The 461,373-nt window shown below is 56.3% G+C and carries 285 protein-coding genes, 3 tRNA genes and 5 pseudogenes (1 of these 293 only partly in view); 219 read left to right on the top strand and 74 right to left on the bottom strand.

Annotated elements, in window-relative coordinates; translation table 11 throughout:
• Nucleotides 1–249: 249 nt before the first annotated feature.
• The 5 genes from E9954_RS09755 to E9954_RS09735 all read right to left on the bottom strand — a co-directional run bounded on the left by E9954_RS09755 (nt 250) and on the right by E9954_RS09735 (nt 11,344).
• Entirely contained in the window at nt 250–1,494 is a 1,245-nt protein-coding gene (locus E9954_RS09755) for an esterase family protein (protein WP_222847126.1), read from the bottom strand.
• 144 nt (nt 1,495–1,638) lie between these two features.
• Nucleotides 1,639–4,314 (bottom strand): family 78 glycoside hydrolase catalytic domain, encoded by a 2,676-nt coding sequence (locus E9954_RS09750; RefSeq protein ID WP_168442127.1) that lies wholly within the window; start codon nt 4,312–4,314, stop codon nt 1,639–1,641.
• A 235-nt stretch (nt 4,315–4,549) separates the two neighbouring features.
• Nucleotides 4,550–7,591, bottom strand: a complete 3,042-nt coding sequence (locus E9954_RS09745) for a glycosyl hydrolase (RefSeq protein WP_136078991.1) — start codon at nt 7,589–7,591, stop codon at nt 4,550–4,552.
• Between the two features lie 420 nt (nt 7,592–8,011).
• A complete protein-coding gene (locus E9954_RS09740; RefSeq protein ID WP_281281233.1) occupies nt 8,012–10,801 on the bottom strand; it encodes an efflux RND transporter permease subunit in 2,790 nt (929 codons plus the stop codon).
• A 204-nt stretch (nt 10,802–11,005) separates the two neighbouring features.
• Complete coding sequence (locus tag E9954_RS09735) at nt 11,006–11,344, bottom strand: integrase core domain-containing protein (protein WP_136078989.1); 339 nt, start codon at nt 11,342–11,344, stop codon at nt 11,006–11,008.
• Here E9954_RS09735 and E9954_RS33655 point away from each other — a divergent pair.
• The 4 genes from E9954_RS33655 to E9954_RS09715 all read left to right on the top strand — a co-directional run bounded on the left by E9954_RS33655 (nt 11,275) and on the right by E9954_RS09715 (nt 14,538).
• A complete protein-coding gene (locus E9954_RS33655; protein WP_136078988.1) occupies nt 11,275–11,580 on the top strand; it encodes a DUF5372 family protein in 306 nt (101 codons plus the stop codon). The genes E9954_RS09735 and E9954_RS33655 overlap by 70 nt on opposite strands.
• Before the next feature lie 212 nt (nt 11,581–11,792).
• A complete protein-coding gene (locus E9954_RS09725) occupies nt 11,793–12,260 on the top strand; it encodes a helix-turn-helix domain-containing protein (protein WP_168442125.1) in 468 nt (155 codons plus the stop codon).
• 95 nt (nt 12,261–12,355) lie between these two features.
• Nucleotides 12,356–12,538 (top strand): hypothetical protein, encoded by a 183-nt coding sequence (locus E9954_RS09720; protein ID WP_136078986.1) that lies wholly within the window; start codon nt 12,356–12,358, stop codon nt 12,536–12,538.
• Nucleotides 12,538–14,538 carry a recombinase family protein gene (locus E9954_RS09715; protein WP_136078985.1) on the top strand — a complete coding sequence of 667 codons (2,001 nt, stop codon included), beginning with the start codon at nt 12,538–12,540 and terminating at the stop codon, nt 14,536–14,538. The genes E9954_RS09720 and E9954_RS09715 overlap by 1 nt, the downstream gene beginning before the upstream one ends.
• Here the strand turns inward: E9954_RS09715 and E9954_RS09710 are convergent.
• From E9954_RS09710 to E9954_RS09675, 9 genes and pseudogenes are all read right to left on the bottom strand, one after another.
• Complete coding sequence (locus E9954_RS09710; protein WP_136078984.1) at nt 14,436–15,455, bottom strand: transposase; 1,020 nt, start codon at nt 15,453–15,455, stop codon at nt 14,436–14,438. The genes E9954_RS09715 and E9954_RS09710 overlap by 103 nt on opposite strands.
• A 688-nt stretch (nt 15,456–16,143) precedes the next feature.
• The gene (locus E9954_RS32405) at nt 16,144–16,302 is read right to left on the bottom strand and encodes a hypothetical protein (protein ID WP_168442124.1); all 159 of its coding nucleotides are present in this window, start codon (nt 16,300–16,302) and stop codon (nt 16,144–16,146) included.
• Nucleotides 16,303–16,418: 116 nt separating this feature from the next.
• Nucleotides 16,419–16,925 carry a hypothetical protein gene (locus tag E9954_RS09705; RefSeq protein ID WP_136078983.1) on the bottom strand — a complete coding sequence of 169 codons (507 nt, stop codon included), beginning with the start codon at nt 16,923–16,925 and terminating at the stop codon, nt 16,419–16,421.
• A 103-nt stretch (nt 16,926–17,028) separates the two neighbouring features.
• A complete protein-coding gene (locus tag E9954_RS09700; protein WP_136078982.1) occupies nt 17,029–17,316 on the bottom strand; it encodes a hypothetical protein in 288 nt (95 codons plus the stop codon).
• Nucleotides 17,310–17,732: a hypothetical protein gene (locus E9954_RS09695; RefSeq protein WP_136078981.1), complete on the bottom strand. Its 423-nt coding sequence runs from the start codon at nt 17,730–17,732 to the stop codon at nt 17,310–17,312. The genes E9954_RS09700 and E9954_RS09695 overlap by 7 nt, the downstream gene beginning before the upstream one ends.
• A gap of 93 nt (nt 17,733–17,825) precedes the next feature.
• The gene (locus E9954_RS09690; protein WP_136078980.1) at nt 17,826–18,122 is read right to left on the bottom strand and encodes a hypothetical protein; all 297 of its coding nucleotides are present in this window, start codon (nt 18,120–18,122) and stop codon (nt 17,826–17,828) included.
• Nucleotides 18,123–18,130: 8 nt separating this feature from the next.
• Complete coding sequence (locus E9954_RS09685) at nt 18,131–18,409, bottom strand: hypothetical protein (protein ID WP_136078979.1); 279 nt, start codon at nt 18,407–18,409, stop codon at nt 18,131–18,133.
• Nucleotides 18,410–18,424: 15 nt separating this feature from the next.
• Complete coding sequence (locus E9954_RS09680) at nt 18,425–18,709, bottom strand: hypothetical protein (RefSeq protein ID WP_136078978.1); 285 nt, start codon at nt 18,707–18,709, stop codon at nt 18,425–18,427.
• Between the two features lie 69 nt (nt 18,710–18,778).
• Nucleotides 18,779–19,078 (bottom strand): annotated as a pseudogene (locus E9954_RS09675) (zincin-like metallopeptidase domain-containing protein); the annotation flags it as partial.
• 196 nt (nt 19,079–19,274) lie between these two features.
• Here E9954_RS09675 and E9954_RS09670 point away from each other — a divergent pair.
• Genes E9954_RS09670 through E9954_RS09660 form a run of 3 tightly spaced genes read left to right on the top strand, consistent with a single transcriptional unit; the run spans nt 19,275 to nt 22,458 of the window.
• Complete coding sequence (locus E9954_RS09670; protein ID WP_222847124.1) at nt 19,275–20,522, top strand: site-specific integrase; 1,248 nt, start codon at nt 19,275–19,277, stop codon at nt 20,520–20,522.
• Nucleotides 20,519–21,466, top strand: a complete 948-nt coding sequence (locus tag E9954_RS09665) for a tyrosine-type recombinase/integrase (protein WP_136078976.1) — start codon at nt 20,519–20,521, stop codon at nt 21,464–21,466. Before E9954_RS09670 ends, E9954_RS09665 begins: the two co-directional genes overlap by 4 nt.
• Nucleotides 21,463–22,458, top strand: coding sequence for a tyrosine-type recombinase/integrase (locus E9954_RS09660; RefSeq protein WP_136078975.1), 996 nt, complete (start codon nt 21,463–21,465; stop codon nt 22,456–22,458). Before E9954_RS09665 ends, E9954_RS09660 begins: the two co-directional genes overlap by 4 nt.
• Nucleotides 22,459–22,464: 6 nt before the next feature.
• Here the strand turns inward: E9954_RS09660 and E9954_RS09655 are convergent, their stop codons facing one another.
• From E9954_RS09655 to E9954_RS09590, 15 genes are all read right to left on the bottom strand, one after another.
• Nucleotides 22,465–23,127 carry an ArdC-like ssDNA-binding domain-containing protein gene (locus E9954_RS09655; protein ID WP_168442123.1) on the bottom strand — a complete coding sequence of 221 codons (663 nt, stop codon included), beginning with the start codon at nt 23,125–23,127 and terminating at the stop codon, nt 22,465–22,467.
• A 78-nt stretch (nt 23,128–23,205) separates the two neighbouring features.
• Nucleotides 23,206–23,817, bottom strand: a complete 612-nt coding sequence (locus E9954_RS09650; protein ID WP_136078973.1) for a hypothetical protein — start codon at nt 23,815–23,817, stop codon at nt 23,206–23,208.
• A 246-nt stretch (nt 23,818–24,063) separates the two neighbouring features.
• Nucleotides 24,064–24,282: a hypothetical protein gene (locus E9954_RS09645; protein WP_136078972.1), complete on the bottom strand. Its 219-nt coding sequence runs from the start codon at nt 24,280–24,282 to the stop codon at nt 24,064–24,066.
• A complete protein-coding gene (locus E9954_RS09640; RefSeq protein ID WP_136078971.1) occupies nt 24,254–24,724 on the bottom strand; it encodes a hypothetical protein in 471 nt (156 codons plus the stop codon). The genes E9954_RS09645 and E9954_RS09640 overlap by 29 nt, the downstream gene beginning before the upstream one ends.
• 12 nt (nt 24,725–24,736) lie before the next feature.
• On the bottom strand, nt 24,737–24,958 hold the full coding sequence (locus tag E9954_RS09635; RefSeq protein ID WP_136078970.1) for a hypothetical protein: 222 nt from the start codon (nt 24,956–24,958) through the stop codon (nt 24,737–24,739).
• A gap of 13 nt (nt 24,959–24,971) precedes the next feature.
• Nucleotides 24,972–25,409 (bottom strand): JAB domain-containing protein, encoded by a 438-nt coding sequence (locus E9954_RS09630; protein ID WP_136078969.1) that lies wholly within the window; start codon nt 25,407–25,409, stop codon nt 24,972–24,974.
• Between the two features lie 84 nt (nt 25,410–25,493).
• Nucleotides 25,494–26,315, bottom strand: coding sequence for a PD-(D/E)XK nuclease family protein (locus tag E9954_RS09625; protein ID WP_136078968.1), 822 nt, complete (start codon nt 26,313–26,315; stop codon nt 25,494–25,496).
• A gap of 81 nt (nt 26,316–26,396) precedes the next feature.
• Nucleotides 26,397–26,810 (bottom strand): hypothetical protein, encoded by a 414-nt coding sequence (locus tag E9954_RS09620; RefSeq protein WP_136078967.1) that lies wholly within the window; start codon nt 26,808–26,810, stop codon nt 26,397–26,399.
• 446 nt (nt 26,811–27,256) lie between these two features.
• Entirely contained in the window at nt 27,257–28,351 is a 1,095-nt protein-coding gene (locus tag E9954_RS09615; protein ID WP_136078966.1) for a transposase family protein, read from the bottom strand.
• Between the two features lie 94 nt (nt 28,352–28,445).
• Nucleotides 28,446–29,609 carry an LbetaH domain-containing protein gene (locus tag E9954_RS09610; RefSeq protein WP_136078965.1) on the bottom strand — a complete coding sequence of 388 codons (1,164 nt, stop codon included), beginning with the start codon at nt 29,607–29,609 and terminating at the stop codon, nt 28,446–28,448.
• Nucleotides 29,606–31,426, bottom strand: coding sequence for a MarR family transcriptional regulator (locus E9954_RS09605; protein WP_136078964.1), 1,821 nt, complete (start codon nt 31,424–31,426; stop codon nt 29,606–29,608). The genes E9954_RS09610 and E9954_RS09605 overlap by 4 nt, the downstream gene beginning before the upstream one ends.
• The gene (locus E9954_RS32400; protein WP_168442122.1) at nt 31,423–31,563 is read right to left on the bottom strand and encodes a hypothetical protein; all 141 of its coding nucleotides are present in this window, start codon (nt 31,561–31,563) and stop codon (nt 31,423–31,425) included. The genes E9954_RS09605 and E9954_RS32400 overlap by 4 nt, the downstream gene beginning before the upstream one ends.
• Nucleotides 31,560–32,195, bottom strand: coding sequence for a hypothetical protein (locus tag E9954_RS09600; protein WP_136078963.1), 636 nt, complete (start codon nt 32,193–32,195; stop codon nt 31,560–31,562). Before E9954_RS09600 ends, E9954_RS32400 begins: the two co-directional genes overlap by 4 nt.
• On the bottom strand, nt 32,192–32,491 hold the full coding sequence (locus E9954_RS09595) for a MerR family transcriptional regulator (RefSeq protein WP_136078962.1): 300 nt from the start codon (nt 32,489–32,491) through the stop codon (nt 32,192–32,194). The genes E9954_RS09600 and E9954_RS09595 overlap by 4 nt, the downstream gene beginning before the upstream one ends.
• 138 nt (nt 32,492–32,629) lie before the next feature.
• Complete coding sequence (locus E9954_RS09590; RefSeq protein WP_136078961.1) at nt 32,630–33,805, bottom strand: hypothetical protein; 1,176 nt, start codon at nt 33,803–33,805, stop codon at nt 32,630–32,632.
• A gap of 298 nt (nt 33,806–34,103) precedes the next feature.
• Here E9954_RS09590 and E9954_RS09585 point away from each other — a divergent pair, with 298 nt between their 5' ends.
• The 13 genes from E9954_RS09585 (at nt 34,104) to E9954_RS09525 (ending at nt 48,403) form a co-directional block, all read left to right on the top strand.
• A complete protein-coding gene (locus E9954_RS09585; protein WP_168442121.1) occupies nt 34,104–34,697 on the top strand; it encodes a restriction endonuclease subunit S in 594 nt (197 codons plus the stop codon).
• A gap of 19 nt (nt 34,698–34,716) precedes the next feature.
• Nucleotides 34,717–36,234 carry a type I restriction-modification system subunit M gene (locus E9954_RS09580; RefSeq protein ID WP_136078959.1) on the top strand — a complete coding sequence of 506 codons (1,518 nt, stop codon included), beginning with the start codon at nt 34,717–34,719 and terminating at the stop codon, nt 36,232–36,234.
• 23 nt (nt 36,235–36,257) lie between these two features.
• Complete coding sequence (locus tag E9954_RS09575) at nt 36,258–36,491, top strand: DUF2188 domain-containing protein (RefSeq protein ID WP_136078958.1); 234 nt, start codon at nt 36,258–36,260, stop codon at nt 36,489–36,491.
• A 105-nt stretch (nt 36,492–36,596) separates the two neighbouring features.
• A complete protein-coding gene (locus E9954_RS09570) occupies nt 36,597–37,487 on the top strand; it encodes a ComEC/Rec2 family competence protein (protein ID WP_136078957.1) in 891 nt (296 codons plus the stop codon).
• Nucleotides 37,484–38,623, top strand: coding sequence for a patatin-like phospholipase family protein (locus tag E9954_RS09565; RefSeq protein WP_136078956.1), 1,140 nt, complete (start codon nt 37,484–37,486; stop codon nt 38,621–38,623). The genes E9954_RS09570 and E9954_RS09565 overlap by 4 nt, the downstream gene beginning before the upstream one ends.
• On the top strand, nt 38,620–39,225 hold the full coding sequence (locus E9954_RS09560) for a hypothetical protein (protein ID WP_136078955.1): 606 nt from the start codon (nt 38,620–38,622) through the stop codon (nt 39,223–39,225). Before E9954_RS09565 ends, E9954_RS09560 begins: the two co-directional genes overlap by 4 nt.
• Entirely contained in the window at nt 39,225–40,499 is a 1,275-nt protein-coding gene (locus tag E9954_RS09555) for a restriction endonuclease subunit S (RefSeq protein ID WP_136078954.1), read from the top strand. The genes E9954_RS09560 and E9954_RS09555 overlap by 1 nt, the downstream gene beginning before the upstream one ends.
• Before the next feature lie 271 nt (nt 40,500–40,770).
• Nucleotides 40,771–43,965, top strand: coding sequence for a type I restriction endonuclease subunit R (locus tag E9954_RS09550; protein WP_136078953.1), 3,195 nt, complete (start codon nt 40,771–40,773; stop codon nt 43,963–43,965).
• A gap of 3 nt (nt 43,966–43,968) precedes the next feature.
• Entirely contained in the window at nt 43,969–44,721 is a 753-nt protein-coding gene (locus tag E9954_RS09545) for a M48 family metallopeptidase (protein WP_136078952.1), read from the top strand.
• 10 nt (nt 44,722–44,731) lie between these two features.
• Complete coding sequence (locus tag E9954_RS09540) at nt 44,732–45,427, top strand: hypothetical protein (RefSeq protein ID WP_136078951.1); 696 nt, start codon at nt 44,732–44,734, stop codon at nt 45,425–45,427.
• Between the two features lie 519 nt (nt 45,428–45,946).
• Nucleotides 45,947–47,011 carry an AAA family ATPase gene (locus tag E9954_RS09535; protein ID WP_168442120.1) on the top strand — a complete coding sequence of 355 codons (1,065 nt, stop codon included), beginning with the start codon at nt 45,947–45,949 and terminating at the stop codon, nt 47,009–47,011.
• Between the two features lie 262 nt (nt 47,012–47,273).
• On the top strand, nt 47,274–47,918 hold the full coding sequence (locus E9954_RS09530; protein ID WP_136078949.1) for a hypothetical protein: 645 nt from the start codon (nt 47,274–47,276) through the stop codon (nt 47,916–47,918).
• Nucleotides 47,919–47,920: 2 nt separating this feature from the next.
• Nucleotides 47,921–48,403: a hypothetical protein gene (locus E9954_RS09525; RefSeq protein ID WP_136078948.1), complete on the top strand. Its 483-nt coding sequence runs from the start codon at nt 47,921–47,923 to the stop codon at nt 48,401–48,403.
• A 351-nt stretch (nt 48,404–48,754) separates the two neighbouring features.
• On the opposite strand, the gene E9954_RS09520 is transcribed toward E9954_RS09525, so the two are convergent.
• A tRNA-Tyr gene (locus E9954_RS09520) sits at nt 48,755–48,839 on the bottom strand.
• 89 nt (nt 48,840–48,928) lie between these two features.
• Here E9954_RS09520 and E9954_RS09515 point away from each other — a divergent pair.
• Entirely contained in the window at nt 48,929–49,861 is a 933-nt protein-coding gene (locus tag E9954_RS09515) for a 1-phosphofructokinase family hexose kinase (protein WP_136078947.1), read from the top strand.
• 116 nt (nt 49,862–49,977) lie between these two features.
• Complete coding sequence (locus E9954_RS09510) at nt 49,978–50,802, top strand: hypothetical protein (RefSeq protein WP_136078946.1); 825 nt, start codon at nt 49,978–49,980, stop codon at nt 50,800–50,802.
• A 4-nt stretch (nt 50,803–50,806) separates the two neighbouring features.
• Here E9954_RS09510 and E9954_RS09505 read toward each other — a convergent pair whose 3' ends face one another.
• From E9954_RS09505 to E9954_RS09480, 6 genes are all read right to left on the bottom strand, one after another.
• Nucleotides 50,807–51,277 carry an NYN domain-containing protein gene (locus E9954_RS09505; protein ID WP_136078945.1) on the bottom strand — a complete coding sequence of 157 codons (471 nt, stop codon included), beginning with the start codon at nt 51,275–51,277 and terminating at the stop codon, nt 50,807–50,809.
• Complete coding sequence (locus E9954_RS09500; RefSeq protein WP_136078944.1) at nt 51,277–52,146, bottom strand: patatin-like phospholipase family protein; 870 nt, start codon at nt 52,144–52,146, stop codon at nt 51,277–51,279. The genes E9954_RS09505 and E9954_RS09500 overlap by 1 nt, the downstream gene beginning before the upstream one ends.
• Nucleotides 52,147–52,197: 51 nt before the next feature.
• Nucleotides 52,198–53,169, bottom strand: a complete 972-nt coding sequence (locus tag E9954_RS09495) for a tRNA dihydrouridine synthase (RefSeq protein ID WP_136078943.1) — start codon at nt 53,167–53,169, stop codon at nt 52,198–52,200.
• 58 nt (nt 53,170–53,227) lie between these two features.
• The gene (efpL, locus tag E9954_RS09490; protein ID WP_136078942.1) at nt 53,228–53,794 is read right to left on the bottom strand and encodes an elongation factor P-like protein EfpL; all 567 of its coding nucleotides are present in this window, start codon (nt 53,792–53,794) and stop codon (nt 53,228–53,230) included.
• A gap of 104 nt (nt 53,795–53,898) precedes the next feature.
• The gene (gene larB / locus E9954_RS09485; RefSeq protein ID WP_136078941.1) at nt 53,899–54,657 is read right to left on the bottom strand and encodes a nickel pincer cofactor biosynthesis protein LarB; all 759 of its coding nucleotides are present in this window, start codon (nt 54,655–54,657) and stop codon (nt 53,899–53,901) included.
• Between the two features lie 150 nt (nt 54,658–54,807).
• The gene (locus E9954_RS09480; RefSeq protein WP_136078940.1) at nt 54,808–55,701 is read right to left on the bottom strand and encodes an HAD family hydrolase; all 894 of its coding nucleotides are present in this window, start codon (nt 55,699–55,701) and stop codon (nt 54,808–54,810) included.
• A 234-nt stretch (nt 55,702–55,935) separates the two neighbouring features.
• Between E9954_RS09480 and metK the strand changes: the two genes are divergently transcribed.
• From metK to waaF, 3 genes are all read left to right on the top strand, one after another.
• On the top strand, nt 55,936–57,123 hold the full coding sequence (metK, locus tag E9954_RS09475; RefSeq protein ID WP_136078939.1) for a methionine adenosyltransferase: 1,188 nt from the start codon (nt 55,936–55,938) through the stop codon (nt 57,121–57,123).
• A 140-nt stretch (nt 57,124–57,263) separates the two neighbouring features.
• The gene (lpxK, locus tag E9954_RS09470) at nt 57,264–58,445 is read left to right on the top strand and encodes a tetraacyldisaccharide 4'-kinase (RefSeq protein WP_136078938.1); all 1,182 of its coding nucleotides are present in this window, start codon (nt 57,264–57,266) and stop codon (nt 58,443–58,445) included.
• The gene (waaF, locus tag E9954_RS09465; RefSeq protein ID WP_136078937.1) at nt 58,418–59,392 is read left to right on the top strand and encodes a lipopolysaccharide heptosyltransferase II; all 975 of its coding nucleotides are present in this window, start codon (nt 58,418–58,420) and stop codon (nt 59,390–59,392) included. The genes lpxK and waaF overlap by 28 nt, the downstream gene beginning before the upstream one ends.
• Before the next feature lie 169 nt (nt 59,393–59,561).
• Here the strand turns inward: waaF and carB are convergent, their stop codons facing one another.
• From carB to carA, 3 genes are read right to left on the bottom strand one after another with little or no spacing between them, the layout of a single operon-like run.
• Entirely contained in the window at nt 59,562–62,771 is a 3,210-nt protein-coding gene (gene carB / locus E9954_RS09460; RefSeq protein ID WP_136078936.1) for a carbamoyl-phosphate synthase large subunit, read from the bottom strand.
• A gap of 16 nt (nt 62,772–62,787) precedes the next feature.
• Complete coding sequence (gene guaA, locus E9954_RS09455; RefSeq protein ID WP_136078935.1) at nt 62,788–64,335, bottom strand: glutamine-hydrolyzing GMP synthase; 1,548 nt, start codon at nt 64,333–64,335, stop codon at nt 62,788–62,790.
• A complete protein-coding gene (gene carA, locus E9954_RS09450) occupies nt 64,332–65,432 on the bottom strand; it encodes a glutamine-hydrolyzing carbamoyl-phosphate synthase small subunit (protein WP_136078934.1) in 1,101 nt (366 codons plus the stop codon). The genes guaA and carA overlap by 4 nt, the downstream gene beginning before the upstream one ends.
• A 229-nt stretch (nt 65,433–65,661) precedes the next feature.
• Between carA and E9954_RS09445 the strand changes: the two genes are divergently transcribed.
• Complete coding sequence (locus E9954_RS09445) at nt 65,662–66,354, top strand: HAD family hydrolase (RefSeq protein WP_136078933.1); 693 nt, start codon at nt 65,662–65,664, stop codon at nt 66,352–66,354.
• A 62-nt stretch (nt 66,355–66,416) separates the two neighbouring features.
• Here E9954_RS09445 and E9954_RS09440 read toward each other — a convergent pair whose 3' ends face one another.
• On the bottom strand, nt 66,417–66,989 hold the full coding sequence (locus E9954_RS09440; RefSeq protein ID WP_136078932.1) for a DUF4136 domain-containing protein: 573 nt from the start codon (nt 66,987–66,989) through the stop codon (nt 66,417–66,419).
• A gap of 49 nt (nt 66,990–67,038) precedes the next feature.
• Here E9954_RS09440 and E9954_RS09435 point away from each other — a divergent pair, with 49 nt between their 5' ends.
• From E9954_RS09435 to E9954_RS09385, 11 genes are all read left to right on the top strand, one after another.
• Nucleotides 67,039–68,193, top strand: a complete 1,155-nt coding sequence (locus E9954_RS09435; protein WP_136078931.1) for an aminoacetone oxidase family FAD-binding enzyme — start codon at nt 67,039–67,041, stop codon at nt 68,191–68,193.
• A gap of 82 nt (nt 68,194–68,275) precedes the next feature.
• Nucleotides 68,276–68,698, top strand: coding sequence for an FKBP-type peptidyl-prolyl cis-trans isomerase (locus tag E9954_RS09430; RefSeq protein WP_136078930.1), 423 nt, complete (start codon nt 68,276–68,278; stop codon nt 68,696–68,698).
• Nucleotides 68,699–68,936: 238 nt separating this feature from the next.
• Nucleotides 68,937–69,293 carry a hypothetical protein gene (locus E9954_RS09425; protein ID WP_136078929.1) on the top strand — a complete coding sequence of 119 codons (357 nt, stop codon included), beginning with the start codon at nt 68,937–68,939 and terminating at the stop codon, nt 69,291–69,293.
• Between the two features lie 9 nt (nt 69,294–69,302).
• Entirely contained in the window at nt 69,303–70,415 is a 1,113-nt protein-coding gene (locus E9954_RS09420; RefSeq protein WP_136078928.1) for an IS1634 family transposase, read from the top strand.
• Nucleotides 70,416–70,522: 107 nt separating this feature from the next.
• A complete protein-coding gene (locus tag E9954_RS09415) occupies nt 70,523–72,130 on the top strand; it encodes a xylulokinase (protein ID WP_136078927.1) in 1,608 nt (535 codons plus the stop codon).
• Between the two features lie 10 nt (nt 72,131–72,140).
• Entirely contained in the window at nt 72,141–72,842 is a 702-nt protein-coding gene (locus E9954_RS09410; RefSeq protein WP_136078926.1) for an L-ribulose-5-phosphate 4-epimerase, read from the top strand.
• 21 nt (nt 72,843–72,863) lie between these two features.
• A complete protein-coding gene (gene araA, locus E9954_RS09405) occupies nt 72,864–74,333 on the top strand; it encodes an L-arabinose isomerase (RefSeq protein WP_136078925.1) in 1,470 nt (489 codons plus the stop codon).
• A 9-nt stretch (nt 74,334–74,342) separates the two neighbouring features.
• Nucleotides 74,343–76,154 (top strand): sulfatase-like hydrolase/transferase, encoded by a 1,812-nt coding sequence (locus E9954_RS09400; protein ID WP_136078924.1) that lies wholly within the window; start codon nt 74,343–74,345, stop codon nt 76,152–76,154.
• A complete protein-coding gene (locus E9954_RS09395) occupies nt 76,151–77,488 on the top strand; it encodes a glycoside hydrolase family protein (RefSeq protein ID WP_136078923.1) in 1,338 nt (445 codons plus the stop codon). Before E9954_RS09400 ends, E9954_RS09395 begins: the two co-directional genes overlap by 4 nt.
• Nucleotides 77,485–78,966 (top strand): sulfatase family protein, encoded by a 1,482-nt coding sequence (locus E9954_RS09390; protein ID WP_136078922.1) that lies wholly within the window; start codon nt 77,485–77,487, stop codon nt 78,964–78,966. The genes E9954_RS09395 and E9954_RS09390 overlap by 4 nt, the downstream gene beginning before the upstream one ends.
• A complete protein-coding gene (locus E9954_RS09385; protein ID WP_136078921.1) occupies nt 78,966–79,919 on the top strand; it encodes a hypothetical protein in 954 nt (317 codons plus the stop codon). Before E9954_RS09390 ends, E9954_RS09385 begins: the two co-directional genes overlap by 1 nt.
• Nucleotide 79,920: 1 nt before the next feature.
• Here E9954_RS09385 and E9954_RS09380 read toward each other — a convergent pair whose 3' ends face one another.
• Nucleotides 79,921–82,398 (bottom strand): hypothetical protein, encoded by a 2,478-nt coding sequence (locus tag E9954_RS09380; protein ID WP_136078920.1) that lies wholly within the window; start codon nt 82,396–82,398, stop codon nt 79,921–79,923.
• 251 nt (nt 82,399–82,649) lie between these two features.
• On the opposite strand from E9954_RS09380, the gene E9954_RS09375 reads away from it, so the two are divergent.
• The 12 genes from E9954_RS09375 to E9954_RS09320 all read left to right on the top strand — a co-directional run bounded on the left by E9954_RS09375 (nt 82,650) and on the right by E9954_RS09320 (nt 101,568).
• Nucleotides 82,650–84,119: a nucleoside hydrolase-like domain-containing protein gene (locus E9954_RS09375; protein ID WP_168442119.1), complete on the top strand. Its 1,470-nt coding sequence runs from the start codon at nt 82,650–82,652 to the stop codon at nt 84,117–84,119.
• A 156-nt stretch (nt 84,120–84,275) separates the two neighbouring features.
• Nucleotides 84,276–85,667 (top strand): sulfatase-like hydrolase/transferase, encoded by a 1,392-nt coding sequence (locus tag E9954_RS09370; protein WP_136078918.1) that lies wholly within the window; start codon nt 84,276–84,278, stop codon nt 85,665–85,667.
• 10 nt (nt 85,668–85,677) lie between these two features.
• Nucleotides 85,678–86,859, top strand: a complete 1,182-nt coding sequence (locus E9954_RS09365; RefSeq protein WP_136078917.1) for a cellulase family glycosylhydrolase — start codon at nt 85,678–85,680, stop codon at nt 86,857–86,859.
• A 4-nt stretch (nt 86,860–86,863) separates the two neighbouring features.
• Nucleotides 86,864–88,270 (top strand): sulfatase family protein, encoded by a 1,407-nt coding sequence (locus tag E9954_RS09360; RefSeq protein WP_222847123.1) that lies wholly within the window; start codon nt 86,864–86,866, stop codon nt 88,268–88,270.
• Between the two features lie 125 nt (nt 88,271–88,395).
• Nucleotides 88,396–89,787 (top strand): sulfatase, encoded by a 1,392-nt coding sequence (locus E9954_RS09355; protein WP_136078916.1) that lies wholly within the window; start codon nt 88,396–88,398, stop codon nt 89,785–89,787.
• Nucleotides 89,788–89,796: 9 nt separating this feature from the next.
• Nucleotides 89,797–90,837 (top strand): family 43 glycosylhydrolase, encoded by a 1,041-nt coding sequence (locus tag E9954_RS09350; protein WP_136078915.1) that lies wholly within the window; start codon nt 89,797–89,799, stop codon nt 90,835–90,837.
• 19 nt (nt 90,838–90,856) lie between these two features.
• Nucleotides 90,857–91,735, top strand: coding sequence for a family 43 glycosylhydrolase (locus E9954_RS09345; protein WP_168442118.1), 879 nt, complete (start codon nt 90,857–90,859; stop codon nt 91,733–91,735).
• 19 nt (nt 91,736–91,754) lie between these two features.
• Nucleotides 91,755–92,834, top strand: coding sequence for a family 43 glycosylhydrolase (locus E9954_RS09340; protein WP_168442117.1), 1,080 nt, complete (start codon nt 91,755–91,757; stop codon nt 92,832–92,834).
• Nucleotides 92,831–94,471, top strand: a complete 1,641-nt coding sequence (locus tag E9954_RS09335) for an arylsulfatase (protein ID WP_136078912.1) — start codon at nt 92,831–92,833, stop codon at nt 94,469–94,471. The genes E9954_RS09340 and E9954_RS09335 overlap by 4 nt, the downstream gene beginning before the upstream one ends.
• Nucleotides 94,471–96,111 carry an arylsulfatase gene (locus E9954_RS09330; RefSeq protein ID WP_136078911.1) on the top strand — a complete coding sequence of 547 codons (1,641 nt, stop codon included), beginning with the start codon at nt 94,471–94,473 and terminating at the stop codon, nt 96,109–96,111. The genes E9954_RS09335 and E9954_RS09330 overlap by 1 nt, the downstream gene beginning before the upstream one ends.
• A 382-nt stretch (nt 96,112–96,493) precedes the next feature.
• Nucleotides 96,494–98,731, top strand: coding sequence for a fibronectin type III domain-containing protein (locus E9954_RS09325; RefSeq protein ID WP_136078910.1), 2,238 nt, complete (start codon nt 96,494–96,496; stop codon nt 98,729–98,731).
• A gap of 68 nt (nt 98,732–98,799) precedes the next feature.
• Nucleotides 98,800–101,568, top strand: coding sequence for a sulfatase-like hydrolase/transferase (locus tag E9954_RS09320; RefSeq protein WP_136078909.1), 2,769 nt, complete (start codon nt 98,800–98,802; stop codon nt 101,566–101,568).
• 171 nt (nt 101,569–101,739) lie between these two features.
• Here E9954_RS09320 and E9954_RS09315 read toward each other — a convergent pair whose 3' ends face one another.
• Nucleotides 101,740–102,777, bottom strand: coding sequence for a nucleoside hydrolase-like domain-containing protein (locus E9954_RS09315; RefSeq protein WP_168442116.1), 1,038 nt, complete (start codon nt 102,775–102,777; stop codon nt 101,740–101,742).
• Nucleotides 102,778–102,911: 134 nt separating this feature from the next.
• Here E9954_RS09315 and E9954_RS09310 point away from each other — a divergent pair, with 134 nt between their 5' ends.
• Entirely contained in the window at nt 102,912–105,857 is a 2,946-nt protein-coding gene (locus E9954_RS09310) for a hypothetical protein (protein WP_136078907.1), read from the top strand.
• Between the two features lie 3 nt (nt 105,858–105,860).
• On the opposite strand, the gene E9954_RS09305 is transcribed toward E9954_RS09310, so the two are convergent.
• On the bottom strand, nt 105,861–107,036 hold the full coding sequence (locus E9954_RS09305; protein ID WP_136078906.1) for an AraC family transcriptional regulator: 1,176 nt from the start codon (nt 107,034–107,036) through the stop codon (nt 105,861–105,863).
• 131 nt (nt 107,037–107,167) lie between these two features.
• Here E9954_RS09305 and E9954_RS09300 point away from each other — a divergent pair, with 131 nt between their 5' ends.
• The 6 genes from E9954_RS09300 (at nt 107,168) to E9954_RS09275 (ending at nt 118,062) form a co-directional block, all read left to right on the top strand.
• Complete coding sequence (locus E9954_RS09300) at nt 107,168–109,450, top strand: sodium:solute symporter family protein (protein WP_136078905.1); 2,283 nt, start codon at nt 107,168–107,170, stop codon at nt 109,448–109,450.
• 74 nt (nt 109,451–109,524) lie between these two features.
• A complete protein-coding gene (locus E9954_RS09295) occupies nt 109,525–110,823 on the top strand; it encodes a glycoside hydrolase family 27 protein (RefSeq protein WP_136078904.1) in 1,299 nt (432 codons plus the stop codon).
• 160 nt (nt 110,824–110,983) lie between these two features.
• Nucleotides 110,984–113,323 (top strand): hypothetical protein, encoded by a 2,340-nt coding sequence (locus E9954_RS09290; RefSeq protein WP_136078903.1) that lies wholly within the window; start codon nt 110,984–110,986, stop codon nt 113,321–113,323.
• 1 nt (nt 113,324) lies between these two features.
• Entirely contained in the window at nt 113,325–114,998 is a 1,674-nt protein-coding gene (locus E9954_RS09285) for a sulfatase (RefSeq protein ID WP_136078902.1), read from the top strand.
• Between the two features lie 140 nt (nt 114,999–115,138).
• The gene (locus E9954_RS09280) at nt 115,139–116,536 is read left to right on the top strand and encodes a sulfatase (RefSeq protein ID WP_168442115.1); all 1,398 of its coding nucleotides are present in this window, start codon (nt 115,139–115,141) and stop codon (nt 116,534–116,536) included.
• Nucleotides 116,536–118,062, top strand: a complete 1,527-nt coding sequence (locus E9954_RS09275) for a sulfatase (protein WP_136078900.1) — start codon at nt 116,536–116,538, stop codon at nt 118,060–118,062. The genes E9954_RS09280 and E9954_RS09275 overlap by 1 nt, the downstream gene beginning before the upstream one ends.
• 380 nt (nt 118,063–118,442) lie before the next feature.
• Here the strand turns inward: E9954_RS09275 and E9954_RS09270 are convergent, their stop codons facing one another.
• Nucleotides 118,443–120,320, bottom strand: a complete 1,878-nt coding sequence (locus E9954_RS09270) for a glycoside hydrolase family 2 protein (protein WP_136078899.1) — start codon at nt 120,318–120,320, stop codon at nt 118,443–118,445.
• 167 nt (nt 120,321–120,487) lie between these two features.
• On the opposite strand from E9954_RS09270, the gene E9954_RS09265 reads away from it, so the two are divergent.
• The 31 genes from E9954_RS09265 (at nt 120,488) to E9954_RS09115 (ending at nt 181,050) form a co-directional block, all read left to right on the top strand.
• Entirely contained in the window at nt 120,488–121,858 is a 1,371-nt protein-coding gene (locus E9954_RS09265) for a sulfatase family protein (RefSeq protein ID WP_222847122.1), read from the top strand.
• A 6-nt stretch (nt 121,859–121,864) separates the two neighbouring features.
• Nucleotides 121,865–123,481: an arylsulfatase gene (locus tag E9954_RS09260; protein ID WP_136078898.1), complete on the top strand. Its 1,617-nt coding sequence runs from the start codon at nt 121,865–121,867 to the stop codon at nt 123,479–123,481.
• An 84-nt stretch (nt 123,482–123,565) separates the two neighbouring features.
• Nucleotides 123,566–124,945, top strand: coding sequence for a sulfatase family protein (locus tag E9954_RS09255; RefSeq protein ID WP_136078897.1), 1,380 nt, complete (start codon nt 123,566–123,568; stop codon nt 124,943–124,945).
• The gene (locus E9954_RS09250) at nt 124,945–126,564 is read left to right on the top strand and encodes an arylsulfatase (RefSeq protein ID WP_136078896.1); all 1,620 of its coding nucleotides are present in this window, start codon (nt 124,945–124,947) and stop codon (nt 126,562–126,564) included. Before E9954_RS09255 ends, E9954_RS09250 begins: the two co-directional genes overlap by 1 nt.
• Before the next feature lie 8 nt (nt 126,565–126,572).
• Nucleotides 126,573–127,937: a sulfatase-like hydrolase/transferase gene (locus E9954_RS09245; protein ID WP_222847121.1), complete on the top strand. Its 1,365-nt coding sequence runs from the start codon at nt 126,573–126,575 to the stop codon at nt 127,935–127,937.
• A gap of 76 nt (nt 127,938–128,013) precedes the next feature.
• A complete protein-coding gene (locus E9954_RS09240; RefSeq protein ID WP_136078894.1) occupies nt 128,014–129,159 on the top strand; it encodes a family 43 glycosylhydrolase in 1,146 nt (381 codons plus the stop codon).
• Between the two features lie 135 nt (nt 129,160–129,294).
• Nucleotides 129,295–132,174 carry a sensor histidine kinase gene (locus E9954_RS09235; protein WP_136078893.1) on the top strand — a complete coding sequence of 960 codons (2,880 nt, stop codon included), beginning with the start codon at nt 129,295–129,297 and terminating at the stop codon, nt 132,172–132,174.
• Entirely contained in the window at nt 132,171–132,818 is a 648-nt protein-coding gene (locus E9954_RS09230) for a response regulator (RefSeq protein WP_136078892.1), read from the top strand. The genes E9954_RS09235 and E9954_RS09230 overlap by 4 nt, the downstream gene beginning before the upstream one ends.
• Before the next feature lie 117 nt (nt 132,819–132,935).
• A complete protein-coding gene (locus tag E9954_RS09225) occupies nt 132,936–137,453 on the top strand; it encodes a PKD domain-containing protein (RefSeq protein ID WP_136078891.1) in 4,518 nt (1,505 codons plus the stop codon).
• A gap of 221 nt (nt 137,454–137,674) precedes the next feature.
• Nucleotides 137,675–138,502 carry a PEP-CTERM sorting domain-containing protein gene (locus tag E9954_RS09220; RefSeq protein ID WP_136078890.1) on the top strand — a complete coding sequence of 276 codons (828 nt, stop codon included), beginning with the start codon at nt 137,675–137,677 and terminating at the stop codon, nt 138,500–138,502.
• A gap of 43 nt (nt 138,503–138,545) precedes the next feature.
• Nucleotides 138,546–140,762 carry a fibronectin type III domain-containing protein gene (locus E9954_RS09215; protein ID WP_136078889.1) on the top strand — a complete coding sequence of 739 codons (2,217 nt, stop codon included), beginning with the start codon at nt 138,546–138,548 and terminating at the stop codon, nt 140,760–140,762.
• Nucleotides 140,763–140,834: 72 nt separating this feature from the next.
• Complete coding sequence (locus E9954_RS09210; protein WP_136078888.1) at nt 140,835–144,206, top strand: sulfatase-like hydrolase/transferase; 3,372 nt, start codon at nt 140,835–140,837, stop codon at nt 144,204–144,206.
• Nucleotides 144,207–144,330: 124 nt separating this feature from the next.
• Nucleotides 144,331–149,031, top strand: a complete 4,701-nt coding sequence (locus tag E9954_RS09205; protein ID WP_136078887.1) for a metallophosphoesterase family protein — start codon at nt 144,331–144,333, stop codon at nt 149,029–149,031.
• A 153-nt stretch (nt 149,032–149,184) separates the two neighbouring features.
• On the top strand, nt 149,185–152,022 hold the full coding sequence (locus E9954_RS09200) for a sulfatase family protein (protein ID WP_168442114.1): 2,838 nt from the start codon (nt 149,185–149,187) through the stop codon (nt 152,020–152,022).
• A 101-nt stretch (nt 152,023–152,123) separates the two neighbouring features.
• Nucleotides 152,124–153,743: a family 43 glycosylhydrolase gene (locus E9954_RS09195; protein WP_136078885.1), complete on the top strand. Its 1,620-nt coding sequence runs from the start codon at nt 152,124–152,126 to the stop codon at nt 153,741–153,743.
• Nucleotides 153,744–153,895: 152 nt separating this feature from the next.
• A complete protein-coding gene (locus tag E9954_RS09190) occupies nt 153,896–154,102 on the top strand; it encodes a hypothetical protein (protein WP_136078884.1) in 207 nt (68 codons plus the stop codon).
• Between the two features lie 230 nt (nt 154,103–154,332).
• On the top strand, nt 154,333–155,556 hold the full coding sequence (locus tag E9954_RS09185) for a DDE-type integrase/transposase/recombinase (protein WP_136078883.1): 1,224 nt from the start codon (nt 154,333–154,335) through the stop codon (nt 155,554–155,556).
• A 61-nt stretch (nt 155,557–155,617) separates the two neighbouring features.
• Nucleotides 155,618–157,420 (top strand): family 16 glycoside hydrolase, encoded by a 1,803-nt coding sequence (locus E9954_RS09180; protein WP_136078882.1) that lies wholly within the window; start codon nt 155,618–155,620, stop codon nt 157,418–157,420.
• A 172-nt stretch (nt 157,421–157,592) separates the two neighbouring features.
• Nucleotides 157,593–158,633: a sialidase family protein gene (locus E9954_RS09175; protein WP_168442113.1), complete on the top strand. Its 1,041-nt coding sequence runs from the start codon at nt 157,593–157,595 to the stop codon at nt 158,631–158,633.
• A gap of 1 nt (nt 158,634) precedes the next feature.
• Nucleotides 158,635–160,017: a sulfatase family protein gene (locus tag E9954_RS09170; protein ID WP_136078880.1), complete on the top strand. Its 1,383-nt coding sequence runs from the start codon at nt 158,635–158,637 to the stop codon at nt 160,015–160,017.
• Between the two features lie 69 nt (nt 160,018–160,086).
• Nucleotides 160,087–162,957 (top strand): sensor histidine kinase, encoded by a 2,871-nt coding sequence (locus E9954_RS09165; RefSeq protein WP_136078879.1) that lies wholly within the window; start codon nt 160,087–160,089, stop codon nt 162,955–162,957.
• Entirely contained in the window at nt 162,954–163,598 is a 645-nt protein-coding gene (locus tag E9954_RS09160; RefSeq protein ID WP_136078878.1) for a response regulator, read from the top strand. Before E9954_RS09165 ends, E9954_RS09160 begins: the two co-directional genes overlap by 4 nt.
• Nucleotides 163,599–163,661: 63 nt before the next feature.
• Entirely contained in the window at nt 163,662–166,706 is a 3,045-nt protein-coding gene (locus tag E9954_RS09155; RefSeq protein WP_136078877.1) for a hypothetical protein, read from the top strand.
• A 161-nt stretch (nt 166,707–166,867) separates the two neighbouring features.
• A complete protein-coding gene (locus tag E9954_RS09150) occupies nt 166,868–169,852 on the top strand; it encodes a hypothetical protein (protein WP_136078876.1) in 2,985 nt (994 codons plus the stop codon).
• A 66-nt stretch (nt 169,853–169,918) separates the two neighbouring features.
• Entirely contained in the window at nt 169,919–170,956 is a 1,038-nt protein-coding gene (locus E9954_RS09145) for a PEP-CTERM sorting domain-containing protein (RefSeq protein WP_136078875.1), read from the top strand.
• Between the two features lie 219 nt (nt 170,957–171,175).
• The gene (locus E9954_RS09140; protein ID WP_136078874.1) at nt 171,176–173,278 is read left to right on the top strand and encodes a Sip1-related alpha-galactosidase; all 2,103 of its coding nucleotides are present in this window, start codon (nt 171,176–171,178) and stop codon (nt 173,276–173,278) included.
• Nucleotides 173,279–173,482: 204 nt separating this feature from the next.
• Nucleotides 173,483–175,072, top strand: a complete 1,590-nt coding sequence (locus E9954_RS09135) for an arylsulfatase (RefSeq protein ID WP_168442112.1) — start codon at nt 173,483–173,485, stop codon at nt 175,070–175,072.
• A 7-nt stretch (nt 175,073–175,079) separates the two neighbouring features.
• Nucleotides 175,080–176,282 (top strand): hypothetical protein, encoded by a 1,203-nt coding sequence (locus E9954_RS09130; RefSeq protein ID WP_136078873.1) that lies wholly within the window; start codon nt 175,080–175,082, stop codon nt 176,280–176,282.
• Nucleotides 176,283–176,360: 78 nt separating this feature from the next.
• The gene (locus tag E9954_RS09125; protein WP_222847120.1) at nt 176,361–178,439 is read left to right on the top strand and encodes a cellulase family glycosylhydrolase; all 2,079 of its coding nucleotides are present in this window, start codon (nt 176,361–176,363) and stop codon (nt 178,437–178,439) included.
• A 1-nt stretch (nt 178,440) separates the two neighbouring features.
• Nucleotides 178,441–179,919: a sulfatase gene (locus tag E9954_RS09120; RefSeq protein WP_136078872.1), complete on the top strand. Its 1,479-nt coding sequence runs from the start codon at nt 178,441–178,443 to the stop codon at nt 179,917–179,919.
• Between the two features lie 54 nt (nt 179,920–179,973).
• Nucleotides 179,974–181,050, top strand: a complete 1,077-nt coding sequence (locus tag E9954_RS09115; RefSeq protein WP_342793761.1) for an aldose epimerase family protein — start codon at nt 179,974–179,976, stop codon at nt 181,048–181,050.
• A 52-nt stretch (nt 181,051–181,102) separates the two neighbouring features.
• Here E9954_RS09115 and E9954_RS09110 read toward each other — a convergent pair.
• Nucleotides 181,103–181,681, bottom strand: a pseudogene (locus E9954_RS09110) (IS630 family transposase); the annotation flags it as partial.
• 1,324 nt (nt 181,682–183,005) lie between these two features.
• On the opposite strand from E9954_RS09110, the gene E9954_RS09105 reads away from it, so the two are divergent.
• Together E9954_RS09105 and E9954_RS09100 are read left to right on the top strand one after the other, a co-directional pair.
• Nucleotides 183,006–185,471 carry a fibronectin type III domain-containing protein gene (locus E9954_RS09105; protein ID WP_136078869.1) on the top strand — a complete coding sequence of 822 codons (2,466 nt, stop codon included), beginning with the start codon at nt 183,006–183,008 and terminating at the stop codon, nt 185,469–185,471.
• 432 nt (nt 185,472–185,903) lie between these two features.
• Complete coding sequence (locus tag E9954_RS09100; RefSeq protein WP_136078868.1) at nt 185,904–186,263, top strand: hypothetical protein; 360 nt, start codon at nt 185,904–185,906, stop codon at nt 186,261–186,263.
• A gap of 161 nt (nt 186,264–186,424) precedes the next feature.
• Here E9954_RS09100 and E9954_RS09095 read toward each other — a convergent pair.
• Nucleotides 186,425–187,545, bottom strand: a protein-coding gene (locus E9954_RS09095; RefSeq protein WP_407947718.1) for an IS3 family transposase whose coding sequence is annotated in 2 segments (ribosomal slippage) — nt 186,425–187,279 and nt 187,282–187,545 — 1,119 coding nt in all. Because the reading frame shifts where the segments join, the coding sequence is not laid out codon by codon here.
• A 102-nt stretch (nt 187,546–187,647) separates the two neighbouring features.
• On the opposite strand from E9954_RS09095, the gene E9954_RS32395 reads away from it, so the two are divergent.
• Entirely contained in the window at nt 187,648–188,028 is a 381-nt protein-coding gene (locus tag E9954_RS32395; protein ID WP_168442111.1) for a PEP-CTERM sorting domain-containing protein, read from the top strand.
• A 575-nt stretch (nt 188,029–188,603) separates the two neighbouring features.
• Here E9954_RS32395 and istB read toward each other — a convergent pair.
• Both istB and istA read right to left on the bottom strand, forming a co-directional pair.
• Nucleotides 188,604–189,386: an IS21-like element helper ATPase IstB gene (gene istB / locus E9954_RS09085; protein ID WP_136078866.1), complete on the bottom strand. Its 783-nt coding sequence runs from the start codon at nt 189,384–189,386 to the stop codon at nt 188,604–188,606.
• On the bottom strand, nt 189,383–190,873 hold the full coding sequence (gene istA / locus E9954_RS09080) for an IS21 family transposase (protein WP_136078865.1): 1,491 nt from the start codon (nt 190,871–190,873) through the stop codon (nt 189,383–189,385). Before istA ends, istB begins: the two co-directional genes overlap by 4 nt.
• A gap of 449 nt (nt 190,874–191,322) precedes the next feature.
• Here istA and E9954_RS09075 point away from each other — a divergent pair, with 449 nt between their 5' ends.
• The 19 genes from E9954_RS09075 (at nt 191,323) to E9954_RS08985 (ending at nt 234,223) form a co-directional block, all read left to right on the top strand.
• Complete coding sequence (locus tag E9954_RS09075; protein WP_136078864.1) at nt 191,323–194,079, top strand: alpha-L-rhamnosidase-related protein; 2,757 nt, start codon at nt 191,323–191,325, stop codon at nt 194,077–194,079.
• Nucleotides 194,076–197,033, top strand: coding sequence for a family 78 glycoside hydrolase catalytic domain (locus E9954_RS09070; protein WP_136078863.1), 2,958 nt, complete (start codon nt 194,076–194,078; stop codon nt 197,031–197,033). Before E9954_RS09075 ends, E9954_RS09070 begins: the two co-directional genes overlap by 4 nt.
• A 46-nt stretch (nt 197,034–197,079) precedes the next feature.
• Complete coding sequence (locus E9954_RS09065) at nt 197,080–199,950, top strand: glycosyl hydrolase (RefSeq protein ID WP_168442110.1); 2,871 nt, start codon at nt 197,080–197,082, stop codon at nt 199,948–199,950.
• A 32-nt stretch (nt 199,951–199,982) separates the two neighbouring features.
• Nucleotides 199,983–202,433, top strand: coding sequence for a glycosyl hydrolase (locus E9954_RS09060; protein ID WP_136078861.1), 2,451 nt, complete (start codon nt 199,983–199,985; stop codon nt 202,431–202,433).
• A gap of 27 nt (nt 202,434–202,460) precedes the next feature.
• A complete protein-coding gene (locus E9954_RS09055) occupies nt 202,461–203,897 on the top strand; it encodes a sulfatase (protein WP_222847119.1) in 1,437 nt (478 codons plus the stop codon).
• 482 nt (nt 203,898–204,379) lie between these two features.
• Entirely contained in the window at nt 204,380–205,339 is a 960-nt protein-coding gene (locus E9954_RS09050; protein ID WP_136078860.1) for a LacI family DNA-binding transcriptional regulator, read from the top strand.
• Nucleotides 205,340–205,477: 138 nt separating this feature from the next.
• Nucleotides 205,478–206,794 carry a sulfatase-like hydrolase/transferase gene (locus E9954_RS09045; RefSeq protein WP_168442109.1) on the top strand — a complete coding sequence of 439 codons (1,317 nt, stop codon included), beginning with the start codon at nt 205,478–205,480 and terminating at the stop codon, nt 206,792–206,794.
• A 98-nt stretch (nt 206,795–206,892) separates the two neighbouring features.
• The gene (locus E9954_RS09040; protein WP_136078858.1) at nt 206,893–208,749 is read left to right on the top strand and encodes an autotransporter outer membrane beta-barrel domain-containing protein; all 1,857 of its coding nucleotides are present in this window, start codon (nt 206,893–206,895) and stop codon (nt 208,747–208,749) included.
• A 57-nt stretch (nt 208,750–208,806) separates the two neighbouring features.
• Nucleotides 208,807–209,736, top strand: coding sequence for a PEP-CTERM sorting domain-containing protein (locus E9954_RS09035; protein WP_136078857.1), 930 nt, complete (start codon nt 208,807–208,809; stop codon nt 209,734–209,736).
• A 215-nt stretch (nt 209,737–209,951) separates the two neighbouring features.
• The gene (locus E9954_RS09030) at nt 209,952–213,293 is read left to right on the top strand and encodes a hypothetical protein (RefSeq protein ID WP_136078856.1); all 3,342 of its coding nucleotides are present in this window, start codon (nt 209,952–209,954) and stop codon (nt 213,291–213,293) included.
• Between the two features lie 93 nt (nt 213,294–213,386).
• Complete coding sequence (locus tag E9954_RS09025; RefSeq protein ID WP_136078855.1) at nt 213,387–215,342, top strand: sialate O-acetylesterase; 1,956 nt, start codon at nt 213,387–213,389, stop codon at nt 215,340–215,342.
• Nucleotides 215,343–215,387: 45 nt separating this feature from the next.
• Entirely contained in the window at nt 215,388–219,266 is a 3,879-nt protein-coding gene (locus tag E9954_RS09020) for a sialate O-acetylesterase (RefSeq protein ID WP_136078854.1), read from the top strand.
• Nucleotides 219,266–222,394, top strand: coding sequence for a glycosyl hydrolase (locus tag E9954_RS09015; protein WP_136078853.1), 3,129 nt, complete (start codon nt 219,266–219,268; stop codon nt 222,392–222,394). The genes E9954_RS09020 and E9954_RS09015 overlap by 1 nt, the downstream gene beginning before the upstream one ends.
• Nucleotides 222,395–222,489: 95 nt before the next feature.
• Nucleotides 222,490–224,727 carry a sulfatase family protein gene (locus E9954_RS09010; RefSeq protein WP_168442108.1) on the top strand — a complete coding sequence of 746 codons (2,238 nt, stop codon included), beginning with the start codon at nt 222,490–222,492 and terminating at the stop codon, nt 224,725–224,727.
• A gap of 37 nt (nt 224,728–224,764) precedes the next feature.
• On the top strand, nt 224,765–227,614 hold the full coding sequence (locus tag E9954_RS09005; RefSeq protein WP_168442107.1) for an alpha-mannosidase: 2,850 nt from the start codon (nt 224,765–224,767) through the stop codon (nt 227,612–227,614).
• Between the two features lie 9 nt (nt 227,615–227,623).
• A complete protein-coding gene (locus E9954_RS09000) occupies nt 227,624–228,931 on the top strand; it encodes a hypothetical protein (RefSeq protein WP_136078850.1) in 1,308 nt (435 codons plus the stop codon).
• A gap of 2 nt (nt 228,932–228,933) precedes the next feature.
• Nucleotides 228,934–230,178, top strand: coding sequence for a hypothetical protein (locus E9954_RS08995; RefSeq protein ID WP_136078849.1), 1,245 nt, complete (start codon nt 228,934–228,936; stop codon nt 230,176–230,178).
• Between the two features lie 5 nt (nt 230,179–230,183).
• The gene (locus E9954_RS08990; RefSeq protein WP_136078848.1) at nt 230,184–231,560 is read left to right on the top strand and encodes an MFS transporter; all 1,377 of its coding nucleotides are present in this window, start codon (nt 230,184–230,186) and stop codon (nt 231,558–231,560) included.
• Nucleotides 231,557–234,223 (top strand): family 78 glycoside hydrolase catalytic domain, encoded by a 2,667-nt coding sequence (locus tag E9954_RS08985; protein ID WP_136078847.1) that lies wholly within the window; start codon nt 231,557–231,559, stop codon nt 234,221–234,223. Before E9954_RS08990 ends, E9954_RS08985 begins: the two co-directional genes overlap by 4 nt.
• Before the next feature lie 86 nt (nt 234,224–234,309).
• Here E9954_RS08985 and E9954_RS33475 read toward each other — a convergent pair whose 3' ends face one another.
• The 3 genes from E9954_RS33475 to mutS form a co-directional block, all read right to left on the bottom strand.
• Nucleotides 234,310–234,441 (bottom strand): hypothetical protein, encoded by a 132-nt coding sequence (locus E9954_RS33475; protein ID WP_281281206.1) that lies wholly within the window; start codon nt 234,439–234,441, stop codon nt 234,310–234,312.
• 228 nt (nt 234,442–234,669) lie between these two features.
• Nucleotides 234,670–236,628 carry a tetratricopeptide repeat protein gene (locus E9954_RS08980; protein WP_136078846.1) on the bottom strand — a complete coding sequence of 653 codons (1,959 nt, stop codon included), beginning with the start codon at nt 236,626–236,628 and terminating at the stop codon, nt 234,670–234,672.
• A gap of 74 nt (nt 236,629–236,702) precedes the next feature.
• Nucleotides 236,703–239,207 carry a DNA mismatch repair protein MutS gene (gene mutS / locus E9954_RS08975; protein WP_136078845.1) on the bottom strand — a complete coding sequence of 835 codons (2,505 nt, stop codon included), beginning with the start codon at nt 239,205–239,207 and terminating at the stop codon, nt 236,703–236,705.
• 737 nt (nt 239,208–239,944) lie between these two features.
• Here mutS and E9954_RS08970 point away from each other — a divergent pair.
• The 16 genes from E9954_RS08970 (at nt 239,945) to E9954_RS08900 (ending at nt 268,773) form a co-directional block, all read left to right on the top strand.
• Nucleotides 239,945–241,519 carry a Ppx/GppA phosphatase family protein gene (locus E9954_RS08970; protein WP_136078844.1) on the top strand — a complete coding sequence of 525 codons (1,575 nt, stop codon included), beginning with the start codon at nt 239,945–239,947 and terminating at the stop codon, nt 241,517–241,519.
• Between the two features lie 161 nt (nt 241,520–241,680).
• Nucleotides 241,681–243,780 (top strand): polyphosphate kinase 1, encoded by a 2,100-nt coding sequence (gene ppk1 / locus E9954_RS08965; RefSeq protein ID WP_136078843.1) that lies wholly within the window; start codon nt 241,681–241,683, stop codon nt 243,778–243,780.
• 164 nt (nt 243,781–243,944) lie between these two features.
• Nucleotides 243,945–247,430 (top strand): TIR domain-containing protein, encoded by a 3,486-nt coding sequence (locus E9954_RS08960; RefSeq protein WP_168442106.1) that lies wholly within the window; start codon nt 243,945–243,947, stop codon nt 247,428–247,430.
• The gene (locus E9954_RS08955; RefSeq protein WP_136078841.1) at nt 247,427–249,148 is read left to right on the top strand and encodes a toll/interleukin-1 receptor domain-containing protein; all 1,722 of its coding nucleotides are present in this window, start codon (nt 247,427–247,429) and stop codon (nt 249,146–249,148) included. Before E9954_RS08960 ends, E9954_RS08955 begins: the two co-directional genes overlap by 4 nt.
• Before the next feature lie 377 nt (nt 249,149–249,525).
• Entirely contained in the window at nt 249,526–254,379 is a 4,854-nt protein-coding gene (locus E9954_RS08950; protein WP_136078840.1) for a DNRLRE domain-containing protein, read from the top strand.
• Between the two features lie 18 nt (nt 254,380–254,397).
• Nucleotides 254,398–254,634, top strand: coding sequence for a hypothetical protein (locus E9954_RS08945; protein WP_136078839.1), 237 nt, complete (start codon nt 254,398–254,400; stop codon nt 254,632–254,634).
• A gap of 183 nt (nt 254,635–254,817) precedes the next feature.
• Entirely contained in the window at nt 254,818–255,474 is a 657-nt protein-coding gene (locus E9954_RS08940) for a hypothetical protein (protein ID WP_136078838.1), read from the top strand.
• A gap of 127 nt (nt 255,475–255,601) precedes the next feature.
• Nucleotides 255,602–259,918 (top strand): choice-of-anchor I family protein, encoded by a 4,317-nt coding sequence (locus E9954_RS08935; protein WP_136078837.1) that lies wholly within the window; start codon nt 255,602–255,604, stop codon nt 259,916–259,918.
• Between the two features lie 71 nt (nt 259,919–259,989).
• The gene (locus E9954_RS08930) at nt 259,990–261,072 is read left to right on the top strand and encodes an endonuclease/exonuclease/phosphatase family protein (protein WP_168442105.1); all 1,083 of its coding nucleotides are present in this window, start codon (nt 259,990–259,992) and stop codon (nt 261,070–261,072) included.
• A gap of 98 nt (nt 261,073–261,170) precedes the next feature.
• Nucleotides 261,171–262,277: an ATP-dependent 6-phosphofructokinase gene (locus E9954_RS08925; protein ID WP_136078835.1), complete on the top strand. Its 1,107-nt coding sequence runs from the start codon at nt 261,171–261,173 to the stop codon at nt 262,275–262,277.
• A 57-nt stretch (nt 262,278–262,334) separates the two neighbouring features.
• The gene (locus E9954_RS33470) at nt 262,335–262,457 is read left to right on the top strand and encodes a hypothetical protein (RefSeq protein ID WP_281281205.1); all 123 of its coding nucleotides are present in this window, start codon (nt 262,335–262,337) and stop codon (nt 262,455–262,457) included.
• 249 nt (nt 262,458–262,706) lie between these two features.
• Entirely contained in the window at nt 262,707–263,612 is a 906-nt protein-coding gene (gene nadA / locus E9954_RS08920; protein WP_136078834.1) for a quinolinate synthase NadA, read from the top strand.
• Nucleotides 263,613–263,706: 94 nt separating this feature from the next.
• Nucleotides 263,707–264,537 (top strand): Fe-S cluster assembly protein NifU, encoded by an 831-nt coding sequence (nifU, locus tag E9954_RS08915; protein WP_136078833.1) that lies wholly within the window; start codon nt 263,707–263,709, stop codon nt 264,535–264,537.
• Between the two features lie 44 nt (nt 264,538–264,581).
• The gene (locus tag E9954_RS08910) at nt 264,582–264,983 is read left to right on the top strand and encodes a GxxExxY protein (protein ID WP_136078832.1); all 402 of its coding nucleotides are present in this window, start codon (nt 264,582–264,584) and stop codon (nt 264,981–264,983) included.
• A gap of 49 nt (nt 264,984–265,032) precedes the next feature.
• On the top strand, nt 265,033–266,199 hold the full coding sequence (nifS, locus tag E9954_RS08905) for a cysteine desulfurase NifS (protein ID WP_136078831.1): 1,167 nt from the start codon (nt 265,033–265,035) through the stop codon (nt 266,197–266,199).
• A gap of 138 nt (nt 266,200–266,337) precedes the next feature.
• A complete protein-coding gene (locus tag E9954_RS08900; protein ID WP_136078830.1) occupies nt 266,338–268,773 on the top strand; it encodes a pre-peptidase C-terminal domain-containing protein in 2,436 nt (811 codons plus the stop codon).
• A gap of 60 nt (nt 268,774–268,833) precedes the next feature.
• On the opposite strand, the gene E9954_RS08895 is transcribed toward E9954_RS08900, so the two are convergent.
• The 6 genes from E9954_RS08895 to E9954_RS08870 all read right to left on the bottom strand — a co-directional run bounded on the left by E9954_RS08895 (nt 268,834) and on the right by E9954_RS08870 (nt 277,038).
• Nucleotides 268,834–269,697 (bottom strand): hypothetical protein, encoded by an 864-nt coding sequence (locus E9954_RS08895; protein WP_136078829.1) that lies wholly within the window; start codon nt 269,695–269,697, stop codon nt 268,834–268,836.
• Nucleotides 269,698–269,701: 4 nt separating this feature from the next.
• A complete protein-coding gene (locus E9954_RS08890; RefSeq protein ID WP_136078828.1) occupies nt 269,702–271,021 on the bottom strand; it encodes a phenylacetate--CoA ligase family protein in 1,320 nt (439 codons plus the stop codon).
• A 101-nt stretch (nt 271,022–271,122) separates the two neighbouring features.
• Nucleotides 271,123–271,563, bottom strand: coding sequence for an ACT domain-containing protein (locus E9954_RS08885; protein WP_136078827.1), 441 nt, complete (start codon nt 271,561–271,563; stop codon nt 271,123–271,125).
• A gap of 96 nt (nt 271,564–271,659) precedes the next feature.
• Complete coding sequence (locus tag E9954_RS08880; protein ID WP_136080190.1) at nt 271,660–272,991, bottom strand: AMP-binding protein; 1,332 nt, start codon at nt 272,989–272,991, stop codon at nt 271,660–271,662.
• Nucleotides 272,992–273,316: 325 nt separating this feature from the next.
• Nucleotides 273,317–273,505, bottom strand: a complete 189-nt coding sequence (locus tag E9954_RS08875; protein WP_136078826.1) for a ferredoxin — start codon at nt 273,503–273,505, stop codon at nt 273,317–273,319.
• 179 nt (nt 273,506–273,684) lie between these two features.
• The gene (locus E9954_RS08870) at nt 273,685–277,038 is read right to left on the bottom strand and encodes a right-handed parallel beta-helix repeat-containing protein (protein ID WP_136078825.1); all 3,354 of its coding nucleotides are present in this window, start codon (nt 277,036–277,038) and stop codon (nt 273,685–273,687) included.
• Between the two features lie 296 nt (nt 277,039–277,334).
• On the opposite strand from E9954_RS08870, the gene E9954_RS08865 reads away from it, so the two are divergent.
• From E9954_RS08865 to E9954_RS08850, 4 genes are all read left to right on the top strand, one after another.
• Nucleotides 277,335–277,853: an acyl-CoA thioesterase gene (locus tag E9954_RS08865; protein WP_342793760.1), complete on the top strand. Its 519-nt coding sequence runs from the start codon at nt 277,335–277,337 to the stop codon at nt 277,851–277,853.
• A gap of 70 nt (nt 277,854–277,923) precedes the next feature.
• Nucleotides 277,924–279,519 carry a thiamine pyrophosphate-dependent enzyme gene (locus E9954_RS08860; protein ID WP_136078823.1) on the top strand — a complete coding sequence of 532 codons (1,596 nt, stop codon included), beginning with the start codon at nt 277,924–277,926 and terminating at the stop codon, nt 279,517–279,519.
• Between the two features lie 92 nt (nt 279,520–279,611).
• Nucleotides 279,612–280,091, top strand: a complete 480-nt coding sequence (locus E9954_RS08855; protein WP_136078822.1) for a 2-oxoacid:acceptor oxidoreductase family protein — start codon at nt 279,612–279,614, stop codon at nt 280,089–280,091.
• A gap of 146 nt (nt 280,092–280,237) precedes the next feature.
• The gene (locus E9954_RS08850) at nt 280,238–280,654 is read left to right on the top strand and encodes a hotdog fold thioesterase (protein WP_136078821.1); all 417 of its coding nucleotides are present in this window, start codon (nt 280,238–280,240) and stop codon (nt 280,652–280,654) included.
• Nucleotides 280,655–280,743: 89 nt separating this feature from the next.
• Here the strand turns inward: E9954_RS08850 and E9954_RS08845 are convergent, their stop codons facing one another.
• The 3 genes from E9954_RS08845 to E9954_RS32390 all read right to left on the bottom strand — a co-directional run bounded on the left by E9954_RS08845 (nt 280,744) and on the right by E9954_RS32390 (nt 284,010).
• Nucleotides 280,744–282,054 (bottom strand): hypothetical protein, encoded by a 1,311-nt coding sequence (locus E9954_RS08845; RefSeq protein WP_136078820.1) that lies wholly within the window; start codon nt 282,052–282,054, stop codon nt 280,744–280,746.
• A gap of 17 nt (nt 282,055–282,071) precedes the next feature.
• A complete protein-coding gene (locus E9954_RS08840) occupies nt 282,072–283,715 on the bottom strand; it encodes a sodium:solute symporter family protein (protein ID WP_136078819.1) in 1,644 nt (547 codons plus the stop codon).
• Between the two features lie 118 nt (nt 283,716–283,833).
• On the bottom strand, nt 283,834–284,010 hold the full coding sequence (locus E9954_RS32390) for a symporter small accessory protein (RefSeq protein ID WP_168442103.1): 177 nt from the start codon (nt 284,008–284,010) through the stop codon (nt 283,834–283,836).
• Nucleotides 284,011–284,274: 264 nt separating this feature from the next.
• On the opposite strand from E9954_RS32390, the gene hisC reads away from it, so the two are divergent.
• From hisC to E9954_RS08815, 5 genes are all read left to right on the top strand, one after another.
• Nucleotides 284,275–285,366, top strand: coding sequence for a histidinol-phosphate transaminase (gene hisC / locus E9954_RS08835; RefSeq protein ID WP_136078818.1), 1,092 nt, complete (start codon nt 284,275–284,277; stop codon nt 285,364–285,366).
• A gap of 110 nt (nt 285,367–285,476) precedes the next feature.
• Nucleotides 285,477–285,553, top strand: a tRNA-Val gene (locus tag E9954_RS08830).
• Nucleotides 285,554–285,703: 150 nt separating this feature from the next.
• A tRNA-Met gene (locus tag E9954_RS08825) sits at nt 285,704–285,779 on the top strand.
• Nucleotides 285,780–286,121: 342 nt separating this feature from the next.
• Nucleotides 286,122–287,405 carry a glycoside hydrolase family 71/99-like protein gene (locus E9954_RS08820; protein ID WP_136078817.1) on the top strand — a complete coding sequence of 428 codons (1,284 nt, stop codon included), beginning with the start codon at nt 286,122–286,124 and terminating at the stop codon, nt 287,403–287,405.
• 66 nt (nt 287,406–287,471) lie between these two features.
• Nucleotides 287,472–288,842 carry a Gfo/Idh/MocA family protein gene (locus tag E9954_RS08815; RefSeq protein ID WP_136078816.1) on the top strand — a complete coding sequence of 457 codons (1,371 nt, stop codon included), beginning with the start codon at nt 287,472–287,474 and terminating at the stop codon, nt 288,840–288,842.
• Nucleotides 288,843–288,872: 30 nt separating this feature from the next.
• Here the strand turns inward: E9954_RS08815 and E9954_RS08810 are convergent, their stop codons facing one another.
• Both E9954_RS08810 and E9954_RS08805 read right to left on the bottom strand, forming a co-directional pair.
• Nucleotides 288,873–290,918, bottom strand: coding sequence for a sensor histidine kinase (locus E9954_RS08810; RefSeq protein ID WP_136078815.1), 2,046 nt, complete (start codon nt 290,916–290,918; stop codon nt 288,873–288,875).
• Entirely contained in the window at nt 290,918–291,577 is a 660-nt protein-coding gene (locus E9954_RS08805) for a response regulator (protein ID WP_136078814.1), read from the bottom strand. Before E9954_RS08805 ends, E9954_RS08810 begins: the two co-directional genes overlap by 1 nt.
• A gap of 260 nt (nt 291,578–291,837) precedes the next feature.
• Between E9954_RS08805 and E9954_RS08800 the strand changes: the two genes are divergently transcribed.
• The 5 genes and pseudogenes from E9954_RS08800 to E9954_RS08780 all read left to right on the top strand — a co-directional run bounded on the left by E9954_RS08800 (nt 291,838) and on the right by E9954_RS08780 (nt 302,172).
• Nucleotides 291,838–294,015: an Ig-like domain-containing protein gene (locus E9954_RS08800; RefSeq protein ID WP_136078813.1), complete on the top strand. Its 2,178-nt coding sequence runs from the start codon at nt 291,838–291,840 to the stop codon at nt 294,013–294,015.
• Nucleotides 294,016–294,432: 417 nt separating this feature from the next.
• Complete coding sequence (locus E9954_RS08795; protein WP_136078812.1) at nt 294,433–298,131, top strand: sulfatase-like hydrolase/transferase; 3,699 nt, start codon at nt 294,433–294,435, stop codon at nt 298,129–298,131.
• A 569-nt stretch (nt 298,132–298,700) separates the two neighbouring features.
• Entirely contained in the window at nt 298,701–299,639 is a 939-nt protein-coding gene (locus tag E9954_RS08790) for an IS1595 family transposase (RefSeq protein WP_136078811.1), read from the top strand.
• A gap of 90 nt (nt 299,640–299,729) precedes the next feature.
• Nucleotides 299,730–300,668, top strand: a pseudogene (locus tag E9954_RS08785) (IS1595 family transposase).
• Nucleotides 300,669–301,140: 472 nt separating this feature from the next.
• On the top strand, nt 301,141–302,172 hold the full coding sequence (locus tag E9954_RS08780; RefSeq protein WP_136078810.1) for an IS110 family RNA-guided transposase: 1,032 nt from the start codon (nt 301,141–301,143) through the stop codon (nt 302,170–302,172).
• A 573-nt stretch (nt 302,173–302,745) separates the two neighbouring features.
• On the opposite strand, the gene E9954_RS08775 is transcribed toward E9954_RS08780, so the two are convergent.
• Nucleotides 302,746–303,270 carry an MltR family transcriptional regulator gene (locus E9954_RS08775; RefSeq protein WP_136078809.1) on the bottom strand — a complete coding sequence of 175 codons (525 nt, stop codon included), beginning with the start codon at nt 303,268–303,270 and terminating at the stop codon, nt 302,746–302,748.
• Nucleotides 303,271–303,525: 255 nt separating this feature from the next.
• On the opposite strand from E9954_RS08775, the gene E9954_RS08770 reads away from it, so the two are divergent.
• The 24 genes and pseudogenes from E9954_RS08770 to E9954_RS08655 all read left to right on the top strand — a co-directional run bounded on the left by E9954_RS08770 (nt 303,526) and on the right by E9954_RS08655 (nt 349,736).
• A complete protein-coding gene (locus tag E9954_RS08770) occupies nt 303,526–304,020 on the top strand; it encodes a hypothetical protein (protein ID WP_136078808.1) in 495 nt (164 codons plus the stop codon).
• Between the two features lie 354 nt (nt 304,021–304,374).
• The gene (locus E9954_RS08765) at nt 304,375–308,043 is read left to right on the top strand and encodes a cytochrome c peroxidase (protein ID WP_168442102.1); all 3,669 of its coding nucleotides are present in this window, start codon (nt 304,375–304,377) and stop codon (nt 308,041–308,043) included.
• Nucleotides 308,044–308,246: 203 nt separating this feature from the next.
• The gene (locus tag E9954_RS08760; protein ID WP_136078806.1) at nt 308,247–311,282 is read left to right on the top strand and encodes an HzsA-related protein; all 3,036 of its coding nucleotides are present in this window, start codon (nt 308,247–308,249) and stop codon (nt 311,280–311,282) included.
• A 156-nt stretch (nt 311,283–311,438) separates the two neighbouring features.
• Nucleotides 311,439–313,715, top strand: coding sequence for a hypothetical protein (locus E9954_RS08755; protein WP_136078805.1), 2,277 nt, complete (start codon nt 311,439–311,441; stop codon nt 313,713–313,715).
• Nucleotides 313,716–313,853: 138 nt separating this feature from the next.
• Complete coding sequence (locus E9954_RS08750) at nt 313,854–314,633, top strand: PEP-CTERM sorting domain-containing protein (protein ID WP_168442101.1); 780 nt, start codon at nt 313,854–313,856, stop codon at nt 314,631–314,633.
• A gap of 169 nt (nt 314,634–314,802) precedes the next feature.
• Entirely contained in the window at nt 314,803–318,018 is a 3,216-nt protein-coding gene (locus E9954_RS08745) for a sulfatase-like hydrolase/transferase (protein WP_136078803.1), read from the top strand.
• Nucleotides 318,019–318,221: 203 nt separating this feature from the next.
• Nucleotides 318,222–321,647 carry a family 43 glycosylhydrolase gene (locus E9954_RS08740; protein ID WP_168442100.1) on the top strand — a complete coding sequence of 1,142 codons (3,426 nt, stop codon included), beginning with the start codon at nt 318,222–318,224 and terminating at the stop codon, nt 321,645–321,647.
• A 223-nt stretch (nt 321,648–321,870) separates the two neighbouring features.
• Nucleotides 321,871–324,129 carry a hypothetical protein gene (locus tag E9954_RS08735; protein ID WP_136078801.1) on the top strand — a complete coding sequence of 753 codons (2,259 nt, stop codon included), beginning with the start codon at nt 321,871–321,873 and terminating at the stop codon, nt 324,127–324,129.
• A 137-nt stretch (nt 324,130–324,266) separates the two neighbouring features.
• On the top strand, nt 324,267–325,016 hold the full coding sequence (locus tag E9954_RS08730; RefSeq protein ID WP_136078800.1) for a hypothetical protein: 750 nt from the start codon (nt 324,267–324,269) through the stop codon (nt 325,014–325,016).
• 243 nt (nt 325,017–325,259) lie between these two features.
• Nucleotides 325,260–329,336 (top strand): sulfatase-like hydrolase/transferase, encoded by a 4,077-nt coding sequence (locus tag E9954_RS08725; RefSeq protein ID WP_136078799.1) that lies wholly within the window; start codon nt 325,260–325,262, stop codon nt 329,334–329,336.
• Nucleotides 329,337–329,347: 11 nt separating this feature from the next.
• Nucleotides 329,348–332,482, top strand: a complete 3,135-nt coding sequence (locus tag E9954_RS33000; protein WP_222847117.1) for a sulfatase family protein — start codon at nt 329,348–329,350, stop codon at nt 332,480–332,482.
• A 163-nt stretch (nt 332,483–332,645) separates the two neighbouring features.
• A pseudogene (locus tag E9954_RS33650) lies at nt 332,646–332,747 on the top strand (family 43 glycosylhydrolase); the annotation flags it as partial.
• A 252-nt stretch (nt 332,748–332,999) separates the two neighbouring features.
• Nucleotides 333,000–333,227: a hypothetical protein gene (locus E9954_RS08710; protein ID WP_136078798.1), complete on the top strand. Its 228-nt coding sequence runs from the start codon at nt 333,000–333,002 to the stop codon at nt 333,225–333,227.
• Entirely contained in the window at nt 333,224–334,579 is a 1,356-nt protein-coding gene (locus E9954_RS08705; protein ID WP_136078797.1) for a sulfatase family protein, read from the top strand. The genes E9954_RS08710 and E9954_RS08705 overlap by 4 nt, the downstream gene beginning before the upstream one ends.
• A gap of 49 nt (nt 334,580–334,628) precedes the next feature.
• Entirely contained in the window at nt 334,629–335,579 is a 951-nt protein-coding gene (locus tag E9954_RS08700; RefSeq protein WP_342793759.1) for a family 43 glycosylhydrolase, read from the top strand.
• 1 nt (nt 335,580) lies between these two features.
• Nucleotides 335,581–336,828, top strand: coding sequence for a DUF6786 family protein (locus E9954_RS08695; RefSeq protein WP_222847116.1), 1,248 nt, complete (start codon nt 335,581–335,583; stop codon nt 336,826–336,828).
• An 8-nt stretch (nt 336,829–336,836) separates the two neighbouring features.
• Nucleotides 336,837–338,309, top strand: a complete 1,473-nt coding sequence (locus E9954_RS08690; RefSeq protein ID WP_136078795.1) for a sulfatase family protein — start codon at nt 336,837–336,839, stop codon at nt 338,307–338,309.
• Nucleotides 338,310–338,311: 2 nt separating this feature from the next.
• Nucleotides 338,312–339,787 (top strand): sulfatase-like hydrolase/transferase, encoded by a 1,476-nt coding sequence (locus tag E9954_RS08685; RefSeq protein WP_222847115.1) that lies wholly within the window; start codon nt 338,312–338,314, stop codon nt 339,785–339,787.
• A gap of 22 nt (nt 339,788–339,809) precedes the next feature.
• A complete protein-coding gene (locus E9954_RS08680; RefSeq protein WP_136078794.1) occupies nt 339,810–341,843 on the top strand; it encodes a sulfatase-like hydrolase/transferase in 2,034 nt (677 codons plus the stop codon).
• Complete coding sequence (locus E9954_RS08675) at nt 341,843–343,438, top strand: sulfatase family protein (RefSeq protein WP_342793757.1); 1,596 nt, start codon at nt 341,843–341,845, stop codon at nt 343,436–343,438. The genes E9954_RS08680 and E9954_RS08675 overlap by 1 nt, the downstream gene beginning before the upstream one ends.
• Nucleotides 343,439–343,443: 5 nt before the next feature.
• Complete coding sequence (locus E9954_RS08670) at nt 343,444–345,201, top strand: alpha-L-fucosidase (RefSeq protein ID WP_136078792.1); 1,758 nt, start codon at nt 343,444–343,446, stop codon at nt 345,199–345,201.
• 11 nt (nt 345,202–345,212) lie between these two features.
• Nucleotides 345,213–346,646 (top strand): sulfatase family protein, encoded by a 1,434-nt coding sequence (locus E9954_RS08665; protein ID WP_222847114.1) that lies wholly within the window; start codon nt 345,213–345,215, stop codon nt 346,644–346,646.
• Nucleotides 346,646–348,274: a ThuA domain-containing protein gene (locus E9954_RS08660; protein ID WP_136078791.1), complete on the top strand. Its 1,629-nt coding sequence runs from the start codon at nt 346,646–346,648 to the stop codon at nt 348,272–348,274. The genes E9954_RS08665 and E9954_RS08660 overlap by 1 nt, the downstream gene beginning before the upstream one ends.
• Before the next feature lie 19 nt (nt 348,275–348,293).
• Nucleotides 348,294–349,736: a sulfatase family protein gene (locus tag E9954_RS08655; protein ID WP_222847113.1), complete on the top strand. Its 1,443-nt coding sequence runs from the start codon at nt 348,294–348,296 to the stop codon at nt 349,734–349,736.
• A 391-nt stretch (nt 349,737–350,127) separates the two neighbouring features.
• Here E9954_RS08655 and E9954_RS08650 read toward each other — a convergent pair whose 3' ends face one another.
• Complete coding sequence (locus tag E9954_RS08650) at nt 350,128–351,369, bottom strand: IS4 family transposase (RefSeq protein ID WP_136078790.1); 1,242 nt, start codon at nt 351,367–351,369, stop codon at nt 350,128–350,130.
• A gap of 224 nt (nt 351,370–351,593) precedes the next feature.
• Nucleotides 351,594–352,835, bottom strand: coding sequence for an IS4 family transposase (locus E9954_RS08645; RefSeq protein WP_136078286.1), 1,242 nt, complete (start codon nt 352,833–352,835; stop codon nt 351,594–351,596).
• A 91-nt stretch (nt 352,836–352,926) separates the two neighbouring features.
• Here E9954_RS08645 and E9954_RS08640 point away from each other — a divergent pair, with 91 nt between their 5' ends.
• The 13 genes from E9954_RS08640 to E9954_RS08580 all read left to right on the top strand — a co-directional run bounded on the left by E9954_RS08640 (nt 352,927) and on the right by E9954_RS08580 (nt 382,223).
• A complete protein-coding gene (locus E9954_RS08640; RefSeq protein WP_222847112.1) occupies nt 352,927–356,853 on the top strand; it encodes a GH116 family glycosyl-hydrolase in 3,927 nt (1,308 codons plus the stop codon).
• Between the two features lie 70 nt (nt 356,854–356,923).
• Entirely contained in the window at nt 356,924–358,489 is a 1,566-nt protein-coding gene (locus E9954_RS08635; protein ID WP_222847111.1) for a sulfatase family protein, read from the top strand.
• A 16-nt stretch (nt 358,490–358,505) separates the two neighbouring features.
• Nucleotides 358,506–361,253 carry a GH116 family glycosyl-hydrolase gene (locus E9954_RS08630; RefSeq protein WP_136078789.1) on the top strand — a complete coding sequence of 916 codons (2,748 nt, stop codon included), beginning with the start codon at nt 358,506–358,508 and terminating at the stop codon, nt 361,251–361,253.
• Between the two features lie 98 nt (nt 361,254–361,351).
• A complete protein-coding gene (locus tag E9954_RS08625) occupies nt 361,352–362,788 on the top strand; it encodes a sulfatase-like hydrolase/transferase (RefSeq protein WP_136078788.1) in 1,437 nt (478 codons plus the stop codon).
• 4 nt (nt 362,789–362,792) lie between these two features.
• Nucleotides 362,793–364,508: a hypothetical protein gene (locus E9954_RS08620; RefSeq protein ID WP_136078787.1), complete on the top strand. Its 1,716-nt coding sequence runs from the start codon at nt 362,793–362,795 to the stop codon at nt 364,506–364,508.
• A gap of 46 nt (nt 364,509–364,554) precedes the next feature.
• Nucleotides 364,555–366,603 (top strand): sulfatase family protein, encoded by a 2,049-nt coding sequence (locus tag E9954_RS08615; RefSeq protein WP_222847110.1) that lies wholly within the window; start codon nt 364,555–364,557, stop codon nt 366,601–366,603.
• A gap of 52 nt (nt 366,604–366,655) precedes the next feature.
• Nucleotides 366,656–368,746: an alginate lyase family protein gene (locus tag E9954_RS08610; RefSeq protein ID WP_168442099.1), complete on the top strand. Its 2,091-nt coding sequence runs from the start codon at nt 366,656–366,658 to the stop codon at nt 368,744–368,746.
• Between the two features lie 4 nt (nt 368,747–368,750).
• Nucleotides 368,751–370,211, top strand: a complete 1,461-nt coding sequence (locus tag E9954_RS08605; RefSeq protein ID WP_136078785.1) for a sulfatase family protein — start codon at nt 368,751–368,753, stop codon at nt 370,209–370,211.
• Nucleotides 370,208–372,940 (top strand): sulfatase family protein, encoded by a 2,733-nt coding sequence (locus E9954_RS08600; protein WP_136078784.1) that lies wholly within the window; start codon nt 370,208–370,210, stop codon nt 372,938–372,940. The genes E9954_RS08605 and E9954_RS08600 overlap by 4 nt, the downstream gene beginning before the upstream one ends.
• Before the next feature lie 301 nt (nt 372,941–373,241).
• Nucleotides 373,242–376,286: a GH116 family glycosyl hydrolase gene (locus tag E9954_RS08595; RefSeq protein WP_136078783.1), complete on the top strand. Its 3,045-nt coding sequence runs from the start codon at nt 373,242–373,244 to the stop codon at nt 376,284–376,286.
• Nucleotides 376,287–376,411: 125 nt separating this feature from the next.
• Complete coding sequence (locus E9954_RS08590) at nt 376,412–377,833, top strand: sulfatase (protein WP_136078782.1); 1,422 nt, start codon at nt 376,412–376,414, stop codon at nt 377,831–377,833.
• A gap of 2 nt (nt 377,834–377,835) precedes the next feature.
• Nucleotides 377,836–380,304, top strand: coding sequence for a glycoside hydrolase family 95 protein (locus tag E9954_RS08585; protein ID WP_222847109.1), 2,469 nt, complete (start codon nt 377,836–377,838; stop codon nt 380,302–380,304).
• Nucleotides 380,305–380,351: 47 nt separating this feature from the next.
• Nucleotides 380,352–382,223 carry a glycoside hydrolase family 97 protein gene (locus E9954_RS08580; RefSeq protein ID WP_136078780.1) on the top strand — a complete coding sequence of 624 codons (1,872 nt, stop codon included), beginning with the start codon at nt 380,352–380,354 and terminating at the stop codon, nt 382,221–382,223.
• 9 nt (nt 382,224–382,232) lie between these two features.
• On the opposite strand, the gene E9954_RS08575 is transcribed toward E9954_RS08580, so the two are convergent.
• Both E9954_RS08575 and E9954_RS08570 read right to left on the bottom strand, forming a co-directional pair.
• A complete protein-coding gene (locus E9954_RS08575; protein ID WP_136078779.1) occupies nt 382,233–382,898 on the bottom strand; it encodes a response regulator in 666 nt (221 codons plus the stop codon).
• A complete protein-coding gene (locus tag E9954_RS08570; protein WP_136078778.1) occupies nt 382,895–384,856 on the bottom strand; it encodes an ATP-binding protein in 1,962 nt (653 codons plus the stop codon). The genes E9954_RS08575 and E9954_RS08570 overlap by 4 nt, the downstream gene beginning before the upstream one ends.
• A 236-nt stretch (nt 384,857–385,092) precedes the next feature.
• Between E9954_RS08570 and E9954_RS08565 the strand changes: the two genes are divergently transcribed.
• From E9954_RS08565 to E9954_RS32990, 16 genes and pseudogenes are all read left to right on the top strand, one after another.
• Nucleotides 385,093–387,132: an Ig-like domain-containing protein gene (locus E9954_RS08565; protein WP_136078777.1), complete on the top strand. Its 2,040-nt coding sequence runs from the start codon at nt 385,093–385,095 to the stop codon at nt 387,130–387,132.
• A gap of 63 nt (nt 387,133–387,195) precedes the next feature.
• On the top strand, nt 387,196–387,441 hold the full coding sequence (locus E9954_RS08560; RefSeq protein ID WP_136078776.1) for a hypothetical protein: 246 nt from the start codon (nt 387,196–387,198) through the stop codon (nt 387,439–387,441).
• Complete coding sequence (locus E9954_RS08555; RefSeq protein WP_136077916.1) at nt 387,438–388,679, top strand: IS4 family transposase; 1,242 nt, start codon at nt 387,438–387,440, stop codon at nt 388,677–388,679. Before E9954_RS08560 ends, E9954_RS08555 begins: the two co-directional genes overlap by 4 nt.
• A gap of 144 nt (nt 388,680–388,823) precedes the next feature.
• Complete coding sequence (locus tag E9954_RS08550; RefSeq protein ID WP_168442098.1) at nt 388,824–389,354, top strand: PEP-CTERM sorting domain-containing protein; 531 nt, start codon at nt 388,824–388,826, stop codon at nt 389,352–389,354.
• Nucleotides 389,355–389,651: 297 nt separating this feature from the next.
• Nucleotides 389,652–393,221, top strand: coding sequence for a putative glycoside hydrolase (locus E9954_RS08545; RefSeq protein ID WP_136078774.1), 3,570 nt, complete (start codon nt 389,652–389,654; stop codon nt 393,219–393,221).
• A gap of 76 nt (nt 393,222–393,297) precedes the next feature.
• Nucleotides 393,298–394,812, top strand: coding sequence for an alpha-L-fucosidase (locus tag E9954_RS08540; RefSeq protein ID WP_136078773.1), 1,515 nt, complete (start codon nt 393,298–393,300; stop codon nt 394,810–394,812).
• A 13-nt stretch (nt 394,813–394,825) separates the two neighbouring features.
• Nucleotides 394,826–396,274 (top strand): sulfatase-like hydrolase/transferase, encoded by a 1,449-nt coding sequence (locus E9954_RS08535; protein ID WP_136078772.1) that lies wholly within the window; start codon nt 394,826–394,828, stop codon nt 396,272–396,274.
• 521 nt (nt 396,275–396,795) lie between these two features.
• Nucleotides 396,796–398,139 carry a group II intron reverse transcriptase/maturase gene (gene ltrA, locus E9954_RS08530; RefSeq protein WP_136078771.1) on the top strand — a complete coding sequence of 448 codons (1,344 nt, stop codon included), beginning with the start codon at nt 396,796–396,798 and terminating at the stop codon, nt 398,137–398,139.
• Nucleotides 398,140–398,248: 109 nt separating this feature from the next.
• Nucleotides 398,249–400,345 carry a sulfatase-like hydrolase/transferase gene (locus tag E9954_RS08525; protein WP_136078770.1) on the top strand — a complete coding sequence of 699 codons (2,097 nt, stop codon included), beginning with the start codon at nt 398,249–398,251 and terminating at the stop codon, nt 400,343–400,345.
• On the top strand, nt 400,342–401,808 hold the full coding sequence (locus E9954_RS08520; RefSeq protein WP_136078769.1) for a sulfatase family protein: 1,467 nt from the start codon (nt 400,342–400,344) through the stop codon (nt 401,806–401,808). The genes E9954_RS08525 and E9954_RS08520 overlap by 4 nt, the downstream gene beginning before the upstream one ends.
• A 36-nt stretch (nt 401,809–401,844) precedes the next feature.
• Nucleotides 401,845–403,314, top strand: a complete 1,470-nt coding sequence (locus E9954_RS08515; protein ID WP_136078768.1) for a family 43 glycosylhydrolase — start codon at nt 401,845–401,847, stop codon at nt 403,312–403,314.
• A 103-nt stretch (nt 403,315–403,417) separates the two neighbouring features.
• Nucleotides 403,418–403,624 carry a hypothetical protein gene (locus tag E9954_RS08510; protein WP_187357950.1) on the top strand — a complete coding sequence of 69 codons (207 nt, stop codon included), beginning with the start codon at nt 403,418–403,420 and terminating at the stop codon, nt 403,622–403,624.
• Nucleotides 403,625–403,639: 15 nt separating this feature from the next.
• Nucleotides 403,640–403,792, top strand: coding sequence for a hypothetical protein (locus tag E9954_RS33645; protein WP_168442097.1), 153 nt, complete (start codon nt 403,640–403,642; stop codon nt 403,790–403,792).
• A 3-nt stretch (nt 403,793–403,795) separates the two neighbouring features.
• On the top strand, nt 403,796–404,071 hold the full coding sequence (locus E9954_RS33640) for a sulfatase-like hydrolase/transferase (protein WP_136078767.1): 276 nt from the start codon (nt 403,796–403,798) through the stop codon (nt 404,069–404,071).
• A pseudogene (locus tag E9954_RS33635) lies at nt 404,004–404,246 on the top strand (DUF2961 domain-containing protein); the annotation flags it as partial. The gene E9954_RS33640 and the pseudogene E9954_RS33635, both read left to right, overlap by 68 nt.
• Before the next feature lie 59 nt (nt 404,247–404,305).
• Nucleotides 404,306–404,965: a hypothetical protein gene (locus E9954_RS32990; protein WP_246046701.1), complete on the top strand. Its 660-nt coding sequence runs from the start codon at nt 404,306–404,308 to the stop codon at nt 404,963–404,965.
• 107 nt (nt 404,966–405,072) lie between these two features.
• Here the strand turns inward: E9954_RS32990 and E9954_RS08495 are convergent, their stop codons facing one another.
• On the bottom strand, nt 405,073–406,131 hold the full coding sequence (locus E9954_RS08495) for a LacI family DNA-binding transcriptional regulator (protein WP_136078766.1): 1,059 nt from the start codon (nt 406,129–406,131) through the stop codon (nt 405,073–405,075).
• Nucleotides 406,132–406,302: 171 nt separating this feature from the next.
• On the opposite strand from E9954_RS08495, the gene E9954_RS08490 reads away from it, so the two are divergent.
• The 11 genes from E9954_RS08490 to E9954_RS08445 all read left to right on the top strand — a co-directional run bounded on the left by E9954_RS08490 (nt 406,303) and on the right by E9954_RS08445 (nt 423,026).
• The gene (locus tag E9954_RS08490; RefSeq protein WP_136078765.1) at nt 406,303–407,538 is read left to right on the top strand and encodes an autotransporter outer membrane beta-barrel domain-containing protein; all 1,236 of its coding nucleotides are present in this window, start codon (nt 406,303–406,305) and stop codon (nt 407,536–407,538) included.
• Between the two features lie 112 nt (nt 407,539–407,650).
• The gene (locus E9954_RS08485) at nt 407,651–411,589 is read left to right on the top strand and encodes a carbohydrate-binding protein (protein WP_136078764.1); all 3,939 of its coding nucleotides are present in this window, start codon (nt 407,651–407,653) and stop codon (nt 411,587–411,589) included.
• Nucleotides 411,590–411,600: 11 nt separating this feature from the next.
• The gene (locus E9954_RS08480; RefSeq protein WP_136078763.1) at nt 411,601–414,408 is read left to right on the top strand and encodes a CBM96 family carbohydrate-binding protein; all 2,808 of its coding nucleotides are present in this window, start codon (nt 411,601–411,603) and stop codon (nt 414,406–414,408) included.
• 78 nt (nt 414,409–414,486) lie between these two features.
• Nucleotides 414,487–414,753 carry a hypothetical protein gene (locus E9954_RS08475; protein ID WP_136078762.1) on the top strand — a complete coding sequence of 89 codons (267 nt, stop codon included), beginning with the start codon at nt 414,487–414,489 and terminating at the stop codon, nt 414,751–414,753.
• Nucleotides 414,754–414,775: 22 nt separating this feature from the next.
• Entirely contained in the window at nt 414,776–416,218 is a 1,443-nt protein-coding gene (locus E9954_RS08470) for a sulfatase family protein (RefSeq protein ID WP_136078761.1), read from the top strand.
• A gap of 150 nt (nt 416,219–416,368) precedes the next feature.
• Nucleotides 416,369–418,444: a glycoside hydrolase family 172 protein gene (locus tag E9954_RS08465; protein ID WP_222847105.1), complete on the top strand. Its 2,076-nt coding sequence runs from the start codon at nt 416,369–416,371 to the stop codon at nt 418,442–418,444.
• Between the two features lie 11 nt (nt 418,445–418,455).
• Nucleotides 418,456–419,802 carry a sulfatase family protein gene (locus E9954_RS08460; RefSeq protein ID WP_222847104.1) on the top strand — a complete coding sequence of 449 codons (1,347 nt, stop codon included), beginning with the start codon at nt 418,456–418,458 and terminating at the stop codon, nt 419,800–419,802.
• A gap of 93 nt (nt 419,803–419,895) precedes the next feature.
• Complete coding sequence (locus tag E9954_RS08455) at nt 419,896–420,450, top strand: hypothetical protein (RefSeq protein WP_136078760.1); 555 nt, start codon at nt 419,896–419,898, stop codon at nt 420,448–420,450.
• A 68-nt stretch (nt 420,451–420,518) separates the two neighbouring features.
• A complete protein-coding gene (locus E9954_RS08450; RefSeq protein WP_136078759.1) occupies nt 420,519–420,986 on the top strand; it encodes a GH116 family glycosyl hydrolase in 468 nt (155 codons plus the stop codon).
• Between the two features lie 283 nt (nt 420,987–421,269).
• Nucleotides 421,270–421,443, top strand: coding sequence for a hypothetical protein (locus E9954_RS32380; protein WP_168442096.1), 174 nt, complete (start codon nt 421,270–421,272; stop codon nt 421,441–421,443).
• A gap of 32 nt (nt 421,444–421,475) precedes the next feature.
• A complete protein-coding gene (locus tag E9954_RS08445; RefSeq protein ID WP_136078758.1) occupies nt 421,476–423,026 on the top strand; it encodes an arylsulfatase in 1,551 nt (516 codons plus the stop codon).
• A 72-nt stretch (nt 423,027–423,098) separates the two neighbouring features.
• Here E9954_RS08445 and E9954_RS08440 read toward each other — a convergent pair whose 3' ends face one another.
• The 3 genes from E9954_RS08440 to E9954_RS08430 all read right to left on the bottom strand — a co-directional run bounded on the left by E9954_RS08440 (nt 423,099) and on the right by E9954_RS08430 (nt 427,325).
• A complete protein-coding gene (locus tag E9954_RS08440; protein WP_136078757.1) occupies nt 423,099–423,764 on the bottom strand; it encodes a response regulator in 666 nt (221 codons plus the stop codon).
• Entirely contained in the window at nt 423,761–425,701 is a 1,941-nt protein-coding gene (locus tag E9954_RS08435) for a sensor histidine kinase (protein WP_168442095.1), read from the bottom strand. The genes E9954_RS08440 and E9954_RS08435 overlap by 4 nt, the downstream gene beginning before the upstream one ends.
• A gap of 382 nt (nt 425,702–426,083) precedes the next feature.
• The gene (locus E9954_RS08430) at nt 426,084–427,325 is read right to left on the bottom strand and encodes an IS4 family transposase (RefSeq protein ID WP_136078755.1); all 1,242 of its coding nucleotides are present in this window, start codon (nt 427,323–427,325) and stop codon (nt 426,084–426,086) included.
• Nucleotides 427,326–427,390: 65 nt separating this feature from the next.
• On the opposite strand from E9954_RS08430, the gene E9954_RS08425 reads away from it, so the two are divergent.
• From E9954_RS08425 to E9954_RS08405, 5 genes are all read left to right on the top strand, one after another.
• Complete coding sequence (locus E9954_RS08425) at nt 427,391–428,071, top strand: PEP-CTERM sorting domain-containing protein (RefSeq protein WP_168442094.1); 681 nt, start codon at nt 427,391–427,393, stop codon at nt 428,069–428,071.
• Between the two features lie 92 nt (nt 428,072–428,163).
• Nucleotides 428,164–431,889, top strand: a complete 3,726-nt coding sequence (locus E9954_RS08420) for an Ig-like domain-containing protein (RefSeq protein WP_168442093.1) — start codon at nt 428,164–428,166, stop codon at nt 431,887–431,889.
• Between the two features lie 189 nt (nt 431,890–432,078).
• The gene (locus E9954_RS08415) at nt 432,079–433,524 is read left to right on the top strand and encodes an alpha-L-fucosidase (protein WP_136078752.1); all 1,446 of its coding nucleotides are present in this window, start codon (nt 432,079–432,081) and stop codon (nt 433,522–433,524) included.
• A gap of 2 nt (nt 433,525–433,526) precedes the next feature.
• Nucleotides 433,527–435,059, top strand: a complete 1,533-nt coding sequence (locus E9954_RS08410; protein ID WP_136078751.1) for a sulfatase family protein — start codon at nt 433,527–433,529, stop codon at nt 435,057–435,059.
• A gap of 234 nt (nt 435,060–435,293) precedes the next feature.
• A complete protein-coding gene (locus E9954_RS08405) occupies nt 435,294–436,766 on the top strand; it encodes a glycoside hydrolase family 97 catalytic domain-containing protein (protein WP_136078750.1) in 1,473 nt (490 codons plus the stop codon).
• Nucleotides 436,767–436,897: 131 nt separating this feature from the next.
• On the opposite strand, the gene E9954_RS08400 is transcribed toward E9954_RS08405, so the two are convergent.
• Nucleotides 436,898–438,139, bottom strand: a complete 1,242-nt coding sequence (locus tag E9954_RS08400; protein WP_136078749.1) for an IS4 family transposase — start codon at nt 438,137–438,139, stop codon at nt 436,898–436,900.
• A gap of 120 nt (nt 438,140–438,259) precedes the next feature.
• Between E9954_RS08400 and E9954_RS08395 the strand changes: the two genes are divergently transcribed.
• Nucleotides 438,260–438,748, top strand: a complete 489-nt coding sequence (locus tag E9954_RS08395) for a glycoside hydrolase family 97 C-terminal domain-containing protein (RefSeq protein ID WP_136078748.1) — start codon at nt 438,260–438,262, stop codon at nt 438,746–438,748.
• Nucleotides 438,749–438,823: 75 nt separating this feature from the next.
• Here the strand turns inward: E9954_RS08395 and E9954_RS08390 are convergent, their stop codons facing one another.
• A complete protein-coding gene (locus tag E9954_RS08390; protein WP_136078747.1) occupies nt 438,824–439,516 on the bottom strand; it encodes a response regulator in 693 nt (230 codons plus the stop codon).
• A 15-nt stretch (nt 439,517–439,531) separates the two neighbouring features.
• Nucleotides 439,532–441,496, bottom strand: a complete 1,965-nt coding sequence (locus E9954_RS08385) for a sensor histidine kinase (protein ID WP_136078746.1) — start codon at nt 441,494–441,496, stop codon at nt 439,532–439,534.
• A gap of 229 nt (nt 441,497–441,725) precedes the next feature.
• Here E9954_RS08385 and E9954_RS08380 point away from each other — a divergent pair, with 229 nt between their 5' ends.
• From E9954_RS08380 to E9954_RS08340, 10 genes are all read left to right on the top strand, one after another.
• A complete protein-coding gene (locus E9954_RS08380) occupies nt 441,726–444,356 on the top strand; it encodes an Ig-like domain-containing protein (protein WP_136078745.1) in 2,631 nt (876 codons plus the stop codon).
• Nucleotides 444,357–444,573: 217 nt separating this feature from the next.
• A complete protein-coding gene (locus E9954_RS08375; protein ID WP_136077916.1) occupies nt 444,574–445,815 on the top strand; it encodes an IS4 family transposase in 1,242 nt (413 codons plus the stop codon).
• Between the two features lie 149 nt (nt 445,816–445,964).
• A complete protein-coding gene (locus E9954_RS08370) occupies nt 445,965–446,720 on the top strand; it encodes a PEP-CTERM sorting domain-containing protein (RefSeq protein WP_136078744.1) in 756 nt (251 codons plus the stop codon).
• Nucleotides 446,721–446,870: 150 nt separating this feature from the next.
• Complete coding sequence (locus E9954_RS08365) at nt 446,871–452,132, top strand: putative glycoside hydrolase (RefSeq protein WP_136078743.1); 5,262 nt, start codon at nt 446,871–446,873, stop codon at nt 452,130–452,132.
• A gap of 226 nt (nt 452,133–452,358) precedes the next feature.
• Nucleotides 452,359–453,735, top strand: coding sequence for an alpha-L-fucosidase (locus E9954_RS08360; protein WP_222847103.1), 1,377 nt, complete (start codon nt 452,359–452,361; stop codon nt 453,733–453,735).
• Between the two features lie 18 nt (nt 453,736–453,753).
• Nucleotides 453,754–455,283, top strand: a complete 1,530-nt coding sequence (locus E9954_RS08355) for a sulfatase family protein (RefSeq protein ID WP_136078741.1) — start codon at nt 453,754–453,756, stop codon at nt 455,281–455,283.
• Complete coding sequence (locus tag E9954_RS08350; protein ID WP_136078740.1) at nt 455,280–458,204, top strand: putative glycoside hydrolase; 2,925 nt, start codon at nt 455,280–455,282, stop codon at nt 458,202–458,204. The genes E9954_RS08355 and E9954_RS08350 overlap by 4 nt, the downstream gene beginning before the upstream one ends.
• 129 nt (nt 458,205–458,333) lie before the next feature.
• Entirely contained in the window at nt 458,334–458,543 is a 210-nt protein-coding gene (locus E9954_RS32375; RefSeq protein ID WP_168442092.1) for a hypothetical protein, read from the top strand.
• Between the two features lie 109 nt (nt 458,544–458,652).
• On the top strand, nt 458,653–460,833 hold the full coding sequence (locus E9954_RS08345; protein ID WP_168442091.1) for an alpha-galactosidase: 2,181 nt from the start codon (nt 458,653–458,655) through the stop codon (nt 460,831–460,833).
• A 50-nt stretch (nt 460,834–460,883) separates the two neighbouring features.
• Nucleotides 460,884–461,373, top strand: the beginning of a protein-coding gene (locus tag E9954_RS08340; RefSeq protein ID WP_168442090.1) for a Sip1-related alpha-galactosidase. Its footprint extends 1,586 nt past the window's final position; the window shows 490 of its 2,076 coding nt (coding positions 1–490); the start codon lies at nt 460,884–460,886; the stop codon falls past the right edge of the window.

Here is a 461,373-nt window from a genome sequence, read left to right as displayed (position 1 = left end):
GTTTTATCCTTAAGTCGATCGGTCTGGATGAGGCTTTTTGCAAATTAATTCGCCTTAAAATTGGGCGTTGTCAAAATAGCCTCGATCCTATTGTTGTGTGCCGGGCTTTGCCCGACTGCTTGTTGATGCGTTGATTGTGGCGCATCCTTAAAAAATAAGAGTAACAAGAGGACGGCGTCTATGTCATGTCACCTAAATCCATGACGCCGCGCACCCCAGGATCTTTTGTTTTAGTGGGGTAGGAGCACGTCATTCTTGTTTCAGAAAGCGGTTTGCAAACTTTATGTATTGGCGCCAGTCATAGGCGGTCATGTCGTGCTTTCCAGTTCTGAGGTGATAGCCAATCGTGCTGTGAATCGGTTGGTCGGGCTTGGGCATCTCGTGCCCTGACAGGCTAGACGTATCAAAAAGATCATAGACCGGACTAGCATGTTTCGCAGCAAGAAACTCGCCCTTGGGATCAGCCCAACGATCGGCCGTGGCACTGGCAACGTAAAGTGGCCGAGGCGCAATAAGTGCCAACAACATGTGCTGATCCACCGGCAGTTCGTGTTCTTTCTTTTGGTACTGTCGATGATTGGTACAAAACCAATAGCCAAGCGGTTTGAACATGTGGTGAATTCGTTCACCGTAACAACGCCGGTAGAGAGCCGCTCCGCCACAGCCTGAATTGTTGCTGATCACCATGGCGAATCGGGGGTCCTGCGCTCCAGCCCAAAGCGCCGTTTTTCCGAGTCGTGAATGTCCGATCACCGCCACGTGTGATGCATTAACCTGTTTGTTTGTTTCCAAATAGTCGAGAACGCGTGACAAGCTCCAGGCCCAAGCTCCGATTGAACCCCACTCATCCGGTTTGGGTTTCTTTTGACCGTTGGCATAGAACAGAGGATGAATGCCGTCAGTAAAACCATTTCGATAGTTGTCGGGATCGACCTGATCCCTATGGATAGTCGCAAGTGCGTATCCGTGATCGATAATCAACTCGGCCTGCCAGCGTTTTGAAAACGAACCTCGGGCCTTTTTCTTCCCTCGCTGGATTATCTTTGGGTCGGAATGGATAGTATGGTTGCCGTAGAAATTCATGCCGAGGAAGGCGGGAACCGGGCCCTTTGTCTTGTTGGGAATGTATAACAGAATGTCGATTCGATACTGTTTTTCACCAAAGAATGCAGCAATCTGTTGACGTGTTGCGCGGCCATTGAAGGCATTGGCGTCCGAATCAATCACTTCGTACCGTACGCTCAGTTGTCGCTTGGGCGTCTTGCCATATACCGATTCCTCAAAGAGATGAAGGATCTCCGCTCGTCGATGCGAATCCCATTCGCTTCGTCCGACTGACTGACCCGCTTTGTCAATCAGGAGTTTGGGGAGTTCGTACGGTGGAACCTTCTTTTCATCATAGTTGGTATCCGCTGGTTCGGCCGCAGCAATCGTAGAAGCCACCACCAACAGAATCGCCGTCGTTACAAAAGTAAATTTCAAGTAGTGCATCATTTACATCTCCAGGCTAGACCTTATGGCTGAAGTTGGTTCCGCCTCGGTCGTTTGCCCTGTTGCCAGTACTTCAGCCATATGAACGCTTGCAATGAGGGTTTTGCGCGTTAGTGCAAATACCCTCGATTGCCTTGTTCTGCAACTTTATTGAAGTTGTCTGCACAAAAACTCATAGCTACCTGCGCCAACCTTTATGACGGCTCTATTTCTTTCCATTCTCCTGAATGTCACATGTTCAGCTTTCTTGATAGCCAGCCCGTTCACGGTGACATCGTCGACTGAACCGGCAGGTACGTAGACGGTCGCCGTCGAGTTGGCGGGAATCTTCACCGTCATGATAATGGCATCGCCCTGGCGCTTCCAGTTGCTCTCAATCCGACCATAGACCGAGTCGTGACTGCCATTGACATATCTGAGTTGTTTAATGAAAGCAGGCTTGATGATGGCGTTTTGAAATCCTGGCTTTTTAGGGTCGGGACGGATGCCTGCGAGCCCTTCGATAAACCAGGATCCAATGTTATTGTAACAGTTGTGAATCCGGGATAATTTACCATCCCAATACTCCCAGGTTGCAGTCGCACCATTTTCGATCATATAGCCCCAGGACGGGTAGGTTCTCTTTGAGGAAAAACTATAGATAAGATCATCCCGGTCTATGCTCTGCAGATACTGAATCATCATGTAAGTACCCGAAAGTCCAGTGGAGAGATGCCCTTTATTCTTCTCGATCAGGGTTTCTTCAAAACCGTCAAAAACTTCATCGTGCAACTCATCTGGAACAACTCCCGCCATCAGGGGTATGACATAGGTCACCTGATCACCACTGCCGTATTTCCTGCCCTTTGGATCAAAAAACTTGCTGTGTGTCGCAACATTCCGGGCAGCGGCCCTCTCTCGAAACATCCTGGCATCAGCGATCTCTCCCAGGGCATCAGCCAACTTGGCCGCCTGCTCCAGGGCGTAGGACATATAGGCATGGATGAAGACCTCGGCGTTTCCTTTGTCATCGACTCCCTTTGGCGAGGCCCAGTCGCCAAGATACCAGCCGCCGCAGAACTTTTGTTGCAGGTCATTGACCGTTTTGCTCTGTGCCAGTTCGAACCATTTTTTGATCGCTGGATAATTGCGTCTTACCAGAGAAATGTCACCGTAGTGATGGTAGTGCTTCAGGGTCGCTGCCGTGAGGAACCCGCACCAGAAGGGTCCGCCACCATGTCCGGAAGCAGGCGATGTATAGGTGAACCCGCCGTCGTTGCGTTGGCCATCAAGCCAGTCTCTGGTCCACTTACGGTAAAATGCATCAGATCGAAGAAAACAGAGGGTAGTGTCCAAAGAAGACTGACCATCGCCACCGTAGCCATTACGTTCACGGGAGTGGCAATCCACCTGATAGCCACCAAGCATAAGACATCGCAGGGTATGATCCACCATCGTATAGATCCCATTGAGAGTCTCATCGGAACAGTTGAAGGTGCTTGCCTTAGGTAAATCCGTTGTAATGAAGTATCCTTTAATGTCCTCAGTAGTGAGTCTTCCCTCGGGGGCGTTTCGGATCAGGATGTATCGACAACTGGCATAATTGAAACGGTTCTTAAACATTTCGACACCGTTACCCCTACAGATGTACTCGCTTGCCTGTCTGAAACTATTGAGCTTGGAGATACCTCCATTCTTGTCCGGGGTGTATGAATCGCCAAACTGCATCGACACCTTGTGCCCCTTGGCAGCCTTGGGAAAGGTGATCTCAAAAGTGCCGGTCATAGCTTTGCCCATATCGACAAGCCACGTTGTGTTTGTCAGATTTGTCACCTTCACGGGAGTGATCGTTTCAATAACACGATTGCGCTGGAGCATCTCCGAGGAAACCGGGGTATCAGCAACCTTGGCCAGTTTGGCCCTGGGCCAGGCGCTATCATCAAAATCGGAATTAGCCCAGTCGGGTTGGTCCTGGGAGGCGGTATGTACTTCGCCGCCGTAATTATTCGTTTTCCACTTGCCCCGATAGGCCAGGGAGCTGGCTTTTGCTCGCCAGGTCTCATCGGTAATGAGTGTCGTTATTTCCCTGTTCGCATCTGCCATCTCAAGCTGCGCCCGTACAGAAGGGGCTGTTTTCAGGCCCGCACCACCCTGGTTCCAGCCGCTCCCCATCCAGAAACCGATGGCGTTGCCGCCCTGCTTTAGATATTTTGTCACGTCATAAGTAATGCAAAAAGTGCGCTTGTTATATTGGCCCACATGCGGCGCAAACTCATCGTTTCCCACTCTTTTGCCATTGATGAAAAGTTGGAAGTACCCGAGGGCATTGACATAGATATACGCCCTCTCCGGAGGGACCGTAAGTTCTGCCGAATGACGCAACCAGGGAGAACTACTTCCATCAGTGATCCACTTAGCCTGCCAATCCTTATTGGATGTCATATTGAAGAGTGTCCAGACGGCGGAGTTGCCCCATGAAGAAACATCTCCCTTTTCGTTCCATATGCGCACCGTCCAGTAATGCGGAATTCCGCGTGAAAGGTTTTTGCCGGCATACATGATGTGTTGGCTCTGGTTGGTGTTCACTTTTCCCGAATCCCAGAGATCTGCAGAACCCTCCTTGAGAAGCCCGGGGGAAGTCGCAACAAGCACATGGTACGCTGACTGCGTTGCGCCGTTCTCTCCGGACAGCATCCGCCATGAGAGTCGCGGCTTAAGGATATCAATTCCTATCGGATCTACGAGGTCCTCGCAGCGAAGGTCTGAGACAGCGAAACCGCCCAAATCAGTGAGATCCACTGCCATCGCGGGGAATGTTATTACAAGCGAGAGCATGAACGCCATAAGAACACCTGTAGAGATGCCGGTCTGGCCGCTTTTTCGAGAGCTGTTGTGGAGTTGTCTCATACTTCTGGTAACCCTAAATGTCATAGTCTTCCTTCAATGCCGAACGTCAGTGGTCACGCGCGCGGTTTACCGCCGCACATACAACTAGGCTTCTCAAAATAATTTCGTTTTCCTTTCTTGGTTTGTTCTGCAATCACTTCGGGTTCTATCATGACGGCGAACGATTAGAATCTTACTGGTTTCTCAACTTCTGAGGCAGGATATATTCCTGAGAAGCACGTATGTAAATCGGCCCCAGCAGCCCTGATGGATGCAGTGGGGACGTTGCCTTGTACCACGTTGGGTCGGTAGGAACTATTTGGCCGATCCGTTCGTCTTTCGGAACGTTTTTGTCGCCTATCAGTCGGTTGACCCATGTATTGACTACTTTGATGGAGAGATCGTTCTTTCCTGCCTGAACAAGCATTGTGATATCGATGACAAAAGGCGAGCGCCAGAGCGTCCCGGCAGATTCCCCATTTACCAGCACCTCGGCCAAGCCTTTAACATCTCCGAGATCAAGTGAGATACGTGTGTTCTTTAGAAAATCATTTTGCAAGGTGAAGGCCTTTCTGTAGGTTCCCTCGCCACTGAAATACCTGACGCCACTATCCGTATGCTCGGACCACGATGCCAGTTTATCTAATGTTATCTCAGCTGGTGCACCACGCCCTTCTTCAAACCGAACGTTCCATGGTCCGGAAAGAGTTAGCGATTTCGGAAGGCGCGCCTGCGGGAGTTTCCCTTTCCTGCCGGCAGCCGTTTTCCATTCCAACGCACCGCAGTCAGACTGTTGAATTACGGCGATGGAGCCGTCGGATGTAAGCTTGAATGTGGCCGGCAGGGAAGCAAAGTCTTTACTTAACCGTTTGTCTGGCGCAAACACGATGACACCGTCATGCTTGATCTCTACGACAGAGTCCTTGGCGTTTTTCCTGAAGACAATTATTTTGGAACCCTGGGCTTCAAGCTGAATCGGGATGCGAATGCGTCCGTCCTGGTCGTCATATACGGCAATGTCGCTGACCTCTCCGGTCAGTGGGTCAAACAATTCCGGCTGTTTTCCCGTTACGCGAAATGAACAATCCACCATGCAGCCCTTGCCGGCTGTCGCAATAAAGTAGATCTCTGCATCCGGTAGTGTGCGATGAATAAAGTTGATCCTCTTATTTGACTTTGTCGTATAGGAAAAATCCGCTTGCAGCTTCATTTCTTTTAATAACTCAGGAAGTGGCTTGCCCCAGACAACGCGGCCCTTGCCGAACCTGGATTCCGTAATCGTCTTGCCATCACATGGGCCCCAAAGCCTGTCCGCCAACTTACGCACCGTCTCATCACATTGCGGATAGTCCGTTAACCCTGGCGCGGTTTCCGGTTTGGGCCCGATTACGGTCGCCCCTTTCTCTACCAACCGGGTTAACCTTTGAAGAACTTCCGGAGACATGGTCTTTTTGTCGGCCAACAGTAGAACGGCATAGGACATTCCATCCGGCAACACAATCCGACCATCCTTTACATCCATCCGCTCCAACAGCACGGTATTATCGCAATGGTCGGCCCGGTAGCCTTCCGGCAGGTTTTCAAGGGACATTTCTCCGAACATTTTGCTGAATGTATCTTCGTGTCCCACATAGCGGCAGACATCGGCCACAAATAAGCCCTGCTGAAGCATATAGGAAGTCCGGCCAAGATAATTTACAAATCCGTCGGCATAAGGCCACCAGGTATTGCCGCGATGAAAGTTTACGCCGTTCCATCCATGGGTCCATCCTGGCTTCTCGTCATAGGGTTGATGCGTCGAGGTATGAAGCACAAATTTAGTTGTTCCTCTGCACAGAAGAAAATCAGCTGTGCTTTTTAAATCTTCCGGCACATAGGAAAAGTCTCCCATTGCTCCCCCCACCGTGAAGGACTCGTCTTTGATAATGGATTTTCCATACACGTGTCCGGCAGTTGCGGCATAGCCAGTAAATGCGCGTTCGCGCAAAATATTTCGTCTCATCCAGATCTCATTCATGGGCACGTCGCATATGCCGTATTGGCGAATCGAGTTTCCGAACATCTGGTCCCAACCGTAGAGAACTTCCGCATGCAATTGCATACCTTTTTCATGCAAACGATCACGAACATGACCATAATATTCTTCTGCCAGCAGGTCATCCAGAGTCATCCGGAAATCGCAAAGGAAACGGTTCGATTCCTCCACACTGTTCACCGGAATTTTAGCCAATGCAGGTAGATAAGGAGCCGGATCATAGCCCCTGCGCTTTTTAAATTCTTCTGCAAACTCCTTTGACCACGATTGATACTTACATTCCCAACTGTCGATCAGAACATGTTTCAGGGTCTTCCCTGCCAAATCACCGGCATCTTCAATCAACGGCCCGACAACTTTGTCATAAACCAGATCGACGGCATCGCTATTCAGCTTGCTACACTCCAACCCACGCCCCTCTGGTGAAGCGGGGTGATTGACTGCCGGGTTAAGCACATGATGGAAAACCAATACAACCCAATCCCCTTTTGGTGTATCCCATGTCAAGGTCCCGTCTGCTTGCAGCTGAGCCATCAAATTGATGAACTTATTGCTTTCAATCGCCGTCCCAGCCTCTCCTTCATTTTTCTTGAGGTACGGATTTCTGGGCTTGATCATGGGACTGTTAACCGCTTCTTCACCTTGGGGAGTTTCAATCGTTCCCGGATAAGCAAGAATCAACACCGTGTTATCGGGTACTGTATAGCTTAGTGTCTTTCCACCTTTTACAGGAAGTTTCTTGCATCGAAGCTCCCTCATGCCCGTATTCGGGGTGATCCATGGACCTCCGGTCTGGCTGAATCCATCACAGATTTGAAGCCCCATGGTCATATCCAGGCGCTCGCATTCTTTGAGCGCATAGCTTACCAATTCCCGGTATTCCGGACTCATAAAACGGACCGGACCGCGCGGAGTTGCACGTGTTCCCTTTCCGCCTTCGGTCCACGCATTATGGAATTGAGTTACGCCACCGATGCCAATATCCTGCATCTGCTCCAGGTCCTTAGTGATCCCTTCTTTGGTCACATTTCCGTACATCCAATGCCACCATACCTGCGGTTTGGCAATCTGAGGTGGGTTGATAAACATCTCGTCCAGCGAATCCGCAGCGCCCAATGAAGAGGGTGTAAAAGCACTTAATATCACGGACAAAAGTATGTAGATCAGCGACCGAGTACTTGTTTGGGTTCTATGTATCATTTCCTTATTCCTTGTTGAACGTCCTGGATGAGGCTTTTTGCAAATTATTTCGCCTTAAAATTGGGCGTTGTCAAATCGCCTCGATCCTATTGTTGTGTGCCGGGCTTTGCCCGACTGCTTGTTGATGCGTTGCTTGTAGCGCATTTGAAAAATAGCATAATAGAGGACGACGTCTATGTCATGTCACCTAAACCCATGACACCGCGCACCCCAGGATCTTTTGTTTCAGTGGGGTAACTTCCTGGTTATGAAGTTGAATGGGAGAGAACGTCATGGGCAATCCGGGGCTGCGGAAGATCCGCCGACACGGTAAAATATGCCGTTTCATTTCCACAGCGGCTTCGCAGCAGAAACAAGGGCAACGAATCTGATACGCCGCGGGCTGATTTAGGTCGGCCGTGATCCTTACGTTTTAAATCGTCACGCCTCGTTATCTCGCTCATCCCGCGCGAAAAGCCAGTTGAGGAAGCGTTTCACGCCCTTTCCGCAGTCTTCGAGGATCAGGATAAGCGAGGGGATGAGCAGGAGGGTGATGCCGGTCGCGAAGAGAATGCCGAATCCGAGCGAGATCGCCATGGGAATCAGGAACTTGGCCTGACGCGAGGTTTCCAGAATCATCGGCATCAGGCCGCAGAAGGTGGTGAGCGTCGTCAGGACGATGGGCCGGAAGCGCTGCACGCCCGCGGCGATGACCGCGTCGTGCATGTCCGCGCCCTCGCGGCGTTTTTGGTTTGCGAAATCGATGAAGACCAGCGAGTCGTTCACCACCACGCCCGAAAGCGCGACGATGCCGAACAGGCTCATCAGGCTAAGGCTGTATCCGAGAATCATATGGCCGATGACCGCGCCAATGACGCCGAACGGGATCGAGACCATGATGATCAGCGGTTGCCAGTAGCTCTTGAAAGGGATCGCGAGCAAAACGTAAATCAGAACCAACGCGAGCTTCAGGCCGGCGAAGAGTCCGCCAAGGCTTTCGCGTTGGTCGGCCTGACGCCCCTCGAACGAAAAGGAGAGCCCCGCGTGTTTACGCATGACGTCGGGCAGGATCTCCTCGGTGAGCACGGTCAGCATCCGCGGAACCTGGTCGCGCGGTTTGACGTCCGCGGTCACGGTGATGACGCGTCGGCCATCGCGCCGGGCGATAGAGGTGTAGGCGCGCCCGCGATCAACGTTGACCACTTCACGCAAGGATACTTCGGTGCCCGCGGGCGTTCGGACGATCATTTCCTCCAGGCTGAATTCGGTGTCGCGTTCAGCTTCCGGGAGGCGCACGCGCACGCGGATTTCGTTGCGGCCGCGTTGCTGCCGGATCGCCTCGGAACCGTAGTAGGAGTTGCGGACCTGCCGCGCGATTTCACGCGAGGTGAGTCCAAGGCTGCGGCCCTCCGGTTTGATGGAGAAATCGATCTGCGGTTTGCCGGGTGTGAAGCCGTCGTCGATGTCGCGCGTCATGGGGTATTCGCTTAGCCGGGCCGCGACGTCTTTGCTGGCTTGCTCGAGCACGTTCATATCGCGGTGGGAGAGATCGACGGTGAGGGATTCGCCGCGGCCGCCGGGACCGCCGTAGGAGGAGCGAAACCGCAGAGTCTTCAAGCCACCGATTTTCCCACTGGCGACGCGCCAACGATCGACGAACTGCTGCGTGGAGACGGGACGCGTATCGGGAGCGAGCAGTTCGAACTCAATGCTCGCGGTATGTCCGCCGGAGGCGCCGCGGCCAATGCCGATGGTGGAAAAGACGCCTTTGACGAGTTTTTTACCCGTTTCGTTTTCAATATCCCGGGCGATTTTATTCCCAGCCGCGATGACGCGGTCGTGCACGGCTTTGGTCTTTTCCACGGGCGCGCCATAGGGGAGCTGGTAACTGCAGAGGCCGATATCGGACTCGACGCTGGGGAACATCTCGAAGCCCATGCGGCCGCTTTTCACGTAGCCCAACGTCACGATCAGAATCACGAGGCCGATGCTGAAGGTGAAGTAGCGGTAGTGGAGAACCGTGTCGAGAAATGGGCCGTATTTGGTTTGGATGAAGCGCGTGAAGGTGTTGCTGAAGCGTTGCTGCAGTCGATGGAGCCGCCCCGGTTTTTTCTTATCATTCTGATGCGCGAGATGGGCGGGAAGAATATAGAGCGCCTCGATCAGCGAGATCGCGAAGGTCGCGCACACCACTAACGGAATATTCATGAAGAATTTCCCCAGGGAGCCGGGTACGAAATAGAGCGGCATGAACGCCACGATATTGGTTAGGATGCTGAACGTGACGGGAATCGCGATTTGCCGCGCGCCCTTGATCGCCGCGTCCAGAAACGGCATGCCGTCTTGGTGATAATGATACACGTTCTCGCCCACCACGATCGCGTCGTCCACCACGATGCCCAGCGCGATCAGGAACGCGAACATGGTGATCATGTTCAGGCTCACGTCCATCGCGGACATGCACAGGAACGTGCCAAGGAAGGAGATGGGAATACCGAGCATCACCCAAAATGCGAGGCGCATCTCGAGGAACACGCTCAGCAGAACGAACACCAGCAGGAGCCCGAGCGCTCCGTTTTTGAGCAACAACGACATCCGACCGCGGAAGCTGTCGGCCCGGTTATCCCAGATGGTGAACTCCACACCATCCGGCATGGTGTCCCGCAGTTCCTCGAGGACTTCTATTACCGCCGCTTCCACGGTCAACGGCGTCTCCTTGCCCACGCGGTAAATGGTGAGGGACATCGCGGGCTTACCGTTGAAGAAGGTGAATTTGTCCGATTCGTCGAAGCGGTCTTTGATTTCCGCGATATCTTCGAGCAGCAATTGGGTGCCGTCCGCGGAGGTAACGATTGGGATGTTCGCGAACTCGCGGCCGAGATCGCGCCGGTCTTTAACGCGGACGAGAATCTCGCCACTGGTGGTTTTCATGCCTCCGCCCGGCAATTCGACTGAATTACGCGCGACGATGTCGGAAACATCCTGTAGCGAAAGATTGAGCTCGCGCAGTTTATCCTGTTTGACCTCGATCGCGACCTCCAGACTTCGGACGTTGGTGAGCTCCAGTTGCGTAATACCTTTGGACTGCAGCAAGCGGTCGCGCGTTCGTTCCGCGAGCTCGCGCAGCACGGATTCGGACACCTCCGCTGCGACGATTACTTTGAGTACGGTGATCCTGGTGGGTGCGGATTGGTGTGGCGTACCGAAGATAGGTGAAACTGGCTGCGGAATGAGCGTGATTGAGCTGATAATTCAGGAAACGGAACAGGGAAATTGATAGAAAAATACGATGGAACTCCTGGAAACAGGTAAATCCACGCAATCAAGGCGCAAGGAAGCTTCCGTTTTACATGAACGGGGAGGTGAACTTTGATGTTGGAAATGGCAGGACTATGCGGGTTAACCATTCGCTCCGCTCATTATTTCCGGTGGAAATTATGCGGCGCAAGCTTGCGCTCGATAGTACCACGAAATGACTCCGCCGAGTCGTTGCTCGCGTTTGATCTCGCCCTTGTCCGTGGGCTTGAAATCCGGTCGAAGAATCTTGTTTCCAATATCTTTTCCCTGATGCGGTCGGTGGTTGTGATAGTATTTCAACCATTCGCGACTGATATAGTCCAGCTGATCCATACTGAAGCAGATAAAAGAATTAAGGCACTCGCTTTTAATTTTTCCGATATAGCACTCACAAAATCCGTTTGGAAGTGCAATCAACTGCACCTCATGGGGAATTTGAAGCACAAACTTTTTGTGTAACCCATCCGTTCCATCCATTGGCAGGGAGGCTATTCCCTGTTGTGGAGGTGCGGCGCAACTGGAGCGAGGAGTGCGTGTATTTTCGCAACGGCCCGGGCCGTCTGGCCTCGATTCCCCTTGCATGGACGTCGTTGTCCGTTCTGGATCCTTTTTTCGAGTTGAGTGAAGGTCTCGCTTTGTTCCGATGCGAGGACCTGCTGGCTCTCGTTCGCTATCTGGATTCGCAGAGGGAGGTGGGCGATGATAACACGTAAATATCCCTACGAAGTGTGTAAGGCGAAATATGTCACTAATGTAAAGCGTATTATGCCTTTGTATTCTCATGTTAATGCTGTTTCTGGCCTGTATTTATGCGATGTATCCCCTTTGTTGTCAGGGTATACGCGGCAAAATAGTCTTGTCTTTTTGCTTTTGTACGGCGTAATGTTCTTTACAGATAGGGTGCATGAACGAAAAGGAGCATGTTATGGGAAGCGAAGAGCGGAAGAAGGAAGAGGTGTTGCGGGAGAGCGGAACGTTCAATGCGCGGGCGTCGCGGATCTCGGACGGGTTGTTCGGATCGTGCGAGTTTTTCGACGCGCGGGACGTGGTGCAGGTGAAGTACGAGATGCTTCGCCGCGTGCACGAAGACGGGGTGAGCGTTGCGCAGGCCTCGGCGGACTTCGGCTTTTCGCGGGTGGCGTTCTACGACATTCAGCGGGCATGGACGCGCGAGGGAATGAACGGGTTGTTGCCTCGCCCGCGCGGCCCCAGACACGGGCACAAGTTGACGGACGAGGTGCTGGGTTTCATGCGGTCCGCCTTAGTGAAGGAGCCGGCCTTGCGTACGCCGGAGTTGGCCGAGCGGGTGCTGGGCCGCTTCGGCCTGACGGTGCATCCGCGCAGCATCGAGCGTGCGTTGGCGAAGGGTGCAAAAAAAGGGCTCTTGATGTAGGGCGTGCGGCAACCGGCGTAGACTCGTGCGCGGGGTATGAGCGGTTGCGGAGGCTCGCTCTGGAATCGCCCCTCTATGCGCAGGGACGCTGGGGAATGGCTTTGTTCGTCAGCTGCGGTTTCGCTGCCTGGCTGAAGGCTTGGGAGCAGGTTCTTCCTGCGCAGGGAAAACGTGTTGAATCCGGGGAGCCGGTTTCGCTACCCGCATCCGTGCAGGGCTCCATGGTCATGGCGCTGGCGGGAATGGTACTGGGCGTTCTGGGCGGGGAGGTGGTCTGATGGAAAGCACTCGGCAGAAAGTAACCGGTGATCACCTTCGGCGCGATGCATATCTCTATATCCGCCAGTCTTCATTGCAACAGGTTCTTCATAATACGGAAAGTACGCGTCGCCAATATGATCTGCGCCGCCGGGCGGTGGCGCTGGGCTGGCCGGACGACCGCGTCGTCGTCATCGATACCGATCTCGGTAAGTCCGGCGCGTCCACCGACCGCGAAGGGTTTCAGCGTCTGGTAGGTGATGTGGGGATGGGCAAGGCGGGAATTGTACTGGGGCTTGAGGTGTCGCGTCTGGCGCGTAACTCCAGCGATTGGCACCGCCTGCTGGAAATCTGCGCGCTCACCGATACGCTGATCCTTGACGAAGACGGCCTGTACAACCCCGCCGATTTCAACGACCGCCTGCTGTTGGGCATGAAGGGCACGATGAGCGAGGCGGAGCTGCATGTGCTGCGTGCGCGTTTGCAGGGAGGGCTTATGAACAAAGCGCGACGCGGAGAGCTGCGCATGCCCCTGCCTGTCGGTTTTTGTTACGACGCGCGCGACCAGGTCGTCCTGCATCCGGATCGGCAGGTACAGGAGGTGATTGGCGTGTTCTTCAAAACCTATCGGCGCACCGGATCAGCCATGGGGGTGGTGAAATGGTTTCGCGAACAAAAGATTCTGTTTCCCCGAGCCCTTAAAAACGGGCCGAACCGCGGCCAGATCGATTGGACGCCCCTTTCGCATTCACGGGCGGTGCATACCCTGCGCAATCCGCGTTATGCTGGAGTCTATGTGTTTGGCCGTACCAAAACACGAAAGCAGATAAACGGCCCTGCGCAAACCAAACCCAAGCCGATGGAGGAATGGGATGTGGTCATCCCCGATGCCCATGCCGGTTATATCACTTGGCAGGAATACAACGACAACCTTAAAACCCTGCAGGCCTGCGCCAAGGCCCACGGCAGCGACCGGCGCGACCATCCGCCGGGAGAAGGTCCTGCGCTTCTGCAGGGAATGGTCGGTTGCGGAGTATGTGGAAAACGGATGACTGTCAAGTACCACTCAGGGCACGGGAAAACCGTCCCGGACTACCTTTGCCAGAGCAAATCCACCCAATACGGAGCCGATAAATGCCAGGCCATGAACGGGGGCGGGATCGACCGCGCCGTCGGCGAACTCCTGCTCGAACTTGTCGAGCCTATGACGCTCGATCTCTCCATGCACGTACAGCATGAAGTGCAGGCCAGGCTTGAGGAGGCCGACTCCATTCGCCGCCAAGGTGTCGATCGAGCCCGTTACCAGGCCGACCTGGCCCGCGAACGCTTCATGAATGTCGATCCGCGCAACCGCCTGGTTGCCGACCAGCTCGAAGCGGACTGGAACGAGAAGCTCCGTGAGGCAACCCGCATGCAACAGGATTACGAAGAGCAACGGGAAAAGGACCGTCTGAACCTGGATGAGGCAGCCCGTCGGAAGATACGCGCGCTTGCCAAGGACTTCCCACGCATATGGAACGATCCATCAACCTCCGACAAGCAGCGCAAGCGCATGGCCCGCCTGCTCATCGAAGACGTAACACTTACGCGTTTTCCCGAATATGCCCGTGTTCAGATACGGTTCAGGGGAGGGCAGACCCGGTCATTGGACGTCCCGCACCCGCCGACCGCATGGCAGATGCGCAAGACCCCGCCAGAGATGATCACTGAAATCGACCGCCTACTGGATCATTACACCGAGTCCGAAATCGTTCAAATCTTCGTCCAGCGCGGCCGGAAATCCGCTGCGGGATGCGAGTTTAACCGCAGAATCATATTCAAGATATGCAACACCCACGGACTTGCCAACCGCAAAGACCGGCTCCTCGCCAAGGGGTGGAAAACCGCCAAAGAGCTTGCAATAGAGCACCGGGTCGCTCAAACAACAATTAGAAAATGTTCAGACCAATTTGAGAGACGCGCGTGCGGAGGAGAGAGGTATTTATACAAACTAAAGGAAGACCACCATCCAGAAAAATGAAAGGTTGAAGCAATGCGAAACAATGCCGCCAAACAAAACCGTAGATTCCAATGTTCCAATGAGGTGCAGTATGAAGCATAATCGTTCGCTTGAGGGGTGCGTGGCGGAGTTTTCACAATTTCTGTACCCGAACACTCCCAGAAGCCATCGAAACTGTCCGGGAATTTTCCATCACGGTCACGGATCAAATGGCTTGCCTTGACTCCAATGTCATCGAGCCACATAGCTGCATTTCTTGCCTGCTGAAGCACCCATTTTTCATCGGGATGAAACGTAGCCGGACTCATAAAAACACGGCGACTTCCAAGGTGGATAAATACCAGCACGTGCGCGTCGAATTTTCCCTTGAGCGTATAAATGGGCTTTGTAAAAAAGTCGATAGCGACCAAGGTTTCGATGTGCGAGCTAATGAACCTCGACCATGTACTGTCTGGATTCTTCAGCGATTTATCCGGTACAGGGTGAAAGTTGTTTCGCTTCATGATGTCACGGATGGTCGTCAGACCAATTGTGACTCCCAGTTTTCTCAGTTCCCCAAAGATTCGCTTATATCCCCATCCCAGATTTTCGGATGCGAGTCTGATAATCAATTTGATGGTTCCCGCATCCGTTTCTGGGCGACCACCCTTGCGCGTCGGCTTTTTGCCCGCTTTCTTTCGAAGCCATCCTCTATAGGTGTCCGGTTTGGCAACGAGCATGATATCGGAGATTTCATGGCCGATCAACGCACCCAGTCGCATCAACTCTGCCCGTTCTTCCGGAGTTGTGATTACTCGCGGATCATCAATTCGATCACGAAGCATTTTGATCTGATACTTCAGCATCTGAATTCGTGCATCATATCGCGGCATGAAAAATCGCGATATGAGAATGAAAACCACCTGCAGAAACCAAGAATTCTCTTTCAAATTGTTCAAATCGTAAATCCCCTAAACCCTCTATCAGTCAATTATTTGCGGGAGGTGATACCTTTCCGCACCCCTAAGAAATCAACTATGCGTATGAAGGTACTGAATCGGAGTGCATTCAGCCTGATGGGTGCGGTTGGGTGTTGCAGCTCAAATCAGCGAAAAACAAAGGGTTCAACGGGCGAGCTTGAGATGAAAAAGTTGAAGGCGGAGTCATGGAGTTGATAGAAAGAAGCAATGAAAAGTCGAAAAACAACTGAGTTTCCGCGATCAGGGCGCGCGAGAGTAGCCGTTCTATATGAACGGGGAGATGCGTTATGATGTTGGAAGCAGCAGGACTATGCAGCGTCGCGGTAGTACCACGAAATGACTCCGCCGAGGCGTTCTTCGCGTTTGATCAACAAATAGAATTGGGCGCAAATTTCGAGCCGCCAATCTTCGGAACACCGTTCCAAAACTAGTGCCGAGCAATATCCCCGCTACCGAAATCAATGGTGGTGGGCAAAGTCCCCGAACCGATTCTGGATTCCTGATCTTTGGAACACCGTTCCAAAACCGGTGAGTTGATAGCGAGGGGGTATGCGGATGTTGCACACGTTGCTCGGGTACGTCCCGCATATCGCATAGGTAAAAATAATCAATACCGCCCCGGCGGTTACGCCAGGGCGGGAGGAAGATCCTAGATGAACATAGTTTACTACTTATAACCCTTCCCGCAGCAGAAGATGCAGACGATGTTGGTGCCGGCGTGGAAGCCGGTGCCTTTGCAGTGGGTGCAACGCAGTTTGAACATCGTGCCGGTGCTACAGGTGAGTGCGGTGATCAGCAGCAGGCGGGTGACAGTTTTTCGATTCATGGTCATTCTCCTTATGGGTTTTAATAATAGTTTCGATTAGCAGATATTTTGACCGAAGCTGGGCATAGAGTTTCCCCCGAAGCGCGCCATACCAACCCGGCCCGATGGCCGGGTGGTCAGTTTTTGAGCTGGCGGGATATACCGATCAATTCGGAGATGCTCTTTTCGCGCATCTGCTTCTCTATCTTTCGCCGCAAGACCTCCTCCACGGTTGCCTTGGTGGCCACCCCGGTCCCGCCGACCACCGCCACAATGCCGGCGGTGGTCAACGCGAATCCAACGAGGACGATACCGGCTCCGGCGACGAGAGTCAGCAGACCGGCAGAGATCAACTTTTCTGCCTCAGCTTTCTCGATGTACACCACCGACAACATGCCGGCCGCGACCAGTATTCCGCCGATCACCATCACGCCCTGGCCCAATGTCACGAGACCAGGCCCGAGCATAATGCCGCCGACCCCGGCGGCCACCATCCCCGCCGAAAACCAGAACGGATGTTTCTTCGCGCATTCGCCTAGCTGGTCGAGCAGACCGTTTATTTCAATGTTCAGCTTGGGCGGCGGAGCTTGATCACGGTAAGGATGAATATCGAGCGGTTCGTCACGTTGCATGCCGCTTTTCAAAGGCTCTCCGCAGCTTCCGCAGAACGACTCTCTTTGGTATGCCTTTTGGTCGAATGCCCGCCCGCATCCGGTGCAGTGTCGGTATGGCATGATGGGCCTCCTTTCAGTATTCTGAGGGCAGGAGCACGCAACTGGAGCTACGGTCGGCCTCGGTGATGATCCAGATGCGAGTCCCGTCTTCCAGTCTGTATGCAGATAAGATCCGGTCACCGCTCTCCAGTGCCTCCTGATTAGCCTGCTTATCTTCTTCGCAGAGATCGCCCCAGTCACCACTCTGATGGCGATGGATAAACTCCGATGCGCTTTGTCCATTATTTTCCAAGGCTGCCAGCGCCCCGGGTGTTGCGACTACCTGCCCGAGTTCAAACAACTTCTTATTTGCCGTTAACATGGCTCTACCTCCTTTTTCTTTACGGTTTCCCGTGGGCACTCCGAGCATGCCGCGTCATTTGCCTCCTGTTCATTCAGGCAGGCACTGCACGGCAGCAGGATCTCCCCGCACACCGGACACGGGAAGGGCTTGGGTTCCTTGTATGATACTTCCGACGAGCAGGCCGGGCACCACTCGGTATGGGCTGGTGCATCCGGCTCAATACCATCATTGAGCTCAAGCCAACCAGGGGCGTTCCCTTCCGGGTCAGCGAGCACAAATACAGTTCGCTCGACGGCCTTTCCTTTCTGCTGTCCCTTGGCGGTGAAGCCCCAGTATTCACCGGAGTCGTCTACGACGCCCCCCGTAATCGTTAATCCGACCAGCTGAGGAATCAGCCGGTCGAGACACGCCTTTACATATTCATTCTGTTTCATGGTTCTCTCCTTGGTTACAAAGAAGGGGAGCCGTCATGGCTCCCCGTTAACTGTTCGTTTGTTGGCGAGTGCATTACCCGCTTCGGTCTCGGTTCATGCCTGCACCTCCTTTTCCTCAGACCAGACCACATCGGTGTCATACCGGGCGAATACACCGCCATCCGATGGCACGCACTCATTCACCAGAAACCCGCAGGTCCATCCGAGCTCATCCCCGGGGTAGTCTGGTCCGGAGACCATGCCGCGTACACCGCCGAAGTGTGTGCAGATCAGTTCGCTCAGATCTTTCAGGAAGTGGGCATACGCATCCGAGCAGCAGATCACGTCGTCGTCATGTACCGCACGGTGTATTACTTCAGCCATCTCGGAGTCCTTCAGTATCTTCGCCATTGCTCCTCCTATGATTTCATGAATAGTTCGCCGGGAGCCCAGTGTCCCTGTTTGAATGGTTGTGAGAGCGGGGTGACCGGGATCATTGCTCCGGTTCGAAGCCCGTTGGCGTAATACGCCGCGTACTCGTCGTCTGATTTATCCAAGTAGGCCGCCATCTCCTCTGCGATTCCCGGGTGCTTTTCCACGCCCGTCATGGGCTGGCTGGTCAGCGCCAGCCGTATGTGCTGCAGTTCGGCCGGCAGCAGCTGCCGGTAGTATCCTGTCGGTGGTTTCTTAATCTCCATTCCATTACTCCATTGTTATGATGAGCAGTTGGCTCCCATGTAATAGTTTCCATCCGTGGTTACGACCAATAGAGCCGGGCCCCACTTTTGGGCGTGACCGCTCAGCCATTCTTCAGCCGCCTCCCGGTTATTCAGGGGAGGATGTTTGGCGACTTCACAGCCTTGTGCCTCCGCAAACGTTCCGGTGTAGCCACCGTGCCCATGTTCGTAGCATTCCTGCTCTATGATGCTATTCGCCTCGACTATCGCCGCATTCCGCTTTTGCGCATTGAGCTCTATAAAATTAAATGAACAACCCATGCCTATCTCCTTTCTGAGTGTTGATTAAAGAGTGGGGGAGCACCGTTTTCAGATGCTCCCCCGGTTGCGTTACGCCGCCTCTGCCTGCACTGCAGGTTGCTCAACTGCCTTGGTATTCATGATGTAATCGAATGCCTTCTGAGCCTCGCTGCCAGCTTTGATCAGGAGCGAAGGATCTGCCTTTAATTTATCTAACCAACCTCTGAGGTATGCGGCAGAATTACGTTCTGTGCACAATAATATTCCAGCGTATCCACAAAGGAATGCCGAGGTCATCTCAGCAACCAATTCTTCCTGACTATAAGCATGGCTGCCGAATCCTCCATTCGGAGTCATGATTGCCTTGCGCCCGACGCGGGATTCGTGGCCGGTACTGTGCGAGTTATGCCGATATCGGCATAAGGCGCATTATGCCGACACTGGGATTATGCCGAATTGAGTTTCAATGGAATTGATTGCCGGGTGAATTCGAGAAACTGATTCGGCATAACATTGCAAGAATCGATCTTGCAAGATGTTGTGTTTTGTTTCCGATTTGCTCCTTAACAACGATAAGGAGCAACAAATGAATACGCATCAACAAACAACGAATGAAGCCCATGTAACCGCCCGCGAACTGTTCGGGGAGCACGTGTCCTCCTTCCGGCAATATCTTGTCGGCCACAACTATGTGACCAATACTGTCCAGCAATACATGCGGTGCGTGGGGGCTCTTGCGGCGACCATGAAAGCAGACGGAATCGCCGTCGGGGAGTTGAACGAGGCATTGGTTCTGGATCTTGTGGACAGGCAGGGATGGCCCGAAGGACGTCACTACTACGCCGTCACGATCGCAAAGCGCTTTGTTCGCTTCCTGCATGACCGGGGAGTGGGACAGCTTCCACCTCCCCCGACGGAGAAGGAAATCGCAAGAAAGGAACTGCGTAAGGAATACGAATCCTACCTGCGCCGACAACGCGGATTGAGTGAAAGTACGATCTTTGGTTGCTGGCACCAGGCAAACCGTTTTCTTGAATACCGCTTCGGTGAAGAGCCTGGAGACCTTTCAAAAATCACGGCGACCGACATCATTGACTTCCTCCAGCATGTAACCGGCAGAAAACCGCCGGTACGGAATAAGACGGTTTCCACTCACCTGAGGAGCTTCTTTCGCTTCCTGTTCCAGACCAAGCGAAACGGGGCCAACCTCGCCAAGGGCATTCCAAGCGTGGCCCAGTGCTACGGGAAACGGTTGCCCGTGCATCTGACTTCCGAACAAACCGAAGTCCTGGTCGATGCGGTTCGTGGCAATAAACCTACGAGTCGACGGAACCATGCGATGGTGCTGCTGCTCGCCCGGCTCGGGTTGCGTCCACAGGAGGTGATCCGTATTCAAGTCGATGATATCGACTGGAGGGCCGGTGAGATCGTCATCAGGGGCAAGGGCGGTCGGCATGACCGGCTTCCCCTTCCGACCGACGTGGGCGAAGCCATTGTGGAGTACATCCGGAACGACCGGGTCACGGAGTCGAGAACGCTCTTCGTGTCGAACCACGCGCCGCACAAGCCATTCAAAAACGCCGAGGTACTGAATACGGTTCTTGTGAAAGCGTTCGCGAAAAGCGGACTGACGCCGCCAATACCGTATACCTGTACGCACATACTGCGGCATAGCCTGGCGACCAACCTCGTGCGGCAGGGCGCATCACTCGACGAGGTCAGCAACCTGCTTCGCCACCGGAGCCAGACAACAACCATGCTCTATGCGCGGATGGATGTGGACGGCCTGCGATCAATCGCCTTGCCTTGGCCCGGAGAAGGAGGTGCCCAATGAAAACCTTGAATAGAGAGCTTGAGCGCTACCTGTCCATCCGGCGAGGCCTTGGGTATAAACTGAATACGGATGAACGAATCCTTCGCAGGTTCATCGAGTTCATGGAGCAGGAAGAAGCGGCGCACATCAGCACCGGCTGTTTCCTTCGCTGGAAGGAGGCATTCGGGCATGCAAACACGCAAACCTGGTCGAGACGACTGACAGTGGTCAGAATCTTCGCCCAGTGGATGCACGGCATCGACCCCCGCCACGAAGTGCCGCCGCAATCACTGATACCCGGCCATGTCCGCCGCTCCCGGCCTTACATCTACAGCGAAGAGGAAATCAAGATGATCGTTGAAGCCGCAGCGGAGCTTCCTTCCCGCAACGGCATCCGTCCGCTGACCTACTCGACGTTCTTCGGACTCATCGCCGTTACCGGCATGAGAATCAGCGAAGCCGTTTCGCTCAATGTTGCCGATGTCGATCTCGAGAATGGAGTCGTTGCCGTACGAAAAGGAAAGCTGGGCAAGGAACGCTTGCTGCCGGTCTCTACGGATACAGCGGAACGGCTGGTTGCCTATGCCGTCGAAAGGGATCGGCTAAACGAATCGACACCCTCGGCATTCTTTATCTCGGATCATGGGGAACGGCTGGACGCCTGCGCCGCCCGCTACAACTTCGCCATCGTATGTCAGCGTGTCGGGCTGCGACCGGTTCAGAAGTTTTTCCGGCACGGGCGCGGGCCGCGCATCCATGACCTGCGGCATACTTTCGCCGTCCGCACGATGCTCAACTGGTACCGGGATGGAAAGGATCCGGCCCAGGAAATGATCAAGCTCGTCACCTACCTCGGGCATGAAAAGCCCGCACACACCTACTGGTACATCGAGGCGGCTCCTGAACTGCTAGAACTGGCGTCCCGCCGTGCGGAAGAATCCGCAGCAAGGGAGGTGGAATCATGAACGCGCTGACACTACCCGCTCTGGTTCAACTGTTCTTCACCGACCGGCTCACCATCCAGATAAACGCAAGTCCCAATACGATCGCCAGCTACCGGGATACCTTCCGCCTGCTGTTGCGCTTTGCCGGGGAACAACACGGCAAGGTGCCGACGAAACTCCGGGTCGAAGATCTGGATACCGAACTGGTGGGCGACTTCCTCGCCTATGTTGAGAACAAGCGCCGCAACTGCGCCCGCAGCCGCAATGCCCGGTTGGCCGCCATCCGGTCCTTCTTCAAATTCGTGGCCATGACCGAACCGGCATACCTGCTCCAATGCCAGCGAATACTGTCCATGCCCAGCAAGCGCCATGAGCAACGTACAGTGGAGTTTTTGGACCGCCGGGAAATGGATGCGCTGCTGTCTGCGCCGGACCGGTCCACATGGATCGGGCAACGCGATCATGCCATCCTGACACTGGCACTGCAAACCGGACTTCGAGCATCGGAGCTAATCAACCTATGCCAATGCGATCTCATTGCCGGAACTGGTGCGCATGTCCAGTGTATGGGTAAAGGTCGAAAACAGCGCCTCACGCCTCTCAGGAAAGAAACCCTTTTGGTCATGAAGAACTGGCTTCGGCGGTATGGCGGAACTGAAGACGGGCCGCTCTTTCCAACCATCAGGGGAGGGAAACTCAGTCGAGACGCCCTGGAACATCTTGTGCGAAAGCATACGCTCACGGCTTCGAAAACCTGCCCCTCGCTGGCGACCAAGCGGGTGAGTCCGCATGTGCTTCGGCACAGCACCGCCATGGAGTTGCTGCACCACGGGGTGGATCAAACCGTTATCTCGCTATGGCTTGGCCATGAATCCGTTGAAACAACGAGAATCTACCTGCACGCCGATCTGCACCTTAAGGAAAAGGCGTTGGAAAAAGTGATGGCAACGGCCTCGAAACCAGGGCGGTATCTCCCCGCTGACAAGCTACTCGCCTTCCTCGAAGGCCTATAATTATGCCTAATGGCCGTACCGAACACCCTTTGACTGCAAGGGTGAAATCATTCGGTACGGCATAATCCCAGTGTCGGCATAATGCGCCAGTTCATGGAACAGCGCGCCGTAATACTCTTCGCCACTGGTGAACCACTCTGGACAGGGCATCGACACTAGATCCATCGATGGACTGTATGAGGCCAATGTGCGGGCATTGTTGATCCGCGGCGGGTTGGGCATTGAAGCGACTAGACTCTCCGCTACCTTCAAGGGTTCATGCTCCCTTGTGGGGATCTCAATCGCCGGGACCTTACTTGCTGGCAGTCCCTCGCATTGCTCTACGTTAAATACTCGGTAATACCTGAGCATCGCATAGCCTTTTTGATCAGGAGTGTTTTCCTTGGCTTCAATGAATCTCCAAAAAATTACAGGGCAACTCTTCTCGCCTTTACGGACTTTGCCTCCCATCGCATTGACTTGCTTCATCGATAGGAAGCAGGGGTTGGCGTAACCGAGCATGTGCAGCAAAAACACATTCACACCGCGGTAGTTTTTTCCCGTAACCAGGTTCTTCGGCATTAGCGATACCGATGTCCACGGCTTCTTCCAGGGCAGCTCTCCCGTTGCTTCTATGCGTTCGATCAATCGGGCGGTAATCATTTCATTAATCTTCTGATAAGCACTCATTGGTTGTCTCCTTTGGTTTGGTGTGGGCATAAAAAAGACCGCCCGGGGTGGGTGGCCTTGTCGTCTTCCTGTTTTCTGCTATGCCGCGATCCTTTCTTCCTTCTCCTTCATCGCCTGAAGCATCCGCTCCTGCTGAATGGCTTCAAGCTGCTGAATCCAGTAGTGGTCAAGCATCATCGGCATGACCACCAGGGTGGTCGTCTCATTCGTCACGAGCACCGGAGACCGCTTGGGATCGATCTTCTGGATATGGAGCGTAACGGCCTCATCGTCACCCAGCTGCACCAGTTTAGGATCAACCCAGCATCCCAGTCCGGCGCAGGCACGCAGCACAAACTGTTTACCGTTGCCATTGAGGGTGTAGGCGGCATCGTCAGTGTGGTTGGGAATAACCTGCCGATAGCTCGGGAAGGTCAGCTCCTCCTGGCACCGGGTAAGAAAGATCGCCTTTGCGGAATTAACCTTTATATCGTAAAGGCCCGGTTCGGCCTCCAGATTGAACCGGTCACTGCGCATGCGTCTGCCATCCGTTGCGGTGATGGTGATGCCGTCATCACCGTCCGTCTCTATAAGCACTTTGGAGAGAACATGCCGGGTAGGGTCTTTGGAGGTGCAGGCGAGTACGGACTTCAGCCCGGTAAAGTCCGGCTTGGTATGCTTGTTATTATTGAGTTCTATCATGCTGTTCATCGTGGTTCTCCTTCGGGTTTGTAAATACAGCAGGCCGCCTCCCGGATTGGAGGCGGCCACTTTATCGCGCTTCCTATGAGCGCTTGGCGGTGCGTATAGCTGATGTGTTCGTAACTGTCATAACTGCCGCGGTTTCGTGTTCGCTGTCTGTCGAGAGTTGGAACAGTTCAGATCATGTCCGCAACTGAGCCAACTGCCGGAAGACGGGCATGCCGATCATTCAACAGTTGGAACAGTTGATGTATATCAGGGACCTGCACCGGCCAGCTGCCGGTCATACTCTTGCTCCGCATCGACCTTTTTCCACTGCCAGCCATGTACGGCGTTCACGATGCTGATCTCGGAATCAACCTCCGGTCCGTCCTCATAGAGGTAGGCCCGGGTGATACGATCCACGAGTTCAGTCTCTCTGCTGCCGCCACCGACATACTTGCCATCAGGCGTTTTGATTACGACTTTCGCCATGTCCTACCTCCTGTTCCAGATGACCCCGGATGCCGTTCATCGGTTCGTAGTAGAACCAGCTAACATCGATATCCAGCGCGTGGGCGGTGATGTATTCCTTGAGCTTGCGGCAGATGCCTTCCGGGGGGCACCATGCCGTAAGAAAGCAATAGTTCAGCCTTCCGTTGCGGATGTTTGAATCATCCAGCGTACAGTCATAGGAATTCCACTTGGTACCCCAGTTTGCTACGCGCCAGTCATACCAGCCGTCATGACCGTATTGGGCTATGCGCCGGGCATTAACCTCGGGATCATCCGTCGACTCCAGCAGCTCCTCCGGGGTAGGGAGGAGCGACGTGAAATCAAACAGTGATTCCTTGCCGGCCAGATGCGCTTTAATGCGCAATGCAATCTCCTCCGTCCGGCAGTGCAGGGTTACTTCGTTGTTGCAGTGATTAGGCATATGCACTCCTTTCTACTTTGATTGTTTTCTCAGCACCTCTACGGCTTTCTCCATCTCCCACCGGTCCTCGGGCTTCATTGCTCCGAGGTCGATGTAGTGGCGCAGGTTCATCGCCAGCAGATCCGCCTTAGCCCGGCGCATCTTCCGGTTATGCACGGCACTGTCGTGATGCCTGACAGGCAGCTCTATCGCTATCAACTTCTCCGGCGTCAGGTAGGCTCCATATTCTTTCATGGTTCGCTCCTTCCTACCCGAAGTGACACAGCCCGGTTTCCCGCAACGATACGGCCCGGTCGCCGATGACGATATGGTCGAGCACTTTGATGCCCATGATCTCGCCAGCTGCGATGAGCTGTCTCGTAATTTTCAGATCTTCGCAAGAGGGAGAAGGACTTCCACTGGGGTGGTTGTGCGCCAAAATGGTGTACGATGCTCCGCTTTGAATGAGCGGCCGGAACACCTCACGAGGATGGACCAGCGCCGATGATACGGTGCCCAATGAAACCAGATGTTTCTCGATCACCCGGTTCTTAGCATTCAACGCAATAACCACAAACGCTTCTTGAGCAGCCGACTTCAGCTCACTCAAATACGCTTCAACATGTTCCGGTGACGTCAGCAAAGTTCCGTCATAAGCAGCCTCTTTGACCGCCAATTCTGTCTGTAATTGAAGTACCATTTTCATTTCTCCATTTTGTGTGTTTAAACTAAAAACCCGCCGTGCCGGGATGGCGCGACGGGGTGGTTGGGGTTGATGCGGGGTGGTGGATTAGGCGGCCTGTGCGATGGAATATTCTCCGTGGCACCATGATTCACATGCCCCGGCAAAGGGGCAGTCGTTACAGGCGAACGAATCCAGACTCGGATAAAATAACTCCTGTTCCACGATGGTCTCCGCCTTCGCCGCCAGCATGCCCAGCAGTGCCCAGTCTTCGGGGGCACGACTTGTTACATGCTTTTCATGCACCGGGGTCTTATTTTTCACCGCTACATCAAAACGTACATCCGGATTAATCCCATGCTTCTGCCAGTACGCCAACGAATACGCTGTTGCCTGTAATGACTTTTCGGCCTTAGTTTTCGCCCACCTAGTCGCAGAAGTTTTCCAATCGATCACCAACGGCTGACCGTCTTTCTCTACGATTAAATCCCATTCACCCACCATAGGCTTACTCATAAACCGACCATCATAAATAATCGGCACACAGAACACTTCGCTGACCTGCAATACCGTCTCCGTTGGATCTATGTTATCCCATGCAACCTGGATCAAACCACGGCCCTGTTCCTCTACGCCATCTGCATCAAGCTTACCGTATTTGATCGGCTCCTCTTGTGATGACCGTCTCCAGTCTTCGGTATAGAGTTCCAGTGCTTCATCTATGGTCATAGGCATACCAAGCTTTCTCGCCAAGTAGACCTGGTCGAGTGTACGATGGTGGCAACTTCCTGCGACCAAGTTGACCGATGTATGCGTGGGCTTGAGTTTATCGATCTTCTGAAATCGCCACTGCAAGCTGCAGATGTTCAGCAATGAGTTCAGACTACTGAACGACCAGTGCGGTCGTTTTCTTAATTCCATCAATGTCATTTGATTCTCCTGTTGTAGATACAAAGAAGCCCCGCCGCTCACGATGGAACGACGGGGCCGAGTGTTAGGGTGGGGTGGTACTTAGGCCGCCCGCTGATACTCATCAATCAGGCGGCTACAGGTCTTACGGTCCAGATCAAATATGGAGTCTACGCCGTACTGCTTCTTGACGTCGGCATTGAGTTGCATCAACGTAATGTTACGAGCCTTGGCTAAGTCGAGTAAATAGCCGACCTGCTTGTTGCTCGCCTTGCTATCCATCTGGGCACTGTGCTGTTGCGGCTCCGGCAGCGCACCAGGCGTCGAGCCCTTCGCTAACTCTGACTCAACCGAGTCACGGACCAGGCGGAAGGTGTTGGCTATTTTTTCCTTCAGCTCTGACTCGGTTAACCCTGCGGGTAATTCCGTGGATACAGATGCCAGATAGGACTGACTTGAGTATTCATGACCTTCAATTGGCACCGTCTTTTTGTAGCTTGAATTTAGCGTGATCATATGGGGAAGCCTCCTTGGTTATTGGTTAAAAGAAACGCCCCGGCGGATTCCGGGGCATTAGGCGGGAGGGCATAGCTACACCTTTCCCTTCAATTATATATAACCCCCCAAACGCTCTTTTTCACTGTATAGGGCATGTCACAAGGTTGGTTCTTTGCTTCTTTTTTATAGACAGGGTTTTAGCACATGCAAAACCGGTATTTTTCTCAAAGATGGTTTTTCATATGAGTATTATGCGAGAAAACCGAGAGAATTTGCGATTTGAAGATCCGCTGAAAGCCTGTTTCTTCCGATTTAGGTGCGCTAGTTGATAAATTTTCTTTGTATTTGACTATTTTATGGTTATAAGTGTATAATATTACGATAGTTATATATGCAACGCGTATTCTGTGCTTGTGTACCTGTATTCTGCCTTCTCTCAGCCCCATATTTCTCCTGCATGGTACCTACTGCGGGTGGCGCCTGCCCAGATACTTGACGAAGGTGATGAGTGCATCGCGCATGACCCTGCCGGTAAATTGCAGGGATCGCGGGAGTTCCTTCTCGTGGACTTCAACCCACCTAACGAAGCATTCGGATAGCTGCAGGCGATCCAAATTGCCCAGTACCCGATAGAAGGTATGGTATTTTGGGATAATGGCGCATCCATTTAAGTCGACTTTGAATCCGAGCATTTGGGCATTTGCCACCGACAGGCGCCTAGAGAATTTCACTATGCCGTTGACAGAATGGAATCCGCACAGCAGGGCCAGAAATATCGTTGCCAAAATGCTGTGCTGAGGGTGTTTCTTGTTCGTTGCGCGATCGTCGTCTATGGCTTTGAAAGCATCCCTCAGCGATGGAAGAAGATGCTCGCTGATGGGTAGCAGTCCGGTGAGTTTGCGGGAGGTGCCAGCCGTGTATGCTTTGTCCAGGTTTTTGGCCGTCATGATTTCCGAGGCCCGGGGAACCAACTCATTGATCCAGTAGCTTGAAAGTTTTTCAGGGTTCCCTTCCGTTGCAAGGATCCAGCCGGCACCGCGGAAATAGTCCGGCATCCGGCCGTCCGGATCCATATGGCAGTCCGCCAGTAAAGGTTTATAGCCGTAATGCAGTTCGAACATTTCCGCCATCCGTGAGATGGCTGCCTGCAAGGCACGCACGCCGTAATCTGGACGGTAGCATGCTTCCCAGCGGGGCAGGTATTCAAGGACTTCCAGAACCAGGGGGCTTCGTTCCACTTGATGGTACGTGCTCCAGCCAAGCCAGTGATCTCGCTCAAGGGATTGGGTTTCCGCCCGTCGCACTAAGAGTGCCCCAAACCAGTCGTTGTTGGTCAAAACCAGAAGCCCCATCTCATATGCGACCTCGTGTTCAAATAAGAGGTCATCCCATCCATCCATGTGTTCCTTTGCGAGTTCTTTGAACCTCTGCGGTGGGGCTGCCACCACGTAGATATTGTCATAATCCGGTATGAATTTTCTTTCTGGTTTCATGGCGGCCTTTTGTGTTGGGGAGGCAGGGCGGGCGATTGCGCCCGCCCCGATTAAGCCTGTATTCATGCTTCCGGTGGTCCGAAGAGCCCATGCACTTATTCGTAGGGGGCCCCGGCGTAGTTATCCCGGTGTGCGGCTATGACATCGATGTTGTTCTCGTTCATTTCGTTGCCTTTGGTTGGTTGTGTGAATCCTGCTTCGGCTGCGTACCGCCACGGAGCTTTGCCTTGCCGGCAGAGGCTCTGTCCCGCCGGAACATGTGCGTCAGGGACTTGAACGTTTCATCCATGAACGGCGTTGCGGGGGCCATCTGGCCGGGCAGTTCGTACCGATGATCTTTCAGCCATTGCCTGAGTATCCGGTTAACCGATTTCATATCGATAACCCCGTGAAGTCGGCTGTAAGCTGAAGAGGGAGGCATAGCTCGTTCCAGAGTGCGGTGATGAGGGGGAGGCAGTCCGAGCCAATGGGACTGTTTCACGGTCAGGCTCAGAGATGGTATGAAGTCATTTATTTGAGATGTTTCTTTTGCTCCGCGCAACGCCGCTATGAACGCCAGGCTCAAGATGGTGGATGGTTGGAACCGGGGAGTGCTTTTTCTCGGGTCCTGAACATCCATCAATGCTTCTTTCAATGAGCTAAGCAGAAGATCGGGAATAGTCCGCTCATAGCTGAGTGGTTCTCTGTGGATAACCTCGGGGGCAGGTCTGATCGGTTCATGCCAATATGGCCCGTCGGCAGATTGCAAGTCGATGTGAGATGGGGCTTCATCACGCATGCCTGCATTATGCGCAATACGCTCTAAATTCGGTAGGTATGGAGCATTTCCATCGATGTGTAAAACGGTTCCGGTCTGCTCAATGATCGCGAACTGGCCGGTGAGCTGCGTGTTTGTTCCGAACTTTATGCTGCCTAAGAGTCGGATATCACCTGAGACGGATGCATGGTTCATTATGCAGACACAGCCCAGCACTTGAGTGAACCCGCTGACCTTCGCATAGTCAGTCACTACGGCGTCATCCACGACGCAGGCATTTCCATAAATCTTAGCATTACCGAAAACCTTAGCGCGCGCACCAATTGAGGCTCGTTCGTATACTTCGGCGTTCCCTCCGATCCAGGCATCTCCTCCGACCCTTGCCTCTCCGTACACGGCGGCTTCGTCGGCGATCCATGCCCGCCTTCTCTTGGACAGGTTTTTAGAATTCTCGACCCATCCGCCCAGGTCGCCTTCCTTTACGTCACCGAAAGAGGATGTCGCCTCGATGCGGTATAACGTGATGCCGTTAATCTCTCTAGTTTCTTCTGTCAGTTTATATTTCATTTTAGTTCCTTTCGTTTGTGGTTCTTTGTTGTGAGTGTGACCGCCTCGTTGTTTGTTACATTGGGGAGGGCTATATCGTCCCCAAGCCCTTTCTCGGCCATCGCGAGGACCGTGTCCGTCGTGTCGTCGACTTTACATTCTGGGGTCTGGCTCTCGCTGGGCAGGGTTTCGCTGGAATCGAGAATTTGCTTCAGGGCGGGGTGCCCTGATTCTGCCTGCGAGAATAGATCCCGGACGAACCTGTACTCGCTTGCCTTCCGGCAAGCGTCTTCGACTCGTTGATCGTTGATGGCTGCTTCTGGCTGAATAAGATCCAGCTTGAACAGTGCAGCGAGTTTGATGGCGTCCCATGATTGGTAAGCCGTGGCGTCGGCATGTTCCCAAAGATGATTCAAGGTGCATCCTAAGCCTTGATATACATTAAGGTTGCTGCATATCGAATTCCAGTACTCGGTCTGCTTAGTCATAACGCGATCGCACTTGTCTTTGAGTTTCTGAGCCGCGCCGCGATCGTATCCGAAGTCGATGATCACAGAGCCGTATGTTTCTCTCAGAGATTCAAGGGCTTCTTCTAGATCTGCATCAGGATATTCGCGGTGAAATATCTCTTGCTCAAGCGCAAGACTTTCCGTGATATCATCCCGGCACCTAGCAAGATATTGATCGTCGTCTTTTTCCTTCAATGCACGGACGAGATCCGGGATGTTGGAGAAATTAACGCACTGGGACAAGAGGGAGTAAGCCGCGGCAAACAGCAGGTTGTTTGCGGAAATGGTGCCGGTTCGCAAGGGGGACAGCATGGGGATCATTTCTTCAGGGGCAACGTTGCGATAAAAGATGGCGCATATCAACGGGTATAATCTGGTTTGCATGAGCCTCTCTGCCTGCTGTTCCCGGAGACGCCTTTTGAGCGCGGTAATTTTCACCCTTTCAGCATCCAGTTCTTCCGGGGAGCAGTTGCTTATCCACTGCAGGTCAAAGGGAGGATCCCAGCCCTCCTCCTCATCTTCGTCTGGCACAGGTTCCGGGGAAAGGGTCTCTCCGGGAGATTGGGGCTCAGTAGTTGGAGCACCTCCCGTCGGAACTGCTTCCGTAGATGCCGCGTTCTCCGGGATCGACGGGTATGGTATTTCAGAAGAAAAAAAAGAAGGAGAAGTTCCCTTGCCCCCGGCAAGGGAATATAAGGGATTTTTCTCTGTTGTAACCTCCGTTGTAATCTCCGTTGTAGTCTCTTGTATACGTCCCCCAAAAGTTTTGGGGGAGGGGGCTATCGATTTATCAGGGGAGGGGGGTGCTTTGGTTTCCGGAGAGGGGGCCACCTTGTTTTTTTTCGATACGTTGTAGCTTTTTGCTGGCTTCCTTGGCCGCTTGTCGACTCTGGGGAAGCTGATTTCCCGGATCTTGTCCGGTACGGGAGCCAGGAACATGACGTTGTTTAGCGGGGAGCCCATCTCCGGAGTTATGTTCCTGAATTCACGCTCGATGAGACCCTGATCAATCAACAGGTCAATAGATTGCTTGACCCGTGCTTTCGACATGCTGAACAGTTCCGCCAGCTGCGCATAGCTTCGCTGCAGCTTGTCTGCTGTGAACCTTTTTTTGACGTGGATTACGAGCCCGGTTTCTTCGTCCTTCTTGACCGAGGCACGATACCAATAGACGGTGTCGCTCAGGATGTGCATAGCGAGGAAGTCGGGCTCCTTCTTCTTGCCATGAACAATGAATTTTGTCCATGTGTTAGGGATCATGTTCCCGGTAATCCTTAACTCGGTGATTTGCCGAACCAAAACCGGCAGCTGTTCATGTCCCGGATTCATAGTGCGCCTCCAGAATGCCGCATCAGAAGCCCCGTTGCCGTATCGAACGCTTGCAGGGTAGTATTGTTCATGATATGTTCTTCTTTGTGTTGAGTATTGGATTCCGCGCCTGCCAGCGCGGTTTTTTTTGTGGTCATTTTGCGGCTCCAGTTTGGTTGTTGTGAATTAGTTTCAGGGAAGCTGTTTGTTCGCCCAATAGGGCCTTGAGGTGTACGCCTCGCTGGATGTTGGTAACTAAATCTGTCCATTTTTCCTTGCTGGTGACCGGCATGATGACTGCCGTCGTATTCCTGTTCTTCAGGACGACTCCAAGGTAATCCTTCTTATGAATGTGGAGTTTAAAGGGTTCATTCTCGCCAATATGGATCAATGTCGGGGAGATATATGTGCCTAGGGCCGCTGCGGCCCAGACAACAAAATTAAGACCGTGGCCTTCCAGAACGTGGGAATTTGATGAGTTGAGCCTTGGGATCGCATGGCGATAATTGGGGTATGCAGCAGTTTCATAGACCCGAATTAGGCCGATCTGGTCGACCGTGTTACTCGCAACGCAATAAACCCCCGGCTCGGCGCGTATGTTGAAGTTGTCCGAGCGCAGGAATTGTCCATTTGTTGCCGTGATCGAGATACCCCGCGCCCGCCGTTCAACGCATAGCAGATTAAGAATGGCTCTGTTTGGGTCGCAAGACCTAGTTTCCATCAGGAATCTCGCTCGGGTGAAATGCACGCTGTTGTGATCGATGCAGATTGTAGTTGGCGGCGCGTTCATTTTTCCACCCCCCGGTCGATTTCCACTCCTTGGTCGCGAAGACGGGTGACATCTTCGAGAAACCAGCGGATACGCCGTTTGCTAAGCCGTACCGCTGAAATGGCACCTCTCTTTTCAAGTCTTCTCAGGCTAATGGGGTGTATGCCAAGGATGGCAGCCGCCTCCTTGGTGCCGATTTGTTTGCCGGCTCTTTGCTTGCCGGCCAAGGCTTGTGCCAGTTGTTTTCGCGATGTGCTGTCGATGGTTTCGTCGGCCGCTAATGCAACGGTGATCATCTGCTTGGTGCTGCTTTTCATTGTGTCCTCCAGGGTTAATCTGACTGGAGGAAAAGTAGCGAAGGAGTCCGCCGAAATTATACGCGAACTGGTGTTTCTGGAAGGGGTTTTTAGTTATTATTTGCTGTGCAGAACCTTATGCATGGGAATTCGAAGGAATTATTTTTCACATTCAAGGTGGACATCATTTCTTCCGTGCTCAATTTCGAGCTGAGCGATGCGGTAAGCTCCCTTGAGATCATTTTCAAAGGTTTCTTTGTGTAGCCCGATAGAGTGCCTTAGGAAGTCAGATGCTGCTATGTAGACGTCGGTTCCCCGCGATAGCGCAGGTTTATTGCCTGCAAGGAGCTTGTTGATGTAGCATATGCGGCAGAATTCCCGGAGCGCCTCAAGGCGAGAAGGATATTTCTTGGTCGCTGTGATGCTACGAATTTTACTCGTTACGCTTGAGAGCTCGTTCCAAAACGTTGGGTGCGAAAATATACCTTCGATATGTGCGAGGTGTGCCAGAAAATTCTGGTCTTCATCATAGTGTTCATCGACGTTGGCCTCATATCTGGCTACATAGGCTTCCTTTACGCACCATCCAAATATTTGCAATGCACTTTTATTTTCCGTGCCTATTTCCACCGCAAGTTTTTTTAGATGATCAAGGTTCTTTTTAATGTCCGAAGTGGTAGCTAGCTGTACTAGTAGCGAAGGTGGATATGCATTTTTTAGATGTTTTGCGACCGGAATATTATGTGACTTCAATCTGTGTGCGGCAGAGTTCAACTGCCAAAAAAACGCCTCACACTCATACATCTCAAGGGAATTGTTTATGGCAAATCGCACAATGTTTCTTATAGCAATTTCGGGCAAGCCAGATGCCGAATTTTGTTCAATGATGCTGAAAGCTAAATCTTTCTTTTTTATAGCATGTTCAATAAGGCATTGCCGTGCAAAATCATAAACACCGTCGTGTGTGAGGCCTTGTGAAAATACGGATTGCAGGACATCGGAGAGGGCAAGTTTCCCAGCTTCGTCTATATTGTCTATATCTCGCAAGAAGTTAAACGGTTCGATCTGGACCTGCTTGCCCTCCCCCTTATTACAATCGAGCTTGTTAACTAATGAGAGGATCAACTCAGTCGGGTTGTCGGCCCTGAGTCTTTTAAGAAGCAGGGTCTTGTATTCATCATTCAGTAGCGCACGAATGTCATCTTTGAAAAACCAGTGTGCTATTTTGACTATAATTTGGTAGTTGGGATGGCAGTTAGCCGCGATGTACTTTATGAACTGTGTCTCATCTTTTCTGCTCGCATCTTTATGCAGCATGATTAGTTCTTCACTCACAACCCATCCTCCCGGTCCGCCAGTAATTGTTGTTTGATATCCTGCCAGTTATCAGCGGTTAGGATTTCGAGTTTTTCACGTGCCCAGTCCAGCAAGGGTGAAGTCGGCCATATCCGGAAACCTCGAACGTGCTGTTCCCGATCTTAATTTGTTTTGGCGGGTACTCGTGCGTCATAACATCGGTCTCCTTTGTTGCACCAAACTGTAGAGAAAAATGTATACCTGCGTCAACTGTGCAATATTTGTTTATTGCGAGAGGCTTGACAGAATGCGCAGTATGACTATATTGCGAACTGTTATGAGTATTTGCGATATAGCTGAAATACGAGCAGGTTATGCCTTTAGGTCTAAAATCATCCATGATCCTGATGGTAACGTATGCGTCATACAACCGCGTGATCTGTCGGATGACGGTCGTATTCTGGATGCCCGAATTTTACGGGTTGTCGTTTCCGGCCTCAAGAAAGAGCACCTTCTAAAAGCAGGCGATGTGCTGGTTTCCACGCGCGGTCGTTTTGCGTCGGCGGTGTTTTCCGGGCAATGCGAAGGCGGGTGTGTCGCTTCCGGCTCGTTGCTGGTGGTCAGGGTTAAGCCCGGTAAGGCGGTTTTGCCGGCCTATCTGTCACTCTACTTCAACTCCGCGCAGGGCAGGCTGGGCTTTAACCGTCTGATCGAGCAATCCTCCATTCCCTATGTCAGCCGCAATACGATGGAGCATTTCATTCTCCCGGTTCCAGACCTTGGAACGCAGCAGGAGCTGATCGACCTCGAACAGAGCCGCCGGGACTATGCCCGGCTCACCGCCCGCAAGCTGGAGCTGCTGGACGGACTCATTAACCACCACTTGACTGCCGAAGCTTCAGCCAAGGCGAGACTTTCAACCATTCAATAGTTTAAACGGAGAGCCAACCATGACAGGCGCAAAAAAATACACCCAGGACGAGCTGAACAAAACGCTGTGGAACGCGGCCGACTCCTCGCGCGGCAACGTCGATGGCGGGGTCTACAAGGACTATGTCCTGCTCTTCCTCTTCTTCAAATATATCTCCGACCTGCATCAGCACACGCTGGAAAAACTCAAGGCGCGCTATGGCGACGACAAAGACCGTATTGCCCTGCGCCTGAAAAGCGAACGCTTCATCATTCCCGAGGGCGCCAGCTTCCACGAGCTCTACCTCAAGCGCGAGGAAGACAACCTCGGCGAACTGCTCAACAAGGCGCTGCATCGGATCGAAGACGAAAACAGTGAGCGGCTCGGCGGCATCATCACCGTCGACTTCAACTCCGAGGCCGTGCTCGGCAATACCGAGCAGCGCAACAAAATGCTGCGCGACCTCATGGACGACTTTTCAAGGATCGACCTCACCGAGGCGGGCGACGACGTGATCGGCAATGCCTATATGTATATGGTCGAGCGCTTCGGTTCCGATGCCGGAAAAAAAGCTGGCGAATTCTTCACCGTCCATTCCGTCGCCGAGCTGCTGGCGCGGCTGGCCAGGCCGCAACCCGGCTGGCGCATCTGCGATCCTGCCTGCGGGGCGGGCGGTCTGCTGCTGCTGGCAGGGGCTGAGATCGAGAAGCAGGGCTCGAACGACTACGCCCTCTACGGCCAGGAAAGCAATATGGGCACCTACAACCTCGCCCGCATGAACATGTTCCTGCACGGCAAGGATTCCGCCACCATCAAACAGGGCGACACCCTCAACAATCCGCTGCTCAAGGAAGACGACGCCCTCATGAAGTTCGACCTCGTCGTCGCCAACCCGCCGTTCTCCCTTAAAAAATGGATGGGCGAAAACATCGAGAACGATCCCTACAACCGCTTCTGGCGCGGCCTGCCGCCCAAGACCAAGGGCGACTATGCCTTCGTCACCCACATGGTCGAAACCGCCAAGGCCGGGGAAGGGCGCGTCGCCGTCATTGTCCCGCACGGCGTACTGTTCCGCGGCGCGGCCGAAGGCCGGATTCGCAAAAGCCTGCTGGAGCAAAATATCGTCGATACCGTCATTGGCCTGCCTGCCGGGCTGTTCCAAACCACGGGCATCCCCGTCGCCATCCTTATCCTCGACCGATCCCGCGAAGAAGGCGGTGCCAACGCCGACCGCAAGGACGTCTTTTTTGTTGAGGCCTCCAAAGAGTTCAAGCCCGGCAAGGCCATGAACTTTATGGAAGAGAAGCATATCCAGAAAATCATCGACGCCGTCGAAAAGCGCAAGCCGATCGAAAAGTTCTGCCGTCCCGTCCTGCCCGGCGAGATCGCCGAAAACGACCACAATCTCAATATCACCCGCTATGTCGACACCTTCGAGGAAGAGGAGGAGATCGACATCGAGGCCAACCTCAAGGAATTGAAGGAAATCGATACTGAACTCGTGAAGGTCGAAGCCGAAATGGCCGAGCACCTGAAGGCGCTGGGGATCGGGGAATAACCAACAAGATAAGGAGCAACACCATGGCACGCGGCAAAAACCAACACGTAGTAAAGCACTCGGATGGATGGGCGGTTAAGGGTGCTGGAAACAGCAAAGCAACCGCCGTGACTAAAACGCAGGCACAGGCGATCAACATCGCTCAAGATATTGCCCGCAACCAGCATTCCGATACCAAGATTCACGGAACCGATGGACGCATCCGAGCTGGAAACAGTTATGGAAATGATCCGTGCCCGCCGAAGGATCGGAAATAGAGACGATGCTAAAGGAAATCATCGCCGAGCTGACGGAGCCGGATAAAGAGATGCAGACACACCTCAAAGCACTGGGTATTAACGAATATACTTAAGGAGGTAACAATGGATATCCAAAGAATCCTCACCCAAATTGAACGCGAAAATGCCGCGAAAAAACAGATGATGTTCACGCTATGGGATGTTGGCCATGGTCTTTCAATCTGGATACAAACACCCAATGGCCACAATCACTGGATTGATGCAGGGTGGTACCCAGAAACGGGCTTTTGTCCCGCCCATCACGTAAGGCACCACTATGGGGAAACTGAACTAGACTATCTTGTCATTAGTCATCCCGATTTGGATCATCTCCACAACCTACCGAAAATCATCGAACACCTGGGTAAACCGAGAGTCCTTCGGAGAAACAAATCACTCCCAGACAGGGAAAAGTTTGGTGACGAACAGCATGAATATCAAAAGAAATATAAGGAGCTAGACGGTTCATATGGTGGAGGAATTGAATGGTCAGAGAATCCACGCAATCCAGATTACAATGGTGGAGTAACAATTGAAGCAAGTTGCCTTTCATATAGAGAGGGTATGAATAAAAACAATACATCCATCGTCATGTTCTATTCCTATAAGGGGTGGTTGTTTTGTTTTCCGGGCGATATCGAAGAGGCCGGGTGGCTAGAATTCTGGAGCAAGTATGCTTCTGATTTTCAACCTCTTATAGATGGCGCAACATATCGAATCCTTGTCGCTCCACACCACGGAAGGCAATCGGTATACTGCCAAGACATGATGGATACAATCGATCCTGCTATGGTTCTGATAAGCGATAAATACGGGATGGAACCAACTCATGATAGTTTTCGCACAAAGCCGAATGGCATTGCGTGGACTACAGGAGAGAAGAAATTTCTTTCAACGAAAACGGGGGGTCGCATACAGTTTACAGTTAAAGGTGATGGGCAGTGCAACTATAGCCAAGCACCGACAGCATCATGAAAACAGGACTTTCATTATCTGGAGGTGGTGTGCGGGCTTCGGTGTTTCATCTGGGCGTGCTTGCACGTTTGGCGGAAACGGAGTTTTGGTCATCATTTGAACACATTTCCACCGTTTCGGGCGGAAGCCTATGCGTAGCGCTGATTTTCGAAAAAGCAGGAAAACGGTGGCCGACTGCTGACGATTACCTGAATAAATGTTTGCCTGAAATCTCCCGGTTTCTTACCAGCTATGACCTTCAAAGAGCTTATTTATTGAGAGCATGGCCCCAGGTGCTGGAAGGCCGCGCACAAATTATCGGGAAGCTAATCAAAGATCGCTGGGGTATTACCTCCTGCATCTCTGAGATCCCCGAAACCAATCCGCGCTGGACGATCAACGCCACATGTTATGAGACTGGAAAAAACTGGCGGTTTCATAAGAGGCGTATGGGAGATTATATTGCGAACTATGTAGTAGATCCAAAATTCCCATTATCGGATGCCGTAGCTGCTTCGGCAGCCGTACCGGGATTGATTGGTCCCTTGAAAATTAAAACTGCTGAATTTGCATGGAAGAAGTATGCAGGCTGGGATCAAAGTTCAGCTCCAGACATAGATGTAAATCCAATCGCAAAATCCCTGACCCTATGGGATGGCGGGGTGTATGATAATCTTGGAGTGGAGGCTATCTATAAAACGAAAAAGGGCCTTCGGTATGATTTAGATTTTGCACTTGTTTGTGATGCATCAAAACCTTTGGATTTCGTTTATCGAAAATGGCTTAAAAACATTGTCCTACCTCGCCAGCCCATGCGGCTGGTTAATATCCCAATGGATCAGGTGCGCAGCCTGCGGGCTCGTGAACTATTCGGATTTTTCCGTAACAATAACAACGGTGGATATCTTCGCATGGGAGAGTCAGTCGAGCAGATCTGCAAAAACCTGAATGCAGAAATACCAAAAGCCCGTTACATGACGCCAACTGAAATAAAAACTGTGTCAGAATTCGCCACTACGCTCCGCAAGCTCAAGCCGACGGAGTTTCGATCGGTGTTCCAGCATGGTTACGAGGTTTGCAGTGCCGTACTATACGGGATCAATCGGAGCCCATTTATTGAATACAATCAGAACAGCTACTCTTGGATGCCGTCATGAAACAGAAAGATGATTTCTCCATATGGCCGCCATACCAGTTTTTCTATATCGAGAGCATGCTTGCTCGAACAGAAGCAGCACTGATCTCAGCGGGATGGATTGATGATTTCCACAATCGGATGGAAAGCGGAATGTGGAAGATCGACCAATATGAGGTTCTGAATCATGTTCAAAACATCGTGCATCAAGCTGGTGCGCTTTCCAGATACTTTTGGCCGTCAAAAAAATATGAAGGCCGTGGCGTGGAGTTGAGAAGGGTTTTTAGCGTTGATGAAACAAGCCCTTTAAAATCACGAGATGTAAGAAACCAAGCCGAGCACTTTGATGAAAAAATTGATGAGTATATAAAAGGGCACATTGCAGGGAACTTCTTCCCTAGCTATGTCGGCCCGAAACCGCCGAATCATGGTGCCCCCATGCTCTTTTTCCGTGCCTACTACGTGGACAAAAGAGCCCTTGAGATTCTGGGCAAGCAAATCGAACTTCCAGCTCTTGTAAAAGAAATCATGCGGATTCATCTGCTGCTTGCGAAAAGCATGGATAGCGGATGCGTCTTCCCGTCTGAAGCAGGCAACACCGATTTTGAAGAGGAAGAGTCCTAATGCAGAAAAACGAAAACAGGCCGGGGTATAAAAAAACCAAAGTCGGGTGGATTCCTCTGGAGTGGGAAACAAATAGGGTTGAGAACATTGCTTCTCGAGTTTCTGTAGGGATTGCTTCAGCAGCAACTCATGCTTATCGTGACGAAGGTATTAGGATGTACCGCAACCTTAATGTGGCCGAGGGCTACCTCGATGACAGACGTATGTTGTTTATTGATCCTGATTATGAGTATCAGCATAGAAGGAAGAGACTCAAATCAGGAGATATTGTCACAGTGCGGACTGGTTACCCGGGGCTGTCGGCTGTAGTGAAGTCTAGCCAAGCTGGTAGTCAAGTGTTCACATCTCTAATAACATCGCCGAATCCAGAGATAGTTTTTAGCCATTTTTTATGCACCTATATCAATTCGCCCCATGGAAAAATACAGTTTGGCCAAATGGAAATAGGTGGAGCCCAGAAAAATGTAAACGCTGGTGCATTGGCAAAAATGTTTGTACCTCTCCCATCTCTCCCTGAGCAGGAGGCGATTGCGGGGGTGCTGGAGTGCTGGGATCGGGGCATTCGGAAGCTGGAATTAAAAATAGGGAATAAGCGGCGGATCAAAAAGGGGCTGATGCAGCAGCTCCTCTCCGGCCAGCAGCGACTTCCTGGGTTTTTCAAGGGTTGGAAAACCGTAAGGCTGGAACAGATAGGTGAGTTCTACAAGGGGGCGGGGATTGCGAAAAGTGAACTTTCGGAAACTGGCGTTCCTTGCATAAGATACGGTGAAATCTACACCAATGATGATTTCGTCATTAAAACTTTCCGTTCATTCATATCCAAAGAGCTAGCGGCCCAGTCACAACGCATTAATCAAAATGATCTGCTGTTTGCCGGGTCAGGAGAAACCGCAGAGGAAATCGGGAAGTCAATTGCCTACATGAAGACTGAGGAAGCCTACGCGGGTGGCGATATAGTAATAGTAGCGGCAGATATTAAGTGCGCACGCGCCGATTATCTTTCCGCTTACTTCAATACGGCGGGCCGTCGACAGTTGAATCGATTAGGACAAGGGCAATCCGTGGTTCATATTTATCCGAAGAACCTAAAGAAAGTGGAACTACCTCTCCCTCCCTTGGAAGAACAACAGGCGATAGCAAAAGTGCTGAGGGCGGCGGATCGGGAAATTGAGACGCTGGAACGGAAGCTCGACAAATGGCGCGACCAAAAGAAATACCTGCTCAACAACCTTGTGACAGGAAGCATTAGGCTTCCTGAATTCATTAAGGGTTAACCACGGAATACACAGAATACACGGAACCTATTTTCACCATCCGCCGTCGCTAAAGCTATGGCGTGACAAGCAGAGGGCACAGAGACACAGAGGAATAAAAAATCATGCACATCCTGATATCCTGTCAAAACAAACTCCGCGCCTCCGTGCCTCTAGCGAAGCGGGTGGTAAATCATCTTCGTGCATTTTGCGCCTCTTTGTGGCCATCCAATCTAAACGTGTTTTCGCGTCCTTTGCGCTCTCTTGTGGCTAATCCTTCTGGAGAATCAGTATGAGTGACTTATTCGATATGCCGGATTTTGACGAGGCGTCGGTGTCGCAGATACCCGCGCTGCTGCAGTTGGTAAATATGGGATATACGTATTTGTCGCGCGAAAAAGTCAGGCAGCTCAGAGAAAGTCAGGGGCAGTACATCCTGCGCGACGTGGCGTTCGATGCGCTGCGGGCGATCAACAGCCCGAAGATTTCGGGCAAGAGCATCCGCGACGCGGTGTTTGATCTGGAGCAGGCCGTTGATATGGGGATGGGCGTTTTCCGGGCATCGGAAGAGATCTATGCGCTGCTGCTGGCCGGGCGTGCGGTAAGCGAGCTGATCGACGGGCGGCGGGTGTCGCCCCAGATGAAGTTTATCGACTGGAAGGTGCCGGCCAATAATACCTTCCATGTTTGCGCCGAATTCGAGCTGTCGGAAAACCACGAGCGCCGCCCGGACATTGTGCTTTTTGTGAACGGCATCCCGTTCGCGGTGATCGAATGCAAGCGGGAGTCGGTGCAGGTGGCCGAGGCGGTCACCCAGATGATCCGCAACCAAGGGCGCAACGAAACGCCGCGCTTTTTCCTGTTTCCCCAGTTATTGATTGCTTCCAATGTTCGGAAGCTGAAATACGGCACCATGCTCACCCCGGCCAAGTTTTACACCCATTGGAAAGAAAAGGACGCCGACCCCGCGGTGTTCGAGGCCGAGGTTTCGGCCGTCATCAACAAGTCGGTCGATCCGTCGATAGTGTCCCAAATCACCGCCGACCTCTGTAGGGGCGACATTGATGTCGCCCGAACGTCTCCGCGCGCAGCGACGGAGCAGGATAAGGGGTTGTATTCCTTATTGATGCCGGGGCGGATGCTGGATCTGGTGCGGAACTTTGTTTTGTACGACGGCGGGATCAAGAAGGTGGCGCGCTACCAGCAATATTTCGCGATCCGCAAGACGATTGACCGGCTGAAGACGTTCGATGAGCACGGTCGGCGCCGGGGCGGGCTGATCTGGCATACGCAGGGGTCGGGCAAGAGCCTGACGATGGTGATGCTGGTAAAGTGCCTGATCGACGACCCGGACATTGTGCTGCCGCGCGTGCTGGTGGTGACCGACCGCAAAGACCTGGACAAGCAGATTGCCGACACCTTCGCGGCGTGCAGTATTAAGAAGGATGTAAAGAAGACGACGAGCAGCCGGGAGTTGATGCAGCTTCTCCGGGAGAAGGATCAGCGGGTGATCACCGCGCTGATCCATAAGTTCGAAGCGGCGAAAACCGCGCGGGACTTTGTGGACGACGATCCGAACGTATTTGTTTTGATCGACGAAGCGCATCGGTCGCAGGCGGGCAAGGCGAATACGGAGCTGAACCTGGTGCTGCCCAGGGCGTGCCAGATTGCTTTTACGGGCACGCCGCTGATGAAGAAGGAAAAGTCGAGTGCGGTGAAGTATGGTGGGGTGATCGACGCCTACACGATTTCGGAGGCGGAGGCGGACGGTGTGGTGCTGCCGCTGATTTACCAGCCGCGGTTTGCGGAGCTGGAGGTGAAGCGCGGCCTGCTGGACAAGTTCTACGACCAGCTGACGCAGGGGCTGTCGGAAGGCCAGAAGAAGGATTTCCAGCAAAAGTTTAATTCGCCGCAGCTGCTGGAGGAAACCTCGCAGCGGATCGAGACGATTGCGCTGGATATTATGGAGCACTATCAGTCGTTTATTGACACCGGGTTGAAGGCGCAGGTGGTGGCGCCGTCGAAATATGCGGCCGTCCTGTTCCAGAAGGCGTTCGAGCTCTGCGCGGGTGAAACAGGTGTTGCCCGGTCGGAGGTGATTGTTTCCGATACGAACGACAGCGAGGCCGACGACCAGCTGCCGGAGCACAAGAAGGTGGTGGCGGAGTTTCTGGCCGACGAGAAGCATCGGCACGGCACATCGCTCGATACCCGGGAAAAGCGGTTGGTGGCGGATTTTAAGGATAACCCGGAGGGCGTGCGCATCCTGATTGTGGTGGACAAGCTGCTGACGGGGTTCGACGCACCGCGCAATACGTTCCTCTATCTGGCGAAGCAGCTGAAGGATCACAACCTGCTGCAGGCCATCGCCCGCGTCAACCGCCTGTTCGACGGCGACGAGGGCCGGGAGGCCAAGGTGAACGGCTTTGTGATCGATTATTCCCGCAATGGCAAGAACCTGCGCGACGCCATGCAGCTGTTCACCCATTATGACCCGGACGACGTCGACCGCGCCCTGCTGAATACCGACGAAAAGATCCAGGAGTTGGAAAAGGTCTATCAGGAGCTGCGCGGGATTTTTAACGGTGTGCGCAACCCGAAGGATACCGAAGAGTATCTGCGGGTGCTGGAGGGCGACCTGGTGACGCGCGAGCGGTTCTATGAGCTGGTGAACGAGTTCATCAAGCAGTTTGCAGCCTGCTGCATGCTCTATGACTTTACCAAGAAGTTTGATCCGGAAAAGCTGCGCCGCTACCAGACCGACCTTAAAAAGTTCCTGGAGCTGAAAAAGACCGCCAAGGCCGTTAATGCGGAGTCGGTAGACTTTTCGAAATACATAGACCAGATCCGGCGCATTCTGGACAAGTATGTTTCGGCGGACTATGTGCAGGCGCTGGCGGAGCCGATCTGCCTGTCGGAGTCGTTGGAGTTCAATGCCTATATCGAAAATACGGACAGGGGGCTTTCCGATAAGTCGAAGGCCGAGGCCATCGCCGCCCATACCGAGCGCACCATCAAGGAGAACTACCATAAAGATCCGGAGTTTTACCGCCGCTTCAGCGACAAGATTGCCCGTCTGATCGAGGAGCTCCGCACCGCCAAGGCAGAGGACGCCAGGGCACTGCTGGAGGATGCCCGGGAAATCCAGGGGCATGTTGTCGACTACGAGGACAACGATATCCCCGCACCGCTGAAAAAGCGGAAGCCGCTGCATACCTATTACCGCAACCTCCGCGCGGCGCTGGGAGATGCCGGTATTTCCGAGCAACAGCTGGCCACCGCCACGGAGGCGATGGTGGGGATTGTCGAAAGCCATAAGATTATCGACTGGCACAAAAACGTCGAGGTTGAGCGTCGGGTGCGCGTTGAGCTGGAGGACTATCTGTTCGACGTGGTGCAGGAGCAATTTGGCGCCGCCATGGCCATTGAAGAGATCGACCGCATCATTTCCATGGTGTGGGAGCTGGCGGTGGAGAACCGGGAATAGGGGATGCATAACTCGGAATTCAATCTTCACTATTCATCATTGCGAACCAATGCAATGCATACGTTTGTTTTTGAAAACGTGGAGTTCGACTACCACCTGATCAAGGAAGAGCGTAAAACCATGGCCGCCACGGTCTATCCTAACCAGTCCGTGGTGGTGAAGGTGCCATTGGAGGCGAAGGCCAGACGCATCAATGATTTCCTGAAACGCAAATGCACCTGGGTTCATAAGCAGCAGCGCTATTTTGCCCGGTTCAAACCGCCCTCTGAGAAGCAGTATGTTTCCGGTGAAACCTTCCGCTATTTGGGGCGCACCTACAAACTGCTGGTGCGGAAAGCCAAGGGCGATCCCCGCGTCTCCCTCCAGCACGGCACGCTCACCGTCTACAGCGCCTTCCCGAAAAACCGTCTGATTACCCGCAAACTGCTGGACGCGTGGTATGCCGAAAAGACCGAGCGCGTGTTCCGCGAGCGGCTTGCGGTCTGCTTCGGGCTGTTCGACTATGCCGAACTTCCAAGCCTTGGAATCCGCAAGCTGAAAAAGCGGTGGGGCAGCTACCTCGAAAAACCGCACCGCATCATCCTCAACCAGGACCTGATCCAGGCCTCCAAGGCGCAGATCGACTACGTGATCGTCCACGAGCTATGCCACGTGCGCCACAAACAGCACAATCAGGCCTTCCGCACCCTCTTAGAATCAAAGCTCCCGAACTGGGAAAAACTAAAAACCGAACTCGAGCTCAAACTATTGGCGTAGGGGGTTGGGCATGAGTAATCGAACAGATACTGAAATAATACTTAGAGAATGGGCTCGAGAGTCTGATATTTATCCAGATATTGAAGCGTCCTTGAAAAAAAGTCTCAGGAAATACCATGATCCAGAGTTTATGAAAGACACTGCTCTATGGGACGAGTTTATTGGTGAAATCGCCACAGATGCCGCGAATGCAAAGTTGGCTCTCGACTATATTTTAAACAAAGATGGCGAAGTAGCAGTAATGCGAGGACAGAGAAAACTGATTACTACAATCAAGCGGAATTTGAAAAAAGTAAAACCGGAAACCGCCGAGTATTTATGGGTGCCCGTTTGTAAGTATTTGGAGTCTATGGAGCCGAAGGTTGACAAATATTCAAGTAGTGAACTTCCGTCGTTTGACCCAGAAAAGCTGAACAATAGAGAGGAGTTGCATGCGCAACTGGTTGCAAGCTGTGACTGGTGGTTACGAGTCTTCCCTATTAAAACGTCGGACGAAAAAGAAATTCTGCTGACATTTATAAAAGGGCTCGCTCCTTCAATACACCAGTATACCAATCTGAGACCTTCAAAATCCAAGAAAAGCACTACAGATGAAGTTAGTCGGTACTCAAGATTTTGTAACGATGTGGTGCAGTGCGCTTTTGCTGGTGAAAAGTACACATTGCCCCAGGTGGTTGAGTGGGTTGTGGCAGCGCAGAAAAATTGAATTTAGTTCAGCGATTTTATCACCCTTTTGGGGGGATGAAAAAATATAAAAATTCCCCCGTTTGCAGGTGTATTGTACGTGTGCTCTCATGCGCACATGAAGAGTGAAAAACATACTGCGATTACAACTGATATACGCAGTTGCCAGCAGAAGAAAACCGGGGAGCATATGGTCGTCTCCGCGGCTGACTCGGGCGCCAATATAGAGGGTGCCCCCGAGTCAACAGCAGCTCATGCAATAGGCTCCGGGCCGCAGAGCGCTGATAATGCTCCGGCAGAAATATCTGCGGAGTTTGTGGATGGCACCGTGTCCTCCGCGAAGAACACCGACGCTGAATATAGGGACGGCGAGTTCGGTAAGATTGATCTGGCAATGTCTTCGCCTGAGCATGGCTCACGGCGAGGACGCACACCATCCCGGAGGGATTTCCTTTCTCAGCGTAAGGCGCTCTTACCGCGGAGGTCGGCATCGACCAGAGAAAGTTTCGCACCGGAGATAGGGGGGAGTAAGGGTCAGGTGGTGGCAAAGCATACCGCGCTTGTTTCTGTCAACGCCGATGCCTGGATGGCCAGTGATCCCGATCCGGTGGATGCCGTTGTTTCCAACTTATTCGATGCCGGAGATAAGGTCTGCATCATTGGACCTTCAAAATCGTTCAAGACATTCTTCACTCTGCAGTTGACCATGTCTATAGCTGCTGGGCGGGAGTTTCTTACATGGGATATCCCTAAGCCCAGGCGCGTACTGATGGTTCAACTGGAGGTCAAAGGAACGCATTTTCATGGGCGGGTGCGCAAAGTGTGGTCTGCAATGGATATCTCCACATTACACTCGCGCTTAGAGGTCGTGAACGGACGCGGTATGGACGTGGTGGTTTCAAAAATTGCTGCGAAGTCAAAAGAGATGGATGCTGAGGTTGTAGTCATCGACCCCATCTACAAACTTTTGAAAGGCGACGAAAACTCCGCACGAGATTGGAAGCCGCTTCTGGCTGGGTTTGACCAGTTGGCGGAAACCGGGGTTGCCGTTGTCTATGTCCATCACGATGCAAAGGGGGCCGCAGGTGATCGCCAGGCGCAAGATCGGGGAGCTGGCAGTGGTATTCTCGCCCGCGACTACGATTGTGCTCTGACCATCACTCCGCACGCCACTGGGGGTGCCCTGAAGGTGATCGAGGCCATCAAGCGGAACTATCCATCGGAACCTGCATTCACAGCAGTATGGGAGGACGGAATTTTCGAACTCTCAGACAAGGCTCCGCTTGCGATGACCAGTAGGTCGTCCAACAAGAACCCGACAACCGATCAACCATTGGAGGACTTTCTGGAGCACGTGTCGGATTGCCTGGGGGAGGCTGAGTCTGGTGTGCTCAATAAAGGCAGTTTGACGGAAGCGGTCAGGGTCTCTGCCGGCTTAACTAAACCCCGTTCAAAACAGCTAATTGAGCTGGCAGTGGAGCAAGACGTGATCGTCACGAACCATGGGCTGGGGCTTAGCCGCAAGCAGATGCTTTACGCCATTGATCAGGTTCATCTTGATACGGAAATCGAACGGCTGAACGCCAAAACGGCGGGAAAACAATAATGACCTGTTTCACGATACATCAAACAGGAATCAGCAAGCAGGAGGATACCAGTGAAAACATTGGGGTTTCCCTGTTTGTCGATAGCAACAAACAGAAACAGGCAGGAGCTTGCTGTTCCCCTGTTTGCTTGTTTGTCGCTCTATTTATAGAGCGTCAAACAGAACAGGGAACAAAGGTGCAGGGAGGGATCGGGCACGGGCATAAAGTGCCAGGAGTGGGAAATAACGCGCAGTGTAACGTTAAGGAACTAAGGAGAAAGAAATGAATACTAAATCAACAGGGCAGAACGGCCCGAAGTATAAGGAGATTAATATGAATGAAGTGATCGTGGCACAAAATATGAGCGAGTCGTTGCTCGCATTCGCGGCGCATCCCATCTGGAAGCTGGATACGAACGCATCAAAGATAAAGTTCGCGGCGATGATGGAAGAGAGTCCGTTGGTCGGTAAATTATCGACGACAGCTACCGGGCATGGCGGGCTTTTGTACAATACCTATATTCCCGAGGAACGAACCCCGTTAGGGTATGTTCACTGCTTTGGCGATAGCAATGAGAACGAAGCGATGTTTGTTGATCTGAGCTGTATGGCGCATTTTCCCGTGGTTGATGACTTCCCGCAGCCCGAGACGTTGATCCCATTATTGGAGCGGTCTCTGGGGTGTCCGGTGGTATTCGGATTTCAACGATTGAATATTACTTCTCGGGATACGTTCTTATATAGCACGTTTAATTCTGAGCGTGGTGGATTCGTTGCGTCGGTAATGACCGATAAAGTGCAAAGGAAGATGCATGCGGTTACGTCCTTGCTGTTCGTGCCCGGCATTAAGAACGAGATCAGTGCGGAGGAGCTTCTCAGGGCTAAGGTCATTAATTCACCGGCTATCGAGAGAAACAATAGGAGATAGAAATGGAAACCGAACATAAGCAGATCAATATACAATATGGTGAAATGGCAGCGGAGGTTGATGAGGGAATTGCCCCGCTGATCCTAGAGATGTGGAAGGCCGACATCATGACCTTCATGTCGTGCGAGAACAATGGTGATGAATACAACAACCTTGGAGACGTCATGTGGGTATTAATCGATGAGTTTGACGTGTCCCCCTTCTTGAACTGTATCTTTGGGAAAAGAGAGCGAGATGGGCTGTACTATCGAGCAAAAATGGAAACGGAATCAGAGGACGATTGGATGTATGACATCATGATTGATGACCTGTCACTGGTCATCCGGGATGATGAAGTTGATTACGACGGCCCGCCTGATATGGGTTTTCGCGTCAGCATACGCTTCCCGGTCTCCGACTATCCCGAGGTGCTGCGCCGCATGTCGGAATTCAATGCTGGAGCAGGCTCCCGGGAAAATCTGTGCACAACTGTGGAGGAAGCTTAAGCGCGGGAAAATGAGAATCCTGATCCGGGGGATGATGAGCGGAATATTTATGTCCATGTCTATCCCCGCAAGGAGTGGTACATGGCGGCATGATGAATCTCTGCCGTTGGCGCCGTATTTGGTGGAGAGCCTTGGTTTCTCCAGAAAACCGCCCTCGACGCCGCATTTGGTGGAGAACCTAACTTTGAGTTTTTTTGGTGGAGAGCCCAGCATGGGTGTGATTTGGGTGTGATTAACTCGGGTCTTACAGTTAGATCTGAAGCAATCTTATACGAGCAGTTGTGTATAAGTGATTGTTGCCGATAAATAAAAAACCCCAGTAAAAACGCTGTTTTACTGGGGTTTTTAAGATGGTGGTGGGAGATGGATTCGAACCATCGAACTCTAAGAGGGCAGATTTACAGTCTGCTGCGTTTGACCGCTTCGCTACCCCACCGTTTCCGTTGAAGGAGCGAATAACATACCCGAAAAATTTGGTTTGTCTACTGTCATTTTTTAAAAAAATGACGTATTCCTGTTTTGCATATGAAGACATCTACGAAACCCATTATCTGTTGCGGCTTTACGCCTTGTGTCCAGCGAATCCTTGAGTTCCCGAAAATCGAAAAAGGCGTGGTGAATCGAGCCGTGAAGGTTACGGTTGGCATTGGTGGAAAGGGCGCAAACACGGCGCGGATGGTCAAACAGCAGGGTGGCCACCCGGTTTTGGTTGGGTTTGTGGGGGGGGCTAACGGGCGGCTGCTGGAGGAAATGCTGGATCGGGAGGATGTCGGTTACCGGCATGTGGTGGTGGATGGAGAGACGCGGGTCTGCCAGACGTTGGTGGAGGAGGGGAATCCGGAAACGACGGAGCTAGTGGAGGAGATGCCTCCGCTCAGCCTGGATAATTGGCGGCACATGATGAAGCTGTTTGAGTCGTTGGATCTTCACGGGGCAATCGTTCCCATTGCGGGAAAGCTCCCGGCCGGTGCGCCGGCGGATGCGTATGCCCAAATCTGCAAGCTGGCCCATGACCAGGGTGGACGTGTGATTCTGGATGCGCCGGGGGAACCGCTGCTGCTGGCGCTTGAGCATGAACCGGCCATCGTGAAAATCAATGATGTGGAGCTGCTGGCAACGGTTGGTGGAAATGACCTGATGGTTGCATGTCGGGAACTCATGAAGTTCGGAGCCCGGTCGGTGCTCATTACCCGCGGTGGCAAGACGGCCTTTTTCGTGGACGAACAGCAGGCCTTGGAAATTGTTCCGCCGAAGATTCGGGCCATCAACCCGGTGGGTAGCGGCGATGCGGTGACGGCGGGGTTGGCGGTTGCGCTGAATGAGGGCGTGTCGATGGTTGATGCGCTGGTGGTTGGAATGGCCTGCGGTGCGGCAAATGCACTGAATTTGCTATCGGGGTATTTAAAGCCGGACGATGTTGAACAGCTGCTCGGCGATGTCCGGATCGAATCCATTTAGGGCATCCGAAATCCTACCTCGGATTTCATCTAAAATTAAAACTACCTAATATAAACATTTGTAAATGTTCGGCGTTGTGGCACCTTTGTTCGACTCTAAAAACATGGAGGTGGGTCATGAAGTGGTGGATCGGTGTCTTGGCGCTCGGATTAGGAATGAACGGAGCTGCAATTGCGGCGGAGCCGATCATCTCAACGGATTTTACGGCGGCCTATGTGCCGCTATCCGAGCTTGAATCAAAACTAAATGAAGCCGGACTGGAAGTGGTCGGCAAGCATGCCGTCAACGGGAACTCCAGCTATACCTCGGTCATCTATACCTCGGATGATCTGAAAAAACTGGGTTCTGCATCTGGGCGCGGGTTTATCTCTGTGTTGCGGGTTCTGCATAATGCCGAAAGGCAGGAGCTGGTTGCATCGAACCCGGAATATTTCATCCGTGCGTTCTATCAGAAGGACTACGAGGACACCATGGCAACGCCATCGGTCAACGCCCTGAAGGCCGCTCTTGGAGAACTCAAGCCGACGGAGGATCACCTGAAGGCGAAGGAGTTGGCCAAATATAATTTCATGATGGGCATGCCGAAGTATGACGGCTTTGTGCGGGTCGCCAAGGGGGCGACTTCGGAGCTGCTTAAAAAGCTAGCGTCGAGTGCTGCGGACCGACTCGTGTTTTCGCTGGATATTAAGGGGGATGGTTCGTCCATGCTTTGCGGCGTTGCTCTCCCGGATGGTCTGGAGAAGTTTAATGAAAAGCTGGGGACGATGGGGCAGTCGCAGTTGTTGCCCTACACGGTTCTGATTGAAAATGGAGAGGCAAACATTCTTCATGCGAAGTTTTACCTCGCCCTTAGCTTCCCGCAGCTCACGATGACGGAGTTCATGAAAATCATGTCGGTGCCGGGAGATATTGAAGATGCGTTTAAAGCGGACTTCAAGTAGTTCATTAAAGCCCGTCGGGGAATAGGTCGCCGAGTTTGGGTTCCTGGCCGGGGCGGGGTTGCTTCTGCACGGTCTTGCGCGAGTCGGCTTCGCACTGGGCCATGAATTCCTGCGATGACATCACCTGGGCACCGTCGCTTAGAACCACGTTTGCTTCAGCTCGGTCGGACGTGACCACCAGGATTTTGCCTGGGTTTGGAAAGCGGGCAACGAGCCGTTCAATGATGGTATCGGCGGTATGCCTGCCTGGTGAGAAATAGATTTCCAGATGGTTGGACGTGAGGGCATCGTCCTGCCCGGCTTCTCGGCCATCGAACACGATGGTGGTTTTCGGTGCCATGCGGTGCGCAGTGCCTTCGACCATTCTAACCAAGCGGTGCCGGGCAAGTTGTGTGTCGGTGCGGAGCAGGCTGGCCAGTTCGTCCATGGTGTGGAGCAGGTTGTAGCCGTCGATCAGGATCCAGTCCGGTTGCATTATTTTCTCCGGAGCCAATCGAGCTCTGGTGCTTTGCTTTCGAGCTGGTGTTCGAGTTTGCGCTTGAAGTCGTCCTTGGCGGCGAGTCCTTGTTGATAGATGGTTTCGGCTTTATGGAAGTCGAGCATTTCAATATCCATGATTGGGGGTTGCAGATAGATGTCGACGGGATGGTTCTTGAGTTTTTCCCGAGCCATGGCATCCATCATCACATCATAGGTGTTGAACATGGCATCCAGCGGGGACGGGATCTTGGTTTTTGGTTTTGAGTTGTTTCCCGTGATGTCGACCGCAACTTGAATGTCGCACTGGGGGTTGAGAAGGTCGTGCGGCACATTGTTGACCAGCCCGCCGTCAACCAGGATTCGGTCATCCATGATGATGGGGGTGAAGACATAGGGAATGGCCATGCTGGCCCGAACCGCAGGTAGTAGATCGCCTTGGTTGAAGACCACCTGTTCCTTGCGCCAGAAATCGGTGGCCACCACGCTGAGTGGAATCTTCAGCTCCTCGAAGGAGTCAACCTGCATTTGCTCGTACAGGAAGGCCAGTAGTTTGTCCCCCTTGATCAGGCCTTTGGGTTTTAGGCTTAGCTGCGGATCCATCAGCTGAAGAAACTTGAAGAGATCCTTGTTACGGAAAAAATCCTTCAGCGACGATTTCTGGGGTTTCACGATCAGATGATCGATCATGTCCGCGATGTCCTTCCCCGTGTGCCCGGAGGCATAGAGCGCGCCCATGATAGCGCCGATGCTGGTGCCAGTGATGCAAGCGGGCTTGATGCCGAGTTCGTCGAACACTTCCAGAATCGGGATGTGTGCAAATCCCTTGGCCCCGCCGCCGCCTAGCGCTAATCCGATTTTTTTCATGGGCTCATTGCAGAAGAGTTTGGCGAACGAAGCAATTTAAATCTGCTCTTTTCAGGCGTTCCAATCCGCCTCGGCCAGGAATTCGGCAACGATATTCTTGTAGGTGGCGAGGTGCTGGGTCTTCTTGAGCTTCTTGAACATGTTCCGCCCATTGGAAAGGTGCATTGCCTGGTATGTCCAGAATTCCTTCATTTTTCCAAGAACGGGGTGGTCTCCATGCAAGACGCCTTCGTACTGCGACACCAGGTCGTTGTGGAAGTCCTGAATGCGCCCGATGGGATTATCATACTTGCATAAGTGTGATGTTCCCCCCTTGATTTGTTCGCATAGAAAGGGGTTGGCGAGCAGGCCGCGCCCCAGCATGAAGCGGTTAATTTGCGGGAAACGATCCTTTAGGGCTTGGTGGAAACCAGGGGTGTTGATGTCGCCGTTGTAGCAGACGGGGAGTTCGAGGGCCGCGTAGGCTTCCTCGAACGCATCGAGGTCAACGGTGCCGTCATACATTTGTTCCGCCGTGCGCGGATGCACAATCACTTCACTAAGCGGATAGTTGTTCAGCACGGGAATCAGCTTGAGCAGCTCCGATTTGTCGGAAACGCCAAGCCGCACCTTGACTGAAATCCTGAGCGGGCTCCGGGCACAAACCTGGTCGAGGATGGCATCGACCGTGTCCGGATAGGGCAGTAGCCCCGATCCGCGCCTTTTTTTGCGGATGGGTTTATGCGGGCAACCCATGTTCCAGTTGACCTCGTCGTACCCGAGGTCGTGAAGGGCCATGCTCATCTGCACAAAGTCGTCGGCCTTGTTGCCGATGACCTGGGGAATGAGCGGCAGGCCGGAATTGTTTTCCGGCAGCACGTCCTTCAGGAGCTTCGGATTGATCCGCTCCGCACTGACGGTGGGGATGAATGGCGCCATCTCGATGTCCAAACCCCGGAAATGGCGGACGAAGGCCTGGCGGTAATGCATCGTGGTAATGCCGCGCATTGGCGCCAAAACCAAAACTGGGGTTGGGGTATTCATGGCCACGGATCAACACCGATGAACTCGGGGGATCCCCGTGTTCATCGGTGGCTGGGTTTTAGGCCCGGGAGAGAAACTTGCGTTCACGCGTATCGACGCGGATGGTTTCGCCGGGAGCAATATATTCGGGAACCTGGACAATCAGGCCTGTGCTGAGCGTGGCCGGTTTCGTGCGAGAAGTGGCCGATGCCCCTTTCATGGCCGGTGGGCATTCGACAATTTCAAGGTCGATGGTGTCGGGTACGCGCAGGGTCAGGATTCGTCCTTCCGAGATCAGGGCGGTAATGCCTTCCATGCCTTCGGTCAGGAAGGGGAGAATGTCTTCGATGTCCTCTTCGGTTAGCTCAAAGGGTTCGTAGGATTCCAGATCCATGAAGGAGTAGCGGTCTCCGTTTTTATAATCGTACGAAACCTCTTTGGTGTCGACGGAGGTTTCCTGCAAGGCATCGTCGCTACGGTAGGTTTTGTCGACCTTCGCTTTGGTCGACACATTGCGGAACCGGACTTTATAGAGCGTTCCGCCACCCCGCGCGGTCGGGGACTGTTGCGTAATGTTTTCAATGCAGTGTGGGGCGCCGTCGATATCGATGACGTGCTGTTTCTTCAGATCGCATGCCTTAACCATAAAATACTCCTTGTTTGCAAAGGGCGGAATATCGCGGAAACCTATGCCCGTATGCAAGTATTTAGGAGCGTGAAGAGTGATGGTTGAGTCGTGGGATTCACGCCTCACGGATCACATTTCACTCCATTGTTGATCATGGCGGCCGAGAAGCCCCCTCCAAAGCCATTGTCGATGTTGACGACGGTTATGTTCGGTGCGCAGGAGTTGAGCATGGTGAACAACGGGGCGAGGCCGTTCAGGTGCGAACCATATCCGACCGAGGTCGGGACGGCGATCACCGGGCAGGGGGCGAGACCACCGACGACCGAGGGCAGGGCGCCTTCCATGCCGGCCACGGCCACGATGCACCGCGCCTGCTGGATTTTGTCGGTTTGCGCCAGCAACCGGTGGATGCCGGCAACGCCGCAGTCGTAAAGGCGTTCGACGTTTGCGCCGGAAATGGATGCGGTAACGGCGGCTTCTTCGGCAACGGGGATATCGGCGGTTCCCGCGGAAATCACCAAAACACTGCCGCTCTTTTGCCGGCCTTCGTTTTCGAGCGAGATGGTGCGCCCCAGCTCGTTGTAGACCAACCGCCCGTCCACCTTGGCCAGCCGTTCGAAGAGCGCCGGTTCGGCACGGGTCATGAGAATATTGTCGTTATGCTTTTCGAGTGCCTGGAAAATTTTTTCCACCTGCTCGTGGGTCTTGCCCTGGCAGAAGACGACTTCCGGGTATCCGGTGCGCAAGGCTCGATGATGATCCACCTTGGCAAAACCCATGTCCTCGAAAGGAAGTTGCTTGAGGGTGGACAATGTTTCAGGCAGATCGACCTCTCCCTGTTTAAACTGGGTCAGCAGCTTAACTAGCTTGTCAATTTCCATTACAGCCTCCGGCTAAAAATTCTAAGCACTAATATCGAAATCCGAAACAAATCCCAAACCCAAAGGCTTCAATGTATAAAACGGGGAAGGGACTCCTCTTTGTTTTGTCATTGTTCATTTGGATGTGTTTCGTTCTTGGGTAATTCGGGTTTAGGAATTCCGTTTCCACGGCGGTGTCCCCGGCAGCAAGGCCTTGAATTCACGAATCAATGTTTTTTGGTATTCCTCCGAGAACCCCCCGGCGAGAAATGCATCGTAGCCTTCATCCATGAAGCGCTGCCAGCTTTCTATTTCCTTGCCGGGGTTGATCGGGAAAAAATTGCAGCCAATGGCTTGGGCCGTGGCCATGTCGCCGGGGGCATCGCCCATCATGAGAATCGCGTTGGCCGGGTAGCGATCAACCGCGGACATGGTGAAATGGTCGATCTTGCTGCCCAATTCCGGGCCGGCTATCACGGAAACATATTTCGCCAAATCATCCCGATACCAATCTTTCAGCAAGGCCACCGCCTGGGTTTGGGAGATGACAATGGCATCTGAGGTTTTCTGGATGCGTGCCAGTGCCTTTTCAACCCCGTGGAATGGAGGTGGATCGGGCATGTTTTGGTCGATGTCTGCGTTGAGCTCGACGCTCCAGGCGTGCGCTTCCGCCAGTAATTGACTGCCCGTGCGCTCGGCTTCGGCTTTAAGGGTGGCGTTGCTGAGGGGCAAGCCGGAGTCGCAATATACATGCAGGTCGGTTGGGTCGGGCAGCTTCGCATGGTCACGCGCTTCCGGCCAGTCATTGAGTAGCTCGAAGGTTTTGCAGAGGCCGAGGAAGCGGTTGAGGCCCCGGTAGGTGGAATAGAGATAGGTGAATTCCGCCGCCGCACGCACCTGCGGTTCAATCGCCTCCAGCCCCCAGTGCCGTATGATCGCCGGGTGGAAATGGTCCTTTTGCTTGGCTTCCATCGTGTCGAACACGCAGCCATCGGAGTCGATGCCGACAAAGGTTTCGAAGCGGGGCAGGAAATTGATCAGGTCGTCTTTTGTGAATTCTTTCATGAATGTAGTCCAAATTGGACGCAAACAGTAGGTTGGTGCGGTGCGGCGGGTCAAGCTTTCTGGTCGCGCAGGAGAATCCCTCGGCATACGGTGCCACGGAAATAGCCACGGCCGTGGCCGTTTCCGTGGCCTCTAATGATGTGTTTTGCAATTTTTTTTATGGAATCCGTTCAATCCGTCCGCTACATTCCGCATCTATATTCACTAATCCGAATAAACGAATAGAGGTATCTTATGAGCAAAATCCGAGTAGACCACGTTTTTACATCCGAATCCGTTTCCGAAGGGCATCCCGATAAGGTATGCGACCAGATTTCCGACGCCATTCTTGACGCTTGCCTTGCGGAGGATTCCAAGAGCCGTGTGGCGTGCGAAACGCTGACCACCACCAACCTCGTGGTCAACGCCGGCGAAATCACCTGTGCCGGTTGGGATAACATTGATCCCGAAGCAATTGCGCGCGATGTTTGCCGCGATATCGGCTACGACCGCGAAGAGCTGGAGTTCTGTTCCGAGACCTTCGAATACATCAACCGCCTGCACGGGCAGTCGCCCGATATCTCCCAGGGTGTGACCGAAGGCGAGGGCCTTTTTGCCGAGCAGGGCGCCGGCGACCAGGGCATGATGTTCGGCTATGCGTCCAACGCCACCGAAGAGCTGATGCCGGCGCCGTTGGCCTTTAGCCATCGCCTCCTCGACGAGCTCCAGAAGATCCGCAAGGCAGGAACCATCCCGTATCTTCGCCCCGACTCCAAGTCGCAGGTTTCCATTAAGCACGTCGATGGCAAACCGGTTTCGATTGAAACCATTGTAATCTCGCATCAGACCGACGATGTGTCGCTGGAGCAGATTCGCGAAGACCTGATCAAGGTGTGCAAGGATGTGCTCGCCCCGACCGGGCTGCTGAAGGACGATACCGAATATTTCATCAATCCGACCGGCAAGTTCGTGATTGGCGGCCCCCACGGGGACGCCGGGCTGACCGGGCGCAAGATCATCGTCGATACCTACGGCGGCGTTGGCAGCCATGGCGGCGGGGCTTTCTCGGGCAAGGATCCGTCCAAGGTGGACCGTTCGGCAGCCTACTATTCCCGCTATGCGGCGAAAAACATCGTTGCCGCCGGCCTGGCCGATAAATGTGAAATCCAGGTGGCCTATGCCATCGGTGTTCCGAAGCCGTTGAGCATCAACGTCGATACCTACGGCAGCGGCACAGTGGACGATCATTTGATCGAGGAAGTGCTCAAATCCGGCGAAATCTTCGATTTCCGCCCGAGCGCGTTGATTGCCGATCTTGGCCTGATGACCCCGAGCGGATGGAGCTATCGCGACTCCGCGGCCTATGGCCACTTCGGCCGTCCGCAATTCCCATGGGAAAAGACCGACAAGATCGAGGCCCTCCGCAAGGCCCTAAACCTTTAAGCGTAGGCTTATTGGTTTGGAGAATGCGCGCTTCCTGCCGCCGGCGGGAGGCGCGCTTTTTTATGTGTACGAGTCCTTCCTTGAAGAATTTAAGGTTTTGGGTATAGTGCGCACACATTTTTTTAGCACTGCACCAATCTATGTCGAATAAACGCAAAATCGAGAACCTGGAAACCTATATGCTGTCCGTGTTGGATGGCACGGAAAAGGGCAAGTGGCCAACCACGCTACGGATCCTTCTAAAGGGATTATCGCTCCTGTTCTCCGTGATCGTCCAAGTGCGCCTGATGCTCTACAAGCACCGCATCATCCGCCCGAATACGCTGGGTTGCCAGGTGATCAGCGTGGGCAACCTGACGGTTGGCGGAACCGGCAAGACCCCGGTGGTGGAGGTGTTCGCCCGCAACCTTCAGCAGCAGGGGCGCAAGGTGGCCATTCTTAGCCGGGGATACAAGAGCAAGGAAATGTCGTTCCGCGAAAAGATGATCCAGCGCATCACCACCGGAAAGATCGAAACCCCGCCGCGCGTGGTTTCCGATGGCAAGCGGTTGCTGCTCGATTCCTGGACGGCGGGCGACGAACCCTACATGCTCGCCTCCAACCTGCCCAACGTGGCGGTCGTGGTCGACAAGGACCGCGTCAAGGCCGGGAAATACGCCATCAAGGAGCTCGGTTGCGACACGCTGATTCTCGACGATGGTTTCCAGTATCTCAAACTCGGGCATCGTCTCGATATCGCCCTTGTGGACCGCACCAATCCCTTTGGCGGCGGGCATCTCTTGCCACGGGGGTTGCTGCGCGAACCGATGCGCAACATCAAGCGCGCCGGCTTCATCTTCATTACCAAGTGCGGGGAAGAGGGCGAGCCGGAACTAAAGGAACAGCTGCGCCGCATGAACCCGGTGGCCGAAATCTCCGAATGCCGCCATGCGGCCAAGTATTTGAAGGATGTCTTCGGCGAGCAAACCTACCCGCTGGATAAGCTCAAGGGCATGAAGATTGCCGCCGTCTCCGCCATCGCCGTTCCGGAAAGCTTTGAGCGCGCGCTCGAGGCATTCGGCGCGGAAATCGTTTATAAGCGCCGGTTTGCCGACCACCATCGCTTTTCGCAGCAGGAAATCATCAACACCATCAATAGAAGCATCCAACGTGGTGCCGACGCCATCCTGACCACGGAAAAGGATGCCGTCCGATTTCCCTTTGTGGATCGCCGAGACATTCCGGTCATCTATATGCGCGTCGAAATCGAGATGCTGAGTGGCGAAGAGGAGTTCATGGACTGGATTTCACGCATTTGTTTCAAATCACCCCGGGCGGCATGACGCAGGAACGCATACTCATTATCGGCCTCAACTGGATCGGCGATGCCATCATGAGCATGCCCGCCATCCAGGCTTGCCGCGCCGAAAACCCGCAGGCGCACATTACGGTGCTGGTGAAGCCCTATCTCAAGCCGCTCTGGGAAATGCACCCGGTTCCCGACGATATACTCTGCCTGGAAAAGAAAACGGCAGCCAACATTGCGAAGCTGCGGGCGCTGGACTTCGACAAGGCCTGCATTCTGCCCAACTCCTTCCGTTCCGCCTTTCTGCCCACCATGGCCGGCATACGCCACCGCATTGGCCTCAAAGGCGAGTTGCGCAGCCTGATGCTGACCCAGGTGGTGCCCTTGGCCGGGGGGCATCAGTCGAATGAATATTTCCCGATCCTCGCTCCGGCGTCGGTCGAGCTGGTGCGGGAGCAGCCCGAACTCAATGTGCCTGATGCCGCATTCCCCGGGTTGGAAAACTATGCCGTCCTGATGCCCGGCGCCGCAAGGGGCGCTTCCAAGATGTGGCCCCTGTCCCATTTCGAGGAACTGGCAAAACGGATTCTTGCTGAAACGGACCTTGCCCTTGTTTTCGCCGGAGGAGCGGCGGATGCCTCCGCCTGTGAAGAGCTGTCGGAAAGATTGGGCCGCCGCTCAACAAGTGTTGCCGGGAAAACCAACCTGAAAGAGTGGACGGGATTGCTGAAAAACAGTCGGGTTGCCATTGCGAACGACAGTGGGGGCATGCACCTCGCCGCCGCGGTCGGAACTCCGGTTGTCGGCATCTATGGCATCACCGATCCCGACAAAACGGGCCCCTTGGCAAGACGGTTCCGGGTGGTTCAGAACAGTACGGTCAAGGCGCGCGAGATCTCGCGAAACTCGGAATTGGCGACCCAAGCCTTGGCTTCGATTTCCCCGGAGCAGGTCTTCCGCGCGGTTCAGGAGCTGTTGGCATAAAAAAAGGCGGCCGTGGTTAGCGACCGCCCCGGTTCAACAGAGGGAAAAGGAGAAAGAAAAACCCTCTATTTTCATTCAATTACGACTGTATTGACGCAAACCACCCCTTGGCGTTCAAAAAAAAGCGCCCGAATCTCTTCGGGCGCTTTTCCTGATCAATGAACCGGGCCTATGCGTGGTATTCCTGGATGGGCTTCACGTCCCAATCATTTTCCGAGATGTATTTGATGGCCTTGACCGATGCTTCGGCGCCGGATTGCGTGGTGACGATCGGTAGGCCGCGCAGGATGGCTTCCGAGCGAATCTTGATTTCGTCCACGCGGGCAACGGGGCCGCTGGGCGTGTTGACCAGCAGGTGGACGCCATTGCTCTTCATCAGGTCGATGACATTCTTTCCATCCTCGGAAAGCTTGTGCGTCAGGGTCACTTCCAGTCCGGCGTTGTGCAGCGCCTGGGCCGTACCTTCGGTGGCAACTAGCTTGAAGCCCAGTGCAACGAATTCCCTTCCAACCTCCACAATCCAGTCCTTGTCGCGGTCTTTTGCACTCAGGAAGACGGTTCCTTCGGTCGGCAGTACTTGGCCTGCGGCAACTTCCGCTTTCCAGAACGCCAGCTCAAAGCATTTGTCGATGCCCATCACTTCTCCAGTGGATTTCATTTCCGGCCCGAGGATCGGGTCGACGCCCGCAAAGCGGTTGAACGGGAAGACGGCTTCCTTGACGGCATACCACTCAATCTTGGGTTCGAACCCAACCAGCCCGAGTTCCTTGATGGTCTTGCCCATTGCAATCTGCGTGGCAATGTTGGCCAAAGGAACATTGGTGGCCTTGCTGACGTAGGGAACCGTGCGCGAGGCGCGCGGGTTGACCTCGATGATGTAGAACTCGTCGTCCTTGACGGCGATCTGCGCGTTCATCAGGCCTTTCACACCAATCTCCATCGCCATGGCGGTGCAGGCGGTCTTGATGCGTGCAACCATGTCGTCGGAGAGGGTGTAGGGCGGGATCGAGCAGGCGGAGTCGCCGGAGTGGATGCCGGCTTCCTCGACGTGCTCCATTACGCCGCCAACATAGACATCGGTGCCGTCGCAGACGAGATCGACGTCCACTTCGATGGCGTGTTCCAGGAAGCGGTCGATCAACACCGGGAAGTCCGGGCTGGCGGCAAAGGCCGCGTTGACGAACGGTTCGAGCTCCTCTTCCTCGTAGGCGACCATCATCGCGCGGCCACCGAGGACGAACGACGGGCGGATCATGACCGGGAAGCCAATGCGATGGGCGATGGCTTCCGCCTCTACCAGTGTTTTGGCGGTTGCCGATTCGGGCTGCTTGAGTTCCAGCTTGTCGAGCAGTTGTCGGAACAGTTCGCGGTCTTCGGCTGCGGCGATGCTCTTTGGCGAGGTGCCGAGAATCGGGACGCCGGCCTCCAGCAGGCGGTCGGCCAGGTTGAGCGGGGTCTGGCCGCCCATCTGGACAATCATGCCGAGCGGCTTTTCGGCCTCGTAGATGTTCATGACATCTTCGAAGGTGAGCGGCTCGAAGTAGAGCTTGTCGGAGGTGTCGTAGTCGGTCGAAACGGTTTCCGGGTTGGAGTTGACCATGATGGCCTCGTAGCCCATTTCGCGCAGTGCCTTGACGGTGTGTACGCAGGAATAGTCGAACTCAATGCCCTGGCCGATCCGGTTCGGGCCGGAGCCGAGCACGATGACGCTCTGTTTTCCGGTCTGGCGCGTTTCGTCGAGTTGGCCACCATAGGTGGAGTAGAAGTAGGGCGTGGAGGCCGCGAACTCGCCGGCGCAGGTGTCGACCAGGCTGTAGACCGGGATGATGCCGAGTTTTTTGCGGAGTGCGCGGATTGCATTTCCGGTGCAGTTGCGGAGTACGCCGATCTGCTCGTCGGAGAAGCCGTTCTTCTTGGCGAATTTCAGCAGGTCGTGATCCAGCTCGGGGGCATCGGCAATCTGTTTTTCGATCTCGACGATCTGCAGGATCTGGTCGATGAACCAGGGGTCGAGCTTGGTCATTTCCTGAATCTTCTCGATGGAATATCCCTTCTTCAGGGCCATCTTGATGGCGATGGTGCGCTCGGTGCAGGTCGTGAGCAGGTAGTTGTCGAGTTTCGCTTTCTCAACCTTGGCTTCGGCTTTCAGATCGAGACCGTCCACGCCGATCTCCAGGGAGCGGAACGCCTTCTGGAGCGATTCCTTGAAGTTGCGGCCAATCGCCATGGTTTCGCCGACCGACTTCATGCTGACGCCGAGCTTCGGATTCGCAGCCGGGAATTTTTCGAACGTGAAGCGCGGTAGCTTGGTTACGACATAGTCGATGGAGGGTTCGAAGCAGGCCGGGGTTTCCTTGGTGATGTCGTTGGGCAGCTCGTCGAGCGTGTAGCCGGCGGCCAGCTTGGCGGCCAGCTTGGCGATCGGGAAACCGGTCGCCTTGGAGGCCAGCGCGGAGGAGCGCGATACGCGTGGGTTCATCTCGATGATCGCCAGGCGGCCCGTATCGGGATGGATGCAGAACTGGACATTCGATCCGCCGGTTTCGACGCCGATCACGCGCAGCACCTTCAACGAGGCATCGCGCATGATCTGGTATTCGCGGTCGGTGAGGGTTTGCGCCGGGGCAACCGTGATGGAGTCGCCGGTATGGATGCCCATCGGATCCATGTTTTCGATGGCGCAGATGATGACGGCGTTGTCCTTCTTGTCGCGCATCACTTCCATCTCGTATTCCTTCCAGCCGAACACGGACTCTTCGAGCAGGACTTCGGTCGTCAGGCTGGCCTTCAGGCCGCCCTCGGCGATCCCCATGAGCTCTTCCATGTTGTCGGCAATGCCGCCGCCGGTTCCGCCGAGCGTGAAGGAGGGGCGGACGATGATCGGGAAATCGAGTTCTTCTTCGGCGACCCGCTTGGCTTCCACGAGGTCGTGCACCTCGTAGCTGCGCAGGGTTTCGATGCCGGCTTCGGCCATGGCCTGTTTGAAGAGGTCGCGCTCTTCGCCGCGCATGATGGCGTCGTAGTTGGCGCCGATCATTTCCACCCCGTATTTTTCGAGGATGCCTAGCTCAACCAACTTCATGGCCGTGTTGAGCGCGGTCTGTCCGCCGAGGGTCGGCAGGATCGCATCCGGCTTTTCCTTGATGATGATCTTCTCGACCGCCTCGGGGGTGATCGGCTCGATGTAGGTGCGGTCGGCGGTTGCCGGGTCGGTCATGATCGTCGCCGGGTTGGAGTTGATCAGCGAGATCGTATACCCCTCCTCGCGCAACGCCTTGCAGGCCTGCGTTCCGGAATAGTCGAATTCGCACGCCTGGCCGATCACGATCGGTCCGGAGCCAATAATTAGAATGTGGTGAATGTCGTCTCTCTTGGGCATTTTGTTTTCCTCTGAATTATTCCCATTCAATCGTGGACGGCGGCTTGGAGCTAATGTCGTAGCAGACGCGGTTAACGCCGGGGACTTCGTTGATGATTCGGTTCGAAATCGAGTCCATCACTTCGTAGGGCAGCTTGTACCAATCGGCCGTCATGCCATCGCGGCTTTCAACGGCGCGGACCGCCACGACGCTTTCGTAGGTGCGGTCGTCGCCCATGACGCCGACGGTCTGGATCGGCAGGAGGACGGCGAAGTATTGCCACACGTCGAGGTGGTTCGTCATCTTCATGATTTCCTCGCGGACGCGCAGGTCGGCCTGCTGGAGCACTTCGATGCGCTCGGGGGTGATGTCGCCGATAATCCGGACGGCCAGTCCGGGGCCCGGGAAGGGCTGGCGATCAACCACATAACTCGGCAACCCGAGCTCGCGGCCCACTTCGCGGACTTCATCCTTGAAGAGTTCGCGGAGCGGTTCGACCAGGTCGAACTGGAGATCGTCCGGCAACCCGCCGACATTGTGGTGGCTCTTGATGGTGGCGGAAGGGCCGCCAATCGGGGAGACGGATTCGATGACATCCGGATACAGCGTGCCCTGGCCCAGGAATTTCACTTTGTCGCTGAGTCCGCGCGCTTTTTCGGCAAAGACATCAATGAAGGTGCTGCCGATGATCTTGCGCTTTTGCTCCGGATCGGAAACGCCTTTGAGCTTGCCCAGGAAAAGGTCGCCGGCGTGCGCCACGTGGAGGTCGATCCCGAATGCGCGGCCAAACAGATCTTCGATCTCCTCGGTTTCGCGGTAGCGCATCAGGCCGTTGTCCACATAGACGCAGTGGAGCTGGGTGCCGATCGCCTTATGGAGCAGGGCGGCGACGACGGAGGAGTCGACTCCTCCGGAGAGGCCGAGCAGCACATGGTTTTCACCCACCTGCTTGCGGATTTGCCGAATGGTATCTTCGACGAACTTGGACATTTCCCAGTCGCCGGAGCATTTGCACACCTTGAAGGCGAAGTTCCAGAGCATTTCCTTGCCCTGGGGGGTGTGCACCACTTCCGGATGGAACTGGACGCCGAAAATGTTGCGGTCGAGGTTCTGCATGGTGGCGTAGGGGCAGTTGTCGGATTCGGCAACGGCCTCGAACCCTTCGGGCATGGTTTCCACCTTGTCGCCATGGCTCATCCAAACCTGGAGGTCGGGCGCCAGCCCCTTGAAGAGCGGCGAGTCCTTGGTGATGGTCATCATGGCCTTGCCATATTCGCGCTTGAGCCCCGGCTTGACCGACCCGCCCAGGGTGTGGGCGGTCAGCTGCATGCCGTAGCAGATGCCGAGGATCGGAATGCCGAGGTCGAAGAGGGCGGGATCGCACTTCGGCGAATCCTCGTCCGGAACGCTGCACGGGCCGCCGGAAAGGATGATGCCCTTCGGCGCACGTTTCTTGAGCTCTTCGGCGGAGGTATCGAAGCGGATGATTTCGCAGTAGACCTTCTGTTCGCGGATGCGGCGGGCGATCAGCTGCGTGACCTGGGAGCCGTAATCTAAAATGGCGATCCATTCGGGATGATTCATTTTTGGTTTTCCTTCATTAAGTCGATGAACTCCTCGAAGAGGTAGAACGGGTCGTGGGGGCCGGGGGCGGCCTCCGGGTGGTACTGCACGCAGAAGAGCGGTTGCAGCTTATGCTGGAGGCCGGCGACCGTGTTGTCGTTGAGGTTGATGTGGGTGACTTCGGCCACGTCCGGGTTCACGGTGTCGGCATCGATGCAGAAGCCATGGTTGTGGGAGGCAATCTCCACCTTGGTGGTGCGCAAGTCCTGGATCGGCTGGTTGCCGCCGCGATGGCCGAACTTGAGCTTGAACGTATTGGCGCCAAGCGCGCGGCCCAGCATCTGGTGGCCGAAGCAGATGCCGAACATCGGAATCTTGGATTCGATCAGCTGGCCAACCAGTTTGGTGGTTTCCGGTGCGCCGGCCGGGTCGCCGGGACCGTTGGAGACAAAGATGCCATCGGGCTGGGTGGCGATGATTTCGTCGGCGTTGGAGTTGTTCGGGTAGACGGTGCATTCGCAGCCCAGATCGGCGAGGATGCGCAACTGGTTGAGTTTGATGCCGCAGTCGATCACCGCAACCTTATAGACGGCATCGGGCTTGCCCCCTTCCGGCCAGACATAGGTTGAGGCGGTTGTGACTTCGGAGGCGAGGTCGCGGCCGACGAGGCCTTCGGACGCCTTGGCCTTGGCGACCAGGCTCTCCTTGTCGAGATCCTCGGTGGAAACCACGCACTTCATGGCCCCCTTGTCGCGGATGTGCAGGGTGATGGCGCGGGTGTCGACATCATCCACGCCGATCTTGCCGTTTTCCTCCAGGTATTCGGGGAGCGATTTGGTTGCTCGCCAGTTGCTGTGGATGCGGGAACATTCGCTCACCACCAGGCCCTGGGCGAAAATTCCGCGCGATTCCACATCTTCGTCGTTGATGCCGTAGTTTCCTATGAGCGGATAGGTCATGGTGACGATTTGGCCATGGTAGGAGGGGTCGGTAAGAATCTCCTGATAGCCGGTCATCGAGGTGTTGAAGACCAGTTCGCCGTAGAATTCGCCGGAACCCGCAAAGGCGCGGCCTTCGAAGCAGGTGCCGTCTTCAAGTGCAATAATCGCTTTTTTCATAGTGTTTTCCGTAAATTCCCGTCGTTACAGAGCCTTGTTTTTTCAAAATTCGGCATATCATCCATGTCGTGCCGTCCCCATGCAACCCTTTATATGAGGGAATTGTTTTCCGGCCCCGTCCCGACCTTCGATTCACTTCAAAAATAGGGTGTTGACCTTGGGGAACAAGCTACATACACTACGCCCTCATTTTTTAAAAAACAGCCGTATATTAAGGAGAAAGCATTTCATGAGCGCTGCAGAAAAAGCAACCCGCACGACCCACGCCCTGATCTTTGAACTGGAGTATGTTGCCGCCAAGACTCGCGCGGTCGAGTTCGAGTCGGTCAAAAGCGCGGTCGGCACCAAGGGCGTTGAGCTTTCGCCTATCATGTTTTCCCGTTCCGGCATGTCGCCACTGCACCGCAGTGCCGTTACCGATGTCCTCACGCAGGCCGGTAAAAAAGCCGATGCCATCGAAAAGGCCGTCGCCGAAGTCGATAAGACCGTTGCCAACTATTGCGAAAACGAAGCCGAACTCGATAGCGGTCTCGCCAAACTGATCAAGGCCACGCAAGAGCGCGGAATTCCGGTGGTCACCTTCACGGCGTTGCCCGTGGCCACGGCCAAAAAGCTGATGGCCAGGCTCGGCCTCGACGCCCTTGGCGTGGAGCTGATCATTCCGGAAGAGGTGAAGGAATCCTTCCCGCGCGCCGACGACTGGCTGAAAATGCTCAAGCAGTGCGACAAGGAACACTCCACCCTCGTGGCCGTCGTGTCGTCGCAGGTGGCCTGCAAGGGCGCTTTGACCGCCGGTGCGGCCTGCATCGTTGTTCCGGACGAATATACGGCCTTCCAAGACTTCAGCGGCGCAAAAATGGTGCTCGACTCCCTCGAGGACGAAAAGCCCAACGCCATCCTGGATCTCACCTTGCGGATGTAGTTCCAGCAAGCCGATTCAAGGAAACGCCGATCCGGTTTGCCGGGTCGGCGTTTTGTTTTGGGCTACGGAATGCGGGTGGTGATCTTGCGGGCGATGCGGCGAAGATGCTCTTTCTGTTTTTCCTGCGGCATGGAGCGGTTTAGCTTGGTTTGCAGGGTTCCGCTCCATGCTTTTTCGTTGTTCCGGGTGTCGTAGACCAGTAGGGAAAGGGTGCCGATTTCCACCGTGTAGACATTGAGATCCGGGCTTTGGTCGCTATAGCCCCATTTGCCGGAATCGTTGTTGAACGTGAACCCCCCGCCGGTCAACCGCGGTTCCCCTTCGCTCGGCGGGGTGGTGTATTCCTCGTGTTCCGCGAGCTTGATGTAGTAGACCACCTGGATGTCGGCCTGGTCGGAATCGAGCACCTGCTTCCAGCCCCGGGCAGAGAGCTCGTTATTCAGGGCCATCTGCATGTTTCCGTTCAGGATGGTGTCCTCTTCGTCAAGGATTTTGGCGGGGGGCTGGACCCACTCGTAGGTTTCGACCCCGGAAAAGTCGAAGTCGGGGTTTTGTTCGGAGTCCACCTTCATGCTGGTGCATGCGGTCAACGTGGTAAGGGTGGCAACGAACAACAGGCCGGTCGTGATTTTCATGGAGTCTCCTAGTTGGAAAAGAATATAGGTTCTGCCAACATGGGTGTCTATGAGTAAAACAGATCTCGTAATTATTGGAGGAGGGGCGGCCGGCCTGATGGCCGGTGCCGCGGCCGGCGAGCTGGGCTTGAAGACGCTTGTGCTGGAACGCAAGCACAAGCCCGGGCGCAAACTGCTGATGTGCGGCAACGCGCGCTGCAACCTGACCACGAATATTTCGGAAGAGCGGATGCTGCAAATGTTCGGTGATCCGGTCGGTCCGTTTCTTGAGCCATCCATCCGGGCCTTCACCCCATCCATGCTTCAGCGCTGGTTCGCGTTGAGCGGGTTGAAGACGGTGGTGAAAGCGGGCAACAAGGTCTACCCCCATACGGAACGGGCGTCCGATGTGCTGAACCTCTTCACCGACCTGCTGCGCGATGGCAATGTTTCGCTGGCCTGCTCGGCGGTGGTGCAGGCGTTGGAAAAAACGAAGAACGGTTTCCGGATCAGCACCGACAACTTTGTGGTGGAGGGGAACTATGTGCTGGTGGCAACCGGCGGCGTCAGCTATCCCAAAACCGGTTCGGTGGGCGATGGGCAGGAATGGGCGAAAAAGCTCGGGCATTCGCTCGAGCCATTCCGTCCGGGACTGGTCGGCTTCGAGGTGGAACCCTCCGTCATCAAGGGGCGGGTCGGCAAGGTTTATGAGAAAGTCCTGGTGGATGTCGTCGTCGACGGACGCAAGGTGGCCGAAACGCGCGGCGTCTACGAAATCGAAAAATGGGGCATCGGCGGAACCGCGCTAACCGATGCCAGTCGCCATGTGGCCCGTGGCAACTTTGGAAGCTATTCATTGGTTGTGCACATCCAAGATGGAAAAGCGGAGGAGATCCGGCCATTGGGAACGCGCTCGATCAAGGAAGCCATGGTGACGGTGGGTGGCGTTGCGTTGAACGAGATCGATCCGCAAACGATGGAGTCGGGAAAGTGCCCCGGGCTCTATTTTTCCGGCGAAGTGCTGGATGTGGACGGGCCGACGGGCGGCTACAACCTGCAAGCCGCTTTTTCGACCGCCCGGCTGGCGGTCTCCGCCATTGGAAAACGGTGCGGAAAAGGGGCTTTGCCTCAACCCCGCGCCGCTGAATCTCGCCCGCATAATCCCCGGCGCGATGCCCGTGCGCATCCCCATGGAAAGCCATCCCGGCCGCGCCGGCGCAAATAAATCTGCCGGGTTATGGGGTTGCCATCAGAAACCATGCCTGTAAGGTGCCCGTTTAATTCATCTCCAAAAGAAAGGCAATTTGATGATTGAAAACGGAAAAAAGGTAACCATCCACTACACCGGAACCCTCGACGACGGTAGTCAGTTCGACTCGTCCGCCGGGCGCGACCCGCTGGAATTCGAAATGGGCGCCGGCATGGTGATCCCGGGCTTTGAAAAAGGCGTGGCCGATATGGAAGTCGGCGACAAGAAAACCATTAATATCCCTGCGGCGGAAGCCTATGGCGAAAAGCGCGACGAAATGGTGATGGAGTTCGACCGTTCCCAGCTTCCGGAAGATCTCGAACCCGAAGTGGGCATGGGGTTGCAGATGCAGGGCCCGCAGGGACAGCCGGTTCCAGTTCAGATCACGGAAGTGGCCGAAGCCACCATCACGATCGATGCCAACCATCCGTTGGCCGGCCAGAACCTCAACTTCGAGCTTGAGCTGGTGTCGGTGAACTAGCCCAACTTCCGCGGGCTAAAAAAGTTTTCCAGGCATGGTTTCTTGCAACCCGTTTGTCTTATGCATGATGCGCCAATTTGCTTGAAATCGGAAGCCGAGACTCGGTTTTTGTAATGCCTTGATTATCAAGGTTCTGGTTTTTTTCAATGCCCGCTGTAGTGACTGCAATGCGGATTTGTCCTGTTTTTTCCTGCGAATGCCGAAGTAGTCTTTCTGCGTTGATCAACGGAGGACGGCCATGTTTTTCAGGGAAAAGAAAACGCGCAAGACCCGAGTAGCGCAACTGGTGGAAAACCGCCGTGACTCCGAAGGGAAGGTCCGCCAGCGCGTGGTGGTTTCGCTGGGGGGATGCCCGGTTCCCGACGAGCACCGCAAGCGGGTGGCGGCGGAGCTTTCCCGGCGCATGGCCGGATATGAACAGCTGCTTTCGGAGGAGCCGATCATTGAATACTGGGTGGGCCGGGTGATCGAACACATGGAGGAAGCCGGAAGCCTTCCGCCGGCAGCCCGGCGGGAGGTTCCGACGTGGCCCACCTGCGCCGCAAGGAGCGCGATCTGTTCAACCTCGACCAAACCATCCTGCTTTACGATCTGAACAACGGCTATTTCGAGGGCAGCGGCGCACTCAACTCCCTGGCCCGCCGGAGCGTCGCCTCCTAAGGAAAAGCGATCCGACTGCCCGCTCATCTCGGTCGGGATCGTGCTCGATGCGGAAGGGTTCATTATCCGGCACAAGGTCTTCGCCGGGAATATCAGCGACCGCAAAACCCTGCTTGACGCCGTCGCCGACCTCGAGCAAATCCCCGGCGGCGAAGCCAGGCCGGTGGTCATCGTCGATGGAGGCATGGCGAGCCTGGCCAACCTCGATGCACTGCGCGACCGCGGCTACGACTACATCGTCAACGGCAAGCGCCGCTCCCGCGCGGAGTTCGCCGACGGCTTCCTCGACATCGACCGCTTCCGGCTCGTCGAGGGCCGCGGCAAGTCCGGCGAAAAACAACCCGTATTCGTCCGCCGGATCACCTCCGGCGACGAAACCGTCGTGCTCTGCCGCAGCGCCGGACGAAAGCAGGAAGAAGATGCCATCCAGGACAACGCCGAACGCAAACTCATCGAAGGACTCGAAACCCTGCGCGCGCCGATCATGCGTAATGACAAACGGCTCAAGCTCGAAGAAGGCCCCGCGCTCGTCAACCGCATCATCGGGCGGCTGTCCGGCCGGACCACCCGCGCCTCACGGCTCAACGAAATCAACTACGAGCCCGAAACCCGACACCTCAACTGGTGCCGCAAAGAAACCCAATGGGACACCACGCGCGATCTGCACGGATGCTACCACCTGCGCAGCACCCTCGAACTCGAAGACCAGCAGCTATGGCGGCTCTACATCACCCTCGTCCCCGTCGAAGACGCCTTCCGCAGTATGAAAAAAGCGACCTCGGCCTCCACCCCTTCCACCACCAGCTCGCCGACCGCTGCCGCACCCTCATCATCCCTGAGGCCGACGGCCCCGAACACCACATCCGCAAACCCGGTCGCCCCAACCCCGTCCAGAAACTCATCCATACGATGCTCGGCATCGGCTGGACCTCGCTTCCGGTCCATCGGCATACCTACCCAAAAGAGGCCTGCGCGAAAATGTAGTGCCTGCATCCGCGCAACCCCATGCGGCAGAGTCTTCTGTTTTTTATGCCGCGGAAGTTGGGTTAAACTTTAGATTTGCTCTGGCGGGGTTGCGCAAAATCTAAAAAAATAAGCGTGAGAATGGGTGGACGTTTGGGAGGAATCGGTCTTCAATAAATCAAATATTTGGAGAAAAAAGTCATGGTGAGCATTGATAGATCAACAGGTGTGGAAACGATTCGGAATGGACAAGGAACGGTTGGAATTGAAATGGGGTCGACCCGCATCAAGGCCGTTCTGGTTGATGCGGGCAACCGGCCCATTGCATCGGGGGGGCATGCCTGGGAAAATACGCTGGACGACGGGGTCTGGACGTATCCGCTGGGCGAAGTGTGGAGTGGGATTCAAGCCAGCTTCGCCGATCTTCAGAAAAACGTCCAAAACGACTACGGCATCACCCTGAAGAAAATCAAAGCCATCGGTTTTAGTGGTATGATGCATGGCTACATGGTTTTCGATGCCGACGGTAATCAGCTGGTGCCGTTCCGCACCTGGCGCAACAACTTTACCGCGCAAGCCTCGGAAGAGCTGACCCAGCTCTTCGACTATCCGATCCCGCAGCGCTGGAGTATTGCCCACCTTTACCAGGCGATCCTGAACGGCGAAGAGCACGTGGGGCGGATTGCCCACATGACGACCCTGGCTGGATATGTGCATTGGAAACTGACCGGGCAAAAGGTGATGGGCATCGGCGAGGCTTCCGGTATGTTCCCGATAGACATTGAATCGCAAAACTTCAATGCCGCGCTGGCCGAGGTGTTTAATGCGCGGGTCGGCAACAAAGGATATGCCTGGAAGCTTGGGGCTTTGCTTCCAAAGGTGCTGCCGGCCGGAGAACCGGCCGGGGAGCTGACGGAAGAAGGGGCGAAGCTGCTCGATCCCGCCGGAAACCTGGAAGCCGGAATTCCGCTATGCCCCCCGGAGGGCGATGCCGGAACAGGCATGGTGGCCACCAACAGCGTTGAGGTTCGCACGGGCAATGTTTCTGCCGGCACCTCGGTCTTTGCCATGCTGGTATTGGAGAAGGAGCTTGCACGGGCGCATCATGAGATTGATCTGGTTACCACCCCCGACGGCAAGCTGGTTGGCATGGCGCATTCGAACAACTGCTCATCGGACTACGACGCCTGGATCAACCTGTTCGCCCAGGCGGTACATGCCTTGGGAGCGGAGGTTTCCACTCCGGTTCTTTACGATACGCTGCTGGGGTTGGCGCTGGAGGGCGATCCCGACTGCGGCGGACTGCTGGCCTACGGCTATGTGTCCGGCGAGCATATGACCGGCTTCAGCGAAGGCCGCCCGTTGTTTGCACGTTCATCGGACAGCAACTTCACGTTGGCCAACTTTATCCGCACCCACTTGTTCACCGCCCTCTGCGCACTTCGCACCGGCTTGAATGTCCTGTTCGATGAAGAGGGGGTTGAAGTGGATGAAATCCGTGGGCATGGCGGTTTCTTTAAAACGCCGCTCGTCGGGGAGCGTATTATGGCGGCGGCGACCGGTTCGCCGGTTTCAACGTTGGCCACGGCCGGGGAGGGCGGTGCCTGGGGCATTGCCCTGCTGGCAAACTACATGACCCGCGAAGACCAGGCGGAAACCCTGACGGAATTTCTCGGGAAGGTGTTTGAAGGCTGCATGAGTGAAGCGGTTCAGCCCGACCCCACCGATGTAGAAGGCTTCAATGCCTTCTTTAAACGCTACCATGCCGGCCTGGCGATCGAACGCGCGGCCGTGGGCTCACTGGCATAAGGAGAGTGCGATGGATTACGATGCTTTGAAGGAACGGGTCTGCGCGGCGAACAAGGAGATCAACCGGGTTCAGCTGGCGATTCTCACATGGGGCAATGCCTCGGAAGTGGATCGCGAAGCCGGCGTTTTTGCGATCAAACCAAGCGGCGTGGATTACGATGAAATGACGCCGGATGACATTCCGATCATTTCGCTGGAAACCGGTGAAAAGTTGGAAGGGGCAATGAACCCGTCATCCGATACGGCCACGCATTGGCACCTCTATAAAGCGTTTCCAGACATTGGAGGAATCGTGCATACGCATTCGCCCTATGCCACGGCCTGGGCGCAGGCGCACCGCGGAATTCCATGCCTTGGAACCACGCACGCCGACACCTTCTATGGTGCGGTTCCGTGCACCCGCCCGCTGACGCAGGCGGAGATCGAAGGCGAATACGAACTCAACACCGGCAAGGTGATCGAAGAGCATTTTGTGAACAACGGGCTGAAGGCGGTTGAGCTTCCCGGTGTGCTGGTTTCCAGTCACGCACCCTTTACCTGGGGTGCCGATGCCTTGAAGGCGGTAGTCAACGGTCGTGTGTTGGAAGAGGTGGCCAAAATGGCCGCCACCACGTTTGCGCTGAATCCGAACCTGGGTAGTGTTGATCAGTTCCTGCTGGATAAGCACTACCTCCGCAAGCATGGAGCAAATGCCTACTATGGACAAAAATAATTTCAATCAGGAGAATTCATAATGAGCAAGAAAACAGAACTATGGTTTGTAACCGGCAGTCAGCACCTCTATGGGCAGAAAACGCTCGACCAGGTGGCCGCCGATGCCAGGGAAATTTCCGCCGCACTGAATGCGGATTCGATTGTCCCGGTGGAGGTCGTGTGGAAGCCAACCGTCAAAACGGCGGACGAAGTCTATGCCCTTTGCCGCGATGCCAATGCGGACGACGCCTGCATCGGTTTGATCACCTGGATGCACACCTTCAGCCCGGCCAAGATGTGGATTTCCGGATTGACCGCACTGAAAAAACCGTTCGCGCATCTGCACACCCAGTTCGGGCGCGACATCCCGTGGTCGGAAATCGATATGGATTTCATGAACCTCAACCAGTCCGCGCATGGCGGCCGCGAGTTCGGCTTCATCTGTTCCAGGCTTCGGAAAAACCGTACCGTCATCGTCGGCCACTGGGAAGATCCGGCCGTCCGCGAAGAGCTCGGTGTCTGGGCGCGCGTTGCCAAAGGGTGGAACGAGTCGCAAAACCTCAAGGTGGCGCGGTTTGGCGACAACATGCGCAACGTGGCCGTCACCGAGGGCGACAAGGTCGAGGCGCAGATCAAGTTCGGCTACCAGGTAAACGGCTACGGCATGGGCGATCTGAAAGCCTACGTCGATAAAGTCACCGACGCGCAGATCAAGGAACTCGTGGCGGAATACGGCACGCTCTATTCCATCGCCGGCGATGCGCTGATGGACAATGTGGCGGAGCAGGCGCGTATTGAAATCGGCATGCGCACCTTCCTCGAAGAGGGCGGGTTCGGCGCCTTCACCACCACCTTCGAAGACCTGCACGGCTTCAGGCAATTGCCCGGCCTCGCCGTTCAGCGCCTGATGGCCGACGGCTACGGCTTCGGCGCCGAGGGCGACTGGAAGACCTCCGCCATGATGCGCATCATGAAGGTGATGGGCGAGGGGCTCGAAGGGGGCACTTCGTTCATGGAGGACTACACCTACCACTTCGATCCCGCCGGCAACAAGGTGCTTGGTTCGCACATGCTCGAAGTCTGCCCGTCCATCGCTTCGGGCCAGCCTTCGCTGGAAACGCATCCTCTGGGGATCGGCGGCAAGGATGATCCCGCGCGCCTGGTCTTCAATTCACCGGCCGGCCCGGCGATCAACGTTTCGCCGATCGACATGGGCAACCGCTTCCGCATCATCGTTAATGAAGTTGAAGCCGTGGTTCCGGAACACGACCTGCCGAAACTGCCGGTCGCCCGCGTGCTGTGGGTACCGCAGCCGAGCCTCAAGGTCGGCGCAGCCGCGTGGATCCTCGCCGGCGGCGCCCACCACACCGTCTATTCGCAGCAACTCGATACCCGCCATATCGAAATCTTTGCCGAGATGGCAGACATGGAGCTGGTGGTGATCGACGAAGAAACGAAGCTGCGTTCCTTCAAGCAGGAGCTGCGCTGGAACGAAGCCGCCTACCGCTAGGGTCGCACCATGAAAAGCCATCTGAAGTTTGCATGGGCGTTGGTGCTGTCGGCCTGCTGCCTTGCCGCGGCGGCCAAACCGGCGGCGGAAAATGTGTTGTTCATCATCTTCGACGACATGAACGATTGGGTGGGCTATCTCAGCCGGGAGGGGCGCGATAATCCGCTGGTGCCGCTGATCCCGGACGAGGCCAGGCGCAAGGCGGTCATCGATTGGATCACGCCGAACATGGATAAGCTTGCCTCCGAGGGGGTGGCGTTCACGCAGGCGCATGCCAACTTTCCGCTTTGCGGGCCGTCGCGGGCTTCGTTCCTGTCCGGCAAGCTGCCGACGTCCACCGCCTTCTTCAGCAACGAGCAGAATTTTCGCGAAGTGGCCGAGGGCGGATCGGAGATCGTGACCTTGCCGGAATATCTGAAGCAACAGGGTTTCCTGAGCGTGGAGGCGGGGAAGGTGTTCCACAAGCAGCGGGGCGGGCAGCCCGGCCCATCGCACCCGCAGTCCGACCCGCAGAGCTGGTCGGTTCAGAACGTGGAGTGGTGCGGCATGTGGTGGAACTTTCCGCCGGTGCAAGAAAACGGGAAGCACTATTCCGGCAACCCGTGGCGCTATGCGCCCGAGACGACCTTCGGGGAATATCAGGCCAAGGGCGAAGCGGCGGCGGTCTTGCCGCTGAAGGATCGGTGGCACAACGGCTATTTTACGATCGACTATTTCGCCGATAATTTTTGCTTCGGTCACCTGCCGGGCCTGGACGATGAACGATACGCACGGAAGAACCGCCTCTCGGAACAGCAGACCTTCGACTATAAACATGCGGCGTTTGTTTCGGCCTTCCTCAACCAGAAGGTCGGGAAAAAGCAGAAGTTCAAGTATGATGCCGCGCCGCTCACGACCGACCTGCGCGAGGGGGTTCCCTCGCTCGGGAAAGGCCAACGCTTCTTCATGGCGGCGGGTATGTTCCTGCCGCACGATCCCTATATTACACCGAAGTCGTACCATGATGAGCTGTCAGAGTTTCTCAGCCTCGATGATATTGCCACGGGCAACATCGATGCGCTCAATGCCATGATGTATGAGGATGAAGAGTGGGCGCTGGGGCGCGGGGCGAAATCGGTGGCCCATGTTTCGCAGCTGCACCAGGGGTTTGTGAAAGCCTCGAAGGAAAACACCGGCGATGCTTCCCGATACTGGCGGGAATGCGTCTTCAGCTATCTGGCCTGTCTGAAGTTTGCGGATGACCGACTGGGGCAGTTGATGGAAGGGCTGGAGAAGTCGGCGTTTGCAGACAACACCGCCATTGTGCTGTGCGGGGACAACGGGTTGCATCTGGGTTCGCATGAGCACTGGTCGAAGATTTCTCTTTGGAGCGAGGCCACGCATGTGCCGCTGATTATTAAGGCGCCGGGGGTGAACCCGGGGATCTGCCGCGAGACTGTGAGTCTGGTGGATCTGTATCCGACCATGCTGGATCTGCTGGGGCTGGATGCTCCGGCGAATGCGCAGAAGCTGGATGGTACGAGTCTGATGCCGCAGCTGGCGGATGCATCGGCAGGGCGGCATGAGCCGGTGGTGATCGGCTACAGTACCTACGGGCTTCCATTCTGCTATGCGGTGGATGATGGCGAGTGGCGTTTGCAGGATTATCGAAACGTGGATGGAAAGACGTTTGTGCTCTACGATCTGGAAAATGATCCGATGGAGTCCATCGATCTGATGCCCGATCTGGAAAAGAATCCCCAGGCGCGCGCGGCGTACGAGCGTTTAAGGCGCTACCTTGACCGGCATCTGGTCGGGAAGGCCTCGCAGAAAAAACAATGAGCCGCCTTTTAATATTCTGTTTGTTTTGTTCGATGAGTGCCTGCGCCAAGGTCTGGGTTTATCCTGGCGCGGCGGAGGAGCTGCGGTCACCGGTTTATAAAGTGACGGTTAAGCAGGGGCGGGAAAGGTATGAGTCGTTTGTCTATGCCGATGCCAATAAATTTGAGAAGCACGCAAAGCATCTGACCGACTGGAACCACTGGACAACGTTTTCCTTTGATGCCCCGATTCAGGTGGTGGTCGAGGTGCTTAAAGGCGATCCGGGAAATTGCGTTATCCAACCTCTGGAAAAAAAGATCCGGCACCATGAGCAAGGAAACCGGATCGGTTTTCAGCTGGATCAACCGGCCAAGCTGTTCATCCATTTCGAGGGCATGCCGGAGGATCCGCTTTTCATTTTTGCCGATGCGCCGGAGGAGGTGCCGGACAGGAACGATCCGAACGTGGTGTGGTTCGAGCCGGGTATTCATGAGATCGGCAGGCAATATGCCTTGGAGAGCGGCAAGACCTACTATCTGGAAGGCGGTTCCTATCTGAAAGGTTCCATGTATGGCCGGGATTTGAGCAACGTCACCATTCGCGGGCGGGGCATTCTTTCGGGGGAGGACATTCCGCACATGGGCTACAAGGAGCATAAGTTTGCGGGTGTTGGCATCCGTATGCAGGACAATGGCCGGAACCAGTTGATCGAAGGCATCACGTTCATCAATCCATCGATGTATTGCATCCAGGCTTATTCCAGTCCGCTCGTCACCCGCAACATCAAGTGCTTCGGCTGGTGGTATGAAACGGACGGGTGGGTCGGCGGCGATGGCTCACTGTTGGAGGACTCCTTCTTCAAGGTGAACGACGACGTGGTGAAGCTGTATCATAGCAATGTGGTCGTCCGCGATCTCGTGATCTACCACCAGTTCAACGGAGCGCCGTTTCAGCTGGGGTGGAGCAGCGAGAGCGCAGAAGATGTGAAGGTTGAACATATTGATATTGTTAAGAGCGAACCGTTCAACAGCCGGGTGTTCAACAGTAATAGAACCATGATCAATCGCCGCCGCGGCACGCCAGGTTCGGTCTCGAAAAATTTTCTCTTCACTGATATCCGGATTGATCAGGATATCTCCGCCGTCATTGGCATCAGCACCGAAGGACGGATAGAAAACTTCACACTCCGGAATGTCACCATCAGCGGAAAACAGAATTTTGAAAGCTTCCTGCAGGGCGGGGATATAAAGAACATCAGTTTCCAGTCATTGGAAATAGGAAATAAACGCATCCGCAAAGCCGCGGATATCGACCTCCAAACCCAGGGAAGTGTTTCAGGAGTAACCTTCAAATGATGAAAAAATGGTTGTTGGGAATTCTTATGGCATCGGTATCTGTTTTTGCAGATGACCGCCCGAATATTCTCTGGATCTATGCCGAGGACATCAACGCCGGATTCTTTTCGTGCTATGGCTCGAAGAATTCAACGCCGCATATCGACAAGCTGGCGGGAAACGGGGTGCGGTTTGAAAAGTGTTTTGTTCCGTCACCGGTCTGTTCGGCTTCACGGTCGGCTTTGATTACGGGTATGATGCCGACAACGATCGGGGTGCACAACCACCACAGTTCGCGCACGGTGCATTCGACGCACTATCTGCCTGAGTATATCGAAACCCTGCCGGAGCTGTTCCGCGAGGCGGGCTACCACGTCTTCAACCACGGCAAGGACGACTATAACTTTATGTATCGTCGGCAGGATTTCTACACCGGTACCGATATCCCAAGCTACTGGTATACCTGGGAGGGCACCGGTTCATGGAAAGATCGTAAAGAAGGCCAGCCGTTCTTCGGGCAGATTAACGTCGAGGGCGGCAAGGCTTCGATGAGCTGGGGCGTCTACGATGCCTTCAAAGACCGGTCTGATCCGGCAAAGGTTGATGTGCCGCCATACTATCCCGATCATCCCGTCATCCGGAAAATGATTGCCGAGACCTGGGACTGCGCGCGTATTACGGACAATGATGTGGCGGGTATCCTGGCGGAACTGGAGAAGGACGGCCTGCTGGATAACACGATCGTATTCTTCTTTGCCGACCATGGCTTCAAAGGGCCGCGCCACAAGCAGTTTTGCTACGATGGCGGACTGCACGTTCCTCTGATCATTTCCAATCCCCGGAAAGAAGGCGGGGAGGTGAGGAAGGACATGGTGAGCAGTCTGGACGTATCGGCGACCTGTCTGGCGCTGGCCGGAATTCCGATCCCGGAACACATGGAGAGCCGGGATTTGTTTGCTGAAGGCTACAAACGCGACTATGTCATCTCCACGCGTGACCGATGCGACTTCACAATCGACCGCATCCGTTCGGTACGGACGGAACAGTTTAAGTATATCCGCAACTGCAAGACCGACCGTCCGCTCATGCAGGCGAACTACCGCGAGTCGCGCGTCGAGTTAAAGCTGATGCGCCAGCTGCATGCCGAGGGCAGGTTAACCCCGGAACAGGATCAGTTCTGGCAGGAGGAGCGCATGCCGGAAGAACTCTATGATCTGGAAAACGATCCGCACGAAATCCATAACCTCGTGAACGATCCGGAATACAAGGCCGATCTGGAAACGCTGCGCGCGATTTTGGATGACTGGATCAAGGAAACGGACGACCAGGGGCAGTATCCGGAGAATCCCGAAGACCTGCGTTATATGATGCAGCGATGGGGCGATCAATGCACCGCGCCCGAATACGAGGCCGCACGTTCGACCCCGCTGCCCGGCTCACCGGAAAAGCGGGTGCTCGACAACGCAAAGCGTGATGCCGCCCGGAGGGTGGGGACGTGATGGTTGTTAAGTTGATGGTTGCCGGGGGGCTGTTGGGCATCTGTTCCGCAAGTGCCGATCAACTATCAATTACCAACGCATCAACCCGAGTCGTTCTCGACTCGACCGGCGGACGGTTGACGGAATATTCGCTGAACGGAAATAACATTCTCTATGTCGATCCGGCCATCGGTGACTGGGCATGGGATGGCAAGGGCTACAAGGAATTGGACGGTGGACGTTGTGATATCAGCGGTGGAGGGAGCACACCGAAGCATTTTGATCTGTGGCTGGGGGAATGGAAACTGGAGCACACGGGCGATTTTTCGATGCGTGCAACCAGCGTGGTGAATGAGGAACTGGGTGTGCAGCTGGTTCGGGATTTCCAGCTGTCGGAAAACAGCTCGGAGCTGAAGTTTACCCAGACCATCAAAAATAGTTCCAATGTACGGAAGCGCTATGCCCATTTTTCCCGGACGTTTGTGACGGGCGACGGCACCTGCATAGTGCCGCTGAATCCAAACAGCCGATTTCCGAAAGGCTATGTGCAGTTTGGCGGAAGCTATACTAACCAATCGGTGCTGCTGCATCCGCCGGACGATCCGGCCATTGAAGTGGTGGAGGCAACGCCTCCTCATGGAGGGGCGCTCGCTGAGCGCCCGGGCAGACAGCGTCTGCCCCTCCAGCAGGGTAATGTCCTCCTCATAAATGCTCCGCCGGAACTTCCAAAGCTTGGAATTGATTCCGAGGCGGGGTGGATGGCGTTCCACAGTAAACGCGGTTTGCTGTTCACGAAGCGGTTCCCGTTTTATCCGGATCGGGCGTATGCCGAACCGACGGCGCATGCGGTGACGGTTTGGTATAAAGGGGGTCGTTGCGAAATGGAACCCATGGGGCCTTGGGACTGGATTGAACCAGGAGCCTCGTCTTCGTTCACGGAAACGTGGACGCTGGAGCAGCGCCCGTCCGAATAGCCTAAAGGGAGCCGGCCTCGAAGTTGTCCGCATAGCCGGAGCCGGCATAGTTGTAGCCGAAGCCAACCTGCCCGCCGCTGAAGGTAGTGTTAGTGTGAGAGCCGGAGAACAACGGGGTTGCTGTTCCGGAGGGAGACCCATCCCGTTCATTGAGTTCAATGTCATAAACCTTGTTTGAAGCCGTGTATTCCACGCGGATCGTATACCATTTCTGGTTCACCAAATCGGTGCTGACCGTTCCGACAACGGAATTGCTCTCCACCCCTCCGGTGATCTCGGTGAAGTTGATCGTGTCATCTGTGGTACTGAAGTGAATGAACGCATGGTTGTCGATATCCGTGTAGTGCACGATCAGGCCATATTCATTGACCGATGTTCGGAAGGTGATTTCCGCATAGTGGTTGCCCGAGCCGATGTAGGCTGCGCTGTTCAATATATGCCGGTTTTTGCCCGCACTGAAGTCGACCACCTGGCTGCCGGATTGCGCGCCGATTGCTGCATCGTTGCCGAGGGGGGTTGACCACACGCCGGTATCATTGAGCAGTGTGCCGATGCTGTAATTTTCAAAGGTGTCGATGAATTCGGAAACAACAGGTGTGTCGATCAGGGTGGCGATGCGGTAGAAGCCGGAAGTTCCAGCCGCTGGAAGTTCCAGTGCCTGGAACTTTTTGGTCGGGGAGAAGGGCAGGCCGACCGGGCTCCAGGTTCCGTTGGTGAGGTGGTCGGTGGATTCGAGCTGATAAGCGAGGTCGGGGAAGACTTCCCATTCGGTCTGGATGGTGCTGTTGGTAACGAGTCCCATTTCATAGAGCCGGGCTTCGCGCATTTCCGGATAGAAGAGCAGGCGGCCGGTTTTGGGTTCCATGGAAATCTGGGTGATGAGATTGCTGGTCATGGGGTCGAACCACTGCCCGTCGAGGCTGACGGTGTGGGTGGTGCTGTCGCTCGGGTTGGCGAGCACAATGCCGTTTTCAAACTCGCGTCTGAAGACTTCGGTGCTGCCAACTTGGTAGTTCATCAGGTTGTGGGCGGCTTCTGTTTCCGTTGGACGCCCGATGTCCCACTGGAAGAAACGGGGGAGGTAAACATATTTCGCTCCGTCGGGCCCCACAAGGGGCGTGAAGCCGATCTGGGTGAAGATGCGGTCATCCGGCTCGACGATCACGGCCATGAGGTAGGTGGCATAGCCATACAGCAGCACCTGGTTTCGGAAGGCATCAGACTCCGCCGAAAAGTTGCGGTTGTCGACACCCCCGTCGAGCATCAGCGGGCGGGCACTGTACTGCTGTTCGCCCATGAACATCATCGATTCCACATGTTCGAGCCAGTTGTTGTTGCTTGTCCAGTTGAACTCCTTGCCCGAATCACCGCCGGAGCCATAGCCGCCGACGGTATTTTCCTGGGCGAAGCCATCGATCGGCCGTGGCTTTTCGGTCGTGGCGCGAAGTAGGTTGAGCCTGGCGCTGAAGTTGTCGGTGGGATGCAGGACATTGTTGCCCCAGATGACGGGGTAGTCGCCGCGCCGTGCATAAAACTCGTTCTGGATAAAATCGATGCCCTCGTTGGTTCCAACGGATTCCTCGGTTTCCGTCTGAACGGTATTGTCGAAAATGTTCCACTCGCGGCCGCTCAATCCTCCGCCATCCATGCGGTTGCGGGAAAGGCCGCCTTCGATAATGTCGATCCATACCCCGCCGCCGCGGTTGTCGTATTCCATAAGAATACGGTTGAGGATATCATAGTAGCGCATTTCGTTATTCGGGTTGGTGCGGTAGTCGAAACGCGAACTACCGGAAGGGTCGGGATCGGTTCCATAGACGGGAGCCGCAACAGCCGATCCCGAAGCGTGGGCGGAAGCAGTCGTGCCGTCCCATCCGCGGGTTACCGTCAGGGTATTGCCGGACACGTTTTCGATACGCATGAATTCGCCTTCAACCACGAGCCAGGTCACATATTCCCAAGCCGATCCGTTGTGGGTGGCATAGGTTGCGCCCGGCGCCGCCGTGCTGGCGAATACGGAGCCCAACGCATCGTTGACGGTGATGGTGGTCTGGGCATCATCGATGGCCGAAGCGAGGTTGGCAAAGCGGTAGTAGAGGAACTGATCCTTGAAGTCGCGCTCGATATCTTCCTGGCTGTATTCCGTATCGGGATTTGTTTCGTCGATATATTTGATGTTGTTCACCCGCCAGTTGCCGACATAGGGCACCAGCTCGAAGTCGGGGTTGAGGTTGGTGATCGTGTTCCAATCATTGGAATCCCAGTTGGGGTTGCCATAGCAGGCGTTGAAGTTGCGCGCGACAATATCGATTTCATCCGCCGTCCAGACCGGGTCGGGGCCCTGCTCGCCCATGTAGAGCGGGTAGGGGGATTCGTTTTCGTTATAGGTCGCAACAAACTGATCCGGCAGCGGCTGTGCGGTCAGGTTGAGTGCGGCGGTCAAGCTCAGCACGATGGCGGTGGTGTCTCTAAAATACATTACAGTTGCCCCGATTAACGGATTCAATGTAAGGCCCTTGCCGTTGGTTGTATATCCGGGATAGCGCAGGTTTTTGCAGGTTTTGCGTAATGGCTGGAATTCTTTGTGTTTCAATGGCTGGAAAAACGCATTGCTTTGTGGAATGTTCATACCACCAACATAGGGAGGTTGTTATGGAACGATGGGGGATTTCACAAGAGTGTCGCTGCGCTTGTCTCCAAGCGGGGCGGCGTCTGTCTGGAGGGCTGACGATGAGAAGCTTGTTCCTGATTCTCGCTATTGCGGTCGCGGCTTCATCCATCGCCTATGCGGAGGAGCGGATCAACGCCCGAAAACACCGGCTGATCATTTTGGCCGACATGGGCAATGAGCCGGACGAAGAGCAGCAGATGATGCATATGCTCATGTACAACAACGAGTTCGATCTCGAAGGGCTGATTGCGGTGTCCGGCAAGTTCCTGCGGCCGGAGGCGAAGCAGGAATACAGGCGCAACCTCCACCCCGAGCTGTTCCTCCGGCTGATCGACGGTTACGAAAAGGTGCTGCCCAACCTGAAGCTCCATGCCGACGGATGGCACGAGCCGGACGGTTTGCGCCGCATCGTGGCCACGGGGCAGAAGGGCTATGGCATCGGCGACATCGGGAAAGGCCGGGCATCGCCCGGCTCGCGGCTGATCACAACCTCCGTGCTGAAGGACGACCCCCGTCCGATCTACGTGGTGGTCAATGCCGGCGCCAACACGCTGGCGCAGGCGTTGCTCGACTATCGCGCCAGCCATACGCCGGAGGAGACCGAGGCGTTCGTCAATAAACTCATGGTCTATGAAAACGGGTCGCAGGACGATGCGGGGGCGTGGATCAACCATGAGTTTCCTTCCATCCATTGGATCCGCAGCAACTGGCAAACCTATGGCTACATGGGCGACTACCGGCGCACGATCGGGCCGTATGTCTGGAAGCCGTATCCATTTTCGGCCGAAGGCCAGCATCAATGGGCGAAGGAAAACATCCAGACCGGGCACGGTGCGCTGGGCGAACTCTATCCCGATCGTTTCCATGGTAAAGGCACGCTCGAAGGCGGCGGCACCACGCCCTGGCTGGGGCTGATCACACGCGGGCTCCATGATCCGTGGCACCCGCATTGGGGCGGCTGGAGCGGGCGCTACACGAAGGAAAAGCAGAAGAACATACTTTCCCGCCACAAGGACATTGCACCGACCGATCAAAAGCATACGCCGTTTCATGTGTTTGCCGATGCGGTCGATACGTGGACGTTTGACGGTGAAACATTCAACGACGATCTCACGCCGATCCATCGCTGGCGGCAGCATATTCTTGGGGACTTCAAGGGGCGTATGGACTGGTGCGTCGAACCGTTCGGAAAGGCCAACCATAACCCGGTGGCGGTGGTCGATGGCAACTCGAGCCGCACCATCCGGGTGGTGCATGCCAGGCCGGGAGAGACGTTGTCATTCGATGCGTCGGCCTCCTCCGACCCCGACAACGGGCAAACGCTTTCCTTCAAGTGGTGGATTTATCCAGAAGCCGGAACCTGCACCAAAACACCTGCTTTGGAAGGGGCGGATCGTCCGCATTGCAAGCTGATGGTTCCGGCCGATGCCGGCGGATCCGAGATCCACCTGATCCTCGACGTAGCCGACAACTGCCCAATCGCGGTGATGCGGGATTATCGGCGGTTTGTGGTTCGCGTGGCCGACTGAGCTGTCACTAGTTTATGCTACACCGCGCCATTTGACGCGCCCGTTTGTGCAACGTACATTCCAGGTTGTTGCGTAATAACAGGAAAAGATTGCGCCTTCCGGGATGGTTGAATCGGCGTCGGTTTGAAACCATCAGGCGTTTTGCTGGAGCATTGCATGAACATAAAATGGATACTGTTGTTCGTTGGCCTGAGTGCGGCTGCGTTTGCTGCGAAGCCCAACGTGGTCATGATCTTCATCGACGACATGGGCTATGGCGATATCGGCGTATATGGCAACACCGAGGTGCCGACGCCGAACATGGATCGGCTGGCCCGGGAAGGGCGGAGATTCACCAACTTCTATGTCAATTCCCCGATCTGCTCGCCGTCGCGCGTGGCGCTGAATACGGGAATCTATCCGCAGCGCGAACGGATTCACTCCTTCTTCAACAACCGCGCGAGCCACAAGCAACGGAAGATGCCCGACTACCTGAACCCCGACCGCTTTACCTATGCCAGGATGCTGAAGGCCAACGGCTATGCCACGGCCCATTTCGGCAAGTGGCACATGGGCGGCGGGCGCGATGTCGGCGATGCGCCGTTGCCCCGGGCCTATGGCTATGAAGAGTCGCTGGTGTCCTTCGAAGGACTGGGCGACCGCATCATCTGGTCGCGAAAAGGGCTGCAGGGAAAAAGCATGAAGTTGGGGCGGGGCGAGTTGATTGAGTTGCCAAAACACAAGACCACCGAAACCTATGTCGACCGCGCCATCGACTTTATGGGTCGCAACAAGGATCGGCCGTTTCTTGTGAACGTGTTTCCGAACGATGTCCACGATGGACATGAGCCCTCTCAACAGCAGCTCGCGAAATGGAAGGGCAGGGGGCGCGGCGAATATGACGAAAGGTTCTTTGCGGTGCTCGACGAAATGGATCGGCAGATCGGGCGTCTGCTGAAGGCGATCGACGAGACCGGCTTGGCGGAAAACACCATCGTGATTCTGACCAGCGACAATGGCCCGACCGATTGGAAACGCTACTACGATGCCAAGGTCGAACCACCGGGATACACGGGGCCGTTCTTCGGCCGGAAATGGAGTTTGTATGAGGGCGGAATCCGGATGCCTTTCATGATCCGTTGGCCGGCAAAAATCAAAGCCGGAACGGTTGACGAAAGCACCGTCATGTGTGCCGTCGATCTGCTTCCAAGCCTGGGAACCCTGACTGGATCCGGAATCCCCGCCGGAACCGAACTGGATGGTTCCGACATGTCGGCGGCCTTGCTCGGAAAACCAATGGCAAGAAAGCCGGTCTTCTGGGAATACGGCACCTACGGCAGTATTGATCCGGGCAGGCCGGAACACATCAGCCCGAAGCTGGCCATGCGCGACGGCGACTGGAAACTGCTGATGAACCAGGATGGTTCGGAGCTGAAGCTGTTTAATTTGAAGGAAGATAAAGGCGAAACCACCAACATGGCGAAGCAGCATCCCGAAAAGGTGCAGGCCATGAAGCCGCAGCTCGCCGGCTGGTGGAAGGAAATGGATAACTATTACGAAGGGTATTAAGGAGGTTCCAATGATTGGAAAAAAACGTTTGATGGCTGTAGCACTATGGTCAGCAATAGCATCGGTGGCTGAAGTGACCGTCGAGACGGTGCCGGGGCGCTGGTCGGTCGAAAAGGCGAAGGCCTGGTATGCAGAACAACCGTGGCTGGTGGGCTGCAACTATATTCCGGCGAATGCGATCAACCAGCTGGAGATGTGGCAGGCGGAAAGTTTTGATCCGGCGATCATCAAAAAGGAGCTGGATCTGGCGCAGTCGATCGGCTTCAACACACTGCGCGTCTATCTGCACGATGTGGTCTGGGGCGCGGACGAGCAGGGGCTCTATACGCGAATGGATCAGTTTTTAGAGATGTGTTCCAAGCGCGGTATAAAACCGTTGTTGGTGTTTTTCGACGACTGCCATCACCCATTTCCAGTGCTTGGAAAGCAGCCGTTGCCGGTGCCTGAATACCACAACTCCGGCTGGTTGAACTCGCCGGCGCGCGATGTGGCCACCGCCTATTCGCAGGGCAAGGCCTCCGAAGCCGACAAAGCGCGGCTGGAGGGCTATGTGAAGAAAACCATGGAGCGTTTCAAAAACGATGACCGGGTATTGGCCTGGGAACTCTATAACGAGCCGGGGCGCGGACGCGGCCTGGGCGGCGACATGGGTTCCAAGAAAGCAAAGGGGGCATTCGGCGATGCCAGCGCCAAGCTGCTGATGGATGCCTGGCGCTGGGCGCGTTCGGTGAATCCGAGCCAGCCGGTGATGTCCTGCGCGGAAGGCAGTGTGGGGGAAAAGAACATTGAAATCGGCAAGATTAATTCGGATGTCATTTCGTGGCATTCCTACAACAACGGGGTGATCGAAAAACTGTGCAAGGAATACGCGGAGCTTGGCCGTCCATCCCTTTGCACCGAATACATGGCGCGGCCGAGCAGCACCTTCCAGGAGGCGTTGCCGACGCTGAAGAAATACAATGTGGGCGCCTTCAACTGGGGCTTTGTGGCGGGCAAGACCGGCTGCGTCTATCCCTGGGCAAGCCGCAAGGGCAAGAACGTCGACGAGCTGCGCGAGCAGGGCGTGGTGTGTGAAACGATTGAGGATATGCCGTATCCAAAGGTCTGGTTCCACGAAATCTTCTATCCAGACCACACCCCTTTCGATCCGGCCGAAATCGAGTGCATCAAAACACACACCGGAGCGAAGTGAATTTATGACCACGAAATACACCAAATACACGAAGCAGAGCATGCACGGGCTTTTCGTGTGTTTAGTGTGTTTCGTGGTTTCTTTATCTGTCTCCGCTGATAGACCGAATTTTCTGTTGTTCCTGGCGGACGATTGCTCGTGGCATGATTTCGGGTGCTATGGGAACCGCGATGTAAAGACGCCGAACATCGATGCGTTGGCGCAGCGGGGCATGCGGTTCATGCATTGCTACAATTCCGCGCCGATGTGCGCGCCGACCCGGATGAGTTTGTTTACGGGCTTGCATCCGGTGCGCAACGGCGGGCATCCCAACCACAGCCGGGTTTATGACCACGTTAAAAGTGTGCCGCACTATCTTCGCCCGCTCGGCTACGACGTCGCGCTCATCGGGAAAACGCACCATGCCCCGCCCGAAAACTTTCCGTTCGATTTTCTGGGCGGGGTTCATCATGACACCGGTAAAGGTGTTGATCTGGAGCTGGGGAAGATTGATGAATACCTGGGGGCGAGAGGTGATAAACCGTTCTGTTTGATGGTGCAGTCGAACCAGCCCCACGCGCCGTGGACGCGGGGCGATGCCTCTGTTTACCATGCAAAGAAGCTGGCGCTTCCGCCTTACATGGTCGATACGCCGGAGACGCGTGAGGCGATGACGAAATATTATGCCGAGATCACCTACATGGACAGCCAGCTCGGCTACTGCCTCCAATCATTGGAAAAACATGGACTGGAAAAAAACACGCTGGTGGTTTTCCTGTCGGAGCAGGGCTCCAACTTCCCGCATTGCAAATGGACGTGCTATGATTCGGGGCTGCGGTCGGCTGGAATTTTCCAATGGTTGGAACAGGTTGAACCGTCCGTTTCAGAAGCCATGATCCAGTATGTGGATATTCTACCGACATTCATCGAACTCGCTGGAGGGAATGTCGAATCAAATGATTTTGATGGAAAGAGCCTTGTTCCGGTGCTGGCTGGAACATCGGATAAACTCCATGATTATGTTTTCGGCATGCAGACCACGCGCGGTATCCATGCCGGATCGGATGCCTATGGAATCCGCACGGTGCGGGACAAGCGGTTCCGTCTGATCTGGAACCTCAACCCTGAAGGCGAGTTCCGGAATTCGGTAACCAAGGGCTTCAAGCCGTTTAAGTCGTGGGAGAAAAAGGCGCAATCGGGCGATGCCTTTGCGAAGGAGCAGGTTTCCAGATATCGGAAACGCCCGGAATTCGAACTCTACGACATGGAAAAAGACCCGTTTGAAATGCACAACCTGGCCGGAAACCCGGAATACAACATGGACATTGCCCGGCTGAAGAAGCACCTCGATAACTGGATGGAACAACAGGGCGACCGAGGCCGCGAAACGGAGATGGCGGCGCTGGAGCGGAAGCATTCGGATAGGCACTGAGCGTGGTTGCTCGAAAACAGGCTGCGCAAAAACGGGAAAATATTGCGGCATGCCGACTGGTCGTCCTGTCCGTCCTGCTTCACCATATTCGTTGATTCATATGGAAACTCATTCGGAGAGATTAGATGCAAAACCTTTTTTTCTATGCCGGGCTGATGTTGTTGGCAACGTTGACGAATGCATCGGAACGCCCGAATGTGTTGTTTATTTTTGCGGACGATATGAATTCCTATGCGGTGCGCGATTTGGGCGTTGAGGTCAAAACGCCGTATCTCGACAAGCTGAAGGATCAGTCGATCACGTTCGAGCATGCCCACTGCGCTGCGCCGGTATGCACGCCTTCGCGCGCGGCGATGTTTTCCGGCCTCTTTCCGCATACGACCGGTGTTTATCTCAACGGCAACGGCTTCTGGGAAAAGTCGGAGCTGATCAAAAACTGCGAGCCGTTCCCGGAGCTGTTCAAGCGCAGCGGCTATACCACATTCGGGCGCGGCAAGCTCACGCACGACAGTTCCAGCAAGGCCCATGATAAACGGATGTGGAGTACGCCTGAGACAGGGAACGGGGGCTTCGGCCCCTTCCCGGAAGAAGAGTTCCAGCTGTCTGGAAAATTTTTCAGTGTGAAGGAATGGGATGGCCCCGATACCGACTTCCCGGACGTGAAGTCGGCCGCTCAGGCCATTGGATTTCTGGAAAAGCACAAGGGCGATAAACCATTCATGATGATGGTCGGCCTGTGGCGGCCGCACACCCCCTTCACGGCGCCGAAACGCTTTTTCGACCTCTATGATCCGGCATCCCTGACGCTGCCCCCCGGTTATGTGGAGGGCGATATGGACGATGTGCCGCCGCGCGGCATCCACTATTCCCGCGTCTACGGTTCGCGCTGGGATAAGCATGGAGTTGCGAACGAAGCCGACTGGCGCCGGGTGCTGCACGGCTACCTCGCTTGCACGTCGTTTGCGGACGATACAACCGGGCGCATAATCGAGGCACTCGATGCCGCCGGGCTGGGGGAGAACACCATTGTCATCTTTTCCTCCGACAACGGATTCCATATGGGCGAGAAGCATCATTTTGGAAAATACACCCTTTGGGAAAACTCGGCTCAGGTTCCGTTTTTGGTGCGCATGCCGCAGAACAAAAATGCCGGGGCGACCTGTTCGGCCACCATTTCGCTGGTCGATCTGTATCCCACGCTCAAGGAACTCTGCTTGCTGGACGAACCGAAACACAAGCTCGATGGCGACAGCTTCGCCGCGCAGCTGCACGATCCTTCCAAGGGTTGGAACCGTCCGGCCATCACGAGCTATGCCGAGCACGAGGCAACCTTGCGCGACGAAACCTGGCGCTACATCCACTATGCCGACGGCACCGAGGAACTCTACAATTTGAAAAAAGATCCCTTTGAATTGACCAATCTGGCGACCAACCCCGAGACCAAAGCTGTTCGGGAAAAGTTAAAAGCCGAGTTGCCAAAAACCTTTGCCCCTAGTCAGGGCGGGCGCGACGGATAGGAGAATAAAGTGAAAAAAATAGTGGTTATGGCAGTCTGTTTGGCTACCGGTTCGTTTGCTGCTGATACACCGGAAAATATCGCTGCAAAATTTAAGAGTCGGGATGCGGCGATCCATTTGATGGACGACTGGATGCGCGATCCGTTCATCACCCGGGGGGCGGATGGATTTTTTTACCTGAGCTGCACGCGGCTGGATCATATTCCGGGGAAAATCCAGGGATTGGAAATCTGGCGTAGCAGGGATTTGAAAAGCTGGGAAAATTTTGGTGTGCCGTGGAGTGTTGAGGATTCGGCCTGGCTTCCGGAGGTTATTGCCAAAACAGATGTTAAACACGCGGCAAAAAAGTATCTCCTCTGGGCACCGGAAGTCTGGTTTGTGGATGGCCGCTGGATTGGTATGCATACATCCAACATCGGGATGGCCAATCTGTTTCAGAATGATTCCAAGGAGTTGAAGGGGCCATTCGTTGAACCGATGGGTATTGAACTGGGCCGTCGTCACGACCCTTCGCTGTTCGAGGATGACGATGGATCGCTCTGGCTGGTTTGGGGATGCGCACAGATTCAGCAGCTCAAGCCCGATATGAGCGGCTTCGTTGCGCAGCAACATAGCATTGGCCCCTCGAACCGCAAGCTGGGGCATGAGGGGTGTCAGATTATCAAAGTGGGCGATAAGTATGTGCTGTTCGGTACGGCCTGGAGCACGGATCAGATGCGACACGGCACCTACAACCTTTACTATTGCACAGCGGATCATATTACCGGCCCGTATGACGAACGGAAGTGGGTGGGCCGCTGCCTCGGACACGGCACGGTTTTCCAGGGGTTGGAAGGCGAGTGGTGGTGCACGGCATTCATCAATGGAAAATATGTAAAGCCCGGCGACAAGGTCTATGACCATGCCACCCCGGGAACGGCCTATACCTATAACCCGGCCGGACTGACGATTGTTCCGCTGGATATCAAAACGGTGAATGGCGAGGTGGTGATAGAAACCCGCGACCCACACTATGCCGCGCCGGGGCCCGACGAAGTACAGAAGTTTTAATTGCGAGGAGAAGAAGGAAATGAAGAAAGCGTTGTTGTTGATGGTTATTGGTTGTGCCGCGTTTCAGGCGCAGGCGAAGAATCCGATGTTCTGGGGCGCCGATCCGTCGGGGGTCGTGGCGCGGGACGGGCGTGTGTTTGTTTTTCCGACGTATGACCTCAAGGACTGGAGCGACCAGAAGTTCTGGGAATGCTGGTCATCTTCCGACCTGGTGAACTGGACGAACCACGGGAAGATTTTCGATACGGAAATGTCGGGGTGGGGCATCAACAACGCCTGGGCTCCGGACATCACCTTCAAAAATGGAAAGTATTATTTCTACTACTATTTCAACAACGGGAAGGAACACCCCGGCGGGGTCGGCGTGGCGATTGCGGACAAGCCGGAAGGGCCCTACAAGGAAGCGCTTGGCAAGATGCTGATCCGCTGGCACGACCCGTGTATCTTCAACGACGACGATGGCCGTTCCTATCTCTATGCCCAGAACAAGGTGCGTGAGCTGAACCCGGACATGGTCAGTTTCAAAGACCAGCAGGATATCAGACTCGAGATTGGCGAGGTGCCGGATAAATATGAGGCGACCTATGTCTTCAAGCGCAACGGGGTCTACTATTTTACCTATGCGAAAAAGTGGAACCATCTGATCTACTACACCGGCGATAATCCCAAGGGGCCGTTCACCTACCGCGGCGAGATCATGAAGCCTTATGGTGCCAACAACCACCATTCCATCATTGAGCATAACGGCAAGTGGATCATCTTCTACCACGAGTGGGCGCCGAAGGAGAGCGAGACCAGCCGCCGCCGGATCCGTGCCGAATGGCTGGAGTTTAATGACGATGGCACCATCAAGCTCGTGGAAGTCACCGAAGAGGGATTGTCACGGAAGATCGATTAAGCTTTGGCGGGATACCGGTATGAACAGGATTTCAATCTTTGCGGTTTGTGCGCTCTTTTGTGGCTTCCATATGGCTGATGCAGGCGTGCTGACCTCGGAACAAAAGCTGGAAAAGGTCAAGGCGCACAACGAAGCATTCCAGGCGTTGAACGAAAAGGTGCGCGATCCGTTTGTGCTGAAGGGGCCGGACGGTTTCTTCTACATGACGGGCACCACCGCCGGAACCTCGTGGGGCGAAACCGCCGGGATAAAAATCTGGAAGAGCAGGGATCTCGCAGAGTGGAAAGACCTGGGCTTTGTCTGGGAGCTGGAGCGCGACGGAAAAGACGATTGGTTTTTTGACGTTCCGCTGAAGCGCACGGGGCCGATGCGTGAGCGCACCATCTGGGCACCGGAGATCCATTGCATGAACGGAACGTGGTGGGTTCCGCTCAGCGCAAATACAGGCGGACACTCGCTCCTCAAAAGTACGACGGGCAGGATCGAGGGGCCCTATGATGCGTTGCCGCTGATGGATGGGCCGCACAACATTGATTCGCATCTTTACGAAGAAAACGGCGAGGTCTACTACTGCTACCAGGCGGACTTCATTGCAAAGATGAAACCGGACATGAGCGGGCTGGCCGAGGAAAAGACCAAGCTGAAGCACAAGGGGAACCACCCGCTCGGATACGAGGGAATCCTGATGCTGAAGATCGGCGATAAATATCTGCATATCGCTTCCGGCCGCTACGGCTATGAACCAACCGATACGTACGATCTCTACTATACGGTTTCCAAAAATCTCTACGGCCCCTATGGCAAGCGCCGCATGGCGCTGAAGAATGCGGGGCATGGCAACCTGTTCCAGGATCATGAAGGCCGCTGGTGGAGCACCGCCTTCGACCACGAATTCTTCACCGAGGGCATGCAGAACTGGAGCCTCTGGCTGGTGCCGGTCGAAATTGAGGAGACGGAAGACGATTTGATCATCCGCTCCAAAGATCCGCGATTCCAACCTTCGGAAGACGACCAACGGGTGGTTGAGGAACTTTCAAAAACAGGCCCGCCCGCAGCTTGGAAGGGCAAGGCCAGGTGGTGGAGGCCGGAGGGGAAATGAAGCGATTGAACGCTATTTTATGCGGTGGACTCATCGCGGCCTTTGCATGTGCTGAACAACGGCCGAACATCGTTTTAATCATGGTCGACGACATGGGTTTTTCGGACATCGGCTGCTATGGCGGCGAGATCGATACGCCGAACATCGATGCGCTGGCGAAAAACGGCGTGAAATTTTCTCGGTTCTATAACAACTCCCGCTGCTGCCCGACGCGTGCCACATTGATGACCGGGCTTCCCGCCGCCGCAACCGGCATCGGCCGCATGACCAATTCGCCGAACCAGCACAATCAGGATTATGGCGAAGATTCCCCGGGCTATCGGGGCTATCTGAACCGCGAATGTGTAACCATTGCCGAGGCACTGAAGCCCGCAGGCTATGCCACGCTCATGACCGGTAAGTGGCATCTGGGTTATAACGAGCCTGAGCGCTGGCCCCTGCAGCGCGGCTTCGAAAAATATTATGGCTGCATCTCGGGGGCGACCCGCTTTTTCCATCCGCAGGGCGAGCGCGGCATCACCTTCATGAACGAACCGGATCCGGAGTTGAAGAGCACGACCGATCGGCCCTACTACACCACCGATGCCTTCACCGACCATGCGATTCGTTTCATCCAGGAAGAGCAGGCGGGAGCGGGACGCCCGTTCTTTCTCTACCTCGCCTACACCGCGCCGCACTGGCCCGTGCAGGCGCACGAGGAGGAGGTCGAAAAATATCGCGGCAACTATATGATCGGCTGGGAAAAACTCCGCGAACAACGCTATGCCAAACAGCTGGCGCTGGGGCTGATTTCCAAAGACTGGAAACTCTCTCCGTCGGATGAAAGCATTCCCGCCTGGGATTCACTCGACCCAACCAAACAGAAGGAAATGGATCTGCGCATGGCGGTCTATGCCGCGATGATTGATCGGGTGGATCAGAATATCGGCAAGCTTATCCAATCCCTGGAAAAATCCGGTCAGCTGGAAAATACCATGATTATGTTCCTGTCCGACAACGGCGGATGCCACGAGGGCGGCATGCTCGGACGCGGCGCAATCGATCCTCCCGAAAAGCGCAACCAGTCCACGGCCAACAGCATCGGCGAGGCCTGGGCAAATGCCATCAATACCCCGTTCCGGAAATATAAAACCTTCACGCACGAGGGCGGGGCGGCGACGCCGTTTCTGCTGAGCTGGCCAAAGCGCATCACGCCGCAAGCCGATTGGTATGATTCACCTGCGCACATTATCGATGTTATGCCAACGCTCCTGGAAATGGCCGGTGCGGAATATCCGAAGGCGTTTAACGGCAACCAAATCAAGCCGCTCGGCGGAATCTCATTCAGCCCGGCTTTTGACTTCCTGCCATTGGAACGCGCGGAACCGATTTTTTCGGAACACATCGGCAATGCCTTCGTTATGGAGGGCGACTGGAAGCTGGTCGGCACCAAGGTGGCGGAGCACAATGGAGCCAACCTGAAGAAGTGGGAGCTTTATAACCTGGCGGAAGACCGGACGGAGCTGAACGATTTGGCGAAGAACTATCCGGAGCGCGTGGAACGCATGTCCAAGGCTTGGAAAACGTGGGCGGATGAGGCCAACGTCTATCCCCGCCCGGCAGGTAAGCCGAAACCGACGAAAGAAGAGAAGCATTAATGAAGAACAGATTGCTTGTGATTGGTGCAGCGATGTTTGTTGCGAGTTTGGCCAGTGCTGACAGCCGGCCGAATGTGTTGGTGATTATGGCGGATGATCTGGGGTATTCGGATCTGGGGTGTTACGGCGGCGAGATCCAGACGCCAAACCTCGATGCACTTGCGGCCAACGGACTGCGCTTCAGTCAGGCCTACAACGCGTCGCGCTGCTGCCCGACTCGTGCATCATTGTTGACGGGCAAATATCCACACGAAGTCGGCCTGGTTAAAAACGGACGCTCCCTTTCGAAAGAGGTTCCGACCATGGCCGAAATTTTAAAGGCCAACGGCTACCGGACGGCGATGGCGGGCAAGTGGCACCTCACGCAGGCTTCGGTGCTGGATGGAAAAGGTTTCAATAATCCGGAGCATATCAAGGTGCTCAACAACCAGACGCGTGTCGAATGGTTCGGCGACAAGGAAACCTACCCGGCTGCGCGCGGTTTTGAGAAGCACTATGGCGTCATCTGGGGCATCGTAAACTTTTTCCACCCCTTCGCTTTGGTGGATGGCTTCAAGCCGGTCTACGATCTGCCGGACGATTATTACATCACCGATGCGCTCAACCAGAAGACGGTGGAATACATCGAGGAGTTTTCGAAGGGCGATGCGCCGTTCTTCATCTATCTGGCGCATCCCGCGCCGCACTGGCCGCTGCACGCGCGGCAGGAAGACCGCGCGAAATATGCGGGCATGTATGATGACGGCTACGAAGCGCTGCGCCAGACGCGCTATGAACGGCAGGTGAAGATGAAGCTGTTCGATCCCGCCATCAATCCGTTGCCGCCGCTGGATATGCGCAACAAGTCGGGATGGGACGGACTTACGGCGGAAAAGAAAAAACTGCTGGCCGCCAAATTCGAGACGCATGCGGCGATGGTCGACCGCATCGATCAGGGGCTCGGCGCTGTGGTCAAGGCGTTGGAAAAAACCGGTAAAATGGAGAATACGATCATTGTTTTCCTGTCCGACAACGGGGCGTCGCCGGAAACACCGACCAATGCGGGTTATGACCGTCCCGGAGAAACGCCCGATGGGCGCACCATCCGCTATACCGGAAAAATTCCGCCAAAGGAGATGGGCAACGACGATACCTGGACGGGTATGGGCGCAGAGTGGGCGAATGCCGCCAACACGCCGCTGCGCTTCTGGAAAAAGGAATCCTATAACGGAGGAAGCCAGACCCCCTTCATCGTCCATTGGCCGAAGGGATTGAAAACAAAGCCCGGAACCATCACTGACCAGTTCTGCCACGTGATGGATGTGCAGGCCACGGTGCTGGATGCCGCAGGAATCGAATATCCAAAAACCTTCAACGGCAAAAAGCTCTCGCCGGCGCGCGGAAAAAGCCTGCTGCCGGTTTTCCAGGGAGTGGAGCGCGAGGGATACCGGCAAATCTTTTTTGAGCACGAGGGCGGCGCCGCGGTTCGACAGGGGGACTGGAAGCTGGTGCGCCAAAAAAACAAGCCATGGGCGCTATATGATTTTTCCCGGGATCGGACGGAGACCACCGATGTTGCCGGTCAGCATCCGGAACGCGTCGGGCAGTTGTCCGCCGCATGGGATCGGTGGTGGGACGAGGTTGTGGTTCCGGGTCAGTAAAGCCCTTTCAGGTTTCTTCCTTTGAAGTTTCATGCCGTGAGGATGCGCAATATCTGTAAATAAATGCGTGAATTCAGCTGGTTGGGATATCCTGTTGCTTTCACATGGCAGCTCGCATCATCCGCTCAAGGATATCAACCACGCGACACGAAGTCCGCCAAGTTCGAGCCGATGCGTTGTGGTGCTTCCTGTCTTCAGGGTTAACGCCTTTCGAATTCGTGGGTCAATGGAATGCAGTGTTATTGTCGGTTGCGTAATATCTGGAAACATTTGCGTGATGTTGCAATGACAGGGGCAGGGGGGCGCTTGTAGTGTGCGGACAGTCGAAGAAGGCTTCGGCTGGAAGAGAAACCATTCACCCCTAATCTCAGGAGGAGATCATATGAAGGCAGGATTAAAAAAAAGAATCACCATTGCCATTTCAGCAGGTTTAGTTGCCTTGGCACTTGGAGCCCACGCAGCACCTCTCGTGTATGAACCGTTCGAGGCGCTAACCGGTGGAGATGGCAGCACGTTCGTCGGCAACACCACCGGAACCATCAACCTGGGCCCATGGAGCGCTGGATCAGCCGGCCTGGATGCGGATAAGCGATTCGAGGCCTATGGCAATGCATTCAACTTTGTGGCCCCGTACAACGATGGTACCAACCAGCTGGCGGTCGGCAGTGGTCTGCTTTCCGCCTATATGAACGGAAACCAAAAGGACATCGTTGCTTCCATTCCTTCGCCTTTGGTTTTTGGGGACGGCGATGTGATGTATGCCAGCTTCATGGTCATGAAGCATGCAGACAAGCAGGCCGATGAGCTTCGGTTCGACTTCGACGGGCAGCAGCTGGATGCCTTGATTCATCATGGCACGGCCGACAACGCGTTGTGGTCATTGCGGTCACGCACTGCTGAAACCGTTTCGAGCGCAGAGGATCTTGCTTCGGGGGAAGGTCATTTCGTGGTTGTTAAAATCCAGTTTAATTCCGCAACGAACGAAACCATCCAGATGACGGTGGCGCCGAGCCTCTCGGCGGAACCAACCAGTTGGCGCTTAACGCATGAGACGGAACTCGGGACTACCTTGAGTTCCCTCCAAATGCATGCCCCGGGAGCGAATACATCCCCCGTACCCGGAACGGATGTCGTGTTCGACGAAATCCGCATCGGCACCACCTATACAGACGTTGTACCCATGGATGCGTCCTTGCTTCCCCCGTTCACGGTCAATGCAACCGGTGGCGATGCCGAAGTTGAACTCGATTGGGCACCGGCCCAGTCCGCGGCTTCCTACACCGTTTACCGCTCAACGGAATCCGGAACCAACTATGCGTCGATCGCAACCGGGGTCGCCACCAACGGGTATACGGATGGCACGGTAACGAATAACACAACCTACTATTATGTGATCACTTCAGTGAACGGGGGGGAATCCGTCTACAGCCCCGAAGCCTCCGCAACGCCGGTCTCCTCCGGCGACACAACCCCTCCCGCCGCACCAGCCGGTTTAAGTGCCGTTGCAAACAACCACTATTCCATCACCCTGGATTGGAACGACAACCTGGAATCGGATCTGGCGAGTTATACGGTATATCGCTCGGTCACTTTTGGAGGCCCGTTTTCGGCCCTCGCATCCAACGTGATGGAGAGCACCTATCTCGATACGGATGTGACAGAAACGGCCGAGTTTTTCTATACCGTTTCCGCCACAGACCTGGTGGGCAACGAAGGAGCCCAGGGCACGGAGGCCTCCGCGGTTGTTCCGGTGAACTGGCGCACCGGCGACATCGTTTGGGGTTCCCTTCCTTCGGCGGGCTACATCGATCTCAACAATGACGGCGCCAACGGCATTGGCGGCGCCAAGACCTTCGTCTTCCAGATGGCGGACTCGGCCGATTCCAACACGCTCTACGATGTGGCGTTGCAACTTTCCAATGTCCGTGAAACGGGCGGGCATCTCGGTGTTGGCGATAATCACATTACTTCCAACGAGACGGTAACCATGACGCTGCAGGGGGTTTACGAACGAGGAACAACTGAACTCGCCGATCGTGGTATCAATACCGGCGATCAGGCCATTTCCTCGAATGCCGTTCCGGTCGACCTGGCGACACTCGAACTCATTTCGTGGGTAGAGTCCAGTGCCGGCATCCTCACCAACACGGTGGCCGATGGCACGGTCTTCGAATGGGTGGGTACACAGACGAACAAGCTTAACGGTCTGGAAGAATCCTTCTTCCGCGTGACCGTTGGCACTCCGCTTCCCGGTTTCGAAATCTGGGCGAATGGCTGGAATGTTCCCCTTGGCGACGAGACCGCCGACTATGACCTCGATGGCGTCCTCAACCTGGCCGAATATGCGCTCAACGGCAACCCGACCAACGGAATCGACGACACCGAGACCGAGCTCGTTTCGGATGGCGGGTTGGTTTACATCCACGCACAGCGCAACGATGATGCGGATCTGGTCTACACGGTTGTCACGAAGGATATGCTGAATATTGGCGACTTTGAAGATCTGGGATACACTACACCGGTTGGAACCAATGTGACCGGCGGTGTCTATGACTATGTCACCAACGCCGTCCCGACCACGGACGCGAAAAAATTCATCCGCGTGAAGATCGAAAACTAAACTCAATCATCATCCGTACGAAGCCCGCCCTTTCGGGGGCGGGTGGTTTCATTTATAAGAGGACGGTTATGGCCAAACTGTTTTTAATGCTGCTGGTTGCCGCCGCGCTCCTGGCGGAGGGGGCGGTCACCGTGGATTTCGATGCCGCCACCGGCCCGGCGGTCAACGTGGGCGACACGACGGTGCGGATCGATATCGCCACCGACGGCAGTGCATCGCTCAATTCGATTTCAAGCATTGGAATCAGCAACGCGGCCGCAGTCGTATCGGGCTCGGTTTCCTCCGCACCGTCAATCCCCTATACGGTGACCCTGTTCATCGCCAACAACAATGGCCGCCAGACCAGCATCGGCCTGATGGGCGTGGCCAACAACCACATCGACCCAGGCGAAACCATGCAGTTTTCATTCAACCTCGACCCCGCGCCGGCTGGTTCCTCGCTGAGCGTCACGGAAGTCGCGCTCGATCCCGACCTCGATACGGCCGACGGTTCCATCACGGATTCCGGCACCGGTTCGGTGGGTGTGCGGTTTTCCGGAACCGGGCGGGAAGCGTTCGAAACGTCGACACTGGATGTGGCCGGGGGAATTCAGCTCAACGGTGGAACCGTCAGCAAGTACCAGTTTGCCGCCCTTTCATTTGATGTCACATCCGGAACACCCTCCGATCCGCTTCCAACCATTGGAAGTTTTTCCGCTTCCCCGGTTTATATTCCGACCGGCGGAACGAGCACCATCAGCTGGGAGGTGTCCGATGCGGATTGGGTCTCGATACTTCCAGAGCTTGGACGTGTTCCAGGGTCTGGAAGTTCCAATGTTATGCCGATGGTGGCGACAGAATATCAACTCATCGCGACGAATAGCGGAGGTTCTGTTACGGGGCAGGTGGGCGTGGTGGTCGGCGAGCGGCCGATGAATGTTCTGTTTATTGCGATCGACGACATGAAGACCATCACCGCGTATCATGAGAGCCAGCCGGGGCATCTGTTGCATCGGATCTATCCGGATCCCGTGCTGCGCTCGAAGGTGGTTGCACGCATGACGCCGAATATGGATCGGCTGGCCGGCGAGGGGGTTGCCTTTCTCAATTCCCAGTGTGCGGTTCCGGCGTGCAACCCGTCGCGCGCCTCGCTCATGACCGGAATCCGGCCCCATGTTCATGGCATGGCCGGAAATGAAGGGGGCATCTATTTCCGCGATTGGTCGTACGGTGGCGAACAGCCGATGGCCGATGCCATCACCCTGCCGGAACTGTTGAAGAACAACGGCTGGTACACGGCGGAGACCGGCAAGATTTTTCACTCCGGCAGTGATCGGGCCGATTCGGACTATCCGCGCTCCTGGTCAACGTGGAGCAATGTCGGCGGGGGAGCCGGCGCAAAAGTGCCGAGCTTTTTCGGGGCTGTTCCGGACAGTCGCTTTGAGTGGGGCCAGGAGGGGGGAAGCGATGCGGTATATTCCCAGCTGAACGATTATGCCAAAGCCGATTTTATGGCTCGGGTAATGGAACAGGGAACCATGGTGAACGGAAGTGATGTTTTCTTGGTATCCACCAACCAACCCTTTTTTCTCGCCTGCGGGATCTTTCGCCCGCACACGCCGTATTATGCAACAAAGGATCTGATCGATCTGTTTCCGACCAATGAAATGACGGTTACCCGGGCAATGTACAACGAGTTCGCCGCCGATGGCGACGACCTGCCGGGGCAGGGGCTCAACTGGAGTGGGCTGGATGGTTCCGATGAGTTTGTGAAAATTCTCGATCACGGCATTGCATTGGCGGGGGCGGATGGCGATCTCGCAATCTGGAAAGACATGCTTCAACACTACTTTGCCAGTTGTGCCCTGGCCGACCGGGCTGTCGGCCGCCTGTTGGACGGACTTGAAAACAGTCCGTTTGCGGACAACACGATGGTGATCCTCTGGAGCGATCATGGGTATCACCTGGGCGAAAAACTAAAGCAGAGCAAATTTTCGCTCTGGGACGATGCGGCAAACCAGTTGTTGCTCATCAAGGATCCGCGCAATCCGCAGAGCCACGGCCTTCGCTGCTTCCGCGCGGTCAATCTGGTCGACCTTTATCCGACGGTCGCCGCCATGGCCGGCCTTCCGCTGCCGGACGCCCGCATTACCGGTCACGACCTGACCCCGCTGCTCGAAAATCCGCGCTCCACCTGGAATATTCCCACGCATACCACCTATGGCAGTGTTGCGCACAACATGGTGCGCATGGAGCGCTTTAAACTGATTCGGTACAACGACGATAATCATCAGACCGAACTCTACGATCTGGATAACGACCCGGAGGAGTTCATCAACCTGGCGGACTCCAATGCGTTTGGTTCGGTGAAAGCGGAGATGATCGCACTGCTGAATATCGCTCTGGCCGAAGGAACCTATCCGAATGAGCGTGAAGGCGATCTGACCAACTTCCGGTTCGGCAGCTCCGGCCATGGCCAGGATGCCGGAACCATGGCGAATGCCGCCGATCCCGACCGCGACGGCCTCGCCAATATTCACGAGTTCAGTCTGGGAACGGATCCTTTAACGCCGGACACCGGCCTGGCCGGGCTGCTTCCAGCCCTTGGAACATCCGGCAACGCGCTCTACTATGAATTCCGCTACCGCGATTCGCGCAACTCGATCTTCTATCAGGTGGAAGCCCGAACGAATCTCCTGGGCGGGACGTCCGCTGTCATCTGGGATTCCCGCACGCCCGGCGCGGTCGATGCCGCGACCCATATCGACCATGGCGACGGCACCCGTACCCTGCGCGTTCCCGCTGACACCACAGAACCCGCCCGGTTTTTGCGCCAGGCCCTTGGCGAGGCTCCATAGGGAGCAGGCCTTAGTTTTCCCAGGGGCGGGCGATGGGTTTGCTTTCGCAGCCTTCGCGAGCAGCAGCGATGGAATCAGACACCCGGTGAAAACCGGCTTATACATTTTCATGGCAGCAACCCTTTCGAATGTATTTTAGAATTCGGATGCTAGGGATGCCGCGGGGACTCGTCAATCGTGCAGGGCGGGAGAATGGGCTATGCCCGCCGCGTTGGAGCGGCGGAGCAGCTCGTTATGGATGTCGTGTGAGCGGGCTTTGAATTTTGCTTCGTTGGCGCGTTCGGTTTCCGGATCGTTTGTGCCGGTTGAGGTAATATCGTCGAGCTTTACGCCCCAGTCGCCGAGCAGTGTCCAATAGGTGGCGGAGTCGGAGTGGTCGACGCCATTGAAGACAAACTTGCCTTCCACAAAAATAGTGCCGAGGGCGCTGGTGTGGAACTGATCGTAGTAGGCTTTTCCTTTAGGCGCGCCGCTGACGATGCCGTGCTGGCCGATGGCACCGCATTCGCGGTAGTCGACGAGGCCTACCTTAGCCATGGCCTTGAGGTAGGCGCAGGCCTTGGCGTCTTCGCGGCAGTTGGCAACGTGTTCAGGGTGCTCGGGCGTGCCCTGGTGCAGGGAGGAGTTCGTCCAGTGGGCGATGAAGCGGGTTTTCTTCAGCAGGTCGTCGCGACCATGGTTCAGGCAATGGTTGACGAGGATGGCCGGTTCGGTGAGCGATCCCCAGCAAAGCACGTTTACGGTGCCGTCTTCTTTTTCCAAAGCCTGGAACAGTGCGGCGATGGAGGGATAGGGTTTGAGTGAATCATATTCCCGGTTGGGGTTGAACCGTTCGGCACTCTCTTTGATGGAGGATTGGATGAATGGAATGCGGGCGGGATAATCGCCGAGGGTTTTCAGTCCCGGCAAATCCTTGGCGTACGCCTGTCCGAAATATGTGTTTGCCCATTGGGCCTGGTTGGGCGTGGTTGCATGTTCTTTGCGATGGGTGCTGCCCACCACGATGCCCAGCGTTTCAAACTCGTTCGCCATCAGCAGATAACCCGCCATGGCGGAGATGTCGTCCGGATCGTTAATGGTGCCTTCCTTGTTGCCTCCCGGCAGGGTCTTATCGGTCATGTCGCTGATGATCCAAACCTTGGGCTTTCCGATGCACGGAAGGATCGCGGTAACAAAGCAAACGGCTAGAATGAACAATTTTTTCTGCATCCCGTCATAAAAGGGAAGCGGCTGGGTTTTGTTAAGCCTTGATCGCGCATTCTTTTCCCGATCCTGCGCAAAAACGGGAAACTTTTTCGCTCGCATGGCTGGAAGGTCTGCTTTTCCAGAGGCATATTCGAAACATGAAAAGACGTGCATTGGTTTTCTTAGTTGTGTTTGGCGGGCTGGCCGCATCGGCGGCCATTGTCGACTATCCCTGGCCGTCGGCGGCGCCGATTTCCTCGTTGTATCAGGTGCGGATGTGGCAGGGCGGGGTGACCAATACCATGTATACCCACTATTCCGAACCGAACCTGACACCCGGTGAGGATGGCGACGGCGTGACCGGTGTGCTCGATAACCGCTCGATGTCGTTTGTGCAGTATGCCTTCACCGGCGAGATCGATGTGGAAGTCACCAAGCTCTATGGCACCACCGCGCCGCGCGTGGAGATTCAGCCGAAAGCCTATGGCATCAACCCCTACTTTTTCGATGGTCGAACGGTTCGCTTCAAGCTGAGCAATGTCGACGACCGCACGGAATACATCAGCGTCAATTTTGTGAGCGCTGATAACCAGGATGACGATGGCAGCGGCGGGAAGGATATTAAAAACGGTCTGATGCTGTTCGGCGATGCGCCGGAGACCGATGTGCCGAACACCAACGCCGCCGGGGTGGTGGTCTATTCACCCTCCGTTTCGGAGGCGGCGCTTGCATCGGCCGATCTGATCTATTTCCCGCCGGGGGTGCACGACCTGCAGGCGCGTTATCCGGCCAACCCGCGCATGTCGTCGATGCCGATCGGCAAGCATGGGCAGGAGGTTTATGCGGCGGGTGGTGCGTTCATCAAGGGCGCAATCCACGCCAACGGAAAGGACGACCTGCGCATCTATGGCCGCGGCATTTTTACCGGGCAGCATTTATGGTGGCACGCCATCCGCGATGAGTCCGGAACCAAGGACGGCTTCATGGAATTTATGGGCAGTGATGACGGACGGTATGAAGGTGTGATTGTGGAGAACCCGACACACCACACCTGGCCGAGCGCCAAGCGCAACACCTATCGCAACGTCAAGGTCATCGGCTGGGCCTCCAACCACGACGGCCTGCGCCCCGGCGGCGGTTCGCTGATTGATGCGGTCTTTCTTAAAACGAGCGACGACCTCGATTATGCCCGCGATCTGCACACCGGACAGAACAGCGTGATCTGGCCGATGCGCAACGGCGCGTTCGGCCAGCTGGGCTGGAATAATCTCGGCACGGGTTATACCACCTACACCAATCTCTATTTCATCAATCCCGAGTGGCATTCCTATAACCGTAACCGCGGCGTTATCGGCTCCGTGCTCAACCAGGGCGTGAACCAGGAATCCAACGTTCTTGAAAATATCTACTGCGAAAACAACCTTAGTCTGCTGGCCAACGTGACGATTGAATACGACGGCGGTACGGCCTGGGATCCGGGCAATCCGGGCGAAATTAAGGATTTCACCTTCAGGAATATCATCATCGAGAGCTTCACCGCCGCCAACGGCGGCATCGTCAAAAACCCGATCCACGGCTTTGAGCGCAACGGGGTGAAGGCGATGATCCGCGACTTTAAATTCATCAACATCGTGGCGGGCAATCAGCTGGTCACCGCCGCCAATGCCTCGACCTGGTTCGATATCGATCCGAACACGACATCGAACATCAGCTTCACCACCGAGGGCAACATCCATACGGTGACGGCCACGGCCATCGGGAGCGGAACCCTGTCGCCTTCCGGTGCGCTCCCGACCCCCGAGGGCATGGCGCGCTCCGTCGCCATTATTCCAAACCCTGGAAACCGCATCAAAACCGTAACGGTCGATGGCGTGGATCAAGGGCGTCTGCAGAATGTGACGTTTGCGGATGTGGCGGCCAATCATACGGTCGTGGCCGAGTTTGAACCGGGCGATGATTATTTCGACCTGGGAGGTGGAACGCCGCCCGAACCGCCGCCGCCCGGAGACCTTTTGGTCTACGAACCCTTCAGCCACGGCACCGGGCTGGGCGAGGGCGATTCCTTCATCGGAGTCCTGACCGGGGCGATCAACCTGCAGCCCTGGGACAGCTCCGCCGATGCCAACGGAACGGATGAAAATAAAAAATACGAAGCCTTCGCCGCGCCTTACACCGATGGAACCTTTACCCTGCAGACGGAAGGCAGCGCCGGACTGCTGGTCGGCGATCAGGGGCCGTTCTCCGCTGCGCTGTCTTCGCCGGTTTCGTTCAGCGACGGCGATACCGCCTATGTGGCCTACATGGCGAGCCTGGAGGATTCCGACCGCCAACAGTCGTGGCTGGGTTTGCCGTTTGATGCCGATACGCTGGAAATCCGTTTTCATCAGACCGGTGCATCGGGTGCCGTCGACAACGGAATGTTTGCGGTGGTGTTCAACAACAATGCGGTCACGGCCGGCGGGTTCGACAACAACCCGTTGAACCAGGACGACCTGTATGTGGTTCGCATCGATTTTTACGAAGCCGGCGATGAGCAGGTTTATGTGTTCAAGAATCCGAACCTGACGGAAGTTCCAACCCCTGGAAGCGCCATCTCGAGCTATTCCATCGAGCTCGGTTCCACGCTTTCCGCCCTCGAGCTCAACAGCAACGGGGCGCTGCCGGATCTGAATATCGATGAAATCCGCGTGGGTACTTCCTATGCGGCGGTTGTTCCGACGGGCCTAAGCCCCTATGGCATGTGGGCGACCCTCTACGGTCTGGCGGAGGAGGAGTCGGGCGATGACGATAACGATGGCCTGAGCAACCTCTATGAATACGGCCTCGGCGGAAATCCGACCAACGCGCTGAACCTCGGGATTCTTCCCATCTTTGGAAATGCCGGCAGCGGGTTCGACTATATCTACGTGAAGCGGGCCAACGATCCCGACCTCGTCTATTACCTCGAAACCAGCACCAACCTCGTTTCCAATGTCTGGACAAACGCGGGGTATTCCGTGGTCGGCACCAACGTGACCGGCGGCACCTTCGACATCATCACCAACACCATCCCGGCCGGGGAAAGCCAAACCTTCATCCGTCTCATCATCGAAAATAGTCCGTAGAATCTATCGTTGCACACTCTTGCGGTAGCGGGCGGGGGTGGTGCCGAGGCGTTTCTTGAAGACATCGCCCATGTAGCTGTTGGAGCTGAATCCGGCGAGGTAGGCGATTTCCTCCACGGGCAGGGTGGTGGACTGCAGCAGCTCCTTGGCCCGTTGCAGGTGGGCGAGCAGGATTTCGTCGTTGATCGAGTGTTTCATCACCTGCTTGAACCGCAGTTCCAGTGCGCGCCGGGAGATCGGTACGGCCTTGAGCACATCGGGTACGCGGATCGGTTCGGCGGCGTTGTCGCGGATGAAGCCGATCGCCTGGGCCACCTTGCGGTCTTCCATGGCATACACATCGGTGGAGCGGCGCGTCACCACGGTGAGCGGTTCGGAAAGAATCGTCCGGGGCTTTTTAATCTTCCCCGAAATCAGCTTTTCCATCAGTTCGGCCGCCTCGTAGCCGGCCTTGATTGTATTGAAGTCCACGCTGGAGAGCGGCGGGTCGCACAGCTCGCACAGGATGTCGTCGTTGTCGACACCGATGATTGCGAGGTCGTCGGGCACGGCGATGCCCGCCACCATGGCGGCATCGAGCACCTCGCGGCCGCGTTCGTCGTTGCTGGCCATCAGCGCGATCGGTTTCGGAAGTTCCTTCAGCCAGGTTTCCATAAACGACGCTTCCTTGTCCCACGAAGGTTTTCCGCCCTTGGCTTTCGGGACGGGATAGATGTAGCAGGGGAGGCCTTCCTCGGCGATGCGCTTTGAAAAGGCCAGCTTGCGCCGCATCGACCAGACGCGCTCGCCCTCGCCCACGAAGGCAAATTGCTTGAAGCCGCGCTCGATCAGATGGTTGACCGCCAGGTCGGCCGTGGCGTCGGGGTCGGGATGGATTTCGCTGATCCTGCTTTCGCCGCCCACGTGTCCGGTCTGGTCGAACGGAATGTCGAGGCCGATGGCGGGCAGTCCGCTTTCCGCCACGGCTTTTAGGATTTGCGGCGTGTTCATGCGGCCGATGATGCCGTCGGCTTTCCAGCTATGGATGTCGGGCAGGCTCTGGCTGGTGTGGCCCGCAAGCACGTGGAACGACCACGGGCCGTGCAGGTGCGAATAGCGCGCAATGCCGCGCAGGACACCGCGGCCGTAGCTGCCGGAGGTTTCGATCATCAGCGCAATCTTGAATTTGGTTTTCGACATGACCTCTCCTTGGTAGGGTTTTCACCGTGCCACAGTGGTTGCGCAAAATCTATAAAATTAATCGCAACAGTGGATGGCGGGAATCGCGCAGACGGGCTAGCTTCAAACCATCGAACCGGATACGGAACCTTATGAACTTGCATTGGATAGACTGGACGTTGATCGTGGTATTTCTCGGGCTGCTGACTGGAGCGGCGCTCTTCACCCGCACCTATATGCGCGGCGTGGCCGACTTTATGGCGGCGGGGCGCTGCGCCAACCGCTACCTGCTCACCTCGGCGCACGCCATGAGCATGCTCGGCCTGATGCAGGTGGTGCAGGAATTCCAGACCTACTATGAAGCCGGGTTCGGTGGCATCTGGTGGATGACGATGACGATCCCGATCGGGCTGGCCGTGTCGCTTTCGGGCTGGGTGGTCTACCGTTGGCGCGCAACGCGCGTGCTGACGCAGGCGCAGCTGTTCGAAATGCGCTACGGCAAAGGCTACCGCATCTTCACGGGCATTGTTGTTTTCGCCACGCAGCTGTTCGGGCTCAGTATTTTCCCGACGGTCGCGACGCGCTTTTTCGTGAACTATCTCGGTCTGCCGGAATTTGTTCCGCTCTTCGGATTCGATGTGCCGACCTTCTACCTGATCGTATCGATGCTGCTCTTCCTCGCGCTGGCCTTCACCTTTATCGGCGGGCAGATCACCGTCATCGTCACCGACTCGATGCAGGCCATGTTCACCATGATTGTTTTCGCTTTGATCTTCGGGCTGCTCCTGTTCAAGCTGGACTGGTCGGCGCTGACCGAGGGGTTGGCGGCGGCGCCCGAGAATGCCTCGAAGGTTAATCCCTTCAAGATGGGCGGCACCTATCTCTACAGCCCGAAGTTTTATTTCATCCTCGCGTTTTACATGATCTTCATCTGGCCCGCGGGCGGCTGGAACCAGGCGGCGACCGCCTCGGCCAAGACGCCGCACGAGAGCCGCATGTCGATCGTACTTTCCAACGTCCGCAACCACATCATCTACAGCACGCTCTTCATCGTCCCGATCTTCGCCTACGCCTTGCTGCACCTGCCCGAATACGCCGACCTCCAGCAAAGCGTGACGGGCGCCCTGGCCGGGCAGGAGGATCAGGTGATGCGCCAGATCCGCGTGCCCGTGCTGCTCGCCAACTTTTTGCCGATCGGCGTGAAAGGGCTTTTCGCCGCGCTGGCGCTGGCCACCTTCATCTCCACCAACAATTCCTACCTGCTCCAGTTCGGCGGCATGTTTGCACAGGACGTGGTGCTGCCGCTCCGGAAAAAGACCCTGGGGCCGAAGGCGCACATGCGGTTGCTGCGCATCTCCATCGTGGCCGTCGCCGTTCTCTATTTCGGCCTCAGCATCGTATTCAACCAAAAGCAGGACATGCAGATGTTCTTCGCGCTGGTGTGGGCGAGCGTGGCGGGCTGCCTATACATTCCCTTCCTCGCCGCCCTCTACTGGAAGCGCGGCACCATGCGCGCCGCATGGATTACGGCCATCATCGGTCTGTTGCTCACGTTCGGCGCGTTCGACCTCGTCCGCAACGCCAGCATCCCCAACCTCGGCGACACCTTCGGCTCCGGAAAATGGAACGAGCACACGCTCTATTTCAAGAGCCGCTCCTACACCATCGCCCCCGGCGAGGCGACCGGTGGTTCGCTCGTGTGGCGCTTCGGTGCCGAAGCCTACGAGGTGGTCGACGTTCCGCTTGAAGCGCGCCTGACCTCCCGCGGCGGCGCCGCCAAGGCCGAGATCGATGCGCAGACCGTCAAGGCCGGAGCCGGAACCATTTCCATCCTCGATCCCGACGACCTGCTCGTGGCCGAGGCCTCGGGCGGAGGCTTCGAATTCAAACAACCCGGCTACCACCGTTTCATCGTTGAATCGCTCAAGAAAATCGACGGCATCTTCCAAGGCGACGGCTGGAACATGGGCTTCTGGATCTACCTCATTCTCGCCGTCATCTTCATCGCTGTTTCCTGGATCGATTCGCTGGTGGCCAAGGTGCCGGAATTCAACCTCGATCAACTGTTGCATCGCGGCGACTACGCCTCCGAAAAAGGGGAAGCCGAACACGAAAAGTTCGAGAACGTTTGGTATCAACTCTTCAATATCACCCGGGAATTCACCTTTGGCGACAAGCTGGTCTTTTTCATCCTCACCGGCTGGGGCATCTTCTGGTTCTTCGTTTTCGTCATCGGCTGCCTATGCCAATGGCTGATCGGCATCCCGGACGGCGTGTGGGCCAAATATTTCCAGATCAGCACATACATCAATTTTGCCTATGTCCTTGTCGGCGCCGTCTGGCTCGTTACGGGCGCGCTCAAAAACATGAAGGAAATGTTCCGCGATCTCGATGCCGCCCAGCGCGACGACTCGGATGATGGGATGGTGGGCTGAAACCTGAAATTTTAAATCGGAAACTGAAATTCACGAGTCACGAATCACTCGTCACTTTCGATAGGAGAAGAAACATGGAATATAAACATCACGAACTCACGAAGACGCCTCCAATGGGGTGGAACAGTTTCGACTGCTACGGGTCTTCCGTCACTGAAGAACAATTCAAGGCCAACGTCGACTGGATGGCCGACAACCTTAAGGAATGCGGCTGGCAATACGCGGTCGTCGATTTCTGCTGGTCGCATCCCGATCCGGGCCCGGTCGCCAATCCGAACGTTGATGGCGATTCCCCGGCACTGGAGATGGATGAATATAGCCGTCTCTTCCCGCATCCTGCTCGTTTTCCCTCTGCCGCAAACGGTGCGGGCTTCAAGCCGCTGGCCGACTATGTGCATGCCAAGGGGCTGAAGTTCGGCATCCATATCATGCGCGGCATCCCGCACCAGGCCGTTGCCCAAAATGCGCCGATCAAAGGTGCCGTCGAAACCGCCGCCGACATCGTCGATCCCAACAGCCAGTGCACCTGGCTCAACCAGATGGGCGGGGTCGATATGGCGAAGCCCGGCGCACAGGAATACTACCATTCGCTCTTCGAACTCTATGCCTCGTGGGACGTCGATTTCATCAAGGCCGACGACATTCTCGTCGATTATCCCGGCCCGTACCACGCCGCAGAGGTCGAGGCCATCCGCACGGCGATCGACCAATGCGGCCGCCCGATGGTGCTGAGTCTCTCGCCGGGCCCCGCGCCCGTCCACCATGCCGCGCACCTTTCCGCCCACGCCAACATGTGGCGCATCTCGATGGATTTCTGGGACGAGTGGTGGAAGCTTAAGGCGCAGTTCGACCTTTGCAACGCCTGGAGCGGCCGCGTGCCGGAAGGCAGCTGGCCGGATGCCGACATGATTCCGATCGGCCGCCTCTCCATGTGCGGCCCGATGCGCGAGGAACGGTCGAGCGACTTTACCAAGGAGGAGCAACGCACGCTCATGACGATGTGGAGCATCTTCCGTTCGCCGCTCATGTTCGGCGGCTGCCTGCTCCACATGGACGAATTCACCAAGGAGCTGCTGACCAACAAGGATGTGCTGGCGGTTAATCAGAACAGCCGCAACGGACACCAGCTCGCCCGCAACGTCAGCCGCGTTTCCTGGCTGGCCGATGGGGATGACGGTGTGAAATACCTGGCCATGTTCAACCTTAACGATGACATTGATGTGGTTGGGGTAACGCTGGAAGAGATCGGCTTTAAAGGCGGCGCGAAGTTTACCGAACTTTGGTCGGGGGAAACGCCGGCATGCACGGAGCGCCATTTTGAGGTCGAACTTCCAGCCCATGGAAGTGCACTCTTCAGCGTTGAACCTAAATAGCGGAGATTGGCCACAAAAGAACGCAAAGTTCGCAAAGGACAATTCTTTGAGTTCCCTGCGTCTCTCGAGGCTCATTACTAACCCGATGAGAAATTGCTTTCTAGTTTTATTCAGTCTGGCTCTTGGCGCGTTTGCGGCTCCTGAGTTTAAGGAATCGTTGGTGGACGGGCGCAGGAAGATCGAGGTGTTCGGCGATTGGCATATCGGCGAAACGGTCGAGGCCGCCGATACGCTCTACGAAATCCACGGCAACATTGTGCTCGAAACCAACGGCGTCTGGAAACTCTCCAACTCCGAAGTGCGGGTGATGTGCAACTTTTCCCGCGAGTTTGAAATGCGCTGGAACGGCGGAACCTTCATCACCACCAACTGCACGGTCGGCGGCATCAAGGTGGATAACCGGCTTCGCGCCAGCAACTTTGCGCTGAAGGACGGTCGCTGGGACGGCGTCGATACCACGGTGCAAAACACCTATGGCATCACGTTCCATTGGAACGGCGACTTCCGCGGCGTGCTGCGCGGCAAGCGATTCAACGCCGGCCCCAATCCGGACTCGATCATTATTTCCGGCGGCGCCGACATCGTGCTGGAAGACAGCACCTTTCCGCTGTCGCTTGGCCTCCATACGGAGCAGGGCGGCAAGGTGAACCTCGATCTGCCGTGCGGCGAAGCGCTGACGCGCACGTTCGACAAATCCACGCTCTGCGGGGCCGAGCCGTTCCGCGCCGAGCTGAAAAACGTAACCGTGCCGCATTGGTTTGTCTTCGTGCGCAACATTTGGCCAAACAACCCGAAGAGCGAGATCACCATCGACCGCTGCGAAAACCTGATGCTCAGCCTGCTGGGTCATAATGTGACCGGCGCGGTCAGTCTTTCGCCGGATCTTTCGTCCGATGTTCGGATGGGCAGTGTGAAAGTGATGAAGGGCAAAGGCCCCGTCAACCTGCGCATGTATGGCGGGCTCTATTTTTCCGGCAAGGAAAACGATGCTAAAATCACCGGCCCTGCAAAAATTGCCGAGCTGATGCTCTGGGGTGGAAAAGTTCAGGTAGCGGGCAATAATTCCAAAGATATTTTCCTGGGCTGCACCACGCTGGATGTCCACGGCACCGGCGTGCTGGAGATCGACCACGCCGTACTCGGCCGCGAGCAGGGCAATGGCCAGGTCATCATCAAGGATGAAGGAAAAATCATGGCCAACCATGTCGATCTGGGTTCGCTGATCGTGAAAACCGAAGGCAACGGAACGATCGAGTTCCGGGATTTTGAAAAGAAGGCGGAAGTCAAAACAAAGGAAAACGGCGGGAAGATTGTTTTCAAGGAACCGCGGGAGGTGGTCACGGTTTCCAGCGATTGGAAGATTGCCGACCAGCAGTCGTTTGTGAATAAACATCTGGTGGTTGACGGCAATCTGACGTTTGAAAAAGGCGGCGAGCTTGAGCTGGACGACTGCATTCTGGAAATCAAAGGCGAATATTCCCGGCATCGTCAGATCTATTGGAAGGGCGGAAAACTCATCACCAGAAACTCGACGGTCGGCGGCGGTGTGCATGATGGGGTATACGCGAATACCATCTTCAATTTGAATGATGGCGAATGGGATGCGGTCGATACGACGGTTCAGTATTCCTATGGCATCACCTTCAGCCAGGAAACCGTTGGTAAATTCCGTGCAACGCGTTTGCGGCAGGGGCCGAGTCCGGACAGCGTGATTGTTTCGGGAAAGGCCGATGTGGTGTTGACGGACAGCCAGTTTGTGGTGGGCCTTGCGCTCTACTGCCTGAAGGGCGGGGAATACGCGCTCGATCTCCCGGTCAACCGTCGCTTTTCGGCGAAGTACGATTCCTCCAACCTACCCGCCGACTATTCGCTGGAGCTGAACAACCATCTCGTGCCCAGCCAATGGTTCGTCTTTTTCCGCCGCATCGAGCCGGGCAAACCCGAATGCGTCGTGACGCTCAACGACTGCCCGAACTTTCTGCCGCACCTGCTCGGCCACAACATTGCCGGCGATGTGCAGCTCGGCTTCGATTTCAAGCAACCGCTGAAGATCGCCAACCTGACGATTAAGCGCGGCGATCAGTTTTATCCCTGGGCCTACCAGTGGGGCACCTATTTTACGGGCGAGAAAACCGACGCGCACATCAAGGGGCCCGCGGTGATCGGCGAGCACATGCAGTGGGCCGGTAACGTGAAGATGCAGGATATGACCGTCACCTGCACCACGCTCGATCTTCATAACGAGGCAAAGCTTCAACTTCAGGACGTGCGCCTGGCCCGTCCGCTGGACTGGGTGGATGATGGCTCCACCGGTGAGTTCCATGTCCGGAACAATGCGGTGGCAACGGGGACGAATGTTGATTTAGGTCGACTCGTGCTGCACACGAGCAACAGCGGTGCCATCGATTTCACGAATGTGACGTCGAGCATTGGCCCCCAGAAGATTCGTGAAGAGGGCGGCGAAATCAATCTCGGTGGTTTCCAACCATTGGAACAATAAAATGAATAAAAAAATCGGTGTCTATCTGTGTTTATCCGTGGTTCTTTTGTCCGTGGTTCGCGCTGCGGAAAAGCCGATGAATGTTTTGATGATCGCGGTGGATGATCTGAACGACTGGGTCGGTTTTCTGGGCGGGCATCCGCAGGCGAAGACGCCGAACATGGATCGGCTGGCGGCGCAGGGCATGGTGTTCGAAAACGCGCAGTGCGCGGCCTCGGTCTGCAATCCCTCGCGCGCGGCGACGATGAGCGGCATCGCCCCCTATGTTTCGGGGGTGTACGGCAACGGCGATTTCATGCGCGACAGCGCCGTGTTGAAAAATGCCGTCACCCTCCCGCGTTATTTCAGCAACCATGGCTACACCTCGATGGTGCGCGGCAAGATTTTCCACCATCCGTCGGGCGACTGGGCCGACCCGCAGTCGTGGGATATCTTCAGCGACCCGCGCACGGACAAGCGGCCGGTGCCGATCGGGCAGACGACCGACATGTCGCCCTACAAAGACATGAAGGTATCCAACCAGCTTGCCGTGGGCGGCGGTGTGCCGATTGGATGGAAGGGCACGATGGAGCCGAAGGAAACCACCGCCGACTACCAGAACGCGCTCTGGGCGGCGCAGTGGTTGACCGATTCCGCGAAGCAGGAAACACCGCAGCCGTTTTTTCTGGCGTGCGGTATTTTCCGCCCGCACCTGCCGTGGAATGTTCCACTCGAATACTATGCGCGCTTTGAGCTGGATAAGACCCGGCTGCCACCGATCAAGGACGACGATCTTGCCGATATTCCGGGGCAGTCGCCGAGCAAGGAATACACCTATGCGCTCGAGAACGGCCTGCGCGAAGAGGCGGCCTGGGCCTATCTGGCCAACTGCGCCTATGCCGACGACTGCGTCGGTGTGATTCTCGACGCGCTTGAAAAAAGCCCCTACCGCGACAACACCATTGTGGTGCTGTGGGGCGACCATGGCTGGCACCTCGGCGAAAAACAGCGCTATAAGAAATTCACCCTCTGGGAAGAGTCCGCCCGCATGCCGTTCCTCATCAAGGTGCCCGGAATGACGCCGGGGCGCACGGTTTGCCCCGTCGGTTTGATTGATCTCTACCCGACCCTCGTCGAGCTGTGCGGCCTGCCGGAGAAGGACGGCTTGAGCGGCAGAAGCATTGTGCCCGTGCTGGAGAATCCGGTGGCGGAATGGGCGCACCCGGCGATTACCACCATGGGCGCGGGCAACCACAGCCTTCGCACCGAACGCTGGCGCTACATTGTCCGCCAGGGCGGGCCCGAGGAGCTGTACGACCACAACAACGATCCGCAGGAGTGGACGAACCTCGCCAACAACCCCGAATTTGCCGAGGTGAAGGCCCGTTTGAAAACGTTCGTTCCGAAAGCCGTCGCCAAGGAGGTCGAACGCGAGGAATATGTCCATCCCGGAATCCACCACAACAAAGGGAAAAAGGGCCGGCTGGTGCCGGAGTTTTCGCAGGAGGTCACCGAATACACCTTCACGTTCAAGGGCGATAACGTCCGCTGGAACTATGAAGGCGAAGCGCGCTCGGTGAAGATCAACGGGCAGGAAACGCGCGAGCGTTCCATCCGCAATCCCGGCACCGTCACCATTGAAGTCATTGATAAAGGCGGCGTCAAAACCACCTACACCATCAAGCAGTCGAAATGAAAATTCTCATTCCACCTGATGTAGATGACCGCAAAGACTCGAAGGCGCAATGGGATGTGAATCTTCGTATCTTCGCGTCTTTGCGGTCATTGATTTTCGTTGTATCAGTTGCTCTCGTTTCTGGTGTCTCTGCGGAAAAGATGAATGTATTGATGATTGCCATCGACGACATGAACAACTGGGTCGGCTGCATGGGCGGGCAGGCGACGACACCCAATATTGATCGGCTGGCCGGGCAGGGGCGTTTGTTCAGCAACGCCTATTGCGTGGTGCCGGCCTGCAACCCGTCGCGCGTGGCGCTGCTTTCGGGGCTGCGTCCGGAGACGACCGGGCAGTTCGGCAACGAGGGGGATTTCCGGCAGCGCCCGGGCGGCGACGGCATCGTGGTATTGCCGCAGCACTTCCGCAACAACGGCTACGAGGCGGTGGCGGCGGGTAAGATTTTCCATAAACCGCGCGGGGGCGGAAACAATCCTGAGCCGGCGTCCGATCCCAAGTCGTGGGATGCGCAGTACAAGGGTAAAACGGGGACGGGCGGTCATGCCAACTATCTGAATGAGGATGGGTTCGCCAAATGGCACGGCGGGAAGTTTACCGACTATCTCGGCAAGTTCGGTGTCTGGGGGCCGTGCCCGGAGCCAAAGGAAAAAACCGGCGACTGGATGGCGGCGGACTATATTGCCGACTACCTGAAGCAGGATCATCGGAAACCGTTCTTCGCGGCGTGCGGCATCTTCCGCCCGCACGAACCATTGCTGGCACCGAAGGAATACTTCGATCGCTTCCCGCTCGATGAAATCGAACTGCCGAACGTACCGGATGACGATTTCGGCGACATTCCGGAGGTGGCGCACGAAAACTTCAGCACGCCGTTCTTCCTCGATGGCGTGAGACCGATGGGGCAATGGAAGAAGGCGGTGCAGGCCTATCTGGCCTGCATGGCGTTCGCCGACGATTGCGTCGGTCACGTTCTCCAAGCCTTGGAAGAAAGTGACTATGCCGACAACACCATTGTTGTGCTCTGGACGGATCACGGCTGGCAACTGGGGCACAAGCACCGCTGGGAAAAATTTTCGCTCTGGAAGCAGGGCTCGAATGCGCCGCTGATCTTTGCTTCCCCCGATATGGCCTTTAAAGGCAAGGCGTCGGATGCATCGGTTTCGTTTCTGGATATCTATCCGACGCTGGTAGAACTATGTGGTCTTTCCAAGCGTCCCGAGTTGGAGGGCAACAGCCTTGTGCCGTTGCTGAAGAATCCTTCCAAGGATTGGAACCATCCGGCAATCGTGACCGACACACAGCGCGCCGACCGTTCGGTGGTTTACAAACATTGGAACTATATCCGCTACTACAACGGTGACGAGGAGCTATACGACCATTCCAAGGATCCGGACGAATTCACGAACCTCGCGAACCATCCGGAATACGGTGCGGTCAAGGCCCGGCTCGCGGCCATGCTGCCGACGAAGGAGCAATTCCCCGACTGGCGCAACCACGAGGAAGAACGCGAACGCAACAAAGCCATGGGTAAACATTAATGCAAAAACAAACTAAACAGATCGTTAACAACGAAGGCACTAAGAACACGAAGGTGATGCAGGTTTGCTCCTTCGTGTTCTTCGTGTCTTTGTGGTTGAATCCCGACGCATTGATCGCTGCAGAGAAGCCAATGAACGTCGTGATGATTGCGATCGACGATATGAACAACTGGGTGGGTTGTCTGGAAGGCAGGGCGCAGACGCCGAACATTGACCGTTTGGCGAAGCAGGGGATGCTGTTTTCCAACGCCTACTGCGTTGTGCCCGCCTGCAATCCGTCGCGTACGGCGATCATGACCGGGCTCCGTCCGGAAACCACCGGGCAGTTCGGCAACGAAGGGGATTTCCGCCTGCGCCCCGGCGGCGAACAATGGGTGACGATTCCGCAGCATTTCCGCGAACACGGTTACGAGGCGGTGGCCGCCGGAAAGATTTTCCATAAGGAACGGCAGTCGCTGGAGGAGCCCAACCCGATTTCCGATCCGGTTTCATGGAACGACCAATGGGTGGGCGAGCACGGCACCGAAGGCCACGAAAACTATCTGAACGCCGAAGGCTGGGCCAAGTGGCACAACGGCCGATTCGGCAACTATCTCGGCAAGTTCGGCGTCTGGGGGCCGTGTCCGGAACCGAAGGAGGAGACGGGCGACTGGAATGCGGCGGGTTACATTGCCGACTATGTGGCCCAAAAACACGACAAGCCGTTCTTCGCGGCGTGCGGCATCTTCCGCCCGCACGAACCGCTGCTGGCGCCGCAGGAATATTTCGATATGTTCCCGCTCGATGAAATCGAACTGCCGAACGTGCCGGAAGATGATTTCGACGATATCCCGAAGATTGCGCACCGCAACTTCAGCTCAAACTTTTTCCTCAAGGGTGTGAAGGAGATGGGCGAATGGAAAAAGGCGGTGCAGGCCTACCTCGCCTGCATGGCCTTCGCCGACGACTGCGTCGGGCGCGTGATCGACGCCGTGGAAAACAGCCCGAACGCCGACAACACGATCATTATCCTATGGACGGATCATGGTTGGCAGCTGGGGCACAAGCACCGTTGGGAAAAGTTTTCGCTTTGGCGCCAAGGCACCAATTCACCGCTGATCTATAAGGTGCCCGGGCTGACGAAGCCGGGTTCGCGCTGCGAGCGCGCGGCGACGTTTCTCGACATCTATCCAACGCTTTCCGAGCTGTGCGGCTTGCCGATCCGCCCGGAACTGGAGGGACAGAGTATTGTTCCGCTGTTGAAAGATCCTTCCAGGGATTGGAAGGTGCCGGCGGTGATTACCGACCACTACGGGCCCGACTATTCCATTGTGCTCGATCAGTGGAACTACATTGTCTATCGCGATGGTTCCGAAGAACTCTACGACCATTCCAAAGATCCGGACGAGTTTACCAACCTGGCGAACAATCCCGAATATACCGTGGTCAAAAAACGACTCGCCAAATGGGTGCCGACCTTAAAGACGAATCCCAAATGGTTTAAGCACGGCCCCGAACGGGCACGCAATAAAGACATGCCGCATTAAATGAAAACACCCCGCAGCAAGCCGCGGGATATTCACCTTCACTCGGGCATGGAACCACGGATGAACACGGATGGACGCGGATAATCATAAAGATACGAAAGCTGTCCCGCCTTCCCCGTGGGTTATGGATGTCCTGTTTGGGTATCTGATTTTATCCGCATTCATTTGAGCCTCTTGCAAAACCCTTCGAGTTTGCGAGGCGGTTTTTTGTTAAAAGTCATTGGTTATTGGGCTAAACCACTGGTTGCGTATGACTTGTCCTGATAACCAATAACCAGTACCTGATAACAGGAGCGGCAAAACCAGAGGTTTTGCAAGTTCCTCATATGTGGTTCATGTACGTTTCCAGGATTAACCCTGGGTTTCGTACGGGCTGCGGATTATTCCGCAAGCCCGTTGGCCTTGTGAAGTTTTTTCAGTTCGGCGGCGGGGATCTTGAGCACTTTGCGATCGTAGGTCATGAGGCCGTTGATCTCGACTTCGACGTCGGTGGTCTGGGTATAGACGCCTGCCGAGACGCCCTGTTTCTTCAGCTCGCCGAGGATGCGCGCCGACTCGGAAAAGCGGGCCTTGTATTCATCGAGGGTCTTTGGCAGTCCGCCATAGCCCCAGTTGCGGTTCTGGATTTTCCAGATGTGGCCATCCACGGGCCAGCCGTGCCCGCCATACTCGCCGACCACTTTCAGGTAGCCGTTGAATGCCGGGTCGTCCATCGGGAACATGGGATGGGGATATTGGTGGTGGTCGGCAATGTCGCCTACGGGGAAAAAGTTGCCGCCACTGGCAATGTTGATCGAACGGGAAGGATCGTATTGGGCGATCCATTCGCCGACGGCCATGGTGCGGTGCTGGCCCCAACGTTCGTTGAAGGGAGTCCAGACTACGATGGATGGGTAATTGTGGAGGTGATCGACCATGCCCTTGAGTTCGGCCATCCACTGCTCATGCGCCCAGTCGGGCCATGCCTTGTCGAGTTCGGTGATGGGGGAGTCGGGCTGGTGCAGGCGCTTCCATTCCGGCCACTCGGATTTTGCCTGGGCTTCCTTCTTTTTTATCGGGGGCGCATTCTTCGGGGCGCCCACACGGGTTCCGCCGGAAACCTGATCCTGCCAGACGAGGAAGCCCATCCGGTCGCAGTGGTAGTAGTAGCGCCGCGGTTCGACCTTGATGTGCTTGCGGATCATGTTGAAGCCGGCCTCCTGGAGATAGTGCATGTCGAAAAGCATGGCCTCTTCGGAGGGGGGCGTGAGCAGGCCGTCGGGCCACCAGCCCTGGTCGAGCGGGCCGTAGTGGAAGATCTCTTCGCCGTTGAGGGTGAAGCGCCAGTTGCCGTCGGCATCCTGCCGCTTTCCGCATTCGCGAATCCCGAAATAGGAGTTAACGGTGTCCAGTACATTGCCGTTTGCATCGACCAGCTCAACCTTCAGGTCATACAGGGCCGGGGATTTCGGCGACCAGAGTTTCGGGGCATCCACCTTCAGCTTTTCCGTGCCGGAGGAAACCTCCTTGCCATCCAGATAGGCGGTGGTCTTGATGGAACCTTTCCCGACGATGGTCGGCTGGATGGCAATGTCGCCGGTAACCCTGGTGTCGATCCTGACGGACTGGATATGGTTTTCCGGAACGGTCTCGAGCCAGACGGTCTGCCAGATGCCCGAAACCGGGGTGTACCAGATGCCTCCGTTTTTGAAAACCTGTTTACCGCGCAACTGATAGGTGCCGGGCGTGTCGGTGGCATCGAGCACTTTAACGAGCACTTCGTTCGAACCCGCCCGGGCCGCATTGCCGATGTCGAAGCTGAAGGGCAGGTTGCCGCCAATGTTCGATCCGACCCGCTGGCCGTTCACCCAGACCTCGGTCTTGTAGTCGACTGCTTCGAAGTGCAGCAGCAGGCGCGTTCCCTCTTTCGGGGCATGGTTGAAGGTTCGCTTATACCAAAGCGCCTCGGACGGCTGCAATTTGCGCCCGACGCCGGAGAGCGGGGCTTCGAGTGCGAAAGGAACGAGGATGTCGCCATCCCAGGCCGACGGCTTGGATGCGGCTTTGTCGGTCACGGCATAGTTCCAGAAGCCATTCAGGTTTTTCCAGTCGGCCCGCTCCATTTGCGGGCGCGGATATTCCGGCCAAACATTGGCGGGGTCGAGCTTTTCGCCCCAGGGGGTCAGCATGGTGTTTTCGGCCGGCTTCCAATCGGAAGCGCCGGCCAGCGACAGGTGGGCACAGAGTGCCGCGCTGGTTATGGTAAATAAAGTTTTCATGGTTGTTCCTTTCAGTTAAAGCCAATAGGGAAACACATCCGCATGGCGTTGTCATGTCACCAATGTGAGTGACACCGGCGGCGGGGGCTTGTAGCTAGTTTAAGTGACACGATCTTCGTCCGGGATTGCGCTAACATACCGTCTTTTGGATAACGAAAGGTGGAACAATGAATGAACGATGGGTAATGGCATTGGGTTTGGTTTTTTGCGTGGGCGCATTGGCGGCGGAAAAACCGAACATGGTGATTTTTTTGGCGGACGACCACGGGCGGGCGGAATGCCAGGTCTATGGCGGAGAGGTGCGGACTCCGATGATGGCGTCGCTGGCGAAGGACGGATTGGTTTTCGATCATGCGTTCGTGGCTTCGCCCGCCTGCGGCCCCAGCCGGTCGGCGTTGCTCAGTGGCCTGATGCCGGCGCGCAACGGGGCGGAAGGCAACCACGTTAAGCCGCGCCCCGAAACGCAGGTGATGGTCAAGCACCTGAAGCAGGCAGGTTATGAGGTGGTCGCATTCGGCAAAGTGGCGCACAACAACTATGCAACCATGATGGGGTTCGACCACGACTTTCCCAAAAAGACCGGACTGGCGGAGAACGTCGAAAAATTCCTGAAGCAACGGACGTCGCAAAAGCCGCTCTGCCTGATGGTGGGCGACCGTCGTCCGCATGTGCCGTGGACGAAGCAGATGGACTATGATCCGGCAAAGATCACCCTGCCCGCGCATTTCATCGATACCCCCGAAACGCGCGAGCACTGGGCGCGCTACCTGACCGACGTCACCGGCATGGACGACGAAATGCGGCGGGTGGACGAGCTGGCCGAAGCCTATTTCGGAAACCGCGACTATCTCTTCATGTATACCGCCGACCACGGAGGCCAATGGCCCTTCGGCAAGTGGAACCTCTACGATGCCGGTATCAATGTGCCGATGATTGTCCGCTGGCCGGGCAAGGTGAAGCCCGGAACGCGCACGGATGCCATGGTGAGCTGGATCGATATCTTCCCGACCCTGCTGGAACTCGTTGGCGGAGAAAGTCCGGCGGATATCGACGGCCGGTCGTTCGCAAATGTGTTGACGGGAAAGGCGGAAAAGCATCGCGACGCCATCTTCACAACGCACACCGGCGACGTGAAAATGAACGTCTACCCGATGCGCAGCGTGCGCACCGAGCGCTTCAAGTATATCCGCAACACGCATCCGGACTGCTACCACTCCAACCATTCCGATATCCATCGCAAGGACGGTGCCGGAGCCTATTGGGATTCGTGGGATGCCGCCGCGAAAAACAATCCTGAAGCGAAGGCCGTCATTCAGAAATATTACCAGCGCCCGGAAATCGAATTTTTCGATCTGGAGAAGGATCCGCAGGAGCAGATCAACCTTGCCGGCAATCCGGAGTATAAGGCGCAGATCGCGAAGATGTCGGCCATGCTCGACGACTGGATGAAGGAACAGGGCGATACGATCCGACTGGAGCACCAGCCCTATCCGCTCAGCGGCCCGACGCCGCATGAAATCCAACCCTCAAACAAATAGAAGGTCATGATGAAACACTGGTTAACGATGCTGTGTATGTTGATGGGGTTGGGTTCGTTCGCCGAACGGCCAAACGTTATGATCGTGCTGTTCGACGATCTCGGCTTCAGCGATCTCGGCTGCTACGGCGGCGAAATTCCAACGCCGAACATCGATCGGCTGGGAAATAACGGATTGCGCTTTACGCGCATGACCAACTCCGCACGCTGCTGCCCCAGCCGCGCCTCGCTCATGACGGGCCTGCATCCGGGCCAGACGGGCATCCCCAATTTCGGCGGCGCGCTGGTCGAAGACTGCGCCACGCTGGGCGAAGTGATGCGCGGCGCGGGCTACCAGACCTACGCGGTGGGCAAATGGCACGTCGGGCACGTTCCGACCGACCGCGGGTTCGACGAGTTCTATGGCTATCCCGCCGGGCACTCCCAAGACCAATGGTCGCCGGGAAAATATGTGCGGCTGCCGAAAGGGCGGGAGCCGGAAATCAAGGTGAAGGATTTCTATGCCACGGATGTGTTCACCGAATATGCGCTGGAGTTTTTGAAGCAGGCGGAAAAAAAGGACACGCCGTGGTTCATGTATCTCGCGCACTCGTCGCCGCACTTTCCGTTGCAGGCGCCGATCGAATCGGTCAAGCCGTTCGTCGATACCTACCGCAAGGGGTGGGATGTGCTCCGCTCGGAGCGCTTTGAAAAGCTCAAGCGCATCGGGCTGGCCGAGGGCGAAGGGTGGGCTCTGACGGATCGGTCGGTGGTGCCGGTTGAACAGAACAACCAGATCGCGAACGGCTATTCCGGCGAGCCGAATCCGGCCTGGAATGACCTTGATACTGACCTGCGGGAGGATCTTGCGCACCGCATGGCGCTCTATGCCGCGATGGTCAGGCACGTCGACGACGGTATCGGGCGGATTGTTGAGCAGCTTAAAAAGACGGGCGACTACGAAAACACGGTCATCATGGTGTTGTCCGACAACGGTGCGTGCTACGAGTGGGGGCCGCTCGGCTTCGATAAGCATTCGCGCGCAGGGATCACCAAACTGCACACGGTGGCGGAGCTCGAAACCATCGGCGGGCCCGGATCCTACATTTCCGGCGGGTCGGCCTGGGCGAACCTGTGCAACACGCCGTTCCGCATGTATAAGCACTATTGCCACGAGGGCGGCATTGTGACGCCCTTCATCGTGCACTGGCCAAAGGGCGTCGAAGCGCCGGGCCGCTGGGTGCGCGACTCCGCGCATATTGTCGATATCATGTCCACGATGGTGGATGTGAGCGGCGCACGTTATCCCGAATCCGTTCAACCGATGGAAGGCGTGAGCCTCGCGCCGCTGTTCAGGCCGGGCAATGCGCTCAACTCGCGCACGCTGTGCTATCAGCACTTCGGCGCCAGGGCCATCCAGAAGGGCACGTGGAAAATGGTCAAGGGCAACGATCGCTATCCCAACAAAAACTGGGAGCTGTTCGACCTTTCCGCCGACCCCTGCGAAACGAAAGACCTCGCCGCGAAGCACCCGGAGTTGGTGGCAACCTTGGAACGGGAATGGGATGCCTGGGCGAAACGCACCAAGGCGATGGGCAGCGGGAACAAGCCAAAGAAAAACGGCAACAAAAAGAAAAAAGGCTAATAAGGGATTCACAGGAATAATCTCACTGAAGCGCTGTTCTCTGAGATCTCTGTGGTGAAAAAATCAGTTAAATGAGGTGTAACTATGAGAAGACTAATCACGCTTGTTTCTATCGCGCTGGCTGCGGCCTCGGTTTGGGCGGCGGAAAAGCCGAACTTTGTTTTCATGATCGCGGACGATTGCACGTTCCGCGACATTGGTTGCTACGGCGGCCAGGCGTACACGCCGAACATCGACCAGTTGGCCCGGGAGGGCATGAAGTTCACGCGCGCCTTCCAGGCCGCTCCGATGTGCTCGCCGACGCGCCACAACATCTATACCGGCCAATATCCCGTCAAGAGCGGTGCCTATCCGAACCACACGCATGTCGATCCCGACATGAAGAGCGTCGTGCAATATCTCGGTGCGCTCGGCTACCGGGTGGCGCAGAGCGGCAAGACCCACGTAAGTCCCGGCTCGGTCTTTGCATGGGAAAAACTGGGCACGGTCAACAACCCGGAGTTCGACAAGGTGGATGCCTTCATGGCCGACTGCAAAGGCAAGTCCGAACCCTTCTGCCTGCTACTCTGTTCCAACGAGCCGCACTCCCCGTGGGACAAGGGCGATGCCTCGCGCTATCCGCCGGCCAAAATCCAGCTTCCGCCCTATTTCGCGGACACGCCGGAAACGCGCGAGGCGATGTCGCGCTACCTGGCGGAGATCACCTACTACGATTCGCAGGTGGGCGAAGCTCTGGCGCTGCTTGAAAAAAACGGAATGGCCGAAAACACCTTGGTGATTGTTGTGAGCGAGCAGGGCAGTTCGTTCCCGTTCGCGAAATGGACGTGCTACGACAACGGCCTGCAATCCGCCTTCCTCGCCCGCTGGCCCGGCAGGATCAAGCCCGGTTCGGTGAACAAGGCGATGATTGAATATGTGGATATTCTTCCGACCTTTATTGAAGCGGCGGGCGGTACGCCGGCCGGGGTGCTGGATGGCAAAAGCCTGCTCTCAGTCTTTGGAGGAAAGCAGCAACATAAGGAATTTGTCTTTGGCGAAATGACGACGCGGGGCATCAACAATGGTTCCGACCATTTCGGCATCCGTTCCGTCCGCTCCGAACGCTTCAAATATATTCTGAACTTCACGCCGGAGATGGAATTCCGGAATGCCTGCACCCGGTCGAAGGAGTTCAGGAGCTGGCAGGCCAAGGCCGCCGCCGGCGATCCCAAGGCCGCGGCGCTGGTGCAACGCTACACGTTCCGGCCGGCTATCGAGTTGTATGATGTTGTGAACGATCCGCTCGAAATGCACAACCTGGCCGATAACCCGGAATATGACGAAGTGAAAAAGGAGCTGGCTACCGAGCTGGAGCGCTGGATGGCGCATTGCGGCGACGAAGGGCAGGCCACTGAAATGAAGGCGCTCGAACGCATGGGCGCCGGCAAGAAGGCCAGTCCCAAAAAGAAAAGGAAGAACCCCTGATGAAGATTCTGCTGCCCTCCCTGCTGATCGCTCTTTCCGCCGCCGCCGCGCCGCGTCCCAACATCGCGTTGATTATGGTCGACGACATGGGCTATTCCGATATCGGCTGCTACGGCGGCGAAATCAATACACCCAACATGGATCGTCTGGCGGGCAACGGAGTGCGCTTCTCCCGCTTCTACAACGGGTCGCGCTGCTGCCCGACGCGCGCGTCGCTTATGACCGGGTTGCACTCGCACCTCACCGGCATCGGCCACATGACCAATCCGCCGAACAGCAAGGGACACGATGCCGGGGAAGAATTCCCGAACTACCGCGGCTTTCTCAACCGCGAGTGCGTGACGATTGCCGAGGTGCTGCAGCCGGCGGGCTATGCCACGCTGATGACCGGCAAGTGGCACCTCGGCTATAACGATCAGGATCGCTGGCCGTTGCAGCGCGGGTTCGAAAAATACTACGGTTGCATTGCCGGTGCCACGCGCTTTTTCTATCCGTTCAATGAACGCGATATGACTTTCGGAAACGAAACCGACACGGAAAAGAAGAGCACCACCGACCGCCCGTTCTACACGACCGACGCTTTCACGGATTATGCTATCCGCTTTATCAACGAGGAGAAGCAGGGGCAGGATCGGCCGTTCTTTCTCTATCTGGCCTACACCGCGCCGCACTGGCCGCATCAGGCCCACGAGGAGGACATTGCCAACTATGCCGGGAAATACATGCAGGGCTGGGATGCCCTGCGCGAACAGCGCTACAAACGCCAGATCGAGCTCGGGTTGATCAAACCGGAGTGGAAGCTCTCGCCGCGCGATCCGAAGGTTCCGGCCTGGGAGTCGCTCGACGCCGAAAAGCAGCAGGAAATGGATATGCGCATGGCGGTTTATGCCGCCATGATCGACCGCGTCGACTGGAACATCGGCAAACTCGTCCAGACCCTGGAAAAGAACGGGCAGCTCGACAACACCTTGATTATGTTCCTCTCCGACAACGGCGCCTGCGCCGAGGGGCCGCCGCTGGGCCGCGGTGAAATCATGGATGTTAATAAACGCAACCAGGAGACCGGCAACAACTATGGCGCCGCCTGGGCAAATGTTTCGAGCACGCCGTTCCGCCTCTACAAGCACTACACCCACGAGGGCGGCGCGGCTACGCCCTTCTTCATGCACTGGCCAAAACGCATCAAGCCGGTTGATGAGTGGTATGAATCACCCGCGCAGCTCATCGATGTGATGCCGACCGTTTTGGAAATCACCGGGGCAACCTATCCTCAAAAGTTCGGTGGCAAAAAAATCCATCCATTGCGCGGGGTATCGTTGGCTCCCGCCTTCGAAGGTAAGCCGATCCAGCGGCGCGCTCCGATGTTTTCCGAACATGAAAACAATGCCTTCATGATGGACGGCGACTGGAAGCTCGTCGGCAAGGGCGTGGCCGCCAATGTCGGCGTGAAGAAGAATCTCTGGGAGCTGTACGACCTGTCGAAGGATCGAACCGAACTCAACAACCTTATTACCGAACAGCCCGAACGCGCCTCGCAAATGATGGCCGCCTGGAAGCGCTGGGCGGATGAAGACCTGGTTTATCCAAAGCCGGTTAAAAAGAAAAAGGGGGAAAAATGAGAAGGCTCATGGCACTGCTACTGGTTGCATCTTCAGCTTGGGCAGTTGCTCCGAACATTGTGCTGATCCTGGCCGACGATCTGGGATGGAATTCGGTGGGGTGGCATAACCCCGATGGGGTGAAGACTCCGAACCTCGACCGCCTCTGCAGGGAGGGACTTGAACTGGACAACTTCTACGTCTCGCCCATGTGCAGTCCGACCCGGGCCGGATTGCTGACCGGACGCTATCCGATCCGCTACGGTTGCGCCCGTGCCGTTATTCCACCCTGGCGCGACTTCGGCCTGCCTGTGGATGAAACCACGCTGGCCGACGCGCTCGCGGAGGCGGGCTATGAAAAGCGCGGGGTCTTCGGCAAGTGGCATCTGGGCCATGCGCAGACAAAATGGCACCCGAACAACCGCGGTTTCACCGATTTCATCGGCTGCTACAACGGTGCGATCGATTATTTCACCCACGAGCGCGATGACGAACTCGATTGGCACCGTAATGGCGAAAGCCTCCGGGAGGAGGGGTACGCAACGACACTGATCGGCGGGCACGCCTCGGAATTCATCCGCGATGCTGCGAAGGGCGACGCACCCTATTTTTGCTATGTGCCGTTCAACGCGCCGCACTCGCCGTTCCAGGTGCCGGAGGAATACCGCGCGCCCTACGCGCGTTTCAAGGACAAGAAAAAGCAAACCTATCTGGCCATGATCTCTGCCATGGACGAGGCCGTTGGGGAAATCCTCGAAACCATCGAGGCGACGGGCGAAGCTGAAAACACCATCGTCTGGTTCCTCAGCGACAACGGGGCCGAGGGGGGCATCTCGGGCGGCAACAGCCCGCTGAACGGCGCCAAGCTTTCGGCCTACGAAGGCGGTGTTCGCGTTCCGGCCTGCGTGCGCTATCCGGCCGACTATCCGGGCGGCCGCAAGCTTTCGGCGCGCATGGCGTTCATCGATGTCATGCCAACTCTGCTGCGGTTGGCAGGCGTCGAACAACCGGTGAAACCCTTCGATGGAATCGATCTGAATCCGTTGCTGTCGGGCAAAACGGATCGGCTGCCTGCACGCGATCTTTATATTTACCACGGCCAGCAGGGGAGCGATAAGGAGCGCAATGCCGTCATTTCCTGGGAATGGAAACTGGTCGTCAATGGCCCGGACGTGCTGGGCGGGCGCGTGGGCGCCCAGAAGATCGAGCTGTTCCATATCGCATCCGATCCAAACGAGTCGAAGGATGTCGCCGCCGAACACCCGGAAACGGTGGAAGAGTTGTTCGCAAAGCTTGTTTTGTTCCGGAAGCTCCAGCCACAAAACGCCGTGCCGCCCTACAAGGAGGGACGCGAGGGTTTTGTTGCTCCCGAAGATTGGAAGATCTCCATGTAGCTAGAATTGGTGACATGACGTTGCGACCGGAAATGATTATGGTGTTGGGCTTATTGGAACAATCAAGGAGAGAAGCATGAAGAAGATGATGTGTGGTTTTATGTTGGGCGCCCTTGCCGCCGCCGGGTCGGCGGATGCGCAAATGCTGCTGCACGACGGCCCGTTGGTTGGCCCCGTGCGCCCCGCCATGGCGAGGGCGGAGATCGAAGCCGGGTTGAAGAGCCACGATAAGGCGCTCTACATCAAGGAGGGCTGGATCCGCGATCCCTACATTGTGATGGGGCCCGACGACCAGTATTATCTGACCGGAACCACCATCAATCCCGACGATCCGCGCGAGGAAACCGATCCCTACAACCCCGGTCTTGGAAACCAGTCCGCCGTGGGCAGCGTGGTGCAGATCTGGCGCAGCCCGGATTTGATCGACTGGGAATATCTCGGAACACCGTTCACGCTCGAAGACAGTTTTCACAAAAAGCCGGGCAATGTCATCTGGGCACCGGAAGTGCACTGGATCGAAGAGATGAACCGTTGGGCCTTGGTGCATTGTCCGAAGGGCAAAGCCAATCTGGCATTGAGTGCGGGTACGGATATCAAGGGGCCGTGGACGCATCCCATGGGTAAAAACCTGGGAGGGCGTCACGATCCGTCGCTCTTCAAGGATGGCGACACCTACTGGCTGCTTTGGGGCAACACCGAGGTTGCTCCGCTGAACAAGGATTTCACGGCCTACACCGCCAATCCGAAACGGATTGATCCGGCCGGTTCCCGCGTAAACTCAAAAGGCGAGAAAAAGTCAGTGATCGGCCACGAGGGTGCAACCGTCCGCAAGATCGGAAACAAGTATGTTCATTTCGGCACGGCCTGGTCGACCGACATGGGACGGCAGGGTTCCTATAACCTGTACTATTGCACCTCGGATTCGATCGACGGCACCTACGGGCCGCGCAAGTTTGCCGGTCGTTTCCTCGGCCATGGCACACCGTTCCAGACGCGCGACGGAAAGTGGTGGTGCACCGCGTTCTACAACGCGAACGTCCTGCCTCTGGAAGTTGAAGGCATTCAGGAACGCGATCTTTCCGAGACCGCCCAGACCATCAACCACCGCGGTACCACGATCGTACCGTTGGAAGTAAAGATTCAGGACGACGGCGATATTTATATCCGCGCCAAGGATCCGGCCTACGCCGCGCCCGGCCCGGACGAGGTGCAGAAATTCTAACCCTTGTTCCAGGTCGATCCGTCAAGGCTCCCCGCATCACCGTGGAGCCTTTTTCGTTTGGCGGGCCGTTTAGCGCTTTGATGGATCGGTTGCGACCGGTATACATACCGTGAACAACGCTTTAAACGAGGTTCCATGAAAAAGAAGCAGGTAAAGGAAGCTGTGGCCGCATGCGCAATCCGCGGGATTGCGTTGGCTTCCTTGCTGCTGGCGCTGCCGGGCCGGTTATCCGCCGGCGAAGTCTGGGAAGACCAACGCTACGTAATCAAAACCTGGAAGGTGGGCGACGGCTTGCCGTTCAACCGGGTGGAGGATGTTGTTCAGCGTCGCAACGGCTTTGTCTGGGTTGCAACACTCAACGGGGCGGCGCGTTTTGATGGCGTTGAATTCGAGCCGTTCAACAAACGCATGTTCCCCATGCTACCGAACAACCGGGTGTCCAAACTCCACGAGGATCGGGCGGGCAACCTTTTCCTCGGGCATGCCACCGGGCATGTAACGATCCGGGAGGCGGAAGGCTTCCGGGTGCTCGACTGCCCCGCCGAATGGACGGGCAGGCCGGTGACCGGGTTCCGTGAAGACGAGACCGGGAGCGTCTGGGCGCTGGCACCTGGAGGGCGCGCCCTGCTGGTTGCCCGGAACGGGGTTCCCTTGCAGGAACCGGAGCCGGTCGACGGGGATGACCTGCCGAAGCCGGTCGTTCGTTGGGAGGTGGTGCAGGAGCGGGTGGTCAGGATCGAGAACGAGCAGGTTGCCGAAGACCGCGGCGAAACCCCTTGGGTGATCGAGGAGCAGCCCATCGTTCTTCTGGAGCTCGCCAACGGAGACCTGGCGGCGGGGTCGACCCACGGCGGGGCCTTCATCCTGCGGCACTCCGGCGGTGAAGCGGTGCAGATTACGGCGGCCGAGGGGCTCGCATCGAGTACGGTGCTTTGTTTGGCCGAGGATGCCGAGGGCCTGCTTTGGGTGGGGACTACGTCGGGCCTTCAACTCATCCGCCCGGTCGGGTTCCGGCAGCAGCGTCTGGGAGGTACGGCATGGAAATTTCAGGCCGTCCGTTCGATTGCACCGAGGCGTGATGGCGGGGTATGGATCGGTACAAACAAGGGCAATATCTGGTTCATGGATGAAGACGGGCTGGGACGGATCCATCCGGAACTGCACGGGGAAACGGTGCGCCGTGCGCTCCTTGAGGATTCGGAGGGCGCGCTGTGGTTCAACGACGACGAGGGTTTCCTTTTGCGGTCGAACGGGCGGAAACTGCAAAAGGTGATGTCCGCAAAGAAGGCACGCGAGCGCATCTGGGTGCTCCATGAAGACCGCAACGGCGTGCTCTGGGCGGGAGGCGACAAGGGCTTATGGAACAATGCCGGAGGGCGCTGGCATCTGGCGTTTGGTTCGAAACGAAACGTCGCTCAGGTTCGCTGCATGGCCGAGGCGACCGATGGAACCCTCTGGATTGGCATGGAGGAGGGCGGATTGGCCTCGCTGCGGGATGACCGGTTGACGCACTATGGCCGGGCGGACGGGTTGCCGAACGAGTATGTGACGGCACTGTGCATCGACAAGGATGCGGATACGCTCTGGATCGGCTCATGCGGCAACGGGCTGGCCGTGCTCAGCCATGGCCGCATTTTAGAGGTGCCGCTTGGCCAGCTTATCGTGTCGCATATCCTGGACGACGGTGCGGGGCGCCTGTGGGTGGTGGGCGAGCACGGCGTAGCCGTCGTGGATAAGGCGATGGCCCGGCGCGCCGCCGGAACCGGCGAAACAATCGAAGTCCACGTGCTGTTCGGGAAGGAGGATGGCTTCGATGCGCCGATCGATATCGATGCGGGGCTATCCACCTCCTGCCAGGGAGGCGCAGGCTGTTTTTGGTTCGCCGCCGATCGCCAGGTTGCAACCTTCTACCCCGAGGCCATCAGCCTATGGAGCAACAGCGTGCCGCTACGGGTTACGGACGCCGTGGTGAACGAAAGCCCGATCGCGGTCGAGGGCCGGGAAAAACTGGGGCTGGCGCCCGGGGTCAACCGGCTGGACATCCACTTCGCCGCCCTGAGCCATGGCACCCCGACCAGCCTGCGGTTCCGCTGCCGGATGAAGGGGATCGGCGAGGAATGGATCGATCTGGGAAGCCGGCGGTTCGCCACATTCCAGCGGCTTCCGCCGGGCAGCTACCGTTTCGAACTCACCGCGGCCAACCGCGACGGGGTTTGGAACCGGGAGCCATTGGGGCTGGATATCAACATCCAGCCGCACTACTGGGAAACCTGGTGGTTCAAAACCCTATGCTATTCCGCCGGGGTGGGAATTGTGGCGTTCATCTCCTTGAGCATTGCCGAACGGATGAGCCGGAAAAGACTGATCCTCGCCGAGCAGGCCAAGGCGGTGGAGCAGGAGCGCACCCGCATTGCCATGGACATCCACGACGAAATCGGTTCCGAGCTCACCCGCATGCAACTGCTCTGCCATAAGGTTCAACGCACTGCTGCAACGGACGGGGTGGCGCGCGCCCTGGCCGGCATTGGCGAAATGGATCAGGTGGTGCGCAAGCTGGTCTTTTCGCTCGACGAGATTGTCTGGGTGGTCAGCCCGGGGAACGACAACGTGGACAACATGGTGGGCTATCTCGCGAAATATGTCTCCAGCTATCTCCGCACCACCGATATCCGGCCCGAGATCGACCTGCCGCTCGAACTGCCGCTTACCCCCGTTCCCGGGCATGTCCGGCACAACCTCTTCCTGGCGGTCAAGGAGGCGGTCAACAACATCGTGAAGCACTCGGATGCAAGCAAGGTGGTGTTTAGCGCGGCCATCGCCGACGGCAGGCTGACGGTCAGGATTACGGACAACGGCAAGGGGCTCGACTCTTTCGAGAGCGAGCGGTTCAAGCGCGGGCTGCGAAGCATGCGCCGCCGGATGGATATCATGAAGGGGCAATGCGATATCCGCAGCAACGAGGGCGGCGGCACCACCGCCGAATTTATGATGCCCATTCCGGAGAACATCAAATGAGTGATAAGACGGTTACGATTGCCATCGTGGATGACCATGAGGCCACGCGCGAGATGATTGCGGATTTGATTCGGGACGAGTCCAAATATGAATGCATCGGTGTTTTCGGCGATTCGGCCCAGGCCGTGGAGGAACTCCCGCGGCTCCGCCCGTCCATCATCCTTATGGACATCAACATGCCCGGCAAAAACGGCATCGAATGCGTAACGGCGCTGAAGCCCCAAATGCCCGACACCGATTTCGTGATGCTGACCGTCTACGACCAGACGGACTACATCTTCCAGGCGCTGGCTGCCGGTGCGGTGGGCTATCTCCTGAAACGCTCCGTGGTCGACGACCTGCTGCCCGCATTGGACGAAGTGGCGGCGGGCGGCTCTCCGATGGACAGCGACATTGCCCGCAAGGTGGTGCAATCGTTCCAGCAACCTGCGCCTGCGTCCGGACAATCGGATGAACTCAATGAACTTTCGGAACGCGAAATGCAGGTGCTTCGGTTGCTGGCCCGCGGCAGGCTCGCGAAGGAGATCGCCGACGAGCTCGACATCTCGCCCTACACAGTCAACACCTACCTCCGCCGCATCTACGAAAAGCTCCATGTCCACTCCCGCTCGGAGGCCGTGGCCAAGTTTGTCGGCCTGGAATAGGTTTTTTTTCAAGCCCCCCTCTGTAGTTAGTTTCGGCGACATGACAACTTTTCTTTAAATGGTACTTTCTTATGGATTGAGAAAAGCAGTCCGGGATACCTAAAGAGGATTTCACGCATGAAAAAGTCGGTCGTTGCCGTTTCCATTCCATTACTCGCACTGATTGCGTTTCTGCTCCCAGAGCGGAACACGCAGGAATCTTCGAAAGGCAGTCCCGCCGCAGGGCCGGTCGCAGCGCCTTCCGAAAACGAGCTGCAACCCCATGCCGCTTTATCGGTAGCCGATGTGCCGGTGGAGCCGAAGCTGGATCCCTGGACGCGGCAGCTAAAAGCCGCCTATGCCGCCGATCCGGCGGACGTCGATTTCCAGGCACTGGAGTCATTCAATAACTGGATCGTTTCGGAGGAGCGCGATGCGGCGAAAGGGATCGTGCTGGCGAAGGCGCGCCGGGTTTCGCTCAATGCGCTGGCCAGGCTGAACCCGGAAAAAGCGTGGGATTTTTTCGTCCCTCTTTCCGGGCGCAGCGGGCTTCCGCCTGAAGTGGCGGCGCTGCTGGCCGAGCCGGTTTCCGGCAGGGCCGACTGGCAACCGAGCGCGGTCTGCATGGATCCGAACCTTGATTTCAGCACGTTCTACGAGGTGGAGTTCGAGGGGGGCGAACCGGAATATGCGATCCCGGTCGGCAGGCTGGAGGAGATGGGGAATCCCAAAGGTATCGCCCTGGAAGGCTACCGCCTCGACGACATCACCGTCTGCGCGGCGATACCCGGAGCCGAGTTTCCGGAAGACGAGGGGGAGGTTGCGGCCGCGCCGGAGGAATCGGCCGGTGGGCTGCAGGACGCCCTGCCATTCCTGTCGCGACCGACCGACAATGTTAACGAAGGATGGCGCGAACTGCTCTACATGCGCACCTCGTTCGATGGCTGGAATAACAACCAGTCGGAAAGCGCGGCGTATAACCAGTGGCGCACCGTCAACGACCTGCTGATGAAAAACTCGAAGGGCCGCTACCAGGTGCTCGTTACCGTCACGCCGGTCATCGATATGCAGGCTCACGCCGCAACCTATGGCCATTCGCCGGACATCTCGACCTACGATGTGAACGGCCTGCGCGCCGCGGTCAAGGATGTGGCCGAAAAGCATTATGGCTACGATATCTCCGACTACGGCCATCAGGTGATCTACTGGCAGAACGGCCCCGGCACCTTTGGCGGGCTGGCCAGCCTGCCGGGATCCGCGCTCAGCCTGAAAACCACCAGCAACAGCACCGCCTACCACGAGCTGGGGCACAACATGAATTTCCATCACTCCGGCTTCCTGAAAGACCAGGGCGCGGAGGATAACTATGCCGGAAGCATCGACCTCGGAACCCACGAGGAATACGGCAATCCCTTCGACCACATGGGCCATTGGAGCACCGTGGGTGGCAACGCCAACTTCGACGAATCCCATTTTTGCGCCGCCGCCGCACGCAAGTGGAACTGGCTGCATGCCAACGAAATCTATGCCTTCCGCGATTCAGGCACTTTCCGGATTCATGCGTTCGACGAAGAGACCGTTCGGCACGACAGGCGCTATGCCATCGAATTCGTGCGCAGCGACGGGAAGCAATACTATGTTTCCTACTATAAAAACATAGCGAAAAGCCCCAACGCCCATGCCCATGAAAACGGCGCCCGTCTGGAAGTGCTCAACGAGCCGTTGGCCGGGTCGGGCATCAAGCCGGTGTTGATCGATGCCACCTATTGGTCGAAGCATGAACGGCAGGATGCCAATATTCCGATAGGGTGGACGTTCCAGGATCAGGAAGAGGGTGTCTTTATCACGCCGCTGGCGCGGGCCGCCGACCGCAGCTGGATGGATGTCCATGTGCATCATGGCTTCGATCCGTCCAACCGGCCTCCGGTCATTGGAAGTTTTACGGCCAGCGATGCGACCCCGGGAACCAGCCAGACCGTAAACTTTTCCATCTCCGCTTCCGATCCCGACGGGGATGAACTGGCCTACCACTGGTATTTCGACGAGGACGGGTGCGACTGGCACCGGGATCTGAACCAGCCGGCAGCGAGTTTCAGTTGGTCGGCCGACTCCTATCGTTCGGTCATCTGCACCGTCACCGACATGAAGGGCGGAACCGTCACCGCACAGCTGCTGATTACCGTGGGTTCGCCCACCGACTATTACATCACCGGGCAGGTGGTCGACAAATGGGGAAATCCGGTCGGCAGCGTACCGGTGGATAACGGCAAACCCATGACGGACGACGGCAACAACCTGATTTCCGGGCATCGCTCAACCCTCACGGATACCAACGGCATCTATACGCTCACCCGCCTGGACAACGGCGACTACAGCCCGCTTGCCCGCGTCTATGGGGATACGGGCGACCGCATCAATGGCTCGAACCCCGTCAACGTTTCGGGAGCGGCTGTGTCGGGGGTCGACCATGTACTGCGCACGGCGGAAATCGTGCCCTCCTCATCGAGCATTGCCGAGGACGGGGGGACTGCCACCTTCACGATCCGGCGCGATCCGAGCTATACCGGCAACCACAACATTCCGGTTCGGGTGATTGGAAAGGCCGTTCTTGATGCCGACTTCACCCTCACGCCGCCGCCGACCGACGGGCAGTATAATCTTCCGAGCGGAGTGCCTTCGATTTCCATCACGGTAACGGGGCTGCCGGACTCCGCCACCGAGGGGCCGGAGGATATCACGCTGGCCTTCGAACTGAACCGCCAGCTCAGCCTGGTCGGTTCCGTGCATGGCACCATTTGGATCGACGACGCGGAATCGGCCCTGCCGCGCGTTCGCCTTGCACCGGTCGGTCGAATCGTCCAGGAAAACGGAGGGACGGAGCTCATCCGTGCCACACGCTTTGGCGACACGGCGGCACCGCTGACCATCAACCTGAGCTCGACGGGGGATGCGGTGCATGGCGTTGATTTCAGTGTCGTGGGGGGATTGGCCCAAACCATTCCCGCCGGCGAGTCCTCGGTGGATATCGTGCTGCAAGGCATCGATGATGCGGAAACCGAAGGCCGCGAAAAAATCCAGATCAAGCTGGCCAACGGCTCCTATATCAAGGACAGCCAGAAGGATCCCGCCCTGTACATCGCCGACGACGATATCGCTGAGGTTTCCATCGAGGCGATCGATCCTGTTGCCGCGGAAGCCAGCTCGGATCCCGCGGTGTTCCGCTTCTTGCGGACGGGCGATCTGCAGGATGCGCTTTATGTGGAATACAACGCGCTCGGCACCGCACTGCACGGTACAGACTATGATGTGTTGCCGGGCGACATCACCATTCCGGCCGGGCTGGCCTATGTCGATCTGCCTGTCGCTGCGTTCAGCGATGCATTCGATGACGAGGGCGAAACCATCCAGTTGTGGCTAACCTCGAGCGAGACACTCTATCATCTTGGAACCTACTCCGGTACGGCCTCCATTATTCTGGGCGAGCTGCCTCCCGATGTTTCGCCGGCGGCCGGCGCGGGCGATCTGTTCTACGACACGTTCTGGCGCTACAACAGCGACGATGCCGACTCGGACGACGGCGGCATGTCGGGGAGCCTGCTCTCCTCGCTGGGAACGGGGGCAACCTATTACGAAGGGTTCGAAGGCTCCGGCCTTCCCGATTCCATTCAGGTCGCCGCCGCCATGCTGCGCATGGCCAACGGAAGCGGCATGAGTGAAAGCGGGCTGATGCATAACTTTATCGACCAGTCGATTGTGGATGCCGGCGGCTTCTCGGTTGAAATCAACGTGGCCGAAATCAATTCCGCCACCCCGCTCACCGACCGCTTCGCCGGTTTCGCGGTGGGCCTGACGCAGGCGGAAGCGACGGCGGGGCAGGACATCGGAACCAATGGCTCATTCCGCGGCAAGGACGGAGTGATTACCGGTACGGCTGATTTCTTCGTGGAGCTGAACAAGGAAAACAACGTGGTCGTATGGCGCCACGGGGTTCCGCTGGCCACCGTACCCGTCGGTGTTGAAGTCGGCACCCTGACGGCCGGATTTGCATGTAATGGATTCTCCACCTCGGACGCGGTCGAGGTGACGGTTTTCCTCGATGGGGTGTTGGTTGACATCAATCCCGGCGACGTCCATTCGAACTCGCAGACGTTCAATTGGCAGAACAACAATGCCAACTATATCGGGCTCAGCAGCCGGGCATCTAACTATGTGGATCTCGATCATCTGGCAATCCGCACATTCCCGATGTACAACGCAATGTTTGCACAAATCGCCTTCGATGCCGGATTGTCCGGTGCGGACGCCGCACCGGATGCCGACCCGGACAACGATGGTGAGAGCAGCTATGTTGAATGGGCGAAAGGTTCGGATATGATGGTTGGCAACATCCCGATCAAGTTTATCCAACTGCTGGCCGCTTCGGAGTCGGGCTTTACCTTCGAGCAGCGCAGATTGGTCGACCACGAAGCATTGGGCGTGAACTATCCTGTCCACTGGTCGAGCAACCTGGTCGACTGGGTCTCCTTTGTCCCGGTCGAGCTGGGGGCCACACCCGTGGCCGGCAATGGCAACTACGAAGATGTGGAGCTTGAAGTCGGCAACGGAATCACGGACGGAAAACAACACCTCTTCATCCGCGGAACCGTTGCTCCATAACGGGATTCAACGCAGTTACCACCCGCACACGTTTTGTCGCACGGCAATGCGCTTCCCGTGCTTTGCCGGCATTCGTTATCCACTGAAAATACACAGGTTGTGATCGTGTAGTTAATTTTGGTGACATGACGGAAATCCTGTTCCGCGATATGTTCTTTCCCTCAATGAACGAGGAAGCGTGCAACGCGCTTCCATGGTAGCAACCAAAAGGAGAATGAAGGATGGAAACGAGAGTTCAAAAACAATGGATCATAATCGGAGTCGCCGGTGCGATGGTACTGGCCTGCCAGGCAGATGTGGTGTTGAGCACGGACTTTGAAAGCTATGCCCAGACCGCGACGACCACGCCGACGACCGGGCTGGAATCCGTTTTTTCCGGAGGTTCGGATGTCGGGAGTTCTTTCGCCGATTCAGGAAACGGCGGCCAGCAATGGGTTGCAGCCAACCCGGAGGCGAATGGGAATACCAGTTTACAGGCGCTCGGCGGCGGCGACCAGACCGTGAACTTTAGCCAGGGCATCTTTTACTTCGGCGGAAATATGCTGCTCGATGGCATGACCATTAGCTATGACTTCTACAATGCCGGAACCGATGGCAACGCCAACGAGGGCGTCCGCATTGCGCTCAGGAACTCGGCCGACGCCGCACAGGGGTTTTTCCTGCGCAACGACCGCGACGGGCTGGTTAAAATCAATGGAACGGACGATGCGACTGCAAATGCAGGCGAGGGGGTCTGGCAGCATTTCACCATCAACTTCACGCTCGATGGAACAGATGGGTTGTATGACGTCGCGTATGCCATCACCAACCTCGAAAGCGGTAGCGAGATCCTGAGCTCGACCCTGTTGGATCAAAACGCCGGAGCCAATCTGGCCGACGGTCTCGTCAGCGGACTTTTTGTTGAAATATCCGATCCGAACAATCCGATTCTTTACCAGGGCTATGTGGACAACATCGTGGTGGATGCCGTTCCGGAGCCGGCAACGCTGGGCATTGTGGCCTTTGCAGGCGGCGCCATGCTGTGGATCCGGCGCCGGTTCAATATCTAGGCAACAAACGATGTTAAACCAAAAACCAAACGGAGGAAGGAAGATGATGCAAAAGAAAAAACAATGGTTGGCAGCCTGTTTTATTGCAGGTGGAATCGCAGCCCAGGGCGCCACGACGGTGCTGGAAACGGGCTTCGAGGGTTATGTTCAAACCAACACCTCAGCGGCCATCGATGGTTTGGTGGATGCCTTCCCCTCAGGGGACACGGGCGATTCCTTCACGGCGGGAGCAGGCGTGCAATGGGTGGGGGCGAATCCCGACACGACGGGGAATTCAAGTACCCAGGTGCTGGCCGGCGGGGATCAGTCCGACAACTTCAATCAGGGTATAGTGTTGTTCGACGGCGGTAGCCAATCGGTGAACGGTCTTAATATTTCCTTCGACTTCTACAATGCCGGCAGTAACGGTAATGCCAATGAAGGGGTGCGTGTCGCATTTCGCAACTCGGCCAATGATGCCTCGGGCTTTTTCATCCGCAACGACCGCGACGGTACATGCAAGATAAACGGCACAGATGACCCAACGCCAAACGCTGGGCAGGATACCTGGCAGCATTTCTCTGGAACATTTGTTGAAAGCACTCCCGGTGTCGTGGGATCCTACGATTTCACTTATGTGCTCACCAATCTTGAAACCGGGGTCGAGATTACGAGCGGCATTCTCGCCAGCCAGGCTCCGGGTGCGTTTGCCGATGGCTATTCGGCCGGTCTGTTCCTCGAAATTGCAGATCCGAACGACCCGGTCGGCTTCACCGGCATGGTGGACAATGTCTCCGTGGTGCTGCTGACGGATGTGCTCCCTCCGGCTTCGCTGGACGCATCGCTGACCAACGGGACGGATGTTGCGCTGTCCTGGTCGGGCGGATTCCTTGCGAACACCTACAACGTCTATCGCTCCACCAACAGCGGTTCCTATGGTGCCGCGTTGGCGACCGGCATTTCCGGGACGTCTTATGTCGACGGCACCACGGAATCCGGCAAGACCTACTACTATGTGGTCTCCAGCATTGATGCCTCGCTGAACGAAAGCGGCTTCAGCCCCGAGGTGGCCATCCAGACCGATACCCAGCCGCCCGCCGCGCCGTCCAACCTGGTCATCGCCACCAACATGGCCATGTTCGAACTGACATGGGATGCCAATGCCGAACCGGATCTGGCGTCCTACTCGGTCTATCGTTCCACGACCAGCGGCTCTTTTGGAGCCCCCCTTGCATCCGGCCTGACCACCAACGCCTTCAGCACCGGCGCACCGACCGTCGGCGAATCCTATTACTATGTCGTTACGGCCACAGACACCATCGGGAACGAAAGTGTCGGGAGCGGCGAGGTTGCCGGTTCCGTTAGCGATGCCGGGAGCAAGCTCTTCTTCGTACTGGCCGACGGCGATGTTTATGGATTTAACTCCATTGCTTCCAATGGCTGGAGCACCATGGCGGCTGGCGTAATGACCAACGGCACCTTGCTGGCGAATATTCCGGCCTACAGCAATTATCAGGCGTTTGCCAACCTGCCCAACTGGGAAATCTATGGCATTGATGCCGCAGGCGACGTGCTGCATTGGAGTAATGTGGCCGATTTCCTGACGGGCGAAGGCGCGGCGACCACGGTTGCCACAGGAACCTATGCTCCGGAAGGTGCCAGCACGGAACGCATCCATGGTGCGAGCTATGATCCCGCCACCAAGGGCTTCTACACCGTCCTTGAATTCGACGGCGGTGGCGCGCCCGATGGTGATGTGGCGCTATATTCCAATCTCACGGACTTCGTGAGCAATACCCCGTATGTGACGAATGTTGCAACCTATGGCGGAAACAAGGCCAACTTCTATTATGGCGGCGGCGATGTTCCCAATAACGTTGGTTCATACACCAACATTTCCGGAAACCTACCGTACTTCCAGGTGCCGGGGAGCGGCCAGATCGAATCGTGGGTTTCACTGGAGGCTTACATCGACGGGCCAGGCAGCCGCAGTTTCCAGCTTCCCGACTTCAGTGGTGACCGCACCATCGTCGGGGCGTTTGCTGTATTGCCCGCCATCACGGCCATCGGCGACCTCGCCATCGTCCCGCTCGGCGCGAACGACTACGAGCTCTCTTGGGCGGCTGAAGAACTCGGCACCTATGCCCTGCAGGTCAAGGATAATCTGGTCTTCGGAAGCTGGAGCAATATTGTCTCGGACATCGCCGGGATCGATGGCACGTTGTCGGTCACTACCACGGCAGCGCAGGCTCAGTCGTTCTATCGCGTGACCGGGGAGTAAAACCTCCCGCTGCAGTTTAAAACGGAGAAGGGGCTTTCGAGCCCCTTTTCCATTAAGGTTGGGAAGTCGGATATGAACAAAGTCGTGTGGTTTGCGGTTCTTCTTTCGCTCGCGGCGTCAAGCCTGTGTGCGCAGGCGCTCATTCTGCATGCGGATTTCGAGAGCTATGCGCAGGTGGCCTCCACATCGGCAGGAGCCGGGTTGGAATCGGCGTTCCCGGCGGGTAGCGATGTCGGTGCGACCTATTCCCCCGGGGGTGGCGTGCAATGGATCGGGGCGAACCCGGCAGCGAACGGAAACGGAAGTGCGCAGGTGCTGGCCGGCGGCGACCAGGCCGCCAACTTCAACCAGGGCGTCCTGCTGTTTGCCGGGGGGGCGCAGAACGTCCAGGGCCTGCGGATCGCCTACGACTTCTATTGCGCGGGTTCCAACGGCGACGCCAACGAAGGCGTGCGTATCGGCTTCCGCGATTCCGCCGATTCTAGCAACGGGTTCTTCATCCGCAACGACCGCGACGGCACCATCAAGATCAACGGAACGGATCATCCGAGCCCCAACGCGGGGCAGGACACCTGGCAGCGCTTCAGCGGGTCGTTCATCCAGGCCGCTCCCGGCCTCTATGACTTTGCTTGGTCGATCACCAACCTCGAAACCGGTGCCGAGGTGGCCGCCGGCATTTCGCTTTCCCAAGCCGCCGGGGTTTTTGCCGACGGCCAAAGCGCCGGCCTGTTCATCGAATTTGCCGATCCCTCCAACGCCGCCGGCTTCACGGGCATGGTCGACCATATCTCCGTCACGCTTGAAACCGTGCAGGCCGCTCCGCAGCCGCCCGCAGGGGTGCAGGCCGCAGCCACCAACGGTACGCAGATCCGTGTCGACTGGTTGCCCGTTCCCGGGGTCGATTCCTACACCGTTTACCGCACAACCCTCGGCGGCACTTTTGATGCACCATTGCAGGCCGGCGTGACCGCTCCCTTCTTTACCGACACCACGGCCGCTCCGTTCACGCTCTACCGCTATGCCGTATCCTGCGTGTCCAATGGGCTCGAATCCGCGCTTTCGACCGAGGCGTCTACACTGGTGGCCTCCGTCAGCTACGACCCGCCGAACGACCTGAACATCCTGTTTATTTTCATCGACGACATCGGGTGGGGCGACCTGTCGTGCTATGGCAGCACCGTCACGAACAAGGCGGGCGGAGTCATCACCCCGAACCTCGATGCCATCGCCGCCGCCGGCATCCGCTTCACCGATGGCTATGTCTCCGCGCCGGTCTGCTCGCCCTCGCGGGTAAGCGTCATGACCGGCCTGATGCCGCAGCGTTTTGCCATCCACGATTTCCTGGCAAACAAAAGTACGAATGATGATAAGAAACAGAACGATTGGCTGCAGGCTGGCACCGTCAGTGCCGCGCGCCTTTTCAACGACGCGGGCTATGCCACAGGCATGTTCGGTAAGTGGCACATGGGCGGCGGGCGCGATGTGGACGATGCGCCGTTTCCGCAGGACTACGGATTCGACGAATCGCTCACGTCGTTCGAAGGCATGGGCGACCGCATCCTCTATCTCGACGACGGCGCAACGCACAACCTTTCGAGCCAGAACGCCGACGTGCCGGGCTCCATCGAGTGGGTCGAGTGGGAGATCGGCGCGGATCGGTTCACCGATGCCGCCATCGGTTTCATCTCGCGCGCAGTCGCTTCCAACCGCAACTTCTATGTGCACGTCCCGCACGACGACACCCACTCGCCCTACGACACCGATCCGGGCAAGGAAAACGATTTCGACCACATCACCGGCAACACCACCGCCAAGCTGTTCCTCTCCGAGCTTCATGAGCTCGACAAGGAGATCGGCCGCCTCATGGATGCGCTCGATGCCCTCGGTGCCGCCGACAACACCCTGGTGGTGGTTGTGGGCGACAACGGTGCGCCGAACGACAGCGTCACGCCGCTGCTTTCCCGCAACGGCTCGCTGACCGGCGGCAAGTGGGATCTTTGGGAGGGCGGTATCCGCGAACCTTTCTTCATCCGCTGCCCCGGGATTGTTCCGGCGGGGCGGGTCAACTCCGGCACGGCGGTGTCGACGCTCGACCTGCTGCCGACCTATGCCGCGCTCGCCGGATTGGAGTTGCCCAATGCGCCGTTCGACGGGGAGGACATGAGCGATGTGTTCACCGGCTCCTCCCGTGCCCGCCAGCGCCCGCTCTTCTGGGAGCGCGCCTATTTTTCCGGCGCCATCAACAACGGGGCACCCACCCTGGCGATGCGCAACGGCGACTACAAGCTCCTGATGGAGCCCGACGGTTCCGATGCACAGCTCTACCACATAGCCACCGACAAGGAGGAATCCATCAACCTGATCGCCGATGCCGGGCTCCAATCAACCGTCTCTAACATGCAGGCGCAACTCGCGGCCTGGTTCCACGAAGTGGTGCTTGGCGAGGTTGACGAGCCGGTGTCGGTCACCAACGGCGCGATCTCGCCCGGCGTGGTCATATCCGACGACTACACTGTGACGGGCGGCAACGCGCCCAATCCCGGCTTTGACGCCGGCGACGGCGTGAACTATGAATTTGCATCCCGTGTCAGCGGCATGGCTGCCAGTAATCTTGTCGGGTATGCCTACGGCGGCGGCAGCCGCCCCGAAACGGATTTCTCCATCACGGGCAACCGCCTGTCCGTCATCCCCGCCAACGCCAACGCCCGCTTCGAGTTCAGCGCCGACGGCGCCACCGGGTTCGATTTCGGCTCTTGGCTGGCCGGCAACACCTACGAGCTCTCCGTGCAGATGGATGTCGATGCCATCGGTTCAACCTATGCCCAACGCATGTCGCTCAGCCTGGCCGATGCGGCCGGCCTCGTGGTCGGCAGCGTCGATCTCGGCCTCCAGGTCGGCACCGACGAAGCCGGGGGACTCGGCGTATTCAAGCGCATCGATGCCGGTTCGCACAGCGGCGGGAGCGACATCAACGCCATGGTTGCTTCCGGCTATCCCATCGGAACACCCATCGACCTCAAAATGGTGGTGCAGGACTTCAACAGCAACACCGTGGACTATGCCTCGACCTACGAAATCTTCGTGAATGGGTCGTCCGTCGATTCCGGCGCCTTCCGCTTCGACGGTTCGATGTCGGGACGGTATCTCATCTTCGACAACGCCGCCCACGAGGACGTTGTGTTCTACGACAATGTGAAGCTCGAGGTAATGCAGGTGAACGGCGGCAGCGTCACAACGTTCTATCCGCCCAGCCTTGCGTTCGCCTCCATCGACCCCGGCCGCATCTACTGGAACGCGCGGCCGGGCTCGGTCTACGAGCCGCAAAGAAGCTCCAACCTCGTCGACTGGACTTCCCACGGGCGGGTCACCAACGACTTCGGCACCATCCAATGGCTGGAAACGGGAGCAGGTGAAGCTGCACAACAATTCTACCGGCTAAGATAGTTGGGTCATTTGCGACGGGAAGCCAGCTCGTAGCGCTGGATTTACCGAGTAGAGCCGCCGCTATGAGGTGGCTCCCGCACGATAGCGGGAAGTTGAGAGGCAAGGAACGAGGAAGGGAAATATCATGAAAGCATCAGGAATCTTGACGGCGGCCTTTTTGCTGGCTTCGTGGACATGTGGCGCAACCGTTGTGCTGAACACGGACCTCGAGGCCGACACCATCGGCAGCGATCCGGCCATGTCGGGCACCGGCGATATCGGCGGTGCCTACGTCGCCGGCGGCGGCGACCAGTCGGTTCAGGCCAATCCGGAAGCGAGCGGGAACACCAGTGCCAAGGTGCTGTTCGGCGGCGACCAGACCGCCAACTTCAATCAGGGCGTCCTCTATTTCGCCGGCGGCAGCCAGCCCATCGACGGCCTCTCCATCGCCTACGACTTCTACTGCGCCAACAACGGCGGTAATGCCAACGAAGGCGTCCGCGTCGCCCTGCGCAACTCGGCGGATGACGCCAATGCCTTTTTCCTGCGCAACGACCGCGATGGAACCATCAAGATCAACGGAGCGGATCATGCCTCCCCGAATGCCGGGCAGGATATCTGGCAGCACTTCAGCGGGACGTTCATCCTGACCGCTCCAGGCTTCTACGATTTTGCCTGGGCAATCACCAACCTGGAAACGGGGACGGAGGTTGCGGCGGGAATTGCTTCCGCTCAGGATCTCTCCGGCGGCAATCTGGCGGACGGGCTGGCCTGCGGATTGTTCCTCGAGATGGCCGATCCTGACGATCCGGCAACCTTCCAGGGCTATATCGATAACGTGCACGTCGTCTCCCTGGCGCACGCCGCCGATCCGACCACGCCTCCCGTGCTGCTGGTCGGTCTCGATCCCGCGCTGGCGGCCTATGACGGCGGGGCGGTGGATGACGGCGGCTCCGGCGGCAGCGCATCGGGTATCACTCAGCCCGTGCTGGAAAACGGCTTTGCCTTCAACGTCACCTTCATCCCGTCGACGGCCGATTCCAACGGCACGGTAATGGTGGCGGAGATCGGCGGAACCTCCAATGGATCGGGTATCTATCTGGTCAACGGTGTTCCGACCTTCATTTCCAAACAGGGAAGCAGCGATGGCGTGGTGCAGGATTCGTTGGCCGACACCGGGCTGCCCGCCGTTGCGGTGCAGTCGACCTACGGCGCGCTCTCCGCCGGAACGGAATACACGTTGGCGGCCACCTGGGATCATGCCGGTATCCTCGGGCTGGCGGTGTTCGACGGAAGCTCCGTGGTACCCGATACCTTTGCCACGACGGGGAGTGCCGATGACTGGTCGGGCAACGAGACGCTGTCGGTGGGTATCAAGTCGAACAACGGTTCCACGGGCGGCCTTTCCGGCAACAACTCATCGGGCGACTTCGGCGTTTTCGACGTCACCCAGGCCTCCGGGCTGCAGCTGCCGTGCAACATCGTTCGCGCAATGTATTGGAACGACTACGCATCCTTTGTCGCGCCCACCTCGGTCTACACGCGCGTAAACGCCGGCGCCATGGAGATCGGCGAAGGGCTGCCGATCACCATCAGTTGGGAAACCACCGAAGTTACAGCGTTTGGAAGTGTGGAGTTTTCATCCGACTATCCGGCGAGCTTCAGCAACCAAACCGGGACGGCAACCAGCGGAACGATCGATGTTTATGCCGCGGGTGGCATTGTGCCGCTCACAGTCACGCTCACCTTCAAAACCGTTGCCGGGGCCGTCGAAGCAGTACGCGACATCTGTTTTGCGCGCGCATCCGGAACAAACGATGTTGTTCGGCCGTGGCTCAGTCCCGACCATTTTTCCGTGCCGCTCTACGACTGGCAGAACATCAACGGCACCTATGCCTGCATCAAGGCCGGTGCGGGGCGGGTGGTGCACTATCTCCCGAACCAGCTCCAGCCTTCAAGCGCACTCAACACAAGCGTGAAGATCGCCCGGGTGGATGCGGCCTTTGCCGGTGCGGCAGGTTTCCGCTTCGCCATTCGCGGCGCGCTACTCGATGACTTCCGCCACAACATCGTCCATGGCTCCGGCTACGATGCCGGACTCCGGACGGACGGCACGCTTTTTGTCGGCGATCAGCAAGTGGCCGCCGAATGGGAACCGGGAACGACCTACACGCTGGAATTTTCGTTAATGCCATCCGGCGGCAGCCACCTTGCCGAGTTGGTGCTGAAGAACGGAGCCCTCACCGTCGCCTCTGTCCAGAAGAGTTACCCCTCGAGCGATATGTCCGGCAACCTGGCGTTGATGTGCGAAGCCGATTCGGACGGGCAGTATGGCTCGCCACTGGTGCTGTTCGACGATTGGCAGGTTTCGGGTTCCAATCTGCGCGCCGGCGAATCGTGGGGCCCCATCCTCTGGGCGCAGCATACGCTGAGCAAAGGCACGCTCAAACTGACCGCCCAGTTCCCGCCCATCGCCACGAACGACAACCACACCGCCACATTGGAAATCGATACCGGTTCCGGCTGGTCGCAGGTGGCCTCGGCACTGATCGACGACGAGGCGCGCGTGGCGCTCTTCAAGGTGCCGGGCTGGGACGACACGGCGGACACGCCCTACCGTGTGGTGTACGAGCTGGACGGTTCCACCAACTTTTTCCCGGGCACCGTCCGGCGCGATCCGGTCGATGAAGACGAACTCTCCGTCGCGGTCTTTACCGGAAACACCAGCATCGCCTTTCCGAATCACGATATTGTCAGCCGCGTAGCGCAGTACAACCCGGATATGCTCTTCTTCACCGGCGACCAGCTCTACGAAAACGACTATGCCTTCGGTGGCAAGGTCACGAGTCCTGTCGACAAGGCGACGCTCGACTACCTGCGCAAATGGTATTTCTTCGGCTGGGCGTTCCGCGATGTGATGCGCGACCGACCGACCATCACCATTCCCGACGACCACGACGCGTGGGGCGCCAACCTGTTCGGCTCCGGCGGGAACTACACCACCAAGGTGAATGACGGCGGCTACCTGATGCCCGGCGAATGGGTCAATATGATGGAGCGCACGCAGACGGCCAATCTGCCCGACCCATACGATCCCGCGCCGATCGAGCAGGGGATCGGGGCCTATTTCACCGACCTGCTCTACGGCCGCGTCAGTTTCGCCATCCTCGAAGACCGCAAGTTCAAGAGCGGCTTCACCGGTTCCGATGGTGAGATCCCGCTGGAGGACAAGATCCAGCTCGGCGACCGCCAGCTGGCCTTCGTCGATGCCTGGGCGCGCGACTGGAGCGGAGCCGACATGAAGGCCACGCTGCATCAGACCGTTTTCGACCAGTGCCATTCCCACGCAGGCGAAGCCAATGAATATACGCCGAAGGGCGCCGACGAGGATGCCAACGGATGGCCGTCTCCAGCCCGGACTCGGTCGGTGACCCGCATCCGCAAGGCCTTTGCCAATATGATCGGCGGCGATAATCATCTGCCGACCGTTGCCCATATCGGCATCGACGATTGGGAGGATGCCGGCGTCTCCTTTTCCTGTCCGTCCATCGCCGCCGGTTATCCGCGCAAGTGGGATCCCGTAGAGGATCCGGCCATCGAATCGTCCTGGCAACCCGGCTGGCCGGACTATGTCGATGCGTTCCTTTCCACCAGCCCGACCTATGACGGCAAGCGCTATCTCGGTCGCTACCGCAGCCGCCATAACCATCCGCTGACCATGGTGGCCGCCGCCAATCCCGACCGCTGGGGCGGTAACACCGCCGGCGATGTGGACATGCTCGACCGCAAGTCGTCCGGCTTCGGCGTGGTGCGTTTCAACAAGCGCACGCGCGATGTCACCATTGAATGCTGGCGCATCCTCGGCGACCTCAACGATCCTGCCAGGGGGCAGTTCGACGGGTGGCCGGTCACTCATCGCCAGTCCGACAACTATGGACGCGATGCCGTCGGCTACCTGCCGGTGATTGAAGATCTCCAGTTCAACGAGCCGGTGGTGGAAGTGCTTGATGAAACGAGTGGTGAGCTGGTCTATTCCATCCGGGCGCAGGGGCGGCGCTTCCGGCCGCATGTCTTCAGCAACACCACCTACTCCGTGCGCTACGGCGATCCGGAAACCGATACGTGGGTGACCCGTTATGGTCAGGCCATGACGCCTTCTTCGGAGCTGCTGCGCACCTTCGAGGCGGAGAACCCCTACATCATCATCGGCGAACAGACCCGCCTGCTCTGGGATGCGCCGGGCGCTGATGGTGCCGCGATCGACTCCGGCATCGGCGATGTTTCTCGCCGCATGTTCAATGGAGTAGGTTCCTTGGAGGTTGCTCCGACCGCGGACACGGCCTACACACTGACCACGACCAATTCAACGCTAACGGAGCAGGCTTCGGTGCTCGTCCGCGTCTTCCAGACCTTGGAACAATGGCAGGCCGTCCACTTTACTCCGGGCGAACTGCTGAATCCGGCGATCAGCGCCGACGATGCCGACCCCGACAAAGACGGCATAGCCAACATTCTCGAATATGTGATGATGACCGACCCGTGGGCCGACTCGCGCAGCGCGCTGCCGAACCTGAATATTGTGCCTGACCCGCAGGGCGCGGCGGGAACCCTGTTCCTCGAAATGACCGCACGCGGCATCCTTCAGGTCAACAACGCGCGCTATGTTGTCCAGTATTCGGAAGATCTGGTCGATTGGTTCGATCTCGACGTCGTGCAGATGCTCAGCACCGGCGTTGCCCAGTCCGGCGGTGCAAACCAAACCGATACGTTGGGTTTCGCCTCAGACGCCGCTCTCCCGTCTTCAACAACAAAAGGCTTCTACCGCGTTCAGCTACAGGCCGAGTGATGCAGCATGGGCGTAGCCGACGGCGGTTTCCGGCAGACGGATCGCAGGGACGCAGGGCATTTGGATTATCGATGGGATGATAGGGACAGAATGAGTGCTGTAGCCAATTCAAGGGATATGACATTTACAGCGGGTTGGAATATAAATGCAGTTATGAAAAGACGCAATTTCATGATGGGGCTTGCGGGCGGCTGGGCTGCATCGGCCTTGGCCCGATCGGCGGGACGCCCGAATATCCTTTTGATCCTGTCGGACGACATGGGCTGGTCGGACATCGGCTGCTTCGGCGGCGATGCGGAGACGCCGGTGCTGGACGGGCTGGCGAAGCGCGGCATCCGCTTTACACAATTCTACAACTCGGCGCGCTGCATGCCGACGCGGGCCTCGCTGCTGACCGGCCTGCATCCGCATCAGGCGGGCATCGGCCACATGGCGGGCGACTGGGGAACGCCGGCCTATAGCGGCCATCTGCTCGATACCTGCGTGACCCTCGGCGAAGTGTTGCGGACGGCAGGCTACCACACCAGCCAGCTCGGCAAGTGGCATGTCGGCAATCGCAAAAAGGGGGTGATGCCTGATCTGCGCGGCTTCGACCGCAGCTGGACGCGCGAGGGCAAGGTGGATTATTTCAAGCACGACATCTACGAACTCGACGGGAAGCCGTGGGTCTGCCCCGATCCGGGCAGCTTTTATTCGACGGAGGAGATGGATCGGCAGGCGGTCGGGTTCATCGACGACGCGCGGAAACAGGACAAACCGTTTTTCATGTATGCCGCCTACGACGCCGCCCACTGGCCGCTCCACGCCAGGCCGGAGGATATTGAAAAATATAGAGGCCGCTTCATCAACCGCGTCTGCGTGCTGACGGGGATCGAGTCGCAGCGTTATGCAATTTACAGCTTCCTGAGCAGCAAAACGGAAAACGATAACCGGAATATGAACGACTGGCTGGATCCCTACACCGTGGCCGCGCCGCGCCTGTTCCGCGATGCCGGCTACATGACCGGGCAGTTCGGGAAATGGCACATGGGCGGCGGGCGCGATGTGAACCATGCGCCGTTTCCGCAGGCCTACGGGTTTCAGGAGTCCGTTGTCGCATTCGAAGGTATGGGGGATCGCGTGATGCCCATCGGGCATGGACTCTCCAGTGCGAATGCCGATGTGCCAGGAGATATCACCTGGGCGGAGTGGCATGAAAGTGCCGACCTGCATACGGATGCCGCGATCGACTTCATCGCCCGGGCTGTTGAGTCGAACAAAAACTTTTATGTGCATGTGCCGTATAACGACACCCACTCGCCCTATAACACCGATCCCGGAAAGGAGAGCGACTTCGATCATATTACCGGCAATACCACCGCGCAGCTTTTCCTTTCGGAGTTGAATGAACTGGATAAGGAGATCGGGCGTCTGGTGCAGGCGATTGATGATCTGGGAGCAGGGGGCAATACGCTTGTTGTGGTTGTGGGAGACAATGGAGCCCCGGATGATGCCGTTAATGCGATTCTGAACCGCAACGGCGGCTTGCGCGGCGGTAAGGGCAGTTTGTGGGAAGGCGGTTTCCGCGAACCGTTCTTCATCCGCTGTCCCGGGCTGGTTCCTGCGGGAATCGTGAATGATTCCACGGCGGTTTCAACACTCGACCTGTTGCCGACCTATGCGGCTCTTTCCCGGATTGAATTGCCGAATGCTCCGTTTGCCGGGGAGGATATGAGTGATGTGTTCGCCGGCTCTACCCGTGCGCGGCAAAAGCCGCTGTTTTGGGAATATGCCTCTGTTTCGGGCGCGCCAACCACCTCTCCTAAGCTGGCAATGCGCAACGGGAACTATAAGTTGCTGATCAATCCCGATGGCTCGAACGCACAGTTTTATGATTTATCAGTAGATAAGGAGGAATCGAACAACCTGATCGGCGATGCCGGACTGCAGTCCGAAATCTCTGATATGCAGGCGCAACTCACAGCCTGGTACCATGAAGTCGTGCTGGGGGAAATCGGCGAGCCGGTGTCGGTCACGAATGCCGCGGTTTCGCCCGGCGTGGTCATCTACGACGACTACACGGTGACCGGCGGCAACGCGCCCAACCCCGGGTTCGGTGCCAATGACGGTGTAAACTATGAGTTTGCATCGCGCGTCAGCGGCATGGCCGCAACCAACCTGACGGGGTATTGGTACAACACCGGTAGCCGTCCGGCCACGGATTTCAGTATTACCGGCAACCGGCTTTCAGCCATTCCTGATAATGCCAATGCCCGGTTCGAGTTTTCAGCCAACGGCAGTACCGGCTTCGATTTCGGCTCCTGGCTGGCCGGCAACACCTATGAACTCTCCGTGCAGATGGACGTCGATGTGGTCGGCGCGACCTATGCCCAACGGATGTCGCTGAGTTTGGCGGATGCGTCCGGTCTCGCCATTCAAGAGATTGATCTCGGCATCCAGATCGGAACCGATGGGGCCGGTGGGCTGGGCGTCTTCAAGCGGATGAATGCCGGTTCGAACAGTGGTGGGAGCGATGTCAACACGATGATTGCGAGCGGTTACGCTATCGGAACGCCGTTGGATTTGAAGATCGTCGTACAGGACTTCAACAGCAATACCACCGACTATGCCTCAAGCTACGAAATCTTTGTGAACGGCGCTTCCGTCGATTCCGGTTCCTTCCGTTTCAACGGTTCCTCCTCGGCGCGCTATCTGATTTTTGATACGGCTGCGCACGAGGGGTATATATATTACGACGAGGTTAAGTTGGAAGTCACAGAAGTGGGTGGGCCAACCGTCTCATATACCTACCCGCCACGGCTTTCGTTCTCTTCGATCGGGCCGAACCGCATCCACTGGAATGCCCAGCCCGCATCGGTGTACGAACCGCAGAGCAGTACCAATCTGATCGACTGGATATCGCATGGGCTGGTAACCAATGAGTTCGGCACCATCCAATGGCTGCAGCCGACAGACGATCAGGGTGCCGCGCGTTTCTTTCGCCTTAAGTAGGTTTTACTTATTTACGGAGGCATGGTGGTTGCGAGATAGGCCCGGAAACAGGCAGGCGTTCAGTGCGTAAGTAAAAACATGTTTTTGATCAGGAGATGTAAATGAAGAAATCGTGTAGTCGTTTGTCGGTGGTTATTTTTTGCCATATCTCGATGCTCGGATGGGTGAATGCAGGGGGATTTGATTCGTTTACAAATCCCGTCTACGAGGGCGCCGATCCGTTTGTGTACAGGCATACCGATGGCCTCTATTACTTTTGCCAGTCGGAAGGCGACCGGGGGGTGGCCATATGGAAATCCGACAAGTTGACCGATAAAGGCATCAAAAGGCTGGTTTGGAAAGCGCCGGACAAGGGGTGGAACTCGAAGCAGGTCTGGGCTCCTGAGCTGCACTATCTTCAGGGCAGGTGGTATATCTACTATGCGGCCGACAGCGGAAAGAACATCGATCATCGAACCGGCGTGCTTCAGAGTAAAACGCAGGATGCCCAGGGGGAATATACGGATCTGGGTGTAATCTATACCGGAGATGAAATCGAGACGGGGAAAAACAACCGTTGGGCGATCGACGCCACCCCCCTGGAAATGAATGGCAAACTCTACCTGATCTGGTCGGGCTGGGACGGGCATGACGACAATAACCAGTCGCTGTTCATTGCCGAGATGGAGAATCCGTGGACGGTAAAATCCAATCGCGTGAAAATTGCACCGAACGATACCTATGTGTGGGTGCGTGTAAGTGAGTCGCCGAATAAAAAAGGGCTGAATGAAGGAGCTCAGATTCTTCGTAACAAAGATCAGATTTTTGTCATCTATTCGTGCAGCGGTTCATGGGAACACACGTATAAGCTCGGGCAGCTATCGATTCGGGCGGGGCAGGACCCGATGAATCCGGAAAACTGGGTGAAGAAAGCCGAGCCGGTCTGTGCCGGCACAGACACGGTACACGGTGTCGGGCATGCCAGCTTTACATCATCGCCGGACGGCACTGAGGATTGGATGGTTTATCATTCCAAGATTTCCAAAGAGCGCGGATGGCAGCGCAATGTGCGTATCGAAAAGTTCGATTGGAACGCGGACGGCTCTCCCCGGTTCCCGATCCCGACGACCGAAGGAACGGTGCTGAAAAAGCCATCCGGCGAAAAGCCGCCGGTCAAAGGGACCTCCTTTACCGATTCTTTTGACGATGGGTTGTGGGATAGCTGGCAGTATTTCGGCTATAACCGTTTCATCGATGTCCGGAATGGTCAGTTGCACTTGGGCATCGATCCGGGGTGGGGAACCGCCAACAACTATCGTTGCGGCGAAAAAGCCATGGTCCGAAATGCGGTATGGGACAACTTCACCTTCAGCGCAAAAACGAAAATTGTGAAGGGGGAACGCGATGCCGGCTTGGTCTTTCGCGTTCAGCATCCCGCCGTGGGCTACGATGCGATGAAAGGCTATTTTGCAGGAATTATGCCCGGAGCCGACCGTGCGATTCTGGGGAAAATGAACGGCAGAAAATGGATTGAAATCAAGCGGGCTGATCTGTCGGTTGAGGCTGGAAAAGAATATACACTGGAGGTCTGTGTGCGTGACGGGATGATCCAGTTTTTCGTGGATGGAAAGCTGGTCATCGATGCGGTGGACGATGAGTATACAAGCGGTTATTGCGGTTTGCGCATCGTTTCGGGTGAAGCGGCATTCGACGACGTTCTCATAAGAGCCGATCAGCGGTAAGCCCGTGCCGGGAGATAGTATGATAAGATCTTATGTGCTGTTTATCGGTTTGGTTTTGGGTGTCTTTTGCGTTCCGCATCATGGGATTGCAGAGAATCTGACCGATCTTTCCCCGATATTGCCCAGTTTGCTGTACAACGGGGGGAGGGTGGATGATGCCGATTCAGGCGGCAGCCGGATTGGATTACGACTTCCTTTGTGCAACCAGCCTTGCAGGTCAATGGGACTCGTTTACACCGGAACTGGTGAGCCGTGAGTTGATTTCAGCGACTCACGAGGAGCAACGTGTGCGTGTTCCGGCGGGACTGGTCGAGGAGGCTTCGTCGCTGTTCATCCGCATCATGATTCGCTTAATATAATCATACGAGTGTCCCCTGAATTGGTGACATGACCGTGACGAGATTCAGGGATATGGTCAGCTCGGCAATTAAACAACTATGAAGTATCTGGTTACCAGGTATTCCAGAAGGAGGATTCAGATGCGAGTTGCCTCAAATTAAATGACACCGAAGCATCCGATAGGATGCGGGCGGAAAGGATTCGTTGACTCACAAAAAATCACACCCTGTATACAGGGAGGATGAAAGAGATGAGTTGCGAAACCAGAATGGAATACATCGCGGTACAAAAACGCCGCTATAGGCGCGCGGAAAAGGCCTACAAGACCCGGTTGCTCGATGAAGTATGCGCGGTATGCGGCTATGATCGCAAGCATGCCACCAAGCTGCTCAACGACTCGTTTACGCCCTCCAGGGGCAAACGCGGCCGCAAAGGCGAGTACGACTCTGCTGAATTGCGCAAGACCCTCAAAACTCTGTGGCTTCGTTCTGGACAACTGTGCGGGAAGCGCCTCAAGCCTGCTATGCCACATTGGCTGAAGCACTATGAAAAACATTACGAACCGCTATCGACCGAATGCCGTGAAAAGCTACTGAGAATCAGCCCGGCAAGCATCGACCGGGTGCTCAAACCCTTCAAAGCGCAGTACCAGCGAAGGCGCAATACCGGTACCAAGCCCGGCTCGCTGCTCAAGAATCAGATCCCACTCCGCACCTCCACCGAGGACATCGACCGGCCCGGCTATCTCGAAGCCGACACAGTAGCCCACTGTGGCGGATCGATGAGCGGGGACTTCATCTGGTCGATCACCTATACGGACATCATAAGCACCTGGACGGTAACCCGCGCGGTCTGGAACAAAGGCGCTGAAGGCGTGATGCACCAAACCCACGACGTGGAAAACAAGCTGCCCTTCGCCATCCTGGGCTTCGACTGCGACAACGGCAGCGAGTTCCTCAACCACCATCTCACGCGCTACTTCCTGCAACGCAAACAGCCCGTCTGTTTTACACGCAGCAGACCGTACCACAAGAACGACAACGCCCATGTCGAACAAAAGAACTGGACGCACGTGCGCGAGTTGCTCGGCTACGACCGGCTCGACAACCCGGCCATGATCAGAGAGCTCAACGCACTCTACCGCGACTGGGAACGGCTCAACAACTTCTTCAAACCCTCGTTCAAGCTAAAAAGCAAGGTTCGCGTCAAAAGCCGGTACAAAAAGAAATACGATGCCCCCGCCACGCCCTTTGACCGCCTGAAGGTCAGCGGCATCCTTGGCGAACAACAGGAGGCTGCTCTGCAACGCGAATACGAAACGCTCGACCCTTTCGAGCTGGGCAATCGCATCCAGCGCCGACGTCGCAAGATCGAAAAAATGAAGAAAACCGGCGAGTCCGCCGCAGTCGGGGAACCCGGGTTCCCCGACTGCCTCCCCACCTTGACAACCCCCGAATTAGAGGGTACCCATTAATGCAGTCAAACGACTCCTCATCCGCACCTCTACGGTGTCATTTATTTTTGAGGCAACGCGGATGCACTTGAGCAAATGCGGGGTCTATCTGGCTGTTGCGGGTATCATGTATTCAGTGGATGCGGCGATCCAGCGATGGGAAGCATCGGACCTGGATGACGGGGCCGTCATCACGTGGGTATCGCAAGGTGAACTTGGCACCACGGCATCGTTGCCGGCTGCCAACGGAGGCGATCCGACCAAGGACGCGGACGGCGTATATTTCGACGGCAACGATGCGCTGGAAGTCCCGTCCGGTTCCAACTTTCTCGCCGGTCAGGCGGAATGGACCGCGACGGTTGTCTTCAAGGCTGATTCAACGCTGGGTCAGGGCGGGGCGACCCGACCCAGCAATCCGCAACCCAATAACCTGCGCCACTGGTGGAGCAATGCCGCGTTGGTGGGGCGTGAACTGCCGGGAGCCGACGAAGGCGACTGGGGAATCTTCATGAACGCGGAGGATGAATTGGTCTGCGGCAATGGCGGTTCGATATCGACCGGCTGCATTTGGCAGGACTATCCCATGGCCGATCACGAGTGGCATGCAGCGACGGTTACATTCAGCACCACGGATGAAAACAGAACACTTTACGTCGACGGACGGGCGGTCCGCGGGCAGCAGAATGTCACGATAAACCTGCCGGCCGACAGCATTAACTTCGGATGCAATATCCTGGGCAGCGCAACGGATCGGGCCTATTTCACGGGCCATCTCAAAACCGTGATTCTGGAGGATCGTGCGCTTTCGTTCGAGGAGGTGCAGGATCTTCACGCTTCGCTCGGATTTGCAGAAAGCAGCTGGCTGGGCCCGGTCACCAGAGAAGAGGTTATGGTGGATTTGTTTAACGGGAGCAACTTCAACGAGTGGGGTATGTCCATCCAGAATAATTCGGGCAGCACGATCGGCGACGACATCTGGGAAATTTCCACCAGCGACGACTCCGCGTTTGCGGCGGCTGACGGGCAGCGTCAAAGTGCCCTGTATACGCTTCGTCAGGATTACGGAAGCTACGAACTTACACTCGAGTATATGTACACGGAATTGGACAAAGGACCCTCTACCGGAAACAGCGGAATCTGGATTCTGGGCGGTCCGGATTTCGTTGATTCCGCTGAGGCGTTTCCGGCTTCCATCGAGATGCAGTTGCGCAAGGGGTACGAAGGCGACCTGCTTCGCAAGCAGCTTTATCTGGAAGCTGAACCAGGCTGGCCGACGGCTCCGGATCAGAATAGACCGGATCACCGGATCATTCGACGCGCCAATCCGGAGGGGAACACCCATGGTGTTTGGCACTCGGTGCGGATCGTTACGGAAGTGACAACGAACCAGGGAAGTACCATCAGTGTGTGGATCAATGACGTTTTCGTGAACAAGGGGATCAACTGCGAACGAACAAGCGGGTATATCTGTCTGCAGGCGGAGGGCGCCGATATCAAGTTCCGCAATGTAAAGATCAGGGAAAACAAGCTCGCATATAACCACTGGATCGAACGCTTTAACCTGCCGGCCGGGGTACAGGCCGGGGAAGACAAGCCCACGGACGAATTTACAAATTTTGAGAAGTATGCTCTGGGTCTTGACCCTTCGGTTGCGCACGAACGAGCGGATGCCCTGGCGTTTAACAACCTCGTGCTGCGCTACATCGATCCGCTTTATACCGCGGACGCAATACTGCAGATGCAGGTCAGCTCCAATCTAACATCATGGACTGACATAACGCTTCCGTCCGTGGGCGCCAACGAAGGTTTTTCAACCAATGAACAGGCCGTGGTGCCTCTTGAGTCATCGAAATACTATCGTCTGCAAGTACTTCCTTCTATGTAGGCGCCGTTTTTGCCCCGAGAAAAGGTACCATTCAGTACTGACACCATTTTATTGTAGCTGGTTTTGGGGACATGACAGGGAAGGGGCTTATCTCTATAATTATGGGTTTCGGGGTAAGGCTAGGTATTGGATGCGTATATTATTGTTACTATTATTTTTGGAGTGTACTGCGGTGGCATTGGATCACGACCGGTATCGGATTGAATGGGATCCAGCGACGCTGCGCCTGGTGTCGGAAAAATCCGTCTATGCACGGATCATCCGGCTGCATTCGGGGGAATTGCTCTGCTGCTATCAGCGCGGAGGGCAAAGCCGGGTAAAGCGTAGCCTAGACAACGGAAGCACCTGGGATGGGGAAGTCTTGGTGACGGATTACCGCCATGGGATTGCCGCCAATCCGGAGCTGCGACAGCTCCGCGATGGCCGCGTACTGCTTTGCTACAACGAACGGCCTCACTCGGAAGGGCATCCTTTTTCTATCATGACTGTCCTCAGCGATGACGGCGGACGCACGTGGGGAGAGGCGAAACGGTTGTTCACTGCCGGGCTGACCAAGGATGATGGATGCTGGGAGCCGGTTGCGCTTCAATATCCCGATGGCGAGGTGCAGGTTTTCTTCGCCAACGAAAAGCCGTACACCGAAACCAACGAGCAGGAAATCTCTATGATCTCTTCCAAGAAGCCTTCTAAGGTATGGACGGTTTCACGGCGCGACAATGCGCGCGATGGCATGTCGGTGCCGTGCCTTTTAAATGATGGGAAAACCGTTGCCATGGCCATCGAGGACAGCAGGTGGAACGACGAACGCGGACGCATGAAGCCGGTTGTTCTTTTTTCGAGCACCCGACAGCGATGGAAGGAGGGCAGGATCGATGCCGTCAGCAAGCGCAGGGAATATGCGCTCAAGAATGAACTTCCGCCCATGACCTACCTTGGCGCGCCCTATCTGGTTCAGATGCCGACGGGCATCACCGTCCTTTCATCACAACTGGAAAACGCGGAAGGTGTCCAGCAGATGGTGGTCTATCTGGGTAATGAACAGGCGAGGGACTTCACTAGCGGCTCCAAGCCGTTTTCCATGGCAGGCGCTGCGGCAAGCATGTGGAATTCGCTTTTCGTGAAGGAATCAAATACGGTCACCGCGGTGTCCGGAACACGCATTGACGGCCAGTCGGGAATCTGGATTATTGATGGAAAAATAACGGGACAGTGAAATGAAAACAACAGTGTTATCAGTAATGGTTTTATCTGCCGCTTTGGCGGTATCAGCAAAACCCAACTTTTTGTTTATCATCGCGGATGATTGCACCCATAACGACCTGCCGGTTTACGGCGGAGAAAATGCCCGGACGCCGAACATCGATAAGCTGGCGGGCGAGGGGCTGGTATTCAACCGCGCCTATGTCAGCCAGGCGATCTGCCAGCCGAGCCGCTCCGCGCTCTATACCGGGCTGTTTCCGTGGCGTAACGGGGCTGCATATAATCATTCCGCCAGCAAGAAGGGACTGAAAAGTATCTCGCACTATCTGCGTGATCTTGGCTATCGCGTCGGGATTTCCGGTAAGATGCACGTTAAACCGAATTCGGTCTTTCCCTTCAAGGTGGTGCCGGGATTCGATTCCAACTGTGTTCGGAATCCAACCCAGCCGCACGATGTTTCCGGGATCACGAAATTCATGGCGAACAAGGAGAAGCCGTTTTGCCTTTTCGTGTGCCTGACCGAGCCGCATGTTCCGTGGGTGATGGGCGATGCGTCGAAATATCCGGTTGATGAACTCAAGCTCCCGCCGAACATTGCCGACACCGAGCTGACGCGGCGCGACTTTGCGAAGTATCTTGCGGAGATCACGTATATGGATGGGCAGGTCGGCGAGATTCTCCAGGCATTGGAAGAAAGCGGGCAGGCGGATGGTACACTGGTTATGTTTTCCTCGGAGCAGGGTTCCCAGTTCCCCGGTTGCAAATGGACAGTCTGGGACACGGGATTGCACACCGCGCTCATTGCCCGCTGGCCGGGCAGGGTGCCGGCCGGAAAACGGACGGATGCTATTGTGCAATATGTGGATGTGGTTCCGACATTCATGGAGCTGGGCGGCGGCCAGGCGAAGGGTCTGGATGGTTCAAGCTTTGCCGCAGTGCTGGCGGGAAAGAAAACGGAACACCGACCCTTTGCCTACGGCATCCACAACAACATTCCCGAGGGATTGGCCTATCCGAGCCGGACGGTCACCGACGGAACCTATCGTTATATCCGCAACCTGACACCCGATGCGCTTTACACTCAGAAATATGTGATGAGCTACGACGGTCTTTCGAAAAACCGCAATGCCTATTGGGGGCAGTGGATGTTCAGTTCCTGGAACGATGAGCATATTGCCATGTTGGTGAGTCGCTACATGAATCGCCCTGCGGAAGAGCTTTACCGTACTGACCGCGATCCGTTTGAGCTCGAGAATCTTACGGAAAATCCCGAGCACGCCGAAGCGCTGGCGCGGCTCTCGAAGGAACTCGATGCCTGGATGGCCTCGCAGGGCGACCCCGGAGCCAGAGCGGATACCATGGAAATGTATCGCGCCAGCAAAACCAACGCCCGCTAGCCATGTAGCGAGTTTTGGGGACATGTCGCGGCTTCTATTAGCAAGCCAAATGGAGTATATGTACTGGTTATGCGATGGGGTAGATATTGGATGCTGCGGGTAACCGGCCTGTGCTGCGGGATGGCACTGGGGGCTTTTTCAGGCATTTCAACCGAGGTTGTGCCCAGCGAAAGCATCAGCCCGTTCCTGATCCGCACCTGGCGGGTGGGCGATGGGTTGCCGTTCGGGCAGGTTGGCGATATCATCCAGCGGCGCAACGGATTCATCTGGGTGGCCACCCTCAACGGAGCCGCACGCTTCGACGGCATCCGCTTCCAGCCCTTCAATGTCGTGAACAGTCCCAACCTCCCTGATAACCGGATACGTTCGTTGCACGAAGATGCCCGCGACATTCTCTGGATGGGGCATGATACCGGGCATGTTTCGTTCCGCGTGGACAACGATTTCTTTACCGCTCCGCTGCCGCCAGGCTGGCCGGGCTTGCCCATCATCGACTTCATCGAAACTGAAGAGGGAGTCCTCTGGGCGGTCAACGAAGCGGGCGGCGTGCTGCGGGTGGGCGTGGAAGGGACGGCCGCTTTTGAAGAGAGCGTCTCCGATGTCAGGAAAACGTCTGCTGCGCCCAGTCGCTCGGGTGGGGAGTGGGTGGTAAGGCGCATGAAGCTCATTCGTTTAGAGGGTGATGAAGAGGTCGAAAGCCTCGGCGAGGTTCCCTGGAAAACCACGCAGAAAATCCATTTGCTTGAGCTCTCAAACGGAAGCGTCGCGATCGGCACGACCTTCGGTGGACTTTTCATTATCGACCGGGATGGTTCGTTTGAACAACTGCAGCGACGCACAGGACTTTCCGCCAACCAGGTGCTCTCGCTCTTCGAGGATAATGAACAAACCCTTTGGGTTGGCACAACTGACGCGCTCAATGCCGTCCGGACGAAACGGCATACAGGAATCGAAACCGGTGAATGGCGTTTTCAGACACTGCGCTCCATTGCTCCGCGCCGCGCCGGCGGGATCTGGGCGGGAACCCGCAAGGGACAGGTTTTTTCGGTTGATATGGGCTCGGTGTGCGAGCTTACCGGTTTGGAACCCTCCGGGAGTGTGCGTGCCTTGATCGAAGACCGAACGGGAACCCTTTGGCTCAATAACGATAACGGCTTCTTAATGCGGATAGGCTCTGACGGGGCGAATGCGGTTCTTCCGGCAGAAGGATCCGGGGATAGGGTCTGGGCGCTTCACGAAGATCATGCCGGTGTGCTCTGGGCTGGCGGGGAAACCGGCCTGTGGCGCGGGGAAAATGATTTGTGGCGGATGGTCTGTTCGGAAGCCGATGGCGTTTCGGATATCCAATGCATGGCAAGCAGCGAGAATGGCACGCTGTGGTTCGGCATGAAAACCGGAGGACTGGCTGCGCTACGTGACGGTATTCTGACGCGTTACGGGAAAAACGAGGGATTGCCGAACCCGCACATTACAGCACTTTATATCGATCCCGACGGGGGCGGACTCTGGGTGGGAACCTGCGGCAACGGGCTTTTGCTATGGAAGGATGGTGTTTTCTATCCGGTGCCGATGGCGCAAAACATTATTGGGAACATCCTGCAGGACGAAAAGAAACGGTTCTGGATGGTTGTGGAGGAGGGCATTACCGTGCTGGAGCGCAACGCGCTCTATGGCCGGGCGCGCGAGATGCGCGCCATCGGTACACCGATCATTATGGATGCAAACGACGGGTTGGAACCCTCCCTGTATGTCGACACCGGGTTTTCAACCGCGTGCCGCAGCAGCGACGGGCGCCTATGGTTTGCCTCCGGTCGTGATCTGTCCATTGTTGTTCCATCGGATATCCAACGGCGAACGGAAGCGGTGCCGGTGGTCATTAAAGATACCCTGGTTAACGATGAGGTGATCCGGCTCAACACCGTCAATGCCATCGAGCTTGAACCGGGGGTTCACCGCATGAACATTAACTATTCGGCGCTCAGCTACATTGCCCCGCAGCGCATTCGTTTCAAATACCGGATGGTGGGGGCCAGCGACGAGTGGGTAAACATGGGCACGCGCCGCATCGTCAGCTACCAGCATCTGCCGCCGGGCCGGTACCGGTTCGAGGTGATGGCTTCAAACAGTGACGGGGTCTGGAATCCGGAACCGGCATTTCTCTCTTTTTCGGTAGCCGCTTTTTACTGGGAAACCTGGTGGTTCAAGACGGCCCTGTATATGGGCGGGTTCTTCCTGATTGTGCTGATTTCGCTGGGGGTGGCCGAGCGCATCAACCGCCGCCGTCTGATCCGGGCCGAAAGCCTCCACGCCGTGGAGCAGGAGCGCACGCGCATTGCCATGGATATCCACGACGAGATCGGCTCCGAGCTCACCCGAATTACGCTGCTGTGCAATCGCATCACGAGTGCGATGCGCAGGAACGATTCCACCAACGCACCGCGGCACATCAGCGAGATGGAGCGCGTCTCGGCAAAGCTGGTACAGTCTTTGGATGAGATTGTCTGGGTGGTGCGCCCCATCAACGACACGCTCGACAGCCTGGTGGCCTACCTTTCCAAGTATGTGGGCAATTTCCTGCGTGAAACCGAAATGGGCTGCGATCTGGATATTCCCATGGAGCTGCCGACCCAAACCGTTCCGGGGCCAGTCCGCCATAATCTTTTTCTGGCCATTAAAGAGGCGCTTAACAACATCACGAAGCATGCCGCCGCCAAGCGGGTGGTTTTCGGGGTGGCGATCCAGCCGGCGAGCATCCGCATCACCATCAGCGATAACGGCAGGGGAATCGGCGACCTCAAAAGCGAACGCTTCCAGCGCGGACTCGAAAACATGAAGCGCCGCATGAAAATGATCGGCGGCAGTTTTTCAATCCGATCAAACAGCGAGGGTGGAACCAATGTGGAGTTTCTACTGCCCCGCAACAACAAGGACTTCGAATGAAAAAAAACATAACCGTCTGCATTGTCGACGACGACCGCGGAACACGGGAACTGATTTCCGAGCTGATTAGCGAGGAAAAGGATCGGTTCTCCTGCCTCAACCTCTATCCCAATGCCGAGGAAGCCATTGCCGGGCTTCCGGCCGACGCCCCGGATATCGTACTTATGGATATCAATATGCCGGGAGCGAACGGCATCGAATGCATCCGGCAACTCAAGCCATCGTTGCCCGCGACGAACTTTGTGATCCTGACGGTCTATGACGAGGCGGAATACATCTTTGAGGCACTGGCAGTCGGAGCGGTCGGCTATCTGCTCAAGCGTACCATTGTAACCGACCTTCTCCTGGCCTTGGAGGATGCGGCGTCGGGTGGGTCGCCCATGGACAGCACCATTGCGCGAAAGGTGGTGCAGTCTTTCCAGAAACCGAATGGCAACAAGCTCCCGAGCGAACTTGACGAACTCTCGGAGCGGGAAACGCAGGTGCTGAATCTGCTCGCCCGCGGGCGGCTCTACAAGGAGATTGCCGACGAACTGGATATTTCCATCCACACCGTTCACACCTACATCCGCCGCATATACGAAAAACTCCACGTTCATTCCCGCACGGAAGCCATCGCCAAACTCACCGGGTTCCACTAAGGATGCCCTTGTCACCACTTTTGGTGACATGACGGATTCTCTGGCTCGCAATAGGCTGTGAGCATGAGAAAAAGAGATCTATACCTTGTCGGACTGTTGTTTTTATCCTCTTCCGCAACTCGGGCGATGGACAATGTCTGGACGAATGCTTCCGGGAATTGGAATGAACCGTCCAGATGGAGTCTCGGCCATGTTCCAACGTCTGGAGAAAATGCCCGATTAGGAGCTGATGCCGACGTCCTGCTGGATGGAACGGCAAGGGCTGATGGCGTTGTGGTCGGGTTTGCCGGAAGCGGGGCGCTCGCCATCACAAGCGGTGCTTCGTTCGTGGCCAGTAATGCTCTGGTGATTGCCGAAACGGCTGCTGACGCGGGGGAGGTAGGCCTCTTCGGCGGGACGGCGTATGTCCATCAGCGGGTGGAGGACGGCCCGGTCGGGTGCTCGGCTTTGCTTTCGGTCTCCGGCGGATACCTCGAAGTGCGCGGTATCGACTTTGATGGCGGTGGAACAATCACCGTGTCCGGCGGCGAACTGCATATCTTCGGCACCAACAACAACCAGCTGAAGCTCGAAAACGGCAGTGCTCTGGAAATCAGTGGCGACGGCGTACTGGCCTGGCATTGGGGCAACAAGGTGGCGACGCTTGCCGGGCTTATTGATGACGGGAAGATCACCTGGGATTCTCCCGGTTCGACCATGCTTTACGATGTCTGGGATCAGTCGTGGACGAACACGGATGGAGAGATGTTGTATGCCTGCAACGACGGCGGAATCGTGTATGCCTGGACAAGCGAACAGGAAACGGCCGGCACCTTGACGATCAACTGTGCCGCCGCCGAGTTCCCTCCGCTGGTGCAGAAATTGCATGGCGGCTCCTTCTTTATTCGCGATGATAATCAGGTTGTTGACTGGATCGACCGCGATGGCGAACTTCAGATGCCGATCTATCGAGCCAACATGCGCGACTGCCGCGAAAACTACGCCTTGAACAATGCCCCTTCCGCATATATCGGCAACGATCCTTCCATCGCTTCCAATCCGCGCGGGCTGCTCTATCTGGATGGAACCCATGTGCTGCCCAACTTCGACCTCAGTCTGGACGCCCTGCGCGCGCAGATGGCCGGTTACGACATGATTCATTATATCCGATGGGACGGTGCGCCCTACATGGCGACGCTGGCCGATGATGGGTTGTTCAGAAGCCCGATCTTCCAGGGCGGCAAGGATCCTGATGGCGATTCTTCTCCTCCGCCCCATGCGGACGACCGGCTCAGGTTTACCCAGGCCATCGGCGACTTTGCCGCGCATCTCAATGCAAACGAATCCGAATTCCGCCCGACCATCTGGTCGTTCTGGCAGGAGCCCGACCACACGCTGGGCGACCCGGGCGTGCCGTACGGCGTGGAGGGCATGGATCTGACGGAAGAGGAAAAGCAACAGAATATCCGCATGTTCGTGCGGGATATGTACCGCCACCTGGCCTTGGAAGTACGCGCCGCCGATCCGGACTATAGGGTTTCGGGGATTGCGCAGAACTCCTCGGCCGCCGAATGGGATTTAACGAACTATGACCAGAACGGCCCGCGCATCGGCGGCGGGCGGCTGGGCCATACCCTCGACGAATGGGTGATGCAGGAGAAACTTCACGACGAAACCTATCCGCTGGACTATTTTTCGCTCCAGCTTTATCAGGGCAACGACATGGAGCAGTTTCATATCCCCAATTCGCGCTATGCCCTGAAAAACCTGATGTCCGTTCTTCATCCGGCCTATTCCAACCGCTTCGACCGCACGCCGGTATTCATTACTGAATACAACTATGTGAAGCAGGACGACGAGTGGAGCGCAGAAATCAAATATAACCTCGACGACGCGAAGTTCCGCGAGGTCACGGAAAACTGGGTTTATATATTAAGTCAGCCCGACATTGCCTATGCCACGTTGCAGGATGTTCCGCATGACTTTATGCCGTATCGATGCCGCCGCTGGCTGGAAGCCTATGCCGACATGCCCGAAATGCGTGTTGCGGCCGACTCCTCCTCTGCGCATATCAACACGTTGGCCTCGTATGATCCCGATCTGGGTTTGTACGCCTTTATTTGGAATCCGAGCGGCGTTGCAACCTCGCATGTGGTGCAGGTGGACAACTGTGGTTTTGATCCGGGCGATACGGTGTTCTACCGCTGTGCGCTCGATGGCTCCGATAACGGAATCTGGCAGGCCAAAACCGCAATGCCGGCAGGCACCGGCCGCTGGGTGCTGACCACGGCGACCAACGAAATCGTCTTTATGGCGAACACCGGCGATCCGAACTATTTCCCCGGCGACCGTACCCGCTCGCGCAAGGTGTTGTCGGCGAACTATGGATCGCACGCCGTGCTGGTGCCGCGGATCAACGCACAGGAGATCGATCCGTTTGGACGGCCGGTTCCTCCGCGCCCGAAGGGCATGGGGCACTACGACCAGATCAATGGCCGGCTTACGGTCGGTACGGACGGAGCCTCCGGTGTCGGTCTCGCCGGTGTTGTGCTGCGCGATGTGACCGACGACTATCTGCTCCGCCTCGATCTTGAATCGCTTGGAATCTCTTCGGGTTCGCTGCGCATCCGCATCGATTATCTCGACGGCGAGGATGCGGTGAAATCCGTCACCATCAACGAGGCCGCATTGGGCGGTAGCAGCACGTTTGGCGACGTCAACTGGTTCGCCGAAGCAGCGGCTTCGGTTTCCAAAGGTTGGAACTTTTTGGCGGGCGGTTCGGTGCTGCTGCCACTCGGCGACTGGAAGCCTGCGGGCTGGGCAACGGCTGGTTCGGGGCGGCGCCGTGTGCGCATTTCGCTCTTCCTCGCCGATGTTCCCGGCAAGGCCGTGCTGACGGCCGCTCTGTCGGATCAGTCGTCCTACGCGGCCGCCAATCCGGCTGTACTGCCTTCCGGCGATCCGTTCCTGAATTGGGAAGACGTGCTGGATGCCAGCTATACGGTCTGGAGCACAACCAATCTCCATGAAAATTTCCAACCGGTGGAAACCGGCCTGCCCGAGAATGTTTATACCGGCTCCATACCCGGCAAAACCATCTTCTACAAAATCACGGCGGATGGGGAGTAACGACAGCGGTGACAGGCCTTGTAGCCAGTATTGGCGACATGACAGATTTTCAGGTCGGGTGTAGACATAGATCATCAGAGGAAGGTTGTGGTTCGTTCGCACGGATCAGGGCTGTGGTAAAAAAGAAAGTATAGTCAACCCCGCAATCAGGAGGAAAACAGATGAGACTCAAGCACTTCATATCCACATCCATCGTGGCAGCGATGGCGGCCGGCATCATGCCGGCGACAGCGGCCATCGAGCTGCTTGCCGGACACCACGGGAATAGAACCGTTGGGTGGGACACCAACCATGTGGGCGTAATTGCCCCGTTGAACGGCGAAGCCAATGCCGGTAATTATTTTAGCGGAACCCAACTGACGCGGGATGGTGCCGAGACCAGCACGGATCTTTCCTGGGGAACGTTCGGTTCGGATGCGCCGACCTCCGTCGATGGCATCCCCGGCGGTTCACTCAACAATAGAACGACCGTATTTACACAGACGGTTTTCATGGCGGTAGGTAACAACTCTTTCGGTAGCAATCTGGTGCTGAATGCGGTTCATTTTGACATAAACCGCGGCCAGACGGATGTCCCGGCTCAGTTCAAGCTGGAGTATCTGGGCGGGGATCTGGGAACGCCGATTACCGTTTATGAATTGACGGTTGAGACCAATGAATTTATGAGTGCCGGTGTTGACGCTTCCGGCGACTTTGACGATTTGGACTGGACGCTCGCGACCGAGGGTACGCAAACCGGCACGGCGGCATCCCCGACCTTCAACGCCATGGGCGATGTGGAACTGGCCTTCGGAGAAACCGCGCAGTTTGGACTCATCGTGATCGGAGAGACCAATACCAGCAACTCTCTGAATCTCGATAATTTTGCCATTACCGGCGAGTTTGTCGAAGCGCCGCTGCCGCCCAAGAACTTTGTGACCGGCACACGGATCGATACCGATTTTGCAGCTACCGATTCCCCGGTCTATGCCGACGGCGATCTGGATGGGCAGAACGGGTGGGCGGCCATTACCAATTCCGGCGCCAATGCCTTCAATGTCGATTCAACGGGTGACGGATTTGCTGAAACGATCAGCGTGTCCAACAGTTTCGATACCACGCTCGGAAATCAGGTGGTATTTGACGACGGCGACCAATGGACCACCAACGGGATCGGCTCGCAGTGGAGCGGTACCATCGCCTTTTCGTTCCAAACCGGTTCTGGAACCAACTTGGTCAAGTCCCGCGAAATCGCGGCTGGCGTGACCAATACCATTGAAGTAGCCGACCTCAACAATCGCCGCGTGCTGAACCTCGGGCTGACGACCAATCCGGATTCGGTCTTTGCGCAGGGGGAACTCGACGACGTCAACATTAACTTCCACATCAATGGCGGCAAAGGCCTTGCGGTCACCTTTGGCGGTGCCGGATTCGGGGACAACCAGATGAACTTGGTTGGCCGAGCAGACCTGGGCTGGGATCCGGAATGGGAAGCCTCCGGGGAAGATGGATTCGCCACGGCGGGGCCGGACTATGATTCAGACCTCATGGTGTGCGACTATGTCATCCGCAAAACCACTATTGCCGACACCTATCTGGCGGTCGTGGACGTGACCGTCGGCGGAACCACCTACCAAGGCAAACCGATCCTGCTTGAAAAGCTGGTTCCGTATGCCTCCGACGGCTTGAAATTTGCCTTGGGTCATGATCATGAATCAGACATTGATGGAACCTTTTCCCGGGTGGATGTAGCCATCGATTCGCTCAGTATGACGCACGCGGTCTCCGCAGATCCGCTGGCGTTGCCGCCGTTCAACATGGCGGTGGACGGCGGCGATCTTTCCGCACTCGTTTCGTGGGAAGGAGCGTATGAGGCCGACAGCGTGGAACTCTTCCGCTCGGAAGTCGATGGTGCGGGTCCGTACACGTCGCTGACCAATGACTTGGTTTTCAGCTACGGTGATGAGGGGCTGACCGACAAGCGCACCTACTTCTACACCACCATTGCCCATTACAGCGGCGGCGACAGTCCGCGTTCCGAGCAGGCTATTCTGCGTGCGCTGGGTAAAACTGCGCTGATGGAGTGGGGTCATGCCACAGACATTGTCAATGCGCATTTGAACTATGCCGGCTGCAATCTCCGGGATCCGGCAGCCGTGGCCACCAACGGTATCGCGAACTATGTGAGCGATGGTTTCGACGATTCGCTGGTCGAGGATGCGGTCGTGTACAATACGAATAACTATCCGTTGGTGTATGGCATCATGCAGCATAATCTGCCTGGTGGCGTTATCGACCAAAATACCGACCGCTGGTCGAACGTCCACAAGTTCCGTGATGACGCGGCAGGTGACTACATCAAGATCGATGCCCTCAATGCCGCCCTGGATGCCTACTCGGCGCTGTTGTGGGTCGAAGGCGCATCGGTGGATGCGACCGCCGCCCAGACGACATGGGAGGTCGATGCCAATAACGCATGGAACGGCAACGGCCTGCGGGCTGCGGTGCGCAACGGATCTACCTGGTATGTCAGCGAAACAACATTCAATTCCGGCGGCACAGCGAGTATCGTCGATATCGCCTCGGAAAAATGGGCTGTCCTCACGCCGGCCACGCTGACATCCACCAGCATGATGACCGTTTCAGGAGCGTCCTTCATCATCCGGACCCTCGATAACATCACGGCAGTCGGAGCTTTCGGCGATACCCAGACGGGCGCGGCAGACAAAAACCTGCTCTACTTCGGACTGTTACAAAAGACAGCACTGACCGCCTTCGAACAGTGGACCGACAGCCAGGGCATCTATAACGATGATGCGGGAATGGCGGATGATCCGGATTCGGATGATGCCAGCAACCTTGAAGAGTGGGGGTTGGGCGGCAATCCGATGAATGCTGCCGATGTGGGTATCAAGGAGCGCTACATGGATTGCGATGGTGCATCCATTACCTACATCTACCCGCGCCTGAAATCCGCTGACCGCCCGAACTATACGGTTCTTGAAACCACTGATCTGGTGAACATCGGCTGGGGGGATAACGAGTCGGCCTACACCATCACTTCCGGTGGCGACTGGCCGGGGCGTGGTGTGTTGTTTGAAGCGGTAACGAATGTGATTCCGGTGGATGTCGACACCAAGTTTCTGAAACTGGAAATCAGCGAGTAAATCTCAAAAGGAAGTGGAATCCCGTTTCAGTGCGGGATTCCTTTCCGGAGCATAAGGGGAAAGAAGATGAGTAAAACTAAGATGATCGGGTTGCTGTCTGCAACCTTGCTGACAGGGGCGGCAATGGGCGGAGTGGTTGATGCAACCGGTTCCGGAGAGTGGATGACGGTGTATCCAACCATAACCGATGCCGATACCGCGCTGGTCGGACTCAATAAGACGGTCACGGCCGCAGATGGAACGACGGATACCGTGGCCGGCATCATCCTGCGCGGTGGTGGAGCTGGTAGTGTATTGAATATCAATGCCGGTTCGTCCATTACCGTGGGAGCCTCGCAGATCAAGGCCGGAAGTAATAACAATACCAAGGGGTATCTGAATATCAACGGCGGCTCGTTGAGCTCGTCTTCCGATCTGCTACTCGGAGGAAACGGTGCAAACGTCTACGGCGAACTAAACGTAAACAGTGGCTCGTATTCATCCACGGCCAATCTGGTTCTCGGCGGAACAACGTATGACAGCGGGCCGGCTGGCGTTGCCAACCTTTCGGGAGGATCAGTTGACGTGGTCAACTGGCAGGTGGGGGGCGCCGGCGCTGGATTGCTGAACGTCTCCGGAGGAACCCATACAGGAACGGCAGACCTGATGGATGGCGCCAGTGGAGGGCAGGTGCTCATTTCCGGTGGCGAGTTGGCGATCAATCGGGTACTGCTGGATGGGGCCACTGGGGTGAGCATTTCAGGCGGAAAGCTGGTTATAACCGGCACCAACAACAACCGTTTGGATCTGAGTGGCGGTGCAGGTCTCAACATCAGCGATGCCGGTGTGTTGCAATGGAACTTCGGCAATAAATGGCAGGATGGCAGTACCGTGGATTTGCTGATTGGATCGGGCGAGATCACATTCGATGCAGGTGAAAACTCCATCATGCTTTACGCGGATTTTGATAATTCATGGACGGATGGCGATGGCGACATCCTCTATGCGAAATCCGACGGAGGCTCGACCTATTTCTGGGTTGCGATTCCTGAACCGGCTACCTTGGGGCTCATCAGCGCGTTTGGCGGCGGGATGCTGTTTATTCGCCGCAGGTTTTTGATCTAATCCTAACCCGACGGAGCCGGAACCAAATTTTACCACTCGCTACGCTAGAGATCACCGAGACACAGAGAGATCCCATTCCTCTGTGCCTCCGTGTCCTCTGTGGTAAAAAATCCGTCGCAAACATGATAGGATTTGAATAGAGAGGGACTAAATATATGGGACAGCGTTTCAAGCCCTCGGAATCCCTTGGGCTTATTTTTTTGTTAAACAGGAATACGTATGAAAATTTGGAAATATGGTATCAGCTTTGCGAGTTTTGTGTGTGCATTGGGGGTTACGGCTGCGGCACCTGCGGTCATCGATACGAGTTCGCTCAAAGGGGCGGGCGTTGAGACGCTGAAGGATTTTTCCGACAGTCCGAAGAACGGCGAACTTGCGCGTCGCTCGATTCAGTTGCCGGAATATAAATCGGTGCTCTATTTCAGTACGGATGGACGCCAGCGTTTTCTAAGTTCGGCCAACCGTATTTTTCCATGGGCGGCGGATTCGCTGGCGACCATGATGGACGAAAATTATAAACCGGATGCCAAGGCGCGCGAGCCGGCGCGGCAGGGTCTGATGGCGCTGTTCGAACTCAAGGACGGAAGCTACCTGCAGCTGCAGGGCGTTTGCGGTCCGGAAACCATGTCCATACTGGAGGTGGCGGACGACGGGAGCCTGAGCGTCAAGCTGATGACCTTCGGTTCCGATTCGGTGGAAGGCGATTTTCCGCTGCTGGCCTGGTCGCGCGGCAAGGATATCTACTCCGTATTCCATGACGGTGCCGTAGCGGTGCTGGAGTCGGACGCGGTCAAGGGGCGTGCGGCGCTGCGCCACACCAAGGCATATCCGGAAATGTTCAACTATCTGGGGTGGTGCAGCTGGGAGCAGTACCGCCGAAGCATCAGCTCCGACCTGCTGGTGGAGTCGATGCAGCAGATCGAGGCCAGTGAGGTGCCGATCCGCTGGGTACTGGTGGACGACGGGCACCAACACCAGACCGGCTTCAAGATGGGCGACAGCCGGATACTCTCCTTTAAGGCGCATCCGGAGACTTTTCCGCAGGGCTTCAACCCGCTGATGGATCTGAAGTCGGAAAAGATAAAATGGATGGGTATTTGGCATGCGATGAACGGGCAGTGGCAAGGGCTTCACCCCGATCATGAGATTGACGAACTGCGACCGTACCTGATGCCGATCGATAAGAAAAAGTGGCAGGGCGAGCCCCTTCCGCTGATGATGCCGAAGGGCGACAAGGCATCGTCGCAGAAGTTTTACGATGCGCTGATCGGTTCAGCCACGGAGCACGGATTTGATTTTGTGAAGATCGATAATCAGAATCGTCAGATTGAGTTTTACGCCGGGAAAGGGAATCCGGTGGAAACCGTTGCGAATCATGCGCAGTCGCTAGAAGCGGCGGCAAAAAAACTCTCCGGTGGTCTGGTCAACTGTTTTTGCGCCGACCTGCTGAGCGTCTATAATACCAAATATAGCGCGGTATCGCGGGTGAGTGTCGACTATCTGCTCAACAACGAGCCCAAGGCGAAGTCGCATTTGTTCCAGTCCTATCAGAACACGCTTTGGATGGGGCAACTGGTTTGGCCGGATCACGACATGTTCCACTCCTGCGACCCAGTATGCGGCCGTATGATGGCGGTTAGCAAGGCCGTGGCAGGAGCACCGATCTATGTGTCCGATGCTGCAACGGATTTTGTGCCGGAACTGATTTCGCCGCTGTGCTGGAAAGATGGCCGGCTGCTGCGTCCGTTGGCACCGGCGGTGCCGCTGCCGGATTCGGTGATGCTTTCCGCCTTGGAAGTTCCGCAGGCCTATCGTGTGATTGCGCCGCTGCCGCATGGTGCTGCTTCGATTGTTTCCTACAACCTCTCGAAGGCCGAATCGGTCATCGCATCGATCACTGCGGCTGATTATACCCATGCGGGTTCATTTATCCAGCCATCGGTTGAGCCGTGGAAAATTCCTGCTGAGGGGTTGTTCCTCTACGACTGGTATGAACAGAGCGGTACCGTTCTGAATACAGCGTATCCAGTGGAACTGACCGGGCTCTCCGACAAGCTGGTGCATCTCTGCCCGATTAAGAACGGTTGGGCGATGGTCGGGAACATCGACAAATATCTTTGCCCGGCCACGGTGCTGAATCCTGAATTCACACAGGATCAAATCAGCTTCAGTTTGGTTGAAGGTGGTAAGGTGGCGTTCTATTTGGACAACGGAATGCCGAATGCGGACGGATTGAGTTTTCTCGAAAGATCAGATGGGCTCTGGGTAACGGAGGTTCCAGATTCCATGGCTGAACGTGTTGTCATTTCTCGCCGTGACTAATGTTTTTCCCGGATTACCATGGGGTTCTGTGCAGCAGCGTCCGGTTATGGCGGCCAATGGATTGGCCGATGCGGTCTCTGGACTATATCAGCCGCGTGGCCGGGAGTGGTTGAAACCGAATAAGGATCCTTTGTAGCCAATTCAAGGGACATGACATTTACAGCGGGATGGAATATAAATGCAGTTATGAAAAGACGGAATTTTATGATGGCACTAGGGGGCGGATGGGCTGCATCGGCCTTGGCCCGGTCGGCGGGCCGCCCGAATATCCTTTTGATCCTGTCGGACGACATGGGCTGGTCGGATATCGGCTGCTTCGGCGGCGATGCGGAGACGCCGGTGCTGGACGGGCTGGCGAAGCGCGGCATCCGCTTTACACAATTCTACAACTCGGCGCGCTGCATGCCGACGCGCGCCTCGTTGCTGACCGGCCTGCATCCGCATCAGGCGGGCATCGGCCACATGGCGGGCGACTGGGGAACGCCGGCCTATAGCGGCCATCTGCTCGATACCTGCGTGACCCTCGGCGAAGTGTTGCGGACGGCAGGCTACCACACCAGCCAGCTCGGTAAGTGGCATGTCGGCAATCGCAAAAAGGGGGTGATGCCTGATCTGCGCGGCTTCGACCGCAGCTGGACGCGCGAGGGCAAGGTGGATTATTTCAAGCACGACATCTACGAACTCGACGGGAAGCCGTGGGTCTGCCCCGATCCGGGCAGCTTTTATTCGACGGAGGAGATGGATCGGCAGGCGGTCGGGTTCATCGACGACGCGCGGAAACAGGACAAACCGTTTTTCATGTATGCCGCCTACGACGCCGCCCACTGGCCGCTCCACGCCAGGCCGGAGGATATTGAAAAATATAGAGGCCGCTTCATCAACCGAGGCTGGGACAAAATGCGCGCTGAGCGTTTCGAACGGCAGAGGGAACTGGGCGTGGTTTCCAGGAATTGGAAACTCCAACCGCGCGATCCCGCCGTGCCCGCCTGGGACGAGGTGAAGGAAAAGGAGCTGTGGGATCTGAAGATGGCGGTCTATTGCGCGCAGATCGATGCCATGGATCGGAGCATCGGTCGAATTGTGGCGCATCTGAAGAAAACGGGGCAGCTGGAAAACACGCTGGTCTTTTTCCTGCAGGACAACGGAGCCTGTCCTGAAGGGATCGGACAAAAACGTGCGGAAGAGCCGGGCACGCCCGAATCGTATGTGGCCTACCATATGCCGTGGGCCAATCTTAGCAACACACCGTTCAAGCTCTATAAACATTTCACCGGCGAAGGCGGCATCCGCACACCGATGATTGCGGCCTGGCCGAAGGGCATTGCCAAGCCGGGGCGTACCAGCAGCGAGCTGGGGCATCTCGTCGATATCATGGCCACCTGCGTGGACGTTTCGGGAGCCATGTATCCGAGGAACTTCAACGGCAAAAAAATCACCCCGATGGAAGGCCTCAGCCTCGATCCGGTTTTCAAAACCGGAACGAGAAAAGGCCACGAGGTGTTCTGCTGGGAACACGAAGGAAACCGTGCGGTTCGCAAGGGCAAATGGAAGCTGATGTCGCGCTATGAAGACGACGTGAAGCTCTATCAGGCATGGGGCTTTCCAAAGGCTGGAAGAACCGTCGAATGGGAACTGTATGACATGGAGGCCGATCCCACCGAGATCCACGATCTCTCCTCCAGCCATCCCGAGGTGGTCGCGGCGCTCGCGAAGGAATATGGCGCTTGGGCGGAACAGGTCGGCGCCGTGCCCTACGCGGAAATAAGCGCCAAAGGCAAAAAGAAGAAGAAATGAGGACGGCATGCCGTTGACCACGAACGATACGAAAGAGTCTGGAGGGCTGTTTGGACTTGCCTGTCCTGGTGGTCGAACGGGGTTCTTTTCCCTGAAAAGGCCATCTGCTGTTTTGCTGGCTCTGCTGCTGATGCCGTGGGGCCTCAAGGTCGAGGCCAAGCAACCGCGCATGCTGCTGGGGGCCAACGTGAACGAGCATGGCGTGGCGCTCGATCCCGAATTGCTGGAGCTGAGCCGCACGAAAGTGTGCCGCACCTTTTTTCCGGCAACGCCGTTCATTCTTGGCAAGCGCGATTTAAAAACGGATGCCGACCTGCTGGCGGTGAAACGCGCGGGAAAGGCCGGGCAACAAATCATCCTCTGTTTGAAGTGGAACTTCGAGAAGGCCAGGTGGCGGGTGCCGGAGCCGGACAGCCCGCGCGAGCGGCAGTGCTTTGCCTGGGCGGATGCGCTGATCCGCGAGCTGGATGGATATGTGGTGGCGCTGGAAACGGTGAATGAGGTGACGGTCGACACGTTGCCGGAAGATATGCTGCCGGGTGCCGACGGCGAAATTCCCATGCCCCGGTTTTTGCAGCGTCTGGTTGCCCACTTGTCGGAACAGGGGCATGCAGGAGCCAACGCGAAACCCTTGCCGCTGTTCTCGGGCGGCTTTACCCGCTTGGAGCAGCGGCGGATGCAGTCCAACCCCGGGGTGCAGGCGCTGCTCGACTGGATCGAAACCGACGACCGCGTGGCCGGCGCCAACTTCCATATCCACATGCCGGAATTCGAGGGCTTCGAAAACTATCTCAAATTCATCCGCTCCCGCGTGACGGACAAGCCCTACATCGTCACCGAATTTTCCATGGTCTGGAAATACAAGGAAAACCTGGACGGGAAAAGTCACGATGGCCTGACGGTTCGCGAATACATCAACCAGGCGATCCAAAAACCCGTGCCGGAAAAGGAGTGGAACGCGTTCCTCGAATCGCAGGCGTGGTACGATCCGCAGTTCCTTTCCTCCGCCTGCAAGGTGATGGAAGACTATGGCGTGATGCTCGCCACGTTCGCTTTCCAGCAGGGGAGCTCCGGCGGGCGGAAGCTGGAACCCGACGATACACCATGGATCATCAATCCTATCTTCGCCACCAGGACTGCAGCGGCGCGGGGCCGCGCCGCCGTTTCGGAAGGGTTCATGCGTGATTATCTCGATTGGCAACGGCGGTGAGACCCCGCCCGGTTGTAGCTAACTTTAGTGACATGACATTCCCGCGTTCCTAGACCATATTTATTTTTTCGAGGTTTTATGATCAGATTAATTGTCCTGTTGATAATGTTTTCCATGACGGCGCTGGCCGGGCTTGTGCCGAAGCCGATGTTTGCGGATCCGAACTACCATGGGTCGTGCGATCCGGAGGTGGTATGGAACGACCATGCGAAGGAGTGGTGGGTCTTCTACACCGCGCGGCGCGCCACGCTGGAGAAGGCGACGTATGTCGGCACGCCGATCGGCGTGGTGGCGTCGAAGAATCTGGTGGACTGGACGTTCAAGGGCTATTGCTCGTTCGATGGCGAGCCGGGCAGGCCGGACATGCCGGTGACCTTCTGGGCGCCGGGCATCATCCGCGACGGCGACACCTGCCACATGTTCGTGACCTATAAGGACAACGCGGTTGCGCCGTGGGGCGGCCAGGGCGTGATCCGCCACTATGTTGCGCCGGTCTCCGACCTGCTCAACGGCTGGAAGCTTGCGGGCGTGCCGAACTTCAACCAGCCCGATCCGATCGATGCGTCGTTGATCAAGGTGAAGGACGGGTTCCGCGCCTACTACCGCGTTGGCAAGGGGGGCGGGATCCAGTGGGCAACCAGCACGGATCTTGAAACGTGGGAAAACCAGGGCAAGTGCCCGGGGGCGGTGAATGCCCCGGAGCGCGGCTTCGGCTATCAGGAGGCTCCGTATGTTTTTAAATTCAGGAACTGGTTCTGGATGCTGACCGATCCTCACAAGGGGCTGGCCGTCTTCCGCAGCAAGGACGGCATTGCCTGGACGCAGCAGGAGCGCATTCTTGAAAAGCCCGGTACCGGAGCGCAGGACGCCACGCTGGCGCGGCATCCGAGCGTGGCGGTGATCAACGGCCGCGCGTTCCTGTTCTACCATGTTGAGCCGAACCGCCCATACCCGACGCCCAAGGCCGAAGACCGCACCCCGGAGCAGAAGATTTCGTTCCTGCAGATTGCGGAACTGCAGGTGAAGGACGGGGTGTTGACCTGCGACCGCGATGCCGCCGTGGTTTCGCCCGTTGAGAATCTGGAGGTTGCGCCGGTCGCAGGCCGCTGGAGCGCACAGCAGGCCCATGCCTGGCATGAACGGCAGCCCTGGCTGGTGGGTGCCAACTTCGTGCCGTCGAGCGCGATCAACCAGCTGGAAATGTGGCAGGCCGACACCTTCGATCCGGAGGCCATCGATCGCGAGCTGGGGTGGGCGGCGGCGATCGGCATGAACACCATGCGTGTCTTTCTTCACGACATCTGCTGGCGCGAGGACAAGGAAGGGTTTTTCGAGCGCATCGACCACTATCTGGAAATTGCCGACCGGCATGGAATTGGCACCATGTTTGTTTTGTTCGACGGCGTCTGGTATCCACTTCCAAAGGCTGGAAAACAGCCCGAGCCGATGCCGCGCACGCACAACTCGGGCTGGGTGCAGTCGCCGGGCAAGGCCATCCTGGCTGACCCGGCGAAACAGGATGCGCTCAAGGGATATGTGCAGGATGTGATCCGTCGCTACAAGGACGACCCGCGCGTGCTGATCTGGGATCTGTTCAACGAGCCCGATAACGGCAACGGGGGAAAGTGGGGCGGTTCCGCCGCCGAGGAACTGCCCGCGCCGCTCAAGCGCTACCGCGCCACCGAGCTGCTCGAAAAGTCGTTTGCCTGGGCGCGCGAGGTCGCCCCGTCGCAACCGCTCACGGCCGGGGTATGGGGCAACCCGAAATGGTTCAAGGAGCCGAGTCGGATTGACCTCGTGTCGCTACGCAACTCCGACATCCTTTCATTCCATACCTACCACAACCCGAACGACGCCATGCCCGTCATCGGGCAGATCGCCGCCCAGGAGCGCCCGGCGCTCTGCACGGAATACATGGCGCGCGGCACGCAGTCGACCTTCGAAGGCCTGTTGCCGCAGTTCAAGCAACACAAGATCGGTGCCTACAACTGGGGTTTGGTCGACGGCAAGTCGCAGACGATTTATCCGTGGGATTCCTGGAAGAAAACATACACCGCCGAGCCGGAACCGTGGTTCCATGACGTGTTTAGGAAAGACGGTACGCCGTACCGGCAGAGTGAAGTTGATTTTATCAAGCATTTAACCAGCGAGAAATAGAATGAAGACAAAATGGTTTTTAGCCGCAGCAGTGCTTTGCGCGTTGTCCGCCCAAGCAAAACAAAAAAACGTTCTGATGATTTTGGTCGATGATCTGAAACCTGCGTTCGGGGCGTATGGCGCGGACTATGTGGTCTCGCCGAATCTGGATAAGCTTGCGGCGCGGGGGATGAGGTTTGATCGAGCGTATTGCAACCAGGCCGTTTGTGCGCCGTCGCGAAATAATCTGATGGTAGGACTTCGTTCAACCACTACGGGTCTTTACGGCCTGAGTCAGGGCTTCCGGGAAGTGGAGCCGGATGCGGTTACCCTTACACAGTATTTTATGCAGCATGGCTACACCTCGGAGGGGGTTGGGAAAATTTTCCACATTGGCCATGGCAATTATGGCGACGACGCCTCGTGGAGCCTGCCGTTCCATAAGGACAAGGTGGTGGATTATGTGCTCGAAGAGAGCACCGGCGGCCAACTGACCCGCGAGGAAGCCTTTTTTGCAAACCAGAAGTTGGGCGACATCAAGAGCCTGCCGCGCGGAGCCGCCTGGGAAAAGGCCGATGTGGAAGACGAGGCCTATGCCGACGGACGCATTGCCCGGGAGGGCATCGAACGGCTGAAGAAATACAAGCAAAGCGGCGAGCCGTTCTTTCTCTCCCTCGGTTTCACCAAGCCGCATCTGCCGTGCAACGCGCCATCCAGATATTGGGATCTGTACGACCCGAACGTGTTCAGGCTGACCGAGCGCGACACGCCACCGGACGGCGCGCCGGCTTATGCCAGCAAAAATCCTAAAGGGGAGATCGCCAACTATTTTCCTGTTCCGGAAGCGACCGGTGTGGGCAAAGACAAGGAACTGGCGCGCACACTGATTCACGCTTATTTTGCATCGCTTTCCTATATGGATGCCCAGTTGGGTAAGGTGATTGATGAACTCGATCGATTGGGTATGGCCGACGATACGGTAATCATGCTCTGGGGCGATCATGGTTGGCATTTCGGCGACCACGGCACCTGGACGAAGCACACCAACTATGAACAGGACAACCGTATTCCGCTGATCTTTGTTGCACCGGGCGTAGCGAAGCCGGGAAGCCATACGGATGCATTTGCCGAGACGGTTGATGTCTATCCGACGTTGGTGGAACTGGCCGGCCTGTCTGCTCCGAAGGTGCCGCAGGGGCTTGATGGCATGAGCTTGGTTCCTGTTTTGAAGGATCCGGAACTAACTGTTCGTAACCATGCCTATCACGCGTTCAATCGCGGCCCCCGCATCGGACGGGCGATCCGCACCGAGCGGTACCGCATGGTGGAGTGGAAACCTGCCGGCGCGCCGAAGTCCAAAGCCGAGTATGAACTCTATGATTACAAAGTGGATAAACTGGAGAAAAAGAATATCGCGAAGTCGAACCCCGAAGTGCTATCCAAGATGAAAGCCATTTTGGCAGAGCATCCGGAGGCTAAGGCGCCGGGTGGCGGGAAGTAATCGAAGAAAAGTTAACCAGGAGATAACGAAATGAAGAGATGTATGTTTGTTGGAATGGTTGGAGCTGTAGGATTGATTGCCGGATGCGCGTCGGTCAAGACCGTTGACTTCGACGAGATTAAACTCTACACGCTGAAGAACAAAGTCGGCACCACGGTCAAGATCACCAACTATGGAGCCACCGTCACCTCGATCATCTGCGCCGACCGCGACGGAAACATGGCTGATATTGCCCTCGGTTATAATGATGTTTCAGGGTACATGAATGCGGTGGATAAACCGTATTTCGGTTCGATTGTGGGTCGCTACGGCAACCGCATCGCCAAAGGCAAATTCACCATCGAGGGTACCGAATATGAACTCGCCACCAACAACGGCGAAAATCATCTTCATGGAGGCGTGATCGGTTTCGATAAGGTGGTCTGGGACGCCGAAGTGGTCGATAAGAATATGGTCAAATTCAGCTATCTCGCCAAGGATGGCGAGGAGGGCTATCCGGGCAATCTGCAGATCGCCGTCACCTACACGCTGACCGACGACAACGAGCTGCAGATCGACTATCTGGCCACGACCGACCAGAAGACGCCGGTCAACCTGACGAACCACACCTACTTCAACCTCAAGGGCGAAGGCGAAGGCGACATCCTCGGCCACGAGCTGATGCTCAATGCCAAGGCCACCACCCCGGTTGACAGCGGCTTGATCCCAACCGGAAAGATTTTTCCAGTGTCTGGAACCCCGTTCGACTTCACCACCGCCAAAGCGATCGGGAAAGATATCGGTGTAAAAGATCAGCAGCTCGAATACGGCCTGGGCTACGACCACAACTGGGTGCTCGACAAGGGCGGCAAGGACGGGCAGCTGACCCTCGCGGCCACCGTCTACGAACCGACCACCGGGCGCTTCATGGAGGTCTTCACCGAAGAGCCGGGCATCCAGTTCTACTGCGGCAACTTTCTCTCCGGAAACCTGAAGGGCAAGGCTGGGAAAACCTACGTCAACCGCGGCGGCTTCTGCCTCGAAACCCAGCACTATCCCGATAGCCCGAACCAACCAGCATTCCCAAGCACCATCCTGAAGCCGGGTGATAAATACAAAACCACCACCGTCTACAGGTTCAGCGCTAAATAGATCCCTCACGAAAATGATTCATCACCCGCTCTATAACTAGAGCATTTACTGTTTAATTTGTCGCATAATCTGCATGACGGATTAGGTTCCAGCACTGTGCGGCTGTAAAACTTGGCAGGATTTCGGAGAGCGCATCAAAAAGCTCGCTGTACTCTCTTGCAATATGCTGGCGAAGTAATGCCTTGAGTTTTGAAAAGGCCATTTCAATGGGATTCAGATCCGGGCTGTAGGGAGGTAGATACATCAGCTCAGCCCCGACTTCCTCCAAGGCTTCGCGAACTCCAGGGGCATGGTGGGATGAAAGATTGTTGCAAACAACACGGTCACCCTCTTGAAGTTCCGGCGCAAGTACCTGTCTGACATAAACAAGGAACGCATGCCCGTTCATCGGCCCGTCCAGCAACCACGGAGCATGCAGACCATCAATCCGGAGCGCGGCAATGAAAGTATTGGTGTGCCAGTGGCCGTGCGGAACCCTGCAAATGCAACGCTTTGACAGCGGAGCCCGCCCATATCCTCGGGTCATTTTGGTATTCAGGCCGGGTTCGTCGATGAATACCAGCATAGCGGCCGGCCATTCCGGTTGCTGTGCTTTCCAGATCAGCCGCGCCAGACGAACATCTTCACGATCTTGCTCGCTGGCGTGAAGCGTTTTTTTTTAAAGCTTAGACCAAGCTTGTCGAGCTGCAGCCATTGTCGGCTATGTTCCTTCTCTTGAGCACGGTGGCGGGACGCTCTCCTATCTGTACCGCGCACGGAACGACGACTCCGGCCTTGATTATGTGGTGGAATCCACCACGAATCTCACAACCGGCGGATGGGTGCCCGCCGGTGGTACGGACAATGTGGATACCTCGGCAGGGGATTTCGATGAAGTTATCCATTCGGTTCCTGCGGACGAAACTCAGAACTTTTGCCGTTTGAGGATTACGAACCCATAACCCCAGAGCGGCTTCGCTGCAGCTTTGAACCGCAGAATATCGAACACGGAATGTCGACCGCAAAGCTCGCGAAGCCTGGACCCGTCTCCTTGGCGCACTTTGCGGCCTTCTGTAATCAAACTTGACTGGATATAATGGGGAGGGACTCATACGGAATTAATTGGAATAGAATGAGTTGTTCCGCCCAGCAGAAGAATGAATTGCCACACAATTGAGCAGCAATTGCGCACCAAAGAACCACAAAAAATGCAGGCGAGAGGGTCTTCGTGCTTTTTGTGCCTCTTGAACCACTCCTTCGACGTTATTCCTTTCAGGAATTATCGCTACGCGGGTGGCTAATAAATAGGAGTCAGGGCACTTTGGTATAAAGCGGAAATGGGACTGCTAAAGAACACCAGCGAGCGCTAATCCTATAATACCAGTCTCTAAAACATTCAGGTCCAAACGACTTGATTATTTCGCGCAGAGACGCAGGGATCGCAGCGTTACTACTATTAAATTTCCCTGCGCCCTCTGCGACTCTGCGCGAGACCAAATTATACCGCAAAGATTTAGCAAATGGTATAAAACGCAGTAGAAATGAAAACGGTGTTTTGAACAAGGATTGCAGTGCAATTGTTGAATTTCGGCCTTAACCCATTGGGTTATTTTTTGTTTTCTTCATTGAACCGCGACGTGGTCGCTATTTTCGTTGAAAATTATGCGTTGCGCTACCCTTCCCTTCGGGTTGCCGATTTCACCTCATCTACTTCGGTTTGAGCCCCTCGGAGTAGGCGTCTACGCCTTCGAGTCTCAAACCTTGTACCTGAGGCAAACTTGGCAACTGCATTTTTTAGGATAATGATATGCAGGTTCAAGGGGATGTTTTCGGGTTGTGGCGCAAATGGCCATAAAAATTGGCACAATCCGCCAAGCCGCTGTTTTCGTTTAGTGTTACGTTTTATCAAGTTATGGGTGGAACAGGTTTGTGGAGAGCCTGCCCAGTAATGAGAAATCGGAGACGAGGAGAACCAGATGAAAATAAAAGGAATAGCACTATTCGCGGCCCTGTTGGCCACAACGATCGGCGCGCAGGCGCAAATCGCCACGTATACTGTGGGTAGCTCAGGAGACGTGAGCCAGTTATATAGCTTTGGTTATGACGGCACAAACGTAACAGTGGCGGGCGGCATAGCGACCAACACCGGCTCGTTTACCGATGCCCAGGCGGGCGATGTCATTTCGTGGACCCTTACCGGGGCCACGGGGTGGAGCAGGGCAAATGCCCAAGCAAGCCACGCGGATTTTAACAGTTATGCGACAAATTTCACGTACGGACAGAACGTTGGTTATGATGCGGGTGATATTGGCGGAGTCAACGATAACAAGATCAATTCAGGCGAAGTGATGATTATTGACTTCGATGTGAGCGGGTTGCAGGCCGGATCGGTGCTCACGCTGGTTTCCACAGCTACTGCAAATGCGTCCGGCAGTTCCGGCGACTGGGTGCTCGTCGATACCAATGCGAATAAAGTGGTTCAGTCCAAATATGGAGTAAGCAAAGGAGCCGGCAGTTTTGGAGACTGGCAGGTGCTGAACAGCAGTTATCGCCTGTACTATGCCGGAGTTGCTGGAGGCTTCAGAGTGACCAGACTGACCGTCGATGTGGTTGACCTGCCGTCGACCAACGTGCCCCCACAGCTCGCGATCACCCCGAACAACTCCCGGCTTACGCTCAACTGGGACGACGATCCGAACCCGATTATGCTCGACCACTACGATCTCTACCGCTCGCTGACCTCCAACGAAGTGGATTTCGCGCTTCTGGCCAGTCCGGTCGACAGCGCATACACCGATCTGGCTGTCACCAACGGGGTGACTTACTACTACAAGGCAAAAGCCGTCGGCACCAACAGTGTCGAAACCGCTTTCGGCAACATGGTTTCGGGCACGCCGTCCATTCCCGTACCGGCGGGCCTGTCGGCAACGCCGCTCAATACGAAGGTGGCGTTGGACTGGAACAACTCGACCGATCCCCTGTTCGCCAGCTTCATGGTCTGGTCCAGCGAAGAGTCGGGTACGAACTACGTGGTCATCGCCTCCAACCTGACGGCCAGCGCCTATACGCACACCAACTTGATCAACGGCACCGCCAACTACTACGTAGTTCAGCAGGTGGACTCCAACAGCAACCTGTCCGCCCTGAGTGCGGAAGTTTCCGCCACGCCGGCCGTCCCCGTGCCGACAGGCCTGGCGGCGGTGCCTGACAATCAGGAGGTAGCTTTGGATTGGGATGCCTCGATTGATGACCTGTTCGCCAGCTTCAACGTCTGGCGCAGCCTCGAGTCGGGTGTCAACTACTCGAATATTGCCACTGTGACGACCAACGCCTACACCGACAACGATGTGACGAACAACGTGGTTTACTACTACAAAGTTTCGCAACTGGACACCGGTGCCAACGAATCCGCCCTGAGCGCGGCAGTCGCCGCGGAACCGGCCATCGGCCCGGTACTGATCGACTTCCGGAGCGCAAGCGGCGGAGCCGGCGGGACGCAGACCATCACCTTGAGCGATCTCGGAAATGATCCGGTCTCCTATGCCAACTCCTCTGCCTCGTTCGGCGGGGCCGGCCTCTCCTCTGCGGCCAAGGACAGTTTCACGGTGTCCACCGCCACCGGGAAGATCGTGATCAAAGGGCGCGCCTACAGTGATGACGGACCCTTGAACGACGGAAGCGACGATTTCCAGCCGCTGACCTGGAGCGGCGGCGACCTGACCAATACCTTTGAAGGCACCACCGGCTTATTCAACTCGTCGGATGACGGAACGGGCGTCCAGGATGTCTCGGGGTCCCTTGCCATTAATCCTGGCGAAGCCATCCTGATCCAGTTCGACCTGAGCGGGTTCACCAACGCGGCCGGAACCAGCCTGGTCATCAAGGAGGTCACCGGCGGAGCCGGTACCTTGTACCGGCGCAACTTCGATGTGGCGACGGGCGTTTCGGGCGCCGGCGAGGCCGTTCTGACGGGCGGTGAGGAAGGGGCGATCGTGGTTGAAGACGGCGACACCTTCGCATGGATGAATGCGGACCGTCTGGGAACCTTGACGATCGATATTGTTGAAATCTTGAGCGGCTACAATGCCTTCGCGGATCAGTATGGTCTGAATGAAGGGCCGGAAGGCGACGACGACGACGACGGCGTCAGCAACCTCGGCGAGTATGCCATCAACGGCAACCCGACCAACGCGGCCGACAGAGGACAGACCAGCCTCAGCCAGGATGGCACGACGTTTACCTATGTCTATGCCTCGAACTCGGTCGACAGCGCTTTGGTCTACCGTTTGATCGACACCACGAGTCTGACCGTTGGACCGTTCGGCACCAACAACAATACTGTAACGGGCACCGGACCGGTCGTCGATGACTATGCCCCGGTGACCAACACCTACAGCATCGTCGACGACACGCTGTTCATTAACCTCGAGGTTGAAAAATAACCTAAAACAGTGGTCTTTAGGTACAGAACGGCTGCGGCACATGCCGCAGCCGTTTTTGGTTGGCTCGTTCGAATGGCTGCGTAGCAGGTTTTCACCACAGAGCACTGAGGCACAGAGACGCGATGCGAGGCTGTTCACAGAACAGCAACGAACAACGTATGAACGGCACCTCAAAACTCCGTGCCTCTGTGCCCTCTAGCGAAGCGGGTGGTAATAAATGATTGTGTATTTAAGGTTCTGCAAAAAGAGAAAATCCATGGGTTCCCTGCTTTTGGCGCAAATGACCATACAATTTGGCGCAATCTGCAAAGCCTGTATGTGTAGATGTGCTATGTTATCCGTGTGTTGCAGAATACCGATTCGGTGAGAACCGGTGTTTTGGTGGCTGGAAATCAGTCAGGCAACGAAAAAGCATAAAAACGGAGAAAAAAGATGAAAAAAAGTATAAGTACAAAAATCATGACGGCGGCTCTGTTGCTGGGGATGGCAGGCGCTGCGCAGGCGGATGTGTTGTTGGATTTTTCCGGGGGGAGTGCCTTATCTGCGAATGGTAGTTCCTTTACCTACACGTTCTCAGATTTGAGTTCGGACCCGGTCACAATGACTCCGGGCACCGCTAACTCAGGAGCCTTGGATGGTACCAGAGATACGCTTTCTTATAGCCCGGTGGGAACATTCACGCTCTCAGTAACTGGCTATTTATCCATGAACACTGCAACTTGGAACCCGGGCACCGTAGATGCTTTGGGATTTAAGTTTAATGGCTTGATGTGCGCCTACCCCCAATCTTAAACCACGGATCGGTGAACTTAAGGTGGAACCTGCGGTTCCCTGTTCCGTGTTCTGGCGGCCAACGAGCCGCCCTTCCATGATGCCGTCGCGGAGCGGAGCCCGTCCCCGAAGGGGCGGCCCGGAGGGCCGAGGGCGGAGCGCAGCGACGGCATCACTTGCGATCATGTTCTGACTGCTCCTTCCATGAATACCTCGGCGGGGGTGCGTTTGTCCAGAGCGCTGTGCTTCCTCTCGTGGTTGTAATATTTAAAATAGCTGTCAAGGCCCCGATGCAACGCATGCCCGTCGGCATAGCATGCGGGATAGATTTTCTCATACTTCACCGACCACCACAGTCGTTCGATGAATACGTTGTCCAACGCCCGGCCTCGCCCGTCCATGCTGATGGTGATGTTCTCGTTTAACAGGACACCGGTGAAGGCGTTCGAGGTGAACTGGCTTCCTTGGTCGGTGTTGAATATCTCCGGATTCCCCTGCGTCAGCGCACGCTCCAGCGCATCAACGCAGAACGTGCTCTCCATGGTGCTTGAGAGCTCCCAGGCGAGCACATAGCGGCTGTACCAGTCGATTACGGCGGTCAGGTACATGTATCCATGCCGCATCGGGATGTAGGTGATGTCCGTACTCCAAACCTGGTTCACCCGTTCGATGTCCACATTGCGCAGCAAATAAGGGTAGATCTTGTGCCTCGGGGCGGGCTTGCTCGTGTGCGGACCGGGCGTGATGGCCTGAATCCCCATCAGCTGCATGAGGCGGGCGACCCGCTTGTGATTGACATCATAGTCTTGATCACGCAACCAGTCCGTCATGCGTGGATAGCCGAACTCCGGATGCCGGAGATACTGCTCGTCGATCAAACGCATCAGAAGCAGGTTCTCCGGCGTTTCCGGGGCGGGGTCGTAGTAGAAGCCCGATCTGGGGACGCCTGCGAGCCTACACTGCCGCCGAACCGAATAATCGGTGCCGGGCTCCACCCAGCTGCGGCGCGTTGAAAGCGGCAGGCTCATAGCTTTTTTTCGAGCCACTTCACGTCCATCTTCAGACGCCCGATCTCTTCGTAAAGTGGAGCCGTAAGCTCTTCTTCCGTTTGAGCCTGCTTCTTTTTCCCCGATGCAAAAAGATCCGGCGCATTCGAAAGCAACTGCTTCTTCCAATCCGAAATCTGGTTCGGATGGACCTGATATTCCGATGCCAGCTCCGCCAATGTCTTCACGCCCTTGATGGCCTCAATCGCCACCTTGGCCTTGAACTTGTCCGTGAATGTTCTTCGTTTTCTTCCCATTTCCATGCGTCCTTTTGTACCATGTTGAGGACGCAGGTTCCACTTAAGCCGGTGGTCCGAAAATCGGGGTTAAGCGCAATGGTAGACGCCTCCAATGGAGCAATGCGAAAGGGTGAAGCGCTCCTTTATACTGTCAGCATAGACTCTGCGTTGCAGTCTTACTTGAGTTCTAATGGCTACTCGTTACGTCTTACCGAGTTTACCGCCGGCATTGTTGATAACGCCTCCATACCGCTGTCGTTGTTCACTCAGGCCGGTGGTGCAACTGCTGTGGCTTCAGCTACGGATACAACGGCTGTGTCTGTTAATACGGTTCTGACAGATGGAATGCAGTTTGCTTTCGTACATGGTGGTAGCGGCAGTAGTGACGATGTCAGCCTGGCTAGCATAGCGGTAGACGTCATCCCGGAGCCGGCGACATTGGGGATGATTGCGGCCTCGGGGCTTGGTATTCTCTTTGTCCGCCGCCGGATCATGCTGTAAACCGAACGCGTACCTCTTCGAAGATGCCCCGTCATTAAGGCGGGGTCTTTTTTTGTTCATGACTTTTTTTGACCGCAAAGACGCTAAGAAACGGGTCTACGTAGATTATGGGAGCAATCCATAGCTCATGTGCCAACGGCACAACACAACTTAGCCTTGGACGCAGTCCAAGGGGTCTGGCGAAAGAGAAATATTTGCCCTGAATGGGCAACACAAGACGGCAGTTGTGCTGCCCCTACAGGGCAGAAACAGGGGGATGCCCCGAACCATAGGGCTTCGCCCCATGCTAAATTGTTTTGTGCCGTTGGCACATTTATCCCCACAAAATTCCACGAAGAACCTAAGAAACAAAGATCTCCCTTCCTTCGCGCCTTCGCGGTCATATGCCCGACGTTTATTCCCTGACGGTATACGAGCCTCCTTCGATGGGTACGAAAATATGCATTGAAATGTCGTTTTTTGCTGTTTTGGCACAAATAGCTGTAAACGCCGGTTGAAAAGTGCACCGGGCGGCGGCCCAAAAGTGTAACACTTTTTCGTTAATTACCCCGCTTCCTTGCGGGTGTCAATTGCTCCTACGGTTTCTTTGTTTTCTGCCGCTGTCCCCGGCGGCGCAATGAGTCCTGCAACCTGAAGCTTTCACCATTGGCCTCGAGGATATGGACCCGGTGGGTCAGGCGGTCGAGCAAGGCTCCGGTAAGCCGCTGGGAGCCCAGCACCTCCGTCCATGATTCGAAGGGCAGGTTCGTGGTCACCACGAGGCTGGTGCGTTCGTAGGCCCGGCTGACGACTTCGAAAAGCAGTTCAGCCCCCAGCTTGGAGAACGGAACGTAGCCGAGTTCATCGAGAACGAGCAGGTCGGAGCGCTCGAGTTGCTTGAAGAACCGGTCAAGCTGCCTTTCCTCCCGGCGTTCGAGCAACTGCGTGACCAGGGCGGTGACGCCGAAGAACCGCACCTTGAAGCCCATCTGGCAGGCGGCGAACGCCAAGGCGGTGGCGAGGTGGGTTTTTCCGGTTCCGCTGTTGCCGATCAGCAATACGTTCTCCCGCTCCTTGATAAACTCGCCGTGGGCAAGCTCCCGCACTAGCGGCTGGTTGATCGATGGCTGCTCCTCGAACCGGAAGCTATCGAGGGTTTTCACGACGGGGAAACGGGCGGACTTGAGCCGGCGTTCGGCGGCCCGTTGTTCCCGGTCATGAATCTCCTGTTCGATGAGCCGCAGCAGGTAGGTCGAGTAGTCGGCCCCTTCGGCCTGGCAGACCGAGGCCATCTTGCGGTGCTCCCGCAGGATACTCGGCAGCTTGAGCGTTTTGAGGTAGTGCTCCAGCAGTACGTGTGACGAGGTCTGTGCACTCATGCGCCCACCTCCTGTCCGAGCAGGCGATTGTAATCGGCCACATCTGCGCTGGCGACCTGCACGTGGCGTAGATGCTCGTGTCCATCCAGGTTGAACCGGGTGCATCGCCATTCCGGCCGGGGAATGAGGAACTGGGCAATGGCGTCTCGGGAGGAGGCCCCGCAACGCAGCCCCTGCTCAACGGCCCGGGCCAGTTCCTTGGGTGAATGCTTTTCGAGCAGACGCAGCACCTTGATGTACTCCCGGGTTCCTTCGCCATCGAGATCGGCCTCCAGCCTGCTGCGCAGATCCCGAAAGCAGGATGGCAGTTTCCAGTCTTCCAATGGCCGGGCGTGGTCGAGCCCGCCGGGCTTGCGTTCGAGCAGTGCGAGATAGTGCACGGGGTTGAAATGGACGCCGGCCTTGCCCCACAACCGGGGATGTTCGGCGATGCATTCATCGCCCCGGCAGACCACAATCCGGTCGATATAGCCCTTGACCACCGTTTCGTAGTGGGCGTAGCGCACGGGCACCGAATAATCGTTGCCGTCGAAACGCACGAGCGACAAGGAGCTGGCGGTGCAGGTTCGCACCCGGCAGGACTCGAACGGCACGACCGGCAGATCAATAAAACGGCCACGCTCATCGGCCAGCAACTGCCCCTTCGTTCCGTCCTTGCCCCGCAGTTTACGCCCAAGCTCCTCCCGGCAACGCTCTTCAAGCATGCGGTTGAGCTCATCAAAGCTACGAACCTCCGGCACCGGAACCATGAAGTTGGAACGAGTATAGCGCACCATCGATTCGACCACGCCCTTTTCGTTACCTCGGGCCACGTTGCAGAAGTGTTCCTTGAACAGATAGTGGCTCTGGAGCTGGAGGAACCCGTCGGTGAGCTTGCGTTGGTGGCGCTTCATCACCTTGGCCACCATCACCCGCTCGTTGTCGTAGCTGATACGGCAGGGTACGCCATCGAAAAAGGTGAAGGCCCTCACATGCCCATCCCAGAAAACCTCCGTGCAGATCTTTTCGTAGGCCTGCACATAAACCGCATCCGAATACGGCAGGCTCATCACAAAAAATGCGACCTTCCGAAGCTGGCCGTTTATTTTAGCGAGGGCATAGCCGAAATCCATCTGCGCCTCTCCGGGCCGATGGGCCAGCGGAATGTAGACATCCTTCAGACGCACCCGGGCGTTGCGCACGGCATCTTTCACCTGCGTATACCCGCCGGTGTATCCTTCCTCTTTCAGGCGATCAAAAATCCGCTTGGCCGTATGCCGTTGCTTTTTTGGCAACTCCCGGTCCTGCCGGAGAATCTCGTCGATCCGACCGAGAAACGGCCCGATCATGGGCTTCGGCCTCGGCTGGGCCATCCGGTATCCCGGAGGCTTGGGGTGCGCCAGAATCTTCTCCAGCGTCTTGGTGTGAATCCTGTACTCGGCCTTAACCTGTCGCTTGCTGACGCCTTCAACAAGCACCTTTCGTCTGATATCGGTCCACCATTGCATGTCTATGTACACTCCTTTACCTCCCGGTTCCGAAACGGTTAGGCAACCACGTTGCCCGATCCGTCCGGAAATCCGGAAGTTTTAGTTGGAGTGTTACACTTTTAGACCGCCCCGCCGCCCGGTGCACTTTTCAACCGGCGTTTACAGAAAGCGGTTGAGTATATTCACCACAATCCCGTTGCGGCCACGCTCTGTTCAGCTCCGGAAGATTGGCGTTGGTCGAGTGCTGGGAGCGCCGACGTCCTTGTCGGCACACGTCATGAAGAAGCCGACGGGGACGTCGGCGCTCCCGGGAGGTTCGCATGAGTTTCCAATTTGACCTACCTGATATCCTCGGCGGAACAACAACATCACCCAAGATTCCACTTGATGCCATTCGAAGAAAGCGTCAGGAGTTCGGGCGATCATTTTAACCACTTAAACACCTTACAGACAGGGAGATAAATGCAATGAGAAAGAAATTATCACATCTTTTTTGGCCTATTGAGGGCTGGAAATGGATCCTGCTTTTACTGACCGGCGGAATGTCGGTTTATGCGCAACCCTCGGCGCTTCGCTGCGAATACCTGGAGAACCCGCTGGGAATTGACGTCCGCGAACCCCGTTTAAGCTGGGTGGTGCCCAGTATGGTGCGAGGAGACATGCAGACGGCCTATCAAATCAATGTTTCCAGCACACCGGACGGCAAGGGCGACTTGTGGGACAGCGGCAAGGTGGAATCCGACGAATCAATTCATGTAAAATACCGGGGAAAACCCTTAACGTCCGGGCAGCGCTGCTACTGGACGGTGGAAACCTTTGGCAAAGACGGCGCGTCGCACGGAATCAGTGAGCAGGCGACCTGGACGATGGGACTGCTGGAACCGTCGGCCTGGAAGGGGCCGTGGATCCACGCCGCAGGCGCTCCGGCCACCGCGCATGTTTGGTATCGGAAAAAGGTGGTTCTGGACCGCGATGCCGATGCCGCGTTTGCGTATGTGGCATCACGCGGATTCCATGAGCTGTACGTCAATGGAAAGAAGGTAGATGACCGGTTGATGGCACCTACTTTAACCTCGCTGGATAAGCGGATTCACTACGTAACCTACGACATTTCGGAATTCTTAGAGAAAGGGGAGAATGTCATTGCCGTCTGGTACGGGCCGGGCTGGACGACCTTCGGGAGTTATAAAAAAGGGTTCCGGGGCATCCGGGCCCAGATCAATATCGAGTCCAAAGGCAAAACGGTTTCGATTCCTTCTGATGCAAGCTGGAAGTGGAAGCTGAGCTCCAGTGAGCATGTCGGCGGCTGGGGCCATCGACATGCGGGGGGCGATAAGGTTGTGGCCAACCGTTTGGAGCCGGATTGGAATGTGGTTGGATACGACGACGGTTCATGGAGCCATGCTGCGGAGTCAGACTTTGACACAACGCTGGTCGCTGAGATGATTAATCCGGATCGGATGATTGAAACCATTCCGGTCACAGCGGTCGAAAAGGTTGGTGATTCCTATCAGATCAGTCTGGCCAAAAACTTCACCGGCTTCATTGAGGTTGCGCTCAAGGGCGAACCGAATACCGACGCCGTCATCAAAATCAAGGATGACCGGAAGGATGATCCCAATGGCGAATACGGCGAATTCGGACAGACGGGTTATTTTACTTTTGATGAGAAGGGCGAGGGCGTTTTTCGCAACCGCTTTAATTATATGGCCGGCTGCGAGATCGAAATCAGCAGGGTGACGGCAAAACCGGAGCTCAAGGCGTTTGCGGTCAGTAATGACTTCAAGCAACGCGGCGCGTTTGAGTCGTCCAATGAGCTGCTGAACAAAATCTACGAAACGGATCTATGGACCTTCCGGGCGAACACGTTGAACGGCGTGACAATGGATTGCCCGCACCGCGAGCGGCTCGGGTACGGAGAGGTGGCGTTTGCCACCTGCTGGGGGATCGGACTGCCCAACTATGAGGCCGGCTCCTACTATACAAAAATGATTCAGGGATGGATGGATGTGCAGCACCCCGACGGCAATATCTATTTTGTGGCTCCGACGCCGAATAAAACCTGGGGCGGCCCGCTGTGGAGCAGCGCGCCGGTGACTCTCACCTATGAGCTGTACCGGGCGTATGGCGACAAAGGCATCATTGAAAAATCCTATCCGACGATGAAAAAGTGGCTCGATTTCCTGAACGGGAACCTTTCTGAAGGCATTCTGGCTGTCTACGACGGTGGCAACCGTTTTCTCGGCGAATGGAGTGCCCCCAACGGGCGCAAGAACAACGGGAAAACTCAGGAAGCGGTGCTGTTCAACAACTGTGTCTACGCCATGATTCTCGATATGTTTGTGGAGATGGCCGACGCCGTTGGGAACAGGGCCGATGCCGAAGAATACGCGGCGCGGCTGAGCGCGTTGCGAACGCATGTGCATCAGGCATTTTTCGACGAAGAGCAAAACCATTACATCAACACGATTCAGACGCATCAGGCTCTGCCGCTGTTGTCCGGTGTTACGCCGCCTGAAAAACGCGCGGCGGTCATGAAGGTTTTTGAAAAGGAGATTCTCGAAACCACGCCGTATCTGGATATGGGCAGTTCCGGCCTTCCGGTTCTCTTGAAATTCCTGATCGAGGAAGCGCAGCGGAGCGATATCGTTTACACGCATCTGAACAAAACAACACATCCCTCTTACGGATACTTCCTGAGCCGGGGCGAGACGACCTGGCCGGAATACTGGAGCAGCGACAAGGCGAGTAAAATCCATACCTGCTATACAGGGATCGCCGCGTTTTTCCAGAAAGGCGCGCTCGGCATTCAGACGGATGCGTCCGCAGTCGGGTTTAAACATTTTAAGGTAAAGCCCGGCGTGTTCGGCGATTTGGACTGGGCTCAGGGCAGTGCGTTTTCAATGTACGGAACCATCCGCACGGCCTGGAAAAAAGAGAAGGACGGCCGCTTTACCTTAAACGTGACGGTGCCCGGCAATACGACGGCCGATATTTACCTCCCGAAACCGGAATGTGCAAACCGCAAATGGGCGATCCATGAAGGGCTGGGCGTTTGCTGGAAGAACGGTGTTTACGTGGATGGAGTTCCCGGGATTACGGGAGCCAACGAAGAAGACTATTTTGTCATTGTTCATGTGGGCAGTGGAGAATACCGATTTGAAGCCGGATTCTTTGATGGCGAAGAGGCGGAAGGAAACGTCAAACAGCGGAGAAGTAAATGAATTTAAGGTTATCCAGCCTAATCAGGCTTTCAGTTCTGGTTTTTATAATACAGGTCTGCGCATTCGGGCAGGTTCAGGTTGCGGACTTGCGCTGCGAATATGCGGTTGATCCCCTAGGGGTTGATGTTGCCCATCCCGGACTGGGCTGGCGGATCGAGTCGGATGGGATGGGGCAGAAGCAGACGGCCTATCAAATCGTGGTTGCGAGCTCTCTGGAAAAGCTGAAAGGGGACGAGGGTGACCTGTGGGACTCGGGCAAGGTGAGCTCCGGACAGACTCTTCATATCCCGTATTCAGGCTCCGAGCTACAGAGCGGCATGGAGTGCCACTGGAAAGTCCGGGTTTGGGACAAGGACGGATCGCAAAGCGAGTGGAGTGCTCCATCGAAATGGGTGATGGGCATGCTCAATCCAGGCGATTGGACGGCCAAATGGATTAAAGCGCCGCACCCCAAACTCGACGGCCTTAAGATTATCTCTGCCACCTACGGCGATTCCAAAGGCAAAGAGACGATCGATGTGAAGGAGTTGCTGGAGGCCCTGCTTGAGCAAAACAAGCCGATCACCGTCAGCTCCAAGACGTTCGGCGGGGGCAAAAAGGCTAACAATTATGTGCTGAATGTGGAGTATGAACTGAAGGGGACAAAACATAAGCTGACGGTCAATTCCAAGGATGTCGTTGCTTTCGATGAACAATCCCGGAAGGGCAAAGCTGCTCCGCATTTCCGGAAGGCATTCGTGTTGAATGGCGTTCCGGATTCAGCGCGGATCACGGTCAATGCGGCAGCGTTTTTTGAGCTGTTCGTTAATGGGGAAAAGGTTGGGCAGGATGTCCTGACCCCGGCTATTGCTGCCGTAAAGAAACGAAGCTTCTCTGTCACCTACGATATACAGCCCTATCTGAAGAAGGGAAACAACTGCATCGGGTTATGGGTGGGGCATTGGGACGGGCCGTTCTCTAATGAGGTTAAGGTGCGTGCCCAGCTCGCCGCGGTGGTCAATGGCAAGCCCTTCGCCCTCAGTACCGATGAATCGTGGGAAACCCGCAACAGCGGACGCTACACCACCAAAAGCGGCAGCTTTGGTGGAGAACTCGTGGACGCCCGCGAACTCGTGCCCGACTGGAGTTTGCCCGGCAGCACCTCAAAAGGATGGAGTCCGGCGGTGGTGGATAAGGGCGATATGGGCAAAAGCGAAAACCAATCCTGTCCCCTGAACCGCATCGGAAAAGTCATTCCCGCCGTCTCCGTTAAGGCCATCGGCAAGGGGCTCTATGAGATCGATTTCGGTACCGCACTGACGGGGTGGTGCCGCTTGAAGATGCCTCGGCTCCAACCGGGGACGACGGTGACCATGACCTTTGCCGATAACAAATCCCCCGACCAAGATAGTAAGATGGAGAAGCTCGGCGTCTCGGGCTGGTACCAGACCTTCGGGCAGGTCAGTCGGTTTATCTCCGCCGGCCAGTCCGATGAAGTCTTCCAACACCGGTTTAACTACGCCGCTTTCCGTTATGTGGTTGTTGAGGGGCTTCCCGCAGCACCGAAGGTTTCGGATGCCACGGCCATGTTGGTTGAATCCGATCTGGAACCGGTTGGGGCTTTCGAGTGTTCCAATGAGCTCCTGAACCGGATCTTCGACCTAAACGAATGGACGCTGCGCTGCCTGAACCTCGGCGGTCAGTCTGTGGATTGTCCGCACCGCGAGCGCAAGGGTTACGGCGGCGATGGCCAGACGCCGGTCGAGGGAGTTATGACCGGGTTCAGGGCCGACGGCTTTTTCCGTAAATGGCTGACGGACTGGAAGCATGTTCAAAAAGCGGACGGCAGCCTACCCAATACTGCGCCGCAGGGATTTGGCGGTGGTGGGCCGGCGTGGGGCGGCTTTGTGGCGGCGGTGACCTGGCGCCATTATCTCTATTACGGCGACAGAAGGGTATTGGAGGAAAACTACGATACCGTCCGTAAATATGTTGAATATATGGAGGAGGTCAGCCGGAACAATGGGGATATCCTTACCGGAAAGACGGGAAGGTTCAGTTTTATCGGAGACTGGGTTGCTCCCGGCCGGGGGATGGACTCCAAAAACATGCCCAGCCATGAGGCCCGGGAAATCTTCAACAACTGCTACCGGATCTACCACCTGCAGCTCTACATGAAGATGGCCCACGCCTTGGGCAAAGATGCCGAAGTCGCTAAATACCAAAAGGTGATCGAAAAAATCCGTCCGATCATCCACAAGCAATTCTACGATGCCGACTCGGGAACCTATGTCTACGACCAGCAGGCTTACTACATCCTGCCGCTGATGACCGGCGTCGTTCCCGAAGCCCTGAGGTCAAAGGTACTCAAGGATCTGGAGAAAAACATCCTGGTTACCCGGGACGGCCATCTGGATACCGGCCTGCTGGGCACCTACTTCCTGCTGGAATACCTGCGTGAAATCGGCCGGAGCGACCTGCTCTTTACCATCTTCAACCAAACAACCTATCCCGGCTGGGGCTACATGCTGGAGCAGGGCGCCACGACGGTATGGGAGCAATGGAACGGGCACTGGTCGCATATCCATTCCTGTTTCCCATCGGCCAACAACTGGCTTTATCAGGGGCTTGGCGGAATCCAGGCCGACCCGGCGGGGCCGGGCTTTAAAAAATTTATTGTCAAACCGGAGATCGTCGGTGACGTCATCTGGGTGAAGGCGTATCATGACTCTCCGTATGGCCGGATCGTCAGCAACTGGAAACGGGAGGAGGGCTCCTTCACCATGAAGGTTACTGTTCCGCCCAACAGCACAGGCACCGTTTATGTTCCGGCCACTTCGAGTGCTTCCGTCATGGTAAACGGCAAGGCGGTGGCAAAAAACGCGTATGTAACATTTATCAGGCAAGAGCAGGGTCGGTTTGTCTTCAATGTTGAACCCGGCACCTATACCATTGTTTCGAAATGGGATGATTAATAAAAATGTTGGAATAACAAAGCATTGAGCCAAGGACTGGATGGGAATGTTTAAAGCACTGTTTTATATTTTAGCCTTATCGGTAGTCAGTGCGAATGCACAGACATTGAGTGAGTCCTTCCGGGAGCCGCCCGACGCGATGCGCCCGTGGGTGTTCTGGCACTGGACTAACGGGAACGTAACCCGCGATGGCATCACGAAAGATCTGGAAGCCATGAAGGATGTGGGCATAGGCGGGGTGATCACCTTCCAGTTGAGCGGGCCCAAGTGGGCGCCACCGGGGCCGCTCAAATTTGATCAGCAAAGCCAGGTGCCGATGATCAAGTGGGCAGCACAAGAAGCACGGCGGCTTGGAATCGATTTCTCGTTGGTCGTTGATTTTGGCTACGGCAGCGGCGGCCCGCACATCACGCCCGATCTATCGATGCAGCAGCTGTATCGTTCGGAGATGCCGGTCAACGGTGGCCAGAGGGTCAACGTTAAACTGCCGCGTCCCAACCTCGAGGCGACGAAAAAGCAAGAGCTGAAGAAAGCGTGGTTTCGTCCCGGCGATGGGTTCAATCCCAAGGTGCTCGATGCGTTGTCGGAAACGGATTCCTATCGGGATATCGCCATCTTTGCTGTTCCTGCCGAAAACACAGCGAACATAAAGCAGTTGGAACAGTATGACGGGATGTCGTGGACGCCTCCGAAAAAGCCGCTGGACAAAAAGCTTACCGCTTTGGCGGGGGATGAGATTATCGACCTGACCGACAACGTGAACGAAAACGGCGAGTTGGAATGGGATGCGCCCATGGGCAACTGGACGGTCGTGCGGCTCGGTTATGGAAGCACCTTCAAATGCACCCGGCCTTGTCCTGCCCCGGAGGTTGGGTTGGAATGCGACCGCCTGCATCCCCGGGGCATTGATGCGCATTTTGACCATCGCCTCAAGCCGGTGCTTGATGCAGCAAAAGCGGATAACCTCATCGACTATATTTTCATTGATAGCTGGGAAGCGCACAGCCAGAACTGGACGAAGGACTTTGACGAAGAATTCCGCAAGCGACGCGGTTATGACCTGCGCCCCTGGCTTCCTGTTCTGGCGGGACGGGTGGTGGTGGACGCCGACCAAAGCGAACGTTTCCTCTGGGATTTCAGGCAGACCATCGGCGAAACCATGCTGGTGAATTATCTCGATCAGCTCGAAGAACGGTTGAAGCCCTATGGAACGAAGCTCTTTTTCGAACCCTATGGAAGCATGTGTGCCGACAGTCTGGTTTGGGCGGGCCGGGGCGCCTTTCCGGTCGGTGAATTCTGGTCGAATGACAAGAAGGTTCCTGAGGTTCCGGGGCAACCGGCGCAGCTGAATGAAAACAACTGGAACCTCACCATGAAAGGTTTTTCCTCCATTGCCAATACCTATGGAAAACCGCGGGTCGGTGCCGAGGCCTTTACCGGGCAACGCGGCTGGAGCGACCATCCATATTTGATTAAAGGCATGGGCGACCATGCCTTCAGCGAGGGCGTCAGCCATATCATTTTTCATCTTTCGGCTCATCAACCCTACGACCAGATGAAACCGGGCATCACCCACCGCAAATGGGGGCAGCATTTTCACCGCCACCAAACGTGGTGGGATTTCAGCAAGCCCTACATGACCTATCTGGCCCGTTGCCAAACCCTGCTGCAGGCGGGTCGGCGGGTGGCGGATGTCGCCGTCCTCTATAACGAGGGCGCACCGCTCTATCTGAGAAACACCCAGTTTTCTTTGCCGCCTGGTTATGACTTTGATTTGTGCACGCCGGAGATCATTCAGCGGATGTCGGTGGAAGACGGTGATCTTGTTTTGCCAACGGGGGTGCACTACCGCTATCTGGAAATACAGCCCGAAAAACTGACCCTTTCTACCGCGAAAAAGATCGAGGCGTTGCGCCAGGCCGGGGCAACGATATACACCCGCTCAAAAGTTGAAGGCACGCCGGGGTTGGCCGGATTTCCTGACTCAAATATCGAGGTGCAACGGCTGGCGGCCCAATGGCCGGTGCTACCGAAAGGCGACTGGAGCAAGGTCTTTGCCTCTGAGCAGATCCTACCCGATTTTACGGGCGGTTCCATTCGCTGGCTCCATCGCCGCACCGCCGATGCCGACATCTATTTTGTGGCCAACACCTCCTATGAATCCATTCGCAAGGCCTGTCTCTTCCGTATTGCAGAGCGGGTGCCGGAGCTGTGGAATCCGGAAACGGGCGAGCGGTTCAAGCTGCCCTTCGAGCGTCTGGCAGACCGGCGTGTGCGGGCGACGATTGAATTTGATCCGGCGCAGAGCTGGTTTGTTGTTTTCAAGGATGCCGTGTCAGCGCCGGAAGCCGATCCTTTCCCGGACTATCGAACGGTTCAGGAAATCAAAGGCCCCTGGCAGCTGACGTTCGACCCGGATTGGGGCACGGATAAAACCATCGACCTTTCATCACTGGAGAGCTGGACAGAAAGCGAAGATCCGCTCGTGCGCTATTATTCGGGAACCGCCGTCTATCGCACCTCCTTCCAGCTCGATGAAGAGTCGATTGGAGCAGCTTCGATCGACCTCGGTCGCGTCGAAGTCATGGCCCGCGTTATCCTGAACGGCAACGATCTCGGCATGGTCTGGAAGCCGCCGTATCGAATAAAGGCCGCGGATGCGCTCAAACCCGGAAAAAATCAATTGGAAATCCATGTGGTCAACACCTGGGCCAACCGGATGATCGGCGACGAGCAACTCCCATTGGATTCGGAATGGAAAGATTGGGAAACCCTGACGGGCTGGCCGGAATGGTTCCTTAACGGCGAGGAAAGGCCATCCGGCCGTTACACCTTCACCACCGCTCGGCACTACAAGAAAGACTCAACGTTGCAGCCCTCCGGCCTGCTGGGCCCGGTGCGTCTAGTAATAGAGTAAATAATCGATCACCTGAAAGTCCCGAGTTCAACATGACTAAATATATATGCATGGTTCTAGCGTTTCTTCTTTCCAACGTTAATGCGCAGACGCTGGATCAATCTTTTCGGAATCCGCCGGAGTCCACCAAGCCATGGTGCTACTGGTACTGGATCGATGGCGATGTAACGAAAGAGGGTATCACCAAGGATCTGGAAGCGATGGCCGAGGTGGGGATCAGTCGGGTGATGATCGGCAACGTTACGCTGAATAAAAAAACGGGCCCGCTGAAAATGCTGTCGCCGGATTGGATGGAAACCACCCGCCATGCATTCTCCGAAGCCAAGCGGGTGGGCGTTGACCTGTATATGTTCAACGGCCCGGGCTGGAGCCAGTCCGGCGGCCCCTGGATCAAACCGGAGCAGTCGATGCGGCGCGTAACCTGGCATGAGCTTGTTGCCAAAGGCGGCGCGTTTTCCAAAAATATCCGCCCGAAAGGAATGGACGCCGGCCAGGATATTGCGGTGTTGGCGATGCCGAATTTGGATGGGGTTTCGCTCGAAGGCGAAATGCTGGAGGGAAAGTTGTTTTTTACCCACCATGAGCCCTTCACGGCGCGTGCGCTACGGGTAAATGGCGATCTGCAAGGAAAGCTCTTTGCGTTGATCGACGGAGAACGCAAATGGATCGCAGATATCCATGCTGAGAAGGGGAATTCGAAAACCGATTTTTTGGCCGATGCAGATCAAACGTTCAGCTTTGCGGACACCGCAGCCCGAACCTTTGAATTCATCCTTCAGAAGTCGCCTAAAAAGAAAACGAAGAAGAAAGGTTCCGGGGCGGGGCCTGCAAAGGTGGTGCTGACTTCTGTACCTACCGTTGCCCAGGTTGCGAATAAGCAGATGGGGCGTATGCACCCCACGCCGGCTCCAACGTGGGAATCCTATGTTTTTACAGATACCGTCGAGCCCTCGGACCAGTCGGTGTTGGTTCAACAATGTCAGATCATCAATCTGACTGATCAGCTTCAAGAAGATGGAATGCTGAGCTGCAAGCTGCCGGCAGGAAACTGGAACATCATCTATTTCGGCATGGAGACCACGGGCAAGCAGAACCATCCCGCCCCGCCGGAAGCTACGGGACTCGAAGTTGATAAAATGAACAAAGCCCATGTGCGGCATCACTTCAACGGTATGTTCAGCGAGCTCATCAAAAACATGGGGCCTGAAGAAAAGGCCGCGTTCAAAGGGATCACTATCGACAGTTATGAAGTCGGCGCGCAAAACTGGACGGATGGGTTTGCCGCTGAATTTGAAAAACGCAACGGATATGATCCAATCAAGCTGCTGCCGGTGATGACCGGCGCGGTGATCGACAGTGCCGCTCTGTCGGATCGCTTTCTCTGGGATCTCCGCCGGACGGTCGCCGATATGATTGCGGAGAATTATGTTGGTGAACTGCGGGACTGCGCCCATGAACATGGGCTGGCGCTTTGGTGCGAAAACTACGGCCACTGGGGATTCCCCGCCGAGTTCCTGCTCTATGGCGGCCATGCCGATGAAGTTGGGGGGGAATTCTGGGTGACCCCGAAGGATCGCGGCACCATCGAGTGCCGGGCGGCCAGCTCTGCGGCGCACATTTACGGTAAACGCCGGGTCTATGCGGAAGCCTTCACGAACCGCCTGATGCCCGATCCGCCCTTTTCGTTCAAAGCCCGGGGCGAGGAGCTGTTCTGCGAGGGGATCAACCATTTTGTGCTGCATGTCTACGTGCATCAGCCCCGCGATGGTGAGCCGGGAAAGAATCCATGGTTCGGCACGCCGTTCCATCGCAACACACCTTGGTTCAAGGATTCCAAGGATTGGATCACCTATCTGCGACGCTGCCACTATATGCTGCAGCAGGGGGATCCGGCTGCTGATGTGGCGGTATACATCGGAGACTTTGCTCCGCAGATGACCGGCCCCGCCAACCCGGTGCCGGGCGGTTATGATTATGACTACATCAATTCCGACGTCATTCTACGGCGGCTGCAGGTGGTGGATGGCGAGTGGGTGGTTTTTGATGAGGACGATCCCAAGCGGATTGCCGCCCGTTACCGCGTATTGGCGATGCCAACCGTAAAACATATTCGACCCCAGGTGCTGGCGCGGCTCGAAGAGTTGAGGCGGGCAGGCGGCCGAACGGTTGATTCGGTACCGGTCTCTGCTTCGATGCTGGAGGATGCCGGTGTTGCGCCGATGGTTTCCAATGCAAGCTTTCCGCTGCGCTGGACGGCTCGCCGCCTTGAAGATGGCATGGTTTTCTTCCTCTCTAATTTCGGTGAAACCGGCAGGTGTGAAGTTACCCTGCGCGCATCCGGAGAGCGGGTTGAGCTGTTTAATCCCGTTACGGGCGCGATCAGCACCCCGCAGCGGGTTTCTAAGGAAAGCGGCGGAATCCGGGTTGGCTTTGATGTAGGGAAGAAGGATGATTCCTGCTTTGTTGTGGTGCGTGGTAAATAGATGGATATGAACGATAGGATATAAAGCATGAAAAATAATATGGCTCATCTGGTTGTACTGTTGCTGTGGGGCATGGCCTCCTGTGCCCATGCCATCGAAGAAACCCGACCCAATGTACTGCTGATTGCGGTGGATGACCTGAACGACTGGATCGGCTGCATGGGCGGGCATCCGCAGGCGCAGACGCCCAACATGGATCGACTGGCGAAGCTCGGAGTTTTGTTTACCAATGCCCATTGCCAGTCGCCGGTGTGCAATCCGTCGCGAGCGAGTATGATGAGCGGGCTCTATCCGGAAACCACCGGCATCTATTTCCTGAACCCGCCGCCGAAGGAATCCCCGGTGCTCCAAAAAACAGTGATGATGCCGCAGCGTTTCGAGACGGAAGGCTATTTCGTGTCGGGAGCCGGCAAGCTGTTCCACAACGGGGGAAAGCAGAATGAAACGTATGTGCCGAACTATGGCGGATCATTCGGCGGGTTTGGGCCGTTCCCCAAAAAGAAGCTTTCTTCGTTCCCGGGGGTAAAGCTCTGGGATTGGGGCGCGTTTCCTGAACGCGATGACCAAATGCCGGACCACAAAGTCGCGGACTGGGCGGTCGGGCAACTGAAGCAGGAGTTTGACCGCCCGTTTTTCCTGGCGGTCGGCTTTGTAACTCCGCACGTCCCGCAATACACGCCGCAAAAATGGATCGATCTCTATCCGCTCGAAGACCTGCAATGCCCGGAAATCCGGGAAGACGATCTGGAGGACATTTCGCAATATGCCATTAATCTTACCAGCCTGAACCATGTTGCGCCGACCCATGCGTGGGTCGAGGAAAACGATCAATGGAAGCCGTTGGTGCAGACCTATCTGGCGTGTGTGTCGTTCATGGATGCGCAGGTTGGGCGGGTGCTCGACGCATTGGAAAAAAGCCCGTATGCGGACAATACCCTGATTGTGTTTTTCAGCGACCACGGCTTCCACCTAGGAGAAAAGGAGCATTGGGCCAAGCGAACCATCTGGCAGGATGGGGCGGGCGTTCCGCTGATCGTGGCGGGCCCCGGCGTGGCTAGTGGCGCAATGTGCGACAAGCCCGTTCAGTTGCTGGACATCTACCCGACGCTGCTGGCCGCCGGTGGATTGGCCCCAAACCCATTGCACGAAGGGCATTCCCTGAAACCTTTGTTGAACAACCCGGCTGCCGACTGGCCGCATGTTGCGCGTAGCAGCTTCGGCCCCGGCAATGTGGCCATCGTGTCGGAGGGCTTCCGCTACATCCGCTACAACGACGGTAGCGAGGAACTATACGATCGGAAGAAGGATCCCCACGAGTGGAACAACCAGTCGAATGCCCCCGAGCGGAAGGCGGTGATTGAGTGGCACCGCAACCAACTGCCTGCGGACTACCACCCGGTGCTGGGTAAAAGTTCGACCGGGCACAAAGCATTTAAGGCATCTGAAGAAAGGAAGTCGAAATGAATAAAACCGTGAAGCGATTTGCCATCGGCTGCGTACTATTCATATAAAAACTATAGCTCATCCTCCTTGCTTCCCTTGTTTTAACCGTGCATGCAGCGGGTCTGCTGGAGTCGCCGGACGAGGCGTAGCCGCAGGTATTGTGGCAGGGCCATGTTCTCCCATATTTGAAGATCAGGCAGTACGAAAGCATGCGGGAATGATGCAGGGGCAAGTCCATTATCCTGTCCAAAAAATCCCTGGTTGACATCGATTATCTCCACTGGATAGGGAGGATGGTTCATTAAAATATTCGGTGCCGGTGTCCTCGGCCGGTTGGGCTTTGTCGCCCGTTAGCAGCTTTCAGAAACAGCAGGGGTGAGAAGTCGAAGTTCCGCAAGAAATCAGGCCGACCTCTATTCAGGCTTCATGCAAAAATTGCATAATGGTGTTGTTTGTCCTTGTTAGTGATTCTACAACTTGTGCTAACGATTGGAATTTTAAGTATGAAAGTTAAGTTGAAGGATTTGGCGCAGATGTGCGGGGTGGACGCCTCGACGGTTTCGCGGGCGATCAAGGGTGACCCGCGCATCAGTAAGGCAACCACCGAGCGGGTACAGGAGGTGGCGCGCAAGATGGGCTACCAGCCGAATCTTGCGGCCCGGTTGTTGAAGCAGGGGCATTCCCATATTTTCTGGTTTGTCGTCCCTGCCTTGGGAACGACGATTGACTGGAAAATTGCGGAGCGCGCCAGTATTACTGCGGCGAAAAATGGGTTCGACACGGCTATTGCCGTGCATCATGGCCGCCAGGAGGACTTTAACCGGTTGATTGATAATATGGGGTCGGGGTTGGCGGCAGGGGCGGTAATCAACCGGCGTGACATTAAGGATGTGTCTGCAGTCCGTCGGTTGTTGGATATGAATTTCCCGATCATCTTTATCGATGTGCCCGTTGGTTCCCTCGATGTCTGCGTGATTACTACTGAAAACTCGGTCGCTTCGGAAGGATTAGTGAAAAATTGTCTCAACGAAGGGGTCGACGAGTTCGTGCTGGCCTTTGACCGGGAGAAAAATCCGGTGGAGCAGCAGCGTTTTGACGGAGCTGCCAAGGCGATTACAGCCGCCGGTGTGCGCTATATTGATGCATCGCAGGGCGATGGTTGGGGGCAGTTGATCCATGGGGAAAAACGCATTGGTGTATTGGCTTCCTGGCAGGGCCCCATTCAGGATCTGGTTTTTGCGAATGCAGATGTTTTCTGTGGAAAAGAATTGATTGCGGGCTGCTTTGACGCCTGGCCGGGGGAGCCGGCTCCCGCCAAAAAGGTGATTGTTGCGGTTCAGGATTATGATGGCATGGCTGATGCGGCGCTGAACCATCTCATTTCTGCGCATGGAGGTGAAAGGCAGGGCTGCCCGGCGGCGTTGCCGATCGCGGAGTACCAAGTGCTCAACGGGCGTTTTTGAGTTTCTTTTATAATGCGGTTGCATTGAGGTATGCGCTCAAGTACAAACGTTGGCATAAAATCAGAAAAGGTTGGGACGTTCGGTATGGTTAGGCAGTTTTCATTCTGTTTTTTGATGGTTTGCTGTGCTGGGCAGGTCATGGCCTCTGCTGAGCCTTCTGTGTCGGATATGCCCAACATTCTCTTTCTGATTGCGGACGACCTATCTACCCGGTTGGGGTGCTACGGCGATCGCGTGGCCATTACTCCCGCAATTGACCAGCTTGCCCGTGAGGGCGTACTGTTTGAACGAGCCTATGCGTGTGGCACGGTCTGTACACCGAGCCGGAAATCATTTCTGACGGGTATGGGCGTCAGAACCGTTGGGTGGGGCAATAACAATTACCTCATAGACAACCCGGATGCCATGACCATGCCCCGGTGGTTCCGCGAGCATGGTTACCAGACGGCCAAGGTTGGAAAGGTTCAGCACAAGGATGCTTTCGAAGGCGCCCTGGACTGGGATCTGAATATGAATACGACCGAAGTGTTCCCGTCCGGGAATGAAGGGAAGGTCGTGGAGAAGCTGGTTTCCGACGATGGCAGGCAGGTGGTGGATGTCCATATTCGGCGGGATGACCAGCCCAGCATGGATGAAAGCCGTACCGATGCGTTCATGAAATTTGTAGATCAGCAATGGGATAGTTCGAAGCCGTTCTTTTTTGCTTTGGGTTTCCACGCACCGCACGAACCGCACGAGGCGAACCGGCGTCATTATGATCTCTATTGTGCGGAAGAGATGCCGATTTCTGTTCCGCCGCCCGGCGCCACGCCCATGACGAAGCCGTACCCGGCGAGTTTCAGACGGTGGTCTGTAGAGGTTCCTGAGGCTGCGCAACGGGAAGCTGTTCTCGGTTATTATGGGGCGGTATCGGGCCTGGATGAACAGGTTGGCCGAGCCATGGATTTCCTTGAAGAACGGGATATCGCCGACAATACCATTGTGGTGTTTATTTCAGATCAGGGTTATTGCCTGGGATACCGCGATTGCTGGGCAAAGCATTTACTCTATCCAGCGGTTTTGCGTGTGCCGCTCATAGTCAGGGATCCTCGGATGAAGCGTGGGGATATCCGGGTTGAGGGCCTCGTGGAGTTACTTGATATTTTCCCAACCTTGACGGAGATGGCCGGGCTGCCAACGCCCGGCGGCCTCGATGGAGCTAGTTTTGTTCCGTTGATGGTTGACCCTTCAAAGAGAGGGAGGCCTGCCACCTATGCCCAGGGCATTCTTCATCTTGGTCGAGGCAAAGCCGTAACGACCGAAACAGCGACTTATTTGGAATGGGATGGCGGGGAGTTCACCGAATTTTACAACCTGAAAGCAGACCCCGATGCCTGGCATAACCAGATCGGAAATCCGGAAGGGGCGGGGGCTGTAAACCGGCATCGCCTGTTGTTGAGGGGCCATTTTGAATAACGCTACACAGGTGCGGGCAGAAACTGATTGACATTATTTTGCAATACTGTACAAACGTTGGCACTGAATGGGTGCCTTAATAATACAAGGAGAGACAGATGAAAAAGTGGATCATATATACATTCATATTGGTGGTTTCAGCGGCTCAGGCTCAGTTTACGTGGGATGGCGGCGGTGATGGGGCGAGCTTCGGTGATACCGACAACTGGAATCCGAGCGCTTCCTACGGGATTACCGATGATTTTCTGATCGATACCGCCGTTTCGGTGACAACGGGAACGAACAGTTTCGATATTGGCCAGTTTGACCTCGAAAACGGGGCGGAACTGACTATTGCTGCCGGAGGTTCGATTAAAATCAATGATAATATTGCGACATCGATGTCGGATGGCACGCTGAATGTGGATGGGACGTTTGATACGAATGGTAAGCGCTGGGATCTTGGGTCTGGATCAAATGTCTTTAATGTGACCGGCAACTTTTTTTCGCGGGGTAACCATTTCGCGACCGCCGGAGATACGACGGTCAATCACAGCTCTTCAAATACGATCTGGAAATTTTCGGCGGCCGGCAGTCCCGGTGCCAACCGGATTTTTAAATACACGATCAACGAAGGTGCGCTGAACATCTACTCGGAGTTGAAACTGCAGTCAACCGCCGGCGGTTCTGCAGCCATCTATCTGAGCGGCGGGGATTTGAAGATTGGATTCAACGGTCCATCGATCGGAGATGTTTACAATTATTCCGGCCTGAATTTTACGGGCGGCGATGATGGTATTATTTTCACAGACACGAATTCAACCCTGATTGTTCAAGGCAACAAGACCACCACAGTAAATACCTGGATTGCCGATGGCGCGCTTTCTACCCAGGTCGGAGCGCTTGATGTTAATTACAACGGAACCAATACGATTGTGACGACCTTCGAAGCCTTGTCCGGTTCCTATACGTGGGATGGCGGTGGTGATGCCCAGAGCTTTGGCGATGCCGATAACTGGGATCCGGCCGGAGCCGCGTTCCTGATTGATGATGATTATGCAATCACTTCCGGGGTGAGTGTTGCCACGGGCAGCAACGCGTTCTTTATTGGTCAGATCGACATGGATAACGGTGCATCCCTGGCGGTTTCAGAAGGTGGTTTCCTCAGTATCGACAAGAATGCCGAGACCGTCATAAAGGGCGGATCCACGCTGACGATTGACGGGGAATGGAATTCCGGCACGTTGAAGTGGGATATTTTCGGGCAGGGTGCCAATGTATTGAATATCAACGGCAAATTTGCTTCGAAGGGAAACTTTTTTGCAAATACGCTGACGGTCAACCACACATCGGATGATGCCGTGTTGAAGATTGCTTCTGCCGGTGGTGGGAATCCTGCATTTCCGCAACAGTTTGTCTATAACCTCAATGAGGGGTCGCTCGATATTCATCATAGCGTAACGCTTCTCTCTGTGACCAACGCTGCGGCAGCCATCTATCTCAACGGCGGTGATCTGACCATGGGATACAGCGGGGGATTGGGATATAACTATGGTGCCCTTACGTTTCATGACGGGGATGACGGCATTATCTTTACGGATACCGCCTCCACTCTGTATGTGAACGGAAGTAATGCGACTCTGGTTGCGACGTGGATTGCCGACGGAGCTCTCTCTTCTACAGTTGGCGATATGCTGGTTTCGTATGACACGGTTGAAGACGAAACGGTAGTCGAAATCTACACCGCGCCTACGGAAATCGGCGATGTTGATTTCGGGATCCTGCCGGGCGGCGACTATGTCCTGTGCTGGGGTGCATCGAATGGGGCTTCTTATGCCGTGGAATCAACCCCTGATCTGGTAAACGGATCCTGGACGCCGGTTTACAGTAATGTCGTGGGCATGGGCGTAACCATGTGTGTTACGAACAGCACGGACGAACTGCAGGAATTCTTCAGGGTAATTCTGGAAGATTAGTTGGGTCAGGCCGGTCATGGCGGCCGGCTTCTGCTTAAATTTTAAAAGGAGAAACAGATGAAAAAATGGACATGTCTAAGTACAATCGTTGGCATCTTTGCGGTGGGTATGGTAAACGCTACGCCCTATACATGGGACGGCGGAGCAGTAACCGATCTGTTCGGCAATGCAGCAAACTGGGATCCCGATACCTCACTTTATACAACGGCTGATTCTTTTTCTATTGATGGAAACGCATCGGTTAGAACCGGAGGAGCCAGCTTCAATGTCGGCGATTTCGAGGTCAAGAGCGGATCAACGCTAACGGTATCGGCAGGGGACTCTTTTTCCATTGCGAGTGGGGATACTTCTCAGGAAGTTAACGGAGGAACCCTCAATATTTTTGGGGCATTCAATGCCCAGGGTAATCGTTGGGATGCCATCGGCACGATGAATGTGAGCGGTAACCTGCAATCGACCGGAAACTTTATCGCAGGTGGAAACCTTACTGTGAACCATACGTCAGCCAACACGGTTTTAAAAATTGCCCAGGGGGGAAATTCAAATTTCGCCCGGGACTTTGGATATAATATCAACGGTGGAACGCTGAATATTTTTTCCGAACTCGACCTCTTTTCCACAACGGATGGCTCGGCTGCGGTTTATTTGAATGGCGGCGACCTGAAGATGGGATTCAATGGGGGCATGAATACGGGGGTAAGCGGCTATGAGGGGTACCTTTATAATAACCTGACGCTGAACGGCGGCGATGACGGAATCATTTTCACGGATGCGACTTCCGAGCTTATTGTCAATGGCGACAAGCAGATGTTGGTGAACCAATGGATATCTGACGGCGCACTTTCCTCCACCGTCGGGGATATGACGGTCTCATACGATTCCGATCTCAACCGCACCTATGTCACGATTCCCGAACCGGCGACGATTGGGCTCATCTCTTTTTTAGGGATCGGCATTCTAACGGTTCGCCGCTTTATGCTGGTCTAAAGATGCCCCGGGCAAAGGGTGCCGTTCACCGGTGCCTTTTCTGGCCTCGGCCATGGTTATAGTTTTTTTTGATCATATCCGCACCGATTGTGTCGGATAGGGTTCCTTGACATTTTTCTGCCCAAAAGCGGCTAACCCTGCTTAGCTCGTGTGCATTTATGAAGATTTGGATTCCAGTATATTTGGTTTGCTTGGCAATTAGTGCCGGTGCTGCTGTGTACACATGGGACGGTGAAGCGAATACGGCCGTCTTTGCTGATCAGATGAACTGGGTGCCGGGCGGATCCGCCTTTGCCGCGGCTGATGAGTTCCAGCTCGACGGCGGAGCCTATGCAATTATCGGCAGCAACCTTTCTGTGGCTGCGTTCAACGTGGATGGCGGTTCCGTGCTGCAGGTTGATCGGGGCAGTACGCTGACGATTAACCAGAACAATGCCACCGATCTGAAATCAGGGCGGTTGAACGTCTATGGAACGCTCGATTTCGGGGGCAACCGATGGGATACAAGCGGGGTGGGTGGACAGGTCATTGTAAACGTCGAAGGTGAATTGACCGGCAGTGGAAATTTTTATGGCGGCCAGCAGGTGAACACGGAAATCAATGTGACGGGGTTGTTCCGGCACAAACTGTCCGGCTTTGGCGCAACCGTTGCCGGATCCTCGCCCCGTGTTCAGCGAATGCGGGTTCTGGATGGTGGAACCTACCGCGCGGTTGGAGCCATTGTGCTGCGTTCGCATACAAACAACACTGCAGCTATTGAGCTGTGCGGCGGAACCATGGTTGTGGAGGCCGGCGTCAGCTACACCTACACCGATCTGGTGATGAATGGCGACGACGGCATCATTTTTAAAAGCCCCGGTTCCACATTGGTGCTGGAGGGCGACCGCCAGGTCGATGTGGCGTTGTGGATTGCCGATGGTGCGCTCTCTTCGGAAGTCGGCGCAATGGGGGTTCACTATGACTCCGATGCAGATGAAACGGCGGTCTCCGTGCCGCCGGAGGTTGAATCCTTTCACCTTCCCGACGGGTTCACGGTTGAGCGCGGCGCTGTCCTGATGACGGAATCAACGGATACGGTAACGATGGACGGCGGGTTGGTTACCATAGACGGACGGCTCATTGGTTCCGGCAACTTTGATTCCGGCACCCAGCAGGGGCTGCGGCTCGAGGTGAACGGTTTGCTGGAGCACCAGCTTACCGGATTCGGGGCAACGGCAGGCTCCCTGGAGCCGGTTCGGCAGGTGCTTCGTATCAATGGCGGCGGGACGTACGTTGCAACCGGTGGAATAACCTTGCGTGGTCATACGCTGAACGAAACCGCGATTCACCTTGGCGGTGGGCTTATGCAGATTAAAAGCGGAGTGGCCTATGACTACTCCGCACTCCCCTTGGATGGAAATGATGGGATCATTTTTAAGTCCAGCCTTTCGCGGTTGGAGCTTGAAGGTGACCGCAGTAGCGACGTTGCAACCTGGATTGCCGATGGTGCTCTCTCTTCCGAGTGCGGCATGCTTCAGGTTTCATATTCATCCGGCCTGACGGTTGTGGAAACTGATGGATGGAACGGCTTTCATTATCTGGGAAGCCGTGAGCCGTTTTGGCGGGTGTCGGCCTCGGTGGCGCCGAATTCCGCTGACGGATGGCGCCTTACGGTCATTCCCGATTACTTGACCGATCTGTCGCTTTCCTTACCATTTGAAAAACGACCGTATGCCGAAGAGGTTCCGGGGGTGGACGAAATCATTTTTGTCCGTGTGCTCGGTGGCCTGCAGGATGGCGACGGCAACCCGATGTATGATGAGGATTTTGTTGTCCGCACAAATGGCACGCTGGTTTGCCGTCCGGATCGGATCACCGCCCGGCTGCAACCGTATATCGACCAGGGTTACGCCAACATGATGATCGTGCTCGACAACGTAAATTGGTGCCTGCCGACTGTTCCGGACGGGGGTTCCTATGGCCAGCGTGCGCCCGAAGCCAGTTTTGATGAGTGGTATGTGGTCGTGCAGGCGGCTTGTGTGCATCTCCGAAATCTGTTGGGCGAAGAGGCGGCCAACCGTCTGCGGTTCCGGGTTGGAACAGAGTCGGACTGGCCGCAGCGCTGGAGCGGCACAGAAGCCCAGTTTTTCGATCACTACGACTATACCGCCGCAGCCGTAAAGAGTGTGCTTCCGGGTGCACAGGTTGGGGCCTACAATGAGCTGGGGGCGGCCAAATTCAGCGGAACATTTGGCAATGTCAATTATGATGTATTGGCGCAGCACTGCCGTGATGAAGTGAATGCAAAAACCGGTAAGACCGGCACGGCCTTTGATTGGGCGAGCGCTTCGTTCTACTTTGTTCAGGACGCGCAGGATCCTGACATCATGGCCGCCAATCTCAATCGGTTCTACCAGGCATCCGAGGAGTATCACCCAGACCTCATCCGCGAAGTTCATGAATATGGAACCACGGCCGATGAGACCGGGTTGTCCAGCTACGAATCAGGTGCCCGCGGTGCGGTGATGCATTTCAACGCGCTGCTTAACTTCACGGTTATGAACGTGGAAAAATCGGGCACGTGGTGGCGTGGCGAACTGGAAAAGTTCAAGGACGAGCAACACAAACTGATGGCCGGACAACTTTGGTCGATGCACATGCTCAAGCAGGTTTTTGATAATGGCGAAGTTGCACTTCTTGAGGAAACCGGCGGCTCTGCCGTTGGAACCGTACGCAAGGCGGTTGCATCGCGGAGCCCCGATGGATCACGCCTCTTGCTGGGGGTTTCGGCCTTTAATACCAACCGCGCTGAGCAGACGGCGGAAACCGTCCGCATCACCCTGCCGAAGTCCTTCTGTACCCTGGCGGAAACCCCGGATGCCCAATGGATCAAATACAACCGTTCGACCGCCATCTACGATATTGTCCGGGATGATTACGATGAGGAAGGGTTCCTGTACGCTGCGTATGACCTGCCGCACAAGCCGGTAGGCCAGCTCTACCAGATGGCTGGGGTTCCCGGGAAAAATTACATCTACGATAACTGGACAAGCGGGAAGAGTTACAAAACTTTGGCTGAGGCGAACTTCAATTTGACCGCTGCGCCGGAAGTGACGGTCACGAATGCCGGTTCGGATGAATACACCATTGAATTCAGTATGGAACCTGACACGGTCGTCATTCTCGAGTTGGTTGGCGAGCAGGATGCCTATGCTTTTTGGGCGGCCGGCTGGAATGGGGACATTGGATCATGGACAAACGACTATGATGGTGACGGGGAGATCAATTTCAGCGAATACGCATTGGGCGGCATTCCCGTTGATTTCGAATGCAGGGGCATCGTGCCTGAGTTCGCTTATGAGGGATCGCAGTTCCAGTATGTGCATGTCCAGCGCACGAACGATCCCGCGTTATCCTATCGCTTGGAAGCGACCGGTGATCTGACTTCCACCAATTGGATTCAGCTGTTGCCCTCATCAATCGAGACCGGCTCCATGGACGGGGCTTTTGTTTCAGTCACGAACTCCATTCCAGCGGGCGAAGATGAACAGTTTATCCGCCTGCGCATCGACCGCTGATGTCAGAGGCGACAGCCATGTTGTGGAAGAGCGTAGCACCGAATTCCAATTCGGTGTTCCCGTAGCAAGGGATAGCATTAAGGAAAAATATTAATGAGACGACACGTTTTTATCTGGACGATTGTATTGGCTGCAATAGGGGGCTACAGCGATTCCGCTCTAAAGCTCGATTCGCTGTTCATGGATAACATGGTGCTGCAGCGGAATAAACCGATTCCTGTATTCGGAACCGCAACACCCGGCCAAGAGATAATGGTTGAATTCAACGGCCAAAAGCAATCAGGGCTCGCGGGTGCTAATGGCGAATGGCAGGTGGAACTGGCTCCGATGAAGGCCGATGCAACAGGGCAGCCGCTATCCGTTTTTTCTCAAGCCTCAAGTCTCAAGTCTCAAATTTCCAATGTCCTGATCGGTGATGTTTGGCTGTGCGGAGGCCAGTCGAATATGGATACGCCGATCAATAGCTATCCGTTTTTGAAAAAAGAATTGTCCGGGGTATCCAACTCAAAACTGCGCCTGTTTGTTGTGGAGATGAAGGCTGAACCCTGTCCGAAAGATACAGTCAGCAGTGATCCTGTTTTTTCGACCTGGAAAGAGGCGGACAGCGAAGCGATTTCTCATTTTTCAGCCGTGGGGACGTGTTTCGGGCTGCGGCTCCAGCAAGAGAGCGGGGTGCCGATCGGGTTGATTGAAAGTGCGGTAGGTGGATCGCAGATTCAGCCCTGGATTCCGGCGGAAAAGCTGGAGTCGATGGGCTTCGGTTCAATTCAGGCGCCGCAAGACCGGGGCGTGGACGGGCGTAATCAGCCTTGTGCATACTACAATGGAATGATCCACGCGTTGCGCCGTTTGCCAATCAAAGGCGTCATTTGGTATCAGGGCGAAAGCAATGCGGGGCATCCGTCCATTGTATGTTACGACCAGCTGTTCAAAGGATTGATTTCTTCATGGCGCGAGGCCTTCGGTCTGTCCGAAATGCGGTTTTACTTTGTTCAGCTTGCGCCGTATGGCCGCACGGGATGGGATCAGTCGGGTGAGTCGTGGGCGTTTATTCGCGAGGCCCAGGAGTCCGTGCTCTCCATGCCGCATACCGGTCGCGCGGTGATTACGGATCTGGGCGAATACGTTGATATTCATCCTGCGGATAAACGGCCGGTCGGTGAACGGTTGGCGGACATTGCCCTGCGTGACATGAGCCTGATCGACTCCCCCGGTTTTCCAATGGTTGGAAACTTTCGGATCAGCGAAGGGCGCGTTCAGGTTAGCTTTTCCAACGTCGGGAACGGATTGAAACCCGAGCGAGTTGCCATGAATAATAAGGCGAAACTTGCTCCCGGAACCGACCCGGAGGCGTTCGTTGTTGAGGCCGGTGAAGTGGCCGGCTTTACGATTTGCGGTGCGGATGAAAAGTTTGTTCCGGCGCAGGCGCGTATTGTGGATGCGGATACCGTGGAGGTCTGGAGCGATGCCGTCAGCGAGCCGATTGCTGTTCGGTATGGTTGGGAAAATTTTCCGCTGTGCAACCTCGCGAACAGCGACGGATTGCCTGCTTCGCCCTTCCGTACGGACGATTTCCCGATGCCGATTTTTCGCGCACCTATTCTGGAACGTCGTTCGGCCGATGAGCCGTTGCCTGCCGGTGCCGTGCGGTGTGCCGCCATGAAAAAATCGGACGAAAGCCTGTTGACGCCGGAGATTATCCAGGGGCGTGATGCCCTGCGGGTGAACCATGTGGAAACGGTGATGCGGATGGCGTATTTCTACGCGGAGGATCGCGACAGCGCGTTGCGTCAAGGGAAGCATCCGAAGCAGACGATTGTGGTGAACTATCTGGACGACGGCCCCGGCACCATCGAACTCAAATATGATTCGATTTCCAAACCTTGGAAATCTGCAGGGATAATCGAGATAAAAGGCAGCGGGGAGTGGAGGCGTTTCTCGGTCGAGCTGGAAGACGCCCGATTTGCCGGTCGCTGCAATGGTGCCGACATTCGTCTGGAAAGCTTCCGGGATTTCCATGTGAGCGGTGTGTATGTGATTCCTGAGTAACGTGACGCAGACGATAAAATTTATTTTGAATTAAGGAGCAGTTTGATGAAGCGAATGATGATCGGGCTGATGGTGATGCTGGCCGCCACCGGTGTTCAGGCAGAGGTGTATACGTGGGACGGAGGAGCCGGTACGATTAATTTCGGGGATGCGGACAACTGGAATCCTGACTCTTCACTTTATACAACGGCTGATTCTTTTTCTATTGATGGTAATGCATCGGTTAGAACAGGAGGATCCAGCTTCAATGTCGGTGATTTCGAGGTCAAGAGCGGATCCGCACTAACGGTTTCAGTAGGGGACTCTTTTTCCATCGCGAGTTCGGATACCGCTCAGGAAGTTAATGGCGGAACCCTCAATGTCTTTGGGACATTCAATGCTCAGGGTAATCGTTGGGATGCCACAGGAACGATGAATGTGAGCGGTAACCTACAATCGACCGGCAACTTCATCGCAGGTGGAAACCTGTCTGTGAACCACACCTCGGCCAATACCGTGCTGAAAATTGCCCAGGGAGGACGGAACAACCTCAATGTCGATTTTATCTACAACATCAATGGCGGCACGCTGAATATCTATTCGGAGCTCGACCTGTACTGCACGGCAGGTGGGTCGGCGGCGGTCTATTTAAATGGCGGGGATCTAAAGCTGGGGTTTAATGGCGGACTGCAGAGCGGGGTCGGCTATTTGACCAATAATATCACGCTCAGTGGCGGCGATGACGGCATTATTTTTACGGATGAAGCTTCTGAGATGATCCTTAGCGGCGACCGGACTGCGCTGGCTGAGGGATGGATTGAGGCGGGCATGGTCTCGTCGCAGGGCGGGGTGCTTCAGGTTTCTTATGATGCGGATCAGGATCGTACGGTCGTTGCGATGTCGGATGAGGTTGCGCCCCTGTTGGAAGTGGACGCCCTGTTCAAGGAACATATGGTGCTGCAGCGCGGTGAATCCATTCCGGTATTTGGAACGGCGAACACCGGGGCAACCGTGACGGTGATGTTTAACGGGCAAACCAACGCGGCCGTGGCGGATGTGGACGGGGATTGGCAGGTGGATCTTAATCCAATGACCGCCAATGCAACCGGGCAGTCCTTGAGCGTTCAGTCTTCAGTCGGCAATCTTCAATCGTCAATAGCCGATGTCCTCGTCGGCGACGTCTGGCTCTGCGGCGGGCAGTCGAACATGGATACCTCGGTGAATCAGTATTCATTCGTAAAGGCCAGCTTCACCAACGAAAACTTTTCCAATCCGCTGATTCGACTCTATTCCGTTAAGGGAGATTTTGCGGCGACGCCACAGGAGGATGTGACCGGGCTGAACTCGGCCTTCAATGGATCGTGGGTTATTCCTCAGGATGAGTCCTATTTCGCCTTCTCCGCAGTCGGCATGTGTTTTGGTCGCCGCTTGCAGCCGGAAGTCGGTGTACCGGTCGGCCTGATCGAAAGCGCGGTCGGCGGCTCACAGATTGTGCCGTGGATTCCGGCCGAGGCGCTGACGGAGCTGGGCTTCAGTGCCCTGCAGGCTCCGCCCGACCGCGGGTTGGATGCGCGCAGGCAACCGTGCGGTTATTACAACGGCATGATTCACGCGCTGCGCCGCCTACCGATTAAAGGCGTCATCTGGTATCAGGGGGAGTCTAATGCTGGGCACCCGACCATGAGTCGCTACGATGAACTCTACAGCGCGCTGGTTTCATCCTGGCGTGAGCGTTTCGGTCAGCCCGATCTGCCGTTCTACACCGTGCAGCTGGCGCCATATGGAATCGTACCTTATGACCCGGTGAAAGAGTCGTGGGCCTGGCTGCGCGAAGAGCAGGAGCAGGCCGCCGGTGAAACGAATGTTCATCGCATTGTCACGACAGACCTGGGCGAATTCCGAAATATTCATCCGCACGACAAGGTTCCGGTCGGCGAGCGCCTGGCCGACAGGGTTTTGCAGGATATGGGGTTGCTGAGCACGGATTCATTTCCGGAATTTGAGTCGATGCAGATCAGCGGCAGTCGCGTTGAACTCGATTTTTCCGAAGTCGGAACCGGGCTGAAGTCGGCGTATGTGGCCATGAATGACAACACCGGTTTGGAACCCGGAACCGATCCGGATGCTCATGTGGCCAATACCAACGAGCTGGTCGGCTTTATGATTTGCGGCGCAGACCAGAACTTTGTCGAAGCCAATGCGGTTATTACGGATGCGAACACCGTCGAGGTCTGGAGCGATTCCGTTCCCGCCCCGGTCGCTGTCCGTTATGCCTGGGCCAACTTTCCGTTGGCGAACCTCGCCAACAGCGATGGGTTGCCGGCCGCGCCGTTCCGCACCGATACCTTTGATATGCCGATCTTCCGGGGGCCGTTCATCGACAGTGTCGCCACGGAAGATCTTCCCGCCCATGCCGTGACCGCAACGCTGGACGACCAACCGGAATACAGCGTGGTAACCACCGAGATCATTGGAGGGCGTGAAGCTATCCGGGCCTCTCTCGGCGATTATGGAACGCGTGCAATCCACTTTTTTGCGGGACACGTAGATTTACGCAACGGCCAGGCGCCGGGCCAGACGATTTCGATCGACTTTTATGATGACGGCCCCGGGGTGATCGCCGTGCTGTACAACGGAACCGCCGGCAATGGAACCGCCGGGCTCATCCACATGACGGGAACCGAAACCTGGCGGCGTATTTCGATTCCGCTCGATGATGCCCGGCTTGGCGGCGGGCTCTATGGGGCCGACCTGCGCATCGAGGCTCCGCGGGATGTCTATTATTCCAATGTGTGCACCATTCCGGATGAGGCGGTTGATCCCGAGCCGAATGGACCGGTTTCAATGAATCCGGCGACGCCCACCGCAACCCACCTTGGCTGGAACGACGCCATTTGGGGCACGTCCGCCGCTGTTCCGGTTTCCACCAATGATTATGTCTATGACAAAAGTGGAGTTTGGCTGAATGCGCTCGGAGACAAGGGGGAATTCCAGGGCCGATCGCTTCGTTTGATGAGCGGTACTTCGCTGTTTGTGAAAGGCGGCGGATCGATTGGTACACTGATTCTGGATGGTGGAGTTTTTCAGCATCGGTCCGGCGGTTCGCACTCTGTGCTTACCGGCCAGATGACGGTTACCAACGATTCAAAGCTGTCGAATATTACCGGAGATCTCGACTTGAATGCGTCGCTGAGCGGTACGGGGCAACTGACCGTTGAGGCGTTCACGACCGATGGGCAGCGCGTCGTGTTCGGCGGATCGGACGACGGATTCAGCGGGACATTTTTACTGCATAATTCAGGAGGCGATAACGCGCATCTGGGGGTTCAGTTTAATCAGAGCTATCCGCAGGCCTCACTCACATTCACGGGCGGTGCCACCCCCGTTCGTGCTCCCGTCTATCAGCTGGTCAATACCATCACCTTCGCGGCGGTCAGCATGCCGTCGGCCGCCAACCCGGCGCAGCTCATAAGTCTGCCGAACGGCGGCTACGATGCTGTCGCGCTCGCCGCTGCCGGGGTGCATTCCGACTATTATGCCGATCTCGGCGGCACGCTTCTCGTCGGCCTGTCGGCCTACGATCACTGGGCCGGCCAATGGCCGACACCGGTGGGTTCCGAGACCGAAGATCCCGATGGCGACGGCGTGAGCAACTGGAAGGAATATGCGCTGGGTGGCAACCCGACGGATATCCTGGATGCCGGTCGTCCGGTCCGGCTGACAATAGCGAACGGGCAGGCGATTTTTACGCATCCGAATCGCAGCGGACTGGACGCGAATTATCGCGTTCTGGCCTCCACCAATCTGATTTCGCCTTCGTGGATTCCGGTCGACCTTCCGGCGGTGAAAACCAACGAAGTGGACGGGTCGTTGCGGGAAATTGACAAAGCATTTGATCCTGCCGATAAAAACCTGTTCCTTCGTCTGGACGTGGAAACGCGTTAATGAAGAGGTTTGCGGCAACAGTTGTTTTGATGATGGCGCTCGCGGGTGGGGCTCTGTCTGCTGAAATCGCCGATCTGGCAAAACTGTTTCAGAATCCGCCGGATGGGGTGAAGCCTTATGTGTTCTGGTATTGGATCAACGGAAATATCAGCCGGGAGGGACTGGCGGCCGATTTGGAAGCGATGCATGAGGCGGGAATCGGCGGGGCGATGATTTTTAACATCGGCGGACACAGTCCGGCCGGGCCGGTCAGAGTGATGAGCCCTGAATGGCGCGAGCTGATGAAGTTTGCCATGCTACGTGCGAACGAGCTTGGGCTAAAGATCTCCCTTTATAATTCGCCGGCGGGTTGGTCGTCCAGCGGTGGGCCGTGGATCACGCCGGAGCTCTCCATGCAGGAGGTGACCTGGAGCGAACTCCAGCTGGAGGGCGGAAAGACCTTTTCCGGGCAGCTTCCGCAACCGGCAACGAAGTTGGGCTATTACCGCGACATCGCGGTGCTGGCTTTTCCAACCCCTGGAAACGAGTGTGCCGGTGTATACCGACCTGCTGTTCGCCTGGAAGGCAGAGAGACGGACATCGGCGCGTTGCTCGATTCCGATCGCAACAGCTGGCAGGAACTGAAGGCCATGGGGAAAAAGGCCGTCCGGGTTGAACTGGAGTTCGCTCATCCGGTGGACATCCGCTCGTTCAGCATGACACCGCGCTTTTACCGCACGATTCCACCGGGAAAGCTGTTTGCTTCGGATGATGGAAAAAAGTGGAGCGAGGTGCTTTCGTTTCAAGCGGACAAAAGAAAATTTGCTCAGGTGAACGATGTGTTTCCCCAGCGCCACGAACCGTATTGGCGGATAGAGTTTTCCGACAAGGTTGAGTTGGCCGAAATCAACCTGGGGCCGGCCTATCGGATTCCGGACTGGACTGGCAAGGCCATGTTTGACTGGTGGGGGCTGGATAAGCCGGGGCAGACCGATGCGGCGCTGGCTCCGACGGATCGCGAGATGATTTCGCGTGAGCAGATGATTGATCTGACAGGTAGGATGGATGCTCAAGGGCATCTCAACTGGACGGTGCCCGCGGGTAACTGGACGCTATTGCGGTTTGGCCATACGTCAACCGGGATGCGGTTGATGCCGGCGCTGGAGGGGCAGGGCGGCGGACTGGAGTGCGATAAGCTCAGGCCTGATGTTCTCGACCTGCATTGGAAGAATGCCATGCAACCTTGGATCGATGATGAAGAGGTCGGCGATCTGTTTCAGGCGGTTCATATCGACAGCTACGAGCGGCACAACCAGAACTGGACGGCGGCCATGCCGGATTGGTTCCAGGAGCGAAACGGCTATGCAATTACTCCGTTCCTGCCGGCATTGACGGGCCGCGTGGTGGGCGGCCTGCAGGAGAGCGAACGGTTTTTGTGGGATTTCCGGAAGACGGTCACTGGCCTGATGCACGAACATTATTTCGGTCGTATGCAGCAGCTCTGCGAAAAAAACGGGAAGCAACTCTCCATTGAAAACTATGGCCAACACCAGTTTAACACGGTCACCGTCGGCGGCATTGCGGACGTGCCGATGTGCGAAGTCTGGACTACCCATAATCCCGACCTTTTTCTGTACACCTCCAGGCGTTGGAGCACCAAGCTTGCATCCAGCCCTGCCCATGTTTACGGCAAGCCGATTGTTCAATGCGAAGTGAATACCGACATCCGGGGGGACTGGAACTCCGATTTTGAGGCGCTGAAACGGGATGTCGATGCCACCTTCTGCGGTGGGGTCAACCGCATGGTTTTCCATGTTTATGTGCATCAGCCCTGGGATGATTTGGTGCCCGGTCAGACCCTGGCTGTTTTCGGGACACACTTTGAGCGATCCAATACCTGGTGGGGGCAGATGCCGGGCTTCACCCGCTATATTTCACGCGCGCAGCTACTGTTGCAGCAAGGCCGGTTTATGGCGGATCTTCTATACTGCAGCGGTGAAAATGTGCCGAATGCCGGGCTGGAGCTGGCGGGGCCGTTGGCTCCGCCGCCCGGGTATGATTATGACGTATGCGACCCGTATGTTGTTATGAACCGCCTGCGGGTTGAAGACGGAGACCTGGTACTGCCGGACGGCGTCCGCTATCGCATGCTGATCCTGCCTGATGAGCCGTATCGGACACCTGGATTTGCGGCGCGGATCAAGGAGCTCGTCGCGGAAGGGGCCATGGTGGTAACGAACACACCTGTTGTTGATGTGGTCGGTCAGATGGGCTTAACACCGGACTTTTTCACCGATTCCGGGCAGCCGATTCATCACATCCATAAGCAGATCGCCGGGCAGGATGTTTACTTTATCGCCAACCCGAGCGAGCAGCAGCTGACGCTGAACGCAACCTTCCGTGTCGAAGGAGCGCCGGAACTGTGGAACCCCCTTACCGGCGAAATCCGTGTGTTGCCGGAATTCCAGGCTCATTCGGGCGTAACGGTGGTGCCCATGCAGTTTGCGCCTAAACAATCCTTTTTCGTGGTCTTCAAAAAAGGAAAAACTACGCCAACAGGTGAACACAACTTTTATGCACTCAATCCCATTGCGGCCCTCGGAGGTGGCTGGAATGTCGAGTTCCATTTTCGCGACAGTCCTTCAAAGAGGGTGACGTTCCAAACCTTGCAGGATTGGTGTAAACGCCCGGAACCCGAGCTGAAATATTTTTCGGGGACGGCGACCTATTCCAAAGCGTTTGATCTGCCAAAGGCCGTTTCGGGAAAACCGCTCTATCTGGATTTGGGTAAAGTGAAGAATGTGGCTGAAGTCCGTTTGAACGGAAAAGAGCTTGGAACGATTTGGTGCGCACCGTGGCGGGTCGAGATCTCAGAAGCCATTCGTGCGAAAGAGAACCAACTGGAAATTGATGTCGTCAATCTGTGGCCGAACAGGATGATCGGTGATGAGCAGCTGCCGGCCGACTGTGACTACAAGCCGGGTGGGTGGGCTTTGCTCAAGGAGTGGCCGCAATGGTATGTCGAGAATAAGCCGCGCACATCGGGGCGGAAAACCTTTTCCACATTTAAAGCATGGCACAAAACGAGCCCCCTTTTGGAGTCCGGCCTGATTGGGCCGGTGACGATTCAAGTCGCTGAATCGAGGTAAGTTTACGGAATGGCTTGCGGGGGTTGAACTCTTCTTGTACAAACGTTGGCATAAATACGGGTTTCCCCCATTGGAAAGATGGAATGAAGATGGTTATGAATCGATTTTTGAAGGCGTTTCCGCTGGTTGCGGTAATGGGGCTGGGCGCGTTGGCGGCACAGAAACCGAACGTGGTTGTCATATTGGCGGATGACCTGGGATATGGTGATTTGGGCTGCTATGGCGCAACGAAGGTGAAAACGCCAAACATTGATGCATTTGCGCAACAAGGTGTGCGGTTTACGGATGCGCATTCGCCGTCGGGGGTTTGCCAGCCGTCGCGCTATGCCGTCATGGCAGGGCGCTACAACTGGCGGCGCGGAAAGCCGTGGGACGGAACCTACATGTTTAGCGAAAAACATCCGACGCTCCAGCAAATGCTGGGCAAGGCGGGGTACGACACGGTCATGTTCGGAAAATGGCACAACGGGATTGGCCACGGGCCGGTGGATTTTAACAAAACCCTGAACCCGGGGCCGCTCGACAGCGGATTCGACTATTTCTTCGGGACGCCTCGCAGCCATAATGAGCCTCCCCAGGTTTTTGTTGAAAACGACCGGGTTGTGGCACTCGATCCAAACGATCCGCTACGGATCATCGAGCATAAAGAAGTGGAAGAGCGCGGCTTGAAAGATTGGGGGTGGGGATTGAGCGAAGGCGCCGCCGCCGCCCACAAGGCGCGTCCCGAGGACGAGATTGACCTGATTGTTGCCGAGCGTGCGGCTGACTACCTGAAAAAACGCTCGAAGAAAACCCCGCTGTTCCTCTATGTCGCTTTCGTTGCACCGCACGTACCGCTCTCCCCCTCGGAGCAATTTAAGGGAACCAGCGAGGCGGGGGTGTACGGAGATTTTCTCCAACAGCTGGATGCGGCCATGGGCACGGTGCTGAAGGCGCTGAAAAACAATGGGTACGACAAAAATACATTGGTCATTTTTACCAGCGACAACGGCGCGGTGTATATGCGCAGTGCCGTGGAGACCGGGCATCGCCAGAATGGGGAGCTGCTCGGCCAGAAGACGGATGCGTGGTGCGGCGGCAACCAGGTTCCGTTTATTGTCCGCTGGCCCGGAAAAATCCCGATGAACAGAACTTCGGATGCTTTTATGTCGCACACCGACGTTATGGCAACGGTGTCCGCCGCAACCGGCGTGCCGCTACCCAAAGGCGCGGCGGAGGACAGCTTGAACCAGTGGCCGGTCTGGACGAATCCTTCCGGGGAATCGATCCGCAACGAAATGGTCTATACCGGTATCTTTGGGCAGGGGCTTTACTACAAAGGATGGGTCTACTATCCCTTCCAGGGTTCCGGGGGGATGACCGCCCATCCGACGCAAGTCTGGGGACAGTCGTATAAAAGCACGGGGATGACTAACAGCGACCACCATGCCGATGGAACGCTCAGAGCCAATGCGCCGGGAGCGCAGCTTTATAATGTGAAGAGCGACCCCGGGCAAACCACCAATGTCTACGGCCAGAATCCGGAGCGCATCTCCGCCATGAAGGCCCGGCTCGATGCACTTATCGGCCCGCCGAAAACCCCGCCGGGTGATGGATCAACGTTCTCAACCAGCTCCAATGCTACCAAGAAAGCACCCGTGAGTTGGAATAATGCGGTGTGGGGAAATCCAGCGCAGGTTCCAATGTCTGGAAACCACTATGTTCATGATCAGAAGGATGTGTGGCTGCTGGCTCTTGGCACCAACGGGCCGTTTCCCGGAAAAACCCTCACGCTGAAGAACGATGCTTCGATCTGGCTGACCGGCGGCGGAATGCTTGGAAAGGGACAACTCATTCTCGACGGCGGACAGATCCAGAATCGCTATTCCGGCCGCAATGCCGTGCTGCTTGGCCGGGTGCGGGTGGATGCCCCATCGAAAATCCTGAACATTGACGGTAGCCTTGAGCTGAAAGCAGGGCTGTCCGGCGAGGGAGATCTGAGCCTTTCCGCATTCCAGCAAGCGGGGACATCGGTGATCATCAGCGGAGCCGACCAAGGCTACACGGGAACCTTCGTTCTGTCCGATTCCGCGGCTGACGAAGTGGCGCTCGATGTTGACTTCGCGACGGCGTTTCCTAAAGCCGGGCTCAATTTTGAAAGCAGGAATTCATCCCGGATGCCCATGCTCGCACTGAAAGAGACCCTTCGGTTTGCCGAAGTCTCCATGCCGGGCGAAAACGGAGGCATGGTGAAGTTGCCAAACGGAACCTACCGGGCGGATGATTTAAAAGCGGCCGGGGTGTCCGGTCTGGCATACAGAAATTTAGAAGGAACATTGATCGTAGGGAAGTAACCCTTCGGGCAACACAGAGGTTTTTATGAAATACGACATGCATTTAATTATGAACACGCATTGGGATCGCGAATACCGTTGGTCGTTCCGCGAAACCCAAATGCGCCTGATGGAAGCGGGCGATATTCTCATCGACACGATGGAAAAGGATCCGCGCTTTAAATATTTCCACCCCGACTCGCAGGCTTCGTTCCTGGAGGATTACTTGGAACTGCGCCCGGAAAACAAGGAGCGGGCCCATAAGCTGGTTTCCGAAGGGCGGATCCTGGCGGGGCCGTGGTATACGCTGCCGGCCGAATTCCTGGTCAGCGGCGAGGCCTTGACGCGCAACCTGCTGATGGGCCACCGCATTGCAGGCGATATGGGCGGCGTGATGAAATGCGCCTACAATATTTTTTCGTGGGGGCAGGTCAGCCAGCTCCCGCAGATCTACCGCCAGTTCGGCATGGACACGATCCTCTTCTACCGCGGCATCGACCAGTCGAAACTCGACAAGCTGGAATTCTGGTGGGAAGCGCCCGACGGTTCGCGGGCAATGGGGCATACGTTCGGCTCCTACCACCGCCTCAACTTCTGGGTTTATGTGTACGGCCCGTATATTAAAGGCCTGGCGCAGGAAGGATCGCCGTCAAGCGGCAGCTTCAGCATCGACAGCATCCGCGATGGCGGCGGCGTGCTGGTGCACATGGGCGATGAATACAGCAAGGACGACATTAATTTCCACACCATCAACCAGCCGAAGTCCAACAGCATTGACGCCGCGATGGCGGGGATGGAAACGCTGCTCGACAGCGTGAAGGAGGTGTCATCGACCAGCAACCTGTTGTTCCTTCAGGGGTTTGATCAGGAGAACCCCGACCCTTGTGTTCCGGATCTGATCGACCAGATCAATGAGCGCATTGACTACGGAAAAATCCATATCAGCAGCCTCCCGGACTATGTGCAGAAGGTGCGCGATGAACTTGTAGCGACCGGCAAGGACAAGGATCTCGTTACCATGAAGGGCGAAATGCTCAGCGTGGAAAGCAACGGCGATGCCTTTGCGCCGCTTTACAACGGCGTGTTCTCTGCCCGTATGCCGCTTAAGCTGATGAATGACGAGGCGCAGTACCGCCTCGAAAAATGGGCTGAGCCCGCTGCGTGCTGGCACAACCTGCTCGGCGGCGAATATCCGGGCACCGTGTTGCAGATGGCCTGGAAAAACATCCTCCAGAACCAGCAGCACGACGGGATTGGCGGCTGCCATGTTGACCGCATCCAGTTGGCGATGGAAGAACGCTACCGCGAGGCCAACGATATTTCCGAGGCGGTCACCCGCGATGCGCTGAAGGCGTTGACGGCGGAAATCGACTTTTCAAACCTGGGCGACAGGGAGATTGGGGTCACGGTTTTCAACTCGGCTCTCATGGCCCGGAAGGAAATCGTTGAATTCATTGTTGATGTGCCGCACTCGTGGGGCATGCGCAAGATTCCCGGGCATCACTATAAAGTGCCGATCATGGTGGAGGTGTTTGATGTCGAGGGCAATGCCGTGCGAGCACAGGTTTGCAGCGTTGAGGACGATTCGATGTATGCCTATCTGAAGTATGGTTCGGCTTTCAACTTTGACTCTTCCCGCATCAAGGTCGCGATCGATGCCGAGGTTCCTTCCATGGGCTGGAACTCCTATAAGGTGGTGCCGAAGCAGGCGTCGTCCCGCCCGGTGGATCTGATCAGTACAGAACCCAATGTGCTGGAAAATGAATATCTCAAGGCGATGGTGCATGGCGACGGATCAGTCAACCTGCTGGATAAACAGACCGGCGAAATCTACTGCGGTTTGAATACGTTTGAAGACGAAGGCGAATGCGGCGGCCCGCTGGCCCATGTGAAACCGGAAGAACCGGGGCTGTATACAACCATCGACCAGCCGGCGGATGTTGCGCTGGTTCGGAACGGGCCGCTCTCATCGACTATCCGCATCGAACGCACCTGGATGCTCCCGGAAAGTCTCGGAGCCGAACGTAAGGTGCATGTGCCGCATGGCGCGGAGTGGATCGACTATGGAGCAACCAAACGTTCTGCGGTTAAGAAGGCCGTGGCGGTCACGACCGAAATCACGTTGCGCAAAGGCAGCAGGCGGTTGGAGTTTTCGACCGTCGTTGAAAACACGGTGAAGGATCACCGTCTGCGCGTACTCTTCCCGAGCGGGCGCAGCGATGCCATGGTCTGCCATGTGGACTCGCCCTACGATGTGGTGGAGCGCGGGATTGCAATTCCCGATTCGACCGGCTGGTATGAAGAAGCCGCCAAAACGATGCCGACGGCTTCGTTCGTGGACGTGAGCGACGGGCAGAACGGTTTGGCGGTAATGCATATGGGATTGTCTGAATATGAAGTGACCGACAACAAACAGCGCGCCATTGCGCTGACGTTGCTGCGTTGTTTCGGTACTGCGGGCAACCCAAGCGAAACGCATCAGGATCAACTGCTGGCCCAATGCCTGGGAACCTACACCTTCAAGTATGCCGTTCAACCGCACAGCGGTGATTGGCAGGAAGGTGCTGTGGCGACCGAAGCATTACAGTTCAATGCGCCGTTGCGTGTGGCCGAATGTACGCCCCATGCGGGCACGTTGCCGCAAACCGAATCGCTCTTCAGCGTCGATAACGATCAGTTCCAGCTATCGGCATTGAAAAAGGCGGAATATGAAGAGGGCATGGTGCTGCGCGGCTATAATCCAACCCGCGAAGATATGGATCTTTCCATCTCATTGCCTGAAAACATCACCAGCGCAGAACAGATAACGTTGGAAGAGAAAAGCATTGGAATGCTCGAGATCTCCGACGGAGCGGTATCGCTCAAAGTTGGTAAGGGCGAAATTGTTAATCTGCTGCTTAAGAGTTAAGGTTTTCGAATGAAGCGGATTATCATCACTATCCTTTGTGGAATGGTTGGGGCTGGATCTGTGGCGGCAGAGCCGCCCGGGCAGCGTTCGTTGGTGTTTATGCGTACGCACGGCAAGGTGCTGAACGAAGGCAACCCGGCCACTTTTACCACGGATGCGCTCAAGGACATCGCTAGGCATTTCCCTGAATACAGCCATACAAACGAAATCAGCGTCGGGGTGGGGTGTATCTTTTCCTACTTGCATCACGACCTGGATACGGTTGAAGAGTCTTTGAAGCGATTTCTCAAGGCATCGGAAAAGGCGAATGTCCCGGTGTGGATCAAGCTGGACGGCGAGCAATGGTGGGAAAACCGCCCCGACCTCTGGAACTGGTGGGATCCGACCAAGCCCGGCTACGATCCGGCGAATGTGAAGAATGTGGAGCGCTCGCATTGGTCGGAGGAATATGCGCTGAAGATTGCGTGGCGCGATTGGGGACGCCAGATCCGCATCCTCCCACCGCCTAACTTAATGAGCCCGACCTATCGCGAGGCATGCCATGGAGCAATGGATCGGCTGGTGCCGATTGTGGCTGATTGGTACAACCGGCTGCCGCGTCAGAAAAAGGGACTGTTTGTCGGGCTGAATGTGGGCTGGGAGAGCGGGGTTGGAACAAGCTCCTACTATCATCCCAATGGAAATGAACTGCTCGGCCAACCCGAGGCAAACGATCCGCCCGGCGGTTCGACGGTGAATCTGGATGTGCTGAGCCGGGGGCATCAGCAGATTGGCTATGCCGCGGTTTCTTCGGCCGGGCTGCGGTCGAGCGGCGACATTACGGAAGACGATCTGGTCGAAGTCATCCGCCTGCACTTGCTCGACCTGTCGAAAAAGGCGCGGGAACTCGGTATTCCGAAAGACAAGCTGTATACGCACACGTTCGGCAATGAGAAGGGCGAGAAACTTTATGACGCGGCGGTGAATGATCTGGCCCTGCCCGGCTGGAGCGAATACTGGAACTCGACCGACATCATGAAAAACAAGGGGGTTTTGCGAAACCTGCACCGGCCGGGTGTTCGGCAATGGGGTTCGGTTGAATGGCTGCTGCTCTATCCCGTTGAGAAGGGGCAGCTGTGGTACACCGCCATTAAAAACACCATCAATGCACCGGGGCTCAACATGATGTGTATCTATAACTGGGAAATTGTCGATACGCCGAGTAGTGAAGTCATTCGCATGACAAATAAAGTGCTCGATGAAGGACTCAGCCCGCAGGAACTCCCGGAATGGACGGGCGCACCGATCAGCAGCCTTTATGACATGGATGGGGAATAGAAGTGGCATTCCGGTTTCTCGTTCCTCTTTTTTGCGGCCTGTTGCTGAATGGTTCTTTGGCTGCGGAAGACCATGATCGTTTTATCTTCTTCATGACCGGGCCGTCGGATGGTTTCGAGGCCGGGAAACCCGACGGATTTTCCGCCGCGAATGTTGAAAAAATTATGCAGCACTTTGACGGCCTTCCTGACGACGGCGTGCGGGTGGGGCTCTCATGTATCTTTTCCTATTTCAAGTATCGTCCCGAAACGGTTCAGCAGTCATTGCGCAATTATCTGCAGGCCGCGGAAGAGACCGACACTCCGATAACCGTAAAGCTGGATGGTGAGCAATGGTGGGATGCGCGGCCGGATTTATGGAACTGGTGGGATCCTGACCTGCCTGGATATGATCCCGATAATGTCTCGAATGTCGAGTGGACGGGGTGGGGGCCGGAGTATGCCCTGAAGTCTGCCTGGCGCGACTGGGGCAGACAGATTCGTGTGCGCCCGCCACCCAACCTGATGAGTCCGGCATACCGCAAGGCCTGCCACGAGGCTTTGGAACCGTTGCTTGCCATCATCATGGATTGGCAGCGGTCGTTGCCGAAGGAAAAGAGGGATCTGCTCGTTGGCGTGGAAGTGGGTTGGGAAAGCGCGATTGGAGTGAACCATTTTTATCCAAAAGAGGGCGATGACTATCTTGACCTTCAGGCCAAGGATGACCCGCGCTTTAAGAAAGACCGTTCGCAATTGCTCAACCGGGGCGGCAAGACGCAAGGCTATGCAGCGGCGTATACCGGTGGAATCAGGAAGTCCGGGACGCTTGAATACGAAGATCAGGTCAAAATTGTTCAGCGCCATTTGGAGGATCTCTCCAGGGTGCTGCGCAAGGCCGGGCTACCACGCAGTCGGATCTTCACGCACGGCTGGGGCAACGAGGATGGAGAGGCCCTGTATGACGCCGCCGTCAATCGCTATTCATGTCCGGGCTGGAGCTGCTACTGGTATTCGCATCGGATGCAGGATGATTCGGGAATCAATCGCGGCATCCGCGAAAGCGATGCGGAATACTGGGCGGCGGTGGAGTGGTTGTTCCGCTTTGAATTTAAGAAGGAACCATGGATACGCGCGTTCAAGAGCACGCTGTTTCACAGGAACTGCCGCTACCTGACCTTCTACAACTGGTCGGCCATCATGGAGAAGGAAAACGGCGACCAGATTATCGAAGCGGTGCACGAGGTCATCAAGGAACATAATCGGGAATAGTAGATATGGAAAAACTGCAGGTTAAGGACAAGCTATTCTACGGTTTGGGGGCGGTTTCGGACGTCATCATGGCGAACATTATTTTCCAGCTCGCCATGCCGATCTATAACATTGAACTGAAGGTCAACGCGGCGCTGATCGGGTTGGCCATTTCGTTGCCGCGGCTCTGGGATGCGTTTACTGATCCCTTCATGGGCAACATTTCCGACAACACCCGCAGTCGGTTTGGTCGGCGTCGTCCCTGGCTGGCGCTCGGGTCGCTGTTGGCCGGAATCTTTTGCGCCCTGATGTGGATGCCGCCGGAGGCGCTCACCGGAAACGGCCATTTTATTTATTTCCTCATCATCTCCATTCTGTTTTTCACGGCCTACACCGTTTTTTCGGTGCCCTATAATGCGCTTGGATTCGAGATGACGCCGGACTATGACGAGCGCACCAGCGTCATGTCATACAAGACGTTCGTCATGAACATCGGCTCAACGCTCTTCCTGCCCTGGGTGTATAAAATGTGTTTCATCCCGGCATTCGGGGGCACCATTCTGCAAGGGGCAAAGGTGGTCGGTATTATTATTGGTGTGCTGATCTTTGTGTTCGGCCTGTTGCCCGCCATCCTGTGCCGCGAACGCGCCGCGTCGCAGGATCAGGAAAAGATCAAGTTGCTTCCGGCGCTGAAATATACCTTTAAGAATAAAAGTTTTCTGATGGTGGCCGGTATTGTGTTCTGCATCCTGATGGCCATTTTCCTGGCCTTCCCGCTGATGATGTATATCAACCTCGCGATTGTCTTTGCCGGGCAGGGCGTGGACGCGGCCAAGGAATCGTTCGCCATGATGAACGGCACCTATAACACGGTCTATGGTGCGCTCGGAATTGTTGCGGTTCCCGTGATCAATCTGCTCAGCCGCAAGTTCGGCAAGCGGCACACCCTGATTGCTGGGCTGTCGATGGTTGCTGCCGCGTTTGCGCTGAGCCCGTTGTTGTTCAGCGCCCGTCTACCCTATCTCCAACTGGTGATTGCCATACTCGCATCGCCCGGCCTTTCGTGCGTGTGGGTGTTGACATCCTCCATGCTGGCGGACGTGACGGATGAAGATGAGCTGACCACCGGCCTTCGGCGTGAAGGCATGTTCGGTGCCGCTTTCGGCCTGCTGGTAAAATTCGGCTTGGCGGGGGTGATGGCTGTGAGCGGTCTGATCATCCAATGGTCGGGCTTCGATGCAGAAATTGCTACGCAATCGGCATCCACCGTCAGCTTCCTTCGATTCTTTTTTGCCGTGACGCCCTTGCTGTTCCTGGCCATCGCGATCTCCCTTACGGTCAAGTTTCCGTTGACCCGCGAGCGCATGGGCGAAATTCAAACAGAACTGAATAAAGCATCATGAAAAAATCAAAATGGATCTGGTGTGCGCACAATGAGTTGCGCGAATACAACCAGACGGTACTGTTCAGGAAAGAGATCCATGTCTTAAACCCGGAACACGCGCTGCTGCAAATCACGGCCGACAGCTGGTATCGGGTTTCCGTGAACGGCAAGTGGATCCACGATGGGCCGGCGCGGGGCTATCCCGAGCATTACCAGTATGACGAGCACGATGTTTCTGGCGTACTTAAGTCGGGTATAAACAAAATCGAAGTCATTGCCCGCTACTTCGGCATCGGCACCTTCCACCAGATTCCGCAACAGGCCGGCTTGCGCGCTGCGTTGCTGGTTGACGGCGAAGTGGTCGGGACGGATGCTTCCTGGCAGGCCTCGCCTTCCAAGGCTTGGAAACAATGGACGCCGAAAATTTCGATCCAGATGGAGCCGTTCGAGGAATATGACGCGCGCCTCTCAACCGTGCTCGATTGGCAACCGGCGGTTGAGGTTAAGCGGCCGGGCAGGCTGTTGTGCCGAAATACTCAGTTGCTGACTAAAAAACTGCGGCGACCCAACGGTGATCCGAGCGTCGCATACGTTAAAAAAAGCGAACCCCATTGGTGCGTTCCCGTCACGCAATTGGCGCATGGAGAAACTATTGAGGCCAATTTCCATACCAGTCGCCCGGTGTCGCTCAGCTCCACGTTAACGGTACGCAAGAAACAGCAGTATAACTTTGGTTCCAATGATTGGAAGGTGGCGGTCAATGGTCGGTTGCTCAAGACGGGTAAAATCACGTTGGTTTCCGGCAGGCACAACGTCGTCTTTTTCTGCAATAGCTTCTACGGCCATAACAAAGAAATTGCATTCACCTGGCTCAACCTGAAGGGGTGGGGTGAATGGACGGTTTCCATGGCTGCAACGTGCCTTTTCCGCGACTCGGATGTGCGGTGGCTTACCTTTGAAAACAAAGCCGCAAAGCAGGTGGAGCGGCGGTGGCTTAAAGCCATCGAGGTCTATCCCTGGGGGTTCGAAATTTGCGATGTTCCGGAAGAGCAGATCTTCATGGAAGACGTAGCGGCGGAGTTCGCTGCGAGGCAACCTGCCGCCCGTGGCGATACCGAATACTGCTTTGATTTTGGTGAGCAAACCTGTGGCTATTTCGATTTTACCATCAAGGCCGATGACGGTGTGATGGTGGATCTGAACATGGTCGAATACATCGCGTCTGATGGAACCATTCAGCATACGCTCCCGTTCAACCGCAACGGCATGCGCTACATCACGAAGAGGGGTGTTAACCGTTTTACTTCGCTGAAACGCCGCGCCGGGCAATACTTGTTTGTGACCATCCGCAATGCGGAGTCGCCGGTTGAAATCAGGTCGGTACGGATCATGGAATCAACGGCACCGGTCATGCAGGTCGAGGTTTTCAAATCGAGCGACCCGGCATTGAATCAGATTTGGAAGATGTCCGAGCGCACGCTGAAGCTATGCATGGAGGATACGTTTACCGACTGCCCGCTCTACGAGCAGACGCTCTGGATCGGTGATGCCCGTAACGAAGCACTCTACGCATTTACGGCCTACGGCAACTATGATGTGTCTGCGCGCAGCCTGGAGCTGGGGGCCCAGTCGCTCGAAAAATTTCCAATGGTTGGATGCCAGGTTCCTTCGTCGTGGGAGTGCCAGTTGCCGGCCTGGAGTTTCCTGTGGGGGATGCACGTCTGGGAACATTATTTCCACAGTGGCGACAAACGTTTCCTGAAAAAACTGTGGCCCGCTGTCCTGAAAAACCTGGAAGGGGCAGAACAATTTGTCGATGAGCGCGGTCTATTCAGCGGGCCTTTGTGGAACCTGCTGGAATGGGCGCCGATCGATCACGATAACGAAACCGTCCTGCACAACAGTATGCTGTGGGTCGGCGCTCTCCAGGCGGCTGAAAACTGTGCAGAAGTGCTCGGTAAAGCTGCCGCCCGGAAAAAAATGTGCGCCCGCCGCAAGAAACTTATCCGTGCCATCAATTCATTCTGGGATGAGGGGAAGGGGAGCTATCCCGATGCGCTGCTGGATAAGTCCGGCAAGCCGAGTTCTAAGGTCTGTCAGCACACCTCCATGCTCTCGATCATGTGCGGCGTTGCCACTCCCCAAATCCGGCAGACGGCACTAAGCAACCTGTTGAATCCACCGGAAAGCATGACCACGATCGGTTCACCCTTCGCCATGCAGTTCATGTATGAGACCCTGGAAAAGAATGGGGAATACGACGCGACAATCGATTCCATCCGCTCCAAGTTTCAGCCCATGATCGATGCGGGTGCCAGCACGGTCTGGGAGATGTTTGCAGGAAGTGATTTTGATACGCACGGCTTTCCGACGCGCAGTCACTGCCACGCCTGGGCTTCGAGCCCCATCTGGTTCCTCAACCGCATTGTCCTCGGCATCCGCCAAACCCAACCCGGCGGTAAGGCCTTCGAAATCAGCCCATGGATCTCCGGTCTCAAACATGCCTCCGGTTCAACCGCAACACCGAAAGGTGCGGTGCACGTAGATTGGAAGATCAAGGGCGATACGCTCCAGATCAACATCTCGGCACCAAAAAATACAAAGGTCGAAATGAAATCCAATGAAAGTCATCTGGGTTTTGAAATCGCGGTCGAGATGAATACGTTGCGTGCGGAATTGTAAACGCCGGTTGAAACGTGCAGCGGGCGGCGAACCAAAAATGCAACGCTTTCCCGTTAATTACCCCGCTTCCTTGCGAGTATCAGTTTTCACTGTGATTTCTTCGCTTTCTGCCGCTGTCCTCGGCGGTGAATTGAATCCTGCAGCCTGAAGATTTCATCGTTGGTTTTGAGGATATGGACTCGGCGGGTCAGGCGGTCGATCAGTGATACGTTATCCATTGTGTGGTCTTCTTTCATTGGTCTGAAAAGTCCAGCCTATACGGGCCGGACGTGGAGATCACACACCTATATTTTAACAATCAAAAAAATACTTCCTGTGTTTCGTGGTGATTCCATTCCCGGATCTAGGATCCATGGTTCAGGCGATCCAAAAGGAGCTAACTATTTTTTTGGCTTATGATGAACAAAACCGATGGCGGACGTGAAAAGTATATGTTGCGGAAGACGCTAATCGGGAATGCTGAGTTCCTCGAGCGATTGTTCCTTCACCTCGACGTCTTCCTTCTTGGGAGCGTTCACTTCCTCTGGCTTATTCCGTTCGGCAATTTTCTTGGCCTTTTCAATGGCTTGTTTTGATTCCTCGGTCAGGCCTGCATATTTGCACGCCGTTGCATAGCTGGCCCATGCGAGCAGGCTGTTCGGGGCCTGCTCGGTGGAAATCTTCAGCGATTGAACGGCCGCATCGAACTCCTTCAACAGCAACTGGCTGTTGCCCAGTCCGATCCATGCGCCGGGAATCCGGCCGTTCCCTTGCAGCAGAAGCGAGAAGATGGCTTTCGATTCTTTCGGGCGGTTGAAGGCCAGGAAAATCTTGCCGGAACCAATCAGTTCGGCGGGGTTGCCGGCCCCGCAGGCACCGCCTCTTTCCGCATAGGCCGCTCGGGCCGCCTCCAACTTGGCGAGACCGGCTTGCTGGATTTCGGCGTTGTTGAGGAGGTCGCCAAATTCCTCCTTGTCCTTGAGCAGGATGACGGTTGTTCCATCAAAGTAGGCCAGCTTCCAGATTCGTTTTCCAAGCAGGGTAACGATGCCCTGGGCGGCCGTGGGCGAGAGGGTGTTGATGATCAGGGCCTCGGGGCGATATTCGACATAGAGGTCGTCATACGCCTGGCGGTTGCCCAGCATCATATTGTTGACGTTGTCCAGCAGCACGCGGTCATAGCGCCCGGGGCGATAGTCGATGAAGCACTTGCGTCCATATTTAAAGGCAAGGTAGCCCCCGTCCGCCGCCAGGTTGATGGCTTTTGCCGGGAAGGCCGGATGGTTGAGGATGGCTTCGCAATCGGCAGGGTAGAGCTGTTCTTCGACACCGAGGCCGAACTTGGAGGCGCTCCCGGTTTTAACGTAGGCGCAACTCGTTACCACCGGAACAAGCGATCCAACAATCAGTAAAACGAAAACGGCCCCGGTTACCATCGGAACGACCTTGGCCTGTTTGCCGAGCATCTGTTCAAGGGAGTTGTGGATATATTCACTGATGGAGGTGAGGCTGAGCACGAGGAACGGGTAGGCTAGGATGGCGAAGAGCAATACGTGGTGCGGGGACGTCCACACGAGGAAGGCGCCGTAGATGGCGATGGTCGTCAGCATGACCGGTAGTTTTTTCTTGAGCGTAATCAGTCCGCCCGCGCCGAGGATCATGGTAAACAGGATCAGCGGTTTGAGTGCCGGAATCTGGAAATATTCAATGAAGAGCGACGACCAGTAGACCGGCGACGGCGACTTGACGTTGGCGAACACCTGCGCATGGAGTTTCAGGAACGCGGGATTGGCAACGGTCGCCACCAATAGGGCAATCGCGAGAATTCCATAGATGCCCGAAGATGTGGATTGGTTCTTCTTCCGTCCCGAACCTTTGTTTTGCTGGTTCGCCTGGGCAATAGCCAAGCCTGCAATGATAGGGCCGTAAAGGAAGGAGTCGTGCATGTTCGTCCAAACCAATTGGAGCGGGATCAAGACCCCGAACAACACCGCCGGGCTCTTGATGGATGTGAGCAGGTAGAGGAACAGGGCAATGAACAGCATCATGGCCACCTGCGGGCCGACATCCAGGGTCTGGAACATCAGGTGCCCGGCGATCAGCAACGCAAAGCCCTGGCTGAGCGGGCCTCCCCATTTTTTCGAAACCTGCAACAGCAGGGCAAAGGCGCCTACGAGGGCCACGACGTTGAGGATGATGAGCAACGGAGCGCCCCCGATATTCCACATCATGTAGCTCAGCTTGTCGTAGAGCCAGGTGGTGTTGACCGCATGGTCGGCTTCAAGAAAGGATATGGGTGCCCCGCTTTGGCCCAGGGCCAAATGGGACCATAGCTCCGGTGTGCTTATGGTACGCAAGCCAATTAAGGCAATGAATAGAAGTCCAAGGATTACAAACAGGGTTTCCCCCAACGGCTTCTTACTCATAACATCTCCCTTGTTAGTTAAAGAACAGGCTAAAGCGAATGACAATTACAATGCAAGTTGTGTTTGTTTCTAAATCAGAAGAGGTCAAGCTGAGATACATTGGCTTTTAGCTTGTGCGGGCGCTTCTTTGCGATCTTGGGTTGGCCGGTGTCGCCAAACTCGCCTTCCTCCAGGTTGGTCAGGATGTCGTTGGCGCGGCTGATCACCTCGTCGGGCAGGCCGGCCAGTCGCGCCACCTGGATGCCGTAGCTCTTGTCCGCCGCGCCCGGAACAATCTTGCGCAGGAAGGTGATGGTGTGGCCCTTTTCCTTCACGAGCACGCTGAAGTTCTGCACATTGGGCAGGATCAGCGCCAGGTCGGTCAGCTCGTGGTAGTGCGTGGCAAAGAGGGTTTTCGCCTGCATATCCTTGTTTTTGCAGAGAAATTCCGCCACCGACCACGCAATGCTGATGCCGTCGAACGTACTCGTGCCGCGTCCGATCTCGTCGAGCACGATCAGGCTTTTCGGCGTGGCGTTGTTGAGGATGTTGGCCGTTTCCTGCATCTCCACCATGAAGGTCGAGCGGCCGCGCGCCAGGTCGTCGCTCGCACCAACGCGGGTGAAGACGCGGTCGACGAGTCCAATCTCCGCTTTCGCCGCCGGAACGAAGCACCCCATGTGCGCCATGATCGTGATCAGCGCCACCTGCCGGATATAGGTCGATTTACCCGCCATGTTCGGGCCGGTGATGATGATGAGCTGATGCGTTTCCCGGTCGAGCCTGGTATCGTTCGGCACAAAGCGTTCGGCATCCGGCATCTGCTCCACCACCGCGTGGCGGCCGTCGTGGATGTCGAGCCGCCCGTCGTCGCCCATGGCCGGGCGCGCATAGTTGTTCGAAAGCGCGCGCTCCGCAAAGCTGGCCAGCACATCCACCTGGCCGATCGCCAGCGCGTTTTTCTGGATGGTTTCCAGGTGTTCAACGGCCTGGCGGCGCACTTCGTTGAAGATTTCCTGCTCCAGGCCGATCGACCGCTCCTGCGCGCCGAAAATCTTGTTTTCGTATTCCTTGAGCTCCGGCGTAATGAAGCGCTCCGCATTCACCAGCGTCTGCTTGCGCACATAGCTTTCCGGCACGTCCGCCAGATAGCTCTTGCTGATTTCGATATAGTAGCCGAACACCTTGTTGTGCCGAACCTTCAGGCTCTTGATGCCGGTGCGCTCGATCTCCGAGGCCTGGAACTCCGCCAGCCATTTCCGGCCTTGGGTCGCCGCATCCCGGAGCTCGTCCAATTCATCGTGGTAGCCGGGGCGGATGACGCCCCCGTCCTTCAGGTTGAGCGGGGGTTCGTCGACGATGGCCGTATCGATCAGCGCAACCAGCTCCGGCAGGGAGGTAATCTCTTCACCCAGCGTTTCGAGCATCGTGCCCTTGCCTGCAAGCAGCGCCTTCACCATCGGCATCTGCTCGAGCGAAACGCCCATGGCGCGCACGTCGCGCGGGTTGCCGCTGGTCGATCCGATCCTGGAAATAAGGCGCTCCACGTCCTTGATGTCGCCCAGGATGTCGCGCAGCGAGCGCAGGTAGGTCTGGTTGTGGACCATCAGTTCAACCGCATCGTGGCGCGCATTGATCTGGACGAGGTTGTTGAGCGGGCGCAGCAGCCATTCGCGCAGCAGGCGGCCGCCCATGGCCGTCTTGGTGGAGTCGAGCACATTCAGCAGGGTGGCCTTGTAGGCCTGGCGGTTGGAGTTGATGGGGGCCACCAGCTCCAGGTTGGTGGCCGTTGTTTCGTCCACCAGCATGTAGTCCTGCGGGTTCTTGACGCGGATGTTGCGCACGTGCGAAAGGTTGCGGCGCAGTTCGGTTTTAACATAATAAAGCACGCCGCCCGCCGCTCCCAGGGCCGCCGCCATCGAGCTGCATCCGAACCCTTCCAGCGAATGGACGTCGAAATGGCGCTGCAGGAAATCGTTGGCCGAGCTCGCCTCGAACGTCCAGTCTTCGCACGCCGTCAGCAGCGTATTGGTGGCCTCCAGCGTCAGTTCCTTGAACGACGGGTCGTGCATCTGCTCCTCGGCCACGACGCACTCCGCCGGCGCATAGCGCGCAAGGTTCGCCTGAACGCTCGAAACATCGCCGCTTTCCTCAATCCAGAATTCGCCCGTCGAAAGATCGAGCATCGCCATGCCGAACCGGTTCTTCCCTTTGTAGAGGCCGGCCAGGAAATTGTTTTGGTTGCCGTCGAGCGCCACCTCGTCGAGGATCGTGCCCGGCGTCACGATGCGGGTAACGGCACGCTTCACGCACCCTTTGGCGGTGGCCGGATCCTCGATCTGCTCGCAAACCGCCACCTTCACGCCCGCCTTGACCAGCCGTTCCAGATAGCCGGCGGAGGCATGGTAGGGGATACCGCACATCGGCGTATTGTGGCGCTTCGTCAGGGTAATGCCGAGAATGTCCGACGCCGTCTTGGCATCGTCGAAAAACATTTCATAAAAGTCGCCCAGGCGGAAAAAAAGAATGGTGTCTTCCGGCAACTCGCGCCGGATCGACCGGTACTGCGCCATCATCGGTGTTTCTTTCTTCTCCGCCATACGTCTCCCAGAAATCAAAGCGCACAGTTTATCCAGTGGGCGGATGGTTTCAAGAAACATTAGCCATGGAATGCAGGATTTGGCAACCTCCATGGCGTCCTTCGGCTGATTTCGGTTGCAGACGCAGTGGAGGGTCCAACAGAGTCGAAATAAGCCTTGCATGCTTCAAACGAAAAGAAACTAGGTTTTTTCCTGGGCTGCGCTTGAAACAAAAGGCCTTCGGCAGCCGATGCCAAGCCGTAGCTCGCATATCCGATGCGAGTTCCCGTCTGCCGGGATTCCGTTCGACAGAAAAAAAACCGGTTCTTCACGGAGGTGCGAACCGTGCGCAGACCCTCTTCAGGTATCGTTCTAGGCAAAGCGCAACTTTCAACCACGAAACGCACGTCGCCGGGCACGCGGCATTCGCGTCTACCGGCGTCGGCCGAGGAACGCTGCTCCGCGCCGTTTTGTTTCACCTAAGCGGGAAAAGAACCCACAGATGTTGCAGTTATGCTGACGGCCGTCAGTATAACTGCAACATAAAAGCTCTACCAGCAATGGAGCAATATCGATGAAGATCCGCCGCCGACACCAATTCGGTCGGCATTGAAATCGAATGCGCTTCACGTCTCGACCGCGAGCAACCACCTCGGCCTTTTTTCGCGTCGAGGTCTCGCTTCCCTAACGAAACGCTAACATGGATTGCGTTTCCTTGGCGCGGCGCGTATCGTATCTTGAGCTTTCGAGGATCAACTATGGCGAAAACGGAAACACCGAACACAAACCCGGATTATGAACTCAAGGCGGTGGTCGACATTGGCTCGACCTCGATCCGCATGGTGGTGGCGCAGATTCATCCGGATGGCACCTTCCAAACGCTCGATACGCTCAACCAAAGCGTGGCGATCGGCAGCGATTCCTTCACCCGGGGGAGCATCGCGCGGAGCACGATCGAAGACTGCGTGAAGGTGATGCGCAGTTTTTCGATGGTATTGAAGGAGTATAACATCGATCTGCGTTCAGGCGTCCGCGCCGTTGCGACGAGCGCCGTCCGCGAGGCCCGCAACCGCGATGAATTCCTCGACCGCATCTACATGGCCACGGACATCAACGTGGAGGTGATCGAGGGGGCGGAGGTTAACCGGTTGACCTTCCTTGGCATCCGTCCGTTGCTAAAAACCAATGCGTCGTTGCGTTCGGGCAACCTGCTGGTGTTTGAGGTGGGGGGGGGCAGCACCGAGTTCCTGGGGCTGGAGGACGGGCGCGTGGAATTTGCCCATACCTACCGGATGGGGGCCTTCCGCCTGCGGGAAAACATGGATGCGCAGCTGGGGTCCGAAGCCCGCCGTCTGGAACTGCTGAAAATGGAGATCGATGTCGGGGTGCGCCAGTGCCGCGATGCGGTGGCGCAGGAGTCAGGCAAGCACGTGCTGTTGCTGATGGGCGGCGAAGCCCGGACGGCGGCGAATGTTCTCCATAAAGAGCGGGGCAAGGGTTCGCTGTCGGCATTGAAGGTGGTGGAGCTGGCCCGGCTGGCCGAGAAGGTGCTGGGGATGGACGTGGAGAAAGTGGCGCGCAAGTACCACCTTCCGTTCAAGGATGCCCAGACGCTGGGCACGGCGCTGTTGGCCTATGTCCGGCTCGCCGAGGTCTTTGGCCTGAAGAAGGTGCATGTCTGCGATGTCACCCTGCGCGACGGTCTTTTGGCCGAGGCCGCCTTGGGGACGGCCTGGACGGAAGACTTTGTTGAACAAATCCTCAATTCGGTGCGGGAAGTGGGGCGAAGATATCAACTCGACGAAGCGCATGCGGAATGCGTGAAGGGCAACGCGTTGGCCATTTTCCATGCGATGCAGAATGAGCATCGGCTGGGATATCGCTACGAGGTGATCCTGACCGTGGCGGCGCTGCTGCACGACGTTGGTGTATTCATCGGCACCAGCAGCCACCACAAGCATGCCAAATACATCATTGAATACAGCGATTTGTTTGGGCTGGGCGAAGAGGATGTTGCGTTGACGGCCTTGGTTGCGCGCTATCACCGCGGGGCCGTTCCGCGCGGCAGCCATCCCGGATACGATTCGCTCTCGCGCGAGCAACGCCTGGTGGTGAATAAGCTGGCCGCCATGCTGCGCGCCGCCGACGCGCTCGACCGTTCGCACACCCAGGCGATCCGGGGGGTGAAGGTGGTGTTGGGCGAGGGACAGGTGATCCTGGAGGCGGAACGCCCCGGTGAATATGCCGCCGAAAAGAGGGCCTTGGTGAGCAAGGGGAAAATGTTCGAGCAGGTTTACGGGCGCACGGTTGCGCTACGCGCGAAACGCAGGTGATATGAATGCTTGCGCGGCTTTGTGCGAAGAAGTTCACAGGACGATTGAGAAAAGGACTATTTTTAAAATCACGATCATGGGCTGTCGAATAGTCCTGTTATCAATAGTCCTGTGCAAATCAATACCGATTGGTTTAGTTCAGTAATAAGAAGGCAGGAATCATGGCAGCGAAGAAGGAAATCCCACGCTATTTCAACCGCGAACTCAGCTGGCTCGAATTTAACCAGCGCGTGCTGGAAGAGGCCAAGGCCCCGGAAAACCCGATGCTTGAGCGGCTCAAGTTCCTGGCCATCACGGCCTCGAACCTCGACGAGTTTTTCATGGTGCGCTTTGGGGGGCTGCACATGGCGCGCAAGGCCGGCCGCAGGAAAAAGGACCCCGCCGGGTTGACCCCGCTCGCGCAGCTGCGCGAAATCAACGCGCGCGCACATGCCATGATGAACGATTTGCACGGGTGCTTCAACGAGGTCGTCTCGCCCGCCTTGGCCGCCGGCGGCATCCGCCATGCCGATATCGCCGCGCTCTCGTCGGAACAGGAATCCACCATCTACGAACTGTTCATCGATGAACTTTTCCCGGTCATCACACCGGTTGCGGTGGAGGGCAAAACCTTCCCGCGCATACCCAACCTTGCGCTCCTCCTGCTGGTTCGGTTGCAGGCCAAGGGAACGAAGGAGCCGGAAGAGCGCTATGCCGTCCTGTCGCTGGACCGCGCGGGGGGGCGCATCGTGCAGCTGCCGGCGGAAGCGGGCTATGCATATGTGCTGCGCGAAGAGGTGGTTCGCAAATATGCCGCCAACTGGTTCCCCGGCTACGAGGTGAAGGAGTGCGCGGCATTCCGCATTACCCGCAATGCCGATTTCGCCGTCCAGGAAAACGAGGCGCCGGATCTGCTCTCCGGCATGGAGGATGTGCTGGAGGAGCGCAAGACCGGCGACTGCATCCGCCTTGAGGTCGACCGCGGGATCTCCGCGGGGCTCTTGAAATTCCTCTGCAGGAAGTTGCTGGTGGCGGACGAAAACATCTATCCGATCGAAGGTATGCTCAACTTGAAGGATTTCATGCCGATGGCGTTCCTCGAGGGATTCGATGAACTTAAAACCGAGGCCTGGCCCCCGCAACCCTCGCCGGATGTGATTCCCAACGAACCCATGTTCGGCCAGATTGCGCAGCGCGACATCCTGTTCTACCATCCCTACGAAACATTCGACCCGGTCATCCGCTTCATCGAGGAAGCCGCAGTCGACCCCGACACCATGGCCATCAAGATGGTGCTCTACCGGACGAGTTCCGACAGCGCCATCATCGCCGCCCTCAAGCGCGCCGCCGAAAACGGAATCAACGTGACCGTCCTGATGGAACTCAAGGCGCGCTTCGACGAAGCCCGCAACATCGGCTGGGCGCGCGACCTCGAACAATGCGGCGTCCAGGTCATCTATGGCGTCAAGGGCTACAAGACCCACGCCAAGGTCTGTTTCGTGGTCCGGCGCGAATCGACCGGCATCGTGCGGTATTGCCACTTCGGCACCGGCAACTACAACGAATCGACCGCCAAGCTTTACGGCGACATCTCCTACATGACCTGCAACGCGGAGCTCGGGGCCGATGCCTCCGCCTTCTTCAATGCCCTATGCGGCTACGCCCAGCCCGCCGGCTTCAACCTCATCAGCATGGCGCCCATCGGCATGCGCAATAAACTACTGGAGTTGATCGACTTCGAAATCGAGCGCGCCAAGGGAGGCAGGAAGGCCGTCATCAACGCCAAGGTCAACTCGCTCGTGGACGTGGCGCTTTCCGAAAAACTCCATGAGGCGGCCCGGGCCGGGGTGAAGATCAAGCTCAACATCCGCGGCATATGCTGCCTCAAGCCGACAAAGAATATCGAAGTCGTCAGCATCATCGACCGCTACCTCGAACATGCGCGCATCATCCATTTCCACCACGATGGAAAGCCCCGCGTCTACATCGCCAGTGCCGACTGGATGCCGCGCAACCTCGACAAGCGCCTGGAGCTGATGGTGCCCGTTGAAGACAAGGCCTGCCGCGACCGGCTCATTCAAGCCCTGGAACTCCACATGGCCGACAACCAGAGCAGCTGGTTGCTGATGGCCGACGGTTCCTACCGGCGCGTTGCGCCCAAAAAGGGTGGGAAAAAGATCCGCTCCCAGGAAATCCTCTACAACCAGGCCTGCGAAGCCGTGGAAACCGCGAAAAAGAATCGCCGAACCCAGTTCGAGCCGCATCGCCCGGAATCAAAATAAGGGGAGGGCGAAGCTCGTTTCCGTGGCCCGTCCTGCTGGAATGCAGGATGTGGTTCGATGCGCATTTCTATTGAATCTGTCGCGCGTGTGCATTATTTCTTCTGCATTCATACTTTTTAAGTGAATGAATGGTGTGTTGTGGGGTTCAAGGGAAAGGCAGGGGTATGGGGGACGTCAGTTATCGGCACTATGCGTTTATAAGTTATTCCCATCGGGACGAGGCATGGGCCAAGTGGTTGCAGCACAGGCTCGAAACCTACCGTTTGCCCAGCGTCATTCGCAAGGAGGCGCCGCACCTGCCAAAGCATGTGCGTCCTGTTTTCCGCGACCAGACCGACCTCGGCATCGGCGTGCTGACCGATGAGCTGCGCCGCGAGTTGAAAGACTCGCAATTCCTGATTGTCGTCTGTTCCCCGAATTCCGCGATTCCGAATGCCGATGGGAAACACTATGTGAACCACGAGGTGGAAAGCTTTGTCCAACTGGGGCGAACCGACCGGATCATTCCGATCATTGTCGATGGCGAAGTGGATGCGGTGGTTCCGGGGAAAGAATGTTTTTGCCCCGCGTTGAAAAAACTGGCTGAAGATGCGTTGCTGGGTGCGAGCATTCCCGAGTTGGGCCGGGAAAAAGCCTTTATCAAAATCGTTGCCCGTATCCTCAATTTAAGGTTCGACATGCTGTGGGATCGGCATGGTCGCAGAAAGAAGCGCACTGTTGCCGTGGCTGCGGCGTGCGGTGCGGCGGTGCTGCTGGGAGCAGTTGCAGGTGGGGTCGGACTTTGGGACTTCAACCGCACGAAGATCCACCACTATGTCGATTATGTGGAAGAGAACGGGCTGCCCGAGGGTATTCAAAAACTCTGTAAAGAGCAGGCCGGACACCGTCATGTGTCGTGGCGGTTTGAAAAAAGCCGAGGCCGGGTGCGCCGGGTGTCCTCCGTCAACGGGTCGGATTCCGTTTGGGCGGCGGTCGATACCGAAACCGCTGACCGCCCGGTCGATCGCGAATTCCACTATCGTGCTGATGGTTCCTTGGAGTGGGCGCAGGAATACTCCACCAATGGACGGAAACTCAAGCGCTGGTTCTACACGCCGGATATGTCGGTGGTGGAGTTTCGCGATACCGGCGAAGGGCGCCACCAGACCAAGGCCGTTCATCTCGCCACGGAGACGGCGGGAATACATAGTCGGGGCGGAATGGTCTTTGGTCGGCACCGCTCCCGGATTGCCGCATGGGAGTTGGTCTATGATGAAGCGGGGCGGGTGGTGCAACGCCTTTACCTGAACAGCAACAAATCCCCCTGCACCGATGCGTCGGGTGTTGCCGGCCTGCACTTCGAATATGCGCCAAACGGACAGGTGGTTTCGGTTCAATACCTTGGGGTGGATGGCAAACCGTGTCCAACTAGAACCGGCGTGGCTGGTCGGCGTTATGATTACGATTCAAACGCGAACCGGTTGCGTATTGCGTGGGTGGATGCGGATGGGCATCCTGTGCTGAACGAAAACCAAAGTGCCTGCAGCATCCGGAGATACGATGAGTGGGGGAACGCGGTCGCGGAAACCTACGAGGATGTCGCCGGGAAGCCGTGCGTGGTGCGAGAGGGGTTTGCTCGACTGTCTTTGGAATACGATACGCATGGCAATCAGATCGAGGGCCGGTTCGCGGGACTCGATGGGCAACCCTGCATCGGTAAGGGCGGCTATGCGACCATCGCCATGAAGCATAATGCAAAGGGCTATCCGGTGGAGGAGGCCTATTTCGATTGCGAGGGCAATCCCTGCCTGCAACGCGGTGGCTATGCCCTCGGCGAGGCTTCGTGGGACAATCGGGGCAATGTTGTTGCAGTCTCGTTTCGGGACATGAACGGTAAACCCTGTCTGAACCGCGATGGCTACGGTCGGTTGACATCCGTCTACAACGAAGCCGGGGATTTGGTGGAGCGCCACTACTGGGACACCGAGGGAAATCCCACATTGAACAACGAGCATACGGCCGGTTATGCACAGGCCTTCGATGAGCATGGAAACCTGGTCGAGCAGTCGTTCTTTGGAATGGATGGAACGCCTTGCCTGCATCGCGCTGGCATTGCCCGGATAACGCGTTCCTACGATGGGCGCGGCAATGTGATCGAATGGGCCTATTTCAATGAGGACGGGAAACCTTGCTTGCACAAGGAGGGTTACGCGCGCTTGACGTCGGAGCACGACGAGTTCGGCAACGTGCTTGAGGAAACCTACTTCGGTCGGGACGGCCTACCCTGCATCGCCGCCAATGGATGCAGTCGGGCTAAGATGAAATATGATGCAAGCGGCAACTTGATCGAGTGGCGCTATTTCGATGCGGAAGGCCAACCGGCGCTTTTCGGGGGAAGCCATGCGCGCTCGGTTCAGGAGTTCGACGGGCGCGGAAACATGGTCGGGAAATCGCTATTCGGTCTCTATGGCAAACCCTGCCTGGGGGCGGAGGGCTTTGCGCGTATCGAGAAGGCATACGACGAGCGCGGCCATGTGGAGTCGGAGCGTTGCTTTGGCGTGGATGGCCAGCCATGCCTGGCCGGGAATGGGGTTGCCGGGGTGGAGACGCGCTACAACCAACGGGGCCATGCGGTTGAAAAACGGTGCTTCGGTGTTGATGGGGCCCTATGCCTGAGTCCGGAGGGCTATGCCCGTATGACACGGGAGTATGGCGAGCGGGGGAATTTGACGGCGGAATCCTATTGGGGAGTGGATGGGTTGCCGGTCATGCACAAGGAAGGGTATGCGCGCAAAGAGAGGGAATACGACGACAGGGGGAACGTGGTGGCCATGTCCTATTTCGGTATGGATGGAAAGCCTTGTGCACAACAGGACGGCATTGCCCGTTTCGTGAAGAAATACGATGATCTCGGCAATTGCATCGCATGGGCATACTATGGTGCGGATGGTAGGCCGTGCCTGCACAATGGGGGCTATGCCCGGATGGAACAGGATTACGATGCCCGGGGCAATGTGCTGGTGGAGCACTATTTCGGTGTTGATGGAAAGCCTTCCCCGGGGGCAACGGGATTTGCCCGGATCGAGATGGAATACGATGGGCGGGGGCGCAGGATTGCGTGGCGTCATTTCGGAAAAGATGGCCAGCCCTGTGCCGACCAAGGGGGGATTGCCCACAGTACTGCGCTTTACGACATCCGTGGAAACATGGTGGAGCGTGCGTTCTTTGGCGTGGACGGCAACGCGTGTCTGTGCCGCGAGGGATTTTCGCGTTTTTCCCGCACGTTCAGTGAACGCAACGTTATGATGCGTGAACTATTTTATAACGAAAAAAACAAGCCGATGCCCATGGTCTACGGTTGCAACCGGGTGTTGCCAAACTCGCCCGGCGCACGGTCTGGGGTGAAACCCGGTGATGTTTTTGTGGCGGTGGGCGAATGGAATATTTCGCTGGAACCTTGGGGGTTCCGTGGCGAATTGACTCGCACGGAAAACGCAGGTCGAGCAGTGGTCTTCTACCGTCCAACGGAAGCGCGGTTTTTCAGAGCGGAGTTTCCCGCCGGCAAAATGGGGATTGGCTACGTGCACAACTTGCTGCCGGCGTGGGAGCCGCTTAGACAGGTGGCGGCATCCTATCAGCACTGGGTGAAGGCCGAAACCAAGAGTGAATGAACGAAGTGGGGAATCAGATCGTGGAGAAACACAAGACATTCATTAGCCATGCGTCGGAGGATGCGGCGGTTGCGGGGAAACTGGTCGAGGTGCTGGAGGCGCGGGGATTCCTGTGCTGGTTTGCGCCGCGGGAGATTGGCGGCGGGGCGGACTTTGCGGAACAGATCATTAATGGGCTCGAACAGTGCTCGGTGATGCTGTTGCTGCTGACGCGCCGTTCGGCGGAATCGCCGCACGTGCTGCGCGAGGTGAACCACGCCATTGGGCGCAACATGCAGATCCTGCCGGTACGTGTGGAGGAATTCACGCTCACCAAGAACATGGCCTACTATCTCAGCCACGTCCAGTGGATCGATGCATTCCCGAAACCCTTCGAGTCCTACCACCCGGCCATTGTCGAGCAGGTCGGCAAACTATTGGAAGAGGGGCGGGCAACGGTACAGCCGGAGGGCTGGACACCGAACCGCGTGGTGGTTCGTTCGCAAAAGAGCAAGATGGTCTGGTTACTATTGTTGCTCGTGGTGGGGTTGTGCGGCGTGCTGGTGTGGAAATCGAGGCCACCCATGGCTCCGGTGGACGCCCCGGCACCTCCCGAATATACCGAGGCGCAGCCGGACACGATGGATCCGGCCACCTGGGTAGGCGACGAAAGCCAGACCATCGAGGATTTGGAGACCGAGGTGGAGCGGCTTGCAAAGCTTGCCGAGCAGGAGGCCGCCGAGAAAGTGAAGCGCCAGGTGGAACGGGATCGGATTCAAAAGCTTGAGCAGCTCGCTTCGTTGACCGATGAAAAAGAGAAGGTGCCGGAGAATGATGAGCCGGTGGTGAAAGAGGATTCCTTGCCTGCCAAGCCTGATGGACAGGTTGTGGAGGTGGAGCTTGCGGCATTGACTCCGGACGACCTGGAAATCCATGTTTGGTATTTTGGTTCAAGCGGGATGGCGGAAAGCGCCCTGGAAAAAATGTTGGGGGTCCTGGCGCTCCATCGCTATCCATTCGTATATGTGCACCGGAAACGATTCGTTCAGCAGCAAGCCGACTACCATGAGCTGCATCTGGGCAACGATTCGATCGATTCCCTCATACGTTCCCAAGCGCAGTCGGTGTACTACGATTCCGCAGCTCAACCGGCGGTGGAAAAGCTCCGGTCGATCATCCCCCTGGATGCGAAGCACCGTATGATCCCGCGCCCAAAGGATTCGATGCAGTCCCGGTTCATGGGTGACCTGACGAAGCGCATCGACATTGTGGGGCTTCCCGCATCGAAGCAATACCCCTCGGTGGCACCGCCGCCGTTGCCAAAAACATCGAATGCACCGGTGGCGCCCATCACCGATCCGGCGAAGATCGAGATCCAGATCTATCAAAAGGGCTCGAACCAAACGGTTCCCCGAAATGCGAAGAAGGCTCTTGAAACATTGCGTGGTGCGGGCTTTGTAAACAGTGTTCACCAAAACATGGTTCAGTTGCAGGGCACAGCGGGCTACTTCAATCTCTATCTTGGCAACACCCTTCTGGTGCTCCATTCCCCGGATGATGGAACCGTCTACTACGATCCGGCGGCTGCGGACATGCTTGAGCGGATCAAGCAAGTGCTACCGCTGGACGGGTTCGCGATCAAGATGCGTGAGCCGGGATCAATCCAGGAAAAACGTGCCGGCAAATCCCTCGCCAGCCACATCGACATCTTCGGCCTTCCAAATTACAAAACCTATTAGTCCGTCATCCGAAAGAGAGGGCAGGCATTCCTAAAGATGCTCTGATCTCTTTTTCAACCTTTTGGCTAGCGATAAGATGCCTTAATTGGAGCAAAAGCGGTCGGATATATTCGCGGAGGCCAGGAAGGGCGGGGAAAAAGTCCGTAGCCAGGAAGTGCTCTACCGCCAATCCTGCGAAGCCGTGGAAGTTGCGAAGAAGAACCGCCGCTCCCGGTTCGAGCCGCATCGACCGGAAACTAAAGGCGAATAACAATACCTGAATGGAGTGCTCAACCATCGCTAGTGCGATGCGAGCGGCGATTTAGCATTTACAGGATATTCCGCTAACACTCCGGAACGAACCTTGGCGCAACTTTTACCCCAAGGAGTCGTTCACCGTGAAAAAAATCGCCGCGTTTTTTTGTCTTTCCCTTCTTGCCGCACAGGCTCAAACGAATCTGCTCTACGAGGATTTTGAAGACCCAACGGTTGGCTACGTGCCATCGATCGCGGAACTCTCCGATGGGGAAGGGGACTATTTCGGGCGGGTTGCCTCCGACGGGATTTCGGTGGGTTCGTATGTGGTTTACACGAACCTGCATGGCAATGGTTATTTCGGCGGGCAGGACATGGATGCCGATCCCGGTGCGCCGGGGGGCGAAGCAACGCTCTCATGGAACGGCCTCGACATCTTCGGCATGACCGGCTTGGTGTTTTCCGCCCTGTTTGCCGAAGACGTCGGCTACAACGGGGACGATGACTGGGACGCGGCGGATTTTGCCCACGTTGAATACCGGATCGACGGGGGCGGTTGGAACAACCTCCTGTGGTTTGAAAACGATGGTGCCCAATATAATTCGAAAGCGTATGAAGATACGGATTTTGACGGTATCGGGGACGATGCGGCACTGACCGATGCCTTCACGCTCTTCGAAAAAAGCATCCCGGGCACGGGGGCGGCGCTCGATTTGCGGATTAGCCTGCACCTCGATTCGGGCGATGAGGATATTGCGTTCGACAACGTAACCCTTTCGGGCTACGGCACGGGGGCGGTGTTCGTGGAGAATCCCCAGGATGTTTCCGCTGAGCCGGGCGGAGCGGGGCAGGTCAATGTTTACTGGAGCCCCAACGCCAATGCCGACGATGTGCTTATCGCCCGTAGTACAAACAACGTGTTCGGCATCCCGGCCAAAGGAACAGCCTTCTCCTATGTGGACACGGTTCCGGGTGGCGGTGAAGTCATCTTCAACGGTTCGGGATTTGTGGTCATGAACGCCGGGCTGGAAGAAGACGGGGAATACTATTTCCGCATTTGGTCGGTCGATTCGGAAACGAACTATTCATCCGGCGTGACGGTCAACGGCCTGGCCAGCGAATACAACGAGGGCATCCACGTGATCCATGTGAACGATGTCCACTCCCGCCTGACCACGCACGATTACGACATCACGGGCACGAATGATGTCCCGGTGCTGGAGAAGGTGGGCGGCGCGGCCTACATGGCCGCCAAGATGCTGGAGCTGGCCACTGCGGAACCGGGGTCGGTGATCGTGGATGCCGGGGACGTTTCGGAAGGGAACGTGCTGGGCGACATCGACGGCAACCGCGGCCTGATCCAGTTCTACAACGAGCTTGACCGCAAACTGAAACTGCAGCGCGGGCGCGGACTCGACGCTTCGGTGGTCGGCAACCACGACGTGCGCCACATCGACATGCTCAACAACATGAAGAACCTCGCCAACTTTCCGTTCATCTCCATGAATATTGTACACGAGGGAACCACGACGCCCTATTTCGACCCGTATGTAACGGTCGTGGCCGACGGCAAGAAGGTCGGTATTCTCGGCTACACCACCGACACCTCCTCGCACCTCGAGGAAACCACCGAACCCGTGATTGACGTGCTGACCTGCTCCTGGAACAACAATGCCAGTGACATACAGATCAAGGGCTATGTCGACCACCTGCGCAACGTGGAGCAGTGCGACATGGTGCTGCTGCTGGTCCACGTCGGCCATAGCCGCGTTGCCAGCGATTCCGACGGCAAATGGCAGTTGGTCGAAGACGACGGCCAAACCGAACCGCCGGACGTCGTGGTCGGCGGCCACTGGCACACCATGACCGAAACCGTTTGGCAGCCTTCCGACATCAACCACAAAACCATCATTGCCGAAGCCGCATCCTATTGCCAGTACGTGGGCGAGATTGAATTGGCGGACGACGGATCGTATATCGATTCATGGAAGAATGTGGTGCGCTGCGCCGACATCACGCCGGATCCGGATGTGGCCCAGGTGGTCGAAGACCTGAAAACGGAATATGCCCTGAACCCGCACACCAAATACGGCGACACCAACGTGGCCTACGCGCTCGACCAGGTGATCGGCTACAGCGCGGTCGACCTGCGTCTCAACAAGGACAAATGGTTTACGCACTCCGAGTTCCCGTGGGCGGGCGACAATGCCGCCGGGGCTTGGGTGTCCGATTCCATGCAGTGGTACATCGACACCCAGACGCCCGACAGCTGTGATCTGGCCCTGCAGTCCGGTGGCGGCGTCCGCCGCGACAACGCCGCCGGCGAGATCACCTATCTCGAACTCTACGAAACCTATCCGTGGCAGGACGACAATATGGTGTTGATTGAAGCCACGGGGCAGGAAATCTGGGACTTCATCGAAGAAGACCACTGCGGCACCTCCATCTCCCGGGGCTGGCAGGTTTTCGCCGATGACGGTGTGATCTACAAGATCGAAAAGGGCGGCGTGCCGATCAACCCGACCGACACCTTCAATGTGGCGGTCAGCAAATACATGTATGCCCACGACAACGATTTCGCGACCGGCGGCTGGGGCGACCCGACCCCGGTCGAGTACGACTATTCGATCCGCCAGACCATGATCGACTACACCTCCCAGTTCACGAGCAACAACCCGATGCAGGTGGCCAGCGACCGCTATGTGCTCAACACCGGTTCGGCCGGGCGCTTCCGTGCGGTGGTCACCATGGTGGACGACGCCAACTCCGAACCCTACTTCGAAAGTGCCTATGTCCGCCTGCTCAGCGCGACCGACGACACGGTTGCCCGCCGCGGCGGTTATGTGGATGCAAACCTGGTGAATGCCGACGGTTCCATCAACGCGACCAACCGCCTGGCGGAAGTCATGCTCTACCGTTCCTACCTCGGCTTTGAGGAGGGCGCGCTGACCAACGGCATGCTGATCGACATCGAAGGGGAGTTCGGCTTCCATGCCGGCAACCCGCAGTTCGTCGACCAAAAAGGCATCGTGGCCGACGGCGTCGAGTTCCGCATCGTCGGAACCAACACTGCGCTGGCCCTGCCGGACTTCAAGGGTTCCATTTCGGAGTTCTGGGACGAATACCACGAAAACCGCTATGTTGCCTTCGAGGGCGAAAAAACGGGCAGCCACAAAATCACGGACCGCATGGGCCAGACCCTTTCGGTCTATACCGAAGGCGGCTACGACCTCATGGCGTTGCCCGGGGACATCGGCGACCACCTGGAGCTGGCCGGCGTGCAAACCATGCGCTACGACGAGCGCCGCTTCCGCTGCGCCGAAGCCTATGTGGTCGAAAGCGCCCCGGTCGATATCGATTACCTTCCCTTTTCCTTGGTGGATGCGATTGTGCCGGTTCAACAGGGCGATTCCCCTCTCATCCTTGCGGCCTCAGCCTCCGATTCCACTGAGGAATCCCTTTCCATCCTGCTGCCGACCGACGATGCGCACGTCGAGTCCGGCGACCAGGGCCGCAACAGCGGAAGCAGCCCAAACCTCTACCTCCAGTCCTCGGCCTCCTCGCCCTACGGGAACGAGCGCATCTGGACCCGGTTCGATCTCAGCGGAATACCCGCCGGAGCCGTCATCGGTTCCGCCGCCCTCGAACTCTATTGCTACGGCACATACAACGCGACCAGTGAAATGGATGTGGATGTCCACGGTGCGACCGATGACAGCTGGAGCGAAGATTCCATCACATGGAGCAACCAGCCGCTGTTCGGAGCATCGCTGGACATGGCCACCCTCTCCACCGAGAGCTACAAATGGTATGGGTGGGACGTGACCTCCTTCGTGGAAAGCGAGCGTTCCGGCGATGCCGCGGTCAGCCTGGTGGTCAAGGCCGCGGTCGAAGACGCGGCAACCGCCAACAACTTGGTCTTCGATGCCAAGGAATACAACGGCGGCGCCAAAGGCCCCTTCCTGAAGATCGACTATGCAGAACCCGTCGTAACCGGCGGCAGCGTGGCAAGCGTCGATTTCTACTACCGCCACTCGATCGACGGCAGCGCATGGACCGAATGGACGATCGCTGGAACCGCCTCGGTGGCCCCATGGAACCTTTCGTTCGTCTACCCCGAAGGCGATGGCTGGTATGAATTCTTCTCCGTGGCCACCGACAACACCGGCAACGAGGAACCCATGCCGCGCTTCGCCGATGCCCGCGTCCTTTTCACGTTCGATCCCTCGGCCATCGGTTTTGCCGAGGCGCTCGACAACCACCTGGATTGGACCACCGGCGGATCGTCGAACTGGTTCGTGCAAACCGTTGACACCGGCGATGGCGTAGATGCCGCCCGAAGCGGTTCCATTGCCGACAAGGAAACCAGCTGGCTGGAAACCTCGGTGGCCGGCCCCGGAACCCTGACCTTCCAATGGAAGGTTTCGAGCGAGGATCGCTTCGATGGTCTGGCATTCATGGTGGACGGGAATGACGAACTGGTTCTCAACGGCGAAGTGGATTGGACGGAAGCCTCCTACCAGATCGAGGACAATGCTTCCCACGTCCTGCGCTGGGAATACTACAAGGACAGCACCCTTTCGACCGGCGAAGACTGCGGTTGGCTCGACCAGGTGCTCTGGATGCCGCACTACGAAGGCTTTGCCCTCTGGGCAAATGAAATGGGCTATGCAGGCGACCTGGCCGCGTTCCTTGCAATGGACAACAACAGCAACGGCGTGCCCAACGCATTTGAATACGCCTTTGGCACCAACGCCCAGAACGGTCTGATGCTGGGCATCAGGCTGGTGGACGGAAAGCCCGTCGTCGAAACCCCGGCGCAGGACGTTGCCACCCTGCCGTACGTCGATGTGGCGGTGCTCGGCTCCACAAACCTGATCGACTGGACACTGACCGTCCTGCCGACCAACGGCGCCCCCGACGGTTGCGCATGGTTCCGCACCGAAACACAACCCACCAACGCCTTCTTCAAACTCGAAGCCGGACTGGTGGAATAGACGATTGATTCTTGAGCAATGAAAAGAACATACGCCGGATTGACCGATCATCCAAGACGCGAGCGGATCGGACATGGAAATCCATCGGATTGGACCATTGTGAAGGAGTTCCACGCCAAGGCCCAGGCGCGCCTGTGGCTGCAAAGAATGAAGGAAGCCGGATGCGAAACAGACAAGGAGGTACCGGACTGGGGTTGGGGCTTCACCTACACGCTCCCCCGGGTCGGCCAAAAACGGGAGGGGCGGAGCGGCTAACGATGGGCAAGCGAATTCCTCAGGGAACGCTAATCCGAAACAAGGCAATCCCAAGCGCGGCCTACGCACTCCACTAACACGGATGGTCGAAAGTGGCGGGGTTGATGCAGACGGCATCGGCGGAAGCTGATGAAGCAATCTGGAAATCAGGCAGGAAAACCAAAGCAGTACAGGAGAAATAAAATGAAGAAGGTGTGGGGAATCATATTGGTGTTGGGGTTTGCGGTAGGCGCCAATGCAGGAATCATTTTGACGGGCGTGCTGGATGGCGACCTCTCCGGAGGCACCCCAAAAGTCGTGGAACTGTATGTGGACGGCACGGAAGACCTTGCCAACTACAAGTTTGCTTACCAGCAGAACGCTGGAACTTCGTGGAGCTTCAGTTCTACCCTGAGCGGAACCTATACCGATGAATTCGTCTATTTGGTGGATACCGACAACGATGATGAATTCGCGAGCTGCTTCGGTTCCTCCGGCGATTTCGCAAACGTACTTATTGTTGCTTCAATTGCCCACAACGGCGACGACCGTGTCGGCATTGCCACCTCATCCGATGTGCTGGTCGATTACTATGGTGCGGCTGGTGTGGACGGTAGCGGGCAGAGCTGGGAATACACCGATGGCTTCGCTTATCGCGATGACGGCACCGGCCCTGATGGCACATTCGCCGAATCCAATTGGGACATCAGCTTGGGTGGGGTAGACGGGCTGGATGCCGCAGGGCATGGTGCCACGGTTCCCTTCGGCACCTACGCTATTCCCGAACCGATGACGCTTTCCTTCATCGCGTTGTTCGGCGGCGGGCTGCTGTTTGTGCGCCGCCTGTTCTCGATGGGATAGACCAGGCCGGGGGGCGACGCTCCGTCGGAGCCATCACGGCTCGGACGGCACCCACCCTCCATTTCAACCAGAACATGTATTTCATGAATCCGGGTGGTCCGGACGCAAAATTCAAGGAGATGACAAGATGAAGACTAAAATGTTGGGCCTGCTGCTGGCAGGAGTTGCGATGACTGGAGCCGTTTGCGGTCAATCGCTTATCATTTCAGAAATTGTCGATGCGACGGAAAGCGGCGGTTTGCCGAAATTTGTCGAGTTAACGAATGTGGGGGAAACCCCGGTCAATCTTTCCAGTTTCGGAATCGCCAATTTTAACAATGGTGCCACGAGTTCCAGCTATGCGTCCTACACGTTGCCTGATGTTGATCTGGCCGCCGGCGACTCCTATGTTCTTTCCTATGAGAGCGGCGATGTGCCGGGTACCAATACGTTCCTGGATGTTTACGGGTTCGAGCCCGACAACTATGATCAGAGCTCCTTCTTTAACGGAGATGATGTCATCATCCTGTTCAACACCAACGGCTACCCTGGAGGTAATGCTGCTGTGGTTCAGGACGACATTGTCGATGTCTTCGGGGTTCTCGGAACAGATGGAAGCGGCGAACCATGGGAATACATGGACAGTTACGCGTACCGCAATTCCGCTATCACGGCACCGAACAGCACGTTTACGCTCAGCGAGTGGACCTTCGGCGGCGCGAACATCCTCGACGGAGTTGGGGCAGCAGGCATTGCGGCCGCAACTGATCCGGGAGCACACCTCTTCGAGGCCGCCACCGCAAGCAGCATTGCCCTCGTGCCGGCTGGCACGATCGAGCTGGCTGAAGGCGCGGAAATCGTCGCCTTCGACGAGAACACGGCTACTGCGTTTGTCACCACGCCGGCGGACGGGCTTGCAATCATCGACCTTTCCGATCCGACCGCCCCGCTGCATATCGGCTCCCTGCTGACCAACGAGCTGATCAACAGCGTTGCTGTTCATGACGGTCTGGTGGCTGTTGCCGTGGAGAGCGGTTCCAGCGCCCCGGGCGCAGTGGTCTTCCTCGACGCCGCAACCGGCGCAGAAACCAACCGCGTCGTGGTCGGCATTCTGCCGGACAACGTGGTCTTCTCGCCAAACGGGCTGATGGCACTGACCGCCAACGAAGCCGAAACCGGCGACCATGCCGACTACGGCGCAGGTTCGATCAGCGTGATCGATCTTTCTGCGGGAGTCGCTTCCGCAACCGTCACCAACCTTGGCTTCGAGGCGTTCGACAGCCTAACCAACGAACTGCGTGCCGCCGGTGTCCGCATCTTCCCGGGCTGCCTGCCTTCGCAGGACTTCGAGCCGGAGTTCGTTGCGGTCTCCCCGGACAGCACGCAGGCCTTTGTGACCTTGCAGGAAGCCAACGCCATGGCGGTGGTCGACCTCACCGTACCGGCCATCACGGGCATTGCTCCGCTCGGCCTCAAGGACTGGAGCCTGCCGGAAAATACGCTCGACGCCGGCGACAAGGACGCCGGCATCAACATGACCAACTATCCCTTCTTCGGCATGTACATGCCCGACACCGTGGTTTCCTTCGAAGTGGGCGGCGCAACCTACTACGTCATCGCCAACGAAGGGGACTCACGCGACTATCTGGATGTGGACGAAACCCGCCTGGAGGATGTGACGCTCGACACCAACGCCTTCCCGAACGCGGCCATGCTGCAGAGCCGCGACTGGGCCGGCCGCCTGAAGGTTTCTTTGGTTGATGCCGACACCGACGGCGACGGCGACTTCGACGTGGTCTATGCCTACGGCGGCCGCTCCTTCTCCATCCTGGATGAAAACGGCACCATGGTCTACGACTCCGCCGACGCCTTCGAAACCTACCTCGCCACCGAGCGCCCGCAGCTGTTCAACATCGACGATGGCGACCCGGGCGAGTTCGATAAGCGTTCCGACGACAAGGGCTGCGAGCCCGAAGCGGTGGAAGTCGGCGTGGTCGACGGCGTCATCTATGCCTTCATCGGATTGGAACGTGTTGGCGGCATCATGGTGTACAACGTTTCCAACCCCGCCAGCCCTGAGTTCGTTCAGTTTGCCCGGCTCTACACCGACGCCGCGCCGGAAGGCATGGAGTTTGTTGCGGCAACCAACAGCCCGAGCGGCAAACCGCTCCTGCTGGTCGCCAACGAAGACAGCAACACGCTGACCGTCTACGGAATCGAAACCGATGCAACCGGCCTGGGCCTGCAGTTCCTGCATGCCTCCGACCTCGAGGGCAGCGTGGATGCGATCGACAACGCGCCCAACTTTGCGGCCGTGGTGGAAGCGCTCGAGAACGATGCCGCGGGACGGGGCATTGGAAGCGTCCTGCTTTCGGCTGGGGACAACTATATCCCGGGGCCGTTCTTCTCCGCATCCGGCGACTACTCCATGCGCTCCGTGTTCCAGTCTTCCTACTCGAATTTCTTCGATGTGGCCGGCCTGGACAACGTGCGTGAGGGCGGTGGACGCGCCGACATCACCATCATGAACCTGATCGGTTTCGACGCCTCCTGTTTCGGAAACCACGAGTTCGATGCCGGCACCAGCGCGGCGGCCGAGATCATCGGCCAGGATCTGCGCGGCGGCACGCTCAACGACGTCCGCTGGCCGGGCGCCCAGTTTCCGTACCTCAGCGCCAACCTGGACTTCAGCGCCGACGCTAGTCTGGGCGGCCTGTTTACGGACAGCCTGCTGGAAAGCGCTGCGTTCGCTTCCACCTCCAGCACCCTGACCAATGCCGTGCCGAAAATCGCACCGCTCACCATCATCAATGTCGGTGGCGAGCGGGTAGGGGTCGTCGGGGGTACCACACCGATTCTTGCCTCCATCTCTTCTCCGGGCGATGTGGCGGTAAAAGATCCGGGCGCCGGTTCCAACGATATGGCAGATCTCGCGGAAATCCTGCAGCCGCAGATCGACCGCCTGACGGTTGCCGGTGTGAACAAGATCGTTCTGGTCACGCATCTGCAGCAGCTCGCGCTTGAAACCGAACTGCTGCCGTTGCTGAGCGGTGTTGACATTGCCGTAGCCGGTGGGTCGGATACGCTCCTGGCGGACGGGGATGACTATCTGCGTGCCGGTGATGTTGCAGATGATACGTATCCGCGAACAGCTGTCACCAAAGATGGTGAACCTGCGCTGATCGTCAGCACGGATGGCGAGTATAGCTATGTCGGTCGACTGGTGGTGGACTTCACGGTTGATGGACAGATCGTCACCACCAATCTGGACAGCACGGTCAACGGCGCCTACGCCACCGACGACCAGGGCGTGAGCAATCTCTGGGGTTCCGTCGCGGCCGCCTACTACGCTGACGGCAAAGCGGATCGCGTCAAAGAAATCACCGATGGGGTTGAGGGTGTCGTGATCGCCAAGGACAGCAACGTCTTCGGCCACACGTCGGTCTTCATCGAAGGCCGCCGCGAGTTTGTGCGCACGGAGGAAACCACCCTGGGCGATCTCAGCGCCGACGCCAACCTCTGGATGGCGCAACTGGCCGACCCGACGGTTGCCGTTTCCATCAAGAACGGCGGCGGTATCCGCGCCGAGATCGGCGCGATCGACGGCTACACCGGTGAACTGCTGCCGCCACAGGCGAACGCACTCTCCGGCAAGCTCGAAGGGCAGATTTCGCAGCTCGACATCGAAAACTCGCTGCGCTTCAACAACGGCCTGACGCTGATGAACCTGACGGCCACGCAGCTCTGGTATGTGGTTGAACACGCGGTGGCAGCCACCGCAGACGGCGCCACGCCGGGCCAGTTCGGCCAGTTTGCCGGCATTGCCTTCACCTTCGACCCGAGTGCCCCGGCCTACAGCCGTGTGCAGTCGCTCGCGCTGACCGATGCTTCCGGCTCGGCAACCAATGCGATCGTGGCCGCCGGCCAGATGGTTGGCGACCCGCAGCGCCCGATCCGCATCGTGACGCTGGATTTCCTGGTGAACTTCGGCGGCGACAACTATCCGTTCGATGATTATGAAGCGGCGGATGCCTTCTTCGTTGATCGCGTGGATCTGGCGGATGCCGGTCTGGCTGCCGGAACGGCAACCTTTACCGCCCCGGGCGGTGAGCAGGATGCCTTGGCCGAGTATCTGGCCGCCTTCTACCCGACCAACGGAACAGCCTATGCCATGGCCGAAACGCCGATTGAGGAAGACACCCGCATCATCTACCTCACCAGTCAGGCCGACACGATGTTTGCCGCCACGGGCGGCAGCATCGGGGTCGATGCCGCCACCGGCGAGCGCCAACTGGGATGGGCAGGTATGTCCGGAGTCGAATACCAGGTGCTGTTTGCCACCAACCTGAACCAGGAAGTTTGGACGCCGGTGGGCAGCGCGGCCGCCATCGATGGCACGATCGTCCTCGACGACGCCACAGACCGCGGCGAGGCCGGCTTCTACCGCATCCAGATCGCCGAGTAACCGGCAGTCCAACCGTAAGAAAAACCAGAGACGCCCCGTTCGCGGGGCGTCTTTGTGTATTAAAGGAAATCATGAAAAAAGTGACCCTCTCGCTGTTTGTCCTCTGGGCAGCAGGTTTGTTCCCGGCCGCCTGGGCGGACAGCAACGTGGTTGTCCGCGTGATGGCGGCGAATACCACGAGCGGAAACTACCAGCGCTACGAGTCGCCGGGGCTCAACATCTTCAAGGGGCTCAGGCCCGACATCGTCGCGGTGCAGGAATTCAACTATGCGGGTTCCTACCGCGACATGGTCGATGACGCCTTCGGCGAGGAGTTCGACTATTTCCGTGAAAGCGAAAGCGGCTACGACATCCCCAACGGCATCATCAGCCGCTATCCAATCCTCGAAAGCGGTTCGTGGGACGACAGCAATATGTCCAACCGCGGTTTTGCCTGGGCACGGATCGATGTTCCCGGCACCAACGACCTCTATGTGGTCAGCGTCCATTTCAAGGCCAGCAGTTCCGACGCCGCGCGCCGCGGATTGGAGGCCTCCCAGCTCAAAAGCCTCATCCAGGCCAACTTCCCGGGCCACGCATGGATTGTGCTCGCCGGAGACTTCAACATCTATTCCGAGACCGAAGCGGCGGTCACCACGCTCGAATCCTTCCTGTCGGATTCGCCGGTGCCGGCCGACAAGAACGGTGACACCGGAACCAACTCCAGTCGTTCGCGCCGCTACGACCGCATCTATTTCAGCCCGTCCATGGCCCACACGCAGGTGCCCGTCGAAATGCCGTCGCGCACCTACGCCAACGGACTCGTTTTTGATTCCCGCATCCATACCCCCTTGTCCGAAGTTTATCCCGTGGCTGCCGGTGACTCGGGAGCTGTCAACATGCAGCATATGGCCGTGGTTCGCGACTTTGCGCTTCCGTTGCCCTCTGTCGAGCCACCGCTTCAAGCCGTGCTGGGACACCCAGTGTATTCCGCCGGAGAATTCCAATGTGCATTGACCGGCAGCACTGGACAACCGTATGTCGTTCAATCCTCGACCAATCTAACGGAGTCCGAATGGGTTCCGGTGCAAACCAACTTCGCACCGTTTACCTTCACTGAGCCCGACACAAGCGAATCCTCCCAACGCTTCTATCGCGCCCTCGCACTGCCGTAACCGCCCGCTTTAAAGTGGAGTACATTTCATTTTCCAATGATTGGACTAGAGATGCCATCGAAGGTGGGCTACAAACCACGCATAGGAGAATTTTCACTATGCCAAGCAAAACGAAATGCATCGGAATTTTAACGTCGGGCGGGGATTGTCCGGGGCTGAACGCGGCGATCCGCGGGGTGGCGAAGGCCGCACTGGGACAGGGCACCAAGGTGATCGGCATCAAGGATGGCTTCCGCGGCCTGGTGGAAAACCGGATGCGTGCGCTGGAGGACGGCGATGTCAGCGGCATCCTGACCCATGGCGGCACCTTCCTGGGGTCGAGCCGCGACAAGCCGCACCGGATGCCGATGGGCGGCAAGGTGCTCGATATGACCGAGGTGGCGGTATCGAATGCCCAAAAGAACCACATCGACTGCCTGATTTGCCTGGGAGGCAACGGCACCCAGAAAAACGCGATGCGGCTGCACGAGGCGGGGTTGAACGTCATCACGTTGCCAAAAACCATCGATAACGATGTGGCCGGCACCGACATCACCTTCGGGTTCGATTCGTCGATGGCGATCGCCACCGAGGCCATCGACCGGTTGCATACCACGGCGAGCAGCCACCATCGCGCCATCGTTTGCGAAATCATGGGGAACAAGGCCGGTTGGCTGGCCTTGGGCGCCGGGATTGCCGGCGGGGCGGATGTGATCCTGCTCCCGGAAATCCCGTACGACATGGATCATGTGGTTGGGCATTTGCTGGAGCGTCGCCACCATAACAAACGCTTCTCCATCATCGCCGTTGCCGAGGGGGCGATTTCCAAGCAAGAAGACCAGGACGGCCGGAAAAAGAAAAACATGGCGTCGGATGAAGAGATCGAGGGCTTGATCGCGGAACCGGTGGCCAACCGTATTGCGCGGGAAATCCAGCAGGCGGCGGGAATCGAGGTCCGCTACACCTCGTTGGGGCATGTCCAGCGCGGCGGGACGCCCACGGCGACGGACCGTTTGCTCTCCACCCGCTTCGGGACCAAGGCCGGCGAGCTGTTGCAGGATGGAATCTATAATGTGATGGTGGGGTTGAAGGGGGAGCACTGCGTGGCCGTGCCGCTCGCCGAGGTGGCTGGATTGACCAAGGTGATTCCGCCCAACCATCCTTGGCTAAAGGCCGCCGCCCTGGTGGATACCTGCCTGGGCGATGAGCTTAATCGGATGGAATGAGGAATTGGTGGAGGTGGGCTTCTGTTCATCAATCCATAAGGTCCGGAGGACAAACCCATGGGATGCAAGAAAGACAAACCGAATAAAAAGAACAAGGACGGCAAGTTCGAGTGTTCGAAGTGCGGCGCCGTTGTGAAGAAGAAAGACAAGGTCTGCAAGCCCAAGAAGCTTAAGGAATAGGTGTCGTGGCTCCCGTTCCTTTCGTAGGCTTGATGTTAAATCCAGATTGACGATCGTCAATCTGGATTTAATACGTTGGAGATGCCGGGCTGGGGCGGCGCTGGTTTTTCCGACGAAAATTGCCGGGGATGCCTTGTTTCCTACAACAATGTCGAAATGGGCCGGGCCAATGGTACCGATCTGTTATCCTTTTTGTTTTGTTTTTAGGCCGGTGTTCGTTTTATATACGCGCCTTTTTGAGGGAAAACCATGCAATCGATTGAAGAGAAAATCCAGCAACTGAAGCGCGAGCGCGGTGCCATCATCATCGCCCACAACTACCAGCCCGACGAGGTGCAGGCCATCGCCGACTTTACCGGCGACTCGCTGGAACTCAGCCGCAAGGCCGCCGAGCTGGAGGAGGACGTGATTGTCTTTTGCGGGGTGCACTTCATGGCCGAGACCGCCGCGATCCTGAGTCCGGAAAAGACCATCCTGCTACCGGACCGGTTTGCCGGGTGCCCGATGGCGGATATGATTACCGCCGAACAGCTTCGGGCGAAGAAAGCCGAGCATCCGGGGGCGGTGGTCATTTGCTATGTCAACAGTTCCGCCGCCGTGAAGGCCGAGTGCGACCTCTGCTGCACGTCGTCGAATGCCACGGCCATCGTTGCCTCCGTTCCGGCCGACCGGGAAATCATTTTTGTGCCCGACACGCACCTCGGCCACTACATCCAGAAAGAGCTCGGGCGGGAGATGATTATCTGGGACGGCTACTGCCCGACGCACTCGCGCATCCGCGACATCGACATCAAGCGCGAGCTGGCGGACCACCCGAACGCCAAGGTGATGGCGCACCCCGAGTGCCCATTGCCGATCCGCGACTTGGCCGACTATCTGCTATCGACCGGGCAAATGTGTACGCATGCCAAGGAGTCGGACGAAAACGAGTTCATTGTTGCCACCGAAATGGGGCTGCTCTATCGCCTGCGTAACGAAAACCCGGAAAAGAAGTTTTATTCGGTTAGCGACCGCGCTCTTTGTCCGAACATGAAAAAGATCGATCTGGAAAAGATACTTTGGTCGCTCGAGGACATGCAGCACCGCGTTACCGTCCCCGAAGAGACCGCCAACAAGGCGCGCCGGTCGATCGAGAGCATGCTGGAACTGAGTTAGGTTGAAACCTGAAATTTGAAACGTGAAACCTGAAGGGTGCCTGCTGGCCTCTGTTCGGGCAATACGAAATACGTAGTACGTAATAGGTAAAATTATGTGGGAATACACGGACAAGGTTAACGATCATTTCAAGAACCCGCGCAATGTCGGCGCGGTGGAAAACCCCGATGGCGATGGCCTGGCCGGTTCGCTGGCCTGCGGCGACGCGTTGCGGCTGACCTTCAAGCTCGACGGTGAAAAGAAGATTTGCGAGGCCAAGTTCCAGACGTTTGGTTGCGCCAGTGCGATTGCCTCTTCCTCGGCGCTCACCGTAATGCTGATCGGCAAGACGATCGAAGAGGCCGAACAGATCACCAACAAGGAGATCATCGAATATCTCGGCGATCTGCCGAAGCAAAAGGTGCACTGTTCCGTGATGGGCCGCGAGGCTCTCGAAGCCGCGATCTACAACTACCGCACCGGCAAGACCCTCGACCGCAAGATCGATGGCGAGGTGGTCTGCCACTGCTTCGGGGCAACGGACAAGGAAATCGAGAAGGTGGCGCGCGAACAAAACCTGACCACTGCGGAAGAGGTCACCAACGCCTGCAAGGCCGGCGGTGGGTGCGGCCAGTGCATTCCCGAGATCGAGGAAATCATCAACCGCGTGATAGGGGAGGAAAAAGCCAAGACTGAAGAGAGGCCCAGGCTCACCCAGCTCCAGAAGATTAAACTCATTGAGGAGACGATCGACCGGCAAGTCCGCCCGATCCTGCGCCGCGACGGGGGCGATCTCGAACTGCACGATGTCGACGGCGACCATGTGCTGGTCAAGTTTGTCGGCGCCTGCGTCAGCTGCCCGGTCTCGTCCGTTACGCTGAAGGATGTGGTCGAAACCCAGCTCCGCGAAGCCATCTCCGACGACATCGTTGTGGAAGCGGTTTAGTTTTTACAACAGAAGATCGCAAAGGACGCGAAGGAAGATCCGCAATGCACCCACTTTATGAAAAAGCAAATGCACTCAGCTACAAGGTTATCGGAGCAGCGCTTGAGGTTCATAAGGAAATGGGTAGTGGCTTATACGAAGCAATCTATGAAAAATGCCTGATGAGGGAATTGGAACTTCAGGGAATTCCTGCCAAGAATCAAGTTGTGGTTCCTGTTGAATACAAAGGCTATGCCTTTGAAGAACCCTTGCGGCTTGATGTCATTGTAGACGATTGTCTAATTCTGGAACTCAAGTCCGTTGAGGTGGTAATGCCTGCTCATAAAGCCAAGTTGCTAGCTTACATGAAGTTAATGAATATACCTCTCGGGTTGGTAATCAATCATCACGAACCTATTCTCAAGAACGGCATCTCAAGAATGATCCTGCAGGGAGCCGATCAATAACCCCCTTCGCGCCCTTTGCGGCCTTCTGTAAAAAATCTGAGGACAGGAAATGAAAAGTTCAGTTTATGTAGACAACAATGCGACCACCGCCGTTGCGCCGGAAGTTACGGAGGCGATGCTTCCTTACTTCACGGAGCAGTGGGGGAACCCTTCAAGCATGCATACCTTCGGCGGCGGCGTTAAGAAGGCGCTGGACGCCGCGCGCGAAAAGGTGGCCGCCTTGCTTGGCGCCGAGCATCCCAACGAAATCATTTTCACGAGCTGCGGTTCGGAATCCGACAACATGGCGATCCGCGGTGCGGTCGATGCCATGGGTGGGCATCCGCACCTGATTACGACCCGGGTGGAGCACGCGGCAGTCCTTGGCCCGTGCCACTATCTCGAAGACAAAGGCTTCCGCCTCTCCACGCTCGAAGTGGATGAAAAGGGCAACCTCGACCTGAACAAGGTGCACGAGTTTTCAATATCCGGCAAAAAAACCGTTGCCTCCATCATGTGGGCAAACAACGAGACCGGTGTCATCTTCCCGGTTCCGGCCATTGGCAGCATTGTGAAGCAGGGCGGGGGCATCTTCCACACCGATGCGGTTCAGATTGCCGGGAAACTGCCGATCTCCGTCAAGGATACGCCGATCGACCTGCTCTCCATTTCGGGGCATAAGCTCCATGCGCCGAAAGGCATCGGGGCGTTGTATGCCCGTCGCGGCACCAAGATCACCCCGCACATCATGGGGGGGCACCAGGAGCGCGGCCGCCGCGCCGGCACCGAAAACGTGCCGTATATTGTCGGGCTTGGAACGGCCTGCGAGCTGGCCATGGAGCGGATGCAGAAGGATGCCATGCACGAGCGCAAGCTACGCGACCGCCTGGAGGCCGGCATCCTCGCCACCTGCAAGGGGGCCAGTGTGAATGGCGCGGGCACGGAGCGACTGCCCAACACGAGCAACATTAGTTTTGAATATGTCGAGGGCGAAGCCATTCTGCTGATGCTCGACGATATCGGCATCTGTGCCTCGACCGGTTCGGCCTGTGCCTCGGGGTCGTTGGAACCCTCGCATGTGTTGCGGGCCATGGACGTGCCGCGCTCGATGCTGCACGGCTCGATCCGCTTCAGCCTCAGCCGCTACAACACGGATGAGGATATCGACTATGTCCTTGAAAAGCTGCCTCCGATCATCAGGCGTCTACGCGAGCTTTCGCCCTTTGCCGAGGATTAATGTGGGCGTGCCCACCACTCGGTCAGCCTAAAGCTTACGAATCTTTAACGTTGTTTTTATTTTTCTTCCGCAGTTGCCGTTGCTAAGTTGTCGTTTCTAGCAACGGTGCTTAAGCATGCCGTTTGGCAAGGAGGAACAATGAAAAAAATTGGTGGTGTCCTATTCTTTCTCATGGCGGCTTTCGGCGTTTTTGCCGACGATGCCTATGAACCCAACAACACCCTGGCCGAGGCCTTTGTGCTGGCTCCGGATGTGTGGTTGGGCGACCTCCTTGGGCTCGGCAGCGCGGAGGACGATGATTGGTTCGAGATTGTTGTGCCCGCTGGATATGAGCGGGTGACGGTCGATTGCCTCTTCCTTTCCGGGCTGGGGGATCTCGACCTGGAGCTGATTGATGGCACGGGCACGCCGCTGGCATCTTCAGCATCAGTTGACGACAATGAATCCATCGATTACATCGTGCCGGCGGCGGGGACCTACTATATCAAGGTGTTCCCATATGGCCCGTCAGACATCGGCAACACCTACAACCTCATGTGGTCGGCGTTGGCGCCTGCTCCATCGGGGGCGGGAGATGATGAATATGAAAACAACGATGACACTTCCAGTGCGTATCCGTTGCCGGAGAGCACCTGGCTTTCCGATCTGCTGGGCACCGGCGTGCAGGCCGACGAGGATTATTTCCGGATCGAGGTTTCGCCCGGATATGAAACCGTTTCGATACAATGCCTTTTCTCCCAGGCCGACGGTGACATCGACCTCTATCTGCTCGATGCAGCAGGTTCTCCGATCACCAGCTCCTTAACCGGAACCGACAACGAGAGTATTACGGCGATCGTCTCCGGCGCGGGCACCTATTATATCCAAGTGGTTGGCTATGGCGGCGCCACCGACAATGCCTACGACCTATGGTGGGATGACTTTGCCGTGGTTGGAACGGATGATGATGAATACGAAACCAATGACGATCAGGGGAGTGCCTTTGCTTTTTCGAAGGAGAAGACCTGGCTCTCCACCTTTCAGGGCCGTGGCATCCAACTCGATCAGGATTGGTATGCCATCGAGGTTTCGCCCGGCACGGCGTATGTCGAGGTCGATTGCCAGTTCACCAACGCCGCAGGCGATCTGGATGTCGCGCTGTACGGCACGCTGGGTCAACTGCTGACCAATGCAACCAGTGCGACGGACAACGAATATATCCTCTTCCCGGTAACCGCCGCGGGCACCTACCACATTGTCGTGAATGGGGCGGGCGGACTAGTGAAAAACAACTCCTACGATCTGTGGTGGGACGATATGGCGGCCGCAATCCCGTTGGACGACGAATATGAAGCGAACGACTCCCTATCAAGCGCCCATCCCTTTACCCAGGAAAACACCTGGCTTTCAACCCTCCAGGGCCCGGCGATCCAGGCCAATGACGATTGGTATGAAATCGAAGTGACTCCCGGTTTTTTGTGGGTGCAGGCCGACTGCGTATTCAGCCATGCGGAGGGCGATATTGACCTTGTGTTGTTCGATTCCGGAGGTTATGAGGTGGACTCGTCCACATCGACAGACGACAACGAGTCGATCACCACGAGCGTTCCGGCCCCGGGCACCTACTACCTGCTCGTGAATTATGGCGATGCCGGCAATAGCTACGACCTGAAGTGGGACGACCTGGATGCGCCGCTGGTGCAAACCGATGATGCCTACGAGGAGAATGATTCCTTGGCGGAGGCCTATTCGTTGGTGAACAACAAGGATGCCTGGCTCTCGGATCTGCTGGGGGAAGCCGTGATGCTCGACGATGACTGGTTCATGGTTACCGTGACCGGTTCCACGCAGCGCATCCTGGTTGAATGCCAATTTACCCATGTGGCGGGGGATATTGATATTGAGCTTCACGATGCCTCCGCGGTGATTGAAAGTTCAACCTCTTCCGGCGATACCGAATCGATCGATGCCGAAGTGGTTCCCGGCGACTATTATGTCCGGGTGTATGGATACGGCGTTGCCGCCGGCAACAGCTACGACCTATGGTGGAGCACCGCCGAACCTTCGAACTCGGCCCCTTACGGGCTATCGGTCGATGCCGGTTTCGTGGAGGAAAATTCGCCCGTGGGCACGTGGGTCGGCACGCTGCAGTCCGAGGATGAAAACCTGGGAGACACCTTTGTCTATACGCTCGTGCCTGGTCTGGGCGATGCCGACAACCACCGGTTCATGATTGCCGGCGACCAGCTCTTTACGGCGGAAATGCTGGACTTCGAGCAGGCCAGCTCGCCGACGATCCGTATCCGGACGACCGACAGCACCGGGCTCTGGTATGAGCTGCCCTGGCTCATCGATGTCTTCGATGTCGATGAAACGCCGACCATCACAGGCTACTCGGTCCAGGGGAACGGCGATGTTGAAATCAGCTGGTCAAGCATCGTCAACAACAGCTATTCCGTGGAGGCCTCCACGAACTTGCTCGAAGGCTTCCATGTGGTGGAAAGCAACATTCTGGTGACGCCTCCCGAAAACACCTACACGGGTGTGGTTGGCGAAGCACCGCAAACCTTCTGGCGCATCGTCGTTGAGGAGTAGCGAACGGCAGAATGTCGAACAAGGAACCTCGAATCACAAGAGGCCATTTTTTTTCAACCTCTAGTTGGGCAAAGCCAACTCCAAGTGGTCTCTTGCCTCCTGGTAGAGCTGGAAAACACCCGTGAAGAAGAACAGCTTGGTTGTTTGATCGCTTCCGCGTTCGGAGATTTCGATGAAGAGTCCGCCTTTTCCGTGGAGGGGCGGGTGCAGGCGGATGTCGCGGATCGTGTTCATTTCAATGGTTCGGCGCTTGATCAGCGAGGAAATGCGGATGCGATTTGGATGAAGTTCCACCTTGAGCGGTTCGGTGATGGCCGACTTGAGGGAGAGCAGGGGGAAGAGAAGGAAGGCCGCACCCCAGTAGAGGCCATGCATGCACGACCAAGCCGCAAGGCTTCCGAAAAAGGCCAACAGCAGCAGATGCATGATGTGAAACCCAATATGCTTTCGGTAAATGCCCTGCTTTGCGTTGCTGCCATGGGCGGCAAGCTGAAGGCTCACTAGATCCAGCAGGTTTCCGAAGTTTTCGAATTGGAACTCGAGGCGGATTTTCCTGCCGTCGTTTGCTTTCAACATGAGGCATCCGCGTTGAGTCGATTCCGCGACTTCGGCGATTTCGGCCCACTGGAGCGTTGTGGTTCCCTTGGCCGCGTGCGATGTGATTCCTTCTTCCGTGACGTCCACATGGTCGTTCCGCATTTTGCTGGTTGCTGCGCAGAACAGGACGAAGAGGGCATAGCAGGCGGCGCACGCAATCCAGGTCCAGCGGGGCGCGGAATTGTCGCTCAGTTTGGGGGTGAAGTAGAGTGCGATACTCGCGAGCAAACCCACGGAAAAGAAAACCACCCCGAAAATGAACATCGCCTTGGTGCCGCGCGTCAGCCCATAGGTTTCCCTGAAGGAATCTGGGGGGATGGGCTGCACGGGATCAAACCTTCTTCCGCCGGTCGATCACGCGCTGGGCCTTGCCAACGAAGCGATCGAGCGAGCTGGGCGAAACCAGTTCGATGTTCATGCGCAGGCCGGTGGTGCCCTGGATGGCGCGGTCGATCTTATCCTTGAGCTCCTGCATCTGCTTCATGCTGGAGCTAAAGGATTTCTCGGTCATCTCCACCTTGACCGTAGCCACGTCCTTGCGGTCGGGCCGGTCGACTTCGATCAGATAGTGGGGGGCGGTGCCTTCGACGCGCAGCAACGCCTGTTCGATCTGCGAGGGATAGACGTTCACGCCCTTGATGATCAGCATGTCGTCGCTGCGTCCGGTCACGCGGCTCATGCGCACGGTGGTGCGGCCGCAGGCGCATGGTTCGGGGTTGAGCGAGGCAATGTCGCGGGTGCGGTAGCGGATGATCGGCATCGCTTCCTTGCACAAGGAGGTGAAAACCAGCTCGCCTTCCTCGCCTGGACCGACCGGTTCGAGGGTCTCGGGATGGATGCATTCGACGATGAAGGCATCCTCGGAAATATGCATGCCGTCGCGCACGGCGCACTCGCCGCTGACGCCGGGGCCGATGACTTCGCTCAGGCCATAGTTGTTGAAACAGAGGATGCCCATTTCATCTTCGATGCGGGTGCGCATGTCCTCCGTCCACGGCTCCCCGCCAAAGTGGGCATACTTTAAATTCAGGGCGGAGCGGGGGATGTCGTTTTGGAGAATGAACTCGGAAATGTTCAGCGCATAGCTCGGTGTGCAGACCAGCGCGTCCACCTGCATGTCCATCATCAGCATGATCTGTTTCGGGGTGTTACCCGCCGCCGCCGGAATGACCGCCGCCCCGACATGCTCGATGCCATAGTGCAGTCCGAATCCGCCGGTGAACAGGCCATAGCCGAACGCAATCTGAACCGTGTGTTGCGGCAGCAGGCCGCCGCCGGTCAGGAATCGTGCGCACAGGTTTGCCCACACCTTCAGGTCGTTATGGGTGTAGGCCACCATGGTTGGGGTTCCGGTGGTGCCGGACGAACCATGGTAGCGCGCCACCTCCGAGCGGTCCACCGCCAGCATGCGTACCGGATATTCTTCGCGGAGATCGGCCTTGGTGGTGAAGGGCAGGCGCTGAAGATCATCCAGCGATTGGATCGTGCCGGGCGTTATGCCGGATGCGGCAAACGCCTCCTTATAAAAGGGAACATGCTGGACGCGCTCCACCGTCTCCTTTAGCTTCGCGCCCTGCAGCGCCGCCAACTGGTCGCGTGGCAACGCCTCTTCCTGGTCCCAAATGCGGTTTTCGACAACAAATTTACTCATGCTAGGTTACAAAAAATTTGTATGACCGCGAAGACGCTAAGAAGCAAAGAAGGGATTCCCTTGTGCCTTCGCGTCTTTGCGGTCAGAAAGAGATATTGAGTTTACGCTTCGGCGCGCTGGTAGAGCTCGACGCAGTCCAGAATGTTGAGGTTGGCCTTCTGGAGGGCCTCAACCGCTTTGTCGTTGTCGTCGAAACGGAACAGCAACACCGCGTTTTCGCCGCTTTTGATGGTGAAGGCATACATGTATTCAACGCTGATGCCGGACTCCTGCTCAATCTCGAGGATCTTGCTCAGGCCACCGGGCTGGTCGTTCACTTCCACGGCAACCACATCGGTCAGCTTGGCGACAAAGCCGTTTTCAACCAGCAGCGCCTTGGCTTCGTCGTAGTCCTTCACGATCAGGCGCAGGATGCCGAACTGCTCCGTATCGGCCAGCGAAAGCGTAATAATGTTGATGCCGTTTTCCGCCAACAGTCCGCAAAGCTCGCGCAAGCGGCCGGGTTTGTTCTCTAAGAATACGGACAGTTGCTTTAGTTTCATCTTCTTTGCTCCTGTTATTTCAACCACGAAGGCACGAGGTTCACTAAGACCATTGCTTGGTGGCGTACTTGGTGTTCTTTGTGCCTTTGTGGTTAATTATTTGTTCCGGTTGTCGATGACGCGCTTGGCTTTTCCCATCGAGCGTTCGATGGTGTTGGGCTGGACGAGGGTGAGCTTGACGCGGATGCCGAGAATGTGGGCAATGGCGTCGGACAGTTGCTTGTGCACGGCCTCGACCCCGCGGACGGTGTCGGTGAACACGTTGGCGGTCACCTCCACCTGCACTTCCATCTGATCCATCCCGCCGTGGCGGCTCAGCACGATCTGGTAGTGCGGCAGGGTTTCCTCCACCTTCAGCAGGGCGGCCTCGACCTGGGACGGGAAAACATTGACGCCGCGGATGATGAACATGTCGTCGGAGCGCCGCGCAATGCGGTTGATGCGGCGGATGGTGCGGCCGCACTCGCATTTTTCGGCAATGATGCTGGTGATGTCGTGCGTACGGTAGCGCATGACCGGCATCGCTTTTTTGCTCAGCGTCGTGATGATCAGTTCGCCCTCCTCGCCGTCGGGCATCGGCTCGTCGGTGACCGGATCGACGATTTCGATCATGAAATGGTCTTCGAAGATATGCAGGCCTTGCTGCTTTTCGCAGGCCATGCCAACGCCGGGACCAATGATTTCGGAGAGGCCATAGATATCGAAGGCCTTGATGCCGGTTTTACCTTCAATGTATTCGCGCATCTCGTCCGTCCACGGCTCGGCGCCGAAGACGCCGACGCGCAGCGGAAGGTCGTCCCAGTTGATGCCCATCTCCTCGGCATATTCGATCAGGTGCAGGAAATAGCTCGGCGTGGCGCAGATGGCGGTGGTGCCGAAGTCGCGCATCACCATGATCTGCCGTTCGGAGTTTCCGCCGGAGATCGGGATGACGGTGGCGCCGAGCGCTTCCGCGCCATAGTGCGCGCCGAGGCCGCCGGTGAACAGGCCGTAGCCGTAGGCGTTCTGGATAATGTCGCCGCTATGCAGCCCGGCGCAGGCGAACGTGCGCACCATGGCCTCCTTCCAAACCTCGATGTCTTCCTCGGTGTAGGCCACCACGATCGGCTTGCCGGTGGTGCCGGACGAGGCATGCAGGCGAACCACCTCGTTCATCGGAACGGCGAAGAGGCCGTAGGGATAGGTGTCGCGCAGGTCGGTCTTCTGGGTGAAGGGCAGCTTGCGGATGTCTTCCAGGGATTTGATATCCTCCGGTTTCACGCCGCGCTCGTCCATGCGTTCGCGGAAAAGCGCCTGGTTGTCGTAGGCGTGCCGGGTGATGGCCCGGAGGCGCTGGAGCTGAAGGGCGCGGAGCTGTTCCTCGCGCATGTAGTCGGGGGCCGAAGCCGGATGTACCAGGCTCTCCCGGTCGTTCCATTGTGCGTGCATGGTCATGCCTTTCTCTAGAGTTTTAAACGAACTGAATACATTTACTAAAGATAAGCATTTGAGGCAAGGCCGTGCCTGCGGAAATCAAGCCGGATATCGAGATCCCGACGGCAAAAACGGGCGAGGGAAGAATCCCGCACCCGTTTTAATTAATCCATTGGCTAGGGCACATATCAGTTGACATACGGTAGTGGAGGGCTCGGGTGAGGCAGTGGCCTCGCTGCGCGTCACCCGAGCCGCCGCACGTTCCGGATAGGTCGGGGTGGAACCCGACCCTCCATTGTTTTGACGGCATTAATATTGGTGAATTGCTCTAAGCCTGGATTCACTCCTGATGGGAGATGGCCTGGGCCGGGCAGTTCGCTTCGGCCTTGAGGGCGCTTTCCTGCAGTGCCTCGGGGACGGGGTCGATCTTTACCTTGGAATAGCCATCCGGGAATTCAAAAACTTCCGGGGCGATGCCATTGCACGCTTCGCAACCGACGCAAAGATCCTTGTCTACTGTGAATTTCATGTTTTCTCCCTTGTGTGCTTAGGTTTATATTTCGGTATATCTTTACTTCAATTCGATAGGATAGGGCACGGGAAAGAAAAAGGTCAATCTTTCCTGTCCGAATCGACGCGAGGAATCCCCGCCGCACCGAAGCCCAGCCCGCCGACCGCCTAAAGGCGGGACTACATGCTTTTTCCTCTTTACGGAATCTCGACCTGCACCTTGTAGAAGCAGGCGGGGTCGTCGTAGGGATCGGTGAGGGAGTCGAGGCCGCCACTGCCGGGGATGCGGAACTCCTGGCGGACGGGAAACCAATAACCCGCCTTGAGATCAAGGCTCCACAGGAGGGTGTAGACCCGATTCGATGAGGAGTGGAAGCTGACGGTGCGGCCTTCGGCGGCGGTGATTCGGAACCATTCGTTGCTATTCAACGGATCGGTGTCGGCCACAAATTCCTCGTAGTCGCTAAAGGAATCGCCGTCGGTGTTGGCCTTGACGATACTGGTGCCGAGTGTGTCGGATTCGAATCCGTCGGTCAGTCCGTCTCCATCGGAATCCCCGGCGGGATTGAAATATTCGAATGCGCCAATGTCGGGAATCGCTATTCCATCGGCATTGCCATCAAGGGGGCGCGGCGTGCCGTCAATATCTTCCACGATACCGGCAATTGCTATTCCGGCATCGATGCAGGGAGAATCCGACGCCAGGTGATAGGTGTCGATCAGTTTGGGATCGGTATCGATGCAGCCCGTGCCGCCGGGCAAGCCATTCGTGGGCGTCGTGCAGCAATGGGTGTAGGACATGAATGTATCGTTGTTGTACCAATTGTTTCCGCTGTCGGTTGCCGAGTTGTTCCACAAAATACAGTTTTGAACGGTGCCATCGAGGTAACAGTAGACCCCGCCGCCGTAGTCGGCTGAGTTGCCGGAGAGGGTGCAGTCTTGCACCGTTCCGCCCCAGGAGCAGTAGACCCCGCCGCCACTGGTGTAGGCAGAGTTGCCGGAGAGGGTGCAGTTTTGAACGGTGCCGCCGCCATCATAGTAGACCCCGCCGCCGTAGTCGGCTGAGTTGCCGGAGAGGGTGCAGTCTTGCACCGTTCCGCCCCAGGAGCAGTAGACCCCGCCGCCGCTGGTGTAGGCAGAGTTGCCGGAAAGGGTGCAGTTTTGAACGGTGTCACCGTAGTAACAGGAGACCCCGCCGCCGTAGTCGGCTGAGTTTCCGATGATGGTGCAATCGTGCAGCGTGCTTTCGACGCTCCCTCCGCCGCATCCGTAGCCGTCGTCGTCGACGCCGACGCCGTCACCGCCCGTTGCCGAGTTGCCGGAGATGGTGCAATCGTGCAGCGTGCCGTAGCAGCTCCCGCCGCCGTAGCCGTTGCCCGCGAAGCCGTCGTAGCCGCCACCGCCGTCACCGCCCGTTGCCGAGTTGCCGGAGATGGTGCAATCGTGCAGCGTGCAGTTGTAGCTCCCGCCGCCGTAGCCGTTGCCCCCTAAGCCGCCGCCGTAGTCGTTGTAGCCCGTTGCCGAGTTGCTGGTGATGGTGCAATTGTGCAGCGTGCCGTAGTAGCTCCCGCCGCCGCCGCCGTCGCCGTCGCCGTAGTAGTAGTCGTAGCCGTCTGCCGAGTTGCCGGTGATGGTGCAATTGTGCAGCGTGCCGTTGTAGCTCCCGCCGCCGTACGCAGCCGAATTGCCTGAGAGCGTGCAGTTGGTGATGAGCGGTGTGGTATCTGTACAATAGATGCCGCCACCGTTGTCTGCGCTGCCATTCCGGATGGTGAAGCCGTCAATCACCGCCCCATCGCTTAAATGGAAGAGGCGGTGGGAGTCCTGCCCATCTAGGATGGTAACGTCGGGGCCATATTCGCTTTTGACGGTGATGGCCTTGTGGACGGTGATTTGTTGACCGGGCTCGTAGGCTCCATCGTCCACCAGCACGATGTCGTCGGTTGTTCCCGAGGCGGCATCGACAGCGGCCTGTATGTTGGTGGCCGCAGTTGCCCAAGTGGTGTAGGGCCAAACGTGGGTGCCTTCGGGGGAGACATAGTGGGTGGGGGAATTTCCGGAATGCTGTGGGTCGCGGGTGATTACGATGCTGTCGGATGTGACTTCGCCTACGACATTGGTTCCATAGACCGTGATAGTGTTTTCGTAGAACTCCAGCGGAATATCTGAAACCTGAAACTGGAAACCTGAAACTGGAAAAGAGCCGGAGGCATGATTAGCCTCGTTGGTCCACCAGAGGTTGCCGACTGTCCACTCGTTGTTGGTTCCGCTAATCGTATAGGTTTCGGTTTCGCCGGCGACGGTGGCATTCTCGTTGGTGATGTTTACCGCCGCGGCATCGTAGTATTCATAGGCTCCGATGTCGACCGTTCCACCATTAATACGCGGGTTTCCGCCGAGGTCGGTTGCACCGTCCATCCATATCTGGTTGGTTCCGGCGTCGATGCAGGGGGAGGCGGGTTGGAGGCGGTAGTTTCCGTTGGGTGCATCCACAAACTGCGGGTAGTTTGTAATGTTGCCGGAACCAAGGTCGTTGAGCGCCAGGCTGCTGCAGCAATGGGTGTAGGCCATGCTGCTGCCATTATTGAAGCAGTCGCTGCCGTTCGCTGCCGTATTGCTCCATACAATGCAGTTGTTGAGTATCGAGCCGGTGCCGTAAGAGTTTACCCCTCCACCATTGTTGGTTGCCGAGTTTCCGCTGATGGTGCAGTTGTTGAACGTTCCACCAGAGCTTAAGCCAACCCCGCCGCCGTCGAGTGCCGAGTTTCCGGTGATGAGGCAGTTGTTGAACGAGCTACCAACCTTGTAGCAGCGAATCCCGCCGCCCGTGGCTGCGGTGGAATTCGAACTGATGGTGCAGTGATTGAGCGATCCGCCGGTGTGGCAATAGATGCCGCCGGCGGCAGCATCGGCCGAGTTGCCGCTCAGCGTGCAGTGGTTGAGCGTTCCGCCGGATTGGCAATGGGCCGCGCCCCCGGCCCACGCGACGTTGTTGGCAAGCGTGCAATGGGAGAGGATGCCGTTGGTCAGGAAAGCGACTCCTCCACCCCGGTTGGCCGCGAAATTTCCGATGATGGTGCAATTGGAAACGGCGCCGCCATTATCCAGCAGGATCCCGCCGCCGCTATCCAATACCGGTGACGTTGTTCCTGTGCGGGTATGCCCGTTGGTGAGGGTGAAGCCGATCAGTTCTGCTCCGTCGGTGACATAGGCGCAACGTATGGCATTCGGCCCCAAGGGGCCTTCGCCGACGATGGAAGTGAAGTCGGGGCCGTTGACGGATTGCACGGTGATGGCTTCGGCCAGCACCACCCGGTTGCTCATGGAGTGGGGATCGATGGTTCCGCCGGTGGCGTAAGTGCCGTTGGTGACGAGCACCGTATCGCCCGGATCGGCGGCATCGATGGCCGGTTGGATTTCGTGGAAGGCGGTGGCCCAGTCGGTACCGGGCCCGTCCTGCGGACTGGCGTCCCAGACATAGTTGGTTCCGGCGAAAACCGTAGCCGTGAATAACATAACCGCTGCCAGACTGCCGATGGTTGTGCGTTTCATGATCTGACTCCCTGGTTAAGGGGAGGAGGATAGAGGTGTTTTAAAATCACTGCAAGGCGTTAAGTGTTTTATGCTGAGTAATAAAGAGTCGTAGTGTCTGGCGAGTTTGGTGCGGCGCGGCGGACTGCCCAGATTAGGACTGATACCAAACTAACCTGACTTGTATTCAATAGCCACAAAGAGGCACAAAAGGCACGAAAACCCAGAAGGTGATGTCTTTGTGTTTCTTGTGCTTTTTCGTGGCAATCCATTCTCCCGCAGAAAGGGACATGCCATTCTATTCAGATTAATTGCGTATGATACCAGCGGGCTGGGCGCATCGGGATTCTCCTAAACGGTGTCGAACACTCTTGAAACCCGTTGCAGAATCCGGTTTAAATGTACGCTTATTTTCTTCGAGGGAATCTGTGTTCAGGCATACACACCAACTTAGGGTACGCTATAGCGAGTCGGATCGAATGGGAACATTCTATAATTCGCGCCTGTTGGAGTGGATGGAGGTCGGGCGTTCCGAGCTTACGCGGGCCGCCGGGATTCCCTATGTTGAATGGGAAAAGCGCGGTGTGATGGCGCCGATTGTCGAGGCCAATCTTAAATTTCGGGGGCGGGCCGGATACGACGACCTGCTGAATATTGAAACATCGTGTGAACGCGAGGGACGTGCTCGGATCAAATTCGAGTCGGTCATCACGCAGGGGGAGACGGGCCAGCCCGTTGCCGAGGGATTTACGATCCACGCCCTCACGAACCCCGAAGGGAAGCCGTTGCGCATTCCGCAGTGGGTGAACGAATTGCTCGGAGATATGACAGAATAATTTTGTGGCAAAATGATTTTTTAATACGCAGTACGCGATACGTAGTACGCATTTGTAAACGGAGAGAGACATGAGCAGTGAACGAAAACTGATGAGCGGCAACGAGGCCGTGGCGCTGGGCGCCATGCACGCCGGTTGCGCGCTGGGCGTCGGGTATCCCGGTACGCCCTCGACCGAAATCCTGGAAAACTATTCGAAGCTGGAGGGCTGCCGCGCCCAGTGGTCGCCCAACGAAAAGGTGGCGCTGGAAGTCGGTATCGGCGTGGCCTTCGCCGGCACCCGCACGCTGGTGACCATGAAACACGTGGGTGTGAATGTTGCGGCCGATCCGCTCTTCACGGTGGCCTACACCGGCGTGACCGGCGGCATGGTCTTGGCCGTGGCCGACGACCCCGGCATGGCCTCCTCGCAGAACGAGCAGGATTCGCGCAACTATGCGCGCGCCGCCGGCGTCCCGATGCTTGAACCCGCCGACTCGCAGGAAGCCTACGAAATGACCAAGCTCGCCTTCGAGATTTCCGAAAGATGGAACCAGCCGGTCATGCTGCGTCTATGCACGCGGGTTTGCCATTCCAAGACCATCGTGGTGCCCGGCAGCTCGACCGACGTTCCCCAAGCCAACTATGTCCGCGACATCAAGGAGCGCGTCATGATTCCGGCCTATGCCCGCCCTGCGCACAAGAAGCTGCGCGCCAAGCTGGCCGAAATGGAGGCGTGGAACTGTTCGGAAGGCCCGAACAAAATGTTCGGAGGCCATTCCTCGCTCGGCATCATTGCAAACGGCGTCTCCGCGTTGCACGCGCAGGAAGCCGCGCCGGATGCGAAGGTCATGAAGCTCGGCATGGTCTATCCGCTGCCGATGAAGGCCATTCTTGAATTCATCGATTCGGTCGACGACTGCATCATTGTGGAAGAGGGCGACCCCTTCATCCAGACCGAGGTTCAGGCGGCCGGCGGCAAGGTGCGCCCGCGCATGGAGCGCTACCGCTACGGCGAGTTGGACGTCGTCCGCGTCAAGCGGATCATCGACGGCGACGATTCCGAAGAGGCCGCCCCGCCGAAAGGCAAGCCGCCGCAACTGTGCGATGGCTGTCCGCACCGCGCCAGCTTCCAGCTGCTGAAGAATATCGGATGCACCATCACTGGCGACATCGGCTGCTACACCCTCAGCGTGTTGCCGCCGTTCGAGACCATGGATACCTGCATCTGCATGGGCGGCTCCATCGGCATTGGCCTCGGCATGCGCCACGTCCTGCCCGAAGAGCAGGCCCGCAAGGTCGTCAGTGTGATCGGCGACGGCACCTTCATGCATAGCGGGCTGACCGGCGTTGCGGAAATGGTCTACAACCGCCCGAAGTATGGCCATGTGATCGTCATCCTCGACAACGGCACCACGGCCATGACCGGGCTGCAGGAGCATCCGGGAACCGGCAAGAAGCTCGACCATCATCCAACCGAAAAGACGGTTTCGCTCGAAGCCACCTGCGAGGCCATGGGCGTCGATCGCGTGGTGATTCTCGATCCGTCGCGCGAGATGGAACAATTCGAGCAGACGATGAAGGATGCCATGGCCTCGAACGACCTCACCATCGTCATTGCCCGCCGCCCCTGCATCCTCGCCATCGTGCGCGATGCCAAATTCGAACGCGGCGAAAAGGTGAGATAGTACTACGTACTGCGTATTACGTATTCCACTGATCCTCTGGTGGAAGAGCCGCAATACGCAGTACGAAATACGTAATACGAAAGGATTTTATTATGAGCAATGTAACAAACGTAAAATTTGCCGGGCTGGGCGGGCAGGGGATCCTGACCTGCACCGATATCCTGGGGCGTGTCGTGTTCGATCTGGGCAACGACGTGAAAAAGGCCGAAGTGCACGGCATGAGCCAGCGCGGCGGGGCGATTACCTCCGACCTGCGCTACGGCGAAAAGGTGCTCAGCCCGATGATTCCCGTCGGCGCGGCCGACTATTTAGTTGTACTCGGCGATGACCAGATCGACGTCAACAAACACCACATGAAGGCCGGTGGGATTCTTGTGAAACCGTCCGATTTCGATGCCGATAAGCTGAGCAACAAACGGACGTTGAACGTGGCGCTGCTTGGTGCGTTGAGCAAGCACATGGACTTTACCGTGGAGCAGTGGATGGACGCCATCCGTGCGCAGTTCCCCGAGCGCCTGGTGGACGTGAATGAACAAGCGTTCCTTTTGGGCCGCGGCGAAGGCGCGGACTAAAAAGAAATCCTAAGCACGAATATCGGAATCCGAAACAATTACGAATTTTGAAAAAGCCAAGGTTTAAAGCATTTGGCCATTGAAGTTTGGGGTTTGTTTCGGATTTAGTGCTTGGGAATTAGAGTTTCCAAACCGGAGGTTTTGCCATGAGTGCTGAAAAGATTAAGAAGCTGATTCGCGAGAACGACCAGCTGGGCAACTTGTTGGGTGTTAATTTGACCGAGGTCAGCGAAGGGCGCGCCTATGCCGAGCTGAAGATCGAGAAGCAGCATCTCAACGCGGCGGGCGTCGCCCACGGCGCGTCCATTTTTGCGCTGGCCGACATAGCGCTTGCGGCGGCTTCGAATTCCTATGGCAATGTGGCGCTGCTGACCAATGGCAACATCCAGGTGTTCCACGCCACGCAGCTCGGCGATACGTTGATTGCCAAAGCCAAGGAAGTTTCCGCCAGCCGGCGCCTCGCGCATTACCGCATCAAGGTAACGAACTCGGTCGGCGATCAGATCGCGGTCTACAACGCCACCGTCTACAAAACCAGCGCCCCGCTACCCGACGGCGAATAACATCCGGAGGGCTCCGACGGAGCGTCGCCCTCCAGCAATGAAAAAGCACCCGCAGCGACGGGTGCTTTTCAATTTGCGATGGATTTGCCTTAGAATGAGTAGCTCAGTTCAAAGCGCACAAAGCTCGCAAGGTTTTCCTGCTGTGCTTCGGTATAGAAGTCGCCGGGTTCGAAGAGTTCAATCAGGACGTGTCCAAACAGTTTGTCCTTATCGCTAAGCAGGTTTTCCATCAGGGTGTATTTGTTCCACCAGGTAAAGAGCCATCCGCGCTCGCGGCCGTCTCCGGGGCCGCTCTTTCCCGGAGCAAACATATAACCGAGCAACAGGTCGCACTTAAGCTTTTCAATCGGACTGATTGATAGATCAACATGCGGCATGCTGGCGTTCGACCAATAGCCGATGCCGTCGCCTCCTGCCGTGGTGGGTGTGAACGAATAAACGTATAGTTCGGAATACTGTGGCCAGCGCGCAAACATCGGATTCCAATCTGCGGAGAGATGGTAATAGCCAAGTCCGAGCTTGATTCTTTCAGCCATCTGCCAGTCGAGCAACGCATCGACCATGTAAGCGGAATTGTCTTTGTTGGATTGGTAGGCCACTTCAAGGTTGCCGCTGAGGTGGTCGCCAAACTTCGGCATCAGGCGCCCGCCGACGGTGTGGAAGTGGTCGGTCAGGTGCTGTTCTTTGGTCTTGGTGACCCAGTACGTTTCCCAGGGAAGCTGTTCGGCGGCATTGTTTTTTACATAAACGCCGCCACCCGCTTCCGCACCGTCATATGCGGGGTCGAGACCGACCAGGTTGCGATCCTGGGAGTGAAGCGCAAGCTGGTTCTTGGCGCGGGTATACATGCCGAAGACATCCACGGTGGTGTCCTCGATTCCTTTGTAGGTGGCCTTGGCGGCATCGAAGTAGATCGTGCGCGAGCCGTCAAGTGGAGTGCCGTCGAGGATGACCTTGCCCGTGCCGTAGATCATGTCCTGGCGGCCGATCCTAACCCCGAACAGGTCTTGCTGATAATCGACGAACAGGGTGTCGATGATGGTTTCATCCATGGCAGACCATGGGTTGTTTCCATCGGGTTTCTGGACGGTGCGGAATTCGTTAAGAAGGCGTCCTTTGACAAACAGATTGTCGCTTTGGTGGTATTCGCCCCAAACGCGGGTGCGGTAGCGTTGGAAGCTGCGCTCGCCGCTGTCCGCTCCGGTTTCGTTTGGTATATGGTTCATGTAGACCGTGCGGAAGCGGAAGTCACCACCCCATTTGAATTGGCTTTCCTTTTGGATCTCCTCGGCCGAAACGGTCGCCACGGCGGACGGAGTTTCCTCTGCCGATTCTTTTGCCATGGTTGTGCCGCATGCGAATGCGGTGGCCAGTAGTATTGCGGTGTATCTCATTTTCATTTGCAACCCCTATGTTGTTATTTGGTTCCCATGCACTTATCCAGGTGTGCATCCGACATTTTCTTAGTGAAGAGCGATACGGCCACGGTAACCACGATCGCAATGGGCAGGCCGATGATCAGTGGATCGACAAAGGCCCATACCACGGGCCCGGATGTTGCGAAGACCTCCTTGCCATCCACCATGGATATGGCCAGCGACCGGGTTCCGAACAGTTTGTTGCAGAGTAGCAGCGCGGTCGCGGCTTTCTGCTCCACAAAAAAGATCCAGAACAGGCTGGAGAGCGATCCGCCCAGCAGGCCGGCAATGGCGCCGGCCTTGGTGATGGCGCGGCTCCAAAGGGCCCCGACATACATGGGCAGGAAGGCGCAGGCGCAAAGTCCGAAGAAGATCGCGGTACCGCGCGCCACGATGGCTGTTCCGGTTTTGCCGAATTTCAACTCCATGATGTAGCTGAGGTAGACCGAGATCAGAATGCCGCCAAGCACACCGATCCGTGTGGCAAGCATGCCGCCGCCCCCTTTCTTTTTGCCCAAGGATTCCTCAACCAGGTCGCGTCCGAGCGAGGTGCCCATCACATGGAACTGGCTGCTGAGCGTGCTCATGGCCGCAGAGATGAGTGTGAGCATGAAGAGGATGCTGAACCATTCCGGCAACGCGCTTTGCAGGTACATGGGGATGATCGCCTCAACATCGCCCTTTGCCGCAACGATGGAGACTTTGCCGATGGTTTGGTGGAAATGTACATTGGATAGGGCGCCGACGATGAAGGCCACACCGGTCATCATCATGATAAAAACACCGCCGATCGGGATGGCGCGGTTGAGCTCTTTGCCGCTTTTCACCGTCATGTAGCGTACGGCCAGCTGCGGTTGGGCCAGCACGCCGATGCCGACGCCCATGATGATGGTGCTGACCAAGGTCCACGACAGCGGCGAGCCAAACTTGGGCATGCTGGTCCAGCCCTGGTGCCCACCCTTTTGCAAGCTGGCGGGAACTTCGGGGGTCAGGTCGGTCAACGCCTGGTGCGCACCGCTCAAACCGCCCAGTTTGTTGTAGGTCAGGATGAGCAGGGCGGTCATGCCCAGCAGCATGATGGTGCCTTGCAGGGCGTCGGTATACATGACGCCTTTGATTCCGCCCATGATCACATAGAGGGCAATGATGACGGAGAACATGAGCAATGCGGCGTTGTAGTCGATGCCCAGTTGCGATGAGATGTATTTGACCGCGCCGGTCAGCACCGCCGAAGCATACAGCGGTATGAACAGAAAGATGATCACCGCGGAAGCCCCTTGGATGAATTTGGATTGGAACCTTCTGCCCAACAATTCCGGGAAGGTGTGGGCATCGAGCCGAAGGCCCATTTTGCGGGTTCGCCCGCCGAACACCCAGAAGGCAATGAAGATGCCGATGAAGATGTTCATGAAGGTGAGCCAGAGCAACCCCATGCCGAAGACTCCGGCCGCCCCGCCGAAGCCGACAATGGCCGAGGTGCTGATGAAGGTTGCCCCGTACGACATGGCCATCACATAGGGGTGGACCTTGCGCCCGCCCAGCATGTAGTCGGTGGCGGATTTGGTGCTTTTGAAACCCCGGAATCCGAGGTAGGCGATAATGCATAGATATGCAACGACAATGATAATCATCCAAATAGACATGTGGTTTCTCCTTTAATGAAGAATTCAGATTTCAGGATGAAGAAGGGTGTGCAGATGGCCTGGATGAGCGGGTGTCGGCAGGAGTGTTCTTCATTCTTAAATCTGCGTTCTTAATGCTCTACAGTTCTTCCTCAACCCGGTCTTCCTCTTCCGCCCAATGGCGGATCTCCTCCTCGGACTCGGTTTCCGGATCATCCTTGTTCCATTTGATGATGCCCCAAACGAGGCAGAACAGTGCGCTGATTATGCAGAGTAGGTAGGCGAGTGCCACCCATCCATCTTCTATCCCTAACATATGCATCCCCCTGTGTTGCTGCTTTTTCGACGAATGCGATATGTTAGCGCGAAAAAATGCGGGTTGCCAATGCGTAATTGTGAATTATTTGTTCACGATGCCGGTGTGGGGAAAACGGACGGAACGCCATGGATGCGCATGGCCAAACCTCCACCAATTCATTCGCAATCGGCAAAATTCCTGATGTATTCCGAAGAAACGGGATTGCTCCGGCTTGGCGGAATGCTACGATGCGCGTTTTCAACATTAGCAGGAGATTGTGGGATGAAGGCAAAGGAATGGATTTCGGATCTGCGGGTGTACGAACCCGGCAAGCCGATTGAAGAAGTGGCGCGCGAACTCGGCTTCGACGACATCGCGGAAATCGTCAAGGTGGCATCGAACGAAAACGAACTGGGGCCATCGCCGATGGCCATCGAAGCGATGCAGGAAGCCATTCCCGAAATGCATCGCTATCCCGACGGAGGGGCTTTCTACCTGAAGCAAAAGCTCGCCGGCAACCTCGGCGTCGCACCGGAAAACCTGCTGTTCGGATGCGGCAGCAACGAGCTGATCGTATTCCTCTGCCACGTCTTCATGGAGCAGGGCAAAAACCTGGTGATGGGGGCGGAGGCCTTTGCGGTCTATTTCCTCGCCAACGCCATGTACCAGGGCGAAACCATCCGTGTTCCCATGCCGGAACACGTGCACGACCTCGATGCCATGCTCGCGGCCATCACCCCCGAAACGCGTTTGGTTTGCATCTGCAATCCCAACAACCCGACCGGCACCATGGTGGCCCCCGACGCCATCGACGCCTTCATTGAAAAACTGCCCGACCACGTGGTTGCCGTTTTCGACGAAGCCTATTTCGAAGTCATGCCCGACGACATGAAGCCCGACGTGCTCAAGCATATCCGTGCCGGCAAGAAAAACGTGCTCGTACTGCGGACCTTCTCCAAGGCCTATGGCCTGGCCGGTCTGCGCATCGGCTATGCCGTTGCCCACCCCGAACTCATCAACCTGCTTAACAAGGTGCGCCAACCCTTCAATGCCAATCTGATGGCGCAGGCCGCCGCCATGGCCGCGCTCGACGACATACCCCATATTGTTGAAACCCGCGAAATGGTTTTCCAGGGACTGAAGTTCTTTGAGGAAGAGCTGCCGAAGATCGGGGTTGAAACCGTTCCGTCCGGCGCCAATTTCATCCTCGTCAAGACCGGCAACGGACGCGAGGTGTTCCTGGAGCTGCAGAAGCGCAAGGTCATTGTGCGCCCGATGGATCCCTATGGCCTTGGCGACTTCATCCGCATCACCATTGGAACGCCGGAACAAAACCAGTTCACGCTCGATGCCTTGAAGGACGTCCTCGCCTAGGCATGCCGTTCATGCCGGGGCGCAGGGTCGCATGGGGTGGGATCTTTTTTGTTTTTCACCACTTGACTCGAAAAAGGGAATGGGTACTATGTGCGCTCCTTTGAGGAAATGGGCGTTTAGCTCAGTTGGCTAGAGCACCTCGTTTACACCGAGGGGGTCGGCGGTTCGAGCCCGTCAACGCCCACCATTTTTTCACATTTTTATCCGCTTCCGACGCGCTTCCACAGGCCTGTGGAGGAGGGGGATGAAGCGGGAATCGGAAGGTGAAAAAAGATGAAGAATTGGCCTTGCCAAGACGGTGGGGTTTAACTATCTTCTGCACTCCTTTTTAACAAAAGGCTGTGTAGCTCAGTCGGCAGAGCAGCGGAATCATAATCCGCTTGTCGGTGGTTCAAGTCCACTCACAGCCACCATTTTAAACCCCCGTTCAGTTAACGCTGGCGGGGGTTTTCTTATGCCCCTCTCCAAAAATAACTCTAGGTGCAGAGCGGTTTTCATGGACTACACGGGACGTCGGCCCGCAACCGCTAAACCTAAAACGGTAATGAACCACAAAATACACTACATACACGAATCCCAACCTGCGTATCCCGAGAAGCTTGCAACGCACTGAATTCAAGACAAAGAAGGATGGGCGGGGCGTGTCCAATATGTTGCTGAAAAAACGTTTAATTCGAAGATCAATGCGGTAACGTCGGTTCCAGGCATGAAAGAAACCCAGGCCTCGGGGAAATAGGTTTTTAACAGGAAGTACAATGTCGATTAAAACAATCGTTATGCTGGCCGGCTTCATGGTGGCGGGGACTTTTGCCGAACCGAGGGAGGAGGTGTTGAAGCCCTACGACGGAGCCTCGGTTCGCGGTGCCGATCCGAGTACGCTGAGCGGCAAGGTGATGACCGGCTACCAGGGCTGGTTCAACTGCCCGGGCGATGGGGCGAAACTCGGCTGGGTGCATTGGGGGCGCAGGGGCTTCAAGCCCGGCGAAGTTACGGTGGATGCATGGCCCGATGTTTCGGAGTATGGCGAAGACGAGCTGTACGATACCGGCTTCAGGCATGAAGATGGTTCCGTGGCGAAGGTCTTCAGTTCGCATAACCGCCAAACCGTGTTGCGCCATTTCAAATGGATGCGCGACTATGGGATCGATGGCGCGTTTGTCCAGCGGTTCGCCAATGGCATCAAGGAGGGCGACGTGCGCTACCATAAGGACAAGGTGCTCTCGAGCGCGCGCGAGGGGGCGAACCGCTATGGGCGCACCTATGTGGTGATGTATGACCTCACCGGGATTCCGGACGAAGACATCGTTAAGGTGTTCGACGACTGGCGCCTGCTGCGTGACAAGATGCGTATTACCGAAGATCCCGCCTATCAGCACCACAACGGTAAACCGCTGGTGGCGGTCTGGGGCGTTGGGTTCAATGGGCAGATCAAGCGGCGGCCGGACTTCGATGAATGCCGGACACTGATCCGGAAATTGAAGGCCGACGGATGCAGTGTGATGCTGGGAACCGCGACCGGTTGGCGGGCGCAGGATCGCGATGCCTCCCCGCGCGGGGAGCTCCATGAAATGTTGCTGGAAGCCGATGTGATCAGCCCGTGGAGCGTAGGGCGCTTTAGGGATCTGCCGGGCGTGGCGCACCACGCCAAGCACTATTGGAGCAAGGATATCGCCTGGGCGAAGCAACACGGTACGGACTACATGCCGGTCGTCTTCCCGGGGTTCAGCTGGCACAACCTCCAAAACGGGGAAACACCGATTGCCCATATTCCGCGGCTCAAGGGGCAGTTTCTCTGGGAGCAGGTGGTGGCGAACAAGCAGGCGGGCGCGGACATGCTCTACATCGCGATGTTCGATGAGGTGGATGAAGCCACCGCCATCTTCAAATGCACCGATAACCCTCCAACCGGGAACGGGGGCAAGTTCCTGGACATGGAAGGGTTGCCCTCCGATTTTTACCTGAAGGTGGCCGGTAAGGCCGGCGAGTTGATGCGCGATGAAATTGAACCGACCGGGCAGGTGCCGGTGGGGACGGATTGATGTGGAGGGGCAGACGCCGTCTGCCCGGGCTCCATGTGAAAACAAGTAGGAATAGGAGAATCAACCATGAAGGTTTCAAGAAGACAGTTTTCCAAGATTGGGATGGCGGGTACTTCCATGGCACTGCTTCCCGGCTGCGCCACCAAAAAGACGGCCAGCTTCGTGGGTGCGAACGAAAAGGTGAACCTGGCGTTCATCGGGCTGGGCGGCCGCGGCGAGAGCTTGAGCGGGTCGTTCAGGCAGATCGATGATGTGAACATGGTGGCGCTTTGCGATGTGGATATGGGTAGCAAATGGACGGCCAAGACCGAGGCTGAATTCCCCGGCGTGCCCCGGTTCAAGGATTTCCGGGTCATGTTCGATAAAATGGGCAACGAGATCGATGCCGTCGTGGTCTGTACCCCCGACCATTCCCATTTCCCGATCACCATGGCGGCCATGGCGCTGGGCAAGCATGTCTATTGCGAAAAACCGCTCGCGCGCACCTTCAATGAAATCGCACTGATGATGGCTGCCGCCGAACGCCATGGCGTGGCCACCCAGATGGGCAACTATGGCCATTCCGGTGCAAACTATTTCCAGTTCAAGGCCTGGACGGAAGCGGGCATCATCAAGGATGTCACCCATGTGGATGCCTATATGAACAAATGGCGCCGCTGGCATCCGTGGGGCGCTGTGAACGCATTCCGCACCGGGGAGAAGGTGCCCGAAACCATGGACTGGGATGTCTGGCTCGGCACGGCGGAACACCACGAGTTCAGCAAGGATCTGCACTACGGCAACTGGCGCGGCTGGTATGATTTCGGAACGGGGTGCTTCGGCGACTGGGGCGCGCACATGCTCGACACCATGCAGCGCTTCCTGAACCTGGGTTTGCCGGAAAGCCTGACGGCCAAGACCCTCGAAGGGCAAAACAACTTCATCTATCCGATGGCTTCGACCATCAACTTCCAGTTCCCGGCGCGCGGCGATATGCCGGCCATGGATATCGACTGGTACGACGGGCAGGAAAACCTGCCGCCGCTGCCGGAAGAGTGGGGCGGCAAGGAGCTGGACCGGAATACGCCCGGCAAGTTTATCTATTCCAAGGAACATGTTTTCCATGGGACGGCCCACGAGCATCCACTGCAGATCATTCCCTATGAAAAGATGCGTGAACTGTTGAAGCAAGGGGCCCTGCCGCGCGACTTCGGGAAAAACTCCGACCATTTCGAAAACTTCATCCTGGCCTGCAAAGGGCAGGAGGAGACGCGTACGCCGTTCGCGGTTTCGGGCCTCCTCTCGCAGCTGCTTTCGCTGGGCTGCATCTCGCAGCGGCTGGGCGGCACGTTGGAGTTCGACCGCCAGGCCAACCGGTTCACCAATAGCCGCATCGCCAACGAACTGTTGGTGGGTGCGCCGCCGCGCAAGGGCTGGGAGCAGTATTATTCGCTATAAGGACGGAGGTCTGGATTGAGCCGACGGGGGTTATTCCTGGGGAATGGAGAGGATGAGCTGGGTTCCGGCGCCGGGGGCTGATTCGATTTCCAGGTGGGCATGGAGCCAGTCGGCGCGCTGCTTGAGCGTGCGCAGGGTGCGGGGCTGCTTCAGCGCGTCTTGGTCGATGCCTTTGCCGTTGTCCTTGATCCGGAGAATAATGTTCCCGTCGCGGAGCCGAATGGAAATCTCGACCTGGCTGCACGCCGAGTGCCGTTTGGCGTTGTAGAGCGCTTCCTTGTAGAAGAGCAGGATGCCCTTGCGCAACGTTTGCTCCAGCAGGGCTTCGCCGATGGCGGGGCCGGACGCGAAGGTGTAGTCGGTTTTTCCCAGGACGAGGCCCGCGAGTTCATCCATGTAGGCGACGAGGTTCTGCGTGCGTCCGACTTCCGGTGCCGTGGTGCTGAGCACCTCCCTCAGGCCGAAGACGCTTTCGCGGGTGAGCCGGTAGATGGCTTTCAGCCGTTTCCGTTCCGGGGCCGTGTTAATCTGTTCCTCCAGTTTTTCGACATGAAGGATGATGGTGCCGAGGTTGCTGCCGACGTCGTCGTGCAGGTCGCTGGCGATTCTTGCCCGGGTGGATCGGATTTCCCCGCGCATGCGGATGCGGTTGCGAACGATGAGAAATGCCGCGCTTCCGATCACCAGCAGCAGCAGGGTGAGGCTTCCATAGATGAGCGTTTTGGCGATATCCGACACGGTTTTTCCCTGTTGCTGCCGCAGGATCATCTGCTCTTCCATCAGCTGCTGGCGGCGGACGAGTCCTTCGATCCACTGACGCAGCGGAAGAACCTGTCCCGAGTGCGTCAGCCCGTCGTTGGCGGGAGAAAGTGCCAGTTTGGCCTTCGTGTCCGTCGGGTCTTCCGTCACGAGGCGGATCGTTTTTCCGCGATACCGTTCTTCGAAGAGGGTTGCGCGTTCCGATTCCACCCCCTTGTGCTGTGCCGAGATTTCGCTGAACGCGATGGCCGGCGCGGCCTCGGGGATGGGTTGCGATGCTTCGTAGACGGTCAGCCGCACCGCCTGGGCCTTTGTCTCGGGGAACCGGGAAAAATGAGGGTTCAGGCCAGGTTTGCGCATCGGGAAGGTTTCGTAGGTGGTGTCCGATTGAACGACTTGCCCCTGGGCGTCGAGCAGGTCGATGGTAAAGCGCACCGGGAAGCTTTGTCCGTAGGAGTGCTCGATGGCCGGGTCGATCCGTACGGCGTCGATCAGGATTTCCCGGGGGTAGGTGCAGGTCAGTTTATAGGATCCGGGTACAATCTTGTGCCCGAATCCGAACTTCTTGATGAACGGATGGGTTTTGGAGTGGCTGCTTAATTCGGGGAGCCCCAGCGGGGTTTGGGCATCGGTCAGGAATTCCTGCGCCAGGACATGGTAGCCTTGCCGGCTGTGCGAGGCCTTGCAACTCGCCTGCGGGGCCACGTTGTTGGCCCCCGAAAAGATGCAGATTTCGGCGAACCCGGCGGCATGCCATTTTTCATGGGGATGTTGCGGAAGGTCGGTGCAGCGGATGGTCAACCTGCGGGTGGAGACCGGGGCGAATTCGATGAGCTCCGGAAGGGACTGGCGGATGAGGGGCTGCCCTCCGGTTCCCTGGGCAATGAGGTTTTGCCGGCCGTCGATTTCCGCCTCGATCGTGATGGACTCCGGCCAGTACAGGTTTTCGCCGTAGACCTCGTCCATGAACAGGCGCAGGGGGAATAGGGCGACGGCATCGAGCTCAACCGGTTTTTCCCAGCTAAACGCCAGAACCACCTCGCTGGTAGAGGATTTTTGTTCGTGGGTAAGGAACCCGCCGGTTCCGGTGGGTTCCCGCAGATAGGGTTGGGGCAGGGAATGAAGCTCCTCGTCGATGGCGACCAGCCGCGCTTCGTTCTGCTTGTAGCCCTTAACGAAGCCCCGGGCAAGGTTCTGCTCCAGCGTGTCCGCCTGCGCGGACGCGGCCAGCATGAGAACGATCGAATAGTGCAGGCTTTTGTTTCGGAATGCCGCGCTCCCGTGTTCGATGTTAGATGCTGTGCGGGGAAACCGCATCAGATGATTCCCATGGAAGAGGCCTTGCTGATGGCGCCCGAAACATTGTGGACCTGCAGTTTTTCATAGATGTTCCGGATGTGCGTGCTCACGGTGTGCTTGCTCACGAACAGCACGTCGGCCACCTCCTGGCGGCTCAAGCCATCGGCGAGCTGCTTGAGGACTTCGGCTTCGCGTTCCGAAAGTTCGATTTCGGGCGAGGCCGGCTTGAAGCTCGAAAACGTGTCGAAAACCATCTTCGCAATTTCCGCGCTGAGCGGCGAGATGCCGTGGCAGGCATCCACGATGCCCTGCACAATCGCCTGCAGCCCGTCGGATTTGATCAGGTAGCCCGATGCCCCTGCACCCAGCGCCTGGAAGACCCGGGCCTTGTTGTCGAACACGGTAAGCACCAGGACGGTCGTGCCGGGGGCGGCCTTGCGGATGAGCGGGATGGCATCGATCCCGTCCATGCCCGGCAGGCCCAGGTCTAGAATGAGCACATCGGGCGCCGCCGAATCCTTCAGGTATTCCAAGGCGTCCTCCGCGTTGGAAAGGGTGGCGCAGATTTCGAAGCGGTCCGTCGATTCAAGGGCTTCGCGCAACGCCTCGCGAAAATCGGCGTGATCTTCGATGAGGCAGATGCGGGTGGGGGGCGTAGGCTTTTCAGATTCAGTCATAGTGGGTCATTTTAAGGGGGATGGGTGTGCGGATGTCAAGGGTGGAGATGGCAGGTGTTGCTTTCCTCACCCGCACCATTCGTTGCCATGACACTCTCACAAAGAGTGGAAAGTTGTGGAATATACCCTTTTCAGGGTATGGACGCATTTTCGGTGCCGTGTCAAACTTTGTCATTCCGTGGAATCAGGTGTCGCCGAGCTACTTGGCGGGCAACCATGGAGAACGAGGGGAAGACCAAAACAAAATAAGGAGATGGAAAATGGAGATGAAACGCATAGGTTCAATCGTAGCAATATTCGCACTGGCGGCAGGCTCGGCCACGGCCGCTTCCGTTAACGTGCCCCTCGGAAACGATCCCGGGGAGGTGGGCACACAGGTCGGGGCGGGGGCCTACACGACGACCAAGAACGGTCTGGATGCCGAAGCTGGCAAGCAATGGGGCGTCGCCAATAGTACGACCGTCGCCGGCATGCTCCACGTTCCCTATTCGACGATCGCCGGAACCACGCTGCCGCCAACGATTCAGGCGGGGACCTATACGCTTTCCGCCCGCATCGGGAATAACGGGGACAATGGAGGCTTTGCCGGCCTGAACGACCTCAGCACCGGTATCAACACGAACCGGGGGTGTGTCGCCGGTTTCTTCACGACGCTAACGGGTGCCGGAACCGGGACCGGAGCCGTAGCCCAAAATGCCGCGAACGACTCCAAGAACAACATGTATACGGAGTTCAATGCGGTCTCCGGCGTGACCTACACGCCCCCGGCCGAGGCGGAGCCCGCGACGGATGCGTACACCACATGGACGTTCACCTGGGCGGTTGATGAAGGCAGCCCGGTCATCGGGACCGACCCGTATTTCGGCGTGTACACCAAGATCGGTGACACCGTGATAGCGGGTGGAAACGGATTTTGGGATGATTCCACCCTGGCCTACACCCCGGTTGCCGGGGTGAATGTGCCGCCCGTCGCCGAGGGACAGGATATATCCATCTTCCCCAATACCACGACTAACATCACGTTGGTCGGCGCGGATTTTGAGGGTAGCAATCTGACGTATAGCGTGGATTCGGCCGGACTGGTCGGCGCACTGACCGGTACGGCACCGAACCTGACCTACACACCGGCAAACGGTTATCAGGGCGTCGATAGCTTTACCTTCACCGTCAACGACGGGGAGTTGGACAGCGATCCGGCCACGGTAGCGATTACCGTGACGAACCAGGTTCCTGTTGCATCCGGGGAAGGCTATGTCATGTATGCCAACACGAATATCGCCATTACACTATCGGCAGTTGATCCGGACAACGGACCCAGCAACCTGACGTATAGCGTGACGGCCCCGGCCAACGGCACGCTGAGCGGTACGGCACCGGAGCTGACCTACACCCCGACGCCCGGCTATACCGGGGCGGACGGCTTTACGTTCACGGTTAACGATGGTTTTGCGGACAGTGATCCTGCTTCCATTTCGATTACGGTTAATGAGGTCACCGTTTCAGGAACGGCAACCATCAGTGTGAATTTCCATGTCGGGGATGATGCCGATATGGACGAGCACCAGCTGACGGGCGCGGAAACCGCCGGCCTGAATAGCGACACGGGCTGGAACAATATCGATGTGGGCAGTGGCGCCGCGCACAATACGGCGGGAGTCATCTTCCCCTCCACCGAGCTGGTGGACAACAACGGAACCGCAGGGGCGGCCACGCTTGCACCTTCGACGAACAGCAGCACCTGGTTCGTTGGCTATTGCGCCAATGCCGCCTCGGCCGATGAGGAACTCAACCTGCCGGGCACCAACCACGACGACCTGTTCAACTCCTACCTGGCGTTGAATGGACCCAGCGGCGACGGTTCCCCGGCCGATGCCGCAGCCTTGGTGGTCAGCGGGTTGGGGGCGGCCTATACCGGCAACGGGTATAGCGTGATCGTCTACTCCGATTCCGACAAGCGCCCCCCCAGTACCGTGAACCGTCAGTCCATATTCGCTTTGTCTCCCGAAGGCGTAACCAATGTGTTTACGAAGTTTACGGAAGACGATTTCGATCCTGCCACTCCAGTGACCAATACGTTCTCCGGAACCTACATCGAGGCGGACAGTTCGGAGGACGGCACGGATTATTCAAACTATGTCGTGTTCACAAACCTGACGGCCAGCGGCTTCACCCTGGAGCTTTATGCCGATGGCGCCGGTGGACGCGGGGCCATTAATGGCTTCCAGATTATCGCCAATCCGGCCGTGGTCATTGAAAACTTCGGGCTCGAAATGGTTTCGGGTGAAGTGGTCCTGTCGTGGGAAGGCGGCGGATCCTTCAACGTGCTGACCAATGAAGATCTCGTGTATCCGAACTGGGGTGTAATGGACTCGGGTACATCGCCGATTACCATCACCGTCGGAGACGAATCCCAGCTGTTCTACAAGCTCAGCGAATAACAGGGTTCACTAGCAAATTCGGGGAGGCCATGCCTCCCCGAAGGTTTATCCGTCGCCGCTTTAGATCTTATCTTTCCAACTATTGGAAGATCAAAGCCGCCCAGCCGGGCGGTTTTTTGGAGCAAGGGGATACTTCTTGGTTTCGAATGCAAATGCGCTGAAAGCGCAACACAGTTTAGCCTTGGGCAACGCCCAAGGGCGTGTGGGAAAAGCCTTATTTGCCCTGACGGGGCAACACAACGAGCCTATTGTGCTGCCCCGTCAGGGCAGTTGGTGGTGTGGGGCCGGGAAACATGGGGCTTTGCCCCATGCTAGATTGTGTAGTGCCGTTGGCACATTTCCGACATGGGTGGTTAAAATAAAAAGCAAACAGGATATTTTGGTCTGTTGGACGTTTCGGATTGAAAAAGGTGGATAATGAGAACGAATGAAGTGTTGATTTGGATTTTCGGAGCGGCTCTGCTGCTGGCAGGTTCGGTACAAGCCGCGGACGTCACGGTCGCCATCGGCAATGGCACCGGCGAAAGCGGAACGCAGGTCGAATCCGGCGCCTTTAATGCCTCGAAAAACGGATTGGATGCGCTATGCGGGACGCTCTGGGGCGTCGCCAATACGGCCAATCGCGACGGCATGCTCTATTGGACCTATTCCGATCTCGCGGGAACCACCCTGCCGGACACGATTCAGCCGGGCATCTATACCTTCACGGCCACGATCGGAAACAACGGGGATGGCGCCGGCTTTTCCGGCCTCAACGATATTTCATCGGGCACGAACACGGATGGCGGATCGGTTGCCGGCTTTTTTGCGACAGCCCCCGGCAGCGATGCGGAAACCTCCAAGAACAACATGCTAACGGAGTTCAACGGGCTTTCCGGCGTGACCTACATGCCTCCCTCCGGGCCGGATCCCGCCACCGACGCGTGGACCACCTGGACCTTCGCCTGGACGGTGGCCGAGGGCAGTCCCGTCGTCGGGACGGATCCCTTCTTCGGCGTATACACCAAGACGGGGATCGACGGCGGGAACGGATTCTGGGACGACTCGGTGCTGGGCTACACGCCGGCTTCCGCATCGGCTCGAAGGATCAGCATCAACTTCCATGTCTCCGACGATGCCGATGCGCAGGCCGACCACGAGCTGACGGGTTCGGAGTCCGCCGGGGCGGGGGCCTATGCCACCACCAACTGGAACAATATCGCCGTCGGGAGTGCCGGAGCAACCAGTGGAACCCTCTTCAGCCCCACCGTGCTGGCCGACGATTCCGGCGATGCGGGTGCAGCCACCATCGCGCCGTCTGTGAGCAGCTCCCGTTTTGTCGGCTATTGCGCCAGCTCCGCTTCCGGGGCCGACGAGTTGGGGTTGCCCGGCAACGACGACGACCTGTTCAACTCCTACCTCGCGCTGGGCACATCCGATGCCGCCGTGCTGCAGGTCACCGGCATCAGCAGCAACTTTACTGCGAACGGATACCGGGTGGTCGTCTACTCCGACACCGATAAGCGAACCGCTGGCGATACCCGGACTTCGATCTTCGAGCTGACTCCCGGTGGCGGCAGTGCCGTGACCGCGCTCACCGAAGACGACGGGGTGACGTTCGATGGAACCTATGTGATTAGCGACAACGCGAATACCGGCGACGACTACTCCAATTACACGGTTTTTGAGGGACTGACGGCCGATAGCTTTACGCTCGCGGTCAGTTCCCCCGATGGCGGGCGCGGCGGCATCAGCGGGCTGCAGATCATCACCGGCGGCGGAAGCTTGTATGCCGCTTTGAATTCCGACGAAACATGGGTCACGGCCGGTTCCGAGGTCACCTTGAGCTGGCTCGCATACAATGCCGACTCGGTTTCCATCGACCAAGGGGTCGGCGATGTCACATCGCTCACCACCAACGGAACGGGGCAGGTCCGCGTCTACCCAACGGCGACGACCACCTACACGCTCTCCGCATCCAACGCCAGTGCCGGATCCGTTCAGGATTCCGTAACGGTGACCGTTGGCGAACTGCCGCCCGTGATTCATGGTTTTTCGGCGAACACCCATGTGGTGGAAACCAACGGCACACCGGTGACGCTCTCCTGGGTGGTGTCCGGTGCGGACACCGTGTCGATTGTTCCGGATATCGGCTTGGTGCCTTCGGTGGGGCAGACGAACCTGGTGGTCGACGCCGCTTCAATTTATACGCTGACGGCATCGCGCGGGACGGACTCCGTTTCGGAAGTCTGGCGTTTCAATCTGGCCGCGAACCGGCCCAATATCCTGCTGATGCTGGTGGACGACTATGGCCCGATGGACAGCTCGCTGCTCTATGCGTATGATGCCTATACCGATGCGGGAACACCGCTGCAGACGGCGTTCAACGATTTTTACCACACCCCCCACATGGAAACGCTCGCGGCCAACGGCATGAAGTTTACACAGGCCTATGCCATGCCCATGTGCAGCCCGACCCGCGTGAGCCTGATGACGGGATACAACTCCCCGCGCCACGGCGTGACCCACCATCTCAATGTCTATGAAACCATCGACAACGCCTCGTTTGCCATAACGAGCCATCGCGGGCCGAACCACTGGCGCTATCTCGGCATGGGCATGAACGGAACGGAGGATGTTGCCTTGCCGCAGCTCCTGAAGGACGCCGGGTATCACACGTTCATGGTGGGGAAGGATCACTTGAGCCATGTTCAGGAGCCCGACGAAATCGGATTCGATGTAATCGATTGCGCCTTGTACAAGTCGACGGTCCTGACGCCGAAGGCCGAGGTGATGATCGAGGATGCCGTGGCCCTGGGCGAACCCTTCTTCGGTTACATTTCCTGGCAGGATGTCCACAGCGGATTCTACTACGCCACGGACGCCACCAACGATTACAGCGGGGCATACAACGACAGCCATGCAAAATTCGCAACCATGGTGGAGAGTGTCGATAATTCGCTCGGGGCGATTGTGGCCAAGCTGGAGGAGCAGGGGGTTGCGGAAAACACGCTGATCATTTTCCTCGGCGACAACGGCAGCGATTCACCCGCCTTGTCCGATGAATATTGGCCCAACGGCACCGCGTTCGATGATTATCCCATGCGCGGCAAAAAAGGATCCACCTACGAAGGCGGCATCCGGGTTCCGCTGTTGGTGGCGTGGGCTGCGCCTGATGCCGGCAACAGCTTCCAGCAGGTTCTGTCGATTCCGGCCGGCGGCGTCGAGCACGACATCGTCACGGTCGAGGACATCGCGCCGACCATTCTATCGGCGGTGGGCGCGGCCGTTCCAAACATGGACGGCTACGACCTGACGCCCTATCTGCGCGCCGAGGCCGGTACGCACCGCCCCCAGAAGGTCCTGCGCCACATGCCGCACGAGCACCGCAGCAACTATTTCACCTGCTTCCGCGATGGCGACTGGAAAATCCTCTACCGCTACCACATCGATGATAATGCGGCGCAAGGGGTTTCGAACGAGGACTACCCGGAAATGAGTACCCCGTTCGAACTCTATAATTTGGCCGACGATCCGGATGAGTCCGACAACCTGGTTTCCTCCATGCCGGAAAAAACCTTGCAAATGGCCCGCGCCATGGCACGGGAGCTCGATGCATCCTGGGGGGATTTCGGCCCGCTCTGGCCGACCCTCAATCCGGGGCTGGTCTCAAAGCCGGCCCGCCCGCTGGTAGACGATCCGTTCGTCATTGATTTCAGTGTGGATGGCCGCGACCTGGTCGATTCCGACGGCGACGGACTTGCTGACGTGCTCGAAGATCTCGACGCCGACGGCTTGGTGAGTGCAACGGAAACGAGCGCCGATGCTTCGGATACCGACGGCGACGGAAGCGACGATTATACCGAGCTGCGCCTGAATCTCGACCCGCGCGATGCGGCGCAGGCGTTCGTTGCCGAAATGGCGCTTTCGGGGCTCACGTCTTTCAGCCTCTCCTGGCCCTCCGCTCCGGGCACCACCTTCAACATTCTCTCGGGCACCAACCTGCAGGATGCCGTTGAAAACTGGCAGGTTGCCGCATCCAACATTCCGGCAACCGCGGCTTCGAACGAAACCACCGCGACCGTGGAGGCGCTGGATGCCGATGCCGCCTATTATCGAATCGAACTCAACCCCTGATTCCTAGGCCGGGGGGATGAAAGGCCGTGCGTAAGGGCCGCTAATACTTTGTGTTAGGGGCTTAACTTGAATCGTCCCACCACAGAGAACAAAAATGCAGGGAAACCTAAATCTTAGGGGTCTACGTAGATTTTTATGGGAGCAATCCATAGCTCATGTGCCAACGGTACCACACAACTTAGCCTTGGACGCAGTCCAAGGGGGCTGGCGAAAGAGAAATATTTGCCCTGAATGGGCAACACAAGACGGCTGTTGTGCGGCCCCTACAGGGCATAAACAGGGGATGCCCCAAACCATAGGGCTTCGCCCCATGCTATTGCCATTCCACTTCGTTCCATTGCTTTCGTTCCTCAAGCCTCGCTTCGCGTGTGTTGTGCCGTTGGCACAGTTATCCCCACAAAATTCCAAGAAGAACCAAAAATAGCCGCAATCAGCGGCTGTGCAGATGAAAAAACAACGCCCTAAACAGCATTAACTTAAATCCGAGAATCCCTTTTCCTTTTAAATTTTAAAATAGGGGTATCCCCTTCGCTGGACTAGCCCCCATATGTTGTGGTATCTATCCATGAATGGAGACATATCCCAAGAATCTCGAAGAATTGGAGGTGAATTTTTCAACGGAAGAGGCTTGTCGGAAATTCTTGTTTGAGCTGCGCTGGCCGGATGGGTTCAGGTGCCCGGTCTGCGGTGGCTCAGATGTTTGGGTGCTGACGAACGGGTTGTTTAAATGCAGGAATTGCAGCCGGAAGACATCGGTAATCGCCTGTACGGTATTCGAGGGAACTCGCAAACCGCTGGTCACATGGTTCCGTATGATTTGGTGGGTAGCTGGCCAGAAGAACGGTGCCAGCGCCTTGGGCCTGAAACGCATACTCGGGCTGGGAAGCTACGAAACGGCCTGGACGTGGCTTCATAAGTTGCGGCGGGCAATGGTAAGACCGGGGCAAGATAGGCTGACGGGAACCGTTCAAGTGGATGAAACCTTCATTGGCGGGGTAAAGCCAGGCAAAAGAGGGCGCGGGGCGGAAGGCAAGGCATTGGTTCTGATCATTGCGCAGGAGAAGGGAAAGGCTACCGGGCGGATCCGTCTTCGGCGAATAGCGGATGCGTCGTCAGATAGCCTTGAGGCGGCGATAAAGGAAACCGTCGAGCCGGGGACATTGATTAAAACAGATGGATGGGCGGGCTATAATGGAGTGAAGGGTTTGGGATATGAACACAAAGTGATTCGTAAGACTGCGGATGTTGGAGACAATTTGCTGCCCTTGTGCCACCGGGAAGCAAGCTTGATCAAACGATGGTTGGGCGGAACGCATCAAGGAGCTGTCAGCCATGAGCATCTGGGCTACTATCTCGACGAATACACCTTTCGCTTCAACCGTCGTAAGTCTCGATCCCGTGGTTTGCTGTTCTTCCGCCTGTTGCAGAATGCCGTCGTAGTGGGTCATACAGGATATAATGAAATCGCTCTTTCGGTTAGAGGGAGAAAGCCAAAACACAAGATGTAGTACCGAGTCCAGCGAAGGGGATACCCCTATTTTAAAATAGGGGTATTCACTTCGATGGACTAGACCCACATGTTGTGGTACACACGTTTCATGGAAGCGTATCCAAAGGATCTGGAAGAATTGGAACTGAACTTTTCAAGTGAAGAAGCATGTCGCGACTATCTTGCATCATTGCGATGGCCGAACGGCTTCCTTTGCCCGGCCTGTGGCCATGGGGAGTCGTGGCGACTGTCAGACGGCCTTTTCAAGTGCAAGACGTGCAGTCGTTAAACATCTGTAACCTCGGGTACGATCTTTGAGGGCACCCGCAAACCGCTGGCGTCCTGGTTCAGGGCGATCTGGTGGGTGACAAGCCAGAAGAACGGAGCCAGCGCCTTGGGACTGATGCGCGTTCTCGGCCTCGGAAGCTACAAGACCGCATGGACGTGGCTGCACAAGCTCCGCCGGGCGATGGTACGTCCGGGACGGGAAAGACTGGCCGGAACCGTGCAGGTGGATGAAACCTTCATAGGCGGCACAAGGCCCGGGAAACGGGGGCGCGGAGCCGAAGGCAAGACCCTTGTGCTGATCGTGGCGCAGGAGAATGGTAAGGCCGTCGGTCGCATTCGCCTTGTAAAAATACCCGATGCCTCATCCAAAAGCCTTGAAGGGGCCATCCGAGAAACGGTTGATCCGGGTACGCAGGTGAAGACGGACGGGTGGAAGGGGTACAATGGTTTGGGAGCTTTGGGCTACGACCATAAAGTCGTTCGGAAATCCGAGGATGTTGGCGCGAACCTGCTCCCCCTTTGCCATCGAGTCGCCAGTTTGCTTAAGCGGTGGCTTGGCGGAACACATCAGGGCGCAGTAAGTCACGAGCATTTGGCATACTATCTCGACGAATACACGTTCCGCTTCAACCGGCGCACTTCCCGCTCGCGGGGAATGCTGCTTTACCGTCTGCTACAAAATGCAGTCGCTATGGAACCCGTTCGGTTCAAGGAAATATCCCTGTCGGTCAGGGGAAGAAACCACAAGATACAGACTTAGTCCAGCGAAGTGAATACCCCTATTTTAAAATTCATCGGCTGATCCCTTTTTCGAATCACCGGATGGACAGGATCGATGGTCGGCTCAAACGGAGCGGGGACATTCCTGTCCCCGGCGGGGGCAGGAAAGCCCCCGCTCCCGCACAAGCCATTCCCGCCGGGAAATGGCACCGCACTAACGATGTGCCGCTTGCTGTATCGCAGGCGTCCCGCCTGCCCCGCCGAACGGGCAACCACCGCGCGCCCCAAAACCGCTCGTTATCTTCTGCATCAAACCCTTGTATTCTCAGCCTTTTCCAACGCCATTCGGAACCTCTTGGATGACCCTTAGTTCATCAAACACAAAGATCAAAGGATCCCTTTGCCCAAAATGACGATTTAGGCGGCCTGATAATCATAAAGAGGTTCTTTGAAATAAGCCTTGGTCGAGCGCAAACTATCCTTGGGTTAAACCACTAACTAAAGGAGCAGTTATGCAAACGACCAAAGCAAATGCACTATACGCAGGTGCCGACCTGCATGGAAACAATGTTTTCCTCTCCCTTTGTGATCAGGAGGGGAACACGGTGTTCCGCAAACGCGTGAAAGCGAACCTTGCGGCCGTCAATGCTGCGCTCGACCCGTTCTGGGATCGGATCGTGGCGCTGGGCGTGGAATCGACCTTTAACTGGTACTGGTTCGTCGATGGACTTCGCGAGAAAGACCGTAATGTAAAGCTGGGCAACCCGGCGAAGATGGAGCAGTACAAGGGGATCAAGATCACTAACGATCTGACGGATGCGGACTGGCTGGCCGAGCAGCTCCGGCTGGGTATCTTTCCGGAAAGCTACATCTATCCGAAGGAAACACGCCCCGTACGCGATGCATTGCGCAGAAGACAGCTGTTCGTGCGCCGTCGGACACAGGTGCTGCTGAGCTTCGGCGGCCTGCTCGAACGCTATGGCCTGGATGCACCGGGTGCGCGCAAGTTGGAACAGTGGACATTAAAAGATATTCAGGCCACCGGACTCGACGAATTCGTTCAGCTTCAGCTCGAAACCCTGCTTGAAGCCATCCGTGAGTCGGATCGCCTGGCGAAAAAGGTCGAGCAGCAGGTGCTGGCAGTCGCAAAACCGACAAAGCAATACCGACGGGCGCAGCAGGTTCCGGGAATCGGGGTTGCGCTGGGAATGCTTGTCGCCCTTGAGAGCGGGGATTTCAGCCGCTTCAAAAGCGCGGGCGACTACGCCTCCTACTGCCGGGCGGTAAAAAGTGAATGCAGTTCGAACGGAAAAAAGAAGGGTAAAAACAACGCGAAGAACGGCAACCGTTATCTCGCATGGGCATTCGTTGAGGCCGCAACCTATGCCGCGCGCTTCAACCCGCGCATCCACGCCTGGTACGAACGTAAAAAAAGAACGAGCGGCGTGCCTAAGGCGAAAAAAGCGCTGGCCTGCAAGTTGGCCAAGGCGATGTGGCATGTAATGAACGGAAAGGATTTTGATGAAAAGCTGATGTTTGGATAAACGGGATGCCGCCGGGAACCGGAAAGGGGTCTGGTAAAACCAGTGTTCTGATTGGAATCCGGCGGCGTCCCAACTCTATCGTTTGAAACGGGGTTGCCCCGTTGCCAGCCCCCAAGGGTCTGGAAACCCGGAGGACCCGCAGATGCGGGACCGAAGGCAAACCACTTTGACTGAATGGGCGGTGGACGGGTACAGAAGGTTTTCTGGTTCTGCAATAGCAGAATGGGGATGCGGCACAAAGCGCAGGTGGTTGCCTTCGCCGCCGGCATCCGAGATCCAGATGGGTGACTGAACAACCACGTGATGAATCACGCGGCAAACCACGCGACGAAGACCCTGATGGCAGCAAACGTTCAGCGATGGGGATTAACGTAGAACCGATCAACGAAAAGGGAAATAAGCAGGTCGTTGAGAAACGACCATGGAAGGGTATTTTGTGTTTGACCGGAACCTCTAATGGGTGACCCCTTTTCAAGCATCGGCTTCATGAACCAGGGGATAGCCGCGAGACCGCAACGCGGAGGCCGCGCGTAGAAGCGGCAAGGAGCAACGCGACTGGCAACATCGTCCCTCCTACTCGACTATCCCGTTATTGTTGGGCAATTTTTTAGTTTTTTCCTTAAGCATTGCATTGTGAATTTGTCCAACAATCATCCCAATAGCTAAGAGATAATGAAGCCTGCGATCATTAGGAGGAACATGTTGCTTTCCATTTTGATCAATACCTATTTTAGCAGTTGATAGGTTGCTACAAAAATCACGAATAGGGCTTTCATCAAAAGATGTCTGCTCGGGATGGTGCGCAAAATGATTGCGAATTTTTCGAATGAAATTTAGATCACTTCGTATTGCCTTATCGATGTTGCCCATTGCATACAGAATGTCGATTCTCGCAGAAAATGTGGCTAGTGGGCCGTATCCTTCAAGCATCTCATCAACCACTGGATCATCTCGCAATTGATCACGGAGAAATATGCGTAAGAATTCTTCAATGAAGCTTCCCGCAAGCACAGCAGCTGCTCTGTCAGATTCTTCATGGTAATTCTTAACCATGTTTTGATACTTATCTATATCTAGATCGATACGTTTTTTTGCCATTAAGTATCTCCTGTGCCCAACGTTTAGGGATGAGGCTGAGTGCCTTGTGCTTTGCCTGACTCAACGAGCGTTTTCTCGATAGCCTCTAACCCCTGGGTACGCCTGGCATGAACACAAACTTATGGGGTTCGAGTCCCCTGCGCGTTGCCCGGCTATTCGTTGTTCCTTTCATTGGAAACGACGGTAGCCGAAGCGCTAGATGAAATCAACTGCGGTCTCGCGAGGGATCGTGGGGAGGAAGAAGGAATCAAAACTGTGAGCCGACGAACAGAAATCGCATACAAGGCTGAGGAGGTGGATGAGGTTGCCCAGCATGCCGAAGTCCGGGGCAGTACCTCTACGGTAAATGCGGCGGTTGTGCAGTGGAAGTGTGTGTTCTTATCCAGGGAGACCTGCGGGATAGGCGTTCCGGCAACGGAAAGCGGCGGCGGCAGCAATGCCGTGGTTATGCGCGCAATTGCTTCTCAATTGTGTGGCCAACAAAACCGTCCGCACCGGTTTTTAAAGCGGCGTGGCCTTTCAGTTCCCGCCGCACTCCAAGATTTCTTTCCGCCCCGTCCTTGCGTTTCCCTGCGTTCTTTTGTGGCGAATAACGATCCGGTGCGGTGGGCGGCTCGGATGGAACCTCGCCCTCCAACCCATTTTTTTCACAGGACGATTAATAACAGGACTGTTTTCGGTGCGGGCGCAGGGGAAATTCGTGTTCATTGGTGTTCATTCGCGGTTAAGCAAATCGTGCATTTTTTTTGACAGAATAATTAGGACAAAATAATTCATGGTTACGGCATAAAGGAAATCATTCTGTCCTAATTGTTCTGTCATTTTTTCTGCTGCGAAGCCGCTTTGGTGTGAATCATCAGTGGTTGTGATAATTTGGTTGCGATTGTGCCGCGCCAGGGTCTCCGAGGTGAAAGCGACATGGCTTTATACTTTCATGGCACAAGGCGCGGCCTTTGGAAAAAAGGGGCAAAATACCCTTTTCCGGCGATACCGGGTTTCTCCCCCAAGCGGTATGTTTTTACCGATGTTCCGAAAAAGGGTGGATTCGCTGTGGCGGTGCGCTCCATGAACATTTCCGTATTTGAAGCAAGAGGTGGAAACCATATGAGACTGAAACAACTGCAGCGTGCGGCGATCTGTGCCGGGTTAATGGGCTGCGCTGCGAACGCCGCAATCAATATTACGGTCGTCGGCGATGGATCCGGCTATGAAGAAACCGGTTTGGTGGCCTTCCGCTCAACGAGTGTCGGCAAATCGTTCGATGCCGACGGAAATGATGAATACGGTAGCGCCGGAACCTTTTTTTTTGGAAACAATGCGGGTGCCGGGAATGGCCTTGGCTGGTCGGAGCACACGCAGACGGGCGCGGAGTGGGCAACCTTTGCGCAAGGGGCGCAGTTTAGCTCCGTTAGTGAACAGGCGGCCTACGGCCCCTATGACGACCCCACTCTGAGCGGGACGGATGTGGCCGATTGGGCCCTCGCCGGGATTGGCGTAGCACTGGGTAGCGGTGTTGGGGCTTGGGCGGAGGTGCTGACTTTCACCATCGACAGCACTACGCCACAGCAGTTCCGAGTTGGCATCATGTCCGGCACGCAAACAACCAGCAGTGATGGCCGGTGGGATCCGACCGGGCTCCGCCTTTCGGTTGACGGCGGTGCCCCCGCCGAAATCACCGGTTTGCCGAATACGCCCGACAATACTTCCGGATGGGCCTTTTTCGATGTGGACCTGAATGGCGAAACCTCCGGAACCTTTTCGCTCGAAGGGCAAAACCGGTTGGCGGGCCAGGGGACCGCGATCAGCGGCGTGACCTTTGACGTGAATCCGGAAGCCGCAGCGGGAATGCTGGTTGGCTATGATTTTAACTCCGATGCGGCGGATATGAGTGATGCAACGGTGGTTGCCGCCAATATGACGGCTAGCCCGCTGACGTCTCCGATGGCCATCGCCTTCGTCTCGACGGTCGGCGATAACTCCGGGGAGGATGCCGCCGGTTCGGCCTTTGGCGGCACGGGTACGGTCGGATGCGTCGGTATCGGTGTGGATGATGCCGTTACGGGGAGCTTCGAGGATGCGGTTGCCGGAAATGATTACATTTCGTTCACCGTCACTCCTGATGCTGGAGCCGTATTTCAGCTTTCCAGCATCACCTTTAAGGTCACCAAGAAACATGTGGATTCGGTGGATGAATATGCTGTGACCGATGCTTCTGGCAACCTGATTGGCAGTTCGGTCATCATCACCAACGTGGTCGGCCTGACGGGAACCTACGATGGGGTGGTGGTGGATCTGTCCGGCACGGCGTTGGAAACCATGACCGAGGCCACGCAATTCCGCATCTATGCCTGGGGCCGGGGGACGACCTCGACATCCAGCACGTTGGCGGCGCTCGATAAAATCACGCTGTATGGCCGCGCCATTGCAGGAGTTCCTCCAGGTGTTGATAACCTGAGCGGTGTTTCCAACCTGCTTGCCGACGCCGCAACGTTGACCGGTACCCTCGTCAGCACAGGCGCCGCATCGACGCAGGTCTGGGCCTATTGGGGCGAAACCGATGGCGGTACGAACGTGGGCGCGTGGGCGCATAATGCCGATCTCGGCATGCTTTCCCCCGGCGATTTTTCGGTGCAGGTGGACAACCTGACGACGGACACGGAATATGTCTACCGCTGCGCCGCGTCGAACCAATATGGCACCGTCTGGTCGGGCCTCCAAAGCTTCACGCCCTCCTATCCGCGCATATCGGTGGATCCTGCCCAGATGGTTGAGGGCGATTCGGGATCATCGCTGGCCGTCTTCAGGGTTTGGCTTTCCCGCGCCTATCCGGAAGCGATTTCTTTTACCTTTTCCACGGCGGACGGGCTGGCCGGCTCGGCTGACTATGAGGCCCAAGGCGATACACTGACCTTCCTCCCGGGCGAAACGCAAATGCAGATTGCCATCACGATCTGGGGCGATGCGCTCGACGAAGGCGACGAGGATTTCTATTTCGCCATCGATTCGGCGGAGGGTGCGGTTATCGAAAGCGGAACAGCCCGGGGCGTAATCTTTTCGGATGACCGCGATTTCTATCTTTCGCCGACCGAGCTGGCGGCCGATGCCGTCAACGGCCTGCTCTATATCGCTGAGTCCACTGCGGCCCGTGTCGGGGTGGTTGATCTGGCGAATAATACGCGGCTGGGCTCGATTGATCTGCCGCAGCATCCTTCCGGCCTGGCACTCTCGTCGGACGGAGCCACGCTCTACGTCACCGCCGGGGTTTCCGATGGGGCGGTCTATGTGGTCGATACGGCCTCGATGCAGGTGACCCAAACCATTCCGGTCGGCCATACTCCGCGCTCTCCGGTACTGGCGACCGGCAATCGCCTCTATATTTGCGAACGGTTCCTCAATACCGTTGCCGTGGTCGATCTCACCACGGGCAGTGTTGCGGATCGGATCGGCGTGCTGCGCGAGCCGTTCGACGCGGCGCTCACGCCCGACGGCTCCAAGCTGGTGGTCGGCAATCTGCTTCCGCACCAGCCCTCCACCCAAACCGGCGTGGCGGCCTCCGTCAGCGTGATCGATACGGCGAGCGGACTGGTTACGGCCAGCATCGTGTTGCCGCCGGGCTCGCACAGCCTGCGGGATGTGGCGGTTTCGCCGGACGGTGGCTATGCCGTCGTGGCCCATGCGCTCGGGCGCTACCGCGTTCCGGCCAACCAGATTTTCCGCGGTTGGGTGAATACCTCCACCTTGAGCATCATCGACCTCGCGTCCGACACGCTCTACAACACGGTGGAGCTCGACGACCTCGATCTGGGCGCCGCCAACCCGTGGGGGACGGGCTTCACGGCCGATGGCGGAACGCTCTGCATTGCGCACGCAGGAACCCACGAGCTGAGCGCGGTCGACTGGCCGGGGCTGCTGGCCAAGCTCTCCTCCGCCACCAAAAACGTTTGCGACGATCTTTCCTATCTGGCGGGACTGCGCCGCCGCCTGCCGCTGCCGGGCAACGGCCCGCGCGACGTGGCGGTGGTTGGAACAACGGTCTATGCCGCGAACTATTTCAGCGATTCGCTTTCCGTTGCCGATCTGGCGGACGGGCAGGAATATGCCGCGCAGGAGATCGAAATCGGCTGGGTGATGCCCCAGACGGATGTCCGGCTCGGGATGCAACTGTTCCACGATGCCACGCTTTCCGCCCAGCAGTGGCAGAGCTGCACCAGCTGCCATCCCGGCGGCCGCAACGACGGACTCAACTGGGACTTGCTCAACGACGGCTTCGGCAATGCCAAAAACGCCAAGAGCCTGTTGCAGGCCCACTACACGGCGCCGACCACCTGGACGGGGGTGCGCCCGAACGCCGAGACATCGGTCCGGGCCGGCATCATGTTCAGCCATATGATCAAATGGAAAAACAATGAAGACCTCTATCTCGACGCATTCCTCAAGGCGCAGCAACCCGTGCCCAGCCCGTATCTGGTGGATGGCGGATTGAGCGCGGCGGCGGTTCGGGGGGAGACGATCTTTAACGCCCGTTGCACCGGTTGCCACAGCGGCGACTATTTAACCGACCAGGAGCTGCACGATGTTGGAACGGGAACGACCATCGATGCGGGGCCGTTCGACACGCCGAGCCTGATCGAGGTCTGGCGCACCGGGCCCTATCTGCACGACGGCCGCGCGCAAACGATTCGCGACGTGCTCGAGGTCTTTTCGCATGGAAGCACGGCGGGATTGACCGAAACCCAGATCGACGACCTCGTGGAATACATAAAGTCGCTTTAACGGATTTAAAAAAGATGGATGTTATGAAAACAAAATTTCTAACGCGGTTTCACAGCATAGGAAATGACCGCAAAGACGCTAAGACGCAAGGCAATCAGGATTCTGAATCTTCGTTTCTTAGCGTCTTCGCGGTCAACATCTTCTGTCGCATGGCGAAAAGCAGGGTTGGTTTTGAACTGCACACTGGTTTGAAGTGCAGAAGGATGGCACTAATTTTAGCGGTTGCGGCGGGATGCCTTGCGGGGGATCTCTTTGCTGAGCTGCCTGCCTGCGTGACCAACCAGCCGATCCTGTTCATTGCGCGGAAGCAATATGACCGGGATCACCACAACACCGCCACGTTCTTTCCTTCCTGCCCGAATGAATACAACACCGGAAGCTACAGGGCCGCCGGGGCGCTCAAGGTTTTTGATCCCGTCACCGGCGCGGTCACCACGCTGCTCGAAACCTCCGAAGGCATGATCCGCGATCCCGACGTCCACTTCAGCGGCGAAAAGATTGTCTTCTCCATGCGCCAGGATCTCGCCGACAGCTACCACATCTATGAAATCAACGCCGACGGTTCGGGGCTGAAACAGCTGACGTTCATTCAGGATGCCGACGATTTGGATCCGATCTACATGCCCGATGGCGATATTGTTTTCACCTCGACGCGCGAAATCAAATATATCGGCTGCAACCGCCACATTTCGGCCAATCTCCACAAGATGGATGCCGATGGCGCCAACATCCAACAGATTGCACGCAGCACCCTGTTCGAAGACCATCCGAGCCTGATGCCCGACGGGCGCATCATGTATTCGCGCTGGGAATATGTGGACCGCAACTTTGGCGATGCACAGGGGTTGTGGGTCTGCGAACCCGACGGCACCGGCCATGCCATCATGTACGGCAACAACACGACGAGCCCCGGTGGCGTGCTCGACGGGCAGATGATTCCCGGAACGCCGTACATCGTTTGCACCTTCAGTTCCTGCCACGACGTGCCGTGGGGTGCCATTGCCCTCATTGACCGCCGCAAGGGGGTTGATGGGCGCGACCCGGTGGTACGCACCTGGCCGGCGGGACTGGAGAGCTGGGTGAAAGTGGACGGACAGGATTTCGACCGCTTCAAGAACACGTCCATCCGGCACGAAGATCCCTGGCCGCTCCTTGATCCCGACTCCGGGGTGGGCGGTCGCTATTTCCTCTGCTCGCGCGAAATCACCGGCGGCAGTTCGCACATGGGTCTTTACCTGCTGGATACGGAAGGGGATTCAGCCCTGCTCTACAGCGAAGGCACCGGGGTTTGGGGGTGCTTCGACCCGATGCCGCTCGCCCCGCGCGCCATGCCGCACGATGTTGCAATCCACCGCAAGAACAACGGGGCCGATGGCCGCTTCTATATACAGGATGTCTACGAAGGAACGCACATGGAGGGCGTTGAACGCGGCGAGGTGAAATATCTTCGTGTGATCGAAGCCCCCAACAAAACCGATTTTGTTTGGGATAAGCAGTGGGGCGCCCAGGGCCGCACATCGCCGGGCATGAACTGGCACAACTTCCAGAATAAAAAGATTCTCGGAACGGTTCCGGTCGAGGAAGACGGCTCGGCCCATTTCAATGCGCCGTCGAGCACATTCCTCTTTTTCCAATTGCTGGATGAAAACAAGCGGATGATCCAGTCGATGCGCACGGGAACGATCATTCAGCCCAACGAAACCCAGGGCTGCATCGGTTGCCACGACGACCGCACCTTGGCCCCGGCGGCCTACGGCACCAACTCGCTGCCGCTGGCCACCCTGCGCGCGCCGAGCCAGCTCGACGGCTGGTATGGCGAACCCCGGAATTTCGGCTATCTGCAGGAAGTGCAGCCCGTCTTCGATGCGCACTGCATGCCATGCCACGATTTCGACGGATCGGCGTCCGGTACGCTGGTGCTGGCCGGCGACAAAACCCTGTTCTTCAATGCCTCCTACATGGAGCTGTGGAAAAAGGGATATACCGGAGCCATCGGCGCCGGCCCGGCCGCCATCCAGCAGGCCAAAAGCTGGGGCTCGCACAACAGCCCGTTGCTGACGAAAATCCTGTCCGGACACAACAGCGGTTCGATGACGACCGAGGATATCGACCGGATCGCCACCTGGCTCGACATGAACGCACCGTATTATCCGCACTTCAGCTCGAACTATCCCGACAACCTGGCCGGGCGCGCACCGCTCACCGATGCGCAGGTGGCCCGGCTCTATGCGCTGACGGGTAAAAACCTCGCCAGTTTTTACAAGCACAGCACCAATCCCGGCCCGATGGTTTGCTTCGACCGCCCGGAAAAAAGTCCCTGCCTGGATGCCATGACGGTCGGGTCCGCTGATTACAACGAGGCCGTCGCCATCATTCAGGCCGGGCAGGATGCGCTCGCCGCACTGCCGCGCGCGGATATGCCGGGCTTCTACAAGGCAACGGCACTGGACCTTTGGCACGAGGCCACCTGGACGGATCGCCACAACTTTGAAGAAATGAGCCAGACCGCGATCGCCGAGGGGCTCAAGGTCTACGACACCCAGCCGCTGATGCTGGCCGCCAACCGTGGCGTGGATGGCATCGATGGGGTTTCCGCCCTCGTGCAGGGGGAGGTCATCTACACCGTTTCCAACTCCGTGGTGGACGTTACCGTCTGCTGGGGTTCGTACGACGGCGGCGACGAAATTGAAGCGTGGCAATACAGCACCGATCTGCCGCCGCAGTCCGAAGGGGATTTCTCCGTAACATTGACCGGGCTGGTTCCGGGGGCGGATATTTATTTCCGGGTCTTCGTTGTTAATGCCGACGGTACCGTGGCGGCCTACGAAAGCACGCTGTTCGATACGCGTTCGCTGATCGACCAGGATAGCGACGGCATGGCCGACGATTGGGAGCTGGCCCACTTCGGTTCCAGCACGACCGAAGCAGGAAACGGGGATTGGGATATGGACGGCTTGAGCAACGAAGAGGAATACTGGGTCGGAACCGATCCCACCAACGCCGCCTCCTGCCTGGTGATCGAAGGGCTGGAGGTCTCCGGCACCGATGTGGCGATTGCCTGGCAAAGCGCAAGCAACGCCGAATATACGTTGGAATATTCCACCAACCTGGCGGTCAACGCCTGGATCCCGCTGGTGGTGGACCGCTCGGCCACGCCGCCGCAAAATATTTATTCCACCAACGCTCCGGCTGCCGAAGTGCGCTACTACCGCGTCCGCGGCCGCCGTACCGATCGCTAGCCATGCCATGGCGACCGGCCGAAAAAAAACGCTCATAATACCCTTTTCAGGGTATAGGCAAAAATGGCGATCTGTTGGATATTCACTATTGCCGTTACCAAAGGTCTTGTCCTCGGAGGCCAAAGAAGCGAGTGAAAAACTAAAAGGAGATGTGAAATGAAAAAAACTACTGGAATGATTCTGGCGCTGGGCATGCTGTCCGCGACGTACGGAGCCGTTACAATCGACTTGGTCGGAGACGGAACCGGCTATGACCTGCTCGGTAATGGGGCGGGAAACGAAGCGCATGCGTATCGCTCGACGGGGGTAGCCAAAACGTTTGATGTCGATGGAGACGATGCCTATGGCACGGAAGGCCTGATGGTATTCGGAGATGGGGGGGCTGAAATAAACAACCAACTCTTCACGAAGCGCACCCAGGTTGGCGCGGGTTGGGCCACGTTTGCCCAGGGAGCTAATTTCATCAGTGTCGCCCAGGGTTATGGCCAGGGGCCGATGGACAATCCTACCAATGCAATCAGCGCGGATGTGGCCGACTGGGGCACCGTCGGTGCCATGGTTTCGGCCGCCACAGGAGGCGCTGGAACCTGGGGTGAAATGGTGACGTTTACCTTCGATGCCGGCGCCCCCCAACAATTCCGAATCGGCCTGTTTGCGGGTACACAGGCACAATCGAATGGACGCTGGGATCCGACCGGCTTGCGCATCAGTTCCGGCGGTGTAACCAACGCGGTGACCGGACTGGAGAACAACACGCCCTACGGTGCTCCGAACTGGGTCTTTTTCGATATCGATTTGAATGGCGAAACCTCAGGCACGTTTACCATCGAAGGGCAGAAACGTCTGGCGACCCAGGGCCCCAGCCTGGCCGGCATCACGTTTGATACCGTCGTTGCCGCTCCCGGCGCAAGTCTTGCGCTGAATCCAGCTTCGCTCTCGCTGGACTTGTATGCCCCCGACACGAGTGTCGACGGCGCCATCACGGCGACCTACATGGCCGGAGCGGTCACCTCGAACGATATCACCATCGTTTCAGCGCTGGCCGGTGCCGGCTTTAGTGCTTCCATAACCGATCCCATCCTGGGCAACAGCGATACGGAAGAAGAGATCACGGTCACCTTTGATAATACCGGTATTGGTCTTGCCAACGGGGAGAGCACAAACTCCACGCTGGTGGTTGTCTGGAGCGAGGCGGGATCCGGTGTAAGCAACACCTCCAGTGTTCCGTTAAGTGTTACCTATATCAATGAACCCAACAGCTTTGAGCTGACGCCGGCTTCGCTCTCGTTGACCTTGAATAGTCCGGACACCAGCACCAACGGCACGATCGTTGCCTCGTACATTGAGGGAACCATCCCGGCCAATATTGAAATTGTTTCGGTGGTGGTGACCAACGGATTCAGTGTGGATCCGGCAAGCTTTGTTTTGGGTGCGGGCAATACGGACGAAGACATTTTGGTCACCTACACCAACACCGGTGCGCTGGTAAACCATGGGGATACCGCGGATTCCGTTGTGGTCGTTACGTGGACTCAAGCCGGTTCCGGCGTAACCAACACCGCCAATGGTTCGGTGGATGTTTTCTATTACAGTCCAACCATCTCCACCACCGTGATCGCTGGTTATGACTTTGACGATGGAACGGGCACGGCCACGACGAATGTCACCGTCCAGGACGCCAATGTCACCGCCAGCGGTTTTGGCGTGGGAACCGGCATTGTCAGCGTTGTTAATGTGGATAACGGCAACAGCTACTACAGCGAGCTTGATGCGGAATATAACCTGTTTGGAACGGCGAACGGTTTTGAGTTCGGCGGCGCAAGCTCCGCATTGGGATACACCCTGATGAACAACGCCGACAATCTCCCTCTGGCGATAACCAACGCCGACTACATGGTCTTCACCGTCACGCCGACCAATGGCTATGCGATGGATCTGATCAGCTTCACCTTCCGTTCGCGTGTCAACCAGCTGGCCTCCTCAGCGGAGCGCTGGGCGCTCTTCTCGTCCGTGGGAGGATTTGCCAACGGAGCGGAAATCGCGACGGGGCAGACGACCGATATCCAAACATGGGACGGCGACAGCTGCCGCAATGTGGTCGATCTGTCCGCAGCCGAGTTCAAGGAGCTCGATGGAGCGGTCGAGTTCCGCCTCTACATCTACGGCGGAAGCGATGGTTTCAGTTCAGCCACCCTGTTCGACAAGGTAATCGTGAATGGCGATGTGTATGGCCTGGCCCTCCCGCCGATCAGTGGTGTTACCGTTTCCGACGGGGCGCTCATCATGTCCTGGGATGACGGGCGCGCATACAACGTGTTGACCAATGTCAACCTCGCTTATGGGGAATGGGGCGTTTCGGAAACGGGCGTATCTTCGCCGGTGACCAATGCCATCGGCAGCGAATCCCAGCTGTTCTACAAGCTCGGCAAATAACTCGTTTGCAGGGAGGGCCGCAAGGCCCTCCGTGTGGCGCGATCGCGCCAAATGACAAAAATTCCGAATCTGGCAATATGGTTCATTAAGTGGGGGAAGGAAGATCCTTCTCTCGGAGAGAAAAAAAGGAAAATATATATGAAGAAAACGATAGGGATAGCATTGGGATTGGGGCTTGCGTGCGCTTCCAACGCCTCGATTGTAGTCCATGGTAGCACCACGGCCTATCAGGAGAACAATAAAGACTGGGTCAGTGCAACCGCTAACGACATCGATGCCGTCGCAGGGTACGGAACGGACGGCTTCCTTATGTTTGGAGACGGCAGTGCCAACTTAACCAAAACTGCTGGTCAAGCTTGGGGGACGGATGTGCGGAGTACTCCCAGCTATGTGACCGCCTTTGCTGCGGGTGCGAATTTTGCTTCCATAGCGGAGGACCAGCCTGCTTACGCAAGTTATGACGATCCGGTTGCTTTGGATGGAACGGATACCTTGGGCGGGTTTGCTGTGGCGACATCTGGCAACGGTATAGGTTCATATTCGGAATTGATGACGTTCACCATCTCGGGGCTTGCTGCGGACACGACCGTTCGCGTCGGGGTGCTCGGCAACATCGATGGCCAAACCGATGGGCGCTGGATTCCCACGTCGATCACGTTGAGCGATGGAACATCCAGTGCCACGGTGGGCGACCATACCACGAGTCCGCTTGCTAACGCTGTAGCCAGTACGGATTGGGTTTTCTTCGATATCGATGCCGATGGGACCTACGCTCTCGGCGGAACCCAGCGTTTGGCGGGTCAGGGTATCGGGGTTGCAGGCGTGACCTTCGATTCAATTCCGGAACCGGCGACGCTGGGACTGGTTGCCGCATTCGGCGGAGGTGTTCTGTTTATCCGCCGTCGTTTCAGGATGTAGACATATGATTTGCGAATGGAAAAGCCGCTCGGGGACGGGCGGCTTTTTTTTCACCAGCAAAACTGGAGGGGCAAGTAGCTCGCATATCTGATGCGAGTTCCCGTTGCTCAGGAAACGCGGATCGGATATCCGCGCTACGGTTTGGTGATTGTGTGTTCGAGACGATGTAATGATATCAAAGCGAATCCAGAATGCAGCATTCATTGCGGGGCTTATGGCCTTTGCGGCGAACGCGGCCATCGACATTTCGGTGGTTGGCGATGGCGCGGGCTACGACGAAACCGGGGTGACGGCCTATCGTTCAACGAGCGTGGCCAAAGGCTTCGATGCCGACGGAAACAACGAATATGGATCCGAAGGGCTGTTTTTCTTCGGAACCGGAACCACGGCCGCCAACAACCAGGCTTTTTCCGTCCACACGCAATCAGGCGCGGGCTGGGCAACTTTTGCCCAGGGAGCGCAGTTTGGATCGGTGAGTGAGCAAACCAATTATGGCCCCTACGACGACCCGACGCTGAGTGGAAGCGATGTGGCGGACTGGACGATATGCGGGATCGGCGTGGCGACGGGCGGCGGCGTTGGAAACTGGGCGGAAGTGTTGACCTTCTCGATCGATGCCGCAACACCTGAAATGTTCCGCATCGGCATCATGTCGGGCACCCAGGGCGATTCGACCGGAAAATGGGATCCGACGGGGCTTCGGCTTTCCGTAGATGGCGGACTTGCCGCCGAAATCACCGGGCTGGAAAACACGTCCGGCTCAACCCCCGGCTGGGTGTTCTTCGATGTGGATCTGAATGGCGAAACCAGCGGCACTTTTTCGCTGGAGGGTCAAAACCGGTTGGCGGACCAAGGTACCGCGATCAGCGGCGTGATCTTTGATCTGTTTGCGGGTTCGGAGGTGGATGACCCTCCGGTCGCGGATGAGCAGAGCGTGCGCACGCTGCCCGACACCCCGGTGGACATTACGCTGACCGGCACCGATCCGGAGGGCAGCAACCTGACGTATAACGTGCAGATGCAACCGTCCCACGGTACGCTTTCAGGTGCAACGAATGTGTGGACTTACTCACCGGCGAACGGATATCAGGGAAGGGACAGCTTCACATTCACCGTCAACGACGGGCAGACCAACAGCGCCCCGGCCACGGTGTCGATTTGGGTCACGAGCAACCGGCCCAATTTTATCATCATTTTTACGGACGATCAGGGGTACGCGGATCTGGGCTGTTTCGGCGGAACGCACGTCAGCACGCCGCGCATCGACCAAATGGCGGCGGAGGGGGCGAAGCTGACCAGTTTTTATGTGGCGGGCAACATTTGCACGCCGTCCCGCGCAGCGCTGATGACGGGGTGTTATCCCGAGCGCATCGGCATGGCCGACGGGGTGTTCCTGACTGCGGATACCCGCGGGTTGAACCCGGACGAAGTGACGATTGCCGAGGTGCTGAAATCGGCGGGCTATGCCACCGGCATGGTCGGCAAGTGGCATCTGGGCGACCAGCCGGAGTTTTTGCCAACCCGGCAGGGCTTTGAGGAATATTTCGGCATTCCCTACAGCCACGACATTCATCCCTACCATCCCAACCGGGGCGATGAATTTTCCCCGCTACCGCTGTTGGACGGTGGCGAGGTGATCGAGCTGGAACCCGATGCGGATTATTTGACGCAGCGGGTGACCGAGCATGCGATCGACTTTATCGAACGGCATAGGGAGGAGCCGTTTTTCCTGTATGTCCCGCATCCGGCGCCGCACCGGCCCATCAGCATCTCCCCGCCATTCCTGGACGGGGTCTCGCCGTCTATTCTGGACGCACTGGCCGCGGAGGAAGAGAACGACACGATCTACTATGAAATTCGCGATGATCTCTACTATCGCGCGATCAACGAGGTGGACTGGTCGGTCGGGCAAATCCTCGACACTTTGGTGGAGCAGGGGATCGACGCCAATACGTTGGTCATCTTCACCTCGGACAACGGCCCCTCCAAGGCGGCGCTTGGATTGGCAACGCCATTGAGAGGGAACAAGGGTGATACCTGGGAAGGCGGCATGCGCATGCCGACCGTCGTCCGCTGGCCGGGCGCGATACCGGCCGATACGGAGATCGATGAAGTGATGTCAACGATGGATCTGCTTCCCACGTTTGCCGGTCTTGCCGGAGCCGACGTGCCGCATGATCGCGTGATTGACGGACGGGATATCTGGCCGGTTTTGACGGAAGGCGCGGAGAGTCCGCACGAAGCCTTTTTCTATTATGATGTAAACACGCTGCAGGCGGTGCGCTCCGGGAAGTGGAAGCTGCGTCTGGGCAAGCTGTACGATTTAGAGGCGGACATTGGAGAGAGCACGGACGTGGCGTCAGCCTATCCCGATATCGTGACGCAGCTCGAAGGATACATGAGCGGTTGCGTGGCGGACATCGCCGCGAACAGCCGTCCCGCAGGCTCCGTGGAGACGGCCTATCCCCTGACGCGGGTCTCCAGCACGGTCGATGTGGTCGGCGATGGCATGGGCTACAATGAAACCGGCGCCGCCGCGCAGGGCTTCCGATCCACGAATATCTTCAAAAGTTTCGATCTGGGCGATCACGTGTACGGCACGTCGGGAACTCTGTTTTTCGGCGACGGAAGCACGACGGGCGAGGCCCAGGCCTTCAGCGTCAACCTGGATGGCCTCCCGGCATGGGTAACGAACTATTCCGAAGGAGCAACGCTGGGCAGCGCGCCTGTAGCGGTATTCGCAACCTATCCCAAAATCGACGATCCCACGCTGGCTCCGGGCAACGATGTTGCCGACATGCCCAACACGGGACATGTTGCCGCCGAAAACAGCGGGGCGGGAACCTGGTCTGAGGTGCTGAAGTTCTCGGTCGGCCAGTCCACGCCCGGATTCCGGCTGGGCATTATGTCGGGACACGAAGCAAACGGCGACGGCCGTTGGGATCCGACGGGGATCCGCGTGTCGGTGGCCGGCGGGGCTGCCGTTGCGGCCGAAGCAACGAATCTTGAAAACCTCACCAATACCGCCGGCATGGTCTTTTTCGATGTGGCCACCGACGGCACGACCGCCGACACCTTTGCCATCGAAGCCCAGCAGCGGCTGGCGGATCAGGGCGTTGCGATTGCCGGCATCACCTTCGATGTCCTTCCGCCCGACGATCTGGAGATTGTGTTTGATCCGGCTTTTTCGAACAATACATTCAACGTGGAGTGGGAGAGCCGTGTCGGACTCACCTATATACTTGAGGGATGCGCGTCCCTGACGAACGGCGAATGGGTAGCCGTCAGCAACGAGGAAATCGTTGCCACCCCGCCGACGAACCGCTTTTCCGGGCAGGCCAATACGAACGGACACTATTTTTACCGACTAAACATTAAATATTAACCAACCGGCTCCGCAGAGGATTTTTACCACAGAGCACTGAGGCACAGAGGGTTGTTGGACTCCGTTGCTCTGTGCCCTCCAGCGAAGCTGGGTGATGAAAACATCTGTTGCCACTTGGAAGTGGAAAGATTGGAATATAAGGAAAGTGGAGAATGAAAATGAAAATTGATCGAACAACATGTGCAATTATAGGGGCCGGACTTATGGCTCTAACAGCGAATGCCGCAGTCGAGATAACGCCGGTCGGGGACGGAACCGGCTATGACATCCTTGGAACGGGAGCGGCGGACAACGAAGCAACCGCTTACCGCTCGACGGGGGTGGTGAAGAGCTTCGATATTGATGGAGACCATGCATATGGTACGGAAGGTCTGATGATGTTCGGCGACGGTGGTGCCGAAATTAACAATCGACCCTTTGCGGGATACCATACCCAGGTGGGTGCGGGCTGGGCGACCTTCTCTCAGGGAGCTGATATCAGCAGTGTTGCCCAGGGCTATGGCCAGGGGCCGATGGATGATCCGACGGCCGTCATCAGCGCTTCAGTGGTGGACTGGGGAACGGTGGGTTCTGCGGTGGCTGGCAATGCTGGCGTAGGTACCTGGAGCGAGGTTTTCACGTTTACGGTTGATGCCGCAGCACCGCAGCAATTCCGTATTGGCGTGATTAGCGGAACGCAAGGTCAGTCGAACGGGCGCTGGGATCCGACGGCTTTACGCATCAGTTCCGGCGGAGTGACCAACTCGGTTGCCGGGCTGGAGAACAATACGACGTACGGTGCTCCCAACTGGGTTTTCTTTGATATCGATCTAAACGGCGAAACCAGCGCGACATTCAGCATCGAAGGAGCGCAGCGGCTTGCGACCCAGGGGGTGGGCTTAACCGGTATAACCTTTGATGTTCCTCCGGGCGGGGTTTTGCCAACCATTCCAGAGATCGAATATTTTGTCGTTGCCCACACGGAGACGGAGGGGCTGGGGAAAGCGGCGTGGTCGGTCTCGAATGCGACGACGGTGACGATTCTCGATGCCGCGGATCAACCGGTCGGCGGGGTCTCCGGACTGAAGGGCACGGTCGATATTACCTATACCTCCGGCGATACGTTCACCTTGGTGGCGGCGAGCAATGGCATTGTGCGGACGGAATCCAAAACCATTACCACGACGACCACATTGGATGAGCTGGTCAGCTTCACCTTTACCGATTCCCCGCTTACGAACTATACCGATCCCGCTGCGCTGACCCGCCGGGATCCCAGCGATGTGATCAAGGTGGGCGACACCTGGCATGTCTGGTACAGCAAGGCGGCTCCGGGCGTAACTTCCGGCTACGACGCGTCGGTTTGGCATGCAACTTCCACCAACCGGGGAAACAGCTGGGTCGAGCAGGCGGAAGCCGTTCCGCGCGGCGCCAATACGAACGACTGGGATGTGACCAGCACCTTCACCCCCAACATTCTGTTCCACGATGGCACCTACTATCTCTACTACACGGCGGTCGGCCCCGGTTTCAACCAGGGCTACAACGAAGAGGGCAAGACCCGCATCGGCGTATCGACGTCGGGCAGTCCCTACGGCCCGTGGACGAAATATGCCGGAAACCCGATTTTGATCCCGTCGGCGGATACGGCGAAGTTTGACAGCTTCCGGGTGGACGACACCTGCATGGCGGTTCGCGAAGGAAATGTGTGGCTCTATTACAAAGGGCGGCCTTGGGGGCTTGGATCTACGGCAACAAAGATGGGCGTTGCCGTTGCAACCAATGGTGTCGGGCCGTTTGTGCGGCAGAACGGTGGCGACCCGGTGCAGCTCGGCGGGCATGAAGTGCAGATCTGGGCGGATGAAGACGAAGGCATCTATTCGATGGTCAATGGCGTCGGTCCGGCGGTGCTGACCTATACGATTCAATATGCACCCGACGGCCTCAACTTCACCAAGTATGCCGACATTTCCTCCTCGGAGCCGGGCGCTCCGGGACTGTTCCGCTGGGAACTGACCGATCCCTCGCTGGGTTGCCGCCCCGACTGGGGCGTCTATGGAACCCGTAAGATCGGGCGTTATGAGATCGATTTTCCAGTTCCCGAGGTCACCTTCAGCTTTGACGCCGTCAGCGGGGTCGGGCCCGAGGCCGGTGTCTATCGCCGCGATCCTAGCGACATCATCAAGGTGGGCGACACCTGGCACGTTTGGTACAGCAAGCCCGAAGGCGCCGCCAATGGCCCTGCAACCATTGGGCACGCCACCTCCACCAATGCGGGACTCGATTGGGTCGAGCAGGCGACGGCGATTTCGCGCACCACGAACAGTTGGGATGGCGGCAGCGCGTTCACGCCCAACATTCTGCTGCACGAGGGCACCTACTATCTCTATTACACCGGCGTGAACGACGCATATTGGTCGACGAGCGGTTATGTAGAGGATCAAAAGTTCCGTATTGGCGTGGCTTCGTCGGGCAGCCCGTACGGGCCTTGGACCAAATATGGGGGAAGCCCTATTCTTGTGCCATCCCTGGACACTAGCAAGTTCGACAGCTTCCGCGTGGATGATTCCTGCCTGGCCGTGAAGGATGGCGAGATTTGGCTCTATCACAAAGGGCGTGGATGGGGACTCGGGCCGACGGAAACCAAAATGGGTGTGGTGATTGCCGACGATCCGCTCGGGCCGTTTGTGCGGCAGAACGGCGGCGATCCGGTACAGCTCGGTGGTCACGAAGTGCAGATCTGGATGGACCGATACGAAGGGATCTATTCCATGATCGGCAGCGTGGGTCCGGCCGAGCTCACGCACACCATCCAGTATGCCGCCGATGGAATGGACTTCCGGTTCTATGCCGATGTCTCCACATCCGATCCTTCTGCTCCCGGCATGTACCGCACCGAACTGACTGAGCCTGGAACCGGTGAAATGCCGGCGTGGGGCATGTATGGCGTCTCATCACTGGCGCGCTTTGCCGTCGAATACAACACAACTCCTTCAACACGCATTCTGCTGGATCCCGGCTCGATTGCGGAAGGCAACCGTCTGGGCGATTGGATCGGAGACCTGGATGTTGCCAGTGGTTCCGGCTATGCGTTTGAACTCCTGCCGATCATCAACACCAACGACTTCCTGGTGGGAAGTGCGGAGCTTGCGGCCAACACCGTTTTCGATTCATCGGTGACCAATCTGGTTGGACTGTTCATTCGAGCGTCTGGAGCATCAACCATCGATGGCTATTTCGAGGTTGATGTACTCGATGCCGATGGACTTCGGGGTTGGCGATTGGACCAGTTCGGTGCCGACGTGCTCGCGCAAACCAACCTCGAATCCACGGTCTGGGGCGATGATGCCAATCCCGACGGGGATGCCTTTGCCAACATCGATGAGTACGCCGCCGACACGCTTCCGCAGGATTCCAACTCCGTGCTGCGGGTCGAGTCGTTGGTCTTGGATGGCTCCTCGTTGGATCTTTCATGGATCGGCGGCGTGCAGGCCACGCAGTATATCGAAACCTGTTCCGCGCTGACCAGCAACACGGTCTGGACGGTCGTGGCCACCAACCTGCCGCCGACCGCCATTTCCAATGCCTGGAACGGAACCGTCTCTGCGGAAACCAATGCTGCCATGTTCCGCATTAAAGCCGTCCGTTAATTAGGCACTATGTAGAAGGGTGCTCTGCGCCGTTTCCCGCACGTCGGGAATACACGGCGCAGATCACCATGCTACGCCAGTGATGCAAAAAAGTGCTCCAAAATACCCTTTTCAGGCGATTGGCAAAAATCGCGGTCAGTGGGATTTTATTAGCTACTGGTTCAAAGGATGTTGAACGTTTGCCAGTACGGCAGTGTATGAAAACCAAAAATGGAGAGATGAAATGAAAAAAACAGGATGGGCACTAGTATGCAGTATCGCCATTGCGTCGGGAGCACACGCGGCACCGACGATCGGGCTGGTGGGCGATGGCGACAACTTCGATGAAGAGTATGCCGCAGCGCGAGGTTTCCGCTCAACCGGAGAACCAAAAAGTTTCGACCTCAACTTGGATAATGTCTACGGCTCGCACGGCTATTTCTTTTTCGGGAATGGCAGCTCCGAGCTGATCAACAACCAGCCTTTCTCCGTACATACTGCGGATCTACCGGACTGGGTGACCAGTGTTGACGCCGGCAGCAACTTTACCTCGACTGCCGTATACGACTATACCCCAACCGATGACCCGACCGCGCCGCCGAACACCGATACGGTGGATTGGAACTCTGGTATGGCCGTTGCTCTTGGGAGCGGTGCGAGCAACTGGACCGAGATCGTAACCTTTTCAATCGACAGCGGCGCCCCGGGCACGTTCCGCCTTGGCCTGATGACCGGGAATGAAGGCTCCACGGATGGTCGCTGGTCGCCGATCGGGCTACGCCTGTCGGTCGGTGGCGGAACCGCGGTGGCCGTCACCAACCTGGAGGACTTCCCCGCGGGCAGTGATGGCGTCGGCATGGTCTTTTTCGATATTACCACCGATGGATCGGGCGGTACCTTCTCCGTTGAAGGCCAGCAGCGTTTGGCGACCCAGGGGTCGTCGCTTGCCGGGATGACCTTTGATGAAACCACCGCGGTCACGTTCCCTGGCGGTGCAATCAAGCTGGATCAGGATTCCCTCTCGTTTGACGTGGTTGCCCCCGAAATGACGACCAACAACATCATTAATGCCGTGTATCTTGAGGGCCTGTCCGCGAGCAATGTTGAACTTATTTCAGCGGTGGCGGATGCCGGATTCAGTGCATCCAATGTCAGCGGCACGCTGCTGGGTACGGCTAATACGAATAAAGCCATCACGGTCACCTTCGACAACACGTCCATCGGCCTTGCCAACGGCGAGTCCACGAATTCCACGCTGGTGGTCACCTGGACTGAAGCGGGTTCAGGCGTAACCAACACTTCGGAAGCGGCGTTAAACGCAACCTACATTAATGAGCCCAGTAGTGTTTCAGTGGCTCCGACTTCGCTCTCGCTGACGTTGGAAGATCCGGCCACGAGCACTAACGGTTCGGTTATTGCAACCTATATCGAAGGTACGATCTCTGCGGATGTGGAAATTGTTTCCATAGTGGCAACGAATGGTTTCAGCGTTGCTCCGGACAGCTTTACTCTGAGTTCGGGCACAACAACTCAAGAGGTCGTCGTGACGTATACGAATGACGGTTCGCTGGCTGCTCATGGGGATACTGCAGATGCTACGGTGGTCATCTCTTGGACCGAAACCGGATCCGGCATAACGAATACCGCAGATCTGGCCGTGGATGTCATCTTTAATAAAGCCGCCGAGATGACTAAGGAGTGGACTATTGGCATCGACTTTGGATCAACCACTCCGGCAGGAGCAACGGTCTTTAACCAAATGGGTCCGTATGGTGGCAACAACACGACCCCTGGAGTTGCTGCCGATGCCGCCATCACGAACAGTTCACTTGTCGATATCGAGAATGCTCCCGTGTCAGGCGTTGAATTCATCTTGCAGAATGCCGGTCAAATTGCCTGGGATTATGGCTTAGGCGGCGTAGGGGAACTCGGTACGGATGGTGACGGAGCACTGATCACCAATGCGTCGGTGTTCGCTGACGCCCTTATTTGTAACGATGCTTCCGGCAGGATTTTAACGGCGGGTGTTGATTTTATGTATTTCACCTTCACCGGTTTGGATGACTCGCTGGTGTACGACCTTTCCGCCGGCTTTGATCGTGACAACGCAAACTTCGATGTTCTTTGGAGTGCCGATGGACAATCAGCCCAAACCGCCAATACCGGTGCTGCCGGGGCTGGTTATGTAAATCTGACCGGTCTGGGTACGGACGGCAGCGGCAATCTGGTAATTTCAGCAACCGGTGTTGGTGCCGCTGCTCATATTACCGTAGGTGCAATGACACTGACCGCATTTTCGGCTGGATCAACGGAGCCTCCGGTGATTAGCGCTTCCGTTTCCGGCGGATCACTCATCATGTCTTGGGATACTGGCGGCTCCTACAACGTGCTGACCAATGCCGACCTAGTGTACCCGAATTGGGGCGTGGCAACAAACGCACCTTCGCCGGTTACCATTTCCATCGGAGACGAAACCCAGTTCTTCTACAAGCTGAGTAACTAAGCGTTTGGAGGGAGGGCCGCAAGGCCCTCCGTGTGGCGCGATCGCGCCATATGACAAAATTTCAGATTGTGGCAGAATACACGGTCAAATCAGGTAAGGCGTGAGGCTTTACCTGATAAGAAAAAAAGGAAAACAAAATGAAAAAAACAATGGGAATAGTGTTGGGGCTGGGACTCGCGGTTGCGGCTCAGGCAGCCATCATTGAAGGGCAGATCATCGGTATTGACTTCGGCGCTAGTAATGCTGTCGGTGCAGTGCAATTCAACGTAATCGGAGGGGCTGGCGGTAATAATACGACGCTCGGATATGCTGCCGATGGCATTGTTACGGATAATACCCTGATTGATATCACGGGTGCTGCTGTGACCGGCGTAGGTTTTAGCTGGCAGAATGCCGATCAGATTGCCTGGGATTTTGGTTTGGCTGCAGCAACGGACTCGGCTGACGGAATCGTAGGTGATGGCACCCTGATGTCCGATGTTTCCGTATACGGCGACGCAATCATTTGCAACGATGCTAGCGGCAGGACATTGTCTGCAGGGGTGGATTTTATGTATTTCACTTTTACTGGCCTCGATAACAGCCTTACTTACAACCTTTCGGCGGGTTTTGATAACGGCAACGCAAACTTTAATCAAACCTTTGCTGCTGATGGGCAATCCGTGACGACAGGTGTTGACGGTTCAGGTGGAGGTTTTGCGAGCTTGACGGGGCTCTCTACTGATGGATCCGGCAACTTGTTGATTTCGTTAACGGGTGTTGAAAGTGCTGCTCACATTACGATAGCCGGCATGACGCTGCAGGCCATCCCGGAACCGGGAACGCTGGGTCTGGTTGCGGCCTTCGGTGGAGCGGTTCTGTTTATTCGCCGCCGGTTTATGCTGTAAGCATTCTTTTGCCGAATGTAAAAGCCGCCTGTTTTTTATGGGGCGGCTTTTTTTGTGGGGGGAGGGGAGCGAAGCGATAAATGCAGGATCGTTTCATACGTGCTCTCCTGGGACGGGAAGCCAGCACGTAGTGCAGGCTTTACCGGTAGAGCCTCCACTACGTGGTGGCTCCCCCCGCACGTTAAGCAACATCCGGGCTGAACAAAACGATTCACGCATGAAGCAATGCTTCAGGAGTAAACGATGAAACAAATCATAGCCATGCTATCGGGGTTGGGGGTCGCAGGTGCGGCCCTGGCGGGAATTTCCGTGGGGCAAACCATTGAAATTGATTTCGGGACCGATTCCTCGGCGTTGAATGCATACACGGATGTGGTGATTTCAAATGGGGTCACCGAGTCCTTTATCGGAACCTTGAAGGACACGACCGGCGCCGATGTCGCCGGTGTGGGCTTCAGTGTAGAGAACAAGACGGGCGACGATTCGGGGGAGGCCGCTTCGACCGACCGGCTGCTTTCAAACGACAGCGCCAGCACCGGTCGGCTGACGGACGGTACGGTCGATCCTCTTACGCGAGGGCATTTCGTTCTGACCTTCTCGGGGCTTGATCCGGCCCTGGCGTATGATCTTACGGGGGGATACGACAACGATAACGACAACTTCAACGCCATCTGGCAGGCCGATGGGCAAAGCTATACCACGGATTCAGATGGCGGTACCGGTTATGGCACGTTGACCGGTCTTAAAACCGATGGCAGCAGCAATCTGGTGATCTATGTGATCCGCGAAAATGACGCTTCGCATGCCACTATTGGAGACCTGGCGCTAGCTGCCTTCACGCCGCCGTTGCCGCCGATCGAGCCGGGCGATGTGATCCGGGTGGACTTCGGGACAACCGTTCCGGGCGGCAACTACAACGTCATTCACAGCGGCAACCTATCCATCAGCAATCTCATCCTCTTTTCGGATGGTTCCGCCGTGGATGTTGGCCTGGAGGTGACATCGACCAACCCGTACGACAATATCAACAATGTGGCATCGACGGCCGGGCTGCTCCATATCGATGCAACAAACGCCGAGGTTTATGCCGACGGCTTCCTGAGTGCGGATGCCAGCGCAGCCGATAGCGTTACACTATCCTTCACCGGTCTGGATGACAGCCTGTACTATTACCTTTCCGGCGGGCTTTCCCGCAGCTCGAGCCCGGAAAATTTTTCAACCACCTGGTCTGTTCCCGGTGTCAGCTCTCAAATCGCCGATGGCACCGAGGGCAATGGCTATGTTGAGTTTTTCAGTCTGATGTCTTCGGGGGGTACGCTGACGGTAACGCTTACGGACAATGTCCGGCAGTCCGGCCTGGCTCAGCTGGCGCTGGTGGCCACGGATGTCCCGCCGGAGACCGAGCTTCCGCCTGCGCCGGAACTTCCCGAAGACGTAACCGTGTTTTTTAACCCCACCGCTTCGGAAGCCGTTGCAACGATTGACAAGCTTGATGCGGTGACGATCGGCGGCCGCTGGGAGGCCTCGTTGTCCGATACGCGCCGGTTTGATGAAAACATTGGCGGCTTCCTTTATCTGATGGACGGGGCTTCGGCTCAGGGCGATTTCGTGGAGCTGGTTTTGGATGGTGGTGGCCTCGGTTTTTCCGCCACCGACGTAGCGATCGGTTTTGAGATGTTGGCCGCCCGCGCTTCCGCAACCGCAGGCGACAAGCACACCACGCTGACCGGATATGACGGCACGAACGAAATCTTCCGCCTGAAGGTTGATTCGAACTCCGACAACACATTGAACACCGTAACCGTGACCACCGATGACGGCGATGAATCCATGGGTTTTGTTCCGTTGCGCTGGATTACGGAAAACTCCGGCCCGCCCTCCGGCCTGCAGGATTTCCGGATTGTGCTCTCCGGTACCAACATCTCTTTCAGCGGGTCGAGCCTGACGGAGCAGGAGGGCCCCGTGCTCAATTCATCGCAAACCCTCACTTCGCTGCGTTGGGAAATCACCGGAGCCGCAACCGATAACCAGGGCTTCTGGCTCGATGATATCCGGATTTGGGACGGCCTGCCGACCGCCCCGCGCGACCCGACCGATAAGCCGAACATTATTTTTGTCCTGATGGACGACATGGGTTTCAGCGATATCAGCTGCTATGGGGCGACCAAACTGGACACGCCCAACCTCGATGCCATGGCGGCGGATGGACTGCGGTTCACCACCTTCCTTTCGGCCGCGAATGTCTGTTCGCCCTCGCGGGCGGCGTTCCTGACCGGTGCCTATGCGCAGCGCTGCGGCATCCCCATGGCCGTGAATGAACCCTTCCAGAATCATTGGTTTCTGGGACTTGATCCGGATGAGATCACGATTGCTGAACAATGCCGGAGCCAGGGCTACAAAACGTTTATGATCGGGAAATGGCATCTGGGTACGGAGGACGTTTTCCTTCCCTTCAACCAGGGGTTCGACCGCTGGCTGGGAACCTGGGGGAACGGCGGCGAAGTCTACGATGACAATGAGGTCATTTATTCCACATTCCCGGAAACGATCCTGACCTCCCTCTACACGCAACGCGTCCGGGAGCATATTCGCGAAAACAGGGATCGGCCGTTTTTCATCTATTATCCGCATAACTATCCGCACACGCCTTTTAGCGAGGGGAATGCCTTTGACGGTTCCACCGGTAGCGGGGAACGCTCCGATGTGCTCAAGGAAGTGGACTGGGGCATGGGCCAGATGGTTGCTGAGCTGGAGGCCCAGGGCATTCTGGAAAACACCATGATCGTCTTTTCGTCGGACAACGGCGCGGTGCCGCCATCCAATTATGCCAACGCGCCCTTCCGCGGTTCCAAATACGTCACCTGGGAGGGCGGGCACCGGGTTCCGTTCATCGTATATTGGAAAGGCCAGGTGCAGACGCCGGCGGTGCTGGATGCTCCGCAGGTCTGGGCGATGGATCTGTTCCCGACCGTGAGCGAGCTGGTCGGGGCGGAGGTTCCGGACGACCGGGTCTATGACGGAACCAGCCTGGTGCCGCTGCTGACCGATGATGAGATCGACCGAGACGCGGATGAGCCTTTCTACTACTACACCGGCGACAACCTGCAGTGTGTCCGTTCCGGCGATTGGAAACTGCATGTTCCGCGCACCGAATATCAATTGCCTTGGTGGGATCAGATCAAGCCGCCGCCATCAACCTATAGCCTCTACGATCTGTCGACGGATGTGCATGAGGATACGGATGTTTCGGCCGCAAATCCGGATATCGTGGCGGCCTTGAGCAACCTGGCGGAGAGCATTGTCCTTGAACTCGGCAACCCGGATCCAGCGACGGGAATCATGGTTTGGGGTAGCGGCCAGCGGGGAACCGGTACGCTGTTTCCCGAGGTTCCGACCATCGTCAATAACGAGTCGGACTATAGCTATGTCCCGGACTGGAATACGCTGACGGCTGCCGAAAAAGGGCGGGGCGCAACGCGTCAGGGCATGGGCGGCGTGGTCGATGCGGCGAATGAGTTTATCAACGGCTCCGTATTGCCGTATGGTTGGGACTATCTGGAAGCCTCGGCACCCATCGGCGGCTCCGAGGCGGCGATGACCTTCAACACGGTGGTCGGATCGGAAGGCAACACCGGCTTTGCCGGAAGCGGTGCCGCCGCATTGATCGGCAGTGCCGATGCGGGAAGCTACGTCATTGATTCGGCGAACACCGCCAATAACGGTGTCGTGGGAACAGACCTGCTGGTGGTTCCCGGCGATGGGTATGTGATCGTCCGTTATACCATCGAGGAGAATGATGTTTCCTTTGGAAAGACCAGCGCCACCATCAGCGGAAGCTTCCGCGACCTCGTCGGCGGCACGTCGGACGACTCCGTAAGCGTACAGGTTTTCCATAATGACACGGAGCTGTTTTTGGCAACGGGTTCCGCCGGACGGTTGTTGCTGGCGGACGGTAGCTTCAACCTCACCAATGTGACTGCGACTGCAGGCGACACGATCAGCTTTGTGGTTGGAAGCAACGGCAGCATCGATGGCGACGAGATCGCTTTGCGTGCTTCGCTTGGGTTTGAGGTCAGTGCGGATCCCGCCGCGCATGCCGCAACCATTGGATCGGGGACTTTTTTCCCCGACGGAACGGCCATGCTGCAGTTTAGCGGGACGCCGGGGCAGGGCTACTGCATCGAACAGACTTCTGATCTTACCGCTTCCAATGGTTGGAACGTGGTCGACGAGCTACCCTATCTTCCGACCTCGCCTTATGGCGTGCACGTAGATGTCTCGGAAGAGCAGGGCTTCTGGAGAATCGAACTGCGGGAGTAATCATAAACTTTATGAAAAAAATCATCAGATTCCTGGCGACGGCGTGTCTGGCGCTGACGGTAGGTGTGCGGGCGGAAGTTGTGACGCTTGATTTTACGACCGCTTCGGCTTCGGGGCCGTTTCCGGGAAACGATCAATCGAGCTATACCTATGATGATTACGATCTGTATGGAAATGGGGCGCTGACGCTGGATATCACGGTGGCCGTCGTCGGCGGGGCAACGCTCGATCAACGCGAGCAGGGGTGGGGCTCCAATGGTTCCAACAGCGGTCGGCTAGACTTCGGCGAGGCCTTGACGTTTTCCTTTTCCGACCTCGGAGGTTCCGCCGCCGGCAGTGTCACCGGGTTTACCTTCGTGGGTTTCGTTGCAGAGGTTGCCGATACAGCCTACACCATTACCGCGGACGATCTCATTGCCGTGAACGGAGTCAGCCTTGCCGGCAGGGATCAGGCCGACTCTACTGGTTTGGTTGATGATTTGACTTGGGTGGGTAATGCCGACGCCCAGGAGGGATATGATCTGGAGGATGGTTTTACGGGGAATACTTCCGCTCTGACCATTGGTGCCACCGGCTCCTTCTCCGTTGCAGTCGTTGACGTCCCGGCCGCCACCGACAACTGGGACAGCATGCGCGTGGCGGGTTTCCAGGTGGAGGTGTTGCCGGCGACAAACCAGATGCCTCAACCCATTACGAACGGGACGGTGCTGGGCATCGATTTCGGTGTTGCCGACGGTTCGGCGGCTGCCGACAACTGGAACGTGGTCTCAACCACCGCATCCGGAAGCTTTGCGGCAGACACGATGGTCGACACGGCAGGCAACACCCTTGAGGGCATTAGTTTTTCATGGACGGCCGCAACGGATGATTCGACGGCTCCGGATCTCATGGCCGGTACGCCTGCATTTCCAGACACTGCCCTGGATGATGCACTGCTCTCCAGCGTGGGGCTGACCGACGGCGACGGCGGCACATCCGACGGCACATTCACACTCATCTTTGCCGGGCTGGATACAAACCTGTCCTACGACATCACGCTGGGGCAGGCGAACACGGCCACGGGCGGAAACACCGACACCGCCTGGACGATCGGGGAGCGGACTTTCAACGCTTCGCCCGTCGAAATTGGCGCCTCCGCGTATGTGACGTTCGAGGCGGTGGGCAGTCCGGCTGGGGAAATCGTCATTACCTCGTTTCCCATTGATGGCGGGATGGATATTTCGGCCATTGCCGCTTTGCAACTCACCGCGACCACCAACAATCCATGGGCGCCGCCTCCACCGGGGCCACCGTCCCATTACGACGACTGGGCCGGTCGCCATGGGTTGACCAATACGCTGTACCGTCCAAGCCAGGATGCCGACGGCGACCGTGCAGGCAATGCCTATGAATGGGCCACGGGATCGAACCCGACCAATCCCGCTTCCCGCCATCCGTTCGTTCTGGATGGAAGCTCGATTGTGTTCAAACGCAATACCAACGCCATGGACATGGTCTACTATCTCCAGTCGATCACGGATCTGACGGCGTCCAATGCTTGGAAAACTTTGGCGACCAATCAAGCGGGTGTCTGGAATCCGCCGGACGTTGTTGCGGAAATAGGAACGAACAATCCGGTTGACGTGACCGTTCCGGTTGATATGAGCGGCGAGTCCGAGTTTTACCGCCTGGGGCTGGAGTGGAAGAATCCCAACATCATTATCATTTATGCCGACGACCTGGGCTACGGCGACCTCGGTTGCTACGGCGCCACCAAGGTGCAGACCCCCAACATTGATCGCCTGGCCACGGAGGGGCGCAGGTTTACCGACGCCCATTCGGCGTCCGCCGTCTGCACGCCGTCGCGCCTGGGCATGCTGACCGGCGACTATCCTTTCCGCCATAATATTTGGGGGCCTGCCGCCACGTCGGCTTCGCTGATGGTTCCGGTGGGCAGGACAACCGTTCCTTCCATGCTGAAATCCGAAGGCTACGAAACGGCCATCATTGGAAAGTGGCACCTGGGCTTCGGGTACTCCGGACCCGACTGGAACGGCGACCTGAAACCCGGCCCGCTGGAGGTGGGCTTCGATTCCTATTTCGGTGTCCCCAAGGTTAACAGCGGGGTGCCCTATGTATTCGTCGAAAACCATCGGGTGGTGGGTCTTGATCCCGCCGATCCGCTGGTGGCCAGCGGCCAGGCGACCAATGTGTTGTATTATCCCCTGAAAACCATGACCGGAATGTCCGGCGGCGAGGCCGCCCACCTGCTGTACCGCGACTATGATCTCGGCAACCAGTGGGCGGCGAGGGCAACACAGTGGATCGAGGAACATCAGGATCATCCCTTTTTCCTCTATCTGCCGACCACGCAGATCCACCATCCCTTTACACCGGATCCGCGCTGGATCGGCACCAGCCAGTGCGGGCTTTACGGCGACTTTATCCACGAGTTCGACTGGATTGTCGGTCAGGTGATGGACACGCTCGATGCGCTGGGGCTGGCTGAAAACACGTTGATCATCGTGACGAGCGACAACGGCGGCATGCTCAATGGCGACGGCAATACGGTTGAGGGCGGAAAGACGGCATGGAACGCCGGCCATAAACAAAACGGCGATCTGCTGGGCTGGAAGTTCGGCGTCTGGGAAGGCGGGCACCGCATTCCGCTGATTGCCCGCTGGCCGGGTAAAATCGAAGCGGGCAGCATTTCCGGTGAACTGATGAGCTCGGTCGATTTCCTGGCCACCTTTGCCGCCATCACCGGCCGCGGATTGGAAGAGGGTGAGGGGCTTGACAGCTTTAACATGCTGCCCGCCTTCCTGGGCAATCCCGCTGCTCCAATTCGCGACACCCTGCTGTTGCAACCCAGATACGATTCCGGTGTCAGTTTCCGCAAGGGCAACTGGATGTACATTCCCCGGCGCGGCGATGCGGGATTTGGCGGAGACCAGGGCGGCCCGGGTGCCGTGGCCTGGACGGGGCTTGAAAACAGCGATATCGATGAAAATGGAAACTATGTTGCCGGTGCGCCCACCACCCAGCTCTACGATCTGGAAAATGACCTGTCGCAGACGGTCAATGTGGTAACGAACTATCCCGACATCGCAACCACCATGGCCGATGAGCTGACGGCTATTAGAAGCGGCGGCCAAACCCGCCCGTAACGGATGGAGAAGAGCCTTCGCTGGAGAATACCCTTTTCAGGCTATGGCGTATAATGGGGATGTAATGGTACTTTGTTTGTTTGGTAAAAGGTGTACTGAAGCTCTCTATACGAGTGGTTTTAGGGAAAGGAGAACAGATTTATAGGTTAGGTTTGAGTTTGTTGATCCCAGCGACGTGATCAAGGTCGGCGACCTCTACGATTTTTGGCACTCAAAAGGAACGATTTTCCCCGGCTATAATGCGACCGTTTGGTATGCCACCTCACCCATGTGACCGTGACTGAAGACGACATGATCCGTTTCGTGGTCGGACGCAACGGCGGTGGCGGCGGTGGAGATGAGCCGGCTTTCAAGGTCTAGATGCATTTTAGCGGGACGCCGGGGCTGGGGTACTGTATTGGAAATACTTCAAACCTTGCGGACAGCAACAGCCGGGATCCCTTTCTTCCGGCTTCGCCATACAGCGATTATGTCGATGCATCCGAAGGTCAAGGCTTTTGGCGGATCGGCTGGTTGAATGAATCGCAGCGTCAGTGATAATTTTATTGGGAATGGAAAATCCGGCACCAATGGGGAGCGCAACGAAGCCGCAGTGGGCCCAGCCTGTCCAGACGGAGGTCCCGAGGCGGAAGAAGAGTGGAATAAAGATTTTAACTTGGAGGCGAATCCATCCAAGATACGCGTTGGTCGGGATGGTGATGCGAAAAGTGATTGGGCTGTGCATAAGATGAAAGGATTCAGATGAAACGGATTGTAGGGTTGGGATTATGTTTGCTTCTGGGGGGTGTCACCCATGCGGCGACGAAGAAACCGAATATTGTTGTGGTGATTGCCGATGATATGGGTTGGGGCGATTCCGGAACCTTTGGCAACGAGCTGATTCAGACGCCGAACATGGACCGGTTGGCGGCGCAAGGGGTGAAGCTGACCCAGTGCTATTCCGCCTGCGGTGTTTGTTCGCCTTCGCGCTCCGCCATCCTCACCGGCCGTACGCCGTACCGCAACGGGGTCTACCGCCATCTCTCCGGAAATGGCCAGGCGCACCTCCGCGCCAGCGAAATCACCTATCCGGAGCTGTTGAAAGGCATTGGCTACGAAACCTGCCACGTCGGGAAATGGCACCTGCTTTCGAAGAACCAGTTCAACAAGCCGGAATTCCCCCAGCCCGGGGAGCATGGCTACGACTATTGGTTCTACACCCAGAACAACGCCGAACCCAGCCACAAAAACCCGGCCAACTTTGTCCGCAACGGCGAACCGCTCGGCGAGCTGCAAGGTTATTCCGCCCCGCTGGTGGCAGGGGAGGCCGTGCATTGGCTCAAGGATCTCCACGATCCGAAAAAACCGTTTGCGCTGACCGTCTGGTTTCATGAACCGCATTCGCCGATCGCCACCGATCCGCGTTTCGAGGCGCTCTACAAGGGGCATGAAAACAGCAAGTATATGGGGAACATCACCCAGATGGACCATGGGCTTGGCATGATTCTCGATGCGCTCGACCAGGCCGGGGTGAGCGATGATACCCTGGTGTATTTCTCTTCCGACAACGGTCCGGTTCCCGCATACGGCGGTTCGAGCGGCGGTCTGCGCGGGAACAAGCGCAGCGAATACGAAGGCGGCATCCGCGTTCCGGGGTTGGCGCGCTGGCCCGGAAACATCAAACCCGGCTCCGTCAGCGATGTGCCGGTGATCGGAAGCGATGTCTTCTCCACCGTGCTCGCCATCACCGGCCTGCCGTTGCCGAAGGATCGCACGATCGACGGCGTCAACATGCTTCCCGCATTGCAGGGCAAGCCGGTTGAACGCAAAATCCCCATGTTCTGGCGCACGCATGTTTCCGGCCCGAATGAACGGGTTGCCATGCGGGTCGGCGATTGGAAGATGATCGCCGACGAGACGCTGACGAAGTTCCAACTCTACGAAGTCCAGAAGGATTGGAAGGAAGAAAACGATCTGGCAACCAAGATGCCCGAAAAGACGGAGGAGATGAAACGCATTCTCCTCAAGCTTTGGGCGGATATTGAAAAGGAAGGCCCCCGGGAGTGGTGGGAGAGCGAACGTCAGAAACCATCAAGAGGCGGCAAGCTAAGTTATTAGAACCGGACTGTGGAATAGGAGTTTTAGGATGAAATGGAAAATGGCATGGATGGCAATCGGCCTGGTTGCGGGCGTGGCCGCAACGGCGCAGGCGGAGATGAAAAAGGTCGTGGTGACCCATTCCGAGCTGAAGGGCATCGGTTTGGAAAAGGGCGTCATGCGCCGGGACCCGAGCGACATTATCAAGGTGGGCGACCTCTACTATGTGTGGTATTCGAAGGGAACCATCTCTCCCGGCTACGATGCCACCGTTTGGTATGCGACTTCGTTGGATGGCGTGAACTGGACGGAAAAGGGGGAGTCGTTGGCCAAGGGCGCGCCGGGGAGCTGGGAAGGGGCCAGTGTGTTCACGCCGAACATTCTCGTGGCCGAAGGAAAATATTGGCTCTTCTATACCGGGACGTCCCGGTCATACCATGAAAAGCCCTTCAACCCGGATTCGAAGATCGGCATTGCCGTGTCGGACTCCCCCGACGGCCCGTGGGAGCGGCTCGCCACCAATCCGGCGTTGAAGAACAGCGACAATCCAGCGGACTTCGACAGCCACCTGATTGATGACGCCTGCTTGGTGGTCCGCGAAGGGAAATATTGGTTCTACTACAAAGGGCGTCAGTTGGGCAAAAGTCCCGGGCAGACCCAGATGGGGTTGGCCATTGCCGACAAACCCGAAGGCCCCTATGTGAGGCATCCGGAAAACCCGGTGATTCCCGGGAACCACGAAGTGCTGGTTTGGCCCCAGGGGACGGGCGTTGCCGCCATGATCGGCACCACCGGACCGAAGGATATCATCAATTCAATCCTCTATTCCGAAGACGGCGTACACTTCTCGAAGACCCACACCGTGGTCAAAGGCCCGTGGGCCGGCGGGGCCTACCGCCCCGAGGCGTTCACCCAGAGCGGAACCGGCGACCTTCCGGAGTGGGGCGTTGAGATTGGACGTGCGAAAGGAAAGGGCAACCTGCCTTTCATTCATAGGTTTGATGTAGAGAAAGGGGAATAAGATGAAGACGATGCAAATGATGGCAGGATTGGGCGGCGCGGCTCTGTGGTTGGTTTCCGGTTGCGCAACGACGGACACCGGAGGAAGCGGCGCGTTTGCCGACGATGTGGCGTTCATGAAACAGCATACACCGATCGTCCTGTTGAAAGACGGCGATGCGGCGGTGGCGGTGGCGCCCGTTTACCAGGGGCGTGTGATGACCAGCACCTTCGACCGCCAGGCCGGTCCGAGCTTTGGCTGGATCAACCGCCCGGTCATCGAGAACGGATTCCTTTCGGAGGAAGAGAAGAAAGGCCGGCTCGAAGAGCACATCTATATCTTCGGTGGGGAGGAACGCTTTTGGCTCGGGCCGGAAGGTGGGCAGTACGCGCTCTTTTTCAAGCCGGGAACCCAATTTGAATTCTCCGATTGGCAGACACCAGCGGTTATTGATACCGAAGCGTTCGAGGTGGTCGAACAGGATGACGATTCCGTTACTTTCAAACACCGTGCTGAGCTGGTCAACTACGGCGGAGCCGAATTCAAGGTGGGCATCGAGCGCACCATAGAATTGATTGATAAGGACGATGCCGAGGAAATGCTGGGCGTTGAGCTTGGCAAGGGGCTGCGCATGGTCGGCTATGAAACGGATAACCGGATCACCAACACGGGGTCCAATGAATGGAAACCGGAAACCGGCTTGCTCTCGATCTGGATGCTGGGCATGTACAACCCGTCGCCCGAAACGACCGTCGTGATCCCGTTCAAACAGGGTGGCGAGAAGGAACTCGGCCCGAGAGTGAACGACACCTACTTCGGCAAGGTTCCGCCGGAATACCTGCGGGTCGAAAAGCAAAAACTGTTTTTCAAGGGCGACGGCACGCGGCGCGGCAAGATCGGCATCAGCCCGCAACGCTCCAAGGGCATTGCCGGCAGCTACGATGCCGCCGGGCAGGTGCTCAATATTGTCACCTACAACGTGCAGGACGCACCGAACGGTTTCGTTAACTCCATGTGGGAACAGCAGAAGGAACCCTATGCCGGCGACGTGATCAACTCCTACAACGACGGTTCGCCCGAGCCGGGCGTTGCTCCGTTGGGGCCGTTCTATGAACTCGAAACCTCTTCGCCCGCCGCCGCCCTTAAACCCGGCCAAACCATGCGGCACGTGCAGCGGACCTTCCATATCCAGGGGGCGGAAGCGGAGCTCGATCCACTTGCGCGCAAGTTGCTCGGCGCCAAGCTGGATGTCATTAAAAGCGCCTTTTAAGCTACACCATGCATGCAACGGGTTTCTTAAACACAAAGGTCGCAAAGAGCGCGAAGGATTCAGGTCTTCGCGTTCTTTGCGGTCTTCTGTTAATCCATTCGTGTTTTGCTGCATCGCTCTCAACGCGTCCCAATATTGTCATCGTTCTAACCGACGACCAGGGCTATGCCGATCTGGGATGTTTCGGGGGAAAGCAGGTCAAGACTCCGCGCATCGACCGGATGGCGGAAGAGGGCGCGAAGCTGACGAGTTTCTATGTGGCGGGTTCGGTCTGCACACCGTCGCGCTCGGCCCTGATGACCGGGTGCTACCCGAAGCGCATCGGCCTGGCCGCCGGCGTCTTTCTCGCCGGGGATAAGAATGGCCTGAACCCGGAGGAAACCACCCTGGCCGAGGTGCTGAAAACGGCCGGTTATAAAACCGCTATCTTCGGCAAGTGGCACCTCGGTGACCAGCCGGACTTTTTGCCGACCCGCCAGGGCTTCGACGAATTCTTCGGCCTTCCCTACAGCCACGATATCCACCCGTTTCACCTGAATGACAAAAAGCATAGGTTCCCTCCGCTTCCCCTGATGGAAATGGAGACGGTGATTGAAGAGGAACCCGATGCGGACTATCTCACGAAGCGGATCACCGGGCGGGCCGTCGAATTCATCGGGAAGCATAAGGACGAACCGTTCTTCCTCTACATTCCGCATCCGATCCCGCATCGGCCCATCCATCTGTCGCCGCCTTTCATGGAGCCGGTGCCGGATGCGGTCAAAACCAAGCTTAAGCATGAAACGCGTATCGACTATTTAACGCGCGATAAAATCTACAACTATGCCATCAACGAGATCGACTGGTCGGTCGGGCAAATCCTGGATGCCCTGAAGCAGAACGGAATCGATGAAAACACCGTGGTGGTTTTCACGTCGGACAACGGGCCGTCGGTTGGAAGTGCGGCACCGCTGTCGGGCAAGAAGGGCAGTTCCTTCGAAGGCGGAATGCGGGTGCCGACCGTGATCCGCTGGCCCGGGAAAATCCCGGCGGGGCAGGTGAACGATGAACTGATGACGGCCATGGATCTGCTGCCGACGTTCGCCAAACTCGCCGGCGCCGAAATCCCGACGGACCGCGTGATCGATGGCAAGGATATCTTCCCCGTGTTGACCGGGGGTGCGGAAAGCCCCCACGAGGCCTTTTTCTATTACAAGGGGAATGACCTCAAGGCGGTTCGCTCAGGCCAATGGAAGCTGCATCTCGGCAAAGCAAAGGGCAACGGCAAGGGATCCCGGGGCAAGGGTTCGAGTTCCCCGATGATGGCGTTGTATGATTTGGATGCGGACATGGGCGAGAAGCAGAATGTTCTGGCGTCCCATCCCGAGGTTGCCGAGCGTCTTCTTAGGTGTGCGGAAACCTTTCAGGAAGAGCTGGCCCAAAACAGCCGTCCCGCCGGATTCATGGCCAATGCCAAACCCTTAACAACGAGAGCTAACTAATCATGAAAAGAACGTATCGAATCATGGCCATGGCGGCCTCATGCCTGTTTGTGGCCGGAGCACACCCGGTGCAAGCCGAGCAGCCGAATGTAGTCTTTATTTTTGCGGACGACATGAGTTACGAAACCATCGGTGCGGCCGGCATGCTGGACATTGATACGCCGAATCTCGATAGGCTGGTTGAAAACGGGGCCAGCTTTACGCACGCCTACAATATGGGCGCCTGGGGCGGGGCGGTCTGCGCGGCCAGCCGATCGATGCTCAATTGCGGACGCTTTGTCTGGAATGCCCAGGCGGGTGTAAAAACGGGCGTCAAAGAGAAAAGCATGTGGGCGCAGCGCATGCAGGCGGCGGGCTATCAAACCTATATGACCGGCAAGTGGCATGTTCCCGGCGCGGAGGCGGAGGATCTTTTCCAGACCGCCAAAAATGTCCGCGGCGGAATGCCAAGCGATTTCCGTAGCAAGGGATCGGCCGACGGCACCAAGCCCAAGGGTTACGGCTACGGCCGCCCGATCGATGAAGAGCACTACAAGAAGGGATGGAAACCCTGGGACACCACCAACGGCGGGTTCTGGGAAGGCGGCACGCACTGGAGCGAGGTGGTCGCCAACGACAGCGTGGAGTTTCTTGAAACGGCGGCGAAGGACGACAAACCCTTCTTTATGTATCTGGCCTTCAATGCATCGCACGACCCGCGTCAGTCGCCGAAGGAATACATCGACCGCTATCCGCTCGACCGCATCAAGCTGCCGGAAAACTTCCTGCCCCAATACCCGTATGCCGATAAGGTTTGCGGACTGGGGTTGCGCGATGAAAAGCTGATGCCCTATCCGCGCACCGAATATGCCGTGAAGGTCAATCGCCAGGAATATTTCGCCATCATCACCCACATGGACGATCAGATTGGCAGGATCTTCGAGGCGTTGGAAAAAACCGGCAAGGCCGACAACACCTATGTCGTCTTTACCGCCGACCATGGGTTGGCCTGTGGTCATCATGGTTTTAGCGGGAAACAAAACATGTACGACCACAGTGTGCGCGTGCCGTTTCTGGTCGTCGGACCGGATGTGAAGCCGGGGGTGAAAATCGATGCACCGATCTATCTGCAGGATGTGATGGCCACTTCGCTGGAGGTCGCCGGTGCACCGTTGGAAGGGGTTGATTTTAAAAGCCTGCTGCCGCTGCTGCGCGGGGAAACCACCGGGCACTATCCGGAAATCTACGGGGCCTATATGAACCGGCAGCGGATGATTACCAAAGGCGACTGGAAGTTTATTTCCTATCCCACCGCCAACGTCGAGCGCCTCTTCAACCTGAAGAAGGATCCGAACGAGCTGGACGACCTCGCCGGTAATCCGGAATACGCCGCCAAGCTGAAGCAGATGCGCGAAGCGCTTAAGAAATTGAGCATGGAGCTAGACGATCCGTTGATGAAGCCGTCCAAGGGCGCTGCCAAAATGAAGAAGTCGAAATAGAGCCATTAATCAACTCGGGTAGATGATGATTAAATTATTAATAAGGACCCTCGCGGTCGGCCTGGCTTCCGCCTGTTTGGCGACTCCGCCCAACATCGTCCTCATCTTGGCCGATGACTTAGGCTATGGCGATGTGGGCTGCTATGGCTCGAAGCTGGGTACCCCGGAGATCGACCGGATGGCCCGTGGTGGCTTGCGCGCGACCGATTGCCTGGTGGCGGCCAATGTGTGCGGCCCTTCGCGGGCGGCGTTGCTGACCGGGCGCTATCCCATGCGCTGCGGGCATCCGATTTCGCGGCACCCGTTCCCGAAATATGAGCAATACGGAATCGCTTCGGAAGAGGTCACCTTGGCGGAGTTGCTGAAGTCGGCCGGCTACCGCACAAAGATGGTTGGCAAGTGGCACCTCGGATTTCATGTGGACGGTTCCCATCCACTCGATGCCGGCTTCGATGAATACCTCGGGCTGTACAGCAATTACAGCACCCAAAAAGATCGAGCGGATGAACGCACGATCTACCGCAACCGCGAGGTGCTGGAAAAGAACGTTCCTTTTGAAAAGGTAACGAAGCTCTACACCGACGAGATCGTCGAATTTATCAAGCAGGATCACGACGAGCCGTTCTTTGTCTACTTTGCGCATCACATTGCCCACGATCCGATTTTGCCCAGCAGTGCCTTTAAAGGAACCTCCGGGAAGCAAGGCGGCGGAGTCTTCGGTGATTTCGTGAAGGAACTCGATTCCAGCGTCGGCCAAGTGCTGGCCGCCGTGGAGGAGGCCGGAATCGCCACCAACACGCTGGTGGTATTCATGTCGGACAACGGCCCCGCCCGGCACGGGTCGGCGAATCCGTTGCGCGGCGGAAAGTATGTCACCATGGAAGGCGGCCACCGGGTTCCGGCAATCTTCTCTTGGCCGGGGCATATTCCCGCCGGGCAGGTTTCGGACGCCATGATCTCCAGCTTGGACTTGCTCCCCTTGTTCTGCCATGTGGCGGGGGCCGAGCTACCGAAGGATCGCACGCTCGACGGGAAAAACATTATCGACCTGCTGACGGGGAAGACCACGCAAAGCCCGCATCAATATTTTTATTATTACAACGGGGTAAACCTGCAGGGCGTGCGCAACGAACAATGGAAAATTCATCTGCCGCGCACCACCGCCGATCAGCCCTACTGGGCAAAAAACGGGGGCGGGCCGCGGAAACCCTACCTCACGCTGCAAGAGCCGCTGCTGTTTGATCTCGATGCCGATGTCGGCGAGGAAAAGAATGTGCTTTCGACGCATCCGGAGGTCGCCGCCGAATTGATGAAGGAAGCGGAGCGCACCCGCGCCGAGCTCGGCGATGTCGATGTTGCCGGATCGGATCAGCGCCCCCATGGCCTGGTCAACCCTCAGGATAAAGGCGAGGGCTCGGTTTTGAATCAGGTAACTGCGGCGGCCGTTGCAGTTGCTCAGCCGAAACAGATCCGGGTTGCCTGCGTGGGGGATAGCATTACCTATGGGTTTGGGATCGAGAATCGAGCGAAGGAGAGCTATCCCGCCCAGCTTCAAACCCTGTTGGGCGATCCATACGTTGTCGGTAATTTTGGCAAAAACGGGGCGACGGTGTTGAAGAAGGGGCACGCCCCGTATTGGCGGGCACCGCAATATAAAGCGGCGCTCAAGTTCAACCCGGATGTAGTGGTCATCAAACTCGGAACGAATGATACCCGCCCTGGGAATATTGGGAAGAACAAGGCGGAGTTCGTTCCAAACTATGTAGAGTTGATTCGCAGTTTCCAACGATTGGATCGTAAACCAACCGTTTGGATTTGCTATTCTTCCCCCATTTATTCTCCGCATAAAGAAATGACGGATGCGGTTCTGAAAAATGATATTATTCCGCTGGTGACTGAGGTCTCCGAACAGGCCGGCGTCAAGGTGATCGACCTCAATACCGTGTTGAGCAATCGGTCGGAACTGTTTCCGGATGGATTGCATCCCGGGCCCGAGGGCGCAGGGATCATCGCCAAAACCGTCGCAACCGTCATTACGCGACAGGTGAAAAAATGATGAACAGAAAAACCATTTTTGAAGCAGGCCTGTTTTGTCTTGCCGCTCTGTCCGCGCAGGTGGTCCTTGCTGAGAATCCGCCAAACGTGGTTTTGATCTTTGCCGACGATCTCGGCTATGGCGATCTCGGTTGCTACGGCGCGACGAAAGTGCAGACGCCGAATATCGACAAGCTGGCCTCCCAAGGCCGACGCTTCACCGACGCGCACTCGGCGTCGGCCGTCTGCACACCGTCGCGCTACGGGTTGCTGACCGGGGAGTATCCGTTTCGGGCGCAGGGCGGCAAAGGAATCTGGGGGCCGTGCAGCCATTCGCAGTCGTTGCTGATCGATGCCGACAAACTCACGCTCGCCCAGCTGTTCAAAAACAAGGGCTATGCCACGGCGGCGGTCGGCAAATGGCATCTGGGGTTCGGAACCGGAAAGACCGACTGGAACAAGCCGCTGCGTCCGGGGCCGCTGGAGCTGGGGTTCGATTATTATTTCGGGGTGCCGAAGGTGAACAGCGGTTTCCCCTACGTCTACGTAGAGAATGACGCGATCGTCGGCTATGACCCGAATGATCCATTGGTTTTCGGCAAGGGGATAACGCCGTCGAAGACCACAACGTATCCGCCCGAGGCCGGCAAGAAAACGGCAAACCAGTTTGGCGGCGCGAAGAAGGCGCATGCGATTTACGACGATGAAAAGACGGGGATGCTGCTCACGGAGAAGGCCGTCAAATGGATTGAAGGAAATAAAGAAAAACCGTTCTTCCTCTATTTTCCGACCACGAATATCCACCATCCGTTCACCCCGGCGCCGCAGTTTAAAGGAACCAGTCAGGCGGGGCTCTACGGCGACTTTATCCATGAGTTCGACTGGATGGTCGGCGAACTGATGAAGTGCCTGGAAGAAAACGGCCTGACCGAAAATACGCTGGTGATCGTCACCAGCGACAACGGCGGCATGTTCAACACCGGTGGACAGGATGCTTTTGCCGCCGGGCACCGGCAGAACGGCGAGCTGCTAGGGTTCAAGTTCGGCGTTTGGGAAGGCGGCCAGCGGGTGCCGTTCATTGCCACGTGGCCGGGCAACATCCAGCCGAACACGGTGTCCGGGCAGTTGATTAGCGGGGTGGACATGCTGGCCACCTTTGCCGCAATCACGGGGCAGACCGTGGAAAAGAAACAGCTCGCCGACAGCATCAATGTGCTGCCGGCCCTGGTGGGTGATCCGGCCGCCCCCTTGCGGGACACGCTGGTGCTTTGCCCCTTCAGGCGCACCCACCTATCCATTCGCAAAGGCAAGTGGATCTACATCCCGGGGCAGGGGAGCGGCGGTTTTAAAGGAGCCCCGGGCACCCATGCAGCCGGCGGGCCGGCATGTGTATCCTTTGTCGGAAACGTGAATAGCGACATTGAAGGCGGGAAGATCAAAACGGGAGCGCCGCCCGCCCAGCTCTACGATATCGAGGCCGACGTTAACCAAACGACGAACCTTTATAACCAGTATCCTGAAGTTGTTCAGGAAATGCAGGCGTTGCTGAAGAGCCATGAGCCCGCAAAGCCCCCGGCTTCGGAACGTACATCGCAGAAAAAAAAGAAAAGCAGGTGAATAGGATGAAACGAATCAATAAAACCGTGATGCTTGCGTTGGCTGGCAGTCTGATCGCCACATTGAGCTCGAGCGCTGAAACGGAGATGCTTCCGGAAAGCGAGCAGGCCTTTGCCGAGCGCATGCAATGGTTTACCGATGCGCAGTTCGGTCTCTTCATCCATTATGGCGTTTACTCAACGCTGGGCGGCGAATGGAAAGGGAAGCCCGTTCAGAAATATGCGGAGTGGATTCAGCGCTGGGGCAGCATTACGCCCGAGGAATATATTCCGCTCGCGGCGGGCTTCCGTCCGGATAAGCTGGATGCCGATCTTTGGGTGAAGACCGCCAAAGAGGCCGGGATGAGGTATATGGTGATCACCACCAAGCATCACGAAGGGTTCTGCCTCTGGGACAGCGCCTACACGGAATACGACCTGGGGGAGGCGACCGGTTTTGACCGCGATATCCTGGGCGAGCTAAAAGCCGCCTGTGAGAAATACGGACTCAAGTTCGGCACCTATTATTCCATCATTGATTGGCACCATCCGTCCCAACGCGCCGAGCAGGCCAGCAATCAAACACCGATGAACGACAAGGAAGGCTATGTAACCTACATGAAGGCGCAGTTGAAGGAACTGATTGAGCGGTATCAGCCTGCGGTGATGTGGTTCGATGGCGACTGGACAAAGTGGTGGACGATGGAGGACGGAATCGATCTCTACAACTATCTCCGCGAACTGGATCCCAAGCTGGTCATCAACAACCGGGTCGCCAAGCGAAAAGAGTTTAAGAAGGACTACGGAACGCCGGAAAACCAAACACCGGGCGCTGCGCTTGATCATATTTGGGAGGCGTGTTGGACCGTCAACCATTCGTGGGGATTCAAGAAGAGCGATACCAACTGGAAAAGCACGGAGGTGCTGGTCCAAAAGCTGATTGATATCAACACGAAAGGCGGCAACTTGCTGCTGAACGTCGGCCCGCAAGCGAATGGTTCGTGGCCAGCTGAATCGATCCGCCAGCTCAAGGAGATGGGGGAGTGGAACGCGGCGCACAGCGAGGCGGTTTACGGCACCGAGTATGTCGATTTGCCCGCGCAGAGCTGGGGTTGCTTGGCACAAACCAAGGAATCGTCCCCGGAAAAGGGCGAACTGTTCGCCTACATCTTCACCTGGCCTGAAAGCGGCAAACTGCTGGTGAAAGGGGTTTCTGCCGATCGGGCCGAGGCTTTTACCTATGACGGGGCGGCACTTCCTTCCACGATTACGAAAGCCGGGGTGGAACTCGATCTCTCGTCTGCCGCGGCCTCCCCGCTGGCAACGGTGGTGAGGATTAAGTACGGCGGTATAAAGAAAGCGGCTGCGCCGTCTGTTGATCTAGGGCTAACAGGGAATGAGTTGGTTTTGCAGGCACCCGCCGCCCAGTTGAGCGGGAAGGTGAACAAGCTTGAAGACAACACGTATATCGGTTTTTGGACGGACCCTTCCGATACCGCTTCGTGGACGCTGAATGTGCCGGCACCCGGAACCTATGCGGTGAAAATTCTCTATGCCTGCGATAAAAAGTATAGTGGAAGCGATGTGCAACTAACCGTTGGCGGCAAGACACTGAAGGCCCAGGTGGCTCCCACGAAAAATTGGCGGGCCTTCCAGACGATGGATCTGGGGGTGGTCAAACTGGATCAGGTCGGAGCAACGACCTGTACTGTCGGCTTCGGAAAGACTCGGGGGAAAGCCCTGTTCAACCTCAAGACGGTTCTATTTGTGCCGGTGGCGGACTAAGGAAGGCTTAAATGAAAACGACATCGCGAATGATTGCACTTTGGGCAGGCGCCGCCATGCTGACGACGGGTGCTGCCCGGGCAGAGCAGCCTGCCAATAAACCCAACTTCATCATTATCTTCTCTGATGATCAGGGCTATCAGGATCTAGGTTGCTATGGGGCGCCCGAAATCAAGACGCCGCGGCTCGACCGGATGGCGGCGGAAGGCATGCGCTTTACCAGCTTCTATGCCCAGACCGTCTGCGGACCGTCGCGCGGCGCACTCATGACGGGGTGCTATCCAATCCGCTTTGCCCGGCAGGACGATCCCGATTCGATCCACCCCGAACTGCATCTCGACGAAATCACCCTTGCCGAAGTGCTGAAGGCGCAGGGCTATGCAACCGCGGCGTTCGGCAAGTGGGATCTGGCCGGGCACAGTCAGGTAAAATACAAACCGGAACTGCTCCCGCCGCATCAGGGGTTCGATACCTATTTCGGCACACCCGGCAGTAACGATAAGTTTGTCAAACTGATCCGCGGCACCAAGGAGATTGAGCAGAAGGCGGACATGTCCACCCTGACCCGCCGCTATACCGATGAAGCGATCCGGTTCATCGAAGAAAAGAAGGATACACCGTTTTTCGTTTATCTGGCGCATACCATGCCGCACACCAAGCTGGCGGCATCGGCCGATTTTAAAGGGAAGTCAGCGGGCGGCCTGTACGGCGATGTGATCGAGGAACTAGATTTTCATATCGGCCGCCTGCTCGACCGGGTGAAGGCGCTGGGGCTCGATGAGAATACCTATATCATTTTCACCAGTGACAACGGGCCTTGGCTCATCCGCAAGGATCACGGTGGTCATGCAGACCCGCTGCGCAGCGGGAAGACCAGTTGCTGGGAAGGCGGACTGCGTGTTCCTTGCATTATGCGTGCACCGGGAAAAATTCCCGCCGGAACCGAGTGCGATGCAGTGGCCGCGACCATTGATATGATGCCGACGATCGCCAAGCTGGCGGGCGGCGCGGCGCCGTCGGATCGCGTGATTGACGGCGTCGATATTTCGGCGCTGATGCATGGGGAGACCGACCGTCTCGATCGGGTCTATTTTTACTATCAGCACAACTGTTTGCGGGCGGTGCGCTCCGGCAGGTGGAAGCTGATGCTGCCGCATACGGAACCCGTGCCGACCAGCATTGCGACCAAGTGGAAGAACCATATCGCCAAGGCCGATGCCCTCCGCATTCCGTCGGCAATGCTCTTTGATCTGGATGCCGACATCGGCGAAACCAGCGATGTTTCCGCGAAGCATCCCGAAAAGGTGGCCGAGCTGATGAAGTTGGCGGAACAAGTTCGGCGGGAACTCGGCGATCATGACACCTTTGGCGAAAACGCCCGCACCTTCGGCGCAAAGCGCCGCACGCTGTCGGGCGAAGTCGAGACGAAGAAGGAGAATTCATAATGAACACTCCTGGGCGCACTTTTTTTCCGCTAGTGGTTGCGGTTTTGTCACTGGCCGGAGGCTTCTCTTTCCTCCAGGCCCAGGAACAGAAACCGATACGGGTGCTCAGTTTTCAGGGGAATAATGGGTATGAGCATGCCTCTATGCCGGACGCGAAGGCGTTGATTGAGCGGCTGGGCCAAAAGAACGGTTGGGAAATTGTTTCAACCGAGGACGCATCCAAGCTGACCGAGCTGGACCTGAGTACGTTTGATACCGTGGTCTTCAATAACAACTGCGGCAATAAGGGACCGGTGATGAAGCCCGCGGAGCAGGAGGCCCTGCGGCAGTATATTCAGAATGGTGGCGGTTTTCTGGGGGTTCACACGGCCGCAGCGCTTTGGAAGGAGGGTGGCTCTTTTCAGACGTGGTATGAAGGTTTGGTCGGAGCCAGGCAGGTCCGGCACCCCAAGGTGCAGCGGGCGCGGCTGGTCGTGGAAGATCGGACCCATCCCTCAACCCGGCATCTTCCGGAAGAATGGTTTGTCACCGATGAGTGGCACATCTTTGATTCCAATCCGCGGGAAAAGGTCAATGTGCTGATTTCCCTTGATGAGAGTTCCTATCAGGGCAAGGCCAACCAGAAGATGGGGGGCGATCATCCCTTCGTCTGGTATCAGGAATACGACGGCGGCCGCTCCTTCTTTACCTCACTGGGACACACTACGGAAATTTACAGCAATCCGGATTTTGAACAGTTGATCGAGGGGGCGATTCTTTGGACAAGCGGCAGCGTGGGCGTTCCCGAAGCTCAGCCAGAGAAGAGATTGTCAACCAATCTGCCTGTGGCAGACGGACTCTTTCTTGATCTGGATGCCAATGTCGGCGTCGAGGTAGAGGACGACCGGCGGGTCAGGGCCTGGCATAATCAGGTGGCCGGAAATGCCGCCGATGTGTTTGTGAAGCGCGATGAAGGTCGCAAGGTCGCCGGCTCTGGCAGGCCTGCGTTGAAGCTAAATGTTGGAGGAATCGGAGGAAACAACACCCTGGTTTTCGAAGAGCAGGAGCTTTTGAATCACGATGAAGACGCCTTCGATCATATGTTGACCGGTAGTGGTTATACCTGGTTTTCGGTGATGTGTGCTTACCGGCAGCATGTGGGTAAAAAGGATGTCAATTCATTTTTCGGTAATCTGAAGAACAGTTCAAACTATGAAGGATTCTGGGGAAATCTCACGGACGACAACCGCGTTTGGATGGGCTCGCGCTGTTGGCCGGCCGCCGTGAAAGGCAGGCAGCCCCTTTGGAATGAGAAGAATCCTCAGGTCATCTGTTCTACGCCTTTGCAGGAGAACAAATATTATTTGGTCATGGGGCGTATGGGCGCGGGGCAGGAGGTGGTCAACCTGGAACTGTTTGTCAACTCTTCGGAACCGGTGGACCGTAAGCCCGTACCCGTAAACCCGGAGGCCAATCCCTCGAAGATGGCGATCGGGCAGGAGCGCGATGCCATCAATCATCCGGGCAAAGAATCCTTCCATGGCGAGATAGCCCGGTTTTTGATTTATGACCGTCCCCTCAGTGATGCCGAGTTGGACACCATGATCGGGCATTTGACGGCTAAGTACATGATTAAGACAAGCGAATGAGCGCGGGACGGAATTAGCTGTGAAGAGACTAGTTATTTTGATGGGCATGCTGATTGTGGCGGCACAGGCCGCGCAGAAACCCAATGTGATCTTTATCCTGATGGATGACATGGGCTACAGCGATGTGGGCTGCTACGGCGCAACCAAGGTGAAGACGCCGAACATCGACCGCATGGCGGCGGAGGGAATCCGCTTTACGGATTTCCACACTGGTGCGTCCATCTGCTCGCCGTCGCGCGCGGCCTTCCTGACGGGAGCCTATCCACAACGGTGCGGCCTCTATATGGGCATTAACCAGAATCGGGAAGCGCACTGGTTCCTCGGTTTGAACCCGGATGAAATCACCCTTGCCGAACAGTTCAAGGCCCAGGGCTACACCACGGCGATGGTCGGCAAATGGCATCTGGGGAAGGAGGAAGAGTTTTCCTGTTTCCATCAGGGGTTTGATCATTACTACGGCGCGCCGGACAACATGGGGCATAATTCCGCCTTCTATGACGGCAAGGAGGTCGTCTACGAACATACCCCGTTGGAGCAGATGACGACCCTCTACACCGAGCGCATGGTGAAGCACATCGGGGCGTTCAAGGACCGGCCTTTCTTTATCTATTTTGCGCACAACTATCCGCACACGCCCTATAAAGCCGGTGCCCGGTTCAAGGGCTCCTCCAAGGACGGAGTGCGCGGCGATGTGATCCAGGAAGCGGACTGGGGCATCGGCGAAATTTTGAAGGCACTCGAGGCGAACGGCATTCTGGAAAACACCCTGGTCATTTTTAGTTCGGACAATGGTCCGACCAATAATAAATATGCCCAGCCCTACAGCGGCACCAAATATGTCTCAATGGAAGGCGGACATCGCGTGCCGTTCATCCTTTATTGGAAGGGGACGGTGCAGCCGGTGGTTTCGGATGTTCCTGTCGTGGCGATGGATCTGTTTCCGACGCTGAGCGAGCTGATCGGCGCGCCGATGCCGACTGATCGGAAGTATGACGGGGTCACCCTGGTACCTCTGTTCTCGGGTGGTTCAATTGCTCGTTCCCCCGATGAGCCGTTCTACTACTACAACTGCGAAAATCTGCAGTGCGTGCGCGTCGGCGACTGGAAACTGCATTTGCCGCGCACCCAGGCCCAGTTGCCGTTCTGGTCGATGAAGAAGCAGAAGGATATTGCAACTCCGCAACTCTACAACCTAAAGACGGATGTGGCGGAGCAGATCGATGTCGCCGCCCAGCACCCGGAACGGGTTTCGGAAATGATGGCGCTGGCGGAGTCCGCCCGCACCAAGCTCGGGGAGGTCGGCCAACGTGGCGCCGAGCAGCGCGCAACCGGAACGCTCTTCCCGGAAGTGCCCATCGTAGGAAATCATGTCCTCTATTGGGACAAGCTGTCCGACAAGGAAAAGGGCCGGGCCAAAACAGAATTCACCGCGCTGAAAACCAAACGCAAAAAATCTAAATAGATGAAATTCCTAGCGCTGCCTTTAGGTGGAACCTCGGAAAACGCCTAGCTTATCGGATACTGCCAGGTAGGTACAATGTGCCCTTTGAAACCTGAAAGCCCAGGGCAGACGGGTTTTCTTGAAACAGGAATAATAGGAACTTAGCTTGAATGGTCTCACCACAGAGGACTCGGAGGCACAGAGAAATATAGCAATCCCGCTCCTCTGTGCCTCAGTACCCTCTGTGGTAAAAAAACGAATCAGTCACATTCATCCCATAGGTGGCGCTGACCGAGAGTAAACACCCGTTTTTGTTAAGGTTTCTGATGTCCGATTCATTTAGTCAATTCCGATTTTTTGTTGAAGGTTAACGATGGTTTCGCGCTTTGTGCATATGGCTGTCCCACAGCTCTTAGATAAACCCCGGCAGATATGCCTGTTCCGGCGCACCTCGTATGCGACCGGGCGGTTTGGCTGTCCCATAGGATTCAAGCAATGCGGGAAGGCTCCACCGGCGCCAAAGCACCGCGCGCACAACAGTGAACTGCCGCTTGAAGCTGTGCTCCCAGCCGTGCATGAACGCGAGGCAGCGCATCAGCAGGTGGACAAGCAACCCCATCCAAATCTGCCAGCGCACGGCGTTGGCGCTGTAGCCCAGGAAGTCGGAGAGCTGGAGCGTCTGCTTGATCTCCTTGAAGAACACCTCGATGTCCCAGCGGCAACGGTAGAGTTCGGCGACCGTCCACGCGCTCCACTCCAGATGGTTGGTGATGAAGGCGATCTCGACATCCTTGCCGTTGATCTCGACCAGCGCCACGACCCGGCGCAACTCGCACGGATAGGCTTTCTTCGATGCTTCGACCACCATCTCGATGACCTCGTCGCGCAGGATGCGCTTGTGCCCGGTGGTTTCGAGGGTGCGCACCACCTTGTACTGCATGTTGTCCTTCGCCCGGCCAACCCACCAGACACCGCGCACCGTCAGCTCGAAAAGATGCTTGAACTTGTTGTAGGCCTTGTCGAACACGGCGATTTCACCGGGTTTGAGCTCGGCGCACAGGCTTTGGGTCATCGTGCTGTCATGGTGCTTCGCCGTGTCGATGATGGCGCACCGGGGCAGGAAGCTTTGCAGGTCGAGGCGCAGGTGGCACTTGGCCGCAGCCTTGCGGCGGCGATGCTTCGCCCAGTCCATGCAGTTGGCGACGAGCTGGATCGTGGTCGAGTCCAGCGCATGGATCGTCTTGCTGAAGCGCCGGAGGTATCCGCGCCGAACCTTGCCCTTCGCGAAGCCCGGAACCGTATCCATCAGATGCTTCATCATGCACCAGTAGAGCTCTTCGGCCATGTCCGCGTTGCGGATCTTGTTCGCGTGGCTCAGGTTGTTACGCGACGGAGGAACCGCGCCGCGGATGGTAGAGAGCGCCGCCGCGTTCATCTGGAGCGCGTCGCACACATCGTTGAGTCCGAGTGCATGGGAGAAGTGGGCGTACAGCAAAGAAACCACATGGCTCCACGGCGTGTACGTCCGGCTTTGAATGTCCACGCCATGCTTCTGCGCAAGGCTCGACACCATGTGTCCGGGAATCAGATTGCACAATTGTTTCAAGGTTGTATACCTATGTCCGGCTGGCTTGTGTTTATGTTGTTTTTTCATACCCTCCGAGTGGAGGATTTCAACGGCACATGCCAGCCTTTTTTTTCAATAGCTATGGGATGACAATGAATCAGTTTCACATTCATCCCATAGGTGGTGCTGACGGAGAGTAAAACCCCGTTTTTGTTAAGGTTTCTGATGTCCGATTCATTTAGTCAATTCCGATTTTTTGTTGAAGGTTAACCATGGTTCCGCGCTTTGTGCATATGGCTGTCCCACAGCTCTTAGACAAACCCCGGCAGATACGCCTGTTCCGGCGCACCCCGTATGCGGCCGGGCGGTTTGGCTGTCCCATAGGAATCCAGCAAGGCGGGCAGGTTCCACCGGCGCCAAAGCACCGCGCGCACAACAGTGAACTGCCGCTTGAAGCTGTGCTCCCATCCGTGCATGAACGCGAGGCAGCGCATCAGCAGGTGGACCAGCAGCCCCATCCAGATCTGCCAGCGCACGGCGTTGGCGCTGTAGCCCAGGAAGTCGGAGAGTTGGAGCGTCTGCTTGATCTCCTTGAAGAACACCTCGATGTCCCAGCGGCAACGGTAGAGTTCGGCGACCGTCCACGCGCTCCACTCCAGGTGATTGGTGATGAAGGCGATTTCGACATCCTTGCCGTTAATCTCGACCAGCGCCACGACCCGGCGCAACTCGCACGGATAGGCTTTCTTCGATGCTTCGACCACCATCTCGATGACCTCGTCGCGCAGGATGCGCTTGTGCCCGGTGGTTTCGAGGGTGCGCACCACCTTGTACTGCATGTTGTCCTTCGCCCGGCCAACCCACCAGACACCGCGCACCGTCAGCTCGAAAAGATGCTTGAACTTGTTGTAGGCCTTGTCGAACACGGCGATTTCACCGGGTTTGAGCTCGGCGCACAGGCTTTGGGTCATCGTGCTGTCATGGTGCTTCGCCGTGTCGATGATGGCGCACCGGGGCAGGAAGCTTTGCAGGTCGAGGCGCAGGTGGCACTTGGCCGCAGCCTTGCGGCGGCGATGCTTCGCCCAGTCCATGCAGTTGGCGACGAGCTGGATCGTGGTCGAGTCCAGCGCATGGATCGTCTTGCTGAAGCGCCGGAGGTATCCGCGCCGAACCTTGCCCTTCGCGAAGCCCGGGACTGTATCCATCAGATGCTTCATCATGCACCAGTAGAGCTCTTCGGCCATGTCCGCGTTGCGGATCTTGTTCGCGTGGCTCAGGTTGTTACGCGACGGAGGAACCGCGCCGCGGATGGTAGAGAGCGCCGCCGCGTTCATCTGGAGCGCGTCGCACACATCGTTGAGTCCGAGTGCATGGGAGAAGTGGGCGTACAGCAAAGAAACCACATGGCTCCACGGCGTGTACGTCCGGCTTTGAATGTCCACGCCATGCTTCTGCGCAAGGCTCGACACCATGTGTCCGGGAATCAGATTGCACAATTGTTTCAAGGTTGTATACCTATGTCTGGCTGGCTTGTGTTTATGTTGTTTTTTCATACCCTCCGAGTGGAGGATTTCAACGGCACATGCCAGCCTTTTTTTTCAATATCTATGGGATGACAATGAATCAGTTTAATTTGGTATAATCATGATGAAATTGGAAAACATGCTTGGTTTGGTTTTGCTGGGGGGCGCGTTGGTGGCCCAGGCCGCAATGGCCGCAGGGACGGTGTTCAATTTTAATATCGGTGAAGCCAAAAACGGCTATGAAACCATCGGTACCGAAGTCTGGAACAATACCTCGGTCGGAACCTTTTCGGCGATTCAGGATGCCTCAGGAACGGAGCAGGGCGGCGTAAGTGTCGGCATCGATCTTGACGCCACGACGGAGGGATACAACGCCAAAGACAAGAATGGGGGCGGGTATATCTCTGCCGAGCTTGGCGGCATGAGCCGCTCATTGGTTTACGCGCTCAAAGGAAATAAAACGACCACCGTCACGATCTCAGGCCTCGGCGCCAATACCCTGTGGAACCTGGATGTTTTTGCCGGGTTGAATGTGGCCGGGCGCAACCAGAACATTTCCATCAACGGCGGCCCTTCAAAGCTTTATACCTGTGGCAACGAAGCGGGCGGGATTTATGCATCCCATGCTCCAATTACCTTCAGCAATATCTCTGCAGATGGCAACGGTACGCTGACCGTCGGATTGACTGGGGCATCGCCTTCGAACGTAAGCTTTATTCAGGGCCTCACGCTAACGTCTGTGTTGGATTGGACTCCTGCCGCGGTTTCAGAGCAGGCCCCGAATCCTGTGGCAAGCAACAATGATTTTGCCAAAGCATTGAAGGCACATCCGGAGCTCCGCGCCCACTGGTCGTTCGATGGCAACCTGGCCGATGCCACAGGCCAGGCAACAGCGAAGGCCGATGCCGCTGTGTCCTTTGCGGAGGGCGTGCTTGGCCAAGCGCTGAAGGTGGATGCGCAATCGCCGGCATCCGTGCCGCAGGCGGATTGGCTGATGGGCAAGAAAGGCTCAAGGGTTACGCTGGAACTGTTCTTTAAGGTGCTGTCCGCTCCGACCGGAAACAAGGATGTGGTGCTCATGGGCCAGACGACCGGGCAGAAGGTTCGCTATCTCATCGGCGTCAAAAACGACCTGTCGGCATTGTTGTATCGCGGCGGACAGAATCAGAGTGTACTGACGACGATCCATCTCCCCACCGATCAGCCGATTAAAGTCGGTCGCTGGTACCATTTGGCGATCACCAGTTATGACCTCGACCTGCGCGCCTATATTGACGGTTACGAATGCGCCCTGACCGGCGGAGCGTTTGAGTTCACGCGCAACGGCCCGAAGAACAGCACCATGACGTTTGGAACAACACCCTTTGCATCACTGGTAACCGGAGACATCCTGCTGGACGAAGTCGCCGTTTATGGCGAAGGTTTGAGTCAGGTTGAAATTCAGAACCACATTAAGGTCGCAGGGTTTGGAGATCATCTGAACGCGGTCGGCGAGATTGTTGCCAAGGTCGCGGCGGAGCGCGATGCCGTGCGTGCACGGAAGCAGGCGGCCATGCGGGCCGACCCTGCGCTGACCGCACCGGGTGAACCCCGCGTGTATGAGGGCGAACACCTTGAAGCAATTGCATTCCAGGTCGGTGGCATTGGGTCGGGCTCCATTCAATTTAACGGCAAGGCCGAACCGGCCGTCTGGCAGATCGCCAAAAATTTTGAAGAAAGGCGCATCGAAAACTGCTTCCTGGCCGTGCGGGCGCAGACCCAGGGTGGCCAGCCAGTTGTTCGCGCGTTGCAGACCGAGGCCGTCGGGCCGTTTGCGGCGATGACGTCCCTGCAGTTTGAAGGGGAGTATCCCTTCGCCAAGTACCGTTTCGAAGAGCCCGCGCTTCCGGTGCAGGTTGAACTCGAAGTCTTCAATCCGCTGATTCCAATGGATCTGAAAAACTCCGCCATTCCCTGCGCGATCTATACGGTCACTGCAAGGAACACCTCGTCGTCCCCGGTCAAGCTAGATGTCCTGGCCGCCCAGCGCAATGCGCTTGGTTATACAGGCGGTGCCTATGGGATGAACCTGAACAAGGTTGTGCGCGACGGCGTTGCCACCATGCTGCACATGACCAAACAGTCGACCGCTGCAGACATGGTGCTGATGACCCTGGCGTCCGGGGCGTCCGGCGTTGCGTCCTTCGATTCGACCGCATCGTTGCACAGCACGTTCTCCAAAAACGGTGCCTGCAAGGGCGCGGCGCAGGCCGGGCCTTCCGCGAAGGACGAGACGCTGGATGGCGCGCTGTCGGCACCGATGGAACTCGCCCCCGGCGAAACCAAGTCCGTGACGATTGCGCTGACCTGGTATTTCAACAACACCAAGCATGGCTCGGGCAAACGTTCCAAAGCGATGGAAGGCGAACCGGCCAGCGGGCCGTGGTCGCATGGCGGACAGCAGTATGCAACCTGGTGGCCGAATGCCATGGGCGTAGCCGACTATCTGAAAGACCATCTTGATGACCTGATTGCACGCACCCGCCGGTATCACGACACACTCTATGCATCGAACCTACCGCGCTGGCTGCTTGATCGCATGAGCTCGCCGCTGGCGGTGCTGCGCAGCCAGACCTGCTGGTGGGCCGCCGACGGCTACTTTGGCGCTTGGGAAGGCAGCCGCCAAAATATGGGAAGCTGCGGCGGCAACTGCACGCATGTGTGGCAATATGCCCAGGGCCACGCGCGCCTGTTCCCGGAGCTGGGGCGTATCATGCGCCATCAGGATTTTGCCCAGCAGAAACCGAACGGCCTGTTTCCCAACCGGCATGGCGGCGGCGAAGCGGCGGCCGACGGGTTTTTCGGCACGATCCTAAACACCTACCGCGAGCACTTGTGCAGCGCAGATGACGAATGGGTGAAGAAAAAATGGCCGGATGTGAAGAGGGCGATGGAGTTCGGCATGGAGGAATGGGATACCAACCACGACGGCTACCTGCAGAATCGTCAGCACAACACGCTCGACGGAAAAATGTGGGGCTGCTCCTCGTGGATCGGCAGCCTCTATCTATCCGCGCTCGAAGCCGCTGCCCGCATCGCCGATATTGCCGGCGATGCCAAGACCGCCGCCGAGTACCGCAGCATCCGGGCGTCCGGGCAAAAGATGCAGAACGAACGGTTGTGGAACGGGGAATACTACATTCAGGAAGTCGGTGTGCAACGCGAGCAGGACTATCTGGACGGCTGCCACATCGACCAGCTCCTCGGCGACTGGTGGGCCGGGCAGCTCGGCATCGAGCCCAGCTTCCCGGCGGATCGTTCCCGCAAGGCGATGGAATCGCTGTTTAAATACAACTATCTGGCGGACTCCCATGGCCACTCGCTCAAGCCGCGCCAGTATTATGAAGTGGATGACGGTGGCATCAAAATGATCACCTGGCCGAAGAATCCGCAACCGATCCCGGGCATGAAGTATGGCGATGAAGTGATGACCGGGTTTGAATACGCCGCCGCCGCGACGATGATGCAGAACGGTCTTCAGGATGAAGGGCTGATCCTTTTCAAGACGATCCATAATCGCTACGACGGCCGCCTGCGCACCGAAGGGGTGACCGATCTGGGCGTGGCCGCCTGGGGCTACTCCGGCAACCCGTTCGGCGACGACGAGTGCGGAAAATATTATGGCCGCTCCCTGAGTTCGTGGTCGGCGCTGCTGGTTCTGCAAGGCTTCCTCTACGACGGCCCGGCGGGCCGCATCGGCTTCCGCCCGCGCTGGCAGCCGGAAAACCACCAGAGTTTCTTCACCGCCGCCGAGGGCTACGGGCTCTATTCACAGACCCTGACCGGCAACAGACTGGAAGCATCCATCGAGCTCAGTGAAGGGCAGCTGCGCTTGACTGAAGTCGTTCTGGCTGCTCCGGGACAGCCCAAATCCGTGACGGCGACATTGAACGGGAAAACTCTGGAGTCGAGCTTTAGCGCAAAGAACGGAGACGTAACCTTGAAGTTGCAGCAACCACTGACCCTCAAAGACGGCCAACAGTTGGATGTTCAGGTGGATGGTAGATAATCACGCGCCGTCCGTTCCGGACAGGCACGTCCTACACCGCGTGGGTTCCATGGTTTGGAAAGAAGGAATTATGATGAAAATAAAAAATATATTGGGTGTGCTTTTGCTGGGAGCGGTTGCGAGTTTCGGAGCGGAGCCGCCGCCGAACATTGTCCTGATCTTTGCCGATGACCTTGGTTATGGCGATGTGGGGTGCAATGGGGCAACCTTGGTGCAGACACCGAATATCGACAAGCTCGCCAAGGAGGGCCGCCGCTTTACGGACGCGCATTCTTCGTCGGCCGTCTGCACACCCTCGCGCTACGGGCTGTTGACGGGCGAGTATCCGATGCGCGCCGGGCTCTGGGGGCCGTGCCCGCCAACCAGTAAACTGCTGATCGATACCGACAAGCTGACGATCGCGAAGCTTCTCAAGAACAAGGGCTACGAAACCTCGTGCTTTGGCAAGTGGCATCTGGGGTTCGGAACCCAAGAAGCCGACTACACGAAGCCGTTACGGCCCGGGCCGCAGGAGCTCGGTTTTGATTATTATTTCGGCGTACCGGTCGTAAACAGCGCTCCGCCGTATGTCTATGTGGAGAATGACCGCGTGGTTGGAATGACGTCCGATGATCCGATTGTTTATCTCGGCAAGAACGCCGGGGAAAACGCGACGCCGATCACCCCGCTCACCGAAGCTCATGGCAACCGGGTGCCAAACTGGTTTGGCGGGGCGGTCGAAGCGCACAAACTCTACAACGATTTCGAGCTCGGGACGACCCTGGCAGCGCGGGCCACCCAATGGATCAGCGAGCGCAAGGCCAAGCCCTTCTTCCTCTATCTGGCGACCACGAACATCCACCATCCGATCACCCCGGCTCCGCGATTCCAAGGCACCAGCCAATGCGGGCTCTACGGCGATTTTATCCATGAGCTGGACTGGATGGTCGGCGAGATCGTGAAGACATTGGAGGAGCAAGGCGTTGCCGACAACACCCTGATCATCTTTACCAGCGATAACGGCGGCATGTTTAATCACAACGGGCAGGAAGCGTTCAAGCACGGGCATCGGCAAAACGGCGATCTGCTCGGCTTTAAGTTCGGCATATGGGAAGGCGGACACCGTGTGCCGTTCATTGCCAGGTGGCCGGGTGGAATCGAAGCGGGAACCACCTCCGATCAATTGATCTGCAATGTGGACATGCTGGCCACCTTTGCCGCGCTGACCGGGCAGTCCCTGGGAAAAGAGCAACAGGCCGATAGCGTGAATGTCCTGCCGGCATTGCTAGGGGAGCCGGACGTGCCGCTGCGCGATCATCTGGTGCTTTCGCCGCGCAAGGCCAGCCACATTTCAATCCGCAAAGGCAAGTGGATGTATATCCCGGCAAAAAGCAGTGGCGGATTCACTGGCGGCCCCGGCAAGCATGGTGCGGGTGGGCCGGCCTGCGTGTCGTTCGTCGGAAATGTGAACAGCGATATTGTGAACGGAAAAATCAAGAAGAACGCCCCGCGCGACCAGCTCTACGATCTGGAAGCCGATGTGAACCAGACCCGGAACGTGGTGAAACAGCATCCCGAAGTTGTCCAGGAGATGCAGGCGTTGCTGGAGCGCTATAAAGCGCAGCTGGCATCCGACTCGAAGAGCCAGAGGAAATGAACGCAAAGTAGACACCATGGGTTATAAAAACACAGTTGGGGTGGTTGTGCTGGCCGGTGCGGCCTTGATGGCAGGCGCGAGCCTGGTTCCGGAGGATAAACAGCTCGATCCGGCCTGGGTGGAGTCGTTGACCGAGCGGGGGCATGCCCTGGATCGGGGCGTCGTGGGCTCGGTGAAGGATGACTCGCTGAAATATATCGGTATGCCGGTCGGCGGCATTGGTTGCGGCCAGCTCTATCTGGGCGGCGACGGCAAGCTTTGGTTGTGGGACATTTTCAAGAGCAACTATCGCCGCGAGCCGCCCAGCAAGCAGGGGTTTCTGGTTTCATCGTTTGTCCTGGGCGGGCACTATGCGCACCCGGTTGCGCAGGGCGATCCATATAGCAACTCGAACGGCGCCGAGGTGGAGCAGGGATTTCTCATTCGCACCAAGGCCGGCACAAAGACGCTCGATCGGAAGGGGTTTTCCGATATCCAGTTCCGCGGAGAATATCCGGTGGGCAGGGTGACCTATGCCGAGAAGGGCTATCCGGTTACCGTGCAGCTCGAAGCGTTCAGCCCGTTCATTCCGCTCAACGCGAAAGATTCCGCCATTCCCGCAACGGTCATGAGTTTCACCGTATCGAACATCACGGATGCGCCCGTGGAGGTGGATCTCGGAGGTTGGCTTCAGAATGCCACCTGCCCCTACACAAAGGATCCAATGCTTGGAAAACGCCGCAACCAGCTCGTTGCAAAAGACGGAACGGTCAGCGTCTTCAGTACGATTGAGGGCGAGGGCATCAAGGACAAGCATGGCGACGGCTCCATGACTTTGACGTTGCTGCACGACACAAACGAAGTGAAGGTCGCAGGCGTCGCATCGTTGGCGGATCCGGTCGCGCTGTTGGATCAGGTCAAGCCGCTAAATAATCAGCCGGCTGTCGTAAAGCCGCTCGACGAAATGCTGGTCGGCGGTCTGTCTGCCGGCTTTACGCTGGCGCCCGGCGAATCCAGAACGGTTGATTTTGCGGTGACCTGGTATTTCCCCGACTACACGGAGATCGACGCCCTGAAGGTGGTGCATCGCACGCAGGATTCGCGCAAGCTCTTCCGCGGCAGGCGGCGCTTTTACAGCACGCAGTTTGAATCGGCCTATGAGGTTGCGGCCTATCTGGCGAGCGACAACAAACTCCTGCTGCAGCAGACGCGCGCATGGAATAAAACCTGGTACGATAGCTCGCTGCCGGTCTGGCTGTTGGATCGCAGTTTTATCGGCCTCGACTGTATCGCAACACAAACCTTCCATTGGTTCGACGATGGCCGTCCGTATGCCTGGGAAGGGGTGGATAGCTGTCCCGGAACCTGTACGCATGTGTGGTATTACGCGCAGGCCTTGGCACGCATTTTCCCCGAGCTGGAGCGCGCCTTCCGCGAAGAGGTGGATTTTAAACCCGGCATCGGTTTTGAGCCCCAAACCGGTTTGGTCAAGGATCGCGGGGATTATCATGCTAAAGGAAAGGAAGCCGTCGATGGGCAGGCCGGTAGCATCATGCGCGCCTATCGCGAGCATCAGATGTCGGCCGACGATGCGTTTCTGAAAAGGGTGTGGCCGAATGTGAAAAAGGCGACCGAGTTCCTGATTCAAAAGGACGGCGACGGCAACGGACTGCTCGAAGGCAAGCAACCGCATACGCTTGATGCGGCGTGGCATGGCCCGATGGGCTGGCTGAGCAGTGTATATCTGGGAGCCTTGGCGGCAGCGGAAGCGATGGCGATCGAAGTGGGCGACCAGGACTTTGCAAAGCAGTGCCGCACGATTCTTGACCGCGGCTATGAGAACATTGTTGCCGAAGTCTTCGACGGCGAATATTTCATTCACAAACCCACGGAGGGCGTGAAGGCGCTCAACACCAACAAGGGCTGCCATATCGATCAGGTGCTGGGCCAGGCGTGGATGCATCAGGTGGGCTTGGGTCGCATAATCCCGAAAAAGGAGACGGTGTCGGCGCTCAACAGTATCTGGAACTATAACTTTGCTCCGGATGCCGGACAGTATGCGCTGGATCATGTGGAGATTGAATCGGCATTCCGCTGGTACGCCATGCCCGGCGAGGCGGGCCTGGTGATGACGACGTGGCCGAAAGGCGGTGCAATGGAAGCCATTCCCGGAAACAAGCTGCGCTCCAAGGAAAACCCGAAGGTCTTCAAGGGCGTGGGTGGCTACTTTAATGAATGCATGAACGGCTTTGAATATCAGGCGGCCGCCCACATGGTGTTTGAAGGCGAGCCGGACTCCGCGCTGGTTGAAAAGGGGCTGGCCGTCGCTCGGGCGGTGCATGATCGCTACTCGCCCGAACGGCGCAACCCCTTCAACGAGATCGAATGCGGCGACCACTATGCTCGCTCCATGGCGAGCTACGGCGTCTTCCTCGCGGCGTGCGGCTATGAGTACCATGGGCCGAAAGGGCATCTTGGGTTTGCACCGCGCGTGAAGCCGGAAGACTTCCGCGCGCCGTTCACCACCGCGGAAGGGTGGGGCTCCTACAGCCAGACCATCAGCGAGGCGGAAATGGCAGCTGAACTCGCTGTGACGTACGGTCGTGTGAATCTCAAAACCGTTAAGCTGAACCCGATGAACCTGGCGGTGAAAACGGCGGATGTGAAAGTGGATGGCAAGAAGCTGAAGACAAAACTGGTGAAGAGTGAGAATGGGGTGTCGGTCGAATTTGATGCGCCTGTTTCGGTCGCCGCCGGACAGTCGATGAACATTGTGTTGCGCTGATCACGTAGAACAGTCCTCCGGGCCGTTTATACACGAGCACCGTGCTACGGCTGGACGGAGGAGGCCGCGTGGGTTCCAGAGTTTGGAAAAGGAAAGAAATGATGAATATCACAAATAGAATCGGACTGGTTTTGCTGGGGATTGGTTTCGCGTACAGCGTTTTTGCCGGCCAACCCAACATCCTGCTGATCTATGTCGACGATCTGGGCTATGGCGATCTGGGGTGTTACGGCTCGGAAACGAAGACGCCGAATATTGACAAGCTTGCCGGTGAAGGGGTGCGCTTTACCGATTATCTTTCCGCCTGCAGTGTCTGTGCGCCGAGTCGTGCGGCGGTACTGACCGGCCGCTACCCGCAGCGGGCCGGTCTACCAGTCTGTCCTAATGTTAAAGACGTTCCGTGGAACGATTATGTGGGGTTGCCGCTGAGTGAGATCACGATGGCCGAGCTGCTCAAGGATCAGGGCTATGCCACGGCGGCGTTCGGGAAATGGCATCTGGGAAAACTGGATCTCTTCGGTCCGCTGAAGCAAGGATTCGATAAATATGTTGGCACTCCCTGGAATTTTCCGGTCGGCAAGGCCAACGAGTGGTATCACGACGACGAGCCGCAGGGTGAAATACGTTTTGCCGAGGCACATCAAAAACTGACCGATGCGACGATCGGATTCATAAAAGAGCAGCAGGTGGCTGATAAACCGTTCTTTATCTACCTCGCGCACTATCTGGTGCATGGCCCGTGGTCGCCGAACAAAGAGTTTTGTACCGATGCGGAGTGGGCCTCCTATCAAAAGATAAAAGGGAAAATGAATCCCATGGTTCTTCCGGCGATGGTGCGCGAACTCGATTATCATATCGGACTGGTCATGGACTCGCTCAGGGAATTGGGACTTGAGAAAGATACGCTGGTTGTGTTTGCGGCGGATAACGGCCCGTGGCTGCCGGCCGGATCGGCCAAGCCGCTATCCGGCGGGAAATATCTCACGATGGAGGGCGGGCAGCGTGTGCCGGCCATGATCTGTTGGCCGGGGCATATTTCGGCAGGGCAGGTGAGTGATGAAATGGTGTCGGCGCTGGATCTGCTGCCGACCATCGCCGACGTCACCGGAGTCTCGTTACCGACGGATCGAAAAATCGACGGCTTTAATCTGATGCCGCTGCTGACCGGCGAGACCGCAGCGAGCCCCCGGCAGGAATTCGTTTACTACAACGGCTTAACGCTCGAAGCGGTCCGCCGCGGGCCGTGGAAACTGCACCTGCCGCGCAAGGTGGCCAACCTCGTCTATTGGGCCAAGAAGAAGGGCGATTACAAAAACCTGAATCATTTTGTGCTTAATAATCTGTCCGTCGACGTAGCCGAAAAGAATGATCTCGCAACAGCGAATCCGGAAAAAGTGCAGGTGCTGAAAACAATGGCGGAGGAAACGCGAAAGGAACTGGGCGATTGGAACCAGGACGGAAGCGATCGTTCACACAATGACTATCCCGGCCATTTAAATACGCCCAATTTTACGAAGAAGCGCAAGGGGAAATGATCCGATGAAAAACCGATGGCATCTTTTCTTTGTACTGACTCTTTGTGTCGTGAATCTGGCTCATGCCATGCCAGACATTACCGAGAATCGCTATGCCACGTTGAAAGACGCGGCTTATTGGCCCTCCGTTAACGAAGGGGATTATATTTTCTTTCAAGGGAACAATGACAACGGGGATGATATTTATGCGGCAGGTGGCTCCAAGCATCTTAGAATCGAACTACCGGTCGGGAAAAAGATCCTCATCTATGCCGGTGATTATGACCGTATCCTAATCAACGGCGCCGATTGCTGGAGCACAGCCGAAAAGCCTACGTTGATCACGAACCTTGGCGGACAAGTGCGTTGGGGGAATAGCAACGAAGCGAATCAATACCGTGGGCTCGAACTGTATAACTTTGATTATTTGCATCTAACGGGAAAATATGATCCCGACCATCAAACCGGAGATCCGAAGTTCCTCGGGCATGACGATGGCGCCAATCTGGGAACGGGCGATTACTATGAGCGCTACGGGCTCTGGGGTAACCCAAGATGGTCTGGCATCATCTACTATAAAAAATATGGCAACGGCGTTCGCATCCGCAATTTTAAATCGGTCAAAGTCGATTATGTGGCCAGTTGGGGCGGCTACTTTGCCTCGTTCAATGTGAAGACCGATAACCCGGCCGATCCCGGGGAAGTCGCCGTTGATATTCAGGACTGTTTTGCAGGCTTTGGCGAAGGCGAAGCCTTTTATATTTCCTACTCAACGAAGGCGCATAATCAGGACATCACAAAGCTGACCTTGAAAAACAATATTATCGCATTCACGGGCGCCGAGGCACTGCAAACCGATAACCTGGCCGAGGGATCGGTCATTGAAAACAATGTGGCCATTGGTTCGGCCACGTTTTACCGTCATCCTTTCCAGGCAAGATATCAGGATAACCTGCACCAGCTCTCGTTTGTCGAAGGCGGTATCACGATCCGGAACAACATTTTCGCCGGCACGAACGGGGCACTCCATAATTTCCGCTATCGCGATGCCGGGCCGGGGAGAACCAACCCAAGCCAGGATAAGCCCGTCACGCTCGCCAACAACTTCTATGGCTTTAGCCGGACGACGATGGGGTATGTGTGGCCAGGCGATGGCATCACGCCCTACATTTTTTCCGATAACATCTATGGGGATATCTCGGTTCCGGAGTCGGATGATTCGGTAATCGTATCCGACGAATCAACGGAGGGCTTCTTCAAGCTGGGGAATAAAAACACGGACATCCTCTTCGATGGGAACATCTACCCAAAAGGCAAGGACCTATATTTTATGAGTTCCGGAGATGGCAGCAATGTCAGGCAGAAAGGGAACGAACGGAAACCCGCTCCGGCCCTTTTGTTCGAGAATTCCGGGTTTGCCGATGGCTTTGATTGGCGCACCGTCAGTGCTTGGGCGGCCCAGTATAAAAACACGCCGAAATCTTCCGGGAAAAACAAGGATGGACAGTTTATCCCCTATGCTAAAGGGGATATCGTCATATTCCATGATGCCGGCGGGAACACCAAATTCTTTAAATGCCTGCAAGACCATGCGGGCGATTTTAATCCAAATACCGCCACGCAATACTGGGCACATATGACGTGGGACGGACGTAACATGCCGCCTTTCGACCTGCGGCTTCGGAAAGGCAGTTTTTATTATGATCGGGGTATGGGCCTCACGTATAATGCCGCGAAATAAACGAAAGAAGAACGTGCCGCGGTGGTGATATAATGGAGAAGAACGTGTGAAGATTTTTCGTGCAGTAATGGGATTCGCGTTGGTTCTGGGGATCGGTGCCCGTGGAGACGAGATAGCCGTCGGCGATGTGATCGGTGTCGATTTCGGGCCGGTTGCCCATGCCAATCATTTTAATGTGCTTGCAGAAGGTGCGCAAAAGTTTGTGGTGGGGAATCATCTCGTCCAGACGAACAGCTCGGTCGTTAACTTGTCGGGGGCAACCATGGACGGGGTGTCGGTGATTCTTGATGCGACCGCATATTTTTCGAACGATGATGCCGAACATAACCTTGGCAATCCACCTGTGGTATACAGCACCGAGAATCTGACGGACTGGATCGGAGTGGTAACCGGGAAGGGCGGATTGTTGACCATTACCTTTACGGGCTTGAACGATGCGTTTGGGTATGACCTAAACATTGGAACCGCCTTTAAGAAGAATGATGCCCCGAATGGAACGACCTACAGCGCCGCCGGGCGGAGCGTTACTAATGATGACGTGTCTGAAGATCCAAACTTTTTCGATTTGAAAGGGTTACCCACGGATGGGAAGGGCAATTTGGTGATTACCGTTTCCGGAGCAAAGGCGTCCGCCGTGAGCGCGCTGACTCTAAAGGCAGCCGAGCCGGCTGCGATACGTACCGCAGGCGGCCCGCCTGCAACGGTGGGCAAGCCGGTTCGTGTGTCGGAGCGGAGTGCTGCGGATGTCGCGGGATCGAAGCCCAATTTCGTTATCATCTTTACGGATGACCAGGGCTATGCGGATCTGAGCTGTTTTGGTGGCGACCATGTTTTTACGCCGAACATCGACCAAATGGCCAAGGAGGGCGCGCGCCTGACCAGCTTTTATGTGGCGGCACCACTCTGCACGCCGTCGCGCGCGGCGCTGATGACGGGTTGTTATCCGGCGCGGATTGATATGGATATTCCATCGTCGATTACGGTCGAGGAAATCAATAAGAAACCATTTCCCGTCTGTCTGGCGGGGGATGGGCGAGGCCTGAATCCGAAGGAGTTGACGATTGCCGAGGTGGCGCAGTCGGCGGGCTATAAGACCGGCATGTTCGGCAAGTGGCATCTGGGAGACCAACCCGAGTTTTTGCCGACCCGTCAGGGGTTTGAGGAGTTTTTCGGATTGCCCTACAGCCACGACATCAGTCCGAAGCATCCGAGACAGAAGGTGTTTCATTTTCCGCCGCTGCCGTTGATGGAAGGCGAAAACGTCATTGAACTGATGCCGGATTCGAACTATCTGACCCGGCGGATCACCGAGCGGGCGGTCGAATTTATTAAGCGGCATAAGGACGAAAACTTTTTCCTGTATGTGGCGCATCCGCTGCCCCACGGCCCGTTGGCGGCCTCGCCTGAAATAAAGAAGGAATACGCCCAGGTGATTCCGGAGAATGATAAGGCCAAAAAGAAGCTGTATTCGACGGCGGTTTATGAGCTCGACTGGTCGGTCGGGGAAATCCTGAAAGCGCTCAAGGAGCAGGGGGGCGATGAAAACACCATTGTGCTGTTCACCACGGATAACGGCCCGGCGGGCCGGAATGGTTCCGCCAAACCGTTGAGCGGAGGGAAGGGGAAAACCCTCGAGGGCGGGCAGCGGGTGCCTGCGGTGATCCGCTGGCCCCATGTGATTCCCGCCGGACTGGAGACGGATACCCTGCTGACGGCGATGGATGTGCTGCCCACCTTTGCGAAGCTGAGCGGTGCGACGCTTCCGGATGATCTGGTGATTGATGGAAAAGATATGATGCCCGTCCTGCTGGAAGATGCGGAAAGTCCTCACGAATATTTCTTCTATGCCCACTGGGGTGTGCTGGAAGGCGTCCGCTGGAAGTCCTGGAAGCTGCGCATCGTCGATGGAAAAGAGGCCCTCTATAATCTGGAGGACGATATTGCGGAGAAGAAAAATGTTGCCGCCGCCCATCCGGAAATCGTTCAGCAGCTTAAGGCGGCGATGGCCGGTTTTGAGAAAGAGATGAACACGAACGTCCGGCCTGCGGGCTCCGTAGAGAATCCCAAGCCGCTGTCCATTGAAAGGAGTCGGTGAGCCGATGGGTGGATCATATGCCATGCATCACTCCCAAGGAGAACGTGATAAAATGAAATTTCGTATGTTGACGTGTTATAGTTTGCTGTTTTTGGCCGCGGTTGCTTCGGGTTCTTCGGTGATGGCGGAGCGAACCTTTGTGCATCCGGGATGCCTGCATAAAAGGTCAGACCTCGACCGGATGAAATATATGGTGGAAACGAAGGCCGAACCGTATTGGTCGACGTTCAAACAATTGAAGGAATTTCCCAAGGCCCGGTTCGACTACACGGTGCTGGGTGATCCTTCGATGACCGAAACGCAGCCTAATAAGGGGGCTTTTATTTCGGACACAACCGCGGCCTACCTGAATGCGCTGATGTGGTACATCACGGGCGATGAGCGCCACGCGCAAAAGTGTGTGGAAATTTTCAATGCCTGGCAGAATATCCGACAAACGAGCGGGTTCGCGCTGAATTCGGGGAACCGTCCGTGGAAAATGATCGAGGGTGCGGAAATCATTCGAAGCACCTACGACGGCTGGGCGGAAGAAGACATTGAAAAATTCAAGGCGATGCTGGTCTATCCGGGCTATTCCACGACGAAGATTCCGGAAGGCGATACATCCTTCTACTGGAATATCCTGAACGGCGATCCCGGGCGCCATGGCAATCAGGATGCGATTGCGTTCCGGGCCATGATTTCCATGGCGGTATTCCTGGATAATGAAATCATGTTTGATCGCGCCCTGAACTATTACAAGGGGCTGCCGCACCGGCCGGATGATCTGCCGTACGCATCCGGCCCCGGAGTTTCAACCGAGGAAATCGGCGACAATCCATATTTCACGACCTATAAATCCAAGCGGGAGACGCGGGAGGAAGATTACGGTTTCAACGGTACGCTGGATCACTATTTCTGGGAAAACGGACAGTGCCAGGAAAGCTCGCGCGACCAGCAGCATTCATACTTTGGTTTAAGCATTTTCCAGATGATGGCGGAAGTGGCCTGGAACCAGGGCGACCCGGCCTGGAACTATCTGGACAACCGGCTGCTCAAGGCCTTTGAATTTTCGGCGCGCTACAACACCTCGTTTATCAAGTCCTATCCGGATCAGCCGGCGCCGTGGGAACCTACGGTGGAATCGGGCGAGTTTATCGAGCGCAAGGATCGAACCGGTCGCTGGAAGTCGAAGGCGATCAATCCCTATTTTGAAGGCGATTTTGAACGTCTGAGCCGCGGTAAATTTACGGAACACCGCCCCATCTACGAACAGGCGTGGGCTCATTTTGATGTCCGCATGGGGCAGGGCGATCAGGCCGTCTGGACAAAGCGCTCCCTGGATCTGGTTGGAATCGAAGGCAACGGATGGAATACGGATCATCCCGGTTGGGGCGGTTTGACGTTCCGACGTCCGGATGGATGTGCAGGGGATCCGGTTCAAGGGTTTTCAGACGGGGTTCCAACCTTTGGAATACACGTATTGCCGGCTGCTATCGAAGCGGAAAACTATGACTGGTTTCCAATGTCAGGAAACGGGCGCACGTATTATGACAGCACCGAAGGCAACCGGGGCAAAGCGTACCGGAACGATGATGTGGACATTGTGGCGCTGCCGGGGGGCGGGCATGCGCTCAGCGAACTGACCGATGGCGAATGGCTGGCCTATACCGTGTATGTTCCAAAGACTGGAAAGTATGATCTCAGCGTTCGCTACAGGGCTCGCGAAGAGGGGAAGGTTCGTTTTGAGTTTCAAGGGAAGGTCGCGACAGATGTCGTCACGCTGCCGGTGACCGAGGAGCCGGCATGGAGCACGTATTCCGTTGCCCGGCAGGTACCGATTGAACAGGGCGTGCAGCAGATGAAGGTATCGGTCTCCGGCAGCAATGCCGCCTGTATCATGGATCAACTGATAGTCGAAGAATCAAAAAACGTCGGGGAGCCGGTGGTCGTGAAGGCTCCTGCTGCAGAAAAGCCTGCAGTTGTTGAGCTGCCCGAAGTCCCGACGGCTGCAGAAGTGATTCCGGAAGAGACCCGTCAGCGCTCAAGCTTGCGCACGCTCTGGGCCGACGGGAATCAATGGGTATTGGCGGGAGCGGTCGCTCTTGCCGTCGGGTTGTTTGTTGGGCTGTTGCGTCCAAAGAAAAGAAAGAAGCGGAGATAGCATTATGAAGACTTCAAGGAAGCGTATTTCATGGATGATATGTGGAGTAATTCTGATCGGTTTGCACTCGTTGGTTCTGGCCGCAGTGCAGCCTCCCAACATCATTGTCTTTCTGACGGACGACCAGGGCTACAACGACGTGGGGTGCTTTGGTTCACCGAATATCAAGACGCCGAATTTTGACCGGATGGCGGCGGAGGGAATGCTGTTCACCAGTGCCTATGTGGGCTCGCCGGTCTGCGGGCCGAGCCGGTCGTCGCTGATGACCGGTAGCTATCCGATCCGCATCGCCGAACCCGGGAACAAGAAGGCGTTGCATACGATTCCCCACACCAAGGAACTGATGATTCCGGAGGTGCTGAAGCAGGCCGGGTATGCCACGGCCATTCTCGGAAAATGGCATGCCGGCGATGCAAAAACCAAGGGGCATCCGCTGGATCAGGGCTTTGACTACTTTTTTGGTACGCCCAAGTTTAACGGGGTTACGAAATTAATTGAGGAGAGTAAGGTTCGTGCTCCGCTGATTCGTAACCGCGAGGTGGTGGTGAAAGCCATTGAGCAGAAAGAGATGGATCAGCTGACGACCTGGTACACCGAAGAGGCGATTCAATTCATTACCAAAAACAAGGAACAGCCGTTTTTCCTCTACCTCGCGCACAACATGCCGCATGTTCCGCTGGGTGTTTCGGACAAGTTTCGCGGGAAGTCGGAAGGTGGATTCTATGGCGATGTGATCGAGGAGCTGGACTGGAGCATGGGCGAGATTCTTAAAACGCTCAAGCAACTGAACCTGGATGGCAATACATTGATCGTTTTTGTTTCGGACAACGGGCCATGGATTGAAACAGGGGTCATCGATGACCATGCCGGCCATGCCGAGCCGCTGCGCGGGGCGAAAATGAAATCGTGGGAGGGCGGCCCGCGTGTGCCGTGCATCATGCGCTGGCCGGGAAAAATTCCTGCCGGTAAAACCTCGGATGCGATCGTGACCACCATGGATTTACTGCCGACCTTTGCCGCACTGGCGGGAGAAAAACTCCCTGCTGATTTGATTATCGACGGAAAAGATATTCTGCCGCTCATCACCGGCGAGACAGACCAGTCGCCCCACGAATACTACTATTATTATTGCTACACCGACCTGCAGGCGGTTCGGGATGCCCGCTGGAAGCTGGTGCTGCCACGTCCGGCCAAGCCGGAATGGATGAACTGGTGGGCGCGGATGATCGACGAGGTCAAAACCATTGAGCTCTACGATTTGGAGTCGGATGTCGGCGAGACGGTCAATGTGGCCGCGCAGCACCCGGAGATTGTTGAGCGGCTCAAGAAGCAGATTGAGAGTGCCCGCATTGAGCTCGGCGATGCCGGAACCATCGGCTCCGGCGCGCGCTTCTTCGATAACGGCAAAAAACGTCCGGGCATTGCCAAATACAAAAAGTGGAAAGCCAAGCAGTCGGCAAAATGATGATGCGTTGGAAACAAAAATGGATTGTTGTTATGCTTGGGCTTGGGTTGGACGTTTCTTCCATGCAGGCGGCGCTTGGGACGGGTGATGTGGTTTGTGTCGATTTCGGTGCAACCGCCTCCTCGGGGAATTATAATATTCTCAATGCGACTACTTTGATGATCGATGATGTCACTGAATTCAACTCTGGAGGTCTATTGACTAATGTTGATGTGGCCGTAACATCCGGCAACCCCCGCGATCTGGTTGGTAGTGTGGCCTCGACGCAGGGGTTCGAACCTATGAATACGACGGATGCCGATGTGTATTCGGATTCGTTTGGGAGCGTTGATGGCGGTAGTGCCGACACGATGACGATTACCTTTACCGGGCTGGACGATTCTCTGCGGTACACGATCGTCGGGGGGAACGCTCGCGCAAGCGCCACGCCCAACGCCTCTACGACCTGGACGATTGCCGGTGAAGTTGCGCAGAATACAGGGAGCGCGACGGCGTCGGATGGTTACGTTGAGTTCCAAGAAGTCTCAACAACATCGCCCGGCACATTGGTCATTGAATTGACTGAGAATGGCGGTACCTATGTAGCCGTCTCGCAGTTGGCACTGGAAGCCACATCAGGGTCGGGGCCGGATCCTGAAGAGGGGGCTGCGATTGCGGCGGGCGATGTGATTGGGCTGGACTTCGGCGACACGTCTCCCGCGAATTCTTTTAACGATATTTCCGCCAACGGTACATACGGTATGTTGAAACGGATCGCCGATGGAAACTCGGTGACCGGGATCTCCGTGAAGGTTACTGGTGCGTCGTTTTATAAAAGCACCGGTCCCAATGATTCCTTGAGCGGTCTTTCAGCCGATTATGACGTGTCGAATGTAATCGACTGGGCCGGGGCCAGCGATACATGGACCGTGATGTTCTATGGGCTGGATGACTCGCTGATTTACGATATTGAAGGGGTGATCGGTGGGTTTACGAACAATGCGAATACCGATACGACCTACCTGCAGGCAGGGACGTTAACGAATAGGTTTGTTCCGGCTGTTGCTTCGGCTGATCCCCGGATTGCCCGTATATCCGCAGCCCGGTCTTTTGGTGGTGTTTTAGAGATTGCTGCAAAGCCCGGCTCGAAGGTTCCTGTCCTTTCGGCCCTGACGATTACGGCAGTGGAGAGCAGTACCAATGAATTGATTGTGGTTCCGGACATTGTCGAACTTACGGTGGGAAGCGAGAGCAACGTGACGTTGATTCTGGAGAGCGCCGGGATGAATTATGTCGTGCAGCAGTCTGACGACCTCCAGCAGTTTTCTGCGGTCGATTTCGATGTGGAGAGCAACGACACCGTGCGGCTCAGCGGTAGCGAGAACGTAGATGCCGATGGGGATGGAAACGCCTTCTTCCGGCTGAACCGCAGGCCGAATTTTGTCATTGTTTTTGCCGATGATCAGGGATATCAGGATCTCGGTTGTTATGGATCGCCGGACATCCTGACACCGCGAATTGATGCCATGGCGAGCGAGGGGATCCGTTTCACCAGCTTTTATGCGCAGACCGTCTGCGGACCGTCGCGGGATGCCCTGATGACCGGCTGTTATCCGATGCGGACCGCAACGCCTGACGACAGGTCTGTCGTCCATTGCCGACTGGCCCATTCCGAAGTAACCCTTGCCGAGATTCTCAAGGAGGTCGGGTATGCGAACGCCGCCTTCGGTAAGTGGGATTTAGGCGGCCACTCCCAGACCACCTATGATCCGGACTATCTCCCGCTCGCTCAGGGGTTTGATTATTTCCTGGGCACCTCCGGTAGCAACGACTCGACGGTGAACATCATCGAAAATACGACCCGTATTGAAAACAATGCGGACATGAGCCAGCTGACGAGGCGCTATACCGACGGAGCCATCTCGTTTATTCAGAACAACAAGGATCGGCCGTTCTTTGTCTATCTGGCCCATACGATGCCTCATGTGGATTTGGCCGTTTCCGACGACTTTCTGGGGACTTCGGCGGGCGGGCTCTATGGCGATGTGATCGAGGAACTCGACTGGAACGTCGGCCGCATCCTCGATGCGCTGATCGCGGAAGGGCTCGATTCGAACACCTATGTGATCTATATGAGCGACAATGGGCCATGGTATCTGGGAAACAGCAGCTCGCATGTCAACGAGTACGGCAGCGTTGCTGAAGCGGAGGCGATGGGCGGCTCGGCCTTGCCGCTGCGCGGCGACAAGGTAACGAGCTGGGAAGGCGGTTTCCGGGTTCCCTGTGTCATGAGAGCTCCCGGTCGGATTCCTGCCGGGACGGTGTGTGATGAAATCACCTCCACGCAGGACATCATGCCATCACTCGCAAAACTGGCCGGGGCGTCCGTTCCCAAAGATCGCGTGATCGACGGCTGTGATATTACCGCCCTGATGCACGGTGTTGACGGTGCCGTCAGCTCGCGGGAAGCCTTCTACTATTATGTCCGAGAAGACCTTTATGCGGTTCGCGTCGGAAAGTGGAAGCTGCACGCCGCGCATGATGCCGATCCCTACTGGTCGAGGTATTACAGGGATGGAGACTGGTTCGATATACCCTCGCCGATGCTCTTTGACCTCGAAGCCGATATCGGGGAAACGACCGATGTCGCCGCCACCAATCCGTCTGTCGTCAGCAATTTGCTGGAATATCTTGAATTTGCCCGAACCGATATCGGCGATGGAGAGCTGATCGGTGAAAACGCGCGTTAGACCCAATTTCGATATGGAGGCTGTTGTGGGAAGGCCATGGCGTACATACGTGATGTAGCGATTCTATGTTAATAGGGATACCATCTTCAGTTTGCTTGTGGGATCGTAGAAGCGGCGCCCTCGTCGCTTGAAGTGCAGTGGGCAAGCGGTGGGGGCACCGCTTCTACGATTAGGACGATTACAAAATGAAGATGGTATAACCAATAGATAGGTCTCGGTGTGACGCGATTGCGCCACATGACAACCCTTCCGGTCGTGACCTGCTTTATGTAAGCTAGTGATTTTGAATAAGGAGAAGTCGATGAGGGAGAAAGAGATTGTGAAACGAATTGCCTGGTGGATGTGCGTACTGCTGTATACTGCGGCGGCGCAGGCCGTACCGTTAACGGATTCCGGAACGTATTTTGTCGCGGGTGGAAACCCGCAGGTGAACGAAAGCGTGATCCGCTCCGGCAAAAACAACAACGGCCAGATTGAATTCATTGGGTACGCGACCTTTGATCTGTCCGGTGTCGCTGCGGAAGATGGCGTTTCGCTGTCGTGCAACTTAAAGGCCTTTTCCGGCAAGCCCTCCGGACTGGTGGTGGATTATCTTGGAACCTTCGGTGATGGCGACCTCGATGTGGAGAGCGGTGCGGAATGGACTGCGGCCTCGGCGGAGAGCAGTCTCTCCCTTTCCCCGAAAGGGAAAAGCTTTGCTGTAAACATGGGGCTTCCCGCTGATTCGCTGGTGAGCCGCTACGCGGTGTTTCGTTTTAAAAATGAACAGAAAGCATCCCAATGGGATCTTTCCTCGCTCAAGCTGACCCTTGCCGAAGGCGCGGCGGTTCAGGTTGAACAGAAGGCTGAGGAGCCGTCGAGGAATCCGATGGAGACGGCGGAGTTGTACCACAAAATGGTTCCCGCCGAAAAAGAGCTGGATCCGGATTGGGTGGAGTCATTGACCGAACGCGGGCATCCGCTCGATGCGGCCATTCGCGGTTACAAGGCGGACGATTCGCTCCAGTATATCGGCATGCCCGTCGGCGGCATTGCCTGCGGATCGTTGATCATCGATGGTGCGGGGCAGCTGTATGCCTGGGATGTTTTTGGTGCGCAGCCCAAGGGAATCATTGATCAGGATGTCGAGCTGCCGGAGGGTTACCTCGGGTTTAAAAACGGATTGCGGAAAACCATTCGTATTCATGACGGCGCGAACTTCATGAATCCGCCGACGGTTGAGAAATTTCCACCGCCGGTGAAGAGCGGCTTTGCGCTGAAAATCAAAGGAGGCTCCGAATTTAAACTGGGTTCTGACGATTGGGAGTCGGTTGAATTTGAGGGCCAGTGGCCCGTCGGCAATGTCACCTATGCAGATTCCTCGTCCCCGGTCAGCGTGCAACTGGCGGCGTATTCGCCGTTCATTCCTTTGAACGTCGAAGACTCGAAACTCCCGGCAACGGTGATGGCCTATACGCTGGTCAACGGATCATCAAAACCGGTTTCGGTCGAGTTTGAAGGCTGGTTGGAGGTGCCGGGTCGGAATGCCCAGCTGCAATCCGAATCCTATGACGGGGCCACCGGTTTTTCCCTGATGATTCCGAAGATGGGCAAAAAAGCGGGAGGCTCCCTGGGGTTGACCGTGGTGGGCGATGCAAAAGCAGTTGTAAACGACGATGCGAACGGCCTGTGCGTTTCGGCCCAGCTGGCTCCGGGCGAGCGCAAAACCATTCCGTTTCTCATCACCTGGCGGTTCAATCATGATGCCTATGCGAAGAAGTTCAACAACTCGGCGGCGGTCGCTGGCTATGTTGCCAGCAATTTTGAGCGCCTTTCGTCGCAGACCCGTTGCTGGGCTAAAACGTGGAATGATACGACGCTTCCGCAATGGTTTATGGATCGGGCGATGGCCCCGGCGAGTACCATGCAGACGGCCAACCTGCAGTTTGCCGGCGAGCGCTTGTGGGCATGGGAAGGCATCGGTGCCGGGTCGGGCACCTGCACGCATGTGTGGCAATACGCCCAGGCGATGGCGCGCCTGTTTCCCTCGTTGGAACGCAACCTTCGCGAGGTAACGGATTTCGGCCTCTATCAGATGCCGGACGGCGGTGTTCCGTTCCGCCCGTCGAAGGATAAGACCAAGGTCGCGATCGATGGACAGTGCGGCACCGTGCTGCGTTCCTACCGCGAGCACCAGATGTCGGTGGATGATGAGTTCCTGAAGCGCAACTGGCCGGCGATCAAAAAGGCGGTCAACTATCTGATCGAGTTCGATAAAAACGACGATGCCTACGACGGACTGCTGGATGGCGAGCAGCACAATACGCTCGATGCGGAATGGTACGGCAAGGTGCACGTGCTCTGTTCGCTCTATCTCGCCGCGCTGCGTGCCGGAGAAGAGATGGCCATTGAAATGGGTGATGCCGGTTTTGAGAAGCTCTGCCGCGATACCTATGAAATGGGCAGCAGGAATATCGAGAAGCTCTACAACGGGGAATACTACGAGCAACTCGAAGACCCGAACCACGCCGATGCAATCGGCGTCGGCCCCGGTGTCTACATCGATCAGGTCTACGGCCAATTCTGGGCCAATCAGGTCGGGCTTGGACGGCTCTATAACGAGGAACACATCCGCTCCGCGCTGAACGCCATTTGGAAATACAACTATCTGACCGATGTCGGCCCCTTCCGCGAAGTGTTTAAAAAAGGACGCTTCTACGCATGGAAAGGCGACGGCGGCGTCATCATGTGTTCGTGGCCCAACGGCGGGGTTACCGAGAAGCAACGCGAGTTCTGGACGTATGGGTACTTCAACGAAGTCATGTCCGGATTCGAGCACCAGCTCGCGGCCCACATGATTGCCGAGCGCGATCCCGAGCTGCTCACCAAAGGACTCGCCGTTATGCGGACGATCCACGACCGCTATGCTCCGGCCAAGCGCAACCCCTACAACGAAATCGAGTTTTCCGATTTCTATGCGCGCGCCATGGCGTCGTACGGCAGTTTCCTCGCCGCCTGCGGATTCACCTATAACGGCCCCGCCGGCACCATCGGTTTCGACCCGGTCATTCATCCGGAAAACTTCCGTGCACCGTTCACCGCCGCCGAAGGGTGGGGCACCTTTTGCCAGACCATCGGCAAAGAAGGGATGCAGGCTGAACTCGCCGTGAACTGGGGCCGCGTGAAACTCCAGACGATTCGGTTGAATCCGCAGGGGTTGAAGGCGGAAACGGTCGAAGTGTCGCTCGATGGGAAGAAACTGAACGCGACGCTGGTAAAGCATGAGGGCGGGGTTGCGGTCGAACTCGGTGCCCCGGTCTCCATTGCTGTTGGCCAGACCCTTGGGGTGGACATCGGGAGGTTGTGATTTTTGATGCCAAATACCCTTTTCCGGCGATACCGCTCCTTTGGCAACCTGTTAATATAGGTGTTCGTGCTATTCACGTTTCGGCAGGACGGCTGTATGCTCCCGCTGATGGACGGAAAGATATTATGAAGAAAATGAAGTGTAATACATCTTGGCCCGGCATGCTGACGACGCTCGCGTTGGGCGCATGCATGGTTGCGTTGGCAGCGGGGGGCGCTGGGAAACAACCCAATATTGTTTTTATCGTGGCGGATGACCTCGGGCCGGGGTGGGTTGATTTTGACGGGAGCCATCCCGAAATCAACACGCCGAACCTCGAACGGTTGGCCCGGAGCGGAATGGTGTTCACCAAGGCGTATGCCGCGGCCACGGTTTGCTCGCCAACCCGCGCCGCACTGATCACCGGCATGTCGCCGGCGCAAATTGGCCTGACCACGCATATCCCCGGAATTGCCGGAAGGGAGCGCCCGGCACCGAAGGGCGGACCGCGGGATGCGGAAACGCTTAAACATTTGCCGCTGGAGCTGCCCAGCTATGCCCGTGAGTTGAAAAAACAGGGTTATGCAACCGGCTTTCTCGGGAAGTGGCATTTGGCCGGCGAAGGTTCGGTAAAGTCGAAAGACGGTATCGTAGACAGCCGCTACCATCCGGAGCATTACGGTTTTGATATTAATATCGGCGGGTGTGCCTATGGGCAGCCCAGGTCGTGGTTCGATCCCTACCGAAATGGAACCGTCGAGGATCGCCAGAAGGGTGAATACCTGACGGATCGTCTGGGCGACGAAGCGGTTTCGTTCATTGAGGCCAACCAGAAGAAGCCCTTTCATCTATCCTTGTGGTTCTACTCGGTGCACACCCCGATCAAGGCCCCGAAAGAGCTGGTTCAAAAGAACGGCGGGAATGCCTATCTGGCCATGCTGGAAAGCATGGACGGCGCTGTCGGCAAGGTGCTGGATGCCCTCGAGGCCACCGGAACGCGTGGCAACACCATGGTTGTTTTCTATTCCGATAATGGGGGCGACAAGCCGACCTCGTGGCTGGCGGATAAGAAAGGTTCGATGCTGGAGGGAGGGCTCCGGGTGCCGATGGCGGTCAGCTGGCCGGGGATCATCAAGTCCGGAACCCAGACCGATGTGCCGGTGAACAGCATGGACTTTTTCCCAACCTTTGTGCACGCGGCGGGCGGGGCGACCCAGGGGATTAGCCAGCTGGAAGGGCTGGATCTGATGCCGCTTTTCCAGGGGGCGGAAAAACTGGACCGCGACGCCCTCTACTGGCACTACCCGCACAACCGGCCCGATGTGACCTATTACATGGGCAGCTCCATTCTCCAGGGCGACTGGAAGTTTTATGAAGGGCACGGAACGATTCCGGATGCGTTGTTCAACCTAGGGGACGATCCAATGGAAACCACGAATCTGATGAAGCAGAATCCCGAGCTGGCGGAACGCATGCATGGTAAGCTTGCCAAGTGGCTGCGTGCGGTGGATGCCAAAATGCCGCCTCCGGTGGACGGCCAGCAAACCGCCGGAAAATCAAGGAAATGAGCATGGGCGGTTTTAAAGCTATATTGGGGCTATTCCTCGTCGTGGCATCGGTTGCCGCGGCCGACGAGCGGCATGTGTTGCACTATGATGCCCCCGCCAAGGAGTCGGTCGAAGGCAAAGGGAAGAAAGGGAAAGGCCTGGGCTACATCCAGACGGCGTTGCCGCTGGGCAACGGCAGGTTGGGCGCCATGTTTTCCGGCGGGATCGATGCCGAGCATCTGATGCTCAACGACATCACGTTGTGGATGAATGCGAAGCGCGGGCAGGACGCCGTTTCGCAGTCTTCGGCCCGTCGCGTGGCGCCTGCGGATTTCGAGCAGGTGCGCAAGGCGTATCGCGAGGGTCAATACGGCTCCGGGGACGGAAGCTTGGAAAGCCTGGGCACGAAATACCTGAGCAGTCCGGAGCCGCTCGGGAACTATGCGCCGTTCACGGATCTATGGATCGAAACCGGCCACGACCCGGACAAGGTTGAGGACTACCACCGGGCGCTCGATTCGCGCACGGGCCTGGGAACCGTCAGCTATGCGATCGGCAACGGGAAATTCAAACGGGAATTTTTCTGCAGCTATCCGCACGATGTGGTGGTGGCCCGCTATACGGCCCAGGGCGCAACACTCAACCTGACGGTAAAAACCTCCACCAAGCACAAGGGGGCGCAGGTGAAGGCCGCAGGCAACAGGATGGTGCTGACCGGTGAAGCAACGATGGTTCGGGACCATGTCGAATTCATGCAGGTTGTGCAGGTCGATGCCGGGAACGCAAACGTGGAAGCTCAACCGGACGGCTCGTTAACGATTTCGGATGCGTCTGAAGTGACGATTCTCCTGGCGGGCTATTGCGATTATCTGCCGGTTTATCCGGCCTTCAAGGGGCGCGACTACAAAGCGGATTGCGAAAAGGCGATCTCGGCGGCGGCTAAGCTTGGATTCGCCGCCCTTAAAAAAGCGCATGTGGACGATTTTTCGGCGTTGATGAACCGCTGCCGGTTGGAGTTGGATTTCGAGCCTTCGGGCAAGACGACCGACCAGCTCGTTCAGCAAGCGAGCGTGGAGCTGGAAAACCTGTATTTCAATTACGGTCGCTATCTGCAGCTGAGCTGTTCGCGCGGCGCTCCGGTTCCCTCCAATCTGCAGGGACTCTGGAACGATTCGCTAAAACCGGCGTGGAACTGCGATTACCACACCGACATCAATGTGCAGATGAACTATTGGATGACGGATACCGCCAACCTGCCCGGATCGTTCCGGCCGTTTGTGGAATGGATGAAAGTTTTGGCCGAATCAGGCACCCACACCGCCCGCGAAACCTTCGGCGTCGAACCGGGCTGGAGCATGGGGCTTAACGGCAATGTCTTCGGTTTCACCGCGCAGAATGTGCATGGCCGGCGGGGCCAGCAGTCCGCGCATTGGCTGTGCCAAAACCTGTTCGAGCACTATGCCTTCAACCAGGATCGTGCTTATCTTGAAGAGATCTATCCCATCATCAAAGGCGCGGCGGAATTCTTTGTCGGATTCCTCGCCCCATGGAAAGACGGCTCGCTCGTGGTCTACCCGACCTGGTCGCCGGAAAACACCTTTCTCTCCAAGCAACATGGCAAACTCAACAAGCAATCCTATGGCGCGGCGTGGGATCAGCAGCTCGTGCTCAACCTCTTCACCGATTGCATCGAAGCCTCCACGGTTCTTGGAACCGATGAAGCCTTCCGCCGCACGCTGCAGGAGATGATTCCAAAACTCTGCCCGCAGAAGATCGGCCAGCACGGCCAGCTTCAGGAATGGCCGGAAGACTGGGACAGCCCAACGGATAAGCACCGCCATATTTCGCACCTGATCGCCCTACACCCGGGGCGCGATATTTCGCCGCTCACCACAAAGGAACTCTACGAAGCCGCCCTCGTGACCATGGCGCACCGCGGCGACGAATCCACCGGCTGGAGTACGGGCTGGAAAACCTGCTTCTGGTCGCGCCTTCACGATGGCGACCATGCGCACCGGATCTACCAGTTCCTGACCTCGAAACGGGCCTATCCGAACCTGTTCGACTTTCATCCGCCGTTCCAGATCGACGGCAACTTCGGCGGCGCGGCGGGGGTCTGCGAAATGCTGTTGCAAAGCCATCTGCGCAGCGTGAACCCGAATGCGAAGACCATCGAACAGGCCGCGTTTGTTGCCTATGAGAAGGCCGCGGGGAATCCGAAGCATTTTGTGCCGGTGGTGCCGGATGGACAACTGGCCCAGGCCCCCTATATCCTGCATCTGCTTCCCGCATTGCCGTCGGCCTGGCCAAACGGGAAAATCTACGGGCTCAAGGCGCGCGGTGGATTCGAGGTCGATATCGAGTGGGCGAACGGCAAGCTGGTTAAAGCCACGGTCCGCGCCTCCCGCGAAAGCAAATGCCGCGTCTACGCGAACGGCAAGCTGAGCGAAACCATTGCGCTGAAAAAAGGTGAATCCAGAGTCTGGAAGTAGTAACTTCAATCAAATTTTGAATCCCAAAACTCAACAAAGGTTCCATCATGAAGAATATTCAATCTATCACCATGCTTATCGTGGCACTATTGCTGCCGTCTATCGGATCTGCAGTTGTGGAAATCAGTTCGCCGGACGGGATGGTATCGGCATCGTTTGACGTGAAAGACGGGGCGCTGTTGTATTCGGTATCCAAGGATGGGAAATCGATGGTTTCCCCCTCCAAAGTGGAAATCTTTGCCGGCGCAAAGATGGCGGTCACGGGGCAGACGATTAAGAAAAACGATTCAACCTGGAAGCCGGTGTGGGGGCAGTTCAGCACCATCCGCGACCATCATAACGAGCTGACCCTGAACCTGACGGCGGACGGCACACCGGTGACGTTGCTTTGCCGGGTCTTCGATGACGGTCTGGGAATCCGCTTTGTCCTTTCTGAAGAATCCAAAGGACAGCAGATCGCGTTTGTTTCGGAATACAGAGTGTCCGCGGGCGACAACCACTATACCCATGGTGGAGAGGCGGGGGTGAAAGGCCCGTTCGCACTGGCTGCCCAAAAGAAATATTCCTTACCCCTGGTTTCGCTGTGGGACGATGGTGCGGCGGTTGCGCTGCTGGAGTCGGATCTCTATTCCTGCCTCGGATTCAAACACATGGCGCTTCGCTGGAACGCGGCAGCGAACGCGGTTGATGCGTCAAGCCAGAGCGTTTCAACCGGCGCCGGGCAGGTTACGCCATGGCGGGTCGTTCTGGTGGGGGATTCGATTGCGGAGTTGATGGAGAACCATGTGGTGCTGAACCTGGCCGCACCCTGCAAGTTGAAGGATACCAGCTGGATCAAGCCGGGCAAAGGGCTGTGGGACTGGCGGGTCCATGGCTACGACAACGGCGAGTTTGTCTATGATATCAACACAAAAAGCTTTCTGCGCTATATCGACTTTTGTTCGGAGCAGGGGATTGAATATGTGACGATCGATGACCATTGGTTCCTCTCGGCGGGTAACGGAAAAATGGAAATTTCTCCCGAAGTGGACATGGAAAAGACCATGAACTATGCAAAGGAAAAGGGCGTGGACGTCATTCTCTATTACGACCGCAAGAAAGGGGATTTCGGGGACGAGACGCTTTTCGATTACTATGCCGGGCTGGGCGCCGTCGGGATGAAATATGGATTCATGGGTAGCAAGGCTGATTTCACCCGTGAGTCCATTGATGCTGCGGCGGAGAACAAGATGCTCATCTTCCATCATGACGGGCCGGTGCCGATGAGCGGTGTGGAGCGCACCATGCCGAACCTGATCACCCGCGAATATTGCCACGCGCAGCAGGATAGCCGCCGTGCGTTCACGCCGGAGTCGTTCCTTAAAATGGCGATGGTCAGTGCTTTGGTGGGACCGCTGGACCAGGCCAACGGAAACTTCGGAATCAAAAGCATCAATGCCGGCGAGCGGAAGAAGGGGCCGAAGAAAAAGAACAGCTATATCTCCACGGTGGTCAGCGAATGTGCGCGTTGCCTGGTTGTCTACACCGGCCTGATTACGCTTCCCGACGCGCCGGAAGAATATTTGAAAAAAGCCGATCTGTTTGAATACCTCAAGCAGATGCCATCCACCTGGGATGAGACCCGGGTGCTGCATGCGGCAATGGGGGAATCGGTTTCCGTTGCCCGCCGAACAGGCAATGCCTGGTTCGTCGCTTCGGTCAACGACCAGACGGCGCGGACGCTCGATGTTACGCTCGACTTCCTGGAGCCGGGCAAGACCTATGCGGCCACGCTCTATCAGGATGCGCCGGATTCGCACGGTGTAAAAAATCCGGAAGCCTACGAAATCAAAACCGCAACCGTGAAGCAGGGCGACGTGGTGCCGGCCAAAATGGCCGTCGGCGGCGGCCACTGCATGTGGATCCAGCCGGCAGAATAGAAGCCCGTGTCAGTTATCGCGATGGAAGAGGCCGAGGCGGTGGGCGCAGTGGACGGCGGCGGCGGAGTTGGGGACATTAAACTTGTCGTAGATGTGGCGGATATGGGTGTCCACGGTATAAACGCTGATCTTCAGCTTCTGCGCGATCTCTTTCCGCGCAAGACCTTCGCCCATAAGAAGGAGTGTTTCAAGTTCCCGGTCGGAGAGTAGGTTTTCTGCGTTGAGGTTCGGGAGTTTGTTTTTGAGGGTGTCCATCATGAAGCGGGCAACTTTGGAGTCGAGGGTTGATCCCCCTTGCGCAACGGTCCTGATGCCGTCTTTGATCTGCTGCACGGTGGCTGATTTAAGCAGGTACCCTCTGGCGCCCTCGGCAATCGCACGCAGTACGTCGGCTTCCTGATCGGATTGGGTCAGAATGATGATGCTTGAATTCGGCGCGGCCTTAATTAAATGAGGAAGCGCTTCAAGGCCGGATATTCCGGGTAGGTTCAGGTCGAGCAGGATAATGTCGGGTTCGGTCCGGGTTTCCATGCTTTGGAAACTCTGGAGTGCGCGCTCGGCCAGTCCAAACTGATTGATGAGTTCCATTTCTTCTTCATGCTCTATGGCGAAATCTATTACATCGCGATATTCTGGATTATCTTCCACGAGCATGATTTTAATTTTCCGTTTCATCGTTTGTCGGTTCTCCTGAATTTAAATTTGCCGGGCCTGAAGGTCAGGATGATGCTGGCTCCGCCGGTTTCCGATGTGCCGGAGGAAACCTGACCGCCGAGCAGTCGTGCGCGGCGCTTGAGCGAGGACGGGACGTCACCGGAAAGGCCTTGTCCATTGTCGGATATGACCAGAATTATTTTTTTATGTTCCGTGTAAAGGTGGACGTCGACTTTATCTGCTCCGGAATGGCGGCTGATGTTGACGAGGCTTTCCTTGTAAAAAAGGAATAGATCCGCTTTGGTGCGGGGTGGCAGTTTTTCGAGAATCTCTTCGCCCTCGATGGATAGGTTAAAGTCGATGTCGGTCATGATCCGGTTGGCGGTACGCTGCATGTCGTCCGGGAGTTTCCCGAAAATTTCGGCCTCCTGCATTTCCGCGCAGTGTCGGGCGGCCTCACCGCTGCGCTCCGTCAGTGCCCGGATTTTATCAACGGCTTTAACCAGGATATCCGGCGAATGGATGGCGTCTTTGGCAATGTCGCCGAGCAGGCCGATGGCATGAAGGTTGGCGCCGAGTTCATCGTGCAGGTCCGCGGCAAACCGGGTTTTTAATCGGACAATCTGGCGCATCTGGAGGTTGCGGCTGATGAGGATCGTGAAGCCGATTCCTCCGGCGAGCAGGACCGCGAGCCAGCTGACGAGCTGCAGGTTCTTTCGTTGGGCGATGTAGCGATTTTCAATCTCCTCATAAATCCGGGGCAGGGCGGATTCAAGGTCGTGCCTTCGGGCGAGTTGTTCCATCCAGTCCCGTATCGGCAGGATCTCGCCGTAGAGGTTCCGACCGTCTGTAATGGCGCTCAGTGTTCTGTTGGGCAAACTGAACGTGTAGTTGATTGCGGCCGTTTTTCCCTTGGCCACGTTTCGACCGTTGGAAAATAGTTCAATTTCTGCGCAGCCAAAGGTGGAGTGTATCCCGTCGACATAGGGTTCTATGATGTTCATGCGAAAATAGCGGCAGCGGGTTTCGGGGAAGCGTCTCATGATGATCGGTCCCGCATCGAATACATGTTCGCGCTTATATTCCATGAGTACGACCGCATCGGAAAAATCGGAGTTTTCGGCACCTTCAATCTGTATATGAGAAGAAATGCCGACCCCCGGTTTTGCTGATTGGGGAATGGTGTCGGACAGTTCCGCCGTGTGGAAATGTATGCGGTTGATATTCCGGGATTGCCCAAGGTCAATGGTTAGAGAGGGATCTTTGATGCCATCAACATGACTCATAAACGCAATGCTTTTATCGCCGCCGGCGGCATCCATCAGATAGGGAACCTGTCCGTCCACCAACGTCGTCTTTGCTCGGGAAGGGTTGTTGTGGCCTGTGCTGGAAAACACTTCAACCGGGCAGTGCAGCGCCACATTTTCAGGACCGCTGAACACCATGATTTCCGAGAGCTGGAGGATATATTGATTGTCCCAGTCCCTGGAGGAGAGTTTTGTGGCTTCGAGTTTAACCCAGGACGCTTTGATGGCTTCGAAGTCAATTCTTAAAGGCGCGATGCGCGGAAGTAGACAGTCCTTTTCTGTGAAAGAGGCAATTTCCACGGCTTCCGGATGATCGGCCGTTCCGGCCAGTATTCTGAAATCTACCGGAAAACCATCGCCATGAAGTCCAAGTTTGGGATCCCTCCGAATAATCGGGGTGAGGATGATCTGATCTATGAGGGTTTCGGACTCCAGCGTAACCCTGATCCATTCGGTGTGGTGCGGGTCCGGGTGATATGTAGACCGGTGCCCGGCGGTACCAATGCCGCTGCGCATACTATAGCTGGCCAGATCACTTAATTCCTCCGCCACCTCATCACGCAGCACTTCCAACTGGCTTAGAGAAAGATTTTCCAAGGGTTGGGAAATCTCCGCAGCAAAAAGCAACGGAATGACGGCCGCAATCAGGCTTATTGTTAACAATATTCGCATAGTTCGTCTTAAGTTAGCTCATCCATATCAGAATTCAGCCGATTATTAAGGATATAAATCATCCTTCTCGTGTTTGAACCCACCCTGCTACCTTCCTTTATATCAGGAGTGGCTTTTTTTGGGCATCGCTGAAAATAGCGATGTGCAGGATTTTTTTTGGATCTAGTTTAGACCTTGAATCAGGGAAGGCGTGGGCCGCCCCGCTTAAACGTTCATATATAAACGCAGGAGGAAAAATGAAAAAGAGATATGCACTTACATTATGCGCTTTGACGGCAGGGAGTGTCATGGCGGGCACGGTTCAGCAGAACCTGGGATTTGATCCCGACGGTACATTTATCGTTAAACAGGATGTGGCGACGGAGACATCCTCAGCCTGGTGCTACACAACAAATTATCTTGTCCTCTTGGGGCAGTCCTTCAGTTTGACCAATGAAACGACGCTCCGGGCGGTGACCTTGGTCAAGGCGGGGGATCATACCTATTCGGATGGAACAAACACCCTCAATTTGTGGATCGGAGAATATAGCACCAACGGAGTGATTACTTCCACGAATCTGCTGGAAACATTCGATCTGACTGGAATCACATTAACCAATGCATCCCGTTTTTCGCTGAACCTGGATGCTGATATCGTCCTTCCGGTCGGCGATTATGCCTTCCAGTTCTGGTTTGATCCGGGGCCGGAGAACAGGCTGACCGTTAGTTACGCAGATGACCTTTATGCCGGCGGCACCATGCTGCGTGCGGTCAATCCAGCCACGTTGCCTACGGGTGATGCTGCATGGGGGGATCGCGACCTCTCTTTCGGGCTTCATTCCGAAGTGGTCGGGGTGGTGACCAATGTAGCTCCTATTGCAGACGGGCAGGATGTATCCACGGTGCCGAATGTGGATCTGCCGATCACGCTGACCGGAATGGATCCGGACGGCGTTACCAATTTGACGTATACGGTGGTTGATTCACCGACCAATGGCGCCCTGTCCGGAACTGCGCCGGATTTGACGTATGAACCGGATACCGACTTCGAGGGCCTGGACCAATTTACGTTTACGGTGTTTGACGGGGTGTATACCAGTGAGCTCGCCACCGTAACCATAACGGTAACGAACATTCCCCCGAGTGCAGCACCGCAGAGCGTCAGTACCTTGCAGGATGTTGCTCTTGATATTACGCTTTCCGGCAGTGATCCGGAGGGCAGCAACCTGACGTATGCTGTGGTTGATCTGCCGACCAACGGAATGGTGTCGGCTACGGATACCAATTTTTTAACGTATACGCCGAACAGTGGATATGTCGGTTCCGATAGCTTTACCTTTAAGGTCAACGACGGTGTACTTGACAGTGAACTTGCAACGGTTTTGATCGATGTGTTGCCGCTGGGCACCGAGGTGGTCTTCAGCGCGCTTTCTGCGGATACATTATCGGCTTCAAACCTGCTTAATGTTGCCGGCTCCACCAACGGTCTGGCGGTGTCCGGCGTTTCGGCCAGCGGGGATTTTGTATACTCAATCAGCTATACGGATATGGATCTGGACGGTGACACGCTTAACGATACGCTCAGCTTTGATGTCCGTGTTTCGGCGGTAAACGGAACAACCACCTCGTTTAGCACAACACCGGGAGCATCTTCGGCAAACATTACCTTCGGCTCGGAAACGGTGGGTGATGCATCCGATAACCCTACCTATAAGAATAATCCGTCTGGATTGGCATGGATTACAGGCACCGGTTCTCAGGGCATAAATCCCGGAGATACGTTGATCTATACCGTTGAAAACATTTCGGTAACAGGAACGGCGGGTGCGCTTGATGCGGCATTCCTTGGTTTCAGCGGGATAGTGGCTGCTGAATATACGAGCCATTCTCACCAAATGATCCTTGGCTCGGGGTCGGGATTGAATGGATATCAATGGAACGGGGACACTCAAACGGTAACCGACTTCTCGATGAATCCGCTTTATGTGACCGCTGCTGTAGGTGGCACAATTCGCTGGGGCGTTTCGACGGTGGACTTCACCTTCTCCATCTCGAGTTCGGCTCCTCCTTCGAGTGTCGGCGATGTTTCTTATCAGATTCTGTCCGGCGGAACCCAGATTGCACTGAGCTGGCCGACGGAAGCCGGGTTTAATTATGGGGTTCAGTCGAGGGAAAGCCTGACCACTGGAACGTGGAGCAACTCCACGACTACCGTGCTCGGCACCGGCGGCGAAGTCATCATTACCAACGACATCACGGAAGATCAGATGTTCTATCGTTCATACCTGGCTGAGTAATATTTAAATGAAAATTACACCGGGCAGGCCTCGGCCTGCCCGGCAAGCAAAAGGAGAAGTAAAATGAAGAAAATGGTATGTACATTGGGAATGGGGTTGCTGATGGCGGGAGCGGCGCAGGCGGCTGTGGTATCCATGCCCAACCTGAACGGAAATGGCAGTTATAGCCCCGTGACGTTTGATGGCGGCGCTGTGGCTGAGAGCGTCACGCTTACGACAAACGGACATAATTTGGTTCATTGTCATCCCATAGATATTGAAAAAAAAGGCTGGCATGTGCCGTTGAAATCCTCCACTCGGAGGGTATGAAAAAACAACATAAACACAAGCCAGCCGGACATAGGTATACAACCTTGAAACAATTGTGCAATCTGATTCCCGGACACATGGTGTCGAGCCTTGCGCAGAAGCATGGCGTGGACATTCAAAGCCGGACGTACACGCCGTGGAGCCATGTGGTTTCTTTGCTGTACGCCCACTTCTCCCATGCACTCGGACTCAACGATGTGTGCGACGCGCTCCAGATGAACGCGGCGGCGCTCTCTACCATCCGCGGCGCGGTTCCTCCGTCGCGTAACAACCTGAGCCACGCGAACAAGATCCGCAACGCGGACATGGCCGAAGAGCTCTACTGGTGCATGATGAAGCATCTGATGGATACAGTCCCGGGCTTCGCGAAGGGCAAGGTTCGGCGCGGATACCTCCGGCGCTTCAGCAAGACGATCCATGCGCTGGACTCGACCACGATCCAGCTCGTCGCCAACTGCATGGACTGGGCGAAGCATCGCCGCCGCAAGGCTGCGGCCAAGTGCCACCTGCGCCTCGACCTGCAAAGCTTCCTGCCCCGGTGCGCCATCATCGACACGGCGAAGCACCATGACAGCACGATGACCCAAAGCCTGTGCGCCGAGCTCAAACCCGGTGAAATCGCCGTGTTCGACAAGGCCTACAACAAGTTCAAGCATCTTTTCGAGCTGACGGTGCGCGGTGTCTGGTGGGTTGGCCGGGCGAAGGACAACATGCAGTACAAGGTGGTGCGCACCCTCGAAACCACCGGGCACAAGCGCATCCTGCGCGACGAGGTCATCGAGATGGTGGTCGAAGCATCGAAGAAAGCCTATCCGTGCGAGTTGCGCCGGGTCGTGGCGCTGGTCGAGATTAACGGCAAGGATGTCGAAATCGCCTTCATCACCAATCACCTGGAGTGGAGCGCGTGGACGGTCGCCGAACTCTACCGTTGCCGCTGGGACATCGAGGTGTTCTTCAAGGAGATCAAGCAGACGCTCCAACTCTCCGACTTCCTGGGCTACAGCGCCAACGCCGTGCGCTGGCAGATCTGGATGGGGCTGCTGGTCCACCTGCTGATGCGCTGCCTCGCGTTCATGCACGGATGGGAGCACAGCTTCAAGCGGCAGTTCACTGTTGTGCGCGCGGTGCTTTGGCGCCGGTGGAACCTGCCCGCCTTGCTGGATTCCTATGGGACAGCCAAACCGCCCGGCCGCATACGGGGTGCGCCGGAACAGGCGTATCTGCCGGGGTTTGTCTAAGAGCTGTGGGACAGCCATATGCACAAAGCGCGGAACCATGGTTAACCTTCAACAAAAAATCGGAATTGACTAAATGAATCGGACATCAGAAACCTTAACAAAAACGGGGTTTTACTCTCCGTCAGCACCACCTATGGGATGAATGTGAATTTGGTTTATTCCTATGAACTCACCAATCTCGATCTGGATGGAGAGGGTGACTCTGCTGATACGATGAGCTGGGATGTCGTATTTTCGGCTTTTGAGACCAGCACCGTGGCTTCCGAGCAAGTTACGCCGGGAACTCAAGTGATGGCCGCGTACGATGGTACCGAATTTAATGTCGGTGCGGGTTCCACCACATGGGCGGCAAATGAGAGTATTCAATTCAGTGTTGATAATATTGTGCTCTCCGATGCGAATTATGAAGCAACATTCGATGGGTTTACTAAATTGTGGTTGACCGCCGGAACGTACTATCTGGGCACGGGTGCTGACACGACGGAGTTTACTACAGCCCAAGAGACTTATACTTTCAGTTCTGCTCAGGATGTACTGGTTTTGACGGCACAAGCTTCTGAGCGTAACCGCAACCTTTCCGGTACTTTCACAGTAATCCCGGAACCGGCAACGCTGGGACTGGTCGTGGCCTTTGGCGGAGGCATTATTTTTGTCCGACGTCGACTTAGCATGTAAATCGCATTCCCCCGGGTTGCCGGTTTTTTGCATATGAATACAGATCTCCTCCTATTCTATACAGAAAGGGAGGGGCTTGTGCTGTGTTGGTCGAAACGTCCAATGTGGCTTCGCAGCAGATGATTGAAACCGCGAAGGAACGCAGAGAACGCAAAGACAAACAAACTCCATGCGTCCCGCTTTTGCGTTCCTTGTGTTCTTTCGCGGTTATCATATTGATTCAGAACGGGTTGAGGGTGGTTTGTTTTTACACGCAAAATGGTAAGTGAGAATGCAAGGAACTAAAGAGGCGAATAGATGAGGATTAAAAGCATAGTCGTAATGGGAGGACTCTCACTATTGGGATTTACAGCGGAGGCGGCCAGCGTGGAGTGGACGGGAGCGGTTGATCGTAATTGGTCGATTGCAGAAAATTGGGGTGCCGGCGTGGTGCCGGGATCATCGTCCGTCGATACGGCAATCTTATCGGGAAATCATGATGATGTGGTGATCTGCACGCCGATTGAAACCACCAATTCATTTTCGGTTACCCTGAATGACGAAGCTCAGCTGCGAATCAGCCGTGAGCTGAGCCGCGGTGTTGATCTGCTGCTGGGGTCAACTGCCGGTTCCGGCGGGGGGCATGTGATCCAGACTGCAGATGTCACGCTGTCGAATGATCTCCGGATTGGGGATGATGCTGCTGCGCTGTCGGATTCTTCCTATAGGATGATCGGTGGTGCATTGACTGTGGCCGAGGAGCTCTATGTTAATCGAGGTGTTTTATCGATTGAATCTTCGGAGGGATCGCTGGACACGAGACAGATGACCTTAACGACGAATGCCAGCTTGCGGTTCGATTTCGACACGTATGGCACCAGTCCCATTGTGGTCTCCGATCTGTTGACGATTGCTGACGGTGCGACGCTGGAGATTGATTTAAGAGGCTATTCGATTGGAGGAAATGTTATTGAGCTGATTCGATTCGGGGCCATCAGCGGTGCATTCAATCCGGCGGACATCACCATCACAGGGCTGGGCGGCGGAACGCTGAGTGTGGATGGCGACAGTCTGAACCTTACGGTGGTTGATGAACCGCAGGGACAGGTAAGTTCATTGTGGTTTGCGGCGAATAGCGATGTCAATAATCCGGGGGGTGGCCTGACCGTGAACACGGGGCGGATTATTCGGGATCTCACCTCGTCAGCGCTTTCGTACACCTCAGCGGTGGACGGCGATGATCTGCTCTATTCCGTTCAATGGGCCGGGTCCGATTTTGATGGAGATGGATTTAACGACATCATCGATTTTGATCTGCGGGTGGAAGGGTTTACCGGCACCACGTATGCCTACAGCACGAACGAAGCATCCTCCTCGGTCTCGGCGTTAGGCGCATCGGCCTTGCCGGTGGTTGATGATAATGAATGGGGGGTCGGAAGCGACGGTGATCTGGATGCCGGGGAATCATTGCGGTTCAGTGTGGAAAACATTCAGGTTTCGGCGGGTTCGAGTGGGAATGTCTTTGAAGGATTTCAGGGGTTTGGACTGGCGGAAAAAGGGGGCCATAGTCATAAACTGATCGCCGGTGTAGGGGTTAATCTGCCGTCGTACACCTCGAATTTTGAAGTAGAATATGCCGTTCCTTCCACGGATGAACTGGTGATTACATCAGCCGGAAATACCCAGGTGGCCGCGGAAAAAATCATCCTGAAATTCGTCGTTTCTGAACGACCGGATGGAATGAATGGGGATGTTGAGGATTATTCAAGCTATCCCATTGGAGCTCAATGCCAAACGGACTATCCGGCTGAAACGAATTATTTGAACTATCCGGAATTTTCCTGGGATATTGTTCCGCGTTGGGCCTCTGCAAATGGCACCCTCAGTTCCAATGCGGCGCAAACCATGGCCGCGCATCATGATGTTCTTTCGATGGGGGGATTTGAAAGCGAGGATGAGACCATCGCGGATGCCGCTTTGTTGAAGTCGTTCAACCCCGACATTAAAACGCTCTGGTATGTCAACACCGGGATTAATTTTCAGATGTATAATGCCGATGCATTCTACAATGCCGCCGAGTGGAATAAATATACCCTCGATGAAAATGGAGACCGGGTTTATGACATGATTCGAGCCTATTATTCCTACAATCATGACTACCCCGAGATGAGTGAATGGTGGGTGGATCTGGCGGTGGAGATGGCCGCTCAACCTGAGATCGATGGAGTCTTTATTGATAAAGCGGGGGGCAACTATCCCTATCTTGGTGAAGATGGGCAATTCCAGTCCCCCGTCACCGGATCCGAAAAATCCTATTATGACTTATGGGATCAAGCTTCACCCGGTGATTTGATCATCGGTAATACCATACGGAATGAACGGGAGGGGGGGAGCCGTGGATTGATGCAGATTTTATCAGGTTCCTATGTTGAGCGTTGGCACTTGCCCTATAACGATAGTCCGGTCATTCAGTCCGAAGCGGATGCCAAGTGTGTGAGTATTCAGCTGATGCGGGAAGCGGCCTTGAAAGGGAAAATTCTTATGCCGGCCCTACACGACCGTTTGGATAATTCCTATATCGATGATGAGATCGCAGCGGGCCGTGAAAACGAGTTGCTGGAACTCATTCGAGAGAAGGTTACGGTGGAAATGGCGTATTATTTAATCATTGCCGAGAAATATTCGTATTTCCGTTATCAACCCGATCAGAATACCGAAAAATATCCGGAATTCATCTGGGATCCCACGGACTATGTGGGTGAGTTGACCCGCCCCTTAGGGCCGCCATTGGGTCCTCCGGTCAAGAATGGGTATATTTATACCCGTTCGTTTGAGCATGTAGATGTTTGGCTCAACGTCGAAACCGACGAGGCCGTGCTGACCTGGAGTGATGAAGGCGAGAATAGTCTGATTGGAGAGGATGATTTTGATGGCGACAGCCTGTATGAGAGCCGAACTATCAACAACGGCATTAATAGCGACAACATACTCTGGCAGATCGTTAACCGCGCAACCGTCACAACCGACGAGCTGATCGATACCTCTGTGGCGGCCGGCGGTGTAGTGGCGCTGGATTCGGCAGATACATGGGGCTTCCTCGGCACCAATAAAACGGACAACGTCTTCGGCATGTATCGAGCGGGAGGCGCACGAACGCTCGTTTATACGTTTGATATCTCCGGGGCGGAAGATCTGACGCTCGAAATGGACTGGGCCTGTTCCGGCGATATTGCCGATAAGAATACATCGGTTTTCTGTTTGATAGACGGTGGTGCAACGCAAACCGTTTTTGAAGTCGGCTCATCGGGTGTGAACTGGAACGAAACATTGGATAATGGAACGGTGTTGGATCGGAACCGCAGTGCATCTGTTTTAACCAACGGCGTGGCGGCTCCTCATTTAACCGATGAATTTCAAACGTATACCCTATCGGTCGAAGGAACAGGAACCACCCTGACGGTATCGATTGTAATGGACTCTACCGTCGGCGGTTTTGGCGGGTTCGGACTCGATAATGTGAAGCTTTACGGAAGCGTTCAGGCAGTCGACGGTTTTGCAGAATGGATGAGTGATTTCGGCCTGAGCGGTACGAACGCCACAGAAAGTGCCAATCCGGATGGGGATGCGTATACGAACTACGAAGAGTATATCGCCGGGCTCAATCCCAGCGTGTTCGACACGTTTGCTGTATCAAACTTCACCGCTGGAGCAGGCAACACGTTTGAATGGACCGCCGCCAGCGGCCGCGTCTACAACGTCTATTGGTCGAGCAACCTGGTCGATGGATTTTCACTCATTGAAAGCAATGTCGTGGACGGTTTATTTTCCGATACCAACCATGTCAGTGCCCCTGCGGGCTTCTACAAGCTTACGGTCGGCCTCGAATAAAAAATTTGAGTGCGGCGGCTCGTCGCCGCTTTCCGGCCGGTCAAAGAATACACAATGTGCAAGAGGGAAATAGAATATGAAGATCAAACAAACGATATGTGCAGGGTTCGGGCTACTGGCCTGCGCTGCATCGCTGGCGCAAATTGAACCGCCTGTGGTGAGTGCAATCGAACCAACATGGGAGTCGATGGCGGAAAACTATCAGGTGCCGGACTGGTTTCAGGATGGAAAGTTCGGGGTCTGGATGCACTGGGGAATTCCGTCGGCGGCTGACGAAAACAGGCCTAATGACGGCTCTCATTATGGCCGACGCATGTATGGGGCCTCGGAGGGGCAGTCTACCGGGCAGGCCAAGATGAATGAGGAGCTGAAGGCGTTTCATGAAAAACGTTATGGCCCTGTTGAAGAGTTCGGTTATGAGGATCTGGTTCCGCTTTTTAAAGCGGAAAAATGGGACCCCGATGCCCTGGTAAAATTCTGCAAAGACAATGGCGCGCGCTTTATTATGCCGGTGGCTTGCCACCACGATAATTTTGATATGTATGATTCTTCCCATCCCTGGAACTCCGTTGATATGGGACCGAAGCGCGACACGCTCAAAGAGTGGAAAAGCGCGGCGTATACCCATGGGCTTAAGTTCGGCATTTCCACCCACCTGTATTGGTCGCCCGGTTTCTTTGCCACCGCCCGTCCATATCAGACGCCGGGCACGCTGGAAGCGAAGCTGTTTAACATGGAATTTGATCCGAAGGGCTACAGAAATTCCGATGACTGGAATCAGCACTGGTATGACCGCTGTTGGGAAATTATCGAAAAGTATGATCCGGATTGGTTTAACAATGACTGTCCGTACCCGAATGAAAAGACGGGGAAGTCGCTGGGCCTCAAACTGTTTTCCTCTTATCTGAACCGCGACCGGGCGGCCAATGACGGCAAGCAGACGGTGGTGTTCTCGGCTAAAGGGGGGGCGGATAAACGGGCGTTTACCCCGAACGTGGAACGTGGCGGTGCCGCTGAAATCAAACCGCAGCCCTGGATGTGGGCGACGGATGTTTCTGGCGGCTGGTTCTATCGTAAAGGGGCGCAGAACCGGATGAGTATTCCGGTGATGGTCGCGAATGCCGTCGACGCGATCAGTAAAAACGGCGTGGTCATGATTAACCTGGCACTGCGAGGCGATGGCACTATTCCGGAAAATCAGACGGCCTATGTGGCTGCTTTCGGCGATTTTATGCGGATTAACGGTGAAGGCATCTATGGTTCCAGACCGTGGAAAACGTTCGGCGAAGGGCCGACAGAAATTAAGGACGGCCGACAGGGTGAAAATAACAAGGACTTCACGCCGCAGGATATCCGTTTCACGACGAAGGACGGCACCCTCTACGCATTTGTGCTGGCACCGCCAACAAAGGACATCATGATCAAGACGCTGGCGAGCGGTGGCCTGCTTGATCAGGAGATTCAGGACATCGAATTGATGGGGAGCCCGGATAGACTGAAGTGGAGCCGGAATGCGTCGGGGTTGACGATTCAATTGCCAAAGAGCCTACCGGATCTGCCGGTGACCGGGTTTTGTATTAATTTAAAATAGGAAAATGAACGGTATGAAAAATAAATCTTTAATCCTGCTGGGTTCGCTGCTTATGGCCAATGCGTTGATGGCTGCGGAAAAACCGAATATACTTTTCATTTTTTCGGACGACCAAAGCTTTGAAACAATCGGGGCGTATGGGCTGACGGATATCGACACGCCGAACCTGGATCGTCTCGCCACCGAAGGGGCCAGTTTTACCCACGCCTACAATATGGGCGCCTGGGCGGGGGCGGTCTGCATGGCCAGCCGGGCCTGCTTGAACACGGGGAACTTTGTATGGAACGCTAACGAGAATGCGCGGGAATGTACAAAAGGCACCCGCAAATCCTGGTCTCAACTGATGTCCGCGCAAGGTTATGATACCTATATGAGCGGGAAATGGCATGTGGGTGGCATGAGTGCGAAGAAGATGTTTGACCGTACGGGCAAAGTGCGTGGCGGCATGCCGAAGCAGGTGCCGGCGGGCTATAACCGTCCGAAGGACGAGGCCGACTATGAAGCCGGCTGGAAACCGTGGGATAAAGCGCAGGGCGGATTTTGGGAAGGCGGAACGCATTGGAGCGAGGTGCTGGCGGACGAAACCGTTGCCTACCTAGAGGAAAAGGCGGACAGCGACAAACCCTTCTTCATGTATGTCGCCTTTAATGCGCCGCACGATCCGCGTCAGGCACCGAAGGAATATATCGATCGATACCCACTGGATCGTATTAAGGTGCCCGAAAACTTTATTCCATCCTATCCGGATCAGGGCGAGGGTGGTGTTCCGGTTATCCGCGATGAAAAATTGGTGCCGTTTCCACGCACGGAATTTGCCATCAAGGTTAACCGTCAGGAATACTACGCCAGCATCACGCATATGGATGCGCAGATCGGCCGGATTCTTCAGGCGTTGGAAGAAAGCGGCAAAGCCGACAACACCTGGATCATTTTCAGCTCCGACCATGGGCTCTCGCTTGGCCATCACGGCTTGGTCGGCAAGCAGAATATGTACGATCCTGCCATGCGCGCGCCCTTCATCGTATGGGGGCCGGGCGTCAAGGGCGGTACGAGGATTGATGCCCCGATCTATATTCAGGATGCCATGGCGACCGCGCTGGAAATCAGCGGGCAAACGCCTCCTGACTATGTTGATTATAAAAGCGTGCTGCCGCTACTCGATGGACGGGCGGATAAAAGCTATGACAAAATTTATGGGGCCTACATCGATACCCAGCGCATGATTTTGAGCGGCGATTGGAAACTCATCGCGTATCCCCAGCTGAAAAAGGTGAAGCTGTTCAACGTGGCAAAAGACCCGATGGAGATGAACAATCTCGCGGGGAATCCGGAATATAGCGAAACGTTGAAGCAGCTCACTGCGCTATTAGAGGAAACCATGGATGAAATGGATGATCCCATGACCTCGCTGGAAAAGGGCGACTTTCCGCAGTCGATGAAAAAGAAGTCAAAGGGGCATTAAACTGTCTGATCTCGCGACTAACTAACTAAAGGAATCAAATGAGTGCGCCAAGCAAAGCTGTCTTAAACAAGCTGGCCAATCCAGCCCATGCAAAGGTTAGCCGCCGGCATGGAATAGACCTGCACGGTTGAGGAGGTAACGAATCAGTCGAAGCTGTAGGAATAGCAGTTCGTCAGCCACAACGGAAGTGAAGGCTATAAGCCCCGAAATTTTCCATTGTTGCACAGGGCCAAGGGTTTCATCTCCTGGAAGCCAGAATCGTGCAGCCCGCGAAAGGCGAGGGTTGCGCGGCGTGCCGGGGTCTCAGGCCGTGGCGGGCGAATGAATTGTTTAGGGCGGAACTTGGGAGAACCGTAGCGTTCCGCAGAAGCTGTCGAGGAAGCCGAAGAGGCGACGAGACGGTAAGTCGCTACGGTAGTCGGATCAACTCGTAGTAGGGGAGTAGGCGGGGTAATGCCCGCCGAGGGCGCAAGCCCACTCGAAGGAGTCGACGGTTTATTGCAAAGGGAAGTGTAAGAAGGATGCCATACACAGAAATGGAAACAACAGAGCTCAAGCTTTCCCTTATAGCGGAACACGCGAAGAGGAATGCCGCGATGCAGTTTACGAGCCTAGCTCATCTGCTGAACGTTGCGTTCCTTCGGAAGTGCTTCATGAGCCTTAACAGGAATAAGGCGGTGGGGCAGGATAACCAGAGCTGGCATGGGTATGCGGAAAATCTGGAAGAGAACCTGAACGCGTTGGTCGAACGGCTGAAGGCGAAACGCTTTCGTCCGATTCCGGCCCGGCGGGTATACATCCCTAAAGGGGGCGGCGAGTTCCGTCCGCTCGGGATCTCGGCGATCGAGAACAAGATCGTCGAGCGCGGTATCGTATGGATACTCGAAAGTATTCATGAGCAGGACTTCTCGAATCAGTCTTTCGGCTTCCGGCCGAAGCGCAACGCCCATCAGGCTTTGAAGGAGTTGAACGAACTGGTGATGTTCAAGCCGGTCAACCATGTTATCGATGCCGACATCAGGGGATTCTTTGACAACGTGTCGCACGAGCACCTGCTGGATTTCTTGCGAATCCGCGTCAAGGATCGCTCGCTGTTGCACCTGATCGGGAAGTTCCTGAAAGCAGGCTATGTCGATGGAGGGTTGCTGGTGGAAACGGAAGAGGGAACGCCGCAGGGATCGATCCTTAGCCCGATCCTCGCTAACATCTACCTGCACCACGTGCTGGATAGTTGGTTCAAGGAAACGGTGAAGGCCCACGTGAAAGGGTTCTGTGAACTCGTGCGCTATGCAGATGACTTCGTCTGCGTCGTGCAATACGAGCAGGATGCGCAACGCATTGAGCGAGTGCTGAAAAAGCGCTTCGAGCGCTACGCGCTGGAAATCCATCCGGAGAAAAGCAGGCGGATGAGCTTCGGACGTTACGAAGCCGAAAACGCCGTCCGGCAGGATCGCCGCCCGAACACGTTCGACTTCCTTGGGTTCACCCACTACTGCGACCGCACCCGGCAGGGCCGCTTTAAGCTCGGTCGCAAGACCAGCCGGAAGAAATATGCGGCCAAATGCCGGGATCTGAACGAGTGGTTGAAAGAAAACCGGAACCGCACTAAAACCAAGGAATGGTGGAAAAGCCTAAGCGCCAAGCTGCGGGGGCACTACCAGTACTACGGAGTGAGCGGCAACTACCGATGCATCGCCAGCTACTACAGCCTGACGCTGGGGCGGGTGCGCAAATGGTTGAACCGGCGGAGCCAGAAGCGAAGCATGAGCTGGGCAAAGTTTTACGACTACCTCAGCCACTACCCGCTTCCGAAGCCGACGATCCGGCACAACTTCTATACCGGATATCCGTGTTACGTGAGATGAATCGAAGAGCCGGATGTGGGAAATCCACAAGTCCGGTTCTGTGAGGGGCATTGACGTTCCTTGCGATATGAGAAAAGTGAAATTTAGAAATATTGAAAGGAGCTATATTATGTCTACTCGACAAACCATATCAACCCTCATCATCTCACTGCTCTTTGCATCTGTCGCTACGGCCGCGCCGGAGGCCGGATCGACGGCGGAAAAAGACCAAACCCTGGTTTGGACCTTCACGCCCGATCCGGCGTTGCCGAACGTGCTGATCATTGGCGACTCGATTTCGATCGGCTACACCCTGCAGGTGCGCGAACTTTTGCAGGGCAAGGCGAATGTCTTTCGGCCGATGGGTCGGAATGGAAATCGGCGAGAAAATTGCGTTGGAACGATTAACGGAGTAGAGAATATTGATCGGTGGCTGGCCGTGCAGAAGTGGGACGTTATTCATTTCAATTGGGGCCTGCACGACCTCAAGCACGTCAAAACGGATGGATCAAATGAGAAGTCGAACGATCCCAACGATCCGACTCAGGCGACGCTGGACGTGTACACGGCGAATATGAAGACCTTAGTTGCCAAACTGAAAGCCACGGGTGCGAAGCTGGTCTTTGCGACGACGACTCCGATCGTGCCGGGAACGCTGAATCCGTTGCGCACGCCTGAGGCGCCCGTTAAGTACAACGCCGCCGCGCTTGAAATTATGAAAGCGAACGATATCCGGGTGAACGATCTGCACGCTTTATGTGAACCGCATTTGAAAGAGTGGCAGAAACCAAGGAATTGTCATTTCAATTCTGTCGGCTGTAATGCACTTGCCGCGCAGGTGGCTGCCGTGATCAAGGAAGAACTTCCGGCACTGGCTGGCATGGTTGAGGCGAAATCCCCTAACTTTTTGATCATTCTGGGCGACGATATCAGTTCGTCGAGTATCGGCTGCTATGGTTCGGCCAACCCGAATACAACGCCGAATATTGATAAGCTGGCGGGTGAGGGGATTCGTTTTAGGAATATGTTTGTCGCGAATGCGGTTTGCGGCCCGTCGCGGGCGGAACTCTATACCGGCCTGCAACCCTACCGGAACGGTTGCACCAGCAACCACCGACCGACCAAGGAGGGGACGCTGAGTATCGCGCAGTATTTGAGCGAACTGGGTTATCGGGTCGGCTTGACCGGCAAGACGCATATTAGCCCAAAATCGGTTTATCCGTTTGAGAAGGTGGAGGGATTCCCGACAGGCTGCAATGCACGCGCACCAAAAACCGGCGAGACATGGGATGGTGTCGAGGAGTTTATGACGCGCAACCCCGAGCAGCCTTTCTGCCTCTTCATCTGTTCGATCCACGCCCATGCTCCGTGGGATGCGGGCGATACATCGCACTGGGAGCTGGATGAACTGAAGCTCCCGCCGCACATGGTGGATACCCAGGAAACTCGGAATTTTTTCCGCGAACATCTGGGCGAGGTCCGTCTGTTCGATGAGCAGGCGGGTAAGGCGCAGGCTCTGTTAAAGAAGCTGGAACTGGATCAGGATACCGCATTCATCGTGCTCGATGAAAACGGAACCGGCATGCCCGGCGGTAAGTGGACGAATTATGACTGGGGAACGCGTTCGGCCTGCATCGTAAAATGGCCGGGTATCTCCGGTTTTGAGACCGACGCGTTGGCTGGATATTGCGACATTGTGCCGACGCTGATTGATGCGGCTGGCGGCGAGGTTCCGTCCAATCTGGATGGGAAGAGCCTGCTTCCGCTCATTACGGGAAAGACGAAGACGCATCGGGACAACGCTTTTTTTGAGTATAACAGCGGCAGAGAGGGACCTCCGTTTTCATCGCGCGCGGTCACGGATGGGCGCTTTAAGCTGATGTGGAATCTGACGCCGGAAAACCTGTTTGCTGTTCGCACTATTAACGGCTTTGACTACGGGTATGAGGATACAAAAAATCCGAATCGTGACGTACGTCAGATTTATACAAGCTGGCTGGAAAAGGCGAAAACCGATCCGACCGCAGAAACGCTGGTGCAGCGCTACCGCAAACAGCCGGAGTTTCAATTGTTTGATTTGGATGCCGATCCGTGGGAAATGAATAATCTGGCGAACAATCCGGAATACGCCACGCAGTTGCAGAAACTTAAAACAGCGATCAGTGGCTGGATGACGCAACAGGGTGATGACGGCAAAGAACCCGCCCGGAATGCGAGAAAGAAATGAAGCTGAAAACGTTAACTCAAAGAATATCCGTCGCTCTGTTTCTGCTAGCGGGCAGCGCGTGGGCATCGAAGCCCGCCTTCGCCGAGGCTTCCACCTCCGCCAAGGCTACGGCGGGCAAGCCGAATGTTATCCTTATTTTGACCGATGATCAGGGCTATCAGGACCTCGGTTGCTATGGCGCCCCGAAGATTAAAACCCCGCATTTGGATCAGATGGCTCAGGAAGGAGCGCGCTTTACCGACTTTTATGCGCCGGCCTCGCTCTGCAGTCCGTCACGGGCAGGCATGCTGACGGGGCGCTATCCGGCCCGCCAGGGAATTCATCGCGTCTTTTTTCCGCACCATACCAGCGGCATGCCGGTCGAAGAAATCACGATCGCGGAACTGCTGAAAACGCAGGGGTATAAAACGGCGGCCATCGGGAAATGGCATCTCGGACATCTGCCAAAGTTCCTGCCGACCAATCAGGGGTTCGATTCCTATTACGGTATTCCGTTCAGTAACGATATGTGGGCCGACCCGAAGATGACGATTTCGAGTAACATCGTCTGGCGCGAGGGAGCCGACCTGAATACGTTCAAGTCCGCCAGAAAGCGCGGTCCTGTTCCGCTGATGCGCAATACCGAGGTGATGGAATATCCAGTAGATCAAAGCACGGTGACTCGCCGCTATACTGATGAGACGATTAAAACCATCGATGCGGCGGGCGACGCTCCGTTTTTCATCTTTCTGGGGCACACCATGCCGCACGTTCCGCTGTATGCCTCAGCTGAGTTTGAAGGCAAAAGCGCGGGCGGATTGTATGGCGATACGATCGAGGAGCTGGATTACAACGTCGGCCGCATTCTCGACCATCTGAAAGCCAACGGGCTGGCTGAAAACACGCTGGTACTTTTCACGTCGGATAACGGTCCGTGGCAGTTGAAGGGCAATAAGGAGCGTTACGAGGGCGGCTCTGCCAAGCCGTTGCGCGGCTATAAATTCGGCACCTACGAAGGCGGTATGCGCGAACCGTTCATTGCGTGGTGGCCGGGAACCATTCCTGCGGGCAAGGTCTGCTCTGAGCCTGCAAGTGGCATTGACCTGCTGCCGACGATTGCTGGGTTGAGCGGGGCGGCGGTTCCGTCAGACCGTGTGATCGACGGCAAAGATATCTGGCCGCTGATGGTTGGAGCCGCAGGCGCGAAGAGCCCTCAGGATAGTTATTTCTATTACAGCAAATCCGGCATCGAAGCCGTCCGTCAGGGCGACTGGAAATTGCGGATTGACCGACGTAAATCGGCAAAGAAAAAGAAGGGCGGGAAGCAGAATAGCGGTGTTGAGCTCTATAATTTGCGTGAGGATATCAGTGAGTCAAACAACCTTGCAACGCAATATCCAGAACGAGTCGCTGAGATGAAAAAAGTGATGGAAACGTTTGATGCCGAGCTGCAGGCGAATGCCCGCCCTCCGGTAGCCCTCTAAACGATTGTAAACGGAATAAATATTAGGGTGAATACGATGAAAATTGCCAGAACCAATCATAACGAAAGGAACACAGAAATGAATCAGGCAATCAGAACGATTGGGTTGGCGGGAGTCGGTATAGGGATTGCGCTTGCACCGCATGTGCAAGCCCAAAATAACCCCATTTTAAAACAGGAAGACCCCGGCTTTGTCTACGCCGCAGACCCCGCCGCCGAGGTATTCAATGGCAAAGTATACGTGTACTGCTCTCGCGATCAGCCCGACGCCAAGGGGTACTCAGGAATGCAGGATTACGTGGTACTAGAATCCCCTGATATGAAAACCTGGATCAATCATGGCGTCGTACTTAAGCCCCGCGAATACTCCTGGGCCGACGGACAAATGAATGCCCCCGACTGTGCCTACAAAGATGGATGGTACTATCTCTACTTTCCTTATGACAAAACGTATGTAGGTGTCGCGAAGAGTCGATCTCCCGCAGGACCCTGGGAAGAGGCCGTCACCGACAAAATCACGACGATCTTTGATCCTACAGTCTTTGTGGATGATGACGGTCAAGCCTATATCTATGGAACCGATAGCAAGGTGAATGTAGGTCCAGAAGGAAAAGAAATATGGGGAGCTAAACTAAAGGATAATATGGTCGAGCTTGATGGACCATGGTATCGACTTTCAGGCCTGAAAGATAAGATATCAGAGGGGGTGACGATCTTTAAGCGAGATGGTATTTATTACTTTATGGCCCGGGTTGGAAACAAAACGGGCTACTGGATGGCGGATAATCCTCTCCCTTCTCCTGATAACCCTGACAACCCAAAACAAGCCACCCACAACACCAAAGATGGCTATGCGAATTTCATAGGTTTTATGAGCCGGGCACAGAACGATGCGCCCTGCCATATGTCTGCTATAGAATTTAACAACCAGTGGTATTATTTTTACCATCGGGGAGTATCGGTAAACAATGGGTCCTACAACAAGAGGTCCGCGAGCTTTGACAAGCTGGAATTCAATGAGGATGGAACCATCCAAACCGTTCAGTTTACCTTAGAAACCGTTGATACCAGTGATCACGGTAAAGGATCCGTCCACCTCGACGCTGCAGATTTTTCTGAATCGCATAAGGTCCTTGCTGCGACTAATTTGGACAAAGACGGCGGGCTGCAACTGCAAGAACTCTTTGATGGCAGCTGGGCTAAATACGAGCATGTTGACTTTGGAGAAAACCCTGACAATCAACCCATTCCCTTTTTTGTCAGGGCATACTCTGACCGAAGGGCAAATGAGCAGGCCATAGAAATTCGTCTCGACTCATTGGACAGCGAACCCATTGCCATTATTCCTATTACCGATACGAAAAAAGAATACCAAACCTTTTCAACGATGCTCGAAAACGTGAAGGGGAAACACACCCTCTATGTCACCTTTAAAGGGGAGGTTCCACGAAAAGCTCGACTATGTCTTATGACGATAAACTGGTTTGAATACACACCAGCCAATTAGTTCGCCTGCGCAAGTCCTACGACAAGGGATGGGATTCGGTTCTGCTGCTGATGGTCAATGAGGGCTTTCCCAAAGTAAAAAACAAACACTGGCGGTTCGTTATGTGAAGCCGCTGGCGTGGAATACACAGCAGTATAAACTCTACAGTCAGAACGGCGGAAAAACCTGGGAGCTGTACGACCTGCTGGAAGACTCGTCCGAGAAAAACGATATTGCTTCGTTTCACCCGGAAAAGGTGGCTGAGCTGTCGAAACAGCTGGCCGCGTGGCGCGCTTCTTGTAAACAGAGTGATACGGGCGGCGATTATTAATAGGAATAACTTGTCTTGTTAGGTACCGTGGCGTTTGCCAAAACTCGCTATGCAGAAACTGATTTCAGCATCCAGCCGATTGAGATCACCGAGGCGGAGCATAATCTGTTTGGTTTAAGTGAAAAGAGCCCCCGTCTGCCGGGGCAGAAAAATTACTATGGAGAATAAGAAATGAAGACGCTGACGAATCTGCTGCTGGGCGCGCTCTTGTGCGCCGGGTTTGTCGAAGCGAAAAGTTTTTCTGGCAGCCGCCCCAATATCATATTGGTCATGACCGACGATCAGGGGTACGGGGATCTCAGTTGCAACGGGCATCCCTATATCAAGACGCCGCATATCGATCGTTTCCGTGAGCAGAGCACGCGCTTTGAGGATTTTCATGTCAGTTCCAGCTGCGCCCCGTTCGGACTGGAATTATGTTGCGCTGCAAGGGCGCGGTGTGTATGAGGGCGATACGCTGACGATCATGAACCCCGTAGAAAAATGGTGGGGTGAAGGCGATGAACGGATCTGGGTTGATGGCGAGGATTTTCCTTCAATCTTCGGAACGGGCACGGAAGATTATTATGCCAATTCCTGGGGCGGACGGAGCACGGACTTTTATGAGCAACCGTTCCATGCGCAGCCGTTCAGCCATAAATATAACAAGCTGAATCGTAAAACGGCAGACGAGAAAATACGATGGGCTTCAGCACGGAAACCCGTACGCGTTCGCTGGATACCATGCCTTTCGGATCCTCCCTGCAGCTGGATATGGAAGTGTGGTCAGGCACCGAGTGCGATATGGGCTATCAGGTGGGCACCATGTGGTATGGATTTAAAAATACCACTTCGAACCGCAAGCCGGAACCGGACGAGGGTCTGAATATTCCGCCTCTGCCGAATATGAATGAGCCCGAGATCTCGGCGAACCTGTTCAACGGTGCCGTTGAATTTGAGGAGATGGAACTGATTTCAGGCCCGAAGCAGTTGATTCGGAAACCGCAGCATCTGAAGAGCTATAAAGGGAGCTGGAGCGAGACGGATCACGTTCTGTTTAAAGGCATGAATGTTGGCGATGTCGTTGAATTCCGAATTCCGGGTTTCGGTCCGCCCTCTGAAAAACTGACCCTGCATGCCACGAAATCGAAAGACTTCGGTATCCTGTCGTTCTCCGTAAACGGTAAGCCGGCAGGAAGCGAAGTCGATCTCTATGCCGGCATACCTATGCCGTCCGGCGCAATCGAGCTGGGCTTTTGTGAACCCATTGATGAGTCCTATATTTTGCGGGTTGAAGTTGTAGGTAAGAATCCTAAAAGCACAGGTGCGTTGTTCGGCCTCGATTGTGTGATTCTGAAATAGACCCGTAAATTGAGGAGCCCGTTGTATGAAGATGGAAATCATCGGGTGGTGGGCCAGGTTCTCGGCGATCTATTTGTCGTTGATCAGGTCGGCACCGCTCGCTTTCGTTATTCGATATTCCTGTTGGGGAGCATGGAGCCGTCGACCCAACTGCCTTCGATGAGGGTTTCGTTTCGAACCGATGGAATGCCTAAGCTGTGTCCGTTGATGAGGGAAATCAGCATCCGAGTAGCGGCGTAGCCTATATCCCTTGGGTTCTGGTCGATCCCTGCATCAATGGGGGTATCGTGGATACTGTTGGTGACGAGCCCGATATCGTCAGGGATCCGGATCTTGAGATCTGCTAGGAGTTGAAAAATTCCGGAGTGTTCGGTCAGGATGACGTCGGGTTTATACTGCTTGATCCAGATTTTGAGCTTCTCCTTCTGCTGGTGGATGGAATCCTCCAGAGTGAACAGTAATGGAGGAAGGCGGAGGTTTTCCGGCAGGGTCAGCTGGGCAAAGAGAAAGCCGGCACAAAAGAGCCGTACTTCTGAGTATTCCCCGAAATAGCCTATACGCTGATAGCCTCGTTGCCGGATAGACTTGACGGCCAGCATGGTATTGGCGGTTTGGGCACTGGTTACATAGTGTGTTTCCGGATAGGCGGTACTTCGTCCGAAACGCACGGCCGCATAATCCTTCCATGGAAAGGATTGCCAGTCGGTTTTGGTATGGAGAAATGTTGTGTGGCGCAGCCCCGCAATCAGAATGCCGCGAATATTACGGGTCTTGAATATCGAATCCATGCGTTGAAGCGAGATATCCTTTGTCCGGAATTCTTCGAGCCGATAGCCAAGCTGATGGGCTGCATCGAAAGCTCCTTTCCAGTAAAGGTCAAATTCATGCTGGCCACGTAAATCGTCGGGATTTTCCAAGGGATTTATCCAGGCCAACACCGCCTGGGTCGGCTTGGTCTGACTGGAGTTCCGATAATGGGCAAGCGCCGATAGCATCGGGTCGGGGTCATAGCCCATTTCCTCGGCTTTTTTACGGACGCGCATCTTCATCGCATCCGATATCCGCGGATGGTTGCTCAGCGAGAGTGAGACTGTCGCCTTTGATACCCCCACTTCGCGGGCAATATCAGCATGGGTAACCCTGCGCTCTGGATTATTCTTACTCATTGGCCTTGAAAATTAGCATGTAAATTGCCGTTGTCCATCTTGAATTATACTGGAAATGCTTAGGGTTATTTGGTTAACCAGCGTTTTGTTTGGATTATGGATCTTACTGTAATATTCATATTAACCGTCCGAAATAGGTCGGCGTAAATGATTAAGGTAATGGAGGAAAGTATGAAAAAAATAACAACCTATCTTCTGCTTGGCGGAAGCTTATTGGCTGGTGTGATCTCAGTGCAGGCGGATACGTTCAGCAACGACGGCGGCGACACACTATTCCATAATCCCGCCAACTGGAACACAGGTGTGGTGCCGGCCTCCTCAGCAGCTGTCGCCGGATCGTTCAATGCGAATCTCACATGCGACTTTAATGCCGCTACCTGGAGCTACTTATCGGCAAACTCAAAGCTGCGTACTTCAACTGAGTACCGGGGGATTAACCGTTTGCTGACCGGAGATGTCCGGGCCACCCGGACGCAGGTTATTAATTTGGATTATGGCGACGCAAATTTATGGAAAGCAACCGGTGGTACCGCGATGTATATAGCGAATAAAACGGGGGTCACCACGACGTTAAATCTGATAAGCGGAGCGGTCAATCTTGAGTCCAACCCGCTCCGATTGGGCAACGAGGCAAATTCTTACGGAATCCTTAATATTTCAGGCGGGCAGTTTATTATCGGCCGCAATGATATGTATGTCGGGGTGAACGGCAGCGCACTCGTCAAGATAACCGGCGGCTCTTTCAGAACCCGTGACGATATCAACATCGGAAGTTTAGGTACCTTTGAGGTTTCCGGTACGGGCGCGACAGAAATCGGAATCGGTTCGTTCTCCTCTGTAGATGGAAGATGGACCCAGAGCGGAACTCTCAGCGTTCTTGTTGATGAAACAGCCACCGGCGTTACCAAGATTCTGGTGGATGAAACCGATGGAATCCCGGGGGTCGGAAATGATGGTAATGTGATATTCCAGGCCGGCTCGCTGCTGGATGTTGATTTCGCAGGAGCCTACACGAATGGCGGAACCTTTACCGTGATGGAATGGGAAGGCACCTTGACGGATAACGGACTGGCTTTTTCGACCAACGTCAACACGGAAATCTGGAGCTTTAATCTGGATGCAGCTAACAAGGTGCTTACGGTCACCGCCGATGGCGGTTCCAGTCCCACCGAGCCGACGGTTGTGCCGAATATTACGGATGCCAGCTATTCCAATACCACCGTCACCCTGACGTGGGATTCCGAATCGGGTGTTGGGTACAATGTACTGAGTGCTAGTAATTTGGTGGATGTGGCTTGGTCGACAAATGTTGCAGGGGTTACCGGTGACGGAGCCAGCACTACGACAAATCTGACTGCTGGTGGCGGTCCTCAGGAGTTCTATAAGATCGAAGCGTTCGGGCAGTAGTATTCCATTAGCAGTTTAAGAAAGATCCCTGCCTCCGCATACGGCGGCAGGGGTTCTTGTTTTATGCGCGTCTTAGGGCAACGAAAAGACGCAAAACCGATGAGGAAAACAGATGAAAAACACCGGGAAGCCTATTTTATTTGGAGCGATGGGGATCATTGTTTTGGTGTTGATGCCCATGACAAGTCAGGCTGTTACTGCAGCGTTTACCGGTGCCGGCGGCAATACGCTTTGGCACAACCCCGCAAACTGGAGTGCCGGCGAGGTTCCCGGAACCACACAGGCGGACGTAGTTGCCTTTACAGACAATATTACGGTTGATTTCAATGCAGCCACCTGGGCCTACCTGTCAGCAAACTCACTCTTGACGGGGGGAGCTTCAGGAGAGTATCGGGGTGCCACCCGCTTTTTGGCAGGTGATGGCTTCGGAACCGAAACGCAGGTCGTCAATTTTGATTACGGCGATGCGAACACCATGCGCTATACGGGTGCAAATCGGATGACCCTTGGCAGTAGAAATGGTCAGACCAGCAGATTGAATATTCTGAGCGGCACCACGATTTTCGAATCCGCTCCTTTCGATATCGGCGATAGCGCAGGATCCTCCGGAACACTTAATGTTTCTGGCGGACATTTTGTAATTGGCCGTAACGCCATTAACGTTGGGGATGCAGGGTCTGCCCTCGTCAATATTACCGGTGGCCGTTTCACAACCCGCGCTGCTCTCACCCTCGGCAGCTTGGGAACCTTCCATGTTTCCGGTACTGCCGCGACAGAAATTGGGATCGGTTCTTATAGCTCTGTAGACGGAGCCTGGTCCCAGAGCGGTTTGCTCAGTATCGGCATTGATGACACCGCCACCGGCGTAACCAAGATTTTTATTGATGATTATAATGATGACGGAGCAGGAGCGCAGGGCAATGTGACCTTCTTGTCCGGTGCGCTGCTGGATGTCGACTTCGCAGGGGCCTTCACGAATCAAGGAACCTTCACCGTGATGGAATGGGAGGGCACCTTGACGGATAACGGCCTAGCCTTTGCGCCGGGGGTCGATACGAATTTCTGGAGTTTTGAATTGGTCGATACCGATGCGTTCAATGGAGTGGATACACTACAAGTTACTTATTTTGACCCTACGTTTAATCCGACGCCGGACTATATAAATCCAACCGGAGGGAAATGGGAAACGCCGGAAAACTGGATGTCGGGTATTGTTCCTTCAGGTTCTGATGAAGTCACGATTGCCGGATCGGCGTCCGGGCAGCCCGTTGTAATGGATGCGGCCAGCTGGACATACCTTTCCAATAACTCATTGCTTCATAGTTCCACGGAATATCGCGTAAGCAAACTGTTATTGGGAGGGGACCAAACGGCTTCATTGGATATCAATATCGGTGCCGGGAATACAATGAAAGCTACCAGTGGGGGAACATATTATGTGGGCTCAGCCAGCGGATCCGATGGCACATTGAATGTCCTGAGCGGGAACTGTGTACTGGAAGCGTCCATTCTGCGTATTGCGCAATCAGCTGGATCTGCGGGGCGGATTAATATTATCGGCGCAGATGCTTCCTACACCGCAGCACGTGCAGATGGTGGCGGCACCAGCCTGTCAGTAGGTACAGGTGGCGACGGCACATTTTACATTAGCGATGGATCATTCAATTCGCGGATGGGTGTTACCGTGGCGGCTTCAGGAACGTTTGAAGTGGCCGGCAGCGCGGTGGATGAAATCGGCATCGGAAGCTATGGCTCTATGGACGGGAACTGGCAACAGCATGCCGGCGGAACGTTGAGGGTTGGCATTGACCTGGGCTTGGCCGGCCTGACGAAGATTTTTGTTGATGATTATCTCGATGACGGAGGCGCCTATGCCACGTTCGCGGCGGGATCGCTGCTGGATGTCGATTATTACAACGGCGGCTACGGCGGCGGTACATGGACGGTGCTGGAAGTCGAAAATGGCGACATCACGGATAATGGACTGGCCTTTGCTCCCGGTGTGGATACCGGTATCTGGTCTTTCAATATCGACAATTCCGGTGCCAACGGAAAGCTGACTGTTACCGCAACCGGCGATCCGGCTCCTCCGCAGTTTGATGTATCCATGACGGTTGATGACACGCGCCGGCAGATGATGCGCTACGGCCTGGACTACGAGCGCCTCTGGTCCTGGAATTCCCTTGCTGTTTCGATGTCTGATGAAATTGCGGAGTGGTCGGTGAACGACTGCAATATCGACTACATCCGCTGCGCCATCAACAGCAAGTATGAACTCGAAGAGACCAATTTCGTTAACAGTGCCTACACCAGCAAGATCATCCCGATGATGACGGCGATGCAGGAAGCTAATCCGCACATCAAGTGGTTCGCATCGCCGCGACCCCTGAATGAAGCTTATTCCGGTGGGCAATGGAATGGCGAAGACGTAACCTGGCAACCCTATCCCATTTGGATTACCGGAGCCAGTACGCCCACGAACAGCAACTTTAATTTCAATGATATCAAGTGCTCGGAATACCTGATCCGTTATCTGTTGCTGATGAAGTCCCATGGATTCAAGATCACCTACCTGGACATAACAAATGAATGGCAGAGCGATAATTACGGCGGGCGAGTAACACAGTTCGACGTCAGGGACATCGTCGCGGAGTTTCAGGATTACCTGACGAACCCATGGGAGCACCCTGAAATTCCGGGCGTTGTGCTTGATGCCGATGATATCCCGCTGATTGTCGGCCCATCGTCCTGGAACTACCAGCAAGGTGGTAATTGGATCGACAGCCTGGATACCCAGGCCAAGAAAGACGCGATCGATATTGCCTCCAGCCACAACACGGACCGGACGGGAACGGCTTCGGACTTTGCCGCCACGGTCGCCGCCTACTGCAATCCGGGAACCGAAGTTTGGGAAACCGAGCAGCATGGCTGGAAAAGCACTTCCGGCGAGAATGAGGTGACGTCTTTCTACTACTATATTCAGTCTATCCGTGCCGGGTTTACCGGCCTCAATAGCTGGTTGGCGATTGGTAAGGCGAGTCAGGGGCACTGTTTCCTTTTGAATGAATCCGGTGCATCCGAGGTCGTCCGCAACGTGAAGTATTATATCTTCAAGAAGCTCTCCACCACGTCAAACTATGGCTACGCGCTGGATATCGACGAATTCTCATCGGACTCGACCATGGCCCTGATTCGTGACAATCTGCTGACGGTCTGGATCAACAATACTGCCCCCACCAGTATAGTGGCCGCGGTCAACATCGGTAACCATGTGCTCGGGGGCACCGACATCCAATATACCCGATGGAATGAATCGCTTCCCGTTGAAGGGGTGGAGGATACCCTGACGGCCTACAGCAGTTCCAACTTCTACTCAACCATTGAAGCTGAATCCCTGTATTGCTTTGAAATCACGCTTCTGGACAACGAAGATAACTTCCCGTTTGTGCAGGCCGAAAACTATGCCACCGGTTCCGGTGTTGCCATTCTGCCCTGCATCGACACGGGCGGCGGAGACATGGTGGCGTTTGCATCGGCGGGGGATGAGGTTTTGTTCAATCTGGACATCGTCAAAACCTATCCGCACGATGTGGCATTCCGGGTTTCCTCCGAAAGCGCCAACATCGCGTTCGAGGTCTATGACGGCACCAATCTGCTGGCGTCTGTGAACCGCGTGGCGACCGGCGGTGCCCAGAACTGGACCACCATCTACGAAACATTGCATTTTGATGGCGGCCCGATGGAACTTCGCATTGTCGCGACTGGCGGTGGCTGGAACCTGAACTGGATTGCATTTGACCAGCAATTCTATTCGCCAACCGGTATGGAGCCGGGAAGCGATCCTCTTGTTGATTTGATGAATATTGATGATAGCTCATTAACGCTCTCGTGGTCTGGTGTGGAGGGCGGCACCTATGCCCTGCAACATTCGACCAATCTGGTGAACGGATTTTCGACTGTTGAATCGGGAATTCCGGTGCACAGCGCGACTAATATGAACACTCTTGCAACTCCGGATGACGAGGGCTTCTACCGCATCATTGTGGAATAGTCAGGAAATATATGAAGGTCAAACTTACATTCATGGCCTTGGTCGGTCTGGTTACGGCTGCTTATCCGGCGGACTACACCAATGCATTGGGCGGCGATTGGGAAGTCCCCGAAAACTGGGACTCCGGGGCGGTTCCGGCCAGCACGAACGCCGTCACGATTGCCGGTTCTGCAGGCGGTCAGGCGGTTGTGATGGATGCCGATAGCTGGACCTACCTCATCAATAATTCCCTAACCCATTCCGCCACAGAATACCGGACTCTAACTGTTTTGCTGGCTGGGACTGGAACGGCGTCGCTGGAGGTTGATATCGGTGCCGGCAACAGATGGAAAGCTACATCGGGCGGCGGGTACTATGTAGGCAACGCAAGCGGTTCAGACGGCACGCTGAATATATTGAGTGGGAGCTGTGTTTTTGAAGCCGGGATCATGAAGATTGCCCAATCGCTTGGTTCGACCGGGCGGATCAATATTGCCGGCGCAGATGCGTCTTATATTGCCGCGCGGGAATCGGGCGGCACGAGCCTTTCAGTGGGAACGGGCGGCAATGGAACACTTTATATCAGCGATGGAATTTTTCAGTCACGGGCAGGAGTCGAAGTAGGTTCTTTCGGAATGTTTGAAGTGTTCGGCAGTGCGGTGGATGAAATCGGCATCGGAAGCTACAGCTCCCTTGACGGCAACTGGCAACAGGATTCCGGGGGCACGCTGAAGGTGGGGATTGATGCCGGCGGCATAACGCCCATCTTTGTGGATGACAAGGACGACGATGGAACCGGTGGCGATGTTGTCTTTGAATCCGGTGCTTTGCTGGACGTCGGTTTCCAGAGTTTGGAAGAAAACGGTGCGTGGAACATTATGCAATGGGAAGGTAATCTTTCGAATAACGGACTGATTTTTGCGCCCGGAGTGGATACAAATGCCTGGAGTATAAACTGGGTAGATACAGATTCCACCAACGGCGTTGATACGTTGCAGGTGATTTATTATTCACCCATGATGACGACGAACGGAACATCTTATGAATGGCTGGACACGTATTACACCGGATTGACCTCGGTCGCTGAATATCAGGCAGTAGATGACAGTGATACGGACGGTGATGGGCAACTGGCCTGGCAGGAATATGTGGCAGGAACAGTTCCAACGAATGCGGTATCGGTTTTCGCGTTGAAGTCCCTTCAGGCGGTAAGTAACGATCTGGTGGCTACCTGGTTCTCGGTTCCCCATAAGCGGTACGGCGTTACTCAATCCACAAACCTCGTTTCCAATGATTGGAACCAGACGGCATCCAATATTGTTGGTCAACTGGCTGAGACCTCGCATGTACTGAACATTGGTGCTGAAGAGGCAGGCTTCGCATCTGTATTCATAGAACCCATGCCGGATTTGCTGGAGCTGGAGGCTGTTGCGGATGCCTATATTTGGGATGGTTTCAATGCGGATGCTAATTTTGGAAACGTCGCCGAAATCAAAACCATCAACTCCGCGTATAATCAGATGGAGCTGCTCCTTAAATTCACTCTTCCGAGTACCACCGAAATTCCTGATTCTGCCTACATCTGGATCATCACCACCGCCGACGGAACAGATCCGGTACAAAACGCAGCCTATCTGGTGGAGGATAACAGCTGGACGGAAAACGGCGTGACCTGGAACACGAAACCGGTGACCGGTGCAGAAATCGATGCCTGGGTAACGACCAACAGCCAGGCCATTAAAATTGATGTGCTCGATGAAGTCACAGAGGCTCTGAAGACAGGCGGCTCCTTTTCGGTGGCGGTCAAGTCGCCCCACAACATCGGACTCGATGGCATGAGCACTTATGCCAGCCGGGAGCACAGCACGATTGCGGCTCCGAAACTGGAACTTAAATTTAATCAGCCGACCGTCACCGTCCAACCTGGGGAGTCGATTCAATCTGCACTGGACACGATTCATGCCCAGAGCGGCGGTCATGTTGTGCTTGCGGCAGGCGATCATTATGTCAGCGACTCGCTGGTGATTTACAGCGGCACTACGCTGAGGGGGCAGGGTGCCGGACTTTCCAGGATACGAATGGATGTGGAATCGAATGTTCCGGTATTGCTCGGACCGAGTCAGGGCTCTCTGATGACCAGCGATGTGACCATTAAGGATTTGACGGTCGATGGGCAACAGCCGGCCGACCAGCAGACGCTGGATGCAACCGAGAATCCCCGCAATACCGTTCGGGGCAATGTGTATGGCATTCTCTTCAGCGATCAGGGCGCAGGAAATAATACGGAACGCATGCGCATTGAAAATGTGGAGGTGACTCGGTGTACGATGGGCATCCACGTGAAAGGTGTGAATGATCTGCGTATTCAGAACGGTGACTCCCATGCAAACGGCTGTCTGATTGGGTTTGACCACAATCTCTATTTCCGACGTGCCGAAAATACGTTGGTCAAGAATATGAATCTCAGCGAAAGCACGGCTGGGAATGGATTCAATCTCTCAACGGATTGCTATAACGTGATTCTCGATAATTGTGATGCATCGGACAACCATTTCCGAGGCATCCGCTTTGAGGCCAACGACGGCGGTGAGCGCATGATGATCATTAACTGCATCACGAGCCGGAATGGTCTCACCGAAAACCAGCCCGGTGTCCGTGTGGCTAATGTCCCGGACTTTACCATCATCGGAAGCACATCAGACGGTAATGGTGGTTACGGGTTTTATTGTGTGAATTCTGATGATGGATTGCTTCGTGACAACAGCGCTTCCGGTAATGCAGATTCAAATTATTATCTGCCCGGAAGTACTTACCAGCAGAGCAATAATTCCGGTTGGTAAACCTGATCAGTTTTAAGGGAAAGAGTTGACAGCTCGGGCAATGTGAAAATGAGAACGACCTGTGATATAGGAGATTGGGTGTCGTTTACCCTTACTGAAGTGCCTGAGCCTGTTGTGGAAATTCCGACTGATGCGTCCATGGCTTTTGTCTCGAATGGAACCGCAATGGTGCTGAGCTGGGATACGGTTTCGGGAATAACGTACGATGTGCAAACCTGCACAAATTTAACAGATGATTCCTGGAGAAATATCACGACTTTTACAGGAAGCGGAACTGAGGTTGTGGTCACGAATGCCATTGCTGAGGACGTTAAGTTCTACCGGATCTACTATCTCGACGAGTAGCCCGAAATAAGGAGTGGTTTGAATGAAGAATGTTATTTTTATGATGCTGGTCGGCCTGTTGGGAGTCGTGAGTGCAGAGAAGGCTCCTAACATTGTTCTAATTTTTACGGACGACCAAGGGTATCAGGATTTGGGGTGCTTCGGTTCCCCGACCATTAAAACGCCGAACATCGACCAGATGGCGAAGGAGGGCATGCGGCTCACCAGTTTCTATGCCCAGACGGTCTGCGGTCCTTCGCGCGCGTCGCTGATGACGGGGTGCTATCCGCTGCGGCTCGCCCGGCATGCGAATCCGGATTCGGTTCATCCCGAACTGCATCTCGAGGAAATTACCCTGGCCGAAGTGCTGAAGACGCAGGGCTATACGACGGGCATGTTCGGTAAGTGGGATTTGGCCGGGCACAAGCCGGGAACGCATAAGGTCGAATTGCTGCCGCCGCATCAGGGGTTTGACTATTCGTTCGGTCCGCCCGCCAGCAACGATCATTATGTGGACTTGTTCCGCAATGGTGAGAAGATTGAGTCGAAGGCCGATATGAGCCAACTGACCCGGCGTTACACGGATGAGGCGATTGCATTCATCAAACGTAACCGGAAGAGGCCGTTTTTCGTTTATCTCGCGCACACCATGCCGCATGTAAAGCTGGCTGTGTCGGAAGAGTTTAAGGGTAAATCGGCTGGCGGCCTTTACGGCGATACGGTGGAGGAACTCGACTGGAATGTCGGCCGTCTGATGCAGGCGCTGAAGGACGAGGGGGTAGATCAAAACACCTATGTCATTTACACCAGTGACAACGGCCCCTGGTATTTTGGCCGCAGTGGTGGTCATAAGAAATCGATGGGGCCGAACTGGGCGGAACATGGCGGGTCGGCCAAGCCCTTGCGCGGGGCGAAGACGACGGCGTGGGAGGGCGGACTGCGTGTGCCCTTCATCATCCGGGCCCCGGGTAAGGTGCCTGCCGGAACCGAGTGCGATGCCGTGGTGGCGACCATTGATATGATGCCGACGCTTGCGAAGCTGGCGGGCGGAACGGCTCCGTCGGATCGCGTGATTGACGGGCTGGATGTTTCGGCGTTGATCCATGGAGAAACAGATCGTCTGGATCGCCCCTATTTTTATTATCAACACGACTGTCTGCGTGCGGTGCGTTATGGACAATGGAAATTGATGCTACCGTATACCGAACCTGAGAAAGGGAGCATTGCCTCCTCCTGGCAAACGTATATGGAAAAGAACGACGTCATCCGGGTTGAAAAACCGATGCTTTTTGATCTGGAGGTGGATATCAGCGAAACCACCGATGTGGCGGACCGGCATCCTGAAAAGGTGGCCGAACTGATGAAGCTGGCTAAACAGGCACAGCAGGATATCGGCGATCACGATACGTTTAGTGAACTTGCCCGCACCTTCGGCGCACAACGCCGCACACTTTCAACGGAATCTAAGGGGGGCGGAAATTATTAAAATACCATTTTCACCACCCGCTTCGCTAGAGGGCACAGAGGCACAGAGCTTTTTTTCTCAGTGTCTCTGTGCGCTCTGTGGTAGAAAATCCAGATTCATAGGTCGGTACAACGGGAAGTGCGAGTCCCCTGAGAAATAAGGAGTCACTCAATGAATAAATATTTTAAAACCATGAGCCTGTTGTGTGCCGCTACGGTACTGTCAGTGTTTTCTGTACAGGCAGAAGAGAGCGTAACTATCGAGTCATTGTTGACCGAAATGGTGGATCACGAATCGGTGGCACGTTTTCCAGAAAAAAATTTCAGACTGAAGCAGACCAGCAGTTACAGCCGGGAATCCACGACGCCGGATGAACCAAAGAACTGGTTTAAAAATCATGACTATAACAGCGGCCCCAATGATCATAATTTTGTTCGCGTTGAAGAAAATAATGGTCGCAAGGAATGGGTGATGATGGATCATTCGGGACCCGGTGTGATTGTTCGCAGCTGGATGCCGTGGGAAAGTCCTGAAAAAGGTACTTCCGATGTGACCCTGCGAATTTACATCGATGGTTCTGCCGAGCCGGTGCTGGTCGGCAATAAATTGGGCCTGTTCGATGGCACAGGGCTCATTCCATATCCCTTTGGTCACACATCCCTGCGTTCGTCTGTGAATTTTTTCCCGATCCCCTATGCGAGAAGTTGCAAGGTGACGCTGGATCATTTGCCGCACTATTATATTTTTACCTATCGTGAATACGATGAAGGCACTCCCGTGAAGTCCTTTACGATGGAGGATTTTGAAGCGTTGAAACCGCTGACTGCAACCGTCGGGAAAACTCTGCTGAGTCCAACCATTGGAAGAACCGCTCAGCCTGTTGGGTTCACTGCTCAGCTCGATCCGAAAGCTGAAAAGCAGCTGGAGCTTCCCTCTGGCGTCGGATCGATTCGCGAGCTAAGCGTGAAACTGGGGAGCTATGAAAATATGGACGTAACCCGTAAGACCATTCTGAAAATGGAGTTTGATGGAATGGAAACCGTTTGGTGTCCGATCGGTGATTTCTTCGGGTCCGGCATTGGGCTGAACCCGGTTCAGGGGTGGTATCGCACGGTGGCGGAGGATGGAACCATGAGTTGCCGCTGGGTGATGCCCTACAAACAGTCCGCGAAAGTTTCGCTCGTTAATTTGAATGACGAACCGATCGATGCGCAGGTGTCGGTTAAGAGGGGCGCGTGGACATGGGATGAGCGTTCCATGTATTTCAACGCGGCGTGGCGTGGGCAGTATCCGGTGCACACCCGTCCTTATTCGGACTGGAACTATGTGACGCTTAAAGGGCGCGGCGTCTATGTCGGCGATACGCTCACGGTCATGAACCCGACGGATGATTGGTGGGGCGAAGGTGATGCCAAAATCTGGGTGGATGGAGAGGACTTCCCTTCCATCTTCGGCACCGGCACGGAAGATTATTATGCCTACTCATGGGGCGGCCGCAGTACGGACTTTTATGAGCATCCTTTTCAGGCCCAGCCGATGAGTCATAAATATAACAAGCTGAATCGCAAAACCGCTGTGGGCGAACGCAATACCCAGGGATATAGCACGGAAACCCGTTCGCGGTCGCTGGATACCATGCCGTTTGCTCGTTCGCTCCAGCTCGATATGGAGGTTTGGACGTGGACGGAGTGCGATATGGGCTATGGCGTGGGCGTCTATTGGTATGGCGATGCAACGACCACCTCGAACCGTAAGCCGGACCCGGAAGAGGCGATCGCTGTGCCGCGGATACCAGAGAAAATCGCCTCGCCGTTCGATGGTGCGGTTGAATTTGAAAAGATGAAGCTCGTTTACGCACCTCCGCATCTGGAGCAGATGCCCCAGAATCTTAAAAAATATAAAGGCAGCTGGAACGAAAATGATCACGTGCTGTACAAAGGGTTGGCGGTTGGCGACGCCGTGGAGTTTAAGATCCCGGCCTCCGATGCGGTTGCACAAAAGCTGATCCTGTACGCTACAAAAAGCGATAACTTCGCTACGTTGCGTTTTACGGTGAACGGAAATCCGGCGGGAGGGGATGTGGATCTGTATGCCGCCAAACCGGTCGCGGCCAAGCCGATTGAGTTGGGGACCTTCGAGCCGGTTGAAGGCGCGTACGTTCTGCGCGTGGAAGTCGTCGGAAAAAAACCGAAAAGTGAAGGCACGTTCTTCGGTCTCGATAACGTAGTTTGTAAATCCAACAAATGAGAGAGATGCAAATGAGAGCTTTTCTTAAAGTAAGTATCGCAATGGCCATTGTTGGCCATGTTTCAATTTTCGCTGAAGGACAGCCCAACTTTATCATCATCTATGCGGATGACATGGGCTATGGCGATCTGGGGTGCTATGGTGCCGAGGGCTATGAAACGCCGGAGCTGGACCGCATGGCGAAGCAGGGCATACGGTTTACGGACTTTTCAACGTCGAGTTCCGTCTGCACGCCTTCGCGTGCCGGGCTGCTGACCGGGCGCTTTGCCCAGCGCTGGGGGCACGATAATAAAGTCTATTTTCCCCACAGCAAAGGCGGCATGCCGCCGTCGGAAATCACGATTGCTGAACTGCTGAAAGAAAAGGGCTACCAGACCGCATTGATCGGCAAGTGGCACCTTGGCCATCGGGCCAAATTCCTGCCGACAGCGCAAGGGTTTGATCTGTATTATGGCATTCCTTACAGCAACGACATGTGGCAGGCACCGGAAACACCGCTGGCAGACAACATTGTGTTTAACGAGGGGATGACCCGCGAAAACTATCTGGAAGGCGGTAAGAAAAAATACCACAATCAGGTTCCACTGATGGCGGGAACAGAAGTGATTGAATGGCCGGTTGATCAGGCGACGCTGACCAAACGCTACACCGAAAAGGCGCAGGCGTTCATTACGGTGAATAAAGAGCAGCCGTTTTTCCTCTACCTAGCACACGCGATGCCGCATGTGCCGCTGTATGCCACCGAAGAATTCAAGGGAAAAACGGAGCGCGGCCTTTACGGTGATGTGATCGAGGAGCTGGACTGGTCTGTTGGGCAGATCCTGAACACACTGAAGAAAAATGGATTGGATAAAAATACGCTGGTCATTTTTACTTCCGACAACGGGCCCTATCTGGGGGGCAAAGAGCACGGCGGCAGTTCCGGCCCGCTCCGTGATGGAAAATTCACGGCCTATGAAGGAGGATGCCGCGTGCCGTGTATCGCATGGCAGCCGGGCACGGTGCCGGCCGGTGTGGAGTGCGATGTGCAGACCTCGACGCTGGATCTGTTTCCGACCTTTGCCGCGCTGGCTGATGTTGCAGTTCCGTCTGATCGGCCGATTGACGGGCTGGATATCCGCTCGCTCCTCAAAGGGGACTTTAAGAATATTCCGGAACGGGACTGGTACCTTTATCGAGGTCAGGCGATTCGGGTCGGCGACTGGAAATATGTGTACGACAAAAAGAGAGACCAGCTGTTTAACCTTGCCGAAGATGTGGGCGAAAAGAAAAACCTGGCGAAACAGTATCCGGAAAAAACGGAAGCCCTCGCGAAGCGGCTTGCCGAGGTCCAGAGCGAGCTGTCAGGAACAAAGTAGCTCGCCCGCAAGCGAAGCGCAGATAGAGCGGGCAACCTGATCGGAAGTTCGACGACCATCTCCACCATCGGTCAATCCATCACGTATCAGTCGGTGAGTGTCGATCTGTCTGGAAGCGCGTACCAAAACCTGAGCGAGCCGACGACCTTCCGCATCTATGCCTGGGGCCGGGGAACTACCTCCACGGGCGCCACGCTTGCGATGATCGATAAGGTGACGCTGCATGGCGACGTCACGTCCCTCGTCGAGACGCCCTATGATAGCTGGGCTTCCGAGTATGGATTGAGCGGCGACGACGCTTTGGCCAATGCCGATGCGGAGGGTGATGGCTACGATAACCTGGCGGAATACGCGCTGGGGATGGATCCAACCAGTGCCGATGCCGGTTCGCGAGAATCCGTCGGTACCGTGAGCGACGGCGGGACCACCTACTTTGAATATATCCATTATCGCCTGACGGATTATGAAACGGAGGACATATCCTATTGGCTGATTGATTCCGAGGACTTGCTGGATTCCGCCGGCTACACCAATCGGCAGGATCAAATCCTCGTCGGGCCTGAGGACAATGGCTACGAACCCGTCACCAATCGTTACGAGGCCGATGAGTCCGCGATGTTCATCAAGGTTGAAATCCGGCAGGACTAGCAAGCTGGAGATCTTAACGCTCGAAAACTCAGGGATCGATATGAGCAGAAGAGTTTGGTGGAAATTGGATGATCACTAAAGAGAAACTGCCTGTTCAGAATGAATTTGATTTGTCCGACCGGGAGGGTGAGGTGCTTCACGGCCTGTACGAAAAAGGCAGCAAAGGTATCGCGATGCTGTATAACGGCGAATACTACGTACAGGAAGAGGAACCGGCGTATCCGAAGGCCATTGGTGTGGGGCCGGGCGTTTATGTTGATCAGGTGATTGGACAGTTCTGGGCCAACCAGCTTGGGCTGGTTCGATTGTATAACAAGGAGCATATGCAGTCTGCCTTGAATACGCTGTGGAAACACAACTTTGTGCCGGACGTTGAATCCTTCCGCAAAACCTTCACGGAAGGACGATATTATGCATGGACCGGTGATTCCGCGTTGATCATGTGCACTTGGCCCAATGGCGGTTTGAATATCAGGCCGCTTCCCATATGGTGGCTGAAGGTACTCCTGAATTGGTCATGCAAGGTCTGGCCGTGACCCGTGCGATCCATGACCGCTATCGTCCTGAAGAGCGGAATCCTTACAACGAAATCGAGTGTTCGGATCACTATGCACGGGCCATGTCGTCTTACGCTGTGTTTCTCGCGGCATGTGGTTTTGAATATGATGGTCCCGCCGGAGTGATGGGATTCGGTCCCGTCATCCAACCCGAAAATTTCCGTGCACCGTTCACGGCGGCTGAAGGGTGGGGCACCTTCAGCCAACGGATTAATGGAGGTTAAATGAAGTCGGAACTCGTCGTCAACTGGGGCTCCCTTCGTTGAAAACACTTCGCTTGAATCCTCGCGGTGCGAATTGCACGAAGGCGACGGTGATGCTGGGCGGGAAGCCGTTGACGGCCGAATGGGTGAACCGGGAAAACGGCATCGCCATTGAATTCATTGAGCCGGTTTCCATGACTTCCGGCGAGGTATTGACAGTGGAACTCCATTAAAGATATGAAGTTTAAAAAACAAGAAGGTTGTTATGAATAAAGGGTTGTTGTGTTTCGTCGTTGCCTGCGCAGGCTGTGCCCCGGAGTTGCTGGCCAATGAACAGAACAGGGGTACTACGATATGGGGTGGGCAACGGCCCAATATCATCGTAGTCATGACGGATGATCAGGGCTATGGGGACTTGAGCTGCAACGGTCATCCATACATTAAAACGCCGCACATCGACAGGTTCCGCGAGCAGAGTACGCGCTTCGAGGACTTCCATGTCAGTTCGAGCTGTGCGCCGACGCGGGCAGGGATCATGTCGGGCGTCCACCCGTTCAAGGTGGGGGTCACGCACACGATTTTCCACCGCGACCTGATGGCGCTGGACAAAAAGACGATGCCCGAGGTGATGCGGGATGCCGGCTACAGCACCGGGATTTTCGGCAAGTGGCATCTGGGCGATGCGGATCCGTATCAGCCGCACAATCGTGGGTTTACCGAGTCCCTGATTCATGGCGGCGGTATTGCCGGTTCGAGCGGAATCCGCAGCAACGGCTCCTACCATGACATGTTGATTCGTCATAACGGTCAGTTTGTCCAGACGCGCGGCTTCTGCACCGATGTATTCTTCGGCCAGGCCATGCAGTGGATGAAGCAGGAGCATGAAGCGGGCAAACCGTTCTTTGCCTGCATCTTTCCCAACGCACCCCACGGCCCGTGGAGCGCTCCTGAAAAATATGCGAAAATGTATGAGTATGCGGAGAATGACCCGAAGGCCAAAGGGAAGACCGGGTTTTTTGCCATGATCAGCAATATTGATGACAATATGGGGCTGTTGATGGAGAAGCTCGATGAGTGGGGGCTGGCCAAGGACACCATCCTTATTTTCATGACGGACAACGGTTCCGTTGCCAGCTCGGTCTACAACGCCGGAATGAAGGGCGGGAAGACCAGTGTGACCGAGGGCGGTTCGCGCGTGCCGTTCTTTATCCGTTGGCCGGGAAAAACCGAAGCCGGGCGCGACATCGATACGTTGGCACGTCATTTCGACTTGCTACCCACCTTTGCCGATCTAGCCGGTGCCGATGTGAGTGACTTGTCGCTGAACGGAAAAAGCCTGTTGCCTCTGTTGGAAGATCCCAATGCGCCGTGGGAAAACCGGACGATGTTCTACCACACAGGACGTTGGGGCAATCCGGCTTCCAAGCATGAAAAGCACCGAAAGAACCCAGGCGCGGACAACAACAAGTTCCGCACGTTTGCCGTGCGCAACGAGCAATGGCGCCTAACGGTGACTCAGGATATGAAGAAAGGCCCGGTTCTTTGCGATATCGTAAAGGATCCCGGTGAATCATCGGATGTCAGCAAGCAGCACCCCGAGGTTTTGGAGCGGATGCTGAAGCTTTATGGGGAATGGTGGGATGTCTGCCGCCCGCTGATGATCAACGAGGATTCGGACATCACCAAGAGTGAGCGCTATTGGATCAACTACCTGAAAGAGCAGGAGGCGAAAGGGCCGGTTCCGGAACTGGCCATTCCCGGTGTTAAGACCGACTTGCGAATCATTTCGATGAGCAACAAGAAATCGAAGGAATAGGAATGAACCTCCGCGCATCCATCATCGCCCGGCCACTGCATGTGGATCCGGCCGGCAGAATAGAAGCCCGTGTCAGTTATCGCGATGGAAGAGGCCGAGGCGGTGGGCGCGGTGGACCGCGGCGGGGGCGTTTTGGACTTCGAGCTTTTCGTAGATGTGGCGGACATGGTCGGCCACGGTGGTAACGCTGACCTTGAGGGTTGAGGCAATCTCTTTTTTGACCAGTCCGTCGGCCAGCAGTTCAAGGACTTGCAGTTCCCGGACAGAGAGATTCTTTTCGAGACTGGCTTTCGGTTTTGGTCCGCCCATGGTGCCTAGGATGAATCGGGCGATGCCGGGATCCAGTGAAGCCCCTCCCTCCATGACGGTTTCAATGCCTTCCCTGATCTGCTTTGCCGTGGATGACTTGAGGAGATAGCCCTTGGCTCCCTGTTGAATGGCCTGAAGGATTTCGGCTTTCTTGTCGGACTGGGTGAGAATAATGATTTGGGTGTCGGGGAGGGTGGCTGCAAAGAAGGGCTGGGCTTCGAGCCCGGAGATGCCGGGCAGGTTCAAGTCGAGCAGAATGATGTCGGGTTCATTGCGGGTCGACATATCCTGCAGGCTGCGCAGGGCGATCTCGGCGGTGCCAAACTGGCTAATCAGCTCCATGGCATCCTGGTTTTTCAATGCACGGGTGATCACTTCGCGATACCCGGCGTGGTCTTCCACGAGCATGACTTTAATTTTTCTTTTCATCTGTGCAGTCCGAATTTGCGGGTTTTAAATTTGAGTATGATTCGGGTTCCGTCGCCTGCGGGACTTTCGGCCCATACTTTCCCACCCAATAGGCGTGCACGGCGCTTTAGCGACGACGGCACACCGTCAGTAAGGCCATGGCCGTTGTCGGCGATGGTCAAATAAAGTTCCTTGCCGTTGGTTGTTAGTGTCGTGATGACTTCGGTGGCGCCGGAGTGGCGGATAATATTGGTGAGACACTCCTTGTAGAAAAAGAACAAATCGATTCGTTTGCGTGGTTTTAGGTTCTTAAGCAGTTTCTCGCCGGAGATCGTCAGGTCGTGTTCAAGATCAGCCAAAAGGCGATCGGATGAGCGTTTCATCTCTTCGGCCAGATCTTCGCACAGCCCGCTTGCTTCCAGCATGTTGGTGCAATAGCGCGCGGCGGCGCCGCTGCGTTCCGTGAAGACGCGGGAGCGCTCGAGCAGTTCAATCAGCTCTTCGCGCGAGTCGATGTTTTCGCGGGCGAGATCGATGAGGAGTCCAATGGTGTGGAGGTTGGCGCCGAGCTCGTCGTGCAGGTCGGCGGCGAAGCGCTCTTTGATGCGGACGAGCTGCCGCATATGAACGAAGCGTTCGATCAGGATCGCGAAAGCAGTCCCGGCGGCGAGCAGGGCGGCCAGTCCGTACATCAGGCGGAGGTTGGCTTTCTGCTTTGCATAGCGGCGGGCGAGTTCGGAGGCAACGCGCGGACGCTCGCGTTCCAAACTCTGGCGACGTGCCAGCTGGTTCATCCATGTTCGAATGGGCAGGATGTTTCCGTAGCGGTTGTGCCCGTCGGTCGGCGAGACCAATGCGCCGCCGGTCTTGGGCGGTGGAACGCTGTGGATGGGTTTTCCCCGCGCCACGTTCCTGCCCTTGGAGAAAAGTTCAATTTCGGCAAAGCCGATCACGGAGGGCCGGCGCGCCGGTTGCTTTGCGGTCAGCCGCACGTAGCGGCAGGTGGTCTCGGGGATGTTCCACATCATGACCGGGCCCGTATCGAGTATGCTTGACCTTTTGAAGTCAAGGAGGGAAATGGCATCGGAAAAGTCGGGAAGGGAGGCACCCTCGACCTGCAGTTGGGGAGGATTGCCCAGATCGCCGGAATTGGCCTGGGGCACGGTGTTGGCCAGATGCAGGGGGTGCAGGTGGATCCGTGAAAGCGGGAAGGCTTCCTCCAAGTCGATGGTCAGGGACGGTTGTATGGCCCGTTCACTGAAATCGCCAATGCTTTCGACGCCCTGGGCGGCATCCATCAGATACGGCGTGTGGCCGTCGACCAGAAAGCGTTTGTCCCACGCAGCTGTGCCGTCGGGATGGATTGATGACGTATTGACGGGTTGCCGCAACGCAACGTTCTCCTCTTTGCTGAAGATCATTATCTCGGCGAGCTGGAACACATACTGTTTTTTGCGGGCGTCCAGGGATAGCCGTTCGGCTTCGATGCGTACCCAGGAGGCCTTGGTCTGGTTTGCCGGGACGATCAGCGGGGCGATGCCCAGGGTTTCCTTGTCGCAATGGATTTCCCCGAGCAACGTGCCCGTGCGGTCATTGTCCTTGCCGACGAGGATGCGGAGGATTTCGGGAAAGCCTTCCGCCATGAATTTTTCCTGCGAATCGCGCCGGATGGTGGGGACGAACACAATCTCGTCGAGCGGGGTTTCCTGCTCCAGTTCGATCTGGATCCATTCGGTTTGCTCAGGAGTTTCCCGCGGCTTGGAATGGTAACCGATGGAGCCGATCCCGCTGCGCAGGCTGTAGTGGGCGAGGGTTTTTAGCTCGGTATCGATTTCCTCCAACCGCTGTTCCAGTTGATCCAGGGAACGATCGGTAAGCGGTGCTTCCGCAGACGCGGCCATGGCGTAGGGGATTCCCGTCAGCAGGGCCAATATGTAAATTATCGAGGTTCGATACATGGTTGTTTTGTAACATGGTTCGGTAGACCGCCTAAAGGCGGAACTGCATACCTTTCGTTTTCCTTCCAATGGAAAACATCCCAAAACTGAAGCCCTGCGGACACCCTCTAAACGGAGGGTATGCAAACTTCCGGCGAGGAGTAGGTTGGTGGATCAATCGGAAAAGCGAGGCTTGGCCCGCAAGGGAAAACCACACAAGACAAACACAAGCGGAGGAAAAACGATGAAAGCAAGACACATTCATCCCATAGGTGGTGCTGACGGAGAGTAAAACCCCGTTTTTGTTAAGGTTTCTGATGTCCGATTCATTTAGTCAATTCCGATTTTTTGTTGAAGGTTAACCATGGTTCCGCGCTTTGTGCATATGGCTGTCCCACAGCTCTTAGACAAACCCCGGCAGATACGCCTGTTCCGGCGCACCCCGTATGCGGCCGGGCGGTTTGGCTGTCCCATAGGAATCCAGCAAGGCGGGCAGGTTCCACCGGCGCCAAAGCACCGCGCGCACAACAGTGAACTGCCGCTTGAAGCTGTGCTCCCATCCGTGCATGAACGCGAGGCAGCGCATCAGCAGGTGGACCAGCAGCCCCATCCAGATCTGCCAGCGCACGGCGTTGGCGCTGTAGCCCAGGAAGTCGGAGAGTTGGAGCGTCTGCTTGATCTCCTTGAAGAACACCTCGATGTCCCAGCGGCAACGGTAGAGTTCGGCGACCGTCCACGCGCTCCACTCCAGGTGATTGGTGATGAAGGCGATTTCGACATCCTTGCCGTTAATCTCGACCAGCGCCACGACCCGGCGCAACTCGCACGGATAGGCTTTCTTCGATGCTTCGACCACCATCTCGATGACCTCGTAGCGCAGGATGCGCTTTTGCCCCGTGGTTTCGGGGGTTCGCACCGCCTTGTACTGCATGTTGTCCTTCGCCCGGCCAACCCACCAGACACCGCGCACCGTCAGCTCGAAAAGATGCTTGAACTTGTTGTAGGCCTTGTCGAACACGGCGATTTCACCGGGTTTGAGCTCGGCGCACAGGCTTTGGGTCATCGTGCTGTCATGGTGCTTCGCCGTGTCGATGATGGCGCACCGGGGCAGGAAGCTTTGCAGGTCGAGGCGCAGGTGGCACTTGGCCGCAGCCTTGCGGCGGCGATGCTTCGCCCAGTCCATGCAGTTGGCGACGAGCTGGATCGTGGTCGAGTCCAGCGCATGGATCGTCTTGCTGAAGCGCCGGAGGTATCCGCGCCGAACCTTGCCCTTCGCGAAGCCCGGGACTGTATCCATCAGATGCTTCATCATGCACCAGTAGAGCTCTTCGGCCATGTCCGCGTTGCGGATCTTGTTCGCGTGGCTCAGGTTGTTACGCGACGGAGGAACCGCGCCGCGGATGGTAGAGAGCGCCGCCGCGTTCATCTGGAGCGCGTCGCACACATCGTTGAGTCCGAGTGCATGGGAGAAGTGGGCGTACAGCAAAGAAACCACATGGCTCCACGGCGTGTACGTCCGGCTTTGAATGTCCACGCCATGCTTCTGCGCAAGGCTCGACACCATGTGTCCGGGAATCAGATTGCACAATTGTTTCAAGGTTGTATACCTATGTCCGGCTGGCTTGTGTTTATGTTGTTTTTTCATACCCTCCGAGTGGAGGATTTCAACGGCACATGCCAGCCTTTTTTTTCAATATCTATGGGATGACAATGAAAGCAAGATGGTTTGGATTTATGATGACGCTGGCGGGCGTTCTGCTGGCAGGTGCTGCGCAGGCGGGGATTAGCCTGGATCTGCCGTCGGCAGGTAACTATACAAATTCGACCACGGTATCGACGGCCGTTGTTGATGCCAGCGGAGCGACGTTTGACATCGTTTACACGGTCACTGCTGATGACTTGCACGGAAGCACCCCCACCGATTGGCTTCAGGTAAGTGTGAACTCGATGGGTGTGAACGATGGTACAATCTACGGGACCTACAATGAGTGGATGTCTTTTACCAGCCTGTCGATCGAGAACTTCAATGCGGGCGGCAGCGGACTTGCAGCAGATGATATCGCGGAGCTGACGTTCAGTGCGATTACTCTGACTTCAGTCGGCCACAGTAACGATGGCATGGATCTGTTTTTTAGCGGTGATAAGAGCGGCACCGCGAATAATGTGAATCTGAGCGGTTACGTTGCCAATACGATACAGACGATTGATATTAGTGGTTTCGGGTCGGGAACCGCTCTTTCGATCGAGGCCGACACCTATCAGGATACCAATAAATTTGGTGTCGGCGGTCTCGAGGTCTCGTATGCTGTGATCCCGGAACCGGCGGCGCTGGGGATGATTATGGTCAGTGGAGCGGGGATGCTCTTTGTCCGTCGCTGGTTCATGCTCTGATCCCGAACGGGCGGTAAACAAAACACCGGCCCGGGGGTGGGCCAACACCATAACAAAAACGTTAACTTGAGAGTCATATCATGGAATCCATATTGAAATTATCAGTGCTGGCTGTTGCCATTACATGGAGCAGCCTGGCTCAGGCAGGAACCCAGGCGGTCTACTATGCGGATTCGAACTTAGGTTTGGATAGCAATCCCGGCTCCCTGGAGTCGCCGTTCCAGACCTTGGAAATGGCTCGCGATGCGGTTCGCACCATTAACGGCAGTATGACGGGGGATATCGTCGTCTATCTTCGCGGCGGTACGTTTTCCCTGAGTCAGGCCCTGACACTGGATGCCCAAGACTCGGGAAACAACGGGTTCCGGGTGATCTATCGAAATTATCCGGATGAAGAACCCATTATTGACGGAGGCCGACCGATCACCGGTTGGACAGCGCTGAGCAACGGCATCTATTCGGCCAGTGCAAATTCCAAGGTCTTTAATCAGCTGTATGTAAACAACCGGCCCGCGCAGCGTGCCCGCTATCCGGAATACGGTTCGCCCTATAAAATCATTGCGAATAACGACGCTGCGCAGCAGATACGAATCAATAAGGATGAGATTGAAAACTGGAGCAATCTCAACCGGGTACAGATGGTGATTGCCAGCTCCTTCACCTCGTGCCGTCTTCGGATCGACAGTTTCACAACCAACGGTACAGAAGCCGTCGTAACGCCGATGGATCCTGAGCGGGCGGCCTATTGGGGCTGGCTGGAGGGGCCGCTCGACGGAACGCCGTCCTACTATTTTGAAAACCACTTTGATTTCCTCGACACACCCGGCGAGTGGTTCCTCGATGTCGATACGGACACGGTATACTACATACCACGGGCGGATGAGGATATGTCGACCGCGAATGTTTATGTGCCGGAGCTTGAAGAGCTCCTGCATGTTGAAGACACGGAAAACCTCACGCTGTTCGGTCTTACCTTTCAGCAGGCCGCATGGCTGGAGCCGATGACCAACGGCATGGTTCAGCGTCAGGGCAGTATGCGGGTTCTTGCGTCGTATGATGAAACCAACGGCTGGTCGACGAAGCAGTTTAATGTTCTGCCGACGGCCACCTACTTCAAAGGAATCAATAACGTTCGCATCGAACGCTGCCTGTTCACAAAAATGGGCGCGGCGGCCATGGGGTTTGATACCGGAACCACGAATAATACCGTAGTCGGTAATGTTTTTTCGGAAATTGCTGAATCGGCGATTATCTACGACATAGACAATAATCGGTGGGCAACGGGGGATGAGCTCTCCTCGCTGGATCTCTTCGACTCCAACTATTTTTTCCGCATCGGCACTTTGTACTACGGTGGAACCGGGCTGTTCGCCTTCTGGCCGGATCGCATCTCGATTACCCACAATGAGTTTTCACAGATCAACGGGCTGGGAATGAATGTAGGCTGGGGCGCTACGTATGACACCACCGCAACAAAAGAACCGCTGGTTGCCAATAACCGGATTCATGATACCTCGATACGGGCGCTGGACAGCGGCGGGATTCACACCAAAAGTGATATGAGCGACGCCCTGATTACAGAAAACTGGATCTATAATATTACGAAGCGCAGCTGGTGGGATATTGGGCCGGACCGTCATAGCCATGGCGTATATCTCGATGATAATTCGCAAAATGCCACCGTCAGTTCCAATGTCTTCATGAACATCAACAGCACGGATATTAAGGTTAAAGGGAATGGGCACACCTTCGTTTATAACGGTTCACAGGACCAGTCCATTAAAGATGAGTCAGGTATCCGCCCCGAATATATCGACATCAAGGAATTCTGGTGTGGCGGGGCCATCGGTCGGGATCTTGAACCCTCCGAAGCGTACACAAACGCACCTGTTGAGCTGGACACGTTGTTTGACGATTCGTTCGATGCGGAGGAGGTCGGGGCGCAGCCGTCCGGGTATTTATGCGACACCAGCGGCGGAACCATTGAAATTGTTGATGTCCCCGGCAGTGGAAACCAGAGTGTCCGCATGACCGACAGCGATTCCGACAACGCTTCGGGGGCCAGGTTGAACAGGAATCTCGGCGAGCAGTCGGAAACGATGTCCTGCGAATTCCGTATGAAGGCGGGGCAAACCGATAACAGCATGTTCTTCATCCTCAAGGATGCCGGCGGAGCCAAGGCGTGCCACGTTGGTTTTTCCGGAAACGGGTATCTGCGGTTTTATTATCAGAGCGGAGAGTATACCGACATCGATAGCTATTCGGTTGGAACATGGTACACCTTCCGGATTGAAGCGGATGTGGAAAAACAAACCTTCAGCCTGTGGATTGATGATGCGCTGGTGCTGGGAGACAGCCTGTTCTTTGCGCCGACGGCCGCCCTTGCCACCATCGAATTCTATAACACGTTCAGCACCGGCTTCTTCGACCTGGACTATCTTACGGTCAAAGGAGCGGGATCGGCCGGAAACAGTGTGCCGGTTGCCGAAGACCAGGCGGCCTCTGTTCTCCATGGCGATTCGGTGGCGATTTCGCTCGGCGGTTCGGATATGGACGGCGACAGTCTGAGCTATGCCGTGGCGGCACTGCCGATTAACGGCACGCTGAGCGGAACCGCTCCGGACCTGGTCTACACGCCGACGAATAGTACGGCGTCAAGCGACGGTTTCACCTATACCGTCAGCGACGGACAGACCAACAGCGCCCCGGCCACGGTGTCCATTCAGATTTCGCTGCCGCTCATCTATCAGGACGGCTTCGACAATGACGGACTGGATATCAATACGAATGGAACCGGCGGCGGTGCGGCATCTGTGGATCTGGGCGGCGGGGCCGGCTGGGCGGATGGCGGCACTGCGACGTACAGCAATGGCGACGCTTGGTGGGAAAATGCGGCATTGCTCTACTCGACGAACAGTTTCCAGTCGTACGGCGGCTTTGAACTCGCGGTGACCTATTATGCCGAAAGCATTAATGTGCAGGGAAGAAACCTATTCAGCTTTGGTCTGCTGGAATCCGCAGACTCCTATTCGGGGGCGAATAACCCGTTTGTCAAAGCGACCACGGCATACGGCATCGGAGCGAATGTGATTCTCCATTCCAACTCCTCGCAAACCCGCGGCCTCTGGCTGGCGAACGGGAGCTCCAACACCCTGCTGGATGCGTCCGGGACTGTTCAGCAGTTTGTTGCGGGTGAAAACACCCCCGTGGTTCTCCGCGTCGAAACGGACGGGGCCGGCGGGGCGGACTGGCGGTATTCGATCAATGGGTTCGAGGAAGCGACCGGCCACATCGACTCCTTCGACTTTTCCCGAAGTTTTCATTTTGCCGCCTACGGGCAGGATAATGAGCACGTTAAGCAGCTGGCCTCGGTGACGCTGACGCCCATTCCGGCACCCGTCCCCGCTGCAGGATATGCAGGCTGGATTGCGGGATACGGGTTGAGCGGCGCCCATGCGCAGCAGGATGCCGATGTGGAAAACGGCGGCGTTGGCGATGGTTACAATAATCTTGTGGAATATGCGCTGGGCATGAACCCCACGAACTCGGATGCCGGTTCCCGGGAGTCGGTGGGTACCACGCTTGATGGAGGAACCAACTTCTTTGAATACGTGCATAGCCGTCGTTCGGGTTTTGCCGGGCAGGGGTTGACCTATCTATTGATCGATTCAACCAACCTGGTGGATTCTGTTTCGTTTACCAATGCACAGAACGAAATCCTCGTCGGCCCATCCGTCGATGGGTATGAGTCTGTCACCAACCGATACAGAACCGATGATCCCGTAAAATATCTCAACCTGCAAATTCGGCTGGACTAAGGAGTGCCGACAAAGGAGACGTGGTATGGTGGTTCCCGAACCGCTTCCGAAAATACCCTTTTCAGGCGATAGAGTTAATGGCGCCACAAGGGTATTTTATAAATTTGGAAGAGGTGTGCTGGATCCCTTAGCCTGATTGACTTTACGGAAAATAAAATCGTAAAAACTACTGATAACAAGGAAATACACATGAAGCATAAAAACCTGTTGATTATTCTCGCGTTACTGACCTTGAAGCCTTTGGCGGGGGTGGCGGACGCTACCGGCGATTCCCACATGGAGTGGTGGCGCGATGCGCGCTACGGCATGTTTATCCACTGGGGGCTCTATTCGATCGCCGGCGGCGAATGGAAGGGCAAGGACTATGGCAAGGAGCAGGGCGGCGCCAGCGCGGAGTGGGTAATGAACAGCGCCAAGATTCCGGGCAAGGAATACCGCGACACATTGGCTCCGCAATTCAATCCCACGGAATTCGATGCCGCCAAATGGGTGTCGATTGCCAAGGATGCCGGGATGAAATACATGGTCATCACCTCCAAGCACCATGAAGGCTTCTGCCTGTTCGAGACCAAGGCCACCGACTATAACGTGATGGAAGCCTCGCCGTTCAAGCGCGATATCATCAAGGAACTCTCCGAAGAGTGTGCAAGGCAGGGGATTAAATTCGGGGTCTATTATTCCCAGTTCAAGGACTGGTACCACCGTAGCCGGGGAAAGGGAAATCCCGGAACCCTGTCGACGGAGGAATATCTTAAACTGGTCGAGAAGAATCTGGATGAGCTGCTGTCCAACTATGGCGAAATGTCCGTTTTGTGGTTTGATACCGGGGGCAATGATCTGATCGAGGCCAATGCGCAGGGAGCCCGGGTGCGCGAGCTGCAGCCCAATGCCGTAATCTGCAGCCGCCTCTACAGCCGCAGGGTGCCCGTGGAGGAACAAAAGTATGCCGACTTCAATTCGCTTCCCGACCGCATGCTGCCCGCGAAGCGCATGACGGAAGACACCGAAACCTGCATGACCATGCGCCACAACTGGGGTTATGACCGCACCGACGATGCGTGGAAGAGCGACAAAGACATCATCGAATTCCTGGCGCTGTGCGGCGCCCGGGGGGTCAACCTCCTGCTCAACGTGGGGCCGACACCGGAAGGCACCTTGCTGACGGAGGAGATCGAGCGCCTTGGGAACGTGGGTGAATGGCTGCAGGCGAATGGCGAGTCGATCTATGGCACGACCTATTCCCCGGTTGATTTCGATTTCTTGTGGGGGGCGATGACCCAAAAAGACCAGACCGTTTTTCTGCACGTGCTGGAGTGGCAGCCCGAAGGCATTGCATTCAATGGCATCGCCGGCAAGCCAGCCAAGGCCTACTTCCTGGCGGATGCCGAACGCAAGCCCCTGCCGGTTAAGTACGACGCCGATAGCCACATCACAACGATCGAAGTTCCGAAGAACGCCCCGGATGAAAGAAATACCGTTATTGCGGTGGAATACGATGCACCGGTGGTGGCAGATCCGGATGCGAAGGGCAAGTATCACTGGTACACCACCCGGAGCAAGCGCCACACCGAAATTAAAACCAACAAGGATGCCGGGAAACACGCATTGCCCCAGGCCGTTAAAGGAGCCAGATAATAATGAACACCAAATTGAAAGCCGTATGGCTAACGCTGGTTTGCTTTAGCGGGGCGGCGGCATGGGCCGCCTCTGAAAAGCCAAATATCATTTATATCCTGGCCGACGATCTGGGCTACGGCGATGTGCAGTGCCTGAATCCGAAGCAGGGCAAAATTCCAACCCCGGGAATGGATCGGCTGGCGGCGCAGGGCATGGTGTTCACCGATGCGCATTCGAGCTCTTCGGTCTGCACGCCGACCCGCTATGGCATCCTGACCGGCCGCTACAACTGGCGCTCGAAATTGCAAAAAAGTGTGCTGTGGGGATTTAGCCAGCCGCTGATTGCCCCGGACCGCCTGACGGTCGCCGGCTTCCTCAAGGAACAGGGCTACAACACCGGCATGGTCGGCAAATGGCACCTGGGCCTGGGGCTACGCAGCCCCGATGGAAAGCCTACCAAAGGCATGAAGGGGGGAGTCGATAGTGTTGATTGGAAGGCGCGTATTACCGGAGGCCCCGTCGATCTTGGGTTCGACTATTGGTACGGCATTGCCGCATCGCTCGATATGCCGCCCTATATCTACATCGAAAACGACCGCTTTGTCGGCGAGTGCACGACCATGAAAGCCTTCCACCGTGATGGTGCGGCTCATGCCGATTTCGAGGCGATCGATACCTTGGATGTGATCGGCGACAAATCGGTTGAATACATCCGGCAGCAAACAGCGGGCAAGCCGTTCTTCCTGTATGTTCCGCTAACTTCTCCACACGCACCAATTCTCCCGACGGAGCCGTGGCAGGGAAAAAGCGAACTAGGCGTGTACGCCGACTTTGTGATGCACACCGATGCCGTGGTGGCCCAGATCACAGCGGCGGTGGATGCCTCGGGGTTGGCTGGCAATACAATGATCATTGTTACCAGCGACAACGGTTGCTCGAAGGTTTGCGATGGTGCCAAGGGTGACAAAGGGGGGCTTGATTTCTTAAAGAAGCTGGGCCATTACCCCAACGCGCATTACCGCGGCTCCAAATCGGATATCTGGGACGGCGGACACCGCGTGCCGTTCATTGTTCGATGGCCGGCGGGAGTTAAAGCCGGAACGTCCTGTGATGAAGTCATTTGCCTGACCGACCTGATGGCCACCTGCGCCGAGCTGACCGACACCCAGCTGCCTGCAACCGCTGGCGAAGACAGCGTCAGTTTTGCGCCCGCGCTTAAGGGGCAGCCGATTGCCTCCTCCCGCAAGGGGGTGGTTCACCATTCCATCAGTGGCCAATTTGCTTACCGTTCAGGAAAATGGAAGCTACTGCTGACCAAAGGATCCGGCGGGTGGACCAAGGAACAAATGACGGATGATTCCCCGGCGCAACTCTACGATATGGAAGCCGATCCCGGCGAACAGAACAACCTCTACAAAAGCCATCCTGAAGTCGCCGAACGCCTGCTTGCACAACTGGAATCGGATGTGACGCGAGGCCGCAGCACCGCCGGTCCGGATCAAGGCAATGATATAGCAAGCATTAATTTCATGCGAGGTGTGAAGAAAAAATGACGCGGGACGCTCGCGTTTCCGGAGTAGCGCCGGTGGACGATCACGGGATGGTTGATGATTTCCAAACGTGTTGATTGGTGTCGATCGGTGGCCCATCCCGGTCGATCGGCTGCTGTATCGCATAAAATTAGGATGTTCCCGTCTCCAGAAACCGTTACGTTGGGATACTGATCTGAAATCCACCCCTGAGCAGGCCTGGTTCTGGGCGGAAGACCCTGAAAAGTAAGGAAACCTATGCAATTACTGCGACCATCATTAGGCATCGCGATGTATTTCGTGTGCGCCGGTGTGAGTGCCGGGGAAACATTGCGTTCTCCCGGCGGACAAATAGAAGTCATGCTCCTGACAGAAGCGGGCCATCCGACCTATTCCGTGAACTTGAACGGTGAACCCATTATCGCCAAGTCGGCGTTGGGGCTGAAGCCCGATGCGGCGGCAAATCTTGAGGTGGCTGAAATCACCCGTTCTTCGGGCGATGAAACCTGGAAGCCGGTCTGGGGCAGCTATAGCGAAATTCGCGATCACTATAACGAAGTTCGGCTGAAGGTTGAGGGGCCCTCCGCCCAGACGATCATTTGCAGAGCCTATGACGACGGAATCGCCATTCGTTACCAACTTCCAGCGTCTGGACGTTTCAGTGATGAATTCTACGCTCATGAGGCGACGGAGGTTGCCTTGGTTTCTGAAAAACCGACGGCCTGGTTTCCGTTGAGTCAGGTGCTTGTTTCGGATGCGGTGGATCTGAATACGTGGGAGCCCGGGGACGGGAAGATTTCAAAAAATGTGCGGCAGGAGTCCAAGCCGGCACGGATCCGCACGCCGTTTACCGTGAAGCTTTCCGACCAGGCCTGCATTTCGGTCCATGAAGCGGCCGTGGTCCATTCCGATGAAGACGGGCTGAGCCTGAACGGGAATACGCTGACGGTTCTGAGCAATATGAAAACGGCCGGCGGTTCGGTGACGCCCTGGCGGACGATTCAGATTGCACAGAAGCCGGGGGGATTGATCGCATCGTCGTTGCTGGTTAATCTGAACAAACCGTGCGAGCTGGAAGACCCCTCGTGGATCAAGCCAGGTGTGACGTTGTGGGACTGGCGTGTGCACGGGGCCCATGCCGACGATGGATTCGTGTATGGCCTGAACACGGAAAGCTACATTCGTTTTATTGATTTTGCCGCCGAGACCGGGGTGGAGTATTTGATGCTGGATGCGGAGTGGTATGGCCCGGAGCGGGATGCGAAGTCGGATCCGAAGACCGCGATTCCTGACATTGATATCGAAAAGATCTGTGCGCACGCGAGGGCGAAGGGCGTGGGGATCTGGCTGTACGTCAATACAAAGGCGCTTGCGAAGTACGACCTCGATGAAACGTTTGCGGTCTACAAAAAGTGGGGTGTGGTCGGGATTAAGCACGGGTTCCTGGGCGGCGGCAGTCGTACGAAAAATGAGTTCAGCCATGCGGTCGCAAAGAAATGTGCCGAGTATCACATCCTGTATGTCGTGCATGAATCGGAGAAGCCGAGCGGGGTGGAGCGGACCTGGCCGAATATTCTCTCCTACGAATATGTAAACAGCATGCTGGATTCTGCAACGCGGCCGTCGGCGACCCCCAGCCGGGTCATCAACAACCTGTTTGTGTTCGGACTCGCCGGGCCCGTGGACCGCAGTTGCGGCATGTATGATCTGGATTCCACATTCATCCCATAGGTGGTGCTGACGGAGAGTAAAACCCCGTTTTTGTTAAGGTTTCTGATGTCCGATTCATTTAGTCAATTCCGATTTTTTGTTGAAGGTTAACCATGGTTCCGCGCTTTGTGCATATGGCTGTCCCACAGCTCTTAGACAAACCCCGGCAGATACGCCTGTTCCGGCGCACCCCGTATGCGGCCGGGCGGTTTGGCTGTCCCATAGGAATCCAGCAAGGCGGGCAGGTTCCACCGGCGCCAAAGCACCGCGCGCACAACAGTGAACTGCCGCTTGAAGCTGTGCTCCCATCCGTGCATGAACGCGAGGCAGCGCATCAGCAGGTGGACCAGCAGCCCCATCCAGATCTGCCAGCGCACGGCGTTGGCGCTGTAGCCCAGGAAGTCGGAGAGTTGGAGCGTCTGCTTGATATCCTTGAAGAACACCTCGATGTCCCAGCGGCAACGGTAGAGTTCGGCGACCGTCCACGCGCTCCACTCCAGGTGATTGGTGATGAAGGCGATTTCGACATCCTTGCCGTTAATCTCGACCAGCGCCACGACCCGGCGCAACTCGCACGGATAGGCTTTCTTCGATGCTTCGACCACCATCTCGATGACCTCGTCGCGCAGGATGCGCTTGTGCCCGGTGGTTTCGAGGGTGCGCACCACCTTGTACTGCATGTTGTCCTTCGCCCGGCCAACCCACCAGACACCGCGCACCGTCAGCTCGAAAAGATGCTTGAACTTGTTGTAGGCCTTGTCGAACACGGCGATTTCACCGGGTTTGAGCTCGGCGCACAGGCTTTGGGTCATCGTGCTGTCATGGTGCTTCGCCGTGTCGATGATGGCGCACCGGGGCAGGAAGCTTTGCAGGTCGAGGCGCAGGTGGCACTTGGCCGCAGCCTTGCGGCGGCGATGCTTCGCCCAGTCCATGCAGTTGGCGACGAGCTGGATCGTGGTCGAGTCCAGCGCATGGATCGTCTTGCTGAAGCGCCGGAGGTATCCGCGCCGAACCTTGCCCTTCGCGAAGCCCGGGACTGTATCCATCAGATGCTTCATCATGCACCAGTAGAGCTCTTCGGCCATGTCCGCGTTGCGGATCTTGTTCGCGTGGCTCAGGTTGTTACGCGACGGAGGAACCGCGCCGCGGATGGTAGAGAGCGCCGCCGCGTTCATCTGGAGCGCGTCGCACACATCGTTGAGTCCGAGTGCATGGGAGAAGTGGGCGTACAGCAAAGAAACCACATGGCTCCACGGCGTGTACGTCCGGCTTTGAATGTCCACGCCATGCTTCTGCGCAAGGCTCGACACCATGTGTCCGGGAATCAGATTGCACAATTGTTTCAAGGTTGTATACCTATGTCCGGCTGGCTTGTGTTTATGTTGTTTTTTCATACCCTCCGAGTGGAGGATTTCAACGGCACATGCCAGCCTTTTTTTTCAATATCTATGGGATGACAATGTCTGGATTCCTATATTGCGCGTGAAAAATGCCACCGTCAGATTCCCTCGACCGTGGTTTCCCAGACGGCGCAGTGCCTGCTGTTCCCCAGTGGTCTTGTGACGCTGCCGGATATGCCGGATGCCTACCGCCGCAAAGCGGACTTGTTTGAGTTTATCGGCCAGCTGCCGATGAACTGGGACGAAACAAAAGTGCTCGAAGCGGAAATCGGAAAATATATCACGCTGGCCCGCAAGGCCGGAGACGCGTGGTTTGTGGGCGCATTGGCCGATGAGCAGGGGCGAAAAACCAGCATCACGCTGGACTTCCTTGAAGAGGGCATCACGTATGACGCGACGCTCTACGAAGATGCACCCGATGCGCATTATGAATATATCGGGCCGATGAATAAGCGCGAAGCCCGTGCACAAAAGACCGAGTTGAAGCCGCAGCAAACGCGTCGTGAACTCTATCAGGTCAAAAAGACCACCGCGAAAAAGGGCGATTCCATTCCAGTCACAATCGCACCGGGCGGCGGTCATTGCATGTGGATTCGTCCGTAAAAAATGGCTGGAGCTTGTTTGGCCCATGCCTTTGTTGATGACGCAGGCAGGTTATACAAATAGAGGGTATATACTCTAATCATGCGAACCAAAGATGCCGGTTTTGTAAGCCTTAGATATGGCGGCGGGGGCGTTGGGGACTTCGAGTTTTTCGTAGATGTGGCGGACGTGGGTGGAGACGGTGAAGTAGCTGATGTTGAGTTTTTCTGCGATTTCTTTTTTGACGAGTCCTTGGCTGAGCAGAGAGAGGATTTCTTCTTCTCGATCTGTAAGCGGAGTGTCTTCTTCCCCGTCTGTATGCGGTGTGCTTTCGGGTCGGTTTGATGTGGGCGCTTTGAAGGTGTTTAAAATATATTTTGCGACGGCGGGATCCAGCGGGGATCCGCCGCTCATAACCGTTTGAATGCCCTCCTTGATTTGTTGAACCGTGGCGGACTTGAGCAGATAGCCGGAGACCCCCTGTGTAATAGCATTTATGATATCGGCCTCGTTCTCGGATTGGGTCAGGATGATGATTTTCGTGTTGGGAACATATTTTTTGATCCATGGGATGGCCTCCAGACCGGACATGCCAGGTAGGCTTAGATCGAGCAAGATGAGGTCAGGGGTTTTTTGCCCGACCGAGGGCTGAAGATGTTGCAACGCGCGTTCGGCGGTGCCGACTTTGTCGGTCAATTCCAGGTTTGGGTCGCGCGTAATGGCCATTTCGAGAACCTCTCGGTATACGGCATTGTCTTCGACGAGCATGATATTTATGGGTGTGGTCATTGGTTTGTTTCCCATTTAGTTTCGCGCTTTGAGATTTAGATTTCGGATTTTACGGTGGCGTAGCCGCAGGGTGATGGTTGTGCCGCCGTCATCGACCGAGGCGAGTTCAAATTTGGCTTTCAATAAGCGGGCACGGCGTTTCAGGGACGAGGGTGCATCGCCCGAGTGCCCGCGCCCATTGTCGGAAATGATCAGGGTGATGTAGCGGTTTTCGGAGGTAAGGCGGATGTTGCATCGTGTGGCGCCGGAGTGGCGGCTGACGTTGACAAGGCTTTCCTTGTAGAACAGAAAGAGGTCTGCCCGGGTGCGCGGCTTGAGGGTTTGCAGCTGTTCTTCGCCTTGGATGGCCAGATCGTAGTCAATATCGGCCAGGATGCGCTGGGCTGTCTTTTGCATGTCCTGCTTCAAGGCTCCGCAGAGCTGGGCTGCATAAATATCGGCACAGTGGCGGGCGGCTTTGCCGGATCGTTCTGTGATTGCGCGGATTTTGTCGACGGTTTGGATGAGCTCGTCCGGCGAATGGACCGTTTCTTTGGCCAGATCGCCCAACAGTCCGATGGCGTGGAGGTTGGCACCGAGTTCGTCGTGAAGGTCAGCGGCGAAGCGGCTGCGCATTTTTTCGAGCTGGTTTCGGTGAATCATGCGTTCGATCAGCAGTGCGAAACCGATGGCGGCTGCAAGCAGGGCGACCAGCCAGTACATGCGAGTCAGGTTGGTTTTTTGTCGCTCATAGCGGAGGTCCATTGCGGCTTGAATCAGGGGGCGTTCGGTTTCGAGATCGTGGCGCCGTGCCAGCTGGTTCATCCAGTCCCGCATGGACAGGATTTTTCCGAAAAAGTTCCTCCCGTCTGTGAGTCGTCCTGGATCTCGTGGAGGTCGTGAAAGGCCGGATGTGGCGACCGGTTTGCCGAGTGCGGCGTTTCGTCCTTCGGATAAGATCTCGATCTCGGCAAAAGCTACGACGAACGGCCTCCTGCCGGGAAAGTTGTGCAAGTGGAGCTCTAGTAGTTGAAACTGAACATAACGGCAGACCGCTTCCGGGAAGCGCCGGGGAATGACGGGGCCGGCATCGTAGACTGACTTTAGCTGGTATTCGAACAGGAGGGTTTGATCTGAGAAGTCTGCCTGATTGCCCCCGGTAACACGTAGACGGCGGGGTACGGCATAGTCGCTGGGGGCGGTTTGCGGAATGGTGCGGCTCAGGTCTGCCATATGCAGGTTAACATGGCTGATGGGTTGGGGGGTCTCCAGATCGATCGTTATGGCCATGGGGGATGATTGGTCGTCGACTCGAAAGGTGACTGCCTGACTTTTTGCTTCCGAGGAAGAGTCCATGAGATAAGGGATGAATCCGTCTACAAGAAACTGTTTGTCCCAGCCAAGAGCCTGTCTGGATGACGAAGCCTGCACGGGTTTCTGGAGGGCTACGTTATCCAGGCCGCTGAATGCGAGGATTTCGGAGAAGAACAGGGCATAGCGGCCGTCCCAGTCGCGTTTGGAGAGGAGCGTGGCCTCCACGGCAATCCATGATGCGTTTAGCGCGTGGGCGGATACCGCCAACGGGGCAATGCGCGGCAGTAACTGATCTTCTGCCGTGAAAGCGGCTACCACGTTTGTGGTGTGTTCGGTGCCTGCCAGAATACGGAAGTTGACCGGGAACCCTTCGGCTTCGAGCCCGGTGCCGGGGTTGCGTTTGATGCAGGGCACCAGAACGATCTGATCGATGGGGTGCGCTTCGCCCAGCTCAATGCGGACCCATTCTTTTTTATCGGGTATTTCGTGCGGGACGGAGGTGTAGCCAACAGAACCTGATCCGCCGCGCAGGCTGTAGCTGGCCAGATGGGCGAGTTCGGCCTCGATCTCCTCCAGTCGCTGTTTGAGTTCGGTGAGCGACAGGGACTCCGGATGGGGCATCGCGACTGCTGGCGCGAGGAGTCCTACCAGCAGGAAGAAGATGAATCCGTTGAGGTATCGGTGCATGTTTTCGATTCAGTTTCCTTTTTTCGTTTATCGGTGTGTCGGATCCATGAATAACTAAAAAAACTATAATTTAAAACCTCTGAAATAAAAGCAGATTTACAGGGGGTTGGTCATATCGCACAAACGTGCGATAGCCACGCGGGCGCTCGGGAGCGTACCTTTTTTTTCGAAATCTGGAAAAGCGGGTGTTTTTTCGGAGTGTTCATAAACATAAACGGAGGAGTTAGACATGAAAAAGGGACTGGTTGCATGTTGCATTTGTTTGCTGGCTGGAGTCGTACAGGCGGCGATTGTCTACCAGGACAACTTCGATAATGACGGGCTTGGCGTCAACACAAACGGTGTCGGCGGCGGGTTGGGCAACAGGACCATTTATGGGACAAAGTCCTGGGCTGATGATGGAAACCTTCAATATGTCACGGGTACCGGAACTGCTCATGGGGAAAGAGCATTGACCTATTCCGAAAATGGGTTTCAGTCCGCCGAAGGTTTTGAACTTACCGTAAGTTATTTGAATAGTAGTTACGGCAATTCGAGCAAAATTGCGTTGGGTCTGATCAGCACTGATACGGATTTCAGCACGTACGGCGGTATGAATCCGTTTACGGAGTCCTCTACGTATAGTGTGGGGATAACCACCGATATCGGAGACCTTACGTTTACAGACGGTGTTTCATCTACGAACCTGTATGACGGCCCCGAGCTTCCGTTGAATGCCGATACCAATGTTGTTATACGAATTGAAAACGACGGCGCCGGTGGAGCGGACTGGTCGTGGTCGCTGGGTGGTGTGAGTCAAGGCTCCGGCAATATCGCGGTATTTGATTTCAGCAAAACCTATCATTTTGTCGCTTACGGCCGGGATGATGCGGGCGATAAGAGAATCAATTCGGTGTCGCTGACTGCGCTCGGGAATGCGGTTCCTACCGCTGATTCCCAAAGTTTGAAGGTATACCCCGATACCCCGCAGGAAATCACGCTGACCGGTCACGATCCGGAGGGCAGTACCCTGGTTTATGAAGTGGTCGATATGCCGACCAACGGCACGCTGGATGTCAGTTCTATTCCGGACGTTCTCTACACACCGACAGGAGGTTATGAAGGCCCTGACCACTTTACGTTCACGGTTGCCGACGGAGTCGCTACCAGTAGCACCGCGACCATTTCAATTACGGTGGCGCTGAATGACGCGCCTGTCGCCGCGGCACAGGATCTGCAGATGCAGCCCGACACCGGTTTGGATATCACGCTGAGCGGTGCCGATGAAGACGGCCCCAGCAACCTGACCTATATCGTGCTGAGTTCGCCGGTGAACGGGACGCTTGCGACGAACGGCGCGCTTCCGGACCTGATCTATACGCCTACTACAGGGTATGAAGGAGCGGACAGCTTTACGTTCTCGGTCTTCGATGGTTTGAGTAACAGCACTCCGGCCACCATTTCAATTTCAGTGACGAATGAGCTGCCGACCGCCACGGCGCAAAGTGTGAGCGTATTACCGGATGGTGCTGTGGATATTATGCTGAGCGGCAGTGATCCGGATAATGGTCCCAGTAACCTGACGTATACTGTGCTTTCTCAGCCGGTCAATGGGTCGTTGGCGACAAACGGCGCGCTTCCGAACCTGACCTACACTCCGGATCCGGGGTATGAGGGGGCTGACAGCTTTACGTTCTCAGTCTTTGATGGCCTGACTGAAAGTGATGCGGCCACCGTTTCGATTGCCGTAACGAACTATGTTCCCAACGCTGATTCACAACACGTGGCCGCCGAAGCAGGAACGAACGTTGTGATTACGCTGACCGGCAGTGATCCCGAAGGTAGCAACCTGGTTTTTGAGGTCGTGGATTATCCGGCCAACGGCTCACTGGACGAAAGTGCCATGCCGGATGTGCTCTATACCCCGGCAGAGGACTTTATCGGAGATGACAGCTTTACCTTCACCGTCAGTGACGGGGTAAACGTCAGCGATGCGGCCACGGTATTCATTTCTGTTCTGCCGGACGGGACGACGGTTTCCTTTATGGATCTTAATGCGGACACAGTTTCCAATACGTTGATGGTTGCCGGCAGCACCAGCAACCTGACGGTTACAGGCGTTGCTGTGAGTAACGATTATGTGTATTCAGTCGCCTATACCGGCGCGGACTATGACGGCGATACCGCCAACGACACGGTGACCTTTGATGTGCGCGTCAAGGGCTGGATCGGCTCAATAACCGATGCCGGAACCGAGGCGGCGAATACCAGCAGCGATCAGGCGTCTGCGATAATTGGCACAACGAACGAGGTCGTTGGTATTGCTGGCGGGGACCGTTTTTCCGTGGGCGGGAATATGGCCGATGGCGCAACTCTGGAATTTATGGTTGAAAACATGGCGGTATCCCTCACGGATGCAACCCAAGTCGGCAGTGCGGTTCCGGCCGGTTTCTATTCAGCCCGGTTGGAAGAAACCAGTGGCCATTCCCATCAAACGGTCTTTGGAGAAGGCACCGGTTTGCTAGGCTTTGATTGGAACGGACCTAATCTGGAATCCGGAACGCTCTCTGTCGGTACGGGGTCGCTTTACATATCTGCAGATGCTCCCGACCCCTTGGCAACCAGTTCATTTAGCTGGGGCGTTGTAAATGTCGATTTCAACATCATCGTATCCGTGGCTAATGCAGGTGTTCCTGATCTCGCTCTCGACGTTTCCGGTAGCGACCTGGTGTTCTCTTGGGAAGGTTCAGCGACCTACGATGTGCTGACCAATGCAAACCTTGCGTACCCGAACTGGGGCGTAGCGGTTTCGGGCGCGGCATCGCCAGTGACCAATGCCATCGGCTCCGAAGACCAGCTGTTCTTTAGGCTGAGCGAGTAAAAACCGCAGGCTCGTCAGTGTGCCGGGCATCGCACAGACGTGCGATGGCACGCTGCCGGGCTGATGTGTACTATGATTTATTGCATCGAGACTGTCTTAAGGACAGTTTCGTTGAATAGAAACTGCATAAATGGAGAAAGAAATGAAAACATTGTCATCCCATAGATATTGAAAAAAAAGGCTGGCATGTGCCGTTGAAATCCTCCACTCGGAGGGTATGAAAAAACAACATAAACACAAGCCAGCCGGACATAGGTATACAACCTTGAAACAATTGTGCAATCTGATTCCCGGACACATGGTGTCGAGCCTTGCGCAGAAGCATGGCGTGGACATTCAAAGCCGGACGTACACGCCGTGGAGCCATGTGGTTTCTTTGCTGTACGCCCACTTCTCCCATGCACTCGGACTCAACGATGTGTGCGACGCGCTCCAGATGAACGCGGCGGCGCTCTCTACCATCCGCGGCGCGGTTCCTCCGTCGCGTAACAACCTGAGCCACGCGAACAAGATCCGCAACGCGGACATGGCCGAAGAGCTCTACTGGTGCATGATGAAGCATCTGATGGATACAGTCCCGGGCTTCGCGAAGGGCAAGGTTCGGCGCGGATACCTCCGGCGCTTCAGCAAGACGATCCATGCGCTGGACTCGACCACGATCCAGCTCGTCGCCAACTGCATGGACTGGGCGAAGCATCGCCGCCGCAAGGCTGCGGCCAAGTGCCACCTGCGCCTCGACCTGCAAAGCTTCCTGCCCCGGTGCGCCATCATCGACACGGCGAAGCACCATGACAGCACGATGACCCAAAGCCTGTGCGCCGAGCTCAAACCCGGTGAAATCGCCGTGTTCGACAAGGCCTACAACAAGTTCAAGCATCTTTTCGAGCTGACGGTGCGCGGTGTCTGGTGGGTTGGCCGGGCGAAGGACAACATGCAGTACAAGGTGGTGCGCACCCTCGAAACCACCGGGCACAAGCGCATCCTGCGCGACGAGGTCATCGAGATGGTGGTCGAAGCATCGAAGAAAGCCTATCCGTGCGAGTTGCGCCGGGTCGTGGCGCTGGTCGAGATTAACGGCAAGGATGTCGAAATCGCCTTCATCACCAATCACCTGGAGTGGAGCGCGTGGACGGTCGCCGAACTCTACCGTTGCCGCTGGGACATCGAGGTGTTCTTCAAGGAGATCAAGCAGACGCTCCAACTCTCCGACTTCCTGGGCTACAGCGCCAACGCCGTGCGCTGGCAGATCTGGATGGGGCTGCTGGTCCACCTGCTGATGCGCTGCCTCGCGTTCATGCACGGATGGGAGCACAGCTTCAAGCGGCAGTTCACTGTTGTGCGCGCGGTGCTTTGGCGCCGGTGGAACCTGCCCGCCTTGCTGGATTCCTATGGGACAGCCAAACCGCCCGGCCGCATACGGGGTGCGCCGGAACAGGCGTATCTGCCGGGGTTTGTCTAAGAGCTGTGGGACAGCCATATGCACAAAGCGCGGAACCATGGTTAACCTTCAACAAAAAATCGGAATTGACTAAATGAATCGGACATCAGAAACCTTAACAAAAACGGGGTTTTACTCTCCGTCAGCACCACCTATGGGATGAATGTGAAATGAAAAAAACAATTAGTTTAGGGCTCCTTGGCCTATTTCTGGTGGGAATCGTGCAGGCGGATACCGTTTTGTTCTCGAATTTTAATAATGTGAGCAACGTGGACGGAGTGAGCACCAACACCGCCGGCGCAATCGGCGGCACCATCAACAGCATCACGAGAACGGTCGTGGGCGATAACTACAACTTTGCGATCAGCTATACCGATACTGAGGGAGAAGCCCTGACGTTTGACCTGATCGTGGAGGGGTATACGGGGGGCGTAATCACGAGTAGTTTAACTGGGAATGGAACTGGAACCAGCGGTTCGGCGACCATCGGGACAACGAGTGCGGCTGTCGGGGAGGTTACTGGCGGCACCATTGTCGGGGCGGCATTTGGTGTTGGTAACAGTATGGAAGGGACCGGATCCCTTAAATTTAGTGTGGCGAACCTGGCCTATAAGGGTGGAAGTGCAACCTTTGACGGTTTCAGTGCGGCATTTTCCCAAGAGTATAATCAAAACAATCACATAGCGGTTGTCGGCTCGGGAACCGGCCTCTTTGAGCACCGGTGGGGGCAGTCATCTGAACAGCAACTGACCACCGGGGATGTTTCAAATCTTTATATCTCAGGAGCAACCGGCGGTAACGACAGATGGGGAGTCAGTAGTCTTGATTTTGGTATCACCACGATCATCCCGGAACCGGCAACAATGGGAATGATTATGGCCAGCGGTTTTGGGATTATCTTTATCCGCCGCAGGTTCATGATGTAAGCCTGAATACGCTTCAGGAAAACGGCACATCCGGAAATACCCTTTTCAGTGATAGTTCAAATAAAGCTGAAGGGGGTATTTTTTTTAGAAGGTGCTTATGGGGCACTGTAATGCTCGGGGTTGCCGGCTGTTTGAAAAAAGGAGAAGGCAATGAAATTAATGCAATGGATGACGGGATTTATCGGTCTGCTTATTGTGGGATTTGCGCAGGGGAATGCGGTAACGTTAAATTTTACGGATCTTAATTCCGCGTTATCAGGAAATGCCCTGAATGTCGGCGGCAGTACGGCTGATCTGGTGGTTTCGGGGGCCATTGTGAATAATGATTACCTCTATTCGGTGACCTATACGGGCGCTGATTTTGACGGAGATTTGGCAAACGACACGCTTTCGTTCGATGTGCGGGTCAAAGGTTTTGTCGGTAGCGGGCCGAATGATGCGCAAACGGCCATTCTCGGCGCAACGGGTGCACTGGTTCAATTGAACAGCGAAGATTCCTGGGGCGTTTTTGGAGCGAATGACGATAACTGGAACTATGATGAGAGTCTGGAGTTCAGCATCGAGAATGCAACGGTGAGTGGCGGATTAACTGCGGACTTTGTCGGTTTTGCACAGGTTTACCTGGATGAGGTGAACGGCAGCGGACATGATGCACTGATCGGGTTAGGTGATTATGGCCGGGGCATTTCGCATTTTGGTTTTGATGGAAACAGGACCGTTGATCTGACTTCGGAAGGTAATGCCCTCAACCCGGAAACGCTGTATGTATCCTCGTTTGATGATGGTGATGGTGCTCTCCGTAAAGAATGGGGCGTAGGGCATGTTCATTTTTCCATAAGGCTCATGCCGGAGGGTACGGTAGGCTGGAACGGCACGTACGACAGCAACTGGAGCATTGCTGACAACTGGACGTCGGGAATGGTGCCGGGAACGGAACCTGGCAATACGGTTATTTTAAACGGCGCAGACGATTCGGTGGTGGTGGCCACGTTGGTGGAAGCAACCAATTCATGTTCTCTGCATGTGAGTGACGAAGCAACGCTTGAAGTTTGCGAAAGCGGTCTGGTCTGCGATGAAATCATGCTGGGCACGCAGGCCGGAGTGGGCGGCGGGCACCTGAGGCTGTTTGGTCGTGACGCAACGGATTTGACGGTTTTAGGGGATATGCGGGTGGGGCATCCTTCGGCAGTATCCGAATCCTCCGTGGAGGCGAGCATCGGTACGCTGGCGGTTGAAGGCGAGCTTGCTGTCGATAACGGTGTTCTGTGTATTGTGGGCTCCAATCCTGCGATCGAGGCGTATGACCTTACCGTGTCTTCGAACGGCACTCTGCGGTTTGAATTTGGAAAATTTCCTGTCAGCCAGATGCAGGTATTGAACCATCTTTCCATTACCGAAGGCGCAACGCTGGAGATTGATCTGCGCCACTACTCGATGGGCGATAACGAGCTTGAACTGATGACGTTCGGTTCGGTGAGCGGCTCTTTTGATCCGGCCAACATTACGATTGTTGGCCTGGGCGGGGGCGTCGTCACCATGGATGGCGACAGCCTGAACCTGACCGTGGATGATGGTGTAGCCGACCGGTCCAGCACCCTTTGGTTCGTTGCAACGGGAGGGAACGGAACAGATAATCTGAACCTGCAGATCAATACCGGGCGGCGAATCCGCAATCTGTCATCTCCCGACCTGAGCTATACGGCTGCAGCCGACGGGGATGCCATGGTCTATTCGGCCTCCTGGGGCGGTTCCGATTTTGATGGGGACGGCGTTAATGATTTGGTTTCGTTCGACCTGAGGGTGGAAGGATTTTCCGGTTCAACCTTTACCTACGAGGATTCCGGAACGACCAATATGGGAGCCGCTTCGATGACCATGTTGGGAAGCCCGGCTGTCGTCAGTGGCAACAGTGAAGGCTGGGGCGTAGGAACCGATGAAGATCTGGATGCCGGGGAAACGCTCCGGTTCAGTGTGGAAAACCTGCAGCTGTCGACTCCGGGGGTAGGCGATGTCGGCAGTTTTGTCGGGATGCGAATGGTTGAGCCCAATGGGGGTAATAACCATGTACTGATAGTCGGCGAAGGAGTCGATTTGGAGTCATGGAAGTGGAGTAATTATTTAAACGTCGGGTTTGCTCCGGAATATCCTTTGCTGGTCACTTCGGCTGCCAGCTCAAAAGTGGGGGTGAACGAGATCGCCGTTAAATTGATTGTGTCGGAGCAGCCGGATGTGTTGGGCACCGAAACGGGGGACTATTCTGTATACCCGACGGGACCGGAGCATATCAGCGAGTATCCGGCGGCCACCAACATTAATTATCCGGATTTCTCGTGGGATACCCTGCCGATGGCGGCTCGCGTAAGTGCCCCATCTCCCTTAAGCGATGAATACGCCGAGTTAATGGCAACAAGCTATCCAAGATTGGCGCTGGGAGGGAACAGTGATTATGGATATGAATATAACGAAGAGGGGATACATGCCACGGCCGCTCAGCTTAAATCCTTTAATCCCAATGTGCATTTAATGACGTACCGCAATTCGGGCGTTCATTTTAACGGGTGGGCGGCCAATACTAATTTTAATCAGGCAGAATGGTGTAAATACACCCTCGATGAAGATGGAAACAGGCAATACGATACCGCGAGCGGTGGGCAGTATCAATACAACCATGACCATCCAGGTCTGCGGAAGTGGTGGGTCGATGTGGCGGCCAGCCTGGTTGAAGACCCCAACATCGACGGGATTTCTATCGATAAAGCGAACGGCGGCGACAATCCCGTGCAGAATGATGCCGGTGAGCTCGAGGCTCCGGACGGGCGTGTTCAGTCGTATATAGACCTCAAGGAACGGTGTCCGGAAGGAACGATTCTGAACGGAAATATTCTGCGCACGCAGCGTTTTGGAGGAAACCGCGAGCTTCTTCACATTTACAACGGATCCTATTTGGAATCCTGGGCAAAAAATGGAAATCGCCTGGTCATGATGAATCGTGCCGACTCGATTTGCGCCAGTATACAATTAATACGAGAGGCGCGGGTGAAGGGCTATTTTGTGGAAGTCAATTATCCTGAGCTGAAATGGCATAAAAGCGATAATGAAGACGCCTCAGACATGGTAGCGGACGGGCGCGAGCAGGAGGTGCGGGATATCATGCAGGAAACTTTTCAGGTCCCGCTGGCCTATCACCTGATTACGCTGGAACCCTATTCCTACTTCAGTTATCAGGTGGATACAGGAGAGGAGTTCGGTTACCATCCCAAAGCCCACTTCGACGAGTTCCGCAATCCGCTGGGCGAACCGCTGGGGCCGCCGGTTCGAAACGGTTATATTTATACCCGCTCGTTCGAGCATGTGGATGTCTGGCTGGATGTGGAAAACGATGCATGCCAGCTGATCTGGGACTGGATGCCGACCGCGGATGCACAGAGCGTAAACTGTGATGAAGACAGCTCGGTAAACATCACCCTGACCGGTTCTGATCCGCGGGGGACCGACTTTACCTATGCGGTTCATGAGCATCCCACCTACGGGACGCTTTCCGGAACCGCTCCGAATCTGGTCTATACGCCCGATCCCGACTTTATCGGGGAGGACAGTTTTACCTTTAAAACCTATAACGATATGGCCAAAAGCCTGAGGACGACTGTATCCATTTCGGTTGCGAACGCAAATGAGGATGCGCCGGTTGGGAACGACGTCAGCGTCATGACCGCGATGGGCGTTCCGGTAGATCTCACACTGAGCGGCAGCGATGCGGATGGCGATACCGACTTCACCTATGCGGTGGGTGCTCCGGCTCATGGCTCGCTGAGCGGAACGGCGCCGAATCTGACCTATACGCCGGAATACGGTTATGTTGGAACGGACAGCTTTACGTTCACCATGAACGACGGTGGGCTGGACAGCGCCCCGGCCACCGCAACGATTCTGGTTTCCGATATTATCGCCGGATATGACTTTGATGACGGGGCGGATGCCGCCACGACGAATGCAACCCTTGTGGCGGTCGATGTGACCGCCAGCGATTATGGCGTAGGAGCCGGCCTGATCCCTGTTGTTCACAATGGCGATAATGCCCTGACAGAAGAGGCCGATGCGGAAGGCAACCCGTTCGGGACTGCAAATGCGTTTTCGTTCGGCGGGTGGCGGACGGCCTTCGGTTTCACCGACATGGGCAATAGAGATGAACTGGACACGGCGATCGCCACAAATGACTACATGACCTTCACCGTTACGCCTGCAGACGGTCGTTTGTTGGATCTATCCCGCTTGTCTTTCCGAACACGGGTCAATGACCTGAACCATGCGGCGGAGCGATGGGCACTCTTCTCTTCGGTGGATGGTTTTGTTGAAGGGCAGGAAATTGCAGTGGGCCGAACCGAGACGATCGATACGTACATCAACAACGTGATCAGTTTGGTTGATGCAAAATTCCAGGGTCTGAGCGAGGCCGTCGAATTCCGCCTCTACATCTATGGAGGGAATGGAACGAATGGTTCTGATACCTTGTTCGACAAGGTCATCCTGCACGGAACGGTTGGCATGGCGCCTGATGCGGGGATGATTTCCTTTATAGACCTTAATGCGTCTACAAGTTCCAATACGCTGCAGGTCGCCGGAAGCACCAACAACCTGACGGTTACAGGCATTTCCGCAAGTAACGATTATGTATATTCCATCGTCTATACCGGCGCGGACTATGACGGCGATGCCGCCAACGATACGGTGACCTTTGATGTGCGCGTCAAAGGCTGGAGCGGCTCAGTAACCGCTTCCGGAACCGAGACGGCGAATACCAGCAGCAATGAGGCGTCTGCGACGATCGGCACAACGAACGAGGCCGTTGCTATTGCGGGCGGGGCCCGTTTCTCAGTGGGCGGGAATATGGACGATGGCGAAACCCTGGAATTTATGGTTGAAAACATGGCGGTATCCCTCACGGATACAACCAAAGCCGGAAGTGCGGTTCCGGCCGGTTTCTATTCAGCTTTGTTGGAGGAAACGGCCGGCCATTCCCATCAAACGGTCTTTGGCGAAGGCACCGGTTTGCTGGGTTGGGACTGGAACGGACCCAATCAGGAATCAGGAACCCTGGATGTGGGGACGGGGTCGCTCTATGTATCCTCGGATGCATCTACCGGCGGGACGTCCAACCCATTTAACTGGGGCGTTGATAATGTTGATTTTAGAATCATCGTGGTCGTGGAAGATTCGACGGATGGCCCTGAGCTCGCCCTCGGTGTTTCCGGCGGTTCGCTTAGCCTGTCCTGGGACGGCGGCGGAAGCTACAACCTACTGACCAATGCCAACTTGCAGGATGCGGATGGATGGGGACTTGTTACAAATACTGTTTCCCCGTATACCAACACCATTAGTAGCGATGCCCAGATGTTTTTTAAGCTGAGCGAGTAAAAGCCGCATGCCCGTCAGTGTACCGGGAATCGCACAGACGTGCGATAGGCAGGTTGCGGTAGAAAATCATACCCTCTTGCGTTTTACTATGAAATAGAGTGGCCTCGGATGGAGAGGTCGAGAATCAAAATATACGGTTAATTATATGAAAAAAAATATTTGTCTATTGTTCCTATTACTAACAACCCCCATGCGGGGTGCCTTTGCTGCTGAGGAAGATTCCCACATGGAGTGGTGGCGTGAGGCTCGCTACGGCATGTTTATCCATTGGGGGCTCTATTCGGTCGCGGGAGGAGAATGGAAAGGCAAGGACTACGGTAAGGAGCAGGGCGGGGCCAGTGCAGAATGGGTGATGAACAGCGCCAAGGTTCCGGGTAAGGAATACCGCGAGACCCTGGCACCCCAATTTAATCCGACTCAATTCGATGCTGAAAAATGGGTGTCTGTTGCCAAAGCATCCGGCATGAAATATATGGTCATCACCTCCAAGCACCATGATGGTTTCTGCCTGTTTGATACCAAGGCGACCGATTACAATGTTATGGAAGCCTCACCGTTCAAGCGCGATATTATCAAGGAACTGTCTGAGGAATGTGCGAAGCAGGGCATTAAATTCGGCGTGTACTATTCCCAGTTCAAGGACTGGTATCATCGTAGCCGTGGAAAGGATAATCCCGGGACGTTGACGAACGAGGAATATCTTAAATTGGTCGAGGATAATCTGGAAGAGCTGTTGTCAAACTATGGCGAGATGTCGGTGTTGTGGTTTGATACCGGCGGCAGCGATGTGATTGAAGCCAATGCGCAGGGTGCACGGGTGCGTGAGCTGCAGCCCAATGCCGTCATCTGCAGCCGCCTCTACAATCGCGGGGTTCCGGCGAACCAGAAAAAATATGCTGACTTTAATTCTCTCCGCGATCGGGAGCTTCCGCCGGAGCGTATGACAGAAGATGCCGAGACCTGCATGACCATGCGCCATAACTGGGGCTATGACCGCACCGACGATGCCTGGAAAAGTGAAAAGGATATTATCGAATTTCTGGCGCTGTGCGGCGCACGCGGCGTAAACCTGCTGCTTAATGTGGGGCCGACACCGGAAGGCACCTTGCTTCCGGAAGAGACGGAGCGCTTGGCGGCCGTCGGAGAATGGATGAAGGTGAATGGTGAGTCGATCTATGGGACGACCTGCTCGCCGGTTGATTTTGATTTCTGGTGGGGCGGTATTACTCAGAAGGACAAAACACTGTACCTGCACGTTCTGGAGTGGAAGCCCGAAGGGATTGATTTTAACGGTGTCGTCGGCAAGCCGATCAAGGCCTACTTCCTCGCGGATGCCGAACGCAACGCGCTGCCGGTTAAGTATGACGCCAAGGGCCATTTCACAACGGTCGAAGTTCCGAAGGAAGCACCGGATTTCCGTAATACCGTAATTGTTGTTGAATACGATTGCGCAATCGAAACCGACCCGGATGCAAAAGGAAAATATCACTGGTACACCACCCGGAGTAAGCGCCATACTGAGATCGAGAATAACGCGCATGCGGGGCAAACCGAAAACCTTACAGCTGTTACAGAGCGGAAGAGAAAACGGAACAATAAATAACCTGAAACAGAGTGAGTTATGAATAAATTTGTTTTTTTTATATGCGTTGTGACGTTGAGCCTTGCGGCTCATGGAGCAGTCCATAAGCCCAACATTATCTATATTCTCGCCGATGACCTCGGCTACGGCGATGTGCATGCGCTTAATCCGGAGCAGGGAAAGATTCCAACCCCGGGAATGGATCGGCTGGCAAAGCAGGGGATGGTCTTTACCGACGCGCATTCCAGCTCGTCGGTATGCACCCCGACGCGCTACGGCGTTCTGACCGGTCGCTACAACTGGCGCAGCCGTTTGCAGAGCGGCGTGCTGCATGGTTTGGACCAGCCGCTGATTGCTTCTGATCGACTGACCGTTGCCGGTCTTCTGAAGCAACAGGGCTACAACACCGCCATCGTAGGCAAATGGCATCTGGGGCTCGGGCTGCAAAAACCCGATGGAACGCCGACCAAAGGGAAGGCAACTGCGAATCAAGGAGCCGATTGGAAAGCTCGTATCACCGGCGGGCCGGTGGATCTCGGGTTTGATTCCTGGTATGGCATTGCGGCTTCGCTGGATATGCCCCCTTATATATTTATCGAGAACGACCGCTTTGTCGGGGAAGCCACGGAGATCAAAGAATTCTATCCCAAGCGCAAGGGGCCTGCGGCTCCCGGGTTTGAGGCGGCTGAGGTGCTGGATATCATTGGCCAAAAGTCCGCTGAATACATTGGTCGACAGACGAAAGACAAACCGTTTTTCATGTATATTCCGCTGACGTCGCCGCACACGCCCATTCTGCCGTCGCCGAAGTGGCAGGGAAAAAGCGAGTTGGGCGTGTATGGCGATTTTGTGATGCATACCGATTCCGTGGTGGGTCGGATTACGGCCGCCGTGGATGCCTCGAACTTTGCGGACAACACCATGATCATTGTCACCAGCGACAATGGTTGTTCGAAGGTGGCCGATGGTGCCAGGGGGAGCAAGGGCGGTGTTGAGTTTTTGAAGGAGCAGGGCCATTACCCGAACGGAAGGTATCGCGGATCCAAATCCGACATTTGGGACGGCGGCCACCGTGTGCCGTTCATTGTTCGCTGGCCTGCCGGTGTGAAAGCCGGTTCATCCAGCGATGAAATCATCTGCCTGACCGACCTGATGGCGACCTGTGCCGAGTTGACCGGTGCCCGGCTGCCTGATCATGCGGGTGAGGACAGCGTCAGTTTTGCGCCTGCGCTCCTGGGCAAGCCGATGGTTTCAACACTAAAAGGAGTGGTGCACCATTCCGTGAGTGGCCGGTTTGCCTATCGCGAAGGCAAGTGGAAGATTCTTCTGACGAATGGATCCGGCGGCTGGACCAAGGAAACGATGGCCGATGATTCCCCGGCGCAGCTCTACGATATGGAGGCGGATCCCGGTGAGCAGAAGAATCTCTACGAAAGCCATCCCGAAGTATTCAACCGTCTGCTCGCCCAGCTGGAATCCGATGTGAAGCGCGGGCGCAGCACGGCCGGGCCGGATCAGAGGAACGATGTTGAAAACATTAATACTAGTCGAGGCATGAAGAGACGATGAAACAGTTAATCAAAAATGGTTGTTTGCTGGCCGTTTTAACGGTGTTGTCCGTTGGTGTTCAGGGTGCGGATGTAACCTGGACTGGCAAGGTTGACAGTAACTGGAATAGTTCGGGTAACTGGTCGACGGGGCGGGTTCCCGGCACGAAGCCCGGAGACCGGGTGCTGCTGAGCGGTCGAACGGTTGCGCCGGTCGTGGCCACCCTGGTGGAAGCCAGTAATCCGTGTTCCCTACATTTGAGTGATGACGCGTTGCTTGAGGTGACGCGTAGCGGGTTGCTGTGCGATGCGGTTGTTCTTGGCGCAGAGAATGGCGCGGGCGGCGGGCATCTGCTGCTGCGCGGGCGCGGAGAGGCGGTTATGGTGGTTAAGGGCGATCTAATCGCAGGAAAAACCGATGCCGCTGCCTCTGACTCTTCCGTTCAGTTGAGAACCGGGACTCTACAGGTTGACGGGGGGCTTTATCTTGGAAAGGGTTCGTTGAGCGTCCTCGGGAATGCTCCGGCAATCGTTGCAAAAGACCTTGCAGTATCTTCTTCCGGGACGCTGCGGTTTGATTTTAACACCAAACCGGTTCAGACGATTCGCGTTGCCAATAAACTCACTCTTAAAAAGGGCGCCAAGCTGGAGATTGACCTGAGCCACTACACGATGGGTGGGAATCAACTGGAGCTGATCACGTTTTCCTCGGTAAGCGGTTCGTTTGATCCGAAGAATATCTCCATTAAAGGGTTAGGCGGCGGAATCATCACGATGGATGAAGATAGCCTGAACCTGACGGTGATCGATGATGTCGCGAAGCGATCCAGCACGCTTTGGTTCGTCGCGACCGGAGGCACGGGGGAAGAACCCCTGGATTTACAAATCAACACCGGACGGCGCATCCGCAACCTATCTTCTCCGGATCTAAGCTATTCCTCAAACACGGACGGAGATGACATGGTTCATGCCGTCAAATGGTCTGGATCGGATTTCGACGGAGATGGTGCCAACGACACCGTATCGTTTGATCTTCGGGTAGCGGGTTTTGCCGGTTCGGTTTATTCTTACGATGCAGGCTCAGAGGCCGCCTCGATGACTGCACTGGGAAAGCCTGCTGCCGTGCGAGGAAACAAAGCCGGCTGGGGTGTAGGTAAGGATCTTGACCTGGATGCCGGAGAAACGCTCAGGTTCAGTGTGGAAAACCTGAAGCTGTCTACTCCGGGAGTGGGGGACATCGGTCATTTTGTCGGGATGCAGATGACCGAGACTGATGGAGGCAAGAACCATGTCCTTATGGTTGGCGAAGGGGAAAACTTGAATGCATGGGAGCGGAGCAACAATTTAGGCATCGGGTTCAAGCCGGAATATCCATTGCTGGTTACGTCGGTTGCCAGCTCAAAAGTCGGGGTGAATCAGGTGGCTCTTCGTTTGTTCGTATCGGACTTGCCGGATCATATGAACAGCGAGGCAAATGATTACTCCGTATACCCGACTGGCCCTCAGCATCTGAGCGATTACCCTAAGGTGACCAAGCGGCTGCATTCGGAGTTTTCCTGGGATACGCTTCCCATGACGGCCCGAGTCAATAGTCGGAAGGCGTTGCCCGCATCCTATGCCAGGATCATGGCAACGACCTATGCGAAAATAGGATTGGGAGGAAACAGTTTTTACGGCAGTAAATTCATAGACGATGGCGTCCGGAAAATGGCCGCCCTGCTGAAGTCTTTTAACCCCGATGTGCTACTCACAACCTACCGTAATGCGGGTATTCACTTCACGGATTTCTCGGCGGATGAAAAGCTAAATAAAAAAGAGTGGTTCGACTACACACTCGATGAAAACGGCAAGAGAAAGTACATCACCTATAGTGGAAAACAGAATGCCTATAACCATGACCACCCTGACTTCAGAAAATGGTGGGTGGATACTGCTGTCGATCTGTTGAACGACCCCAACATCGACGGAATTTTCATTGATAAGGCCAACGGCGGCGAAGAGCCCCTTCTGAATGACAGCGGGGAGCTCGAAGCCCCTGAAGGGAAAGTGCAGTCATATATCGATCTCATGGAACGAGCTCCAAAAGACGCGTTTCTTACGGGGAACATTCTGCGCACGAATCGTTCGGGAGGAAACCGCGAACTGCTTCATATTTTCAATGGCACCTATTTGGAAAGCTGGGAAAAGGTAAACGGAGACAGTCTGGTGACCATGACCACGGCCGATACCGTTTGTGCCAGCCTGCAATTGATCCGCGAGGCGCGGGTAAAGGGCTTTGACGTGTTCACGAATTTCAGGGGCCTTAAGTGGCATAGAACCAAAAGCAAGGATGAGCGAGTCGATAAGCTCGTGGCAGCAGGCCGGGAGGAGGAGATCCGTGAGGGAATGATACAAGCCTTCCAGTATCCGTTGGCCTTTTTCCTGATTACTGCGGAACCCTATTCCTACTTCCAGTACCAGACGAGTACGGATCCCGAAATGCCGGAATTCTGTTGGAATGCTAAAGCGCACTTTGACGAGTTCCGCAACCCCCTCGGAAAGCCGCTCGGCCCCCCAGTCAAGGACGGCTACATTTATACCCGTTCGTTTGAGCATGTGGACGTCTGGCTGGATGTGGAAAATGAAACGTCGCGTTTGACGTGGGACTGGAAGCCAATCGCCGATTCGCAAGCGGTCCAGGTTGTAAAAGACACGCCGAAAGCCATCACGCTGACGGGGTCCGATCCTCGGAAAACGGATCTGTCGTTTACGGTCTTTAAATATGGCCAACCCGCCAACGGAACGCTTTCCGGCAAGGCCCCGAACCTGGTCTATACCCCGAACCCCGGCTTTGCCGGTGTAGACAGCTTTTCCTTTAAAACCCACAACGATATGGCCGAGAGCCTGCTCGCCAACGTGTCCATTCAGGTGACACCCTCCAGGCGAAATGGCCGTGCTCGCTGAAGGTGCGTATGATGAAACGAAGGTGCTCAACGCGGAATTGGGACATGAACCTTTTTTGTGCCTGTCCGGCGTCCCCGCAACCCCTTGGAACGGTAGTCCGAAAAGATTTCGTTTATCAACGTAGAACACATGTGTTCCGCTTTTCTTTATTCCGTCGGATCCGTTGCGGCCTTCAGAGCCGGGGGAGGTTGCCGAGGCTCCAGCCTGCTGGATGATGTCAACAACTGGCCGGTTGCGGCATCCAATGTTCCGACCGATGCGGTTTCCAACGAAACCAGCCACGAGGTGGAAGACGCGGCGCTGGAAAACGGCTTCTTCCGGGTCGAACTCCTGCCGTAGAATACCCATTTCCGGCGATAGGTTTTTTCGGGGACTCCATGCTAAATTCCTCGCTGATTTTAGTGTGTTTCCGTTGGTTGGGCGGGTTTGTGCGGAGGAAGTAAACTACATGGGCAACAGATGGATTATTGGACTCTTGGTTTCGACCATGGCGGTGTCGGCTGCCTGGGGGAAGCAAATCAAGCTGGAGACCGCGAATTTTCGTGTTGAATATGCGGTCGCCAAAGGCGATGTGTTGGAGCTGAAAGAAGTCGGCATGAAGGATGGTTCGTGGACGTCGCCGCTGGGCGGGCGACTGTTTCCGTTCGAGCCTCCGATCGAGCCGGCGGGCAACAATAATGGCCCTCGCTATGCGGGCCCCATCGAGTGGCTGCTGCCCGATGGCGACCGGGCCATCGAGCTGGTCTACCAATCGCACGCCGTCAAGGAAGAGCGACCCGGCATCGAGCACCTCGTGGTTGAGTTGAATGACCAGGTCTATCCGCTGAAAGTTGAACTGCATCTGCGCGCCTATGCCGAGGTGGATGTCTTCGAGCAGTGGTTGGTGGTGAAGAACGGTATGGATCAGCCGCTTCAATTGCCGCGCCTCGATTCCATGTATTGGCATGCCGATGCGCAGCATCCGATTTTTTTGGAGTGGTTCGCCAGCGAACAGTGGAATACGGCCGGGGTTCCGTTGCGTGAACAACTGGGCCGGGGGACGCGCCTGCTCGAAAGCCGCGATGGCAACCGTCATAAACATGGACCGGTTCCCGCCTTCATTCTCGGGTTCGGGAAACAGCCGAGCGAAACCGACGGGCCGTGCATGATCGCCGCGCTGGATTGGACGGGTAGCAGCCGCTTCAGCTATGAAATCAACTCGGCTGAAATTCTGGAGACCAGCATCGGGGTAAACCAGCCCGGGCAACCGGTGGTCGATGCCGGACAACGCGCGGCATCGCCCGTCTGCGTCTTTTCCCTGAGCGGAAAAGGCAAAGGCCCGGCGAGCCGGCGGCTGCACGATTGGGCCCGCAACTATTTCCTCAAAAACGGAACGCGGCTGCGTCTGGTGGATAACAATTCATGGGAAGGGTGCGGGTTGAAGGTTTCCGAGGGAGCCATCATCGAGATGATGGAAGACAGTGCGGAGCTCGGCATTGAACTCTATGTGTTGGACGACGGTTGGTTTGGCAACGGCAAGGAAGCGCGTGTGAATACCCGTGCCGGACTGGGCGACTGGGAGTTTAATACCAAACGTTTCCCCTGTGAGCTGGATGGCGTCATGAAGGCGGCGGATAAGCTGGGCATTGAATTCGGCATCTGGTTCGAGCCGGAAATGATCAATGAAAACAGCAGGCTGTTCAAAAAACATCCGGACTGGGTGATGCGCTATCCGAACCGTGCCTTTTCGAAGCAGCGCACCCAGATGGCGCTGGATCTCGCCAATCCCGCCGTGCAGAAATATATGTTCGATGCAGTGGACCGGGTGCTGACGAAATATCCGCGCATCCGCTTTGTGAAGTGGGATGCCAACTCCAACATTAACAATGGTTATTCGCCATACCTTGGCGCTGGCCAACAGGGCAATTTGCTGAATGCCTACATGGACGGCTATCTGAAGGTGATGCGTGAGTTGACGCAAAAGCATCCGCACGTCGATTTCCAAGCCTGCGCCGCCGGCGGCGGGCGGGCCGACCTCGGCGCCATGCGCTACAGCCATACCTTTTGGCCGAGCGACGACACCGATCCGCTTTATCGCCTGGGCGCACAGTGGAACTTTTCTTCGTTCCTTCCGGCGAACACCATCACCTCGCACGTCACGCATAAGGGGAAGGGCTTTAAGACCAAATTCCGCGTGGATGTTTCGATGATGTCGCAGCTCGGCATGGAGGTCGATACGCGCAAATGCACGCCGGAATATCTCGACGCCTGCCGGGTAGGCATCGAGACCTATAAAAAGGTGCGCCCCGTGGTGCAGCTCGGCGACCAATACCGCCACGCGCATCCGTTCGATTCGCCGACGCCTTCGATGAACTATGTGTCGAAAGACAAAACACAGTGTATGGTGCTGGCCTACCAGACCGGCAAGATTCATAAGTCGATAAGGTTTGCCGCGCCGGTTTCGGGGTTGGATCCCAAACGGATCTACACGTTGGCGGAGGTCAACCTACCGAAGGACGATAACACGCCGCGCGTGGCCTCGGGAGCCAAGCGGAGTCAAAGCGGAGAGGCTTGGATGGAAAGCGGCGTCCCCTTACTGTTCTCGCGCCAATACGACAGCGCCGCCGTGGTGCTGGAAGCAGTCCGGTAGAGTGTCGACCGATAGAGCACGGTTTTTTAATACGAAAAGGGAATATGGATATGAGTAAAACAATTCAACTATTGGGATTGGTGTGCGTCGCTGGGGCCTTGTCGGCCCCGGCGGCTACATTTGATTTTAGTTCGGATACGGGATCTGGGGTTTATCGGGTGGAAAACTTTTCCGGGACTCCGACGGATGGCACCTTGGCGGAGTTTGCGGTCACATTGCCGGCGTTTGAGCGTGGCGCCTATTTTGGCGGGGGATTGGGCTCCAACTTCAAGTGGCCGCGGTTGGCCAACCAGATGACGCCGTGGTTTGTATACAACAACGATATGTCCACGCTGTTTGCGGAACCGTTTTCCAAGAATCCGTGTGGAACCGTGGGCAGGGGGGCGCAGTCGCAGGGCATGTTTGCCCTCTATCAATTGGAATCGGGCGAGTATCTGACGCTGCTGACCCTCGGCAAGGGCTCGGTCATGAGCTGGCTGGACACCTCGGAAAACGGCGAGCTTAAGCTGGTGCTCGGCAACTATGGCAAAGGCGCGGAGA

The sequence above is a fragment of the Pontiella desulfatans genome, assembly GCF_900890425.1.
Taxonomy (GTDB): Bacteria; Verrucomicrobiota; Kiritimatiellia; order Kiritimatiellales; family Pontiellaceae; genus Pontiella; species Pontiella desulfatans.
The sequence above is the reverse complement of the archived record's forward strand: the minus strand, read 5'-3'. Positions and strand labels throughout refer to the sequence as shown.

Coding starts and splice junctions, on each gene's coding strand:
- E9954_RS08450 (WP_136078759.1), top strand. CDS start 420,519: ATGATCACTAAAGAGAAACTGCCTGTTCAGAATGAATTTGATTTGTCC.
- E9954_RS09280 (WP_168442115.1), top strand. CDS start 115,139: ATGAATGTATTGATGATTGCCATCGACGACATGAACAACTGGGTCGGC.
- E9954_RS08750 (WP_168442101.1), top strand. CDS start 313,854: ATGAAGAAAACGATAGGGATAGCATTGGGATTGGGGCTTGCGTGCGCT.
- E9954_RS09365 (WP_136078917.1), top strand. CDS start 85,678: ATGATTGGAAAAAAACGTTTGATGGCTGTAGCACTATGGTCAGCAATA.
- E9954_RS08850 (WP_136078821.1), top strand. CDS start 280,238: ATGAGTGCTGAAAAGATTAAGAAGCTGATTCGCGAGAACGACCAGCTG.
- E9954_RS08400 (WP_136078749.1), bottom strand. CDS start 438,139: ATGAAAAAACAACATAAACACAAGCCAGCCGGACATAGGTATACAACC.
- efpL (WP_136078942.1), bottom strand. CDS start 53,794: ATGGTTAAGGCATGCGATCTGAAGAAACAGCACGTCATCGATATCGAC.
- E9954_RS08490 (WP_136078765.1), top strand. CDS start 406,303: ATGAAAAAAATAACAACCTATCTTCTGCTTGGCGGAAGCTTATTGGCT.
- E9954_RS09015 (WP_136078853.1), top strand. CDS start 219,266: ATGAAGAGGTTTGCGGCAACAGTTGTTTTGATGATGGCGCTCGCGGGT.
- E9954_RS08415 (WP_136078752.1), top strand. CDS start 432,079: ATGAAGCATAAAAACCTGTTGATTATTCTCGCGTTACTGACCTTGAAG.
- E9954_RS08735 (WP_136078801.1), top strand. CDS start 321,871: ATGAAAAAAACAGGATGGGCACTAGTATGCAGTATCGCCATTGCGTCG.
- E9954_RS09325 (WP_136078910.1), top strand. CDS start 96,494: ATGAAGGCAGGATTAAAAAAAAGAATCACCATTGCCATTTCAGCAGGT.
- E9954_RS09720 (WP_136078986.1), top strand. CDS start 12,356: ATGGCTTTGTTCGTCAGCTGCGGTTTCGCTGCCTGGCTGAAGGCTTGG.
- E9954_RS09425 (WP_136078929.1), top strand. CDS start 68,937: ATGTTTTTCAGGGAAAAGAAAACGCGCAAGACCCGAGTAGCGCAACTG.
- E9954_RS09190 (WP_136078884.1), top strand. CDS start 153,896: ATGATGCCGATTCAGGCGGCAGCCGGATTGGATTACGACTTCCTTTGT.
- E9954_RS08685 (WP_222847115.1), top strand. CDS start 338,312: ATGAAAAGAACGTATCGAATCATGGCCATGGCGGCCTCATGCCTGTTT.
- E9954_RS09310 (WP_136078907.1), top strand. CDS start 102,912: ATGAAAAGACGTGCATTGGTTTTCTTAGTTGTGTTTGGCGGGCTGGCC.
- E9954_RS09220 (WP_136078890.1), top strand. CDS start 137,675: ATGGAAACGAGAGTTCAAAAACAATGGATCATAATCGGAGTCGCCGGT.
- E9954_RS32390 (WP_168442103.1), bottom strand. CDS start 284,010: ATGTTAGGGATAGAAGATGGATGGGTGGCACTCGCCTACCTACTCTGC.
- E9954_RS09690 (WP_136078980.1), bottom strand. CDS start 18,122: ATGGCGAAGATACTGAAGGACTCCGAGATGGCTGAAGTAATACACCGT.
- E9954_RS08520 (WP_136078769.1), top strand. CDS start 400,342: ATGAAGCTGAAAACGTTAACTCAAAGAATATCCGTCGCTCTGTTTCTG.
- E9954_RS08665 (WP_222847114.1), top strand. CDS start 345,213: ATGAAAACGACATCGCGAATGATTGCACTTTGGGCAGGCGCCGCCATG.
- araA (WP_136078925.1), top strand. CDS start 72,864: ATGAGCAAGAAAACAGAACTATGGTTTGTAACCGGCAGTCAGCACCTC.
- E9954_RS09655 (WP_168442123.1), bottom strand. CDS start 23,127: ATGAGTGCTTATCAGAAGATTAATGAAATGATTACCGCCCGATTGATC.
- E9954_RS08670 (WP_136078792.1), top strand. CDS start 343,444: ATGAAACGAATCAATAAAACCGTGATGCTTGCGTTGGCTGGCAGTCTG.
- E9954_RS09045 (WP_168442109.1), top strand. CDS start 205,478: ATGGCCTCTGCTGAGCCTTCTGTGTCGGATATGCCCAACATTCTCTTT.
- E9954_RS08840 (WP_136078819.1), bottom strand. CDS start 283,715: ATGTCTATTTGGATGATTATCATTGTCGTTGCATATCTATGCATTATC.
- E9954_RS09005 (WP_168442107.1), top strand. CDS start 224,765: ATGCATTTAATTATGAACACGCATTGGGATCGCGAATACCGTTGGTCG.
- E9954_RS08910 (WP_136078832.1), top strand. CDS start 264,582: ATGCACCCACTTTATGAAAAAGCAAATGCACTCAGCTACAAGGTTATC.
- E9954_RS09105 (WP_136078869.1), top strand. CDS start 183,006: ATGAAAATAAAAGGAATAGCACTATTCGCGGCCCTGTTGGCCACAACG.
- E9954_RS09415 (WP_136078927.1), top strand. CDS start 70,523: ATGGTGAGCATTGATAGATCAACAGGTGTGGAAACGATTCGGAATGGA.
- E9954_RS08810 (WP_136078815.1), bottom strand. CDS start 290,918: ATGCGGTTTCCCCGCACAGCATCTAACATCGAACACGGGAGCGCGGCA.
- E9954_RS09125 (WP_222847120.1), top strand. CDS start 176,361: ATGATCAGATTAATTGTCCTGTTGATAATGTTTTCCATGACGGCGCTG.
- E9954_RS09715 (WP_136078985.1), top strand. CDS start 12,538: ATGGAAAGCACTCGGCAGAAAGTAACCGGTGATCACCTTCGGCGCGAT.
- E9954_RS09145 (WP_136078875.1), top strand. CDS start 169,919: ATGAGTAAAACTAAGATGATCGGGTTGCTGTCTGCAACCTTGCTGACA.
- E9954_RS09400 (WP_136078924.1), top strand. CDS start 74,343: ATGAAAAGCCATCTGAAGTTTGCATGGGCGTTGGTGCTGTCGGCCTGC.
- E9954_RS08365 (WP_136078743.1), top strand. CDS start 446,871: ATGAAATTAATGCAATGGATGACGGGATTTATCGGTCTGCTTATTGTG.
- E9954_RS08800 (WP_136078813.1), top strand. CDS start 291,838: ATGGAGATGAAACGCATAGGTTCAATCGTAGCAATATTCGCACTGGCG.
- E9954_RS08620 (WP_136078787.1), top strand. CDS start 362,793: ATGAAAAACCGATGGCATCTTTTCTTTGTACTGACTCTTTGTGTCGTG.
- E9954_RS09605 (WP_136078964.1), bottom strand. CDS start 31,426: ATGAATCCGGGACATGAACAGCTGCCGGTTTTGGTTCGGCAAATCACC.
- E9954_RS09510 (WP_136078946.1), top strand. CDS start 49,978: ATGAAGTGGTGGATCGGTGTCTTGGCGCTCGGATTAGGAATGAACGGA.
- E9954_RS09230 (WP_136078892.1), top strand. CDS start 132,171: ATGAGTGATAAGACGGTTACGATTGCCATCGTGGATGACCATGAGGCC.
- E9954_RS09725 (WP_168442125.1), top strand. CDS start 11,793: ATGGGAAGCGAAGAGCGGAAGAAGGAAGAGGTGTTGCGGGAGAGCGGA.
- E9954_RS09255 (WP_136078897.1), top strand. CDS start 123,566: ATGAGAAGACTAATCACGCTTGTTTCTATCGCGCTGGCTGCGGCCTCG.
- E9954_RS09070 (WP_136078863.1), top strand. CDS start 194,076: ATGAATTTAAGGTTATCCAGCCTAATCAGGCTTTCAGTTCTGGTTTTT.
- E9954_RS09040 (WP_136078858.1), top strand. CDS start 206,893: ATGAAAAAGTGGATCATATATACATTCATATTGGTGGTTTCAGCGGCT.
- E9954_RS09745 (WP_136078991.1), bottom strand. CDS start 7,591: ATGATACATAGAACCCAAACAAGTACTCGGTCGCTGATCTACATACTT.
- E9954_RS08705 (WP_136078797.1), top strand. CDS start 333,224: ATGAAACGGATTGTAGGGTTGGGATTATGTTTGCTTCTGGGGGGTGTC.
- E9954_RS09225 (WP_136078891.1), top strand. CDS start 132,936: ATGAAAAAGTCGGTCGTTGCCGTTTCCATTCCATTACTCGCACTGATT.
- E9954_RS09665 (WP_136078976.1), top strand. CDS start 20,519: ATGAAAACCTTGAATAGAGAGCTTGAGCGCTACCTGTCCATCCGGCGA.
- E9954_RS09550 (WP_136078953.1), top strand. CDS start 40,771: ATGAGTGACTTATTCGATATGCCGGATTTTGACGAGGCGTCGGTGTCG.
- E9954_RS08470 (WP_136078761.1), top strand. CDS start 414,776: ATGAAGAATGTTATTTTTATGATGCTGGTCGGCCTGTTGGGAGTCGTG.
- E9954_RS08355 (WP_136078741.1), top strand. CDS start 453,754: ATGAATAAATTTGTTTTTTTTATATGCGTTGTGACGTTGAGCCTTGCG.
- nadA (WP_136078834.1), top strand. CDS start 262,707: ATGCAATCGATTGAAGAGAAAATCCAGCAACTGAAGCGCGAGCGCGGT.
- E9954_RS08855 (WP_136078822.1), top strand. CDS start 279,612: ATGAGCAATGTAACAAACGTAAAATTTGCCGGGCTGGGCGGGCAGGGG.
- E9954_RS09685 (WP_136078979.1), bottom strand. CDS start 18,409: ATGGAGATTAAGAAACCACCGACAGGATACTACCGGCAGCTGCTGCCG.
- E9954_RS08630 (WP_136078789.1), top strand. CDS start 358,506: ATGGGTTATAAAAACACAGTTGGGGTGGTTGTGCTGGCCGGTGCGGCC.
- E9954_RS09755 (WP_222847126.1), bottom strand. CDS start 1,494: ATGATGCACTACTTGAAATTTACTTTTGTAACGACGGCGATTCTGTTG.
- E9954_RS09250 (WP_136078896.1), top strand. CDS start 124,945: ATGAAGATTCTGCTGCCCTCCCTGCTGATCGCTCTTTCCGCCGCCGCC.
- E9954_RS08375 (WP_136077916.1), top strand. CDS start 444,574: ATGAAAAAACAACATAAACACAAGCCAGCCGGACATAGGTATACAACC.
- E9954_RS08880 (WP_136080190.1), bottom strand. CDS start 272,991: ATGCACGCACAATGGAACGACCGGGAGAGCCTGGTACATCCGGCTTCG.
- E9954_RS08540 (WP_136078773.1), top strand. CDS start 393,298: ATGAAGATCAAACAAACGATATGTGCAGGGTTCGGGCTACTGGCCTGC.
- E9954_RS33470 (WP_281281205.1), top strand. CDS start 262,335: ATGGGATGCAAGAAAGACAAACCGAATAAAAAGAACAAGGACGGCAAG.
- E9954_RS09445 (WP_136078933.1), top strand. CDS start 65,662: ATGAGCGCTGCAGAAAAAGCAACCCGCACGACCCACGCCCTGATCTTT.
- E9954_RS08560 (WP_136078776.1), top strand. CDS start 387,196: ATGAAGAAAATGGTATGTACATTGGGAATGGGGTTGCTGATGGCGGGA.
- E9954_RS09200 (WP_168442114.1), top strand. CDS start 149,185: ATGAAAAGACGCAATTTCATGATGGGGCTTGCGGGCGGCTGGGCTGCA.
- E9954_RS08350 (WP_136078740.1), top strand. CDS start 455,280: ATGAAACAGTTAATCAAAAATGGTTGTTTGCTGGCCGTTTTAACGGTG.
- E9954_RS08985 (WP_136078847.1), top strand. CDS start 231,557: ATGAAAAAATCAAAATGGATCTGGTGTGCGCACAATGAGTTGCGCGAA.
- E9954_RS09480 (WP_136078940.1), bottom strand. CDS start 55,701: ATGAAAGAATTCACAAAAGACGACCTGATCAATTTCCTGCCCCGCTTC.
- E9954_RS09305 (WP_136078906.1), bottom strand. CDS start 107,036: ATGTCGAAAACCAAATTCAAGATTGCGCTGATGATCGAAACCTCCGGC.
- E9954_RS09585 (WP_168442121.1), top strand. CDS start 34,104: ATGAGTATTTGCGATATAGCTGAAATACGAGCAGGTTATGCCTTTAGG.
- E9954_RS09695 (WP_136078981.1), bottom strand. CDS start 17,732: ATGAAACAGAATGAATATGTAAAGGCGTGTCTCGACCGGCTGATTCCT.
- E9954_RS09285 (WP_136078902.1), top strand. CDS start 113,325: ATGAATAAAAAAATCGGTGTCTATCTGTGTTTATCCGTGGTTCTTTTG.
- E9954_RS08900 (WP_136078830.1), top strand. CDS start 266,338: ATGAAAAAAATTGGTGGTGTCCTATTCTTTCTCATGGCGGCTTTCGGC.
- E9954_RS09170 (WP_136078880.1), top strand. CDS start 158,635: ATGAAAACAACAGTGTTATCAGTAATGGTTTTATCTGCCGCTTTGGCG.
- E9954_RS08845 (WP_136078820.1), bottom strand. CDS start 282,054: ATGAAAATGAGATACACCGCAATACTACTGGCCACCGCATTCGCATGC.
- E9954_RS08765 (WP_168442102.1), top strand. CDS start 304,375: ATGAGACTGAAACAACTGCAGCGTGCGGCGATCTGTGCCGGGTTAATG.
- E9954_RS32400 (WP_168442122.1), bottom strand. CDS start 31,563: ATGACCACAAAAAAAACCGCGCTGGCAGGCGCGGAATCCAATACTCAA.
- E9954_RS09355 (WP_136078916.1), top strand. CDS start 88,396: ATGCAAAACCTTTTTTTCTATGCCGGGCTGATGTTGTTGGCAACGTTG.
- E9954_RS08755 (WP_136078805.1), top strand. CDS start 311,439: ATGAAAAAAACTACTGGAATGATTCTGGCGCTGGGCATGCTGTCCGCG.
- E9954_RS32395 (WP_168442111.1), top strand. CDS start 187,648: ATGCGAAAGGGTGAAGCGCTCCTTTATACTGTCAGCATAGACTCTGCG.
- E9954_RS09500 (WP_136078944.1), bottom strand. CDS start 52,146: ATGAAAAAAATCGGATTAGCGCTAGGCGGCGGCGGGGCCAAGGGATTT.
- E9954_RS09650 (WP_136078973.1), bottom strand. CDS start 23,817: ATGAACAGCATGATAGAACTCAATAATAACAAGCATACCAAGCCGGAC.
- E9954_RS08745 (WP_136078803.1), top strand. CDS start 314,803: ATGATATCAAAGCGAATCCAGAATGCAGCATTCATTGCGGGGCTTATG.
- E9954_RS08925 (WP_136078835.1), top strand. CDS start 261,171: ATGCCAAGCAAAACGAAATGCATCGGAATTTTAACGTCGGGCGGGGAT.
- E9954_RS09130 (WP_136078873.1), top strand. CDS start 175,080: ATGCCGTTGACCACGAACGATACGAAAGAGTCTGGAGGGCTGTTTGGA.
- E9954_RS09575 (WP_136078958.1), top strand. CDS start 36,258: ATGGCACGCGGCAAAAACCAACACGTAGTAAAGCACTCGGATGGATGG.
- E9954_RS09620 (WP_136078967.1), bottom strand. CDS start 26,810: ATGATCACGCTAAATTCAAGCTACAAAAAGACGGTGCCAATTGAAGGT.
- E9954_RS08605 (WP_136078785.1), top strand. CDS start 368,751: ATGAAGACTTCAAGGAAGCGTATTTCATGGATGATATGTGGAGTAATT.
- E9954_RS09385 (WP_136078921.1), top strand. CDS start 78,966: ATGGTTGTTAAGTTGATGGTTGCCGGGGGGCTGTTGGGCATCTGTTCC.
- E9954_RS08980 (WP_136078846.1), bottom strand. CDS start 236,628: ATGAGTAAGAAGCCGTTGGGGGAAACCCTGTTTGTAATCCTTGGACTT.
- ppk1 (WP_136078843.1), top strand. CDS start 241,681: ATGGCAGCGAAGAAGGAAATCCCACGCTATTTCAACCGCGAACTCAGC.
- E9954_RS09540 (WP_136078951.1), top strand. CDS start 44,732: ATGAGTAATCGAACAGATACTGAAATAATACTTAGAGAATGGGCTCGA.
- E9954_RS08485 (WP_136078764.1), top strand. CDS start 407,651: ATGAAAAACACCGGGAAGCCTATTTTATTTGGAGCGATGGGGATCATT.
- E9954_RS08535 (WP_136078772.1), top strand. CDS start 394,826: ATGAAAAATAAATCTTTAATCCTGCTGGGTTCGCTGCTTATGGCCAAT.
- E9954_RS08815 (WP_136078816.1), top strand. CDS start 287,472: ATGAAGGTTTCAAGAAGACAGTTTTCCAAGATTGGGATGGCGGGTACT.
- E9954_RS09050 (WP_136078860.1), top strand. CDS start 204,380: ATGAAAGTTAAGTTGAAGGATTTGGCGCAGATGTGCGGGGTGGACGCC.
- E9954_RS09245 (WP_222847121.1), top strand. CDS start 126,573: ATGGCACTGCTACTGGTTGCATCTTCAGCTTGGGCAGTTGCTCCGAAC.
- E9954_RS09000 (WP_136078850.1), top strand. CDS start 227,624: ATGAAGCGGATTATCATCACTATCCTTTGTGGAATGGTTGGGGCTGGA.
- E9954_RS09545 (WP_136078952.1), top strand. CDS start 43,969: ATGCATAACTCGGAATTCAATCTTCACTATTCATCATTGCGAACCAAT.
- E9954_RS09020 (WP_136078854.1), top strand. CDS start 215,388: ATGAAGCGAATGATGATCGGGCTGATGGTGATGCTGGCCGCCACCGGT.
- E9954_RS08805 (WP_136078814.1), bottom strand. CDS start 291,577: ATGACTGAATCTGAAAAGCCTACGCCCCCCACCCGCATCTGCCTCATC.
- E9954_RS08575 (WP_136078779.1), bottom strand. CDS start 382,898: ATGAAACGGAAAATTAAAATCATGCTCGTGGAAGATAATCCAGAATAT.
- E9954_RS09565 (WP_136078956.1), top strand. CDS start 37,484: ATGAAAACAGGACTTTCATTATCTGGAGGTGGTGTGCGGGCTTCGGTG.
- E9954_RS09435 (WP_136078931.1), top strand. CDS start 67,039: ATGAGTAAAACAGATCTCGTAATTATTGGAGGAGGGGCGGCCGGCCTG.
- E9954_RS09660 (WP_136078975.1), top strand. CDS start 21,463: ATGAACGCGCTGACACTACCCGCTCTGGTTCAACTGTTCTTCACCGAC.
- E9954_RS09320 (WP_136078909.1), top strand. CDS start 98,800: ATGGCCAAACTGTTTTTAATGCTGCTGGTTGCCGCCGCGCTCCTGGCG.
- E9954_RS09275 (WP_136078900.1), top strand. CDS start 116,536: ATGCAAAAACAAACTAAACAGATCGTTAACAACGAAGGCACTAAGAAC.
- E9954_RS09630 (WP_136078969.1), bottom strand. CDS start 25,409: ATGAAAATGGTACTTCAATTACAGACAGAATTGGCGGTCAAAGAGGCT.
- E9954_RS09340 (WP_168442117.1), top strand. CDS start 91,755: ATGAACAGGATTTCAATCTTTGCGGTTTGTGCGCTCTTTTGTGGCTTC.
- E9954_RS08710 (WP_136078798.1), top strand. CDS start 333,000: ATGAATCGCAGCGTCAGTGATAATTTTATTGGGAATGGAAAATCCGGC.
- E9954_RS08635 (WP_222847111.1), top strand. CDS start 356,924: ATGATGAAAATAAAAAATATATTGGGTGTGCTTTTGCTGGGAGCGGTT.
- hisC (WP_136078818.1), top strand. CDS start 284,275: ATGAAGGCAAAGGAATGGATTTCGGATCTGCGGGTGTACGAACCCGGC.
- E9954_RS08565 (WP_136078777.1), top strand. CDS start 385,093: ATGAAAAAGAGATATGCACTTACATTATGCGCTTTGACGGCAGGGAGT.
- E9954_RS08445 (WP_136078758.1), top strand. CDS start 421,476: ATGAATAAAGGGTTGTTGTGTTTCGTCGTTGCCTGCGCAGGCTGTGCC.
- E9954_RS09075 (WP_136078864.1), top strand. CDS start 191,323: ATGAGAAAGAAATTATCACATCTTTTTTGGCCTATTGAGGGCTGGAAA.
- E9954_RS08990 (WP_136078848.1), top strand. CDS start 230,184: ATGGAAAAACTGCAGGTTAAGGACAAGCTATTCTACGGTTTGGGGGCG.
- E9954_RS09375 (WP_168442119.1), top strand. CDS start 82,650: ATGAGAAGCTTGTTCCTGATTCTCGCTATTGCGGTCGCGGCTTCATCC.
- E9954_RS09530 (WP_136078949.1), top strand. CDS start 47,274: ATGAATACTAAATCAACAGGGCAGAACGGCCCGAAGTATAAGGAGATT.
- E9954_RS09670 (WP_222847124.1), top strand. CDS start 19,275: ATGAATACGCATCAACAAACAACGAATGAAGCCCATGTAACCGCCCGC.
- E9954_RS08890 (WP_136078828.1), bottom strand. CDS start 271,021: ATGAGTAAATTTGTTGTCGAAAACCGCATTTGGGACCAGGAAGAGGCG.
- E9954_RS09165 (WP_136078879.1), top strand. CDS start 160,087: ATGCGATGGGGTAGATATTGGATGCTGCGGGTAACCGGCCTGTGCTGC.
- E9954_RS08725 (WP_136078799.1), top strand. CDS start 325,260: ATGAAACAAATCATAGCCATGCTATCGGGGTTGGGGGTCGCAGGTGCG.
- E9954_RS09680 (WP_136078978.1), bottom strand. CDS start 18,709: ATGGGTTGTTCATTTAATTTTATAGAGCTCAATGCGCAAAAGCGGAAT.
- E9954_RS32405 (WP_168442124.1), bottom strand. CDS start 16,302: ATGAATCGAAAAACTGTCACCCGCCTGCTGCTGATCACCGCACTCACC.
- E9954_RS09635 (WP_136078970.1), bottom strand. CDS start 24,958: ATGAAAGAATATGGAGCCTACCTGACGCCGGAGAAGTTGATAGCGATA.
- E9954_RS08380 (WP_136078745.1), top strand. CDS start 441,726: ATGAAAAAGGGACTGGTTGCATGTTGCATTTGTTTGCTGGCTGGAGTC.
- E9954_RS08885 (WP_136078827.1), bottom strand. CDS start 271,563: ATGAAACTAAAGCAACTGTCCGTATTCTTAGAGAACAAACCCGGCCGC.
- E9954_RS08860 (WP_136078823.1), top strand. CDS start 277,924: ATGAGCAGTGAACGAAAACTGATGAGCGGCAACGAGGCCGTGGCGCTG.
- E9954_RS08385 (WP_136078746.1), bottom strand. CDS start 441,496: ATGCACCGATACCTCAACGGATTCATCTTCTTCCTGCTGGTAGGACTC.
- E9954_RS09160 (WP_136078878.1), top strand. CDS start 162,954: ATGAAAAAAAACATAACCGTCTGCATTGTCGACGACGACCGCGGAACA.
- E9954_RS32990 (WP_246046701.1), top strand. CDS start 404,306: ATGGGCTTCAGCACGGAAACCCGTACGCGTTCGCTGGATACCATGCCT.
- E9954_RS09515 (WP_136078947.1), top strand. CDS start 48,929: ATGAAGACATCTACGAAACCCATTATCTGTTGCGGCTTTACGCCTTGT.
- E9954_RS09505 (WP_136078945.1), bottom strand. CDS start 51,277: ATGCAACCGGACTGGATCCTGATCGACGGCTACAACCTGCTCCACACC.
- E9954_RS09395 (WP_136078923.1), top strand. CDS start 76,151: ATGAGCCGCCTTTTAATATTCTGTTTGTTTTGTTCGATGAGTGCCTGC.
- E9954_RS08590 (WP_136078782.1), top strand. CDS start 376,412: ATGAAGAAAATGAAGTGTAATACATCTTGGCCCGGCATGCTGACGACG.
- lpxK (WP_136078938.1), top strand. CDS start 57,264: ATGTCGAATAAACGCAAAATCGAGAACCTGGAAACCTATATGCTGTCC.
- E9954_RS08430 (WP_136078755.1), bottom strand. CDS start 427,325: ATGAAAAAACAACATAAACACAAGCCAGCCGGACATAGGTATACAACC.
- E9954_RS09440 (WP_136078932.1), bottom strand. CDS start 66,989: ATGAAAATCACGACCGGCCTGTTGTTCGTTGCCACCCTTACCACGTTG.
- E9954_RS09180 (WP_136078882.1), top strand. CDS start 155,618: ATGCACTTGAGCAAATGCGGGGTCTATCTGGCTGTTGCGGGTATCATG.
- larB (WP_136078941.1), bottom strand. CDS start 54,657: ATGGAAATTGACAAGCTAGTTAAGCTGCTGACCCAGTTTAAACAGGGA.
- E9954_RS09270 (WP_136078899.1), bottom strand. CDS start 120,320: ATGAAAACTTTATTTACCATAACCAGCGCGGCACTCTGTGCCCACCTG.
- E9954_RS09570 (WP_136078957.1), top strand. CDS start 36,597: ATGGATATCCAAAGAATCCTCACCCAAATTGAACGCGAAAATGCCGCG.
- E9954_RS08775 (WP_136078809.1), bottom strand. CDS start 303,270: ATGGCAAAAAAACGTATCGATCTAGATATAGATAAGTATCAAAACATG.
- E9954_RS08945 (WP_136078839.1), top strand. CDS start 254,398: ATGAAAAGAACATACGCCGGATTGACCGATCATCCAAGACGCGAGCGG.
- E9954_RS08555 (WP_136077916.1), top strand. CDS start 387,438: ATGAAAAAACAACATAAACACAAGCCAGCCGGACATAGGTATACAACC.
- E9954_RS09115 (WP_342793761.1), top strand. CDS start 179,974: ATGGTTGGAGCTGTAGGATTGATTGCCGGATGCGCGTCGGTCAAGACC.
- E9954_RS08930 (WP_168442105.1), top strand. CDS start 259,990: ATGAAAAAAGTGACCCTCTCGCTGTTTGTCCTCTGGGCAGCAGGTTTG.
- E9954_RS09210 (WP_136078888.1), top strand. CDS start 140,835: ATGAACAAAGTCGTGTGGTTTGCGGTTCTTCTTTCGCTCGCGGCGTCA.
- E9954_RS09215 (WP_136078889.1), top strand. CDS start 138,546: ATGATGCAAAAGAAAAAACAATGGTTGGCAGCCTGTTTTATTGCAGGT.
- E9954_RS08480 (WP_136078763.1), top strand. CDS start 411,601: ATGAAGGTCAAACTTACATTCATGGCCTTGGTCGGTCTGGTTACGGCT.
- E9954_RS08680 (WP_136078794.1), top strand. CDS start 339,810: ATGATGATTAAATTATTAATAAGGACCCTCGCGGTCGGCCTGGCTTCC.
- E9954_RS08595 (WP_136078783.1), top strand. CDS start 373,242: ATGAGGGAGAAAGAGATTGTGAAACGAATTGCCTGGTGGATGTGCGTA.
- E9954_RS08525 (WP_136078770.1), top strand. CDS start 398,249: ATGTCTACTCGACAAACCATATCAACCCTCATCATCTCACTGCTCTTT.
- E9954_RS08875 (WP_136078826.1), bottom strand. CDS start 273,505: ATGAAATTCACAGTAGACAAGGATCTTTGCGTCGGTTGCGAAGCGTGC.
- E9954_RS08390 (WP_136078747.1), bottom strand. CDS start 439,516: ATGACCACACCCATAAATATCATGCTCGTCGAAGACAATGCCGTATAC.
- E9954_RS08970 (WP_136078844.1), top strand. CDS start 239,945: ATGGCGAAAACGGAAACACCGAACACAAACCCGGATTATGAACTCAAG.
- E9954_RS09750 (WP_168442127.1), bottom strand. CDS start 4,314: ATGGCGTTCATGCTCTCGCTTGTAATAACATTCCCCGCGATGGCAGTG.
- E9954_RS08495 (WP_136078766.1), bottom strand. CDS start 406,131: ATGAGTAAGAATAATCCAGAGCGCAGGGTTACCCATGCTGATATTGCC.
- E9954_RS08955 (WP_136078841.1), top strand. CDS start 247,427: ATGAACGAAGTGGGGAATCAGATCGTGGAGAAACACAAGACATTCATT.
- E9954_RS09140 (WP_136078874.1), top strand. CDS start 171,176: ATGAAAATTTGGAAATATGGTATCAGCTTTGCGAGTTTTGTGTGTGCA.
- E9954_RS09135 (WP_168442112.1), top strand. CDS start 173,483: ATGATGGCACTAGGGGGCGGATGGGCTGCATCGGCCTTGGCCCGGTCG.
- E9954_RS08460 (WP_222847104.1), top strand. CDS start 418,456: ATGAGAGCTTTTCTTAAAGTAAGTATCGCAATGGCCATTGTTGGCCAT.
- E9954_RS08645 (WP_136078286.1), bottom strand. CDS start 352,835: ATGAAAAAACAACATAAACACAAGCCAGCCAGACATAGGTATACAACC.
- istA (WP_136078865.1), bottom strand. CDS start 190,873: ATGCAATGGTGGACCGATATCAGACGAAAGGTGCTTGTTGAAGGCGTC.
- E9954_RS08410 (WP_136078751.1), top strand. CDS start 433,527: ATGAACACCAAATTGAAAGCCGTATGGCTAACGCTGGTTTGCTTTAGC.
- E9954_RS09625 (WP_136078968.1), bottom strand. CDS start 26,315: ATGACATTGATGGAATTAAGAAAACGACCGCACTGGTCGTTCAGTAGT.
- E9954_RS33475 (WP_281281206.1), bottom strand. CDS start 234,441: ATGGATAACGTATCACTGATCGACCGCCTGACCCGCCGAGTCCATATC.
- E9954_RS08345 (WP_168442091.1), top strand. CDS start 458,653: ATGGGCAACAGATGGATTATTGGACTCTTGGTTTCGACCATGGCGGTG.
- E9954_RS08790 (WP_136078811.1), top strand. CDS start 298,701: ATGGAGACATATCCCAAGAATCTCGAAGAATTGGAGGTGAATTTTTCA.
- E9954_RS09065 (WP_168442110.1), top strand. CDS start 197,080: ATGTTTAAAGCACTGTTTTATATTTTAGCCTTATCGGTAGTCAGTGCG.
- E9954_RS08760 (WP_136078806.1), top strand. CDS start 308,247: ATGGCACTAATTTTAGCGGTTGCGGCGGGATGCCTTGCGGGGGATCTC.
- E9954_RS08570 (WP_136078778.1), bottom strand. CDS start 384,856: ATGCGAATATTGTTAACAATAAGCCTGATTGCGGCCGTCATTCCGTTG.
- carA (WP_136078934.1), bottom strand. CDS start 65,432: ATGAAAAAAGCGATTATTGCACTTGAAGACGGCACCTGCTTCGAAGGC.
- E9954_RS32375 (WP_168442092.1), top strand. CDS start 458,334: ATGTGTTCCGCTTTTCTTTATTCCGTCGGATCCGTTGCGGCCTTCAGA.
- mutS (WP_136078845.1), bottom strand. CDS start 239,207: ATGGCGGAGAAGAAAGAAACACCGATGATGGCGCAGTACCGGTCGATC.
- E9954_RS08650 (WP_136078790.1), bottom strand. CDS start 351,369: ATGAAAAAACAACATAAACACAAGCCAGCCGGACATAGGTATACAACC.
- E9954_RS09595 (WP_136078962.1), bottom strand. CDS start 32,491: ATGAAAAGCAGCACCAAGCAGATGATCACCGTTGCATTAGCGGCCGAC.
- E9954_RS09390 (WP_136078922.1), top strand. CDS start 77,485: ATGATGAAAAAATGGTTGTTGGGAATTCTTATGGCATCGGTATCTGTT.
- E9954_RS08795 (WP_136078812.1), top strand. CDS start 294,433: ATGAGAACGAATGAAGTGTTGATTTGGATTTTCGGAGCGGCTCTGCTG.
- E9954_RS08700 (WP_342793759.1), top strand. CDS start 334,629: ATGGCAATCGGCCTGGTTGCGGGCGTGGCCGCAACGGCGCAGGCGGAG.
- E9954_RS08690 (WP_136078795.1), top strand. CDS start 336,837: ATGCATGCAACGGGTTTCTTAAACACAAAGGTCGCAAAGAGCGCGAAG.
- E9954_RS08960 (WP_168442106.1), top strand. CDS start 243,945: ATGGGGGACGTCAGTTATCGGCACTATGCGTTTATAAGTTATTCCCAT.
- E9954_RS08640 (WP_222847112.1), top strand. CDS start 352,927: ATGATGAAATTGGAAAACATGCTTGGTTTGGTTTTGCTGGGGGGCGCG.
- E9954_RS09055 (WP_222847119.1), top strand. CDS start 202,461: ATGAAAAATAATATGGCTCATCTGGTTGTACTGTTGCTGTGGGGCATG.
- E9954_RS09330 (WP_136078911.1), top strand. CDS start 94,471: ATGAAGAACAGATTGCTTGTGATTGGTGCAGCGATGTTTGTTGCGAGT.
- E9954_RS08695 (WP_222847116.1), top strand. CDS start 335,581: ATGAAGACGATGCAAATGATGGCAGGATTGGGCGGCGCGGCTCTGTGG.
- E9954_RS09645 (WP_136078972.1), bottom strand. CDS start 24,282: ATGGCGAAAGTCGTAATCAAAACGCCTGATGGCAAGTATGTCGGTGGC.
- E9954_RS08405 (WP_136078750.1), top strand. CDS start 435,294: ATGCAATTACTGCGACCATCATTAGGCATCGCGATGTATTTCGTGTGC.
- E9954_RS08660 (WP_136078791.1), top strand. CDS start 346,646: ATGAACACTCCTGGGCGCACTTTTTTTCCGCTAGTGGTTGCGGTTTTG.
- E9954_RS09035 (WP_136078857.1), top strand. CDS start 208,807: ATGAAAAAATGGACATGTCTAAGTACAATCGTTGGCATCTTTGCGGTG.
- E9954_RS33000 (WP_222847117.1), top strand. CDS start 329,348: ATGAAAAAAATCATCAGATTCCTGGCGACGGCGTGTCTGGCGCTGACG.
- E9954_RS08820 (WP_136078817.1), top strand. CDS start 286,122: ATGTCGATTAAAACAATCGTTATGCTGGCCGGCTTCATGGTGGCGGGG.
- E9954_RS09735 (WP_136078989.1), bottom strand. CDS start 11,344: ATGGATGGAACGGATGGGTTACACAAAAAGTTTGTGCTTCAAATTCCC.
- E9954_RS08585 (WP_222847109.1), top strand. CDS start 377,836: ATGGGCGGTTTTAAAGCTATATTGGGGCTATTCCTCGTCGTGGCATCG.
- E9954_RS08675 (WP_342793757.1), top strand. CDS start 341,843: ATGAACAGAAAAACCATTTTTGAAGCAGGCCTGTTTTGTCTTGCCGCT.
- E9954_RS08435 (WP_168442095.1), bottom strand. CDS start 425,701: ATGTATCGAACCTCGATAATTTACATATTGGCCCTGCTGACGGGAATC.
- E9954_RS09010 (WP_168442108.1), top strand. CDS start 222,490: ATGAATCGATTTTTGAAGGCGTTTCCGCTGGTTGCGGTAATGGGGCTG.
- E9954_RS09265 (WP_222847122.1), top strand. CDS start 120,488: ATGAATGAACGATGGGTAATGGCATTGGGTTTGGTTTTTTGCGTGGGC.
- E9954_RS08780 (WP_136078810.1), top strand. CDS start 301,141: ATGCAAACGACCAAAGCAAATGCACTATACGCAGGTGCCGACCTGCAT.
- E9954_RS09155 (WP_136078877.1), top strand. CDS start 163,662: ATGAGAAAAAGAGATCTATACCTTGTCGGACTGTTGTTTTTATCCTCT.
- E9954_RS09300 (WP_136078905.1), top strand. CDS start 107,168: ATGAACTTGCATTGGATAGACTGGACGTTGATCGTGGTATTTCTCGGG.
- E9954_RS09315 (WP_168442116.1), bottom strand. CDS start 102,777: ATGCAGAAAAAATTGTTCATTCTAGCCGTTTGCTTTGTTACCGCGATC.
- E9954_RS09640 (WP_136078971.1), bottom strand. CDS start 24,724: ATGCCTAATCACTGCAACAACGAAGTAACCCTGCACTGCCGGACGGAG.
- E9954_RS08515 (WP_136078768.1), top strand. CDS start 401,845: ATGAAAATTGCCAGAACCAATCATAACGAAAGGAACACAGAAATGAAT.
- E9954_RS09185 (WP_136078883.1), top strand. CDS start 154,333: ATGAGTTGCGAAACCAGAATGGAATACATCGCGGTACAAAAACGCCGC.
- E9954_RS09600 (WP_136078963.1), bottom strand. CDS start 32,195: ATGAACGCGCCGCCAACTACAATCTGCATCGATCACAACAGCGTGCAT.
- E9954_RS09240 (WP_136078894.1), top strand. CDS start 128,014: ATGAAGAAGATGATGTGTGGTTTTATGTTGGGCGCCCTTGCCGCCGCC.
- E9954_RS08580 (WP_136078780.1), top strand. CDS start 380,352: ATGAAGAATATTCAATCTATCACCATGCTTATCGTGGCACTATTGCTG.
- nifU (WP_136078833.1), top strand. CDS start 263,707: ATGTGGGAATACACGGACAAGGTTAACGATCATTTCAAGAACCCGCGC.
- E9954_RS09060 (WP_136078861.1), top strand. CDS start 199,983: ATGACTAAATATATATGCATGGTTCTAGCGTTTCTTCTTTCCAACGTT.
- E9954_RS08600 (WP_136078784.1), top strand. CDS start 370,208: ATGATGATGCGTTGGAAACAAAAATGGATTGTTGTTATGCTTGGGCTT.
- E9954_RS08465 (WP_222847105.1), top strand. CDS start 416,369: ATGAATAAATATTTTAAAACCATGAGCCTGTTGTGTGCCGCTACGGTA.
- E9954_RS08940 (WP_136078838.1), top strand. CDS start 254,818: ATGAAGAAGGTGTGGGGAATCATATTGGTGTTGGGGTTTGCGGTAGGC.
- E9954_RS08440 (WP_136078757.1), bottom strand. CDS start 423,764: ATGAAAAGAAAAATTAAAGTCATGCTCGTGGAAGACCACGCCGGGTAT.
- E9954_RS08360 (WP_222847103.1), top strand. CDS start 452,359: ATGGAGTGGTGGCGTGAGGCTCGCTACGGCATGTTTATCCATTGGGGG.
- guaA (WP_136078935.1), bottom strand. CDS start 64,335: ATGAATCATCCCGAATGGATCGCCATTTTAGATTACGGCTCCCAGGTC.
- E9954_RS09195 (WP_136078885.1), top strand. CDS start 152,124: ATGAAGAAATCGTGTAGTCGTTTGTCGGTGGTTATTTTTTGCCATATC.
- E9954_RS09260 (WP_136078898.1), top strand. CDS start 121,865: ATGATGAAACACTGGTTAACGATGCTGTGTATGTTGATGGGGTTGGGT.
- E9954_RS09525 (WP_136078948.1), top strand. CDS start 47,921: ATGGAAACCGAACATAAGCAGATCAATATACAATATGGTGAAATGGCA.
- E9954_RS09205 (WP_136078887.1), top strand. CDS start 144,331: ATGAAAGCATCAGGAATCTTGACGGCGGCCTTTTTGCTGGCTTCGTGG.
- E9954_RS09335 (WP_136078912.1), top strand. CDS start 92,831: ATGAAGCGATTGAACGCTATTTTATGCGGTGGACTCATCGCGGCCTTT.
- E9954_RS09150 (WP_136078876.1), top strand. CDS start 166,868: ATGAGACTCAAGCACTTCATATCCACATCCATCGTGGCAGCGATGGCG.
- E9954_RS09560 (WP_136078955.1), top strand. CDS start 38,620: ATGAAACAGAAAGATGATTTCTCCATATGGCCGCCATACCAGTTTTTC.
- E9954_RS09580 (WP_136078959.1), top strand. CDS start 34,717: ATGACAGGCGCAAAAAAATACACCCAGGACGAGCTGAACAAAACGCTG.
- E9954_RS08730 (WP_136078800.1), top strand. CDS start 324,267: ATGAAAAAAACAATGGGAATAGTGTTGGGGCTGGGACTCGCGGTTGCG.
- E9954_RS09700 (WP_136078982.1), bottom strand. CDS start 17,316: ATGTTAACGGCAAATAAGAAGTTGTTTGAACTCGGGCAGGTAGTCGCA.
- istB (WP_136078866.1), bottom strand. CDS start 189,386: ATGAGTGCACAGACCTCGTCACACGTACTGCTGGAGCACTACCTCAAA.
- E9954_RS33640 (WP_136078767.1), top strand. CDS start 403,796: ATGAAGACGCTGACGAATCTGCTGCTGGGCGCGCTCTTGTGCGCCGGG.
- ltrA (WP_136078771.1), top strand. CDS start 396,796: ATGCCATACACAGAAATGGAAACAACAGAGCTCAAGCTTTCCCTTATA.
- E9954_RS09410 (WP_136078926.1), top strand. CDS start 72,141: ATGGATTACGATGCTTTGAAGGAACGGGTCTGCGCGGCGAACAAGGAG.
- E9954_RS09495 (WP_136078943.1), bottom strand. CDS start 53,169: ATGAATACCCCAACCCCAGTTTTGGTTTTGGCGCCAATGCGCGGCATT.
- E9954_RS08425 (WP_168442094.1), top strand. CDS start 427,391: ATGAAAGCAAGATGGTTTGGATTTATGATGACGCTGGCGGGCGTTCTG.
- nifS (WP_136078831.1), top strand. CDS start 265,033: ATGAAAAGTTCAGTTTATGTAGACAACAATGCGACCACCGCCGTTGCG.
- E9954_RS08625 (WP_136078788.1), top strand. CDS start 361,352: ATGATGAATATCACAAATAGAATCGGACTGGTTTTGCTGGGGATTGGT.
- E9954_RS09380 (WP_136078920.1), bottom strand. CDS start 82,398: ATGTATTTTAGAGACACCACCGCCATCGTGCTGAGCTTGACCGCCGCA.
- E9954_RS09345 (WP_168442118.1), top strand. CDS start 90,857: ATGAAGAAAGCGTTGTTGTTGATGGTTATTGGTTGTGCCGCGTTTCAG.
- E9954_RS08935 (WP_136078837.1), top strand. CDS start 255,602: ATGAAGACTAAAATGTTGGGCCTGCTGCTGGCAGGAGTTGCGATGACT.
- E9954_RS09370 (WP_136078918.1), top strand. CDS start 84,276: ATGAACATAAAATGGATACTGTTGTTCGTTGGCCTGAGTGCGGCTGCG.
- E9954_RS09555 (WP_136078954.1), top strand. CDS start 39,225: ATGCAGAAAAACGAAAACAGGCCGGGGTATAAAAAAACCAAAGTCGGG.
- E9954_RS08865 (WP_342793760.1), top strand. CDS start 277,335: ATGATACCAGCGGGCTGGGCGCATCGGGATTCTCCTAAACGGTGTCGA.
- E9954_RS08740 (WP_168442100.1), top strand. CDS start 318,222: ATGGCTCTAACAGCGAATGCCGCAGTCGAGATAACGCCGGTCGGGGAC.
- carB (WP_136078936.1), bottom strand. CDS start 62,771: ATGCCCAAGAGAGACGACATTCACCACATTCTAATTATTGGCTCCGGA.
- E9954_RS09025 (WP_136078855.1), top strand. CDS start 213,387: ATGAGACGACACGTTTTTATCTGGACGATTGTATTGGCTGCAATAGGG.
- E9954_RS09615 (WP_136078966.1), bottom strand. CDS start 28,351: ATGAATACAGGCTTAATCGGGGCGGGCGCAATCGCCCGCCCTGCCTCC.
- E9954_RS09295 (WP_136078904.1), top strand. CDS start 109,525: ATGGAATATAAACATCACGAACTCACGAAGACGCCTCCAATGGGGTGG.
- E9954_RS08870 (WP_136078825.1), bottom strand. CDS start 277,038: ATGAAACGCACAACCATCGGCAGTCTGGCAGCGGTTATGTTATTCACG.
- metK (WP_136078939.1), top strand. CDS start 55,936: ATGAGCAAAATCCGAGTAGACCACGTTTTTACATCCGAATCCGTTTCC.
- E9954_RS09360 (WP_222847123.1), top strand. CDS start 86,864: ATGACCACGAAATACACCAAATACACGAAGCAGAGCATGCACGGGCTT.
- E9954_RS09235 (WP_136078893.1), top strand. CDS start 129,295: ATGAAAAAGAAGCAGGTAAAGGAAGCTGTGGCCGCATGCGCAATCCGC.
- E9954_RS08545 (WP_136078774.1), top strand. CDS start 389,652: ATGAGGATTAAAAGCATAGTCGTAATGGGAGGACTCTCACTATTGGGA.
- E9954_RS08610 (WP_168442099.1), top strand. CDS start 366,656: ATGAAATTTCGTATGTTGACGTGTTATAGTTTGCTGTTTTTGGCCGCG.
- E9954_RS09610 (WP_136078965.1), bottom strand. CDS start 29,609: ATGAAATATAAACTGACAGAAGAAACTAGAGAGATTAACGGCATCACG.
- E9954_RS09120 (WP_136078872.1), top strand. CDS start 178,441: ATGAAGACAAAATGGTTTTTAGCCGCAGCAGTGCTTTGCGCGTTGTCC.
- E9954_RS09100 (WP_136078868.1), top strand. CDS start 185,904: ATGAAAAAAAGTATAAGTACAAAAATCATGACGGCGGCTCTGTTGCTG.
- E9954_RS09430 (WP_136078930.1), top strand. CDS start 68,276: ATGATTGAAAACGGAAAAAAGGTAACCATCCACTACACCGGAACCCTC.
- E9954_RS08370 (WP_136078744.1), top strand. CDS start 445,965: ATGAAAAAAACAATTAGTTTAGGGCTCCTTGGCCTATTTCTGGTGGGA.